Here is a 461,373-nt window from a genome sequence, read left to right as displayed (position 1 = left end):
TTAAGGCGTCCGGCAAGGTGCGCCACTTCGGCGTCTCCAATATGAGCGCTGCCCAGATCAAACTGCTGGAGACCTATTGTGACGAGCCTTTCATCGTCAATCAGCTGCATATGAGCCTGGCCAAGATCAGCTGGGTCGATGCCGTACTCAGCGTGAACCGGGAACAGTGGAAAGACCTCACGTTTCCTGAGGGCACAATAGAGTATTGCCGCGCGGGGAATATCCAGCTTCAGGCCTGGGGCCCGCTGGCCCAGGGGCTGTTCAGCGGCCGGCCGCTTGAAGGACAGCCGGAGAACGTAGTGAATACAGCTTCCAGAGTGCGGGCACTTGCTGATGAGAAGAATACAACACCTGAAGCCATCGTTCTGGCCTGGCTGATGACGCATCCCGCAGCCATCCAGCCTGTAATCGGCACCGTGAATCCGCTGCGCATCGCAGCCTGCGGTGGGGCCGATGAGATTGAACTCTCCCGCAAGGAATGGTACGAGCTGTATGTCAGCTCGCGCGGAGAAAAGCTGCCTTAAGCAGTTGACTTCACTACAAGCGGAAACATATATTTTTCATTTTTCATAAGGGTATGCTATCTGCATTTATTACTGCGGATAGCATACCCTTTTTTGTTCTCAATAAAGAACATTTGTGAAAAACAGCGATATATGGAGTTAATTTAAGATAATCAAATGCATTTGTGCTTTATTGCGAACAATTCGCCTAAATTGGCATTTTTCTTTTGCAGGGTGCGCAGTGTATGATTTCATTACGAAAACGTTCTTAATAAAGAACGAATATAACGAATAACCATTAGTAAGCCATGAGAGGGGGCCTACCTTTGTACCCCAGATCTGCCAAACGGCGTAAACGGAAATACACGAAACTCGTTCTTCGGATCCTGCAATCCGGTGTGGCTGTATCTGTTCTTATAATGTATACATCCAATCAGATTGGCAGTACCTACGGAGGATTCAATACTTCCCAGGAACAGGACACCTCCATAGAGCTTTGCTCCGTATTCCCGGGCCAGATTGAACAGCTGCTGTCGGACTTCAGCGGGCATATCCGCACAATCACCCAGCTGAAGTCGTCTCTGGGCAGCCACAGTACGAGCGGAAACTATAACGCTCCCCCGATCTCTGAAGCACTGTCGGCGGAGGAACTGGATCAGGTCTCTAGTGAGATCTCGGAACAAATCCGCCTGGCAAGCGATACAGTTAGCGCACTGGATACACAGCTGAGCTTCAATGCAGGTATCTGGCAGCAAATTCTGCAGGAAATTGGCAGTGCAGCAGCCATTCTGCACCAACTCGGAGGATATATGGTGAATCTCGAACCAAACTGCCTGGAAATCCGTGATGCCCAGTTCTTCGAACAGCTGCAGGAAGGTCTCTATCAAAGCGGAGTGTTGTCAGAATCCCTGATGGATACATTAACGGGCATTGTGCAATATCTGAATACGATTCATGATATCGGCGGCTCGCTGCCGACCGGCAATCCGGACCGGGTGCTTCTCCGGCAAGAAAGCTTCGGCTTCCCTGCAGAGGAACCGATCTTCTCATTTATGGCCAGAGCCTACCAGGCCGATTCGGATGTATCTCCCGCCCTGCAGTCAAGCTACGATCAGTTAAGTGCAGAATTAACAGCTTCCAGGGACAACCTTTCTTCCGCAATCACTACGCTGCAGGAACAGCAGGTACAAATTGCTGAAGCAAAGACAGCGCTGGAGGAGAAGGCCAAGGCCGAGGAAGCGGAGCGGCTGGCGCTTGAAAAAGCTAAGGCTGAGGAAGCGGAACGGCTGGCACTGGAGAAGCAGAAACAGGATGCAGCCGACGAAGCCCTGAAACAGGAGAAGGATCAACCCAAGAATAATCCGCCCGCAGCGGGTATTCCGGGAGAGGATAGTAACATCGGGGAACCTGCTATAGAAGCTCCTGAGGGAGATAAGCCGGCTCCGACACCAGTACCGGGTGCAGAGGTTAACGCCCCGCCTGCCACACCGGCAACACCGGAAGCTAATCTTCCAGAGGCTTCTCCAGCGGTAGAATCACCTGAGGTTCTCCCTGATAGCGATAAAGATACCGCGCAGCCAACAGCTGCAGCCATACCTGCAGCAACACCAGGCTCCATAATTTGATACCAGCAAAGGCGGCGAATAATATGAACATCAAAAAGATAGCCAGCACCACTTTGTCCACACTGATATTTATAGTTTTTCTGGTGCTGGTAACAGCAGTAGTCATCTCTAAAGCCTCCGGAGGTGAACCTTCCTTCTTCGGCTATCAGATCAAGACGGTGTTATCCGGATCCATGGAGCCGGGCATCCAGACCGGATCGATCGTAGCCATCAAGCCGGGCGGGGATATGACCCGGTTTCAAAAGGGCGATGTGATTACATTCATGAATCCCGACAACCTCCTGATTACGCACCGCGTTGTCGACGCTTCAATAAACACTGCCATAGGCGAGGCCACCTATACCACCAAAGGCGACAATAACGATGCAGCCGATACCTCGGCGGTCAGCTCAACGAATATTGTTGGCCAATATACCGGCGTAACTGTCCCTTATGTGGGATATGCCATGAACTTTGCGGTCTCCAAAGCCGGAAGTGTACTGCTGATGATTGTACCAGGACTGCTCCTGCTCCTCTATGCGCTGTACTCCTCCTGGAAAGCCGTTGCGGCACTGGAGAAGAAGAATGCAGGGCCATCCGCGACCGGCGGACCGGATACCCTTCCAGACATTGTGCAATAAACCGATTGTCCTCTCCCGTTTACGAAACGCGGAGCAACAATAAATTTTCCCGGAAGACAGGCAACGACAAAAAAAGAACCATGAGAGAGGGATGAACAAATGAACGTTAAAAAAACATTAGGTCTCGGCGTTGTATCGGCAGCATTAGGATTAACCCTGGTCGGCGGGGGAACCTTCGCTTACTTCAGCAGTACCTCCACCACTGCTGCTTCTTTTAACAACGGAACTTTACTTCTTAATTCGGACCCCTCCGTTATTGTCAATCTCAGCAATCTTAAGCCAGGGGATACGATCCTAAGAGATTTCAAATTGAAAAATGACGGAACGCTCAATATTCCCAAAGTTGTTCTGCGCACCTCGTCAGTCATTACAGATGCCCAGGGAGATAACGGCGCCCATAATCTCAAAGACGATATTATCGTGACCTTCCTTGTTAACAAGGATAAGGTAACATCGCCTGTCCTGGTCATTTCACTGTCCGACCTGGAGCAGCAAAGTCCGGATCTTGTAGCTAAGGGAATTCTCGGGGGAATCTTTGGTGTAGAAAACGGAGGCATTAAAGCAGGCACTTCAGATAATCTGAGCGTACAGTTTGCCTTTAAGGAAACCTTCCAGCCGCAAAACTATTATCAAGGCGATACCCTGGCACTGACCCTGAACTTCGAAGCCAATCAGGAAAAAGGCGCTCTCAAATAATAGTCCGGCCAGTATGATTCGAACCTGATAACCAATCTCAAAAAAACATAATATAATCGAGGAGGAAATTAATTATGGGTATCAAGAAAACATTGGGTCTTGGCGTAGCATCGGCAGCACTGGGGTTGTCTTTAATCGGAGGGGGCACCTTCGCTTACTTCAGTTCCACAGCAACCAGCACAGCAACCTTCGCGGCAGGCACTCTGAAGCTCGGCTCTTCCTTCAATACACCTGTTGCCCTGACCAATCTGAAACCGGGCGATTACACCGTTCGCACCTTCACATTGTCCAATGACGGCACCCTGGATATCAAACTCCTTAAGCTTGCCACCAGCTACACTGTAACTGATTCGAAGGGCGATAATGCCGGCCAGGATCTTGGAGATCACTTCAAAGTTAAACTTCTCGATAGTACTTATACCAGCGGCTCCCTTAGCGGTCATGTATTGTCCGAGATCTCCCTGAAGGATCTGAAGAACACATCCAGCTATGATCTCGTAGCGGCGGGTGTACTGCCTGGAGGTATTGCTGCTACCCAATCCAAAACCTTCAAGATTGCTTTCGAATTCGTTGACAATACACTGGATCAGAATATCTTCCAAGGTGACGGCTTAGCGCTGAACTGGACATTCGATGCTACGCAAGGTTTGGGAGAAGCCAAATAAAGCTATTAAACTATAGACACAAAACGGCATATCCTCCCTCACCCGGGCTGGATATGCCGTTTTGTCTCTCCCCGGCCGTCAGCTTCCGTCAGGAACAATGATTTTTGTCGGTTTTGCGAATTTTTGTTATACTGATAACAAAAAGTACGGAGGGCGTTGTAATCGTGTCTGATAACATGGGAAGCCGCATCCATAGGCTCCGTCTGGAGAAGGGTTATTCTTTATCCGAGCTAGCGGATAAGGCTGACGTGGCGAAATCATACTTAAGTAATGTTGAGCGGAATATTCAATCCAACCCCTCCATTCAATTTATCGAAAAAATTGCCGATGCGCTTCAGGTATCTATTCACGCATTACTTTATGGCGGACTTGCAGAGACTGCAGAACCTGCTCTTGATGGAGAATGGTTCCGGCTGGTACAGGAAGCGATGGCCTCAGGTATAAGCAAACGTGAATTCAAGGAATTTCTCGATTACCAGAAATGGCGGCTGGATCAGAAGGATAACTGAAATAACCCCACAATGTGAGGCAGCAGCTTCAATGATTACTCAGGTACTTTGCGGGGACCCCGAAACAACATGTAAATTCAAACAGAGAAGGGCACAGCGTGTAGACCGCTGTGCCCTTCTCTGTATGTATCCGTACATTGCTGAATGCCCTACATCGCCTGGAGTGCCTTTTCAGTAAAAAAACGGCGAATCTCATCCGCCTGGATGCCAGCCTGCTTAGCAGACATCAGCAAATACACCCATTCTAAATCAAGATCAACTGCCTGCAGTTCGTCATTCCCCTGGTTGGACTTATCCAAGAAATCTCCTCCTAGAATTTTCGCGTCCCCAGGCAGTCCGGCCATCATAGTATTTCTACTTTAGATCCGAGACTTTGTGCCCCTGCCTTTCGGCAGGTTTACCCTTTACTGGACCCTTTACATGAAAGGATCTGGCAAGAATCGATGAAACCGTTCTCCGCAATAACATTATACAAGAACGAACACGAAAAGTGTGTCGTTTTCTGGAATTTTTTTATGTTAAGTTGTGAAGAACCTTAGCTAAAATTGCCAATGGCTTGTATAAATAATTCCAATTTCATTTCAAAAGGCCCAAATCGGTGTAAATATATTAATAGGTATTAATCCCGCAACACAATATAGAAGTAATTACCCATTTCCATGATTTACAATCACCTGAATCCTTAATTTTTTTTGATTTTAACGATATTTCATTCCCCCGGCTTCACCCGGAGAATTTATGATTGTTCCGTATGAATACCCTATTGAATCATACCGTTTTGCGAACGGATTGCACGAAAGTATGAATTGATTACCCTGCCGGAAAGTAGCACAATAAGATGAGAATGAAACCGCAAACATCGCAGCTCCGCTAAGCGGTGTTCCTATATACCGCATGTGGAGTTTATCCGTTAGGAGGACCTATTCATGGCCGTCAAAGATCCCTATAACGCATCTGTCTGGAGCAAGTATTACGGTCCCAATCTGGGCTACATCCAGGAGAAATACGAGCAGTTTGTCAAGGACCCCTCATCTGTAGAACAACATTACCGCGATCTGTTTACCGTATCCGGCCCGCCTCCCCTGGCACCGGATGCCGTCAAGACTCCACAGCCTGCCGTTTCCGGAGATGCGGAATGGCTTAAGAAGGCTGTTAAAGCTTCCAAGCTGATGGCCAACATCCGGATATACGGCCATATGGCTGCTGATATCGATCCGCTCGAGCGGAGCAGCAACCCTATGGCGAAATGGCTGGAGATCGAAACCTATGAGCTGACGCGCGAGGATCTGAACGCGCTCCCTGCTTCTCTGATCTGGGAGAATGCCCCTGACGGTGTGCATACGGCAATGGATGCCGTCCACAGAATGCGCCAGGCTTACACTCAGACCATTGCCTATGAATTCGGGCATGTGCATGACGAACGTGAGCTGCGCTGGCTCAACAGCCAGGCAGAATCCACAACATCGCCTGCTCCGCTGAACAATACGGAACGCAAAGAGCTGCTGAAACGCCTGATTCAGGTAGAGCAGTTCGAGACCTTCCTCCACAAGACATTTGTTGGCCAGAAGCGCTTCAGCCTCGAAGGCAATGATGCCCTCGTGCCTATGCTGGATGAAATTGTCCGTGCTGCCGCACATGACGGCGCAGAGCATATCCTGATGGGTATGGCCCACCGCGGAAGACTTAATGTGCTTGCCCACATTCTGGGCAAACCTTATGATATTATTTTCTCGGAATTCCACCATTCGCCGAACAAGGAGCTGTTCCCGTCTGAAGGCTCCATGGGTGTCACCTACGGCTGGACCGGGGATGTGAAATACCATCTTGGCGCCGACCGCGCCGTCCGCGAAGGCGAAACCGTGCGTACCCGCATCACGCTTGCGAACAACCCGAGCCATCTCGAGTTCGTGAATCCGGTCGTTGAAGGCTTCACGCGTGCTGCCCAGGAAGAACGGGGTACCCCGGGCCTGCCTAAGCTGAATACGAACAAAGCCATGGCCGTGCTTATGCATGGCGATGCCGCCTTCCCTGGTGAAGGCATTGTCGCCGAAACACTTAATATCGGCAAATTGACAGGTTATCAGAATGGCGGGACCGTGCATATTATCGTCAATAACCGGATCGGCTTCACCACCGAAAGTGAAGATTCCCGCTCCACGCATTATGCCAGCGATCTGGCCAAAGGCTACGAGATTCCGGTAGTGCATGTCAACGCCGATGATCCCGAGGCTTGTATTGCAGCTGTCCGTATGGCCAGTGCTTACCGCCATTTGTTCAAAAAGGATTTCCTGATTGATCTGATCGGCTACCGCCGCCACGGACATAATGAAATGGATGATCCGGAAACCACCCAGCCGATGGTCTATGGCAAGGTCCGCAACCACCCTACCGTCTACCGTGTGTATGCCGAGCGCCTGCAGCGCGAGAAGGTTGTTACCGAAGAAGATGTGAAGAGCATGATTGCCGAGGCTGAGAATGTGCTGCAGCAGGCCTTCGAGCAGATGAAGGAAGGGAAGCAGAAGAACGCCGAGTCTAAGACCTCGGTCGCCCTGGATACAGGTACACCAGTGCACCGCCCTACAGCGGTTCCGCTGGCCAGCCTGCAGGAGATTAACCGCGAGCTGCTGAGCGTACCGGATGGCTTCACGGTCTATCCGAAGCTGGAGCGGATTCTGCAGCGGCGCAAGGATGCGCTGAATGACGGTGAACGGGTGGACTGGGCGCTGGCCGAGACTCTGGCCTTCGCTACTATTCTGAAGGACGGTACACCGATCCGCCTCAGCGGACAGGATTCCCAGCGCGGTACCTTCGCCCACCGTCACCTTGTACTGCATGACAGCGAGAGCGGAGCACTCTTCTCCCCTCTTCATCAGCTTAAGGATTCCCGCGCCTCCTTCGGCGTCTACAACAGCCCGCTGTCAGAAGCCTCTGTTCTCGGCTATGAATACGGCTATAATGTATTTGCACCGGAGACCTTCGTGCTCTGGGAAGCGCAATACGGCGACTTCGCCAATGCCGCCCAGGTTATTATAGACCAGTTCATCTCCGCCGGACGCGCCAAGTGGACACAACGCAGCAATCTTGCGATTCTCCTGCCGCATGGATATGAAGGCCAGGGACCGGAACACTCCAGCGGCAGGCTGGAACGTTATCTGCAGCTCTCCGCTGAGGAGAACTGGACCGTAGCCAACCTGACCAGCGCCGCCCAGTATTTCCATCTGCTGCGCCGCCAGGCAGCACTCTGCGGACAGCCGGATGCCCGGCCGCTGGTGATCATGGCACCGAAGAGCCTGATCCGCAATCCGCGCAGCACTTCGGCCGGTGCCGATCTCGCCTCCGGCAGCTTCCAGCCGGTGCTTCCGGAACCGCTGCTCGGCAGCAAGCCCGAAGAAGTCAAGCGCCTGGTGGTATGCAGCGGTAAGGTCGCCATCGACCTGCAGACGGAGCTGGAAGCCGCCCGCGGACAGGACTTCTCCTGGCTGCATATTCTCCGCCTGGAGCAGCTGTACCCGTTCCCGGAACGTGAGCTTGGCGCACATCTCAGCTCGTTCCGCTCCCTGCAGGAAATCATCTGGGTGCAGGAAGAACCGAAGAATATGGGCGGGTGGAGCTACGCCGAACCCCGGCTGCGCGCCATTGCCCCGCAGAATGTTGCTGTCCAGTATATCGGCCGTCCGGAGCGTTCCAGCCCGGCCAGCGGTTATGCGGATGTGCACAGCTTCGAGCAGCGGCGCATCGTTAGGGAAGCCCTGAAATTGAACGCTCAAATACAAGCACCAGTACCGTCTTCCTGACTGCAGCAAGGCGGTCTCACGATAACGTAAATCACTATATTTGGGGAGGTAACGGCCTGTGTCCGAAATTAAAGTACCCGATCTGGGCGAATCCATTTCCGAGGGAACGATCTACAAATGGCTGGTTAAAGAGGGCGACACTGTCGGCCAAGGCGATGTGCTCGCAGAGCTTGAGACCGACAAGGTCAACCTGGAGATCAGTGCCGAGGAGGATGGTGTCATCTCCTCCATCCTGCGCCAGGCAGGCGAGAACGTTGCTGTTGGCGAAGCCATCGGCATTATCGGCAGCGCCGATGGTGCGGCAGTAGCCGCAGGCGGCGGCAAGCCGGAAGCAGCGGGCGCACCGCAGGGCGGCAGTGCCGCTAACGGCGAAAAGCCGGAAGCGGTTAGTGCTGCGCCGGTCAGCAGCGCGCCTGCAGCGGCAGAACCTGCGGCCGCTGCGGTAGCGGCCCCGGCCGCAACCGAAGGTGCGGCCGCAGGCGCTGCGGCCCTGGCTTCGCCGGGGGCGCGCAAGCTGGCCCGGGAGCGGGGCATCGACCTCGGCGAGGTCAGTGCCCGCGACCCCATCGGCCGGATCGGCCAGGCCGATGTGAACGGCCATGGCGCAGCCGTGCCGGAGGCCGCTGCGCCGGCAGCTCCGGCGGCGGCTGTGCGGCCGGAGCCGGTGAAGCCGCCCGCGCCGGCGGGCAAGGCGCCGCACGCCGAGGACGGCAAAGCGACCGAGCGCAAGCGCATGTCGCGCAGACGGCTGACGATTGCCAGCCGCCTGGTTGAAGCGCAGCAGACGGCTGCCATGCTGACCACCTTCAACGAGGTGGACATGACTGCTATTCTCGACATCCGCAAACGCCGCAAGGATGCCTTCAAAGAGAAGCATGATGTCGGACTCGGCTTCATGTCCTTCTTCACCAAAGCTGTAATTGGCGCACTCAAGGCTTATCCGCTGCTGAATGCCGAGATCGACGGCGAGGATCTCCTGCTGAAGAAGTACTATGACATCGGCATTGCCGTAGCCGCCAAAGAAGGACTGGTCGTGCCTGTCGTCCGCGATGCCGACCGGCTCAGCTTCCCGGAAATCGAGCGCAAGATCGGCGAGCTCGCCTCCAAAGCGCGCGCCAACACGCTCAGTCTGCCTGAGCTGCAGGGCGGTACCTTCACGATCACTAACGGTGGTGTATTTGGATCTCTGCTGTCTACGCCAATCCTCAATACACCGCAGGTCGGCATTCTCGGCATGCATAAGATCCAGCTTCGTCCGATCGCCTTAGATGAAGAGCGGACGGCTAACCGTCCGATGATGTACATCGCCTTGTCTTACGATCACCGGATTGTGGACGGTTCAGAAGCGGTAAGCTTCCTTGTCAAAGTCAAAGAATTGCTGGAAGACCCTGAAGCGCTGTTGTTGGAAGGGTAATTCCCTCCACACCTCTCTGCGGGAGCCCTTCAGCCCAGCCCATACGAATAGACATCAAGGCATCCGGAAGAGCAGCTGCTCTTCCGGATGCCTTTCTTTGTTCTGTTCCGCTCCGCTATACCAGCGGGACGGTTACGATTTATTTTCACCGGTCCGCTTGACTTTGAGCGTACTCCAAGTAGTACATTCGAATCAGGCAGGCCGCACAGCTTCACATTAGACAAGGAGGAGCCATCTATGAGATCAAGTAAAACCGTCCTAATAACAGGTGCAAACAAAGGAATTGGCTTCGAAACTGCAAGACAGCTGGGATCACTGGGATATACGGTTCTGATGGGATCACGGGATGAACTTAAGGGGTGTGTAGCCGCCGAGGCGCTCGCGCAGGAGAGTATAGATGCCCGCTTCATTAAGCTTGACCTGAACGATCAGGACAGTATCCAGACTGCTGCCGCGAGGATCGCTGAAGATTATACCCGTCTCGACGTTCTGATTAATAATGCAGGCATCGCCATCGACAAAGGTGCCGCCCCCGGCCTGCTTCCGGGCAGGGACCTAAGGACTACGTTCGATACCAACTTTTTCGGCACGGTTGCCGTCATTCAGGCCATGCTCCCTTTATTGCTGCAGTCTCCGGCTGGACGGATTGTCAATGTCTCCAGCGGGCTCGGCTCCTTAGCCCACAACAGCAACCCCGATTTCGAGTTTGCCATGATCAGCCCGCTTGCCTATAACAGCTCCAAGGCAGCGCTCAATATGGCGACAATACTTTTTGCCAAGCAATACAAGGATTCCCCGCTCAAAATCAATGCTGCCGATCCCGGCTATACCGCTACAGACCTGAATGGATTCAGAGGACTGAGAACCGTTCAGCAAGCAGCAGGCATCGCCGTCACCCTGGCTACGCTGGATGAGAACGGGCCCACAGGAGGATTCTTCGACGAGAACGGCGAAGTTCCTTGGTAACCTAATTCCCCCTGGGAGGACACAGTTATGCAGGAAATACCCGAGATTGTAACGTCTATCAGGCAGGCTGCGGAGCTGACCGGCCTGACTGAGGATACAATACGCTATTATGAACGGATTGGGCTGCTGCCTTATGCTGAACGCAAGCCCAACGGCCACAGGCGCTACACCAGAGATCAGATTCTCGGCATCCGCTTCGTGATGCGCCTGAAGGCTACAGGCATGACCCTGGAAGAAATCAAGCAATATCTTGAGCTTACCCGTCAGGGCTCAGGGGCACTCGCGGAACGGTACAGCCTGCTTGAAGCGCATCATGACGCCCTCAGCGCCGAGATCGCCCAGCTTCAGGAGACACAGCGGATCATCCGTTATAAGCTGCAGCATTTCCGCGAACTCGCCGGCAATCCTGATATCGCCAGCAACAATTGTGAGGTACCCGGAGACAGTATCCATCCTCCAAGCCAGCAGGATGCCGCCCCTGCCGTTATTACACCCGAAGAGGCCCGGACGCATGGCATCCAGACACTGCATCAGCAAATGCCTAGCGGAGAACGGCGCTTCCGCCTGCTCAGCTCAGACGGAAGTGCCTATATCCGGACGGAAGCACCCGGTCAAGGCGGATGGCAACACAGCCACTATCACAAAGAAATTGCTGAGACCTACATTGTGCAGCACGGGTGGATTGTATACGCCGGAATGGACGCGGCGGGCCGGCTGTAGTTGATTGTGCTTCAAGATCGGGAGAGCATTGTGGTGAAGCCCTTGGTTCATCACAATATTTATATGCCACCCTTTTCAGTTACCCATGTGGTTAAAACTGACGGAGGAGGCCTTAAGACCGACTGGTTCCCTTCTCCCGAACTGGATGAACTCACGCTGCATATTCCGTATTCCAGGCTGGAGCAGCTGCGGAATCAGGCGGAGGCCCGGTAGCCCCTCCGCTCCCTGCGGAAGATGAGGTGTCTACCGGGCCGCTTCAAGCTGCTGCTTCGCCTACAACCCGCCCCGGATCAATTCACCTGCCAAATCCAGCAGCTGCGCCTTGGTCAACTCTCTATCACCATAGGTGGTGACAATGTAATAGGCATCCTGCTGCTCATTGTACCAGTTCAGGTAATGGTAGCTGAAGCTGGGCTTTATCTCCGGTCTGCTTACAAAATTGTAGATAATCTCTCTTCCCTCTACCTCAAGTTTCTCCACCGTGTTGTTCGTATCCTGATATACCTGCATATTGCCCCCATCCAGTAAGGTGGCTCCTATTTCAATGACCGCCCCCTGCTTGGTGTACTTGCCCCCAATAGACGCCGCTTCGGTCCACGGGACCGCCTTCATGAACAGGTTACGGCCGGTATTCTGCCTCGCCTCAGCAATCAATTCGTCAAGAGTCTGACGGTAAAGCGGGTTTTCTTCGCGTTCCTCGGCTGAGGGTAAGCGGGGGTATATCGTGCCGTACTTAAATTCATAACCTCCGGCTTCCTTGGGCAATATAGGCGTCTTCAATTTGTTCAGCTCTCCCAGAAAAGCCGGATAATCGGTCAGCCGCAGCTCCTTGCTTGTAAACTGCAGTGCCGATTTCGCTCCTTCGGGAAGCTTCTCTCCCCTATTGAAATAAGCGATCAGTTCCCCGGGTTTGGCAAAATCCATCAGCTTCCATAAATATTGGTAATAAGGGGCTATTCCCTGCGGCTTCAGATCCGGCGCATAATGCTGCACCTTAACCTCGCCTGCCTTATTCCGGATCTGAATATACTCCGAGGCAGCATACGCCGTTACTGTGATCAGCAGCATAACCAGCATCCCTGTGAACGCTGCCGTTTTACCGGCAAATCTGATCCCGCGCAGGCTCTGCCTCTGACCCGTTTCCCGTACGCGGGTCATTACCCTTTCCGTCACCTCAATCCCAGGCAGCTGCTCCTCACGGACTGCAGCGTCTCTTATATCTTGGTATTCATTGCCGATTCCTGCCCGTTCCATGATATCCCCTCCTCCGCTTGCATCGTTTCCCGCACTTTACGTTTGATCCGCTCCATTCTTTTATGCAGTGCGTTAGGACTAATGTTCAGAATGGCGCTTATCTCGAGAAAGGTCTGCTCTTCAAATACCCGCAGCACAAGTAAATTCCGCTCCTCCAGCGACAGTCGTCCAATCGCAGCCTCAAGCGCCGGACTGTATAGCCGCTCCTCCAGCACCTGCTCCGGACTGGCCGCTGCCGTATCGGAACGAAACAACCGCAGGAAGTGTCCCTGCATGCGGCGCCGGCGCAGCAGATTCAGACAATGATTCCCGGCGATCCGGTACAACCAAGCCGGAAAGCTAACTGCGGGCTTGTACCCCCTGATGGATTGATAGGCTTTGACCAGCACATCCTGCACCGCATCCTCAGCATCCTGCTTGTTCCCCAGCATCCGGCAGCAGTACCGGTACACCGGCTGCTGATACAGATCCACAATATAGGAGAAACACTCCTGCTCCCCCGCCTGTACCCTGATAATGATTTCCTCCACCTGCTGCCTATCCGGCAAATGCTCCTGTGACGTTGCCCTCACCTCCTTGCTTGTATAACTCTATAACACTTGGCTCCGGTGAAAAGTGCCTGTTCCGGTAAAATTCCCGGCGTAACCAGATCTGGCAGTGCTTCATTTCATCCAAATAATTTTCTGAATAATCATAATATCCGAGTCCGTGCCAGAGCGCAGGAAGACCTGATAATAATCACCATCCGGGACACTAACCTCCACTTCAGCTGTGCGGCCAGCCTTATTCCATATCATTTGTGTGAACATAACGCCTTCATGCGTAATGATCTTCCGGGTTTCCTCCGGACCCGCAGGCTTCCTGCTTAATTGTTCTCCAATCTCTGCATCCCGCAAATAATCATAGGGGATAAGATTTGCTAGATTCTGCAGCGTCTGCACCAGCGGATCATGCCAGGTTACACTATGCCCCTGATTGAAGCTGTCTACAGCGCCCTGCTCATAAAAGATAATATCCCCCTTGCTGTAGCCGGGAATTTCACTCGTCTTCCTCTCAAACCATGCAGGATCAAGCTCATATAGAACAAGTCTGCTTCTCGCTTCCATTCTGGTCTGCCCTGTTTCTGATGGCGGAGCCTGCAGCGCTACATCCGGGGAGAGCGTTAATTTCTCTGCGCCTCCTTGCGTAGTAGCGTTATTGGAACAGGCCGACAGCAACAGTAATGCTAGAACACCGATCCGTTTCATCTGCTTCAAATGCCCTTCTCCTTCAACCGTTTATTAATATTAAGCATAAAACGAATGCCAATTTCATTAGTTGCATAATGTTCTCAATTCTAATAATTTATTGTAAATTTCTGCAGCCGGTCTATCCATCTCTTTGCAATAAAAAAAGATATCCCCGCCGCAACTGCGGATTTAGGGATATCTCTTCTTTGAAACTGTTCATTTCATGGGAACTGTTCGTTTCCCCGGAACCACTCTGCGTAGCCGTCGTTCCCGTTGCATAACATCCTCTTTGTCTATATCTCTTTCAAGCCAACATCAATCTCTATATGGTTAAGCCGTATGCCGTGAAGGCTTCAGGCTCATTCCCTTTACTTTTGCCTGCCCTGCTACCGGAGGCTTCAGGGAAACCGCCAGGATGCAGGCCAGGATACACAGCAGACCAATTACGATGAACGTAGGCTTGAACCCGCCCAGGAATGCGGCGATGAACGAGCCGGACAACGCACCGATGCCGAAGCCCTGATAGACAACGCCATAGTTCTTGCTGTGGTTCTTCAGGCCGAAGAAGTCGCTGACAATCGCCGGGAATACGGTAATATTACCGCCGAAGCAGAAGGCGATCGCCGCCACACAGGTGAAGAATATACCGTAGCTGAGGGTGGCGTAGCTGAGAGTAAACATCGCTACCGCCGTAACAGCCAGCGTTACACTAATCAGCTTCAAGCGGCTCATGCGGTCGGATAATGCACCCAGAATCAGGCGCCCGGCCGTATTGAAGATCGCGATCATCGCTACAGCATTCGCTGCTGCCGCAACATCCAGTCCGGCCAGCTGCACACCGATATCCTTCACGATGCCGATCAGATAGAGGCCGCTCATACAGGCGGTGAAGAAGATCACGAACAGCAGGTAAGCTTCCTTCGTGCGGAGCATTTCTTTAACAGTGTAGTCTTTCGGCGCGATAACAGCTCCAGCGGCTGTCTTCATGCGATTCCCGGCAGGCATATCCGCTGGTGCCGGGGCCGCCACTGGCGCTTCCCGGACCAGCATTGAGCCGATTACGATCATAATCATCACCATGAAGCCCCAGTACAGAAAAGCATTCGACACGCCCGCCGACTCAATCAGGCTGCTGTTGATATATTTGAAGATCAGACTGCCCGTACCGTAAGCACCTACGGATACTCCGGAGATCAGTCCCTTATTCTTCGGGAACCACTTAATCAGGTTGGAGAGTGAAGTAATATACGCTGTACCGTCTGCGTACCCTACAACTACGCCAGCCAGCAGGTAGAACATCGGGAGGGAGCTGGCCTGTGAACTTAGAATCAGACCAAGCCCCAGCATAATCCCGGCAGCAGCGGTCAGTCTGCGGAGGCCGAACCGGTCCTGCAGTTTCCCCGCGAATAGTGTCGCGAAGGCCAGGGCAAAGCTGGTGATGGAAAAAGTTATCGAAACAGAGCTGAGCTCCCAGCCGAATTTGCTGACAAGATGGGCATTGAACAGGCTCCAGGTGTAGATCGTACCCAGCCCCATTTGCATAATCACTGTACCCAGCACGATGAGCCACCGCTTGCTGCTTGGCGTAGTTGTAGTCATGGGTTCATTCCCTCTTTCTCTCTAGTGTCGCTTCAAGTATCGCTTCAAGGCTTGCTTTGCCTCTTCATTGTAGCGAAAGGATGCTGACTTAAGAGAAATCCGGAATGAGATGACGCAAACGGGGAATGAACTGCCGCTAGAGGCGCATGATCTGCCTGAATTCCTTCACCTTGCCGCGGCTGACCGGCACCTCGAAGTCCAAATCGCGCAGCCGGAGCAGATAGGTATTGTTGAACCAGGGGATGATCTCCTTAATCTTGGACAGATTGACGAGATAGGAACGGTGACAGCGGAAGAACCGGTCCTGCGGCAGGCGGCTGTGAAATTCGCTGATGCTCAAGGCCATGCTGTACTCCTCATCTTTGGTAATGACGCTCGTTGTCTTCTCCTGCGCCGAAGCATAGTAGATCTCGTCGGCATCGACGACGATGATCTTTTCATTTTTCCACAGATTGACCTTACTGCTGCTGAGCTTGACCGGCTCTTCACTCTTGCGGCTCCCGGCCGCAATGGCACCCTCCAGCTTCTGCAGCATCGCTTTGATCCGCGTCTCGCTGTAAGGCTTCAGGATATAGTCGAACGCTTCGATCTCGAACGCCTCGGCGGCATGCTCCTTATAGGCCGTGATGAACACAATATAGGGCTTGACCGCGAAACGGCTAATATTATGGGCCAGCAGCACGCCGTCAACCGAAGGGATATTAATATCCAGAAAAATCACATCGACCTCATCCGTCTGCAGATACTTCAGCGCGTCCAGCCCGTCTTCGAATTCGGCGGCAATCTCGAAACTGCTGTGTGCCTTTATCAGAAAAACAAGCTCCTGCCTCGCCAGCACTTCATCCTCAACAATTATTGCTCTCATCGCTGCTCCTTTGTCACATCAAAGTAAATTTCCGTCCCCTTGGCAAGCCGGTGGATCGTCAGACCCGTGCCATAGATCAGCTTCACCCGCTGGTGCACGTTGTACAGCCCGATTTTGTTACCTTCCATGCTGCCGCTGTAGACCTTGGCAATCGTCTCTTCACTAATTCCCGCTCCGGTGTCGGCAATTCTCACCCTTACGCTGTCCCCGTGGTCTTTGACTGAAATTTCTACAGTGCCATTGCCCTTCTCCTTCAAAATCCCGTGGACAATCGCGTTCTCCACCAGCGGCTGAATAATCAGGCTTGGAATACGCACCGCCACCTCATCAATATCATACAGAACGGTCAGGCGGCTGCCGAAGCGGGCCTTCTCAATCTCCACATAATGCTGAACCTGCTGCAGCTCGTACCGGATATCTATAGACTCATCGGTCAGCTCCAGATTATATCTCATATACCCCGACAGGTTGACGATCAGCTCGCGCGCCTTGTCCGGATCGATCCGGATCGAAGAGATAATGGCATTCAGCGCATTGAACAGAAAATGGGGATTGATGCTCGTCTGCAGCGCCTTCAGCTCAGCTTTGTTGGCCATTTCCTTGATCCCCTCCACCCGCGAAACCTCCATTAGTGTAGAGATGATCTGTGACAGCCCGACTGCCATTGCCTGCAGGGAATAGGTGATTTTATGCGCATTGGTGTAGTAAATCTTGAGTGCTCCCGTCACTTCACCCTTCTCCTTCAGCGGAATAATGATCAGCGAGCGGATGCCCCGGTTCATGTACTCGGTATCGTCATCGCGGATGGTGATCTCGCCGCTCTTCAGCGTCTGCTTGGTCTCTTCACTGATAATCTCATTGGCCTCGGCATAATACTCTTCACCGACACCGACATAGGCCAGAATGAAACGTGTATCGGTAATCGCCACCGCATCCGCTCCGATATCCTCCTGGATAATCCCGCAGATGGTACGCAGCGACTCTGGATTAATGTTGCGGAAATACGGAAGTGTCTTGTTGGCAATATCCAGCGCAAGCTTGGACTGCTTAGCCGCAATCCGTTCCTTCTCCCCTTCGACACTCTGCACAAGCGTAACAATCAGCCCGACACTGATCTGACCGATAATCATCGGAAAAGCAATCTTCGATACGATATCCACACCCAGCGAATAAGGGTCCGCCATAATCAGAATCAGCGCCATCGTCAGCGCCTCACAGGCCATTCCCGCTGCGATACCGGCGATCCAGCGTCGTTCAGGTGAGGTGCGCCGGTAGATGATCCCTGATACAACCCCTGCTGTGATGCTTGTAATTAGACACGGAAGCGAGGTGACCCCGCCGATGTCAATCAGGAAACGGTGTACACCCGATATAAGCCCGGTAATCAGTCCGACCCAGGGGCCAAAGAGAATCCCGCCAGCCATAATGGCGATAATCCGCACATTAACGAGCGACCCTTCCACATTAATCCCGCTGTAGGTGCCGAAGATGGCGAACAGGCTGAAGATGACAGTTACGATAGCCAGCTCCTGAGGCGCATAAGCCCCCTTGGCAAAAATCTCTTTAAAGCGCGGCAGCCGGGTCAATACGAACAGACACATCAGCAGCAGCGCCGCCCGCTCAAACAATTGCAGCAGAATACTCAGGTTATGTTGCACATTCAAGCCTCCATAGGACAATCTATCGGTCCATTATAAAGCCTTATTTTTCAGAAAAAAAGGCCCTCTGCGCAGCATACACTTTCCGCTCCATCCGGGCTATAATGGATTATTGTCTTCATTTCAGCAGAGAAAGAAGAGATTATACGATGATACTAACCAGTGAAGCAGACATTCTCCGGCTGGTGAAGGAAGATGCCTGGATGATGGATATTCTGAAGACCGCCGGAACGTTGCATTTGCCGGACTGGTGGGTCTGCGCCGGATTTGTGCGTTCAAAGATCTGGGATGTGCAGCATGGGTTTACGGAGAGAACACCGCTCGCGGATATTGATGTCATCTACTATGACCCCGGCGACCTGCGGGAGGAAGCGGAGAAATCATGGGAAGCACAGCTGAAGAAACGGCATCCCGGTATCCCCTGGTCGGTCAAGAACCAGGCCAGAATGCATACCGTCAATAACCTGCCGCCTTATCACTCCTCCACAGACGGCATGTCCAAATTCCCTGAGACAGCGACGGCACTCGGGCTCACCCTGAGCGGGGACGGGCAGCTGATCCTGGCCGCACCTCATGGAATTACGGATGTCATTCATCTGGCATTGCGGCCTTCGCCTTACTTCGCAGCCCGTCCGCATCTGCTGCCTGTCTATGAGAAGCGCATTGCCGGGAAGAACTGGCAGAGCATCTGGAGCGGGCTGCGCAGCCTCCCGGCTGACGCCACCTAATCTTTGCGGAATATCGCGTAATCCAAAGAAGAGCAGCAGATTCTCCCTGATCAGGGGCCGCCTGCTGCTCTTTTCACCACACAAGTATGTATATGCTAACGCTCAGTCTACACCGCCAGATCTATCCCCACGACCCCCACAATCTCTCCGTGTCCATCCTTAATCGCTCTGGCTAGCGTAATGCAGGAACGTTTGGTTATCGCCGAAACATACGGCTGCGAGACGTACTGCCCCTCATTCATCGCCCCGTTCCACCAGTCGCGGCGTTTGGCATTCATGAGGCCTGCCGCAGGCTCGGAGAAGATGAATGTGCCGTCCGTGCGGTTGGACCAGATCGCCTGCACATCCGGCACCTTACGGATACAGGCGGTAAGAACGCTGCTATGGCTGTCTGCATCCGGAGAATATAGCTCCCGCTTAGCTGAGAGGTCCTCCAGCAATAGCTGCATCTCCTGCAGGCGCTCCGCATACCCGCTCATCTCAACCACCTCACGTCCTGCAATTGAGTTCACAGATTGCTGCAAAGCCTGCGATTCCGTGAGCAGACTGGCGCTGATCTGATTCAGCTGGCCGATCTGTGTCCGCTGACGGGTGACCTGCTCCAGCGTCAGGTCTACACCTGCAATTGTCTCGTTGACAATACTCACTGCACCGCTGAGTTCGCCTGTCACCTCATCAATCAGCTTGCTCTGCCGCGCAGCCGCAGCGACCGATTCAGTTACCGCCGTCCCCACCTCTTCTATTCTGTCCGAGATATCGCCGAGTCGCCGCTTCACGGTGGCCACTTCATTCACGCCATGCTCTACTGCCGACTGCTCCTTCGTAACTGACTCCAGCACCTGCCGTACTCCGTTATTGATATCGAGCAGTACCTCTGTGGACCGGTCCACGGAACTCCGGCTTTGATCAGCGAGCTGTCTGATACGGCTAGCTACTACCGCGAAGCCCCGCCCTTGCTCACCCGCCCGCGCAGCTTCAATAGAAGCGTTGAGTGCCAGCAGTGAGGTTTCGTTGACAATGCCGACAATCAGCGAGTTAATCTCCTCCACCATGGCAAGATGCCCGCTAAGCGTCGTGAATTTATTCAGCATATCGCCGCTTTGCTCCTGAAGCTCCTCCATAACCTCATCTGTATTCTTCAGCGAATCCACCATCTCGGCCATTCCTGAGCGGGTCGCCTGCATGGTTGCCCCCAGCTTTCCGGTTACTTCCTCTATATGCTGTGTCACCGCCGACACTCCGCCCATGGTAGCAAAAGCACCCTCGATATTAGCCTTGGCCTCGTTACTGCGCGTCTGCAAATCCACTTCATACGCATGTGAGTAATCTGCTGTCTGCTGAAGCCCTTCCGTATGGCGGCTGATTTCCTCCAGCGCCCCATGCAGCCGGTCCGAGGTGACAACAATCTCATTGCCCAGCAGCTCCACCTTGCCCCGGGATTCGGCCAGCTGCCGGTCCTTGAGCACTCCGCCGTGATAGCTGTCCAGCGCAAGTCCGCCGAGCGCTGCCATTAGCAGCAGATAAATAACCTTATGCATCCAGTACATGTCAATCCATAAACTGTACACACCTACAAGCAGCAGCAAAACAACGACTAGAACGGCCTTACCCCGGCGAATACCCATCTTCCACGTTCACTCCACTCTATCATGTTATGTATTCTAACATTATATCAGCGGAGTAAAAATAAGGAAACCATTTCTATAGCCATCCCCCACTTACGGCGTGTATAAAGAAGAAAAGGGAGGCGGCGAAGACGCCAGGGCGTTGAACATGCGGCAGGACACCAGAGAGTTGAACACGTGGCGAGGACACCAGAGAGTTGAACACATGGCGAGGACACCAGAGAGTTCAACATGCGGCGAGGACGCTAAGGAGTTGAACACGTGGCGAGGAAGCCAGAGAGTTGAACATGCAGCGAGGACAACAGAGTTAAACATGCGGCGAGGACACCAGAGCGTTGAACATGCAGCGAGGAAGCTGCGAGGAATGCCGCACAGTTATCCGTTGGTTCCGTCCCCCTAATCCGCCGCGACCCGCGCCTGCTACAACAAGTGGATAAACGTATCTTAATTTGCCCGTTTCTTACGAATGAACGGAAACAAGTGGATTAACAGCACTTATTTATGTTAGTTTTCGCTACTTTGGCTGAATTTGGATAATTTAAGTGTTCTTTATCCATCTATTGGTTTGACAGCACCTTTTCGCTCATCAACAAGTGGAGGAAATCCATCTATTCTGCCCCACCTACCTTTCAAACTAACTTATCCCAACTTTTTTCACTCCCGCATATTCCCCAGACTCGTCCAACTTGTAAAACAGTTGAATAAATGATGCATTGGCTGCGGGAGGCTGCAAAAGGCTGGGAAGGCTGGGGCGGCCGGGGCGGCCGGGGAGGCTCAGACTCCAACATCTAACCTCAAAAAAAGGACAGCCGTACACACCGCAGCTTCTGCGTGTAAGGCTGTCCTTCTGACATCCACCCGGGCAGTTCTATAGAACTGCCGGTTGTACGTTGCCCTCTTGTTTGTTCTTGGCCAGCATCGCCCGGGCAATCCACACTCCGGCCGCTCCGGCCTGCGCAAGCCCCCGGGTAATCCCTGCACCGTCGCCGCCGCAGTAGAGCCCGGAGATTTCGGTCTCGAATTGCTCTGTCAGCTTAGGACGGGCAGAATAGAACTTCGCTTCAACTCCGTAGAACAGCGTATGTTCGGAGGCAATACCCGGTGTTACCTTCTCCAGCGCCTCGACCATTTCAATCAGGCTCTTCATCGTGATGTACGGCAGGACCAATCCCAGATCGCCAGGCACCGCTTCCTTCAGCGTAGGCTCCAGGAACCCTTCCTTGATCCGTGTCTCCGTGGAGCGGCGGCCGCGCAGGATATCGCCATATTTCTGCACGATAACTCCGCCGCTGGACAAATCGTTAGCCCGCTTACAGATTTCCCGGGCGTATTCGTTTGGCTTATCGAACGGCTCGGTGAAGGTATGGGAGACCAGCAGCGCAAAGTTGGTGTTCTTTGAGCCTAGTGCCGGGTCCTTGTAGGAGTGTCCATTCGCCGCCATAACTCCGCTGTGATTCTCCACAACAACATGTCCAGACGGATTACTGCAGAAGGTGCGGACCCGTGTACCCACGGAAGTATTGAAGATGAATTTCCCCTCATAGAGATGTTCGTTAATCTCCCGCATGACTACATCAGAGGTTTCTACGCGCACCCCAACATCGACCTGGTTATTATACATTTTGAGCCGGCGTTTCTTCAGCACCGCGGTCAGCCAGGCAGATCCGTCACGTCCGGGCGCAATCATCACCTGATCCGCCTCGTGGCTCTCACCATTCTTGAGAGTGATGCCCGTAATCCGGTGAACATCGTTCTCCTTAACGGTAACAATATCCTCTACCTCAGTCTTGTACAGCATATCAATGCGTGTCCGCAAATATTCATATATGGATTTCAGGATTTCCAGGTTCTGTTCTGTTCCCAGGTGGCGGACCTGCGCCCGCAGCAGCTTAAGCCCTGCCGCATATCCCCGCTGCTCAATCCCGCGGATGCTCTCGGTTGTCGGATCGGTAATTACCGGTGTTGCCCCATGCTCCAGGTTAATGCCGTCCACATACTCAATCAGCTCCATCACCCTGGAAGGAGGCAGATAATCAGTCATCCAGCCGCCGAATTCGGTCGTGATGTTGAATTTGCCGTCACTATACGCACCTGCACCGCCAAAACCTGCAGTAATCGAACAGGCCGGCAGACATCCGGCGAATTCCTTGCGGCCCGAAGCCGGCGGGCATAGCTTGATTTTCTCCTCCAGAATCGGGCAATTGCGGCGGTAAATATCATGTCCCTTGTCTACCAGCAGGACCTTCAGCTCAGGCGCTTTAAGTGTCAATTCATAGCAGGCGAATATTCCGGCCGGACCGGCTCCAACAACAATCACATCATATTTACTCATATGTTCTCTGTTCCTCCCAGGATGAAACGGCTTCCCGCAGTTGATAAGGCACAATCCGTTTCTGCGATAAATAGAAATTTCAATTACGTGACCAGCACAAAAATCCCGACCTCTTCATAGGTATGCAAAATGCACCCTATTCGTAGCCAGGAATTTACGGTCCCCTGTAGAAACCCCCAAACCTTATCATTGAGGATATACGAACAGCTTAGCCCAATATTATGAGCCAATTGGAATTCTACAGAAATTATGCGAATGTGTCAAGGATAAACCGCATTAATAATTCGTGTTTAAATCAATATATTAGAATGAATAGCTATAAATACCTAGATTTAATCGTTCAAACACGAACATTAATCGCAGTGTCGGGCTAGGAAAGGAAAAACGGGGTAATTGTCGAATATATAAGTATATTGCCACTGGAAAAGAGGAACATCTTATGCACATCCCGCCGCCAACTCCTCGCCAAATTTACTGGAACCGCGTCCTCCTCAATACCTTTTGGATGGTACTGTTTGTTTATCTGGCAAGCCAATTATTTGTTTCCTTATCCATGTGGGGCCACCGGCCCGAGCTTTCCGGCGGGCAATACATCATTAACCACATCCTGATTCCCGATTCTATCCTGCTCGTCTTGCTTCTGATTCTGGAAGTTGTACATAAATGGAAACCGCTGATGTCCGAATTCTCAATTATTGTTGCAAGCCACCTGTACGGCATTCTGATGATTATGAATCTTAGCACGGAGTATCATGTGAAGCCGCTGATTATGCTGCTTCCGCTACTGGTATCGATGATCTATCTGAAGGACAATTACCTGAAAGCTTCTTCTGCTATTTGTCTGCTCTATATCATTATGCTGTTCCTTAATACGGCCACTTATGATTACACGCTGCGCATCCAGAACATCATTATAGCCCTGATCTTCGCAGGAACTTCCCTGGCCGGGTTCGGTGTCATTGCGCGGGGCCGGGATCTGATGCGGTCGCTGGAGAATTCGGTGAAATCGGAGCAGGACCTGCGCATCCAGAATATTATTATGGACAGGCTGTCCAAGATTGACCCCTTGACCGATTTGTACAATCACAAGACCTTTCATGAATACCTGGGCTGGCTGATTGAGCATCAGCAGAACAATCCTTTTCCCATGCAGCTGGCTGTTGTGGATATCGACAATTTCAAGAAAGTTAATGACTTGTACGGACACTGGGTTGGCGACATTGTACTGAAGCAGGTGGCTGCCGTAATGCTAAAGAATATCGGATCGGATGACTTCGCAGCCCGTTACGGCGGTGAAGAATTCGTAATCATTCTGACTGCCAAGCCGCTGGAGGATTCTGAGCGGATTATGGACAGGATCCTAACCGGAATTGCCGGCCTGCCCATCAGCGAAATGGAGAATAAATCGGTTACCGTCAGCATCGGAATGCATGATTATAATGGAGCGGATTCGAAGAGTTCCACTTTTCAGCAGGCGGACGATGCCCTGTATGAAGCCAAAAAAACAGGCAAGAACAAAATTGTTATCTTCTAGTAAAAAAGCGGGTCCACGTGCATAGTACTCTATGCCCTGGACCCGCTTTTACTATATAGGCTCTAATTCAGATGATCTACTTCATAACGCTTCTGCGGCACGAGCAGTTCAATCACTTTGCGCTGCGGAACCGGCCGGCTGATCAGGTAGCCCTGAACCTTGTCACAATTCGATTCCTTGAGGAAAGCCAGCTGACTGGCATCCTCCACGCCCTCGGCTACAACATCCAGGCCCATCTTATGACCCAGGATAATGATCGTCTGGACAAAAGACTCACTGTAGGCTTTATCCGCGAGGGAATCAATGAAAATTTTGTCCATTTTGAGTGTGGAGATTGGCAGCTGCTGAAGATAGCTTAAGGATGAATAACCCGTTCCGAAATCATCCAAGGCAATCCGGATGCCGCGCGACTTAAGGAATTCCAGCTTGCTGACGGTGCTCTCGAACGATTCCATGAAGATGGATTCCGTAATTTCCAGCTCCAGACTGCTTGGCGCAAGGCCGCTCTCTTCCAGACTATCCAGCACAATTTCCACGAAATCATCCTGCAGCAGCTGAATTATGGAGATATTTACGGATATTTTATAAGATATTCCGGTAAGCTGGTGGATGCTGTTCATGAATTTGCAGGCTTCCCGCAGCACCCATTCCCCGATATAAATAATTAGTCTGGAATCCTCGGCAATCTTGATGAAGGAGAGCGGGGAGACAAATCCGAGTACCGGACTGTTCCAGCGGATCAAAGCCTCGAATCCTGAGATCAGCCCTGTCTCAATCTGCACCTGCGGCTGATAATGCAGCTCAAATTCATTGTTGTTCATTGCGCTCCGCAGATGCTTCTCAATATTCATCCGCTCATTAAATGCGGTATGCATCGATTTATCATAAACCACGTAAGTGCTTTTTCCTTCTTCTTTGGCCCGGTACATCGCCACATCGGCGTTCTTCAGAATTTCCTCTGTCGTTTCACCGTCCTCCGGATAGAAGGAGATACCGATGCTGCAGGAGACGTACAGGTTGCTCTCACCGATAAGGAAGGACTTGCGGAAGGAGCGCATAATATCCTCGGCCAGATTCAGTACATCCACGCGGCTCTCGATGTCTTTGAGAAACACTACAAATTCGTCGCCGCCGAGCCGGGAGAGCATATCCCCTTCCCGGACTACCGACTGCAGGCGTTCACTGGCCTTACGGATTAGAATATCGCCGGATTTATGTCCAAGCGTATCATTAATATACTTGAAGTTGTCTGTGTCAACGAACAGCAGCGCTGCTCTTCCTCCCGGCCGGCGGAAATAATTCTCCATCGTCTCCAGCAGACAGATACGGTTCGGCAGATTGCTGAGCGAATCCACATAAGCCAGCCGGTGCATGTTCTTCTGATTCTCCAGCAGCATATCATATTGCCCTACAAGCTCCTGCTGCGTTGCCGTAAGCTGCTCGTATGTAGCTTCAAGCTCCTGATAGCTGTTGTTCAGGTTGAACTCAGCCTGTTTGCGCTTGCTGATGTCGATCAACGAACCCAGGAACAGCACGATCTGGTCTCTCGGGTCCACAATTGCCTTACCCCTCACCTCAAACCAGACATAGACGTTATCTTTGGTCTTCATCCGGTACTCGGTTTCGTAGATCGGAGTCAGTCCGGTAAGATGCTCCTGTCTGGCTTTGCGCGCAGACTCCTGATCATCCGGATGAATGATGCTGAGCACCCCGCCTTCGAAGGAGTTGATCTCTTCTTCGGTATAGCCCATGACTTCATACCAGCGGTCTGAGAGCTTGTAGAAGCCGCTATTCCAGTCGAGCTCCCACATATATGCGCCTGAGCCTTCGGAAGCCAGACGGAACCGCCGTTCACTGACACCCAGCCTGTTGAACTGATCCTGCAGCTCAACTTCAGTTGCCGCCAGCTCCTCATAGGTGGATTCCAGCTCATCGTAACTAAGCTGCAGCTTGAGTTCATTTTGTTTGCGTTCATCGATATCAAGTCCGACCAGAACGAAGATATCCTCCGCCTGATCGTCCATCCCTTTGATCAGGGTGGTGCGGATGGAGAAACAATGGGCTTCCGGGGAATGCTCCGGAAGCTTCAGCTCCACATTAGTCACATAATCGAGATAGACCGCTTTGGTGAGGAGATCCCGGAGCACTGCCGCCCCGCCTTCAAGTTCAGGCAGCTCATCGATACTCACGCCAAGCACATCTTTCTCTGAAAGTCCGGTCATTTTCTCGGCATATTGGTTGAAGCGGACACTCCGCTTGTCCGCGTGTACCGCCCATACGATCATCCCGGTGTGCTCGATAACATCCTCGAAGAATTCCTGTTCGGAGTGGATCGTCCGGCGCAGGCGTCTTATATATATCCGGAGCAGAACGGCGCCAAAAACCAGCAGGATGGCACCTATTGCAATTCCTGATATCACTCTGTTGCGGATCATTGACTGATGATAATCCGAGTGAACGATGAAGTATTGCTGGTAGAGCTCTTCGAATGCCCCGGAGCGTTCCAGCCGTTCAAGTCTTGCATTCACATAAGACACCAGCTCCGGCTTTAACTTGCTGATGCCATAAGCGACATCCTGAGGATAGAGATTGTTCATTTTACGGACAATAGTCCCGGTTAACCCCTGCTCAACAATCAGATAATCAACAACCCCCTGATTCTCGAACAGCAAATCAATTTCACCTTTGCGCAAAGCCTCCACTGCTTCAGGTACGGTTGCATATTCTATGTATTGTGACGGTGGGATCCCCACCTTATTCTGCAGAACAGTTTCCGAATACTGTCCCCTGCCTACACCGATTTTATAATTTTTCAACGTGTCCAGCTTCACTTCTTCACTAAGCTCCTGGCGGGAATAGACGGAAATATAGCTCCTCAGCACAGGTCTGGAGAACAAGGTATCCCGCTTTCTCTCCTCGGTTATGGCCATGAGACCCGTCGTGTCGACCGCTCCCTCGGCCAGCAGCTTGTAGGTACTCTCCCATTCCCCGGTGCTGTACAGAATAAGATAATCCTGTTTCTCAAAAATCATACTCGTCAAATCAATATCAAAACCTGTCAAATATCCGTTCTGTATGTACTTATAAGGAGGATATTCCAGTTCTGCCTGGTACTTAATATCCTGTCTTTCGGCGCGAGCGGCAGCGGGGTGTGCAAGCACGAGTACAATGCTAATTAGAAGCAAGAGTTTACACCGCTTCATCGCAATTCTCCTTTGTCCCATAAAAATCGGCTAAACGCATTATATGAAGCTGTATTCGACAAAATATGGTAAGGTTCCTGCTACTTACGCTTCAATTCTGATATAATGTGCAAATTCTGCAGAATCGTATATTTATTGTCGGAAGAAATAAGCGGATGGGTATACTAGAAGGATGATTGATGGAATGAAACGTATAAATTCCTATATTTTAAAGTAAGAAACTTTATATTTATATTGCTTTTTGGGGGCAAAATGTGGATAATAGCAATAACGGTTGATAATGATTATCATTATTGAATGTTTATCATTCATTACTTAACTATATCTGAGTTAAAAGGAGACTGAACACCCATGAACGCAGCCACTACCCGGACCGCATTACAGGTTGACGATTACCTGGATCTGCTCAATCTTGCTGTAAAAGTCGGAGATATGAAATGGCAAAAAGAGATAAAGTCCAGATTGCAGTATATCCTCTGTCTACAAACCCGATAGAATATTTCACGCACAGCAGAATCAGCTATACTTCCCTGTTTGTGACACGGGCGCCCGCTGGTAAGTTATAGAAGAATGTACAGCCGCATTTCCGTTAAGGGAATGCGGCTTTTTGTGCGGCATCCGGCGGTTGATTCCCCGGCGGCTGTATCTGCGGTCTGCGGAATGTTTAATGATATAATATAATGATTAACATAATATAACGAACAATAGCCTATAGATCGGAGTGTGCCGACTTGAGAAAAATCCTCGCCTTGGTCTTACTATTATCCTTGTTGCAGATACCCGGCGTCTATGCTGCGGATATCCCTGTACAGCAGGGAGTTGTTACTGATGAGGCCGGCTTACTTACTGCCCAGGAAGCAGAAGCTATTACCCGAATTGCCGCAACGGACCGCTATACTCTCCATGTTCTGACCGTAGACTCTCTGGGCGGCACCGATCCAGCCAGTTATTCAGACGAGGTGTACGATAGCTGGAAGCTGAAGACCCGGGATATCCTGCTTCTGATTGCTTACGAAGATCAGCAGACAGAGATTAATTTCGATAATCCGGGGCTGCAGAACTCGCTTAACATCTGGTCGCAGAATCTAGGCGGATCTTCGGGCAGCGCGGCAATCACTAAGCTGCTGGAGACTTACTTCAATCCTTATGCCAGAGACGGCGATTTCGCCGGAGGAATCAGCGCTGTGATTAAGGAGCTGCAGGCGGTTGGCAGCGGATCGGGCAGCGCTGCCGGAGGCACAACCGGAAGCGGCAGCGGAGGTACAGCAGGCGGCGTAACGGGCGGCAGCGGCGGGGCAGCCGGAGCCGGCAGTGGCAGCGGAGGACTATCCCTCTTACCGCTCGCTGCTATTATTGTGGGCGCTGCATTAGTGGCGTTCCTGCTGTACGTGGTGATTACCGGAATGCGCCGGCGCAGCGGACTTGCCAAACAGCAGGAGTTGCTGTCCGACCTCCTGGTGCGGGCGAACCGCGCTCTTGAATCCCTTCAGCCATTCCAGGGAATCGTGCAGGGCAAGACCGGAGAAATGGTCGAGGGCATATCGAAGCGCCTGACCTCGCAGCTGGTCGAGATCTCAGCGCTGCAGACAACCGGGCAAGGCGCATTGCCGCCGTTCTACCGCCTCGCCGCCCTCAAAGCTGCAACAGAACAGCTTCAGCAGACTGAGGGTAATTTCCGCACCTCACTTGAAGCAGAGGAGAAGAATATTGCTGTCATCAGCGATGCCGACCGTAATGTTAAGCAGCGTATCACCGAATTGAAGAAGGACGCACCCGAGCTTGACGGACAATTGCAGCAAGCGGCCCAGGAGACCGGTTATCCGCTGGAGGAAATCGCCGAGGACCTGCAGGAACTGGCCGCAGAAACCGCCAAAGCGGACCAGCTGGAGCTGTTTGACCCGATTGCCGCGCAGGATATTACGGAAGAGGCGCAGGAGCGCCAGGAGCAGATTGAGCGGGACCTGCAGGATGTAGATGCCTTTGACGATAAGCTGAAGGCATTTCCCGGCGTTCTGGCCGCTACCCGCAGCCGCATTGCCGGGCTGATCGAACAGAACTCCCTGCACAATATGAAGGTTAAGCCCTATGACAGCCTGGAGCAGGCTTCCGCTGCAGCCGGGTCTCTGGAAGCGCCGCTGCGCAGCGGCGACATGGATGAGGTGCGGCGGATCGGTGCCGCACTGGACGCCCTGCTGGCTGAAGCCGTCGCCATGACGGAACGCCAGGCCATGATCCGGCAGAGCAACCGCACAGATCTGGAGACTGTGCGCAGCAAGTGGGGAAGCTTAACCCAGCGGCGTAATGAGCTGCAGAACAAGCTCACCGAGGCGGAGAAACAGTTCGCCCGCCAGCATCTGGACAGTCTGGAGAAGACGCTTGAGGAAAAAGGTGCCGCCCTGCGCCAAGGCGCAGGTGAAGTGCCGCAGATTGAGACCTGGACCAGTGACGCACGTGGTGAATACGAGAATGCCCGGAGCGGGCTTGACCGGCTGCTTGCGCTGCAGGACGAGACGGAAGGCAAATTCAGCAATATCGACAGCAGCCTGAACTCCCTGTACGAGCGTCTGGACAGCCTGAGAAGGCTGTTCACGGAAGGACAGAGCCGGGTTGATGCGGCACAGAGCCTGCTGCACAGCAGAGGCATTGCGGCACAGAGCCGCTTCCAGCTGTCCCTGCTGCCGGAGTATGCCGAGCTGGAGCAGCGTTTGTCCGCCCGTCCATACAATCTGGATGAACTCGAGGCTACAGGACGCTCATATGCTTCGCAAATTTCAAGCTTTGTAGAAGAAGCCAACCGGCTTGTCCGCCAGAAGGAAGAGGCGGAGCGGGCGGCCCGGCTGGCAATGATGCAGGAACAGCAGCGGAGAGAGCAGGCCCGCAAGCGGATGTCTTCCGGGCCGCCCTCTTCAGGCGGATTCGGCGGCGGACGGTCCTCCGGCGGCTCCTCCTGGGGCGGCGGCGGACGGTCGTCGGGCGGCTCTTCCTGGGGCGGAGGCAAGTCCGGCAGGAACTCTTCCGGCGGCTCCAAGTGGTAGACGGCGGATTGCCGGTGAAGGCATAGACATATTTAAGACGGCTTCAGCCAGAGTTTATGGCTGAAGCCGTCTTTTTTCATACCAAGAATGTAGGACAAGTATTATACAGGCTGCTGCTGCATGTGGGCAATGAACTCTGTGAACACAGGTGAGAGCCGCTGCTCCCTGCGGTAGATAAGCTGAATATAGAACGGCTCCAGTTGCCCGGACAAGGGAATTCCGGTTAAGGCACCGGTACGCAGCTCCTCTTCCACCGCATAACGCGGCAGAAAGGCCATCCCCCATCTATGCTTCACCGCCTGCTTGATCCCTTCAAGATTCCCAAACTCCATATCCACACTTGCAGTAACGCCGCTCTCCCTGAGCACATGCATCAGCTGCTTCCGGTAAGTGCAGGTATTCTCAGTCAGCACCAGCGCTTCCCCCTCCAGCTGCTCAGGGGTAACTGCCGTTTCGGCAGCCAAGGGATGCTCCGGATGGGTAACCACATACAGCGGCTCTTCCCGCAGCTGCAGAGTTACCAGGCCACCTGACGAATACGGGACATCGAAGATAAGGCCGAAATGGACGGATTTATCTTTGACTGCTGCGATGATGTCTTCTTCAGAACCGGGCTGTACCCGCAGCTGCATTCCGGGATACTGCTCCCGGTACCGGTGCAGCCGGTGAGGCAGATAATAGGCGGCCAGTGTCTCTATAGCACCAATATTCAGCGCTCCCTGATCACCGCCGGAGATTATCCCTTTAGCCTCCGCACTCAGCGCCAGCATCTGCCGGGCATACGGGAGCAGATTGCTGCCGGCAAAGGTTGGAATCATCCCCCTGCCCGAACGCTCCAGCAGAACAGCCCCGTACAGCTCTTCAAGCTTGGCAATCTGCGCTGTCACACTCGACTGTGCATACCCCAGCACTTCTGCCGCCCGGGTATAACTTCCGTTGTCCGCCACTGCACAGAAGGTCCGCAAATAGGTTAATTCCATACACAGCTCTCCCGGAATATCAATATTTTCAATATTAAGTATCACAGACTATAGATAACTCCAATTATAGTTCCCTTATATAATAAAACCAACCCATTGAACCAAGGAGGACTCCGCAATGAAAATACAGGCGAAATCTCAAGTACTGGCTGCTCCGGCAGCAGCCTCCGCAGATGCAGTAAGCTATTTCACGGCAAAAGCGGCATTCGAGACTGATGTGGCTGATGTGGCTTACGATCTGCGTGAAGGGATCACAGGCTTTCAGCTGGTCGATGTCCGCGATACCCGTTCTTATGAGGAGGCTCATCTGCCGGGAGCTCTCTCCCTGCCCTCCGGGCGGATCAACCGCTCTTCTCCGGAGCTGCCTAAAGAGGAGGTTCTAATTCTCTATTGCTGGGGACCGGCCTGCAATGGAGCAAGCAAAGCTGCAGCCAGGCTGGCGGCACAGGGCTACCTTGTTAAGGAGCTGCTCGGCGGTATTGAGTATTGGCGCAAGGAAGGGGGCAGACTGGAAGGCACCCTTCAGGAGAAAGCGCCTATGTATTGGAGCATGCCTGCCGGACCGCAATAATAAGAAATATTTCATAAGCAGATATTTTTGTGACCGAAGCCGTTTTATCCTTTTAAGAAAAGCAGCAAAGAAGGCCCACAGGAGAATTTTTCCCATGGGCCTTCTACAGCAATCAATCCATTATTTCTTCGTGAAAATCAGTTTATCAAGGTTGCCCACATAGCTCAGACTCGAAGTAGTCGAGCCTTTCAGTGAGACATAGAGATTCTGCTTGCCGGACAGTGTCTGACTGAGCAGAGCGCCTGCAGTCTTGTAGTTCCCCCAGGCTCCGCCTGTATTGGGCAGACTGACCGTACCGATCACTGTGCCGTCTTTGCCGCCCAGCCGGATCTCAGCAGTGATGTCAGCCGGAGTCCGGTTAGTCGGCGCATCGTACTGTATGGACACGTAGTTCTTGCCCTGTACGCCGAAATCAACATTCTCAAAGGAGAACCAGGCTCCGGTAAATGTATTGGCCACTACCGTTCCACCGTTGTTGCCTTCCGTTTTGAGCGGATTGCTGTTGAAGGTATTTTTGGCATCAGACCAGACGGTCTTGTTCTCAAATTCTACAAGAACATCCGGTTCAGCTGCGGCCAGAGAGAAGGACGCATTGTCAAAATTACCGATATACTTAAAGGTTGAATCCGTTGTGCCCTTAAACACCAGATAGATGTCCTGCATGCCGGTAAGATTCTTGCTCAGCGCGCCGGACACTGTCTTGTATGTCCCCCAGGCATTTGCAGTCGGCGGCGCTGACAGAGTGCCTACAAGCTCACCATCCACGCCTCCCAGACGGACTTCAACAGATGAATCTGCGGCCGTATTCGTTGAATTGCCTGTATACTCCAGCGCCCACTGATTCACGCCCATGCTGCCGAAGTTCATTCCCTTGTACGCCAGCCAGGCCCCGCTAAAGGTATTGGCCACCTGCTTGCCGCTGGTGCCGTTCTCGGTCTTCAGCGGACCGCCGTTGGCCGGATTGTTATCCGTAGACCAGGCATCGTAATTCTCCAGCTCCAGCTTGGCATAATCAGTACGCACCGCCTGATAGTCCCAGATGAACTTGTCCAGATTGGCGATATACGGACGGTTGCTGTCTGTACTGCCCTTCAGCACGAAGAACAGCGTCTGCTTGCCGGTCAGTGTACGATTCAGAATGCCTGACGCTGTCTTGTATTGCGTCCACCCTGCACCTGTATTCTTAAGCTCTAAGGTGCCGAGGAGCTCGCCGTCCACAGCCCCGAGCCGCAGCTCAAGCACGGCATCCGCCGGTGTGCGGTCAGAGTTCGCATTATATTCGGCCGTGATCCGGTTTGTTCCTTTGGTTCCGAAATCGAGATCCGCAAAGGATAGCCACGCCCCGGTAAAGGTATTGGCGACCACCGTACCGTTATTGCCGTCTTCAGTTTTCAGCTTATTGTTGTTGAACGTATTGACCGCATCTGACCAGGCCGTGCGGTTCTCAAATTCTACCGTTCCCATATCCACTACCGGCGGCTGCGGTTCTTCCGCCGGGTCAGGTATAACCGGGGTTTTCACCGGTACCGGCAGCGGGTCAGGCAGCGGATTCTCACCGCCCGGCTGCTCTCCTCCAGGTTCGCCAGGTTCACTTGGTTCACCAGGGTTCTGCGGTGCCGTCTCCGGCTTCGATTCAATAGGATCAGCCAGCCACAATGAGTCGTAGATATTGCCGTTATAGCTGTCCACCAGGTAGACATTGACCTGATATTCTTTGGCAATCACACCAAAGCTCTGCGTCAATTCAAAGCCGCCGGACTGCACGGGCACGGCACTTGACAGCAGCGCCTGCTCTCCGCCGTCCATCAGCTGAATTACAGCAACGGCAGGACCGGTATAAGCCCCTTGGAGGGTGCCGGATACCTCTACAGTCATATTGCCTGTGCGCTTCACATCCGCCTTCAAATCATACACATTCCACAGAATGTCGGAAGTATACGGCTTGTCAGACACCAGTGCATCACCCGCCATGACATTCCGCGCTTCATCCGCTTTAACACGCACCTGTACGTCGCCTGCAGCAAATGCCTGCGGTCCGACCGTCTGCGGATTTACTGCGGCCGTCTTCCAGCTCACACCGCCGTCGGTGCTGTATTCATAATCAGCCGGGCTTGTGTAGCCCGGTACCGCCGTCCAGCCGAAGGTGTTCGCATCATCATCCACCAGCGGTGTGGACGGTGTCCCCGGCTTCACCATTTCCCGGGCGGCCTCCAGGCTGAAATCAAATGCGATATCCGAGCTGCTGAAGTTTACCTGATGCACTTCTGCAGCCAGCACATTGATGCCTTCCTTCAGATAGGCTGAATCAATCTCATAACGGTTCCAGTTGCGTTCGTCGCCTACAGTAGCATTGGCATTAGTATCATAAGACACTGCCCCGTCCGGCATGTTCGTCCGGATAATTTCATGACCATTCAGATAGACTGCAGCGCCATCATCACGGATCAGTCCGGCATCCAGCTCCAGAATATCCTGCAGATCGGATGCATTGAACGTGGTGCGGAAGTAGGTGGTCGTATATTTCTTGCTTGCATCGGGACCATAGCCTACAAGCGTCTTGGCATAACCTTTGTTATCGTAGCCGAGCGGTGCCTGCCCGGAGGACCAGCTGCTGTCGTTAAAGTCAGCGCCTGTCCAGCCGCTGGCCGGTGCCTTGCCTTTGTCGTAATATTTCCACTCCGAGCCTGAACTGATCAACGCCGTATGGGAGAGCGTGTTCTCAATATCAGCGCTATAATCCACTGTAGGCGGAGCCGCTTTGGCCGAAGCTCCCCATGCGTAATCCGGTTCGCTGCCCATTTCAAATTCCAGTGTACCTCCGCTCATCAGCTCATCATAGCTGATCCAGGCCTGATCGAATGATTGGCCGTTCAGCTTAGCGGACTGGATAAAGCGGTTGTCGGAAGATACATTGTTTGCCTTCATAGTGAACATTTTGCCATTATCCAGATGCAGGGTCAGCTCTGAGAAAATTGGTGAGCCGATCAGGAAGTTGGCATCTCCCGGATTGCCCGGGAACAGTCCCATCGCGCTGTATACGAACCAGGAGGACATTCCGCCGGCATCGTCATCCATAGAAGGCAGATAACCCTCAGGATCAGCACGGTAGACCCGCGATTGGATCGGGTAAGCATACGGCCCGTGGTTGTGGTATTTCTGGGTAACCACCTCGGTGGTGTACTCTCTGGCATAATACTGGGTCAGATAAGGATAACCCAGATAGTTGAACAGATAGGGGACGTCGATATCCGGCTCGTTGATAGCCATGTACTCATCCCGGGCAAAGAAGTCCTGCAGCTGCTTCGCCATTTCTGTCTTGCCGCCCATCAGCTTGGCCAGACCATTGATGTCCTGTGTAGCGGACCAGCGGTACGTCCAAAGATTCCCCTGATAGGCATACTTGTCCACTGCAGTTACATCCCCCTTGGCCACCGTTGTACCGTTCGGGGTGAAAAATCCGGTCTTGACGCCATTCTCATCGACCTGATTAGCATTCCACAGATCCTGATAGGAGAGTGCGAGCTTCTTATATTTCTCATACGTGCCCTTATCGCCAAGCAGCGCTGCAAGCTTCATCGGGAAATAGGCACTCTTCGCCTTCTCCAGCTTGCCGGAAATTTCGCCGTCAGAAATCGAGAAATTATCTGCATCTACTGTCATTCCTTTTAGCGCCGTGTACACGTCATAGTCCGTGAAGCCTTTGGCATAGGCATCGAGAATGACGGCACCGTTGAATTCATTGCGCACCGTCGGGCTCGGCCAATAACCGTCCCCCCATTGTGTATAGGTGCCTCTGGTCTTATACAGATCAACCAGTGACTTCACCATGTTGGTGTACTTCTGCGGCTCCAGCACGGAGAACAGGGAGTATTTGCGGAAATCATCCCAGGTTGTCCAGCCGTTATAATATTCAAAATCCTCACCAAGCTCGGACGCCTGGCGTACCGTGTTCTCGTCTCTGCCCGCCTTAAATGTTCCGGCTGAGCTGGTCACATTCTTCGGATGCAGGTACGTATGATACATCTGCGTATAAAAGACCTTTTTATTCTCTTCATCATTATCCTTAATTTCCACTTTGCCTAGAACCTCGCTCCAGGTGCTGCGGATCTTGGCATGCTGGGCATCGAAATCCCAGTCTGCAATATCCTGCTTCACTTCGGCTCTGGCTTGCTCCACGCTTACCGCCGAAAGACCGACTTTAGCCTGAATCACTTTTCCGCCATCTGTATCGAAGTTGACCCAGACACCGCTGTTTGCGCCATTACGGGCAGCTTCCGTTCCGGTCACATCTCCTTGCCATGAGGTGTAGGAGTTGAAATCATGGTCAAATTGGATGGAATAATACAGCTTATAATATCCGTTGCCGCATACATTCTTGGATTGAACCATGCCTGTAATTTCATTACTGCCCTCTACCTTCAGGCTGGCATCGAGCATTCCGGCATAGGAATTCGAAAGATCAACAAGCACAGAACCTGTCTTCGCGGAAGCCGGGAACGTGTACCGCTGGAAGCCGACATTATCCGATGCTGTCAGCTCTACACCGATTCCTGAGGCCAGCGTAACTCCGTAGTACCCGGCAGAAGCCTGTTCGCTATTCTTATCATACAGCTGCTTGTATTCATTCACGTTCTTCGTGAATGAACGCGTCTCAGGCATCATTAGAATGTTGCCGCCTGCCCCGCTGCAGCCCACACCGCTGAAGCGTACCTGCGAGAAGCCTTTCAGGTATTTGTCCTGGTAATAATAGCCGCTGAACGCCCCGCCGTCGCTGTCAGGTCCCAGGGAGACGAGTCCGAACGGCGTCGACGGCCCCGGATTCGTCTGACCATTATCGCCCAGGGTGTTGATAAGCGGATCGACATAATCCACCGGGTCCAGATTTACTGCAGGATAGGCCGGATACTTCCCGGCATCTACCCCATATACCTGCAGCTCGTACAGCCGGACAGTATCGCCGTTCGCTGCAGCTTTGCTTACGTAGAACCGGAGATAGCGGGCTGTCACCGGTTCAGGCAAATACCGGTCAACGACCGTCTGTACGTTGCCCTGCACGACATCCACATCGCTCCAGGTTACGCCGTCCGCGCTCTTCTGCAGCCGGAAATTCTGCGTATTCCAGAACGGGCTGTTCGAGCTCTCATTGATTCCTGCGTTGTAAACCGTCCATTGGTTTATCGTATATTCTTTACCAAGATCGAGCTTCATCCATTTGATCTTGGCAGTTGTATTATCGCACCACTTCGTGTCGTTCTTGCCGTCTACAGCAAATTGCGGCCGTTCATTCACATTGCATTGACCCGATGCCGTAACTTGTGCATTTAGTGCAACATTCTTCGCCGGGACTACTTCTATACCGGCTTCCGCAGCGGATACCGTAACTGTTAAGGCAGTCACCGAATCCAGCAGGCCAAGGAGCATCAGAACCGACATCAGAATGGAGAACAGTTGTTTACGCATGAGATTCCTATCCCTCGCTTTCATCTTATAAAGAAGAACCGGTCTGAATCAGGCGGCTAACCATCACAGCCACCTCGGCACGCGTGACCTGCTTCTTCGGCTGGAATGTGGTGCCGTCTCCCTGCATTAACCCGCTCGCTCCCGCCTCGGCCACACTGGCCGCCGCCCAAGAGGCAATTTCCCGCGCATCAGTATAAGCCTTGCCTGCCTGGCCGTCTGCCGCAAGCTTGAAGTACTTCGAAGCGTTCACCAGTGCTACCGCCGCCTCTTCACGGGTAATGCGGTCATTGGGCCGGAATGCCCCGTCATAGCCTTTCATAATGCCCATGGCCGCAGCCTCTGCTGCCTGCTTGGCATAATAAGCGCTTGAAGGTACATCAGCAAACGGTGCTGAAGCAACATTGGCCGGTACGCTTCCCGTACGGTCTGCAGCCCGCATCAGCAGGGCGGCGAACTCAGCGCGGGTAATGCCGCGGGCCGGTTCGTAATGTTCAGCATCCACACCGTTCACGAGGTGTCTGGCAGCGAGCGATTTCACAGCCGGTTCAGCCCAGTGTCCGGACATGTCCGCAAAGTTCTTGTCATAGACAAGCAGTGCATAAGCAGAGAAATGGGTTGCCTTGAAGGCTACCGTCCCGGCCGTCAACGTGCCGGGCACATATTCAGCACTGTTGCCGTCCACGTAATAGATGCCGGCGAGTTCCGGCTTCATGGAGCTAATCTGTGCCGGCGTCAGCTTGAGGCTAACCTCAGCCGGCAGAGCCAGCTGATGGATCTCAGTAATATTGCCGCTGTTTATCGTCTGAATGACCAGCGACAGCAATACGCCAGTTGAACCATAAGCAGCATCACTGCGGACAGACCCGCCAACTAGAGACTGGGCTTCCTTGTTCCAGCTGGCATTCAGGACAATCCGCAGCCGCGTCTGATCATCACCGGAGGTCTTCATTGCACCTGCGGGGAATGAAATCGTTCTTACTCCGTCTGTCAGTACAAGGCCTGTATTCCCGGTATTGAGCAGATTCAGCGATTGCAGCGGAAGCTCCAGTGCTATTCCAGCTTCTTCAGCCGTGGCTGGAAGCTCAATCGTGATCTGGCCAGCGGCTTGCTGCATGGCCTGCGCCAGAGTATCTGCGCCAATCAGATAACTTCCGTTACTTGACAGCTCCGGCTTGATCCGGGCATTAGAGGCTTCTCCGGCTCCAGCAGGTATTGGGCTCGCCGCTGAAATTGGGCTGCCCGTTCCAACGGGCTGTGGCGTACCCGGATTACTTGGAGTTCCAGAATCCGAATCCGGCGTCGGTGTCGGTGTTGGCATCGCGGTTGATGTTGCGGTTGGAGCTGCAGTCGGAGCTGCGGTCGGTGTTCCAGGACCCGGACTTTCCTCCCCTGCAATGGTGAACTCTTGCGTCAATGTAGTTCCACCGGAACCGGCAACCACAGAATAGCTTCCGGCAGGAGCCAGCACCTGGCTTGCCGGAATAGCTACCCGCTGGGTATACGCTCCGTCTACAGCTTTCAAGACATCAATATAGAACACGGTTCCGGCCGGGCTGACAATTTTGACTACAACCTGGTCAACCGGCCCCGGTGTCGTTCCAGACAACGTGATGCCGCCGCCGCGTTCAACCTCCTTCCCGCTCAGCTCGAGCGTGAAAGGCGCTTCGGCAAAAGCTGCCGCAGGTGAACACAGGAACAATAAGACCATAATGGCCGCTACAACTTTTTTCACCTTAGGATTCCTCTCTTTCCTGATCACTGAAGTTCTACCGGCTTCGCAAGCTGCCCAGGCACTTCCAGATTGTTGTTGAACTGGTCAAATACAAATACCTTGACCCGGTAGTTATCACCTTTCACATTGTAGTACTGGGACATCGTCAGATGGCTGTTCGTAAGCGGGATGGCGTTAATCAGCAGCGGAGTATCGCCGTCCATCAGTTCGAAGACAACATAAGCGCTGCCGGTATAATCCGTGAGACGATCCAGCGAAACCTCTACCTGAAGCAGATTCTCGCGTTTGAGCGCTCCCTCAATCACGTACGTATCGGTACTATCATTCAAAGTAAACGGCTTGTCCGAGAGCAGTGCTGTTCCTGCTGGCTTACCGGCTGTCAAATCGCCTTTGATCCGTACCTGTACCAGGCCTGCTTCGTAGCTGCCGTCATTGATTGGCTGCGGATTTACAGTGACCGGCTGCCAGGTTTCGCCTCCATCTATGCTATATTCATAATCAGCAGCTTCAGGGTAGCCTGGTACCGGTGTCCAGCCGAAGGTGTTGCGGGCATCATCGATGAGCGGAGCGGTTGGAGCCGCCGGATGCTCACCGCCGGAGAATACAGCTGCTTCGGGGGAATTATCCCGCTTATCCACGGCTTTGACTACAAACTCATAATCCACAGCCGGATTCGTTCCCGTTACCTTGTATTCGTACTGGCTGCGGGCTTCTTCCACTGGCACATAGACGCTCCAGTTCGTCCCCAGCTTTCCGTTCTTCTCGTAGATTCGGAAGCCTCTGATAGCATCGTCGCCATTCTGGTTGTCTGGTCTGACCCAGGTAAGGATCGTCGCTTTGTCTTCGGTTCTGCTGGCCGCCAGCTCCTGCACCGGCTCCGGCTTGCTGTCATCGCGGACAATCGTATACGTATCGAATGGCGCTGCTTCACCCGATTTGTAAGAATTGATAGTGAAGCTGTCTTCCGTCATCGTAATGCCGGAATAGATCGGTACTTTTGGCTGCTGGTATACATCGGCGTAATACGGATTTACACCTTTTTGAATATCGTAATATTTCGTTCCGGCGGAATTATTGATCATGTACAGCGTACCGTCAGGATTCAGCGGATTGCCCTCGCTATCCTTTTGAATATCTGTTACCGCTTTGTCCTCATACATCTGGAACGAGCGCATGAAGGTGTGATCATGCCCCTGTAGAACCACATCGATTCCCAGCTCATCAAACACCGGAACCATCTTCTCTCTCAGCGCCAGAATATCACTGTCCAGTGCATGGTTACCCAGTGAATAGATCGCCTTATGGAAGGCTACCACTTTCCATTTCTTGTCCGTTGCAGCTACCTCACGCTTCAGCCAGTCAACCTGCTGTTCGAAGGAATTACGCTGCCGCTCGTCCCAGCCCATGTCCATCGTGTTCAGCACCATGATATGGGCATCACCGTAGTCGTAGGAATAGACGCTGCCCGGAGGAAGCGGGTCATCGATGGAATCATTCGGATAGTTGAAATGATAATAATAGTTATCGTTATACGGCCCTTCATGATTGCCGACAGCTGCCATCAGCGGAAGCTTCATCAGCATGTTCTGCGGCTTGCCGAAATAGTCCAGCCATTGTGACTCAAGCGATCCGGCATCGACCTGATCCCCGGTCATTACCAGGAACTTGGCATCCGGATAATCGTCCAGCCCGTTCTTCAGTGTTTTGGCCCATACCTCATAGTCGTTGGTATTTGCACCTTGGGAGTCAGTCATATAGAGGAAATTGTAGGCCTTCTCGTTCTCACCCTCAGTCGTGAAGCTGCCTGCGGCGCTCCAATTGCCGTCACTGCCCACACGGTATTTATAAGCAGTTCCGGGAGCAAGTCCGGTGGCGATCGCTTTATGGCTGATAAAAGCACCTGTTGTCGAGCTTGTAATTTTCAGATTAAGCGCCCGGGTATCGGCAGGCTCCCCAACAAAGCGCTGCTTCGCAGGAGAGTCAAAGTCCTGATCGGCTGGCACGATCTCTACAATGCTGTCCATAATTCCCGCCGGTGCGCTGTCCGGTCTTTCATAGCTTGTATACCAGGCGAAGGAACGGTTGGTCTTCGCTTCATTCTGGAAGGACATTGCAATCGCAATCGGTGAGTAATCAACCGCCTCCGACAGATTATCAGGGCTATACACGAAACTGCCCACAGCTGTATCGTCTGTAAACTTCAGGCCAGCCTGCCCGTCATAGGAGATGTTCACAATTTGCCCAGGCTTCACTATGGTACCAAGTGTCAGTATAAGCTCATCCGGAGCACTGCCTTGCACCGCATTCAGGACCGGAATCACAGCAGTGTCCGTCTTGACTGCCAGATGGCTGGCCAAACCGGACGAAACCGGCTGCAAATCACCTGTAAGCTGCAGTTCTATGCTGGTACCACCGGAATCCACACTGCCATAGAAAGGTCCGTTGTAATCAACCGGAAGGTAGAGGGCAGAGGTAGGTACAATCTGCTTCGTTATCCCCGGACCCGACCAGCGCAGATACAGATTCGATCCGCCGAAGTCTTCGAAATATTCCACCTTGAGGCTGTGCTTCGTTCCGGCTTGCAGAGTAACCGGACTGCTTGTCTGCTCAACATCCCAGTCATTTGTCCAGTGATCGATCACGAGCTGATCGTCCAGCCACATCCGGAAACCGTTGTCCCCGGTCATATAGAAGGTATAATCGCCGGACTCCGGCGCCATGATCTGGCCCGTCCAGCGGATATTGGCATCATCCGAACGTCCGGCCCATGTCTGGAGAACGGGATCGAGATTGCTGAAGTTGATCTGGGAATCAATTCGTGTGGATTTATAATCACCGAAATCAAAGGTCTCGGTGCCAGTGTAATATTGACCAAGTAATCCGTGGTCTTTCGAGGCTGATACCCCTGCTGAAGCGTTAAGTTCGAGGGAGAAGAACGTGTCAGAGCTGGCGCCCCGGTCCTGATGCACCTCGGCGGCAATTACATTGGTGCCCTTCAGCAACAGTGCCGGATCGATATTGAAATTATTATCAAGCCGTTCGTCACCGATGGCGGAAGAGGCATTCGTATTGTAGAGAACTGTACCCTGCGGCATATTGGTACGGTACACTTCCTGACCGTTCAGATATACAACCGCACCGTCATCCCGGACCAGCGTAGCCGTGAGCTTACGGACCGCGGCCGGGTCGTCAATCTGAAATTCCTTGCGGTAATACGAAGTTGTATATTTCTGGCTTGAATCCGGACCGTAGCCGATCCAGGTATTCAGGTCCAGTCCTTTACCGCTGCCGGCATAGCCGAGCGGGGCTTGTCCCTGCTTCCAGCTGCTGTCATCGAAATAGACATCATGCCAGACCGTAGCCTGATCAGAACCGTCATCCAGATAATCCCATGTACTGTCCTTGGCGACCAATGGTCCCTCTGCAGCGGTAGCTGATATTAGAGCATCCTCAACGGCAGTAAGGGATGTTTCCCCGTCCGCACCGCTGGCGGCAGGGTCCGCAGCAGCTCCAGGCCCGGAGTTACCCTGTCCCTCAGCAGCATTAGTACCTGTGTCAGCAGGCTCTGCACTGGCCGGAAGTAACGGCACATAACCAGCAGTGAACAATGAAGCCGTCAGCAATGCAGCTGCAAGCATACGGCTTAGCAGCTTAAACCTCTTCTTCACTTCTTTTCCCCCCAAATGAAAGTTATGATCATTTGGAAATGATACGTTTAGCGGGCCAACTGTTCAATACATGCTTGGTAAAACCGGGATGAATTTTATGTAAAATTTGAAGAATAGTTTATGTAAATTAATTCATTATAAACTATAATTATTCATCTTTTTCCTCATCCCCGCTCTAAACCCGCTCTCCCCAAAGGATCTGAGCCCCTAATAAGTCACGGATAAAGCCGGAGCAGCTATGACTCCGGCAATCCAAACAGAAATGTAATCGGGAGGTTAAAGCAGCTATGAAATTTACTATGAATTCCAGTAGGGACAAACAGCTTTTATGTATATTCATCACAGATTATGTATAAATTAACCAATATTTAAACCAACCAACTGCTGAACCCGGCTGCAAAAGCCAAAAAAAACAGAACAGCGTTCCCCCATAACCGGAGAATTGCTGTTCTGTTTATTTGCAGCCGCTTTAATGAGACTCATCATCCAGGAACGGCTTATTCACATAGTAATACATTACGCCCATCAGCACGCCGCCGCCAATGAGATTCCCCAGTGTGACCGGTACGAGATTATGCACAACGCCTCCCCATGATATGGTGCCGGGGTGATCCAGGACGAGGGCAATTGCGAAGGTACACATGTTGGCAATACTGTGCTCATAGCCGGAGATGAAGAAACAGAAGACGAATAGAACCATGGCGAACATTTTGGCTCCGTCGCTCTTCATCGACATCGGTACGAAGAATGCCAGACACACGAGCCAGTTACAGAGAATAGCCCGGAAGAACAGCTGCAGCGCCGGGGCTTCCATCTTGTGCGCCACCACATTCAGCAGAAACCCGTTCACAGAGGAATCATAGAATAATCCGGTCAAAAAAATCAGCAGAGCGAACGCCGCAGCCCCGAGGATATTGCCGATGTAGCTCACTACCCACATCCGCACTACCTCAGTCCACGCCATCTTGCGTCTCAAGGCCGCATAGGTGTAATAGAAGGTATCTCCGGTAAATAAATCTCCCCCGCCGTAGGAAATGAGGATGATGGCTGCGCCGAACGTGATCGCAGCCATCGGATAGGTCATCGGCGATTGTTCCATATAGAAGAAGTTGCCGGTCTTAAACGCTACGATAACGCCGAATCCGATAAACATGCTGGCGAGCATGGCTCTGGCTATATACCGGAATATGCTTTGCCGGAAGATCTTCTGTTTCTTCAGTGCCAGCTTCTCCACCTGCAGCAGTGCTTCGTTCTCCATTTGACCTCCGTATTAGCTTCATATTTTCAGTGATTGTAGAGGCTGATGTACAGCCTCCGGGTTATTATACCCAATAAACCGCTGGAAATTGCTTGAACCACAGAGCGTCAATATTTTATGGAGCTTGCGCCCATCCGCACCCGCTTCAGAGGCCGTTATCATTCGGGTCATTCAGCCTGGCAATAGCTTCCGCTTTCTCACTGCTCGCTACGACGATAAGCACAACTATCAAACATCCCAGAATCATCCGCTTATCCTCTCTTTCTCCATAGGTCGCCTTAGTGACAACTTATGTGGGAAAGGGAGGTATTATGAATGCTGATTATCCTTACAAAAAAAGCCCGCTGATCCCCATCAGCAGGCTTATTGCAATCCTTCGCATGTGCTTACAGGCCACAGATCAAATCATCAGTTCAAAAAGCTGCTCAGCCCGTTCTCCGCCTGCTTCAAAGCCTGCGGCTGCGAGCCCTCATTAAGCCCGAGCCGGTTGTTCAGCTGGGTGTTGATGGTCGTCATTTTGGACGTATAATCCTGGCAGCTCTCGATAATCCGCCGGTTGGACTGCTCCGAGGTATCCAGAGCACTGAGCAAATCGCCTATCGCCTGATTCACGGCTTCGAGTGACATGGACGGCTTGGACAGCAGTTCTGTTGTCTTCTCGGTAGTTGTACGCAGCAACCGTGCGTTCTCCTTGAACTGATCCTCGATCGTCTTGTTGGTTGCTTCCACAGCATTAATGACATTCTCCTGATCGGCCAGAGACATGGCAATCATCGCCGACACGGTAATCAGGTTAGACGTCTTATCAATCGCGTTGTTTACGGAATCGATCAGCTTATCATTGTTGTCATTGATGATATCCGTTGCAGCAATCGCCTGATTGTAGAGCAGGATCATCTCGGTCATGGACTGAATCCGTACCATCACCTTGCGCAGTCCCCGTTCCAGATACGCTTTGCGGAATTCGTTCTCCGGCTTGGCGATTTCTACCTCGAACAGCTCCTTCAGCTTGTTGCCGAAGGCAATTTTGGTCTGCAGATTATAAATCTCCTCCATCGAGGTCCGCTTCAGCTGGCGCATGTTGACGATGCTCTCTTCCAGCGTATCGCGGCCGTCACGCAGACCGGTTATGATTGCATCAATATTGGTGCGGACGGACTGATATTTGTAGACATAATTCTTGAGCGGACTCTTGCGCAGCATTTTACCTAAAAAGCTGACATTCTTGCTCTGCTGCAGCGTCTCGCACTCATTACGCAGCTTCATAATCATATTCGGCACTTCCACCCGCTTGCCGCTCATCAGGTCATTGACCGGACGGTCCAGCAGCTTGAGGGTTTGTCCCGCTTTTTCCTGCGTCTTCACGCCAAGCTTGCCGATATCATCCATCAGGGAATCCAGGGCTACAGTATCGGTCTTAGACACCTTCTCAATTAACTGGGAAGCTTCCTCCACTACCTTCTGTTCATCTTCTTTTCTCAGCTCGATCAACTGCGTGGACATGGTTTTCCTCCTCCTATAGTTCGGAACTGCTGTAACGCTGATGAATCAGTTCCGCCTTGGTCTGAAGTTCCATCAGGTCTTTATGTTCGATCGTAGACGCAATATCAGAAATCTTGGTATCGACATCGCGCAGACCGTTCAGCAGCATTCTCCGGTTTCTCGTCTTGGCTTCGCCGCCCAGCCTCAGGAACGGATTAATCACACCGTTGAGATCCTTCAGCACCAGTCTGCGGACGGTATGGTTAATCTCGCCGTTGCCGAGCTCCTGCAGCAGAGGAATCACACGCTGCAGCCTGGCGAACAGTGCCAGTGACTTCTCGACGATCTCATTGTCCAGCGTATCCTTCTGTCCTTCAGATATAATCATATCCTCCAGAATGCTAAGATACTCCACTACCGGAGCAAATTCCGCTCCGATTGTAATCTCTCCTCTGGTCTCGGCCCCCGCTCTGACCGGAGGAGCCTGTCCCGCTGCCGGCAGTTGTCCTGCGGCTGCGGCATTGCCAGCTGAAGACTGAATGGCCGGAGGGGCCGCCGCCGGCTCTTGCCCGGCGGGAATAACCTCCACCGGGAGATTCACTCTTGTGCGCCTGAAGCCCGGTACCGCAAGGGCGGCTCCGGCAACCGGAAGCAGCAGCGAGATCAGCTCGGGCAGGAACCCGCTGGTCAATACTGCCACGACATAGCCGGCTCCGGCGTATGCCAGTACTTTGAATTTAGCTTGCATTCCTTCTCACCTCTTATGAGCGTGAACGCTCCACACTCAATTCACGGCATCCGTAACCACGGATTCTCCGTTTATTTTCATGATCAGCGGCTGTTCTACATGGCTGGCCAAGACATTGTGCGCGAACTCTGCAGGCTGAACTTCGCCGCCGAGAGCGCTTTTGACCGCCAGATAAGGGAAGTTAATCCCGGACAGGCAGGAGATATGTAAGCCTCCCGACATCCGCGGGTTAATCTCAAGCAGCTTGGGTACCTCGCCGCTGTATTTCATCTGGACATTGAAATTGAAAGGAATCCGGTAGGTCTCGGCCACCCTGCGGGCAACCTCTTCGAGCTCCGGAATATGCTCCATCAGCCGCAGCCGTCCGCCTGCCTTACGGCGCGGGACAGCAGCAAGCAAATTGCCCTTCTCATCGGCCAGACAATCAATACTATATTCATATCCCTCCAGGAGCTCCATAACCATAAGATTAGGGAAACTTTCCGCTCCGGAAAGAATACGGTAAGCTTCATCAAAGGAAATCAGCGGTGTTACATGTCCAAACAGCTCTTCCAGCGGGCTGCGGTCATTATCGATAATCCGGAATCCGAGACCGCCTTCTGTTTCGGTAGGCTTGAAGCAGACCTTATGTCCCTTGGATAGGAGATCCTCATATGCTTCCTTGAACTGCGCTGCATTACTTACGACATGATAATCGGGAATCGTCATGATTCCGGTAGCCTTCACACTCTCATAGAACTTGCCTTTATCCATGATCATCTCCATTAGATCCAGATCGCGGCAGACCAGCACCTTCGTGCCGATGGCATCGAATAAGGAAGCATGCAGGGCGATGTCGAGCATATGCAGCCGGGGAATGAAAATATCGATCTCATTGCGGCGGCAGAAATCAACGCAGAACTCTACGTATTCAATGCCTTCCAGCGCCGGCTCGGTTCCCGCAACATCAGCACCTTGCAGCGACATATGGCGGATATCCGGGTGGGTGGCGAATATTTGAACCGGGATGCCGTCTTCATTGTTCCGGATGAGATTCATGTAATGAAAAGCCACGGAAAACCAGCGATTGAAATAAATATTTACCTTTTTCATTGTGGCCCAACTCCCAATGCTGTCAAATTATTATATATCGTTTGAACATATTGCATAATCTCATCCCCGGCAAATACACCCGATTGCTTCGTAAAAGGATACTCTAAGTTTACTAGACCCGCCTGCTGCTCGGCAAATATTTCTCCGTGGCAGGGGGCAATGGCGTAATCAGCCGCGGCAAGCAGGCTTTTGTCGAGCAGGGAATCACCCGAAGCGACCATAGGCTCCGAATGAACGGTGCGGCGGACATGAAGGATAGCGTCGCTTTTGTTCACAGCCTCCGGCACAATGTAGAGCTTGCGCCCCTGCAGCGATACCTTCCAGCCCAGGCCATCCAGCCGCGAAGCCATGCGGGTAATCTCATCCAGCGGCAGAGAATCACGGTGCACAACGAATGTATAGAACAGCTCGTCACAATAACGCTCGCTGATAATCCATTCTGCCCGTACTACAGAGCGGACTATACTTCCGGCTTCCTCGGCAGAAGCAGAACCGCGTTCCACCAGCCGTCCCACAGCCGCCCGCCATTCCTGGTCCACTACACCGTTCACGAGAATATTGCCTCCGTTGCTGGTAATGGCATAATCCGGAATAACAGTCTCCTGGAACAGGTTAATCCGCCGGTATTGTGCTACCGTGCGGGTAGTCACCGGCATGAAGATAATTTTCGCCGCAAGCTCTTTCAGCATATCCAGAGCCTGCTGCGAAATATACGAAACCGTCCTGCCGTCAATCACTTCAGCCGGTACCAGACCAGGGGCATCCCCGGGAACTCCGATAGCGTTAAGGGAGTAGATTAGCGTACGGTCCAGATCGCTGGCGTAGATCATTCACTCTCCCCTTTCAGCGGCTTAATGATTCCGCAGCAGGAATACGTCAGTCCCGGGAACACTTCTACAGGCACACCGCGGTCAGCGGCCAGCAGCAGAATATGCCGCAGGTTGGGATTGTCCATAGAATCGACGAGGATTTTCCAGGGGACTCTGCGCAGCAGCACACGGGTCGTCTCTCCAACCCCCGGCTTCACCAGATTGATATTATCAATACCAAAGGTCTCCTGAATACTGCGGATATCCGCCAGCCCCTGCCAGGTAATCTCCGGAGGATCCGCCTGCATCTCTTCAGCAAGCTTCAGCCCCTCCGCAGCTACCTCACGGAAATAAGGGGTCACAGCTTCCACGAACACATTAGACAAATCACTATCCAGCCATTCCTTATAGAATTTGGCACCATGGAACTCCTCCGGTCCGATCAGATCATCCCGCAGCACTGTGCGGCTCATCAGACCGGATACGGTAGAGTTCAGACAAGCGCTTGGAATCAGATAATCTTCTCTCGTGCCGAAGGTTCCCGAACAGTATCCGGGATCGGCAAGCACCGCCAGATCATCATTCAGCCTAATCCCATATTTATTATACATGCCCTCGCAGGCCTCGATCAGCACCTGGCGGATAGCTCCCTTGCCGGTCCAGCCGTCAATAAACTGTAGATCCGCATCACTTCCGTGCTGCTGCAGCATATATAGCACAGCGTTCTCATCGATACCTTTGCCGCGGATGATAGAGATGCTGTAATGCGGCAGATCCGCTGCATAGCGCTCCAGAATATACCGTTTGATCAGCACGCCTATCGGGGTACCTGCTCTGGCCAGTGAGACCAGCACCGTATTCGCCGTTCCCCGCTGAGCCACAATCATCTCGGATACAACAGCTACAGCAAGCGCCACCTTCCTCGCGGTATGCCGCAGCGTCTCATGGAACAATTCGATATACTGCTCCGTCGGCTGGTATTCTACAGGAAGCATCTCTGAATAGTGCACACCGGACTGGATCGCTTCCTCCCGTTCGGCTGTCCCCCGCTCCAGGGATACATTACTGAGATCCTTAAGCAGAAAAGTAACATCGGAAGCAGGGTAGCTGCCCAGTGGAACCGGAGGGGATATTCTTCTGTTCATAATCTCTTCGAATTCGATTCCCTTCATATCCGCGAGCCTCCAGTTTCAGGTTCAGAGGTTAGTACAATAAGATGCACCTTATTAGCGGCCAGCCTCTGCAAAATATCCGTCATCGGTTCAATCCGCTGCCGGGGCACGTCGCGCTCAAGCAGCACGAAGATATCGTCATACTGGCCGGGATCCACATTATAGATGAAATTCGTGATCTCAGTGTCACCAGCGGACGGATATGCAGCTGCGCTGTGCACGCCGTAATCCTCACGCCGCTCCGGATGGATCGGACTGCGGGTGGAGGACTGATAAGACACGCCTTCCCCCATCTCCGCCGCAATCCGCATCGGCAGATACATGAATTCGCCTACGCCCATCACCAGAGTGCGGGAGCCTTCCCGCAAGTCCCGGAGCTGCCCGGCCACCCGGCTGACGCCTTCATCAATCCGCTGGTTATCGGCTGAATCCAGACCAAAGCGGCCGCTGTATTTCAGATAGGGGGAGAGGTTCACAATACCCAGCGCATCCGCAGAGGTCACCTGCAGCCGCTCTAATCCATCCCGCACATATGTGGTAACGAGCTCCGCCAACGCTGCGGGCTCTTCGCCGCTTTCGGCCTGCGGCTTCAGCAGCGGTGTGCCTGTCACCTTAATACTGCCCTGCAGCAAGGATAAGGCTGTTATCCGGATGCCCAGCTCCTGCTCCAGATCACGGTAAGCCTGAATATTTGCGGCGCTCCGCCAATCGAGAAGCGAAGCCACTACATATTCCTGACGCGGGAATTTGGACTGGATATCGCGGATGGTATTAATCGCCGTATTGCCGGTCGTAATCTCATCATCCACCAGCACAATCGGCTCCGTTCCCGACAACAGCTTAGGATTCAGGGCATAACAGAGATGATCCACTGCATGGGAATGCTCCTCTTCGAAGGTGACCACCGATTCCAGTTCAGGAATATTCTCACGGGTCGTATGAATATATGACGCTCCGCCGGCAAACATGTTGTACATGCTGTGGCCCAGGGCGGTAGCGGTTTCGGCGAAGCCGATGAAGACGACAGGCTGAGGCAGAACCAGACGTGCATCAAGCAGATCATGATAGGCCTCTTCAGCGAATTCAGGATAAATCAGGCCATGAACTGCCTGGCTCATCAGCTTGTCCATAATGCTCCGGTCAGCACCATCAGCGCTCATCTCTAAGTACAAGAGCAGAGCAAGTGCCGCTCCGCTAAGCAGAGGTGTATAAGGACCTACAGGAATGTGTTTGCCAAGTACCTTGCTGACGAATAGAAAAGAGCGTTTCTTATTGATACGGGCGGCCATGGAGAATAAGGATTCCACGGGCATATGAAAGGGGTTGGAGGTTTCCGTTACCGTAACCTGCAGATTCTCGACGATATTAAACGTGTGTATATTCGTTCTCGGGTAGTAATCCGACAAAATGCTGTTGTTCATGTAACACCCCGTATATTTGAGATCGTAGTAAAATACGTCTAGCCCAGTTCAAATGCGGCTTAATTTCATTCATCTTGTTGTAATATTCGCTCTTGAACACTCCGCGGCTGCCATCATTGCTCTCCACAATACTTAAGGCGTCCACATATTCTTCATGCATTACTGTATACATCGCCTGCACGGGTCTAAGGTGGGAGGGGTGAATAATGGTTTTACCCACAATGCCGTTTTCCTTGTCCAAAATCACTTCACGGATCAGCCCGTCCATCGAGCTGGAAATGTACTGGTTACGCATCTCCCGTCCATGCTTGCCATAGGTATCTTCAAAAGGGGTCTCGCGAAGCTGAGGGCGGAGTACCCGGTGTCCTTTGCTGGCGAAGTATTCCCACACGGGTCCTGAGATGACATACCCTTCTTCTACACGGCCAAATATATTAATAATATCCGACATGCAGTCACGGATCGGGGTCAGATCATAAATGCTGATATCCGGACTGCGCCGCAGTCCGAACAGGCTGGAGAAATCCGTCGCGCCAATTCTTACATTAAGCACATATTCGCGGTATTGCCCCAGCAGATCACGGATCGCAAGCAGGCTGTCCAGCCGGCTCTCCCGGTAGATGATCGGAGCATTCTCCAGAATCGGCATTCCGTACAGCACAGGGGCTGAATAGGCGCGCGTATTATTGTAGTCGGCAATGGCCTCAAAAAACTCCACACCGTTCAGGACAGAAAACTTAGGAAATACAAAACCGGTCAGCATCGTTATTAAAGATCCCAGCCGGAAAATCAGATCCCGCAGCTGCTCCGGATTGCGTACACGGATGAACAGCAGCGGCAGACTGCCTCTGGGCTCCGGATCATTCTCGGCGTAAGCGGACAGGAAGGCGAGATGCCGTACAACGGATTCTTCAGCATAATCCACCTCACCATCCCCTATGGCATCCTCCAAATCTATAATTACCGTAACGAGCCCCGAGGCTCTGAGCTTAATAATATCTTCGGCAACACTGGACCTCGTAGCAGGCATATAAAGGGCAGCTCCGACGGCATAAGCCAGTAAATCCTTGCTGGTAGTATGATCAAATGAAACCGGCGGAACATGAAATAATGAAGTTTCCTGTTCTTGCGTAAGGTAATCGAAATATCTCAAGGCCCTTCCCCCTTAATGTTGTGCCAAGCACAAAACGAATAGCCTCTCCATATAGAGACAAGCAGAACCGGCTATGCCGTCCTCTCGGGGACGGCATCCGGCTTTCTCAAATACAAGCAAAGGCCATGCTATAACATATAACGATTACCCGGAAGCACGCCGGAGTCCACCCTTCCCGTGAACTCCCTGCTTCCTTTACAAATATGATGCTAATTCTATCCATCAGGGGAATTAAGCCTTGCGGTTTGCCTCTTTTTTGCGTTTACTAGAGCTGTACACAATGGTACCCACAAACACTACAATTAGAATGGTGAAGAACAATACATGCGGCATTTCATATCCGAACGCACCCGCAAGCATTTTACCCGCAATAAGTGCAATAAGCAGGAATGCTGTCTGTTCGAGTTCAGGGTATTTAGCAATCAGCTTGAGGAACACCTGTGCCACTCCGCGCATCATGAGCACGCCGAGAATACCGCCCAGGAACAGTACCCAAACTTTGTCGCTTAGGCCGAATGCAGCCACCACACTGTCAATACTGAAGGCAATGTCCATTAGTTCAACCAGGAGCACCGTCTTCCAGAAAGAGGTTCCCTTGTTCTCCGTCTCGCCTTCTTCTCCACCGCCGCCTTTGAATAGGCCTTTGTAAGCGATATAGAAGAGGTAGAGCGCACCAAGAACCTTAACCAGCGTGAATTTGATCAGGAAGGTACCCAGACCAATCGCCAGGAATCTGAATAAATAAGCGCCGAGTATCCCGTAAAACAGTGCCTTACGCTGCTGTTCCTTCGGCAAATGCTTAACCATTACCGCCAGCACGAGCGCGTTATCTGCGGAGAGCAGGCCCTCCAGCAGAATCAGGCTCCCGATGATCCCCCAGCTGACAGGATCGGAGAGCGTTCCTACAACATCACTCCATGAGAAGAAATGCCCATAATTCTCACTGATACTCCTAAAAAAATCACTGAACCAGTCCATTCCACCTGCGCCTCCGGTAAATTAAAATTATTTGCTGCCTGCTACCCAGCGCAGCCCCCAGCCATAAGCCTCATCCATCTCCTTATGACCGCTGAAATATTGCACAAGGCGTTCAATACTGAAGGTCTCGTTGCCTACATTCCGGATCATTGCGATGGCGCACATGCCCTTACGGTTGTTATGCTCGTCCAGATTAACGACAATATCCGGTCCTCCATCCTGCTTCAGGGTAACCACCCCATCTGCCTCGGACCAATTGGTAACGCCCTTGTAAATAAAAGAAAAAACTAAAATTCTTTCAATCTGTGCAACCTTACTTCCGTTTATACGCAGATTCTCGCCGGATGTTACGGAGCCGGTCCGGTCATCCCCATCCAGCATGATGTAAGGCGGCTGCTGCAGGTTGCCGAACGCATTGCCCAGTGCCTGCACAACTCCCTTGCTGCCGTTCTTCAGTTCATACAGGCAGGCAAGATCCAGATCCACGCCGCCCTTATTACGGCTGAACAGCCCTCCGCCCTGCTTCTGGTTCCAGTTCAGGTTGATTAAGAGCTCCCCAAGACCGGAGGCGGACTTCTTCAGATTAATGGAATCGCCTTTCTTCTTCAGCTCAATCTTCTTCAGATTGAGATTCAGCGCCGGGGCAGGGGCTTCCGTCTGCTTCGGTGCAGGCGGAGGAGGAATCACAATAGCTGGTCTGGCTTGCTCCACCCGCGGCGGCGGCACTTGAAGCTTCGTGGGCTCCGGCGGTGCCGCCGTCTTCACAGGCTGAGGTGCAGGCGGAGCAGGCTCATCCTCCACTTCTATGCCATAGTTGCCGCACAGCGCTTTGAGTCCGCCGGAGAAGCCTGCTACGATAGCACTGAATTTCCATTCTTCGCCGTATCTATATAATTCTCCTACCACAACAGCCGTTTCCACAGAGAAATGATTTCCCAGGTTACACCGCAGAATTTCCGCCCCCGTCGCCTGATCCAGGATCCGGCAGTGGGCCTCGCTCATCTGTCCGAACATTTGCTTGCGGTTCTCGCCATCATACAGGGTAAGGGTACAGGCAATTTTCGTGATACCAGCAGGAATCTTATCCAGTCCCACCTCGAACTGCTTAAGTCCTCCCGAAACTGCTCCCGGCACATCCTTATATCTGATATAAGGCGTAGACGGATTATTATAAAAAATCAGATCGTCGTCGCTATTCACTTTGCCTTGTGCCCCGAGGAGGAACGCAGAGGCATCAATATCCATGGAAGATGGAGCTTTCCACCCGATCTCAACAATAATATTGCGGATTCCCGGGTTTCCTTTGGTCAGGTCTGCTTTCTGCCCTTTAACTACTTCAGTACTCATTCTTACGCCACCTTTATAAATGGATAAGAGTGCAACTTATACACTTTTGTCTATAAAAAGGGCAGGATCGATGATGATCCCGCCTTTGAAGCTTTATTGTGCATCCAGTCCATAATTCTTACATAAAGCGCTTAGCCCGCCGGCAAAGCCGCTGCCGACCGCCTGGAATTTCCAATCCGTGCCATGGCGGTAGAATTCACAGAAGACAACGGCAGTCTCAGTGGAGAAATCCTCACCCAGATCAAACCGCAGAATCTCACGGTCACTGGAGGCATCCACAACGCGTACAAACGCGTTGGAGACTTGTCCGAAGTTCTGCACACGAGTTTCATAATCGTAGATTGTCACTGTAATCCCAATGCGCTGAATATTCGCCGGCACCAGGCTGAAGTCTACGAGAATCTGCTCATCGTCCCCGTCGCCTTCACCTGTACGGTTATCGCCTGTATGGGTTACGGAGCCTGTCCCGCCGCTTGGGTTGTTATAGAATACAAAGTCGTCTTCGCCTTTGGCTTTGCCGTCCTCATGCAGCAGAAATGCTGATGCATCCAGATCGAAATCCTTGCCGCCGCTATACTTGTTTGTATCCCAGCCAAGTCCTACAACTACCTTCGTCAGGCCCGGATTGGTCTTGGTAAGATCGATCCGCTGTCCTTTGGAAAGACTGATCGTCACTGGCAAAAACCTTCTTTCCTCAAAGATTTAATTCCCCGGAGTCAGCCGGGTCTTATTGCAGACCGTAATCACGGGTCAGTCCGGCGAGTCCGTCTTTGTAGCCGCTGCCGATCGCATTGAATTTCCATTCTGCGCCATTGCGGTACAGCTCGCCGACTACCACACCGGTTTCAACGGAGAAATCTTCCCCCAGGTCAAAACGGATCAATTCTTCACTGTTCGCATCATTCACGATACGTACATAAGAACGGGAGACTTGTCCAAAGTTCTGGCTTCTGGATTCTGCTTCATAGATTGTAATGGTGAACGCAATTTTATCAACATCCGCAGGAACATTGAGCAAATCTACCTGAACCTGCTCATCGTCTCCGTCGCCTTCACCTGTGCGGTTGTCGCCGGTGTGAACAACGGAAGCGTTCTCGTTCTGCTTATTGTTGAAGAAGATGAAGTTCGTTTCTTTATCCACTTTGCCGTTAGCATTCGTCAGGAATACAGACACGTCAAGGTCAAAATCCTTACCGCCATCGTATTTATTCGTATCCCATCCGAGGCCGACTGTAATTTTGGACAAGCCCGGATTAGTTTTGGTCAAATCGATTTTTTGTCCCTTGGATAAGTTAATAGCCATGAATAGAACCCTCTTTTCTCAAATTGGAATTAGATATAACGTTCAGCCAGTTGATTGATATGTGCTGCGTGCGCGCCTTCACCGATAGCTGCGAATTTCCACTCTTCACCATGACGGTAGAGCTCGCCGCAGATCAGTGCCGTGAAGCCTGTGTAATTGTCCGTCAGATTAAACTTGATCAGCTCGCCATTCCCTGCTGCATTAATAATCCGGATGTACGCCGATTTGATCATCCCGAAATCCTGCTTGCGGTTCACGGCGTCGTAGATGTTGACCACAACCAGAACCTTATGGACATCGGCAGGAATCGCCTTCAGATTCACCATAATCTGCTCGTCGTCCCCGTCTCCTTCACCCGTCAGGTTATCTCCCGAGTGAACCACGGAATTGTTCGCATTCTGTTTGTTGTGAAAGCAGACGAGGTTCAGCTTATTGGTCAGCTTGCCATTCTCATTCAGCAGCAAGGCTGAAGCATCGCAGTCTACATTCGCCTGTTTCTTGACACCAAAGAAGCCTCTTGCCGGTTCGGCAGGGTCCCAGCCCAGTCCTACGATAACGTTAGACAGTCCGGCATTCCCTTTGGTTAAATCGATCTTCTGACCTTTTACGAGATTGATTCCAGCCAACTTTACGTACCTCCGTTTCCAGTAGAAATCACTGCCTGTAAGTTCTTCTTGCGAGTGTTATATCAGTGATACGATGGAAAAACGCCTAAGTTTCATCCAATTTAGCGGATGCCTTCCGGCCCGCTGTTACAGGCTGAATTCGCTTGGGCTAAGTCCGAGCACACTGCAGATATTCCGTACAACCGCTTTCTCATGCTCATCGAAGTCGCCGTCAGCCGCACCGATCGCAGAGCATACGCCAACAATGACACGTCCGATTTCCGGTTTGCTGCTGAATTTCGCGATCGATTTCAGTGCTTCCTGCTTGCCGATTTCCGGTGAGAATTCGAAGTTACTCACATAGAAATTGAACTGGTTGATGACATCTCTCATGTCAAATACCTTCAATTCATTGCTGAGGTTCATATATCCGGCCATTTTGTTCTTCTCGGATTCCTCAATTTTGCCGTCAGCCGCAGCCACCAGTGCGCAGCCCGCAACTACCGCGTTCATAAAGTCTTTATTTTTAAACTTCTTCACTTGTTCTGTCAGTCCGGTTTTGGTAGTGTTCAGCCAATTTTTAAATGTGCTCATCGTATTCTCCTTCTATCATTCTGAATTATGACCAGTAGAAAAGGCTGTGCCGTACTATAAGCACCATATCCGCTTCTGCAGGAAATATAAGGATAAATTATTATGCGTAGCCCATAAATCCTTATACTTTAAAAAAAGATATCCCCGAGCCTCCTCCCCGCCGTTCCGGGCAGATATTCACTGATGGTTCCATGCCTAATTCTTGCTCTTCTAATATAACCGATTAAATGACAATATTCTACTTTGACAAAATCTCACAGTACCTTGGACAGGAATTCCTGGGTACGTTCATGTGACGGATTCCCGAATAACTGTTCGGGCGCACCCTGCTCCACAATAATCCCCTGCTCCATAAAGAGGACGCGGTCTCCCACTTCACGCGCAAAGCCCATCTCATGCGTGACTACGACCATGGTCATTCCTTCGCGGGCCAGATCCTTCATCACTGCCAGCACCTCGCCCACCATTTCGGGGTCAAGTGCAGAAGTCGGTTCATCAAACAGCATGATCTTCGGCTCCATCGCCAAAGCGCGCGCAATCGCTACACGCTGGGCTTGACCGCCTGAAAGCGAGGAAGGATACATCTCCGCCTTCTCGCTCAGTCCCACCTTTTGCAGCAGCTCCAGCGCTTTTTGACGGGCTTTGTCAGCCGGCCATTTGCGGACCTGCATCGGGGCCAGCATAATGTTCTCGATCACCTTTTTGTGCGGAAACAGATTGAACTGCTGAAACACCATGCCAACTTCTGTACGGATATCGTTAATCCTTGTGCTTTTGGCCATCAAGGAAGTGCCTTCAATAATAATATCGCCCTCCTGCGGCTGCTCCAGCAGATTGAGGCAGCGCAGAAAGGTCGATTTGCCCGAACCCGAAGGCCCGATCACCACCACAACCTCCCGGCTGTGAATATCGACGCTGATGTCGGACAGTACCTTATGGGCACCGAAGGATTTATGCAGATGCTTGACTGAGATAATAGGCTCCATATAGGGTTACACCTTCCGTTCGATATAATTAAGCAGCTTGCTGAGGGAATAGGTCAGGATGAAATAGATCAGTGCTGCGGTCAAATAAGGCTCCCAGATCCGCAGATACTGGCCCTTCATGGTGTTGCTCCAATACATAATCTCAGGTGCGGCAATAAGTGCCAGCAGCGAGGAATCCTTAACGAGGACGATGAATTCATTCCCGAACGCCGGAACCATCCGTTTGATCGCCTGAGGCAGAATAATGAAACGCATCGCCTGTAATTTGGTCATCCCGAGTGACAGGGCAGCTTCCCGTTGTCCGGGATCAATCGACTGGATACCCGCGCGGAAGATTTCGGCGGAATACGCCGCGGAATTGAGCGAAAGCGCCACAAATGCGCTCATCAGCGCATAGGTTTTACCATAGAATAACGGAATCAGCCCGAAATGGACGATCAGGATCTGCACATACAGCGGTGTTCCGCGGAAGATGTTGATATAGGCATGAAACGGCCAGCGGAAATACCACTTGGGCGCCATTTTGCCGAATCCGATAACCAGTCCCAGAATGGAGCCGCACAGGATCGATACCAGCGATACGCCTATGGTGAACAAAGTCCCTTTAAGTAAAACCGGTAAATAATGTACGATGATGTCAAATCTGAAATCCATAGAACTCTTCCCTTCTCTTCTGCTTATAGCTTTCTCTATGTTTCTCTTGTGTTTCAAAAAAAGAAGCATGCGCAATAGCAATCATTACGCATGCTTAATTGTTACTCCGCTTACTCTGCGCTCAAAAGCGTCTTAGTGTCCGGCTCTTCACCGAACCACTCTTTGTAGATCTCCGCATATTTGCCGTTCTCGATAATCGTCTTGATCGCCGGGTCCAGCTTGGCTTTCCATTCGCTGCCCTTAGGATACAGGATGCCGTAATATTCGGAACCGAAGTTCTCCTTGTCGATAATACCGACCAGCTTCTCATTCGGATTGTTCTTAATGTATTCGTTCACGATGGCGATATCCGCAACCACTGCATCCGCTCCGCCGCCGTTCAGCTCCATCAGGGCTACCGCATTGCTGTCAAAGCGCTTCAGATTGCCGTTGTCGATCCCCATAATGCCGCTCATCAGATCATCCGCAGTTGTTGCTGCCTGAACGGCAACTTTCTTATCCTTCAAATCAAGGGCAGACTTGATATCGCTGCCTTCCTTGACCATGATCATGTTCGTTGATTCGAAGTAAGGAATGGAATAGTCATAGGTTTCTTTACGCTCATCAGTAATGGATACCGACGACAGGCCCGCCTGATATTCAGTGCCTTGCTGAACACTGGTCAGCATCGTATCCCAGCCTGTATTTGTCACGGTGTAATCAATACCCGCTTCTTCCATAACCGCCTTAATGAAATCAATGTCAAAACCCTTGATAGTATCTGTATCCATATACTCCATAGGTGCATAACTGGCATCGCTGGCGAACTTGATGCTCTCTCCTGCCGCATCGCCGCTGCCTGCGTTATTGTTCGAACCACAGCCGACCATTGCCAAAACCAGTAATGCCACCATACCTGACATAGCCCATTTTTTTCTGATTCCCATGCTCCAATCCCCCTACTTATTTATAAAATAACTTAAAAAGATTTTATCAGATTAAAGCAGTGGTGACAATTAACTTTTCCTCGATATGTTATATAACATGACATAATATCGTAGTATTGTAACATTTTCAGCCGCTAATCTTAGAATTCAGGTCTATCTTCATATAAAAAGCAGCCAGGAGGCTGTCCGGAGAGTCATATCCCCGGCAGCGTCCTGGCTGCTCACTATTGTAATCTGTTATTTAATTCATTCATTTACAATCAGAATGTCAAATCCCCGTCATACGAAGCAATCAGCCGGTACAGCTCCGGACGGCGGTCGCGGAAGATCCCCCACTCGATCCTGCCAACTTCAAGCGCATCGAGATCAAACTCACTGACCAGTACCGTCTGCTCATCACGTCCGGCTTCGGCAATCTTGTTGCCCTGCGGGCCGGCAATGAACGATGAGCCGTAGAAGTTAATGCTGGAATCCTCGTCAATCTCCTCACCGATCCGGTTGGAGGCCACGACAGGAATCAGGTTAGCGGCCGCATGGCCCAGCATGCAGGTCTGCCAGTGATCCTTGGAATCGATCGATCCGTCCTGCGGCTCCGAGCCGATAGCTGTAGGATAGAACAGAATCTCCGCACCCATCAGACTCATTACCCGCGCTGCTTCCGGATACCACTGATCCCAGCAGACGCCGACGCCGATTTTGGCATACCGGGTATTCCACACCTTAAAGCCGGTATCGCCCGGGTTGAAGTAGAACTTCTCTTCATAGCCGGGGCCGTCAGGAATATGACTCTTGCGGTACTTGCCCATCACCGTTCCATCAGCATCAATCACGGCCAGCGAGTTATAACGCGCGTAGTTCTTTTTCTCATAAAAGCTGATCGGCAGCACCACTTCGAGTTCTTTGGCTATCGCCTTGAAATGGTTCACAGCCTTGTTGTGCTCAAGCTCGGTGGCATAGGCGTAGTAATCGGATTTCTCCTTCTGGCAGAAATACGGTGTCTCAAACAGCTCCTGCAGCAGAATAATCTGTGCGCCCTGGGCTGCCGCTTCTCTGACCAGTGTCTCGGCCTTGCGGATATTCTCATCAATGTCGCCGGAACAGCTCATTTGTGTTGCGGCTACTTTTACTTTTCTCACGGTTATTCCTCCTTATTTGAAGCTACGATTTCACCGCAGGCATCTGCTGGGTGGTGCAGTGTACGTTCCCGCCTTCACCGATTACAGCCATTCCGTTCACTGTGCGGATTCTGCGGCCTTGGAACAGCCCGGCAAGCGTCTCTTCGGCAAGCTTGTCTGTCTCTGCCGCCGTACCGCCGAATACCGGCAGGATAATCCCGCCGTTCACGAAATAGAAATTCAGATAGCTCAGGGTCAACCGGCTGTCTTCATAATCCACACGGGGCGGCTGCTGAATGCGGATAATCTCCAGCTTCCGGCCCTTGGCATCAACAGCCTGCTCCAGAATACGCAGGTTCTCCTCCGAAATGGCATAATTCTCATCCTCCGGGTCCCCGCAGACCTGGATGACCACCTTGCCCGGCGCAGCGAAGCACGCGATGTTATCGACATGACCGTCCGTCTCGTCTCCGCTGAGGCCGCGCTTCAGCCAGATGATCGACTCAGTCCCGGTATATCGCTTCACTAAGCCGGCAATCTCTTCCCGGTCCAGCTCCGGATTGCGGTTCGTGTTCAGCAGGCATTCTTCGGTGGTCAGCAGTGTTCCTTCGCCATCGGTATGAATCGAGCCGCCTTCCATGACAAGCGGTGCATCGAAGCTGCTGATCTCCAGCTGCTCCAGAATTTGCGGAGCTACCTTATCGTCAAGGTCCCATGGCGAATATTTGCCGCCCCAGGCATTGAACTTCCAGTTCACACCGGCCAGCTTGCCTTCATTATTCACCACAAAGGTCGGTCCGTTATCGCGCAGCCAGGCATCGTTGTGCTTGATAGGCAGCAGCGTCACATTAGCTCCAAGTCCGAGCTGTTCTACTGTCTCCATATCACCCGGATTAACCACCACGGTCACCGGCTCGAATTCGGCAATCGCCTTAATAATCTCGGCATAACCTGCACTTACCGCCGCATGGTTATCTGGATAGACCATAGAGTCCTGCACCGGCCAGGAGATGAAGGTCCGTTCATGCCGGGCCCATTCCGCCGGCATTGTATAGTTTAAATCTTTGGGATACGTCATTTAGTTACCTCTGCCGTTTATATTTGAAGCTGCCCTGTTAGCCGCAAGCTCCTCACCCATCATACAATAATATGCCTGTGCGCTCAATTGCCGCACAGCAATAATCCCCCTGGAAATATCCAGAGGGATTAGTGTTATACAGCTATTTTACAGTGTAATATGCTTAATGACATTGCCGGCGAAATCCTTGATGCTGAATTCACCCTTGTCCAGAATACCGTAAGAATTCGGATTGTTCTCTTTGGGCAGGGAGATTGATCCGGGGTTAAGCACAACAATGCCTTCCTTCACATCCGCCACCGGGAGATGAGTATGTCCTTGGATGAACACATCCTGCGGGGACAGCGCCGGCAAGTTATCGATGCTGAATCCATGCCCGTGCGTGGCATAAATCTTCCGGCCCTCGTGGAGAATCAGCACATAGTCGCCCATCATCGGAAACTGCAGCAGCATCTGGTCTACCTCGGCATCACAGTTACCTCGTACGGCAACTAGCGATTTACCGTAAGCATTCAGCTTGTCAGCGACCCCCTGGGGATTGTAACCCTCCGGCAACGGATTTCTCGGCCCGTGATACAGGAAGTCTCCCAGTATAACCAGCGTGTGCGGCTGCTCCTCCTCTGCCTTGGCCAACGCCTGCTCCAGCCAGTGCAGGGACCCGTGTATATCGGAAATAAACATCAGTTTCATCTTATTCTTCCTCTCCGTTATATTGCTTGATTTATGATTCCCAAGTATGGCTTCAGTTTCAGTCTGCGCTACGGTGAATTTTCTGGAACCCCGGCCGCTGCTACCACAGGAATTCTTAGACTCACCCACTGTCAGTAGTGGAATCCTGCACGAAATACAACATTCCCCGCATAATCCCAGCCCTAATCCCATAATTGTTGTAAGTAATACAGCAACTCTCCTTCTCCAGGCGGGTTTGCGGGACAATTGCTGTATTTCATACAACAATCCTCCCAAACACCCCGGTATCGCCCAATCAAAGCTGCAATACGTACAACAATTATGCCTGTGCAATGTGAACTTAAGAATCCCGGGTTCCAGCGATTCACCTATGTATGTCAGCCACATGCCTCATGCATCCATTGTAAACGCCACCGCCGGGTTAACGCAAAGCAAGACGCCCCGGGAGGGCGTCCTGCTATTAACTTTGCTTACTCAGTCTATCTTACAGCTTCTCATGGCAGGTTGGACGAGCCCATCAGGAAGCGGTCCACTTCACGGGCGGCCTGACGGCCTTCGTTAATGGCCCAGACCACAAGACTCTGGCCGCGCCGCATGTCGCCGGCCGTGAAAACACCCGCAACACTTGTTGCCTGTGCGCCGAATTCAGCCTTAACGTTGGAACGCTCGTCGCGCTCTACGCCGAGTTGCCCAAGCACAGTTTCTTCGGGTCCGGTGAAGCCCAGCGCCAGCAGCACAAGCTGCGCCCGGATAACCTCTTCACTGCCCGGAACTTCAACAGGCACCATCCGCCCGTCCTCTGTGCGCTTCCATTCAATGCGCACGGTGTGCAGCTCCTGCACATGTCCGTGCTCATCGCCGGCGAAGCGCTTGGTGTTCACCAGATAGCGGCGCGGATCTTCTTCATATAGGGAAGCGGCCTCCTGCTGCCCGTAGTCCACCTTAAGCACCTTCGGCCATTCCGGCCAAGGATTGCCCGGTTGACGGGTGAGCGGCGACTGTGGCATAATCTCCAGCTGGATGACACTTCGACAACCATGGCGGATAGAGGTAGCTACACAGTCTGTACCTGTATCACCTCCGCCGATAACAACAACATCCTTGCCCGCCGCTGACAGATATTCACCGTCAGCCAGCCCGGAATCCAGCAGGCTCTTCGTATTCAGTGTAAGGAACTCCATCGCCTGATGGATACCCCGCAGCTCCCGGCCTTCCAGCGGAAGCTCCCGTGCCTTAGTGGATCCGCCGCAGAGAACTACGGCATCATGCTCCTCCTGCAGCTGTGCCGCAGGGATATCCCGGCCGATCTCGGTCCGGGTTACGAAGGTAATCCCTTCCGCGGTCAGCAGATCCACCCGGCGCTGAACCTTCTTCTTATCCAGCTTCATGTTCGGAATGCCGTAGGTCAGCAGACCGCCGATCCGGTCAGCCCGCTCATATACCGTCACCGTGTGTCCTGCCTTGTTAAGCTGTGCTGCACACGCAAGCCCTGCAGGTCCGGAACCGACGACTGCAACCTTTTTACCCGTACGGGTTAACGGCGGCTCAGGTACAATCCAGCCTTCGGCAAAGCCTCTATCTACAATCGACTTCTCAATGGACTTAATCGTTACCGGATCGCCGTTCTTCCCGACGGTACATGCCCCTTCACAAGGCGAAGGACAGACGCGTCCTGTAAATTCAGGGAAATTGTTAGTCTTATGCAGCCGTTTCAGCGCAACCTGCCAATTACCGCGGTATACCATGTCGTTCCATTCCGGAATAAGGTTATGCAGCGGGCAGCCGCTGGCCATTCCGCTCAGCAGACGTCCTACATGACAGAACGGTGTTCCGCAATCCATGCAGCGGGCACCTTGCTCCCGCAGCTGTTCATCCTCCAGCGGTACCGAAAATTCATTCCAGTTCTTAATCCGTTCCAAAGGCTCGCATTCAGCAGGCGTACGCCGCTGATATTCTAAAAATCCGGTTGCTTTACCCATTCCTGTCTCCTCCGAGTCTCTCTGATTGGCCGCCGAAATTGTAAAAAGCGGCATTCATGCCCACATTCGGCTCCAAAAAGAAACAAACTCTTCTGTCGCCGGGCTGTCATTCTGTCACTGTAAAGCAGCGAAGCAAGAGGCTGCGCCGGGGTAAGAAACCGCCCCGGTACAGGCCCTTGCACAGTTTGATTAAGGGGAATAAATGCCTTCATATTATCATCTATCCGCTAAGCGCGAACATGAGCAATGTCACCTTTTACAGCAAACGGCACAGACCCGGAACTCAGGCTGCATCTTTCCCCTTGAGAATATTGTAGGCGGAGCTGAATACCCCGAACAGAATACCCGTTACAGGAAACACGATCCAGTTGATATGCCACTGATCGTATACAAAACCGCTGACCAGAAAAACGCAGGTAACCAGCGGCCAGACTATGGAGGCAACCGCACCGATCACCCGGTCCTCCTCCTTCTTTTCTTTACTGAAATCCCCGGTCTTCAGCAGCATCTGATACGCTCCCCGGATATTCCCGTAATAGACAAAGAGGAAAACAGCCACAGCCACAACAGCCAGCAGAACCACAACCCCGTAAGAGGAGCCTGCGTCCCCAAAAGCAGAACCTACAAAAATAGCAACCGGCGACAATACGCACAGGCTGACTCCCATGATAAGCGACAGCATATAGGTTGCGGCAAAAGCGGACTGCTTCCGCTCAACCTCAGCCTGCAGATGGTAAGGCAAACTGAATCCGGACTCCATATATTTATACTTCTCCATTCGCATGCCGCTGTAGATAAACATCGCAATGGCAGGAACGAGCAGAATCAAGAGGAAGGCTACTCCAATCATGCTCATGGCATCCTCCGAAAAGGCAGATCTCATAAACCCGTTCTCCCCAAGAATCGCAAGCAGAATGAGCAGGCCGGCGCCCACCATAATCAGCCCCACGCCCAACCCTATAAGCAGCCCGGATCTCCTTTTGGCAGCAATGAATTCCTCTGTCTCCAGCTCAGTAAGCACCGGAAGCATCTCTTCCTTACGGACCTCCCCGATGCCCAGCTCGCTGATCAGCTCATCAATGTTGCCGAATTCGGAAATGACGATGCCCACCGCCTCATTCTCCGACTTCCCGTCATTCTTCAGTTCATGATACTTCTCCTCCATGTTGCCAAGCAGTTCCTGCTTCAGCTTATACATCTGTTCCGTTCTGGGGAGAGAAGCGAACATATTGTTCAGATAACCTATAATTGTATCCAAGTTCATCACAGCTCCTTTATGAATTTGTTGATGACTTCTTGCGTAACTTGCCATTCCGCACATTTGGCGTGGTAATAGGCCAGACCCTGCGGGGTGATACGGTAATAAGTACGCCTTTTCCCGAAAGTCTCATCCAGATAGAATGAGTCAATGTATCCGTTCTTCTCCAGCCGGGCGAATGCGGAATAGAGCGTAGTTTCCTTCATAATGTATTTCTCTTCCGAAAGCTTCCGTATATTCTTGGAAATCTCATAGCCATAAGACTCCCCGTCCAGAAGCATGTAGAGGATCATCGTATCGTTGTATCCCCGGATAACGTCACTGCTGATCAATTGCCTGCCTCCTATACTTCATCTGTCGTAGTAATTAGGTTCATTGTAGCATAATTACTACGACAGATGAAGTAGTTTTTATTCCGGTAACAAATTTATTAAAAAACGCAAAAGAGCAGGCTGCCCGGGCAGCCTGCTCAGTGTTTCCGGTGTACTTACAGTACAGCCAGTACGATCATTCCAATCCCTTTTGCCGCTAAGATTCCGCTCTCCAGCTGTCCCACATGGTCTTCGCCGAACAGAACCGTCCATTCCCCCAGCAAGGGCAGTTCAAGAACGGCTCCATCCGGATCAGCGTTGTACAGGACGTAAAGATGCTGTGCGGAATCTCCGCCGGCATGATTTCTTAGCGAGAAGGCAACCGAATGCGCCGGAGCCTCCTCGAAGACCAGACAGTCACGGATTTCATCGGCGGTCCGCAGCCGGAAAGCGGGACGGGCCGCGCGCAGCGCAATCAGCCGCTTCATATATTCTACAGACTCCGCGTGTTGTGCACAGCGCTCCCAGTCCAGCCAGTTGTATTCCACAGGCGATTTATAGCTGTTCTCCAGCCCGTCTTTGGTCCGCATGAACTCCTGGCCGGCATGGATGAAGGGAATTCCCTGGCTGGTCAGGATCATTGCTGAGGCCAAATGGTGCATGGCGCGGCGCTGTTCATCAGCTATTCCTCCGGTAGACAGCAGAAGCTTATCCCACAACGTATGATTGTCATGACATTCCACATAGTTGACACTTTGCTGCGGCTCCTGGGCGAATTGTCCAAGACCTGGACCGTAATAGATGCCTCCGGCAATACCGGCCTTCACATTCCGTTCAAAGCCGATACCGCCGCTAATGAAGCCTTTCTGATCATGCAGAAAAATATTGCCTTTGACCGCATCGCGGTAACCGTCATTGAAATGTCCGATGCCCGGCAGCTCATTGGCATGGCGCTGGTTGGCGCGGAGATCCTCTGCCAGCTCCGTATCCATCACCCAGCCTTCGCCTATGGTCAGCAGGGAAGGATCCAGCTCATCCAGACGGCGGCGAATTTCTCTCATTGTGCCGACATCAAGCAATCCCATCAGATCGAAGCGGAAGCCGTCGATATGATATTCCTCAGCCCAGTATAGTACCGACTCCACGATGAAACGCGACATCATCAACCGTTCAGAAGCGGTGTCATTGCCGCAGCCGGATCCGTTGGACAGTCTGCCGTCCGGTTTGTAGCGCAGATAATATCCCGGAACCAGCTTGGTAAAGTTCACCCGGAAGCCGTCATACACATGATTGTAGACAACATCCATAATGACGCGCAGACCCCGGTCATGCAGCGCCTGTATCATAGTCTTCAGCTCCTTGATGCGCAGACCCGGCACATACGGGTCTGTAGCATAGGAGCCTTCAGGCACATTATAGTTCTTGGGATCGTATCCCCAATTATAATGCGGCTGATCCAGCCGGGTTTCATCCACGCTCTCCGTAGCATAATCGTAGACAGGCAGCAGCTGCACATGAGTCACTCCAAGTGCTGCAATATGATCGAGCCCGGTCGGTATCCCTTCAGGGCCGCGTGTTCCGGCTTCGGCAAGCCCTAAATATTGTCCTTTATGAGTTATCCCGCTGACAGGATGCATCGACAGGTCGCGCAGATGAAGCTCATAGATAACGGCATCAACCGGGTCCTCCAGAGGCGGTTTATCCTGTGTCCAATGCTCAGGATCTGTCTTAGTCATATCAAGAACCGCACCCCTGTCTCCATTCACACCGACAGCACGGGCGTAGGGATCCGCTGCTTCATTCCACAAATCCCCCAGCCGCACACGGTAGGTGTAGAATTTCCCTTCCAGATCACCGGGAACGGTGATTCTCCAGGTTCCCCGGATATCCCGGATCATCGGAATATGCTGTCCGGCTGCGTCCTGCCATGACTCATAGAGCACAAGCTCTGCTTCCTGGGCGGTTGGCGCCCACAGACAGAACGCCGAGCCGGTGACCGAATAATTCAAGCCAAGATCGTTTCCGTCGTAGCTGAACAGTTCATCAAATTCCCGGTCAAACACGGATATACCGCTGGTAGCCGCCGGATCCCCATAATAGATTGGTTCCTTCATTTCCTTTTGTACGGACAAGGCCCCCGCCTCCTTTACCCTTTATTAAAATATACGCCTGCATATACAGTGAGTTACACTAAATCCATTCTTCATAAATGGAATTTTATCCTAGTCCTGCGTTTTGTGCAAACGTTTGTATTATGTAGTGCCGGAAAGCCGGACCTCTCTGCTGTCCCGTTGTGAGTTTCAGCCTGTCAGGTTAGCTTATCCTTATGCAATTAAGGTGCTTCAGAGGCTTCCGCTATATTAAGCGCTACCATCGTAAGAATTGCCTGATTCGCCGCGTAAGAAATCCGCCGTTCTCGGCCGGGGGTATACCCGCGGCCCGGATGCCGTATTCCATTGTCATGGACAACCAGCGTGCATGTTCCATCAGCGTTATCCTCATAACCGGTTCCAAGCACCCAATGATAATCATAGATATAACTTCCCCTCCAGCGGAGGCTGAACCATTTATCGAACTTCAAGGCTACAGGCCGCGCAGCATCGATCTCGGCTTTGTATCTCCCGATATCATTAAATACCGATACCGTAAGCAGCCTGGAGCTTCCCGCGCCGCGCGGAGCAGCATGGATGATATAATCCCGGAGGCCTCTGGTGAAGCCCCGTACGCTCATTCCCCAGGGTGTTCCGCCATGATGGGTGTATATGTAATTGATATGTGCTGCTTTGGAATCAAAATGTCCGGCCCCCGGAATAAACAGCCTGCCCATACGCGTGTGCCAATATTCCATGAGCGCGGCCATAGTTGCCGGACCGCAGGCCGAGGCGGGAGAGGCCACCCCCTCTTCCCACTGCGTATACGGTTCCGCCTTCAACTGCCGGCCGGACGGCTGCCCGCTCATAGGGATACCCTATTCCGGCAATGCTGCAAGACACGTTCAATATCCGTGGTCAGAAACGGCTTGCTGACAAAGTCATCCATGCCGACCGCGTGGCAGCGTTCCCTGTCCTCGTCTCTCGCATAGGCTGTCACTGCCGCAATATAAGGCTGATGATTCCGGGGAGCCTGCTGACGGATTCTGGCCGTTGCCGTCAGCCCGCTCATCACCGGCATTTGCACATCCATAAATACCAGATCATACGGCTCGCGGAGCACAGCCTGCAGCGCCCCGCTGCCATTATCTACGAGGTCAGCGGCATACCCCCTTGTGCGGAGCATGGTCAGCAGCAGCTTCTGATTGACCGGATGGTCCTCCGCGATCAGTATACGCAAAGGTCCAAATTTGGCGGCAGGCAGCATTCCTTGAGCAGGCAGCGTCAGTTCCTTGCCAGCAGCCTCCTGCTCAAGGCCTGTTCCGGCCCATTCTCCCTGTTCTGCTGAGAGATCCGTTACAGATACAGGCTCAGCGGAATCTGCTGTTTCCCCGCCTCCTCCATCAGGATCGATATCAATATCTATAGGCAGGGTGAAATAGAAATTCGAGCCTTCCCCTTCTACACTTTCCACTCCGATGGCTCCGCCCATCAGCTCAACCAGCCGTTTGCAGATCGCGAGCCCCAGTCCGGTTCCCCCGTATTTGCGGTTGATCGACGGATGAAGCTGGGAGAAGGACTGGAACAACAGCGGCTGTTTCTCCGGCGGAATTCCGATACCTGTATCCAGCACACTGAATTTCAATGTCAGCTTCCTGCGGTCCCGGCAGTATTCCGTACCGAGACGGATAGAGACATGCCCCTTCTCCGTGAATTTGACCGCATTGCTGACGAGGTTCACCAGCACCTGGCGCAGACGGGCCGCATCGCCCATAATCAGCTCGGGCACATCAGGCGCATTATGGCAGGACAGCTCGATGTCCTTCTCCCGGGCTTTGGGCGTGAACAGCTCCGTTACGCTTTCCAGCAGTCCTTCCAGGCTGACCGGTTCATGAGTAAGCGTCATTTTACCGGCTTCTATTTTGCTGAAATCCAGAATTTCATTAAGAATATATAACAGGGACGCGCTGCTGGCGCTAATGATCTCGGCATATCCCCGCTGCTCCTCGTCAAGCTCCGTCTCTGTGAGCAGATCCGTCATTCCCATAATTCCGTTCATCGGCGTCCGCAGTTCATGGCTCATGATAGCGAGAAATTCCGATTTGGCCTGGTCTGCTTTCTCTGCCAGTTCCTTCGCTCTAATAATCTCCTTCTCATCAGTAATGTCACGGAAGACAACAACAGCTCCCTTGCGCTCACCCTTGTCAAACAGAGGAGTAACCTGATATTCGGCCAGAAAGCTGGAGCCATCCTTGCGCCACAGCACCGCATCTTTGCTCTGATGAGATTCCCCTGCCCGCACCGCCCGCATCAGCGGCGATTCCTCCGGCCGGTAATGAATGCCGTCAAGCGCTGTCTGTTGGAGGTGGTCCAGGTAAGAATGGCCTGTGATCTCTCCATATTCAAAGCCCAGCATCTGTGCCCCGGCAGGATTAATAAAGGTTACTTTCCCCTCAGTATCCAGACCGAATATCCCTTCGGAGACCGCGTTCAGGATCAACGTGTAATCATTACCCAGCTTCTCAATCTGTTCTGTATAACGGATACGTTCCGTAATGTCACGGGAAATCCCATACACGCCTACAACCTGCTTGTCCACAATAATAGGAATATTGGTCGTGTTAATCTCCACCAGATGGCCATCCTTATGAATCAGTGTAAGATCATAGCTCTGGGGTTTACCTTGGGTAGCCAGAGTGAAATGATGCAGTGTCTTCCCGACATCCTTGTCCGCCACAAGCGGTCCGAAATAATTACCCAGCAGTTCGTCCAGGGAGTACCCGCTCAGCTCCTCCAAATTGGGATTGGCCGTGAGATATTCACCCTGCAGATTCATGGAATATACCGCTGAAGGATTATACTCGAACAAAGATTTGTAGCGCTGCTCGCTTTCCTGCAGTTTCGAGTCGAACTCTTTACGTTCTGTAATGTTCCGGCCGACGGCAATAATCTCAACTGCCTGACCCTGCTCATCAAAAATATAACGGCTGTTCGTCTCAAACCAGATGTAGCTGCCGTTCTTATGGCGGTAGCGGTAGGAGACCGGCTGAATATACCCGGAGAGCTCGCTTTCGGCCATGATGTCTCTCATCATATCCAGATCATCCGGATGCAAATAATGATAGGCGCTGGTGCCGATCATCTCTTCCGGCTCATAGCCGAGCAATGAACGGCTGGCCGGAGAGCAATACAGGAAGACGCTGTCTTTAATGGCATGGCGGGAAATTAGGTCGAGCGAATTCTCCGACATCAGGCGGAAATTGCGTTCGCTCTCCCGCAGCAGCCGCTCCATTTCCATACGCTCGGTAATATCCTGCATCATGCCGATAAGCTGAACCGGCTGGCCGCCCGGTCCGAAGGTTACATCCCATTGGATATGGACCGTGAGAATATCGCCTTTGGGCAGAATCAGCCGGTAAGCCGTGTCTCCGGACTCTCCCCTGATTACTGCACGCTGTACAGCTGCCTGCAAGAGAGTGAGATCCTCCGGATGGACCAGAGCCAGAAAGGCTTCATAATCCACATTGTCGGCCCCGACGGCATTCTGCAGAATACGCCGCAATTCTTCCGAGAATGACAGTTTGCCCTTAGTTAAATCCCAGCCCCACGAACCTATTTTGGCAACCCGCTGGGCAGTGGCGAGCGCTTCCTCGCTCTGCTTACGCCGGGTCACATTACGCCCGATTCCCATAATTCGTGTAATTTCGCCGTTCTCATCGCGGATTTCATGAAAAGACATCTCAAACCATAAATAATGCCCTTCCTTGTGACGCAACCGGCGGCTGTAAGTATCATTCTGCAACAGGCCGTTGGAGCTGTTGATCCCGTCAATATCGTCCGGATGATAGAAATCCGCCCGGTTTCTTCCGATCATCTCCTCCGGCTGATATCCGATCTGCGGGAAGGAGGAGGGGGAAATAAAGCTTAACGTCCCGTCCGGCAGTGAGAAGGAGATCATGCTCTGATCATCTTTTATAAATAAATTGTACAGATCGCGGCTGTCTACTGTCAGCTGGTCAGCAATCTTGCGGTCCGTAACATCCTGTGCGTATACAATAATATTCCGGTCTAACTGCCCTGCTTCTGCCTGAACAAACGTCAGGGAGAGCCAGAACGGTCGTCCGCCGTGGCCCGGGAACCGCTGCTCTTTCACAAGCGGCTGCCCCTGTGTCTGCGACAGCCCGTTCATAATTTCAGGTAAAGAGAATCCCCGCTGCTCTTCCGGCCTGATCCGGCCTGCCCCGAATAAAGCACCTGCGAGAAACTCCTGTTCACTGCAGCCAAGCATCGTGCAAAAAGCAGGGTTAACCATGACCCAGCGGTCTCCTTCAGAAGACAGCACAGCCATCCCCACTGGAGACATCAGGAATGCTTGATCCAGAATGATTCTATTCTCTGCCAAGTTATCCATTAAACAAGGCCTCCTTCATCTCGAGCCGGCGCTTCTGCAGACTCTCTGTTGTCGTTCGCTAGTACTTCTATATCACACAGTATACGATAAGACTACCAAGGAATGAAACGGACAGCCCCCTTTGGATAGAGAAAATTTAAATTGTAAATATTGACTATTTTAGAAGTACGCTCTATATTAAAAGGTAATTATATATCCGTGACTCGTTACGCTGGAAGCACCCGTAATAGAGGCCAATTGGCCTTTACTGCGGGTGCTTTTTTTGTCGTGCTACCCGGGACACGGAAACAAGAGGAGGATTATTTATGAGGAATCTGTGCAGGACTACTGCCCTATCGCTGCTCTCCCTGCTGATTACCCTGGCCACCCTGTCCGGGTCTGCTTCTGCATCTCCAACAGTGTTAACAGCATCGGTCCAGGCGTCTTTTGATCTGACGGCGGCAGCGGCAGACAGTACCGCCCGCGCCCGTCTGAAGAACCAATACAGCGAGTTAGCTCTCCTGTCAGCCCAATATGACAGCCGGGAGGCACAGATTAGAGCGCTTCATGATCAGAATGCAGAGGCGCTGATTGTTGTCCGGGAGGCCATCAAGAATATCGACCAGGCTTCCATAACCCGGCTGACCGCAGCTGTCAGCAGCACCAAGGAACGCTACCAGCCGCTGTTCGACCAATACAGTGCGCTGAACAAACGCATTTCCCTGCTCAAAGGACTGAAGGACAAGACGCTGAATTCCGTACTTAAGGCTCAATCGGAGGCTATGAAGCTCCTTGTACAGCTGGCCCGCCAGGAGATACGCGACAAGGAGGCTCTGCTCAAAGCCGCCAAGGATACCCGTACCAAGCGGATTGCTGCCGCCCGCAAGAGCCTGGCCGGAATCGACAGCGCGCAAATCTCAATGAAATCCCAGAAGAGTGCAGCCTCCGCATTGAACAAACGGCTTGCCGCAGACTGGAGCGATTTCAAAGCAGCGGTCCGCAAGCAGAACTCCGTCCTTGCCGGCCAATCCCTATCCTCAATGGTCTCCGGCTACCAGCAAATTGCGGCCAGCAAGCTGAAGGTTATCGAGCTGGAGCAGAAGATCGCTTCCATTATCACCGCCACCCGTAAGCAAATCGGCACTTGACCCCTGCCGGCCCTGTATCTTCCGCCCGTACGGACGCATATGGTAGTTAAGGATACCATCATCATGCGGCGGGAGGAGGAATTCACTATGCGTATCTGCATTATTGCACCGGAACAGTTCCCGGTTCCAGGGGACGGCTCTGTAGAGATCTGCATCTGGAATATTGCCCGGCGGCTTGCCCGAAGGCACAAGGTAACTATAGTGAGCAGGAGGTCGCCCGGACTCCCGGACATTGACGAAATAGAACAAGTCCGGTTCATCCGCCTTCCCTCAGGCACCCCTTCCCGGTACCGCAGCTCGGTTCTCGGATATCTGGAAACGGCGGAGCCCTTTGAACTGATTCAGGTCGATAACCGGCCGCTGCTGCTGGCCGCCGTCAAGCGGCGGCACCCAGGCATTCCGGTGCTGCTGTTCCTGCATTCCCTGACCTTTGTGCCGCCGGAATCCAGAATTGCCCGCAGCCTGGCCCTGGCGGACGCTGTCGCGGCCAACAGCCGCTCCCTGCAGCAGCGGCTCGCGCAGCGGTTTCCCGGTATCCCCGGCAAGCTCCGCGTTGTTCCGCTTGGAGCGGACCTGTCCCGCTTCGCCCCCGTGCTACCGCAGGAGAAGGCACGCCTGCGCACGCAGTACGGTCTTGCTCCCGGCTTCACCGTCCTGTTCGTCGGCCGGGTAATCCCCCGCAAGGGAGTACCTGTGCTGATCCGGGCCATGCACCGGCTGAACAGGCATATGCCCGCCCGGCTGGTGATCGCCGGCGGGGGGAAGCCGGCTTATCTCCGGCAGCTTAAGGCCCTCGCGCGGCGGCTGGGCGTACGCGTGTCCTTCCTGGGCAATATTCCGCACGAGAATATTCACAGCCTATATCAGGCTGCCGACTGCTTCATCTGTCCTTCCCAGCGGCATGAATCCTTCGGACTGGTCAACGTAGAGGCCATGGCCTCGGGGCTGCCGGTAATTGCCTCACGAAACGGCGGAATCCGGGAAATTATTGATTCCGGCCATAACGGATATCTGGTGGACAGATACCGCGACTCTGCTCCTTTCGCCAAGCGGATGCTGATGATCGGGCGCAATCCGGTGCTCGCGGCAAGGATCGGGATGCAGGGACGGAGCGATGCGCTGCAGATGTTCGAATGGCAGCATACAGTAGATCTGCTGGAGAATCTCTATCTGAAGCTCGCACCGCAGTAACCGGAGGAGACGGGTCCGTGCCGCTCCTCCGGGATGCGATGCAGCAGCTCCGTAACGCTTCTCCGGGATGCGACATTGTGTAATACGAAATTTGTGACCCTTCTCGCAGGATACCGCTGCAGTTAATATTATACTCATATTGTAAGCGTTACCATTAAGCAAATGCACTGTACAGTAAGCCAACAAGACATTGGCAACCCCCTACAACACAATATTCGCTGTAGAAAGGGTGCATCGTTATGTTAATGATCAAAGCTATAGTAAGACCCGAGAAAGCGGATGAAGTCATGGCTGAATTACTCCTTGCCGGCTTCCCCTCCATCAGCAAAATGGATCTGCTTGGACGCGGCAAACAAAAGGGAATTCAGGTCGGAACCAACCATTACAATCAAATTTCCAAGAAACTTCTGATGATCGTGGTCCAGGATGATGAGAAGGATGACGTGATCAGCATTATTATGCGCACAGCAAGAACCGGTGAGCACGGCTCTTTCGGCGACGGCAAAATTTTTGTCCTGCCCGTACAGGAGGTCTTTACCATCAGCAACGGTAAGAACCAGCTGTAGACTGTCCCTCCGTTCTGTTATCCGCCCTCCTGTAGAACATATGAAAGAGGCAGCAAAGCTATCCCGGTATCCGTCTTGAAGGACGGTCCGGGAAACGCCTTGCTGCCTCTGCCTGTTCTCGGTCATGCTAATGTCAGATCATCTGGATAACAGTAAGCACCAGTCCTACAACAAATCCGCATACGGCTCCGTTCACACGAATCCACTGCAGATCCTTGCCTACCTTCTCCTCCAGCATGTTCACGAGAGAGGCATCATCCATTTGATCCAGATTCTCCTTGACCAGTTGGCCGATCCGGTAATGATTAGCTTCCACGAAGGAGATCAGCGTACCGCGGATCCGTTCCTCGGACGCCTGGAGCCAATCCTGCTCCTTGCCGATCCGCCGGACCAGCATAGCATACAGCCAGAACAGCTTGCGGCCGCCGCGGATCCGGTCTTCCTCCAGCAGCGCAACCGCCTTGATGCGCAGTCCTTCCAGCTGCTGCTGCAGGAAAGCCGCAGCGGGCTCCCCTTGCAGCTCATTCAGCCCCCAATCCTTCAGCGCGGAGATCCGCTCCTCGTTGTTCACCAGCTGGAACAGAGCGACACGGATCTCCCGGATGACTTCCTCACGGTACGGGCTATCCTCTTCCTTGAAGTCACGGATCGTAGACTGAACCATCCCCTGCAGCATTTCACCCAGCATGTCGGCATCAACAAATCCGACAAAAGCCTGAAAAGCCATCCCCTTCAACCCACCAAGCTTCACCTCAGCCAGCTTCTCGCTGGCGATCTTGCCCAGCATCGCGCGGGTTTCCGGACGCCCGCTCCAGGAGGAGATTCCTTCCAGCGCATAATCAAGAGCGGCAATATCCTTGCCGTCATTCATCAGGCTGGTGGCGATTTTGTCGGCGGCAACGCCAAGCTCAGCTTCACGCAGATAACCTGCTGCTGCAGATTGAAGATAGGGAACCGCCTGCTCTACCGGAAGCCGCAGTACGAAACCTTTAATCTGTTCCAGCATTTCCGTTCTTGCTTTCTTTCTGGAGAAGAACCGCGTCAGCATAGCAGCACCCAGAGAGACAATCTTGATTTTGCGCAGCTTGTTCTCAATGCTCTCCTTGTTCAGCAGTTCATTCTCCATCGCGGAGATTAGAGACTGAATAAGCTTATCCCGGTTCTTCAGCAGCAGCGAAGTGTGCGGAATTCTAAGCCCCAGCGGATGGCGGAACAGTGCGGTCACTGCAAACCAGTCGGCAATCCCTCCGACAAGCCCGGCCTCGAAGCCCCCTCTCAGCAGAATAACAGCCAGGTTCTCCGGCAGAAATAAGGTGAACAGGAAACCGCAGGCCATGATGGCAAGAGATATGGTGGCTAAATTTCTGGATTTCATGTGTTTATTATCCCCCTTACATAACGACCCCAAGTCAGCTTTTGCCCGGAAAGAATGTGTTTCTGAGAACAGCAGACATTCCGACTGCAAGATTGCAGGTCTACATTTCATTGTACCACGAGAAGACTCTTTTCTGAAAATCCGGCAAGAAGCGCAGCTTTAGTACATGTACCCCGGACGATATATGGATGAAAATGTGATTTGTGAACTACACACCACCTATGAGGTGGGTGCTTCTTGGTCAATAGAGCTAACGCTCCAAGTTTACCCAAGCTTACTGGCTCGTTCCTTACCCATAGTGCCATTTACATTACTAATTTCAGAAGATTGGCTGCCGCATTCCGATCTCTGTCGTGCTCCGTATGACACTCAGGACAAGACCATTCTCGCATAGACAAATTCTTGACTTCCGCGTTTTTATAGCCACAACAGGAACATAGTTGACTGCTTGCATAGTTTGGAGGAGCAATGATCAACTGCCTATCATACCATTCCGCTTTGTAGGTCAGCAGTTCTCGGAATAACCTCCAGGAGACTTCGGATATGGCCTTCGCTAATTTATGATTTTGCAGCATGTTCTTTACACGCAAGTCCTCCATTACGATCACTTGGTTTTCGTGGATCATTCGGGTGGACGTTTTGTGCAAGAAGTCTTTCCGCTGGTTTGCTATTTTTTCATGCAGCTTGGCCAATCGGAGTTTGGCCTTGGATCGGTTGTGGCTTCCTTTATTCTTTCGGGATACGTTTTTTTGCAGCTTTTTTAATCGTTGTTCCGATTTCCTCAGATGTTTCGGATTGGCAATCACTTCACCCTCCGAGGTCACCGCAAAGCTTTTCAGTCCTAAATCAACGCCAATTTTCTGATCAGCTATAGGTAATGGCGTGCTTTCTGTTTCAACCTGAACGGATGCAAAGTATTTGCCGGATGGTGTTTTAGAGATGGTGCAGGATTTGATCCACCCTTAAAGGGGCGGTGCATCTTGATTCGGATTCTGGTCTTTAGCTTTGGGATTTTGAGCATACCGCCTTCAATCGCTATCGTTCCTTTTTGATTGTTTGTTGTGAATCGGTCTGTATGTGTTTTCTTGCTTTGGAATCGGGGAAAGCCCATACTCTTCTTCTGAAAGAATTGTTTGTACGCTTTGTCCAGATGGAGCTGGGCATTGGCCAGGGCCAGGCTGTCGATTTCTCGAAGCCAAGGGAAATCTTTCTTGTAACCCGCAGGTGTTGTATGGAGCATCGTCGCTGCGATTTGGTAATGTTTGATTTTATCCGATAACATTGTATTGTAGATAAAACGGACGGCCCCGAATACGTTATCAAAATAGTGCTGCTGCTCACGGTTAGGATAGATACGGTATTTATACGCTTTATAGATAAGCACACGATGCACCCCATTTCCAAACATTATCAAAATAATTATAGCACACATGTTCGCATACAAGGAAAATAATTACCTATATATGAAAAGACCTTAATCATTCATACCGCCACTTTAGAAGTCGGGAAATTCTGACTACCTAATGTTATATTTCAGAGAAATAATGATAAGATACAGAAAGATAAGTTATCGTGTGATATATAAGAGCCCTTGAAGAGCCCCTACAACTATAGATGGAATAGGAGAACTACAATATGTTAATTGCATTGGATATGGACGGAACACTGCTGAACGAGGATGGTGAGATCAGCCTGGAGAACAAGGAGGCCATACTCCACGCGCAGAGCCTGGGACATAACGTGATCATTGCTACCGGACGTTCTTACATGGATGCGGAACGACAGCTGCGGCTGGCGGATCTGGAGTGTCCTGTAGTGAGTCTGAATGGCGCTGTTGTTACACTCCCTGACGGGACGCTGGCCGCGAGCACACCGCTGGACAAGGAGGATATTATCCCCGCACTACGCTGGATGAACGAGATTCCTGAATTGTACTATGAGGTATACACGGAGGATAACGTATATGTAGAGCTTGATAAGCGGGTACGTCTGGAGAAGCTGTCGGCACTTAAGGAAGATGAAGTTTCTGAAGAAGTAGGCTGGCTGCTTAAGGCGATGATCGACCAGCAGTTTCAGCAGGCGGCTGTAACCTATGTGGAGAGTATGGAGGACATCTGGAGCAAAGAGGAGAATCTGATCTACAAGACGCTGGCCTTCTCGCTGAACCGTGAACTGCTGAAGGAAGCCTCTATACGGTTCGCCGCAATTCCCGGGCTGATTATTACGGCATCGCATGTCAACAATATTGAAATCAATCATAAAGATGCCAATAAAGGCAACGGTGTGAAGCTGATGGCAGATCATTACGGCATCCCGGCAGAGCAAATCGCAGTTATGGGTGACAGCTACAACGATCTGCCGATGTTCGAAATCGCCGGCTACCGGATAGCTATGGAGAATGCCGCACCCATCCTCAAAGAAACGGCTGACTTCATTACGCTAAGCAACTCGGAGCATGGTGTTGCAGCGGGTCTGCGGCATCTTCTGGACAAGCAGTAACTCCGTCTTCATAGCACAAGTGGAAACGGCTTTGCCGTCCTTTTATAAGGACGGTACCGTTACAGCGAGAAATAGAAGGATAAGTTATCATGTGAAACATATAAATTCTTATATTTCAAAGAAAAAACAGCCCTCACAGGAAGGCTGTTCTTCTTCAGCGGCGGCTGGTTCCAGAGCGGTGAAGACAACAAATAGATATTGCCCCTAAGTTTAGTGCGAGAAATATGATGACAGTTAGACGCTGGGCTGTAGTCAAAGCTAACAGAACGGGAATAAACACGACATCCCTCCATATCTCAACTTATATTTGTGAATCTATCCAATCAGCTAATCCTTGGCGGATAGCTATACTGATTAAGCAAGTGATCCAGTGCCACCGATTGTTCAATTACTTTGGGATGTGTCAAAATGCCGTATCTCTGCTGCGTTTGATACAATTTCTGTCTGGCTTTCTCTACCCGCAGCAAAGTTATACACTCTTCGGTCTTCATGACACTTCCTCCTTTGTCCAATATATTAATCTCAGCTGTCAAAAATTGGACCTTATGATAAATGGCGTAAACTATTCTTACACAACCTGCCGCATGCGGCACTCAGCACAACATGAACAGCCCGGAAGCCTCAGCTGTCCGGGGAATTAGGAGGGAATCAGAGATGAACCTGTACCCGGGGATTGCCCGGCTATATGAGAACCGGCTGCTGCGTACCGAGCTGGAATGTGAGCAATTTGATCTTGCACTGGAAGGCCTGGCCGGTGACACGGAGGATGCCGTGATTCATCAGATCTTCAAGGTATTCGATGATGATACAGAGCAGGAGGAGATCATGTTCAGCCTCGTTCATTTCGTGGAGAGTGTTCAGATGGAGATGTACCTGACCCAGCTGCTCGAATCGCTGCCGGAGATGCTGGAGCACGCACGCAACTGGGCTATTGTCTTGAATAAAAGAATCCTGAATGACGATAATTTCCGCAAGGATTACGCTGAGATCGCTGCCCTAATGCCGCCAAAGGTCAAGAAATGCCTGGCTTTTCTGCTGGAGGAGATTAAGGAAGACAAGCCCCGGCTGTTCGAGCGCAAGGCTAATTACATTCTTGCCAGACTGAAGTAACTAATCTACCCACACTTCACAGCCCCGCCAAGCAGAATGCCAAAAGTGATTGCTGAACTCTCCTGCAGAATATCCAGAATTACATGTCTTGTCCTGTTAATCTTATTCGCTAGACTTCCGTGCAGAAAAACAGGCAGAATGGTATATTGTATACTGGTCAAAATGTTGTACATATTGCAACTTGGATTCATAGATACCGGGGATATTCGAAGAATTGTTGCATGAAATACAGGAATTATCTGGATTATCCGCTTAAATGAGATGGAATGCTGCATTTCATACAACAATTTTGGGATTAGGCGAGATTTTAGGCGGGGAATGTTGTATTTCGTGCAGGATTTAGAGCTGGAGGAGTGATCGTCCACGCTCAAATGCTCTCTGCAGGTAAGCTCCTACCGGATCAACTTGCAGATAAGCTTATATAGAACAAACGAAGGTGGATTCAATGAACAAGCTTTTATTTCATAATATACCGCTGGGCGCTACCGGCGAGAAAATCCCCCAGGCGAAGGTTGCCTCCGCCCGTACGAGCAGGGAGACCGTGAAGCCCGGGGACAGCGATGCGGCTTACTTCCGCAGGCTGGAGGAAGGCGGCATTCTGCTCAATCCTCCGCAAATCTCAGCGGTGCGGCATCACCTCGGGCCGCTGCTGACACTGGCGGGAGCGGGCTCCGGCAAAACCTCGGTGCTGATCTGCAGAACCGGGTATTTGCTGTCTGTGCGCGGCATCGCCCCCGGCCGGCTGCTGCTGCTGACCTTCTCCAGCAAGGCAGCGGCAGAGATGCGCGAGCGGATTGCACTGCTGCCGGGTGTGGATGCCGGTGATGCCGCCCGTCTGCAGGCCCGCACGTTCCACTCGTTCTTCCTTTATTTCCTGCGCCGGCAGGGGCTGCGGCAGGATATTTTCCATGAAACCCGGCGCCAGCACATTCTGCTGAAGCAGATCATGCGTCAGCTGGGGCTGCCGAAGGATGCCTATCCTCCAGAGAATCTGCTCACCCTGCTCTCCTCCTGCAAGATGAACATGGGCTTGCCTCAGGATATGCCGGAAACGACGGAAGCGGAGAAGGAAATGAAGGCCATTCTTGCCCTGTACGAGCAGTGGAAGACGGATAATTTCAAAATCGATTTCGACGATGTGCTGCTGATTGCCTACCGGATGCTCCGGGAGCAGCCGGCACTTCTGCTGGAGCTGCAGCAGAAATACCAATATGTAATGGTCGACGAATTCCAGGATACGAATGCGCTGCAATATGAGCTGGTCAAAATGATCGCCCATCCGCAGGACAACCTGATGGTGGTCGGAGATGATGATCAGACCATCTATTCCTTCAACGGGGCGCGCAGCGAGTTCATCCTGGAGTTCGAGAAGCTGTATCCAAACGCCAAAGTGATCACCCTCGATATCAATTACCGCTCAGGACCTGCCATTATCGGGCTCGGGAACGGGATTATCCGCCACAATTCACGGCGCCGGGCCAAGACGCTGCAAGCTGCCAAAAGCAGCGGCAATCCGCCCCGCTACCTTCGTCCGCAGACGGCGGACGAAGAGGCCGAGCAAATTGTGGAGCATATCGAGCGTGAGATCGAGAGCGGAGCGCGGGAATACCGCGATTACGCCCTGCTGTACCGCGCCACCAGCAGCAACCGGGCCATCCTGGAGCTGCTGCTGATGCACGACATCCCTTATGTGGACTACGGCGAAGGCCAGCTGCTCTACGAGCATTGGCTGATCTCCCCTGTGCTGGATCATCTGCGCCTGTCCGTTAACCGCCGGAACTTCGCCGCGATGGAGAATATTCTGCCGACCCTCTACATGAGCCGGGAAAAAGGGATGGACCATATCCGCCGCATGGAGGCGGTGCAGGCGAAGCAGGGCCCGCTGATTCACCTTCTGTCCATGCCGGGCATGGAGGATTTCAAAGGCGTCAAGCTGCGCGAGCGGCTGGATCTGATCCGCGGGCTGAGCGGGCTGACGCCCGTGCAGGCCATCCGCCAGATCCGGACTGTCTTCTATGATTATTTCATTGAAGCCAATGAACGGCATCAGGCCACCCTGCACCGGGAGACGCTTAAGGAAATGCTCGATGAGCTGGAGGCGTCCGCTGAGCGGTTCGGCACGATTCCGCTGTTCCTCGAGTTCATTGATAACGTAACCGAGCGCAACGAGCTGAGCCGCCAGCCGGGGCTTAAGGAGCAAGGCAACCGGATTGCCCTGATGACCATCCATAAATCCAAGGGTCTGGAGTTCCCCGTTGTCTTCCTTATCGGAGCTTCTGAGGGCATTCTGCCGCATAGCTCCGCACTGGAGGAGGGCCGGCTGAAGGACCGTAAGCCGGGGAAGGCATCCGTAACCGTGGTCAGCAGTTCTGCCGCCAGAGCCGCAGCTGAGGCAGGAATAGCGCTACTAGAAGAGGAACGCAGGCTCGCCTATGTAGCCGTTACCCGGGCCCGCGAGGAGCTATTCATCAGCTCACCCGCAAGGCACCGGGGCAAGAAGGCAGAGGTCTCACGCTTCATGCTCTCCGCCTTCCGCGCTGCGGCCCCGCCGCAGGCAACTGCACCGGCCGCCGGAAACAGCAGCACTATAGTGCGCAGCAGTTATACGTCCGGCTCCGCCTCAGCAAGGACGCATACAATTCCCGTCTGGAGCTGTACCGGCAAGGCCTGCCCGGGCTGGACCCGGATGAAGGCGGGCGGAGCCGAGGATCACCTTGCCTCGAAGCCCTGTCCGCTGTGCAAATCGCCGATGCAAAAAGGCACCCGCGACGTCCCTGTATAACGGGATACACGGCTGCTTTTGCAGCAGACCTGCCAATATCAGTTTCAAATTATGCACAAAAAGCCCCTTCCAGCAGACGTAACCGGGATCATGACATCATCATGAGTTCCCAAGTACGCTCTGCCCGAAGGGGCTATATTCGTCATCCTGTATTTAAGCCGGAGTAGCTTCCGGTTCTTCTGCTTCTTCATGTACGGTCTTGATCTGAATCATGACTGTACTTGGATCGGTCAGCACTTCAATACCATCCTGGAAAATCAGATCAGACACGAGCAGCTGGTCACCGATGGCAAGGCTGCTGATATCCACTTCCATGGAGGTCGGCAGATCGCCCGGCATACAGCGGACTTCTACTTCATAAATTTCCACCTGCAGTACGCCGCCTTCTTTGACGCCCACCGCTTCGCCTGCAAAATGAATCGTAACCTTGCTGTCCATGCTAATGCTCATGTTCACATGCTGAAAATCAATGTGCAGCACTTTACCGGACATCGACTGCTTCTGAATGTTCTGAACTACAACCGGAACAGTTGTCCCATCGGTCAATTTCCCTTGCAGGATCGCCCGCGGATTCGTTCTCAGCATCTCCAGCAATTCCTTCTCGTTCACTTCAAGACTCAGAGTATCTTTACCAATTCCGTACAGTACTGCCGGGATGCGGCCTTGCTTTCTTGCCACATTCAGGTTGGACTTTGTGTCAGACGTACGATTGCTTAGCTGAATAAATTTACTCATTGCTTGGTTCCCGCTCTCTTTGACCATAAATTCTTGTCATCTTAAGTGTAACATGACCATAGAATCTAGTCAAACCGACAGGATTCAGACTTCGTATTCGGCAAAAGGGTCGGGGATCTCAATTCTGTAGGCTTCCGCATCGCTGACGCCTACAGAAAGCACTGCCCGGCCAAGCTTTCCGCGTACCAGTCCGCCGCTGAAGATGACATCCTGCAGCTCGGGCCGTTTGCCCGGGCCGATGGGGAAATCGCTCCGGGCCGCGATGATTTTGACCGGGGTAGTCTCAAAAGTATCCGGATTAAGCGAGAAGACCATGGAGTAGTAATGCTTCTTCCCCAAGCGGTCGAAGCAGGCAATATGGCCAAGCACGCCCACATGGCCATTGCTTAGCAGATGGGCTTCATTCGCGCCGCCCCATTCTTCCCGTACGAACTGATTCTGCAGAATCTCCGCTTCCAGAAAGGTCTGTTCGTTCAGCTCATCCAGAGAGTCAATAATGGTGAAGCCGATCTGTCCTCTACCGCCCCGGTCTCCCTGGGGCCGCGTGAGCACACCGATTCGTCCATCCTGAAGCTCAATCAGCCGGATGTCCTTCATCGTACCCGGCCCCGAGGAGAAGTGGCGCATCGAATCAATCCGGTAGCCCCGGTAGAATTGAGTGACCCACGAAACGATTCTTTGCGGGTTATCCCCGGCCGTGATCACTTCAACCCCGCCGACAATCAGTTCACCCTTAATGCGGGTCACGCAAGGGTCCTGCAGATTATAGGTATGGGTATGCTCCCGGGGAACCCAGACGCCATCTTCTCCCGATGTAAAAAAGAAGACTTGAGAGAACTCACTATCCCGTTCCTCAACTCTTCCCAAGATGACTTCCTCCCCGTCATGCAGGAACGGAGCCGTTATATTGTATACATCACGTCCGCCCACACCGGAGAAGACCAGCTTCTCCACGTGCACGGGACGGAGATTGGCATAAAAGGTATCCAGCAGCTCGTTACAGGTTGCAGTCTTTGCCGGGCTCCTTGTCATTGCCTTCCTCCTCATATTCATTTGCCTTATCTATTGCCCAATCGTTCTCATCTGATTCCATCCGGATCAATTCTCCGGGCTGAATATTGAAGTAAGTACACAGCTTCAGCAGCAGATCCCGGGGGTACTGCACCATCTCGTCTTTGTACATCCGCCGGACGGAATCGAAATGATAGTTAATATCTTTTGCTAGCTTGCGGATCGATAATTTCGGGTCATGCTTCTCCATAACCTCACTCAATTTACTGCGTATGACTGGCATCCATACACCTCCTACATCACTATATCTGGAGATTTCAGGGGAGTCAATAAATTGACAAGATTAAATGGTCATGTTATAGTTTATGGAGGAAATAAATTGCAGAACCGAAATTTAATACCACTCATCCCTCGGAAAATAAAGCCCGCTTTATTTTCTTTTTTTATACCCAAAATTACGAACATCAACAGGGAGGCTTTACGTATGAACCATAGCAACCGCAATAAGAATATCGTTTTCCTGTCCACCAGCCTGCCGAGAGAATGCGGAATTGCCACCTTCACCCAGGATCTGCTCGATGAGTTCACGAAGCTCCAGGGCTTCAACAAACCGCATGTCATCGCCATGAACAACAACGGAAATTATCGGTACACAGACCAGGTCATGCGGGAAATTAACCAACATCAGCTATCTGATTATATAGATGCCGCGGAAGAAATCAACCAGTCAGATACCGATCTGCTCGTCATTCAGCATGAATTCGGCATTTACGGCGGGGAGAGCGGCGAATATCTGCTGCAGTTTACTGAACGGCTTCATGTTCCTTATGTGGCTATTTTCCATACTGTATTAACCAATCCCACACCGAAACAGCATGAGATCATTACCCGGATAGCTGCAGGAAGCGTAAAGGTTGTTACGATGGCCCAGTCCACAGTAGATGATCTCATCTCTGTCTATCATATCAACGCGTCCAAGATTGCTTTTATTCACCACGGTGTGCCTTTCGTTAAGACTTCTACCCGCGCAGAGCTGAAGACCCAGTATAAGTTCGGAGAACGCAAAATCCTCTCTACCTTCGGTTTCCTTAGTCCCGGCAAAGGTATTGAATATGCTATTGAAGCAATGAGCGGAGTAGTGAAGCAGCATCCGGACGCGCTCTATATCATCTGGGGCAAGACCCATCCGGTTGTCAAACAGGAGACTGGTGAAGTATACCGTCAAAAGCTGACCGGTCTTGTGCATGAATTAGGCCTGGTCAATAATGTGCTGTTCGTCGACAAGCTGCTGACCCAGGAAGAGGTCATTGAGTCACTGGTGATGTCGGATATTTATATGACGCCTTATCTGGGCAAGGATCAGGCAGTCAGCGGCACACTCGCTTACGGCGTCGGCTATGGCCGGGTGATTATCTCCACCCCTTACCGCTACGCTCAAGAGATGCTGGCCGATGGCCGGGGCCTGCTGGCGGAATTCCGTGACTCCGCTTCGCTGGAAGCCTGCATCCTGGAGCTGCTGGATAATCCGGCCAAAGTCCGGGATATGGAACAGCGTACACAGGCGCTAGGCAGTACGATGATGTGGAGTGAGGTTGCAAAAACGTATGCCGCCATCTTTCAGGACAAAATAGCCCTCTCCAAACCGGCTGGCCGGAGTGTGATTTGATGCAGACATCTGCGGTATTGCAGTTCACAACTGGTTATATGCGCCAGATCACTGATGATACGGGGATTTTCCAGCATACGAAGTTTGGTGTTCCCGACCGTGCCAAGGGCTACACCACCGATGACAATGCCCGGGCTTTAATCGCAGCTGTTCTGATGTACAAAAAGAATCAGGATACGGCCTCACTCGATCTGATCCATACGTATCTCTCGTTCGTCCATCATGCACAGAATGAAGAAGGTAACTTCCGGAATTTCATGGATTACAACCGTTCCTTCCTGGAGGAGCGCGGCTCCGAGGATTGCCAGGGACGCACACTCTGGGCGCTGGGCTTCGTGCTCTCCTACTCTTCCATTTTGCCGGATAATCTGCTGAATACCTGCCGGTATCTGATCAACCAGGCGCTGCCGCATATCAGAGACCTGCGCTCTCCCCGGGCCTTGGGCTATGCCGTTATCGGCCTCAGCTATTTACTTGAGACTCCCGGAGCACTCACCTATTCCTTCCCCTATCCCCATATACCAAATACAGAAGAGGAATTGGCCTTCCTGCCTGAATCATACATTAAAGAGCTTATCGAATCCGTCACCACCCGGCTGCATGACCAGTATAACCTCACCAAAGGGGAAGGCTGGAACTGGTACGAAGACAGCCTGACTTACGGGAACTCTATGCTGCCTTGGGCACTGCTTAAGGCCTTCACGATCTCCGGCAATCCGGAGCTTCGTATAACAGCCAAAGAAAGTCTCGATTTCCTGATCTCCCGGACCTTCGCACCGGAAGGGTATTACAGACCTATCGGCAGCCACGGCTGGCTGCTGCGCGGCGGCACGCCTGCCCTCTATGACGAACAGCCGATTGAAGCCTGCGAAATGCTGCTCGCCTGCCGGGAAGCTGCCGTAGTGCTGAAGGACCCGGCTTATCTGAAGCAGGCTGAACTATGCTACGCCTGGTATACAGGGAACAACTCCTTGCAGCTCTCCCTGATCGATCCCCAGACCGGGGCTTGCTACGACGGGATTCACAGCTCGGGGCTGAACCTCAATCAGGGATCGGAGAGCATCATCTCCTTCTCGATTGCCCATCTGGTGACTCATCATGGATAAATTCGCAACCATACTCGCAGGCGGAGGCGGCACCCGCTTCTGGCCGCTGTCCAGACAGGAAATCCCCAAGCAGCTGCTGAATATCAGCGGCAACGATATTATGCTGAATGATACGATCGAACGCTTCAAGGGCATCATTCCGCAGGAGAATACCGTGATTGTAACGAACCGCACCCAGGCGGTGCTGCTGGAGAGCATTATGCACAGCAGTGTGCAGAAGAGCAATATTCTGATCGAGCCTGTGGCCCGGAATACCTCGGCAAGCATCCTGTTCGCCGCCTTCTCCATCCAGCAGATGAGTGAAGGGGATTCCTTAATGGTTGTCTTGCCTTCCGATCATTACATTACCGATGAGCCGCAGTTCCGGCTTACGCTGGACGAAGCCTGCACCGTCGCGATGGAGAGCGATGCCATTGTCACGATTGGGATCAAGCCGACCTTCCCTTCCACGGGCTACGGCTACATTGCTTATGACAAAGAGCCGATCGCAGTCAAACCGGTTGCCGTATACGATGTAGCTGAATTTGTGGAGAAGCCGGATTTCAAAAAGGCACAGGGATATCTGGCCTCAGGCAATTATCTCTGGAACAGCGGGATCTTCATCTGGAAGACCTCGGTCATTATCGATAACTTTAAGCGGTATCTGCCACGACTGTACAATACGATGCTGCCGATCAGTGAAGCGCTCGGTACCGATCAGGAGCAGGAGACGATTAACCGGATCTATCCGCTGCTGCAGAATATCTCGATTGATTATGGCATTCTCGAACGTTCTGATGAGGTAGTGGTGCTGTCCGGCCAGTTCGGCTGGAATGACATCGGAAGCTGGGATGCACTCGGTGCTATCTTCCCGCCTGATGATGAAGGCAATATTATCAAGGCTAATCATGTCGGCATCGACACCCGCAACTCTATAATCTATGGCAACGGGCGGCTGATCACCACTATCGGCGTAGACGGCTTCATCATCGCTGACACCGGGGATGCGGTCATGATCTGCCCTAAGGATAAAGCCCAGTCGGTCAAAGACATTGTCGATCTGCTCAAGGAGAAAGGAATGCTGGAATACGTATAGGTTATGAACGCCTTACCTGCACACAAAAGGGAGCAATGCAATTACAGCAATGCTCCCTTCGTTATGTTCTTATGGTTCTCCTATGCTGAGTCGGCCCTTAGGTCCAGGCCCAGAGGAACCCGTCGCGGTCCCAGGCAATCCGGCCGCCGTGCAGCTTGCGGAACGCCTTCTTCACTTCTTTGGACAGCGATGCATTTCCATTCTCATTCACGAATACAAATTGTTCGCCGAAATTCGCCTTCACATATTCAATCGCTGCGGTCTGGTGCAGGGTTCCTGTAAATTTGATTTCCTTGACCATCCATTCCGCCACTTCCTGTGCGGTTACTTCCATGGGGGTAGTGCTCCTTCCTGCTTATCCTGCTTGTAGATTTCCCCATTATAGCATGAATACAACCGCATCAAATGATTCAATACCTGAAACAATCAGGAGTTTATTAGAAACATAATAGAGAGAGCAGCGTCTATATATGGAAACTTATTCTATTTAATTCCAACAACACAGAAAGGAGATTAATGATGAATCTGTATAAAAGAATACTGCCGGCTTGTCTGTTGCTCATGCTCCTGCTGCAAAGCTTCGCCTCAGCCGCTTCCCCCGCCCAGGCAGCTGCGCCAGCCCGTCCGATTACCGTCAATATCAACGGAAGCTTTATCACCACAGACAGCAGCCCTTTTATTGAGTCAGGCAGAATCAAAGTATCGGTGCGGACGCTCGCCTCACTCGGACTGACTTATTCCTGGGATACAGCAACCCGCACTGCTACAATCACTAATCCGGCCCTGGATAGCTTCCGTCTAATCGAGGGACAGGCAACAGCCTACAAAAACGGCCAGCCGGTCCAAATGGATAATGCAGCGGGTAATTACAACGGCAGGATCATGGTGCCGGCCCGCTTCGTCAGTGAAGCCTTCGGATATAGTGTGTACTATGAGCGGACCCGCGGCATCCTCTTCATAACCAGCAAGGATTATGTCCCGGACACTGCTGCCCAGCTCTCGGGTGACTTGGCGGCAGCCCGCCTTGCTGCCATCTCCCTGCCTATCCAGTTCGACTTCACGCCTGTTCCTGCAGCGGAGAGCGGGCAATCACGGAATTATACGTACAGATTTGCCGCAAATGATGCTACGCGCTATGTCTACGAGAACGCACTTGTCTCAACCGTCGTTGAGATTAAGGACGGAGCCGCCCATGCCGTCTGGCAATATGGCACGAATGGTATTCCCGGCTATGATCTGTACACTACGCTGGGAGGACAGCAACCCGGATATATGGCTGAGATGTCTCATGATCATTTCCGCTATTTTGGCGGAGGCTACCGGGCTTCCTACCAGACAGCAGCGGATGGATCCTATCAGTCCTTTCCCTACTACACACGAAATTACGGAGAAATTATCCAGCCTATCCCTGAATAGCTGAATAGAACCAGACCAAACCACTGTCCATGAATAATGGGCAGTGGTTGTTTTCCCGTCTCTATCTTCTCCGCGCCGCCACACTAACTACACCATAGCGGTAGAGCACCTTCCGGCCGAACCAGCCGAACAGCCTGTCGGTGAAGAAGCCCATGAAGCCCAGGCAGAACAGCCCGACGAATATCCAGTCCGTACGGAAGAACAGCCGCGAATTCCAGATCAGATAACCAACACCTTCGTTGGAAGCGATCATTTCTGCGCCGATAATTGCCATATAGGAGGTTCCCATCGCCAGCCGTACACCGGTGAAAATATATGGAATCGTAGCCGGCACAATCACGTGCAGCAGAATCTGCCATTCATTTGCCCCCATGCTGCGGGCCGAGCGGACCTTATCCTCCTCCACCGACATTACACCGGTCAAGGTGTTAAGCACAACGATGAAGAAGGTGGCGTACATAATCAGCGCAATCTTCGACTGCTCTCCGATGCCGAACCAGACCAGAAAAAGTGTGATGAAGGCAATCGGCGGGATAAAGCGGATGAAATTCAGGAACGGCTCGGCAAATATACGGATGACGTTTACTTTTCCGATGATCAGCCCTACAGGAATAGCCAGTATACTGCCGAGTACCCAACCGACAAGCACGCGGTAAAAGCTGATGCCGATATACTGCATCAAGGTGCCGTCTTGGATCAGTTCCCGCCCTCCCTTCAGCGTGGCCCATGGACCCGGGATAACATCCGGGCCATACGCCCAGGCGCCCAGCTGCCAGATGCACAGTGCGGCAATCCATAGCAGGGAGACCGAGACCCATTTTTTCTCCACCCATTTCAACATGTGCTGCACCCCGATCCTATTCTTCAAAATGGCTCTGAATTTGGTTGTATAGCGAGTAAAATTCCGGCGAAGCCACATCCCGCGGGAACAGCAGCGCATTATCGTATATATCGGTGATATTGGAGGAAGGGCCCACGGACATGATGCCGATGCGCTCACCCAGCAGCAGCGCCTCCTGAATATCGTGCGTTACGAAGATAACGGTCTTATGCGTCTCACGCCATATTTGCACCAGCTCCTTCTGCATCGTCCGCCGGGTCATCGCATCCAGCGCGCCAAAAGGCTCATCCATCAGCAGAATAGCCGGATCATTCGCCAGCACCCGGGCCAGCTGTACCCGCTGCTTCATCCCTCCCGATAATTCCTTCGGAAATTTATCCTCATGCCCGTTCAGCCCGACTAGCGTAATATAACGGTCCGATATGGACCGGCGCTCTGCCTTGGGCGTCTTCTTCATCCGCAGCCCGAACTCCACATTCTCCCGCACCGTGAGCCAGGGGAACAGAGATGAATCTGCCTGCTGGAACACAACCGCCCGGTCCCGGCCCGGCTTATCCACCTCAATATTGTCCACCCGCAGATTGCCGCCCGATTTGGAGACAAACCCGGCGATCATGTTGAGCAGCGTTGATTTGCCGCAGCCGCTCGGACCGAGCAGGACGAAGAATTCGCCCCCTTTGACCACCAGGTTCACATCCTTGATAATGTAATGAACATCCCCGGCCGCAGGCTCGCTGTAGCTCTTGCGCAGCTGCTCGATATGAATGGCATGCTGCTTCGCAGCAGATGGTTTGGCAGATAAAGACATGGAGGCACCTCCTGTAAGTTTTGGTGAGCTAAGCTACTTGGCAAAAGTCACTTTATCCGGCAATGCCTGCTTCAGCGGCTCCAGATTGAGCTTGCTGCCCAGATCGAAATCCTGTTCAATGATTCCTGTATCGACCATATACTTCTTCTGTCCGGCAAGGCTGTCATACGCAGCCTGGGTAAAGCCGACCTTCCACGGATTGACCGGCAGATCCTTCAGCGTAGCTTCCTTCGGCTGCTTCAGTTCCTTGAACATCAGATCGGCTACCTCTTCGGGATGCTCCTGGGCATAAGCCGAAGCTTCGTCCACCGCCGCCAGAAATTCCGCGATCGCCTCGGGGTTGGCCTCTACAAAGGCATTCCCGGCGACAATCCCCATCCCCAGACGCACCGGGGTCTTAGACATATCGGTCAGCTCATGAACACCCTCAAGCGCGGCCAGCTTATCCGTCAGCGCCGAACCGCTGAACCAGGCAGCATCCACATCGCCCTGCTTAAGTGCAATGAAGGCTTCGTCGAACGCACCCTGTCCTGTCAGCGTTACATCGCTCAAGGCAATGCCCTGCTCCTTCAGATATTCATCCCACAGATACGGCAGAAACGTACCGCGCATGAAGCTTAGATTCTTGCCTTTCAGATCCGCAGCAGACTTGATCTCATCCCTTACGTACAGCTTCCATACCGCCGCTGCCTGATCCGTGGCCTGGCCGGCGGAAGCAATAATCGAATACTCACCCTTGGAGACGGCATTGAGCACCGGAAAGTCCGCGCCGAAGGCCACATCCACCTGTTTGATGAATAGCGCATTTACTCCCTCAGCCGGAGTGCCGAAGTTTATGATTTCTGCATCGATGCCGTGATTCGCGAAGATGCCTTTATCCAGTGCCACCCGGAAGGTAGGATTTGTATTGATATCGGCAATTTTAATCTTCAGGGTCTTCTGCTTACCGCCGTCTGTTCCAGTGGAAGCCGCCGCGTCTCCCTTGGAGCTGCAGCCGGACAGAACCAGTACGAGAGATAAGGATAAGAGCAGGAAGGCTGAGCCGCACCATGATTTTTTCAAAATTACGCACCTCTTCGTCTATGAATTTCTATAGCTATCTAGCCATCGTCTAACTGGTTCTCCGGACGCTGCTCTCTTCTGCAGTAGCCACACAAGCGGCCCCCTCTGTAAACGGAAGTGTGGTCGCTACACTCACTACCGAATCCGATCCCTTCTGCGCAGCTCCCGGCACTCTGAAGCTGGTCACATCGATTGGCTCGATGGCAATTTCCTGCGGCTTCGCCAGCTGCGGCACCCAGGCATAGGGTACACGGTAAGAACGGTAGACCATATTCGTATTGCGCCGGTCGTTGTACGGGGAGATATATTCCCAGACCAGCTCATGCTCAGCCGTGACCTCGAACAGTCGCCCATTCGAACCCTCGGTAATCAGCGTGTTGCCGTTCGGGAGCCGCTGCGCCGAGCTGATATACGGGCTGTAGAATTTATAGGAATCAGTCGGAACGGAGAAGCCGGCCTCCGCCGAGGTATACTGCCATTCGATATCCAGTGTAACCGGATTGATCTCCAGCACACGGGAATGGTCACGCAGCGCGTTCTTCTGTCCAAAAGGTGATGAGGGATTCGGCAGGCCGTATCCGCCCCAGCCGCCGTTATCGAATACGAGCAGATTGCCTTCACCCGGCAGTCCCTTTGGAATAATGTGGGCGTGATGCTGGCCGATAATCCAGTCGATATGCTTCACTTCAGGCAGCGAATAATCCGGTCCCAGCCGCCAGACGATGTCCCCGCTGCGCTTGTCGGTGATGGCGATGATATTCGCCTCGCGGGCATCCCAGATAATGTTGTCCGGGTGGAAACGCTCGTCTCCGTTATCATAGAATTTGTTCGGCCCTACGTAGGAAGCGGAATTGATATGCAGCCAGTCGCCTACGCCGCCGCCCAGATCTCCGAAGGAGCGGGTGTTGGGATCGCGGAAGAGAACATTTCGCGCCGCCTGATCGAATCCGAGCTCCGCGAAATGATCGCTGGCCGCCCACTCCCAGATCACATTGCCTTCCCAGTCCACTTCAATGATCGTGTCATCCAGCAGCTGCTTATCGGAGATCTCAGGATTATGCAGGTTCTTATGCGCTAAGATAAGCGTTGTCCCGCTGTTAGCCGAAGGTTCGAGCCCGGGAGCATAGTATCCGACCGGATTACCCTGCCGCTGGTAGTCGTGATGCTGGCGGGCGTACCACAGCGGCTCATAACCCGGGTCCTCGATATGCTCGTAGCTGTTGTATCTCCAGACCACATTGCCGTCCCAGTCGACCTGGACCAGATCGACATTATCCTGAATGCCGAATTTGGGATCTCTTCTGCCCGTGCTGCCCAGCACGTAGCCGCCGGGGAGGATCTTGGCCGGGAACCCGATCAGCCCTTGCCACAGATGCACTTCCTTGCCGCTCATATCAATCAGCACGACTCCCTCATCACCCGCCTGAAATACGGTGTAGCCGCTCCACGCCTTGGACGGATTATATACCGTCGCCCCTGTCGGATAAATGGTTGAATGTCCCATGATCATCTCTCCTTAAAGTTAAGTTATAGAATTCATTTATTGGCTTCGTACAAAACTCACTTCGGAAGCCTACGCTTAAGGTTTGGTTGGCATAGGCTTCATTTCAGTAGCTGAGATAATTCTTCTTCGTGCCTGCGCGCGGCTTCTGTTCAGGCTCTCTGGGTACGGGGATTTCAGCATTCTGCTGGGCCAGCTTCAGCAGGGTATCCGAGAACCCTTCCAGGTTGCCGATGATCCGCTCATAGAAGCGGCTCTGCTGCTCAAGCTCCTCATCCGTAAAGCCCTCGAACAGAAGCGTAATACATCGGGCGCCGATGTTGCTGTTGCGCTCCACCATCTCCCGGCCCTTGGCTGTAATATCAAGCAGCACGGTTCTGCGGTCATCTTCCTTGCGTCTGCGCACTGTAAATCCGCCGGCCTCCAGCTTGTCGCTTAGCGCCGTTATAGCGCCCGAAGTGAAATCAAGCTGCTCCGCCAGATCGCCGAGCCGCTGCTCACCGTCCCGGATAATCTTTTGCAGAATCAGCATGCCCGGCAAGGCAATCCCCTCCACACTTACGCGGTCACGCTCCTTGACGAATCTGCGCACCATTTTGCGGAACAGGTGGTCCGCCTCCTCCAGCCGCTCCCACTCTTTATCATTCATGTTCTCTCTCCTCTGCTGTCCATGCAAGGGAACCCAAAAAGACCCCCGGAAAATCCCCTATGCGGGAATATTTGCGGGAGCCTTTGGTGGTCCAATCAGCTCAAATATGATCTTTAACAATTATTATTTCACTGTTCATTTAATTAGTAGTGAACTATTGCTGTTATCATATACCCCTTAAACCCACCTGTCAAGTATGAATATATTCAATAAATGTTAAAGGTACTTTGGGGTGCTCTTACGGGCGGTGGAGGGTTCATAGTACTGTAGGCGTATTATTGTTGCAATATTTACAACTTTGATTCATGGATAACTGCCTGTCCGGGAGGATTGTTGTATGAAATACAAGAATTATCTTGTTAATCTGCTTAGAGGCGAAGAGATGCTGCATTTCATGCAACAATTTTGGATTTCGGTCGATTTTAAGAGGAGAATGTTGTATTTGATGCAGGATTTTAAGCCGCCTACCCAGCAAAAAGCGAAAATGATTGATGTTGTCAGCCGGGAAACCTCCGGCTGACCTTCTTTTGCGAGGATTCCAAGTGCTGGCGCCAAGTTGCTGATCCGGAGCATTAAGACAAACTCACCACATAGGTGAGGAACTGATATACATTGTCCTTCAGCACAGTTGCCGTGGCCAGAAGCTTCTTGCCTGAGGGGCTCCAATGCAGCTGGTCAGACACGCGGATATCATTCAGCACAGGCGTCTGCTCTCCGGTCTCAACCTCGGTAATGAACAGGTCTTCCTGATCATCAGCAGAACCTGCTGCAGTGACTGCATAGGCCAGCTTGCTGCCGTCCGGCGACCAGCTGGTACCGAAGATCTGCTGGCCTGCTGCAAGCTGCGACTGTTCATTGCCTTCACTGTCACAGAGCTTCAGCACCATCTCGCCCGGACCCTTCCGTTCCACAATTGCGAGCGTGCTCCCGTCCGGTGACGGAACAACCCATAGCACATTTGTCCCCAGCACCTTGGTCTGTTTCGTATCCGTATCATAAGCGCTAAGCTGGCTGTCTTCACCCGTGACATATAGAATCCGGCTGCCGCTCTGGATCACCTCATGAACATAAGGCACTCCGGTCTTCAGCAACATTTCCTGCTTTCCGGTCACATCCGCGCTCATGATATTGCCTTCCATATCCGGATAAATCACATGATCGTTATCCGCCCATCTTCCTTCTTCACTTCTGAACTCCGCATCGCTTGCCTTCACCGAAAGGCCCGTGGCCAGATCCATAATATAGCCGAGTCCAGTAGCTTCATACAGCTCTTTGTAGAACACATGCGTCTTGTCCGGAGACAGCTGCGGTGAACCATAATTCAACTCTCCCTCCTGCAGCGGAGTTTCATCACCCGTGGAGAATGTATGCAGATAGAGATTCAGCGGATATCTCTCCTGGCCTTCGATCACCTGTGCAGGGAGATTACGGTTTTCTTTGGTCACAACCATGACGTCCTCACTGACGAAATCCGTGCCCCGCACACCCTCCACCTTATCGATCCCTTCCAGCTTCAACTGGGTATAGACAGATTCGCTAATGTTATCGAGGACCGTGATTTTTTGGCCGGATTTCTCGACCACCTGCCTCGTTTCAGTATTCTCCGCAGCGCAGCCTGTCACGGACAGCAGAACCGCACCACATAGCAGAATTGCCCGCACCTTGACCCTTCTTCTATTGTTCTCAGCATTCATTAGGCTTCCCTCCAGCTTGTGTTACTCCCAGCATACCGGATGCTTATTTCCAAACCGCATATAGAATGTTTCCAAGTTGTAAAACAACCCCAGAAAGTGATGCCTTGGCTTCGATGATTACTCAGATACTTTGCGGGGACCCCAAAACATATAAATTCTTTTACAGTGGAAACTGTTTTGCCGTCACTAAGGGAAAAGACAGCTCAAACGCCGCCCCCCCGCCTGAGCTTTCCAGCAGCACTATGGTTCCGTTCTGCTTCTCCACCAGATTACGGACCAGTGAGAGTCCAAGCCCCGTGCCTCCCGAGGCTCTTGAACGGTCACGGTTAACGGTGTAAAAAGGCTCAAAAATCTTGTCCCGCGACTCTTCAGGAATGCCGATGCCGGAATCGCGGACCGTAATCCATACCCGCCCGTCTCTGACCTCGTTCCGCAGATGAATGCTTCCCTGCGGGACATTATATTTGATCGCATTGTCGAGCAGGTTGATGAAGATATGCATGAAGCTCTCTTTATCGATCCAGATATGCGCCGGCTTGACATCAAGCGATACCGTAAGTCCATAACGCTCCGCTTTGCCCTTCATCCGCCCGCAAATATCCCGCAGCATGCTCTCAACCTCCAGCAGCTCTGCCTGGGATTCGAAATCATATTTCTCCAGCGCGGTCAGCTGCAGGACCTTCTCCACCATCTCATACAGCCGGTCTGTTTCCTTGGCAATGCTGAGCTTGGCATCATGCAGCAGCTCGGGGTCATCATCATACATATTAAGGAGGTCAACGTAAGCCTTGATTGAGGTCAGCGGTGTCTTGAACTCATGGCTGATATTCCCGATGTACTGCTTCTGCTGCTGCTCCAGCGCCTGCAGCTTCTCCACCGCGAGCTGCAGCTTGCGCCGCTCCTCATCCTTCGCGGCAATGCTGTCCTCGATCTCCCGGCTCATGAAGTAGATGCCTTCCGCCAGCTCCCCGAGTTCATCCTTGCGCTTCACGGGCGGAGCCGAGATGTAATCGGCACGGCGGATATCCTCCGCCGATTTCTTCAGCCGCCCGATCGCTGCCGCAGCACGGTTGAAGTACAGGTACCCGATGATGAAGCTGAGCACCAGTACCGCGCCCCCTGTCGTCAGGAACAGATTCAGCAGTGTCTGCTGGAAGCTCCGGGCGCCCTGCAGCGAGTACTGCAGCTGCACCACACCCATCTGCTCCTCCGGCCCCTGCAGCGGAGCAAGATAGAACAGCTTGTCGCCTTCACTCTGATAGGCGACTTTATTATTCAGCGCGTAGTCCAGCGCCGCGCTGACATCCGGCCTGCCCGGCCCCGGCTCACCCTGCGCCGAGGTTCCAACCTGCTGGCCCTGACTGTCGTACAGGGTAACCTCCAGGCCGGTGTACCCGGCCAGGTCGGCGGCCAGTGCCCGGCCCCGCTGCTGCATGAAGGCCTGCGGCGTGAGGCGCACACCGGTATAGTAAGTCTGCTTCACGCGCAGATTAACGGTTGTGACATGCTGGGCCAGATAGATCTCCGTCTGACCCTGCTGATTCCGCTCCACCCCGCGCAGCACGAAATAGCTCAGCACGCTGAGCGCAAGAATAAGCAGCAGAGCCAGGAACAGGCTGAACTTCAGCTTGATGCTGACTCTCATGGGTAGCTACCCGCAGGCACCGCTTTGTAGCCGACGCCATAGACGGTCTGCAGGATGTTCTGGTAAGGCTCGCCCAGCTTTTTGCGCAGCCGCTGAATATGGATATCCACCGTACGCGTTCCCCCGGCGTAATCCATATCCCACACCTGCTCCAGCAGCTCCTCGCGCATATACACCCGCTGCGGGTGGGAGAGCAGCAAGAGCAGCAGATCGAATTCCTTCGGAGTCAGCTCAAGGCTCTCTTCCCCAAGCTCGGCGCTGCGCCGGTCGGGGTGTACCCGCAGAATGCCGTATTCGATCAGCTCGCTCTTAACCTCAGCCGTATTCTTCTCCAGCCTGCGCAGCAGCGCCTTGACCCGGGCCAGCAGCTCGCGGATCTCGAACGGCTTGGTCATATAATCATCTGCGCCGAGCTCCAGTCCGACAATTTTATCGACAATATCATTTTTGACTGTTAGGAGAATAATTCCAATATCATCACGGTTCTCAAGCTTGCGGCACACATCATACCCGCTCAGCTTCGGCATCATAACATCCAGCACCAGTACGTTCGGGTGGAAGGTGTTCGTCTTGCTCAGTGCTTCCTCACCGTCACCAGCGGTATCGACCTCGTAACCTTCACGCCGCAGCGCGTAGGCAATCGCACTCACAATGGCCGGTTCATCATCGACGACCAGTATTTTTTTCATAGGAGGTTCATCCTTCCGTTTGCGCTTGCTTTGTTAAGGGTAAGTATATTGCTGTGTGCATACAAGAATAACGCAAATGGAGAAGCCGGATCAAGGAAATGCGTGCTTCGCCGGTATTATTACTACTAGAATCCCCGTCCGGGCGTGCAGGCAAACATCGGTTTAAGGCAGAAGCTTTTAGAACGAATCAGGGCTTCCTAAACATTTAGGTTATCTTTAAGAAGACTTAAGCTTCATTTCAGTATTGAAGGTTAAACTGTACTTAGCTGAAGTTCACTAACCGCCGCAAACCACTAACCCTGAACGATATAACCAATTATGAAAAGAGGATAACAGACATGAACATAAAACGAATGAATATTAAGCGGGTAATGATTGTCGGAACGATGATTGTAGCCATGTCCTTTGGAGGAACTGCCTGGGGCAAGCCAGCCTTACATACCCTTCCCGTTGCCAAATGGTCCACCTCTGATGTGGCCGATACCGATGAGCTGCTGGACGCCCTGAATCTGAGCCAATCCTCCGATGAAGAGCTGTACGACGCCTTATACGACGGCAAATCCCTGCGTACCATCGCTGAAGAGAACGGCGGTAATATTAATAATGTTATCAACCTGCAGGTCAAACAGCTGACACAGCAGCTGGAAGCAAGACTGGCGAGCGGAAGCATCAATCAGCAGCAATACACCGCACAGAAGGCTGAACTGAGAGAGATCGTGACGCAGAGTGTGCTGACTTCGTTTGGCTGAGTGAATCCGGCAGGCTGAAGGCGTAAATTCAATACAGTTTTATTTTGAAAAAGGCTGTCCCACCTGCAGAATGACTGCGGCGGGGCAGCTTTTTGCGTGCGGCACCATTATTGCCTGGAGGATGTACGTTCGCCGCACTCTAGTGTAACTGTCAGGTGAAAATAGAGTACTATATTGGCTGAACGTAAGATTGCAGCGTGAATCCCGATTTCATCCGCTTTCCGGGGCGGCGATCAGGCAACTTTTTATATAATCCTGCACATAATACAACATTTCCTTCATCCTATCGGCTCAAATCCAAAATTGTTGTACAAAAGGCAGCATTTCACCTTGCTCAAGCGACTTAGCAGGATTATTGTTGTATTTCATACAACAATCCACACGAATACCTGGCTATTCATAGATCAAAGTTGCAAAACGTACAACATTCATGTCTGCATCGCTTCCTAAGAATTCATCATTCTACCGGAAACGAATCAAGTGTAAGAGACCGACGTATTCCAACAGGCGAATCCGCTCAAACAGAGCATTTAAAGGGATTGCTGCTTTCACAGCTATAATGAACTATTTAAAGGCTTATATCTGCGGGTATGAGTCTTTTATTGTCCAGTATTATAGTTTATCACTGTTTGGTCTTGACCTTCCTGTTAGGGTAAGGTTTATGGTTAGTATAAGAAATTCCGGCCGGAATAACTTGTGAGAGGATGGCTCTGCATTGAAAATCGGGGAATTCGCAGAACTGAATAAAGTTACCACCAAAATGCTCCGTCATTACGATGAGATTGGTCTGCTTCATCCTGCTGCCGTTGATTCCATGACTGGTTACCGGTCCTATACGTCAGAGCAGTCCCATTCTTTGAATTGGATTATGGTTCTGAAGAGTCTTAATTTCACCCTGGGTGAAATTAAGGAGTTCTTAGGCGGACCGGTTGACAGCGTGATTCTCATCCGCCAGCTGGTACGCAAACGGATTGAAATTTCGTCGGCATTAAATGAACAAATTCACAAGAAAATGGCCATAGACCGGCTCATAAACCTCATTGAAAAGGAAGGCTTCGAAATGAATAAGACCATTGACTTGCAAACTATAGCGCTGGCAGATGTGCATGAAATCAAAAAGAACATCCCCAACATGGAAATGTTCCTTGAAAATGTAGCCGGTATTATTGCCCGGTGTACGTATGAAGATATCCACTCGGTTATACGCTTTGACATCAGCCATTTCAAACAGGTGAATGACGATTACGGCTTCGACGTAGGGGATAAAGTCATTGTCGCCTGCTATCAATTGATTGAAGACAACATCTACAAACAACTGAGTCATGCTACCATAGGCCGCGCGCACGGGGATGAATTTATTGTCTTTGCCAAAGCGAACAAGGATGCAGCCAGCCTGGTTGCTCAATGTATCATCGATGCTATGCTAAGCTTTGACTTCTCCGCTATCGGCTGCCCGAAGCCCATGAGCTGTTATATCGGCGGTCTGGCCGGACCGTTCGGCAAAAGCACAGATATCCGTGTTATCATCGAGGCTTCCATCGAGACTCTTGAGCGGGCACGCCGAAATGGGATGAACTCTTTTATTATTGATTCGTATAGTGTGTAGAATTCTTCATTGCTATGGCATAAATAAGCTCGCTGGACAAGTAGCTACCTATCATTCTGAGCAGCCAGCATGCCGTACTTATGGACTGACTACTGTCTCGCCTAATAGCTTATTCTATGTCTTTGGGTTTCATTTGCTGTTTAGCCTCTTTCCTTACACTTGAACTAAATGTTTCATAATTAGTATTTACAAGCTTTTTAAGTTGTACATCATGTGTCTTCGATTGCATCTTCCCATTATTCAATTTCCAGATTCCATCATCAAAGTTGTAGGACCAATACTTCCCGTCCGGTGTTTTTGTTAGCATAAGCAAGACTTGATCTCCTTCATGAACGAACTCCACACTGGATGTTTTTTTATCTTCAACCCCGTGTTGAAGATAAGTGATTTCTTTACTTTCAGGAACCTCCCCGTAAACTACTTGGGTAACACTAATGGTTGCTGGTGTAACCTCATATTGGAAGCTGCCTTTCCCAACAATACCAGCATCCCTCATTTCAACCGGTAGAACTTTGTTTACAGTTCCTTTTACAATAACTTGCACACCATACAACGCTTCTGCTAACGAATCTGTATCTGAACCTGTAGCTGCATACTCATTTCCATTTATATTAGTTGAGCTGTGTCCAAATAAATCCGGACCTATTACAAATCCTAAAATAGATGAGGCAATTATACATGAACCAAAAATAGCCATTATTTGTAATTTGCTCTTCATTTTTGAACCTCCTAAGGTTTAAATTAATAGAGTGAATTAACTTGGTTTACATCAAACGTTGTAATATCATAGCCTAAATCCAATTCTGACCCCATAATTGTTCCACTCATGTATATTGCATGGCCCAGTCCAATTGAATGACCCATCTCATGTTTCACATTTGCAAGCTTTTTAGCAGAACCTGATGGAAGATAGCCTTCATTAAAATGAATTGCAACATACTTGATAATATCACCTGTACCACAATTATTATAAGTAAAGTTAGTTGAACAAGGAACGGCATCTGTTTTAAACGGTTGGGTCCAGGCAAAGGTTTTAGTTCCCCAACCATTTGCATCCCATTGTGAAGACGTATAAGACCTAAGATCAACAAGCGAAGTGACAAAAGGCTCTGAAGTCATTTTTACATGCGCTCCTGATGTATTCCATGCGTTCATAGCTGTACTAAAATAACCAGAGTATGTAGATGACAAATTATCCGCATTCATTTTTAAATTAAGCTTACCTCCATAAATCACACTGCTCATCCACTTCCAACCATATGGTTCTGCTTGGGCAAACGAAGAAAGTGAAAATGACAGAAGACAACTTAAAATCTAAGGCAGGCGCTCTAGAATTGAATCCGGTTTGTACATACTAAAAAAAAACCACATCTTCAACTGTCAACTGAAGGTGTGGTTTTTACTCATAAGTATATAATTATCCATTTCTTTTGAACATCAAACGATGCATGACCTAATCTACACTCTTTTTCATTTACACGCGAAAATACTGCCTAACCGTACCCCTGCCCTTTTGGCCCTCTTCCATTCCCCCAGCCTCTTCCGCTTCAACTCGGACCTCCACCTCCGCAAAAGCCCCGTTCACCAGCGTAAGCTGCGGCGGCAGATGGCCGCAATCGATATCGTAAATGACCGGCAACCCCAACTCGCTGGCCAGCTCCTGATAGACATCCTCTACGGTGTAATTCTCCATAGGACGGTTAGCTGCGCTCCGGCCGAACATCAGGCCGCTGCAATGGTCGAACCAGCCGGCCAGCTTCATCTGCAGCAGGGATCTGCGCAGATCGGTTACAGACAGCTCGCAGTTCTCCAAGTACCACAGGATGGGCTCATTCTGGATATAATGCTGCTGGAAATGCCGCAGATCCCCATACGGCGTGCCGATGAGATGCCGGATTACGTCAATGCAGCCGCCGAGCAGCCGGCCCTGCATAGTTACGTTCTGATTACCTACAGTCTTCCAGTTGGTGATTTCGGTAAGATTGAACACATGGGGTGAAGGCTCCCCGCCTCCCCATTCCAGCTGGTACTGCTGCGAGGAATGCTGAAGTACCAATTCCCCGCTTGCTGTAGACAGCACGGATTCCCACATAGCCGTCACCGGGTCTGTCTCTTTTCCACGTAAATCAATAAAATTGGTGCCGTGAGCAGTGGCGATGCCCGTCCGGAGAGTAACAGCCAGCAGTAGCACACTGATATCAGAGTAGCCGAGAATCCATTTGACCTTCATGTTATCGAAATCTACCTGCTCCAGAATCTCGATCAGCAGCTCCCCGCCCCAAGGCGGGATGATGAGCCCGATGCTGTCATCGGCCATCATGGCATTGAATTCAGCCGCACGCACGCCTGCCGGTGCTGACTTGGCTTTATCCTGCGTCCACGCCGTTGCACCGCACACCACGCCATAACCATGGCTCTGCAGCCGGCTGCAGGCAAGCTCAAGCAGCTCATGCAATTCCTCCCCTACCCCCGAAGAAGGTGCCGTTACACCTATAACTGCTCCTGGCTCTAATACCGGATATCTGATCATTTCTGCTAATCCCCTTCCATTCCTAATAAAAAGCGATACCCAAACCATGAGCAGTTTGAATATCACCTATTATGAATATCTCTTATATGTTTGTGTTGTTCACTTATTTATTCAATCGTGTACCCATGGTTAATCGTCTTACGCCCTTACTGCTCAGGTTCCAGGCTTATCACGGCTGATCTCCAGGATATCCAGGAAAAAGACGAAGATCGGAATGCCGAGAATCAGTCCCCATACGCCGATATAATGCTCGGAGAACAGCAGCACGATGAAGGTGTAGAACATTGGAAGGTTCATTTTGGAGGACATCAGCTTAGGGTTGAGGAAGTAGCCTTCCATGACATGCAGCACGGCAATCATAGCCAGGATGTAGATCGTCATCACCAGTCCGCCGGTATTGTAGCCGATGATGCATAGCGGAATAAGCGAAATGACAAAGCCGACCACTGGAATCAGGCTGAGCATGAAGATCATAATAGCGAGCGCAAAGAGATACGGGAAGGGTTCGAAAAAGAAACCCATGATCCATAACCCGACAACCGTGAACAAAGTATTGAACAGCGCAATCAGGATCTGGGCTTCAATGACTTTACCGAAGGAGGCTATGAATTTCCTGCCGAAATACTCAAGCTCTACATAGAACCAGGAGATCTTGCTGTCTCTCAGGCGGGAGGTGAAGTTGACAATTCTGTTCTTCTCCAGGATGAAGACAAGGCTCAGAATCGTTGACAGGACGAACGTAGTTCCCCAGTTGCTGATTTTGAACACGTATTCAATGCCCTGATTCAAATAGCTCTGGTAATTCAATTCCTTAACCATGCTGAAAAGATACTGCATAATCTCGTTCTGTGGAATGTCATCAGAGGTTAGTGTTCCGAGAAACGCGGTTAATTGCTTAATCTGCGAGAAGACCTTGGGCAGATATTTGACAAGGGCCAGTACGATCATAGTGATGAGCGCTAAGTACAAAATAATAATGATTACCTTGCTGTTCACCTTGACATATTTGCCGATCCTTTTGCTCAAAAGCACCTGAAAGCTGTTCATTACATAAGCAATCAGGAACGTCAGCAGCACCAGATTCAGCATGTCTCTAATACTGTACAGCAGCAGTCCAATCAGTGCCAGAATTAAAAAGCGCCGGACTGTTAAATTTGCAAAGTAACGCTTGAATACTTCCATTGTTTCCTTGTTCCTCTCCATTCACAGGCGATTAGGACCTTTAGTTATAGTGTACCGTAACGAAAACAATTATAGCAACTTCGGCAGAGTCAAAAATACGCGAAAAAACAAACTTTATGTCATCTTGCCTGAACTTCGGCTGCTTTATGCTATAATGTGTGCGAAATCGTGAAAGTTAAAGCAATTTAATTCCAAATCAATGGAGGCTGCATCCTTTATGGGCAAAATCATCTGTATTACCGGCGCATCATCCGGCATCGGCCTGGCATCAGCGCTGAAATTCGCAAATGAAGGCTGGACCGTCTACGCCGGAACCCGCCATCTGGAGCGCGATCAGGAGCTGTACCGTAATGTGGACAATCTGCACTTCGTAGAGCTGGAGGTCACGCAGCCGGACAGCATTCAGCGGGTTATCGACCAGATCGATCAGGAGCACGGGACACTGGATGTACTGTTCTGCAACGCCGGGTTCGGCTATCTCCGGGCACTTGGACAGGCTCCATTCACTGATATCGAGCGCATCTTCGACACTAATGTGTACGGGGTTATGCATACGATCCGGGCCGCACTGCCCCTGCTGCGTAAGACCGGTTACGGCCATATTGTCGCTACCTCCAGTGTCGGCGGGCTCATTGGACAACCGATGAACGAGATCTACTGCGCCAGCAAATTCGCGGTGGAAGGGCTGCTGGAGAGTCTGGCTACCTATTACAAGCCGCAATTCAATATCGACATTACCCTGCTTGAGCCGGGGGCTATCGCTACAGAATTTAATAAGACCGTTCTTGGGCATGTAGCGGACACCGGCGGCATCCTTGAAGATGAGTACAAGCCGATTCTCGATGCCTATACAGGGACCTTCCTGAAACGGAATGTAGAACCGCAAACTGCTGAGTCTGTTGCAGATGTTATGTGGGATCTGGTTCAGCTGGAGACCAAGCCGCTGCGCCTGCGCACCTCCGAACGGGCCGAAGAATTCGTCTCCCGCAAGGTCAGTACAGACCCTACCGGACTTGACGGTGTACTTCATATTCGCAAAATCCAGCTGGATATGTAACTACAGCGTCGTCAGTCTTCCGCTTCCCCGGCCAGCTCCTTCGTGATCAGCTCCTGATTGCTGCGGTGGAAGTTGGACATATTGCGCGGGAAAGCACAGCCTTCGATCAGAGCATCAACCGTTTCCTGGATGCCTGAAGCTACAGCCATACGCATGTTGTGGATATACTTCAGGCTCTCTTCCCTGCGCCGCTCCAGTTCTACGCTGCTGTCCGTTGCCTCCCCGTGTCCGGGGACCAGCAGCGTGAACGGGTGCCGGGCCAATATCTGCTCCAGCTTGCCGAGCGTTACTTCGTAAGCCAGACTGCTGTCATAGATATAGGGGAACTCCACGTCAGATAAGTAGTCTCCGGCAATAAACAGCCCGGCAGACTCCACTATTGTAAATAGCCCGTCATCCGTATGGCCCGGAGCAGCATAGCCTGTCAGCTTCAAATCCCCGAATACCAGCGTCTGCCCTTCCTCTTCCATCACATGATCCACCTGCGGATACGTGATTTCATAGTCTCTCCTGAGATAATAACTATCGTCAAATGCCCGGATCTGTTCAAGAATATCTTCGCGTTCCCCGGCGCTTTTGTCCGCCAATGCCCTGCTTGCGATGACTTCGGCATCCCTGAAGGCCCCATACCCGATAATATGATCGAAATCGGAATGGGTGAATAACAGCAGCAGTCTCCGCCCGCCGAGAATATCCTCCGTGTACTGCCTAATTTCCTCCACCTCACGGGGCAGCCAGCAAGGATCCGCTACCAGCACACAATCCGCCGTCTCTACAACAAGTGAATTCGTCAGGTAGAGATCACTCTGGAACAGAGTGACGGGGCCACGCTTCCATTTAAACATCAAATACCTCCCAAGGGACATTACACCCGCTTTATAGTTTACGATTCTTATCATACGACTATTCTGCATATAGCGTTTCGGAATACAGCACAGGAATTACTCCTTCCGGAGTGAGCCGGTATTCCCTTGCCTCACTCTCACCTACGTTAGATGCTTCGTACACCAGATCATCCCTGAGCATCACGGAATCGGCCTGCAGGACATCATTCAGGAAAGCCTCCTCGGCATGACCGTTATGCCAGCGGTACACATAGGCGGTCATAGGGGTGCCGTGTGCTGACACCACTTCGGGTATGCCGTCTCCGTCCACATCTGCTTCCCGGGTATGCCCGGTACTTACCTGCAGGACTCCGGCTGGTGTCCCAGACTCATCGATGGTGTAATAGCTGCTGAGCGACAGGTTCGCTCCAAGCCCGCCGGTGATTTTTAGGGCGGCACCGTTGAACAAATCCGGCACATCGGCAATAATACTCCCCGGGCTGCGGTAATTGTAAGTCCCTGCCGGACCGAGATTGTAATGCCCGCCCGAAGACTCCAGAGCAGCATAAACATAGTCCTCATCTCCGGGTTTCGTGAAGAAGGTAAGCTGTATTTCTCCGAACGCCTCCAGATGTTGTTCCGAAATGACCTTCGCCTCTGCAGGAAGGCCTGCCCAGGCCTCAGGCCTGAGCGTAGCCTGAACCTCCTGCCAATCCAGCTTAATCGGCTCTGGCGTCTGCAGGCTCCGTGCATCAGGGTGGCCGACGGACGCCCCGCAGCCTGCGGTAATCAGGATAAGCGGAGCCAGCAGCACCGCGGTTATTTTGTACAGGATCAAGCCCATATTCCATCCACCTTTACTTTACTGGAATCTATTATCTCTATAGTAAAGTATACTCAGCTGCAAGCAGCGGGAGGTAACCGGACCGATACCTGAGGGTTAAAATCTTGTTCTTATTCCCGGTATTTCTATTGCAGCGCGTTCATGTAAAAGAGAGGCGATTCCGTAAGAGAGACTTGTTTACGTCTTACGGACCATCTAATAGGTGGAATTGGGACACTTAAATTCATGGTTCTAAGCGGTCAGTATGATTTAATTGGATAAACGACATCTATTTCTCTCGGTTCCGGCTCTATATGCCCCCTACTGGACGAACAGATGTATTATTTCCAACTAAAACTTTAGAGTCGTAAAATTCAGGATAATTAAGTGCTCTTTATCCACCTAACCTGTAAGAAAGCTCCTACTCCTATACAACAAATAACAAAAAACCCCCGGCAAAAAGCCGGAGGGCATTACACATACATCTATCTCTGATTCAACTCTAATCTACCGCTGGATCGGCTCGATCCGGTAAGTGGCATTCCCGCCATCTGCCGCTGATCCGCCGCTGGTAATCTGCCAGCCGAAGGATAATACATCCTCCAGCCGTTGCTTCTGTGATTCCGATAACAACGCTTCGACTGCTTCGCGGCCTTCCTCCAGCTCCAGCTTCGGCTCTATGCGAAGTGCAACGGCAATCCAGCTGCGGATGCCGCGGATCGTGTTGTATTTGATCTGGTAGCCTTCGGTTACGGCTGACCGAAACAGCTCCGGCTGTTCACCAGCCAGCGTAGACAGCTGCCCGTAATCGAATTCGTATTCACTCTCGTCGGCAGGCAGATCGCCTTCGGCAACCCGCCGCAGCAGTTCTTCATCGGACCAGCCCAGAGAGCGCAGCGATTCCACCAGCAGGGCGTCCCATTGCGATAACTTTACCTTACTCAGCGTATCAGTCATTGTATATCCTCCCTTGTTTAAATAAATATAAATGCATACCATTACCTGAATTCAGTCCGTAAAATCACCAGCCACGTAATGCCCCGGGCTGACTTCCCGCAACACAGCGGCTTCCTCATCCCCACGCGTTACCGAGTAGGCATCCAGCCGGATTCGCTGGCTGGCCTTCAGCGGGTCGGTCTCCAGAATGGAAGACAGCAGCGCTTTGGTATACGGATGCTGCGGATTGTCATACAGCTCATCGCTCTCCGCAACCTCAACGAGGCGGCCGCCGTACATGACGCCGATCCGGTCAGAAATATGCCGGACCATCGACAGATCATGGGCGATGAACAGATAGGTCAGTCCGAATTCGGACTGCAGATCCTCCAGCATATTGACGACCTGGGCCTGCACGGAGACATCCAGCGCCGAGATCGGCTCGTCGCAGACGACGAACTCGGGCCGGACCGACAGCGCCCGGGCGATGGAGATCCGCTGGCGTTGCCCGCCGCTGAACTCATGCGGGAAGCGGTAGAGATGCTCTCTTTTGAGACCAACCTTCTCCAGCAGCTCCGCCACGGCTTCCTTGCGTTCTTCACCTGGGTAGAGTCCATGGATCCGCATCGGCTCACTGATCAATTCCAGCACATTCAGGCTGGGGTTCAGTGAAGAGTACGGGTCCTGGAAAATCGACTGAATCCGTCTGCGGAACGGCTTCAGCCCTTTCTCGCCCAGCTTGCCCAGCGGCTGACCGTCATAGAATACCTCGCCGTCCGTATAATCGTACAGGCGGAGCAGACAGCGGCCGACCGTTGACTTGCCGCTCCCGGATTCACCCACCAGTCCGAAGGTCTCGCCCTGGCGGATCTGGAAGCTGACGCCGTCCACGGCCTTAAGCACAGCCGTATCGCGCCCGCGTATATCCTTGCCCTTGGAGAAATGCTTCTTGAGATTGTTCACATCTACGAGCACCTTGCTCTCACTCACCGGAATCCCTCCCCACTGTAACTGCCGCCTGCTGCTCTGCACCTTCAGCCAGCCAGCACATCGAGCGGTGGCCAGGTGCAAGCTCTACTACCGGCGGACGTTCACTGCAGCGGGCAAAAGCATGCGGGCAGCGGTCCATAAACGGACAGCCGGGCGGCGGATTCAGCAGATCCGGCGGTGTGCCTTCAATCGGAATCAGCCGCTCCCGCGATCCCCCGCCGCGCTTCGGAATGGAACGCAGCAGGCCCTGGGTGTACGGGTGCTGGGGACGATAGAAGATGTCCTCCACCGTGCCCTCCTCCATAACAAGCCCGCCGTACATCACAATAACCCGTGTGCAGACCTGAGCCACGACACCAAGGTCATGGGTGATCAGCGCTACCGCTGTATCCGACCGTTCTTTCAGCTCCTTGAACAGATCCAGAATCTGCGCCTGAATGGTTGCATCCAGCGCCGTGGTCGGCTCGTCGGCAATCAGCAGCTCCGGCTGGCAGGAGAGCGCCATCGCGATCATGACCCGCTGGCGCATGCCTCCGCTGAATTCATGCGGATACTGCTTCAGGCGCTGCTCGGGATCGCGTATGCCAACCTGGCGGAGGATTTCCGCCGCCTCGGCATACGCCTCCGCTTTATTCAATCCGCGGTGTCTGCGGATAACTTCGGTTAATTGCTGGCCTATTCTTTTGACCGGATTCAGCGAGGTCATCGGGTCCTGAAAGACCATCGCGATCCGGTTCCCGCGCAGGGTCCGCCACTGCTTCTCCGTGAGTCCCTTCAGACTCTCGCCGCGAAACTCCAGCTTACCGGCAGTCATGCGGCCCGGCGGCGTGATCAGGGACATGACCGCCTTGGCGGTGACGCTTTTGCCGCTGCCGGATTCTCCGACAATCCCCACCGTTTCACCGGCATCTATATGGAAGCTAACACCGCGGACGGCCTGATTCTCGCCGTCCCGGGTAGCAAATGAAACCTGCAAATTCTCAACAGTCAGCAGCCGTTCAGTCATGATGTTCCACTCTCCTATCTCCGGATCAGCTTTGGTTCAAAGCCGACCCGCAAAATATCACCCAGCACATTGAAGCTCAGAACGGTCAGCAGGATCATCAGCCCCGGGAACAGCGCCAGATAAGGCGCCTCTGCAATATACCCCTGCGCGCTGTTCAGCATGCTGCCCCAGGTGGCGTTCGGCGGCTGTACCCCGAAGCCGAGGAAGCTCAGCGACGATTCCATCATAATGGCCGACGCAATATTATTCGTCGCGCCGACGATAATCACCGGCACCAGTCCCGGAAGGATATGCCGCCAGATCATGCCGAAGGAGCTTTGGCCGGAAGCCTTGGCATACAGCACATATTCGCGTTCCTTGATCGTAAGGGTCTCCGCGCGCACAACGCGGGCCACGTTCATCCACATTAACAAGGCAATAATAATGATCAGATTGCCGATGCTCGGCTTCAAATAGACGCTGAGCAGCAGCAGGATCAGGAAGGACGGAATGGACATGATAATATCCAGCATCCGCATCAGCAGATTATCCAGCCAGCCGCCGAAATATCCGCTGATCACTCCAACCATTACACCCACAAAGGTAGCCACGACCATGGAGGCGAAACCGACGAGCAGCGAGACACGGCCGCCATATAGCGCTCTGGACAGATAATCGCGTCCATAGTCATCGGTTCCGAACAGATGTCCGGCGCCGGGCTTGGTGAGGCGGGCCATGGCATCCATGGCATTCGGATCATATCCGGACAGGAAGGCAAAGATGGCCCCCAGCGTAAAGATAGCCAATACAGCAAGAGCAGCGACACCCAGACCGTTCGTAAACAGCTCTGACTGTAGATTTTTCCATTTACTGCGATTCATGAGGTCACCCCTTTAATTTAATTCGCGGATCGACAAAGCTGTAGAGAATGTCCGCCACCATATTACCGAGGATCAGCATTAAGGAAGAAAATAAGGTAATCCCCATAATGACGGGATAATCCATCCCCTTAACCGCCGTCATCCCCAGCGACCCGATGCCCGGCCACGAGAATACCGTCTCGGTGACAATAGCACCGGCCACCAGATCTCCCATAGACATGCCCAGCAGGGTAATAACCGGCAGCAGCACATGCTTCATCACATGGCGGAACAGAATCGTCGATTTCTTCGAGCCAAAAGCGTACTGGATCTGCACATATTCCTCTTTGAGCTGCCCGATGGTGCTGGAGCGGATATAACGCACATACCCGGCAAGGAAACCGAAGGCCAGTACCGAGCAAGGCAGGATTCCGTGCTTCAGCACATCCAGCGGCGATTCCACACCAATCGTGCGCATCCCCATACTCGGCAGCAGGTGCAGCTTAATGGCGAACAGATACATCAACAGTATCGCCAGCCAGAATAGCGGAATGGAGATCCCCACATAGGAAATAAAGTTAATCAGCTTGTCTGCCCAGCGGTTGCGGTTCGCACCGGCCACGAGACCTAGAGGAATCGCCAGAATCACCGCCAGCGCAATGGCGCTGCCCATCAGCCCGGCTGTAGCCGGCAGGCGTTCGAGGATCTGTCCCAACACCGGCTGGTGATTGATCAGGGAATACCCGAAGTTGCCCTGGACCATTTCCTTAATCCAGATGAAATATTGAATATAGGCGGGCTTATCCAGCCCCAGATTATGGCGGATACGCTCAATATCATCGGCATGCATATTGGGCGTAACGAAAGATAGCACCGGATCTCCCGGAGCCAGCTTGATCATTGTAAAACACACTACGGATACAAAAAACAGCATCGGCAGTGTTTGCAGCAACCTTCGGACGATGAGTTGTCTCATACGCAGCTTCTCCCAGCTCTTGACAGGCAAAAAATAAGCTGGAAGAACCCAGCTTATTTTTTTGCCGTGCTTATTTTTTTGCGCGGATTATTTCTGGTAGATCTTGGACAGGTCTTCGAAGATAACGACCGGCTTCAATACGGCTTCATCAATGCCGCCGTAGTTCTTCGATACAGCTACAACTGTTTTAGTATAAGCGATCGGGTAGATCGGTGCATCTTCAGCGACAAGCTCCTGCGCTTTCTTGTAGATCTCTGCGCGTTTTGCCGGATCCGCTTCGCCTGCACCGTCATTCATCAGCTTATCAACTTCACTGTTCGAATAATGCGAGTAGTTGGAAGAGCTGTCTGTTGTGAACAGAATACGGTAAGCATCGGGATCATATCCCATGATATAACCGGTCAATGCCAGTTCGTAGTCGGTAGATTTCAGATCAATGAACTTCTGCACCCAGGCCGAGGAATCCATGTTCTGCAGTTCAACTTCTACGCCCACAGCCTTCAGCTTCTGCTGCACATACAGCGAAATTGCTTCCTGTGCCTTGTTACCGCTCTGTACAATGTAACGAAGCTTCAGGTTGCTCTCTCCGGCAGACGCCAGCAATTCCTTAGCCTTAGCGGCATCATTGTCAAAGCTAGTTACTTCATTCGTGAAATACAGCGCGTCCGGAGTCAGGAATGACTTGGCCGGGTCAGCATATTCACTGGAAGTGTACGCTGTCTGGATCAGCTCATCGCGGCTGAGGGCCAGGGACAGGGCTTGACGGACTTCTTTTTTGGCGAGGGCGCCGGTATCACTGTTCGCATTGAACATCAGATAAGCCAGACGGCCTTCACTATAAGGAAGAATTTCGAAATTGTTCGTTGCCTGAATCGTTGCTACATCCTTAGGATCAAGATACTGCACGTTGATCTCGCCATTCTGCAGGGCAAGGTTCGCTGCATTGGTATCTTTGGCAATCCGGTAAGTTACCGAATCCAGATGAGGCTTGCCGCCGAAGTAGTTATCGAAACGTTCCAGTGTCAGATACTCACCGGCTTTGTATTCTTTGAATTTGAAGGGACCGGAACCTACTGGTGAAGCGTTCTTGGTGCTCTTCTCGATATCAGTTTCATTCTCAAAGATATGCTTCGGAATCGGGAATACCTGTACCAGCGTCGCTTCAAAAGCCGGGCTGACCTGCGGAAGCTGGAATTCAACAGTCAGATCATCCACTTTAACCGCTTTGATGGCTTTGTCGCCGATCAGGAAGTTGGCTCTCAGGAAGCTGTTCTGCTTCTCGTCGAGAATGCTGTCGATGGTGAACACGATATCATCCGCCGTGAGCTTCTCTCCATCATGCCAGGTAAGTCCATCCTTAAGCTTCAGTGTGTAAGTAAGATTATCCTCCGAAGGTGTCAGGCTCTCTGCCAGGTAGAAGGTCTTCTCCCCGTTATTCACCTGGAACAGCGGAGCATATAGTGCCTGGTCGATCGTCAGACTGACACGGTCACCCGCATAGTTCGGATTAAGTACAACCGGATCAGATGCGACCCCTATAATCAAGCTTCCGCCATCCTTCGGTTCGCTGGCAGCAGGCTGCTGCGTTTCCGCCGGTGTCTGGCTGGCACCCGCATTTGTCGATGCCGCGTTATTTCCATTAGAGCATGCACTAATCATTAGTGTTAATAAAACTAGAATGACAACCCCTGATATCCCTTTACGCATTATCTCTCTCCTCCATGTCTATGAGCAATCTCACTCGTTGTGAAAGTTATTATATATCGGAATAGTCGGGATTACAATGTATTAATTTTCCACCTGTGAAAGTTTGAACAACCGCCTGCTGTTACCCCTGAGGATTGCCGTTATCCCATACGCTAATCTCCTGCATGATATCCCCGCGCCGCAAAGCATCCACATGCTCCATTCCCTCTATTACTCTGCCGAACACTGTGTGCCAGCCGTCAAGGTAATCAAAGGTATCGTAGCAGATAAAAAACTGGCAGGAGCCGGTACCCGGCCCGAAATGGGCCATGGATAATGCCCCGCGCACATGCTTATGGGGATTGCCCTGTGTCTCGCAGGGGATCTTGTCAGTGCCGCCTCTGCCGGTGCCTTCCGGACAGCCCCCCTGGGCGACAAAACCGCGGACGACACGCTGAAAAGTCAGGCCGTTGTAGAAGCCGCTGTTCGCGAGCTTTTCAAAATTGGCTACCGTTCCCGGAGCCTCGTGTTCATACAGTTCAAGCCGGATCTCTTGTCCTTGTTCCAGCCTTATTATAGCCAGCTTCATAGGATTCCCTCCGCTTCTCCGGCTGCATTGTCTGCGGGAACACCGATATGAGCCACGGTCTTAGCCGGCTGCTCAGGTGCATAGATCTCCTGCACATCATCATCCAGCAACGGCCGGAGCGCTCCATCCGCAGCCTGCAGGAACACCTCGGCGCGCGGATTCATGGCCAGGAGCAGGTTGATCAATTGCTGTACTTTTAACGGTGACTTCTCCATACTCTCACTCCTGTCTCTACTGTGCAGAATCTCTGCCTCTGTCTATGCGGTATTGTACAACAGCTCTCCGCCAGACACCAATCCATATATTTCCTCTTAAGCTTCTATAATTTGAAAAAATCGGGATTAGTCCCGTACTTCTCTAAATATATTGAATACATATAATTCATATCATCTATTTGCGAATCCAAGGGGATGTTCTATTAATGTTGACCTTATCCTGGAGTGGCCTGCTATGAATGACACCCGAACCCGGGTCCTGCTTGGCAGCCCGATCCATCAAAAACCGGCAATTCTTGAGCAATTCCTGAACTCTCTGCTGCGTCTGAACCTGGCTAATATTGAACTGCATTTCTATCTGATTGATGACAATCAGGATAAAGCTTCCAGTCAGCTGCTCCAGCAGTTCGCCCAAAGCGGCAGATCAGTCTTTCTGCAATCCTCAGGGTTTCATGATGCCTATATCCGCGATGACACGACCCATTTCTGGAATTCCAACCTGGTCTGGAAGGTAGCCGGGTTCAAGAATCTGATGATCCGCCGGGCCGAAGCCTTCAGCTATGATTATCTGTTCCTGATCGACTCCGATCTGATTCTTCATCCGGATACGCTGCTGCATCTGATCAGCACGGGCAAAGATATTATCTCCGAGGTGTTCTGGACCCAGTGGCAGCCCGGCACTCTGCTGCAGCCGCAGGTCTGGATGCATGACGAATATAACCAGTGGGAGGTGCTCCCGGGAGAGCAGCTCTCGCATGAAGAGATCAACCGCCGCTTCCACGCCTTCCTGACCAGGCTGCAGCAGCCGGGAATCTATGAAGTCGGCGGGCTCGGCGCCTGCACCCTGATCAGCAGCCGGGCCATCGCTTCCGGAGTCAGCTACGACCGGGTCCACAACATCTCCTACTGGGGAGAGGACCGCCATTTCTGCATCCGCGCGGCGGCGCTTGGCATTCCGCTGTTTGTCGACACGCACTACCCGGCGCTGCATCTCTACAGGGACAGCGACCTGATGAAGGTGCCGGAGTTCGTCCGGCAGACATCGCCGGCGGCTGGAGCGGCGCCGGGGTGGCAGGATGCGCAAGATGCGCCGGGCGAGGTGGAGGCAGAGACGAATGCGGGGCGGAGTGACGCGGACGCGGCGCGGACTGCGCCGGAGGCGGGGCGGAGCGGGGCGCAAGATGCACCGGGCGAGGTGGAGGCAGAGACGAATGCGGGGCGGAGTGACGCGGACGCGGCTGGCGGCGAGGAAGCCGCTGCGCGCCAAGAGGCAGTGCAGGGCGATGCAGAGGCATCGCCCGCGGACAAAAGAGCGCTGGACGCGAGCGCGGAATGGGATGCGCTGTGGACCGAGGCGGAGGCCCGGCGGCACTTGTCCAAGGAGCCGCCGCCCGAGGGCGGCGGCGAGGTGCGGTTGCCGCACGCCGGGCCGGCGGCGGGCGCTGCTGCGGATGCGGCCGAGGGCGCAGATGCAGCAGGGCTGAGCGCCGCGCATGGAGCGGCAGCCGGTTCTTCCGCAGCATCTGCTGATTCAGCAGCGGTCCGGCGGCCCAAGCTGACCCTCACGATGGTCGTCAAGAATGAGGGCTCGCGGTTTCTGCGGCAGGTTCTGCAGGAGCACCGCAAATATATCGATGAAGCCGTCATTATCGATGACGGCAGCACGGATGACACGGCGGATATCTGCCGGGAGGTGCTTCAGGGCATTCCGCTTCATCTGATACACAACAGTGTCTCCAAGTTCAGCAATGAATCGGAGCTGCGCAAGCAGCAGTGGGAAGCAGTAATTGAGACTCAGCCGGAGTGGATTCTCAGTCTGGATGCGGATGAGATTTTTGAGGCCGGATTCCCGGAAGAAGTGGATGCCTTGCTGCGTGCGGACAATTGCGACTTATTCTGCTTCCGGCTCTACGATTTCTGGGACGACACTCATTACCGTGAGGATATGTACTGGCGGTCCCATCAGAGCTACAGGCCGTTCCTGCTCCGCTACCGGGAGGACTTCACGTATCTCTGGAACGATCTGCCGCAGCACTGCGGTCGGCTGCCGGAGAATATCTTCGAGCTGTCCCACCAGTTAAGCAACCTCCGGCTGAAGCATCTCGGCTGGTCGAGGCCGGAATATCGGCTGGAGAAGTATTTGCGCTATATGCTGCTGGACCCGGACGGCCAATACGGCTGGAAGGAACAATACCTGTCTATTCTTGATCAGCATCCCCATCTGGTACCCTGGAGCGATTAGTAACCAATAATTGCTTAATCTCGGCCTGCAGAGAAAGTGCTCCCGCCAAGCGGCTAATTGGACTTTGAAGTTCACATTGTACGGCGCAGGTATACAGGTATAAATGTTGTAAATATTACAACTCGGATTCAAAAATAACCGGGTATGCGGGAGGATTGTTGTATGAAATACAATAATCCTTTCAGTTAGCCGCCTGCAGAAGATGAAATGCTGCATTTCCTACAACAATTCTCGATTAGGGCCGGTTTATTGAAGAAAATGTTGTATTTTCTGCAGGATTTAAGTCGAATATAAAAAGAAAAGCGCTCCAGCCTGAAGGCGGAACGCTTTTTTCTTGCGGATTGCACCTGTTGCCCTTCGGAGGCATCAATCAAATCCAGATCATATTTTACAACGAGCCAACTGTCTTCGCAGATTCCGGCTTCACTATAGTGACAGTCAATTCGCCGTCAGCTTCGTCCACCGTCATCACCGAGCCTTCCTCCGCTTCTCCGGCGATCAGGGCACGCGCCACCCGGGTCTCCAGGCTGCGCTGGATGAACCGCTTAAGCGGTCTTGCCCCGTACACGGAATCGAAGCCTTCCTCGGCAATGAAGCGCACTGCCTTGTCGCTCAGCGTAAGGCCAATGCCCCGTTCTGCCAGGCGCAGGCGCAGACCGTTCACCAGCTTCATCACGATCTGCTGGGTTTCGCCCAGCGTCAGCGGTTTGAACATCACAATATCGTCCACCCGGTTGAGGAACTCAGGGCGGAAATGGCCGCTCAGCTCCTTCATCACCCGGTCCTTAACCGCTTCGGTCAGCTCACCGTTGTCATCGGTGCCCTGAATCAGATGCGGCGAGCCGATATTGGAGGTCATGATGATAATGGTGTTCTTGAAGTCGACCACCCGGCCCTGCGAGTCGGTCAGCCGCCCGTCATCCAGCAGCTGCAGAAGAATGTTGAACACATCAGGATGGGCTTTCTCCACCTCATCCAGCAGCACAACAGTATACGGCTGGCGGCGCACCGCTTCGGTCAGCTGGCCGCCTTCTTCATAGCCGACATATCCCGGAGGAGCACCTACGAGGCGGGAGACGCTGTGCTTCTCCATATACTCCGACATATCGATGCGGATCATGCCGTCTTCACGGTCAAACAGCGATACCGCCAGCGCTTTGGCCAGCTCGGTCTTGCCGACACCGGTCGGCCCCAGGAACAGGAACGAACCGATCGGACGGTTCGGGTCCTTGATGCCTGCTCTTGCCCGGAGCACAGCATCCGCCACCAGCCGGACGGCCTCATCCTGGCCGACTACCCGCTCATGCAGTGTGTCTTCGAGCCGCAGCAGCTTATCCCGCTCACCTTCCACGAGGCGGCTGACCGGAACCCCGGTCCAGCGCGAGACGATGTCGGCGATCTCCTCTTCCGTCACGGCTTCGCGCAGCAGCCGGGTCTCCTGATCCTGCTGTGCGGCTTCCTCTGCGGCCTTCAGCTGCCGCTCCAGATCAGGAATTATGCCGTAGCTCAGCTCGGCGGACTTGTTCAGATCATAAATCTCCTGCGCATCGACCAGATCCTTGCGCGCCTGCTCTAACCGCTTCTTCAGCTCGCGGATGCCCTGGATCGCGGACTTCTCCTTCTCCCAGCGGACGGTCATGCCCAGATGCTTCTCCTTGAGGTCGGCCAGCTCCCGCTGCAGAATCTCCAGACGGCGCGCGCTGGCATCGTCGGTTTCTTTTTTGAGCGCAGCTTCTTCAATCTCCATCTGCATCAGGCGGCGTGTGACCTCGTCCATCTCACCGGGCATGGAATCAATCTCGGTACGGATCATCGCACAGGCTTCATCCACCAGGTCAATCGCCTTATCCGGCAGGAAGCGGTCCGTAATATAGCGGTTGGACAATACCCCCGCTGCAACCAGCGCGCTGTCATAGATTTTGACCCCGTGATGGACCTCGAAGCGCTCCTTGAGGCCGCGCAGGATAGAAATTGTATCCTCAACATCCGGCTCGCTGACCAGCACCTGCTGGAAGCGGCGTTCCAGCGCCGGGTCCTTCTCGATATACTTGCGGTACTCATCCAGCGTCGTCGCCCCGATACAATGCAGCTCACCCCGGGCCAGCATCGGCTTCAGCATGTTGCCCGCGTCCATGGCCCCTTCGGTCTTACCGGCACCGACAATCGTATGCAGCTCATCAATGAACAGAATGATCCGGCCGTCACTCTCGCGGATTTCCTTCAGTACGGCCTGCAGCCGCTCTTCGAATTCCCCGCGGTATTTGGCTCCGGCAATCAATGCGCTCATATCCAGCGAGAAAATCGTCTTGTCCTTCAGCCCCTCCGGCACATCCCGGCGCACAATCCGGTGGGCCAGCCCTTCTACAATCGCGGTTTTACCTACGCCGGGCTCCCCGATCAGCACAGGATTGTTCTTGGTCTTGCGGGAGAGAATACGGATGACCCGGCGGATCTCCGCATCCCGTCCGATCACCGGATCAATCTTGCCGGCCCGCACCTCGGCCACCAGATCACGGCCGTATTTCTCCAGCACCTCATAGGTGGCCTCCGGCTCCCGGCTCGTCACCCGCTGATGTCCGCGGATCTCGGCCAGCACCCCGAGCAGCTTCTCCCGGTTAATGCCCCGGCTGGTGAACAGCCCGCGCAGCTCACGGTTCCCGCTGCCGGTATCCGAGACCATCGCCAGCACAGCATGCTCTACGGCCACGAACTCGTCCTGCATCTTGGCCGCTTCCTTCTCGGCCTGCTCCAGCATGGCGATCAGCGCGGGCGAGGCATACCGCCGCATCGTGCCCGCTCCGCTTCCGCTTACGCTGGGCTTCCGCTGTAGCAGCGCCTCCGTACCCTGCAGCAGCTCGGCTGCAGGAATATTCATCTTCTGCAGCAGCCGCGGCAGCAGGCCTTCATGCTGCTGAAGCAGTGCCTTCAGCAGATGAAGATTATCAATCTCCTGATGTCCGCTGGCCGCAGCCAGAGACTGGGCCTCTGCTACTGCTTCCTGCAGCTTCTGTGTAAGCTTGTTGAAATCCATAAGATCATCGCCTTTCCGTAAAATTATGCCGCTGCAGCCCCAGCTGCAGCATTCAATATGTCATTCACCCGGATAACCGGCTTTATATTCATCATTACCCCGTTGTTGCTCTGCGCCGCTGTGCCCCGCCGGGAGTCTGCCGTTTGGCTCCGGCCTGGAAGCTGCCGGCATCGGCCAGCTGGCGGTACAGCTTCTTCTCCGCTTCCGAGGTTTCCGGCGGAATGACGATCTCCATCCGGAACAGGATGTCGCCATTCGTACCGTTAGGACGCTTCAGACCCTTGCCGGAGAGGCGCAGCGTCCGGCCGCCCGCCATACCTGCGGGGATCTTCAATTTCACCTGGCTGCCATCCGGCAGTGCCACCTTGGCATCCCCGCCAAGCACAGCCTGCCATGGGGCAATCTCAACCGTGCCGAGCAAATCCCCGCCGTCCGGTTCATAGAAATCATGGGGCAGAAGATGCAGCGAGATCAGCAGATCGCCTCCCTGTCCCACACCGCTTCCGCCGCCGGGAACACGGATCACCGTTCCTTCGGCTGATCGTGCCGGAATCTGCACACTCAGATCTTTGCCTGCCGCCTGAACGCTGATATTTCCGCCTTTGTAGGCCTGCTCCAGCGTAATCTCAAGCTGGGCCTGCATCGTACTGAACTCATCGGCCCAAGGGCTTCCCCCTTGGCGGGCACCGCCGCTGCCGGAGAAGAAATCGAAGCCGGCGCGGTCCGCCGCCCCCCGGCTGCCGAAGAACATCCCGAACAGGTCCTCTTCGGGTATCCCGCCACCGGCGGAAGCTCCACCGCTCCAGCCCGCGCCAAATGGAGCTTCCCAAGACGCGGAGGAGGCTGCCCCGCCGCTCCGCGGACCCCGTGCCCTGGCGTAGCCGGCCCCATAGCGGAGCTCCTCATCATAGATTTTCCGCTTCTCTTCATCACCCAGCACCTCGTACGCTTCGGCCGCTTCCTTGAACCTGGCTTCTGCCTCCGGGGCCTTGTTGACATCGGGATGCCACTTCTTGGCCAGCTTCTGATAGGCCTTCTTAATCTCCTGCTTCGAGGCCTGCTTACCGACGCCCAGAGTCTCGTAATAATTTGCCGCCACTGGTACCTCCTCCTTTCGTATAATGGGAACTATTCTATAGGTTATAGCATTCCGCCCTGTAACAAGCCTATTCCCGGGCTGAATGATTATTCACCAAGTCATTGTCCGGGAAAAGACGCATCATAGCCGGTAACCCCACTACAATGCGCCTTGTATGATAGTGCTATATGAAAAGCCCGGCGAAATCACTCTGCCGCAGGGGGACCGGATAGGCCGGCGGCAGAAGCCGCTTGGCCCGGGAAACCCGCTGAACCCGGCTGCTTCAGCCAGACTTGGAAGTCCTTCATCCTCCGGCTTCCTCCGCTGCATCCCCAGTGTACCCGCTCTCCGCTTCCCCCGGAGAACCGCTCACGCTGGAAGCTGCGCCTGCCGCTTACTGAAGCTGCTCATCTGAAGAATTTCCGCCATCCTGAATTTCAATCCGCTTGCCCTGTGATTTCTGCCGTTTCGGCACTTCCAGATTCAGCATCCCGTCTTTCAGTGAAGCGCGGATGCCTTCTTCCGCAATATCCTGAACATAGAAGCGGCGTACATATTCGCCATACCGCCGTTCCCGGCGCACGGTCTGATGCTCCTTATTCTCCTCGCTGTTCTCTTCTTTGCGAACTGCCTTGATCGTCAAGTAAGGGCTGGTATAATCGATGTCGATTTCTTCTTTTTTGAAGCCCGGGAGCTCAGCCTCGATCAGATATGCTCCTTCACTCTCGCGGATGTCTGTGCGGAAGGACAGCGTGGAGCTTGTCAGCGGTGCAAAGAAATCATCATTAAATACTTCGTTAAGCGACTTAGCCAGCACACCAAAAGCATCATCTCTGCGTTTACCAAAAGGAACCAAATCAAACATTATCCATTCTCCTCTCATTTGACTTTTAATTTGTTGTTGATTTGACTTTGACTTTATTTGACCTATGGCTTTATTATAGTCTCCGGCCGTCCGGATGACAAAACTCATATAAGCCGAAAATCCGGTAAAATCCGGCGTTTCGGCTCGTTTTTTAGTATAAATTTTAACATTATTAATAATTTGACCTTATTTGACCTTATTTGATCTTAACCCTTTATTTCACATACCGCGCCCGGTATTCGCTATCCAGCATGCCCATCATAATCACGTCATGGTATTCATGGTTATAATAGAGCGTCTGGCGCCGTACCCCCTCACGGACAAAGCCGATTGCTTCATATACATGCGCAGCGCGGGCATTATAACTGTAGACCTCCAGCTCAATCCGGTGCAAATTCAGAATGCCAAAGCCGTAATCCAGCATCAGCAGCAGCGCTTCCCGTCCATACCCTTGCCCCTGATGCCGCTCCTCACCGATGGCGATCCGCAGATTTGCACTGCGATTGTCAGGGTCTATATCCTGAATGGCGATATCGCCGATCACCTCATCAGTCTCCCTAAGGGCGATAAGCAACAGCACCGTACTGTCGTCGCCTGATTTGCGAGCGATATAATTCCCGATCTGCTCTTTGGTGATATGCTTCTTCGTGCCTGTAAGTCTGCGGACCTCCGTACCGTAGAACATATGGTAATACAATTCGGCGTCTTCCCCGTTAAGCGGGCGCAGATATATCTTTTCCCCTGTTACAAGCTCTGAATGTCTGATCACTCCGGTCAGCCCCCAACTCTATAGATAGTCCTATCAAAAGGCATAGTTTCCTTAAATTATATATGCCACATATCCCCCGGTAAACTGTCAGGTAAATTAGCCAAGCCCGGAAAGCAGCTGTGCATAAAAGGATTTGACCTCAAGCGAAGGGGGAATTCCGATTTCCCGGTTCAGAATGTCGGCAAATTGCAGGTACTGCCGGTTCAGGGCATCTTTGTTATTCTGGAGAGCCGAGGTTTTCATAAGCAGCATATGGGCTTCTTCATCCAGCTCATTGTGCTTCAGCAGCTTGATCAGCAGCCGTTTTGCCGTATTCGTCTCACCCTTATCCAGCAGAGCAACGCACAGTCGCCGGGTGAAGGCCGAGTACATGAGTGACAGCCGTTCAATTTCATTCCAGGCCCAAGGATACACGTGGTCTCCGAATAAATCACCCATATATAGCTGTTCAAGCTCCATAGCCTGTTCCAGATTAGCCTCATTTATGACAGCCAAGCTTCTGCAGCCATCCTCAAAGCTGAGAATATCCACGCTAAGCCCGCTACAGTTAAAGGCATAATGGTTGCTCTCGGAATGCAGATGCGTCTTCAGCCCATGCGTATGGAGCAGCTTGCGCAGCTGATAGACCGTTGTATTCAAATATATTTCTGCATTCTTCTGCGGCATATCGCCAAAGATATCCTCAATGAGCCGTGCGCGGGAAACAAGCCTGCCTTTATGTATGATCAGGTAGCCGAGGAGCTCAGCGCTTTTTCGCGACTTCCATTTGGTCTTGATTCTCTGAGCACCCCCGATTTCAATTCCGCCCAGGAGGCTAATCCGTGCTTCTGCGCTCAAGGCGGGCTCCCGGTTGGCTTCTGCCGCACGCTCCAAATGAATCTGAGTAGCGGCTCTGTGTACCGTCTCATGCAGCCTCTCCTGTACCACCGGTTTCAGAATATAATCGAAGGCATGCACTTCAAAGGCGGAGAGCGCATATTCCTTATGCGAAGTGATGAACACTACCTTGGGTCCCTGGCTGTTCTCACCGAGCCGCGCTGCAAATTCCAGGCCACTTTCTCTGGGCATGCTGATATCCACGAAGATCAGGTCGACCTCATGAGTGTTCAAATAGGTAAAAGCCGCGGCAGTGTCCGTGAAGCTCCCCATTATTTCAACCTCTTCAAGCTTGGCAAGCATCCGTTTCAATATGAGATGCATGGCCTTCTCGTCATCGACAATAATCGTTCTCATCACCTCATCCCCTTCCTATGCTGTTGCCGGCCTGAATTAACGGAGCTTCAGGAGGAAGCGGAATCGAGAAATAGAAGGTGCTGCCCTGCGAGGGAACGCTGTCGAACCATAGCTTCCCGCCGTTCAACTGTACGAACTCCCTGCACAGGGTCAAACCCAGGCCAACGCCCCGCTCCCCGGAGGTCCCGGCTGAGGAGATCCGGTAATCATTCTTCAGCAGGGTATCGGCCTGCTCCGGAGAAATCCCTCCTCCCGTATCACTCACAGCGATTACCATATGACGGTCGCTCCTCTCTGCCTTTAACCGGATGCATCCTCCGTGGTCCGTGAATTTTATAGCATTGGACAGAAGATTGCGGATAATCAGATCCAGCATCTCTTTATCGGCATAGACGTAGCTGTCCCCGGGGATCTCTGATATAATCTGAATCTGCTTGTTATCACTGCGCAGCAGCAGGAGCCGCAGGCTGGCTTGCACCGTATGGGCCAGATCCCGTTCGACCGGATTAAAAATCATGCCTTCCCTCTGGCTCCGGAACCAATCCAGCAGAACTTCCACCAGTTCGAAGGTATTGCGGATCTGCTGCCCCATTTCTTGAACAATCTCTTCATGCTCTCCCCTTTCAGCCTGCATTTCCTCTTCGAGCAGTTCCATCAGGTTGACCAGCACCGCCAAAGGATCACGGATATCATGGGCAACGACACTGAACATCCGGTCCTTGAATGTGTTCAGATCACTTAACTGCCGGGCATTATCGCGCAGCTTCTCTTCTGCATGCACAGCCTCGGTTACATCGCTCAGCAGAAGCATTTTCCCGACAATCTTCTGGCGGCTATTCCTGACAAGAGACAGGTGGACATTATAGTAATCACCGTCCGGACCTGTAAGCTGAATTCTGGATGCACTCGCTGCCCCCCGGGCAATCATCTCCAGAAGCAGGGGATATCCGGAGAATAATTCTGCAGCGGGCTGACCTGTATTCTTATTACTCAGCTCTTTGACTATTCTTTTGGCCGAGCGGTTAAAGCTGGTGAGACTGTGGTCGGTGTCGAGTATAATGACCGCTTCCTCCATCGATTCAAACACCTGCTGAAGGGCAAGCGGCGCTAACCTCAGCATATTGAACTGATAGATTCCCCACATATAAAAAACACCCGAGAAGAGAAAACCAAACGGCGAAATGTCGATAGGCATATAAATTACACCGCTCAAATAAATCAGCGTGAAGCCAAAGGGCCCCCAGGAGCCAATAATCATCAGCGCAATCTGCTTCTTCATCCGGGGAACCGCCCGGAGAAACATCTGGAGCAAAAATATCATCCCCACGACAAAAAAGCTGTAGGAATAGAACACATGAAGCCTGTATAACGGACCTTTAACGAGGGTCACCAGCGGAAAGCCCTCTGTATGATTCATCGTCATGCTTGTATAGAATAAATGATGCCATTCATTGGTATTGTGGGCTGTGAAGGTTATTAGGGGAACAATCATCAATAGCGCAACATTCCTTGGACGTACCCATGACTGCCTGCCGGTATACTGCAGTACCATAATGAACCACAGCACCGTACCGAACGGAATTCCGATATATTCAATCCTCAGCCAGAAGCGGATATGCTCCATACTGCTGCTGATAATTTCGAAGCCATAGCCGAAGGAATAAAAAGAGCCCGTCAGCATTCCCAGACCGTAGCTTACCGCTATGGGCAGGTCTCTTCTTTTGTAGCACAGGTACACCAGCAGCAGTGAACAGCAGGTCGCAGCCATCAGCAATGCCGATAAGTACACGTTATATGTCATAGATGGTTGACCCCTATTCAGGAAGAAATCTTGCATTCTGTGCCTCCTATCTTATCAGATACGTGTCTTTGAGAGATACTTCAAATTTTATTTTTTATTTCATATAAAAAGCTTCGCCTGCTCTCCTCCATTTCAGAAAAAGCCCGCTGCGGCCATGACAATGGCCGGAGCGGGCTTCCATCTGGACAAGCAGCCTTCAGAAGGCCGCAAGCTTGCTTAGTTCAAGGTATCCAGGAGGCTCTTAAGCTCCGGGTTAGTCTCTAGAACGCGCAATACAATAGTAAAAGCTTCAGCACGGGAAGCCTGCTTGGCTGGAAGGAACTTGCCGCCCCCTTCTCCGCTGATAATACCGGCCGCTGCCGCTTGCCCGATCTGCTCCTTATTCCATGTCTTATCCAGATCGGAGAAGCTGGAGGAAGCCGGACTACTTACGCTGTTCAGATCAATGATCTTGGAGATCATAGCAATAATCTCGGCGCGGCTGATCTCCCGGTTAGGCAGGAATGTACCATTTTGGTAGCCGGATATTATACCTTTTTGCTGCAAGGCGCGAATGGAGTCTTCGGCCCAGTGGCCGGAAATATCACTTAAGGAGCCGCCGGCAGCATTGCCCGAAAGGCCAAACACCTTGGCAAGAACGGTAGCGAACTCTGCGCGGGTGATGCTTGCATCCGGGTGGAAGCCGCCATCCTGATAACCGTTCACCACACCCAGCTTCACAAAGATACCAATTGTAGAGCCGGCCCAATGCGTGGAGGTATCCGTGAAGGTCAGCGGAGCCGGATTCGACCTGGCCTCCTCAATTCTATGGGCGAAGCCGGTGATCACACTGGCAATATCGACAACATTGTCCATGAATTGCACGCCCGGCTGAACGGGTACAGGCATTGGTGTTGCGCTAGGTGCTGATGTTGGTGTTGGTGCTGATGACGGTGTCACCACCGGGGTGGGCGTCGGTGAATTGCTGTTGCCTTCGTTAACAGCAGTAATCTCAACGGTTTTGGTTCCATAGACAGCGGAACCGTCTACAGCTGTTGCCTTGACCGTAACAACCCCCGCCGAGCTGCCGGTTAAAATTCCGTGCGCATCGATGGTTGCTGTGCCTGTACCTTGGTCAACTGACCAGACAACCTCTCGCTCAGCTGCCTCTGCCGGTGACACCGTCGCTGCCATTTGAACGGCTGAGCCCGCCTGAACCCAAGAAGCTCCGGTTACGCTTATCCCAGAGACTCGAACCGGTGCAGGTGTAGGCACCTCTGTCGGTGTCGGCGTTGCTGTCGGCGCCTCTGTCGGCGTCGGCGTTGCTGTCGGCGCCTCTGTCGGTGTCGGCGTTGCTGTCGGCGCCTCGGTTGGCGTCGGCGTTGCTGTCGGCGCCTCGGTTGGCGTCGGCGTTGCTGTCGGCGCCTCGGTCGGCGTCGGCGTTGCTGTTGGCGCCTCGGTCGGCGTCGGCGTTGCTGTTGGCGCCTCCAATATAGTTAATTGGACACTGCCAGTAATACCTGTGCCATCTGTAGCCGCAGCCTCTATGGTTATTGTGCCCGGAGCAACTGCGGTAAGTTCACCGCTTGCTTCGTCAATAACAGCGGCCCCTGTACCATTCACAACAGACCAGATGACAGCTGGATTGGCCGCATTCAGCGGCAGTACTTCCGCACTCATCCTGAGCGATTCACCCGTAAGCAGGGAGCTAACCCCGCCGGGGCTTTTTACTGTAATGCCGGTTACCTTATGAACGTCATTAATGGCGATGAATTGAGCGCCTGAGTATAACGAAATCTGGGATACAACATCCGCAGTGTCCGATCTGATCAGAAAGGTCACCAGGCCCTCGACTGTATACGACGAGAAGCCCTCATTAGCTTCGCCGCCACTTTGAACTGGATCCGTGTTATAAAACAATGTAGCAGAATTGGCAGAATGGGCAAATACCTCGGTACGGCCCGTTACCAATTTACCGTCAGTCCCATAAACCGCAAAGGTAACATTTATATAGTCAGCCATATTTGCGTCCTGTTCCGGCTGTTTAGCCAGTTTCACATGATCTGCGGCAAAAGCAGGCTTGTAAGTTTGGAATCCAGATACATTGACAGAGGGGAACGGATAAGAATAATCAGGGACCCAGCTTATACTACCGTCGCTCACATATCCGCCAACAATCGTTCTATCATTGTAAGTAGCAACCGTTACACTGCTTTCTCCGGCAACATCAGGAACTGCAGCCACAGTACCGTCCGAATACCGTAGATATAAATGCTCGGAGCTGTCCGGTTTATCAGCGGGGAAATTTAAAGTGACGGAGCTTGTGCTTACAACACATCCGCTTATCAGAACTGAAGCCATAGCCGAAAATAGCCCCAATTTCCATATTGATTTTCTCTTCACTGTTTTCTCCCATCCCTTCAAATTCACATATGTTATATTTAAAATAATTATACATAGGCTCAATGACGGGAAAATGACAAAGTTCGACACTGGAGGCTATTAGTTCTAAGCAAAGAGCGCCGCCCCAGCGGGCAGCGCTCTGTTAAACTTCTTATTTAGTTAACAAACCCGGTATATTTCAGTAAACGGGTCAGCATGACGACAGCTTGGGCCCGGCTGGCTTTCGCTGCGGGAACAAAGGACACCGGTGTCATACCGGTTACAATCTCTGCTTGAACGGCTTGTGCTACTGCCCCTTGAGCCCAGCTGCTAATGTCAGCCCGGTCCTGGAAGACAGACAGCAGCTGAGTCTGCACGCTTGCAATACCGCTAGTTTTCCCGGTGACTGAAATTGCTCTTGATATCATCACTGCCATTTGCTCGCGGGTAATCGTATCATTCGGCTTAAAGCTCTGATCCTGGAAGCCTTCCACCAGCTTGGACTGAACTGCGGCACCAATGGCTCCGGCATACCAGTCACCCGCCTTCACATCAGTGAAGCCTGCTGCCGCAGGATCAGGACTCAGTCCCAATGAACGTACCAGCAGTGCCGCGAATTCTGCCCGCGTTATATTGCTATCCGGAGCGAAGCGGGTATCCGTAGTTCCGTTTACAACCAGCTTCGAAGCCAGCAATTCAATATCCGCCTTGGCCCAATGATTGCTGATATCATTGAATGTCCGGGCGGACGTAAGGACAGCGTACGTACTATTACCGTTACGTTTAAAAGTTACCTTGGTGGAACCATCTGCCTGCTTATCAAACAGCGCAGGTACAAAAGAAAATTGTCCTGTAGATGGATCATAAAGGACCACCGATGTATGTGTTACATCCACAGAAGACGCAAGGACAACGCTTCTGCTGACGTATGTTGAGCCAAAATGGTTCAACTCTACAGACTTTCCGTTGCCGGCCGCCGCAACTGAAAATTCAATGGCGGTTCCTAACTGGGAAGCAGAAATGCTCTGCGCACTTTGTTGAATAGCCGCGTTCACATCTGCTGCTACCGGAGATATACTAATTTGAATCACTATATTGTCTGCGGCTGTGCCCAGGTTTTGCGCGACTGCAGCAAAATCAAGAACACTTAGAGGCAGCGAATATTCCCCGTCATTGGTTTGCAGCGATACGATAGTATCCGGCGCGTTCAAGGCCGCTGCTGCCAAAATGGAAGCCGACAGGTTAAAACGCACACCCGCATTTGAAATATTATTGTATGCAATAAAAATAATTGGGGCTGCTCCATGATTATCCTGCGTAGCCGCAGCCGCGAAAGCTGCAGTGAGCGCTGTGTCATCTTGAGTAACTGTCATAGTCACCCGGCCATTCGCTGCCGTCTCAGATACAGCAGTATTCTTGCTTGTATCTACTTGAACGGGTGTAGCATTCGACACCGGCGGAGTGACTGGCTTGCCAGGTGCCGTGGTTGTTCCCGCTTGAGCACCGGTGCTGGTGCTGCTGCCGGTACTGATGCTGCCGCCGGTTCCGGTACCGCCGCCGGTTCCGGTTCCGCCACCATTTCCGGTGCCGCCGCCATTTCCGGTGCCGCCGTCGTCTCCATTGCCGCCGCCATTTCCGGTGCCGCCGCCGTCTCCATTGCCGCCGCCTCCGTTGCCGCCACCGCCTCCGGTCGACGGAGCTTTGACGATCAGATCAGCTGTGGCTACCTGGGTGCCCGCTCCTGCCAGCACTTTATAAGTTCCGGCAACCTCACTTTTGGACAAAGTGAACGAAATGGAGAATTGTCCATTGCTTACTGGAACAATATCATACAACACAGTACTTTTGACCGGCCGCTGTACTTGAATAATGACTTCATCCAGAGTAGAAGTACCGGTAATCTTCACCGCGCCGCCAAGCTCCACAGCAGCCGGAGGATTCAACGTCACGGCCGTGCTGCCAGCGAATGCCGCAGCAGGCAGTACCAGTGATAGACAAAGAGCCATAATCAGCGTAAACCTTAACTTGCGTAATTTCACTTGGACATTCCCCGCTTTCCTGTTGATCTAACATTTTTAGTCATTATTACTATTTTGGTTTGCGGCTAATATAGCCAAATCCAGCTCCAGCGGAGTCTTCACGGTAGCCAGGTTCAATCCGAGATTGCTGGGATCCGTACCGTACCGGCTAACGACATAAGCCTTCACGGTATAATTTGGATTCGCAGCAGCATTGGCCACATTGAAGTTGGCAGAATATGTGCCTGTGTTCAGCTTCAGGTTAGCCGCAACAATACTAACAGGTACAGCGCCATCGAACAGCTCGAATATAATGTTCTGATTTCCATTCACTTCTTCATCATAAGCATTGTTAAACAACCGGATCGTTGCTGTAATTCCATTGTCTGCAGTTACCACCGGCGCAGTCACGTAGAATACTTCAGAGGATTTATGAGTCCTGCCTTCAAAATACTTACTACTGTACCCTTCAGCATCTACAATAACTCTATAGTAATTTCCTTCAGCGAAAATCCCCCGGGCTAATGTAAGCTTGCCTTCGCTCAGCACATATTCCGAGGCATTCAATGTTCTGTATACTCCCATATTCGAATCATATACAGTAATTTTCCCTACGTGTTCTCTCCAGGCCACATTATCTGCAAAAACAAACTCACTGTCTGTGTTGCTGAAGAAATATCCCGTAAGCTCAGGAGTATTATAGGCAATCGTTGCCTCTACTGCGCTGTTACGCTTACTATCATATAGATCGCTAAGCACGCCCGGAGATACTTTGATTTTTACGGAACCCTGCTGCTTCGCATTGTGGAAGATGATGTTAATCTGTGAGTCATGAAGAGACACTACATCCTGCGGATCCAAGGCTGAATAAGTAACGCCGTGATCAGTGGAAAGGGTGATGTACTCACTCAGATGGGACACTCCGTCAACAAGGGTCTGATCCGCCAGGGCGGTATTTGAGTTAAACGCCAAGCTCAAGAAACGCCCGTCACCTGAGAAGTAGCCGCCATTATAAGAAATACCTGTTGCCGGGTTCTGGGGGGTGATCCAGTTTGTACTTACGTAATCAGTCAGAACATTCCCGGCTGCATCCATGAAATGACCCGGATAGAACTGATAATAATACTGTCTTCCTGAGAGAGGTGCCGGGAAATGCATGATGAGCTTGGAGCCAGAGAAGGTAAACGTAACATCTGAAGGTAAGGTGGAGAACCACTGGTTTCTGGACGGATCATACCACTGCACATTCTCCAGGAATTTGCTGTCATCCCCCTTAGCATTGAAGATCTCCTCATCGAATACGAAAGTAATATCCTGATAATCATCCGACACAGAATAATACAGGTATGCCGGCATGGTTGTGTCTGCCGGACTCGGGTCTATACCTCCGACAGCCGTCTCCAGAAATCCGCTGACTGTATTTTGATCCCGGACGTTTCCGGCAAGATCCTTGAAGGCTCCCCCGTTAATGACGATTTGAATCTCTGTGCCGGATAGTGCTTCAGCGAAATGAATATGCAGCTTGTTGGATTCAATGGATAATGTATCCTGAGCAACGAGAGCTTTGAAGGCTTTCTCCTGTCCGGATACTAGTGTCCGGACTAAGTAAATCTTGCTTTTCAGACTATCGTCCGAGATTGTATTATTTAACACTTCTTTATTGAAGGTAAGTTCTACGTCGTGATTGTCATTGCTGACAACCACTGACTGGATCACCGGAGGACTCACGTGTAAATTCATTTCCGCATTAAGATTGCCTGCCGCATCCTTCAGAGTGCCGCTTGCGATCCGGATGACCGTATCGGTACCCGAAATGATTTTCATATCATTATCGTAATTTAGATATAACTCACTGGAGTTATTCTGATAGGCAGAGCCCTCATGATCCGTAAAAGGAACAAAGTGCTCCCCATCGCCGGCTACACTGATTTGGCTACTCAGAAAAGCATTGGCTTGCTCTTCAGTTGCCCCATCAGGCACGTTAAGTGAGAAGTTCTCATCAAAGTATAAGTGCACCCAGCGGCCATCACCGGAAAGGGAACCTGTAAAAACAGGAGCGCTAATATCATGTGCCGCTATAGAAGTTACAGTAATGTCGCTCGCGGAGAGACGATCTTCCTTATTCATAACAGCCCCTGCTGCGATCCGAATGCTGTTGTCTGTGCCGGTAAGCGCATTATTCAGCGTAATAATTAACGCACCATCCTCATTCATGCTGATAGCATTGCTGGCGTTATCTGCCGCAAGATCAACGGGTTCCTCCGAACCGGTACGTTCAATTTGGATATCGGCCATCAGATCGGCCAGGCTGCCGGCAGGCAGTGCGTAGGTATTGAAGGTAACTGTCACAGCGGTATTATTGCTGCTCACTTCAGCCGTTGCTGAGGTGATTTGCGGGAAGCCAGGTTCCGCATGGCCCGCACCGGGAGAAACCGTCAGGACAGTTACAGCTGTAAGCACCACAGCCATCATTTTCGACACGGTCTGGATGAATTTCAACCTGTTTGTTTTGCCTCTTGCTATCATTTAGATTCTCACTCCTAAAATTTTATTATTTAAAATCGATACTAAAGTCCAGTATATATGCACCCAATGACACCAAAATGACAAAGTCCGACAAAAAAAAGAGCCTCTTTATCAGAGACTCCCGGAACTTCAATTTCATATTGTTAATATGGTTTCCCTAAGCCCTATGTCTACGGCTTCAATGGCGAGGCTTGCAATATCACTGAGGAAATCCGCACAGGTTATCCTGAACTCTGCCAACAAAACTTAAAGTGCCTAAACCTGCTGCTCTCCCTCATGGACGGACCTCTGTCCCAAGGAGAAAGTATAGGGATATACTCCTGCTGGGATAGTGAGACATGGATGGAACACAACGCAAAGCTTGACCGGACTCTTCATCTGCCATCCTTCAATCCGCCGACACAGTCTATAGAGTTTGTAGATTGTCCCCTACTTATATTGCGCCAGCATACCTGCCAGCGTCCGCTTCACCTCCGCCACCTGCTCCGGCGGCTCCTGTACCGTGGCCTCGTTGCAGAGGCCGATCACGAAACGCGCGAAGAAGCCCAGATCGCTCTGCGGGATTTCCCCCTCCAACCAGCCCGTGCCATCCCCGCGGATATGCAGCAGCGGCGAGGACCATACCTCGGCTTCGCAGGCTTGTACGCCTCGATTCCCCAGTTCAACGAACAGCCGGACAAGACTTGTATCATCCTGCTGAGTTTGACTGCTGTAATCATCCTTATTGCCCAAGTGGACATGCTTCAGATCAAGCGCTGCCGGCCCGGACTCGTCGTATCCCGCCGACTGAATCCGGTCGCAGCGGAATACACGGATATCCCCGCGCAGGAAGCAATAGGCCGGACAATACCATAAGCCGTTATGGGCGTAGATGCCCACCGGCTGAATCCATCTCGCCTTGCGCTGCCCCTTCGATTCATAATCGATCAGCAGCACCTTTTGCCCGGTAGCTGCTTCCAGCAACAGGGACAGATAGGGGAACTCCGCCTGTCTCGCCGGGGTCAGGAAGTCAATCCGGTTCTTCATCTCGTCAATCCGGTCACGGACATCGCCGGACATATAGTTATAGAATTTATGCAGGGCAGCTAATGATTCTTCCTTGAAGGGGAGATACTTGTAGTGGCGCAGGGCATGGCTGGCGAAAAAAATCGCCACCGCCTCCTCCTCCGTGAACGCGATCGGCGGCAGAATTCTTTCGTTCAGCACCTGATAGCCTCCATGCGGCCCCACTTCAGAATAGAGCGGAACGCCTAACTCCCCCAGCTCCTGCAAATCCCTGAGGATGGTCCGGGAAGATACATTGAATTCGTCGGCCAGCTCTTTGACGGTGAATTTCCGCTTGCGGTTGACCGTCATCATCAGGTCCAGCAGCCTTTTGGATTTAGACAACAGCTTCACTCCATTTATTATTATATTTATGACAATACCTGTCACTATTATAGACTACACTATAATCAAAGCCGGCTAGCAAGGCAAATCAAATTCTAAGGAGAGATTTAGACATGACCCTGCAAATAAATCCTTTTATTCTGGTGGACGGTACAGCAAGTGAGGCAATTGCCTTTTATCAGGAGGCACTGGGCGCTACGCTGCTCTTCAAGCAAACTGTGGGCGAGGGCCCGCATAACCCTGACTCCCCGATGACCGAACAGGAAAAAGCACGTATAGCCCATTCCGTACTGCTGGTGGGTGAAACCAAGTTTTTCGTCGCAGATCAGGAATTAAACCAACCGTTGACTCATGGCAACGGCATCACCATCTGTATCACAGTGGATACCACTGAGGAAGCGCAGCAGCTGTATGACTCGCTCAAGGCAGGCGGAACGGTTGATATTGAGCTGGCTCCGGCTTATTTCAGCCCCGCCTTTGGCATGGTTACTGACAAGTTCGGCGTATGCTTCCAGGTGTTCACGAAGAGACCGCAATAAAGCGGAAGCTGACGTGAAATCCTCAGGCCGTAAACCCTCGGGCGTATTATTCAAAAAAGCACTGTCTCCCGGATCAACCGGTGAGACAGTGCTTTTCGGCGTAACGCTCTAATACAAGGCCCGCCACAAATAGAAGGTGGCATATGCCTCCCAGCCGTGCCAGGGCCGGGCCAGGACGAGCAGCTCCGCAGACGTCGGCTTGCGGTCCATACCGGTGAGGAACTTGATCACGTTCTGCAGGCCGACATCGCCGACGGGATAGGAGGAGCTATCCCGCAGGCAGCGCATGCGTACATACTGCGAGGTCCACGGCCCGATCCCGCGGATCTGCAGCAGCCGCTGTTCGGCGGCTTCCGGGGACGGAAGCGCCAGAAGCTCTTCCCGGCTTAACTCTCCGCTTGCGATCAGCGAGGCTACCGTAAGGATCGTCTGCGCTTTGCTGCGGGTCAGCTGCAGGGCGCATAAATCTTCGATCTGCACCTTCGTGAAGACCTCCGGTCCCGGGAACCGGTAATAGGTCTGATCTCCCCACTCCAGAGAGTCTCCATACACTTCGGTCAGCCGCTGCTTCAGCCTGTAGGCAAACGCCAGATTGACCTGCTGGCCCAGAATCGCCCAGCATAACGCCTCGAACAGATCGGGGATGCCGATAATCCGCAGTCCCCGGTGCTGACTCACCAGCGGCTGGAGCAGCGGGTCCGCTTCAGCCAGCCGGTAGAACGGGGTAAGATCACGGTCCAGATCGAACCACTCCGTAATATAACGGGCTAGCCATTCATGCTCCAGGACGCCGGGTGCAGTCCCGTGCAGCCGGGTTACACTCAGTCTGTTCCCTGCAGACACACTTAACCGGATCAGGACCGGGCCGTCCTCCAGCTTGAACATCCGGGTCACTCCCGACTCATCCGTCCGGAACAGGCATTCCAGCGGCGAGCGGTTCATGTATTCCAGACAGGCGGTAAGGCTGAAATCCTCCGGCAGCGGCAGTTCAAAAAGAAAATCGTTCATGACCCGCCGCCTTCACATTCAGAATACCCTCCAGCTGAAGCAGTTCCTGCTTCAGCTGGAGACCGCCCCGGTAACCGGTTAATGTGCCGTTCGCGCCGATTACCCGGTGGCAGGGCACAATGACCGGCAGCGGATTCTGGCCGTTGGCCGTGCCGACAGCACGGACTGCCAGCGGTCTGCCGATCCGCACAGCCAATTCCTTATAGGTGGCAACCTCACCATGCGGAATCGTAAGCAGTCCCCGCCATACCTCCTGCTGAAACGGGGTGCCCCATAAATCGAGCGCAAGACTGTTGAAATCCACCGGCTCTCCGGCAAAATAACGCCGCAGCAGTTCTATAACCCCAAGCTGCTCAAATCTCCCGGCACCCTCCAGGAATTCATAGTCCGGTGCATATGTCTTCAGCCAGGAAGCCGGCAGCTGCCCTCCATCCTGCGGATAGGACACACGGATAAGTCCCTGTTCACTGGCCCAAAGCGTCCATTCTCGATTCCCGAAATTCAGGGTATGATGATAGATCATATTCCGGTTCGGACTCTGGTTTATATTCATATTCATCCTAATTTCCTCCCTCATTATGCTTACTGCGGTATTCCGTAGGGGACAGACCGGATTTCTTGACGAACCAGGCTGCGAAGTGGGACGCGCTGCGGAATCCCACCGCCTTGCCTACATCGGCAATGCCTGTATCCGTCTCCGCCAGCAGCCTGCGGGCTTCACCCGTGCGCAGTTCATCCAGTTTGGCAGCAGGTGACTGGCCGGTTACCCGCTTGTATGTCCGCTGCAGATGGAACGGGCTGACCTTCAGCTGCTCAGCCATCGACTGCAGTGTCAGCTTGCTCCCGAACTGCCCGTCCATAATGGCATCCGCCTGCGCCGCAAGCACGGCATCCGGCCTTAGAGTGCCGCCTTCTTCGGGGCGGCATCTTTTGCAGGGCCGGAATCCCTCGCGGATAGCCTCCTTCAGGGAGCCGTAGAATACCACATTGGCAGCCTTCGGCGTTCTTGCCCGGCAGGAAGGCCGGCAGACAATATGTGTCGTCAGCACCGCTGTATAATATACTCCGTCATAGGTCGGCTCACGCCGCACCACCGAATCATAAATACGCTCAAATAATTGCGGATCCATCCCAAATCACCTCTTACCGCCAGTATAAACGATTCGTTTTGGCTTATGCAGCATATTGGAATAGGAGAGCAAGATTACGACAGTGTGCAGGAGTAGCGGCAGATGTAGACCGGCCTGAATCTGTACGCTTGCTGGCCTGCTGAGGCTATGGTGTTAAACACTTTGATTGGGTAGTGAATCGCGTGCCTCTACTTGCGGACTGAGAATCCGCTAATTTTCAAAATCAGGGCTTTTTCCGCACCATGCGGACTGAAAAGACCTTATCCCTGTTGCAGGGGTTAATCTGCGGGGGAATCCGGGAAATAACGGATCTGTAGTCCGCAACAGCTGCCAAACAAGCCATTCCGGTGAAATAACGGCGCTGGAGTCCGCAAGCGGATTATTTGCTCAAGCTTTTGTTCACGGCGCACCTAATCTCCGGATTCCGATACATAATTTAGTTGAAATACCTATTATTCTATGCAATAATCACTGGCGGTAAATAGAATTAATTTCTATAGAAATGTAAGCTAAGTCACAATTTTAACGGAGGACTCAGAGGCTAATGAACCTGTCAGATATCCGCTACGAACGCTTCAGTAAGAAGGACTATTATACCGCCAGCGAATTATTAAGCCAGGATGCGGAAGCTGGCGCAGACCTCCTCCAGGTGCTTGATGAAGAACCGGAAACGTTTATTTGCGCTTTTATTGATGATGCGCTTATTGCACTGGCTCAGATGGAAGCGCCTACACACCAGTCGCATTTAAATGTGTTTGTCGCTCCCCGGTTTCGCAGACGAGGAATCGGCGCGGCAATGGTGCTAGCTGCCGAGACACAATTGCAGGCAGGCGGAACCCGCGCGGTCAGCACTTCTTTTCGTTCCGGGGCTCCAGCATCTCCCGGGTTTGCCCGTAAGCTCGGTTATGCCCCATACTACTCACTTGTTTATATGAAGCGGACCGGCGGGTTCTTTTCTCAGGAAGAAGTCCCCGTAAGGCTGTATGAAGATGAAGACTTTCTTCCAGCCCACTCGCTGTATGCCACTGCATTTCATGAAATGCGCGTCCGTATCGGCCGCTTCCCGGATTCGGTGGTTGCCCAGCCTAATGAAGGCAGACGAAACGCCTGGAAAGCGGACGCAGAGGACCGGTTTGTCTACGAAATCAATGGGGAAATCGCCGCTTACAGCCACCTCCACGGGAATGAAATCAGCAGTGTCAGCGTACGTTCAGACCTTCAGGGACGCGGGATCGGGCGAAAGTTTGTGAAGTACCTATGCAATGAAATCTATCAGCGCGGCCATTCAGCCGTCATCCTGTGCTGTGTTGCTGGGAATGAAGCCCGGCAGCTGTATGACAGCCTCGGGTTTCAGGAAACGCATATTATGGAATATATGAGGAAAACGCTGGAAGTGTCTGAAAGTAAAATATGAACAGGAAATGGAGCGATAACAAACATGGGTAACCTGGGATCACAGAATATCAGTGTAGTTACGTTGTTCGTTGAGGATCTGCCTGGCACCATGGCATTCTATCAGGAGGTTTTTGGTCTTGCAGAGGTGTACGCGGACGAGAATTCGGCCGTCTATAATTTCGGCAATATGAGCATCAATCTGCTGCACATCTCCGAAGCCCCCGGGCTGATTGAGCCCGCTGCCGTTGCCGGCCGCGCCTCCGGATCACGGTTTCAGTTCACGATCCGCGTCGACAGTGTCGATGCCGTATGTGCCGAATTACAAGCACGAGGCGTGAATCTGCTTAACGGGCCCATGAACCGGCCTTGGGGTATCCGCACAGCCAGCTTCGCAGACCCGGCGGGACATATTTGGGAGATTGCGCAGGAGCAGGTATAGCCGGTGAAGCTACGGATGGACAAATCAAAGCATTCCCGGTCAGGAACAGCTCTGCCGGTTTCTCTACAATGAAATTGAAAGGAGAGGTGAGGATTTGGAAACGATCCGATTGCTTCAGCAGGCGATTGATTATGTGGAGCAGAACTTGAATTCCGCCATAGGAGTTGAGGATATCGCCGGAGCAGCGATGACTTCGAAATATCATTTTCAGCGCATGTTCCATGCTCTTACAGGCTTCACCGTTACTGAATATGTACGCAACAGGCGGCTTACGCTGGCGGCGGAAGAGCTGGCCGGAACGGACGGCAAGGTGATCGATATCGCGCTTAAGTATGGTTATGAGACACCGGAATCCTTCGCCAAAGCGTTCCAGAGAATGCATGGGGTAACCCCGCAAATGGCGAAGAAGAAGAACGTGAAGCTCAAGTCGTTCCCCCGAATCTCCTTTCAAATTCAGATCAAAGGAGAAACTGAAATGAATTACCGGATTACGGAAGAAAAGGGTTGCCTCGTCATTGGAAAAGAGGTTATCGTTCACCAGGATGCTTACACAGAAATACCCGCGTTCGTAGAGAAAATCTGGAAAGACGGGACGCATGACCGGATTAACGAGTTAGCCGGAAGACCCGCAGGTTCGCTGCTGTTCGGCTATTATTACGACTTCAGCGAGGACGGAACCAAACGTTATCTGATGGGAATCGAACTGCCGGAAGGACAAGAGGTCCCACAGGAGCTTGATACCCTGACTGTACCTGATCAGACCTATGCCGTATTCGATAGCCGTGATACGTTTCCGGATGACGCGGAGATAGGACTGGAAATTCTAAATGTGTGGCGGAGAATCTATTCCGAATGGTTCCCTTCGGCAGGCTTTGAGCAAGTGGAAGGGCCGTGCATGGAGAAATACTACTGGACCGATGACACACATGAAGAATCGATCTGCGAGGTTTGGATTCCTGTAGCAAAGAAATAAAATGATTTGGACTTTATTATTAGTATATTGGACAGAAATTATTGCTTAGGCCAAAGCCCTTTCACTGAGTTGTGATTAAGTGGATAAACGTATCCTAATTCAGTTGTTGTAGCAGGTCTGGGGCAAATAAATGGATAAACGGCATTTAATTCCGTGCATTTCCTCGGCTTTGGCTTATATGAAGAAATTTAAGTGCTGTTTATCCAACTGTTGTCTTAATAGGCGTCCTTCGTTAAACAGCAAGTGGAGAAAATCCAACTATTTCCGGATGATGCGATATTAACACGTTTCCACCTATACTTTAAAAAGACCCCCCGGGAGCAGCCGCAACGGCGTCCGGAGGGTCAAACATTTAAACTTCAGCTGATAAAAATCGTCAATATCACGTTGTTATCCGCAGTTATTATACCGCTGCTTCCGTAATCTTAGCATCTATAGGACCCTCTGCTGCCGGCGGGTTTTTTTTCTTCATATAGTCGGAATAGTAGGCGGTTATGATGGGAACAAGAATGGATGTTACGATAACCGAGGCGGCTACCAGCGCCGTGGCTGTCTCCGCTGCAGGCAGGAACTCCGGCTTCATGTTCGCCACCAGCATCGGGTTGGCAACAGCAGCTCCGGCGGTACTGGAGGCGGCAAGTCCGGCGGTACCGTTACCTCGGCCAATGAATTTGTCGGCCAGGATCAGCGGAACACCTGTAATAATGATAACAACTACACCCAGAAGAATACCAAGCAGGCCTGTGTCAACGATAACGCCAAGGTCAATTGAGCTGCCCAATGCGAAGCCGAAGAACGGAATGAGTGTCTGGGTTGCTTTGCCGAAGTAAGCACGCAGATCATGATCCAGGTTACCCAGGATGAAGCCGATCAGGAACGGAAGCACAGCGCCGACAAACACATGCGGTTCGAATACGGCAACGCCGGTACTGCCCAGAATCAGCATCGTTACGAGCGGGCCGGATTCGAGTGACATCAGCACGAACGCCCCGGATTCTTCTTTGGTACCATACTGCTGCATGATGGAAGCGTACAGGCCGCCGTTAGTCATATCCATAGCGGAGATGATGGCGAGAACGGATAATCCGGCGAAGAAGCCGGTTTGCACACCGCCCTCAGGCAGGAACTGGATCGCGATCATAGCTACAACCCATGCTACAGCAATCTTGGTTAATACAAGGGTACCTGATTTGCGGAGTACCGTTCCGGTTGCTCTTACATCAATCGCTGCGCCCATACAGAAGAACCATACGGCCAGAATCGGCACGGTTCCTGTCATCAGGCCTTTGGTGAAGCCTCCGAAATATTCGCCTGCGTTAGGAAAAGCGGTGTGAATGATCGCGCCCAGGAACAGGGGAACCAGCATCATTCCGCCGGGAATCCGATCTAATGTCTTTTTGATTTTCATATGATTACCATACCTCTCTTACTCGTAATGAGTTTATATAATATTGCAGATCATGCTTATTTTTCCTTAGGAAGGCGCAGCAAACCAGCCCCAGCAAGTTCCCCGTTCACTACAATCCCGCAAGTCAGCGGGCGGGTTTACTGAGATCACTTTGCCTGATGGCGCTTTCACGATACGTACAGCTTACTTGCGGCTTAGTCCTAGCTCCGGGATCATTTTGGCGAATACATCATCGCTTTCCTTGAGCTGTTTCAAGAAGGCTCTGCCGTCCTTAACGAGCAGTCCAAGTCCGTTCGACTTCATATATTCGCGGAAAGCCCTGTCCTCGGTTCCTTTGATAAATGCTCCGGCCAACACCTCCGCAATGGCCTCCGGCGTATCCTTCGGCACAGCAAGTCCTCTCCATGTACTGGTGAAGTTCACATGTATTCCGGTCTGCTCTTCCAGGGTCGGCACATCCGGCAGCGCCTCTGAGCGCTTATCGGCGTTAACCGCCAGGGTCCGCAGCTTGCCTTCATCTACATACTTCTTCACCTCGGCGGGACTGACCGGTACCGCGTCCACGAATCCGTCCATCAAAGCGGAAACGGCTGGCCCTGCGCCTTCAAAAGGAATATGTGCAAACTTCACACCAGTCTCCCGTTCTAAGGTTACGGCGGCCAAATGCCAAATGCTCCCCGTTCCTGCGTTTCCCATTTTGAGTTCCTCTGGATGCGCTTTCGCAAAGTCGAGAAATTCATTGACGTCTTGCCATGGCGCGTCCTGTCTTACGGTAATGGCGGAAGGATCAAAATTCGTCTGTGCGATGGGTTTGAACTTCTCATAGGTAATCGGCAATAGTCCCAGATGGGGAAGAATCGTCAGCTCGGCCGGCAAAAAGGTGACGGTATAGCCATCGCCCTTGGCGTTCGCGCCTTCCATAAGTCCCACTGAACCTCCGCCGCCTGTCCGGTTAACCACAATAATCGGCTGGCCCAGCACTTTCTCTGTCGCTTTGGCGAGCGCTCTTGCCGTAGTATCTGTTCCTCCGCCGGCCGCATAGGGAACGATTAGTGTAATCGGCCGCTCGGGAAAATCGGTGCTGGCATTCTTCTGATCCGCATCGCCTGTCAGTTGAATGAAGGTTCTAAGGAGCAGCAGAACCACGAGTACCGATGCCGTCCAGATTCCTATTCTGGTTGTCCGTTTCAAAACCATCCCTCTTCTCTGTTAACAGTAATCGCGCAGCCGCTGACTCTTACGCTGGCCCTGCGCCCGCTGCTTCACCCCCGAATTCTCTGAGCATCAGCCGCCCTTCCGGGAAGCTGTGAAAGTTTTCTCAAATAGAACTTTATCGCATTCGGGGGTGTTCCTTCAATCGTATAATCTTATTCGGAATCCTCAGAAACGCCGGAATGGCGCGGTTTTGGCTGATCTGCATACTCTTTGGAAGATTTGCTATTCTCCCGGAACTTGCCCGGTGTCGTCGATTTAATCTTGCGGAATACACGGATGAAGCTGTTCTCATTCTGGTAACCGACCTGCAGCGCAATATCGGCGATCCGCAGAGTGCTGTCCTGCAGCAATTCACAGGCTTTATCAATTCTGAGGTTGGTCAGATAGTCATACACGGTTGTTCCGGTCTCTTCCTTGAAGATCGTACTCACCGAGGACACCCCCATATTCACATGGGAGGCGATATCCTGCAGCCCGATATTGAACTGCAGATTCTCTTCCATATATTTGATCAGATTCTGGACAAGCAGGAATTCCTTCGATTGCCGGTGCGCTCCGAACGCACCGGCCATATGAACAGCAATGCTGCATAGCATGTCTTCAATCTCTTGAAGCTCCATCGTCGACACCTGATGCCAGGTGTAGTCAGCCAGCTCGGCAGGCAGCGGGTATCCCCCGGCCGCTGCTATATGCAGAATTTCCTCCAGCAGGTCATCGACGGTGCGGAATACTTTTTGCGGCTGAATTCCTTTCTTGCGGGTCTCGGCCGACCATCTGCGGATCCACTCCTGCGCAGCCCGGGCATCCGAAGACTTCAGGGCACTCAGCATTTCCTGCTTCCAGGCTTCGTCAGCCGACCCGCTGCTCTCTTCATATTTGTTCTCCGCATGCGAATACACACGGACATGGGCATAACCTTCATATAACCGGTAGGATAGAGCCAGCTGTGCCTCTGAATAGGAACGGGGCACCTGGGCAATCGCTCCGGCCTGCTCGCCGATGCCAATGGACACGGATATGTTCAGCACTTCAAGAATAAGATCGGCCAGCTTACGGGCATCTGTATATAACGGCTTCTCTTCGCGGCTCTTCGCCTGCAGCAGGATGACCAGACTGTCCTTCTGCGGTGCAGCGATGACGGACCGCCACGAAGCTTCGAAGTATTCGTGCACAATGTTGATCATTGCGTACTTAAGCAGCAGCTGATCTTCTTCTATGAACCCCGCCGCCCATTGGGTATGACGGTCAATAGACAAGGCGAGCGTCTCGAACGGACCTTCCGTCCAGCCGCCAAAATAATGTTCAAATTTCGTCTGCGTCTCCTGGGTACCGATGCTCCGGGTAATCAGATCCTGCACGAACTTGGAACGCAGCTCCGGCAGGCTCCAGTCCGCAACCAGCGATTTGCTCTGGAAGTCACCGACCAGCTTGCCGATAACCGGCTCCAGATCATACAGACCGCCTTGCCCGGCCGCCTTCTGTTCGGGAAGCAGCAGCTTATTAATCCGCTTGAGCGGCCGGAAGGCCGCAAAATTATAATAATAAATAGCGGATAGACCTACGGCGATCGAGATCAGGGACAGCATCAGCATCATATTGCGCGCGATCTTCACATTCTTCAGCAGCTGCTCCATCGGCACCAGCGAAATCAGCCGCCAGCCGGTCACATTGGAGAAGGTCTGATTAGCCATATAGGCCTGACCGCCGATCCGCACATGGGCGAACGGGCTGACATCAATATCCTTCAGTACATTCTGCATGTCCGCCAGCGGGAACGGAAGGTTCAGCTTGGGATAGATCAGTTCCCCCTCCAGGTTGTACACCAGCTGATAGTTCGAGAGATGGGTATACATTTTGGAGAAAAGCATATCGTAATCGAGATCGATCAGCACCGCGCCGGTCACTTCCCCGTTCTCCACAACCGGACGGGCCAAAGACAGCAGCTCTGTTTCACTGAGACGGGAGTCGGTGCCGGTGTACAGCCTTCTTTTGATCAGAAGCGGCTTCTCCTTAATCTCCCCGATCCAGGACTCCCAGGCATGCTCCGGCGCATTCTCCCAGGAAGATACGTAGCCGTAGCCGCTGGAGAGGACGGAATGATCCTTGAACTTGATCACGCTGATGGCATGCACATCCGGCTCTGTCGCCAGCGTCTTGAGATACTCCTGCGGCTCTGCAGCAATACGGGCATTGTCCCCGGTAGCGGCTTCTATATATTTCAGTACGGCCGGGTGAAAGGATAAATCGACCGCTTTGTTATCGGATTCGCGGAAGGCCCGGTTCGTCACATCCACGTTAATCTGCAGCAATTCAACATTCGGTGTATTGAGCTCGGTATCCAGTGCGTTGCGGTACTCTCTATAGGAGAACAGCCCGATCAAAGTGATCAGAAGTGATACTCCTGCCGTCAGCATCAGAATGAGCCGGTTTTGTTTGTTGTTCAGCAGATATTTCAATTTAAATCGCAGCATTTCCTTAGCTTCATCCTTCCAGCGTTCTCTCTTGGTCCAGACCTTAGAGTAGCATGTTCACCTATACTTCAATATGGAGCATGTCATACCCTTTAAGATTTTAAGCATTTACGGATAAAATACGCAGAAATGATATAATGAAAGGAATGATTCAATCCGAAACGACGCTGCCGTCCTGTTTGCAGGGGCGGTACTGTTTCAACACCAATCTGCTACAGGAGAACGATAGCGATGCAGCCAAATTATGCCATGGATGATGCCGGATGGGACAAACTCATCTCGGATGTGGCCCATTATTTCGATGATCTAACCCTTAAGCGGGGGTTTCAATATTATAAGCAGAAGCGTGTCCAGGCTTTCAGGATGATTACGCAGCAGAGAATCATGTCGCTGGTTGAGGGCAGGGAGGATTATGCCGTTTCGGTTGAGCTGGACAATCTGCCCGAGAGCCACTGTGATTGTCCCGTATCCGGCCTGTGCAAGCATATGGCCGCTGTACTGATGAACTATGCGGAGCTTCAGGGCAAACCTGTACATTCGATCGCCAATGCCAAGGCACTTGTGCACATACCCAAGATCCCCTCTGCTCCTGCTCAAGGCGTTCCGGGACGGCGGGGGGAACAGCTGAAGAAGCTTGAGGCGCTTATTCCAGAGGCCACTGTGCAGCAGTGGCGTGAATATATGGCACTCCTTATAGAGCCCCTGGCCCATACCGTGCGAAATCCGCAGTATGCCGACCGGGCGCTGGCCGCCATCTCCGGGGTCCGCCCCAAGCTGTCTCCCGCTGCCGCCCAGCTGTTCAAGCTTCATACTCATCTCTGTGTGCTGGAAAGCTTAGTTAAGCCTGGAGGACAGCCGCTTGCGGCGAACCTCTCCTCACTCGGCTACTCTGTAGGCTACTATACCTCGATTGCGATTTCTGAGCTGCAGAAGCATATCACGGACATGATGAAGAAAAGCCTGCCGCTGGCGGAGTCCCCTGAAGAATGGCCCAGAGTTTACGATACAATCGCTTATCTGCGGGGTGAGATGCTGACGGAAGCCCGCGACCGTTCGCGGGATCAGCCCTATTTCTCTTACTGTTATACCCTGTTGTGGACCCATTGGATTACGCCGAATCTAAGCGGGCCGGAGCTGTATGCCGAAGAGCTGGAGCACCTGCGTCAGGCTGGAAGCGACTTAAGTACCAATGCTTCCCGCCATGCCCGTCTGCTGGCCGAGAGCCGGATGTATTATTATCTGCAGGATGATGCTGCCGCCATGGAACAGCTGCACGCAGCTGCTGAGCGCCCCGGACTTCACCCGGAGGAACTGATAAGCTTCCTGCCCCCGCTGGCCGAAGCCCGGCAGTGGACACGCCTCACGGCATGGCTGGCAGAGATTGGCCCGCTGCTCAGCAGCCGGCTGTATAATCTGCAGGAGTACGCCGGGTACTGGGATGAAGCGGTCCGTCATCAACCCGAAGCCGAGCCGCAGATGTGGGATACACTCGCCGGTATGCTGCCGCTGTCGCGCGAGATTTATGAAGAGCAGCTGCTGACCTACGGGAGATGGCCGGAATGGATGGATATGCAGCTGTCGGCCGGGCGGCAGCCTGCCGACTTCCGGGTCAGCGACCTGCAGCCGGTGGAGAAGAATGCGCCGGAGCTGCTCCTGCCGTTCTATCATCAGGCTGTGGAACGATTCGTGCTGGACAAGAACCGGCACAGCTACAAAGCAGCGGTGAAGCTGCTGAAACGTTTGGCCAAGCTGTACAAGAAGCTGAAACGCGAAGCTCGCTGGGAGGAATTCCTCGAAGCCTTCACGGACCGGCACAGCCGGCTGCGCGCTCTTCAGGAGGAACTGCGGAAAGGAAAACTGATTCCATGAACACAATGATGCGCAATATTACCGTTCAGCTCGCCTTAAGCCAGTACGGCGACGCGCTGATCTACGGCGTAGATGACCGGGATGATTATGTACCCGGCGTCCAGCTGAAGCAAATGCTGTTCGCCTGGCATGAAGAATCCTTCTATGGAACGGAGCTTACTATTTCGAAGGCGGATGAGGTCGAGCTTGTGGTGCTTCCTGCCGAGCAGGTGATTCCGTTCTTCGCCAGCCTGCGGCTGCTCCGGCATGTCGGCTGGAGCTGGCAGGGCGATGCCCAGCTCTTGAAGCGGCTGGCCCCGCTGCTGGCTGGTATGCTGGAGAATAAACAGTATGCCCCCAGCTTCTCCGCCTACCGGGAGGGCCAGCTCCGCTGGGCCTGGGAGGAGAAGCGGCTGGCTGAAGCCGCCGAAGCCAACTGGGACGATGCGGCGGCGCTGCATAGTCTTGAGGGACGCAGCGGGTTCACCGAAGGTCTGCAGGCCGCCTTCTCTGCGGCGGTCTTCCAGCGCTATTACGGCACCGACGCGGAAGCCGGTGACCTGCGCAGTGAGTTCCCGCTGCTGTTCAGCGCGAGCCCGAGCAGTGCGGCCGGTATGGACGAAGACAGCTGGCTGATGTCCATCGGCTGGAAGGCAGACACCGCGCCGTTCCGGCCGGTGCTGCAGCTGCTTGAACCGGACGAAGAGCTGCCGCACTGGCGGCTCCAGCTGCTCCTGCAGGACAAGCGCGACGAGTCCGCGCTTGTGCCGCTGCGGCTCACCGGGGACGGCGAGCCGCATGGCCTGTGGCCCGCATCGTGGACAGAACATGTCCACGAGCGCGCGGCCGGGTGGCTGTCACGGCTGCGTGACAGCCTTCCGGAGCACATCGGGCGCGGCGCCGATGTGCTGGCTGAACCGCTTAGCGACGCGGTCGCGTGGCGGTTCCTGACCGTGGACAGCCGGCTCCTGCTGGAGGCCGGCTGGCAGGTGCTGCTGCCGGCGTGGTGGGAAGCCGCCAGCCGCAGGAAGCCCCGCCTGCGCGCGAAGATCAGCTCCGGCACCGCCGAGGGCAGCCGCGCGCAGTCGCTGTTCGGCCTCGATGCGCTCGTCGACTTCGACTGGCGCATTTCCATCGGCGACGCCGATCTGTCCGAGGCGGAGTTCGCCGACCTCGTTGCACGCGGGGAACGCCTCGTCCAGTTCCGCGGCAAGTGGATACCGCTGGACCCTGCGCTGCTGGCGCAGATTCAGCGGGCCATGGCCGGGATGGACAAGTCGCAGGGCTTGTCCTTCCAGGATGTACTGCAGCTGCACCTGCTGAACAGCGGTGCAGACGCGGACGCGGAGGAGGCAGAAGCGCAGCGCGCCGAGGAGGAAGCAGCCCGCGTCCGGCTGGAGGTCGAGCTGAACGAGCATCTGGTCGGAATCATCGGCCAGCTCGGACAGCGCAGCCAGTGGCCGAAGCCGGAGGTTCCGGCCGGCCTGCATGCCGAGCTTCGCAGCTACCAGCATGAAGGCTATGCCTGGCTGGTATTCCTGCGCCGCTTCGGCCTCGGCGCCTGTCTGGCCGATGATATGGGACTCGGCAAGACCGTGCAGCTGATCTCCTACCTGCTCCACATGAAGGAGCAGGAGGCAGAAGCGGAAGCTTCCGGCGCACCGGTTGCCCGGCGGCAGACAGAGCCGGCCGGCTGGCCTTCGCTGATCATCTGCCCGACCTCGGTGCTCGGCAACTGGCAGAAGGAGCTGCAGCGTTTCGCCCCTTCCCTGAACGTGATGCTTCATTATGGAAGCAGACGGCTGGATGCCGGATATTTCTACGGCGCAGCTTCCCAGGCGGATGTAGTCTTAACCTCTTACGCTACGGCAGCGCTGGACCAGGAGCTGCTGAAGCAGTTCACCTGGGCGGCTGTGTGCCTCGATGAAGCGCAGAATATCAAGAACGCCGGAACGAAGCAATCGGCTGCTGTGCGCAGCTTCCCGGCACTGCACCGGATCGCCTTGACGGGGACACCGATTGAGAACAGGCTGTCCGAGCTGTGGTCGATCTACGATTTCATCACACCGGGTTATCTCGGCACTCCGAAAGGGTTCCAGGACCGGTTCGCTAACGCCATTGAGAAAGAGCGGAATGCCGAAAAGACCGCAGATTTGCAGCGGCTGGTCAAGCCGTTCATGCTGCGCCGCAAGAAGAAGGACCCGGCCATTCAGCTCGATCTTCCGGATAAGAATGAAATGAAAACCTACATTAATCTGACAGCAGAGCAGGCGGCGCTCTACGACCAGAACGTGAACAGCCTGCTCGAACGGATGCAGAAGCTGGAGGGCATTGAACGCAAGGGAGCCATTCTGGCCGCCTTAACCAGCCTTAAGCAGCTCTGCGACCATCCAATGCTGCTGACCAAAGAGGCGCTGCCCGAGCCGGAGGCCGGAGGCGTTCTGGATACCGGCGCCTTGATTGAACGGTCTGCGAAGCTGGAACGGCTGCTGGCCATGGTCCGCGAGCTGCGCGAAGAGAATGAACGCTGCCTGATCTTCACCCAGTACGTCGGCATGGGCAAGATGCTGCAGGCTGTGCTCCAGCAGGAGCTGCAGGAACCGGTGCTGTATCTGAACGGCAGCACCCCGAAGAGCACCCGCGACCGCATGATTGAGCGGTTCCAGGCTCCCGCGCTGCCTGCGGGCGAAGCCGCATCTGCCGCCGGGTACCAGCCTTCCGATCAGCCGAATGTATTTATCCTCTCGCTCAAAGCGGGCGGTGTCGGCCTCAATCTGACCGCCGCCAATCATGTATTCCACTTCGACCGCTGGTGGAATCCGGCGGTGGAGAACCAGGCTACCGACCGCGCCTACCGCATGGGCCAGACCCGGGACGTACAGGTGCATAAGTTCATCTCACTCGGCACGCTGGAGGAGAAGATTGACGAGATGCTGGAGAGCAAGCAGCAGCTCAGCGATGATGTAATCTCCGGCTCCGAAGGCTGGATCACCGAGCTGTCTACGGACGCGCTGAAGGATTTGTTCACACTGCGGAGGGAATGGGTGGGGTAACGGATTTTACCACTGCTCCGACATTCTAAAAGTAGCAGCCAGATTGTCCTCTCCCGCGAGGGAACTTACCACCAGCGTAATGGGCTCCTGCTGCATGTCGTAGAGCAGCTGCTGATTCACCAGATTCACGGCAACATTCTGGTACGCACCGGCTATGCCGGAGCCGATTCCTTGAGTGATGACCCTTCCGCCAGTGACTGCTGTACATGTATAGTTCACTTGCAGCGCAGTTTCAGTGATGGGAATAGCTGTAGTCGGCGTAGGATAGTTCACAAAGGCTCCGTTGACGCTTCCGCCGGCGATCACTTTATAGCGGATGGGAGTGGAGGCCAGAATTCCCAGTCCATCCGCTTTGATCTCGGCAGTCACCGCTTCGGGAATAGTCACCGTGGGGCTTCTCCGGAAGCTGATGGCTGCGAAATCGCTATCAGTAACAGCTATATTGTCACGGAATTCCGAAGTGATCCGGCTTACAGCAATCGGCTGCATCGGAACGGGAATCCAGACCCCGCTGCTGTCAATCAGGAACACCCGTACACGGACCTGCTCCTGGGAGTACACTACATTGAATTGAAAAAAATTCTGTGTAACATTATAGGTTTTGGTTACGACTTCCCTGTAATTCAACTCAAACAGTTCCTGGGCGAACAGAGTCGCCGGACTTACATCGTTATTAAGCCCGGTTAAGTAGACCACTCCTCTGGAGGTTCCATTGTTCACTACCTTTACGACAGCTTGACTGATAGGCCCTGCTCCCAAGGTAGGGTTCTTTGTTAACATGTTGGTTGTCAATACGGGCACAGCTGATCACCCTCCTATTAAAGCTATTTCATATATCATATGCCGAGCAGATTAGAAGTTTCTGGTTTATTGACAGCGGGGGGCATTCCACAGCCATCAGGTGCTTCCGTAACTGGGCGCAGTTGCCATTTCATACCCGCTGTGCTAAAATCAACTTAACTTTTTTAGAACGGAGGGCTCAGTGTGATAGATTATATCCGGATTCGTAACTTACGCGGCTAATTACAGCTTCATAGCGCGAAAGCTCTGCCTTGTGCAGAGGACTCAGGATAGGTCTATCCATTTTTAGAGGCAGCCCATAGCTTGAACTATACGCGGGATAAGTAGAAACGGCTTTTGCCATCCTTGTAAGGGAAGGTAACGTTTCTTAGATCGAACGGAGAACCGAGGTTGCTCCGCCCGGCCGCGTATGCCTTTAGGAATTGCATCCCCATAGAGAATATAGGATCCGCAGCCCGGCATGGCTGGAATAGAGCACTATTCCGCCCTATCTGCTGCCGGTTCTTTGCTTCATATTATCTATGGGAGTGCCATAGCTGCAGAGCCGTTACAGGTGTAACGTTTCTACAGGACCCTATTCTGTTGTTCCTCATAATCCCTTAAGCACAGGCAGACTGCCTGTGCTTTTTTGTGCCCAAATTTAACAATGGAGGTTGAACAATATATGGAATCCTTACAACAAAAAGCAGTCATCGTGGGTGTACAGCTGCAGAATGACAATAACTTCGATTATGCCATGGAGGAGCTGCGCAATCTGGCAGCTGCCTGCGATATTGAGGTGGTGGCTGAGCTCAGCCAGAAGTCCAGCCGGGTGAATCCCTCGCATTACATCGGAACCGGCAAAATCCAGGAGCTGGCTCTGCTGATGGAGCAGCATGAAGCGCCCATCGTTATTTTCAATGACGAGCTGTCGCCATCCCAGATCCGCAACTTGGAATCCACGCTTGACCGTCAGGTCATTGACCGGACGATTCTGATCCTGAACATCTTCGCGCAGCGGGCCAAGACTAAGGAAGCCCAGCTCCAGGTGGAAGTAGCGCAGCTGCAGTACATGCTTCCCCGCCTGACGGGCTTGCGCGAATCGCTGGGCAGACAAGGCGGCGGAGGCGGAACCGGCCTGAAGAACAGGGGTGCCGGGGAGACGAAGCTGGAGCTGGACCGCAGAAGAATCGAGGAGCGCATCTCGGTGCTGCAACTGGAGCTGCAGGCACAGGTCTCGAGACGCCAGATTCAGCGTAAGCAGCGCCATAAGAATGAGGTGCCTGTCGTTTGTCTCGTGGGCTACACCAATACCGGCAAGTCCAGCTTAATGAATACACTGGTGGAAACCTATCATCCCGGCTCGGGCAAGGGTGTTTTTGCCAAGGATATGCTGTTCGCCACTCTTGAGACATCGGTGCGCAGCATCGAGCTGCCCGATCACAAAACCTTCCTGCTAACGGATACCGTCGGTTTCGTCAGCCAGCTGCCCCATCATCTGGTCAAGGCGTTCCGCTCGACGCTGGAAGAGGTCACGGAAGCGGATCTGCTGATCCATGTGGTTGATATTTCCGATCCGCAGCATGAGCAGCATATGGCTGTAACGGATGAGACCCTGAAGGCGCTGGGTGCTGACGGAATTCCCACCCTGTATGCCTACAACAAAGCCGATCTGACGGATCAGCCTTATCCGCAGGTCCAGGAGAATTCAGTAACGCTCTCTGCGCTGAAGAACCGCGGAATTACCGAGCTTACCGAACTGATCCGCAGCCGGGTCTTTACCGACTATATTCAGTGTGAGATTCTGGTCCCATTCGACCGGGGCAGCATCGTCTCTTACTTCAATGAGCATGCCGATGTGCAGTCTGTCAGCTACGAAGAGCAGGGCACACGCCTTAAGCTGGAGTGCCGGGCCGCCGATTATGAGCGGTTCCGGGGAGATTTCGTAGAGCTCACGCAGTAGAATCTTCTTTATGTAACAGGAGCAGGCCCCGGTACTCTTACCGGGACCTGCTCCTGTTGTTGTATATGGAAGCACCGGAAGCAGCGAATGCCTCCAGCAGTAAACCTCGTAAAGAACCGGGGCAGCGGATCGGTCCGCCTTATTCTGCCGTGCCGGGACGCAAATGAAGCAGGAACTCTCCGTCCCTTCCGCCGCTGCCGTTCACCCGCAGCCCGCCGTCATCCGTCATCTCCAGAACCGGTTCAGCATGAACTCCCTCTTCCTCCTCCGGCTGTACCTCCAGTGAGAATACCAGCGCTGCCTGCTGTAAAGAGGTGAAATCAATGCTTTTGCGCGGACCCGTATAGAGAATCATATCGATATTTATAATGTCTTCTGCCCTATCAATTTCCCAAGCCCAGCTGCGCACCGCACCCCCATGTCCGCTGAATGCCGCAAACCAGGTCGTCAAGATAAACTCAGTTCCTCCAACGACGATGCTCGCCCCTTCGTCTGTAGGCCCGGCGGTGATTCCATTCAGGCAGCCGCCAACCTCCAGCCGCAGCCGCAGATCTGCGGCCTCAATGATGCCGCCGGTCCGGTCGAGATTCGGATGAGTATCGCCGCCGTCCGTAATGAAATCTACACCGAACAGCAAATGCCCTGCTTCCTGCAGCGATTTGAAGCGTGCGGAGCAATAGTCATAGCCGTCATGCAGGCAGCGGAGCCGGATATAGGCCGGCTGGCCATGATTGTCTGCATAGATCAGCAGCGGCCGTCTTTGGTTCCACAGATCACTATGTGTGAAGGAACCGATACTAACTGCTGGAGTCAGATAGGTGACCGCCCATTTGCCGCTGCCGTCCTGCCCGTCCCCTTGCAGGAGCTGTCTTATTTCCTTCTTTTCCGGAACCGTGAACCCTTCCAGATAAGCAGGCGGACAGTGAATGCCGCTCTTATACCATTCTTCCTCGTAAGGCAGCTCCTCCCAGGGGAAGAACCTCACCGCTCCTCCTGTCGCCAATTGCAGAAAAGCCTTACTCTGATCATTCAGCAGCGACCCGTAACAACGGGAATGCGGCCCCGACCACTGAGCCGTGGCAGGGTGATAATAACCGGCGACCGTCTTCCAGGTCAGATCAAGCAGTTCTCCGGTCAGTTCTTTGACCACGCTGTCCGTGGTTTCGGCCTGAAGCTTCGACAGCTCCAGAATGGCAATGTAGGTGTAGACCGGACTGTTGTATTCCTGAAAAGCCCCGTGCTTCATGGTATGGGCATGCAGCTTCCTTAGCCGCTCCAGACCGTACACCGCATAATCCTCACGCCCCAACTGCTCCCCGGCAATTCTCGTGACAAAAGCTCCGATAATCGCAATATTCGTATAATCCGGACCGACATTGCGCTTGATAATCGCCTCGCAGGCATAATCAATGGAATGGATCATCGCTTCCCGCAGGCCGTCCGGGAAGCGGTGACCATGGCGTGCGATCGCCTGAACCAGCCGGCTGCCGCAGAAATCGGCCCAGTTCCAGTCCGGAGGCGCCATCTGCTGCAGCGGCTCCTCATAGAACCAGGACCAGATCCCGAAGGTGTCATGGCTCCGGTCGGTATCCTGCAGGGAGATCACCTGCCGGATGATATCGAATGCCCGCTGTTCATAACGGGCCAGCCCCGTGTCGAGCAGCCCGAGTGCATAAGAGAGCGAATCTCTCGTGGAATGCACGAACTCCGCCTGCTTCAGGGTCGTATGATAGCCCGGGCTGCTAAATGGTGAACGCAGCATGCTGATGCCCGGATCATAACGGGACTCCAGTCCGGCCATTTTTTGAATCAGCAGCTGCAGCTGGTTAATCTCTCTATTCACAGGCTCTGCGGTTTCCTTCACAGTCATCTTCCTGCCTTTCTTTCAGGGTTCTGCCGAGCCTTCTGCAGCGGGCGCTGCAGGGTCAGCGCCTCTGTCAGCAGCTGCATCACCAGCCCCTGTCCATACAATGCCGGATATCGTTCAATTGCGTTATATGCTTCGATTGAAGGCATGACCGGAGTGCCTCCCGACACCCCTTGCACCTCACCGTCTCCAGTGATGAGCGGAAGGATTCCCTCAAGGGCCTTTCCGGCACTCTCCAGAAAAGAGTCATCCAGCAGTCCGCCCTTCACCGCCTTGAGGAAGCCGCAGGCAATCCCGGCGCTGGCCGATGTTTCCTCATAATAATCCGGCCGGTCGAGCACCGTATGCCACAACCCGCTTGCTCCCTGAACCCGCTGCAATGCGGAAGCGAGCGTGCGGTAGCGGCTGCAGAGCTCTTCCGGGACGGCAACTACGCGCCCGGTCTCTGCCACAATCCCGGGAACGGCCAGCGCAACCCAAGCGTTGGCCCGGGCCCAGCGGGCTGCCGACATATGGCTGCCGTCCCGGCAGTTCCAGCCGTGGAACAGCAGCCCCGTCGCCGGGTCCTGCAGCAGGCGCAGATGCAGCAGGGTCTGCTGCAGGGCAGCTTCAGCAAGCCCGCGGTCGCCGGTCAGCCCGGCAAGCCTTGCCAGGAACAGCACGGCCATGTACACCGTGTCCGCCCACACCTGTTCCGGGAAGTCTACAGCCTCGGTCACGGTATGCTCCAGCGCTCCTTCCCGGGTCCGCGGCGCAGTCTCCAGCATCCATCCGGCAATTTCCTGAGCTTTGCCCAGAAACCAGGTGTCCCCGGTCAGCCGGTACAGCTCAGGAAACAGGGCATATGGAGCCAGAGCGTTAATGACCTGGACCCCCTCTGCCTTACGCTTATTCTGGTTCACCCAGAACAGCAGATAATCAATTACCTTATCTGCACCGGTGGCCGTTCCATATTCCATTAATGAGATTACACCGACGCCGGGCACCCAGTCCCAGTGATGGATATCCATTCCCCAATTGCCCTCATGCCGGGGAGATCTCATGTATTCGAATATAAGATTCAGCTTCTCTTGTAACTCCCGCTTCGTACTCAAGTCTTCTGAAGCCCCCTTGAACCGTGATAATCATCCTGAGAATCCGCATGGACCGGAGAGTTTCCCTGAAACGGAATTTCTCCGAACAGCGCTTTGACCGTTAGCTCTACCGTATCCTCATGCAGTGAATAAGCGTTCACCAGCGTATCCAGGAAAGGAATATCCTGAAGCAAATACGGCGATGCAAAAGAAATGCCGATCGGCTTAATCGTCTCCGCATGCTGCATAGCCCAGATGGCCTTAGCCGCTTCGCCCACCGGACGGGCCGTATTCATCATCCCGTGCAGCGGCAGGAAATACGGTGCAAAAGCAGCATCCCAAGATATCCCCGACTGCTCCCATTGCCGTAGTGTAGTCAGCGGTTCGAATTCATCCAGGATATCGACCTGCAGCCCTCTTGCCTTAAGCTGCTCAACGAAGAGATTCATCCGCTCGTATTTGCGTCCTTCCGTCACCTTGTTCAGCATGATCACCAGCACCCGGCGCACTGTCTGCGGATTCAGGGGCAGCTGGCCGGTCCGGTTGCGGACCACCGTAATGCAGCGCCCGGCAAGCTCCCGGCTTAATTGTCTAACCTGCCGGTCCAGCTTCGGCGGCAGCTTGTCATCCAGCAGCGGCAACGCCATCCCGTCTTCTCCCGCAGTGCTGGTGAACTGCACTCCAAGCCGGGCCTTCATCTCCAGAATCCGCCGGACGCTGGCTGTCAGCCGTTCCCGGCTTACCCGCCCGTCCGCTACCGCCTGCTCCATCACCGCGAAATACCTCACGCCCGGCCAGAGCAGCACATCCGTGCCGCAATTGAAGCAATCGATAATGCGCTTCTCATAATCTCCCCAGGCCAGAAAACCGCCCATATCCAGTGCATCCGACAGCACCACCCCATCGAAGCCCATTCGCTCCCGCAGCAGCTCCGTAGTGATGCGCTCCGATACGGTCGCAGGTACCGGCTTCGCGGCAGCATCTCCGCCATCGATCCAGGGAAGGGCGATATGTCCGGTCATATAGGACATCACACCCTGATCGATGATTGTCTGAGCCACATGTCCGTAAGTGGAGAACCATTCCTCTTCAGACAAGCTATTAATCGTAGTGATGATATGCTGATCCCTGTAATCTACCCCGTCCCCAGGGAAATGCTTGGCGCAAGCCGCAATACCATAATCCTGCATCCCGCGCATGACGGCCGCAGACAGGCGTGCCGCCCGCCCGGCATCATCCCCGAGACAGCGGGTAGTAATGACGGGATTCATCCAGTTCAGCAGAAGATCCGTCCCCGGTGCCAGCGCCCAGGTGAATCCGGCTGCCCGGCCTTCCATCGCTGTATATTTACCGTATTCATATGCCAGCGCTTCATCATCGGCTGCAGCAAGGGCAAGAAGGGGCGGGAAGGCTGTGAGGCTTTTGACTGCAGAGCCGGCCCCGAATTCCAGATCACCGGAGAACAGCAGGGGGACCTTGCTGATTCTCTGCAGCATCACGGTCCAGTCCCGGTAATCCTCCGCTTTACCCGCAGCCTTCTGAATGACCTCTCCGCCAATAAAGAAGCTCCCCACCGGATATTGTGCCAGATACCCGCGAAGAGCGGCCTCATCATCCCCCTTGAACGGCAGTCTGCCTGCATGATCCTGCATGGTCTGCCCGATGAGCTCCCGCAAGCTCATAGCTTCCAGCGTGCGCTCCACCCACTCCTGCTCTTCCTTGCTTAACGGCCTCTGCATGGTCCGATTCCTCCTGGTCATTTCTATTCCAAGTGTACCGAAAAGCAGGGCCGCTCTAAATAAAGCCAGCTATAATTTTAAGTTTAAAATTCTATAATCCCCCACAAAGCAGGTCTTAACTTCTTTGATTACTTAGTTTTTTTGCCGGGCCTCGTAAATATATTCTTACCGGTCAACAAAATCACCCTAAAGGTGAATCAAGCTGGAGGGTATGTGGAGTATGGGGGGGTTGCGGGGTTGCGGGGTTGCGGGGGTTGAGGGTATGTGACCTGTACAGCTAATGTAGATATAAGGGCCACCTCACAATTCTCCACTCACACTAATTCCGAAGCAGCCTCCGTTGTAAGCAAGCACACTAATGCTCTTCATTTCTTCCTTTGACCCGCATCTAGTGAAATCAAGTGCACTAATGCTCCTGATTCACGCCTGACGCCCACTTTCGGCGGATTCAGGGGCACTTCTGCTCCTCATTCACGCCTGACGCCCACTTTCGGCGGATTCAGGGGCACTTTTGCCCCTCTTTCACCCCTGACGCCCGTTTTCGGCGTATTCAGGGGCACTTCTGCTCCTCATTCACGCCTGCGGCCCACTTTCGGCGGCATCAGAGGGACTTTTCCATTTGTTTTCCCCATACTGCCCACTTTCGGCGGCATCAGAGGGATTTATCCCTTTATTTTCCCCATACTGCCCACTTTCGGCGGCATCAGAGGGATTTATCCCTTTGTTTTCCTCGTACCGCCCACTTCCGGCTGCATCAGAGGGATTTTTCCCTTTGTTTTCCCCATACCGCACGCTTTCGGCGGATTCAGAGGCATTCCGGAAACAAGGATAAATTCGTCCATCAGACGAATCTGCTCAACATTTAAAATTTCAAATGCCATACTTCAAATTAACTTATCCACAAATTTATGCACATATTACCCACAGTTGGCGACTACCCTGATTTCCTGTACAATAAAAACTCCCCGCCGCTTCACACTTCAAAGCACGCGGGGAGCATAAGTCTTTATTCGCGAGCCCGAGCCTGTGGTAATCCCCCCGTCAGGGCAGACTGATGAACAGGGTCTCACTTAATTTGTTATTCTCCTTGTTCATCTCTTCATAACGCCAGATATCATTCACAAAGAAGCTGATGGTGAAGCTGCCAATCGTTGGCACTGTCCAGCGGGGTGTTCCTTGAGCGCTGCTGTTGGCCGTTAATGTGAGCTCTTCACCAGGCTGGATTACGCTATTATGGGTATCAGACCAGGAGACGACTCCGCCATTTACCGAGAAGGCGCCGCCGGTGATCTGTCCGAATCCGGTTGAAGTGTTCAGCGGTGTAGGGCGGACGCCGATGTTCTTCACTTTGGCCCAGAAAATCAGCGAATCCCCCAGCTGCGGAGTGGTATGCGCCGAAGGGCTGCCATCGCTGTTCACGATATTCCAGCCGATATCCGTCACTGTCAGATCCGGCCCCGGAGCCGGCAGTACAGCTTCATAGCTCTCAAATTCCAGGCCGCTGACCATGATTTTCCCCTCAGTGCCTGTAATTTCAATCCGGTGCAGTCCGTAATCCAGACCCGTCAGCTCGTAGACGATTTTATGATCCCCCTCAAGTCCGGCCTGCGGAATCACTATCGTCTCCATATATTCGCCGTCGATATAGACGTCAGCACTGCCCATATCGCTTTTGATATCCGATCTCCAGCGGACGCCGGTGCCGTTAAAGCTAAACCCTGCCGACGCATCCGGTCCATAGGTCACATGGGAGACTCCATTCGGCGCGGTCTCGAACCCGGTATAGTCGATGTAAGCATGATTATGCGCAACCGGGTACCACGCGGAGACCGGAACATACAGCCCCTCTTCCAGCCTGAAATAATCGATATTCGCCCCGTTGCCCGCCGAGGTGAAGCTAATCGTGTTATAGCCCGGCTGGAGTGTAATCCCATACTGCCGTGCAGTTATATTGGCAGTCCAGCTTCCCGTAGAGGGCAGCGTAACCGTGGACTGCTTCACGCCGTTAACGAGGATATTTTTTTTCGACTCCTGGTTGGAAGCGTATGCAATAGTTAAGGTGTAGCTGCCGCCGCTTGTGGAGTAGAAGCCTTGAATGGCCAGCCCCCCGCCATGCGTCTGCTCGACTACCTTCCCTCCCGAGGCGCTGCTGTTATTGCTGATCTTCAGCGGCAGGGCAAACGAGGTGGCCTCCGCCTCGAATTTGGCCGGATCTCCCGTGACATGCGGCGTAACCGGCATTACCGGTGTGGTTGCAGATACAGCCGCGCTGGGCGGCGATAGATTGCCGGAATCGTCAACAGCCTGAACGGTGTAGCTATAAGTGGTCTGGGGCGCTACGGTATAGTCACTCCAGAAGGTAAGCCGTCCAGGAACATTGATTACGGGAACCGTCCCGCCGTCACGGTACACGTTGTAGCTGACGACCGCGTCATTGTCCGTTGAGGCATTCCAAGTCAGCCTGATCTGCTCATGGCTCACTGCCAGTGCTGCCGGGCTGGCCGGAGCGGATGGCACAGTGCTCTCCTGCTCATCCAGAATATACTGCACGGTCTCCCCGGCACCCAGCGAAACCGTAAGGGTAATATACGGTGTTGCTGTCAGCTGAACCCGGGAGTAAGCTGCTGCATAGGTATCTCCTGCACCGAAGCGTTCCCCGGTATAGATTCCGCTGGAAGGCATCGCAACCTTCACCTGCATCGTCACCGGCGACTTCTCAAAGTTGACGAAGTTCAGCAGAATTTTGTCGGACGAAGCACCTATGGCTGTGGCGCCCAGCGCCGAGGTATCGACCGCGCGGAAATAAGCCTTGAGCCCGGTTAATGCAGATGCATTGAGAACTTCGTAGCTGAGCGGACTTCCATGGGTCGCATAAGCGGCGGCCAGTCTGCGGAACGTCTTCAGCCGGGTCTCCCCGGATTCGTTGATATTGGCCGGCACCGCTGCTGTATCTTCGTAGCGGTGCGTATTCCAGTTGATCGCGGAATCAAACAGCCCAAACTCCGTCCCGTCATTGAAGAAGGCGGCATGCTGCATAATATGATCCACATAACCGATATCCCCCCGCAGCTCCCGGTCAAAAGCAGAGGCGAACCTGTACGCATACGTGCCATATTTCGTATTGTCGGAATGATTGTCGTTGCTGCCGGTCTCACTCATCGCCATTTCTTTGCCGAAGCCTTCATCCGCTTCGCTGTACACGCGCAGATTCTCATACAGGCTTCCGCCCGGCAAAGGCTGAACCCCGGTGCCGCCGTAGCTGTGGCCGTTGGTCACATCCGACTGCGCTTCAATCGGTGCCCGCTGGCCGGCATCCCGCTCCCAGCCGTCAGGTGTTCCGTTATACGGCCAGTACGCCCAGCCGGGGGCAACAATCTTCAGGTACGGCTGGCTGTTGGTCTGCCTTTCCTCATCCATCAGCTCATGAACGGCCAGCACCGCCTTCTGTGCCCAGCCGAATAATCCCGGCTCATTGCCTGTTTCTGCATATTGGTACAGGTCGCCGAATTTGCTGACGAACCCGGCATAATAGCTCCGCAGTGCCGCAGGGATGGATCCGGCGGCCAGCTCAGTGTTGCCCTTCCAGTTCCCTCCGATAATATTCACCATCGGCTCCAGATTAAGGTCGCGCAGCGTCTCCAGATAAGTCCGCCCCAGCGGGTCCCAGCCTGCGCTGGTATCGGACCAGAAGGAGGTGCGCATCCAGTTGCCGCTGTAGGCAATGCCCAGCCATTTGGCCATCGGTGCCAGATGGCGGATCGCATTCTCGTCGTATCTGAAGGTGGACGCGGCAATCGCGCTTCCCAGATGGACATACCGTCCGTGTATGGGCTCTGTGGCCGGCTCCTCCAGCGCATCCAGCCTGAAATAATCCCACTCGAACCACAGATACTGATCCCCGTCATAGCCTGGAGATAGCGGATCTGCATACAACCCCCGGTCCAGAGTCAGCTTAATTTTATTCTCACCGGTCTTCAGTTGTTCTTTGGGAATGTAGAGCTTATAGGTTTGTTTCCATGTGCGCGCAAGCGGGGTTTCTCCATCATTCAAGCCGGTTATCTGAATAAGCCCGCTGAAGCTGCCGTTTGCGAATACGGCCAGCTGTGGTATGGCAGTACTTGCATCTATAACTTTGAAGCTGTACTCCACGCCGTAGAGAGGGACTTCGTCTAAGTCAAAGGTGAGATTCATGGTACCGTTGTGGTCTGCCTTCATGCCCTTGGAGAGGGTATTCCAGTTCATGGGATTTGCGGGGAGGGTAATATTCTCACTGTACACATCCTGAAATACCGTAAATTCTGCGGAGCTGTTATCCTGCTCTCCTACCTGCCAGAGCAGCGTGGGCGGCTGATAAGTATCTTCTGTGACTGTCCTGCCCAAGGAAGATTCAGCCACAGGTGGCGGTGGCACTGCAGGTGACTTCATTTCTTGCACAGCAGTCAGTGCCGCTGGCGGTCCGGCGGACAGAATTCGCCCGCCAGGCGCCAGAACGGACATCAGCACCAGAACAGTAATGAGCAACTTGCCTGTAATCTTCTGATTTCGCACATTAACACCCTCTTCTTGAGAATAAGATAAGGGCTCCCCAAATGCTGGTTCAGCGAATGAGAATACCCGGTATCCGGCAAGCGGCCGCTGGGACTGCTTGCTATGAATACCGGGCGTGCTATGGCCTCAGCTGCTTATTTGGCGGCCAGAAAAGCATCCAGTTGCGTTTGAATTTCAGTAATTACAGCATCCAGGCCTGCGGCCTTCAGCTTGCTGTTCATTTCCTTCAGGACCGGTTCAGGGTCCTTTTCCCCGGAGTAGAGGGTGTTCTTATATTGCTTCGTAATATTAATCAGTGCGCCGATCTGCGACTGCACCTTGGTCGAATCGAAGACAAAACCGATGACCGGGGAAACGGCAGAGTTCTTGTTCCAGTCGGTGTACAGCTGTACGCGGTTCGGATCTTCGTCCTTGTTCAGGTAGTTCAGCAGTACGTTCCCGATCATCCAGGAAGATACGGAGTTGTAGCCGCTGTCCGGAATAAACTCCACCGTGTTGTTCTCCAGCTTCTTGTAATGCTTGCCCTCAATTCCGAAGGTCAGCAGGTTATAGAGCACCGGATCGGTATGGATCAGATTCATGAACATCATGGCCCGTTCAGGGTTTTTGGAGGTTCTGGAGATGGCGAGCATGGAGCCCTGCAGACTCTTGGTGCTGACCCCAACCGGCAGCAGCGTCTTGATGATCATCGGCTTCTCGGCGAGCCGGGTCCAGTCATTAGTGGAGGTCGGATTCATATTGCCGTAGACGAACCAGGCCTTGCCGCTTTTGACCGCATCCTTCAGCTCGGTCTTGTCTGTGGCACCGTTCTTGTTAATATAGCCCGCTTCATACCAGCTGCGGATCAGCTTCAGCCGTTCCACAATTTCCGGAGTATCGTATTCATTGAATACCTTCATCGTTTTGTAATCGAGCAGCGTCGGGATTTCATTGCTGCCGTCGAGGTCTTCACTTTCCGGATATGCGGTGAACCAGTTCAGACTGTCGGTATGGTTCATGAACAGCGGGGAGAGAGTTGGTTCTTTCTCCTTAATCGTCTTCAGCATCGGTTCAATATCCTCCAGCTTCTTGATGCTGTTCACATCGAAGCCGTATTTATCGACAATCGCTTTGTCAAAAGCAAATCCGACGGACTGGCCCAGCTCTTTCTCTGTTGGAATCGCATACAAATGTCCGTTTACAGTAGCCGCCTGCAGGTAAGCAGGATTGATCTGTGCCTTCGTTTCCTTGGCATAGGTTTCGATCAGCTCTTCCAGCGGCAGATACGCACCCTTCGCGGCATTGGTCATGAAGTTCCAGGTGTAGACCATATCGAACACTTCGCCGGACTGAATCATCAGGTTGACCTTATCGGCCGGTTTATCCCAGCTCAGCTGGTTGATCTTGATCGTGGCATTTATTTTATCCTTCAGATACGCATTGATCTCCTGCTCTACAGAAGCCACATCCTTATCCGGCCCGCCGGGCAGATACAGCGACAGCTCAACCGGTTCCAGCGCATCCGGCGCTTCTGTCCCGGCCGCCTCAGTTGCAGTAGCTTCCTTAGTGGCTGCCGGAGCCGTGGTGCTCTCCCCTGCCTTCTCCGTAGGAGCAGCGGTATTGTTGTTATTCCCGGAGCAGCCGGCTAGGGTAAACCCAACCATAAGTACAAGCGACAGCAGTAGACCCGTGACTTTTTTACCTGCCATACTTTGTTTCCTCCCCTTGATTGAACAATATATGCTAATCGGTTGATTCCGAGGTTAGCCTTTAATCGAGCCAAGCGTCAAGCCTTTGATGAAATACCGCTGGAAGAACGGATAGGCGAGCACGATCGGTCCAATGCCAATCAGCGCCATCGCCATGCGGATCGTTTCCCCCGGCAATTTGGCCAGCTCGGTGGCCGAGCCCTGAATGAGTGCCCCGTTGCGGCTCAGGTAATCCGCCTGGGAGATCATTTTGTACATCAGGTACTGCAGGGAATAGAGGTCTGTATCGGTGATGAAGATCATGCTGTTGAACCAGTCATTCCAGTAATGCAGCGTATTGAACAGCCCAATCGTGGCGAACACCGGCAGGGACAGCGGGAAAACAATCTGGAAGAACGTCCGCAGCTCTCCGGCCCCGTCGATTGTGGAGGCTTCGATCAGCGCAGGCGGTACACTCATCTGGAAATAAGTTTTCATGATCAGCACATTGAACGGCGACAGCAGCATCGGCACGATGAGTGCCCAGATGGAGTTCTTGAGATCAAGCACTTGCGTATAGACCATATACCAGGGCACCAGTCCGCCGCCGAACAGCATGGTGAAGAAGATCAGGAAGGCGAAGAATCCCCGGTATCTGAAATCGGTCCGTGAAATCGGATACGCATACAGCGAAGAGATAAATACACTGACCAGCGTTCCGGTGATGGTGACGAAGAAGGACACGCCGTACGCTTTTAATACCACGCTGTAATCCTTGAAGATATACGCATAGGCTTCCAGGCTGAGCTTCTCCGGGATAAATTGATATCCGTTCAGCACGATGTAATCATAATCGGTAATGGAAATCATGAAGACGAGTACAATCGGCAGCAGGCAGGTAATGGACAGGATGATAAAAATAACATGGAGAATGATGTTGGTGAATTTGGATATTTCGTTATTAGCCACGGATTTCCACTCCTTTTTAGAATACCGCCTGGTCTTTGTCGACCTTGCGCACAATCCAGTTCGAGCCGAGGACCAGGAAGAAGCCGACCACCGACTGATACAATCCGGCTGCTGCGGACATGCCCAGGTTACCCATATTGATCAGCGCGTTGTAGACATATGTGTCGATGACCAGTGTCGTCGGGTACAGTGCTCCGGAATTCAGCGTAGTCTGGTAGAACAGACCGAAGTCGGAGCGGAAGATGCCGCCGATGGCCAGAATCGTTGTGATGATAATGACCGGACGGATCAGCGGAATCGTGATATGCAGGATCTGCTTCCACTTGCTGGCACCGTCGATCAGGGCTGCTTCATAATACTCATTGTCAATGCCGATGATGGCCGCCAGATAGATGACACAGCCATAGCCCACCCCTTTCCAGAGGTTGATCAGCGGCAGAATGAACGGCCAATATTTCGGCTCGGAATACCAGTTCAGCTCATCCAGCCCGAACAAGGCGAAGATCCCTTTATTGATGAAACCGTATTCAACATTCAGAAAAGCGAACACCAGATAGCTCACCACAACCATCGACAAGAAGTACGGGAAGAACATGATGCTCTGATAAAACTTGGCGGCCAGCTTATTCTTCAGCTCATTCAGGGCAATCGCGATCGATACGGCAATCACCAGGTTGAGAATAATAAACACGAAGTTGTAGAGCACCGTATTACGGGTAATGATCCAGGCATCTGAGGTTGCGAACAGAAATTTGAAGTTATCCAGCCCCACCCACGGACTGCCGAGAATCCCGTCCACATAGTTAATATTCTTAAAGGCAATAATGATCCCGAACATCGGCAGATAATTATTGACCAGCAAAAAAAGCACGCCCGGCAGCAGCATCAGCAGCAGAACTTTGTGCTTCAGCAGATGCTTTAGCATGGACCCTCTCTTCGTACTCCTGCGCACAGGCAAGCTGCTGCTTGCTCCGGCTGCGCTTCTCTTCTCTTGAGTAATCATTCCTTCCGCCTCCTGATTCCTTCAGCAGTCTCTCTCTTCCATGACTTAAGTGTAGCCGGAGAACGGCTGATGCTAAATAAGGCCATCTATAATAAAAGTTCAAAATCCTACGGAGTTTAGGATTGTGGATTTGTAGTCATACCAAAAAGGGCGCTCCACAATAATACTGTGGCGCGCCCTTTGGTATTTTAGAGGATACCTGTAATTTCGTACGGATTCATTGTATTAAGTCAGTCTGTGCACAGACCACACAACGCCCGAGGAGGAGCCGCCAAGATCCAGCGGAATTGTTAGTCCATCTGCTGCGTAGAATAGTCCGATTACGTCGCCTGCCGTCAGTTCAAACTCACCCGTTAATGTCACCGTACCGTTCCCTAATATCGTCCGGAGTGACAACAGCAGTGCGATGTTAACATTCAGCAGAGGGAAGAGTCCGGTTACCAGATCTGTTACCGTAGGGGACGTTCTCCGCACTACAAAAGCCGGATTTACTCCCGCACCCAACGCAACTGAAATCGCAGCCGTAGTGCTGTAGTTAATGGTCGCCTCAAACGAATATCTGCCTGTGGCCGGGATCGTGTAGTTACCTGTTGTTTCGTTAAAAGTCGCGCTGTCGTAATAAGGTGTCGTCACCGTCCAGCCTGTAAGCTGTGTGCTGGCTGCTGCCGAGAACGAAGGCAGAAATGCCGAGAAGCCTTCCGTTGCAATATTGGGCCCTGTCGCTCCGGTTGCTCCGGTCACTCCCACTCCCGTCGCACCGGTAACCCCGGTCGCACCTGTCACGCCTGCGTCTCCTGTTGCTCCCGTAACACCAGTCGCTCCGGTCACGCCCACTCCCGTCGCACCTGTAACCCCGGTCGCACCTGTCGCGCCTGCGTCTCCTGTTGCTCCCGTTACACCTGTCGCTCCGGTCACTCCCACTCCCGTCGCACCGGTAACCCCGGTCGCACCTGTCGCGCCTGCGTCTCCTGTTGCTCCCGTTACACCTGTCGCTCCGGTCACTCCCACTCCCGTCGCACCGGTAACCCCGGTCGCACCTGTCACGCCTGTAGCTCCAGTTTCACCAGCTTCGCCCGTTGCCCCGGTAACTCCAGCTTCACCAGTCGCCCCAGTCACCCCAGCTTCGCCTGTTGCACCTGTCACGCCAGCTTCGCCCGTCGCTCCAGTCACTCCAGCTTCACCCGTTGCACCCGTCACGCCAGCTTCGCCCGTCGCTCCAGTCACCCCAGCTTCGCCCGTCGCACCGGTCACGCCAGCTTCGCCCGTTGCCCCGGTAACTCCAGCTTCACCAGTCGCCCCAGTTACACCAGTCGCTCCAGTCACCCCAGCTTCGCCTGTTGCACCTGTCACGCCAGCTTCACCCGTCGCACCGGTCACGCCAGCTTCGCCCGTCGCTCCAGTCACTCCAGCTTCGCCCGTTGCCCCGGTTACACCAGCTTCGCCTGTCGCCCCAGTTACTCCGGTCGCTCCAGTCACCCCAGCTTCGCCCGTTGCACCAGTCACACCAGTCGCTCCGGTCACTCCTGCTTCGCCTGTCGCCCCAGTTACACCAGTCGCTCCGGTCACTCCTGCTTCTCCCGTTGCTCCAGTCACACCAGCTTCACCTGTTGCCCCAGTCACCCCAGCTTCGCCTGTCGCCCCAGTTACCCCAGCTTCGCCTGTCGCCCCAGTTACACCAGTCGCCCCAGTTACACCAGTCGCCCCAGTTACCCCGGTCGCTCCAGTCACCCCAGCTTCGCCCGTTGCTCCAGTCACTCCAGCTTCGCCCGTCGCTCCAGTCACTCCAGCTTCGCCCGTCGCACCGGTCACGCCCGCTTCGCCCGTCGCTCCAGTCACCCCAGCTTCGCCTGTTGCACCTGTCACTCCCGCTTCGCCCGTCGCTCCAGTCACTCCAGCTTCGCCCGTCGCACCGGTCACTCCCGCTTCGCCCGTTGCCCCAGTCGCGCCAGCTTCCCCGGTCGCTCCAGTCACCCCAGCTTCGCCTGTTGCACCAGTCACGCCAGCTTCGCCCGTCGCACCAGTCACGCCAGCTTCGCCCGTCGCACCGGTCACGCCAGCTTCGCCCGTCGCTCCAGTCACTCCAGCTTCGCCCGTCGCACCGGTCACCCCAGCTTCGCCTGTCGCACCAGTCACTCCAGCTTCGCCCGTCGCTCCAGTCACGCCCGCTTCGCCCGTCGCCCCGGTCACCCCAGCTTCGCCTGTCGCCCCGGTCACTCCCGCTTCGCCCGTTGCCCCAGTCGCGCCAGCTTCCCCGGTCGCTCCAGTCACCCCAGCTTCGCCTGTCGCCCCGGTCACCCCAGCTTGGCCTGTCGCCCCGGTCACTCCCGCTTCGCCTGTCGCACCGGTCACGCCAGCTTCGCCCGTCGCACCAGTCACTCCCGCTTCGCCTGTCGCACCGGTCACGCCAGCTTCGCCCGTCGCCCCAGTCACGCCAGCTTCGCCTGTCGCCCCGGTCACTCCCGCTTCGCCCGTTGCCCCAGTCGCGCCAGCTTCCCCGGTCGCTCCAGTCACCCCAGCTTCGCCCGTCGCACCAGTCACCCCAGCTTCGCCCGTCGCCCCAGTCACGCCAGCTTCTCCGGTTGCCCCGGTAACTCCAGCTTCACCAGTCGCCCCAGTTACGCCAGCTTCGCCCGTTGCCCCGGTAACTCCGGCCGCTCCCGTTACTCCCGTAGCTCCGGTCGCTCCTGTAGCCCCGGTAACCCCTGTGGTTTCACCAAGCAATTCGGCAGATACCAGCCGGTGGGCCGTTACCAGCTGTCCGGTGCTGCTCTTGCCCCACAGCGAAATCTGGATAGGGTCGTCCGCCATATCAGGGGTGACAAACAGAAATTCAAAAGCATCCAGATCCGCGTAATACGTGTTGGTTATCACTTCGTTTGCAGCCACATTCAGTGATTCGCTGACATACAGGTTTCTTATTCCTCCGAGCATGTAATAACCTTGTACCAATACCATGGAAGCTGAAGTATTGCTGCGGTTATCGATTCTGACCGTAACCTGTGTAGTCGGTCTCACGCCGCCAACCATATTATTCTCCAGCGGTCCCGTTGATAAAAAGCTCATTTCCCAGTCTCCTTTTAATTGCAGATTTTGATTATAGAATCTATCTCTTCCCTCATAGAAGCTAGTACTGAAACTAGCAGTACAAAGATTGATTTATATAGTATTATTCCGGCGATCCTCCTACGGTGTGGACATTAGCGCTCCAATTCGGCACACATCCAGCACAAATGAAAGAGCAAACAAAAAGGGACTTCCCCGAAGCCGCTACGGCCCGGATAAGTCCCTGATTCAAACTGGCTATTCTATTCCTGTCCCTTACTCAGCTGGCTCTCCAGGCTCTCTGCCTTTAGGGGATTATGCGGATCAAAGTCAGGATAGATATACTCCTCGCGCTGAAAAGAGTACCCCGTATCCGCAATGTCGAGCATCTGATTCAGCCGCTCCGTTTCGCTGCGCAGCCCCTCGTCAAGCGGCCTCTCTCCCGAGAGAATCTGCAGATACAGCTGCATCCTCGGACGGTCCCCGGAGTCACGCGGTTCCATGGATACCGTGCTCGGATCATATTGATCCATAATCTGCGGGGAGAGCGGATAAATGGACTCAGCTGCAGTCGGATAAAACTCCTTGAAATGTCCCAGCCCTGGTGCGAGCCCCGGAACTTCGAGAATACCGTCCACCACCGGCAGGGCCAGCGCCTGCTGGAACAGAATGGTCAAGAAATCCTTCGACTGCAGGAATTTCCATACTTTAACCGCCGCCTCCCGGCTTGGAGCCGAGCTATTTACTACCAGCGGAGAGTGCGGAATCATCATGAGTGCTCCGCCGCCCCGCTTGGAGGAATCCGCCACGGGAGGCATTGTAACTCCCCAATCATCCTTCGGCATATATTCCTGCAGCTTTACATAATCTTTGCTGGTGGCGTACATCATCCCGATATTGCCGTCCGCGAACTGCCGCAGGGCACTGTCACGCTTAAGCAGTCCCTCACCCGGATACAGACTCCCCTCACGCTTCATGTCCAGCACCATTTGCAGCCAGAATCTGTATACACTCAACTCATAACGCCCGGTCTGGTAATTATAGAGATAGTAACCGCTGGAGGTATTGGAGATTTCAAGACCGGTCTGCAGGCTATCCTGGCTGTCTCCGGCAGGAAGCGCGAAGCCGTATTTATTCACGCCCTCTCCTGCCTGGCTGATCCGGGCGGCAGCCTCTTTCACCGCTCCGAAGGTAAGCGGCGGGCGCTCCGGGTCAAGTCCGGCATCGCGGAACAGCTGCTTGTTGTAGAGGAGACGCACGGTATCAATACTGGAGGGCATGAAGTATATCCCCCCTCTGAACAATGAACTGTGTGCATAGTTCCTGGCCCATTCCGGGAATCTGCTTAGATCAGCAGTGTTCAGCTCATCAGACAGATTAGCCAAATACCCCTTGTTCACATAGGTGGCCAGCCAGGCATTGTCGACACTGAACACATCCGGACCCTGTCCCGAGGTCATCAGCATATTTAAAGTGTCCTCATAGACATCCGCAGCAATATCCATGACGGTAATCTCAATATGATCGGGATTCGTTTTGTTGTATTGGCTGATAGCATTCTTCACTTCCAGGTTCTCTGTCCAGTCATACAGGGCGATCTTTACCCGGGTGGGGGGCACCGGCACCTCCGTAGGACTCGAACTGAAGTCCACCAGCAGCGGACGGTCATAAGCAATAGCATAAGCTGCAGCCCCGCATAATAGTAAGGCAAGGATATAGAACAGGAATCGTTTCATCTTGCACCTCCTGCGTTGACATCAAGACTTATTGCGTTTTACAATGTATACCAGCTATTGATTGGTATTTTCCAACAATACCCGATAAATGGCAAGCCGCAAATATCGGGATGCCTGGGGAGGGCTCGAATGAGGAAGCTGTTTGATACATTGTCGCGCACCCTCTTCTTGTATAATTTCAGCATCCGCAGCCGGCTGATTCTCTATTTCCTGTTCCTCGTCCTGCTTCCGACAACCATTATATCGGTGACGGTGTACAACAAATCGGCCGATATCATCACCCGCAATGTCAATACATCCATTGAGAATAACTTCAATCTTGTCCAGGATAATCTGGCGCAGCGGTTCGAGGCCGCCAATAACTCCATGATTGCGCTATACCTTAATTCGGAATTCGCTGACCTCATCTCCTCTAACCGGCCTACGGACAGCACCGGAATCATCAATGAACTGGCCGCCCTCGACAAGATTCTCGAGAATTTCCCCGCGAACGGAACATCGGGAAGCAGCTTTGTACCTATGCTCTATATGCTGAACCGGCCGGAATATACCCAGTACAATTTCTCCAGACGTGTTTTCAATATCGATCTCATTTCCCTGAAGCCCTGGTATCTCGGTATTCCGGCCAAATCCGATTTCACTGTAGTCGGACTCAGCTCGCTCGACTCCAGATACACCCTCAAATTCGCGAGGCGCCTGTTCGGTATCCGGCATGCGCAGCTGCCCTTTGTCGGGCTGCTGACCATAGATATTCCGGTTGCGGAATTCAGCACGCTGCTGGAGCATTACAAGCCTACACCCGGCAGCAAGGTCTATATCGCAGATGGAACCGGCACGATCGCCATCAGTCCGGAACCGGGATTGATCGGGCAGAATATCAACACACAGGAGTACTACAGCAAGATGAACGCTCCTGCTGCCGATTCAGCGGGTCTGCATTCTTTTCACCAGATGATCGGCGGCGAGAATATGCTTGTCTCCTACCGGACCATAGACAACACCGGCTGGACCATTCTCTCATTCTCGCCTGTCCGCGAGCTTAACGGAGAATTGGCCGCCTTCCGCCGGGTGATGTATATCGTCATCGGCATCTGTATGCTGGTCTCGCTCATGATGGCCCTGCTGCTGTCAGAGAATATCTCAGCGCCGATCCGCAAGTTCATCCAGTCGATGTCGCATGCCGAAAGCGGAAATTTCAACATTACCATCCGCTACAGGCGCAAGGATGAATTCGCCTACTTATTCAACCGCTATAACAAGCTGCTGCAGCAGATCAAGGCGCTGATCGATAAGCTCTATGTGACCGAGCTGCGCAAGAAAGAAGCCGAGCTCCAGACACTGCAGGCCCAGATCAACCCGCATTTTCTCTACAACACCCTGGATTCAATCAACTGGATTGCCATCAATCACGATATTCCCGAGATCAGCAATATGGTCACTTCACTCTCTGATTTCTTCAGGTACAGCCTGAGCAAAGGACGGAATATTATCCCGCTCCGCGATGAGCTGCGGCAGGTGGAGAGCTATCTGGAGATTCAGCAGTTCCGCTTCCAGGATCGGCTGGAATATGAACTGGAGGAGACGGACCCCAAGCTGCTGGAGGAATGCCTGGTGGTCAAGCTCAGCCTGCAGCCGCTGGTCGAGAATGCCCTGATTCATGGCATTCAGCAGCGCCGGGGTCAAGGCAGAATCCGTATCAGGGTCGAGACTTCACAAGGCATCCTCAGCGTTTCGGTGTTTGACGACGGCGTAGGGGCAGACCCGGAGCGGCTGAATCTGCTTCTGGCCAATCCGCAGCCGGGCAACCAGTCCTATGGCATCCGTAATGTGCATATGAGAATTCAGCAGTTTTTTGGAGCGTCTTACGGAATCCGCTATTACGCTAATACCGAGGATGGCTGCGGCCTGCTTGCGGTGATCCGGTTTCCGGTGGTGACTACATGGGATGAGGTGAGTGAAGATGTTGACGATGATCGTAGCGGATGATGAGCCGTTTATCCGCAGCAGCCTGATCCATGTATTCAAGTGGCAGGAAGAATTCGGAATTGAGATTATAGGGGAGGCATCTGACGGTCTGGAGGCGTATGAATTATGCCTGAAGCTTGCGCCGGATATTCTGTTCACCGATATTATGATGCCGCTGATGGGCGGTCTGCAGGTGGCGGAGAAGCTGCGGGAAGCAGGCAGTCCTACCAAAATCATTATTATCAGCGGCGCCCAGGATTTCTCCTATGCCCGGGACGCGCTGAAGGTGAGTGCAGAGGGATATATCCTGAAGCCGGTGAAATTGCCCGAGGTCCGGGAGGTCTTCCGTCAGGTTGTCGCTAAGCTTAAAGGGGAACGTGAGCATCAGATGGATGTGGAGCAGCTGAGGAAGCAGCTGCATGACAGCATGCCGCTGATCCGTGACAAATTCCTGCAGAATCTGATTGCCGGCCTATACCGGAATGAAGATGAAATTTGGCAGAAAATAAATTATTTCGCCCTTCCCTTCAAGCGGGAGACCGCTTTGACAGCCTGTGTACTGCAGCTGGATGAATACCAGAATGCAGTGGATAAATTCTCGGAGGAATACAAGCAGCTGCTCTATTTCTCCATTCAAAATATTATCAATGAGTGCCTGGCCAGCCACCCGTGTTCCATCAGCTTCGTCGCGAGTGAGAACGAGTTCATTATGCTTGTCTGCCCGGCAGACGATCCCTCGCCCTCTTCCATCTCCGAAGTATGCGGGCAGATCATCAGCAATATCCGCAAGTATCTGCGGCTGGAAGCCTCGGTCGGCATTGGGAGGGCTTGTCCTCTGGCCAGCCAGTTGGAAGACTCGTACAAAGATGCGCTGGCCGCGCTGGTGTACAAATTCTATACCGGGCACGGCGCTGTCCTCTACATCAAGGATATCCAGCCGGAAACAGAGACACTGGAGAGTACTTTCTTCTATAAATTCCAGGCCCGGCTCATGAATGAACTGAAAGCAGGGCATACAGGCACCGTCATGGAGCTGATGGAGCAGCTGTTCACCAGACTGGCCGGACCCAAGCTGCAGATTGAGTATGTGCAGAGTATCTGTGCCGAGATGATTTTCACCTCCGCCAGGGCTCTGTATGAGATTGACGAGGATACCCGGCAGGTGCTCAGTGACCGGATTACAATCATGGATAAGCTGTATCTTCAGAAGAATATTACCGGTCTGAAGGCATATATGCTGTCACTTTTTCAAGACTTAAGTGCGTATGTAGCAGGCAAGAACACCTCCAAGAACAGCCGGATGATCAGCAAGATCTGTTCCATTATCCAGGAAGGCTATGCCTCTGAGCTCTCCATTTCCAGAATTGCCGAGGAGGTATTCCTCACGCCTAACTATATCAGCCTGATCTTCAAGAAGGAGACCGGTGAGACGATTACTGACTATCTCACCCGGATCCGTATGGGCAAAGCGAAAGAGCTGCTGCTCGGCACGGATCTGAAAGTAATGGAGATTTCTGAACTTGTGGGCTATGAGAATCCCCATTACTTCAGTACAGTTTTCAAAAAAACAGTCGGCCTGCACCCGCTTAAATACCGCTCTGAAAAAAATCAGTGACGCCGGGCCCTATCTGATGATATAGGATTTGACGCCTATTCTGGAGTAGATGGCCGTGCTGGCTCCACGTTTACCGGATAGCGGCAGGCCGGAACGTGTTGTTAATGTAGCTATATAGGCAAAGTCCGGGTGAAGTCCCTCATCCGCCAGGTATGCCGAAGTCCGGCTGCCCGGTACTCTTTCCCTGTTGAGTGAAGTGATCATCTCGGATGCGCTCTTAATGCCCAGCCCGTGCCCGTAGAAGCTGTCGTTCGACAGCATAATCGCGTTCTCCCCCTGCCATTCCGGCTTATCCGGATCATGATCGGGATTCTTGAAATAGACTACATCCCCCGGCTGTAATTCCGCCCGATTGAAGGTGGTGATCATCTTCAGATTGCTGTCATAGTTCCAGTCCCACAGGTACAGATCGGTGAAATAGCGGTCGAAGGCACTCTCCCCGATCATACTGATGGTCGCTCTATATAGAATCATTACCATCGCCATTGCACATTCGAAGGCATACAGCTGCCCATTCACAAAAATATCATTGATCGCTGCCGAAGGGCTGACCCCTGCCCTTAATTCAAAACCTCCACCCGCCGTACGGTTCCAATATCTTGGATTGCAGCGGGAGTTCTTGAACGTCGAGAAATCGGTCCCGCCGGCATTCATCGATCTGGCTGCCGCGATAATCTCCCCCCGCATTTTATTCTCGAATGCCGGATCCCCAGGAGCCGTGTATCCATACCCCATTCTGCTTCCCCCTTTCATCTTCTTGTCATGAAATATAGGTTATTGTACGTGTCGGGCCGCGTATTGGTGCGTGGGAGTTTGCGCTCAGCACAAAAAGGTTACGTTAGGATTCAAAGTAATTTCAAAAGCTCGGCCCCAAATATAACCGGGATTGTTGTAATGAAGTGATGCACCGGCATATTCCGAGAATGACCAGGCAGCTCCGTTAATCCGGCGGATACTACAAGCTGGGTCAGGACTCCCGGTAAGGAATGCATTTGCCCCGGCAAGGGTGGCTGTATGTGTCTGCATCCGCTCTCTCAGCAGGGCTTGTAAGTGAGAGTAATCTTCGGGACTATTAAACAAAAGCATGTTCTGGTCTGCAATCGCAGCAACATTCTCATATAAAGAATGGGCTCTTGAATATTCCCGGATTTCACCAATAGCTAACCTTTTGTAATAGTAATCTTTCAAGAAGCGTTTGAACAAAAGCGATCCGTGAGCATGGACAGCAGAGCTGAGCGCCGCCGCATCTGTCTCCGTAACCAACAATGCATACCGGGCCTGGCCCATGCCCAGCGCAATCCCGATTTTGTTACCCGGCGTATTCCAGCCGCTGTATCCTAATATACTTCCGGTATACCGGCTGCCCAGCAGGCCTTCAGTTACAGCTGCATCCGCTGCACCGTTGCCGACAAAATCAATCACGACAGACAGAACACCATTGGCGTGGTTAGCTGCAAGGCGGTCAACCGCAGCCGGCGTCTGATCCCCAGCGGTAACCGCGATAATCTCCAAGGCAGGTGAACCGCTCGCAGACTCTGCACCAACAATATCCACATGACGCTGAATATTCTGATGCACATCCATATATTCATACGGACTCGTAATGGTAGAGCCATGGGGCCCGAAGTATTGAACGGCATAACCTGTCTTTGCCCCGTTACGATAGAGCTGATTCGCCATCCGCGCCAATAACGCCTGCCCCAGTCCGTCTGCATCCGGCAGAATGATTGCACGCTCCGGATTTTGCCCATTTATACCGCCAAGCCAGCCATTAATACACTCTTCTACAAAGCGAATCTCGTTAATCTGCACCCCTTGAGTATTGGCATCATCCACACCTACCGCGAGAAAATCAATGTATCCCTCCTGCGCCAGCTTCTCCAGAATGTAATGGTTCGTTTTGAACTTATGCTGTCTCGTATTGTAATACTGTTCTTTATTGAAAGTGGCCGTGCTGCCATAGGAACCGGCTGGAGACAGGTTATACCCGCTGAGAATATCGGCAAACTGCGTAAAGCTTCTTCGTGGCTGAAGCATGAAATTGCGTGATTCTGTATAGGCTGCCAAGTCCAGACCTTCTGCAAAAGACGTTGTAGCCAGCCTCATAATCGTATCCAGCACATACACCGGCTTGTCCGGATAAGATTGCTTCACTAAACGGATCACGTCCAGCAGGCTCGTGATAACAGGATCATAGTCCGGATAAGCTCCCCCTGCGTCTGCCCGGAGGCGGCGGCTTCCGATCAGGCCCCCGTAGGCGAGCATATCTGTGGAGATTATAAAGCCGTCTGCAGACGCTGCATGATGAAGAATAAACTGCCGGATCTTGGCGGTGTCCCCATAGGACGGTGAAGAGGTGGTTAGCAATGTTGTCCCCGATGACGTCTTATGCGAATCCAGACGGTTTCTAAGATCGGTTACATGCGGGGTGATTACATGAATTCCTGCCGATTTCCCTTGAGCAATAACATCATCCAGATTAACCGGTCTATCATCCAATGGTACGTATAGCACATTCTTCATTTGTTTCAAGCTCCCTCTGGTCAGCAGATAGGCCCGGACAGAAGGGGAAGAGAAAAACGAAAGGGATCTCTTCCCAAATCCATTTCGTTTTTCTTTGTTGATGCCTTCACTTATAAGGTAATTTAGGCAGCTAAAATACAACCTGAAATTAAAAAAAGTTTAAATTCCCCATTGCTGGCATCCATCTATTAGAATATGCTACAATAAATAGGAACACATGTTCCTATTATTAGTACAACAAACTACCATCTCTGCTTATATATATATATTATTATTTCTATTTCCAGAAAAGGGGGAATCCGCTTTGGATAGAGCACAAACAGTCTATGAACGTTACAAGAATGAAATCTGCCGGATAGGATGGAGAGTACAGTACCGGGCCAGAAAGATTAACCGGGTGGAATGTCCGCTTTTGGACAATATACAGGCAGGAACCAACTTCACACAGGCTTCCGAGAACAAAATAATGATTGAGCAGATCACGGAAGGCCTGCCTGCTTTTGAAAAATCCATCTTATATAAAATCTATCTGGAAGGATACAGCGAAGCGGAGGTCGCCAAGCAATTAAATATGAGCCAACAGGCGGTGAGCAAATGGAAAAAGAAGATCTTGAGCCAACTATCTCAGACAACGAAATTACTCGACTGATCCAGGCAGCCAAAAACAAAGAAGCCGCAGCGATGCTGCAGCTCCTTGAACTATTTAAACCAGATATACAGAGGTTGAGCCGGCATGCCCGTTTACCGGATGAAGAGGCAGCCTCAGAAATCATCGCCGGATTTCTTGAATTTGTATCTGCAGATGAAGAGACTACTCCCTGAACCGGGGCGGCTCCTGAAACCAGCCATTTACCTGCGCAGTCTCCTCGGTCAGTATATCGAGATACATGGAGGTGCGGTAATCCGTTTCCTTCAGGCTCCTGCCTGTAATCTCGGCGATCCGGTTCAGCCGGTACATTAACGTGTTGGTATGGATATGCAGAAAAGCAGCCGATTCCTTCAGATTCCCGTTCATTGTAAGGTAGACGGCGATAGTCTTGAGGAAATCGCTCTTATGCTCGCGGTCATGCTCCTTAAGCGGGTAGAGCAGAGCGCTGCGCCGTGTCCGGCTGCGCTTCTGCTCCAGAATGGCCGGAAGGTAGGCCCAGAAGCCAATCTCTTCATAGAGCAGCAGCTCACGGGCGTGATAAGGCAGCAGCTTCTTGATTTCCAGAATCTGCAGCGCTTCGCGGTAAGCCGCCGCCGCAGAAGTGTATTCGCGGTAGCCCGGACTGCAGCCGGCTGTAAGCCTGCAGCCTTCGCTTGTACCCATATCCCGGATCAGCTTCTGTACGAACGAGGACAGCAGCTCCGTCCCTTCCACCGGAAACACAAACGAGAACAGAATAATCAGCCGGTTCTGCTCGGCAGTCTGGAACAGCAGCCGCTGTCCGGCATAGGCATCCATAATCCGCCGGAAATTCTGCAGGAAATGCTCATCCACCGGCTTGTCGCTCTCCAGCACCCCGATATAATAACTCTCCGGCAGCAGAATCGATCCGGCTTCCGCTTCCTGGCGGATGCGCGGCTCACTCTCATAGTGCGAGGTCAAGAGCTTCCAGAAGAAATCCTCGAATGTCTTCTCCTGCTTCGTCTTCCATCCCCGCTGCTTCAGCAGATACCGCCCGGCGATCCCGGCAGCCTTCTCAACTATACGCTCCGCATGCCCCTCGGCAAGATTTCCCCGGTCCACTACCCAGATGTAGCCGAGAATTTCCTGCTGGTGTTTGATGCACATGGCCAAGCGGGGGCCGAGGCCCACCTCCATAACTGCGGGAATGCGGATGGGATGGCTGGTATTCTCCAGATCGTGCATGACCCCCTTTTTGCGGAGCCCTATAATAACGGTATTGGGAACTTTCTTGCCGATAATCGTTGAGATACGCGCCGGATCGCTCTCAAACTGATGGGAGCTGTAGCCGATCACATGATGGTTGCTGTCCTCAATCGTCACCTGCGACTGAAGCGATTCACTGATGGTATCCGCCAGGGATTCCATGCTGTCAAAAAAACGATCAAATGTTGGCTCTGATTCTGTCAATGTGCCCACCTCAACCTGAAGAATAGCAGAAGCTTAACTAAGTGATTACATTATATTACACCGCTTGGCAGTTGCCTATAGGAATATCCAAGAAATGCGGAGGAAACCTGACATGTGTTGCGATAATCCCTATAAAAAAATAGCCCGGCGATCAACTCGCCGGACTGTAAGTAGGTACCCTCTACTCTTGTGTAAGTCTGTAAGCTCTATATGCTAGATCAGAGTGAACTCTTGCTCTACTGCTTTTTCTACCGTGAAGTACTCTTCCCCAAGAGCTTCTGCCACGGCCTGGCAGGTGATTTTTCCGTTAGCTACGTTGACGCCGCTCTTCAATCCGGCATTGTCTTCGATCGCCTGGAACACGCCTTTATTTGCAATTTGCAGTGCATATGGAACCGTAACGTTGGTTAAAGCAATGGTCGAGGTTTTGGCCACAGCACCCGGCATATTCGCTACCGAGTAGTGCAGAACGCCGTGTTTCTCGAATACTGGATTATCGTGTGTGGTTACACGGTCAATCGTTTCTACGATACCGCCCTGGTCAATAGCCACGTCTACAATGACGGAGCCAGGCTTCATCGCTTTGACCATTTCTTCAGTAACCAGCTTAGGAGCTTTAGCCCCCGGGATCAGCACTGCGCCTACCAGCAGGTCTGCTTCAGCTACGGCTTTGGCAATGTTATATGGATTAGAGATCAGGGTGCTGATCTGTGAACCGAAGATATCATCCAGCTGGCGCAGTCTGTCCGCGCTCAGGTCGACAATCGTAACTTCTGCGCCAAGGCCGATCGCCATCTTAGCTGCATTAGTACCTACCACACCGCCGCCGATAATGCTAACCTTGCCGCGGCTTACGCCGGGAACACCGGAGAGCAGAATGCCTTGTCCGCCGTAATTCTTCTGCAGGAACTGTGCGCCGAGCTGCACGGACATACGTCCGGCTACTTCGCTCATCGGTGTGAGCAGCGGCAGTGTACGTCCATCAACAACGGTTTCATAGCCGATTGCGAATACGCCTTTGTCTTTCAGGGCAGCTGCAAGGGCAGGCTCTGGAGCAAGGTGCAGGTAAGTGAAGAGAATGAGACCCGGACGGAAGTAGCCATACTCGCTTTCGAGCGGCTCTTTAACCTTCATAACCATTTCAGCGGCAGCCCAGACAGCAGCGGCTTCTGCAATCAGTTCTGCTCCGGCTGCAGCATATTCTTCATTCAGGAATCCGCTGCCTACACCGGCACCGGCTTCAACCAGTACTTTATGTCCATCGGCTACCAGACTCACAACTCCAGCAGGGGTAATCGCTACGCGGTTTTCATTATTTTTGATTTCTTTAGGTACACCAATAATCATTATTATTCGCTCCCGTCTTATATGGATCTCTTATGTAAAGAATCATAACATACGATTTCCTGCGGTATTTTGGGTAAAAAGAAAAACATTATCTGCCATGATTGTGTTTTTACACAATGGGAAGTTATACCCCTGGAATAGAACGTTTCCTTGCAGAAGAGAAGAATCCGGGAGGCGAAATGTAAAGTTATGTTCCATATTCTCAGGTTTTTTGTTACTTCTGGCGTTTTTCACGATCTGCTATTCTTGATTTGCAAGCCTATACAGTTTATACAGGGAGGTTGTCGCTTTTGAAAAAGACACGCTGGATCGCCGGAATTACTTCACTCGTTCTTATAATGGGCCTGGCTACAGGCTGCGGTAACAGCAGCAATTCATCTGCAGCCAATAATGAAAGCCCTGCCAAAGGCAATGGGCCACAGGCAGCAAGCCCGGTAACGCTCAAAATGTGGGGCGGTGTTCCGCCGGAATCCGGACCGCAGGAGGTCATTGACAGCTGGAATAAGGATCACCCCGATGTTCAGGTGGAATATGTACGCTTCGTTAATGACGACGACGGGAACCTCAAGCTGGATACGGCCATGATCACCGGGCAGGATGTAGATTTATTCGTGAATTACACGATCTCCCATGCCTCCAAACGGGTAGAATCGGGTCTGGCGCTGGATCTAAGTACCTTTACCGATTACAACATTGACGAGAAAATGGGCATTGACGCCGAGAGCTGGAAGATTGACGGCAAGTATTACGGAGTTCCCACTACCAAAAGCCCGTTCTTCATCGCTCTAAACAAAGAGGCTCTTGACGCGGCGAATCTGCCGGTTCCGAAGGAATGGACCTGGAATGAACTGCGTGAATATGCGAAGAAGCTGAAGACCGGCGACCAGTATGGATTCATTCAAAATATGGAGCCGTTCGTGGACCCGATTGACTCCGTATTATCTCAGGAAGGCTATACGAAGGCCGACGGCACCTCCAATCTGGATCATCCGCTCGTCAGACAATGGCTGGAGACCCTGAACGGGATGATGAAGGATGATAAGACTACACCGCCGCTCGGCGAGCAACTGACGTCCAAAATGCCGGTCGAGCAGGTCTTCCTCAGTGGAGAGGTGCCGATGCTCAATATCGGGGCGTGGCTGCTGCGCAGCTCGAATAACTTCACGGATTTCCCGCGTGATTTCACCATCGCCTTCGCGCCGGTACCCCGGCTTGCCGAAGCTGCGGATGATTATGTGTCCCGCGGGGGATTAGGCGATTATATCTCCATTAATGCCAAGTCCAAGAAGCAGGAAGCAGCCTGGGAATTCCTGAAATGGTATTCCGATGGCGGCATGTCGCCGATGGCAGCAGGCGGAAGATTGCCGGCCTCCAAGGATGCCAATCAGGATGATGCGGTGAAAAGTCTCATCGGCGATAAAAGCGATTCCTACGATCTGGATTCCCTGATGTACGTCATGTTCGACAACCAGACGCCGACCTATGTACGCAGCCTGCCTCAGGAGGTTATGGATCTGCGCTCACAGGAATACGAGAAATACTTCCTCGACTCACAGTCGCTGGATCAGACTGTGCAGGCCATGGTAACCAGACATAACGAGTATCTGAAACAGAACAAGTAGAAGTAGAGACAGAAATAGAAGTTAAAATTGAGAAAGCACATGTTTAACCAGGGAGGATGGCCATAGAAACAATGGCACCTCCCTTTCCTTTGTCAAGCACCCGCAATAGAACAAAACTACGCATTTGCAGCCTTCAACCAGCGCCCGCTGGAACAAAACCATGCAATTTAAGATATCGGCTATGCGGCTTTTTCATTGTGCTATAATTTAGCCATATCACCCCTCCCGGAACACGGGCAGGTGCAGTCGTGCTTGGAGGTGCTTCGCTGTGTCAAAGTTATTGCGTATTCTGATTCCCCAGAAATTGAAGTACCGGTTGTTCACAGCCTTTGTATGTCTGATCCTGCTGCCCTTCGGCGCACTGAATCTGTATAACTATCAGCGCATCGAGACGCTGGTCCAGAAGAAAATCAGCCAGCAAAGCCACTACCAGCTGGAGCAAATGTACCGCACACTGGAGGATCAGATCAGCATTGCCTTCAAGACACTGCTGTTCCTGCAGCAGGATGATACCGTCAAGTCTGTGCTGCTCCATCCTGAACAGCGCAGTGAGCTGGAGAATAAACGGATGATGGAGAATATTTTCAAGAACCTGAACAACAGCTTCTTCCTGTACAACCCATCAGTGTACTTCATGATTCTGGACTTAACTGAAAGCGCATACACCTCTTATCCTCCTAAGGATTCTCTAGTTTATTCAGAACTAAAGGCTAATCCCGGGTTCGACCGGGGCCAGATGAATACCAGCTCTTATCACTGGGTGCCCAATGACAACAACTACGTGCTGCGCGATGTCTCCACCAGTGCCTATCTTCTATCCTTATACGCTTATCTGGAGGATACCCGGAACAAGCCCTATGGAATGGCCCGGATCAGCATCGATTATACGTACTGGCTGCGCTCTATTCATAAGCAGTCGGATCTGGAGCAGCAGTATTTCCTGATCACCCGCTCGGGAGAAGATATCTCCCAGTCCGTTCCGGGCAGTCAATTATCGGAGAAGGTTAAGGCAGGGTTCGCCGGGCAGCCCGGACAGCAGTATTTTATCGACAAGGATTCGAATTCGCTGATTAATTACATTTATGTCGAATCACTGGACTGGTATATCGTCAACCGGATTCCGCTGTCTGTGCTGTTCGTGGAGATCGAAGGGCTGAAGCAGCAGTACTTTATTACGTTCTTTGTCCTGACGAGTATCTTCCTGATGATGACCTTCGTGATTGCCACGACCATCACACGTCCCCTGTCCCATTTGCAGAACAAGATGAAGGCGGCCGTGCAGAAGAGCCTCAAGATCCGCCTGCCGGAGCATAAATTCAGCGGGGAGATCCTGGATCTGACCCGGACCTTCAATACTATGCTTGACGATACTCACCTGCTGATCCAGAAGCTGAAGGCCGAGGAGCGCCAGAAAGAGGCTGTCCATTTCCAGATGCTGCTGGCCCAGACGAATCCACACTTCCTGCTGAACACGCTAAATACGATTAAATGGATCGCCATCCGTGAGCATAATGAGGATATTACGAACATGACCCTGTCGCTCGGCAAGCTGCTGGAGGCCAGTCTCAATACCGATAAGGACCTAATCCATCTAAAGGATGAAATTGAGCTTGTAGAGGCTTATGTTCATATTCAGCAGGTCCGCTACGCCCACAAATTCGAATTAACCTGCCGCTACGACGAGGATGTTCTGTATGCGCTGGTTCCCAAGCTCAGCCTCCAGCCGCTGGTCGAGAACGCCATTATTCACGGGATCAGCAGATTGCCCGGCAACGGCCTGATTGAGCTGATCGTGCACCGCGAAGAGAACCGGCTGATTGTAGAGATCAGGGACAACGGCGTAGGCATGGAGCAGGCAGGTTTGAACAAGGTCCCGCGCAAGCGTCCGGGTATCGGGCTGAGTAATATTCAGGAGCGGCTGCGGCTGCTGTTCAGGGAAGAAGGGACGCTGGAGGTTCTCTCCACCGGGGAAGGCGTCACCGTCCGCTTCACCATACCGCTTCTATTGTCTGCACCTTACGGCAACGAACATCCGGCTTAAGCGCATTTATACGGGAGGGAATCACACATGTGGAAAGTACTGCTGGTTGAGGATGAGGTTTTTGTACGGGAGAGCGTCCGCGAGATTATTGCCTGGGAAGAGCTCGGGTTCACCGTCAGCGGAGAAGCGGGTAATGGTGCAGAAGCGCTGGAGATGATCCGGCAGAACGCCCCTGACCTGGTAATTTCGGATATCGTCATGCCGGAGATGGACGGTGTCGAGCTGCTGCGCAGAACCCGTGAAGAGGGCTATGATTCCCGCTTCGTCATGCTTACCTGCATGAGCGATTTCGAGAATGTGCGGCAGGCGATGGAATATGGGGCCTCCAACTATATCCTGAAGCTGTCCATGAGTGTGAATTCACTCCGCGATACACTTCGCAAGATCAATAACGAGCTGGTGAAGAGCCGCCAGCCAAGTTCCGAAGTCCTGAATTCTGCCGCACCGCCATCGCCGCTGCCTCATGAGGAGCTTACCAGCCACCCGGAGATCCAGAAGATCCTCCAGTATCTGCACGCCCACTACGATGAGGATATTACCGTGAAGTCGATGTCCCAGTATGTCATGATGGCCGAGAATTATGTCAGTACCCTGTTCAAAAAGAAAACCGGCCAGACCCTAATCCATTATCTGCATCAGATAAGGGTGGACCAGGCTATCCGGCTCCTGATCCATTCCGATCTGCCGGTATACGAGATTGGCAACCGTGTCGGCTTCGTCAACGATAACTATTTCATCAAGATATTCAAACGCCTGACTACGCAGACGCCGAGCCAATACCGGAACAATCATAGGGGCAAGCCGGAACCGGTGAGCATGTAGCTTGGACCTAATATCCTGTATAGCGGCCTTCCCTCAGGGAATGCCGCTTTTTGCTGTGAACCGGGATAGAACAAAACTAAGATAGCGCCGCCCGCCGCCGCTCAGCAAATGTATATTTCTGTAGCATGAAGTCGTTGGTTTTGTTCCTTAACCCCTCTTAGGCCGCTTGTTATGCTTGTAGTGTGATCAAAGTAATCAAAAGACCTAAAGGAGTGGGGTTATGTGAAGGCATCCTGGATGAAGCGGCAGCAGTACCTGGGCTATCTGTTTATCGGGCCAAATATGATTGGCGTGATTCTATTTTTTATCATACCTGCCGTCTATTCTTTCTATCTCATGTTTACAGACTACAAGTTTATGAGTCCCCATACCAAGTTCATCGGGCTGGATAATATTCAGCGGATGCTGGGGGATGAGGTATTCTATATCGCAATCAAGAACACGCTGCTGTTCCTGGTCTCCGTTCCGGTATCGATTGGACTGGCGTTCATCGTTGCCGTTGTGCTAAACCGGTCGGTGTATTTAAAAAAGCTGCTCCGCGCTTTGTACTTCATGCCCTATATTACAAGCGGCGTCGCTGTAGCCTTTGTCTGGATGCTGCTGTTCCACCCGAATAACGGTCCTATCAACGGTATCCTCCGGTCGGTCGGTATTGCGAACCCCCCAGGCTGGCTGTCGACGATGGAAACGTCCATGTATGCGATCGACATCATTTGGATCTGGTTCATGCTCGGCTATAACATGATCATCTACCTCGCCGCCCTGCAGGAAGTGTCCGGCGAGTTGCTGGAAGCCGCCAAAATCGACGGTGCCCGCACCTGGCAGACAGTCCGCAGTATCCTGTGGCCGCTGGTCAGTCCGACCACGTTCCTGCTGCTGATTACCGGACTGATTATGTCGATCAAGCAGTTCGGGATCATTCAGGCAATTACGCAGGGCGGACCGGGGAACAGCACCACCGTGTTATCTTTGTTCATCTATCAGAACGCCTTCCGCTATTACGAGATGGGCTATGCTTCAGCGGTCTCCTGGGCCCTGTTCCTGATCATTCTGATTTTCACCGTGATTCAATGGCTGGGCCAGAAACGCTGGGTTCACTACTAAGGAGCTGAGAACATGAATAAAGCCGTAGTTACCAAAAGCATTGCCACACTCATCATGCTGTTCTTCAGCATCGTCATGATCGTACCCTTCATCTGGATGATCAGCACTTCATTTAAGACACCGGCAGAGGTCTTTCAATATCCGGTCCAGTGGATTCCCAGCCATTTCAACTGGAGCCATCATGTTAAGGTCTGGACCGGTCAGGGCAGCTTCGTGCCTTACTATTTGAATTCCCTTAAGGTTGCCGTGCTGAGCACTATAGGTGCCGTCTCCCTGTCGGCCTTAGCCGCTTACGGCTTTGCCAGAATTGAGTTCAAAGGGCGGAACACCATGTTCATGGTCTATCTGTCCATGATGATGGTTCCCCCGCAGGTGCTGTTCGTGCCCAAATTCATCATGTTCGACTGGGCCGGCATCTACAACACCCACTGGGCGCTGATCCTGCCCGGAATGTTCACGATCTTCGGCGTGTTCATGATGCGGCAGTTCTTCCTCTCGGTGCCTCATGAAATCTCAGAGGCCGCCTTCATCGACGGCGCAGGCCACTTCCGCATCTTCTCGCGGATTATCCTGCCAATGGCTAAGCCGTCGCTGGCCACCCTGGCCATCATTGACTTCTCCTGGCACTGGAATGACTATGAGAATGCGCTCGTCTTCCTGATTGACCATGACCTGTTCACCGTTCCGCTCGGGCTGCAGAATTTCATCCTGGAGAACAATGTGGATTACAACGGCATGATGGCCGCCGCAACAGCCGGAATCATTCCCATGATCCTCGTCTTCCTGCTCGGCCAGAAATACATTATTGAAGGCGTGGCAAGCTCAGCGGTCAAGGGCTGACCCCGCTTAAAAGTGAAGGAGCTATGCCACAGATTGTACGGTGGCATAGCTCCTTTTAAGTTGTTTTTTTAGTTACGACAATCCGGCTTTGGTCAAGCCATAGGCCGCATCAGATGAACCCGGCACGGTGGTAAAGCCCACGTTCACCCGGTTCCAGGCGTTGATCGCCATGATGGAGAAGGACAGATCGGAAATCTCCTGCTCGGACAGATGTTCACGGACACGGTTATACAGCTCATCCGGCACGCCGTGCTCCGGCAGCCTGGTCAGAACCTCAGTCCAGGCGAGTGCTGCCCGTTCACGCGGAGAGAACAGTGTTGATTCCCGCCAGATAGAGATGTGATAGAGACGCAGTTCACTCTCGCCGTTAATCTTGGCCTGCTTCACATGCATGTCCAGACAGAAGCCGCAGCCGTTCATCTGGGAAGCCCGGATGGATACCAGATCTTCAATTTTTTCCTCAATAGAGCTGTTCTTCAAGGCCATGCTGAAATCGAGAAATTTCTTAAAAAGCTCCGGGGACTGCTGCATATAATTCACACGTTGTGCCATAACTTTATTCCTCCTATGGGCTGGTTGTAGTTGAAGGTCCGGCCCAGACCGTGTCTTCCTCCCGGTTGTTCCGGCCTTGTTTCGCCCTTCGGACATATAACGAGACAGCTACTCTTTCTGTGACAATGCAGCGGCAGATTTTTCACTCGAAACTTTTCACCCAACATTTTTACCTAGCCCGGTTCCAGGACTCCCCCTATGAATGATAGGCCGCCTGCGCGGATTGCCGCTCTCTCCTGTCACAGCTCTCCCCCTTATTTTGTCTACATCATAGCGGAGTTAGATTGACTATATATAAGGATTGGAAGTGGCGTTATGCAGGAGCTGTATGCCCAGTATAAGAACCTGTTGTTTAAACTTGCCTACCAGTTAACCGGATCAGCCGCCGATGCCGAGGATGCGGTTCAGGATGTGTTCCTGAAGGTGTATGATGTACCGCCGGAGCGGCTGGCCGAACCGAAAGCCTATCTGTGTAAAATGGTCACGAACCGCTGCCGGGATCTGCATAAATCTGCGCGCAGACAGCGGGAGGAGTATTTCGGCGAATGGCTGCCCGAGCCTCTTGCCGGTACAGACGGGGATTCCATGGACTCCGTAGTTCAGGATGATCTCTTATCCTATGCCATGCTCGTCCTGCAGGAGCGGCTGACCCCTGCGGAGCGGGCCGTGTTTGTACTTCGTGAAGCGCTGGGCTTTGAATATCAGGAGATTGCCGGACTGGTTGACAAAAGCGAACCGAACTGCCGCAAGCTCTTCAGCCGGGCCAGCGCCAAGATGGGACTCGTCCCCGGGGAGCCTGTCCAGCCGGAGGCGGCTACAGAAGAATGGGTGCACGGGTTCCTGGCCGCCCTGAAGCAGGGCAACCTGAATCAGCTGCTGGCGATGCTTGATCCTGCAGCCGAGCTGATCGCCGACGGAGGGGGCAAAGTACGCGCTGCTGCCGAACCGGTAGTCACCCGCGAGCTTATCGCCCGCTTCCTGTTGGGACCTTTCCGCGGGGCAGCTACAATTAACGGTGAGGTGACTATTGAAATTGGCCGGATTAACGGACAGCCCGGCCTAATCCTCCGCTCGGATGAAGGTATTCATACGATTGGACTTCTTCATATCCGGGACAATCTGATCCGGAATTTATATATTGTAAGAAACCCGGATAAGCTGCAGTATGCGGGGAGTTAGGGCGGGCAAGGGATTTCCGGAAGCCCCGCCCCCTGTGGATTCCAACTAGTCATGCATCCCATTCATGTCACGGACTGTATGGTGCCTTCACGGCTACCCAGCCGTCAATCAGATAGGAGCCGAAGAACCTGGACACTGCCGTAAATCCGGCTTCCTCCAGCAGACAATCCATCTCTTCGGCCGGAAGCGGGTGAGAGGTCTCGCCGAACGATTGCTCGAAGATCTGCCACTGGCCTAGTTCAATGCCGTTGCCCAGCATATGCAGCTTCCAGCCCGCCATCTGAATCCGCCACGCGGGGGAGGCTGGCTCCCCGTTGATTGCCGAAAGACACAGCGGTGCGCCCGGCTTGAGCCGCCCGGCAATGGAACGGAGCAGCGCCAGCTTGTTCTCCCGCCCTTCCACGAAATGCAGCATCAGCATGCAGGTCGCAGCATCGTACTGTCTGCTAGAGTTCCAGGAACTTATCTCCCTGTGATGCAGCTGGACTCTGTCCATCAGACCCGCTGCTTCTAGCCGCTGTTCAGCAGCCAGAAGCATGCCCTGTGATGTATCCAGCCCGCTAAAATTCCAATCAGGATGCTCCCGGCCGAGCTTCAGGATTTCCTGTCCTCCGCCTGCTCCGACGATCAGCAGCCCAGGATGAGTCTGCTGAGCTAACAACGCTGTCAGCAGCGTATCCATCAGCTCATACTGCAGCTGGTAACCGGGGATTTTGCGGCTTATATTCTGAACGTATTGATCCGCGTCCGCCTGCTCCCAAGGACTGCCTGCGCTGCCTGTACTGCTTATGCTGTCTTCCATTACATCCCCTCCGGTGTAGTAATCGGCTCTATGACCGGAACTGGCCGGTCAACCCTAATAATGAATATGGTTCATTATCAGGGCTGCACCCCGGAATCGCCATCCCACATAGCTGGGATTTGTCAGGGTCGCTCATACCAATATCCCGGAATACCTGAGTTAGATTGTTAAGTTCAATCTATATTGCGGGCGAATCAAGCTTGAGCTTTGGAGCTTATGTTACTTTTAAGGCGAACTCGCCTTGCTCCTAGCGGACTAATCCTCCTCGTTTCCTCATTTGGCCGGCATCCGGCGAAACCAAGGGCACTATTGCCCTTCGTTCGCTCATTTGACCAGCAACCGGCTGAATCAAGGGCACGATTGCCCCTCATTTCCTCATTTAGCCAACATCCGGCGGAATCAAGGGCACTATTGCCCCTCATTTCCTCTTTTGGCCGGCATCCGGCGGACTCACAGGGTTTTATCCCCTTGGTTTTTCGCATACATTCAACTCGTTTACCTACCGTTGGCACATTGTATTCGGTTTTTCGCATACATTTGGCTCGTTTACCCTACCGTTGGCACATTGTATTCGGTTTTTCGCATACATTCGGCTCGTTTACCCTATCGTTGGCATATTGTACTCGGTTTTTCGCATACATTCGGCTCGTTTACCCTACCGTTGGCACATTGTATTCGGTTTTTCGCATACAATTGGCTCATCCCCATTCAGCCCTCCCTTGGCAGGATCAGAGGGTTTCAGTGGGGACTCCTGGTACAAAAAAATTAGTCCTTCACAAAGATCTGCTACAAATTGCAATTTCCTAAGAAATTATCCACAGCTTTATGCACATATTATCCACAACAGGCGATTATCATAATTTCCAGCATAAAGAAAAAGACACCGGTTAAGTGTATTAGTGTCTTTGATATCTATATATCCAATGATCCTATGCAATTTTGCCCGGCGTGCAAGCCATCCGTCAGGACCCGGCCAACACCGCCAGCACCGTTTCCAGCACCACATTCACGCCCATCTCACATTCTTCATAAGAAGTGAGCTCTTCCTCGCAATGGCTTTTCCCTTTCACACTGGGTACAAAAATCATCGCCGACGGCATGAATCCGGCCACGAACTGGGCATCATGCCCCGCTCCGCTGGCCATCTTCTTGCTGCTGTAGCCCAGCTTCTGCGTGGCTTGCTCCACCAGGGCACAGACTCCCGGATCGAACCATACGGTATCGCGTCCCCACAGCTTCGTCTTCGACACACTACACTCCAGCAGCTCCTCAGGCAGACCATTAATAATTGCCTCTACTTCACGGACAATATCCATGTCCTTATGCCGGGCTTCCACGGTGAAGATCACCTTGTTCGGAATAACGGTATGAATATTAGGCAGCACGTTCATTCTCCCCATGGTATAGACCAGCTCGGAGTCCAGTACAGCCAGCTTCCGCCGCAGCTCCGTAATAATATCTGTAGCGGCAAAAAGCGCATCCCTCCGCATATCCATCGGCGTAGTACCGGCGTGGTCCGATTCGCCTGTGACTTCAATTTCATAACAGGCCATTCCAACAACACAGTCGACCAGGCCGATCTTGAGATTCTCTCTCTCCAGCACAGGACCCTGCTCGATATGCAGCTCCAGATAAGCCGTTGCTTCCCTGATCCGGTTCTCCGCATCGCCCGCATAGCCGCTGGCCTGCAGCGCTTCACCGAAGGTCGTACCCTCCGGGTCCTTCTTCTTCAGCATCTCCGCCTTGTCGAACTTGCCGGCCAAGACACCTGAAGCCATCATCGACGGCTCGAAGCGGGCTCCTTCCTCGTTGGTGAAGTTCATCACTGTTATTGGTAAACGCGGCTTAATGCCGTGATCGACCAGGGTTCTTACCACTTCCAGACCGGCGATTACCCCGAGCACCCCATCGAATCTGCCGCCTTTCTTGACGGTATCCAGATGCGATCCGATCACTACAGGCGGACCTTCTTCGCTTCCCGCAAGCGTGGCATATATATTCCCCATATCATCGACCTTCACGGCCATTCCCAGCTCTTCTGCACAGGAAGTGAAATAGCCGCGCACCTGCACATCCTGCTCCGACAGCGATAACCGGGTGACCCCGTTATTGTCCGTCCGCCCGAAATCGGCGAATGACTCGATCGTATTCTTCAATCTCTCACCGTTCACGAATATCTGCTGCAGCTGCATGGCCTTATTCCTCCGTTTCGAACGCTCATTTATATGAAACGAACAAAACGCCTCCGGTTCGGGTGTTGTTCACGACTGCGGTGAATATTTGGACTTCCGGCCGCTACCGCTCCTACAGTTTCAAAATTCCCCTCCGTCACTCTCACCCATTCGCAAGCTTAGTTCGTTTTATATAGAATTATTGCTTTCTATATATGTTATACCATTCCGTATTATTTTCATTTTACAGACTGTAATAATTTTTTTTGGTTTTGTTCACGTTATGTTATAACGCGATTGGGGAAGTCTGATAGAATATGAGACAGAATTACAATCGCGAGAGGGGCAGTGAGCATGAATACCATTTTACGCAGCGGGTTGGCAGTAGCCGAGATCAGTTCACTCGGAGCCGAGCTAATCAGCTTCAAAAGAACGGATACAGAGACTGAATATATGTGGAGCGGGGATGCCGCCTATTGGACAGGCCGTTCACCGGTGCTGTTCCCGATTATCGGCGCAGCCATCCAAGGCGAGATCAAAGCGGACGGGCAGGCTTATAAAATTGCCAATCACGGCTTCGCCAGACGCAGTGAATTCACGCTGCAGGAGGCGAGCGATACCCAGGCAGTCTTCCGGCTCTCGCATAGTGAGAGCACGTTGGCGCTCTACCCGTACAAATTCAATCTGTTCCTCACCTATATCCTGAGCGGAAGCACCCTTGAGATCAGCTACCGTGTGGAGAATACCGATGATCAGGAGATCTTCTTCCAGCTCGGCACCCACCCTGCATTTAATTGCCCGATTGATGGAGAGGGCAGCTTCGCGGATTATTATCTTGAATTCGGACAGCAGGAGCGCCTGGAACGCTTGTTCTTGAACAAAACGGGCCAGCTGATTAACGGTAAAAGCGACCCCATGCCCGGTGACGGCAACATCCTGCCTCTAAACCATGAAATGTTCGAACATGACGCACTCGTCTTCAAGAATGTAAGCTCGCAGTCTGTAGCGCTGAAGAGCAAGCTGTCTGCCAAAAGCGTAAGCGTAGCATACCACAACTTCCCCGATCTCGGGATCTGGCAGCCGAAGAATGCACCATTCCTGTGCATCGAGCCTTGGCATGGTGTAGCAGACAGTGAAGACTTCACCGGAGAAATCCGGGATAAAGCGGGAGTCATCTCCCTGCCGCCGGGCGGCCAGTCCACAAGCTCGCTTACGATTACGTTCAACTGACAGATTGTTGCTCCACCGTTTCTTGAAGAACATGAAGGCCGCAGCCGCCCTAACGGGACTGCGGCTTTTTTGAAATATAAGAATTTATATGTTTCACGCTATAAATTATCCTTCTATTTCTCGCTGAAACGGTACCGTCCTTTAAAAGGACGGCAAAGCCGTTTCCACTTGTGTCAAATTATAATCCATATCCTGTGCCTACGGCGGCAGGCCGTCCAATAAGTAAACTAAAGTAGTATATACAACCTTTTACTGCCAATAGTAAGCTTAAGGTAGTTAATTCACTACACATAGAATGGGAGAAATGGATAAGGGAGTGGAGTATATGCAAGGATTGTCAGTGGCTATCTGCACGAGGAACCGGGTACAGGACCTGACACGGTGCATTCATTCTATAACTAAACAAGACATAGGCAGGACTTACCCCATTGAGGTCATACTTATAGATGACGGCGAAATACCAGCCCGTGTACTTACTGAATTTGAAGCTTTACTTACCGGATGCGGTTATCCTTTGACTTATTTCAGCAAGACGGACCGGGGATTATGGCTGTCCCGGATCAAGGCAGTGGAGCTCTCCACCATGGACAAGATCCTTTTCCTTGATGATGACGTCGAAATCCCCGCTCACTACCTGTCTACCTTGATTCAAACCTACGATGATTACCCTAACTGCGCAGGAGTCGGCGGTATCGCCATCGGGATGAGGAACAGCTTCCTCGGAACCATCCGCTGCCTGCTATCCTTCCAGCAATCCCTGTCGAGCGGCAAGCTCTCCTTAAGCGGTCAAGCCGGGTCCATGTACAACTGGCATAAAGCCCGGAAGATCTTCAAGACTGAATTCCAGCACGGCTGCAATATGTCCTTCAAAAAAGCGGCGATCCAGGACCTGAAGCCCGTCCCTTGGCTAACCAGCTATAGCGTCGGCGAAGATATTCTTATGTCCCGCATTGCCCGGAGCTCCGGCCCGCTGTATATCAATCCCGAGCTCAAGCTGCTGCATCATGAATCTCCGGCCTCCAGAGACAATCTCGAGGATGTCGCCTATACCCGGGTACTGAATCATGTGCATCTGCTCAAAGATAAACGTTCGGGTCCCATCGGCTATCTCGCCTTGATGTGGACCACGCTCTACCTCATTCTCCGCGAGCAGCCCAAGAAGAATGTCGCCGCTATCAAAGGCTACAAGAAGGGGCTGAAGGAGATTTTTAACAGCCCGACCGCCGGGTAATCCGTCCAAACTCAGGAAGGGAGTGGAGTTATGAGTGTAAGCATTGTAGTTCCCATGTACAATCTAGAGCGTTATGTGGCTCCATTGCTGGATTCACTCCTGGACCAGAGCGAGAAGCGGTTCGAAGTGATTATAATCGATGACGGTTCTACGGACCGTACGTACGAAGTGGCCGAAGCCATTCTGGCACGGCATCCCATCCTGAGAGCCAAGCTGATCCGCACGGCCAACGCCGGAGTGAGCGCCGCCAGAAACACCGGGCTTGCCGCGGCCGGCGGGGATTATGTGCTATTTCTGGATGGAGATGATTATATCGCCAGCGGATTGGTGCAGGCCATTGAATCGAACACCTGGAGCGCAGCTCCGGATATTCTCTGTTGGGGTTACAGCCTGGTACGCGAAGATAAGTCCACCATTGTAAACTTCACTTCAGCGGCAAGCGACACTACGGGGAGCGAAGCGCTGAAGAATATTTTTGTGCATAAAAGCCTCAGAATCTGGACCGGCAGCATCGCCTTCAAACGGACCTTCCTGCTGGAGAACGGCATCCGCTACACCGAGCGCTGCGTGAACGGGGAAGATCAGGAATTCATCTACAAAGCGTTATCGCGGGCCTCGCGGGCGATTTCCATCCCGGATGTGCTGTCCTTCTATCTGCAGAGAACATCCTCCATCTCCAATACGTACAACGTGAACAAATTCGACATGGTCGATGCCTTCAAGCGGGTGGCTGATTATTTCAAGGCGTTTCCCTTTGAAGGGACATCTGAAATATCCGAATTGCTGCTGAACCGGGAGCTGACCGAGAATTACTTTTACAATCTGAAGACCTGTCTGAACGGCACTGCGGGAATGGATGTCAGGCGTCTGCTGCAGGATATTGATGCCCGTTATCCCGGACTCCCTCAGGAAATGAGGCCCATTATACGTGAATACCGGGGGGACGACCGCCAGCTCGCGTTGCAGATCAGAGCCTTCTTAATCTCCCCGTCCTTGTACGGAGCACTGATTGTTATCGACAGAAACTGGGTCCAATTCAAACATAAGCTCAAAACCGTGATGGGCAGAAAGGAAATCAAAGTATGAAGAAGACGATGATGATCAATGCATATACAGAGTTCAATTTGGGCGATGATCTGTTCATTAAAGTGTTATGTGAGCGATACCCGGATACCCGGTTTATGCTGATTGCCCCGCAGCAATATAAGCTCGTCTTCAAAGACCTCCGCAATCTCAGGGTGTATGCGTCTGACTCCGTACTGCTGCGGGGGATCAACTATATTTTCCGCAAATTAAAGCTTCATCCGAACTTCGTGCAGAAGCTGCTGACGGATCAGGGCGACGGAACCGTGCATATCGGCGGGTCTATTTTTATGCAAGGTGAACAGTGGGAAGAATATGTGGCTGGTGCTGAAGCCCTCCGCAATAAAAGCAAACCTTACTACCTGATGGGCGCAAACTTCGGCCCGTACAAGGATGAGGCTTATTACCAGCAATATAGAGAAATCTTCCAGAATTATGCCGATGTCTCTTTCCGGGAGCAATATTCCTACGACCTGTTCAAGGATCTGGACAATGTGCGGCTCGCGCCGGATATCATTTTTCAGCTGAAATACAGTGGCGGAAGAGCACCGGCCGTGGCGGGTAAGACCCTTGCCATTTCTGTGATCAAGCCCTCGTCCAAGGCTTTAGACGGTTTTGACAACCTCTATTATGAAAAAATGAAAGATGTTGCAATCTATTTCATACAGCAGGGTTATGATGTGCATTTCATGTCCTTCTGCCAGCATGAAGGGGACCAGGAAGCGATCAGTCTGATCCTGAATCTGATTCCTGCGGAGCTTCAGGCCCACACCCACGCCCATCTCTACAAAACAGACATGGATGAGATCCTCGCGGTGCTCTCCGGTGCAAGCTGCATTGTCGCCTCCAGATTCCATGCGATGATTCTCGGCTGGGTATTCGGCAAACCGGTGTTTCCCGTGGCTTACAGCAACAAGATGATCAACGTCATGCAGGATGCTTATTTCGGGGGAGCGTATACGGACTTCGCCCATTTGGCTGAGCTGACACCTGAGCAGGTCTATGAGAGCATGGCTGCGGGTACGCTCGATATAACGCTGCAGGCGAACCAGGCGGAGAAGCATTTCGAGCAATTGGATGCTTATCTGGCACCCGAACCGCTGCTGGAAGGGAGAAGAAGCTATGAAAGCTAAACGGAGCATGCTGAACCTGGGCTTCGGGCTTACCAGCCAGGTGATTACCATTATCCTCGGTTTCTTCATCCCCCGCCTGATCATGGTTAACTACGGCTCGGAAGCGAACGGGCTGATTGCCTCGATTGTGCAGATTATCAGTTATTTCGCCCTGCTGGAGGCAGGTGTCGGTGCGGCATCGCTGCAGGCACTCTATAAACCGGTGGCCGGCAACGACCGGGGCCATATCAACTCCATCCTGGCCGCCACCTCCAGCTACTACAAAAAAACCGGGATCTACTATTTCATCTCGGTCGTGCTGCTGGCGGTGATCTATCCGCTGGTCATTCATTCAGAGATCAGCAGTATCAGCATCGTAGCCATTATCCTGTTCTCCGGCCTCGGCGGAGCCATCAACTATTACTTCCAGGGCAAATTCAGGGTCCTTCTGATTGCTGAGGGTAAAAGCTATATTGAGACCTCTATCGTCACGGTAGCGAACATTCTGAACAACGTGGTGCGGATCATCCTGCTGCTGCAGGGCGTGAACATCATCGCCGTCCAGGCCTCGTTCTTCGTGCTGACCCTGCTGCAGATTGTCGCGTTCTATATTTATGCGAAGCGGCATTATAAATGGATCGACCTTAGCCTGACGCCGGATTTCGCCGCAATCGGACAAAAGAATTCCGTCATGGTGCATGAGATCTCCTATCTCGTCTTCCGTAACACGGACGTGCTGATCCTGACCATTTTCACCAACCTGAAGATTGTCAGTATCTACGTGATGTACAACATGATCTTCACCATCGTCGACAACATCGTCCAGACTGTCAACGGCAGCGTCAAATCGGCGCTGGGGCAGAGCTATCATGAGGGCAAAGAGGCTTTTGTGAAATTCTATGATGCGTACGAGGTCTACTTCATGGGCCTGATCTTCTCGATCCTGACGGTGGTCTACATTCTGATTCTGCCGTTCATGCGGCTGTACACCGCCGGGGTCAACGATGTGAATTACATTAACTTCTGGCTGCCGATTCTGTTCGTGGTGATTAAGCTGCTGACCAATGCGCGTACGTCATCGAACAACCTGATTACCATCGCCGGGCACTTCCGCAACACGCAGTTCCGTTCGATTCTGGAGTCGGCAATCAACCTCGGAGCTTCGATTGTGTTCGTAATCTTCTTCGGAATCTACGGTGTGCTGATGGGAACTATTGTTGCTCTGCTCTACCGTTCGATCGATATTGTGGTCTACGCCAGCCGGGTGCTGCTGGAGCGCAGCCCGTGGATCACCTTCCGCAGATGGCTTACGAACGTCGCCGTCTTCGCGGCAATCGTGTTCATTACGACCAAGCTGAATCTGAGCATTACCTCCTACACCGGCGTAATCCTCTGGGGCGCGCTGCTGGGTGTGATTATCCTACCGATCTATTTCCTGGTGGGTTCTCTGATGGAACGCGAGGTCTTCCTCTACACCTGGAGCTATGCCAAGAAATTCAGAACGAAACTCAAGCTTAAGCGGAAGGTTGCGGCGGGGCAGACGTTGTAATGCCGGAAATGGGGTAGCACAGATTCCCATTCCAGCCGCATACAATCAGCCGGCGCACCTCCCCCAGTTTTTTAAGTGGAGTTTTTCCAACTAATTTTAGAATGGTCTTCACATTTGGGATAATAAGTGGAGAAAATCCAACTATTTAAATTAAGCTGATGATTTCCACAAAACTTAGCCCATGCTTCCGAAGCGAGTTTTATTGCGAAGTGAGCCTGGAAGTATTGCTCCATAAAACTAAGTCTCTGCTTTCGGTGCTATTTTGTTCGTAGGATATTCAATGGAGTATAGCTCACAAAATTTAGGAGGACTGATTATGGATCACCGCGGGGACTTACATGAAGCAGGACTGCATCTGCTGCATCAGCTGAGTGACGATATTCATCATCCGCCCGCCGGGGGTCTGACCCGTGAAGAGCTGATCCGCCAGGGCAGGAATATCAGCAGCAGCGAGGGTGATGCCGGAATCAAAGAACATCTGGAGACGCTCATCAGTGTCCTGGATGCCTTTCTGGCAGGCCGGGCTTCGGATGACGCGCTCCAGTATTATGTCAGCACTCAATTCAATATTCAGATCGATGAGATAATCGGGTTCATGCAGGGGCTTGCCGCCCTCAGCAGCAGCAGGCCTGATACGCAGAAGTCTACACTCAACCTTGGCACCGATCCCGCAAGCCATCCGAAGGTTAGCGTAATTATCACTACTTATAATAGAAAAGATTTCCTGCAGCAGGCAGTGAACAGCATCCTGCGGCAGGATTATCCGCATACCGAAATCATCGTCATTGACGATTGCTCCAGCGACGGTACGCAGGAGATGATGAACGCCACCTTCGGAGCAGAGCCGCGCGTCATCTTCATGCAGAATGAGACCAACAGCGGCCCCGGCAACAACCGCCGCAGAGCGCTGGCCGCCCATGGCGACGGGGAATTCATCCTGTTCCTGGACGATGATGACTATCTCATTGACCGCAGCTATTTCACCAAAGCCGTGAATGTTCACCGGCTGCATCCGGAGCTGTCTTTTGTCGCCGCCAATGTATTTCTGGAGTATTCCCAGTCGCAGAAGCTTACCATCTCCAGTCTGGGGCTGAGTCCCGTCACGGACAAACACGACTATTTCATGAACTTTGAGCAGGAGGGCTATCCCAAGCCTGCCTCGACTTTAACCGCGATCTTCAAGCGTGAGGCGCTGCTGAGCATGGATATCCTGAATATGAGCATGGTCAACGATGCTTCCATTTACCTGCGGGCGCTGCTGATCGGCGATGCCGGGTTTATTGATACGCTGGCGGGCGTGTACCGGATTCACGGCAACAATATCACCTTCAATCTCAGCCAGTCGTTCCTGATCGAGAATCTGGAGGAGAAGCGCAACATCCGCAACATGGCCATCGAGCGCTTCGGCTACAGCAAGCCGGAAATGAATGAGTGGTTCAACCATAACGTCTATGATACGATCTCTTACTACCTGATGAACTCCGCCAAAAGCCACAGCGACTTCAAGTTCATGTACAGCTGGGCGAGCAACCACTCTCCTCAGGCCTACAATCAATTGAAGCGCCAGTTCCGCACCAAGCTGATGAAAAAACAGCTGCTCCGCGTTTCCTTCGTGCGGGCGCTGATGAACCGTTAACGGGACAGACCGGCTAGATGGATGGTGTAACTCTCCACACAAAAAGCAGCTTCCCCTTATAAGGAAGCTGCTTTTTGTTCTTGCCCGCTTTAGCCTTCCTGCAGCAGCTTATCCAGCAGCCGGAAGGCTTCTTCCAGCGCAGGCTTGGACACTCCGCTGTAAAGATCCCCGATGTTCAGCTCATAAGCACATGAAGCTTCCCCGGTTTCTTTCAAGCGCGGGGTCAGCCCGATTCCCGTCTCTGTGTACACCTGTATCAATACCGGAGCAAGCTGCTCCCTGGATAACGCGAAATGTACATGGAACATATTTGAGACCGGCACCTCCGGCAGCGTAGACACCTTATGGCAGCTGTTGAATAAGGCAGCCAGCTCCTTGGCCTGCTCATAATAACCGGCCATCCGGCCGATCCGCTGCCCGTAATAATACTTGGCCGTCAGAATATACGGATATAGACTGATCAGGTCACCGCCGTGACGCCGTTTCCAGATCTTCGATTCCTCCGTGAACTCCCGGCTTCCGGCCAGGACCGCTCCGGCAATTCCGCCGATGCCTTTGTAGAAGGAAATATATACGCTGTCGAACAACCCGCAGACCTCGGCAGCTGTCTTGCCGTAGTAAGGCAGCACTTCGAACAGCCGCGCTCCATCCAGATGAAGAATAATCCCCTGCTCCCGGCAGTAGGCCGAAATTGCTTCCAGCTCGGCATACTCCGGCAGCTGCCCGCCGATTTCCCGCTGGGGCAGCTCAAGCAGCAGACAGGCAATACCCGCCCCCATATTCTTCACATCATCCAGTGTGATCAGGCGGTCTTTATCCGCCAGCAGCAGCGGCTCCAGATGATGCAGCTCCTTCAGCCCGTCCTGCTCATGAATCTCCAGGTGGCATAGCGGGTGATAGGCCACTCTTTTGCTGCCTTTGCGGTCACTCCAGATCCGCAGGGCAATCTGCTGGGCCATCGTGCCGCTGGGGAAGAACACGCTGCTTTCTTTGCCGAGCACCCCGGCCATCTCCGTCTGGAAATCCTCTATTACTGCGCCTGACCCATACAAGTCGGCGGCTAGCTGCTCCTCCACTCCGGCCAGTGCTTCCTTCAGCACGGCAACCTCTCTTTTGCCATGACCTGCCAGCTGCACTTCTGTCCCGTTAAAAGCTTCCAGTAAAGCATTCTGCTCATTCATTCCGCTAATCCGCTCCCTTTAAATATGCTCGACCTGTACGAATACTTGAAATTATATCATTTTTCGCTGAAATACCCGATTTATTTGAAAGTTCACATGATATTCCTCTGATCCAAGGTGAAATAAGTTGACCGCTGTGCTACAATATTGGAATTGCAAAGGCAATCGCTTAGGGAGGTTTATAAAAACACCATGCTTATTATTGGTATCGCCGGCGGGACCGGTTCCGGCAAAACGACGGTAGCGCGCTCCGTTATTGACCGTCTTGGATCTGACAAAGTGACGTTCATATCTCAGGATAACTACTATAAAGACCATTCTTACCTCAGCATGGCTGAACGCGGTGCGATCAATTACGATCACCCGCTGGCCTTTGATACGGAACTGCTGATTGAACATTTAGATTGTCTGAAAGCCGGACAAGCCGCATTCGCCCCAGTGTATGATTTCACCGTTCATGCCCGTTCGACCGAGAAGACCGTTGAGCTGGCTCCGAACAATATCGTCATCCTTGAAGGGCTTCATGTCCTCTCCGACGAGAAGCTGCGTGAGCAGCTTAACATCAAGGTATTCGTGGATACCGACCCCGATGTGCGTATCCTCCGCCGGGTGCTGCGGGATATCGAGGAACGCGGCCGGACGATCCGTTCGATCCACACACAATACCTGACCACAGTTAAGCCGATGCATGAAGCTTTTATCGAACCATCCAAGAAATATGCCGACCTGATCATCCCGGAAGGCGGACAGAATGAAGTAGGTATTCAGCTGCTGTCCGTATTGACCGAGAAGTATCTGTCAGGCGATCATCAGTGGACTTAAGCAGAGCAGTCACCTGCTCATACCTTAGTTGAATAAGAGCTGCCCGGCCATGCCGGGCGGCTCTTTGCAGTGGAGTGGCGGCCGGGTACAAACGGAGAATAGATAACATTCTCCCGCATGATTTATAAGTAACAGCGCTAACGGATGCAGAAGAACTCAACCAATTCACCACTAAGGTAATATTACCTGACGCGAGATCTGAATTATTATTGAAATTATCATTGTTCTCAGTAATAATTCCATCTCATTTGTTATATTTATTGACTGGTAGCGCTTTATTGAAGAAATAACTGTTGATTATTTCCGTTTCATCCACTATGATTAGTGCAACAGGATGATCATAAAGTTAAAGCGGTTAAACTTATTATTCGTTTATTCTATTTAAAATAGCATTAAACGACTTTTATTTACCCTCAAAGTTAAAGCGCTTATACTTTATGAAAGAAAGGCTGGTGTGTTCGTGATTAAGAGTGAGAGCCGGCGGCAGACGTTCTACATGTATCTGTTCATTTCCCCATGGCTGATTGGCTTCCTTATCTTCGCCCTGTATCCCATCTTGTCGTCGCTGTACTACAGCTTCACCGATTATGACATTATTCATCCGCCCAAATTCATCGGTCTCGCCAATTACACAGAGATGTTCCATAACGAGCTGTTCTGGCGGTCCGTGAAAGTCACCCTAAGATATACCTTCATCAGCGTGCCGGTGCAATTGCTGCTCGGTCTCGGGTTCGCCCTGCTGCTGCATCAGACCATTCCCTGGCGCGGCTTCTTCCGGACAGCGATGTATTTCCCGAGTATGGTCTCCGGCGTTGCGATGTCGCTCCTCTGGTACTGGATCTTCAACCCGCAGATCGGCCTCTTCAACTATATGCTCTCCTGGTTCGGCATCCACGGTCCGGCCTGGCTGATGAATCCCGATACGGCGCTGTACGCCCTGATCATCATGTCCTTCTGGACAGCAGGCTCCGGCATGATTCTTTTCCTCGCCGGTCTGCAGGGGGTCCCGGCCAGCCTGATCGAAGCTGCTAACCTGGACGGGGCAGGACGCTTCCGCATTTTCCTGAACATCACGCTGCCAATGATCTCGCCTGTGCTGCTGTTCCAGCTGATTATGGGCCTGATCGACTCCTTCCAGGTGTTCACGCAGGCCTTCGTCATGACCCAAGGGGGACCTAACTACTCCACCTGGTTCTACGTCTACAATCTGTACACCAGCGCCTTCAAGGAATACCGGGCCGGCTACTCTTCAGCCCTTGCCTGGATCCTGCTAATTGTCGTCATGCTGTTCACGGCCGTCATTATGAAGCTGTCTAATCGCTATGTCCACTATGAAGGAGGCAGCCGCCGATGAGTACCGTTAAGGCCGCGAGCCCGCTTAGCCCGCCTTCCCGGCTGCGCCGGAGAGTTGATCCCGTTAAGATCGCCAGCTTCATCACACTGGTAATCACCACATTCCTCATGCTGCTGCCGCTGTTCTTCATGGTCTCTACCTCGCTGAAGTCGAAACGGGAAATGCTGAAGTTCCCGCCGACCTTTCTGCCGGAGAGCTGGGCCTGGAGCAATTATACCGATATTTTTGAGACTCTCCAGTTCGGTACGCTCTACAAGAACAGCCTGATTATCGCCGGCTTCTCCGTCTTCGGCACCCTGCTCTCTTCGGCGCTGGTCGCTTACGGGTTCGCCAGATACCGGGGGCGCGGCAACAACTTCTGGTTCATCCTGCTATTGAGCACGATGATGCTGCCTTATCCGGCGATTATGATTCCGCAGTTCGTGCTGTTCTCCAAGATGCAGTGGATCGACACCTTCTTGCCGCTGATCGTGCCTGCCTTCTTCGGCTCGGCGTATAACATCTTCCTGCTGCGGCAGTTCTTCTCTACGCTGCCCGAGGAATTGTTCGACGCCGGACGGATTGACGGCTGCGGTGAGCTGCGGATGTGGCGGACCATCGCACTTCCGCTGTCTGCACCGGCGCTGGCGACCGTGGCGATCTTTGCTTTTATCTACAGCTGGAATGATCTGCTGACCCCCGTGCTCTACTTAAGCTCGTCGGACAAATTCACGCTTCCGGTCGGTATGGCCTCGCTCACCTCATCACGTTTCCGCATTCCGCCGTGGCATCTGCTGATGGTCGCCTCTGTCCTGGCTATGGTTCCAATCGTCACTCTGTTCGCTATCGCCCAGAAGCAGTTTGTGGAGGGCATTGTGCTGACAGGCATTAAGTAATCCGGGTCCACAATACTTGAAATCATGGAGGGAATGAACAATGAACAAGATCATGAAGAGCAAGAGGCCGGCCGTCCTGCTTACAACAGCCCTGACAGCAATGGTAGCGATATCGGGCTGCGGAGGCGGCAAATCAGCAGGGAATGTCGCAGCAGGGGACAGCGGGGCCGGGAATTCCGGCGGTTCCGGGGAACAGGTAACGATATCCCATTATACGATTGACTCGGAAGACCGCACGTTCATTGAGAAGCTGATTCCTGAGTTCGAGAAAGAGCATCCGAATATCAAGGTTAAGGTAGAGAAAGCCCCCTATGAGCAGTTCGACAGCAAGCTGCAGACGCTGATTGCCGGTGGCAATTCCCCGGATGTTACGAGCCACTACGGATACGGCGGTTTCGCCGAGTATTACAACAAAGACATGCTGCTTGATCTGACTGACCTCATTAAGGAAGACGGCTTCAAGGCTGAGGACTATAACATCCCCGGGAATCTGATGAAGATTTACACGGTGAACGGCCGCACCTACGGCATACCGGTCAATATGTATGTCACCCTGATGCTCTACAACAAGGATATGTTCGATGCGGCAGGTGTCTCCTATCCGCCAAGTGACTATGAAGATAAGAGCTGGACGTTTGAGCGGATGGTGGAGGATGCCAAGAAGATGACCCTCGTCTCCGACGATATCGCCAAAACGCAATACGGCGTAGACTTCACCTGGGCGGAGCGGGATATGCGGCCGCTGTACTTCGGGGCAGAGCCTTACTCCGAGGATACCTGGACCAACGGCGGCGTTCCTTCGGAGACACATTTCGACTCCCCTGAGGTCATTGCCGCTTACCAGAAGCTGTTCGACCTTGTCTTCAAGGATAAGGTGTCTCCAACTTCCGAGTGGAGCAAAAGCGTAGCCGGACAGAACGGCGACCCGTTCGTTGCGGGCAAGATCGGCATGTCCATCGGGGGCTCCTGGAACCTCGCCGGGGCTAACGACTTCCCGTTCAAAATCGGCGTAGCCGCAGTGCCATGGGGCGGAAATGAGCAGGTGCGCAGCACCCTGTTCGTCGATCCGCTGCTGATTCTGAAGGATTCGAAGCATCCGAAGGAAGCTTTTGAATGGATCAAATACCTGATGACCACCGAGGTCCAGGAGAAGTCCATTGAGCTGAGCGGAGGCAATCCACCGGTCAACACTGAAGCCGCTGAAGTCTATTACAAGCATTTCGACGGGATTGACCCGCAGGATGTGAAGAAGGTCTACGAGGGTGCTGTCAAATACGGGTATGAATCCTACAACCATCTGATCACCAACTACTCGCAGATCAACGACATGTTCATTAATGAGCTGCAGCCTGTCGAGACCGGACACAAGACGCTGGAAGAGGTTATGCCGGTGATTCAGAAGAAAGTAACGGAGATTATCAAAAGATAAAGCGGCAGCGGCGGCATAGGCAATTATACGTTTAGCGGAACTCCGGCGCTCCCTGTATACTGGAGACAGATACTAGCACCGGAAAATCCGCCGCAAGGAGCGTTTGAGATGAAAGTGAGTATTTTTGATGTAGCCAAAAAATCAGGACTGTCCGTGGTCACCGTATCGCGGGTATTGAACGGCGCCGGGTCTGTGCGGGAGAACAACCGCCAGAAGGTGCTCGATGCGATCAAAGAGCTGGATTACCGCCCTAATGCAGCTGCGCGCAGTCTGGCCAGCGGCAAGACCGGCATCATCGGCCTGATTGTAACGACACTCCAGGATTCCTTCTTCGATGCGGTGGTCAAAGAGCTGAATGAGACGCTGGCCCTGCATGGTTATTTCCTGGCGATCTCCATATCGACGGGCATCGGCTCGGACGAGAACCACTATCTGATTCAGGAAGACCGCGTAGACGGACTCATCCTGCTCTCGCCGATGAAAGAAGACAATTATATTATGGAGCTGAAGCGGCGGGGTATCCCCTATGTGCTGATTGACAATCAGCTGCCGGAGAACGATACCTACTCGATTACCATCGATAATTTCAAAGGCGGATATGCCGCGGCCAGCCACCTGCTGGAGCTGGGGCATACCTCCATCGCCCATATCTGCGGGCAGGAAATGTTCCGCAGCACGCGGGAACGGCGCGCCGGCTTTCAGCAGGCACTGCAGGACCGGGGGATTACCCCGTTCGAAATCGTCTCCGGCGAATTCGAGATCGAGATGGGCTACAGCACGGCGAAACGCTGGCTGCAAGCGGGCAAACTTCCGGCAGCCGTGTTCGCCGGGGATGACAACATCGCTCTTGGCGTTATCAACGCCCTGATGGAAGCGGGAGTGCGGGTGCCTGAGGAAGTCGCAGTGGTCGGCTACGATGACCACTACATCGCTTCCCAGCTCCGCCCGCATCTGACCACCCTGCGCCAGCCGGCGGACAAGATCGGAGTGGCGGCAGCTGACATGCTGCTGCGCAGACTGAGCGGCGAGATGAAGCGCGGCTCGAACATCCGGATCGACCCGGAGCTGATCGTACGGGAATCTACGCTGAAATCCTGATGATGTATCGCTATCAAAACTAAGCATAGCTTCCGTAGCGAGTTTTGCGAAGTGGACACCGAAGAAGGTTAGGCTATCAAAACTAAGCATATGCTTCCGAAGCGAGTTTTGCGAAGTGAACACCGAAGAAGGTTAGGCTATCAAAACTTTAGGAGTGACGACCATTGGCTTACTACTTGGGGATCGATGGCGGAGGCAGCAAAACCTATGCCCTGCTAGGCGATGAACATGGCCATATCCTCGGCAAAGGCAGGAGCGGCAACGGCAATCACCAGACCGGAGCGCAGACGGCTGCGGCAAGTATCCGCGAAGCAGCCTTTGCCGCTCTGGCTGAAGCCGGACTCCGGCTCGAGGATATCAGGCATACGTACCTGGGCCTTGCCGGGGCCGACCGCAAGACCGATTATGATATCCTTCATCCGATAATCCGCGGCATCGGATTTACAGCATACACGATCAGCGGCGATCCGATGATCGGCTTGCGGGCGGGGACGGACCGCCCCTACGGGGTAGCCCTGATCTGCGGCACCGGCACTAACGCAGCCGGCCGCAACCCGCAGGGCCGGCACTTCCAGTGCGGCGGCTTCGATTATATGTACGGCGATTTCGGCGGCGGCGGCGCCCTGAATATCGAGGTATTCCGCACGGTCATCCGCGCCTGGGACGGCCGGGAGGCCGCCACCCTCATGACCGGGCCGCTCTTGAAGCTGCTCGGCTATGAACGGGTGGATGACATGTACAATGATTTCCTCGATCACGGCAAGCAGGTGCCGCTGGATGCCGCCCGCCTGCTCTTCCCGGCGGCGGCCGAAGGTGACGCTGCGGCGCTCGCCATCCTGCACCGTCAGGGCGTGGAACTGGGCAAAGCGGCCGCAGCCGTTATCCATAGATTAGGCATGGAGAACGATGGTTTTGATGTAGTGCTGGCCGGAAGCCTGCTGACCCGGGGCGACCGCGGCTGGATCCGCGGCCCGATCGAACGGGCTGTGCGGGAAGCCGCACCGGCCGCAGCTGTAGTTACTTTGTCTACGGAGCCAGTCGTCGGCGCCCTCTGGTCGGCGCTGGAGAGTGACGGCATCACGATAAGCCATGAGATGTATGAGCAAATGCGTCCCTATGAAGAGTTTGAATATATCCCTATCACAACAAGACAGGAGTGATTCATCTTGGCAGCTAACCAAGGTCTTAAGATCGCCGTAATCGGCGGAGGTTCTTCCTATACCCCGGAGCTGGTAGAAGGCTTCATTCTGCATTACAAGGAGCTTCCGGTCCGGGAGCTATGGCTTGTGGATATTGAAGCCGGACTGCATAAACTGAACATCGTAGGCGCTCTGGCCAAGCGGATGGTCGAGAAATCCGGCCTTCCTATAGAGGTCCACCTCACCACCGACCGCCGCGAGGCCATTGCCGGAGCAGACTTCGTTAGCACCCAGATCCGCGTCGGGATGCTGGATGCCCGCGCCCGCGACGAGTCGATTCCGCTGAAATACGGGGTGATCGGCCAGGAAACGACCGGCCCCGGCGGAATGCTGAAAGCGCTGCGCACGATCCCCGTCATCCTCGGCATCTGCCGTGATATCGAGGAGCTGGCTCCGGACGCCTGGCTGCTTAACTTCACCAACCCGGCAGGCATGGTGACTGAAGCGGTATTAAGATATTCCAAGGTGAAGAGCATTGGCCTGTGCAATGCTCCAATTGGTCTGATTAAGCAGGTATCCGCCAAATATAATGCAGCCCCAGACCGGATCTATGCCGAGTTCGTCGGCCTCAACCATCTGCACTGGATCACCCGCATTGATGTGGAGGGTGAAGACAAGCTGGATGACATGCTGGATGACACCGCCAGCTACAGCGCGAAGAATGTTCCGGCGCGCGAATGGAATCCCGAGTTCCTGCAATCACTACGTGCCCTGCCATCCTATTATTTGAAATATTTCTACATGACGGATGCGATGCTTGAAGAGCAGCAGGCCTCAGCCTCAAAAGGCGAGAACCGCGCTGAAGTCGTCAAGCGTGTGGAGGAAGAGCTGTTTGAAATCTACGGCAATTTGGAGCTTAACGAGAAGCCGAAGCAGCTGGAGCAGCGCGGCGGAGCTTTCTATTCCGAGGCTGCAGTCAATCTGATGCGCTCGCTGCATAACGGCACCAATGACATTCAGACCCTGAACGTAGCGAACCGCGGCATCCTCGACTTCCTGCCGGATGATGCCAGCATCGAGGTCAACTGCGTTGTCACCAAGACCGGCCCTCTGCCCCTTCCGCTGACCAAGATTCCGCCGATGGCGAAAGGATTGATTCATGCGGTCAAGACTTACGAGCAGCTCGCCATCGACGCCGCCGTCACCGGAGACCGCAGCCTGGCTATTCAAGCCTTGGCACACCATCCGCTGGTCCCTTCCGTGGAAGTAGCTATCGCTATGCTGGATGAGATGCTGGAAGCGAATAAGGAGTATCTGCCGGCCTTCTTCGGGCAAGAGAACTATACAGCTTCTGTCTTATAAATTACCAGCTCATATACAAAGCCTGTGCTGACCGCAGATGAACCATTGCGGCTGGCACAGGCTTTTGCCTTATTTCACGATGATATAGCGGTACGTTTCGCCTTCAATTTTGACATCCGCATACAGCGGCTTGCCGCCCGACTCTACTTCGTCAGGAACTTCAGCCAGATAGACCAGAGTACCATTCTTGAGCGGTTCGATTTCGGAAATACTGGTATAGGTGAAGTCTTCTCCGCCGTTTTCTTCCATGGTGGAGAAGGTGCTATATTCGTATTTGTTATCATATTTAATCTGCATATCCGCTACAGCATCTGCATCCATGGCTTCTCCGGCCAGGTTTTTCACTTTTAATGTGATTGCCAAATAGGTTGTACCCGGCTCCTTAGCTTCATAATACGTGTAGAATGATCCCGGTTTGGATGGAATAACCTTCTTGGCATAAGAGGTCTTGGTAATGGTATACTCGCCAACTCCGTCAATAACCAGCGGTGTGCCTTTTACGATGACTGGCTGCCCGCTCCCGGAATCAGCTGCCGGAGTGCCGGCCCCTTCACCTATAAGCTCCACTCCCCCCTTGTCCTCTTCTGCATTTACGGGTACTGTTAAAGCATCTGCCTTCAGCTTGTCATTCTCTTCCTTCAGCTGTTTGTTCTCTTGCTGAAGCTTGCTGATCTCCGTCTTCAGCTTCTCGGTATTTTCTCCTGCGGAGCTTGAATTCCCCGAGGAACACCCGGCTACGGATACCGCCAGCATTGCAGTAGCAAGCCAGAGACCCCCTGTTTTCACCTTCATAGTACACCCCAATATTTGTATTTTTAACTCTAGTATTATATAGCACACAGGCATGCTAAGGATAGAAAAAAATGTAATCTAATTTCCCGCATAATACGGACGGGTTGCCGCCATTTATAACCACTCAAACTAATCAAAGAAGAGATTATACAGAAATGCAGCAGTTATATGTTATATTACCTAACGTTATAGAGGTGATAATTATATTTTTCTGTCGAATTAGTTCCAAATCTAGTAATCGCCATCATTCAATGACATTTTTGTTGTCGAAGAATGACAGATAATATGCTAAAATCAAGGGACAACCACATAGCTTCATAGAATGTCTCTGCTGCTCTGTCGGACGCTCAGCTGTATTGCCGCATTGCATGTTGCCGGACCGGTCACCTGTCACTTACGAGTATGACATTATATTGGGAGGCGGTAAGCATGACATTCCTGGAGAAACTTCTTACCTATCGGGACAAAGAAAACGACCTCTTCTGGGAGGGGACTTTTCTCGATTATTTAGCGCTTGTCAGAGAGAACCCGCATATCGCCGGAACCGCCCATGAACTGGTGTTCCGGATGATCGAATCAGCTGGCGTCAACGAGCTGGGGGACGGACGGCGGGAGTACAAATTTTTCAGCGGCACCTTGTTTGGGCTTGAAGATTCGATTCAGCTGCTCGTGGAGGAATATTTCCGCCCGGCTGCCCAGCGCCTCGATGTCCGCAAACGCCTGCTTCTGCTCATGGGCCCGGTCAGCGGCGGCAAGTCCACGCTTGTCACCCTGATGAAGCACGGACTGGAGTCCTTCACCCGCACGCCCGAAGGCGCCCAGTATGCAATCAAAGGGTGCCCGATGCAGGAGGAGCCGCTGCACCTCATCCCCCGCGAGCTCCGCGAGGAATTCCGCCGGGAATACGGCGTCCATATCGAAGGCGACCTCTGCCCGGTCTGCCGGATGAATCTGGAGCACGAATATAACGGCCGGATCGAAGAGATGCCGGTGGTGCGAGTGCTTTTCTCGGAAAGTGACCGGACAGGCATTGGCACCTTCGCCCCCTCCGATCCCAAATCACAGGATATCGCCGATCTTACCGGCAGCATAGATTTCTCCACAATCACACAGTACGGCTCCGAATCCGATCCGCGTGCCTACCGGTTCGACGGCGAGCTGAATAAGGCCAACCGCGGCCTGATGGAATTTCAGGAAATCCTCAAATGCGATGAGAAATTCCTCTGGAATCTGCTCTCGCTGACCCAGGAAGGTAATTTCAAAGCTGGACGCTTCGCGCTGATCTCCGCCGACGAGCTGATTATCGCCCATACGAACGAAACCGAATACCGCGCTTTTATCTCGAATAAGAAGAACGAAGCCCTCCATTCCCGCATGATCGTCATGCGCATTCCCTATAACCTCAAAGCCGGCCAGGAAGAACGGATCTACCGCAAGCTCGTGGATGCCTCGGGCCTGAATAATCAGGTGCATCTTGCGCCGAACGCCCTGTGGACCGCCTCTGTATTTACCGTATTGTCCCGTCTGAAGGAACCGAAGAAGCCCGGAATCGATCTGCTCAAAAAAATGTATCTCTACGACGGTGTAGAAGTGGACGGTGTCAAAGGCGCCGATGTGGAAGAGCTCTACCGGGAGTTTTCCGATGAAGGCATGTCCGGCGTCGATCCCCGCTACGTCATCAACCGTATCTCCAGTGCGCTGATCAAAGGCAACAAAACCTGCATCAATGCGCTGGATGTCCTCCGCTCGCTGAAGGAAGGGCTTGACCAGCATGCCTCAATCTCCAAGGAGGAGCGCGAGCGGCTGATGAACCTGATTACGCTGGCCCGCAAGGAATACGACCATAAGGCGAAGACTGAGGTGCAGCGGGCATTCGTGTACTCTTTTGAGGAATCCGCACGGACCATTCTGAACAACTATCTCGATAACGTGGAGGCTTACTGCAGCGGCTACCGGATGAAGGACCCCATCACCTCCGAGGAGAGCGACCCTGACGAGAAGCTGATGCGCTCCATTGAGGAGCAGATTGGCATAACTGAGAATCAGAAACGGGCCTTCCGCGAGGAAATTCTGATCAAAATCTCTTCTTACGCCCGCCGGGGACGGCAGTTTGAATATACCTCCCACGAGGCGCTGAAGGATGCTATCGAGAAGAAGCTGTTCGCCGACCTCAAGGATGTTATCAAGATCACCACTTCCTCCCTTAATCCGGATGAGACTCAGGTTAAACGCATGAACGAGGTCTCCCGGCGGCTGATTGAACATAACGGATACTGTGCCACTTGCGCCAATGAACTGATGAAATATGTCGGAGGTCTGCTAAACCGGTAATGCTTCTAATTCAAGCGGGAGGTGGACGACATGGACAACCGTATGTTCATGATCGCGCGCGACGACTGGTCACTGCACCGCAAGGGAGAGATTGACCAGGAGCGTCATAAGCGCAAGGTAAAAGAGGCCATCCGGCATAATCTCGCCGATCTGGTCAGCGAAGAATCCATTATTATGCCTCAGGGGGATAAGGTCATCAAGGTGCCTATCCGCAGTCTGGATGAACCGAAATTCCGCTACAACTATCAGAACGAACCGCAGGTTGGACAAGGCAAAGGCGGCACGCAGGTCGGAGATGTGATCGGCCAGAGCGGACAGGGTGATGCGGAAGGCCCCGGCAAGGGCGGACACGAGGCCGGAGATCAGCCCGGGGAGGATTATTACGAGGCCGAGCTGACCATCGACGAGCTGGCGGAGCTGGTCTTCGAGGATCTGCAGCTGCCCCGGCTGAAGCCCAAAGCCGCACCGGACATGATGATCGACGATATCCGGTTCGATGATGTGCGCAGGCAGGGCATGATGTCAAACGTGGACAAGCGGCGTACACTGTTCGAGGCGATCAAGCGGCAATCGCTCGGCGGGGGCATAACGGCAATGCCGCATGCCGCAGCTGCGCAGTCCCATTGGGCGTCCCCGGGGGAACCCGCCACTGGTGCCGCTGGTTCAGCGACCGGGCCGGTTACGATTACCGGTGACGACCTGCGCTATAAGACCTGGGAGGATATCCGCCGGCCGCAGTCTTCTGCTGTCGTACTGGCAATGATGGATACCTCCGGCTCAATGGGGGCTTTCGAGAAATATGTGGCCCGCAGCTTCTTCTTCTGGATGACCCGATTCCTGCGGACCAAATACGATAATGTGCAGATCCGCTTCCTCTCGCACAGCACGGAAGCCAAGGAAGTAGATGAAGACTCCTTCTTCACCAAGGGCGAAAGCGGCGGCACCCGCTGCTCCTCGGTCTACGAGCTGGCGCTGCGTATCCTGGAGGCCGATTATCCGCCGGGCCAGCATAATGCTTATGTCTTCCATTTCTCCGACGGGGATAATCTGGACAGCGATAATCCGGTAACCGTCCGTCTGGCAAACGAGCTGCTGGAACGTGTGAACATGCTCGGCTACGGTGAAATCCGCCAGCATGTGTATGGCGGCAAACAGCTGTGGGAAGCCATGTCCAGCTTGACCTCCCCCGCCTTCAGCCGCTCCATCCTGAAGGAGAAGGAGGATGTATTCAAGACGCTGCAGGCTTTCTTCGGGGAGGAGTTGGCCAGTTGAGCGGTGGTGAGTCCGCTTGATTCCCGTAATCCCGCAGAGAGGTCAGTCGCACCTCGTTCACAGGTGATAACAAGCCGATAACGGGACCGCCGGGCCGTATATTCTATTTCTTGCGAAAGGAGAAACCATGATGATGACACCTAGCGAGCCGGAACAGCTGGAGCAATCCGTGGAACGCCTTACCGGACTGGCGCTGGAGCATGGGCTGGATTTCTTCCCCATGCGCTACCAGATGTGCCCGCCGGAGGTGCTGTACTCCATTGGCGCTTACGGCATGCCTACACGCTTCTCGCACTGGAGCTTCGGCAAAGCCTATCACCGGATGAAATCCGAGTACGATCATGGCCTGAGCAAAATTTATGAGCTGGTGATCAACTCCGATCCCTGCTACGCCTTCCTGCTGGACAGCAATACGCTCCTGCAGAACAAGCTGATTGTGGCTCATGTGCTGGGACATAGTGATTTCTTCAAGAATAATGCGATGTTCGCCGGAACCGACCGTAAGATGGTCGACCGGATGGCCATCTTCGCCGACCGGATGGACCGGTTCGGCCAGGAGTACGGCATTGATGAGGTGGAAAAGTTCCTTGATGCCGGCATGGCCATCCAGGAGCATGTCGATCCGTTCTTCGCCCGCTCCGGGCGACCCGGGGGGTTCCGTGAGATGGACGGGGAAGTGAAGGATGTAATCGGTTATATCGCTGCGCAGAGCCGTTATCTGGAGGAATGGCAGCGGGAGATCCTGCACATGCTCCGCGCCGAGATGCTGTATTTCTGGCCGCAGATGGAGACTAAGATCATGAACGAGGGCTGGGCCAGCTACTGGCATCTCAAGCTGGTGCGGGAGCTGGAGCTCAGCGATTCAGAGATCATCGAATTCTCTGCAATGAACTCCGGTGTTATCCAGCCCTCTCCCGGACGAATCAATCCTTATTATCTCGGGCTGATGATGCTCCGGCATATCGAGAAGAAGGAGGGCTTAGAAGCCCTGTTTGAGATCCGTGAGACCGAATCGGACGTGTCGTTCATCCGCAATTACCTGACCCGTGAGCTGGCCGAGGAAATGGATCTGTTCGTGTATAAGAAGGACGGCCAGCAGTACAAGGTTACCGATAAAAGTCTGGAGGAGATCAAGGACAACCTGATCCGTTCACGCACCAACGGCGGCTTTCCCTATCTTACCGTCAAGGACGACGATCTGCATGGACGCGGCGAGCTGCTGCTCTATAACCGTTACGAGGGGCTTGAACTGGACCGCAAATATATTGAGCGCACCCTGCCGATGGTCCATCAGCTCTGGGGCCGGACTGTCCATCTGCGGACCGTAGTAGAGGGCAAGGAGAAGACCTATATGTATGACGGCAAACAGCTGGCATAACAAAAAAGATGTTCCTTATCCTTATCTATTCAAGGATATGGAACATCTTTTCTGTCCTGGAACCGGTTCGTTAAGAATATCAGAGAATGCTATTATTGCAAATGCGCCTTAATCTTCCCGATCAGCTCCTGGTATTCTTCGTCGGCTAAATAGGCTTGGCCCGGATTCATCTGGAAGGTGGAGCCAAAATCGGCCTGCCCGTCGTACTTCGGAACGATGTGCATATGTAGATGATGCAGCTTGTCGCCGTAAGCGCCATAGTTGATTTTATCCGGCCCAAAAGCTTTGTCTACCGCTTCCGCCACCTGCGCCACATCATTCATGAATGCGGACAATTCGTCTGCGGTAAGGTGGAAGAGCTCTTTTACATGATCACGGTAAACCACATTGCATCTTCCCTTATACGTCTGCTCTTTGAACAGAAAGACTGTCGAAACCCCCAGCTCGCAGATTTCAATCATCAGGTTGTCCCGCCGTTCATCCTCCATACAATACATACATTCTTGATTCTTCTCCATGCCTTCAGATCCTTTCCCCTCTGGATTACACTTCGTTATCTTAGTACACGCTCTATACTGCTCCACAAATCTGCTGCCGACTATTAGAACGGTTACACTCTATCATATTCGAAGCTCCTGGTTACGCCCGGTGCTGCTTGCGGTACTGCAGCGGAGAGCGCCCCGTAATCCCCTTGAACATCCGCCCGAAATGAGCGATGCTGTCGAAGCCCGTCGCTTCTGCGACACGGGTGATAGGCCAGTCCGTTTCCGTCAGCAGCGCCTTCGTCTCGCGGATGCGGACATAATTCAGGTACTCGATAACCGTGAACCCTGTCGTCTGCTTGAACGTCCGGCACAGGTAGGTGGCGCTGATGAAGAAGTGCTCGGCAACCCCTCCAAGGGTAAGCTTCTCGCCGTAGTGCGCATCCAGATATTCAATGATGCCATACACCCGGCGCTGCCCCTCGCTTTGTTCGGGAGAGACCAGGGCGGGCTTCGCCTTGCGTATCCGCTCCAGCTGGATCAGCAGCTGCAGCAGCAGCGTCCTTGTATATTCACCGCTCCACAGCTTATCCTCCTTCTGCTCTCCGAGCATGGCCTGAAGCAGATCAGCAATCACTCCCTGTTCATGCGCCGTAGGCCGCAGCAGGAAGCTCTCCCCGCCGAAGATATTCATCCAGTTCTGTTCCGGGGCCACCGGCTCCAGATAGGAATCGCTGAAGCTGACCAGGACCCGCTCATGCGGCTGGTGGTTTCCGCCTGTGGTGCGGTGCAGATGATTTTTGTTAATAAATACAAGATCTCCGGCCTCCAGCGCGTAAATGCGGTTGCGGATATAGTAATGCCGCTCCCCGGACAGCAGATAGTAAATCTCGTAGAAATCATGGAAATGATCGATGTCCATATTGAAATATCCGCTCCGCTTGAGCTGCTCAATCTGAAAGATGGGCTCCACTCTGCACCAGGCCTCCCGCCAGGATAAGATATGCATACTTTCCGGCTAAATAGACTAAATACCGTTCACTTTCTGCATTTCCTATACTATAAAATAGAATCAAATCCAAGTAAATGGAGTGATCCCCTTGTCCAAAAAGAAATATGTAATCGTCGGCACCGGTGGCCGGGCCGAATTTTTCTACGGCGCTCTTGTTACCGTTTACAACGAAACATCCGAGCTGGTGGCCATCTGTGATGTCAATCAGACGCGGATGAATTTCGCTAACCATATGCTGACTGATAAATACGGCTACCATGAGGTTCCTACCTACAAAGCCGAAGATTTCGACCGGATGATTGCCGAAACCCAGCCTGACTATGTACTGGTAACCACGATCGACCGCACGCATCACAAGTACATTATCCGCGCGATGGAGCTCGGCTGTGATGTCATTTCCGAGAAGCCGATGACCATTGACGAAGAGAAATGCCAGGAGATCTTCGATGCCATTGAGCGCACCGGCAAGAATCTGCGTGTCACCTTCAACTACCGCTACGCTCCGCATAACACGAAGATCCGCGAAGTCATTATGGACGGCGTGCTGGGCGAGATTCTGTCCGTCAACTTTGAATGGCTGCTGAACACCCAGCATGGAGCGGACTATTTCCGCAGATGGCACCGCGATAAGCGGAACAGCGGCGGCCTCTTGGTGCACAAATCGACACATCACTTCGACCTGATGAATTTCTGGCTGGCTTCACAGCCGGATACGGTCTTCGCTATGGGCGATCTGCGCTTCTACGGCAAGGAGAATGCCGAGAAACGCGGCATCACCGAGTTCTACCAGCGTGCCTACGGCAGCAAGGCTGCCGAGAACGACCCGTTCGCGCTGCATCTGGACCGTAACGAGCATCTGAAGAGCATGTACCTGGATGCTGAGCATGAGGACGGCTACCAGCGCGACCAGAGCGTATTCGGAGACAATATCAGCATCGAGGATACGATGAATGTTATGGTCAAATATAAGAACAAGACCGTCATGAACTATTCGCTCAACGCCTATATGCCTTGGGAAGGCTTCATCATCGTCTTCAACGGCACGCAGGGACGGATGGAGGTCCGCATTACCGAGCAGTCCTACGTCAATTCCGGCGGCAAAAAAGAAAACGAAGGCGCCCTGGAAGGCGTGAATATCATGATCTATCCGCACTTCAAAGAGCCTTACCGCGTGGAGTTTGAGAGCAGTGCAGGCGGTCATGGCGGCGGTGATCCGGTGCTGCTGCGCGATATTTTTGACAAGAAGCAGGAAGACCGCTTTAACCGCGCAGCCTCGCACAAGGACGGCGCAATGTCGATTATGACCGGCATAGCCGCCAACCGCTCGATCAAGACCGGCCAGCCGGTGAAGGTTGACGATATCTGGAAGGCGTAGCCGTCCAGCCGTCTTCCCTCCCCGCTGGACCTATAGAAGAAGGCGTGCCTCCCGGCCCAAACCGGAGTGCACGCCTTTTTCTTATGAGGCATCACTCCGCTCCCGGCCCGACAGTTCAGCCTCATTCCAGACACAGGGCACCACAAGCTCTACCTTGGTCCCCCATCCGGGTTTGCTGCGGATACTCAAGCTATAGGCCGAGCCGTACGTCAGCTTCAATCTTTTGTTCGTATTGTAGAGTCCGAGATGCTCCGTCCGCTCCTCATCCGCATCCAGCCGGTGCCGGACCTCACGCAGCCGCTCTGCGGTCATGCCTATACCGTTGTCGATCACACTGAGCGACAGCTGCTCTCCTCTGCGCACGAACTTTACCTTAATGAGACCCGGACCCGCTTTTTCCTTAATTCCGTGATAAATACTGTTCTCAAGCAGAGGCTGCAGTACAAGCTTGAAGGTATACAGACGGGCAAGCTCTTCGTCGTATTCATAGATACACTCGAATTTGTCACGGTAACGCTTCTTCTGAATATTGACGTAGCTGACGGTGTTGCCAAGCTCGTTCTCCCAGGTCACCGTTCCTGTAGGATTGCTGAAGGAGTAGGAGAGAATATCCGAGAGATCTTCGATCATTTCGCTCGCCTTATTAGGCTTACCGGTCAGCGCAACTGACTCCCAATAGACGGAATGCAGCGTGTTGTACAGGAAATGGGGATTAATCTGGGACTGCAGCGCAAGCAGCTCCATTACCTGCAGACGGTACTTTTTCTCCAGCAGCTGGGTGCGGATATAGCGGTGTTCGATGAAATGCGTCATCATATTCTGGACAATCAGTGAGTACTCGTCCTTGACCTTGGCGGGCGGTCTCAGCAGCAAATGGCTGTCATCCGCAGCCTTGATCATCATCCTGATCATCTTAAGCTGCTTGTAGTTGCGCCGGATCAGCACGAAGGTCAGCAGAAATCCGCAGACTACAGAGACAGCCACAAACACCAGTGTGTAATACAGAATGCGTGACGGCGTTTTGTAGAGCTCTGAATGGCGAATAACCGATACGTACTTCCACTTGTAGCGCTCCGATTCCACCTTCGTTACATTCACCTTGCCCGCCGGCGTGTCCATATCGAAGAAGGATTCCGGCTGCTCCGCAATCTTCAGTAGCTCCGCATGCTGCGGAAGCTCCCCTCGCCCGTTGGAGAAGATCACCTGGCTGTTCTCATCCAGCACGAACATTTGCTGCGTGGGATAACGGGTGATGTCATTCAGCAGACTCTCGATGTATTTGGGCCGGATATTGAGAATAATCGCGATCTTGCGCGGCACCAGCACATTATAGAAGGTCACCACCGCCGTCGGCTTCGTCTCGAAGGAATAGAACTTCAGCTCGCGCCTGGCCGTCCATTTGGCAGGAGGTCCCTCATAGCGGCTGAACTGCCCGTACCAGTCGGTATCATAGAAATGATCCAGCGTCACCAGCCCGTCTACGGAGGACAGAAACCGGTTGTACGGATTATCGACATACAGATAGAAGGACTGGATATAGGGCTTGGAGCTCGTAAAAGCATTCAGGAAGCTGGAGATAATCCGGTTCGTGTTCGAGCTCTCATAGGTATACGAGGGGTTCTTAAGGACGGTGGACAGTTCATTGAAGATATCGGCGTTGTCGTACAGGGCGAGATAGAGCGTGTCCAGTTCGTTCAGAATCATCTCCAGCTGGGTCTTGGACTGCTGCAGCAGGAAGCTGCTGTTCTGGTTGATGTCCGACTTGATATCGCGCTGGGTGGAGAACATCGAGAGCGAACCCAGAATAATCACAGGGATCAGCAAGGGAATCAGAAAGATCGCCAGCTGCTTGATGAAATACTTTTCTCTCATGGGGCAGCCGGGCCGTTCCGGTATTCACTGGGTGTTTTGCCATAATAGCTCTTGAAGGTGCGGGTGAAGTTCTTGGCATTGCTGTAGCCGACCATTTCACTGACCGTATAGGTTTTGAAGCTCATGTCCTGCAGCAGTCCGGCGGCTACCTCCATTTTATGCTGAATCACATAGTCCGAGAAATTCTGGCCCGTCTTCTGCTTGAAGAAGAAGCTGAGGTAGTTGGCATTCATATGGACCAGCTTGGCCGCCTGTTCGAGTGAGGCATTCTGATAATGGCTTGTGACATAGTCTTTGATCTGGCGGATAATGAAGCTCTCATCGCTCCCTTGCAGATCCTCTGCCGCTGAGCGCTCCTTCTCCACATTGCCTGCCTCCAGCTCCTCCCGGAGCTTGACGAATACATCCAGCAGCACATGGTATTTCGCCGGCTTAAGCACATAATTGCTGACCCTGTAATGCAGGGCCTGCTGGGCATACTCGAAATCGCGGTATCCGCTCAGGAAGACTACCTTGATATCCCGTTTGCTTCTATATAGATCCTCGGCCAGCTCAATCCCGGTCATCACAGGCATCTTGATATCAGTCAGCACAATGTCCACCCGCTCCTCGCCTTCAATGAAACGCAGCGCCTCGCGCCCGTTGCCGGCCTGGCCGATGATATGGAATCCGATCTCATTCCACGGAAAATAACTGGAAAGCGCCTCACGTGTCTCCGTTTCATCATCCACAATCAATAGGTTATACATCCCGCCGCCCGCCTTCCCTGGTTGCAATGCAGTTTCAATGTAACTGCTTACATTCAGTATATCAGAACGCCCGGAGCATATTGCAGGCCATTCGCATGATGAATTAAACTGCTGAAGAAATGATTCCTTTCACAACATCAGGATACCTTCCCCTCTAATTCACGCGGAAAATGATACCCTAATCTAAGATTGGCTCCCTTATAAAAGCCCTTCAGGCATCTTATAATTAAAAGCGCTTACACTAAAGCATTCAAAGGAGAATGACCATGAAAAGAAACAAATGGGGGGCCATGGGCCTGGCATCTCTGCTGCTCGCTTCACTCCTCGGCGGCTGCTCTTCCGGCAAATCCGCTTCGGACACCAGTACAAACGCCGGCAATGCCGCAAATGCAGAAGAGAAGGTGACGCTGCGCTTCAGCTGGTGGGGCGGAGAAGACCGCCATGCCGCAACGCTGGCCGCAATCGAGGCCTACAAGCAGGTTGAGCCGGGTGTAACCATTGAGGCAGAATACCAGGGCTTTGACGGCTACGAGCAGAAGATCAAGACCCAGCTTGCCGGCAAAACCTCGGCCGATATTATGCAGCTTGATCTGCCATGGCTGCAGGAGTTGACCAAGAAAGGCGATTTCTTCGTCGACTTGAAAGCGCAGCCGGAATTCGATGCTTCCGGTTTCGACCAGGGCTTCCTGGACAATTACGGCATGTATGACGGCAAGCTGGCCGCTGTGCCTACAGGCGTTAACGCCTACTGCCTGATCATCAACAAGTCACTGGCCGATAAGCTGAATGTGGATTCCGCTGCCCAGTGGACCTGGGATTCCCTCCTTGAGGCCGGTAAGCAGCTGCATGCACAGGACAGCTCGAAATATCTCCTGCTGACCGACCATGCCGCACTGCGTCAGGATATGGTCACAATGCTAAAGCAGCGCACCGGCAAGCAGTGGGTCCAGGAGGATTACACGCTGGGCTTCACCAAAGAGGATGCGGCGGCAAGCTTCGACTGGCTCTATCAGGCAATGCAGGCCGGTGTCTATCAGCCGCTGGGTGAAAGCGATCTGTTCTTCGGCAAAATCGATCAGAATCCGAAGTGGATCAATCAGGAGATTCCCATTGCTCCATCGATGAGCAGCATCCTGCCTTCCCTCAAGACTGTACTGCCGGAAGGCACCGAAGTCATTACCGCTCTTCCCGTAATTGCCAAGGATGCCAAGGACTCCGGCGTGCTGGTCAGACCTTCGCAGCTGTTCGCTGTCAGCAATGACAGCGCGCATAAGGCCGAAGCTGTGAAGTTCCTGAGCTGGTTCATGAATGATCCCGGGGCAGCAGCCATTCTGGGGGATGTCCGCTCTGTACCACCGGTTAAGGCTTCACAGGAAGCAGCCGTTACGGCCGGCAAGATTGACGCCGCCATCACCAATGCCGTTGAGCTGGGCCTTAGCCATGCAGGACTAGTCGATAATGCCGTTGCCAATAACTCTGAAGTACAGAAAATCATGGACGATATCGTCCAGAAGGTTAGCTACGGCAAATCGAATGCAGAGCAGGCGGCGGATGAGCTGATTGCCAGCCTGACCTCCAAGCTGAAAGACCTACAAGACAGAGAATAACCGCCCCATAGGAAGGGAGAGAACCTGCTGTGTCTGTACCGCAATCCATTCTAAACAAGATACCGAAGTCCGGCCGGCGTAAAATCAAAGTTAGAAGAAACTATCAGTATGCCGGTTACCTGTACATCCTGCCCTGGCTGATCGGCCTGCTGATCTTTCAGTTGTATCCGTTTATTTCGTCCCTGTATTACTCCTTCACCGATTACAACATGGTCAGCGCCCCCAAGTGGGTCGGACTGGACAATTATCATAAAATCTTTACAGAAGATCCCGATTTCTATCAATCCTTGAAGGTAACCGGCATTTATGTGCTGCTGGCTGTTCCGGTCAAGCTGGCCTTCGCCCTGTTCGTCGCCATGCTGCTCAGCGCCAAGCTGAGAGCGATCAACTTCTTCAGAACTGTCTATTATCTGCCTTCCATACTGGGAGGAAGTGTGGCAATCTCAGTCCTGTGGCGTTTCCTCTTCATGAAAGAGGGCGTCGTCAACAGCCTGTTGGCCCGGGTTCATCTTGGACCAGTCGACTGGCTCGGCAGTCCGGACATTGCCCTATACACACTGGGGCTGCTCACCGTATGGCAGTTCGGCTCGTCCATGGTACTGTTTCTGGCCGGTATCCAGCAGATTCCTAATGATCTGTATGAAGCCGGTTCCATCGACGGCGCTTCCCGGTTCAGCATGTTCTTCCGCATTACCGTACCTATGCTGACTCCGATTGTGCTGTTTAACCTGGTAATGCAAATGGTCAATGCCTTCCAGGAATTCACAGGCGCTTTCGTCATTACCCATGGCGGACCGATGAAATCCACCTATCTATATGCGCTGAAGCTCTATGAGGAGGCCTTCACTTTCTTCAAGATGGGTTACGCCTCAGCGCTTTCATGGATATTGTTCTTAATCATCATGGCCGTCACCGCAGTAATCTTCAAATCATCCGGCGGCTGGGTACACTACGAGGACGGAGGGAAATAACAATGAGAGAACTGCAGCATGATTCGAAGAACTCCTGGCTTAACTATATTTTTCTGATTGTCCTCGGCCTCGTTATGGTGTACCCGCTGATCTGGCTGTTCACTTCTTCCTTCAAGACCAATGCCGATATCTTCGGCTCTAGCCGGCTGCTGCCGACGACTTATGTCTGGGATGCCTATAAGCTGGGCTGGCAGGGGACAGGGCAATATGGGTTTGAGGATTTCTTCATCAATACGCTGAAGCTTGTCATTCCAACCGTCATCTTCACCATCGTGTCCAGCGTGCTGGTAGCCTACGGGTTCGCCCGGTTCAACTTCCCCCTGAAGACCCTGCTCTTCTCCGTCATGATCGCTACCCTGATGCTTCCGAACGCCTCCGTGATGATTCCGCGGTACATCCTGTTCAACAAACTGGGCTGGCTGGATACGTATCTGCCGTTCATCATTCCCGCCGCCTTCGCCACCAGCGCATTCTTCATCTATCTGATGATCCAGTTCATCCGCGGGCTGCCGCGCGACCTAGATGAGGCGGCAACAATTGACGGCTGCAATTCCTTCACCGTGCTCACCCGGGTGCTGCTTCCGCTCTGCAAGCCGGCTATTTTCTCCGTCGGGATCTTTCAGTTCATGTGGACCTGGAATGACTTCTTCAACTCGATTATCTATATCAGCAGCGTGAGCAAATTCACCATATCCCTGGGGCTGCGTCTCTCGCTGGATGCCTCCTCCGCCGTGTCGTGGAATCAAGTTCTGGCAATGTCGGTTGTCAGCATCGTTCCTTGCGTACTGCTCTTCTTCTTCTGCCAAAAGTATTTCGTCGAAGGCATCTCGACTACCGGACTTAAGGGATAGGCTGCAGCCGCACTTATATTACCGGTAACGCAAGGCCTGTACTTATGCACAAGAACCCATCCTCCGCCTGAACGCTGGGAATGGGTTCTTGTTTTATTTTTAGCTGATGCTCGGGACAGGCTTGCCTTATATAACCTTGTGCTGCAGCCACTTCTCGCCAAGGAAACGCCGCATGAAGATGAAGCCGCGTATCCCCCATTCACAGTTCATGGCCAGCCATACCCCGATAATGCCCATATTCAGCACAATCCCCAGAATATATCCGAGCACTACGCGGAACAGCCACATCGAGAGCATGGACACTATCGAGGTGAACTTGGAATCCCCCGCAGCTCTAAGCGCCGAAGGTGTAATGAAGCTGATCGACCACAATGGAATCTGGGCCAGCGAGTTAATCAGGAAGACAATGAAGATATCCCGGACGATCTCCTGCGGCGGATGGAACATCGATACCAGCGGATTGAATAACGGGAAGATCAGCAGTCCCATCAGTATAAAAGAGGCCGAAGACAGCCACAGGAAGGACTTAACGAATTTGCGCGCATCTTTGACATTCCGGCTTCCTATGCATTGACCGACCACCGTAATCAGCGTCAGAGACAGTGCATTCGCCGGAATCTGCATCACTCCCGCAAGCGTAGAACTAATCGCATTGGTAGCAATCGCATAGGTGCCCAGGCTGACGATGAAGATCTGCGTGAGAATCTTCCCGCCGTTGAAGAACATCTGCTCCGCCGCAAACGGCAGGCCGATCGACATGATTCTCCGGAGCATCGTCCAGTTCAGCACCAGCAGGTCACGGATCTTCACATGCAGGCTGCTGTCCAGCCGGAAGAGATAGATCAGCGAGCAGGCGGCCGCAAGATACCTCGATATATTAATGGCAATGGTCATTCCGAACACACCCATATGCAGCCCGTTAATGAAGACAAAGTTCAGCAGCACATAGGAGAAGTTCATAATCAGTGACAGTACGAGCGATGCCCTCGTCCGCCCGATGCCGCGCAGCGCGCCGCATACCGCCTCCATCACAGCAATTCCCAGATAGGACAAGCTGCTGCCGATCAGATACGTCCGGGCGTTGGCCATTACCTCAGGCGAAGCCGCACCGAACAGCAAATGCAGCAGCGGGCCATGGAACACAATTCCGAATAAGCCGATACAAAAAGCCATCAAAGAAACGGAAGACACCGCTCCGGCGGTCGCCTTGGAGACCATAAGCTCGTTGCCGCTCCCCTTGTACTGGGCCACAACGACTGTCCCCCCTGTAGATACGGCGATGAATACACTGATCAGAAAAATATTCAGCGAATCTATCATATTCACTGCACTGATGGCCGCTACCCCGGAGGAGCTGATCATCGCCGTATTCACGAGATTCAGTCCGACCACGAAGGCCTGATCAACCAATACAGGAAGGAATAAGGCTATGATCTGACGATAATCAATCGAATCTCCTGAGAAATGCTTCTCAAGAAAACGCTGGCTGGGCTTCATACTGCTGCTGGGCTCCATTACAAATTCACTTCTCTTATGTTTAGACTTGTTGCGGGAAACTTCCGCATAAAATAAAATACCCCCACAAAGTGAGGTCATTGCTTGGATGTTGACTCAGGTACTTTGCGGGGACCCCGATAACCTATAAATCCTCTAAATAAAAAAAGGCTCTTCAGGAAGAAGAGCTTTCGCTTGCACTACGTATAAAGCTGTATGCGGTCAAGAGGACTCGAACCTCCACGATATTGCTATCACTGGCACCTGAAGCCAGCGCGTCTGCCAATTCCGCCATGACCGCAAAGAAAACATTCAATGCAACGCAAGAAGTAATATATCATGATTTTTTCAGAAGAGCAAGACTTTTTTTATTTTTTTGTTCAAGATATTTATCATAGGAAGATCGGATTTAGGGCTATATATTAATGGAGTAACCATATCATTTCATTCTGAAGGGCGGACTGCTATTTCGGTTAGATGGATACCCGGTATTTCAAGGGATCATTTAAGGCGGAGAGTTAGAATAAAATCATTTGTTTGTGCAGATTGGCAAGCCTGTCATAACGGCAGGTAAATTTGTGTTGCCACTTTGCAGAAATGTGATTTTATTTTACTCTCTGGCTGTCTTCTCTTCTTCTAGCGGGGCCGCAGAGTAAATCTGCGGCTTTTTGTGTTGACTATGAACGGAAATGGTACGGCTGCCCATTCTATTTATGAGGTGATCGATATGACAAGACCCTATGTAAATCTGACAAGCAGGAACCGGATTCAAGATTTCCAGAACGAGATCAGCCGCAGGCTGAACGATTTCACATCACTGGACGGAGTCATCGGCATCACTCTGAACGGCGGGTTATCGCGGGGCTACGGTGACGAGTTATCCGAGATTGATCTTGTATTCTATCTGGACCCCTGCAGCTATAAGCTGTGGTCTGACGGACAATCGCCGCTTCCCCTTGGGATTACCCGGATTGGAGACTACCTGTATGACATCAAAATCCTCGATCCCGGGGAAGAGCAGCAGAAGCAATGGGATAGCGTAGCGCTCTGGGATTTGTCTTATGCCCGTATCCTATACGACCCGGCTGGAAGGATCGCGTTGTTGATGGATGCGAAGCTGGCTGATCCGCCCCGGCGTTTGCAGGCAGAAGGTCCGTTATTTCAATGCTGGTGGTATTTCCGGCTTGCCGGGGATATCTGGATTCACAGGGGGGATGCCGTACAAGGCCATGCCATGCTGAATAAAGCGGCGATCCAATTAATCGAAGCCTTATTCACGGCCAATCGTGAATATGTGCCCCATGAGAAATGGCTTATCCATTTCAGCAGATCGCTGGCCTGGACACCGCCGGACTGGGAAGCACGTCTCCTTGCCATCATGGGCACCGGGGACTTCTCCCGGCAGAGCCTGATCACGCGGCAAGCTGCCATCGAACAGGTGTGGGAAGAAATCGATGCCTATATCATCAGTATGGAGCGCCCGGAGTATAAGCTTAATGTGATGCATGTGACCTTCTATGACCTGCTGAAGCTGCTGCTCACGGAAGATCTGCTCCTTGTCACTGAATGGACGAAGCACATCAGCTTATCCGTTCTCTCAGGTGAACCGTTTATCCGGTTCGCTTCGGTTCAACAGGACCACATAATCGTAGACAAGGAGAAGCTCCTAACGTTAAACCCGGAGGAGCTCTATTCCTGGCACTCGGCCATTGTAAAGCAGCTATTAGCGGAAATCAGGAACGGAGTACTTTAACAGCAGCATCCGGCGGGCGTCCGGAGAAATCCTGTGTATCAACCTGCAGTTGATTTTTTCATCCCCCGGCCCATACTTCAATAAATGGTCATTTCAGGAGCGTAGATTATAATAGACTTACGACGTCGAAATCCATTATAGGAGTTGTACTTTGTATGGTTAGTAGCGAAAAGGTCGGAACAAGGATTGCCACGCTCCGTAGAACAAAAGGCTTGTCACAGGAACAATTAGCGGAACTGCTTCATGTCAGCGCCCAGGCAGTGTCCAAATGGGAAACCGGTAAATCCCTGCCGGAGACGGCGACCCTCCCCCAGCTATCCGCTGCATTAAGCCACTCGATCGACAGCATTCTGCTGCCTCAAGAGCTTGTGGTGCTCTCAGCCATCTACACGGATGGCCGGCAGGAGCTGGATGTCACTCATTTCGTGAATCAATTTGTTACCTCGAGCCGTCTAAGCTTAATTGCCGGGGATCAGGTCTTTCCCCAATCTTTAGAGGGTGACCGCTTAAAGCTGCTGCTCATTACCTATGAGACACCTGCGGGAAGCTATTCCACTTATGTGCTGAAGGACCAGCTTTTGGTGATAGATGTTCATTCAACCGGTTATGTCTCCGGCGGCAATGAGCTGCAGATTCTTATGGCCAATTACGGCAACGAACAGGCGAACCGCAGCGTCGTACAGAAAATGAAGCATTATGAGCATTTCCGGTGGAATGCTTTCACCGCCTCGCATGAGCTGTTTCCGAGTCTGATTGACAATGAAGGTAAGGACTACCTGCTGCTGGTCTACATGAACTCAGAAGGCATTCATGCCGTAAGCTGCGCAGAAGGCGAGCAGATCCACTACAGTCCGGACCGGAGCCGTCTCTACCAAAGTAATCCTGCCGATCAGCAGTTCATTGTAGAAGGGATTAGCCGGCTTGGTTTTGGCCGGGGGATGGACTGCTCCTGGGCAGGCGCTATGACACTCTCACTTGTCTCCAGAGGGATAGATACAACCTATGAACGGGTTATGGGCGATTCGGGAGCATGCTGGAGAGTTGTTTTTGAACCGGTGTGGGACTACAGCTCTGCGGATGCCCTTGCCGCCTACGACCACTCTGCACCGGCCTGCAAAGCTTATGGAATACATGCCATCCAGGCTGACCGGCTGGAACCTGCGCAACGTGCAGCCGAGAAGCTGGCAATTCTGGAGGATATCCGCAAAGGCCGGCTGCCTATAGCCATTAATCTCAGGGTGGCACCTGAATGGGGAGTAATCACAGGCTATCTGGAGAATGGTACGACCCTGCTATGCCGCAGTTATTTTGACGATGAGATCTTTAGCGAACTTGAAGCTGACCCTGCATTCCAGAGGCATATGAAGATCTGTAAGGGTTATCTTTCTGTGGACCATTGGCCTTATAGGATTATCCGTCTTGGCGAACTGACCCATATCCCGTCTGTCTTGGATAATCTGGATGCTTCCCTGCGGATCAAGCTGGACGTTATGCAAAGCTCCGTGCACAGCACCTATGCTACGGGTTATCACGCTCTGGAAGTATGGAGCGAGGGACTGCTGGATCATCAGTGGTATGCTGCAGCGGATGATGAAGCGTACAGCCGCAGGCTCTCAGTCAACCGCTTCTGCATGATGGCGCTGGCCGATGCCAGAAGAAGCGCCGCCGCGTATTTGCAGGATTCTCTGCCTCTGGTGCAGGATCAGGGTAAGCTGACAGCCTTGTCGGAGATGGCCGGAGTATACGGTAATATGGCCGCTATGCTGGAAGACTTCTATACGGGAATGGCCGATCCAGCTTCATTACAGACAGGTGGCTCTCCACGCCAATGCTGGACTGTCGCGCAGCGGGAGAAGCAGGCGGAGCTGCTGGCGCTGGTCGCCTCGCTGGAACACCGGGGAGATACGCTTGCAGAGGCAGTGCTGGGCTTAACGGCGGATTGACCTGAAACGGCTCAAGGAGAAGCGCCCCGCGCTTCTCCTTATTTGGGCGGCAGCCCGCGGGCTACCCTAATTTGCGGACCGGCCGCAGCACCGCATACCCGTAGCCTTCGGGGAAATGGCGCTGATAGTCCTGTTTGACCTCTTCGTCCCATGCATAGCCCATGGCTGCCGGATCATAATTCCAGGCCACTTCCTCTACGATGCGCATGACCTGCCCGTTGTCCTGCAAATAATCAAACGGCGGGTGAAAAAAGACCAGATACTCCGATTCCGGTACATCACGGCACTCCATGCCTTCCGGAATTTCACCCTTATAGTCTGCGGCAACTGGAATACCGTACAGGTAGCCCTTGCGCCCATCCTGATAGAACCAGCCTGCAGTCTGGCCCAGCTGCCCGGGAAGTGTATGATGCGACATGCTCTCCAGCGTTCCGGAGACCTCATCGCAGTCATGCCCGTTCTCCCAGAACCCGCCGTAATTGTTCGAGCCGATATCCCGGATGCCGATGAATTTATGCGCCGGTATGAACTCAAGCTTGATCTCTGCTTCCTGCAAATACACTTGTCTCATTCTATCCCGCTCCCTGATCAGATAATGATAAGGGGAGAACACCTCGGCCCGAATGGCGAGCGGAATCGGCCGCGGGGCTTTGCGGTAAGCATGGGGAGTAACCTTGAAGGCTCTAAGAAATGCCCGCGAGAATGCCTCCTGTGAAGAGAAGCCGAACTTCACGGCAATATCGAGAATCCGCGTATCCGTATCCCTCAGCTCCAGGGCCGCCCGGCCGATTCTGCGCTGCCAGATGTAATCCCGCAGCGTCATCCCGGTCAAGGCATGAAACTGCTTGGTGCAATAATACGGCGAATATCCCAGCTGTTCGGACATCTTCAGCAGCGTAGGCGAAGCCGCAAGGTCTTCTTCGATCCAGTCAATCATGAGCTGAACCATCTCGTTCCATTCGTACAATGATGTTCTCCTCCTTTCATCAAGAATCATAACAAAGAGCATTTCCCCATATTTGATCTGAATTGCACTGTCCTTACACCATTACCGCCGGCTGCATCCTGCCGTTAATGATGATATGCTTCATCACACTATCCCTGCTGAACCCGTTCTTATCATAGAAGCGGACCGCTGCTTCATTCTCCCCGCTGACATCCAGTCCGATGCGCGTATAACCCAGACCTCTGTAGGTCTCCGCCAGATAGGCAATCAGTTTACTGCCCGTTCCCCCGCTTCTGCCTTCAGGGCGGATACAGATGTACTCCAGATGGAGGATGCCGGTCAGAGCGTTTCTTCTAACAATTATGTATCCTATGAAAGAGCCCCCGGTAAGAACGGCATAAATATCATATTCACTCATGCTGCTGTCCTCTATTTCCGCAGTGATATCTTCTTGTGTCAATGTAGCCCCCTGGAAGCCTTGGTAATGCAGTTCAATAATCTGATCCAGCCACTCTGACTCAGGCTCTGTGACGGGCACAACGGACAGGTCCGCGTAACTGCTGCTATTAGGCGGTAATGCGGTTTCGATCGAATAATGATAGTGGGTTCTCACCTTCTCGGTACGATAGCGGGCAGCATATTCAATCAGAGGAGTATTATTTGCACTGGTGAACAGATGAATATACCGGATCGTAGCTGAATCAGCGGCTTCACTCAGATACCTGAATAAAAGCCGGAGTTCATCCTCAGGGTGAGCGGAGTAATAAGGTCCCCACACTTCTATATCCTCTTGTCCGCCGCCTACGCCATAAGTGTCCATTATAATTGCACCCGTAATTTCCTCTCCCTCATACAACACAAGGCTTGATTCTGCCATACCTTCACTCAGGTCATGAATAATATCATCAAGTGTGCTGCCTGCGTACCCGCATTGCTGGCTTTCTGTATTGCGGGCGCAAATAAATGCCGCTAAATCCCGGATGTTTGTCAAACGGCTCTCCCCCTTGGATTAGAATATAGAAATGCCAGAGTGAACGACCATATTTTGATATTACGATATTTTTATGGAAAATACAGTATATGGTTGTTCAATTTATTTCCGGGAAAACTCCATACCCGCACAAGCCGCCTCCCAGGTTCTGAGTAAAATATAGTAAATAGAACAATGAGGTGAGTGACGAATGGCAAATTCAACAAAAATCCGCAAGCGGGCGCAGCAGTTGAAAGGCCGGCCGGTCTGCATTACTTTGCATGATGGACGTTCATATGTAGGATGGATAACAGACCTCAATAAAGAAGCAGTGATCCTCTCCAGAACAAGCACACATCATAAATCTAAACGGAAATCGTCTTCAGGTGCCAAGAAAGCAGAGGTCTCCGGCTTCATGCCTTTACTCGGATCGTTCATGGGCGGGGCAGGCGGAGCTGCCGGTATCGGAGGTCTGGGGAAATTCATGGGGATGTTCGGAATGGTGCAGAAGGCGATGCCCGTTATGAAGATGGGCTACAATATGATTAAGTCGATCCGGCCCTTCCTGGGCGGTCTCAAGGGCTTAATGGGTTAACACTGTAGCGGCATAAGCAAAAACGGCCGTGCGGTCCTTTCGGGGACGCACAGCCGTTTTTTTGCAGCTTTTCTGCCGAAAAGAGGGGGACGTTGCCGGTTTATTTTTTGACCACATTGAAGTTATCTTCTATTAACAGCCAATTCTGCGGAAAAGGCAGGCCAAGCTTCCAATAGCTGATGCCCCGGAGATCCAGCTCCTTGATCAAATCAAACTTGGCCTGAATGGAGCGGGCATCTTCGAACCATACCTTATGCTGCCGTCCTGCGTCATCGGTGTAATCAAAATGCGGAGCCTGGGCTTTATAGTCGTACTGAATGGCGGCATTCCTGTTCCTCGCCAGATCAATTGCCGCCTGCGGGCTGAGTGCTTTGGCATACTCTCCGCCAGCTGCATAAGGCAAAGTCCAATCGTAGCCGTACAGATTCTGGCCCATCATAATTTTGCCAGGGGGAATTTCACTGGCCGCATACGTCAGCACCTGGCGCACCGGTCCTATAGGAGAAACGGCCATCGGCGGGCCTCCGCTGTATCCCCATTCGTAGGTCATAATAATGACAAAATCAGCAACCTGGCCATGCATTTTATAGTCATGCGCCGTATACCAGGCTCCGGTTTGGGATGCACTGGTTTTGGGTGCAAGTGCGGTAGACAGCAGGAAGCCCTCCTTGTGAATGATGTCCGCCGCCTTGCGCAGAAAAGCGTTATACGCTTCGCGGTCCTCCGGCCGGAGGAATTCCAGGTCAAAGTGCATATCTCTGAAATTCAGCCGCTTCGCTTCGGCCACAATGTTCTCCAGCAGCCGGTCCTGCACCACCGGATCATTCAGAATAATCCGTCCCAGCTCTGAGCTGAACTGGGCATCCTCCAGATTCGTGACGACCAGCATCAGCGTGACCCGGTTCTGCGCCGCGATTGATGCCAGATTATCCAGCGGTGGTGCCTGCAGCGAACCGTCCCGCTTAATCCGGAAGCTAAACGGCGCAAGATACGTAAGCTCAGGGGCAGCTTCTGCAGCCGCATTTTGCAGCGCCTGAGAGACCTCCTCTCCTCTCGGCTCTAAATAGGCATTCACCTCTGCCTGCCGCCTTGGTACAGGAGGAAGGTACAGGCGATATCCGATTTGCAGCGGCTGATTCAGCGCCAGCCCGTTCACTTCCGCCAGCTGTCTGGCCTTCCGGCCGAACCTCTGCGCGATACTATAGAAGCTATCGCCCTGCTGAACCCAATAATACTGGCCAACTATCGGAATCACCAGCGTTTGTCCAATGACCAGCCTTCCTGGTGCAGACAACTGATTCGCCTCAGTTATCGTATCCATGTTCACGCCATAAGCTTCTGCAATTCCATACAGCGTCTGTCCCGGCTGCACCACATGTATTTGCATCCTTCCATGCTCACCCCTTCATAGTAGCAGTTATACCCCTATTTTATTCGGCAGTGCTGCAGGTATGCGGACGCAAAAAGACACCCCGGAGGGTGTCCTGAAATTAAAAGCTGTTACACCTGTTTGAATTCAATCCATTCAATCTCCAGGCCTGGTTTGACGAAGTCCAGCTTCATTTCATACAGACCAGCTTCAAGTCCGATCTTAACCAGCTTCTGTCTGATCCATTTGCCTTCTGTCCCGTTCGTCTGAATGGTGGTCACTGGCTGTCCGTTCAGGGTCACGTTGCAGGCGCTTTGGGCAAGCTCGGGTTCCGGGGACATGATGCTGACGAAGATCCGGTACTCACCGGCTTCATCCGCCTGGATATAGGTTGGTCCAGACACACTAGGTGCAATCTGTGCGTTCTGGCTCAGCACCTGAATCTGCTCAGCCACCAGGGAAGAATCTGCCTTAAATGTATCGACAGCTTCTACGATCTCATGCTTTCTGGAGAAGACCGGTGCCTGCATGATGAATTCGCAAATGTTGATGGCCGAGCGCTGAAGCTCGCCACGGGTGAGCGTTCCATTCTCCAATGATTCAAGCGTATTGTCATCATAGGCGTTGACTTCCGCACCATAATTGGATACTACCATGTACAAATCGTTCTGTGCCCGGACCATCCAGTTCGTGTTCTTGCGGTCCGCAGTGCCTCCATTCACGACATCATTCATGATCGCCCACCAGTCGGTCATTACGATCCCCCGGAAGCCCCATTCACCGCGCAGCAGCGTGGTATTCAGGTCATAGTTGGAAGCCGCCCAGTGGCCGTTGACCGGATTGTAGGAGGTCATGATCGAATTCGCGCCGCCCTGCTTCACAGCGACTTCGAAGCCCTTCAGGTAAATCTCGCGCAGCGCGCGTTCAGATACCACGGCATCAACTTTGCTGCGGTGCTTCTCCTGGTTGTTGCAGGCGAAATGCTTCAGCGTGGCATTGGAGCCGCCCTTCATAATACCGCGCGTGCACGCGGCAGCGAAGATCCCGGAGATCAGCGGGTCTTCAGAGAAATATTCGAAGTTACGCCCGTTCAGTGGACTGCGGCGGATATTAAGACCCGGTCCCAGCAAAGCATCCACCTGGTTGCGCAATAATTCCTGGCCTTCCATGACATACAGCTCTTCAACCAGCTCTGCGTTCCAGGTAGCGGCAAGCAGGGTTCCAATCGACACCTGGGTCGCCTTCTGTCCGCTGTCCATCCGGATACCGGATGGGCCGTCTGCTGTAGCCGCAACCGGAATGCCGTAACTGAACAGGCTGTCGCTGACTCCGCCGAAGGCCGAAGCCGTACCCGGCGTAACCAGCGGACTGCTCATTCCTTCGCCTCTGACAATGGCCGCCAGATCCTGGTCGCTGAGCTGGGCAATGAACGTATTCATGCTGACTTTACCTTCATGAACATCTCTCAACGTATGGCCCTGATTACCGGTCTGTACCAGCGTCTCCGGAAGATTGCTTTCAATCCGCGCTGCCATATCTACCTTGCGTACCGGCACCTCAGCAGAGATCAGTTCATAAGAACCGTCTTCCTTCCGGGCCCCCGGTTTCATTCTCTTGAAGCTTTCGGTCGGCGCCATCGCCTCTTGCAGCTGCTCTACAACCTTAAGCTCATCCAGAACATAACCAGCTTGTCCATCAACGTTAACTTCCGTCACGGCTTTAACACTGGTTCCCACATAGAAACGGTAGGTTCCAGCTTCCAGTACATAAGCGGAAGGGTGCCCTGTCATTCCGGCGTCATCATACGAAGCCAGAGAATGGAGCGGGAAGCTTACCGTAAGGTGTTGAGACTCTCCCGGCTCAAGCAGCTTGGCCTTCCCGAATGCCGCCAGCGCTTTGGCCGGTTTACCCAGCTGTCCCTGCGGCGCTTCATAATACACCTGCACCACTTCTTTGCCGGAGTAGGTATCCCCTGTATTGGTTACAGTTACGCCGATCTGAATGTGTGCCTCACCCGCCAGGTCCACCAGCTTTGCTTCCTCCGGCTCCAGCTTGAAGGTGGTGTAGGAGATGCCATAGCCGAATTCATACTGAACCTTATCCGGACAGAAGGTCTCGAAATAACGGTATCCTACATAGATATCTTCCTCATACAAGTTCTTGAACTCATTGCCGTAGTTGCTTGTGGACGGGTAATCCTCAATGGAATACGCGATCGTATCCGTCAGTTTACCGCTTGGCGTCACCTCTCCGGCCAGTACATCGGCAATTGCATTGCCGCCTTCCATTCCGCCATGCCAGGAATAGATCACCGCAGAAATAGGATGTACATAGCCGGCATCGTTAACCCAGCTCATATCCATAATATTCGAGACATTAAGCACAACAATAGTTTGTTCAAAATGAGCCGTAACCTGCGTAAGCATAGCCTTCTCATCTTCCGTCAACCGGTAGCTTCCCGGTGCATCGGCATTGTCCTGATCCTCACCGGCGGTACGTCCAATCACTACAACAGCCTTGGCCGACTGGCTTCTCGCCTTCTTCACCAGCTCATCCGTAAGCGGCATTTCCTTCTGGTTCCACGGCTCAGCCGCCCATACTTTTCCGCCGTCATCAAACGGGTTAAGTCCGATCCATTCCTCGTATGCTGCTGCCAGTTCTTCATTAACGCTGATGTTCTTCTTGCTGCGCAGACCTTCCAGCAGGTTGGTAGTATATGCAACATGAACACTTCCGCCCGATCCTGTACCGCTGCGGTAGTAATTCACTTGGATTCTGCCAAAAATGGCAACGCTCTCGCCGTTTCCAAGCGGAAGCACCTGCCCCTCATTCTTAAGCAACACCGCGCCTTCTGCGGCTACTACCCGGCTAAATTCTGCAAAACCCTCTAGCGGCACTCCGATATTCTGTGTACTCAATTGGTTTCCTCCTGTTTGTTCATTTCCCAACGTGTATTGATTCTATAGATAGCCTTCTCCCTTACGGGATTCACGATATCTTGAACCTTTGTTGTTATTTATATAGCATATCCTTCTAAGAATAAAAGCTACAGCCCTAATATACAAGCTCTGCAGCTTAAAAAGCAAAACCGGGCAGCCGCTATCTCTCGCCCGGAACCCCTCTAAAGAACAAAATCGCCCGGAGGGCGAATCAGCACCTTACTAAATTAGATTAGTTCCTCGATCACCGTTGCCGGCTAAATTCCCCATTGTAATTAGTAGTGGCATTCAATGGCGGTCAAGGGGTATCGTATCATCCAGTTGATCTATTTGCAGCCTATTAAGTGCTGATTTTCCAACTGTTGCTTGGCAAAGGCTCCTACGTTCATTAGCAAGTGGAGAAAATTCATCTATTTCTGGCCGCCGGCGCAGCCGCCCCCTCCAATGCTGTTTCGAGCTTTTTAGCTGCTTCTTTGGATTTAACTATACTTTGGGGAAATGTTAATTTCCCAAAACATAAAATAAGACACCTGTGCGGGTGTCTTCAAATGTCTCACTTATGATTCGTTTCACCCGGGGAACTTACGGACCTTCTATTTATTTGCGGCGGCGGCTCTTCATCATACGGTTATACATCACAAGCGCAGCAGCGACCATACCCAGCATGGCAACACTGCTTGCCGACTCCGGCGACATCCCAAACATAAGGCAAATACTTGAGACCAAGGTTCTCGTAAGCAGCGCAACCGCAATCAGCATAATCGGCCGCCAAATGTTGTATCCTCTCATTTCCAGCAACACTCCTAACCCAATTTTCAGAAACAGTACAGTTCTAAATGCTATGAACCATTAAAAACTATTATAGCATACTAAGGAATGCGCATACATTTCGGCCCGGGTAACTGGCATATAATGCAACGCTTTGACAAGAACACATGTTCGGTATATACTTTCCTCTATGAGGGGGATTGCGACCGTGGATGTTATGGAGAAGCTTGAGATTCTGACCGCTTCAGCGAAATATGATGTGGCCTGCACTTCAAGCGGTTCAGACCGCAAAGGCCAGGCCGGAAGTTTAGGCAGTACTGCTGCAATGGGTATCTGCCACAGCTTTGCGGCGGACGGCCGCTGTATTTCACTGCTGAAGGTGCTTATGACCAACGCCTGTGTCTATGATTGTGCCTATTGTGTCAACCGCAAATCCAATCCCGTCCGCCGGGCCGCTTTTACTCCCGAAGAGATCGCGGATCTTACCATGCAGTTCTACCGCCGCAATTACATAGAAGGGCTGTTCCTCAGCTCAGGGATTATGCGTAATCCGGATTATACAACCGAGCAACTGATATCGGCGCTGGAGCTGCTGCGGAATGTGTATCATTTCAACGGCTATATTCATGTAAAAGCCATTCCCGGAGCCGACGATGTCCTCCTGTCCAGACTCGGACTGCTCGCTGACCGCATGAGCGTCAATATCGAGCTGCCCTCGCAGGAGAGCCTCGGGATACTCGCTCCTGATAAGAGCAAGATCTCCATCCTGAAGCCAATGGGGCTGATTAAAGATAAGATTAAGGAGAATAGCTCTGATATCGTCAAATATAACCATGCCCCCCGCTTCGCTCCCGCCGGCCAGAGTACGCAGATGATTATAGGCGCCTCGCCGGATACGGATTACCAGATTCTGAATTTGACGGAAGGCTTATACCGCAAATACAGCCTGAAGCGCGTATTCTATTCCGCCTATACTCCGGTAATTGAGGATTCGCTATTGCCCTCCCTCGATACCAAACCGCCACTCTTGCGGGAGCACCGGCTCTATCAGGCGGATTGGCTGCTGCGCTTCTACGGTTTTCAGGCCAATGAACTATTGGATGAAGCCGTGCCTAATTTCAATCCGCTGCTCGATCCCAAATGCAGCTGGGCCGTCAATCACCGGGAGCAGTTCCCGGTGGAGATCAACCGTGCGCCGTATGAAATGCTGCTGCGTGTTCCCGGCATCGGGGTAAGGAGTGCTCAGCGGATTGTGAAGGCAAGACGGGCGGCGACGCTGGATTTCCATGCGCTGAAGAAGCTTGGCGTCGTGCTCAAGCGGGCCCAATTCTTCATCACCTGCAAGGGCAAACCGCTGGAAGGGCTGAAAGTCAGTGAGCATACCCTGCTTCGTTCGCTGATGTCCGGGCAGCAGCTGGCTCCCTACCAGCCGGCCCAGGTTGAGCAGCTGACCTTGTTCGACGACCACTACGCAGCGGCCTTGCCGGCTGCAGGAGGATGGGCGGAATTCAAGAAAGGGGCGGAAGCCTGATGTTCAAGCCGTCCGCACTGGCCTATACCTATGATGGCAGCTTTGAGGGCCTGCTGTGCTGTGTATTTGAGAGTTATACCTGGAAGGAGATTCCGCTGGCCGTTCATTCGGAAGGTGAAGAGCAAGGCCTGCTGCTGGAATCGAAGTGGATAGAAACTGACAAGCATAAGGCGGAGAGAGTCCTTAAGTCCATTCCGCTCCGTATTTCTCCTGAAGCAGAGGAACTGGTCCGTCTGGGGTTCTGGTCAAACACACCGGAGAAGGAGCTGCTGCTGCTGAATTTCCTGTATCTCGGCTTCAAGCATGGCCGCAAGGTGATGAATATGCTGGCCGATGATACGGTGCACGCCTTACAGAAGGCGGTTCAGCAGCTTCGGCGGGAAGGTCATCTGTATCTGGGTTTTGTACGTTTCTCCGTATACGGTCCGGTCATGGCCGCGGTTATTGAACCCCAGGGATACATCCTTCCGGTCATTCAGGAGCATTTCTGCGACCGGTTCCAGGGCGAGAGCTTCATGATCTACGACCAGACTCATGAAGTAGCGCTGATTCATGAACCCGGACGGGAGGCTATCATTCCGTTAAGCGGCTGGACCCCGCCTGAGCCGGATGAAGCTGAGGAGGCTTACCGCCGCCTGTGGACAGGGTTCTATCACGCGATCGGAATCAAGGAGCGCCGCAACGAACGCCTGCGCTCCTCGCTGATGCCCAAGCGTTACTGGAAGCATATGGTTGAGATGAACGGCAGCAATGGCGTCCCTGCACTTGCTGCTGCGCAGCGCAAGAAGGCGTTACAGCAGGAGCCGCCGGAGAGCATCGGCTCGCTCCGGGCTTCACTCAGACAAACAAATACTCATACTTAATGGATAATCCCATTTTCCATTTCATTTGATCACCTTTACTGCTGCTGACAAAGGTTTGACGGGACTCCTTGTTCACTTGCATAACGGGGATGGACATCCGCACATTTCAGCTCCTCATCAGAGAATCTAATCCATACATAATCATCATACAGAACGCCATGCGTCTTTTTCACAATATCGGTAGGAACATATTCTTGCAGCCCCAAGGATTGCAGTATTTCATCGATGTGATGCCGGGTACGCGGTACACAGCGGGACTCGAAATAGTCCAGCACATCCCCAACGGAGACCTTAGCTTTACCCGGAAAAGGCAAAAAAACAGGCTCAACCTTATCATCTTGCCAGACTTCAACGGTTTGATTTATATAATCCAGTTTCACTTTGGCAATTACCCGGTCATGCTCTAACACCTCAAATTGAAGAGGAGGAGCTATGAACCTATTCAGTTTCTTCATCTGCAGCCTCCTGATTATCCAAAATATTAATAGCCTTGCTTTATACTAGTATAGTCTAAAAACCGCCGTAAATCCTTCATTCGTCAAAGGTTCCGATCGTTCGAGTCCAGCAGCTTTTTTTGACAAAGCGCTCTCTAACAGGCAGACCCGGCCGCTTCATATTATCCAGCACAAAAAGAGTGCCCCGCCGCCATTTTCATGACTACCCGGAGCACTCCCTCTTGAGAGCTTACTATAATTAATTCAATTTACACGTCTGAACGTTAATTAGTTCAAAGCCTTCCATACCCAGTTCTCAACCTCTGGAAGATCGATGCCTTCTTCACGGATGTACTGGTTATGTTTCTTCACCATAGCATCCATTTCATCAGCGATATTCTGATATTTGCCGGCATCCGGCAAGCTCAGCACAGCTTCCTTCGTGAGGTCGAAGCGGTCCATCTGGTTGAGTACACGCATATCGAACGGTGTAGTGATGTCGCCATTCTCGCGGTAGCCATGTACATGCAGGTTATGGTTGTGGCGGTCGAAGAACAGGTCTTTGATCAGGCCTTCATAGCCGTGGAAGGCGAAGATGACCGGTTTATCCTTTGTGAAAAATTGATCAAACTGCTCGTCAGATAAGCCGCGCGGATCGAGCTTCCGGCTTCTCAGCTTCAGCAGATCTACCACGTTAATGTAGCGGATTTTCAGTTCAGGCAGCTTCTCATGGAGGATTGAGATCGCAGCCAGGCTCTCCATAGTAGGTTCTGTACCCGACGAAGCAATAACCACATCCGGCTCTCCGCCCTTGTCGGTGCTTGCCCAGTCAATGATTTTGAGGCCTTTGTCCACCAGTTCCTGAGCTTCATCTGCCGAGAACCACTGCGGACGCGGGTGCTTGGAGGATACAATCAGGTTGATCTTCTGACGGTCATTCAGAATGGTGTCGAAGACAGCCAGTAAGGAGTTGGCATCCGCCGGCAGATACTCACGGATAAATTCCGGCTTCTTATCAGCCAGGTGACCCAGCAGACCCGGATCCTGGTGAGTGTAACCGTTATGGTCCTGCTGGAATACAGTTGATGTTGCAATAACGTTCAAGGATGGAATATCTGCGCGCCAAGTTTGATCAGTCGCCTTGCGCAGCCATTTGAAGTGCTGGGTAATCATCGAATCGACAACGCGCAGGAACGCTTCATAGCTGGCGAAGAATCCGTGACGGCCCGTCAGTACATAACCTTCCAGGAAGCCTTCCGCCTGATGCTCGGATAATTGGGAATCAATGACACGGCCGTAAGGAGCCAGGAATTCATCCTGCGGTTCCTGGATGGAATCCATCCATTGACGTTTCGTCACTTCAAACACAGGTCCCAGACGGTTAGACATCGTTTCATCCGGTCCGAAGATCCGGAAGTTGCGGTTCTCTTCGTTAAGCGTTACAACCTCTTTCAGGTACTTACCCAGTACGGCCATATCTTGCGCGATCACTTGACCCGGTACGGAATTATCCAGTGCATAGTTGCGGAAATTCGGCTTGTGCAAATCTTTGATCAGGTTACCGGCGTTCGTTACAGGATTCATGCCCATACGTCTGTTGCCAGTAGGCAGGATCTCAGCCAGATCAGCGTTCAAACGGCCATTCTCATCAAATAATTCTTCAGGTCTGTAGCTGTTCAGCCATTCGAGCAATGCTGGTGCATGCTTCATATTCTTCTGATCTACCGGAATCGGCACCTGATGGGCCCGGAAGGAGCCTTCATTCGGCACACCGTCCCACGCTTTCGGACCGGTCCAGCCTTTTGGGGTACGGAAGACGAGCATCGGCCAAGCAGGGCGTGTGGTGTCGTTATTTTCGCGGGCATTCTTCTGAATCGCTGCGATTCTTTCAATGATCGTGTCCAGAACCTTAGCCATTTCCGGGTGCATCAGATCAGGATTCTCGCCTTCAACGAAGAACGGTTCCCAGCCACTTCCTGCAAAATAAGCGGTTAACTCTTCTCTGGACATCCGGGACAGAATGGTCGGGTTGCTGATCTTGAAGCCGTTCAAATGCAGAATCGGCAGCACCGCGCCATCTGTAATCGGGTTAATGAACCGGTTTGAGAACCAGGAAGCCGCCAGAGGACCGGTCTCTGCTTCACCGTCACCTACAACAACTGCCGAGATCAGGTTCGGGTTATCCAGAATGGCACCCACACTGTGAGACAAGGAGTAACCCAGTTCGCCGCCTTCATGAATCGATCCTGGTGTTTCTGGAGCAGCATGGGAAGCAACTCCGCCCGGGAACGAGAACTGTTTGAACAATTTCTTCAGTCCAGGGATATCCTGAGTGATCTGAGGGTAGATTTCAGTGTAGCTTCCGTCCAGATAGGAGTTCGACACCATAACCTGGCCACCATGGCCCGGACCTTCAATATAGAACATATCCAAATCATATTTAGTAATTACGCGGTTCAGATGCGCATAGATAAAGTTCTGCCCAGGGATAGTGCCCCAGTGTCCGATCGGCTTCACTTTTACGTCTGCGTCCTTCAAAGGTTCTCTTAACAACGGGTTATCCTTCAAATAGAGCTGACCCACGGAGATGTAATTGGTTGCGCGCCAGTAGGCGTCAAGCTTTGCCAAATAAGTTTTAGAAGAATAATCCACCTGTGCGATTGATAATCCCATTTCTTCCACTCCCTAATTTTTATCTTTGTATTTTGAATATATCACTTCTACAGTTACATCATACTCCTGGCTTTAATAAATTCAATCTTTTTAGCAATTGATACGGTCCAATATTGTGAATTTTTGAACATAGTATGAAATCCGCAGCAAATTAGTTATAAAAGAAGCATAATTTTAATAACCATGGATGTATTTGTAATTTATTTCACAAGCCTCTTTTTTATACTCCGCCGCCCTCCTGATCTTCCTGGGGCAAACAAAAAGACCGGAACTATCTTCCCGGCCTTTCGTGATTATTATTCAGTTATTCCGTTAATGAACCGATACGAAGGTATTGAATTTCAGATATTTGTAATGGAACCGCATATGTGAGAATTCGAACGGCGTCCCATTATCCAGGAAGAAGATCCCTTCCATAATCCCCACGGGCTCATTTTCCTTCAGGTGGAGCAGCTCCTGATCATTAGCTAACGACGGCTCGGCAAAAATAGACAAAAAGGATTTGGTGACCGCCAGATTGCGCGATTCCTCCAGATAATGAAAGATCGACCCTTCTATAATCGCCATATCGAGATCCTGCACGATTTTAATCGGAATGTATCCGGTCTCGATCATAAAGGGTTCATCATCAAACAGACGCAAGCGGACAATTTTATATACAAAATCATGGGGCTGCAGGAACAAATCGCGCTGAAGCTCTTCCGTAGGCCGAATAACCTCGAAATTCAGTACTTTGATCTCCGGCTTCTTGCCATGCATCTGGAAGTTGTCAGAAACCCCGAGATTAGAGCCTTCGTAATTAAAGATGGAATCGTTTTTTATGTACAACGGGTTAATAAAGGTTCCGGATCCGCGTTTCTTGAAAATAATGCCGTAGCTCTCCATCTTGGTTAGCGCACGCTTAATGGTGCTGCGGCTAACCTGATACGTTTCACTAAGACTGCGCTCATCCGGCAATCTCATATCAGCAAACCGTCCCGCAAAAATCTTCATTTTGAGGTCATCAATAATTTGCTTATAGACAAATTGTGTCATGTAGCACTCCTTCGTCGGGCCCTGCATTAAATTTCAATATTAAATATATCATATTAGGGTGAATGATAGCGTTCAAATTTCAAACCTGAAACCCCGCCTGTCAAAGCGCGTACATAGAACTGGAAATAAATATATTACCAGGGGGAAATGCAAAATGGAGAGAAAATTTGTTATCAGTTTGATCATTGCTTTTATGGCGCTGACGGGGTGCAGTTCGGATAAAAACACGGCAGAGTCTCCGGCGTCTACAGCTGCTGCTTCGGCAGAAACACAGGCTTCTTCAGTGAGTCCTTCAGAGACACCCGCGCCTGAACCTACTATCGCACCAACACCTGCACCTAAAAAACTGTCTGATACAGAAGCTGTGGCGCTTGAATACGTCAACGTCTTCTTAAACGGGTCAGATGGGGAAGCGAAAAAGGTCTTTATCACTGACAACGTCTATCCGGATGCCCAGCCGCTGTTTCAAATGATTCAATCCGTAGAAACACCTGATGACCAGAAACTTAAGAATCCCCAGGTTCTCGAGTCTACACATTATTCTGATGAAGGCGGAATGAAAGTTGAGGCCGTGCTAATTCAAGGCCAAAAGGCCTCTAACCCCAAAAGCGAATTGATCGTTCTTATCAGTGACCTGAAAATTATATGGGCAACAGATTCATCTGACCAGGAAACATTCGGCGAAGCAAGAAAGGTCTTCAAAGAGCACCTCCCGGAAGCTTCGTTATCAACCGTACCTGCTCCTAGTGAAATGTTAAGAGATATCCGGAATTTCGTCATTTCCGATGTGTGGAACGAAGGATTTGTTGACATCCATTCGTATATGAATAGCGGGACCGGCAGTACAGGACAGAATCTGGATATCAATTTCACCGTTGAGCAGCTGGCCAAGACCATGGATAAGAAAAAGGAATACGACAGCTATATCGCCGGTCTTGATTCCAAATACGATTCACTTAAGCAGGTCTGGACGAAGCTTTCCTCCGAAACAGATCGTCTATACAGCCTGGTTCAACAGAATCCGCCTAAAGCCAACGATACTACTGCAAAATTTGATACCGGAATTTTCAATCAGTATTTGGAGGCCTTTGAGAAGGAAGTTGACGCCGCAATAAAATAATTGCATACAAAAATGCAGTCCATCTCCTTAGGGGGAGGACTGCAATATAACAAACAGCTATAAAAATATTATATTGTTTGCTTTTTACACTAAAAATTAGGGTTTCTAGGTAGGCCGGAACTGTCTTATAATGAGATTGGGCGGGAAATTCCAACCGTTTGTGAACGCGTGTTTACACTCCTGCCTGTCATCCACTTTGTAGGAGGAATGGTTATGCAATACGGTCATTTTGACGAAAAAAACAAAGAGTACCTCATCACGAAGCCAAATACACCAGCCCCATGGGCCAACTATCTTGGCTCGCCGGAATACGGCGCAATTATCTCAGGAAATGCCGGAGGCTACAGCTTCGTGAAATCCGGAGCCAACGGACGGCATCTCCGCTACCACTTTAACTCCAATGACGAACCCGGGCGCTACATTTATGTAAAAGATCTGGAGAACGGGGATTATTGGTCCGGCTCCTGGCAGCCGGTAGGTAAAGATCTGGATCAATATCAATCCGTATGCCATCATGGAACCGGATACACGAACATCGTCTCGGATTACGATAACATCCATACAGAGTCCTTATATTACGTGCCGCTGAACAAAACCTATGAGGTATGGCGGATGAAGGTCCGCAATGATGGCACCACAGCACGGAAGCTGGCTCTCTTCGGCTTTGCTGAACTAACCAACAATAACAACTATGAGCAGGATACCGTCAACCTGCAGTACACCCTGTTTATCTCGCGGACTTATTATAAGAATAACAAGATCCTGCAGGTCATCAATGAGAATATCCCCGAGGAGCAAACCTGGAGATTCTTCGGCGCTGCCGGCGCGGAGGTGGCCGGTTACGACGGCGACCGGGATACCTTTCTGGGAGAATACCGCAGCTACGGGAACCCGGCTTCTGTTGCCAACGGTGAATGTTCCAATTCACTCAACTACAACACGAACGCCTGCGGTGCATTGCAGATCAATGTGGAGCTGCAGCCGGGCGAAGAGAAAGAAGTCGCTTTCCTGCTGGGACAATACGATGAGCAAGGCGCGTCTGAAATTCTCAGCCACTACAAGGATTTGTCTGTTGTAGAGGAGGAGCTCGAAGAACTGAAAGCGTTCTGGCACAGCAAGCTCAACCGCTTCCAGGTCCAGACCCCGAGCGATAATCTGAACAATATGATCAACACCTGGAATGCTTACCAGTGCTTCATTACCTTCATCTGGTCGCGTGCTGCCTCCTTCCAGTACTCCGGTCTTCGTAACGGACTAGGCTACCGGGATACGGTACAGGATATTCAAGGCATTATCCATCTGGATCATGAGATGGCCCTTGAGCGTCTGAGACTGATGATTTCGGCCCAGGTATCCAATGGCGGCGGGCTTCCACTCGTCAAATTCGATCATAATCCTGGCCATGAAGGCACTCCGGACGATCCGGAATACGTGCGGGAGACCGGTCATCCCCATTATCGCGCCGATGATGCCCTGTGGCTGTTCCCGACGGTTATTAAATACTTAAATGAAAGCGGTAACTGGGACTTTACGAATGAAGTGGTTCCTTATTCGGATAAAGGCGAGGATACGGTGTATGGACATCTGCGCCAGGCCCTGCAGTTCAGTCTGGACCGCATGGGTGCACACGGTATGCCGGTTGGGCTGCATGCGGACTGGAATGACTGTCTGCGTCTTGGAGCCAAGGGAGAATCTCTGTTCGTCGCCTTCCAGCTGTACATGGGCTTCAAAATATTCATGGAAATTGCCCAGAATAAAAACAAGCCGGAAGATGTAGCGTGGGCACAAGGCCTGCTTGATGAGCTCGACGGTAACATTCAGAAGTATGCCTGGGAGAAAGACCAATTCGTACGCGGGTTCACCGAGGACAATTATACGATTGGCTCCTGGGAGAACGAAGAAGGTAAGATCTGGATGAACCCGCAAAGCTGGGCAGTGTTAAGCGGCGCCGCCCGTCCAGAGCAGGCGAGGGTCTCCATGGATAAAGTCTACGAGAATCTGCGGACAGATTACGGTACTATGCTGTTCTATCCGCCATTCCGTAAATACGGCTTGCCCGTAGCCCTTATGGCCCTCTTCAACGCCTCCACCAAGGAGAACGGCGGCATCTTCAGCCAGCCGCAGGGTTGGCTCATTCTGGCCGAGACGATGATCGGCAATGGCGACCGCGCGTTCGAGTATTTCCTGAACTGCAGTCCGGCCAGCATGAATGATAAAGCTGAGGTCCGCAAGCTTGAGCCTTATGTGCATGGCCAATTCGTCGAGTCCAAGGATAGCCCGTACCAGGGCCGGGCACATGTGCACTGGCTCACCGGCACCGCCTCGACCGTCATGGTCTCCCTGGTAGAGGGCATCATGGGAGTTCAGCCGCAGAAGGATGGCCTCCGCCTGAACCCATGTGTTCCTTCCGACTGGACAGAATTCTCTATGGTGCGGGAATTCCGCGGCAAGAAGCTGAACATCCGGGTTGAGAACAATAACGGCGTGCAAAAAGGGGTATCCCGTATCGTCATTAACGGTGAAGAAATCCAGGGCGACCTGATTCCGGTTACCCAATTGGCAGCAGAGAATGATGTGCTCGTCGTTATGGGATAAGAAGGTAAATATACGGAATAGAGAAGAGGGCGGACCGTTATGGTCTGCCCTCCTATTTTTGTCTGCATCACGTTCCTTCTACAACCGCGGATCCATCTCCTTCTCCTTCGTTACCTCAAATAACAGGTTGGCCGCAATCTGCTTGTAGACCTCGTTCTCCGCCGAAATCTCATCCAGCTTCACTTCCAGCAGCTGTCTGCCCAGGCGGTGCTCAGCTAAGGACGTGCGCAGTTTCGGAGCGATATTCTTCTGCTTCATCAGCTTGGCATATTTATGCGGGAACTTGTAGTCATACCCGTAGATGATCGACAGGTAGCCAGGATTACGGACCTTCAGATACGGAACCACCCCCTGCTGCTCCTGCTCCGGCTTAATGACGATACCTTCCATATGCTTCTCCACCGTTATTTTTGCGAAATACTCCTCTGCCTTGATGTAGGCATCCGGCTCATTCAGGTCGAGCACCAGCACTTCGTCGTCGTTCAAGAAGCGGTATTGTTCCGAAGTCAATCCGTCAGGTATCCGTTCTTCCCCACTTTCCAGCACTTCCTTCAGGATGGCAAAAGGTTTATACTCAAGCTCCGCATCACCCGCATATAGCTCCAGCTGCTGCTTATATATCTGGTAAGCTTCGTCCCGCTGGTCAAGATCTACGTAGGAATCTCTTATGTCCCGGATATGCTTATACGTCTGGTACACATGAGAGCCATAGCTGCTGTTAAGCGCCTCTTTGGTCAGATGATGCTGATCCTGCTCAAAGCCGCTCGCCTCATAATCCTGAATCAGCTTGCCCAGCGACTCCTCGAACCCATGTTGTCTGAGGAATTCCAGCTCTGTCTCCAGAGCCCGCCCAATCGGCCGGAACTGACGCTCAATCAGCCCATCCCCAAGTGCCTTCCACGGCAGCAGCTCCCCGTCCAGCAGAAGTACACGAATGTTTTGCTCCGCCATATACGCTCCGAATTTCTGCAGCAGTCCTTCGTAAACCGGAGTCAAATCGACCGCTTTGACCTTATATCCATTACGGCTGACTGCATAACACTGCTCTATCTCCCGGTAGAGATACACACTACAGCGTGATCCCATATACTTGGGCTGCAAGACTACTTCCGATACACGGCGCCCGGCAAAATAATCCAGACCTTTACGCAGCGACTCCAGCTCACCGGCAGCTACGTCCTTATCCGCAGGTGACATCGTCCCCGAGATAAAGTTGACCCGGTTCCGCGAGGAATATTGCAATCTGCGCACAGCTTCGTAATCCAGCTCCTGCAGCGATACGGGCTGCTCTTCATGGAACAACGTTGGCAACTCTTCCTGCAGCACAATCTGATGAGATTTATGGCTTTTATAAAAAGGTTTGAACGATATGCGGACAGAAGTCAGGCCGTTCCCCTGCACGGCTCCCGTGTCGAGGTGGAGCTTGTTCTTGATCCGGAACGTCTGCTTGGCGGCAATATGACCAAAGAGATGGAACGGGTGATTACTCACCGCCTCCTGCTTCAGGAAATCAAGCTGCTGCTCGTACGCAGATTCACGGTCCAGCCGGAAGTTACGCTGATGGCGCAGCGAATTCGTATCCAGCTTCCCGATATACTTATTGCGGCAGGGCGCGTGTGTAACATAGAAGGAAGGACCCTGCATACCGATATAGCGGTAAAAAGGCTTGGAATCCTCCACCAGTACCGAGAATTTACTGAAGAGCTCAGCGTCCTCTTTTAAAGCCCGGGTCGAATCAAAATACGTTCTTAGCAGCTCCGGATCGGTCCCTTGAATCTCACCCCGCAGGTATTTATAGACGAAATTCTCATGGTTGCCCATCACCAGCAGGAAATGCCCCCGGTTCTCATACAGGAACTCTATCGTCTCCCGTGTCTGCTTGCCTTTATCAATCCAGTCGCCGGTAAGAATAATCTTTGTGTTACTCAGCTTATCTGTAGCGCTTAACTTACCTTCTTCTATTTTATATCCATAGCTGCGCAGTAGCCCCTGAAGCTCTTGAACACACTCATGGACATCGCCGACAACAATATACTCCAGATCCTGCGGAAGCACTGCCGAAGTATAAGCCTCCCAGTCTTCTATGATCACCCGGTAGTCCGAATTAGACAGCACTTCGCCCTCACCCGCGCCTTCCAGAAGGAAATCCTTCGCGCGCACTTTATGGATTTTGTTGTAGCCCTCACGTGACAATACGGGCAGCACTTCTTTTCTCAACCGGTTCAGATGACCCGAGATCAGTTTCTTCGACCGCTCTGAGGCATAATAATCCTCCCGTTTGCGGTAATCGAACAGAATGACTTCGAGATTGTAATTGTTCTCCTGGGCAATTGCGCGGACTTTACTGCGGTAATCTTCAGCCAGTCCAATCGTATCCATAATCACAAACTCCGCATTAATCGGCCAGGAGGTTACCAGCTTCAGCCGCTCGAACAACAATTGAAACGTATGCGAGCTCGCCTCCAGCATCACCTGATCATATTTATCGTAGTCATACCCTAAGATCTCCTGTCGGATGCTATCCGAGGACAAGTACTGCACATTTGTGCGCATCCCTTTTGAGCTATCCGCAAGCTTCAGCTGCGGGATCAGGACTTCCTTCGCAAACGTCGATTTGCCGCATTCCGTTGCTCCCACCAGCATGAATATCGTGTGTACCCGGGTTTGAATGTCCACTGTCTATTCCTCCTTTCTGCGCACAATCGCGCTTTGCGTCGTCCGGATCTCATCTACCCGGTCACCGACCATCCCGTACTCCGCCTCAACGGCCAGGCCTTGAATCGTATCTGTGAACCACTCACGGAACGCTTCAATACCCATTTCCCACTTATGATCCTCATGCCGGAATCCTTCCAGCTCATAATACCGGTTGAAGTCAGCATTCGGTGTCGTTACAATCAGTTGTCCGAAATCCACACTTCCGATAATTTGCCGGATCAGCGTAGCTGCTTCATCCTCGCTCATATGCTCTACCACTTCGGTCAGGATCACATCGACCTGCTCCCCGTTATACGACTCCAGAAAATGATCCAGCGAGCCAAAGGTGGCGATGTTATCGATTTGCTTAGCTTTTGCCTTGCGGTTCACAACCTCCAGCAGTTCTTCATTGATATCTACGGCGTAATAGGTACTCTCGATCTTCCCGGCAAACGGAATGGCATAGAAGCCCTCCCCGCAACCGATATCCAGAATCGGCTTATTGAATGGAAGCACACTAGAGATAAACGTCCGCCGCTGCATCGCCGTACCGCCATACTCCAGCCCGATGGAAACCTGCTCCGTTTGCTCAATGGAGGCTTTGTAGCGCTTGAACAGTTCCCGGGTAGTAAGGAAGCTCCGTGCAAACAGACTGCGGATATAGAAAGGGGCATCAATAACGTTCAGACTGTGGATATATTTATCCAGAATGCGGTCCGAAATATCGATATACTCATCGCCAAAAATGGATAAGAACAAGGACAGCACACCAACTGCATGTAAGAGGTGGTATAAGCTTTTATGCGTGGTAATGGTCAGTGAGTAGCTCTTATGCGCCTGGTGCTGCAGGGAGAAGGTATAATCCTTCAGATGCTTGTTGAAAAATTCAATATAGTGCAGCCGCTCCACCTGAACCATATGGATATAAAAAGTATGCTCATAGCCATCAATGTCCCGCTCATCCTGCGTCTTAACAGGCGTGGAGAAGAACTCATTAACCGCATTCAGCGGAAACAGCGGGGTGTTATACCGGGAGACATTGAGATACTCAAAGCTCTCACTGTCGTTCTGCTTATAGGAGAGTTCATTATCTGCATCCTTGAAAAAAACGTTATACGTAGCATCATCCGAATACCAGCCGTAGGCCATACCTTTGCGTACCGGGCGAAGCTGCATGCCGCTCTGCGGATTTTTTTTGATCAAAAAGGTGAACTGCGGGTTTGTTGATTTCAGTTGAACAATAGCCACTACGATCTTCCTCCTGTCGGTCTTTCTATCTGAGCCACTCTCCCCATACTTCCTGCAGGGCTTCCCGGAAAAGAGCATCCAGCTGCTGATCTCTGTTGTCCGCTTTAACACTTAAGGCCGCCGCTGCCACCTTCTCCAGCACTTGAAGCTGCTCTTCCAAATAATCATTAATCGCGCTTAACCGCGGCTCAACATCCAGTTCCTCACCGGACTTCTTCCGTTCCAGCAATTGCTGCAATACCTGCCACAGCTCTCCATCCTGCGGAATCAGCCGTTCTACCAGTACATCGAATTCCATCGGCGGCATCTCTTCATAGCGGTTAATCCATTCACAGGCCAGAACCGGGCGCAGCACATAAAAGTACTTCTTGATCTTGACCTGCTCACCCTGCAAGTAATCGCGGTAATTGCCTCTAGCCATGTTCAAGTAATGGTACATACACGATTTCGGTGAAAAGGTATAAGGTGATATCCCTCTAAGCTGCTCCGCCACACTGAACTTCTCTGCATACTGGATCGGCGATTGCAGCCATTCCAGCAGCGGCGGGTTGGACTTGCGGAATAAATTAAGCGCCTTACGTAAATCCCATCCATTGATATCCAGCATATTGTTAATGGGATGCTCTATGACATCCCGTTTATCGTAGATAGATAAATACCATTCCGGCTTATGCAGGTATATGAACCGCACATCGTAATCACTGTCCTGCGAGGGGAAGCCCCACGCCCGGCTGCCTGATTCACAGGCATAGAGGATGGTAACCTGCTCTTCCTGCTCAATCTGTTCCAGCTGCTCCAGGATAAGTTTATGTATAGGGGTCATTGTTATCACTCCAGTTCAACTCGGCTTCATGAACCTATCTTCCCTCATTTTCTCATTCACGAACAGGGCGGAAGTATGGCGGCAGGCAAAAAGCCTTCCATTTAATTCAACTCTGGTGCTTAATATAAATAAGTACTATCACTTCTAGTGGATTCGTTACAGGCTGGAGGATTATAAAATGGCCAAGGAAAGTTTCGATAAAGAAATTCAGTTTCTCCGTATGCTGTCTTTAGCCGGGGGAGCCTACAGCAGGCAACAATTCGCCGACCGGCTCGGCATTTCAGTACATACCTATGACAAAACGCTGCGCAACCTGAAGGAGATGGTTACCGTCCTGCAGCAGGATCTGCCTGCTGAACAAGGAACTGAACTCTCAGAGTGGCTCCGCTACAACTATTATGAGTCTGCCGACCCGCTGCTGCTGTTCCTGTTCCGGGCCAAGTCGCTTAAGGAAACGGAGAGCATCCGGCTTACTTTACTCTTAACAGCACTCCAGACTCAGGAGCGGACTGCCAAGGATCTGCAGGATCTGTGCAGTGAGCAAATGCCCGCCGACTCTCCGCTGCCCGATGAGAAGACCATCCGGGGCGATCTGAAATATCTGGAGGAAGTCGGCGTCATTCTCCGTGTCAATGAGCGGCGTCCTTACCGGTACAAGGCTGCCAACGACCTGATTGACCAGCTAACAGATGACCAGCTATTGGACCTCTATGACTACGTGGATGTCATCGCCAATACACAGATTCCGTCCGTACAGGGCTACCTGCTGCGCGACACCCTGAAGAAGGTTCTGCGGAAGCGGGGCTTTAACCCCGAAGCTACAGAAACCCATAGATATAAATACAATTACCATTCACGGATTCTTGACGAGGCTCATCTCTATACGATATTCGGAGCTATTCAACAGCGCCGGCAAATCCGGTTTCTCTATCTGTCCCCGAAAAAAGGCATGAACTACACCTCCCAGAACACGAACCCTCTCTTTGAGCGGGAGTCGGCGGGTACTTCAGACTGTATTCTTCCGCTCCGTGTCGTCTATGACCATCAATATGGACGGTGGTATTTAATCGGACATCATGCCCGGATGGGGATCAAGAAATTCCGGATGGAGGGCCTTACCCAGATTGAAGAGGGCGATGCTGTGGAAGAAGACAAATACGCGGAGAAGCTTAAGCAGCTGGAAGCGCAGATGAAGAACAGTTGGGTCACAGATACCAACCGTGCGGTTAAGGTAGCCGTCAGATTCTATAACCCCAGCCGGTCTGGCGCTAATTTCATCCGGGAGCGGGTTGAGGCGCAGGGACAATGGGGCGTAATTACAGAGGAATCCGATTCAACGTTCCTGTACGAGATCGAAGTGAACGAGATTTATGAAATCAAGCCCTGGTTACGGAGCTTCGGTTCGAGCTGTGAGATCTTAGAACCCCGCTGGCTTCGTAAGCAATTTATTGCGGAATGGAAGGAGCTTCGGAGCTACTATGAATCCATTTGAGAAAATATTCAATTTCCAGATCATCTCACGCCTCGATGAAGCGGGGTCACTCGCGCTGACCTCCCAGGAACGTTCCTGGCTGAAAACGATGCTTAGGCATCCGGCTTCGGAGGCCGCTTTTACACCGGAAACTTTAAGCAAATTGAATACGCTGTTGGAACCCGAGGCTTCTATTGAAGTAGGGGAGATTATTATGGAGAAGGCCCGCAGTAAAGAGCGCCAGGTCTATCATCCGCTGCTCCGCACGCTCCGCCGCATGATTATGCAGAATCAAGGCATCCTGATTGCATATCAGATTAAGCATGGAGGCGAACGAACGGATCAAGCCGGGTTCCCTCACAAGCTGGAATATAACATGTATAAGCGGGAGTGGTATCTGCAATGGTACAGCACCCGGCAGCGTTCGCTCATGTCCACTAAATTAAGAAATATTGTGTCGGTCGAAGTATTCCCCATCCCTGCTAAACGGATTGACGAACTGAAGACACGGATAGCGCGCTTATTAGACGGCCTGAAGGAATCCGCCTGCATTCAAGTCATCCCCACCTTTAATGCGGAGCTGTCACGGATCCTATCCGCCTTTTCCTGTTTTGATAAGTCCGTGTCTTATGATGAAGCCTCCGGCATCTACCAGATCCATGTCAACTACATGAGAGACGACAGCGAGTTCCTGTTATCCCGAATCCGGTTCCTGGGTCTGCGTGTAAAAATCACCCAGGGCGAGCAGCTTAAGCGGCGTATGCTGAAAACGGCTGATATGGCGCTTGGGCGGTATGGGGAGGCGGGGGAGTGAGTATTGGCCGGTCATGCATTGCTAAGCATCGACCAGAACTTCGATCATCATCGCCGCACCGGCCTTGAACCCGGACACAAATGCAGCTGTCATCTCCAGCCCCTGTACTTGCGAATACAGCTCCAATAAAGACTCCAGCTCCTCATACTCGCCTGCGGACAGCTTCTGCTTCCAAGTCTCTAAAGAATCGGTAATTTGCTTGTTGAGCGGGCGGTAGTTGGGGTCCTTTGAGATCATGACCTCGTTAGGGAACAAACTGCCATGATATAGCGATTCCAGAATGCTTAACATTAGGTCCTCCTTTATGAGCTGCATCATTAATTTATGATCTAAACCAGCATAGCATATCTACAGAACACAACCGGTACGCTTAAGCGTATAGGCAATACAAATGCTCAGGATAAGTGAGGGATTACAGTGGGGAAGAGAATTGTAGTAAAAATAACTGAATTGACCAATAAACATAAGATTTCAATACGGGAGTTGTCCAGAATATCCCGTGTCCGCCATGCAGCATTAAGTGAACTCGCCAATGGAAAGAGAGAAAGCATCAGCTTCAGTCATATTGTTAAAATTGCAGAAGCTTTAAACATCGAGGATATACGGGAGATTATTGATTTAGTTGATAATAAGGATAAAGATTGATACAAAGAATCCAGAAAAATAGTTAGAGTAAAAGACACCCCTAAAGGTGTCTTTTATTTACCCTATATGCACGCAGGGAGATTCGAACCTCATTCAAGCCTCGGACAAGCGCATGGGTAGGGATTTTTAATATAACCTACTCCACCTTCATATAATACAAATTCGCAGTACTATCCTTCGTAATCGTATGCGCACCCGCTGCGAGAGAGACCGTGGCAATACCATTCGTGATAGTATAGCTGGTTCCATCTACTTTAACTTTGGTTCCTTCGGAGTTGAACACTAATGTTAAAGTCGAGGCTTTGGCTGCTGTGAATCCAATGCTGGTTGCGCTCTCGATCTTCAGACATTGGGTTAAGGTCAGACCGCCATATACTACAGTTCCTTTACTCGTGGAGAGATTCCCGGAAATAGAGAAGAAGCTGCTCGTTATTCCGGATGTAGTGAAGTTATGAACAATTGCCCCAGTAGTGGGCGTTGCAGTCGGCACCGGAGTTGCCGTTGGTACAGGTGTTGCTGTTGGTACAGTCGTTGCAGTCGGCACCGGAGTTGCCGTTGGCGCCGGGGTTGCTGTTGGGGTTGCAGTCGGTGCCGTTGTTGCTGATGGAGTCGGAGTCGGTCCTGACGGATTGGAGTTGCCCCCTACAGATACAAGCCCCGTGGTGTAGCCCTGGATAGCAGACATCAGCGCTGCGTTAATTGCATACGATGCGTCATCCACCGAATTATTAAATGTCCAGCTGAAGTCTCCCCCGCTCAGGCGGCCTGCTTTTGCCCTAACCGTCTGTTCAACCACACTTACACTATCAACGGCAGCTGCACTTACTCCAGTATTCACAGTGGTATCGAAGTTGTTATACGCTGTCCCACCCACTAGAGCTTTGTAAGAGCTTGGAACGGCTTCACTTCTCGACGAAGCTAAGTATGCATCGAAGGAGGTGGCATTCGCCGGAGCGGTTCCGGTACTGGAGTTGGCATAGATCAGACTTGCCGCACCAGTAACACTGTTGTTGTAGGCTTTGATCATACCACCATTTTCGCCTGAGAACGTACCTTCTTCCCCTATAGCATCCGTGCCTTGCAGGGAACTAAGCATTGGATCTTTAGTATTTCTAAACACATTCGATTCTACAAAAGCCGAAGCTCCGGTTGTAACGCCGACGCCATATTTGGAGACCCCATCATAGAAGTTATTATAGACATGAACAGAAGCTACTCTGATCCGCGGATGACGGGAGTCCGAATGATCGAACCAGTTATGGTGGAAGGTGACAAAGAATTCGGCAGACTCACTAAGTCCGACCAGAGCTGCTTTTCCGGAATCAAAATAGTGGTTGTACGAGATGGTGATATACGTTGAGCCTTTCTTGAGGTCCGTAGAACCGTCACCCTTAACCTGGTCCGCGTCACTTCCAGCAGATCCGTAGAAAATATCATTATTATGCACCCATACATTTGCATTGCCTGTATCCATTGAAATACCGTCGTCAGGGAATAACATCACGCCCAGATTTCTGACTTCGACATTCCCCGTATATCTAAGCAGCATTCCCCAGCCGTAGGCATACGCATCTTTCCCGATACCCTCGATGGTAATATTCATTTCCGTATAATTGTTTTTACCTTTGACTTCAAGATAACCACTGCTGTTGAGCTGTCCGCTCAGATCAGAGGCTGTAACTTTCCCGATAATCCGGATAGCCAGCGGCGTTGTATCGTAGCCTTTTTGTCTCAGTGTCAGAATTCCGCCCAGACCAACCCCGGTCTGTACTGTACCCGAGCTGCTGGTTTTCACACCGAGCGTTACGGTTTGCGCATTCTGCGAGGTGATATACAATACCTGTGCCCCGCTCTTCAGCGTTCCATTATCATTATAAGCACCGGAGCCTGTACCAAATTGCGAATTGGCTGAAAAAGCAAATCCAGACCGGTCATACGGCGCTACAGCCAGCGTTCCTGAGACAGCGTTTGCCGTCACTGCACCTGACGATACAGCCTCAACCTTCATGACATAACTTCCGGCTGCAAGCCCTACGGCATCAGCTCTCCAATAAGACGCGTATTTGCGGATCAATTCGTTATTAATCTGCTGATACTGGGTGTCCGCTGCGCTCGCTGCTTTAACATATACATTATATCCCGTTGCATTACTTACTGGTGCCCACTCCACATAAGCAGCTTCATTTCCGCCTCCACTGCCCGTTATCGTAAGACCCGCAGCGTGTGCTACCGTAGTTCCCCATCCGCCGGCGATCAGAGATAGTGCAAGAGAAAATAATAGAACTATACTGGTTACCTTTGCAACTGTCCTTTTCATTTCATTGCCTCCTAATTATAATTTGTTGCAGATCTTTCTGTAACCGCTTGCAATAATCTGTGATGCTGTTCAATCCACCTCCTCATTTACCGGCTAATCCGAACCGTTCAAGCAGGATGGGATGAACCTCTCGGACATCCAGAGCATACCAAATGTGAAAAGGGTGCTTAAACAATCATTTGCTCATATCGGCAGGAATTCTGCGGTATTATGAGTTAATGATTATTTCGCAGCGAGATGATACTATACCGCAAATCAGAGACGGACCCATGGGTACACAAAAAGTGACTTCCCCGAATGAGAGTCACCTTTTGTGTGTGATAGGCGTTTACTTATCATCAGTAATTCCTAAATCATTATGATTATTGTTAGCCATTCAGCTGCGTCATCAATTCTTTCATATAACGTGTTCCGTGGACTCCACTCTTGGGGCTTACCTTCTCGATCCGCGCTAAGTCCTCAGAATTCAGCTCAATGGTTGTTGAGTTAGCATTCTCCTCCAAATATTTGATCCGTTTCGTTCCCGGAATGGGCAGCGCGTCATTAGCGATCGTCCATGCAATTGCTAATTGGGAGGGCGTGCAATTTTTCTCGGCAGCAATTTCTTTGATTTTATTTGCGATTTCTATATTCTTCCGGAAATTATCACCTTGGAACCGGGGCATGTATCTGCGAAGATCATTGGCCTCCAAATCATCGAACTTCCGGATTTCACCGGATATGAAACCCCGGCTTAACGGACTGTATGCAATATGCGTAATACCGAGCTCTCTTGCAGCCGGCAGGACCTCATCTTCAATGTCCCGGCTCCAGAGGGAATATTCGCTTTGCAGAGCAGAAATCGGATGTACTGCGTGGGCACGGCGAAGTGTAGACGCAGAGGCTTCAGACAGACCGAGACTGCGTACCTTGCCCTCTTTTACCAGATCAGCCATGGCTCCAACGGTTTCTTCAATCGGAATATCTGGATCTACCCTGTGCTGGTAGTAAAGATCAATGTAGTCTGTATCTAACCGGCGAAGACTATCTTCAACGGCTTTCTTCACGTAATCGGGATGACCGTTCAAACTTTCATAGTTAGGCGTATAGGCAAATTTGGTTGCAATAATAGCTTGGTCCCGGCGGCCTTTGACAGCTTTCCCCAGAAGCTCCTCGTTATGCCCGTTTCCGTACACATCCGCCGTATCCAGCAGATTCACTCCGATGTCCAGCGCGCGGTGAATGGTCTTGATGGACTCCCCGTCATTGGTTTCCCCATACATTCCAGGCGACATCCCCATTATTCCCAGCCCAATTGAAGAAACGAGTATACCGCTATTCCCGAGTGTTCTTTGCTTCATGTGTTGTACCTCTCCATCTATTTAATATTATTTTTTGCTGACACTTCCAGCTGGTCCAGCAGTTCCGTCTCAGAAGGAAGTCTTCCTTGTTCTATCTCCCCATAGATGACAAGCTTGTTGTCGACTGCTTCAAGGGCTTCGGCAAGCTCGGACTGACGCCGCTGCAAATCCTCTTTATATTGATGGAGAATCATTTTTCTCTGCGGAATGGTCGAATCCCCGTCTAAAGCAAGGCGGACCATATGTTTCAATGTAGCTACCTTCATTCCGGTTGCCCGGAAGCAGGACATCAATCTCATCCAGTCCAGGTGTTCTTGCTCAAACTGACGGTTTCCATGTTCATCTCTTTGAATATAAGGGAGCAGCCCCTCCTTCTCGTAATAACGGATCTTATGTGCAGGGCAACCTAGCCGCTCCGAAGCCTCTTTTATGGAAAAAGACATACTGGCTACACTCCTTTCATGCTCCTATTTGGATGTAATCGACCGGATCTGTTTAAGCTTAAGGGTTAATGTGCACATTAAGGCAACCCCCAATTAATAGAGAAGCGGACCGTCAGAGTAGACTTCATAACATACCGGGTAGTATGCTTTGTGTACATACGTTCGCATACGGTTATGGCCGCAAAGGAGACTCTACATGAATTTAAACACCGCAAAAAGCATTAAATTCCCTTCCGGCTTTTGGTCTGGAATTCAGCTCTTAGGGATTGCTCCAAGCGATGTTGTCCGTCAGGCCCGGCTGCCGCTTACTGTAATCACTGAGCCTAAGGTCACCGCCGCAGAGTATTTTGCGTTGTGGCAGGCTTTTTCGGATCTGACAGGTGATATTGCCCAGGCGGTCGTTGGGCTTGTACACGCATTTGAAACGACTCTATATCCTCCTGATGTCTTAGCTACCTACCACGCCCGCAACTATAGAGATGCTCTTTACCGCATGGCCAGGTATAAACAAATGTGCCCTCCCGAACGGCTGCTTATATTAGAAAAGGATGAGGAATGCACCATCGAGCTGGAATGGCAGCATACGAAGGAATCCGGTCCAGAGGTATTGGTCGGAATCACACTGGCGTATCTTCTGGAACTTGGGCGCCGGGGAACGGGCCAGGCTTTGAAGGCATGCAAGGTCGAGTTTATCCATCCTATGGGTGATGTGCAGGCGCTGGAGGCTTATTTCGGTTGTCCTGTTCACACGGGTTCCGTCAGGAACCGGCTCACGCTGCGGAGCCGGGATTTGGATATCCCTTTTGTAACGTATAATGAAGAGCTCCTGGATATTCTGACACCTGCCCTAGACCGGACACTGAGTGAACAGCACAGCACCGCTTCCATCGCCGGAACAGTGAAATGGATCATCAAGCGAAGCCTTATGGGCGGACACCTGGACATCCATGCTGTCGCCAAGGAGCTTCATATGAGCGGGCGAACGCTGCAGCGGCGGTTAAGTGAAGAAGACACGAGCTTCAAACATCTGTTAACGGAGGCCAGGCATGAACAGGCAAGAGAGTATTTAGCCAACCCGACTCTGGACATTAAAGAAGTGGCTTGCCTGGTAGGATACGGGGACCTGAATTCATTCTATCGTGCCTTCCGCATATGGGAAGGAGATACAGCTTCACATTGGCGTTCGGAGAACATAGACAAAGTATAAAGAATTGGCGCGTGCTGCAAGAATATTGGCGTAGTGAGCTAGATACTGACCAGCCTGGACAAGGTATTATGGTCCCTATCGGGAACGCAGGATTACTCCCGCGGTTCCACATCACTTCATATAGGGGAAATGTAGCATGGATATGGGATTACACAATAGAACAGCTTTAGTTACAGGTTCAACGAAGGGGATCGGAAAAGCTATTGCGATTGAACTGGCCAAGGAAGGCGTACATGTGCTGATTAACGGAAGAAATCACGAAGAAGTGGAGCTTACGGTGAACGAACTTCGTTCCAGTTTCCCGTCCACCTCTCCTCAGAATGCCGCTGCCGATATTACGGATATTAAACAGCGGGAGGCTTTGTTTGAACATTATCCTCAGGTGGACATTCTGGTTAACAATACGGGCATATATGAAATTATGAGTTACGATGAAGTAACCGATGAAATATGGGATAAATACTTCCGCACGAATGTACTTGCAGCTAATGCATTATGTAAATTTTATTTGCCTAGAATGCTGGACAGCAATTATGGTCGTATGATTTTTATTGCAAGCGAAGAAGCTGTAATGCCTTCTGGTCAGATGCCGCAATATTGCATGACCAAATCGATGCTGCTCTCACTCTCGAAGAGCTTATCCAAATTAACCATCGGAACTGAAGTAACCGTCAATACAATCATGCCCGGACCCACACTTTCTGAGAATGTGCATCAGATTATTGAGGGAATCTATGCTGATGCTGATATAACATTCGCTGACAAAGAGAAACGATTCATGGCCGCAAACCTGCCCCAGTCTGAGCTTCAGCGGTTTATCCGACCGGCCGAAATCGGAAGACTGGCAGCTTTTATATGCAGCCCTTATGCTTCAGCATTTAAAGGTTCTCCCATCCGCATGGACGGTGGAATGGTGCCGACGATTTATTAATGGCAAAAAGACTTTCGCCAACCAAATAATGCAGGCCTCTGGGCACGCACGCAAACAAAAAAGACACCCATTGAGGTGTCTTTCACTGATATCACATTTCACCGGCTTATTGAAATTTTGTATTGACGCGAATGGGAATGCTTTGTTGCTTGACTGGAGGTTTTTCGGGTTCTGGAGTTAAATTGTGGCCAATTTCGGAAGCATTTTTCTTAAATGTCTCTGTCACGGTCTGAATTACTTCCCCCACATTGTGCGCCGATTCAAAAATCGGATCTATCGTTTTGATTTTACCTTTCACATCCCTGGTCACTTGATTTGCCGTATGAATGAGTTGTGTAGCCTCTCCAGTTAAGCCATGAATGGCATTTCTCACATCCACCAGTGTCTTATTGGTCTCTGAGAGTGTAGTCATACCTTTGCGCAGCGTAAGAATCAAGAACCCGGCCAGACAGATAAAGGCAACTGCAGCCAAAGCAATACTAAGTTGAATAACCATGCAACACCTCCTGTAGTTCCACTCTATGTCCAACTTGTAGACAACATTCCTCCAAGAATTCCTGATTAAATTTTATATATTAAACCATAATGGAAAGTATAATACAGTTATGATACCTGAAGTCACAACCTGGGAGGAAATTATGGGACGGTTAGTTCATTTCGAAATTCATGCAGATGATATGGAGCGTGCTAAGAAGTTTTATGGTGAGGTCTTCGGATGGAAATTCGAGGATTGGAGCGAATATGCCGGAATGCCCTATTTCGGGGCAGTTACGGGGGATGCCAGTCAGCCCGGAATCGATGGGGCCTTAATTAAACGCCAAGGCGCTGCTCCAGAGCCCGGACAAGCTGTGAATGGATATGCGTGTACCCTTGGAGTGGAGAGTTATGATTCTACTGAAGCTCTGATTTTGCAATTTGGGGGCAAGCTCGCAATGCCGAAGTACGCTCTACCGGGAATGGCCTGGCAAGGATATTACCATGATACAGAAGGTAATCTATTTGGGATTCATCAGCCTGATGTGAATGCGAAGTAAGAGCATGCCCGTTTACACAAAAAAGCGACGAGGGACAAAAACCTCATCGCTTTTTGTATTTTTAGAACCAAGTCCTGTAGCTAATCCTTTGCACCAGATAGGGGTTATGCTCTCATTCGCCCTTAAATGCCTTATGCAATTCCGCAAGCTCAAATTTCTTCATCTTAAGAAACGCCTCCGTAACACGTGCAAGCTGCTCCGGTGTGCCCTTCTCCATCATCTCGTCCATCTCAGCTGGAACAATCTGCCATGATACACCATACTTATCTTTCAGCCAGCCGCATTGCTCGGCTTCAGGAACCGCAGAAAGCTGCTCCCAATAGGAATCAATCTCCTCTTGCGAGTCACATTTCACCATGAAGGATATGGCTTCGTTGAAGCTAAATTTATGATCATGCGCACTATCCATTGCGGTGAACCACAGATTCTCCAGCATGAAGTCAGCGAACATAATCGTTCCTTCCTGGTCAGGCCCAGGGCCTTTAGGGTAGCGGGCAATTGTGCCCTGCCGTGAATTCTTAAAGACGGATAAGTAGAAATCCATCGCCTCTTCCGCCTTGCCGCAGTTATTACCGATGAACATAAATGACGGTATAATAGCAGGCCGCTCTTCACCTTCCGGATTCGTAAGAATCAGCTGCCATGACACGCCGTACTTATCCTGAATCCAGCCAAACCGCTCACTGAACGGATATTTATCGAGCGGCATCAAAGCCATACCGCCTTCGGATAACTTGTCCCACACCTCATCCATTCGCTTAGCTGCGTCCTTGTCGCGTGACGGATCAAAATTAACGAAGAAGGACACGGACGGATTCAATTTGAAATACGGCCCTGCACTGATCGCCATAAACTTCTGTCCCCAAATTTCAAAAGAAACCTGATCGCAGTCGCCAGACGGTGTATCGTGAAGTGTGGTAACACTCGTAACTCTGGAATCCGGGAAAACAGAGGCATAGAAATGGGCAGCTTCTACCGCCTCTTTGTCATACCATATATGCGGAACGATTCTCTGGTTTATGTTAGTCACAAGTCATTCCTCCCCGGCAACATTCACTTGAAAAGTAACGCCGAACTTGTCCTTCACAATCCCGTATAAAGGACTCCAATCCGTCTTCTGAAGCGGCATAACCACTTGACCGCCGTCTTCCAGTGCAGCAAAAATCTCCCGTGCATCTGCCTCTTCTGTAGGATGAATGGCAATCTGAACCGTATCCCCGTCCGCCTGATGCGACGTACCCGGAAAAGTATCGGAGAACATGAGATCTGCATTGCCGACCTTCAAATGCGCATGCATCACAAGCGTTTTCATCTCATCGGTCAGCGGATGCGCCGGATCTTCCGGCAGGTCTCCGAACGTCGTGATCCCGACTACGCTCCCGCGCAGTGCTTTTTCATAGAAATAAAGGGCTTCTCTTGTGTTTCCGTTAAAAACAAAATACGGGTTCAACCTGATTGACATCATTCTTCATCCCCTTTGGAGTAAGCTTAACAGTCAGCCTTATTATACACCAAATTTAAACAAAATAAACGAAATTTCACGAACGTATGATCTTATTTTTGTACTGCTGAAAAAATGAAAAAAAGCACCCATGGGGTACTTCTTCTCAAACTCGTTCATCCACTTTTTCATAGCGAAATATGCTGGTTCAAACATACATCTAGAATCCAAGGCCAAGGACCGTAACCCGTGTCTACATTGATATGCCCCATTTTAGGCAATATCACGCAAGGAACCCCTAAATCTAAGTAATGAGAGGCCTCTTCTACTGGACAATACGGATCTGTCGAAGATAAAACAAACAGCGTCTTGTCCGCCACCGTTGCAATCCCAGCCAAGTTTTCAGGTACAGGGAAGAACATCATCACAGGCTCATATTTCAACAATGGCGATGGCGGTGCCACCAGAATAGCTCTCTGAATCTTTCGATTCGGCTGTGAAGCCGCATAGTGGAACCACATGATGCACGCTAAGCTGTGAGCCACAACAATGACTTCTTCATCCTGCGGAATTTCTTCAAATACGGATGATAAATGATCCAGCCAAGCCCCCTTGTCCGGTTGATCCTTGTCTGGAAACTCAGGAAAATAAACTTTTTCACCTTGCTTCTCCAGCTCTTGCTGTAACCATCTCTGCCAGTGATCCGGTCCACTTCCGCCGACTCCATACAAAACGAGAAAACTTCTGCTCATATTAACCATACCTCCATGATATATACCCAAGCGCCGCACGCTCTCTTCTGCGAGTATCCGGTAACACATATGGGCTAATGCACATAGACTGGAGTTAAATATAACTCAGATTCTGTTGCATTGGAGATGTGAAAAGTGAGTAATATGAAAACTAAGGATAAGGTTCAGCGAATAGCCATGAAAAACCTTTCTCCCGTAAGCATTGTAAGAGATCTTCCTCCCGTCCGTGGTAATTTCAAGGTCTCCTCCTCAAATCCAAAGCCCGCCAACAATAAAAAGGTCACATCCTCTGCTATCAATGCCTGTGTGGATCGCGCTTTTCGAATTCCTGTATTTTTGAGTACAACCAACACAGTAAATGATCTGCAAGGACAATTTTTGGACCGTCTTATTGCAGAGATTGAAGAGGCATTGCTCTTCCCCCGCACCTTACCCGTAAGCGAACAATACCCGGAGAACATCCTGACGAATATACGGCGCTTGGTTTTTTCAAGCTATGGTCTGTTCGCGATCAACTTCCGCAGATTTTTTGTTGAAATTCTTGAATCCAATGTGGGGCAGCAGCCAACCACCACTCCGTTCTGGGAAGGTTCGACTTTTTCTCAAATCGAGCCCGCCATGGCTTTTCAATTCGGAATACCCATATTATTAGTTAGAGAGAGCGGAACTGACGTCAGTAACGGAATTTGGGCCGGAGGAATCACGCCTCTTAACATATTTGTTGATTGGGATTCCGACAACCAGTCGGTAGACGATTTCTTTAACAGTGTGCAGTGGAGGGAAGTTTTTGCAAATTGGGCTGCAGAGGTCCGGGGTAACTATTTGCTTCGAACAGAACCCTTGTTCAACAATCAGCATTAATTGATCGTTGAACAACCACAGCATAAGGGCTGTGGTTGTTTTAGTATGGAAGCGACCCGGGAGACTGATCCAGGCTCATTTGAAAACTGATTGTGCTTTTCCCGGCTCCATTAGTGCCAGCAAAAACCGTCATTACAGACTCCCAATCAGTCATGACTAACAAGCTCAGTGCGATTTCCGGCTACATCGTAAGTAATCTCGAATTTTTGCCCAGTGGCATCTTCACGTATCCGTTTGCCGTCCTTTATATAATAAATGGAGGCTCCAGCCTTTTTGGCCTCTGCGACTGCATGCTGATTGGCATTTTTCAATAACCGTTGCAATTCTTCTCTTTGGGGCAGCATTAGGATAGCAATTCACTCGATATTTGGATTTATTTTATAACACAATCCTTATGGTTAAATAATTCGTCCGTATACGCTACTCAAGGTCTTCTTCTTTATCCATATGTCCTAAATAATCGCTATACAACTCCATCATCCCATCTGCAAAACCCCAGCCAATACCCTGACTGCTCTGCGTCAATTCGTTGCATCGATCAACAAACTCTTCTTCCAATTGATAGTCCACAATATACTTTAAAGCTTGTTCATATATGCTTGAAATAGTACGATAGAATTTTTCATCTATGTCTCCAAATGAAACTGTAAAGTCGACTCCACATTCCACTGTAAAAATCATTAGCTCTGCAACTTGCTCCTTATTTGTTGAAACATTACTAAAGTCCTTTATTGCTTGCTTCACGATCGGGTATCGCAGAATTTCTCTTTTGTGGTGGCTGAACTCCTTCTCAATAATTTTCTTGTACTTGTCTAAGACTTCCTCACTATCAGGAAATAGTATTGAATAATAGTGCTCCTGAATGATCGGATACATCTTGGCCATATTCAAGATTTCAGCCTCAAGCTCTTCCCTCGTTAGATTGTTCAAATGCTTTTTAATGGTTGAGTTACTTAATTTCAACATTATTATGATCTCCTTAACCCGTTTATAATTCCCAATATTATTACTCAGCAACTTACAAGGTATAATATAAATAAAACGCGAGGACCAATCAATGGACAATATCGAGGACAAATATAATGCGGCTCTGGCGCATATTGAGGAACTCAAGTTGGAAGTCGCCCGGTTGAGAAGTCTACTAGATGAAAATACAACAAGTACTAATGAACAAAAAACCACTTATTCCACCGCACTGGTAAAAGAAAGCAAAGAGACCACTGTTGGAGAAACTAATGTTCACCAGTACTCGACCGTAGAGGACAAGCTCGCCCTGTATAAAAGCTATTTTCGCGGCAGAGACGATGTTTATCCGATTCGCTGGAGCAATAAACAAGGCAAGTCTGGATACTCGCCCGCTTGCGCCAATGAATGGACTTCCGTTTGCGAGAAACCCCGGATAAAGTGTTCGGTTTGCAAACACCAGAGCTTCATGCCCCTTACAAACGAAGTGCTCTCAGCCCATTTAGATGCAAGGCAAGACCGGACGATTGGTATCTATCCCATGCTGCCGGACGAGACCTGCTGGTTTTTGGCCATGGATTTTGACAAACATGATTGGAAGCAGGATGTTACCGCCGTGATGGAGCTATGTAAAAGCCATGAAATCCCCGCACTCTTAGAGCGCTCGCGTTCCGGCAATGGGGGGCATATCTGGATTTTCTTCAGTCAAAATATCGAGGCGACTACAGCCAGAAAATTTGGAATGACCCTGCTGAGCCTAACCATGAACAACAGATATCAGATCGGCATGGAATCCTATGACCGCCTGTTTCCCAACCAGGATACACTGCCCAAAGGCGGATTCGGCAACCTCATTGCCCTCCCCCTTCAAGGGGGGCCGCGTAAACAAGGAAACAGTGTCTTTGTTGATGAGCACTTTGAGCCCTATGCCGACCAATGGGGTATATTATCCGAACTTGGTAAGATGGGGGAAGACCAGGTGAAGCACTTTATATACACGCACGGGGAGCGTGGACTTTTTAGCAATGACAGAATTATTACGGGATCAGACCACGAAACAGATGGATTATCCTTGTTACAAGAGAATCCGACTCAGATAGAAGAGGTACTAATGGAACCTTTGCCTGCTGAGATACAGATTCTGCAATCGGATCGCCTTTATATCCTCAAGTCTGGACTTCCCTCATGTGCAATTCATGCTCTGATCAAAATAGCTTCCTTCTCCAACCCTGATTTTTATAAAGCCCAAGCGATGCGGCTCTCCACCTATGGTAAACCCCGGGTCATCTCATGCGCCGAGGATCTGGAGAATTACGTAGTACTGCCAAGGGGATGTTTGCCGGACTTGTTATCTTTTTTCGAGCAAAATCAAGTCAAAGTATCGGTTGAGGATCGACGTACGTCAGGAAGCCCGATAGACGCTGAGTTCATCGGCACACTAACTACGCTACAGGACACAGCAGCCAGAGCCATTCTAAGCCGGGACATAGGGGTTCTCTCAGCGGCAACCGCATTCGGCAAAACTGTCGTAGCAGCCAGCATTATCGCTTCAAGAAAGACAAATACCCTTATTCTGGTTCACCGACGGGAGCTTATGGAACAATGGCAGGAGCGTTTGCAAACCTTTCTCGAAGTCCCAAAGCAGGCAATCGGCTTGATCGGCGGTGGCAAAAATAAACGAACCGGCATCATCGACATTGCTGTCATTCAGAGCCTCAACTATAAAGGGAATGTTAAGCCCTTCGTAAGTGAATACGGCCAGGTCATTGTGGATGAGTGCCACCACGTATCAGCTTACAGCTTCGAACAAGTTCTGCGGGAAGTCAAAGCAAAATATGTATTTGGCTTAACTGCTACCCCTAAACGTCAGGACGGACAGGAAGCCATTGTACGGTTCCAGCTTGGACCTGTGTTATTGAAGGTGGATGCCAAAATCCTAAGCAGCTCCAGAGGATTTTCATTAAGGGTGGTCCCCCGTTATACTCACTTTCAGATTAAGTCTGGGGAACAAACATCGGGAATTCAGGACATCTATCAGCAGCTTGTAGACAACGAGGAGCGTAACACGCTTATTTTTGACGATTTGCTAACCTGCCTGGATGAAGGCCGCTCTCCACTGCTGCTGGTTGAACGGACTGCTCATGCTGAATATTTTGCAGAGAGATTACATGCCTTTGCCAAAAACGTAATTGTGCTGAGAGGCGGAATGGGGAAAAAGCAAAGAGAAGCTCTACGCGCCCAAATTGCTTCTATTCCAGACGATCAGGAGCGTGTAGTTATCGCTACGGGTAAGCTAATCGGTGAAGGCTTCGATGATGCCCGACTGGACACCTTGTTCCTGGTCCATCCCATCTCCTGGACCGGCACCTTACAGCAATATGCAGGCCGCCTGCACCGGAGTCATGCGAATAAAGAAGAAGTGAAAATATATGATTACATCGATCTTCAGGTTCCAATGTTAATGGCGATGTTCAAGAAAAGAGTGAAGGGTTATCGGAAGATGGGGTATAGGGGAGCGGAGTTGTAGAAAAGTGCTTCAAAATAGAGTGGGCATGCTTAACTGGTTATTTATATCCCAACAAAGAATGTCAGTTTAAGCTCCTGTCAATAGGAAAAATTAATAACCGAATTACAAAATATCTACAAAAGATCCAACTGGCGCATCCGCTCATAGGATGCGCCTGAGTTTTTTATTTTCTCAAAGCATTGATCCCCTGCTCCGTTAACCCAGTAGCCTTCTATTATCTGTATAAAACAATCCTTATAACGAAAAAAGACACCCCTAAAGGTGTCTTCTACTTGTACTCCATATGGAGCCGAGGGGAGTCGAACCCCTGTCCGAAGATAACGGCACATAAGCTTCTACGAGTGTAGTTACAGTTTTGATGTCACCCTAGAAGCCCCCCGTAACCGGGTCCCCTTCGGGTCAGCCTGATTATCTTCTTCAGCTCACCCCAGGCGGAGATGAGACAGCGTATTCCACTATTTGTTAGCCCCTAGCCCTGTCACATGGACGATGCAGAGTAGAAGCACGCACACAGTTTCTTAGGCTGCGAAAGCGTAGTTGTTTTGTTGTTTGCCGTTTAATAGGCTTTAGCGTTGATGAAGCGGACGCGTCCCCATAATTAAGAACTTTGGGTTACAAAGAATTATACCGTTCAGCAATTGCTCTACAACAAGTAGTATTAAATAATTCAGCATGCTCTTCAATTGAATAGTTCTGGTACTTCTCATACGATACATATTCACCAAAATACCCCAATATTTCACTAAATAATAATTCGTAATCAAAAAAGTAAGAGGTATACATAGCGTTCTTTCTTATTTTAAAAACATCATTTATGACTTTATAAAGATTAAACTGCTTCTCATTAAGTTTGAACCACTCAGTGTTTAGCAATTTCTTCGTCTTAAAATCGTAAGAATTAAGAACATTCTTATTATGGATAGGTGGTTCCTTTAAATCTTCAGATAAGGCCTTTACCATCCTGCCTATGAAATTACTTAATATATCACTTATACGTACTCCCCAACATTCTGTTGACTCACAGCTCGTTACACTCCCATATTTTTTATTCTCGGATGCCGTTTTCAGTATACTTACTTCTTTGTCGATAAACAAATCCATTTGCTTATAAACCAGCAAATTCTCTGTATTATATGAATTAAAGTTGTCAAAAATGTACTCATAGTCAAATAAATATTTTGTGGAAGTATTTAATTCCCCTTTAACTTCATTAAGCATGACAATTAAATTATTATAGGCATCTCTTTCAAGTCTTTTTTTTGTTGAATTATTGCTTAGTTTTATTATTAATTTTAAATTTCTTATAAAAGAATCGACTAGCTTTTTGTTATTAAAAGATCCCTTTTCATCAAAAAGACGAATTAATATATCATTAAACCTATAATTGTTTAATGCTTTTGTCACAGAATATAAAAACTCCTTTTTATTGAACATCCCTCTTGAAAAATTTGCTTCACTAAATATAGTTTCGATTACTTGTGCCGTTTTACTTAAAATATTCATTTGTACATATACTTCTTCCGAGAACATTGAAAAATATTCTTTATAAAAACAAACCGCATCTTTATTAAATGACGCTAATCCATATTTAAAATTCTTTTTTCCTATAGTTATACCTTTTAACTCATGTTCTTGATTTAATCCAAACATTCTTTTTTGTGTTTCTTCGAATAACGAATATTTTTTTTCTAGCTTGTGGCATATGTTGATATCTCCACCAATGAAAACAGCAACATAAGAATCACATGCATCATCTTTATGTATATTTACTTTTCCGTTTTTATACGTAATCTTTCTATCATGAAATGATTCATCAAAGTAGAAATTCATACCCATAATCCAAATAAACCTCCGTTTACTCACCCGATTGAAATCTCTAGCTTTCAGCATCCATAAAATCTTCGTATTAGGCTGACAAGCCAAGTATAGTAATTCATCAGTTACTATATTAGCTTATTAACGCCGCATCCTTTCTCTCATTGATATGAAGTCACTAAACCATCAGATGAAGCGAACACTCTCCACAAATACTTTACTAATCAAAAGCTCTAAAAATAGTCTGCATAATTAATTCCATACCATCCCAATCATGATCAATCTTTATTTCATCCGTAATACTTAATTGATCTAAGAAGGAGAAATATGTTTTTAATATAATTTCTTTATTTAATATCTCCCCTTGATATTTCTTCAAGGCTTTGCTATAACCCTTCCATTGAACAGGCATGTACTTAGTAGGATACTCTTGCCCCGTATTAGTAAGTATGTCGCGGCCTAGATACAGTTCAATACTACCGGCAAGTCCGTTAATATTCATAAAGGCTATTCCATGAGGCCCTATTGTCGGATATTCTTCTACGTACTTTAGATATGGATATGTCAGCACCTTAATATTTGAAGGTACCTTGATCTTATTTAACGTTATGATTGCCTCTTGAGCAGCAGTATCGTTATCAAATAAAGCAATTACTCTCGTTCTTAATCCTGATCCAATGAAAGCTTTTACGTAACCTGCAAGTGAAGATGCACTCCCTTGGGCGTTAGAATGTTCAAAATCCATAAAGGAGTAATAATCAATAACATCGGGATAAAGAACCCCCAAGCTCCTTTTAATTATTGCGATGTCCGATGAACCCTCAGTGATGATAATAGTCTTTTCGTTCGCGGCATAATTGTCCGCAAGACTTCGTAAAGATAGTTCACAAATTTTATCTTCTTCTGAACAGTAACCACCATCGACCAAGTCGCTATAATCTAAATAAAACTCATCCGTATCTTCAAATAGTTCTATTATAGCCCTAAAAATATATCTAATATCTGAACACTCAAAACCATATAATGAATCACCATTTTCTTGTTCATATAGCATATTATAAAGCACAGGCTTATCATTACTTTCAATGTTTTTAATTAGTTCAAAACTATATTGGCCCGATTTTATTATCCATTTCATTTCAGTCATCCAATTATCAAATGTATAACCTTCGATAAGAACCTGTTCCCATTCCCCATCAATTCCAATTTGTTCAATCGAATAATGCTCGTTATTATTAAGCAAAAATTCTTTTTTCGTTGATTCTAAATTAAACCCCATAATGTCTAATCTTAACTTAATTATTTCTACACGATTTGAATATTTAGCTACATTTCGCATCTCATTATCTTCATCCAGATAATTGTATTGTTGCTTATCAGACTCCCTAAATGTTGTCATTAACTTGGCATCAACAAAATTTTACATGAAATTAGCTCAAAATCTGCAACTTTTAATGACGCATAACTACCCATGTAATTTCACTCCAATGACAATAAAAAGACCGTTAACATATAACGGCCTTTTTAGTGAATTATTTATGAAACTAATTGTTTCTTTTTTGAGATGCTCCCAAGAATATCTGAAGCTTCTTTAAATTTATCAAAGATTATATTTTCTTTTCCATTCATTATTAACATCTGTTTTATCAACTGTCCTTGCTCATTGTAAGTAAAAACATCCGTCACTTTTAGAGCATATGCCATAACGGAATGAATCGTTAAGATAGTCAGCTTATCACTAGTCGCAATTGTAAATTCATTATCACTTTCAACAGCTTTCTCAATTAACTCAATAGCACTAGGCCCACTGTACATCAATAATTTCGCTACTTTTTCAATATTATCCATTCGTTTATTCCTCCAAATTTAAAATTTTCACTCGAATGGCATCAATAATTTGCGGCAACAGTATTCTAGCTTGTTCAAAATCATACGATTCCCATTCATCAATTCCACGCTTAACTTTATTCTTTAATGATTGATTAATATACTTCATCGCATAAGCAATGTTAGTATCAGCAGACTTTAAGAACTGACTAGTCGTATTACTTGGTAGTTCTCTTCCCTTTGGATCAGCCTTCGTTTCAGCAAAGAGGGTTTCAACCTGATTAATAACATCTTCTTTATGAATTTTATGCAACTCTTCACGAATCAGTTCTTCACGTAATTTATTTCTCTTTTCAGTGATTTCGCCATCTACCCTGCGTTTTTGCGATGTTTTATACTCGTCTATTTCAACCTCGGTATGTCCTTGTTCCCTCATTATATTTGCAACGTTTTCAATTTTCAATTCTTCTTTCCGAATGTTATCTTGGATTTGCTCTCGATACAAGCTAGCTACACCATCACTCAGAAACTCCCTGGTAGTAGTTACTACATTACCTTCTGTATTTACATCACCAACAGCTCGGTTTTGTTTATAGTCGCGATGGTACTCGAACTCTATCACTTTTTTTCTCTCAGACTTAATTCTCTGACCAGTATAAAATGCCCAAAGTTGATCAAGTCCCAACTCGGTATGATACACAACATGTGCAACATTATCTATTGTATCGTTGCCTACAGGAATTTTCCTTAACGCTCTTCCTATGAATTGAGCATAGGGAGCTAACGTCCTGAATGGTCTGAATATAGCTGCTACACTGATGTTGGGATGATCAAAACCTTCACCCAACATATTGACGTTAACAACTACATCTATCTGTCCCTTCTTATATTCAATAATGACATCTTCAGCAGCCTCTGGATCGTCACTTGAAACAACAGCAGCAGTTAAACCATACTCTGCATACAAATCCCTTACATCTTTTGCATGATCTATATCGCATGCAACCGCAATAATCTGATGATGAGCTTTACCCTGACTTCTCTTTTCAGTTAGTCTTTTAATACTCATCTCTACTATTGTCCTATTACATGCAGGTGAATAAGCAACTGAGCGTGTGACCCATTTCTCATCCATAGCTTCCAACGCTGCTGCTTTATCTACAGGCTGGCCATCGACTAGAAATTCTAGTTTTTCTGTTGTGTAATCTTCAGCTACGATATTTTTGACAAGCTTCTCTTTAATGGCATCAGCGAGCTCATATTCATAGATTAATTCACCATCGATTTCTTTATAATCGCCTCTGATGGGTGTAGCTGTTAACTTAACTACCTTTTTGGCATTAAAATGGTTAAGGGTATTTAGCCAAGAGTCCGCAGCTGAATGATGTGCTTCGTCAATGATAATCATATCAAAATAATTGGGGTCAAGAATGTTTACCAATGCCTTTTTAGACTTCGCATTATATACCTTATGAATATTAGCTATGATGATATCAGCCTTATCCAAGTAACCCATGACTCTTTTCTTATCAGGAGCCGTTTGGAATCCCGCATAACGGTAAACCTGAGGCAATTTGGTATCATCTAAGATGACATTTCTTTTTGTCCAAAAATTCAAAGGTGTTCTTGTATCAAATTCATCTGAGACACCTTCACGAATTACCACCCCAGGGGTGATGATTAAAACCTTACCGTCGCTTATCTCATAGGGAATCAATCCCATAGTACCTGTCTTTCCTGTGCCTGTGGGAAGTACAACAATCTTATGAGTGTCTGGATCTCGTAAAAGGCTTTCTTTCAAACGCCTATGTGCAGCCCTTTGTGGATCACGTAAAGCAATATTCCCTTCAATAAATGCATTTACCGATTTAAAATAAGACTCTTCTTTGCTCAATGCATGATCCCCCAATAATATAATATTAGACATAAGGCCAATAAAATAATGTTTGATTTATACAGCACACATACAACTGGCGAATATTTCCATAAATTCATTCTTATAACAAAACATTCAGCCGACAATTGTATACAGAAGATTCAAAATAATGGATGCTACATACACATAGTCTCATACCATGAATACACTGTCAAAGCATTTGTCGGCTGATAATTTATATGTTTTTATAGCTTGTCACTATCATCTTTTCATATATCACCTGCCCAATACTGATAAGTCTTAACGATAGATAAAGCTCCTCCGTCTCCCTATACACCGTCACATTCGAAACAAACCTCTTCACCCACTCATTCATCAACTGCGGACTCGGCGTTTCCTCATCCAACAAACCAATCATCGTCTTAATGTCCTGCTGAAGCGTCTGTAGGCTCTCCTGCGACACACTAAATGCTTGACTGGCTGATTGTTGATCGGCGTGCTCTCTTCGCTTCTCCGTCAATTCAGAAGACATTTCGGAAATCATGTCCATGTAATATGCTTTGCCACTGCCAGTTCGCAGTTCCTGCTGCATCTGTTCAATCCGTTTCTCCAAGAAATTAATCTCGGCCTCCATGTTTGCTGCTGATACGATCTGGTGACGATTGGCTTCATCATGATACTTTCGAATCTCTTCCTCCAATTGATTGTCAAAGGTAAGCCGAAGTAACGCACTTCGAAGCTTGTTGACGACGATCTGTTCAATACGGTCCTTTCTCCAGCTTACATAGGGGCAGAACTCCTTCCCTTTCCGCATATAACCACCACAGACATAATATTTCTGGCCCCCATACTTCTTTGTCGTTGATGTCGAGTTGCCAACCATTCTTGACCCACACTTATCACATATAAAAATACCTCTGAGCCAAAATGGTGAAGCTGGCTTAATTTGATATGGATTATGAGTCACGCCGCCCCCATTATGCCTCTTCTCGGAACGCTGCTGACAGAGCTTGAATAATTCTTCATTAATAATGGCCGGTTGTGCATTCTCCGTAATGATCCATTCGGAGCGATCCCGCCACTTCTTCCCTTTAGTCTGATAGTCTTGCTTATTCCATATTCTGCGGCCCAGGTACGATTCATTATGGATAATGGCCTGAATAGTGCTGGCCGATCACTTCCCACCTTTTTGCGTTGGAACATTGCTTTCGTTAAGGAGTGAAGCTATTCTCTTGTACCCCATCTCTTCATAGGCATATTGACTAAAAATAAAGCGAACTGTATCAATCTCTTCCCGCGGTCCAAGTACCCATACCGCTTTTGTCTTTTGGTTGCCGAGTGCGATATGTTCAGTACGGTAAGCATATGGAGGCGTACCACCGTTGTTGTAACCTTGCTTGGCGTTCTGAGTCATGCCTTTACGGACTTCTACGGCCAGATTAGCATTGAAGAACTCAGAGATCACTTCCAGCATCCCCTCAAGCAGCATATCTTGCGGAGAATCAGCCTCTGTCTGTTCAACAATGGAGATTACCTTAACCCCACATTGCTTCAGCAAAGCCTTGTACAGCACATGATCGTCCCGGTTACGTGAGAAGCGGTCAAACTTATGCACTAGAATAGCTTCAAAAGAACGATTCGTGCGTTTCGCCATTGCAATCATTCGCTGAAACTCTGGACGATCATCAGTCTTGGCGGACTTACCTTTTTCGATGAATTCATTAACGATAGTCCATCCCTTGGTTTGGCAATATTGCTGCATAGCTTTGAGCTGGGCCGGGATTGATAATTCTTTCTCGGCTTGGCGTTCCGAAGATACACGTGCATATACGACTACTTTCATTACATTCATTCTCCTTTGTGTAGATTATTTGGGCAAAAAAAAGCAGGTACACCGTCAACGCGGCATACCTGCTTAGGGAAAGCTATTTGATTGGGTATTTCTTATTCGAACTTTGTGAGCCTACGAAGCTCCAAAACTGACTGAGCCGCATTCCAGAGCTTATCATCTATGATTGCGGGATGAGCGTCTTTTACGACGATCCATTCAACCTCAGCATTTCTGGTGCCTTCTACAATGCATTTTTTATTCCATATGCGATAACCGCGATATGCCTGGTTGCTAAGAATGGAAAGAACAGTGGAGGGGGTCCACCGTCTCCCGCCAGCACCTATACGATTCAGTTCACGCATAATACGTTTTCCACCCCAACCATCAGCGGCCAGCTCAAAAATAGTTCTGACAATTCCGACCTCTTCATTTGGTCCCAAGCAATACGTGACTTTAACGCCCTCACGCTTCCGGCGATAGCCAAACGGAGCCCGCCCTCCACAATGATATCCCTGTACTGCATTCTCTCTCATCCCTTTGAGCGTCTCATGTCTGAGATTGACGTTATAAAACTCGCTGATGACCTCCAGCATCCCTTCCAATAAAACACCATGTGGTGTATCTGGCTCTGTCGGCTCTGATGCGGAAGTTACGATAACGCCTTGTTTCAGGTATAAATGTAATCCGCTTGTAGTAAAGATAAAAACTGAGGGGCTTTAGAGAGATAACTGTAAGAATTAATGAATCGAGGTACGGATGATGAGGTATGGAAGGCGAAAACACACGCCGAAGGGGGGTGTTCATATCACTGGTTACGTGGCGGCCAAAACCTCCTGTCTCCGCATAGGCTCAGTGAAACTCACTATATCCATTAACAACAAGCCCCAGAAACCGAGTCACAGCAAGCATTTTAACCACCACGTATAGTCCAAAACAACCGCCGAAATGAAAAAAGACACCCATTAAGGTGTCTTTCACTGATACTCCATATGGAGCCGAGGGGAGTCGAACCCCTGTCCGAAGATAACGGCACATAAGCTTCTACGAGTGTAGTTACAGTTTTGATGTCACCCGAGTATCGCCCCGTAACCGGCTATACGTTGGGTCAGCCTGATTGTCTTCTTCAGCTCACCGCAGGCGGAGATGAGACAGCGTATCCCACTACTTGTTAGCCCCTATCCCTGTCACATGGGCGATGCAGGGTAGAAGCACGCGCACAGTTTCTTAGGCTGCGAAAGCGTAGTTGTTTTGTTGTTTGCCGTTTAATAGGCTTTAGCGTTGATGAAGCGGACGCGTCCCCACTACTCGCTACTCATGCTCGAACTATCCCCGTCGAATCCAAGAACGGCCCCTCATTAGAAAGGGCGCTTCGGATTAACGGATCAATGACAAGCATAAATGCTGATCCGGTTCACAGCTATCTTGATCAAGATGGCTGTTCAGAAGCAATAAGTTTTACTTACACAGTATAGCACATTTATCAACACTTTAACACGTGGGTTAAAGGAATTGAAGGTCGAATCTGGAACAATTGGGCGCAGGGTGGTTACCAGTCTACCGGGCGATCTTCTGTTTGTCGCGCAGCACACGCTGGATATCACGCTGAGCATCACGCTTCGCGGCGGAATCCCGCTTGTCGTATTCCTTCTTACCTTTACCTAGGCCGATCAGCAGCTTGGCATAGCCATTGCGCACATAAATCTTCAGCGGCACAATCGTGAAGCCATCCCGCTTCGAGGAACCGAGCAGCTTGTGAATCTGTTCCTTATGCATGAGCAGCTTACGTGTACGCGTTGGATCGGTAGGATTGGCGCGGTTCCCTTGTTCGAAAGGGCTGATATGCATATTGTGGATATGAATCTCACCGTTCCGGATAGTTGCAAAAGCGTCCCCAATGTTAGCGCGGCCGTTACGCAGCGATTTGATCTCAGTACCCGTCAGAACCAAACCCGCTTCATACGTATCCTCAATAAAATAATCATGGGAAGCTTTTTTGTTCTGGGCAAGCACTTTCCCGTCTGCTTTTTTACCCATGAAAGTCACTCCTTGAATCGAATTCCCGGCCTCTTATGAACGGACACCAGGTCTATATTGTATCAAAAGCCAAGCAGGCTGCGCAAGGAAGGATCACCCTATCCCGCAGCAATCATTTTGACATATGGGTGTCAGGAAGTGCTACGTTTCAGTTGAATAGAAGCAATTATATTCTAAAAAAGCACTGTCCCCCTAAAGGAACAGTGCCCTCTATTATTCCAGGTTAAGCCTGAGGTTTCTTCTTGCGCTTCCTGCGGCCCGCGCCCTCCGGATTGCCGCTCTTATCGCCAGCGCCTGCCGGTGCCGGATTAGTGGTCTCCACGTTGCCTGGAGTCACAGAGGTGCCGATGAAGACGCCGCCTTTCTTCTTCTTGCGGCGGCTCTTGCCCTCCGGCGCTGCGCCGTTGCCTTCACTGCCGAAGCTGCCGCCGAGGTCCTCGCGGCTGCGGAACCGTGTGCTCGCGTCTACGCCGCGCAGCTCACCGCCCGCCTGCTCGGCTCCGCCCCCGCTTGGCGCGCCGTAGCCGCCCTTGCCGGAGCCGAAGCCGAAGGCAATGCCGCGTCCCGCGGCACTGCCTCCGCCGTCTCCGCCGCGGCCTCTGCCGCGCTCACGCTCGCGCGGAGCACCCGAACCGCCGGCTTCGCCCCGGCGGTCCGCCTTCGCAGCGCCGCCCGCTGTGGAGGCGGCGGCAAGTGCACGCCGCGCTGCCGCTTCCGGCCCGCGCCCGCGCTTACGGCCGCCGCCTGCTGCGCCGCCGTCTTCAGCCGGCGCTGCGCCTGCCGGCAGCTCTTCACCGGCGCCCGCTCCGCCGCTCTTGCCTGCGCCGCCAAAGACGCTGCCTCTGGCCGCTGCATGGCCAGCCTTGCCTTTACCTGCGGCACTGAAGCCACCCGCACCGGCTGCAGCCCCGCCGTTTTTGCCCTTCCCAGCGCCGCCTTTACCCGCACCAATTGCTGCGCTGCCAGGCTTACCCTTACCTCCACGGCCCTTGCCACCGCCGCCAGCCTTACCCGCAAACGGCTTGCTGAAGCCTCCGGCTGCCGGACGGCCGCCTTTGCCGCCGCGTCCACCGTAGTTCCGGTGATCGCCTGCCGCGCGCGGCTTCATATCGACCAGTTCGAAGTCGATCGTATGATCGTCCATATTGACCTTGGCCACCCGGATCTTCACTTCGTCCCCGATACGGAACACCTTAGAGGTACGCTCACCGATGAGGGCCATATGGGCTTCATCGAAATGGTAATAGTCATCGCTCAACGCGCTGAGGCGGATCAGGCCTTCAACGGTGTTGTCCAGCTCGATGAACATCCCGAAGCTGGTCACGCTGCTGATCATCGCGTCGAATTCTTCGCCTACCTTATCCTGCATGAACTCCGCTTTCTTCAGCTGCTCAACGTCACGCTCAGCCTCTACCGCTACACGCTCGCGCTCTGACGACTGCTGGGCAATATCCGGCATCCGGGAAGCAAGATACTCATGGCGCTTCTCTGTCAGAGCTCCGCCATTCTCAAGCACCTCGCGCATTACGCGGTGGATGGCAAGGTCGGGATAACGGCGGATCGGCGAGGTGAAGTGGGAGTAGAACTCTGCCGCCAGACCGAAGTGGCCTGTGCTCTCGGCATCGTATTTCGCCTGCTTCATGGAGCGCAGCATCATCGTGCTGATCACCGTCTGCTCCTTGGTGCCTTGAATCTGCTCCAGCAGATCCTGCAGTGCACGCGGATGAACGGAATTTCCCCGTCCTTTGACGTGGTAGCCGAAGTTACCTGCGAAGGCCATGAAATTCTGCAGCTTCTCCGGGTCCGGGTCTTCATGAATCCGGTATAGGAAAGGAACCTTCAGCCAGTGGAAGTGCTCCGCTACTGTCTCATTAGCCGCGAGCATGAATTCCTCGATAATCTGCTCCGCCACTGAACGCTCACGCTTCACAATATCGATAGCTTTACCGGACTCATCTACGATGATCTTGCTCTCTTCAAAATCGAAGTCAACCGCTCCGCGCCGCATCCGGGCATCGCGCAGCTTCATCGCGATTTCCTTCATCAGGCGGAAATCAGCGATTAGAGGGGCGTAGCGCTCCAACAGTTCAGGATCTTCATCCTCAACAATTTTACGCACATCGGAGTAAGTCATTCTCTCCTTGGTACGGATTACACTCGTGAACACATCATGCTTCACAACCTTCATGTGCTCGTCAAATTCCATCTCACAGGACATCGTCAAGCGGTCTACCTGAGGATTCAAGCTGCAAATCCCATTCGACAGCCGGTGCGGCAGCATGGGGATGACCCGGTCAACCAGATACACGCTGCAGCCGCGGTCATAAGCTTCTTTATCCAGCTCGGAGCCTTCACGCACATAATAGCCTACGTCAGCAATATGAACGCCCAGCTTGTAATGGCCATTCTCCAGACGTTCAACGTTCACGGCATCATCCAGGTCCTTGGCATCCGCGCCGTCAATGGTCACAATATTCAGTCCTCGCAGATCGCGGCGGCCCTGCTGAATAATCTCTTCATCGGTAATAGAATCTGGCGCCTGCTCCGCTTCCGTCATCACCTCAGCCGGGAAAGCCTCCGGCAGCTGATGCTTGCGGATAACCGACAGAATATCCACGCCCGGGTCATCCTTATGACCGAGGATCTCGATGATTTCTCCTTCAGCCGCAGCACGGCCCTCCGGATAGTTCACAATGCGGACAACGACCTTTTCCCCATCAACCGCTCCCTTGAAGGACTGCTTGGGAATGAAGATATCCCGGTTAATCCGCTTATCATCAGGCAGCACGAAGCCATACGTCTCCAGGCTCTGGAATACGCCAACCGTCTGCGACACGCCTCTGATCAGAATCCGCTCGACTTCGCCTTCCATACGCCCGCCGGACGGGCTCTTCGAGGTAATCCGGATCAGTACGATGTCACCATTCATGGCGCCCTTCAGATCATTGGCATGGATGTACACATCCGGATGATCACGGTCATCGGGTATCAGAAAAGCAAAACCCTTCGCATGGGCCTGCAGCCGTCCGCGCAGCAGGTCCATCCGTTCCGGCACGCCGTAACGGCTATTCCGGGTTAGAATGATCCGGCCGTCCTTCTCCAGATCAATCAGCAAGGTTTCGAAGGCTTTGAACGTTTCGCTATCCTCTATTGCGAAATGGCTCACCAGTTCTTCATAAGTTAGTGGTTTATAAGCGGTCTCCCGCATGAAATCAAGTAGAATTTCTTGTGTTATCATCTTCGTCACCTCGGCCCTCCGCAGCATTCACATGCCGCTGGCATATATGTATGTCTTGTCCTAATGCATCTTTAATAAATCCAAGTAAATTTTACCTTTATATACTTCATACCCTAGTATACACGAAATCAATCCCGGGCATCCCTGTTATGATGTTCCCAGTGTTAAAACTGCATACAAAAAAGCCCCCGCCTATTCCATTCAGAACAGAGCGAAGGCTTACTGTAGGCAAACTAATCAATAACAATGGCCACAACGATTGACATGATGAAGAATCCTGCAGCCAATCCAACTGTTACACGCTGCAACACAAGCTCCATACCGCGTGCCTTTGTTTTACCGAAGAGATGCTCAGCACCGCCGGAGATGGCACCGGAAAGACCCGCGCTTTTCCCTTTTTGCAGAAGAACGACCGCAATCAGACCTACGGCAAAAATCAGAAGCACCACTTTCAAAAAGATATCCATTCACTTCCACCTCCTACGTCCAAGCATCACTATCTATGCTAAATTAGACCTCACGATTTCATAAACAGTATTTTTATTGTATCATAGCCATAGATTGAATACAACCATACAAACCTCATTCTACTAATCTGCCTATTAAATTCCTCAGGTTTGTCGCCTATAGGAGACAAGTACAAGCAGCAGCAGGCAACCTCGCTCGATTACAGAACGCGGCCAAAAGAAAAAGCCTGCCGAAGTCCGGCAGGCCTTTTAAATATAGGGTCAAAAGAAATTATCTTTTGAGGTTGTAGAAGGATTTCAGGCCGTTGTATTGAGCCAATTCGCCCAGTTCATCTTCGATGCGAAGCAACTGGTTGTATTTAGCAACGCGGTCTGTACGGGAAGGAGCACCCGTTTTGATCTGGCCAGCGTTAGTCGCTACAGCGATGTCAGCGATTGTGCTGTCTTCGGATTCACCGGAACGGTGGGAGATAACTGCTGTGTAACCAGCGCGTTTAGCCATTTCGATAGCATCGAAGGTTTCAGTCAGTGTACCAATCTGGTTAACCTTAACCAGGATGGAGTTACCGATACCTTTTTCGATACCTGTTGCCAGACGCTCAGTGTTAGTTACGAACAAGTCGTCACCAACCAATTGGACTTTGTCGCCCAATTTTTCAGTAAGCAATTTCCAGCCATCCCAGTCATCTTCAGACATACCGTCTTCGATGGTGATGATTGGATATTTCTCAACCCAAGAAGCAAGAAGGTCAACATACTCAGCGGAAGTGTAGGATTTGCCTTCACCAGCAAGTGTGTATTTACCGTCTTTGTAGAACTCAGTGGAAGCAACGTCCATACCGAGGAATACGTCAACGCCTGGTTTGTAACCGGCTTTTTCGATAGCTTCGATGATTGTAGTGATTGCTTCTTCATTCGAACCAAGGTTTGGTGCGAAACCGCCTTCGTCACCTACAGCTGTGTTCAGGCCTTTGGATTGCAGTACGGATTTCAGGTTGTGGAAGATTTCTGCACCTGTACGCAGAGCTTCTTTGAAGCTTGGAGCGCCTACAGGAAGAACCATGAACTCTTGAACGTCGATGTTGTTGTCGGCATGCTCACCACCGTTGATGATGTTCATCATTGGTACTGGAAGAGTTTTAGCGTTGAATCCGCCCAGGTATACGTACAAAGGAATATCCAGAGCTGCTGCAGCTGCACGAGCTACGGCCATGGAAACTGCCAGGATTGCGTTAGCGCCCAGCTTGCCTTTGTTAGGAGTTCCGTCCAAAGTGATCATCAATTTGTCGATGCCCACTTGGTCAAGAGCGTCCATACCGATTACTTCTGGAGCGATAATTTCATTTACGTTCTCAACAGCTTTCAGAACGCCTTTACCCATGTAACGGGATTTGTCGCCGTCACGAAGCTCTACAGCTTCATGAGCACCAGTGGAAGCGCCGGAAGGAACGATAGCGCGGCCTTTTGCACCGGATTCAAGATAAACGTCAACCTCTACAGTAGGGTTACCGCGGGAGTCAAGGACTTCGCGAGCATACACATCAGAAATAATAGTCATGTAAGTTTAATCTCCTTTTAACTTTGGTTTTAGTGTAACAATGTAACTTAGGGTATTACCTATTTGCGGCTGGCAATCATGGATTGTCCGGTCATTTCCGCAGGCTGCGGAAGTCCCATCAGATCTAAGATTGTCGGCGCCACGTCTGCAAGAATACCGGATTCACGCAGTACTACATCTTCAGTTGTAACAATGAAAGGAACAGGGTTGGTGGTATGGGCTGTGAACGGACGGCCGTTCTCATCGAATACCATATCCGCATTGCCGTGATCGGCAATGATGATTGCAACGCCGCCTTTGGCAACTACTGCATCCACAACTTTACCTACGCATTCGTCCGTTACTTCAACTGCCTTGATGGTAGGCTCCAGCATGCCGGAGTGTCCAACCATATCAGGGTTAGCAAAGTTCAGGATAATGGCATCTTGTCTGTCTGCTTCGATCTCCGCTACGCAGGCCGCCGCCACTTCGTATGCGCTCATCTCAGGCTGCAGATCATAGGTTGCCACTTTCGGTGAGTTGATCAGGATACGGGTTTCGCCAGGAAGCTCCTCATCGCGTCCGCCGCTGAAGAAGAAAGTAACATGCGGATACTTCTCAGTTTCCGCGATACGCAACTGCTTCTTGTTCTGCTGAACCAGCACTTCACCGAGCGTGTTGTCCAGGTTCTTCGGAGAGTAAGCCACGAAGCCTTGAACAGTCTCGCTGAAGGTAGTCAAACATACGAAGTGCAGACCTTCCGGGAATTTAGGACCACGGTCGAAACCGCGGAAGTCAGAGTTTGTGAATACTTGCGACAGCTGAATGGCACGGTCAGGACGGAAGTTAAGGAAAATGACAGAATCGCCGCTTTCCACTGTCGCAACCGGGTTGCCCAGGCTATCTACAATCACACTTGGCTCTACAAATTCATCATACACAGAATTCTGGTAAGATCCAGTGATCGCCTGAAGTGCATCGGTATATTTAGGGCCTTCGCCATATACCATTGCACGATAAGCTTTCTCTACACGTTCCCAGCGTTTGTCACGGTCCATGGCATAATAACGTCCGGATACCGTAGCAATCGTGCCTACGCCAACTTCTTCGATCTTGGCTACCAGGTCCTGAATGAACTTCTGTCCACTGTCGGGTGGTACGTCGCGGCCATCCATGAAGGCATGAATATAAACTTCATGCAAGTCTTCTTTTTTGGCCAGATCGAGCATGGCGAACAAGTGGTTGATGTGACTGTGCACGCCACCATCGGATACAAGTGCATAGAGGTGAAGCTTTTTGCCGGTTGTTTTGGCGCTTCTCACCGCAGCAACCAGCGTTTCGTTCTCAAAGAATTCCCCGTCACGGATAGACTTATCGATGCGGGTCAGATCCTGGTATACGATCCGGCCTGCGCCGATGTTAAGGTGCCCTACTTCAGAGTTACCCATTTGTCCTTCCGGCAGACCTACAGCTTCGCCGCAAGCGGTAAGCGTAGTATTCGGATATTGTTTCAGGTAACGATCGTAGTTCGGTTTGTTGGCTTGGGCAACCGCATTGCCTTCATCCGTGTTACGCAAACCGAAACCGTCCATGATGATTAGAGCTACAGGTCTTGGTGCTGACATTCTTACTTCGCCCCCTCAACGAGTGAAACGAAGGAAGCAGGCTGCAGGCTGGCACCGCCGACTAGAGCGCCGTCGATGTCGCTTTGACTCATGTACTCCGTTACATTCTCAGGCTTCACGCTGCCGCCGTATTGGATACGGACAGCTTCAGCAGTTGCTTCATCATACAAGCCTTTTACAAGGGTACGGATGTAAGCAATAACTTCGTTAGCATCCTGGGAAGTAGAGGATTTACCTGTGCCGATAGCCCAGATAGGCTCATAGGCGATAACTACGCTTGCTGCCTGTTCAGCGCTAAGGCCGGCAAATGCCGCTTCAGTCTGAACTTTGCACACGTCCTTTGTCTGGTCAGCTTCGCGCTCTTCGAGCTTTTCGCCTACGCAGACAATTGGAGTAATGCCGTGGCGGAATGCCGCATGCATTTTTTTGTTAACGATTTCGTCCGTTTCACCGAAGTATGCACGGCGTTCGGAGTGGCCGATAATAACATACTCCACACCAAGATCCTTCAGCATTACACCGCTGATTTCACCTGTGTAGGCGCCGTTATCTTCGAAGTGCAGGTTCTGTGCACCAATTTTGATGCTGGTGCCTTGTACAGCTGCAACAAGTGCAGGCAGGTTAGTGAATGGTGCGCAGATTACAGTCTCTACGCCTTCCACTTCCGCCTGGCCTTTGATTTCAGCGATGAAGCCTTCGGCTTCCGGAACGGTTTTGAACATTTTCCAGTTACCGGCAATGATAGGTGTTCTACTCATAGTAATGGATTGCCTCCTTCTACCTTCTACGTCTTACTTGTCGTTCAGTGCTTCTACACCCGGAAGTGCCTTACCTTCCATGAACTCGAGTGATGCGCCGCCGCCAGTGGAGATATGATCCATTTGGTCTGCGAGGTGGAATTTCTCAGCAGCTGCTGCGGAATCACCGCCACCGATAACAGTGTAACCTTCGGTAGTTGCGCAAGCCTGGGCTACGGCAATTGTACCTTCAGCAAAGATATCAATTTCGAATACGCCCATAGGTCCGTTCCAAACAACCAGCTTGGAGTTTTTGATGATATCGGCGTAAATTTCACGGGTTTTAGGACCGATGTCCAGACCTTCCCAGCCAGCAGGAATATCAGTTACATCTACAATTTTGGTATTGGCATCTGCACCGAACTTGTCAGCGACTACAACGTCAACCGGAAGCACGAAGTTTTTGCCCAGCTTTTTGGCTTTCTCGATGAATCCAAGAGCCGCATCGATTTTGTCGTTGTCCACCAAAGAATTTCCGATTTCGTAACCTTGAGCTTTGGTGAAGGTGTAAGAAAGGCCGCCGCCAATCAATACATTGTCAGCCAGAGTCAGCAGGTTGTCGATCACGTCAATTTTGTCTTTAACTTTAGATCCGCCGATGATCGCAGTGAAAGGACGTTCAGGATTGGATAGAGCCTTACCCAGAACGGACAATTCCTTCTCCATCAGAAGGCCGGATACTGCAGGCAGGAAATGAGCGATACCTTCTGTCGAAGCATGGGCACGGTGAGCCGCACCGAATGCGTCATTGACGAACAGGTCAGCCAGTTCAGCGAACTGCTTAGCCAGTTCAGGATCGTTCTTTTCTTCACCTTTATAGAAACGGACATTCTCAAGCACAAGCACGTCGCCTTCGTTCAGTTCAGCGATTTGTGCTTTTACCGCTTCGCCAATTGCTTCATCAGCTTTGGCTACCGGCTTGCCGAGCAATTCGGACAGGCGTACAGCTGCGGAAGTCAACCGCATGGAATCGACGAATTCACCTTTGGGACGGCCCATGTGGCTGGCCAGAATGACCTTTGCACCGTTCTCAATCAGGTATTTAATTGTTGGAAGGGTTTCGCGGATACGGGTATCATCAGTGATCTTACCGTCTTCCACTGGCACGTTGAAATCTACACGCACGAATACGCGTTTGCCTTTTACTTCTACATCACGGACACTTTTTTTGTTCATGATTAACATTTCCTCCACACCCAAAATTGGTTCGTTCACGAATCCATTTAGAAAGAGCGGAAACAGACTTTCATTGTTTCCGCTCTATTGTACTGCTTATATAAAATCGGTCTTATTGAGCAAGTTTAGCGAACTTCTCCAAAGTACGAACGAGTTGTGCAGTGTAGGACATTTCATTGTCATACCAAGCAACAGTTTTAACCAGTTGTTTGTCGCCAACAGTCAGGACTTTAGTTTGTGTAGCATCGAACAGGGAACCGAAAGTCATACCCTTGATGTCGGAAGATACGATTTCATCTTCAGTGTAGCCGTAAGTTTCTGGATCGGAAGCTTCTTTCATGGCTGCGTTGATTTCTTCAACAGTTACGCTCTTATCCAGAACAGTAACCAGCTCAGTCAGGGAACCAGTAGCTACAGGCACACGTTGTGCTGCGCCGTCAAGTTTACCTTTAAGTTCCGGAATTACCAGGCCGATTGCTTTAGCAGCACCGGTAGTGTTAGGGATGATGTTCTCAGCAGCAGCGCGGGCACGTCTGAAGTCGCCTTTAGCGTGTGGAGCATCAAGAGTGTTCTGGTCGCCAGTGTAAGCGTGGATAGTAGTCATCAGGCCTTCAATGATACCGAACTTGTCGTTCAGGACTTTGGCCATTGGAGCCAGACAGTTAGTTGTGCAAGATGCGCCGGAGATAACTGTTTCAGTGCCATCAAGGATGTCATCGTTTACGTTGTAAACAACAGTTTTCATGTCGCCTGTAGCTGGAGCGGAAATAACTACTTTCTTAGCTCCGCCTTTAAGGTGCTTCTCAGCGGCTTCTTTAGTTGTGAAGAAACCTGTGCATTCCAGAACGATATCAACGCCAAGCTCTCCCCAAGGAAGTTCTTCAGGGTTGCGGTTTGCCAGAACCTTAACATCTTTACCGTTAACTTTGAAGAAGCCGTCATGCACTTCAACATCGCCTTGGAATTTACCTTGAGTTGTATCATATTTAAGCAAATGAGCAAGCATCTTAGCGTCAGTCAAGTCGTTGATTGCTACCACTTCGATACCTTCTACATTTTGAATACGGCGGAATGCAAGGCGTCCAATACGTCCAAAACCGTTAATACCAACTTTTACACTCATTGAATAGTTCCTCCTAGATTTCGTTTTATTTATTCAAGACAGGCCGTGAGGCTCGTCAAGACAACAATGTTAAGTATAATGCATAATCAGTCCGCGCGCGCCCCATAAAATGGGATCTATAGAACTTGCTGCAACTGTTTGTCGATTTCTCTGCCGATTTCGACAGCAGCCGCCTCGTCTGTTACGAGAATATCCTCTTGCCCGAACCGCAGCATCGCATGAATGGCCTTCGCCTTGCGTTTGCCTCCGGCAATACCGATGACGATTTCTGTACGGATAATGTCTTCCAGACGCAGCCCCATGGTTAACATGGTATGCACCACTTCGCCATTCTCGTTGAAATAATAACCGAACGATTCGGCTACTGCACCCTCGCCCTGAATCTCTGAGATTGTACCGGAGTCCAGCTTACGGCGGTGGGTCATTTCAATGGCATCACCAATTCCATGCACAATAATACGCGATCTGCGGATAATCTGTACAATCTCTCCAATATTGGAGTCCAGCGCAAGCGACTGATAGGCATCGCCGCTGAGCAGATCAGGCACATGGAGCAGACGGTAATTGGCACCAATCCGTTTGGCCATAGTCGAAGCAATGGTGTTGGCCTGAATTTCCATACTCTCTCCCAGTCCCCCGCGCGCCGGAACGACCCAGGCGTTCTTATAGGAAAGGGATAGCGGCGGGGTCAACTGATCGGCCATTTCGGCCAGGGTCGATCCGCCTGTGACGGCAATCGTGTCATCACTGCGCAGTACACTGAGCAGTGCCTTCGAACCTGCACGCCCCAGTTCACGCTTGGTGAACAGCGAGGTCTCGCAGTCGCCAGGTACAACAATTACTTTACTGAGACCGTACGTTGTACGAATTTTCTCTTCCAGATCATCCAGGCCGAAGAGGCTCTTGGCGATCGGCTCCAGCAGGTCAAGCAGTCTGCGCCCGGCATCGCTAATGCGCATGCCGACGCTCTCGATCTCAATGAGCCCTTGCGATTTCAGAAGATCCGTCTCGGCGCGCAGCACCCGCTCGGTCATATCAAGCGAGGCGGCAAGCGTTCTGCGCCCAATAATATCGGACAGCATGATCTGATGTAGAATCGTATACCGTCTCTTAAGGGTTTCCATGAGATCAGGCAGAAGCTGCTTTTGGATTTCCAATAAATTACGCATGCTTTCACTCCTGCAACTTCGTCTTTCTCTTTTCCCTCGTTCATGGTCTCAAAATGTCCCGGGTTAACTTTTTAAGTCCCACCCATATTCTACCCAAAACTGACGCAGAGTGCAAGTGTTCCGAGACTATAATTCTCAGACCGGTTTCATCTTATACATCTTCCGGTCTGTGAGAAGTGACCACGCCCTTAAGCGCATGCCTGAAAACCTCCATTCACCTGACTATCAGGTGGGAAGCTCTCATCTGCCCGGGAGCCGGAAAAACTATTTTTTGCACGACTGGTTTTACACGTTGCTTTTATACGATATGTGTATTATAATAATTTCTGTTGCGCCCGTGGTCCAATGGATATGACGTAGGCCTCCGAAGCCTGAGATCCAAGTTCGATTCTTGGCGGGCGCGCCATCATTTACAATTTAACCAAATAAATATATTCGACCCGCAGAATGGAAATTTCCTTTTTGCGGGTCTTTTTCATGCTACATAGATTAGACGCATAGTTTAATGCAGGAATGGCCCCCGACTTCATCTTGTTTATTTCCAAATTACCACAAACGCAGGAAATTTAAGTCCATGCTCCTAGCCGTCCAGCAGGGAGGTTGAGCAAACTCGGCCGGTCCCAAAATCTTTTTTCACTGCAGGTTTGACTTTCTTTGACTTTTTGTTTGAATTTGTTTATCATGTGGTTAATACGGTAACAGTAAAAATGAACACATTCGAAGCACCAATTTCAAGGAGGTTTTCCACGTGAGTTATATTCCTATGGTAGTAGAACAGAGCAACCGCGGTGAGCGCGCTTATGACATCTATTCCCGCCTGCTGAAGGACCGCATCATTTTCCTTGGAACGGAGGTTAATGACGTGGTGGCCAATTCCATCATCGCACAAATGCTGTTCCTGGCTGCCGAGGATCCGGATAAGGATATTCACCTGTATGTGAACAGCCCTGGCGGTTCCATTACAGCGGGTATGGCTATATTTGATACAATGCAGTACATTAAACCGGATGTGTCCACCATCTGTGTAGGGATGGCCGCTTCCATGGGAGCCTTCCTGCTTAACGCCGGCGCCAAGGGCAAGCGCTTTGCCTTGCCGAACAGCGAAATTATGATTCACCAGCCGCTCGGCGGTGCACAGGGTCAGGCTTCGGATATCGAAATCCGCGCCCGCCGCATCATCAAGCTGCGTGAGAAGCTGAACCGCATTCTGTCCGAACGTACCGGTCAGCCGATCGAGAAGATCGAGAAGGATACAGACCGCGACTACTTCATGAGTGCTGCCGATGCAGCTGAATATGGCATTGTCGATAAAGTCATTGAGAAGACATTGCCGACAGGCGTTTAAATTCTATACTTTACCACCAAATAAAGAGGCTGCCACGGACCTACAGGTCTGCGGCAGCCTCTTTATTTGGCGTATATGCTGATGATTCACCTCAAACTTCCATATCCCAGGGCATCCAGCTTACCGGCGATTACCCGGTAGCCCCTGCCGTTCGGATGGATATGATCCAGGAACAGCAGCCCCCGCTCATTGCCGGCAAATTCATGATAAATGGAAGCAAATCCTACGGCATAACTGCTGTAGCCTGCCGCATAGCGGTTGAACTGCCTTACCCATTCTGTAGCCTCATCCACCTGCGGATACGGATTATAGAGACCTACAATCCGGATAATATAGGGACTGCGCGTACCCGTCTTCAGCTGTGACAGAGTACTCATAATATCGCTGAAATTCCGTTTGCAGTCCCGGAGCGCTTTTTGCAGATATCCATTCAGCTCACCCGGCCTTCCCGCTGCGGCTTTGGCGGCCTTAATCAGATCATTGCCGCCGATAGAGACGGTGATGATCTCCGCATCCTTAACCGCAGAACGAAAACCGCCATCTGTCTTAAGGCGCTGCTCCAGCCCCGCTGTTGTCAGACCGTTCACTCCCAGATTCGCTGAAGCAACCGGAGTCTGCAGCCGCCCTTCCGCCATCCGGCGGTAGACGGGAACAAATCCGTTCCCGGGCAGCGCCCCGAATCCGGTCGTTAATGAATCTCCAATGGCCGTATACTGATAGACCATATCCTTCCCTCCCCGCTATAAGCTGCCTGCTTTCTTTAGCTTATGACTGCCCGGGGGATGTGGTAACGGCAAGGCGGCCTTAATAGGCACGCAAATGAAATCATGCCCTTACGTCTCCCGGAGGAAACACAAGGGCATGATAGATGGAACTGCCGGAACTGTGAGCCTAATAGGTTATTTCAATGCTGTGAACGGACTGCTTCCGTCCGGCAGCAGCTCCTTGAAGCTGAAGATTACCTCCGGGAAGCCTGTAGCGTATGCAGTATACTCATATTGCTGGAAGAAGAGCACGACCTTGCCCTCTTTCAGATAGAAGTATTTCTCTGTATTCAGGCCTGTGAATCCTCCCAGATAACCTCCGTTTGCCTTGATTTCAGTAGATACCTTGGCATTCAGCTGTTTCTTGTAGTTAGGATTAGCCTTGAACAAATCCCCCAGCAGCAGGCGTTTGCCGTCCTTAAGTGAGAAGGTAAAGGCATTGCGGATAGTCGATCCATGTGCACCGCCGGTGTACCCGTATTGATTCGTGATCAGACTGAGCACGCCGTCCTGATTATAAGTGACCACATAACCGCCTTCGAATTCATACGGACGGTCGTCCTCGGATTTAAGGGAGATTTGATCTTCGGCGTAAGCCGCGTATTTCTGAATCGTCTGTTTGATTGTATCATTGATTGCCTTCTCAGCCTCGCTACTTGCAAGACCGCTGACCTGTGGATAATCCAGCTTGATTGGTGCATCTTTATGGTCCTTAACATAGCTCTCAGTCTTTATAGTTACCGCATTTTGCGTTCTCTTCATCACATTGAGCCGTCCCGTAGCGGCACTCCAGTCACCCTTGTAGCCTAAGTAATCGCTGAGCAGGTCAAACGAAACATAGAAGCGGTTATCCATATTCTTCACTTCATATTCGCCGATAAAATAATTGTTCACTTTAATCGTAGTATAGTATTCAGTAACCGTCAGTTTAGTTTTTGTAGTACCTGTACCGATGGTATACGTCTTCTCTGCTTTATCATAAGATAGCGGCATCCCCAGCGCATCGCGCATAAACGTTACCGGAATCCATACCTTTCCGTCCTGGAAAAGCCCCTTCTGCGCTGCAATCTTGCCGTTTACCTTCAGTACTACCGGGGAGGATGCAGCCTTCACCTGAGCAGCTGCTGGAGCTGCCTGAGTTATACCTGCTGGTATTGCGGCTCCACCGAGCAGCATTCCCGCTGCAATCATTCCTGCGCCCCATTTGCGGGCGTATTTCTTCAAAGTATCATTCATTTTCATTGTTGTTCTTCCCCTTCCGCTGGTACGATGATAGTTACGTGATGTGTTCCCTCAGCTTCACTCTTCCTATTATAGTGATAAGAAGATCGGCGGATGTTACAATGCGCTTTACAGTTTCTTAAGGATTTAAGAGTCATTCTATCAACCTTATTACATTTATTTAAACAATTTGAGAGATTTCAACGAAACTTTCTCCTAAAAAAGGCGCCCGCCCTGCCATAAACAGCAGAGCAAGCGCCTCTTCGCGGTCACTTTATTTCAATTCATAGGTTACGCTCAGCTGAGTGGTTACTTTAACTTCTCCGGGTTCAACGGAACTTCCGGCAGCTGAATCTGCTGAAGTATTAGCCATTTTAGCAGATTCCATATAGATAACCGGGTTATTCCCGTCATCGCTCTGAATGACCGTCACCACCTGGCCGAGTCCGCGTTTCGCCGCTTTAGCAATCGCTGCCGCTTTTACATCTGCATTCAGCATTGCTTTTTCGATAACCTGTGCTTCAAAGGCTGATGGATCTTCGATCGCAAAGCTTGCATTACCGATATTATTCGCGCCTGCCGTAGATGCGGCATCCAGTAATTGTCCGACCTTAGTCAGATCACGGTAGGAAATCTTCAGGGTATGCTGGGCATTATAGCCTTTAACCTGCTGGCCTTCCTTCTCGTTATAGACGTAATTAGGCTGTACATAGAACTGGGTGCTCTGAATATCCTTGTCCGCAATTCCCCAGGTTGTTTTGAATAATGCAGTCAGCTTCGCAATCTTGGCTGCGGTACCCTTCTGCGCCTCTTGCGCAGTATCGGCCGTGGTAGTTACCCCGATGGAGAGATAAACGATATCCGGTTTGATTGCAAGTTCGCCTTTACCGACTACGTTCACAATATTCTTCTGCACCTCGTCGGCAGCGTAAGCCTTTTCAGGACCTTTTAGCACTCCGCTCAGCCCCATTCCTCCTATAATCAAGCTTCCTGCCAGCAGCACTGCTCCGATTGATTTGCCAAATTTAATCATGCTTGCCATCCCCTTTCGTTTCTTTAAGTGTTGGTACCCTCTAGACGGACCTGCTTGGCAAAAGTTGCATATCCTATGTACGTTATTTAAATAATTTATTTGGTCTCTATCCAGAAACGCCGGATGACATTTCCGTCCTCCTCGATATATTCGCTATCCTCTATTCCGCCATTCTTGCGGATTGTCCGTTCCGATGCTGTATTGACGGCGTCGCAGACCACGAGCGCCTTCTCTATGCCCAGTTCACCAGCTTTCAGGAGAGCCTGCTTCAGAAGTTCACTGGCATATCCCTGTCTGCGCTCCGAAGGGACCACGCCATAGCCGATATGCCCGCCTGTACGGATTAAAGTTTCCGTCAGCCGGTGTCTGATGTTCACGGCACCCACCACCCGGTCACCCGTTGTCACCAGCCAGAAGGTTGAACTGCTCACCCATCCGTCTTTGATATTCACTCCATCCGCATACTCTCGCAGAGATTGAATCATCCCGGCAAAGTCAGCAGGATCGATTTCGACCACCCAGGGAACGATCGGCTCTCCGCTGGCCTTCCACTCTTCATAAAATGCCATATATGGCTCTCTGAGCGTTTCTGTAGGCTCCACTAAAGTTACCTTACTGCCTTGGAACTGCATCTGCATATCTCCCCTTATACATAAATAATATGAAAAAAAAGCCCCTAAGGGCTTTCGGTAAGACGTTGTACCATTTATTGATTCTCGAGTTCTTCCTTACTTACAAGACTTGTCAAAGCGGTTACAGCTTGTTCCGCATCTGCGCCATCTGCGCTGATATAAATCTCCGTACCGGAACTGATCGCAAGGCTCATAATGCCCATGATACTTTTGGCGTTAACTTTTTTATCGTCTTTTTCCACGAAAATCTCCGACGAAAACTTATTAGCTTCTTGCACAAACAATGCTGCCGGCCGAGCATGGAGCCCCGTCTTCAACCGAACAACTACCGGGTGCTTTGTCATGAAACGCTTACCCCCTATTTGAGATCTGCCCAAAAATTTCACATTAATTTTATAATATTATATCATTATAACCTCTACCACACTAGAAAAAAAATAATCAGCTGCCCCGCACCTTGTCAGCCAGCTCATCGATTTTACGCAACCGGTGGTTTACGCCTGATTTACTGACGGTGCCGCCCAGCATATCGCCAACTTCCTTCAGGTTGATATCCGGATGTGCAAGTCTGATTTCCGCGACCTCGCGCAGCTTATCCGGCAGGCTTTCCAGCCCCACCTCACGCTGCAGCAGCTTGATATTCTCAATCTGGCGTACCGCGGCGCTGATCGTTTTGTTAAGATTGGCCGTTTCACAGTTGACGATCCGGTTGACGGAGTTACGCATATCGCGCATGATCCGTACATCCTCGAATTTGAACAGCGCCTGATGGGCTCCGATCAAACTTAAGAATTCGATAATCTTCTCGCCTTCCTTGATGTATAGGATGAAGCCTTTCTTGCGTTCTATGCAGCGGGCATTCAGGTGAAATTCGCCAGCCAGCTCCACGAGCGCCTTACAGTGCTCCTCATACATCGAAGCGATTTCCAGGTGATAAGAAGAACCCTCCGGATTATTCACCGAACCGCCAGCCATGAAGGCTCCGCGCAAGTAAGCACGCTTGCAGCAGTTCTTGCCGACGATTTCATCATCGATGCCATCGGTGAAGATAAAGCCTTCCGAGACAATCCGCAGATCCTTCAGGATCTCCTGAACCCGGTTTGGGATTCTTACGATATAGACGTTATTCTTCTTCAAACGCATTTTTTTACGCACGAGCAGCTCGATATGGACCTGGTAATATTTCTTAAGTAAAGAATATACCCGCCTTGCAATCGCGGCGTTCTCCGTCGAAATGTCGAGAACAACCTTTTTGCTCGAAAGCTGCACCGAACCATTCATCCGGATCAGCGCTGACATTTCCGCTTTCTCACAGCAGGGCTGGCTCTCGACCATCGTCAGCTCTTTTTTGGTAAGGGCCGCAAAAGACAAGGGGCTCACCTCTTTCATGTTAACTCTTTCTGTCAATCCAATCCTGAACAAGCTGGAAAATATGGTGGCTAAGCTTATCTGTATCATGCCTCAAATAGGTTTTGAATAATACCAGTTTGTCGGCAATCACCTTATATCCGTTGCCGTCAACGACATCGCGGTCAAGCTGCACCGGACGTGCGCCTTTCTCGGCATATTTGATCTGAACCTGCTCCGGGATCTCTCCATCGTTCACAATTACATAATCGAACAGATGCAGTCCGATATGGTCGTATACCGCCTGAAGATGATCACTGACCGTATAATTATCCGTTTCACCGGGCTGGGTCATTACATTGCATACAAATATTTTGATAGCGTCCGAAGCCACAACGGCTTCAGCCAGCTTCGGCACCAGCAGATTCGGCAGAATGCTTGTATACAGACTGCCCGGACCGAGCAGAATCGCATCCGCATTCCGGATCGCTTCCAGCGCCTCCGGCAGAGGCTCCACATCGGCAGGCTCCAGAAACACGCGTTTGATTACACCGCCGGCTTCCGGTATTTTGGATTCGCCGGTAATCAGGGTACCATCCGACATCTCGGCATGCAGCACTACAGCTTCCCCAGCAGCGGGCAGCACCCGGCCCCGGACGGCGAATAGGCGGCTAAGCTCTCTGACTGCGGTAACAAAGTCTCCGGAAATGTCCGTGAGCGCTGCCAGAATGAGATTGCCCAGGCTGTGCCCGGCGAGACCCTCTCCGGTACTGAAACGGTAGCGCATAATCTGCGCCATCAAAGGTTCTACATCGGCCATAGCCGTCAATACATTGCGGATATCTCCCGGAGGAGGCATCTGCAGCTCACTGCGCAGAATCCCGGAGCTGCCCCCGTCATCTGCCACAGTTACGATAGCCGTAATATCCAGCGGCTTCTCCTTCAACCCCCGAAGCATAACAGACAGTCCGGTGCCGCCGCCCATGACGACGATCTTCGGACGCTGTTTTTGTTCTTCAGCCACTACTCATCCCTTCTCTCGTCAATGCCGATCACGTTCGGAATCCCGATGGCTTACTGCTACCGATTCCGTCTCGCTTACCCCCAGCATTTTGCCCAGATATTCCGCAATGGCGACTGAACGGTGTTTGCCGCCCGTACACCCGATGCCGATGATAATCTGGGACTTGCCTTCTTTGCGGTATTGCGGAATAAGAAATTGAAGCATATCCAGCAGCTTGGTCAGGAACGTCTGCGTTTCAGGCCATTTCATCACATAGTCATACACATCGTTGTCTTGGCCTGTCTTGGGCCGCAGCTGATCCACATAATGCGGATTAGGCAGGAAGCGGACATCGAACACCAGGTCAGCATCAATCGGAATACCATACTTGAACCCAAACGAAGTAATGTTAACGGAGAGGGTGCTTTTTCCGAGATGGGAGAACCGTGAAATAATTTTTTCTTTAAGCTGTGCCGGCTTCATACTGCTGGTATCCAGACACAGGGTAGCTGAATTCTTCAGTTCCTCCAGCATCTGCCGCTCCATCCGGATACCGTCAAGCGGCATCCCCTTGGGAGCAAGCGGGTGATGACGCCGGCTCTCTTTGTAACGTTGTACAAGCACTGAATCTGTTGCATCCAGGAACAGGATCTCAAAGCCTATGGTCGACTCGTCCTTGATATAGGCCAGAGACTCCGACAGAGCGGTGAAGAATTCCCGCCCCCTAAGGTCGATCACGAGCGCTACCTTGGCGATTTTGCCTTTGGACTGCTCAATCAGTTCGGCGAACTTCGGGATCAGCACAGGCGGAAGATTATCGACGCAGAAGAAGCCGAGATCCTCCAGGCTCTGCACTGCAATCGTCTTGCCTGCTCCGGACATGCCTGTAATGATGATCAGGGTGGCACGACCGGGCGATGTTTGCTCGAGTTCGGTCATTACAGCGTCCCCTCCCTAAGGTTAGTATATGAATAATTCCTGCTCCTTAAGAACGCAGCAAAAGACCAGCCGCACCAATAATACCGGCATCATTGCCAAGCTCCGCAGGCACAATAGTCACTCCCGTCTGCAGAGGCGCAGGGGTCAGCTTGGCAAATACACGGCGGACTTCTTCAAACAGGATATCGCCGGCTTTGGATACGCCGCCGCCTACGATAAATACTTCCGGGTTCAGTACAGCAGCCACTGAAGCCATCGATTTGCCCAGGTAGAAGGCTGCACGGTTCACAATACGCAGCGCAACTTCATCGCCTGCCTTAGCCGCGTCAAACACTTCCTTGGCCGCAATCTTCTCCACCGTGGACAGCGTCGTACGGTCTCCGCGGGCTACTGCATCATTCGCCATGCGGATAATGCCAGTCGCAGAGGAAACGGTTTCCAAACAGCCCATGTTCCCACAGCCGCACTGGATCGCTTCCAGATCGGGAACTACGGAGATATGGCCAAGCTCTCCGGCCAGACCGGCAAATCCTTGATACACCTTGCCATTGATAATAATTCCGCCACCTACACCGGTACCCAATGTATAGCAGACGCAGTTCTCGATGCCGCGTCCTGCACCGCTCCAAGCCTCGCCCAGTGCAGCGACATTAGCGTCATTGTCTATTTTGACAGGCTTGTTCAAACGACCTTCCAGTATGGAACGGATCGGCACATCTCTAAATCCTATGTTAGGCGCAAGGATGATGATTCCTTCACGAATATTCGTAAACCCGGCAAGCCCTGCTCCCACACCGGCAAGCTGATCCCAGGAATACGGAGAGTCTTCCACAATCTGACGCACATACTTCTCGATATTATCGATGACAGCATCGACGCCGTCTGCAGTCCCTGTTGGACCTTCGTAAGTGTGCAGCAGGCTTCCCTCGGCATTGCAGATTCCAACCTTAATCGTGGTTCCACCTAAATCCACGCCAACGTAGATATTTTCAGACATGTTACAAGCCACCTTTTTCTATGCTAAAATAGTTAATCCTACGTACCCACTATAATAGAAGCCTCCCCTGCGGTCAAGGAAAGGCGATACACCCGGGTATAAGCCGGCTAACAAAAAGACTTTCTCACCACTCAGGCAAGAAAGTCCGAAATAAATCTTCTATTATCGAGGTTTCCTGTAAATCTGCCATTATTCCGACAAAATACGCTTTTGCCCCTCCAGGGCGCGGATTGGAGCAATATTCTGTGTGAACTCCAGCGTCCCCATATAGCGGCCGCCCTCATCACGTACTGCGAAGTAGCGGATATAGATGAATTTATCTTTGATCGCAATCCAGAAATCCTCAGCATCCTTAACGCCAGCCTTGAAATCAGCCAGCAGCTTCTCCACCACATGCACGCTTTGCGGCGGATGACAGTTCTGCACCGTACGGCCGATAACCGCCTTAGTCCGGGCGAAGATCCGTTCCTTGCCATGCGAGAAGTAGCGGACCACGTCGTTCTCATCAATAAAGGTCAAATCCACAGGCAGATGATTCATCATCGTCTCGAGCTGATGGAGCGACAGCAGTCCGGTCTCGAAGCGGATGAAGCCCTGAGAAGATGCAGCTTCCCCTTCTTCCTGACTCTGGGCACCTTCCGGTTCAGCGGCACGCTCCGGAATCCATTCCTGCTCCGGCGCGGTCAGGCAGAAGCCGATCTCGTCACTTTCGCGGGCGATTTTGACCCATTCATCTTCTGTCAGCTTATCGAGCGCCATCGGCAGCAGAATATTCTCTTCTTTAAAGATCATCTCGTTGACTTCCTTAATGATCTCCTCCAGTGAAGCTGCAATCTGCCCAGACTCCCCGTTATACGCGCTGAGTGCTTTCTTGGCTTCCTTAATCATATTGCGGATCCCGTCATCCACGCCCCACATTACCTTGGTTGGACCATAAATGCCGTACTTCTCTAAGTAAGGAAACAGCAGATTCTCCTTGCGGCTGTAATGCTTGTCGAGGTCGAGCAGCAGACTAAGGTCTTCCAGCAGCTTGAAGATGATCTCATCGCTGGCGTTCTTCTTGAACTTATCTGTGTGCAGCTCCAGCCGGAAGTTAACCAGCCGCTCAATTTCACGGTTCTCCAGCTTGAAGGTATGCACAGGATGCCCCGGCTGCTCTTCCGGTTTCGAGGAACGGTGAATCTGCTCGATTGAGCCTTTGAAGATGGCCGTATGCACGGAGCATAGGCGCTGCACTTCCTCTACCGGAATACCCTCCTCCGTCATCAGGGAATGCTCCATGGCGGAAATTTCCGCTACGGTCACATCGCCTACCGCTTCGGCAAAACGCGCCTTAACTTCCTCTACACTTTTACCCGCATGCAGCTCTTTGATGATCTCCTTCAGCATAGCCTGGCGGCGCGTCTGCTCCGGCACATCCACTTCACGGTTATTAATCAGTTCGCTCATTATATTCTCTCCTTCTATTCAATAATCCCGAAGCCGTGCTGCTCAAAGGCCAGCCGAACGGTTTCCAGCTCTATTCTCTTTAATTTCATGCCCTTGGATAATGTCATGAACCTGCCTGCCGTCTGCAGCATTCCAGGCTTCGTTATATCATGGAAACCCAGACCGGCCATAATATCTACGGCTTCCGGGTGCCTGGTTACCAGCTCCAATATAGATTCATTCAGCTTCAACACCTTGCTCATGATTCTGCACACCTCGCAATTGAGAATTCTTCTCAGCAACAGCTTAGCATAGGGCAAGGGGGTGAATTGTGATTGCAGTCACTAAGTATAAAATAACCCCATTAAGTGGGGCCTTAGCTTCGATAATTACTCAGGTACCTTCCGGGGACCCCGAAACATATAAATTAGCTTTTAAGGAAAAAGCTGCCCATACGCCTTATGAGCATAGGGACAGCTAAGTAGGTTAAGTATTCGCAGAATTCAAGGCTTCGACTATAAAAAGCGTGCATATATAATTCCGTTGCAGAGTGCCGCCATTCCGGCCGATCAGCTTATGTAACCTAATACTTAATGCAGTCTGTTCCGCTTCCTTCAGCCCGATGAACCCGTTGCAGGTCCGCAGGAAGTTAATGAAGCTTACCGCATCATCCCTGCTGTCCCAAGGATACCGGTAGACCTCCGGGACTCTGAAATTTCCGCTGCCGGATAGCTCTGCTACCGTTCGCTCCACCCTCTGTTCAATCACATCCCGCTTATTAAACCAGAAGACCTCATACTCCGCACAGGCCTTGGCAATCTCTTGCTCAATCTCACTGTCCCCCTGCAAATAGAAATTCCAGAAAAGCGCGAGCCGCCCTCCCGGCTTAAGCAACCGCCCGCATTTCTTGTAGCCTTCCGGCTGCGGTACCCAATGAAAGGCCTGGGCGGAGAAGATAAGGTCGAATTCCTGCCCGGAATCATCCCAGTGCTCAAACCTGGAGGTTACGAAACGTACCTTCTTATCTTTATGCTTCTGTCTGCCCAGCTCAGCCAGCTGCGGGCCCGGTTCAATACACAGCAGCTCATAGCCGCGCTCCAGGAACAGCTCCGAGGCTTTGCCGCTGCCGGCACCGATCTCAAGTATTGCGGAATCAACAGTAAGTGAAGCATCTTCTTCGATCTGGTCAATCAGCGCGGATGGATAGCTGGGCCGGTACATATCATAGAATGCTGCTGCCTCATTGAACCGTTCACTTTCTTTGAACCAATCTTTAGTCCCCATTCCATTCACTCCCTAATATTGGATACCATTGTTACGCTGCCTTATGAGCATAGTTTCACATAAGCGGGTTGAATTAAGATAAGCCAAAAAAGCCGGCAGTCCCATTTCTGGAACTGCCGGCCTTATGCAAAAACTTTAGAAGCATACGGCCAGCGCCGTATTATTTATCGAGCGATTCGCTCCAGTCATGCACCATGGTGCCTTCCAGGAACTTCTCGGCATCCATTGCGGCCATACAGCCGGTTCCGGCTGCCGATATGGCTTGACGGTAACGCGTATCCTGCACGTCGCCGCAAGCGAATACGCCGGGAATGTTCGTCTCCGTGGTGCCGGGATTAACCACGATATAACCATTGGCATCCGTGTTAATCTGACCGCCCAGGAAGGCCGTATTAGGTGTATGTCCGATAGCGACAAATACACCGTCTGCTTCCACCAGCTCGGTAAGACCCGTCTCATTGTTAAGAACGGTGATGCCCTTAACTCCGGTATCGCCGACGGTTACTTCAAGCGGTGTGCGGTTCAATGCCCATGACACCTTGCTGTTGTCGCGGGCACGGTCCTGCATGATCTTCGAAGCGCGCAGCTCCGGACGGCGGTGAACCAGCGTTACGCTGGAAGCAAAGCGGGTCAGGAAGCTGGCTTCCTCCATCGCGGAATCGCCGCCGCCGACTACGACAATCTTCTTGTTACGGAAAAAGAATCCGTCACAGGTTGCACAGGTGCTGACCCCGCGTCCTACATTCTCCTGCTCGCCCGGGATGCCCAGGTACCTCGCCGAGGCGCCGGTGGAAATAATGACCGACTCCGCTTCCAGTACACCCATTCCGTCTACAGTCACCTTGAACGGACGCTGTGAGAAGTCAACAGATTCCACCCAGCCATTCTTGAATTCAGCACCGAAGCGTTCGGCTTGCTTACGCATGTTGTCCATCAAATCAGGACCCAGAATTCCTTCAGGGAAGCCTGGAAAGTTCTCCACTTCTGTCGTCGTTGTCAGCTGTCCTCCCGGCTGTAAGCCTTCAATTACGAGCGGGCTCAGGTTCGCGCGCGCCAGATAAATCGCGGCAGTCAGCCCGGCCGGGCCTGTTCCGATTACAATCGTTTTGTACATTACATTGGCCTCCTTACAAGTGGGTTTGTATTGTTGAAGAAATGGTTCAAATGTTGGTGGTGGACGGCGACAAGCCGCCCGTTCCCGGCAGCATGCCCGGGGTATCGCATTCGCTGTCGATCCGCCGCGCATAGCGGCTTACCATGGAGACCGATACGCCGTAACGCTGTGCCGCCTCGCGGAAGGTGACCGGACGCCCGTGCAGCCTGGCCGTCAGATATTCCAGTGCCGCACACCAGCCGCCGTCATTGCGGAATGAAGGTACATCCGGATACAGGCTGCCGATAAACTGCTTCCAGATAAACTCTGCATCCTTCTTCTGCGCAGCATCATATCTCCGGTCCATCATGGCCACCGTATGATCGATAATCCGCTGCCAGTCTTCTTTCCATTCAGGCGGTCCCTTGGGGCTGGAAGCTGTTTGCACCGGCTCTTCTTCAGGAGCTGAGGCTTCTTCCAGGTTATCACCGATCAGCCGCTGGAGGCTGAACAGCGCCGCTTCCTGCAGCCGGTCCTCCTGGAGCGGCTGATGCTCCAGCACTCCGCGCAGCACCTCGGACATCTCCTCATCCTCGATCCAGCGAAGCGCCTCGGTCACCTGCAGCTTCGTGGAGGAATCGCCGTAGCGCAGCGCCCAGAAGAATGAGGCGCGCAGTAGCGGATTGTTCCGCACTTCTTCAGTGAACTTGCCTGTATTCCCCTTCCACTGCTTAAGCTGCTCCTGGAAAGGCAATTGGTAATTATAGCTGACAGCAGGCATGGCTCTGTCTTCTGCCCGGGCCTGCTGGAGCTGGGACAGGAAGAATGCCGGCACAGCCGACTCAGGGTCCAGCTTCGCGGCCTGTCTCCAGCAGCGCAGCGCTTCAGAGTAGAGGCCGCTGTTGCTGGCCGCTGCTGCGCAGTAATGATACAGGCCGGCGTCTCCGGCGACCTCTTCATCCTTCAGCAGACGCCGGAAATGGCTGTACGCGGCAGTATGTCTGCCCAGGATGCCCATCGTAGTGGCCATTTTGAATACATGCTCCTGATGAAAAGGCACAGTGGCTTCAAGCATGCCCAGCAGGGAATCCAGCTGCTCCTTGTCACCCGCATACTGCAGGAAGATCGCCATATTGCAGAGCGCATGCAGATTGCCGGGGTCCTGCTTCAGCACCTCGTTCAAGCATTCCTTCGCTTTGGCAAACCGGCCCATATAGAAATAAGCCAGTGCCAGATTGTTGTGTGCAGCCAGAAAGTCCGGCGAAGTCTCAATGATCTCTTCCAACAGCTCTACGGCCTGGGGAAACTTGCCCTCCTCCAGCAGACTGCGGGCCCGGTCATGCTCGACCACACCCTCACGGCTGCGGATCCGCACAAGCGGAGCAGGGCGGTTCAGCTCATATTGAAGCAGCTCCATCAGCTCTTCGGATTCGGCCATGAACTCACCGCTGGCATCCTCCTCCAGATACGTGACCAGCGAACGCTCTGCCTCTTCAAAGCTTTCCATATTGGCGTAATTATTAGCCATATAGAAATGGCATTCGGTCATTGCGGGATCAATCTTCTCCAGTACATGGGTCAGAATCTCATTAGATGCTGTGTAATTACCCATCTCAGATAATATACCCGCCATGTTGCAATGATTCACCGGATTGTCCGGCTCATATTCAACAGCTTTGCGAAAATTCTTCAATGCCTTATCATATTGAAAGCGGTCAAGCGACCGTACGGCTCTTTCAAAGAAAAAATTGGCATCCAGAGTGACCGGAATGACATTACTGACCTCCGCGGTATTCTCTGAAGTTCTCTCCATCATGGAAGCAAGGCACCTCCCTTTGTAAGCTTCCCTAGCCTAACGAAAAATAGGAGAGCGGCATCAAATATATACCCATACTCCCTGTCTTAAGTGTTCTTTTCGTTTCCATTTATGGACTTGGCTGTCTTCTTCACACAGTATACCACATGTGGAAGTGAGATTCTCAACCTGGGTTGAGAGTTAAAGGGAGGAAAAAGCTTGAAAAGATGCTGCCGCAGCATCCCTATAAAAAAGAAACGCAGGGGTTATATCCCTGCGTCTCTAAACAGCTTATCTATGGAACCGCCTTCGATGATAATACGTGTGGCCTCTGCCAGCATAGGTGCAACAGAGAGCACCGAGAATCTGCTGGAATGCTCATCCGGCAGCGCAATAGAATCCGTGACGACGATTTCGTCGATATTAGGATGATCCATACGCTCCAGCGCATCTCCGGAGAATAACCCGTGCGTAGCGCAAACGATGCTGTTCCGGGCCCCGCGCTCCTTCAGCCCTTCTACCACATTGACGATCGTCGTCCCCGTATCAATAAGATCCTCAATAATAATCGGCGTTCTTCCTTCAACATCTCCGATAACATGGGTAATTACCGATTCGTTATGGGCCGGACGTTTCTTAATCATGATGGCAAACGGAGAGTCCAGCCGACTGGCCAGCTTCTCGGCCATGGAGGCGCGCCCCGCATCGGGGGATACGACGACCAGATCTGAGAGGCCTTTGATCTTCAAATAGCCGCTGATCAGATCAAGCGCGGTCAGATGATCCACCGGAATATTGAAGAATCCCTGGATAGCTGCTGCATGAAGGTCAATAGTAATTACGCGTGTGGCTCCTGCAGTAGTCAGCACATCGGCAACCATCTTGGCCGAGATCGGCTCACGCGGCGCAGATTTGCGCTCCTGCCGGGCATATCCGTAATAAGGAACGATAATATTCACTGTTCTTGCCGATGCCCGTTTAGCGGCGTCGATCATGACCAGCAATTCTACAAACAGCTCGTTAATCGGATGAGCCAGGGATTGCACCAAAAATACGTCGCAGTTCCGGATGCTCTCTTCATAATGCACATAAATCTCGCCGCTCTTGAAACGTGTCAGCTTAATCAGGCCCAGCGGTGCGCCAAGGCGCTCCGCAATATCAGCGGCCAGCTTCGGATTCGACGAACCGGAAAAAATACGTAATTGATGATGCATAGTACCCTCCTGGGATTATAATTTAAACTTCGAACGGGACGGATGTGCGGCGGCGGCCTTCGAACACAGCCAGTTCACGGAAGCCCGTGCGCCACAGCATTTCCCGCGCCTCCTGCAAGCCGTCTCCCAGCTTCAGAGGGTCATGGGCGTCCGAGCCTACGGTGAGCGGAATGCCCAGCCCAAACGCCTGCTGGAGCACATGCTCAGCCGGGAACATCTCAGCGCAAGGCTTAGTGAGCCCCGAAGCATTCAGCTCCATCGCTATTCCGCTGCGCGATATAACCTTCAGCGTGTCCAGCTCCAGTGCTCTGGCTTCGGCTTCCTCCTCCGGAGTCTGCGGCCCGTAACCGAACCGTTTGATGACATCCATATGTCCTATAATATCATATAATCCCGATAACGCCGACTTCTGCACAGCCTCATAATAACGGCGGTATACGCTCATTACATTCTGGCCCTCCCAGCCATGGGTCTGCCGGTGGTCCGTAATATCCCATTCCCCGAGGAAATGCACCGACCCGATCAGATAATCCCACGGATATGGCGATAAAAGCTCGCGGATCTGCTCTTCATATCCCTCGATATAATCCGCTTCAAGCCCTACACGCAGCTCAATCGTTCCACGGTAGCGCTCCTTCAGCGTAAGACATTCCTCAACATAACGCGGAAGCTCCGCGAGCGGCATGGCCATCTCGGGATAGTAGTTATCCGGATCTACATGGATAAGCGGCAGATGATCGGACAGTCCAAGCTGCTGCAGCCCGATCTCAATGCCGCGCTGTACATACTCTTCAAGCTTCCCTACAGCATGACCGCAGCGCTCATGGTGGGTATGGTAATCAATACGCATGCTGTACCTTCCCTCCCTAGTCCCGGCGAGGCCGTTCGTGGCGGGCGCTCAGCTCTTCCAGAATCTCATCCAGCGGAAGCTTGCGTTCCTGCAGCAGCACGAGCAGGTGATAGATCAGATCGCTGACTTCAAGGCGCAGCTCGGCATTATCTTTATTTTTGGCGGCGATGATCGTTTCGGAGGCTTCTTCGCCGACCTTCTTGAGAATCTTGTCGACGCCTTTGTCGAACAGATACGTAGTGTACGCCCCTTCCGGACGGTTCACTTCCCGCTCGGCAATCACGCGTTCCAGCTCAGCCAGTACAGCAAACCGTTCACTGTCTGCTGCTGCGGATTTAATAGCAGCCCCGGCTCCTTCAGAGGCCGGCGGTGAATCGAAAGGTATTTCGCGGAAGAAGCAGCTGTTCTCCCCGGTATGGCAGGCCGGACCTTCCGGCACGACCTTCACCAGCAGCGTATCACTGTCACAATCGTAATGGATCGAGGTGATGGCCTGGGTATTGCCCGAGGTTCCGCCCTTATGCCAGAGTTCACTGCGCGAACGGCTCCAGAACCAGGTCTGCCCGCTCTCTAGCGACAGCCGTAGTGACTCCGGATTCATATAGGCGAACATTAACACTTCCAGGGTACGGGCATCCTGCACCACTGCCGGCAGCAGACCGGCTTCATTCCAGCGGATGCCTGACAATGCCTCCTGCTGGCTCTGCGCTATGTCTTTCTTATCTTCGCTCATCGGATCTCTACCCCTCTTTGCTTAAGATCAGCCTTCAAATCATGGATGGCAATCTCTTTATAGTGAAAAATAGTTGCCGCAAGTCCGGCATCTGCCTTGCCTGCGGTAAATACATCATAGAAATGATCAATTCTCCCCGCGCCGCCGGAAGCAATCACAGGAATGCTCAGCAGATCGCAGACCGCAGCTGTCAGCTTCAGGTCGAAGCCGTCCTTCGTGCCGTCGGCATCCATGCTCGTAAGCAGGATCTCGCCGGCTCCCAGCCGCTCAGCTTCCTTGGCCCAGGTAAGCGCCCGGATACCTGTAGGCGTACGTCCGCCGTGCGTGTACACTTCCCATTCGCCCCAAGCTTCATTATATTTGGCATCCATCGCCACCACAATGCACTGGGAGCCGAAGTGCCGGGCTCCTTCGAGGATCAGCTGCGGATTATTGACGGCAGCCGTATTAATCCCGATCTTGTCCGCACCGGCGCGCAGAATCCGCTTCATGTCCTCAGGCGTCGAAATCCCGCCGCCCACTGTGAACGGAATAGCGATCTCCCCGGCGGTCTGCCGCACCACCTCGACCATCGTCGCCCGGCCTTCTACAGACGCAGAGATGTCCAGGAATACCAGCTCATCCGCACCCTCACGGTCATACAGCGCCGCCAGCTCCACCGGATCTCCGGCATCACGCAGGTTGACAAAATTAACACCCTTCACTACCCGCCCGTCCTTCACATCCAGACAGGGGATTATCCGTTTGGCTAACATCCCAAGACCCCTCCTTGTATTGCACAGGCTATATTAATTGTTGTTACAGCGATCCGGAGGACTGTCCCAGCGCCTGCAGGGCTGCAGCCAGATCAATATTGCCTGTGTAGAGCGCTTTGCCGACAATAGCCCCGCCGATCCCGCTGCCGCTATGTACGTTCAGGCGCAGCAGATCGTCCAGGCTGGTAACGCCGCCTGAGGCGATTACGGTTTTGCCGCTCGCTCCGGCCATAGACAGAATACCTTCCACATTCGGACCCTGCATCATCCCGTCACGGGAGATATCCGTATAGATGAAGGTCTCTGCGCCTTTGGCCGCCAGCTCCTTGGCCAGATCCTCAGCGCGCACCTCGGAGGTGTTCAGCCATCCATGCGTAGCCACATAGCCGTTCCGGGCGTCGATACCGATGGCAACCTTATCACCATACTTCGCGAGAACCGCTTCAGTAAAAGCATGATCATTGATCGCCGCCGTGCCGATAATGACCCGGCTGATGCCAAGACCCAGCAGCTTCTCCACATCGGCAAGCGTGCGGAGACCGCCGCCGACCTGAACGGGCACATTCGCACTCTTGGCGATAGCTCCGATGATAGCGTCATTGACCGGATGCCCGGCTTTGGCTCCGTCCAAATCGACCAGATGGATAAACTGTCCGCCCTGTTCCTCCCATGACTTAGCCACCTTAGCCGGACTGTCGTTATATATGGTTTCCTGGCTGTAGTCGCCCTGCTGCAACCTTACACATTTGCCGTCCCGGATATCAATCGCCGGATATACGATAAAAGAAGACATGTGGCGCTCCCCGCTTTCATTACAATTTGCAATCTAGTTATTCAGGCTTCACGCCTATTCTCTTGTAAGCCGCAGAAAATTCCCCAGCAGCTTGATACCAAGCTCGCCGCTCTTTTCCGGGTGGAACTGCATGCCGTATACATTGTTCCGGCCCACTACTGCCGTTACCGGATGTCCATAATCCGTGACGGCCAGCAGGTCGCTCTCTGCATCGGCAATCACATGATAGGAGTGGACGAAGTAGACATGGCCTTCCTCAAGACCGGTCAGAAGCGGACTCTCCGGCTGGCGGAAGCTCAGCTTGTTCCAGCCCATATGCGGCACCTTGTAGCCGTCACGGGGGGCGAACCGAACCCCCGATCCCGGCAGAATATCCAGGCCGTTATGCTCGCCATGCTCCTGGCTGCTGCTGAACAGCAGCTGCATCCCGAGGCATATGCCCAGCAGCGGCTGTCCGGCAGCAGCTGCCTCCTTAACCACAACGTCCAGCCCGCTCTCCCGCAGATGTTCCATCGCATCGCCGAAGGCACCGACACCCGGCAGAATCACGCTGTCTGCCGCCAGAATCTCGCCGGGATCAGCCGTCACAAGACTCGCATACCCTAAGCGCTCTACTGCCTTACTGACACTGTGCAGGTTGCCCATGCCGTAATCGACGATTGCTACAGCCATGCTACAGCACTCCCTTCGTGGAAGGCACGCCCTTCACCCGGGGATCGACCAGTGTCGCTTCATCCAGCGCCCGTCCCAGCGCCTTGAATACCGCTTCGATCATGTGATGGGTATTGGAGCCGTAATGTACAATGACATGCAGCGTAATTCTGGCTTCCAGTGCAAACTTCCAGAGGAACTCATGAACCAGCTCCGTCGAGAAGCTGCCCACCTGCTGGGAAGGATAGGTAGCCCGGTACTCAAAATGCGGGCGGTTACTGATATCAATCACTACCTGGGCCAATGCCTCATCCATAGGGACGAAGACACTCGCGTACCGCTTGATGCCTTTTTTGTCGCCCAGCGCTTCCCGCAGTGCCTGTCCCAGACAAATGCCGATGTCCTCTACGGTGTGGTGATCATCAATATCGATATCTCCCCGCGCCTGCACGTTCAGATCAAATTGTCCATGTTTCGTGAATAAATCCAGCATATGATTCAGAAAAGGCACATCGGTCTCAAGCTCCGAAACTCCGCTGCCGTCTACGGCAAAAGTCAACGCGATGTCCGTCTCGTTGGTCGTACGGCTAAGTCCGGCCTTGCGCAGCGCCAATTCGTTATTATTGTTCTCCATTACGGTCTCCACCTTTCGCTTCGTTCTCCAGCCGGATTTCTATTGCACGGGCGTGGCCTTCCAGCCCCTCCCGCCGGGCAAGCTCCATAATCGCCGCCCCGTCCCGCAGCAGCGCTTCCTTGCTGTAATAAATCAGGCTGGATTTCTTAATGAAATCATCCACGTCCACAGGCGAGGAGAACCTTGCTGTGCCGTTGGTCGGTATAATATGGTTCGGTCCGGCGAAATAATCGCCGACCGGCTCCGAGCTGTAAGGACCCAGGAAGATCGCCCCGGCGTTCTCAATCGCGCCGGTCAGCCCCATCGGGTCCGCCACCACAATCTCCAGATGCTCCGGCGCCAGCCGGTTCACCACGGAGATGCCCTCTTCGAGCGATTCCACGACGATAATCGCGCCGTAGTTGTCCACCGAGGCCCGCGCGATGGTCTCGCGCGGCAACGTCTGCAGCTGCCGTTCTACTTCGGCAGCAACGGCCTCCGCGAGACGCTGCGACGGCGTCACGAGGATCGCCGAGGCCATCTCGTCGTGCTCGGCCTGCGAGAGCAGGTCGGCCGCGACGTAGGCGGCCTCGGCGGTATCGTCGGCGAGCACGACGATCTCGCTCGGTCCGGCGATGCTGTCGATATCGACAGCGCCGTAGACCTCGCGTTTGGCCAGGGCCACGTAGATGTTCCCTGGCCCGCAGATCTTATCGACCGGCACGATGGATTCCGTGCCGAAGGCCAGGGCGGCGATCGCCTGCGCGCCGCCTACGCGGTATATCTCGTTTACGCCCGCTTCAGCGGCGGCAACGAGAATATAGGGATCAATGCCTTCCGTACCGCCGGTCGAAGGCGGTGTTACCATCACGATCTCCGGCACGCCGGCGATCTGTGCCGGAATAACGTTCATCAGCACCGAGGACGGATATGCCGCCTTGCCGCCGGGAACATAGACGCCCACCCGCTTCAGCGGGCGGATGATCTGTCCGAGGATCGTGCCGTCCGGCTGCAGATCCATCCAGGAATTGCGTTTCTGCCGCGCATGGAACGCGCGGATATTCACAGCCGCCGCGCGGATTGCCGTCACGAAGGATTCCTCTACCCGGCCATAGGCGGCCTCAAGCTCCTCCGGCGTGACCCGCAGCTGCGCAGGCGTCAGCACTGCGCCGTCGAAGCGCTCCGTATACCGGAGCAGCGCCGTATCGCCCTCTTGTTTGATACCGGCCACGATTTCACGTACGGCCTTGTTCTGCTCCGGCGTGCCGTATTCCACTTCACGCTGCAGCTTAAATTCCTTACTGGACTGGACCTTCACCGCTGCTTCCCCCTTTTACATCCATAACCTTCAATTTAGTGTTAACTGCGTAACGCTCTCCGAAGCTTATTCTTTGCCTGCAATAAATTTATCTGTTAATCTGCAGCCCCGGACCTGCAATCACTCCCTGCAGGCGGTCGCACAGCTGCTGGATCTCCTCATTCTTCATCCGGTAGCTTACCCGGTTGGCCACCAGGCGGCTCGTGATTTCGAAGATACTGGTCATTTCCACCAGCCCGTTGTCTTTCAGAGTCTGGCCAGTCTCCACCATATCCACGATCCGGTCAGCCAGCCCAATCAGCGGCGCAAGCTCGATGGAGCCGTTCAGCTTCACGACCTCCACCTGCTGGCCCTGCTCGCGGAAGTACCGTGAGGCCACGTTCGGATATTTGGTCGCTACCCGCTGCTGGATGCCCGGCTGCCAGTTCGGAAGTCCGATAATCGACATCCGGCAGCGGGCGATTCCCAGATCAAGCAGCTCGTACACATCACGGTTTTCTTCCAACAGTACATCTTTGCCGACGATACCAATATCCGCTACACCATACTCTACATATGTAGGCACATCTACCGGCTTGGCAAGAATAAACTCCATTCCGGCTTCCGGCAGTGAAATCACCAGCTTCCGTGATTCTTCCCCTTCCGGTGGAATCGGCAGTCCCGCCTTGCGGAACAGCTCTGCCGCTTTATTGTAAATCCGGCCTTTCGGCATGGCGACCTTAAGAATCTGTGCCATCATTACCCGCCTCCGTTTCAGCTTCTGCTTCTTTAATTACCCGCAGCAATCCATTCATCTCATATTTTTTTCATCTTAAATCTTGCTTCTCATATCTTGCTTCATCTTATTCTTGCTTCATCTCATATTCATCATTTCAATGAATCCCGCTGCTCCGCTCACCCATGCTCGCTGACGAACGACACGAACGTATAAATCTCGCCGTAACGCTCACCCTCCGCCTCAACGGTATCCGCATCCAGCCGCTTCACGACCTTCAGCTCTTCTGGGCCTGCCGCCAGCCGGGTTACCACAGCGTGGCCGTCATTCCGCAGCCGGGCTGCCTCGGCAAGACCTTCCTGGCGCCGCAGGGCATCATATTGGACCAGTATTGGCAGCTCTTCCTCTTCAGTCACTCCAGATACGCCGTCCAGAATACGGTTGGTCTTCAGCGAGAAGCCTGTCGACGGAATCGGACGCCCAAACTGCTGGAGCAGATTGTCGTACCGGCCGCCGCTGCATACCGGGAAGCCCAATTCAGAAGCATAACCTTCAAATGTCATGCCGGTATAGTAGGAGAAATCACCGATCATCGTCAGATCAATCAGCACATGCTGAGAGACGCCGTACGCGACAAGCACTTCCCATACCTTGCATAAATGCTCGATCGAAGCACGCGCCAGCGGATGGCTGCTAAGCTCCAGCGCCTGTCCGCAGATTTCCTTGCCGCCCCGCAACCGCAGCAGTCCGTCCAGCTCCTTCTTCTGGGCTTCAGACAACTCCAGGCGCCGCAGCGTCTCCCGGAAAGCGACATAATCACGGCCCAGCAGATGACTTTTCAGCTCTTCCTGGGCCTCCGGGAGGCCGGATACCGCCTCCTGGAACAGACCGTCGAGGAAGCCTACATGCCCTATCGCAATTTTAAAAGATTTCACTCCCGCTGCCTCCAGCGAGGCAATTGCCAGCGCAACAACCTCTGCGTCCGCCTCTGGTGAATCATCTCCGACAAGCTCTACCCCGGTCTGGAAGAATTCCGCTTCCCGTCCTGCCTCCTCTTCGATAGCACGGAAGACATTGGCATGATAGGACAGACGAAGCGGCAGCGGTTCATCCTTCAGTAATGAGGAGACCACGCGGGCAACAGGCGCTGTCATTTCCGAACGCAGCACGAGTGCCTGACCTCGGTTATTCAGTAATTTATACAACTTCTGGTCTGACGTGGAACTGGCCACACCGACCGTATCATAATATTCAAGAGTGGGAGTAATCATCTGCCGGTAACCCCAGCGGCTCATGCAGTGCAGCACATCGTTCTCAATCTTGCGCAGCTTCGTTACCGCACGCGGGAGATAATCCCGTACGCCGGCAGGTTTTTCGAATCCTTTTGGTTTGGACATCTTCACTTTTCACCTCATCAGATATCATAAGAAGTATCTTCAAATACTTTAATATGGTAAAGTGGTAGTAAACTAAAGCAGTGGTAATATCGTATCACGGACTATCCTTTTGCGTCAACAATCCGCTTCTTGTCCGCCGGTCTCGGGGGCTTGGACTATAGGCTAAGCTGAGCTTATCCCCCCTCTTTGCCACCGTCATTCCCTGCGAATATAATAAGCTGTAGAACGTGAACTTAACAATGTTCCCTGCGAAGTGGCGTGATTCCTTATAAATCAGGCTAGACAGCCTCTCCACCCCTTCATTCTTAAGTTCATCCTATATAAATATAATTGTACTTTATTTCCTGCATTAAGTATTCCCGGTATCTATTTCAGAGCAGAAAGAAGGACTGACCGCTTGAATACATCCTATATGATCGGCGTTGATATTGGAACCACCAGCACCAAGGCTGTCCTCTTCAAGGAGAACGGAACAATCGTCGCACAGAGCAATCAAGGCTATCCGCTTCATCAGCCTTCCCCTTCTGTCGCAGAACAGGACCCCGGCCAGATTCTGCAAGCCGTAATCCATACCATAGCAGCGGTCATGCAGGACAGCCACATCTCTCCTGACCAGATTCTGCTTGTCTCCTTCAGCTCAGCCATGCATAGCGTCATCGCTGTAGATTCTTCCGGCAAACCGCTGACTGCCTGTATCACTTGGGCCGACAACCGGAGCAGCGCCGCTGCCCGGCGGCTGAAGAATGAACTGAACGGGCATGAGCTGTATATGCGGACAGGAACACCTGTCCACCCAATGTCTCCGATTACCAAGCTGATGTGGCTCGGTGAGGAGCAGCCGGAGCTGTTCAGCCAGACCCATAAATTCATCTCCATCAAAGAATATATCTTCTTCAGGCTGTTCGGCGATTATGTAATCGATCATTCCATTGCCTCATCTACAGGCATGTTCAATCTGGAGAAGCTTGACTGGGATGCTGAGGCGCTCCGTATTGCCGGTATTACTCCAGAACGTCTATCAAGACCGGTGCCAACCACGCAGCTCATGCAGGGGCTGCTTCCGGGGCTTCCGGAAGAGCTTGGGCTCCTGGCCACCACCCCGTTTATTGTAGGTGCCAGTGACGGTGTCCTGTCCAATCTGGGGGTTGGCGCCATAGAGCCGGGGGTTATTGCCGCTACTATAGGCACCAGCGGTGCCATCCGCACCGTGGTGGACCGGCCGCTGACCGACCCGAAGGGGCGGATCTTCTGCTATGCACTAACGGACAAGCACTGGGTCATTGGCGGACCCGTGAATAATGGCGGCATGCTGTTCCGCTGGGTGCGTGATGAGTTCGCCGCCTCAGAGGTAGAGACCGCGAAGCGCCTCGGCATTGACCCTTATGAGGTGCTCACCCGCATTGCCGAACAGGTGCCTCCGGGCAGCAATGGACTGCTCTTCCATCCGTATCTTACCGGTGAGCGTGCCCCGCTGTGGAATCCGGATGCCCGCGGCTCCTTCTTCGGATTAAGCATGAATCACCGCAAGGAACATATGATCCGCTCGGTGCTGGAGGGTGTCATCTTCAATATGTACACCGTACTGCTCGCCATGGAGGAGGTTATCGGCCAGCCGGGCAGAATCCTGGCCACTGGCGGCTTCGCCCGCTCGGCTCTATGGCGGCAGATGATGGCGGATATATTTGACCAGGAGGTTGTGGTTCCCGAGAGCTTCGAGAGCTCCTGCCTCGGCGCAGTTGTACTCGGGCTGTATGCCATAGGCCGGATCGATTCCTTCGATTCCGTATTCGGGATGATCGGCTCTACCCACCGCCATGAACCCGTCCAGGCACATGCCAAAGTCTATAAGCAGCTGCTGCCCATCTATATCTCCGTATACCGGAGCCTCGAAGGCCAATATCAGGCAATTGCCGATTTCCAGCGTGAACAAGCCGGGGAGTAGTCTGCAAGCGTGCCAATATCTGAATAAAAGCGCCGACCGGCCCGCATCTGCGGCCAGTCGGCGCTTTATTATTATTCTGGAATTGTAGTCACATTTATTTCTGAATTTCAAGCGTACACGATTACACTGTTGCTTTAGGCGCCGGCTTAACCTTTTGCGGCGCAGAACCAAACAGTACCCATGCCGGCTTCACATAACGGAAGACGAGGGCGACGACCAGCCAGGAGCCGGCGAAGGCCACCAGCCAGCCCCCGGCAATTGCAGCCGTGTAGGCAAGCGATCCGCCGTGCAGCGGCAGCTTTCTATAGAAGAAGAGCAGCGCCGGATGCAGCAGGTATATCCCGAAGGAGCAGGCACCTGCAGAGATCAGCAGTCTTGCCAGCAGACTCCGCCCCGCTCCGTACAGCAGGAAGGACAGCTGGAACAGCACAAGACAAGAGAGCAGTGCATGAAGATTGGAGAAGCCTTCATACCATAGACTGTTGATAACCGTCTTTTTCGTATAATTGTTGAACCACAGCTCCACATGAACGATCCCTGCAGCGGCCCATAAGAGCCATAGTACTACCCAGCTTGCCCCTTTACCGGAGCGCCAGCCTTCGCGGGTAGGAATCAGCCACTTTTTCAAAGAGCTGTAATATACCGCAATCGCTGCACCGAGCAGGAAATAAGAGAAGTACGTGATCGCAAGACTGCCCTTAGACAGCTGCCAGTACCCGTGATTGGCCATATATTTGTTCAGCAGCACGAAGCCCCACTGCAGCGCAAGGCCGATGACCGGTGCCCACGCCGCCAGACGGCGGACCTTCTGCAGACACCAGAGCATGAGCGGGAACAGCACATAGAACTGGATAATGATAATAATATAGTAGAGATGGGTATATGCCGTACCGGTCCACAGATATTTGCCGAATTTGGCCGCCTGCTCATTAAGAGGCATGCCCCAAGTGTGCCCGGCAGTCATTTTTAATATAAAGTACAGCACCGAAAAAACAAGATACGGCACAATAATATAAATCAGCCTTCGGCTATAGAATTTGGCAAGTGTCTTGCCACTTAAGCGGCGGTCAAAATAATTGTAGAACAGCACGAACCCGCTTAGGAACACGAACGAAGGTACAGCGAACTGGCTGAACTTGTTAATGAACAGAAACGGATGAAACAAAGACGTATCCAGTGTTTCCGCCAGTGTCCGCGAAGTGGCATGAATCGCTATGACAGCAATGATCGCAATCGCCCGGAATATATCGAGCTGCGGAATTCTTTCTTTTTGAGCCATTATCTTTCCTCCTGCTTAGACCCGCATCCCTGATGCCTGAATTGGGTTTCTGTTGAACTCTCATGATTTACTGATATCTTTGCCTTCGAGCACTCCACCATTTGTGCTCCCGCGCACAGGCTTATCCTTCAACGGAGGGGCAAGTGAACGCGGTACGCTCCCGAATGCCACCCAGGACAGGCGGATGCGGCGGAACGCAAATTGCACAATGATCCAGCTGCCGGCCAGCGCCACCGCCAATCCTCCGTAAATATAGAATACATAGGTTAACGAATCTGTTGGGATACCCGTGCCGAATCTTCTATACATTGCAAGCAGCAGAGGATGAATCAGATACACCGCAAATGAAATCTCGCCCAGCCGGGTCAAAATAGCAACAATCACCTTCGGTGCCCTGCGGTAAATAAGAAAAGTGGCATACAGCAGCACCAGCGCCGACAGTATCGTATGTACATTCCAGAGCAGCTCGTACCACAGCGAGTCCGTCCATACCCCGAAGTGGCGGGCTCTATACCATAACTGCACATGGGTGAAGGCTGCCCCCAGCCACAGTGTCACCAGCAGCACAGTCAGCACTTTATGCCCGGTTGCCAGTTCACGCCAGGGCTTCATCAGCCACTGCTTGATCTGTTCGAAATTTATAGCGATATAAGCGCCCAGCATATAGTATGCCAGATAAGAGATCGACAAGCTTCCTTTTTCCACAATATGCAGCTGGTACTTGTTCCAGATAATGAATACCCACTGCAGCGCAAGTCCAAGCGGAAAAGCCCAGCGCACCCACAGCCGTGAACTCTGCAGCAGCTTGAGCAGCAGCGGAAACAGCAGGTAGAACTGGATACTGATGAATACGAAATACAAATGCGCATAAGCTGAACCCGTAAATAAGGCTCCCAGGAAGCTGGAGACGCTCTCTGCCAGAGGCTGTGTCAGCTTACCATTAACGTACAAGGTCAATCCGTAATAGCCGATGGAGGCCAGCAGATAGGGGAGCAGAATGTACTTCAGCCTACGCCGGTAAAAGCTTCCGATCAGGCTCCGCGTCACGGGCCTACCGTAATAATTATAGAACAGCACGAAGCTACTGAGAAAAATAAATGACGGCGTACCGAATTTGAAAAAAATGTTGATCCAGTTCAGCCAGTAATAATAGGGCGACTGGAGTGCCATTTCTCCGGCCGCAAAAGATGATGAGTGTACATGCAATACGCCCAGTATCGCCAGAGCACGGTAAATATCCAGCTGGGGAAGGCGTTCCTGTTTAGCTGCATTCACTTTAAGATTCCTCTTCTCTGCTATGATGGCTGTTCATCGGCGCCAAGCGGAAGTGATACCTATCAGGAAGTCTGCCCCTGCTGATTATTTCGTTCTGATATGTGTGCTGCGCGTCCGTACGCGGAATAACCCGCTCCTGCAATTACAAGTATACCGCCAATATATACCCGCCGAACACTTAAAGGTTGCTTAAGATTACTTATTTCACTCCCCTTACGAAGTTAACGCAAGAAACCCTGCAGCTCCTGCGCAGATACACGCAATATGAAACTGCAGGGTAAAATGTTACCTGATGACTATTCTTCTATCCCATTCACCGCTGAACCCGGCGGACGCAGCTCACGCAGCGGATTGCCCCCGACAAACGAGCCGGCAGCTACATTCTTATGCACGACAGACCCCGCTGCAACAACCGCCCCATCTCCAATAGTAACGCCGGGCAATATCGTTGTGTTGGCTCCGATCAGTACATTTTCACCGATAATGACTTCACCCAGCCTGTACTCTTTAATGAGGTATTCATGGGCAAGAATGGTTGTGTTATAACCGATTACCGAGTTTTCGCCGACAGTGATCATTTCAGGAAAAAACACGTCCACCATCGCCATTAGCCCAAACGCGGTATGCTTGCCCACCTTCATGCCCAGTACCCTGCGGTAAATCCAGTTCTTAAGCGGCAAGACCGGACAGTAGCGGGCAATCTGGATGAAAATAAAATTGCGCACACCCTTCCACGGGCTGACCGTGCGGTAAATATACCAGAGCGAATTATGGCCCTCCACCGGATAGCGGGTTAACTTTCTCACGGCTGCTTCGTCTCCTGCTCCACTATAGTATACAAGTCTGTCATGTCGTGGATGATGTAATCCGGGTCGTACTTGCGCAGCATGTCCTCACCTTTAAGCGACCAGGCAACACCAGCGACACGCACACCTGCTGCTTTAGCAGATTGAATATCGACAGCACTGTCACCCACCATCAGGGTTCGGGCCGGATCAACACCCAGATTAGCAACCGCTGTTAGAACAGGCTCAGGATGCGGCTTAGGCTGAATGACATCATTAACCGTCACAATCGTATCCATATACTTCAGCAGGTCGAACATTTCCAGCGCTTTGAGTGTAGTCGGACGGATCTTCGTTGTTACAATCCCGAGTTTTATTCCCCGGCTTAACAGCCCTTCCATAGTCTCATTCACATGAGGAAACGAACGGATCAGCTCATCATGATGCGCATAATTATATGAACGGTAAGAAAGCTCCAGCACGCTTGTATCCTGCAGACCGGAGAATGCACTCATCTGCTGCTGGAGCGTAGTTCCCATATGGGGAATAATCTCTTCCCGGGTTAGAACCGGCAGGTTATTCTCCTTCAGCGCATGCATGAATGAGCCGATGATCAGCTCATTAGTATTCACAATCGTTCCGTCCAAGTCAAATAACACGCATTCTATCATTCGTTCTACTACTCCTTTGTTTCCTTATCTTCAGATGAACCCTCCACCGGCTGAATAGGCTGAGGAGCCTTCTGCGGTGTATGGACTGCACTCTCGGGAACGACAGCATCTGCTGCCGCCGGTTTAGTGCTGACAATCGGATCAGAATAATGAGCCTTCGGCTGACCGCTTACACGCCGTACAATGATCAATGCAACTGCAACGACAATGATCAGTAGTGCCAGCAGCTGTGAGATACGGACATTACCGTAAGCCGGATCGAAATACCCCTGCTCAAATCCCAGCCATTTCATTGGACTCCAAAGACCATTAATGAACGATGCCAAACCGCTGCTCCCGTTAAATCCAAGACTGTCCGTGCGTAAAGCTTCAATAAAGAAGCGGCCGATCGAATACCAGATGAAATAAGACATGAAGATTTCCCCGGCACGGATGAATTTCTGGCGGCGCAGTACCATGAGGAGCAGAATTCCCAGCAAGCTCCAGAGCGATTCATACAGGAAGGTTGGATGGTGGAACGCATCCCCTATGTACATTTGATTCACAATAAAGTCCGGCAGATGCAGCTTGTCGCGCAGGAAAGATTCCTCTACAACACCGCCATAGGCTTCCTGATTAATGAAGTTACCCCAACGGCCGATCATCTGACCGGCAAGCAGTCCAGGTGCACAAATGTCCACGATTCGCCAGAACGGATAACCCTTGTAACGGAAATAAATAATTCCGCAGATGATCGCCCCGATCAGCGCGCCATAAATAGCAATACCGCCATTCCAGACCTTGAATATATCCAGCAGGTTGTCCTTATAATCTTCCCACTTGAACGCTACAAAATAAATCCGCGCGCCAATGATCGCTGAAGGGACTCCGAGCAGCAGCATGTCCATGAAGAACTCCTGCGGAATGTTGTAGCGTTTGCCTTCTTGAATAGCAAGGAATAATCCGGCTAATGCACCAAGACCCAGTATCAACCCATACCAGTGAACAGGCAGCGAACCGATGGAGAAGACAATCGGATTAATCGCTAATGAAAAAAACATGCTCTCACACTCCTAGTCCAGATCATCCATGTCTTCAGAGATGGTGGCTGTAAGTTTATTCGTAAATTGTAGAGCCGCGTTAAAGCCCATTTGTTTCAACCGGTAGTTCATCGCTGCAACCTCGATAATTACCGCAAGGTTACGTCCCGGACGTACGGGGATCGTTACAAGCGGCACATCGGTGTCAATGATCCGTGTAGTCTCCTCGTCCAGTCCGAGCCGGTCATATTGTTTATCCTGCTGCCAGGCTTCAAGTCTAACGACCAGTGTGATCCGCTTATGATTACGGATTGCCCCGGCACCGAAGAGAGTCATTACATTAATAATCCCTACCCCGCGGATTTCAAGCAAGTGACGAATAAGTTCCGGAGCTGTGCCATGCAGCTGGTTATCCGAGGTCTGACGGATCTCTACAGCATCATCCGCGATCAGACGATGACCGCGTTTCACCAGTTCCAGCGCTGTTTCACTTTTACCGATACCGCTGCTGCCAGTAATCAGCATACCCACACCATATACATCACAGAGTACGCCGTGAATAGTAGCTGTGGGTGCCAGTCTGCCTTCCAGGAAGCTTGTCAGTCTGCTTGAGAAAATTGTGGTCGCCATCGAGCTGCGCAGCACAGGCAGTCCTTTTTCATTGCTGATTTCAATAAGCTCCTGCGGAACATCCAGCGCACGGGTAATTACAATACAAGGAGTGTTGTCGTTACAGATTCCGCGAATCCGGCTTTTGCGTTCTTCCTCAGGAAGCATCGAGAAAAAGGCCAGCTCTGTTTTGCCCAGCAGCTGAACACGTTCTTCCGGATAATATTCGAAATAACCGGCCATTTCCAGTCCCGGACGATTCAAGTCATCCACTGTAATCGGTCTTTTCAGACCCTCTTGTCCGGAAACAACCTCTAATTGAAAATGCTGTACCAATTCTGATACCTTTACCTTCTTAGCCATGTATGTCCGTCCTTTCGTCACCTGCGGTTGTGCCCGCTTCCTGCACCCTGGTTCACAACTTTTCCCATTCCAGCTACAGGTAATTCTCCTGCTATCTTAATTGATAACGCCTATGAATGCAATCTTATTACCTATGGTGTTGCTAAGGCAGTCCTGACGAAATGCCCTGCTTTCCGGGTCTTTGGACCAATACGTTTTATCTCCGGCTCCACATGCCTAATACAAGAAAAAGCCGCCTGTGAGGGCGGCTTTCTTCTATTATAACCTATATCCCGCTGTGCTTTGTCTTATCCCAGCAGAATGTTCAGTTCGGACTCTTTATCGAAGAGGTGAATTTTGTTCATGTCGATTGCCAATTTAGGCTTGCTGCCTTCACGGGTAGTGGAACGTCCATCTACACGGGCAATTACAGTGTTAGCGCCAAGGCCGCTCAAGTAGAGGAGCATTTCATGACCAAGGTTTTCGGTAACATCAACGAGCGAAGTGAAGATTGTGTTAGGGGAAGCTTCCAGGAATACTGGCTCTTCATGGATATCTTCTGGACGAACGCCCATGATTACATCTTTGCCGATATAACCTTTGTTGCGCAGGATTGTAGCTTTGCCTCCTGGAACTTCAACATCAAGGTTATCCGCGCGGAAGCGGACAGCGCCGCCAACATCGGAGAGTGTACCATTGATAAAGTTCATTGTTGGGGATCCGATGAATCCTGCAACGAACAGGTTTGTAGGCTCATTGTACAATTCTTCAGGGGAAGCTGCTTGTTGAATGATACCATCGTACATAACTACGATACGGTCACCCATGGTCATAGCTTCTGTCTGGTCATGCGTTACGTAGATACAAGTGGTTTCAAGGCGTTTAACCAGCTTAGTGATTTCAGCACGCATTTGACCACGAAGTTTAGCATCCAAGTTGGAAAGAGGCTCATCCATCAAGAAGACTTGCGGATCACGGACAATAGCGCGGCCCAGAGCGACACGTTGGCGTTGACCACCGGACAGTGCCTTAGGTTTGCGTTCCAGCAAATGCTCGATATCGAGGATTCTTGCTGCTTCGCGCACTTTCTTGTCGATTTCTTCTTTCTTCACTTTACGCAGTTTCAGACCGAAAGCCATGTTCTGATACACGCTCATATGCGGGTACAGGGCGTAGGATTGGAATACCATCGCGATATCGCGGTCTTTAGGAGCCACGTCATTCACTACACGGTCGCCAATGTACATTTTACCTTCGGAGATTTCTTCAAGACCTGCGATCATACGCAGTGTTGTGGATTTACCGCAACCGGAAGGACCAACCAGTACGAGAAATTCCTTATCTTTAATATCAAGATTGATATCGATTACTGTCGCTTTATCGGAACCCGGGTATTTTTTGAAAATATGCTCTAAACGTACGCCTGCCATTGTATTTCCCCCTCGAGTCAATTATTGGATTAGAAAATCAAACGCTTTCTTGTACACTTATCTTACCCCAGACCTGGCCTCCTGGCTATTTGCAAGGTTCACAAAAATCCTATTTTCTTTTCGTCACTTTATACAATAACATGGCTAACTTCACAATTGCAGCATCCCCGAAGCTGCGGACGTCGGCTCCCGTCTCCTGCTTGATCTTGTCAAGTCTGTACAGCAGCGTGTTCCGGTGGATATACAGCTTCTTCGCAGTCTCACTGACATTGCAGTCCATTTCAAAGAATGTCTCCAAAGTCAGCAGCATTTCTTTATCCGCCAGCACAGCCGTATAATCACCGATCTGACCCAGCAGCTGTCTGCGGCGGTCATCAGGGATACTGTTCACCAGACGCTCCATATGAAGCTCCCATGGCAGATGGATATAATCGCCTACCTGGAAGATCCGGCCCAGAATAATCGTTTCACGCAGCAGAGCCACGGAACCTGTCAGCCCTTTAACCGGGATGATAGCCGGAGAAACCGCCAGATGGAAGACCCCAACCCATTCACTGGCAATCAGTTCATGCAGTCCCATAGAGGTCTGAGACAGCAGATCCTCTGCACTTTCTTCCTCATCTTCCTTATCATCTCCGCCGGTGAGCAGTTCCTTACGGGCTAAAATTAACCATTCTTTATCCTGCAGGGGAATTAACAGAACTTCATTCTCAAAATAACTGCGCAGCAGCTTCATTAACGAACGGTACGTCATCTGAGGATTATGGACATTCTCACTAACCAGCAAAAAAGGAATCATATCCCCGAACAGCCGGCCTTTCAGCGTAATATCATCCGGAATCTCCGTATCATCCTTCTCTTGCTCGAGCTGTGCGTTCAGCCAGCTGCTGAGCTGACGGGCTTCCATCTCGCCCTCTTCCTTAAGTCCGGTAGCCTTGAGGGCAACCGCGAAGTTCCGGCCGGCATAATCGACCAGCTGCAACTCCAATGGTGACAGCCCTTCTGTCTCCACCCACACCGCGGTTATACGTCCGTCATTGTCATAAAGAGGAATCCATAGATATCCCTCATGAATTACCGCTTGCTCCTGCTCCGTGCCCATGCCAAAAAGAGAAGCTGAATGCTGCCTCCCGAGCTGCTTGATTCCGGTTCTCTTTCCGGTGAGTTGCTCCAATTTTTGACGCAGAACCTCGCTATCCATCGTCACCATTCTCCACCACTTTTGCTCTTTTCGCCTATTTTATCATATTTTGCTACAACATGCGGAATAGCTCTCCTGAACCCTAAGTGACAATTGGCTTTGTTTATCCACAATCTATTTTTCCGCAAAACGTTTCTTGGCTGGAGGAAAGACTACCGGACTCATTTTCTTCAGAACCTTATGCATCCAGATCCCGGCAATTGCTCCTTCACCCATAGCCACCGTCGCCTGCTCCGCATGAACGGCAACATCTCCCGCCACCCATACATGCTCTATATTAGTCATTAATGAACGTTTATTAGCCTCTACATGCTTGTTCTTATGAAGCGTCACTCCCAGCTGTGCAGCAAGCTCCGAATGCACTGGATTCTGGCCAAAAGCAATGAACCCGCGCTCTGCCGGCAGCACTTCGCCGCTCTCCAGGACTACCGCCTCAATTCTTCCGTTCTCTTCCTCGATGTGGGCTACTGGTTCTTCGATATACTGTATATCCTCATCATTCAGCCGAATACGATTCTCCGCCGACACGGGGGTGCGCTCATGATTAATGTACGTCAGATCACCCGTGCGTTCCCGCAAAACAAAAGCCATATTAGCACCTACATCGCCAGAGCCCATCAATACGGTCTGCCGGTTCTGAATCTCAAAGCCATCGCAGTCCGGGCACACATATATTGTTTTGCCAAGAGTAGGTAATAAGCCGGGCAGCTCAGGAAAGCGGTCCATTACTCCTGTAGCAAGAAGCAGAACCCTGCATATATACTGCTGTCCCCCGGCTCCATGAAGTATGAATAATTCATCCGGTTTCTCTGCCTTAACTATTCTATCCTTCTGAAACTCTACACCTGCTCTTTCCGCCTGAAGTCTCCCCCTGGCCCGCAGCTCTTCACCCGGCACACCATCAGGCCAGCCCAATATATTATGATAGCTCCGGCATAAACTGGATCTTCCGCCTCCAGCATCAATTACAAGCACCTGATGGGCTGAGTACCGCCCCAACTGAATAGCCGCCTGAAGCCCGGCAAAACCGCCGCCGACTATAATCGCATCATAGATCAATTGTCATTCCCTCATTTCTGCAGCATTATAGACTTATAATTAAACGAGGAGAGAGGTTTTAAACGAGTTCCGGGTAATTTGCGTGTTTTTTATTATTCCATACCTCCAGAAAACATAAAAAAAGCCATCACTTTAAAGTGATGACTTCTTGATTGGGATGAGCCATGAAGGACTCGAACCTTCGACACCCTGATTAAAAGTCAGGTGCTCTACCAACTGAGCTAATGGCTCATAAAAAGGGATGGAGGCTGATGGATTCGAACCACCGAACACGTACGTGAGCAGATTTACAGTCTGATGCGTTTGGCCACTTCGCTAAGCCTCCATATATGGTGGCGCGGGAGGGAATCGAACCCCCGACACAAGGATTTTCAGTCCTTTGCTCTACCGACTGAGCTACCGAGCCATAAAAAAAGCCTTAAAACAAAAAAAATGGCGGAACCGACGGGATTCGAACCCGCGATCTCCTGCGTGACAGGCAGGCATGTTAGGCCAACTACACCACGGTTCCACAATTTAATGTAAAAAATGGTGCCGGCGAGAGGACTTGAACCCCCAACCTACTGATTACAAGTCAGTTGCTCTACCAGTTGAGCTACACCGGCACGGTGTAAGGTGGATCTAAGATTTAAAAATGGTGGAGGCTGAGGGGTTCGAACCCCCGACCCTCTGCTTGTAAGGCAGATGCTCTCCCAGCTGAGCTAAGCCTCCGGGTATGTATGGTAGCGGCAGAGGGGATCGAACCCCCGACCTCACGGGTATGAACCGTACGCTCTAGCCAGCTGAGCTACGCCGCCACACTACAAGTATTGGATTTATAATGGCGGAGAGAGAGGGATTCGAACCCTCGCACCGCTTACGCAGTCTAACCCCTTAGCAGAGGGTCCCCTTATAGCCACTTGGGTATCTCTCCAAATAAATGGTAGCCATGTAAATCCGCACAGGAAATTGATTCCTGAAAACTGAATCCGAAACGAATCTGCGTGTTAGAATTGTTGGATAAGCCCTCGACCGATTAGTATTGGTCAGCTCCATGCATTGCTGCACTTCCACCTCCAACCTATCTACCTCGTCGTCTTCAAGGGGTCTTACTAATTGGGAAATCTCATCTTGAGGGGGGCTTCACGCTTAGATGCTTTCAGCGCTTATCCCGTCCGTACGTAGCTACTCAGCCATGCTCCTGGCGGAACAACTGATGCACCAGCGGTACGTCCATCCCGGTCCTCTCGTACTAAGGACAGCTCCTCTCAAATTTCCTGCGCCCACGACAGATAGGGACCGAACTGTCTCACGACGTTCTGAACCCAGCTCGCGTACCGCTTTAATGGGCGAACAGCCCAACCCTTGGGACCTACTTCAGCCCCAGGATGCGATGAGCCGACATCGAGGTGCCAAACCTCCCCGTCGATGTGGACTCTTGGGGGAGATAAGCCTGTTATCCCCAGGGTAGCTTTTATCCGTTGAGCGATGGCCCTTCCATGCGGTACCACCGGATCACTAAGTCCGACTTTCGTCCCTGCTCGACTTGTAGGTCTCGCAGTCAAGCTCCCTTATGCCTTTGCACTCTGCGAATGATTTCCAACCATTCTGAGGGAACCTTTGAACGCCTCCGTTACTCTTTAGGAGGCGACCGCCCCAGTCAAACTGCCCGCCTGACACGGTCCCCGTACCCGCTTAGGGTACTAGGTTAGAACCTAGATACGATCAGGGTGGTATCCCAACGGCGCCTCCGCAGAAGCTTGCGCTCCTGCCTCAACGGCTCCCACCTATCCTGTACAGATCGTACCCAAATTCAATATCAAGCTGCAGTAAAGCTCCATGGGGTCTTTCCGTCTTGTCGCGGGTAACCTGCATCTTCACAGGTATTAAAATTTCACCGGATCTCTCGTTGAGACAGCGCCCAAGTCGTTACGCCATTCGTGCGGGTCAGAATTTACCTGACAAGGAATTTCGCTACCTTAGGACCGTTATAGTTACGGCCGCCGTTTACTGGGGCTTCGGTTCACAGCTTCGGGTTTAACCCCTAACCACTCCCCTTAACCTTCCAGCACCGGGCAGGCGTCAGCCCGTATACTTCGCCTTGCGGCTTCGCACAGACCTGTGTTTTTGCTAAACAGTCGCTTGGGCCTTTTCACTGCGGCCCCCTCGGGCTATTCACCCTACCGAGGCACCTCTTCTCCCGAAGTTACGAGGTCATTTTGCCGAGTTCCTTAACGAGAGTTCTTCCGCGCGCCTTAGAATTCTCTTCTCGCCTACCTGTGTCGGTTTGCGGTACGGGCACCTTCTCCTGGCTAGAGGCTTTTCTTGGCAGTGTGAGATCATGACCTTCGCTACTACAATTTTCGCTCCCCATCACAGCCCAGCCTTACGGTGTGCGGATTTGCCTACACACCAGCCTCACTGCTTAGACGGACATCCATCAGTCCGCGTCACTACCCTCCTGCGTCACCCCATCGCTCATAGCGGATTACGGTGGTACAGTAATTTCAAACTGTTGTCCTTCGACTACGCCTTTCGGCCTCGCCTTAGGTCCCGACTTACCCTGAGCGGACGAGCCTTCCTCAGGAAACCTTGGGCTTTCGGCGGATCAGATTCTCACTGATCTTTTCGTTACTCATACCGGCATTCTCACTTGTATGCTGTCCAGCGCTCCTTACGGTACACCTTCAACCCACATACAACGCTCCCCTACCCCAGATGCAAAGCATCTAGCCATAGCTTCGGTGGTGTGTTTAGCCCCGTTACATTTTCGGCGCAGAGTCACTCGACCAGTGAGCTATTACGCACTCTTTCAATGGTGGCTGCTTCTAAGCCAACATCCTGGTTGTCTGTGCAACTCCACATCCTTTCCCACTTAACACACACTTGGGGACCTTAGCTGATGGTCTGGGCTGTTTCCCTTTTGACAATGGATCTTAGCACTCACTGTCTGACTCCCGGCAAGAAGTTAATGGCATTCGGAGTTTGACTGAGCTTGGTAACCCTTGCGGGCCCCGCACCCAATCAGTGCTCTACCTCCACCACTCCATTCACCGAGGCTAGCCCTAAAGCTATTTCGGGGAGAACCAGCTATCTCCGAGTTCGATTGGAATTTCTCCGCTACCCCCACCTCATCCCCGCATTTTTCAACATGCGTGGGTTCGGGCCTCCAGTGCGTGTTACCGCACCTTCACCCTGGACAGGGGTAGATCACACGGTTTCGGGTCTACGTCCACATACTCAGTCGCCCTATTCAGACTCGCTTTCGCTGCGGCTCCGGCTTCTCACCTTAACCTTGCATGTTAAACGTAACTCGCCGGTTCATTCTACAAAAGGCACGCCATCACCCATAGATCGGGCTCTGACTTTTTGTAAGCACACGGTTTCAGGTTCTATTTCACTCCCCTTCCGGGGTGCTTTTCACCTTTCCCTCACGGTACTGTTTCACTATCGGTCGCCAGGTAGTATTTAGCCTTAGCAGATGGTCCTGCTGGATTCATACGGGGTTTCACGTGCCCCGCACTACTCGGGATCCGTCTCGGAGAGAACACAGTTTAGGCTACAGGGCTTTTACCTCTATCGCGGGCCTTTCCAGACCTCTTCACCTACCATATTCCTTTGTAACTCCATGTGAGACGTCCCACAACCCCAAGAGGCAAGCCCCTTGGTTTAGGCTGTTCCGCGTTCGCTCGCCGCTACTGACGGAATCACTATTGTTTTCTCTTCCTCAGGGTACTTAGATGTTTCAGTTCCCCTGGTCTGCCTCTGCGTATCCTATGTATTCAGATACGAGTAACTGCGAATTACCACAGCTGGGTTTCCCCATTCGGACACCCCCGGATCAAAGCTTGCTTACAGCTCCCCGAGGCAGTTTCGTTGTTCGCCACGTCCTTCGTCGGCTCCTGGCGCCTAGGCATCCTCCGTGTGCTCTTATTAGCTTAACCAATCGCTCCGGTATTGGCTCATTCGCTCATCTTGTTTTAAACAGCGCTTCCGGATGAATCCGTCCGCTATTCTGTTTAAAGCCAAAAGTCCCTCATAATCCAAAACCATCGCTCAGCATGACTAATAACTATTTCAACTTGCTTTCACAAGTTTCAGCTAAAAGATGTTCTAAAACGCAAATTCGTTTCGGTATCCAGTTTTCAAGGATCAAGTTCTTGCATATACTCTTGTAAAGATAATTGGTGGAGCCAAGCGGGATCGAACCGCTGACCTCCTGCTTGCAAGGCAGGCGCTCTCCCAGCTGAGCTATGGCCCCATAAAGGGATTATTCAATTCTAAAATGTTATATGGTGGGCCTTGGTGGACTCGAACCACCGACCTCACCCTTATCAGAGGTGCGCTCTAACCAACTGAGCTAAAAGCCCATATAACAGATAACATGTTGAAACAACCAATAAATTGATTGTTCGCTTGGCGGCGTCCTACTCTCCCAGGACCCTTCGGTCCAAGTACCATCGGCGCTGGAGGGCTTAACGGTCGTGTTCGGGATGGGTACGTGTGGAACCCCTCCGCTATCGCCACCAAACGCATACGAAAGAGACTTGCTCTTTCAAAACTGAACACGAGTGAGTGTCCGAACCCGAAGGTTCTATTGTGGAAGCTTTAGCTTCCGATTTGAATGTCACCGTTGCAGGTGACGATTCTCCATAGAAAGGAGGTGATCCAGCCGCACCTTCCGATACGGCTACCTTGTTACGACTTCACCCCAATCATCTACCCCACCTTCGGCGGCTGGCTCCCTTGCGGGTTACCCCACCGACTTCGGGTGTTGTAAACTCTCGTGGTGTGACGGGCGGTGTGTACAAGACCCGGGAACGTATTCACCGCGGCATGCTGATCCGCGATTACTAGCAATTCCGACTTCATGCAGGCGAGTTGCAGCCTGCAATCCGAACTGAGACCGGCTTTGCTGGGATTGGCTCCACCTCGCGGTTTCGCTTCCCGTTGTACCGGCCATTGTAGTACGTGTGTAGCCCAGGTCATAAGGGGCATGATGATTTGACGTCATCCCCACCTTCCTCCGGTTTGTCACCGGCAGTCACTCTAGAGTGCCCAGCCTTACCTGCTGGCAACTAAAGTCAAGGGTTGCGCTCGTTGCGGGACTTAACCCAACATCTCACGACACGAGCTGACGACAACCATGCACCACCTGTCTCCGATGCTCCGAAGAGGGGCACTATCTCTAATGCTTTCATCGGGATGTCAAGACCTGGTAAGGTTCTTCGCGTTGCTTCGAATTAAACCACATACTCCACTGCTTGTGCGGGTCCCCGTCAATTCCTTTGAGTTTCAGTCTTGCGACCGTACTCCCCAGGCGGAGTGCTTACTGTGTTAACTTCGGCACCAAGGGTATCGAAACCCCTAACACCTAGCACTCATCGTTTACGGCGTGGACTACCAGGGTATCTAATCCTGTTTGCTCCCCACGCTTTCGCGCCTCAGCGTCAGTTACAGCCCAGAAAGTCGCCTTCGCCACTGGTGTTCCTCCACATATCTACGCATTTCACCGCTACACGTGGAATTCCACTTTCCTCTTCTGTACTCAAGTCACCCAGTTTCCAGTGCGACCTCAGGTTGAGCCCAAGGTTTAAACACCAGACTTAAATGACCGCCTGCGCGCGCTTTACGCCCAATAATTCCGGACAACGCTTGCCCCCTACGTATTACCGCGGCTGCTGGCACGTAGTTAGCCGGGGCTTTCTTCTCAGGTACCGTCACTCCGGTAGCAGTTACTCTACCGGACGTTCTTCCCTGGCAACAGAGCTTTACGATCCGAAAACCTTCATCACTCACGCGGCGTTGCTCCGTCAGGCTTTCGCCCATTGCGGAAGATTCCCTACTGCTGCCTCCCGTAGGAGTCTGGGCCGTGTCTCAGTCCCAGTGTGGCCGTTCACCCTCTCAGGTCGGCTACGCATCGTCGCCTTGGTGAGCCGTTACCCCACCAACTAGCTAATGCGCCGCAGGCCCATCCCCAAGCGGCAGATTGCTCCGCCTTTCATTCTCTCTTCAGGAGAGGAAAGAAATTATCCGGTATTAGCTACCGTTTCCGGTAGTTATCCCAGTCTTGAGGGCAGGTTGCCTACGTGTTACTCACCCGTCCGCCGCTAAGTTAATCAGGAGCAAGCTCCATCATAACTCCGCTCGACTTGCATGTATTAGGCACGCCGCCAGCGTTCGTCCTGAGCCAGGATCAAACTCTCCAAATTGTATTTAGAAAGAGCGATTGCTCATTTTGAAACATCTGACGAGAATTGTTATATTCTCTAATTTGGATCTCACCAAGGTGATTTCCGATACTCACTCGTTGTTCAGTTTTCAAAGATCAATGTCTCATGTTTTGTCGCCGATGTTTGTTTCAGCAGCGACCTTTATAATATATCACAGCACCTTTGTTTCAGTCAAGCGTTTTTTTAATTTCTTTTTTCGCTTTAGCTTTCAGCAAGTTATCCGAGAACATCTTGCTCAAAGGGCCGAGACTTAATGTATCATAAATCAATAACCTGCGTCAACCTTTAAAACAAAGTTAATTTTAAACCGAGCAGCATTAGTACCCCCGGCAGTCCAAGAATCGTTACTGCGCCTATGGTTGTGGGATTCAGCGGAATATACACATCCGTTAGAATACCGGAGAAGTTAACGATATAAATACCGATTGCAGCCAGAATAAGATGAGTCCCGAATACACTTATCCATGCCCAGCCCAGTTTTTTTCTGAAAACAATTAGAATCAGCAGAAGTCCTGACAGAATCAGCACACCCATAGCAACAGTTCTTAGCATCGTGATCCTCCTCTATAATTATTCCCGGTTACATCGGCAGCTGGCTCCGGTTGAGTCCCAGTCTCTTGGCATGCTTAAGGTGAATCTGATATTTTCGCTCTGCCGCTTCCAGTATATAGATGGCATAGTCGATCTGGTCCTGCCCCATTGCCTCATCAAACATCAGATATGCCCGCTCCCACTCCGACTGCGCTTTGCGGACCTCCTGATACACCGTACCCCATTCCTCTTCCGTATGGGCATCATTCGCCCCTTCTGCATCTCTGCTCAGCCACTTAGCGTTCCACCATCCCATCGTGATCCCCCCTATATGAATGACTACTGGCGCAGCCGGTGCCGCAAACCCGTTAATCTCATACATATCGGAATAGGGACAAACTTAGAACCAGGAAGCTGTGCCTGTCTAACCTTTTATTGGACATCAGCTATTTCAGGAGAATGTAAATTCTTAGCTATTAAAAAAGGGAGCCCTATGGGCCCCCTTAAATATAATTCAATGACAGAACGCTTAGAACAGCTCACGACGGCCTTCCAGCGCCTTCGACAGGGTTACCTCATCCGCATACTCCAGATCTCCGCCTACAGGCAAGCCATGGGCTATCCTGGTGATCTTGATCTCGAACGGACGCACGAGACGGGAGATGTACATAGCTGTCGCCTCACCCTCAATGTTGGGATTGGTCGCCATTATCAGCTCCTTCACCCGCTCATCACTAAGTCTGGTCAGCAGCTCCTTGAGCCGTATATCATCAGGCCCTATGCCTTCCATAGGCGATATGGCTCCCTGCAGCACATGATAATAGCCGTCAAACTCTTTGGTTCTTTCTATAGCCACCAGATCCTTGGAGTCCTGAACCACACAAATTACCGAAGCATCGCGGGTTTTGTCCTGGCAGATCCGGCACGGGTCAGTATCGGTAATGTTACAGCAGACCGAGCAATAATGAAGGTTCCGTTTGACACTGACCAGGGCCTTGGCGAAATCAATCACCTCATCCTCCTTCATGTTCAGCACATGAAAGGCCAGCCGGGCAGCTGTCTTCGGGCCAATCCCCGGCAAACGTGTAAAAGCTTCTATTAGCTTGGCTAGCGGTTCTGGATAATACAAAGTAATGGTTCTCCTTTGGTCGGGAGTGGAGTAAGCCTAGAATAAGCCAGGGATCTTCATTCCGCCGGTGAATTTACCCATATCGTTGTTAGCCAACTCTTCAGCCTGGGTAAGAGCATCATTGACAGCAGTGATCACGAGATCCTGCAGCATTTCGATATCTTCCGGATCAACAACCTCCGGTTTAATCTGGATGGACAGCAATTTTTTGTGGCCGTTCACTTGAACGGTAACCACGCCGCCGCCGGACGAGCCTTCAATAGTCTTGCCGCCAAGTTCCTCTTGGGCTTTGAGCATTTGCTCCTGCATTTTTTTAACCTGCTTCATCATTTGGTTCATATTATTCATACATCGTCTCTCCTTTGGGATGCGCTTCTGCGCTAATATGCTTAAAGCTCTATTCTTTTATGACAACAAGGTCTTCTCCAAAGAGCTGGATCGCCTCGTCAATCCATGGTTCGGGTTTGGCTTCAACAGTCTCGTGTTCATGCTCCAGACGCAGTTCTTCTGTACTGGCCTTGGAAGCTGATTTGGTCGCGGCCTCATTCCAGTCACGCAGCAGCATCGTCACCAGCCGGTATGGTTTACCCAGCTTGGCACTCATTACGTTCTCGATGACCTGCCGGTTGGCCGGCTTCTCAGTCGTGTCCCGGTGAATCGTGTTCTTGAAGGCGACCAGCACTGCATCTTCCATAACTGCCACCGGCTCACCATCTACAAACCAGGCATGTACGGTTACCTTCTCTTCCTTCACACCCTGCAGGACATGGCTCCACTGCTTATAGACATTGCCAAAATCAGCGCTGTCTTTACCTGCAATGAACTTATCGAGCTGCGGCGGAAGCTTGGCGGCAGATGATACCCTTGGAGCGCTTGGCTGGACGGCCGCTCTCTGCGGCGCAGCCTGCTCACGCCCTCCGCCGGCAACGCCTCCGGATTGGATGGCCTGCTCAAGCTTCTTCTCCAGCGCTGCAATCTGCCGTTTGAGCATATCCAGCTCTCCCGCATCCGCCGGGCTGGAGCTTCTTCCCGCTTCAGGTGCTACAGCACTCAAGGACGGAACGCCCGCCGAAGGAGCGGCTTCCTGCTGGGTGCTGCACAGCTTCATGAGCGCTACTTCAAATAAAGTCTGCGGATGAGTGGCATATTTCATCTCTCCAAGATAACGGCTCAGCGTCTCCACAATCAGGAACAGCCGGTCACGTGTAAAGGCTGCTGCCATATCACGGAATTCCGCCGGATTCAGCACACGGTCCGTTAGCTGGTCTGCCCCCGGCACCATCTTGATCATAAGTAAATCACGGAAATAATACAAAAGATTCTCCAGACACTTGTCGGCACTCTTACCCTCGTGCATCAGCTGCTCGACAAGTTCCAGCAGCAGACCCATATCGCTTTCCAGAATGGCTGTAGCAAGACGGGCAAACTGCTCGGATGGAATCCCTCCAGTCATTCCCAGCACCTGCTGATACGTCACATTCCCGTCTGTAAAAGACGAAATCTGGTCGAGTATGCTCAGCGCATCACGCATCCCCCCGTCAGACAGACGGGCGATGTACTGCAGTGCATCTGCATCCGCTGTGATGCCTTCCTTCTGGCATATCTCTGACAGCCAGCCGGTCTGTTCCTCCAGGGAAACCCGGCGGAAGTCAAAGCGCTGGCAGCGTGAAATGATCGTAGCCGGCAGTTTATGAGGCTCTGTCGTTGCCAGAATAAACATTACATGCGGCGGCGGTTCTTCCAGCGTCTTAAGCAGGGCGTTGAACGCCTCTGTTGTCAGCATATGCACTTCATCAATAATATACACTTTTCGGCGTACTTCGGTAGGTGCATATTTCACCTTATCCCGCAGATCGCGAATCTCTTCAACACCCCGGTTGGAGGCCGCATCAATCTCCTGGACATCCATTACGTTGCCCGCTGTGATCCGCAGACAAGACGGACATTCATTACATGGCTCCGGGCCCGGGCCCCGCTCGCAATTGACCGCTTTGGCCAGTACCTTGGCAGCACTTGTCTTACCGGTCCCCCGCGGGCCGCTGAACAGATAGGCATGCGAAACCCGCTGTTCACGGATCGCATTCTGCAGCGTCTGGATAATATGCTGCTGCCCTACCATATCTTGAAACGACTGCGGCCGCCAAGCACGGTACAGCGCGATATGTTCCACTATGCATTACCCTCTCTCAGGCTGCCGCTTTCCGGCATTTGTCGCTAATTTATTATACTATATTCCCCAGTCTTTGACCAAAAACAAAAAGCATCTTCGCTTGTGGCAAAGACGCTATCATAATAATATTTAAACCGTGCACCCGTTATTGATGACTGCGATCCAAGCGGCAACCCTACAAAACTGCTCGGGCTAGGCCACCCTCCGGCACAAGAGTAAACTCACTTATGGCTGCTTCCTTCCGGACCTGACCAGGTTCATAAGCACTCATTGCGGAGGACCCAACCGTCAACACAGCCCATAGGAACCAAGGCCTCACATCGACAGCACCTCTAACAGGAATTCAACCTCGCTACAGCGGATTGCGAGTTACAGGGCACCGCTACCTCCCCGTCTAGCACGGCGAAGATAAGTATAGCTTACGGCCGGACAAAAATCAAATGTAATTAAAAGAAGACCCCAGCAGCTTCTACAGCCGCAGGGGTCTCAATCCTTATACCGCTAAGCGGCAGTGCATTTAGATACCGTATTTCTTCTTGAATTTATCAACTCGGCCGCCGGCATCCAGGAACTTCTGCTTGCCGGTGAAGAACGGATGGCAGCTGGAGCAAATTTCGATGCGGAGCTCTTCTTTGGCAGAGCCAGCTTCAAAGGAGTTGCCACAAGCGCAGGTTACCTTAGTTACATTGTACTTGGGTTGAATTGCTGTTTGCATTTGAATATTCACCTCTCACGCCCTAAGCCTCATGCGGACTTAGAGTTATATGATTACGCAAGCTACATTCTAGCATGGAAGCCGAGGCGCTGCAAGAGGTTGGGCAAGACTCAAGTTATCGGTTACCGGTGCACTCTGCGCTGCTTGGTGCGGGCCAGTTCAGCAGGCGGAACATGGGTGAAGGAGCCAATCACAACATCCGGCAGCTCCTCGCGGAAGATCTCAAGCATCGTCTTCATCCCAAGTATCTCGCCTTGTGCAGGAGGAATCAGCTCCAGATAGCTCTCCGGGTCAATATTAAGATTCCGCATCTGAATTAGCTTAATATCTGTACGTCTGACGAACTCAACCATCGCCTCAATCTCTTCTTCGCGGTCCGTGACACCCGGAAAAATCAGATAATTAATGGAAGTGTACACTCCCTGTGAAGCTGCATATTTCAGAGACTTCTCTACATTAGCCAGTGTATAACCGCGCGGCTTGTAGTATGCATTATAGTGATCATCCAGCGCACTGATTATGCTGACCCGCATAAGGTCAAGGCCAGCATCCACAATACCGCGGATATGATCGCTTAACCCTGCGTTTGTATTGATATTGATATAACCCATATCCGTAGCGGAGCGTACTTCACGGATGGACTCAATGATTATCTTCGCCTGGGTAGAAGGTTCGCCTTCACAGCCCTGCCCAAAGCTAACAATAGACTCTGGCGTCTTCAGGTGCTCCAGCATGACCTGTGAGACTTCACTCACTGTAGGACGGAAGTTCATCCGCGTCTGCGGCGACACAAACCCGCTGTCATCAGGCTGTTCCGAGATACAGCCGAAGCAGCCGGCATTGCACGAGTAGGAGACCGGAACAGCACCTTCCCAGCGGCCCAAGAAGGTATTGGAAGAGGTCAGGCACTCGTATTCCAGCGCACAGTTGGACAGATGGCCGTACAGGCGGTTCTCGGGATACTTGGCGGTCAAATTACCAACACCGGCCTTTACATCTTCCCGGTCACAATTCAAAGGGTTCCACTGCTCCGTATCATCTGTAGGATCCGCCGCTACATAGAATCCGCCATCCTTCCACACTACAGCGGAATAACCGAAAAGCGGAAGCTTATACGACTTATCTGTCTTGACATAGCCGGGAAGGCACAGACGGGTAAAGCCCTGCGGCAACAGCGCTCCAACAGCCTGTGAGCCTGCGGGCAACGGCATCATTTCGCCTGTCCCGGGATTCATCCCTATTGCTCGCGTATTAGGCAGACCTACTAGAGTAGCGCCTTCAGGCAGCGGGATCAATTCTTCCTCCAGTATCTCAACAATCATATCCCCGCTGCGGGCCAGCCCGTACAGCTCGGGATGATCATATACGTTTCCTTGCCCGTCGGCATATACCAAATACATGTTAGTCTCCTCTTGTTATCAATTCTCAGGTTGTAGGCATAGAAGGCGTCTTGGGCCGCGTAGTACGGCGGGCCGATGAGCCGCTGTTCGATGTTCCGCCTTTGCTGGCAGTACTGTTTGCTGACGAGGAATCCTTGTTGCCGGCCACATCAAAAGAGGCCAGGAACTCAGCATTCGTCTTGGTGTCACGCAGTTTTTTCAGGAATCCTTCTACGAAGTCGTAGGATTCATTCATATTTTTGCGGATCGACCAGATGGTATCCAGTTCTTCCTTGCTAAGCAATACTTCCTCGCGCCGTGTACCCGAACGGCGGATATCGATGGCCGGGAAGATACGGCGTTCTGCCAGCTTGCGGTCCAGGTGAAGCTCCATATTCCCTGTACCTTTGAATTCCTCGTAAATAATATCGTCCATGCGCGACCCGGTATCGATCAGCGCTGTTGCAAGTATAGTCAGGCTTCCGCCTTCTTCTACGTTCCGCGCAGAACCGAAGAAACGCTTAGGACGATGGAAGGCCGCAGGATCAATCCCTCCGCTCAGTGTCCGGCCGGATGGCGGAACCACTAGATTGTAAGCACGGGCCAGACGGGTAATGCTGTCCAGCAGAATAACGACATCTTTCTTGTGCTCTACAAGGCGCAGTGCCCGCTGCAGAACAAGCTCAGCCACTTTGATATGATTCTCCGGAAGCTCGTCGAACGTTGAAGCTACCACCTCGCCCTTGACGGAACGCTGCATATCGGTTACTTCCTCAGGACGTTCATCAATCAGCAGTACAAACAGTGCAATCTCAGGATTGTTGGTGGAGATACTGTTGGCAATTTCTTTTAGGAGGAGCGTCTTTCCTGCTTTGGGAGGTGCTACAATCAAACCGCGCTGCCCTAAACCTACAGGAGCAAGCAAATCCATTATTCGGGTAGATAAATGGGTAGGGGATGTTTCAAGCGGCAGCTTGTCTTGCGGATAAAGAGGTGTAAGTGCCGGGAAATGTAATCGTTCAGCTGCACTGGCCGGGTTCTCTCCATTGACGGCATTGACTTGAAGCAATCCGAAATAACGTTCATTCTCTTTGGGTGTCCGGCATTTCCCGGATACAAGGTCGCCGCTTCTAAGATCAAACTTGCGGATCTGCGAAGCAGAGATATAAATATCCTCCGCACTCGGCAAGTAGTTAATCGGTCTAAGGAAACCGTAACCTTCCGGCAGGATCTCAAGTACGCCTTCCATAAACATAAGACCGCTCTGCTCAGCCTGCGCCCGGAGAATCGCGAAGATCAGCTCCCGCTTCTTGAGCGTTCCGTAATAAGGGATCTGGTATTTCTTAGCCAGCTTATACAGATCGGTCAGCTTCATTTCTTCCAGATCGGAAATTTGAAGATCCATGTGTGATAACCACCTATTCAATTTTTATAATGAGTTCTTCCGGCGGGGACTGCCGGGCAAAATATGAGTCTATGAAAATGCTTATTAGGATAGGATTACCCGAATTGGAAGGAGATATGCAGTTTAAAGGCAAATTTCGCTCCTTCCATTCGTTCCGGGTAAAGTACTTATTCGTTCTCGCGCCAGACTTCGGCACCTAAATTGCGCAGGTTGCTTACGAGGTTATCATAACCGCGGTCTATATACTCCACGCCTGTCACTTCGGTAATACCTTCCTCAACGGTCAGTCCGGCAATCACCAGAGCCGCACCTGCCCGTAAATCGGCAGCCTTCACCTTCGCGGCATTGAGCTTGCCGCCCTCAATAATTGCGGAACGTCCTTCAACGCGAATCTTGGCGCCCATACGGACTAATTCAGGCACATGCTTGAACCGGTTGCTGTATACGAAATCGCTCAGGACGCTAACGCCTTCAGCCTGAGTCAGCATGCTTGTCATCGGAGATTGCAAATCTGTGGCGAAGCCGGGGTATATCAACGCTTTGACATCAGCATGCTGGTACTTGGCTCTGCCGATGACCCGGATACTCTCATCCAGCTCTTCTATATCTACTCCCATTTCCAGCAGCTTGGCGGTCAGCGCCTCCAGATGCTTGGGAATCACGTTATCTATCAGCACATTGCCACGCGTTGCCGCAGCGGCAATCATGTATGTTCCCGCTTGAATTCGGTCAGGAATGATGGAATGGCGGCAACCATGCATTTCAGTTACGCCTTCAATCCGGATCGTTTCTGTACCGGCGCCTTTAATAACAGCGCCCATAGAGTTTAATAGGGTAGCTACATCTATAATCTCAGGCTCTTTAGCCGCATTTTCAATAATTGTAGAGCCTTTGGCACGTGAGGCCGCCAGCATAATATTTATTGTGGCTCCAACACTGGATACATCCAGATAGATCTTTGCACCACGCAGTTCCTTGGCATACAAGTGAATAGAGCCATGATCGTTGGTTACAGTCGCACCAAGCGCTTCAAAGCCTTTGATATGCTGGTCAATCGGACGGGGCTCAAAATTACAGCCGCCGGGAAGACCAATAGTCGCCTCTTTGAATCTGCCGAGAAGCGCACCCATCATATAATAAGAAGCCCGGAGTTTCTTGACCGGTCCGTTAGGCATGGGAATGGATACGATACGGGAGGGATTAATTCTCATCTGGCTGCCGGTCCACGATACACTCGCGCCAAGCTCCTCCAGAATTTCGGAGTAAACGGCCACATCACTAAGAGCAGGCAGGTTATCCAGCACCACCTCAGATTCAGCCAAAATCGCCGCTGGAATAAGCGCAATTGCGCTGTTCTTTGCTCCGCTGATGGTTACAACGCCCTCTAGCGGACGTCCGCCGCCAATCATTAATTTTTCCATAAATTTATCTGGTTCCCCCTACGTGTATTGCGGCTTGTTCTGGCAATACCAGCTGTGGCTTGTGGTGACATGGTCATTAGAAGAAGAAACGGCTGCGCCGCCCTTGCTTAAGGACGGCACCCGTTTCTGAGGAAATCTGAAATGACTTTACCGGAAAGACACCGGCTGTGCAGCGTACTCTTCTGGTAAAGATATGCAGGCGGGACAGCAATAAATAACCTGTCCCGTTACGCGGCAGAGTTAATATTACGCTTTGTTGCTGGATCCGAATTCACGGATTTTGCCAATAACGGTTTGTTTGATGGCTTCACGGCCTGGAGCGATGAATGTACGCGGATCGTATGCATCCGGTTTAGCAGCCAGAACTTCGCGGACAACTTTAGCAAACGCGATTTGGTTCTCGGTGTTTACGTTGATCTTGGAAGTACCCAGGGAGATGGATTTCTGAATGTCATGTACAGGAATACCAGTACCGCCGTGAAGCACGAGCGGAAGGTTAACTGCATCACGGATTTCTTCCATTTCCTTAAATCCAAGGTTCGGTTCACCCAGGTAAGGACCGTGTACAGAACCCAGAGCCGGAGCCAATGTGTCGATGCCGGTTTCTTTGACGATGCGTACGCATTCGTTAAGGTCAGCGTATTGGATGCCGCCGATAACGTCATCTTCCTGTCCGCCTACAGTACCAACTTCAGCTTCTACAGAAACACCTTTAGCGTGAGCATAATCAACAACCTTCTTGGTCATTTCAATGTTCTCGTCGATTGGGTGGTGGGAGCCGTCGATCATTACGGAAGTAAATCCGGCATCGATTGCATCTTTACATTTGTCAAAGCTTGAACCGTGGTCCAAGTGGATAGCTACAGGAACGGTGATTTTCATGTCATGAATAAGACCTTCAACCATCTTAACTACAGTGTAGAAGCCGCCCATGTGACGAGCTGCGCCTTCGGATACGCCAAGGATTACTGGTGATTTCTCTTCTTCTGCTGCACCAAGAATCGCTTGAGTCCACTCCAGGTTATTGATGTTGAACTGGCCAACTGCATATTTTCCTTCAAGTGCTTTGGTTAACATGTCTGTCATAGATACTAATGGCATGGTTTCAATCCTCCTAAAATGTTTGAGTTGCTTATATAAGCCGACATCACATACAGGCCTATTATAGCACATCCTGTGTCAAATACTAAATAGGATACACAAAAAAAATGTCCCGGTGGGACGATATTCAGCCAGCCCATATTCCTGCGGGACTTTCCCTCTTTAGCGTATCCATAACAGGACTTACCCAAACTGTACATTTCTAAGCTAGCTGCATTGATCTACCGACTTGTTATGCAGATGCATATTAACGGCAACCCGCATCTCATCGATATCAAACGGCTTGGTAAAATGCATCAGAGCTCCCAGCTTCGTCGCTTCCTTGATCATGTCCAGTTCTCCGTAAGCCGTCATCATAATTACTTTAATGGCCGGATTCAGCTCCTTCAAATGCTTGAGAATCTCCAGCCCGTCCATCCCCGGGATCTTCATATCGAGCAGAACCATATCCGGCGATTCATTGCGGACGATATCCAGTGCCAATTTTCCGTTAGCTGCCTGAAAGGTGGCATAACCTTCACTATTAAATACTTCCATGAGGAGAATCCGGATTCCATTCTGATCATCGACAATTAATACTTTCTTTTTTTTCCATACGATACCCTCCCAGAATTTAAGGCAGATTGTCTATACCGCGCTCTCTCACAGCTAACGGCCCCGCTTCAACTTAGTCTATACGAAACCTATTATTCGTGCTTTGTAGCCAAAATCCTGCTAATTGGTTAAAATGCGTAAATCTATGCCATATAAAGGTGTATTTCCAGTTAAAAAGCGGTAGTACAGTCCCCTTGTAATTCTGCAGATATCGTTTATGAGGTCTATCACAAGAGAAATATAGGGATAAGGCATCGCGTAAAACATATAGCTTTCTCTTATTTTCAAAAAAGAGAGCCCCCGTAAGGAGGCTCCCGCAGGCCCTTACAGGCCTGACGATATTAATTACAGCTGTTCGGAATGGGTAAGCGAAGCTTTAACAAATTCACGGAACAGCGGCTGCGGACGGTTCGGACGGGAAGTGAATTCCGGATGGAATTGCACGGACAGGAACCAAGGATGTCCCGGCAGCTCAACAATTTCTACCAAACGGCCGTCAGGAGAGGTTCCGGAGAAGACCAGACCTGCTTTTTCCATCTCATCACGGTAAGCGTTATTGAACTCATACCGGTGACGGTGACGTTCATAGACCAGTTCATCATCATAGCAGGACATCGCAAGTGAACCAGGGGCAAGCTTGCAAGGATACAGTCCGAGGCGCATAGTGCCGCCCATATCCTCAATATCCTTCTGTTCAGGCAAGAGGTCAATCAGCGGATACGCAGTAGCCGGATCGATCTCAGAGCTGTTCGCACCTGTCATTCCGAGCACGGAACGGCCGTACTCTATCACAGACACCTGCATGCCAAGGCAAATCCCGAAGAACGGAATGGACTGCTCACGCGCAAAGCGGATTGCCGATATCTTGCCTTCGATTCCGCGGTCGCCGAAGCCGCCCGGAACCAGAATGCCGCCGATGCCGCCCAGCAGCTCGTCCACATTCTCGTCAGTAACCAGCTCAGCATCTACCCACCGGATTTTAACTTCGGCATTGGAGGCAAATCCCGCATGTGAAAGTGACTCTACAACGCTCAAATAAGCATCATGGAGCGCTACATATTTACCGACAATGGCAATCTCAACGGTACGTTCCAGCTTCTGGATGCGTTCCAGCATGCTCTCCCATTCGCGCATATCCGGCGCAGGTGTAGTCAATTTCAGGTGGTTGACTACAATCTCGTCCAAGCCTTCATCACGCAGGTTCAGCGGAACTTCATACAGTGTTGAAGCGTCGCGGCATTCCACAACGGCACTCGCATCGATATCACAGAACAAGGCAAGCTTGGCCTTCATATCATCGGTCAAAGGATACTCTGTACGGCATACGATCACATTCGGCTGAATTCCGATGCTGCGCAGCTCCTTTACGCTATGCTGTGTCGGCTTCGTCTTCACTTCGCCTGCAGCCTTGATGTAAGGAATCAGGGTAACATGAATGTACATGACATTCTCACGGCCGATATCACTCTTGATCTGACGGATCGCTTCCATAAACGGCAAGCTCTCGATATCTCCCACAGTACCGCCAATCTCGGTAATCACCACATCAGAACCAGTCTCACGGCCGGCACGGAATACCCGTTCCTTGATCTCGTTCGTGATGTGCGGGATAACCTGAACGGTGCCGCCCAAGTATTCCCCGCGGCGCTCTTTGCTGATAACGGAGGAATAAATCTTACCCGTGGTTACGTTGCTGTTCTTCGACAAATTAATATCAATAAACCGTTCATAATGCCCAAGGTCGAGGTCAGTCTCCGCGCCATCATCGGTTACAAACACTTCCCCGTGCTGATAAGGACTCATAGTTCCAGGGTCTACGTTAATGTAAGGATCGAATTTCTGGATCGTTACTTTCAGACCTCTGTTCTTGAGCAGCCTGCCCAGCGAAGCGGCGGTGATGCCTTTGCCAAGGGAAGACACAACGCCACCCGTTACAAAAATATACTTTGTCACTGTAAAACCCTCCTAAATAAAGTCCAGAAATTCAGGGGACGCTTGTTGTTTATCGTAACCCTTTTTTCCATCATCAAACCGGGGAACCCAAAAGTTGCTTCAGAACCGCCAAAATTTAAGACCAGCAAAACCGCAGTTTTTTGGCATCTAAAAAAACAAAAAAGTGACACCCGTAGACCCGGGGCACTTTTTATTTTAGAAAACATATTAACTTTCATTATAAGCCCATGCAATAGTTTACTCTGACGGTCCTGCCCCTGTCAAGGGACGAATTACACCGCCGGAAAGACTATTCTAATATTTATCTTCCTCTTCCTCATCATCGGCTTCGTCTTCTTCGCCGTCTTCGGAATCTTCCTCATCCACTTCGTCTTCGTCAATGTCGTCTTCATCGATGACAACATCTTCGTCAACTTCCTCTTCGCTGTCGTCGTCAGAATAGAGGTCGTCGCGATCTTCATCAATCGCATCGAAATCCTCTTCCTCAGCAGCGTAATTCTCTTCTTCTTCAGCAAAGTCGTCATCTTCCAAGTCGTCGTCCTCATCGTTGATGATACGTACGCGTTTGGTGTTGCCGACAGGGTCATCGGAGCGTTCCAGCGGGTACCAGCGTTTCAGGCCCCAAAGGTTGGTTCCGACACAGGCAAAACGCCCGTCAATGTTAATCTCGGTATATAACTGGGCAATAGTATCTTGGCTCTCTTGATCGGTCATACCACGCAGCTTGGCAACCTCAACCATCAGATCACGGTAGTAGTAAGGCGTATTGGCTGCCTTAAGCACCAGGAAAGCCAGGTCGACCATCGGCATTTCTTTAACTTTCTCAGGGTCCAGCTTTAAATTGAGTGGCGTACTCACTAAAGGACACTTCCTCTCACGCATTGTTCACATTAAATCATGCTTAATTCATGATATCCATTAACAAACCTAAGTAAAACCTATTTGCGGGCAAATTGCAAGTCTAATACAACCGCTTCTGCGGGAAACCGTAGACCCAGTGATCATCCGGAACCTCTATGTAACCCAAAAGGCTGATTCTAAATTAAAAAGGCGGAGGGAAACCCTCCGCGCATGACTGTATCCACGCCAAGGATCGGCTCCTTACGGGATGTTGCAAAGGGGCCTCGCGGTTCCCTTCTGTTCATTTTATGTAATCCCCCGCCTTTTGACACGATGGGCAGCCCATTTCGCTAAAAAAGGGCAAGTTCCCATTCGGACGTCTGCCTCTTTTCATACTATATGGCAGCACGGCACCGAGGAGGGGACGGCGTAACTTATGGATTATTACGGATTTTGGCAGATGCTGCTTGAAGAGATTAAGGCTGCCCCTACAAATGCCCAGCGGCGTATTGTAACCTTCAACGATCCCCGCATGTATGCCGGAGCGCTATCACAGTGGAAATCACTTAAGACTAAAACGCCGGGGCTGCGGCAGGTTCAGGTATCTACGCTGATCCGGGCCTTCTTCGTGCCTGCCGCCGGAGCAGGAAAGCTGATGGACCGTTATGCCGATTCCCTATGTATAGAAGAAGATCACCGGATTCAGGTTCACTCCGTGTCACCGGATAAGAGCGGTTCTGCCATGTTGCCCTGGGGGGTCAAGGCGATTCATGCCCCGCAGGCCTGGTCCAAATCCACAGGGGTCCACGTGAAGATCGGCGTCATCGATACAGGCGTGGACTTCCGCCATCCCGATCTGAAGCATTCGCTCGCTTCCGGGGTCAATCTGCTGAACCGCGGCATGATGCCGCTGGATGACAACGGCCACGGCACACATATTGCCGGCACACTGGCTGCAGCCGGAGGGACGCGCGGCATGATGGGCGTAGCCCCCCGGGCGCTGATCTATCCGGTTAAGGCTTTTGACCACAGCGGCTCCGCCTATGTGTCCGATATAGTTCTTGGCATCGATTGGTGCGTGCAGAACAAGATCGATATCATTAATATGAGCTTCGGGATGAAGACCCGGAGCAAAGCTCTGCATGATGTGGTGATCAAGGCCTACCGGGCCGGGATCGCCATCATCGCCTCCAGCGGCAACGACGGCAAGCGCGGCGGGGATTACCCCGCGCGCTATCCGGAGACTATTGCCGTAGGCGCCCTGGACAGAAGGCAGCGCGTTGCTGCCTTCAGCAACCGCGGACCGTACATCGACGTGTACGGTCCGGGCGAGGGCATCCCCTCCTGCTGGCTGCGGGAGGGGTATAAAGAAATGAGCGGCACCTCTATGGCGACATCGCATGTCACCGGTGCCGCGGCCCTGCTGCTCGCGCTGCGGCCGGGGCTGTCGCCGCGCGAGCTGAAGCTGCTCTTGCGCCGCACAGCTTCGCCGGTGCGGCTGCGTAAGGGCCAGCGCCGCGCCTCGCTGGGCGGCGGCGCGGCCGATGCGCTGCGCCTGCTGCGCGCAGGCGCCCGGGCACGGCGCAGCGGCGGCGGCGGAACCGCCAAAGCTGCTGCTGCGAAGGCTTAGGTGCGGCGGTGATGCCGCGCCTCAGCCAGCAAGCCTATGCTAAAAAGCGCCACCCCTGTTAACGGGGGCGGCGCTTGGCGTGATGCTATAGTTACATCCGGTCCGGTGCGGTAACACCAACCAGACGCAAGACGTTGGCGATCGTCGTCCGCGCTGCGCCCAGCAGGGCAAGACGGGCTACGGTCTGAGCCGCGTCCTCGGTGATTACGCGCTCTGCCTTGTAGTAACTGTGGAACAGCGAAGCCAGATCATACACGTAACGGACCAGACGGTGCGGTGCATAACCTTCGGCGGCAATCGTAATTTCCGCCGGCAGCTCACCGATTTTGCGGAGCAGGTCGTATTCATGAACAGCGGTCAGCTTGCTGTAATCAATGTCGGCATAATCCGGCAGCACGATGCCCTGCTCTTCCGCCTGGCGGAAAATGCTGCAAATGCGTGCATGTGCGTACTGGACATAGAATACCGGGTTCTCATTAGATGTCGAAATCGCCAGATCCATGTCAAAGTCCAGATGCGAATCCATACTGCGCATCGTGAAGAAGTAACGGATGGCGTCGAGGCCGACTTCTTCCATCAGGTCTTCCATCGTAACGGCCTTGCCGGTACGCTTGGACATCTTGACCTTCTCGCCATTCTGGAACAGGCTGACCATTTGGGCAATCAGCACGACCAGCTTCTCGGGATCATTGCCGAGCGCCGACATGGCAGCCTTCATCCGCGGGATGTAGCCGTGGTGGTCAGCTCCCCAGATGTTGATCATTTTGTCGTAGCCGCGACCGTATTTGTCACTATGGTAGGCAATATCCGGTGTGAGGTACGTGTATGTACCGTCATTCTTAATCAGCACGCGGTCTTTGTCGTCACCGTATTTGGTGGTCTGCAGCCAGGTGGCGCCTTCCTCTTCATACACTTCACCGCGTTCCCGGAGCTCGTCAAGCGAACGCAGCACTTCGCCGTTCTCGTACAGGGAGGTTTCGCTGAACCAGATATCGAAGTTGACCCGGAAACGGCTGAGGTCGCGTTTGATTTTGTCCAGCTCCTTGGCTAGGCCGTAGGTGCGGAAGAATGCCGCCCGGTCACCGGGAGTCATTGCCAGCAGGGAGTCACCCTTCTCAGCGACAAGCTCCTTGGCGAAGCCTTTGATATCTTCGCCGTGATAGCCGTCCTCAGGCATCTCGGCCGGCTGGCCCAGCTCCTGCAGGTAACGGGTCTCAATCGATTTGCACAGATTGGCGACCTGGTTACCGGCATCGTTGATGTAGTACTCACGCGTCACCTTGTAACCCGCGTAATCCAGCACGTTACAGAGCGCATCGCCGACAGCAGCTCCGCGGGCATGGCCCAAATGCAGGCTGCCTGTAGGATTGGCGCTGACAAATTCCACTTCCACCTTCTGCCCTTTACCGATCTCTACGCGGCCATAATCGTCACCCTGCTCGGCAACGAGCGCAATGACAGGATACAGATAGCTTTTGGACAGCGTGAAGTTGATGAAGCCCGGGCCGGCAATTTCCGCCTTCTCGATAGAAGCGCGGCCGGTATCCAGATGCTCAATAATCGCTTCAGCAATTTGTCGGGGATTGCGCTTCGCAATCTTGGTGAGCTGCATAGCGGCATTGGTAGCCATATCTCCATGCGCCTTGTCTTTGGGTACTTCCAGCACGATCGCCGGAAGCTCTTCCCGGGACACCAGGCCGGCGGCTACGATAGCCTCGGCAATGGCCTCTTTCACCCGTTCATTGGCAAGCTGAAGCGGATTTAAACTTTGTGTCATGATTGTGGTTCCTCCTGTATATTCAAACTTATAGCGAACTGTCCTGATAACTCGTCGTAGACGTACAAGTCGTACTCCCATGTAACCGCAAGCTTCTTTCCGTCGCGTTTCATGTCGAGCCTACGGGTATCGGTAATGAGATTAAACTGTGTATAAGGCGAGCGGTAGAACCCCGGCAGACGCTGCCCCGGCTCAAAGGATTGCTCCGACTGAACACCACCATGGCGGATTAGCTTGATTCCGCTGTCCGAAATCTTCAGGGTGTTGCGCACAGAAACCTCACCGCCCTGCGGGCCTGGCTGCGTTTCTTCATAGCGGATATACAGGAATTGCCCTTTCATAATGGCTTCCCCTGCACTTTGCACCACATTCCGCTCACCGCCCTGCACGCTTTCCAGCATTACGCTAACGGCAAATTTGCCTTGCTGTCCTTCAGTCATTACACGTTCCTCGCTTATTCATACTTATATTCAGTAAGGCCATATTCGCTTTCCCATTGTACACTATATCCTGATCCGGAAGAGCAGTTCAATGGCTATTTCACCCGTAAAAATAATTACAGCGGCAGCAGCGCCAGACGGTCTCTGCTTCTAAGCTGCTCCACCATAGAGGTCCACGCCTCCGGCTTATCTTCCAGCACTGCATAATAACGGGTCAGAAAATCAGCAACGAGCGGCGCCCCGACCTCCTCCAGATCTTCATTTCCGGGCATAAAACACAGATCCAGACCGGATACCGCCTCCCCGTCACCCTGCCATGAAGGATGAACATACGGGAAGCCGATCCGCTTATATCCCAGATGCGACAGCACTTCGCGGCGGACAAACGGGTCCATAGGCTTGATTCCCCCGAAGCCGTGCTCTACCCGGTAAGGATCATAAATCTCGGCGAACATGCCGAACAGCTCCCCGCCATTGTCAGCCGCCAGCTTCTGCAGATCCTTCAGCCGGCGCTGCGCCAGAAAGCGCCCCACGCCCAGCCCTTCCCGGCCAATAATGGTGAAATCGGTCATCGCCACATTCCAGTCCGCATAGTACCGGTATTCTGTGGTGCCTACAACTGCACCTTCATGCACAGCGGCGAACACACGAATGCCGGGATCCTCCAAGGGCTCCTTCCATAAGCTGTATTCCAGCACTTCCTCGGGAGGAAAGACTTCGGACAGCAGCTGATGTACTTGTCTGAACAGCGGATCCGCTACATTTGTAATTCTTGTATATTCCATATTAAAGGGTTCGCCTCCATTACCGGTTATAGTTACTTAAAGAAAACCTTATAGAAAAGGGTTCCGCCATTCCATAAGCGCTGCGTAATTACCCGATTCCTCATCTTCCAGATAATCCGCTACAACGCCCACCGGCACCCGCCCGCAGCGCAGCAGAAAAGTAATTACCGGATCAGTCCACGTTCCGGCCACTACTCCGGCCAGGTATTCTTCCGCCGTCATCCGGTCAGCCACCAGGTGATATCCCGGCATCCTGCCGGCTCCCAGGAGCCGCTGCAGCTTCTGCTCCACCACAACATGGTACAACGACTGCACCAGTTCCTTGCCCAGCCCTAGCTTGCGGAATTTAGGACGGACACACAGATCAGCAATGTACAGCGTGTTCCCGTCCGGCTGATGCGTAGTAATGTATCCGTCATCCGTAACTTCCGACCAGGTATGATGAAGTGCGGGTGCCTCCGGATCATAATGGATTCTGAGTCCCGTTACTGAACCGGCAAGCTCTCCGCCCACTTCTACACATAGTGCCCCTTCCGGGAAAAGCGTTACATGATTCAGCAGCTGCTCCCGGTTCCACCATAACTCTGCCGGATATGGCGGAGGAAAGGCTTCGGACTGAATCGTGATCAGTTTTGCGAAATCGGCTTGTGTATAGCTGCGGATCACTGCGGGTACCGGTATTTTACCGTCAAAAGCATAGAAACTCTTATAATACATTCCCTGTCTTCCTCCTTAGGTCCAGTCCGTGTACAGATCCGTCCGGCGGTCACGCCATGTAGTTACAGATCCGTGCTCACGGACCCGGTACAGCAGATCCAGATCCAGATCAGCTGTAATGATCATATCGCCGCCTATTTCACCCTCGGCCAGCAGGCCTTGCGGAGGGAACGGAATATCATTAGGTGTAATGACTGCCGCTTGCCCAAAGTTAGCCCTCATCAGATCAACGGTAGGCAGCGAGCCTACAGTACCCGTCAGCACAACGTAAACTTGATTCTCAATGGCACGGGCATGGCTGGTATATCTCACCCGGTGGAAGCCATGGCGGTCATCTGTACAGGAAGGGCAGAAGATTACATCCGCACCTTTGGCCCGGGCCATGCGCACAATCTCCGGAAATTCGATATCGTAACAGGTGAGCATGGCGATGGTTCCTTTGTCTGTCTGGAAGACCTCCAGCCCTTCACCTGCGCCCATATTCCAGCCTTCTACTTCAGCTGGTGTGATATGAAGCTTGGCCTGCTCGGCAATTCTTCCGTCCGGGTAAAACAGGTGAGCTACATTATAGAGCTTATCGTTCCGGCGCAGCACATGGGTGCCCCCGATAATATGTACAGCATATTTCCTGGCATACCCGGAGAACATCTCCCGGTAACGGTCTGTGAACTGCGGCAGATCCTCTATACCAAGTGCTTCCCCTTCCTCATTACCTATGGACATCAGCTGTGTCGTCAGAAATTCGGGGAACAGGATGAATTCAGCCCCGTACTCTCCGGCGGTCTTTATATAGTGCTCGCACCGGGCGGCAAACTCCCCGAAGGAAGAGATGGTATGCAAATGATATTGTACAGCGGATACGCGAATAGCCATTGCGGCAATCCTCCTATACGTGATATGGCGTGCATTCATAAAGTAACTAAAATTTTACCATAACGGATCATAAAATCACACATGACGGAAATCCCGCCTGCCTCCTGGCCGCAAGTCTATCCGCTCACAAAAGAAGCAGCTCCAGTGTATGGAGCCGCTTCTGTCCATTAATGATGCGCTGATTCCATCCGGCCACAGCATCAGTGCATTATTGCAGCGATGTTCAGCGCTGTGTGTCTTTGAAAGCGAACTTCTGCTTCCAGGTCGCTCCGCCATCCTCTGTAAACAGCAGAACGGAGTGTTCGGGGCCCCGGACAGCCATCCAGCCCCGCTTAGCTTCAGGAAACGAAATCACTCCGTCATATCCCGCAACCGGCGCCAGGTTCTTCCATGACTTGCCGCCGTTATAAGAACGGCCCACCGCAACTTGTTCACCTGCCGGAGAATATCCTAATAAGTATGCGTTGCTGCTGCCTATAAGCTGCATGTTACCCGGCTTCCCGGCAGCCGGCCCCACCGTAAGCTGTGCCGCGCCGCTGCCCGGTGCAGGTCCGCCGCCGGCGGTATCCATGGCGATGACCCGTTTCCAGCTCCCTCCGCTTGTACTGCTGGCGTATAGGGCGTATGACGTCTGGGACATGCCTGTGTCTCCGTACAATAAGGCATAGACCTGGCTCCCCTGAGCATAAATCCGCCCGCCTACCGGATAAGCTGCCGTTGATTTCAAGGAAATCTTCCAGTGCTGCCCCCCGTCGGATGTCTTCATCACCCGATAACCTGTTCCCTGCACGGCTACTACTGCCCAGCCATTATTACGGCTGGTGAACTCCGCACCGCGCGTATTCGCAGGCGTCGGGATCCGGCTCCAGCTCTTTCCGCCGTCTTTGGTGTAATAGGTAGCGCTCTGGCTATAGCCAAATCCGCGTTTGCTGTCCTGAAAGTGAATTCTTTCAAAAGTTACCCCTTTATCCGTCACTCTCTTCCAATGACTGCCCCCGTCTGTTGTAGCAATCAGATAGGTTTCCGGCGCATCTTGAATGGCAGCCAGTGCCCATCCCTTTACATTATCCGGGAAATCAATCTGCCGGAAGTTCCACTGTCCTTCATAGATCTTCTGAAAATGACAGCCCCGGTCCGAAGTACCAATCAAGAACCCATTGCCCGCTGCACGACCTGTATCCGCGGTCAGAAATTGAATATCCGTGAAGCTCAGCGGTACGGCATTAACCCCCGAATGCTCCGCCTGCAGCTTCTGCAGCAATCCATGATCTCCGCTTCCGCATGCCGGTGCAGCTGCTCCGGCGGCAACAGACGTCGCTCCCTGCATGCCCAGTCCTGTAACGGTCAGCATTGCCGCCGACAGGATCACGACAGCCGTGCGCTTTATTGTTGCAGTCCAACTCATAATGACACCTCCAGATGTAGTTGTAGCTCTGAGATTTACACTACTCTGTTATACTGCCCCGGCCGCTGTAAACTCTACCCCGGGATGGTCACAAAAAGAAGACAAATTATTTACCGTTGTCCTATCATCCTCTCTGCAACATGAATATCTCCTCTCTTCCTTCCCCATAATGAAGAATATAAGCAGAGGCGGCTTGCTTTGCTGTCCTTTCAGGGGCAGTCCGCCGTTTCTGCATGAAATAGAAGGAGCCTGATGTTATGCCGCGCGATTCTGCTGCACCCAAAGTCCCGAAGCGCCGCCTCCGCCGGCTCTTCCGCCTGCTGGTCTTCTCCGCCCTCCTGTTCCTGGTAGGGGCCGGAGTTCTGCTTGGGCTTTTATATCAGAAACCTCTCCCTCCGCTCGGGGATGATATCCGCTCCAGGCTGCTTGATTCCAGGGGCAATGTACTGACTACCTTCACTACTGACGGACGCAGCCGTGACCCTGTGGAACTTAATCAAATCTCTCCGCTGCTTATCAAGGCCACTCTGGCTGTAGAGGATCGCAAATTCTATAGTCATACCGGATTTGATCTCAAGGGGATGGGCAGAGCTGTGCTCGCCAACCTGGAGGCAGGAGGACGTACTCAAGGGGCCAGTACACTGACCCAGCAGCTTGCGCGGAATTTGTACCTGACCCATGAGAAAACATGGACCCGCAAGAGTAAAGAGGCTCTCTACACCCTCCAGCTGGAGATGAAATACAGCAAAGACGAGATCCTGAACATGTATCTAAATGAAATCTACTATGGTCACGGTGCCTATGGTATTGAGGCCGCTGCCCAAATGTATTTCGGCAAACCGGCCGCTGACCTGGATCTGGCGGAGAGCGCCCTGCTGGCCGGAGTTCCCAAAGGCCCTACCTATTACTCGCCTTACACCCACCTGGACAGTGCTGTTAAGCGGCAGGGTATCATACTGGAAGCCATGGTCGATGTGGGGGATATTACGGAATCGCAGGCGGAGGCGGCTGCCCGGGAGAAGCTGAACCTCAAACCGCAGGGCCAGAAGGATACTACTGTAGCTGCACCCTATTTCCGCGATTATGTGCGCAGCCTTGTTATAGACAGTCTGCACATCAGCAGCGACGAGCTGGATCAGGGCGGGCTGAATGTCTACACGACCCTTGATCCGGATATGCAGCAGGCTGCGGAAGAGGCCGTGGATCAGGGAATGGACCATAGCAGCGAGCTGGAAACCGCCCTGGTGTCCATTGACCCCCGTACCGGCTATGTGAAGGCCATGGTTGGAGGGACCAATTACCGTTCGAGCGCGTTTAATCATGCCCTGGCCACAACACGCCAGCCTGGTTCTTCCTTTAAACCGATTATGTATTTATCCGCGCTGTCTTCCAAGGAGATGACCGGGTTGTCTGTCTTCAACAGCCAGCCGACAATGTTCCACTATGACAACAACCGCAAAACCTATCAGCCCCGCAACTTCGGCGATAAGTATCTCGGCGAGATCAACATGAAGCAGGCGATTGCCGCTTCCGATAATATTTATGCCGTAAATACAATTATGAAGATTGGCGCGGATAAGGTGGCCGCTATGGCCGTCGCTATGGGAATCAACAGCCCGCTGCAAAGCGTCCCCTCTCTGGCACTCGGCACTTCCCCTGTCAGTCCGCTGGAGATGGCTTCCGCCTTCGCGGTTATCGGCAATGGCGGAGTGAAGCAGCCTGTTACCGCAATTCTGAAAATTACAGATGCGGGCGGACATCTTCTATATGAAGCTCCGCAGCTTCAAGGGCAGTTTGTGGTGGAACCGGCAGCAGCATATGTGCTGACCCGGCTGATGGAAGGCGTCTTCGAGAGCGGAGGAACGGGTAACCGTGTGGCCTCGATGATCAAACGCCCGGTTGCCGGCAAAACAGGCACTACCGACACAGACGGCTGGATGGTGGGCTTCACTCCTGAGCTCTCCACTGCGGTCTGGGTGGGTTATGACAAGGGAAGGGACATTGCCACCGCCGATGGAAGACGTGCAGCGCCTATCTTTGCGCAATTCACGGAAAAAGCACTGGAGAATGTACCGCCGAAGATTTTCCCCATTCCCGATGGCGTGGTCAGCGTATATATCAATCCGCAGTCCGGCAAGCTGGCTACAGCAGCCTGTCCGGAGAAAGAGCTTACGACCTTCATCAGCGGCACGGAGCCTACTGAGTACTGCGACCAGCATGCGGCCGGTGACTCCGATTCTACCCCGGATGGCAGCAACCCGGGGATTGCCGGGCCTGCCAAGGAGGACCATTCGCTATGGAATGACATCAAACGCTGGTGGATGAACTGATCCGGCATTGCTGCCGCCGGAGACTTGCGTTACGATGGGATGAGCCCGGCAAGGCGCTCTCTTAAGCGTTAATTCGCCGCAGGAAGGTGTCATCCATTCATGAAGCTGAATTCTTCAGGCGTCCCGGACCATTCCGCCCCGCAGCGGATGCTGCAGCCTGGACTCTATGCGCTTGCAGCAGTAGAAGCAGCACCGCGCCTCCTGGGCCAGCATCTCGTCCGGCGCACCGAAGACGGTGATATCCGCTGCCGTATTGTGGAGACTGAAGGCTACGGCGGCGCTGAAGACAAAGGGAGCCATGCCTACGGAGGGCGGCGGACTGCCCGCACGGAAGCGATGTTCAGCGCCGGAGGCGCCGCGTATGTATACCTGATCTACGGGATGTACCATTGCCTCAATGTGGTTACCGCCGCAGAAGACGAACCGCATGCGGTCCTGATCCGTGCAGTGGAGCCGCTTACCGCCAGGGACGCGGAGCTTATGGCTGCATACAGGGGAATTGCTGCCAGGAAGCCTTCAGATCTGTCCGGCGGCCCGGGTAAGCTGTGCCGGGCACTGAGGATAGATAAAAGCCTCAATATGGCCAGATTCGATCTCCATGGAGGGCCAATATGGCTGGAGCAAGGCGAAGCCCCGGCGTCTCTGGATATCGTCCAGGCTCCGCGCATCAATATTCCCTATGCCGAAGAATACGCGCTGAAGCCTTGGCGTTTCTATATCCGGGGCAATCCCTATGTCTCGGTCAGCAGCACGGATGCGCAGCCGCTCATCCTCACCTGAAGATAGTTTCACTCCGCTGTTTCGGCTGCGCTAATTTGGGTAAAAAATAGAGAACCCTAATAAACCTCTCCCCTGGGACTTCCCAAAGGGAGAGGTTTTATATGTTTTTCTGCCCCGGTTCTCCTGCTACGCCGTAAAACGGGACATTTCCCGCATAAGTGACAAGAAACAACATAAATTGAATGCGCTTTCCCCGTTCTCTAAACTTACAATTACTGCTATAATCAAAGATATCCACAAAAAATATAAAGATGTAAATGAGGGACATGGGATGAAAGATACAGGCATGATCCGGAGTTTAGACAGTCTTGGTAGAATTGTGGTTCCCGTAGAAATCCGCATGACACGAAATATTGACATTGGGGATCCCATCGAGTTTTTTATTCTGAATGAGGAAATTATCGTCCTCAGAAAGTACACCTCCACTGAATGCACATTCTGCAGAAGTCTTGACCATGTAACCTACTATAAAGATCAATTCATTTGTAATACCTGCCTCAAGGAGCTGAGTGACCCCGGACGCGGAACTGAAGAGATCTCTGTCGCTCCAGACTCAAGCGAGGAGAATGCCGAGCCTGTCCGCAGTGGACGGAGAACGAAGACGGAAGAAATGAGCCAGCGGCTGGAGAAAGCGATGGAGGATCACCCCTATGCCAATCAGAAGGAGCTTGCCGAGGTGCTCGGAATCAGCCAGGCCAGAGTAAGCCAGCTGAAGCGCAAGCTAAGTACTTCCGGCAGAGCGACACCCTAGCAGCGTATATCACATCATACATAAGGCTTGGCCCTCTACCATCAGAGAGCCAAGCCTTGTTTTTGGGTTATGCCGTCCCTACTCCGACAATGCCGCTTTCAGCTCTTCAGGCGAAGCGGCCCACCACTCTTCATTATGGGCGATCAGAAGTGACTTCAGCGCGGCACGCTCTGTAGAACCAAGTCCCTCCAGAATAATCTTCCGCTTCAGGGCAGCATCCAGCTTATTAACATGATCCGCGAGAATCTTCCAGCCCCGGCGGGCTTCGGAATCGATCCACATCTCACAGGCGGTAATTCCGCCATAGAACTGGCCCTCCGGTGTACGATCCACAGCGACCCAGACGACCCAGACCTGTCTTCCTTCCGGAACATCCTCACGGTTCACGGAGAACTTAATCCCCTTCTCCACTTTGCTCTTGGCATGCATGGCACCGATATCGATAACGGCGATACCCTGATCAATGATGACAGGCGAAACATTACCCAGATCAATGGAGCCTGCACCGAAGCCTTTATGCTTACTCTTGGCATTTACAATATTCAAGGCAATCTGCTTTTTGCCCTCCGGTTGTACGTTATCCACAAGTGCACATCCTTTCTATTCACTAATTATTTAATTTTAGCTAATAATGCGCCGATTGCAAACATATACATCCCGTAGATGCTTGTCACGGGAGGAATCACAGTATGAAGCCACATTCATTAAGGTATACCCTCATCTTCGCAGCCCTGGCTGTTCTCACCTTGCTTGGAGGCGGAATATGGTTTCTTTCAGGGCATAGCCCTGCCGTATGGACTGCCTATGCCCCAAAAGAGGCCAAGTCCCCCGCCGATCTGCCGCAGCAGCAGATCGTGCAATCTGCCCTTCCGGAGATCACTCCTCCTCCAGTATCAGAGGCTTTAAGCCAGCGTGTGGTGGAATATCACATGGATGTGCAGCTGCTGGCCGATACGGAAACCTTAACCGCTTCCGAAACGATGACCTGGACCCATCCGGGCAAGAAGCCGGTCCAAGAGCTCTATTTTCACCTTTACCCTAATGCCTTCGCTTCCGGCAATACAACCTTCATGAAGGAATCCGGAGGAACTCTACGCGGCGACTCCATGCCTGCGGGCGGGTATGGCAGCCTGACACTTACGGATCTGCGGACCTCCGAGGGCGTTTCGCTAATGCAGCGTACCCAGTATGTGCAGCCTGACGATGGCAATACGAATGACAAGACACTGCTTAAAGTCCACCTGCCCCAGCCGGTAAACGGCGGTGAGAGCGTAACACTCAAGCTCCAGTTTGAGGTCAAGCTGCCGAAAATATTTGCCCGTATGGGAACCGCCGATAACTTCGTTATGGCCGGCCAGTGGTTTCCCAAGCTCAGCGTCTATGAGCCTGCAGGTACAAGGGGAGTGAAGGAAGAAGGCTGGAACCTGCATCAGTACCATGGCACATCTGAATTCTACAGCGACTTCGGTATTTACAATGTAACCATTTCCGTCCCTTCCGATTACAAGGTTGCCGCCACCGGATTTCCGGTGAAGAACGCCCGGCTGGTGCAGGACCGCAAGATCTATCAGTTCTACGCTGATGATGTTCATGACTTCGCTTGGGCGGCCTCGCCGGATTTCGTGGTTGCCGAGAAGGCCTTCTCTGCGCCGCAGGTACCCGGGGTAAAGATTAAGCTCTATCTGGACCCGCTGCATAAGGATCTTCAGGAGCGCTATTTCCAGGCCGCAGAGGCTGCCCTAACCGCCTTCAGCAAATGGTACGGCCCGTATCCTTACTCCACGTTATCCATTGTAGTCCCGCCTGAGTCCGGCAACGGTGCCGGAGGGATGGAATATCCGACACTGATCACCGCCTTCGGTGCTGCCGAGGCAACGCCCAGCACTTCGCTTGAGCGCACCGTGATCCATGAAATCGGACATCAGTATTTCTATGGCATGGTTGCCAGCAATGAATTCGAGGAAGCATGGCTGGACGAAAGCTTCACTTCATATGCCGAAGACCGGCTGATGGAGCAGGAATACGGCGTAGCAACAAGCCTCCCGCTGCAGTCCAGCCTGGTCTCTTCCTCACAGCCGCTCAACCTGGAAACCTGGAAATACAGCGGCGATGATGCCTACACGCGGAATGTGTATATCCGGGGCAAGCTGGTGCTCCGTGACATCGAACGGTTAGCAGGAACCAAGAACATGGATGCCATCCTCGCCGCCTATGTCCGTAAGTACCGCTTCAAGCATCCCTCTACCGCTGACTTTCAGAAGATTGTGGAGAAAGTAACCAAGCAATCCTGGCAGACCTATTTTGACCAATATGTCTACAGCGGCGGTGCCCCAGATTTTGCAGTGGACGATATCCGTCTTACGGCCAAACGGGGCAGCGGTGACGGAGCGGGAATTCAATATGATGCTGTAGTTAAGGTAAGCAACCAAGGCAGCCATTATGGCGATGTCCCTGTAAAATTCACATTCTCGGACGGGTATACTGTGCAGCAATACTGGAATGGCGAGGGAAAAACAACATCTTTTGAATTATCCTATAAAGCGCCTCTGGTCTCCGCCGAGATTGATCCGGAGCATTCCATACTGCTGGAGAGCAAGCATCTCAATAATTTCAGAATGGCGGAGCTTGAGCACAGTACTCTCTCCCGCTGGACGCTTAGCGCGACAACTCTGCTTGAAACCCTGCTCGGAACTCTTGTCTGGTGAGGTGAAGGATTGTGAAAAGTTCGATAACCCGCGGTTGGTGCAGCATGAAAGAGCAATTTTATATACTGATTCTGCTATTTATTTACCGGCTGTTCTGGGGCTATTTCATGTACAAGTTCATTAAAAGCGCCGTCGTTCCGGTACTTCTGCGTTATCCGGATGCGGATGCCGGCGGCAGCGGAATGGGCAGGCTGCTGTATTACATTGAGGGACAATCTGCGCTTCACACGGACCCGGATGTCCGGCAGTGGCTATGGCTGCTCCTGGCACTGTCCGTCTTGCGGCTGCTGCTCTCCCCCTTTATCCGGGCGGGGCTGCTGCACGAACTTCATCAGGAACGCGCCGGGGAGCGCGGGCTGTTCTTTTTTCCCGGTATGAAGCGTTACGGGCTGCCGGTCCTGTTGTTCAGTCTCGTTGAATGGGCGCTGGCCCTTCTGCCGCTCTATTGGCTGCTGCCGAAGATGTACCGCCTGCTCCTGAACGGCATTCTCGACTATCCGCGGCTGCTGACGCTCGTGCCTTATGTGCTGGGCTGGCTCGTCTACCTCTTCCTGATCCGCAAGCTGCTGCTCTTTATGCAGTTCGGCTATACCGCCGGCACTGGCATGTTCTCTTCGCTGCTGATTGCGCTGAAGGTGCTGCTGCATTCCATCGGGATATCCGTCATTATGGGGGCGGGTAGTCTGCTTACACTGATTCTCTGCAGCGCTGCGGCGCTCCTCTGTCCCGGTCTCCCGGCCCTGCTGCTGCGTCAGGCAGCCTTCTTGCCATCCACTCTGTTCAAAATGTGGGGCATCGCCGCCCAGTATCACCTCTGGTCCAGTAAATCATTTCCACAATAATCGGCCGCCAAACCGGCATACTAAAAGAGTCATTGCCCTTAATTGAGGCGCATGACTCTTTTTTGATTACTGCTGGGACAAGTGCATTTGCAAAACTGTAAATCCTTTGGTACAATGATGCCTGTACTACTAGTAACAAATTTGTAATCTTTCAAACGGATTAATGCAGCTACTGTAAACGAAGTACTTAATCTTATGTCGATATGTCACTGTTCTGGTGCACAAAACGCCGAATTCCCTGCACCGGGAAGTGGGGGAACCATATTTTGGGTGAATTGATCTCGCTTTAGAGGGGTCATAGGGGAACCTTCTACCGAATCCTTAAGCTAACCTCGCAGGCCTTGGAAGGAGTACATCTTTTGAGAAGTCAGAATTTCAAGAAGAAATGCACCGCAGCAGCGCTGGGTCTTGTGATGGTATTCACACTTGGAGCGGGCAGCGCTTTCGCAGACTCCAAAATGGATACTGTGATCTCAAAAACCATTGGAACGGCATATAAAACCGGGGGCACCAGCACCAGCGGCTTTGATTGTTCCGGATTCACCAAATACGTATTCAAGAACCTCGGGCTTACACTGCCGCGTACCTCTAAGGCACAATACAGTGTAGGGACAGCCGTATCCAAGAGTAATCTGCGTTCGGGCGATTTGGTATTCTTCAATACCCTGGGCAACGGAGTTTCCCATGTCGGTATTTATGTCGGCAATGGAAAATTCGCACAATCCTCCAGTTCGCGTGGTGTAACCATCAGTTCGCTGAGTCAGGCATACTGGGCCAACCGCTACGTTGGCGCTAAAAGAGTGATGAGCACAACAGCTTACCAGGCTGTCGCTTACGATTGAACCCTTGTACATTTCCTCGAATATTTACCTCTAACATCTAAATATAACTTATACGAGCCCGGAATTTGATTATTGCCGTAATCATTTCCGGGTTTTTCCTTTTCCTTATTCTACCTTTTACACAAATCTGCAAACCCTGAAACACCTTTTTATCCCAAATTCAAAGAAAAAATCATTAAAAGCTCACCCGGGACGTAAATTTGAGTCTTTCTATACAGCTATAACTCTAAAAAAACGCAAAAATATGCATTAATATGTTATAAGTGATTGCCAAGCGCCTTAGTCTTTGTTACAATTATCGCAGTGAGATTTTAGTAACATTTTTGTAATTATTGAATCGCTTTTAACAAAGGTTTTGTCATGTATTGAGTAACAGCTAATCCTAATCAACAGTCGTGCCGAGTTCCCTAACGATTTAGGGAAACGGGGGAACCAACTTTGGGTGAATTGACCTCCTATTCTAAGAGGGGTCATAGGGGACCTTCAACCGAACCCTTAAGCTAACCTCGTAGGCATTTGGAAGGGGTATTTACTTTTGAAGAAGAAGCTAGCAGCCGCAGTACTAAGCTTTTCCATCATCTTCACCATTGGAGCAGGAAGCGCTTTCGCGGATTCCAAAATGGATAAAGTTATCGACAAAGCCATCGGGACTAAATACGTATCCGGCGGTGTATCCACGAACGGTTTTGATTGCTCCGGATTTACAATGTATGTTTTTGATAAGATCGGCATTAACCTGCCCCACCAATCCGGCTCCCAATACCAGATGGGTACGGCCGTATCCCGCGACGAAATGAGACCGGGCGATCTTGTATTCTTCAATACAAGCGGCAAAGGCATTTCCCACGTCGGTATTTATGTCGGTGACGGTGAGTTCGCACATGCTTCTTCCTCGCGTGGTGTAACCATCAGTTCGCTGAGTGACAGCTACTACGTCAACCGCTACGTTGGCGCCAAACGGATTATGAGTACAGATGCTTACAAGACTGTAGCTACAGATTCCGAAGACAATGATGATGTGCAATAATTTGTCCTACCATAAGCGCTTTTCCAGGATTTTTGCCGAAATCTTGGAGGAGGGCTTATTTTTTTTGTCTATAAAATTACTTACCCCGCTCTATATTTGTAAAACACCAATTTTGCTCTTTCGTAAAATATTTTTTGGCGTTTGTCAAGTTTCTGTATCTCCGCGAGGTTTTTGCGTCGGATATGGCCCGTTTTGTATATAATATTTATAGAATGAAGTTACGTTCCCTTGAAAGGAGGCCTCCCGCTTATGATAAGTTCCCCGGTAACTTTTTATGTTGTTCCTATGGAGTCCCGGCATGCCGCTGAGATCTGTGAGTGGAACTATAGGCCCCCGTATAATATTTACGGCTGGATGCCCTGGGAGCAGATGCAGGCACTCGGTATTGAGTTCGGTGACCCGCAGCTGCGCAGCGAGCAATATGTTTCTGTTGTGAACGGACAGGGAATCCTGTGCGGCTTCGCCCAGCTGTTCCCTATGGAGGGTGTAGTCCGGCTCGGAATCGGCATGCGGCCCGATCTGTGCGGTCATGGCATGGGGCATCTCTTCATGAAGGCTATCGTGCAGGCGGCCCTTGTCCGCTATCCCGAACGGGAGATCGATTTGGAGGTTCTCACCTGGAATCAGCGCGCCATCCGTGCTTACCAGAAATGCGGTTTTACCATAACAGATACCTACGAACGCAGAACTCCAACAGGCGATAAGCCTTTTTATTGTTTGGTCTATGAGAAATAGCATTCCACTTCTATAGAATTGAAAATTTCGCAGGAATTTCGTTCATTTTTTTGACACAAATGCTATGATAACGCTTCACCATCCGCTATAATGAAGGAAGCAGCTTACATGGAGGGACGGATGCAGATGCAGAAATGGATCATGAGCGGTTTGTTTTTTGCCGCCTGTGCCTTTGCGGTGGTCTTAATGTTTACCTTGCCCGGCAAAGCCGAGGTGGCGGAAGAGAACAAACCGACAATGCCTGAGGTTGTGCTGGACGCGGCCGGTGCGGAGGCTCTAGTGAAAGCCAACTGCATCACCTGCCACGGGGATCAGCTTCAGGGCGGAGTAGGGCCGAACCTGCAGCAGGAGGGCGCACAGCATGACGCGGCACAAATCTACAGCATTGTGACCAAGGGCCGCGGGCAGATGCCTTCCTTCAAAGACAAACTAGCCCCCGAGGAGATTGCGAACGTCGCATTATGGCTGGCCGAGAAGAAATAATAATCTTTATGAAACAAAATGCCCGCTGCAAAGGATATCCGGATATCCTTGCACGGGCATTTTTATTGATCAGGCGGTACTGCTATTTCCATAAGGATCCTGTCCTCTAACGGTTTTTCTCAAAAGCCTCATTAATTTCGTTGGCCTGGCGTATATCCAGCTTCTCCACATCTACAGGCAGACGCAGAATAACGGTCTTGTAATCAATCGTGATATGCGGGTGATGGTCGAAAGCTTCTGAGATCGCGGCGACCGCATCCACAAAGGCAATTCCCTTCATATATTCATTGAACATATATTTACGCACCATAATATCCTGTTCCAGCTTCCAGCCTTCCAGCTTGCCGATCTGCTCCCGCAGTTCTTCCTCTGTAATTGGCAATTTGTTTCCTCCCTTGCTTAATTAGCTATATCCACTGCAGTCCTATCCTTCAAATAAAACATCCCTCAGCTTCTGAAAGTCCAAGGGATGTGCCAGGCCAAAGATTTTTTTCGATTTAATGTATTCTTAAATCCCGGCAAATAGTACTTCTCATCCCAATTTTAACATGGGCTGATGCCCGGGTACAAACTCCGCTCCCTTGGCTGCCTCCGGGCTACACAAGAACAACCGAAGCCAGATCCTCATCACCGAGCAGAATATTGATGCGGTGCGTTTCTTTATCGTACATTACTACTCCGCTGCCGACCTTAATCACCGGCTCATTGCCCAGTGCGTAGAACAGATCCTCTGCGAGCGCCTCCCAGACCTCCAGCTTCGACTCCTCCGGCAGGTTCTCCCACTCCTCAGGCTCCATTTCAAAAAAAATGTAACCGTCGGAAATCCGTCCGACTGCTCCGGTCAATTCAACCAGAATTTCACTGTAATCTCTGCCATGCTTTACTCCCACGTCAATCACTCCGTTTTCTTCACTGATGAATAATAACTTACCTTATCCATTATAGCCGAAAAAATCACTTCACAAAAAAGGGAATGCTGTCGATAAATAAGAATATACGTGATTTGGTTACGTGCAGAGTGTCCTCCCGCGGTTCATGGATGATAAACGCGGTATAGTCGGATCACTTCTTAATTCTCATGGACGAGGTGCATAAATGGAAATTTCAACAATACTAGGCCTGGTTTTTGGTCTGATCGCAGTAGTCTGGGGGATGGTACTCAAGCATGCTCCGCTTGAAAGCTTGAACAATCCCGCGGCCTACGTAATTATCTTTCTTGGTACGGCCGCCTCAATCTTCATGGCCTTTCCCATGTCCGAAGTCAAGAATTTCCCTAAGCTGCTGAAGATTCTCTTTGTGAAGAAAAAGATGGTCGGCAAGCCCGAACTGATTACAATGTTCATGGAATGGGCCTCCATCACCCGCCGCGAAGGTCTGCTTGCACTGGAATCCAATGTCGATGAAATTGAAGATAATTTCCTCAGAAACGGCATGCGGATGATTATCGACGGTAACGACCAGGAATTTGTCCGCGATGTATTAATGGAAGATATTCATGCTACAGAAGATAGACATAAAGCCGGAGCCCTGATCTTCTCCCAAGCCGGGATGTACGCACCTACACTGGGGGTACTCGGAGCTGTTATCGGGCTGATTGCCGCCTTGGGGGATATGAGCAACATGGATGTCCTGGCCCACGCGATTGCCGGAGCCTTCATCGCTACTCTGCTGGGTATATTCACCGGTTATGTAATGTGGCATCCTATGGCCAATAAGTTAAAACGAATTTCCAAACGCGAGATTGAAGTCCGCCTGATGATGGTAGAGGGTTTATTGTCCATTCAGTCCGGGGTCTCCACCATTGCCATCAACCAGAAGCTTTCCGTCTTCCTTACTCCGTCCGAACGCGCCAAGCTGAGTGAGAAGGAGGGGGCTTCAAATGAGCAAAAAGACTAGGCATGAGGAGCACGAAGAGCATGCCGATGAGTCCTGGCTGCTGCCCTATTCCGATCTGATGACCCTGCTGGTTGCTCTGTTCCTGGTTATGTATGCCATGAGTGCTACAGACGCCCAGAAGTTTGAACAAATGGCCCAGGCGTTCAGTTCTGCGCTTAACGGCGGCGGCGGGGTACTGGAATTCCGCTCAGATGCCCCTACAAGCACTCAACTTGATCAAGGCAATAAGGATAAAATGAATAGTGTTGTAGATAAAAATACAGGCACCTCCGAGATCTCCAAACTTCGTGCCAAAGAGCAGGAGGATCTGGAGAAGCTTAAGCAGCAATTCGATCAGTACATTAAGAATAACGGAATGACTGATTTGCTTAGTACGAAGCTGAATCAGTCCCAGTTAATGATTACGATCAGCGACAACGCCTTATTTGCTTCCGGACAGGCTATGGTCAAGGATGACTCCCGCCAGCTGGCCAAGTCAATCTCGACGATGCTGCAGCAGTTTCCCGATTATGATATATTAGTGCAGGGACATACGGATAATATTCCTATCTCCAATAGCAGCTACTCCTCCAACTGGGATCTTAGTGTGGCCCGTGCCCTTGAATTCATGAAGATCCTGTTGCTTAACCCCAATCTGGACCCGGTAAAGTTCAGTCCGATCGGATACGGGGAATATCATCCCATCGCTGAGAATACGACCGCTGCCGGACGCGCCAAGAACCGTCGTGTAGAAGTCTCTGTTCTCCGCAAATATAAAGATGCCACAACAGAGACTACCGATGTTGCCGCTCCCGGTAAATAATCCGGATAGTCATAGTGCATCAAGCATAAAGAGCTGTTCCTAAAGGCCGTTGTTCAGCCTTCGGGAACAGCTCTTTATTTGATCACTTGATACGTTGCTCCTTATTGCAGCTCATAGTTCAGCATAGCGCCGAGCTCCTGCTTCTCCTGTGCTGACAAGTCGCGCCATTCTCCGGTCTGCAGAGTGCCCAGACGGATATTCATCACCCGTATACGCTGCAGACGCCGCACTTCATAACCAAACGCACTGCACATGCGGCGGATCTGCCGGTTCTTGCCTTCGGTAAGAATAATCCGGAATACCCGCTCGCTTATCCGCGTTACCTCACAAGGGAGAGTTCTGCTGCCCAGAATCTTCACCCCGGTGGACATGCCTGTAAGGAAAGAAGGTGTGACCGGTCTGTCCACAGTAACTACGTACTCCTTCTCATGTCTGCCTTCAGCGCGCAATATTTTGTTCACAATGTCGCCGTCATTCGTCAGCAGTATTAATCCTTCAGAATCCTTGTCGAGCCGGCCGATAGGGAAAATACGCTCTTCATGTCCGATGAAATCAACAATATTACCCTGAATATGGCCTTCTGTTGTAGAAGTGATCCCTACAGGCTTATTAAGTGCGATGTAAACGATCCTGCTGCCTGTTTCAAGGCGTTTGCCGTCGATCATCACCGTATCTCCGGCTTCAGCCTGACTGCCCAGCAGAGCGGTCTCACCGTTGATGGTGACTCTTCCACTCTCTACCAGCTTGTCTGCTTCACGGCGCGAACAGTACCCTGTCTCACTGATGAACTTATTAATTCTCATGTCTGTCATTCACTCCGTTCTATATACATGCCGGGCGGAAGGTTATTCTCTCCCGCTTCTGGCAGCTTGATGGTCACCTGTGCACCCCGCCCATACTCACTGCGGATCTCCAGACTGCCTTTATGGGCTTGAATAATCCGCTGGCTGACCATGAGTCCCAGCCCTGTCCCTGACTCTTTATTCGTGAAGAACGGCTCGCCCAGCTTAGGCAGCATATCTTCCGGAACCCCTCCGCCTTCATCAGAAATGACGATAACTACAGAATTATTCTTCTGTTGCTCCTCCAGGGTGATCGTCCCGCCGTCAGGCATAGCTTCAATCGCATTTTTGATTACATTAATGAATACCTGCTTCAGCTGGTTCTCCTCACAGTGCACCATAGCGGGCACATCTGAGAAATACGTTGCAAACTCGATGCCAAAAAGATGGGCCTGGCTATCCAGCAGAGAGATCACGTCGCCGACAATATGCCGCAGATCCCTCAACTGAAAATGAACAGCCTGCGGCTTAGCCAGGATCAGGAACTCGCTCACAATCAGATTGATCCGATCCAGCTCCGAGAGCATAAGATCAATATGCAGCGGGACCAGAACCTTCTTCTCCTGCTGCAGCTGCAGGAACCCTCTCAGGGTGGTCAATGGATTGCGGATCTCATGGGCAACCCCTGCAGCAAGCTGGCCGACTGTAGTGAGCTTCTCAGAGCGTCTGAGCAGCTCTTCAATCCGGTTGCGCTCGGTCATATCACGGGATACATGGACAAAAGACTGCGGCTGTCCTTCCTCATCCCGGATCACCGAGGTGCTCACGCTGACTTCTACGATAGAACCGTCACGTTTCAGTCTTACGGTCTCTACAGGCGGCAGAGACAATCCGTTCTTGAGTTGCCGCAGACGGTTATCTTCCTGCTCCTGCACCGTAGCCGGCACGAGATAAGGCGGTTTGACCAGCGCATCCGCTGCACTCCATCCATACAGCTCATCAAAGGCTCTGTTCGTACTTATAATCCTGCCATCCATATCCACAGTGTGGATGGCATCGGAGGTACCGTTAATAACCGACTCCAGATGCTCCTTAACCGCCCGGTTCTCTTCCAGCGTCTGGCCCAGCCGGTTCGTGTGCTGCAGCAGGTGCGAGGTCATTGCGTTAATCCGGTGGGCCAGCTGTCCAAGTTCATCCCGGCTCTCTACATTTAATGGAGGCTCAAATTTACCCTTGGCCACATCATTCACCTTAGCCAGTATATCCTGGATCGGGCGTGTGACGAAACCGGCCATAATATAACTGGCCAGGAAAAAGATAATAAGCAGCAGAACCGACGTGGTAATATTATTGAACAGCTGCTCTTTGATTACCGAGGAGATTAACGAGTAATCCATTACTACACTAATCACATAGTCTTCGGCTCCCGCCTGTTTTATGGGAATGAAGCTCTTGAGCACTCTTTTCCCCAGAATCTCCGTATCCAGCGTTACCGGTTCACCCTTGTTAACCGCTTCCCGAATCGCCGTTTTATCCTGTGCTACGTTGCCGTACGTATATGTACCGTAATGAATAGGGCGGTTGCGCAGCTTCACATTGATCGGATCACTGCCATCGGGCAGCATGCTGGGCGAGCCGAACGTTTTGGGATTAAACCCTGTGATCTCCAGGATGCCGGGATTCACAGCTTTGGAGTCCTGGATAATTTCGTCAGGTCCCATAATCTTGACGTAATCGCTTACGGCAGTACTGCGGATATAAGGATCTATGATATAGTTGCTGGTGCCATCGTAATAGTAACCCCATTTATCAATGTACTCCGGATTTGAGGTTGAATATTCGAAAGGGCCGGACCAGAAATTATCCATAGTTTGCCCCTGGTCAACGGATACCCGCTGGCCTGCGAACAACTCCAAAAAAGCCACATACCAGTACCCCATGCCTTTGGTCGAGAGTCCGATCTCTGTGGGATCTGATGACTTGGCTACAACAATATCATTATCAGTCTTGACCAGAAGCGAGATATTAGACACACCCAGCTTGATTGCCAAGGCCTGCAGTTGCCTATTGTCTACATTCTTGATATCCGGATCAAGCTCAAGCGAAGCCAGAATTGAGGTCATCCTTAGATTCTGGGCAATTTTATGCTGCACATAGTTGGAACTATAACTGCTCTGTTCGACCGAAACGGCGATCTGCATGGCAGTTATCTTCATATTACTCAGACTTTCATTACGCAGATTATTCCGGACTGCATATAGATTAAGTGTAAGATTCAGCGACAGGATTAAGAGTACCGAGCCGAAAATAATTGCCGATAATTTCGTTTTTATAGACAAGCGTATTATTCACCTCTTACCGCTGGTAAATCCTAGCGGAGCATTCATAAATATCATACCTTTTGCCTCCCCATTTGAAAAGACATTTCAAACAGGGAGAATAAGGGGAAGATATTGAATTCTCCAGACAGTTTCTCTACAATAAGTAAGAAACCATCCACAGGTTATGCACATATAAACATTTTGCTAAATCGCGATGTGTACAATTTTGTGCATAAGTCGGGCTTTATCCACAGAGTTGTCCACAATTTGTTAAGAACGAATATTTGTTCGTTGTACAAGGGGCTATATTAGAAGGGAAGATGCATTTGAATACACGACTTGAAGAGTTACCGGCCGATGAGCGGGCAATTCATGAATATTGGATGAACGAGGCGATAGGCGAGGCCCGCAAAGCAGAGGCGCTGGGGGAAGTACCGATCGGGGCAGTGGTTGTCCGTAACGGGACAATTATCGGGCGCGGCTACAATCTGCGTGAGACCACGCTTGATTCCACTGCCCATGCGGAGATGGTTGCCATCCGGGAAGCGAGTACAGCCCTTAATTCCTGGCGTCTGCTCGATTGCCAGCTCTACGTTACCCTGGAGCCCTGCCCCATGTGTGCAGGAGCCATGGTGCAGGCCAGAGTCCCGCTCACTGTCTATGGCACACCTGATCCCAAAGCTGGCTGTGCGGGCACCCTCATGAACCTGCTGGAGGAATCACGTTTTAACCACCGGACAGAGGTCATCCAGGGTGTGCTGCAGGAAGAATGCGCGGAGCTGCTAACCTCGTTCTTCCGCCGGCTGCGGCAAAGACCCGCCAAGCTCTAATTAAATTGATGAACTATGCAATTCTATTCTCATAAGGAGGTCTATCCATGTCTTTCAAGCTGTACAATACCCCGCAGGGGATTTATCTCTCTTTGCTGAAGCTCATGGATGCCGAAGCGCTGCTTAACCTCCGTCACCGCAACCGCAAGGAGCATCAGCAGTTCGAACCCCTCCGCGACAATGACTACTTCACCCTGGAGAGCCAGCGGCAGCTGATCAACCAGCGCATTCTGGACGCACAGCAGGATAGTGCTTATATGTTCGGCATCTATCTGCTCAGCGGCGAGCTGATTGGCCAGATCACTATTTCTAACGTGGTACGGGGTGTCGGGCAATTTGCCGATATCGGTTATTTTATTGATCATGAAATGCAGGGTAAAGGGTATACCAGCGCAGCGGTGCATCTGATCCTGGGCTATGCCTTCCGCTCCCTTGGCCTTCACAGGCTGCAGGCAGCCATCCTGCCCCATAATGACGGCTCCCGCAGAGTGCTGGAGAAGAACGGCTTTCAGGCTGAAGGGCTCGCCCGCCGCTTCATCAAAATCAACGGAGAATGGCAGGACCACCGCACTTACGCTATTCTGGCTGAAGATTTCCTTCCACAGAAGCCATAGTCTGATCTGCCGGACCAGCCTTCACACCGGCAAGCAGCCAAAAATCCCGTATGAGCGAAGGTTCGCTTATACGGGATTTCTGTATTGTTACACTATTTATTAATAAGTGCCTGTTGCTCCGAACTGCTGCTGCAGCTCTTCCAGTGTAATCACATCTTCGCCTTGCGGAATACCGATCTGGAAGGTTTGCTTCTCGTTGATCTTGCTGTATTGATTGCTTGCGGTCAATGACAAAGCAACATTCTCACCTTGCTCTGGATCATTCACTTTAATATCCATAAGTACATCCTGATACACCGGGAAGTTATCGTCGTTGATCGCCGTGTTAAGATGGAACTGGTTAATCGTGAGATGCGTGTTCAGATCAGCCAGATCCTTATCGAATTCAGCGCGTGCTTCACTGGACTGCAGCTCTTCCTTCGCTTTAGCCAAATCGGCAGCATCGATCTTCAGCAATTCCTTATATTCATCCTTGCCGAGAATATCGATGATTTTCGGCAGCGCATTATTCACCAGAATGGTCAGCGCCTCTTTCACATTATCATTCGTTACCTGGAACTGGACAACCTGTTTGGCTTCAACACCTTCAGGCAGGCCGGCTTCCTTAGGTTTAATTTCATTAAAATACTTCTCTTCATCATACTCGCCCAGCAGCGTGCTGACCACTTCATTAGACAGCTTCTGCACTTTCTGCGTATCCATAGCCGAAGGATTGAATTCAGCACCCTCCTGCTCTGCCAGCTCCTTCAGATCCACTTCAACAAATTTACCTACGATTGTCTCGGGAAGCGGCAGGAACGGAATGGATGGCACTTTGACATATAGCTTCTCTGCTGTCATTACCATCGGAACCGTGAAGGACATCGCCATATCCCCCTTCAGATTCAGAACCATTGTAAGCTCTGTCTGCATCGGCTCAGCCTGGTAGACTCCATCAACTGTAAGCTCAGCATTCTTAAGCATGCTGAGAATTTGACCTGTCGTAGCATCAGCTTCACTTGTACCTGTGTCGATCGTCAGATCATTAACGGTAAGCTTAGTCTTCATTTCGTAAGATGTCATGGCTGCAACCTTGCTTGCAGCTGCGGTCAAGGCCTCTTTCGGCGCTTCTTTCTTAGCACACCCCGGTAGAATTACTGCTGCGGTGAGCAGCAATGCGGCAGCGGATAACCCCCATTTTTTATTCATTATTGTTCTCCTCTCCCATGTGTGAAAATTCTTTCCCCTCCCTAATGATAAACCATTTGGCAAATATGAGAAACATTTCTCTTCAATTTCATCCCCGGAGATGGTCAGCCTTGAGGATTATGATGGTCTACGTGATTGGCCTGCTTCACCTTTTTGGAGCCGGATAACGGCTCAGGACCTGATGAATGATGCTCCTTCCGCGGGCCCTGATTATCCTGTGGTACGCCGGGTACCGGCATGCTTTTTGGTTTGCTCACCTTGTTCGCCTCCTATGGATTGGTTAAGCCCTGAAGTGCCTGCGCGCATTCATGGATCTGTCTGGTATACTGCTGTGCCAAAAGCTGTACGGCATCCCTGCGCTCATCCGCAACGCGCCCGTCCTGCTCCGCGTCGAGCAGGTTCACAGCAACCTCGCGGCTATCCACATAGGTGCAGCGGAAGTCGAGGGAGTACCCTTGGCGCCCGGCTGCATTGAAATGAATCAGCAGACTGTTCTGGTCCGCGGCATCCCCCTGCACGCTGAAGCTGTCCCCATCCTCCATCAGTGCAGGCAAACGCTCCTGCCAGGCAGACACCAGACTCTGCTGATCTACTTGTAATTGTCGGTCCATTTTTATGATCATCCTCCTTCTCTAATACATTGCCGAGAAAGAGAGCTTTTTATTCCCGCTGGAACAGGTTCCATAAAAAAGAAGCCTCTGAGTACAACAAAAAACCGTTCCCCCTCAGGAGAACGGCTCTATCTGCATATCATTAAATGTAAAGGAATGGCGGAGAGGATGGGATTCGAACCCATGTGGGCTTGCACCCTAACGGTTTTCAAGACCGCCCCGTTATGACCGCTTCGGTACCTCTCCAATGCATCTAAATTTCACATGCATTAGGAATTATACCACACCAAACAAATAATATGCAAGCATATTTATTGGGCAGTTTGTGCACTTATGGATTTCACGTTACGCATATACGGCTGCAGGCACTCGGGAATCAGAACACTGCCGTCTTCCTGCTGGTAATTCTCCAGAATAGCAGCTACTGTACGGCCAACGGCCAGCGCAGAACCATTCAGCGTATGCACGAACTCCGGCTTGGACTTGGCCTCTTTGCGGAAGCGGATATTAGCACGGCGGGCCTGGAAATCCTCTGTGTTGGAGCAGGAGGAAATTTCGCGGTACATTCCGCTCTCCGGCAGCCATACCTCAAGGTCATACGTCTTCGCGGAGGTGAAGCCCATATCTGCCGTACACAGCAGCAGGACGCGATAAGGCAGTCCCAGAAGCTGCAGCACCCGTTCAGCATCGGCTGTCATCTTCTCCAGCTCCTCATAGGAGGTCTCCGGACTGGCAAGCTTCACAAGCTCCACCTTATTGAACTGATGCTGGCGGATCAGACCGCGGGTATCACGTCCCGCAGATCCGGCTTCAGAACGGAAGCAGGAGCTATAGGCTACATGGTACTTCGGCAGATCACCAGCTGTCAGAATCTCTTCACGGTAGTAGTTAGTCACAGGTACTTCTGCTGTAGGAATCAGATAATATTCTGTATCACGCAGCTTGAACAAATCCTCTTCGAACTTCGGCAGCTGTCCTGTTCCATACAGGCTATCCTTGTTGACGATATACGGCGGCAGCATTTCTTCATAGTTATGCTCTCCACTGTGCAGATCCATCATGAAATTGATTAGCGCACGCTCAAGTCTTGCTCCCAGCCCTTTGTAGAAGGCAAACCGGGAACCTGTAACCTTGGCTGCTGCTTCAAAATCAATAATATCCAGCTGCTGCGCCAGCTCCCAGTGTGATTTCGGGGTGAATCCGAATTCTCTGGGCTGCGACCAGCGGCGTACTTCAACATTGTCATCCTCAGATTTGCCAACCGGCACCGATTCATGCGGAATGTTCGGGATGCTCATGGTCAGTTCATCGATCTTAGTTTCGAGTTCGCGCACTTCATCGTCTAGTTCTTTGATCCGGTCGGAAACCGTACGCATTTCAGCGATCAAATCATCAGCCGGTTCCCCATTTTTCTTCTTCTTGGCCACATCTCCGGATACGGTATTCCGGCGGTTCTTAAGCCCCTCTGTTTCCTGAAGCAGCTCACGGCGGCGCAGATCCAGCTGCGGGAAGCCGGCAATCAAATCGAGCGATTTCCCTCTTTTATTAAGCGCCTCTTCTACTCTGGCATAATCACTACGCAATACTTTAACATCTAACACAAAGTTTCCCTCCTGAAAACAGCCCAAACTCTTTCAAAATGCTGATTTGTTTACAGCTTTGAAAGAGTCAGGATGTTCTTATATGCAGTTCTATGAATTGGCTGCAATACTGTCCTCTACCATGTCGGCAAAATATTGATGCAGCCTGTAATCATCAGTCAGTTCCGGGTGAAAAGAGGATACCAGCAGGTTGCCCTGACGTGCAGTCACAATCTCATCCTTATAGACGGTAAGCACATCGACATCCGGACCTACCTCGTTAATGAGCGGAGCGCGGATAAATACCGCACGCACCGGTTCAGCGATCCCTTTAACCTCCAGATCACATTCAAAGCTTTCCCGTTGGCGGCCAAAGGCATTCCGGGCAACGGTAATATCCATCAGCTCCAGATGGCCGGGTTCGCCTCCGGCAATCTGCTTGGCCAGGACAATCATGCCGGCGCATGTGCCAAATATCGGCTTGCCTTGACCCGCAAACTCACGTATAGCTTCTATAAAGCCATATTTGCGCATCAGTTTGCCGATGGTCGTACTCTCGCCGCCGGGAATAATCAGGCCTTCTACCTCTTCTAGTTGTTCTACGCGCTTGATGGGCAGCCCCTGTGCCCCCGTCTTCTCAATGCTGACAATATGCTCTGTTACCGCGCCCTGAAGCGCCAACACTCCTATTCTCATCCGGAAGCCTTCTCTCTATTAACGGCCGCGTTCCGACATACGTTCAGCCGGAGTCAATGTGGCAATATCAATCCCCTTCATCGGGGCGCCAAGGTTCTTCGACACTTCAGCAATCAGCTTGTAATCTGTAAAGTGGGTTGTCGCTTCTACAATGGCACGGGCAAACTTCTCAGGGTTGTCCGACTTGAAGATACCCGAGCCGACAAACACGCCATCAGCACCAAGATGCATCATGAGCGCGGCATCCGCAGGCGTAGCTACACCGCCGGCCGCGAAGTTAACGACAGGCAATTTGCCAAGCTGGTGAACTTCCAGCAGCAGCTCATAAGGAACACCTAATGTCTTGGCTTCATTGTAAAGCTCATCAAGCGAGAGGTTAGTCACTTTGCGGATTTGACTGTTTATGTAGCGCATGTGGCGGACGGCTTCAACGATGTTGCCGGTTCCCGGCTCACCCTTGGTACGGATCATGGACGCCCCTTCGTTAATCCGGCGCAGGGCCTCCCCAAGGTCCTTGGCTCCACATACAAAAGGAACGGTAAATTCGCGTTTATTGATATGGAATACTTCATCTGCCGGCGTGAGCACTTCGCTCTCATCCAGATAGTCAACACCCAGTGATTCGAGAACCTTGGCTTCTACATAATGGCCAATACGGGCTTTAGCCATAACAGGAATGCTCACTACCTTGATAACCTCTTCTACAATAGTAGGATCGGCCATCCGTGCTACTCCACCCGCCGCACGGATATCGGAAGGTACACGTTCCAGAGCCATAACGGCTACTGCGCCCGCTGCCTCGGCAATTTTTGCCTGCTCTGCATTCATGACGTCCATGATGACGCCGCCTTTTTGCATTTCTGCCATACCTCTTTTAACTCGCGATGTTCCTGTTTCCATGTCTAAGCCTCCCGAATGATCTATCCTAATCTAACTTGTAATTTTACCGCAAGGCGGTGATATATACAACCTATTTACTGGGATTTTGTCGTAATGCTGGCATTAGTCTGCCACGCGGTTAGAACAAGTTCTTGATTCCTGTAAACAAGTCACCAAAAAAATCTCCGATCGCTCTCATCAGCAGCTTGAACCAGCCAGCCTTCTCAGCTTCCTCAGCAGTAATCAGGTTAACCGTCTTCTCCTGAACCTGAGACATTCCTTCGATCTGGTAGGTATAAGTGACTTTACCTACTTTGCTGGCTCCGGCAATCGGCGCAATCAAAGTTGCCGGATCGTTCGTCACCACTGCAGTTTTGATCTGTGGAGAAACAGTACCCTTTGGCACCATGAACGTAACTCCCGCATCGGTAACAACGGATACTTCTTTGTTCTTGCCCTTCAGTACAGGCAGTGTTTCAGTTCCGGCAATGACTGCCTTAGGTGCTACAACCTGCTTAATCTCGAAGTTATTGAAACCGAAATCAAGCACCTTCTTCGTTTCCGTGAAGCGGTGTGCTTCAGAGTCAGCTCCCATAACTACGCTGATTAGACGCATGCCGTCACGCACAGCAGTACCTGTGAAGCAGTTGCCGGCTTTGGAGGTGTGTCCAGTCTTCAATCCGTCAAGACCCGGATACGCGTAGGCCTTGAAGTTGGCGATATCCTTATTGGCTTCCAGCATCCAGTTATAATTAATCATCGGTTTGGTGTCACGCTCACGGAATTTATAGGATTGAATCGTTGTAAATTCAGTGAAGTCCGGATGATCCGTTACAATATATTTGGCAAGAATGGCTGCATCCATTGCAGACATGACCGTTTCGCCTTCAGCCTGCGGACGGAATTTCTCCGGCATGTCCGCCCGGTCAAGTCCGGTGGAGTTAATGAAGAAAGCGGTCTTCATGCCCATCTTCTGGGCAGTCTCGTTCATCAGTGTTACGAATTGCTGCTCCGAACCCGAGACCAGCTCCGCCAAAGCTACGGTGGCATCATTAGCAGAACCTACCGCCATCGCTATGTACAGTTCTTTAACCGTATGTTCATCACCTGCAGCCAGATAAATCCGCGATCCGGTCTGCTTAGATGCATTCTCCTGTACAATAACCTTCTGGTCCCAGGATAGCTGGCCGCTATTTACGGCTTCGGTAACCAGATATTCTGTCATCATCTTGGTCATACTCGCTGGAGGCATAGGCTGATCGGCATTGAGCGAGAGCAGGACCTCGCCTGTAGTAGGCTCAATCAATACTGCAGATTTCACATTCAGTCCCAGTGACTCTACACTTGGAATTTTGGCCACTGCCGTTTTGGCAGGTGTTGCCGCTGTCGATGGAGTCCCCGCCTCTGTTGTAGCCGGTGTACTTACCGCCTCTGCCATGGCAGACGCTGCCGGGAATGCTAGCATATTTAAAAGCAGACCTACTGTCGCTGTCTTCATCACAAGTTGCTTACTACTTAGTTTCCGCTTGTACTTCAATGATTAACTCTCCTTTAATCCTCAGATCAGTGCTTGTTCTATTCTAACACAGGGGTATCTGCAAAAAAAGACAGGCAGGACGAATTTAGTCCTGCCTGTCCGCAAAAATATGCGATTCTTCCCGGTTTACAGGGAATAGTTCGGCGCTTCTTTGGTAATCTGCACATCATGCGGGTGACTCTCACGAAGGCCCGCACCGGTGATACGGATAAATGAGGTATCATTGCGCAGTTCCTCTAATGTCTTCGTACCGCAATATCCCATACCTGAACGCAATCCGCCGATCAGTTGATGAACGGTATCGGACAACGGCCCTTTAAAAGCAACCCGCCCCTCGATGCCTTCAGGCACCAGCTTCTTATCATCATCCTGGAAGTAACGGTCTTTACTACCCTGCTTCATGGCGCTCATGCTGCCCATTCCGCGGTATACCTTGTATTTACGTCCCTGATAAATTTCCGACTCTCCAGGGCTTTCTTCCGTGCCGGCGAACAGACTTCCCATCATTACGGCAGCAGCTCCTGCAGCAATTGCCTTAGTGATCTCTCCGGAGTACTTAATTCCCCCGTCGGCAATAACCGGAATGCCGTATTCACGGGCAACCGTTGCACAATCATAGATTGCTGTAACCTGAGGAACGCCGATACCAGCAATTACACGGGTTGTACAGATCGATCCGGGTCCAATACCGACCTTGATTACGGATGCTCCGGCTTCAATCAATTCACGGGTAGCTTCACCTGTAGCCACATTGCCGGCCACAATAGTAAGATCCGGATACAATTCGCGCAGCTTGCGGACAGCGTCGATAATATTAATGTGGTGTCCGTGTGCGGAATCTACCGTAATAAGGTCAACACCGGCTTTTACCAATGCTTCTGTGCGTTCAAATGTATCCTTAGAGATGCCAATTGCGGCTCCAACAAGCAGACGGCCTTGAGCATCCTTGGCCCCGTTAGGGAACTGAATGGCTTTCTCAATATCTTTAATAGTAATGAGACCTTTAAGAATATTGTGCTCATCCACCAGCGGCAGCTTCTCAATCTTGTGGCGTTGAAGGATGCCTTTCGCTTCCTGAAGGGTAGTTCCTACAGCAGCGGTAACCAGATTCTCATGAGTCATCACTTCTTTGATCTGAATATTGAAATCGTGGATAAAACGCAAATCACGGTTAGTCAGAATACCAACCAGCTTGCCGCCCTCATCTACGATAGGTACACCGGAAATGCGGTATTTGCCCATCAGAATTTCAGCATCGGATACCCAGTGGTCTGGCGTAAGTGAGAATGGATTGGTAATAACGCCGCTCTCGGAGCGCTTCACACGGTCCACCTCTTCCGCCTGCTGCTCCACGGACATATTCTTATGAATGATGCCGATGCCGCCCTCCCGGGCAATAGCGATCGCCATAGCTGCTTCAGTGACTGTATCCATGCCCGCACTCATCAAAGGGATGTTCAGCTTCACGTTTTTGCTAAGTACAGTGGTTAAGTCCACTTCCTTCGGCAGTACCTCGGATTTACGCGGAACCAGCAGCACATCATCAAAAGTGAATCCTTCTTTACCAAACTTATCTTCCCACACCTGGGTCATTCCTCCTCGAAATATTCTTTTCTCTACCCGCCCGCCAACTTATGAATAAAAAAACTCCTGCTTCAAGTCCATACCCGAAAGACAACGGCAACGACCTGGGAGTTATACATAATAGTGTCTTCAGTTAAGGTTTGAGATGATTGTCCAAAAATATATTAGAGCTATCTTAGCAAAGGGCTTTTGGCCTGTCAAGAATATTACATCTTCTGATAAGGTATTAGGAAATCTTATTCCGGGTAAGCGAATTCTTGGACTAAAGTCCGTGTACAGTGGACAAATTATAACGATACCCATCATTTAACACCCACGGCACCAATGCAATGTCCATGTATAAAAATATACAAAAAAACCATTGTCGATTGCTCAACAATGGCTTCATGTGCTTGGCGGCGTCCTACTCTCCCAGGACCCTTCGGTCCAAGTACCATCGGCGCTGGAGGGCTTAACGGTCGTGTTCGGGATGGGTACGCGTGGAACCCCTCCGCTATCGCCACCAAACGGATTTTTTCCGGTCGCTTTTCTCCCTGAATTTCCTCAGGAAAATAATCAACCTTCCAAAATATACGCTGCGAGAAAAGATCAGTCCCCAGAAAGGACATGCAGCTTAAGGTGTACCAGGCTTAATCGCCTGAAAACTGAATCCGAAACGAATCTGCGCTCTAAGAAATTTGGATAAGCCCTCGACCGATTAGTATTGGTCAGCTCCATGCATTGCTGCACTTCCACCTCCAACCTATCTACCTCGTCGTCTTCAAGGGGTCTTACTAATTGGGAAATCTCATCTTGAGGGGGGCTTCACGCTTAGATGCTTTCAGCGCTTATCCCGTCCGTACGTAGCTACTCAGCCATGCTCCTGGCGGAACAACTGATGCACCAGCGGTACGTCCATCCCGGTCCTCTCGTACTAAGGACAGCTCCTCTCAAATTTCCTGCGCCCACGACAGATAGGGACCGAACTGTCTCACGACGTTCTGAACCCAGCTCGCGTACCGCTTTAATGGGCGAACAGCCCAACCCTTGGGACCTACTTCAGCCCCAGGATGCGATGAGCCGACATCGAGGTGCCAAACCTCCCCGTCGATGTGGACTCTTGGGGGAGATAAGCCTGTTATCCCCAGGGTAGCTTTTATCCGTTGAGCGATGGCCCTTCCATGCGGTACCACCGGATCACTAAGTCCGACTTTCGTCCCTGCTCGACTTGTAGGTCTCGCAGTCAAGCTCCCTTATGCCTTTGCACTCTGCGAATGATTTCCAACCATTCTGAGGGAACCTTTGAACGCCTCCGTTACTCTTTAGGAGGCGACCGCCCCAGTCAAACTGCCCGCCTGACACGGTCCCCGTACCCGCTTAGGGTACTAGGTTAGAACCTAGATACGATCAGGGTGGTATCCCAACGGCGCCTCCAGCGAAGCTTGCGCTCCGCTCTCACCGGCTCCCACCTATCCTGTACAGATCGTACCCAAATTCAATATCAAGCTGCAGTAAAGCTCCATGGGGTCTTTCCGTCTTGTCGCGGGTAACCTGCATCTTCACAGGTATTAAAATTTCACCGGATCTCTCGTTGAGACAGCGCCCAAGTCGTTACGCCATTCGTGCGGGTCAGAATTTACCTGACAAGGAATTTCGCTACCTTAGGACCGTTATAGTTACGGCCGCCGTTTACTGGGGCTTCGGTTCACAGCTTCGGGTTTAACCCCTAACCACTCCCCTTAACCTTCCAGCACCGGGCAGGCGTCAGCCCGTATACTTCGCCTTGCGGCTTCGCACAGACCTGTGTTTTTGCTAAACAGTCGCTTGGGCCTTTTCACTGCGGCCCCCTCGGGCTATTCACCCTACCGAGGCACCTCTTCTCCCGAAGTTACGAGGTCATTTTGCCGAGTTCCTTAACGAGAGTTCTTCCGCGCGCCTTAGAATTCTCTTCTCGCCTACCTGTGTCGGTTTGCGGTACGGGCACCTTCTCCTGGCTAGAGGCTTTTCTTGGCAGTGTGAGATCATGACCTTCGCTACTACAATTTTCGCTCCCCATCACAGCCCAGCCTTAACGGTGTGCGGATTTGCCTACACACCAGCCTCACTGCTTAGACGGACATCCATCAGTCCGCGTCACTACCCTCCTGCGTCACCCCATCGCTCATAGCGGATTACGGTGGTACAGTAATTTCAAACTGTTGTCCTTCGACTACGCCTTTCGGCCTCGCCTTAGGTCCCGACTTACCCTGAGCGGACGAGCCTTCCTCAGGAAACCTTGGGCTTTCGGCGGATCAGATTCTCACTGATCTTTTCGTTACTCATACCGGCATTCTCACTTGTATGCTGTCCAGCGCTCCTTACGGTACACCTTCAACCTACATACAACGCTCCCCTACCCCAGATGCAAAGCATCTAGCCATAGCTTCGGTGGTGTGTTTAGCCCCGTTACATTTTCGGCGCAGAGTCACTCGACCAGTGAGCTATTACGCACTCTTTCAATGGTGGCTGCTTCTAAGCCAACATCCTGGTTGTCTGTGCAACTCCACATCCTTTCCCACTTAACACACACTTGGGGACCTTAGCTGATGGTCTGGGCTGTTTCCCTTTTGACAATGGATCTTAGCACTCACTGTCTGACTCCCGGCAAGAAGTTAATGGCATTCGGAGTTTGACTGAGCTTGGTAACCCTTGCGGGCCCCGCACCCAATCAGTGCTCTACCTCCACCACTCCATTCACCGAGGCTAGCCCTAAAGCTATTTCGGGGAGAACCAGCTATCTCCGAGTTCGATTGGAATTTCTCCGCTACCCCCACCTCATCCCCGCATTTTTCAACATGCGTGGGTTCGGGCCTCCAGTGCGTGTTACCGCACCTTCACCCTGGACAGGGGTAGATCACACGGTTTCGGGTCTACGTCCACATACTCAGTCGCCCTATTCAGACTCGCTTTCGCTGCGGCTCCGGCTTCTCACCTTAACCTTGCATGTTAAACGTAACTCGCCGGTTCATTCTACAAAAGGCACGCCATCACCCAGTAATAGGGCTCTGACTTTTTGTAAGCACACGGTTTCAGGTTCTATTTCACTCCCCTTCCGGGGTGCTTTTCACCTTTCCCTCACGGTACTGTTTCACTATCGGTCGCCAGGTAGTATTTAGCCTTAGCAGATGGTCCTGCTGGATTCATACGGGGTTTCACGTGCCCCGCACTACTCGGGATCCGTCTCGGAGAGAACACAGTTTAGGCTACAGGGCTTTTACCTCTATCGCGGGCCTTTCCAGACCTCTTCGCCTACCATATTCCTTTGTAACTCCATGTGAGACGTCCCACAACCCCAAGAGGCAAGCCCCTTGGTTTAGGCTGTTCCGCGTTCGCTCGCCGCTACTGACGGAATCACTATTGTTTTCTCTTCCTCAGGGTACTTAGATGTTTCAGTTCCCCTGGTCTGCCTCTACATTTCCTATGTATTCAGAAATGAGTAACTGCGAATTACCACAGCTGGGTTTCCCCATTCGGACACCCCCGGATCAAAGCTTGCTTACAGCTCCCCGAGGCAGTTTCGTTGTTCGCCACGTCCTTCGTCGGCTCCTGGCGCCTAGGCATCCTCCGTGTGCTCTTATTAGCTTAACCGTCACTCCGGTGTTTCGCTTGTTTGCTCATCTTGTTTTGAATGCTGCTCATGGATTGCTCCATTCACCAACACATTCAAAGCCAAAGGTCGCTGCACAATCGAAAACCTTCGTTCTGCACTAATAACTATTTCAACTTGTTTACACAAGTTTCAGCTAAAAGATGTTCTAAAACGCAAATTCGTTTCGGTATCCAGTTTTCAAGGATCAAGTTAAAGATGAGAGCTTAAACTCTCAAAACTGACCAACGAGTGAGTAACAGGCCTAAACCTGAGTTTTGGAAGTAATACTTCCGATTTGAATGTCACCGTTGCAGGTGACGATTCTCCATAGAAAGGAGGTGATCCAGCCGCACCTTCCGATACGGCTACCTTGTTACGACTTCACCCCAATCATCTACCCCACCTTCGGCGGCTGGCTCCCTTGCGGGTTACCCCACCGACTTCGGGTGTTGTAAACTCTCGTGGTGTGACGGGCGGTGTGTACAAGACCCGGGAACGTATTCACCGCGGCATGCTGATCCGCGATTACTAGCAATTCCGACTTCATGCAGGCGAGTTGCAGCCTGCAATCCGAACTGAGACCGGCTTTGCTGGGATTGGCTCCACCTCGCGGTTTCGCTTCCCGTTGTACCGGCCATTGTAGTACGTGTGTAGCCCAGGTCATAAGGGGCATGATGATTTGACGTCATCCCCACCTTCCTCCGGTTTGTCACCGGCAGTCACTCTAGAGTGCCCAGCTTAACCTGCTGGCAACTAAAGTCAAGGGTTGCGCTCGTTGCGGGACTTAACCCAACATCTCACGACACGAGCTGACGACAACCATGCACCACCTGTCTCCTCTGTCCCGAAGGCCGCCGCTATCTCTAGCGGATTCAGAGGGATGTCAAGACCTGGTAAGGTTCTTCGCGTTGCTTCGAATTAAACCACATACTCCACTGCTTGTGCGGGTCCCCGTCAATTCCTTTGAGTTTCAGTCTTGCGACCGTACTCCCCAGGCGGAGTGCTTACTGTGTTAACTTCGGCACCAAGGGTATCGAAACCCCTAACACCTAGCACTCATCGTTTACGGCGTGGACTACCAGGGTATCTAATCCTGTTTGCTCCCCACGCTTTCGCGCCTCAGCGTCAGTTACAGCCCAGAAAGTCGCCTTCGCCACTGGTGTTCCTCCACATATCTACGCATTTCACCGCTACACGTGGAATTCCACTTTCCTCTTCTGTACTCAAGTCACCCAGTTTCCAGTGCGACCTCAGGTTGAGCCCAAGGTTTAAACACCAGACTTAAATGACCGCCTGCGCGCGCTTTACGCCCAATAATTCCGGACAACGCTTGCCCCCTACGTATTACCGCGGCTGCTGGCACGTAGTTAGCCGGGGCTTTCTTCTCAGGTACCGTCACTCCGGTAGCAGTTACTCTACCGGACATTCTTCCCTGGCAACAGAGCTTTACGATCCGAAAACCTTCATCACTCACGCGGCGTTGCTCCGTCAGGCTTTCGCCCATTGCGGAAGATTCCCTACTGCTGCCTCCCGTAGGAGTCTGGGCCGTGTCTCAGTCCCAGTGTGGCCGTTCACCCTCTCAGGTCGGCTACGCATCGTCGCCTTGGTGGGCCGTTACCCCACCAACTAGCTAATGCGCCGCAGGCCCATCCCCAAGTGGCAGATTGCTCCGCCTTTCATTCTCTCTTCAGGAGAGGAAAGAAATTATCCGGTATTAGCTACCGTTTCCGGTAGTTATCCCAGTCTTGAGGGCAGGTTGCCTACGTGTTACTCACCCGTCCGCCGCTAAGTTAATCAGGAGCAAGCTCCATCATAACTCCGCTCGACTTGCATGTATTAGGCACGCCGCCAGCGTTCGTCCTGAGCCAGGATCAAACTCTCCAAATTGTATTTAGAAAGAGCGATTGCTCATTTTGAAACATCTGACGAGAATTGTTATATTCTCTACTTTGGATCTCGCCGAGGCGATCTCCGATACTCACTCGTTGTTCAGTTTTCAAAGATCAAGCTCGTTGTCAGCGCCGCTCACCGCGTCACCAGCAACTCTTATAATATATCACATCCAACCGATCAATGCAAGCTCTTTTTTCAACTTCTTTTTCGAGCGACGCGTTGATGTTTCGCGGCCAGAAATAGAATATATCATGTATAGATTCTGATTGCAAGCATTATTTTCAATTTACCGCTAGCCATTGTTCCAAGGAAACCGCCTGTGCAGCTCCCTTGGATATTATGGTCACGGATCAGATAATTATTCAGTCTTTGTTGCGCATATGAGGGAACAGCAATACATCACGGATAGAAGCGGCATTCGTAAGCAGCATGATGAGACGGTCTACGCCGATTCCCAGTCCGCCTGTAGGCGGCATACCGTATTCCAGCGCACGGATGAAATCATCATCCATCTCATGAGCTTCGTCATTCCCCTGCTCTTTCTCGTGAATCTGTGCCTCGAAGCGCTGACGCTGGTCAATCGGATCGTTCAGCTCACTGAACGCATTCGCATGCTCGCGGGCAACAATAAACAGCTCGAAGCGGTCGGTGAAGCGCGGATCCTGATCATTCTTTTTGGCAAGCGGTGAAATTTCTACAGGATGTCCCATGACGAACGTCGGCTGAATCAGCGTTTCCTCTACAAACTGCTCGAAGAATGCGTTAAGAATATGTCCGTAGGTCATATGCTTCTCAACAGGTACACGGTGCTCTTTAGCCAAAGCCTGTGCTTCTTCATTCGTCATATGAACCCCGAAGTCTACTCCGGTTACTTCTTTGACAGCATCCACCATAGTCACGCGGCGCCAGCCTGGAGACAGGTCTACCTCTTGGCCCTGGTAGTTAATCACCTGATTGCCGAGAACCTCCTGGGCGATGTGGGCGATCATGTTCTCTGTCAGCTGCATGATATCCTTGTAGTCCGCATACGCTTCGTACAGCTCAATCATCGTGAATTCCGGATTGTGGCGTGTCGAGATACCTTCGTTGCGGTACACGCGGCCGATTTCATACACTTTTTCCAAACCGCCTACGATCAGACGTTTCAGGTGAAGTTCGATTGCGATACGCATATATAGCTGCATGTCCAGCGTGTTGTGGTGTGTAATAAACGGACGGGCGGCGGCTCCCCCGGCAATCGTATGCAGTGTAGGAGTCTCAACCTCGAGATAGCCCAGCGAGTCCAGGTAACGGCGCATCGACTGGATAATCCGTGAACGCGCAATAAATGTCTGCTGTACCTCCGGATTGATAATCAGGTCAACATAACGCTGGCGGTAGCGGAGTTCTACATCCTTCAGGCCATGATATTTCTCGGGAAGCGGAAGCAGGGATTTGGACAGAACCTCAAGGTTATGCACTTTAATAGAGGTTTCGCCGGTCTTGGTCTTGAACAGGGTTCCGCGGATTCCGATGATATCCCCCAAATCCAGAATAGTGAAAGCTGCATACTGGGACTCAGAAATACTGTCCTGGCGGACATAAATCTGAATTTTCCCGCTGAGATCCTGGATGTGCGAGAAGCTTGCTTTACCCATTACCCGCTTAGCCATAATACGTCCGGCCACACTAACCTCAAGCGCAAGTTCGTCCAATTCATCATGGGTTAGTCCGTCATACTTGGCCAGAAGGTCGCCTGCCGCTGCTGTACGCTCATACTTCTTGCCGAACGGATCGATTCCCAGCGCACGGAGCTCGTCCAGCTTACCCCGCCGGATCTGTAATAATTCACTAAGCTCATTCTCTGTGGTTTCCACGTTGTTGATTTCTTCAGTCATTTTGTTCATCCTCTCTTACTCACTGTATACAAAAGAAGAAACGGCTCCGCCCTCATACATGAGGACAGTCCGTTCCAGTACAAAATATAAGCTGTATGTGTTCACCCATATTTTTCGGTTGTTATACGTTGCGCGAAGCCTATAAATTCTTTTCTTTTGAAAAAAGCTCCCCTAAGGAAGCTTTCGGATCCATCTTACTTCATTTTGATATCAAGAATTTTATATTGAATGACGCCTGCAGGGACACTTACATCCACAATGGTACCAATCTTCTTACCGATGATGGCTCTGCCTACCGGGCTTTCATTGGAGATTTTATTATTTAGCGGATCGGATTCAGCGGTACCGACTATCGTGTATTCCATAACGTCGCCGTACTCCATATCCTCAACGTTAACCGTTACTCCAATGCTTACCACGTCTGTCACGATCTCATCGCTATTAATGATACGCGCATTGCGGAGCATCTTCTCCAAAGTCAGAACACGTCCTTCAATAAAGGCCTGTTCGTTCTTCGCGTCTTCATATTCCGAGTTCTCACTGATATCTCCGTAGCCAATTGCTACTTTGATTCGTTCGGCTACCTCGCGGCGTTTTACGGATTTGAGGGTCTCCAGTTCTTCTTCCAGACGCTTAAGTCCGTCCGGTGTAAGGATGACTTCTTTATCGCTCATCTCAACCGATTCTCCTGTCGTATACATTTATTGAAAATACCATACTATATGCGAATCCGGAGGGATCAGAACCCTCCTTCTCCATGCTCCTGCTGTAACGTCGATTTTATACTGTGAAATTATATTGGAACCGCTACAAAATGTCAATGACACAAGGGGAAACACCGTATGTTTGGGCATTCTCTCCGTTGAAGTGTCTGAAATACTGTATTATTCGACATATATTTTAATATTCTAAAAGAAAGGAATGGATGCGCATAGGCGTCCATTCCTTTCTTAAATATAGCATTAAACCACTGAAAGCGGGGACTCAAGGTCTTTCTGCTCTTCTTCATCCTTAAGCTGAACGACAAAATCACTCAAAATCCGCACCATCTCGTCACGTTTCGTTTCTTCCATAATAACATCCTTCACCCGGGCAGCGGACTTAAGGCCCTTCAAATACCAGGCCAAGTGCTTGCGCATTTCGCGGACTGCTACCGCTTCACCCTTGAGGGCGATCAGACGATCCATGTGGAGAATGGCTACCTTGATCTTCTCTTCGGCATCCGGTTCAGGCATCAGCTCGCCGGTACTCAGGTATTGAATGGTCCGGTACAGCATCCAGGGATTGCCCAGTGCCCCCCGCCCGATCATTACGCCGTCGCAGCCGGTCTGATCCAGCATGGCCCGCGCATCTTCAGGCGTATTCACATCGCCGTTGCCGATGACCGGAATGGATACGGCCTCTTTGGCCATACGGATATACTTCCAGTCAGCATGCCCTGTGTACTGTTGTTCACGGGTACGGCCGTGTACACTAACTGCCTTGCCACCGGCACGCTCTACAGCGCGCGCATTCTCTTCAACAAAGATATGCTCACTGTCCCAGCCGATCCGCATCTTCACTGTCACTGGTTTATCCACGGCATCTACAACAGCAGATACCATTTCATAAATCTTGTCCGGATTCAGCAGCCAGCGGGCTCCGGCATCACATTTGGTCACCTTCGGCACCGGACAGCCCATATTAATATCTATAATATCGGCATTCGTTTCTTTATCCACAATTCTGGCTGCATCCACCAGCGACTCACGGTCTCCGCCAAAAATCTGCAGACTCAGCGGTTTCTCGCGCTCATCCACAAACAGCATCTCACGGGTACGCGAATTACCATGCACAATAGCCTTGCCGCTGACCATTTCGGCACAGACCAGGCCGGTCCCGAATTCCTTGGCAATCAGACGGAAGGCAGGGTTACACACGCCGGCCATAGGCGCCAATACCACCTGGTTCTTCATCTCAATATCGCCAATCTTCAACATACCGAATCACTTCCTTATTTGTATATCAGCTTGAGGAGCTCATGTAGCCGGGTTGGCCAATTCATCGACCGTAACCCCAAGAACATCCGCAATTTTATTTAAAATTTGATCTTCCAAGCGTCTGTTACCCCGCTCAACCGCCCCAAGCACGGCCAAGGATATTCCGACAGAATCCGCCAACTCCTGCTGAGTGTAGCCCTTCAGCTTTCGGAACGCTCTAACCCGCCGTCCCATACGTTTGTTGTCCACAAGCGAATTCCTTCCTTTCCGTCTATGTCTTGCAGCGCTGTTGTAATTAAGCCTCGGAATCCGGAAGACTCTTCGTTCTGTGAAACGATATCACTCAGCGGTAAGAGCACAAACGCCCGCTCCAGCATCCGGGGATGCGGCAGTGTTAAGTCCGGCGTGTCCAGGCTCAGTCCCTCTACCCAAAGCAAATCCAAATCCACGGTTCTCGGTCCATAGCGGATATCACGGACACGGCCTAATCGGGTCTCGGTCTCCAGCATGACATGAAGCAGAGCCTCCGGCGCAAGCGTGGTACGCAGAGCAGCCGCCATATTCAGAAACTGGGGCTGATCCAGATAACCAACCGGCTCGGTCTCGTATACCGCTGAGGTGCGCAGAACTTCAATCTCTTCATGCTGGTCCAACTGGTTCAAAGCTTCTCTCAGCGTTCCTTCACGGTCGCCCAAATTAGCCCCTAAAGCAATATAAGCCTCTGATGCCTCAGAGGTGGAGTGTATATTCATGACTCTGTCTCACTTTCTCGTCCGGCGCAGTTCTACGGTTACTCCCTGAAAATGAATATCGAATGGCGGATGCGGCTTCGTTACCTTGACGGTTACTGCATTGATAACAGTATAAGTGTCCAGTACCGCGGATGCAATATGTTCTGCCAAAGCTTCAATCAGCTTAAAGGACTTTGTTTCGACAATTTTTTTGACCAGGAAATGTACTTCGGCATAATTCACGGTCTGCTCCAGATCATCACTGAGACCCGCTCCCTGCAAATCAAGCTCCAGCTCGAGATCAATATAATAGCGCTGGCCCAGCTTGCGTTCCTCTTCAAACACCCCGTGATATCCGTAGTATTCCATGCGGTGCAGCGTCATTTTATCCATTATGGGTACCTGCCTTCTTCTGAGAAATAGTCTAGTCACGCACCACAGGTGAGGCGGCGTACAACATAGCATCGCACATATCTACTGTACGTTTAATTATTGAGACATCATGCACCCGCACAATCTGGCAGCCCTGGGCAATACCAAAAGCGACTGTAGCAGCGGTTCCTTCGACAACATCCTCTGCCGGCAGATCGAGTGCGGTACGGATAAACTTCTTGCGTGAAGTAGCCAGCAGCAGCGGATACCCAAGCTCCGTCAGTGCGTCCAAGCCCATCATAGCCTGAAGATTCTCCGTGTAATCCTTGGCGAAGCCGATTCCCGGGTCGAGAATAATGTTCTGCGGCCTTACTCCGGCTGCCAGCGCAAGATTAATGCTCGCGGTCAAATCATCCGTCATATCGCTGATCAAATCCTGATAATTGCGGTAATGGCGGTTATGCATCAGAATAATCGGACAATCCGCCTGTGCAGCAACTGCCGCCATCTGCGGATCTTCCTTGGCGCCCCAGACATCGTTGATGATATGAGCACCGGCCTGTATTGCGCGGCGCGCTACCTCAGCTTTATAAGTATCAATAGATAGCGGCAGATTAGGGGCAACACGGTGAATGCTCTCGATAACAGGCAGCACGCGGGCCAATTCCTCCTCGGCTCCCACCGGCTGATGACCCGGACGTGTCGACTCTCCGCCTATATCAATAATATCGGCACCCTCTGCCGCCATTTGCAGTGCATGCTCGACCGCTCTATCCCGATCTACCCACAATCCTCCATCGGAAAAAGAATCCGGCGTAATATTCAGGATACCCATGATCAGGGTCCGCCCGCCTAAAATCAGCTCACCGCTTCCGCAGCGGTAGCTCCGCTTATATATTACCGGCTTCATTCCAGCCTCCCGCCCTTTCTCTGTATAGCTTCATGATCGCATCTGTCCGTTCGCCGCAGCGTCCACTGCCTACAGCTATTCTCCGGTCCCCGTTCCAAAGCGTCGTTACCGGCACGATCTCCTGCACCGAATTGGTGAGGAAGACTTCGTCAGCAGCCTCAAGCTGCTCCCAGCGGTAGAAGCCTTGCTCAGGAAGAAGGCTTGCTGCTGCTGCCAGCTCCATCACCATTTCCCGGGTAATTCCCGGAAGAATGCCTGTGGCAATATCGGGGGTATAGAGCCGGGTACCTGAGACGAAAAAGATGTTGCTCACAATTCCTTCAGCGAGGTCGCCCGCTGCCGTCAGCATTAGGCCCTCTGCTCCTCTTGAAGCAGCCGGGTAACCGGATAGTTCGCGCTTGGCCAGGATGTTGTTCATATAATGCAGCGACTTCAGCCGCACATTGCCCTCCGGGGTATTCCGCCGGTGGTGCAGCAGCTGCAGTTCTTTGCCTTCGCTGTACAGACTCTCCGGCACTGCCGGCAGCGCTTTGATATACAGCAGCTGATTAGGCTGCTTGTAATCTCCCGCCGGCAGCCCGAGGATATCCTCACCGGCCGTAACCGTATAGCGGATATAGGCATCGCTAAGTTCATTCCTGTCCATTACAAGCCGAATCCATTCCTGCAGCTCCTGCACATCCGGCGCAAACGGAATCCCCAGCTGCCGGCAGCCCTCTGCCATCCGGTCAAGATGCTTTTGCAGCAGAAAGGGCTGCCCCCCGTAAGTGCGGAAGGTCTCAAACAGACCCATTCCGTACAAAAAACCGTGATCCAGAGCGGAGACCACGGCGTCTTTGGCGTCGACTGCTTTGTTGTTAAGTCCTATATATTTCATGCCGGTTCTCCGGCTCTCCGTTTCAGGAAATTGCGGAGCATCGTGTGTCCATGATCGGTAATAATCGATTCGGGATGGAACTGCACACCTTCTATCGGGTATTCCTTATGGCGCAAAGCCATGATTTCTCCTTCGGCTGTCTCCGCAGTAATCTCCAGGCAATCCGGCAGACTCTCCCGTTCAACGATCAAGGAATGATATCGTGTTGCCGTAAACGGAGATTCCAGTCCTTCGAAGACCGAGGTGCCATTATGGTGGATCGGCGAGGTTTTGCCGTGCATCAGGCGTTCTGCCCGGATGACATTACCGCCGAAGGCTTGTCCGATGGCCTGATGGCCGAGGCATACGCCAAAGATCGGGATGACTCCTTTGAAATGCTGCAGCAGCTCGAGGCTGATGCCTGCCTCATTCGGTGTACAAGGTCCCGGAGAGATCAAAATATGGTCCGGTGCCAGGGCTTCAATCTCCTGAATGCTGATCTCATCGTTACGGGATACCTTAACGTCCTCCCCCAGCTCACCCAGATATTGCACCAGGTTATACGTAAAGGAATCATAATTATCGATGACCAAGATCATTAAAAGCTTCCTCCTTCGGCGCCGGAGGTAGTCTGCAATTCCTGCTCGCGTTCGCTGCAGAGAATCGCCTTCACTACCGCTTTGGCTTTATTGTGGCATTCCCGGTACTCACGGTAAGGATCCGAATCGATCACAATGCCCGCTCCTGTCTGAATGTAGCCGATTCCGTCCTTCACGGCCAACGTGCGTATAATTATATTTAATTCCATATTGCCGTTATAGTCAATCCAGCCCATGGATCCAGTATATGGACCCCGGCGGACCGGCTCCAGCTCTTCGATAATCTCCATCGTGCGCACCTTGGGCGCGCCGGTGATCGTGCCGCCGGGGAATAAGGCGGCAATGACATCGAACGCATCCTTGCCGGGTGCGGCGATGCCCTCCACCTGCGAGACGAGATGCATCACATGCGAGTATCGCTCGACGGTCAGCAGCTCAGGCACGCTGACCGTCCCGTACGCAGCGACACGGCCGATGTCGTTGCGTTCGAGATCGACAAGCATAATATGCTCGGCGATCTCCTTCTCGCTCCCGCGCAGCTCCGCCTCCATGGCGGCGTCCTCCGCGGGAGTGTGGCCCCGGCGCCGGGTACCGGCTATGGGGCGGGCGCTGACCTTGTCCCCGTGCAGCTTCACCAGCAGCTCCGGCGAAGCGCTGGAGAGGGCGAAGCCGGGCGTGCGGAGCAGCCCCATGTACGGGGACGGGTTGAGTCTGCGCAGCCACTCGTAGACATCCTCCGGCGAGGACTGCAGCTGCGCCTGCTGGCGCAGCGACAGGTTCACCTGGAAGACATCGCCGGCGCGGATGTATTCCTGAACATTCAGCACGGCCTGCTGGAATTGCTCCGGCGAGAAATCCGAGTGCATGCCGGGCCATTCTCCGGTGACATTAACCTCAGCCTCAATCAGACCGGCAATGTCAGCATATTTAGCAGCATCAGCTTCTTCAGAGCCGGCTGGTGCCAGTATAAGATTCCACTGCTCCAGCATTCTCTCTGCACGGCTCACAGCAGCAAGATACATTGTGTGCAGCTCAGTCAGGTTAGTGGATAACGCTGCCGTGACTGGCACATGGACTGCACAATAGACTATCTCCTCGCGATGATCATAGATCCATAGCTCTTCCAGCCTCATGAACAGATAATCAGGGAAATCAGGATCGTTCTTGGCACAGGACGGCAGCTTCTCCAGAGAGCGGACTACATCATAGCCTAAGAATCCGACACAGCCCCCCGTGAAGGGTGGCTGCCCGTCAAGCAGTACACGGGGCGAGGTATAGTCCTTCATCCACTCCTGCAGCACTTCCAGCGGCTGTCCTTGAATTAACCCGGCAGCTTCAGGCTCAGCTTGGGGTTGTCCCACACACGCATCAGGCAGACTGTAGAGCTCCGCGCTGTCTCCGCTACCCTTGATAACCGAAACAGGATGCAAGCCCAAATACGTATAACGCCCGCCCTTACCGCTCTCCAGAACAACGGAATACGGCGAAGCCAGCTCCCAGGCCTTCTGCCAGCTGCCGGGCAGGCCCCCTTTGTGCTGTCGTGACTGAAGGACCAGGGGAAGGACGCTCCAGGCTTCGTCCGACCATTGTTCCCACTGCTGCCAAGCCGTTAAGATCTCCACATCCATCCCCCTAAATTTTTGTGAAGCATAGCCTCATCGATATTATTTCGTACAAAACTCGCTTCGAAAGCATAAGCTGGCTTCTACGATAGTTTATTGCCTGTCAGTATACTGTACATCCGGTTACTTTGAAAAGCCCGTTATTCAAAAAAGAGCCTGCGGTATCCCTATGGAAGCGGATCGCAGGCTCTTCTGAATTACTGGTTCTCAGCAATTATACTTCAAAGTTATACAGCGGTGTGCTCAGGTAACGCTCGCCGTTACTTGGGATAATAACAACGATCTTCTTGCCTGCGCCCAGCTCCTTAGCTACTTTGAGGGCAGCGAATACAGCAGCACCGGAAGAAATACCGGACAACACGCCTTCCTCTTTGGCTACGCGGCGGGCCGTTTCGAAAGCTTCGTCATTCTCTACATGAATAATTTCGTCGTAGATATCCTGGTTCAAGATGTCAGGGACGAAGTTTGCGCCGATTCCCTGGATTTTGTGAGGACCCGGTTTGCCTCCGGCCAGAATTGGGGAAGCTGCCGGCTCTACGGCATAGATCTTCACATCAGGATACTGACTCTTCAGCACTTCACCCGCACCACTGATCGTTCCGCCTGTACCCACACCTGCGATGAACGCATCAAGAGGTCCGCCAATGGATTCAATTGCTTCCACGATTTCCGGTCCAGTGGTTTCGCGGTGAATCTTCACGTTAGCTTTGTTCTTGAACTGCTCCGCAAGGAAGTAATCCGGATTCTCACTCAGGATCTGCTCAGCTTTCTTAACAGCCCCGTTCATCCCTTCCGATCCTGGAGTCAATACCAGCTCAGCGCCATAAGCACGCAGCAGGTTGCGGCGCTCAAGGCTCATCGTTTCAGGCATAACAATGATCGCCTTGTAGCCTTTGGCAGCAGCAACAAGCGCCAGGCCAATCCCGGTATTACCGCTAGTGGCTTCTACAATGGTGCCTCCAGGTTTCAGGGAACCGTCTTTCTCAGCTTCTTCCACAATGCTGATAGCGATGCGGTCTTTGACGCTCGAACCCGGATTTTGATATTCCAGCTTCAAATAAATTTCTGCAGAGCCTTCCGGAACAATCCGATTCAGACGAACGAGCGGTGTGCCACCGATCAAATCTGTTACACTGTTGACGACTTTAGCCATGAGCAAAAACCTCCTTGGAATGATAGATGAATTGGGGTGCGGAACTTATGACAGTTATGATCAGCATATGTTGTGCCGCTTATTATTTCCGACTAAATCAGTAGGTTTTACATTTAATTTCATATTATCAATCTTGCAGGCTGTTGTCAATATATATTGCTGTATCATATTTGGCGCGCAAATCGCTTTCCACCTGCTGCAAGGGCGCTGCCTGCTCCAGCGCCAGCTCCTGGCGTATCAGCCGGCGGATCTCCTCCTGATCCGGCTTCTCGGGATCAATAAGCTTCTCCAGCCGGATCACAGCATAGCCGCCCTCGACCTGCAGCGGCCCGGCGATATCTCCGGCCTCAAGCCCCGCTGCTGTCTTCAGCAGCTCCTCCGGCCAGAATGGATCGTTCTCCTCCACCGTTCCGATATTACCGCCATGCTGGCGGCTCTCCTCATCGGTCGATACCTCTCTGGCCAGCTCAGCGAAATCCTCTCCCTGCTCCAGGCGGTCCATAACCTGATTAGCCCCGTTATAGGTTTCCAGCTTGATCATAGAGAGCTGCATTTGCTTCCTGGGAGTGAATCTCTCAGCGTTCTGTGCCAAATAATCATCAATTTCAGTTTCACTGACCGTAATACCTGCGGTGGCTACAGCTTGAAGCTTCAGCCGGTACGCAGTCTCCTCGCGCAGTTCCTGGCGGGAAAGTCCAAGTTCGGACTGCATCTGCTCATAATATTGCTCCTCTGAGCCATAGCCGGACATGCTGCGCTTCAGTTCCTGCTCTATCTCCTCATCGGTGACCGTGATCCCGAGAGCTCCTGCTTCCTTGCCTACAACGATATGATTAAGCATGCCCAGCAGTACTTCATCGCCATGCTTTTTTTTGAGTTCATCCATCCATTCCCGGTCCGTGACCGGCTGGCCTCCGGCCGCAGCAATATCCGAAGCCTCTCCGTCTGCAGCCTCACCCTTAAGCAGGGCCATTGCACGCAGGCTCCAGAATAAAAGACCTCCAAGCATTAAGGTCGCGACGGCGAGTAATATAACGGTATTGCGCAGCGCGCGCTCCTGTCTTGTCATCATCCCATAGCCCTACGATTTCGCTTGATCGAGGATTACCTGCAGTTCATCCTTGTTAAACACGTAAGCTTCATTACAGTAATGGCATATGACTTCAGCTTGATCATCTTCTTCAATCAGCTGTTCCAGTTCGTGTTGGCCCAGGCTGACCAGTGTCTCTTCTATCCGCTCACGCGAGCATTGACAGACAAAGGAGATTTCGAGTTCATCAAGGACTACAGCATCCGGCAGCAGCAAATGAAGCATCTCCTCAGGTTCAAGCCCTTGGTCCAGAACTGCCGTCACCGAAGGCATCGCTCCAACAGCGTGCTCAATCTCGGTGATCTCTTCATCCGTCAGGCCGGGCAGCAGCTGAATAATGAAGCCTCCAGCTACTCTTACAGAGTTATCTGTCTCCACCAATACACCCAGCCCTACAGCTGCAGGTGTTTGTTCCGAAATGGCAAAATAATAAGTGAAGTCCTCTCCCAGCTCTCCCGAGACAATAGGCACACTTCCGCGGTATGGCTCTTTCATCCCCAGATCCTTGCTGATATCAATGAATCCTTCCGTACCTACAGCACCTGCGACATCCAGCTTGCCAAGGCTATTGCTCGGCAGATGAACATGCGGATTACTCACATAACCGCGGACTTCGCCCAGGGCATTGGATTCAGCTGTAATCTGTCCGATCGGGCCATTTCCTTTAACCATAATCGCCAGTTTCTCCTGACCCTTGAGCATTGCGCCCATGATGGCTGCGGCGGTTACAGTACGGCCGAGCGCAGCTGTAGCTGTCGGATACATATCATGTCTGCGCCGCAATTCGTCAACGAGTTCTGTAGTACGGACTGCGAATGCTCTGACCTTCCCGTTCATGGCAGTTCCCCGGATAAGCCGGTCCTTCTTTTTTTCCATTGGGTGCATACGCCTCCTATCTGTCTGTATATGGTTCCACTTCAAGATTATTTGTTCCGGTTGTAAATAATTCGTAATCCTTCCAGCGTCAGCATGGGATTCACTTCATCAATGCAATCCGTCTCGCCGGCAATCAGCGGAGCAAGCCCCCCTGTAGCAATAACCTTGAGAACGGGTGCATTCATCTCCAGCTTAATACGTCTTACAATTCCCTCTACCTGGCCGGCATAGCCAAAAATAATCCCTGCCTGCATCGCATGGACGGTGTTGCGTCCGATAACCTTCTTGGGCTTCTCCAGCTCAATCCGCGGCAGCTTGGATGCCCGCTGATATAAGGCCTCTGTAGAGATTCCCAGCCCCGGCACAATTGCCCCGCCAAGATAGTTCGCTCCGGCATCAATACAGTCAAACGTAGTCGCCGTACCGAAATCAACCACCACGAGCGGGCATTTATACTGCTCGATAGCCGCAACGGCATTTACAATCCGGTCCGCCCCCACTTCGCGCGGGTTCTCATAACGCAGATTAAGCCCGGTTTTGATTCCGGGGCCTACAAGCAGCGGGTCTTTGCCGATATATTTAACACACATTTCCACGATAACCTGAACCAGCGGCGGAACAACTGAGGAGATGATGACCCCCTCTACATCTTTAAACGATATATTCGACATGTGGAACAGATTATGAATCAGCACACCATATTCATCCACGGTCGATTGACGCGCAGTGCTAAGCCGGAAATGATGAAGCAGCTCACGCCCCCGGTAAACACCAAGCACGATGTTCGTATTCCCTATATCAACGACAAGTATCATTACAGGTTTCCGCCTTTCTTGCCATTCAGATCCAGGCTGATATCAAGACTGGCGAAGGAATAGGTAAGCCGTCCTACAGAAATGACATCTACACCCGATTCTGCAATCCCGCGTACCGTTTCCAGAGATACATTGCCCGAAGCTTCGATTTTGACATGCCGCGCTTTGGTTCTGATTCTTCGTACCGCTTCCCTCATCAGCTCAGGTGACATATTATCAAGCATAATAATGTCCGCTCCGGCAGCAATGGCTTCCTCTACCTGCTCCAGGCTTTCTGTTTCCACTTCGATCGTCATGGTGTGGGGGATATTGGCCCGGGCACGCCCTACCGCCTGACGGATGCCTCCGGCTCCCTTAATATGATTATCCTTAATCATTACCGCATCATACAAGCCAAAGCGGTGATTCGCTCCGCCGCCTATGCGTACAGCATATTTCTCCAGCATCCGGTGGCCTGGCGTTGTCTTGCGGGTATCCACCAGCCGGGTAGGCAGACCTTGAAGCTCTTGCACGAAAGAAGCTGTCCGTGAGGCCACACCGGACAAACGCTGCATCAGATTAAGCGCAAGCCGTTCGCCTGTAAGAATGGCATGCGTGCTGCCTTCCACTTCAGCGATGACCGTGCCTTTGGACACCGGCTGGCCTTCTTGTACCAATGCCGTGAATACCAGTGTCGGGTCTACCACCTCAAAAACCAGTTCAGCCACGGGAAGTCCGCAGATCACTCCGTCCTCTTTGGCATGGATAATCCCTTTGGACTCATGTCCTTGGGGTATGGTTGTTCGGGTTGTGATATCCCCTGATCCAACATCCTCCTGCAGCCAGCCCTTAATAGCCTGGAGCAGTTCTTCGTTATAGCCGTTAAACATCATCACTTAATTCCTCCACTATTCCCAGTTCGCGAATCTGGAGCAGATGCTTCTGCCACTCTGCATCATTCCGCAGCGGATAATCTTCACGATAATGTGCGCCGCGGCTCTCCTCCCGTGCCAGTGCCGATTCGGTGATCAACAGGCAGCACGTAAGCATATTAGCGAACTCGTATTCTTCACGTTTCGTAAGTGCCGCATTAAAAATCGGCAGCTGACGCTTTAATTCATCCAATCCTTTAGTCAGCATTTCCTGATTCCGGCGCAGTCCGGCGTAGCGTACCATAACCTTTTGCAGCTTCAGACGCCGCTCCACAATAGCCTGGGTAGGTGACTCCACCCGGCCCTGGTCGCAGCCTGCTGATACTGTATCCCGTCCAAGCGGCGGAAGCTGATGGATGCGCTCTACGATCCGGCGGCCAAAGACGATCGCTTCCGACAAGGAATTACTGGCCAGCCGGTTAGCTCCCTGTACCCCTGTAGAAGAAACCTCGCCACAGGCAAACAGGCGGGAAACGGTGCTCTCCCCGTTCAGATCGGTCTTAACGCCCCCCATCATATAATGCGCAGCAGGAGCCACCGGAATCCAGTCACTTGTAATATCCAGTCCATAACTCATACAGGTCTCATAGATCGTCGGGAAGCGGTGTTTGACCATATCCGCAGATTCATGTGTAATATCAAGGTAGACAAAGGTCGATTTGGTCAGCTCCATCTCGCTCACAATCGCCCGGGCTACAATATCTCGCGGGGCCAGTTCCAGCAGCTCGTGGTACCGTTCCATAAACCGGTCTCCGTTGATGTTGCGCAGTACAGCACCTTCACCACGCACCGCTTCCGAGATCAGAAAGCGCGGGGCTCCCGGATAACTGAGTGCTGTCGGGTGAAACTGGATGAATTCCATATCCCGTATATGGGCGCCAGCCCTGTAGGCAATGGCTACACCATCGCCGGTCGCCACTTCAGGATTGGTCGTATAGCGGTACAATTGACCGGCTCCGCCTGAGCACAGAATAGTTGCATCGGCCTGCAGGAATAAGCGTCCGCCGCCCGGCCGTTGTACCAGCGCCCCCACGCATTCCCCGTCTACGGTGATCAGATCAATGACATAATGGTCATCCCATACTTCGATGTTCTTATGCTGCTCTGCCTGCTCCGCCAAGGCGCGGACAATTTCATAGCCTGTGGCATCCCCGTTCGCATGCAGAATACGGCGGTGGCTATGTGCTGCCTCCTGGGTCAACGCGAGCTCGCCATTCTCCTTATCGAATATGGTGCCGAGCCGGATGAGTTCGCGGACGCCCTCCGGACCTTCATTCACCAGTACATCTACAGCTGCAGAGGAGTTCAGCCCCGCACCGGCCATCAAAGTATCCTGACGGTGGTACGCCGGAGAATCATCTTCAGAGAATACAGCGGCAATCCCCCCTTGGGCGTACCGCGTATTGCTCTCCATTACTGTCTTCTTCGTAATCATAATGACCTTCCGGTCTTCACTGGCTTTGATCGCTGTGAACAAACCGGCAATGCCTGAACCAATCACAATACAGTCTGTCTTAATTACAGGAAGCTCCTGAAGATCGAAATCAACCAAATATTGTGGAATCATGACCGCTTTTCACCTGTTTCAACGAAAGAGTAGCGCATGCTACCGGACTTGTAGCATGCGCTCTAGGGAAGTTCTGGCTTTGTCGGCGACAGCGGGCGGTACATAAATCTGCGGCTTCATCGTCTCCAGGCATTTTACCAGTTTCTTTAAATTGTTAACCTTCATATTGGGACAAACCAGGAATTTGGTGGCAAAATGGAATTCTTTATCGGGACTGTCCAAACGCAGCTGATATCCGGTTCCATCCTCAGTTCCCACGATAAACTGCCGGCGGTCCGATTTCCGGCAATATTCTAAGATCGAGGTCGTACTGCCTACATAATCACCCATGGCTACCACTTCAGGACGGCATTCGGGATGTACCACAAATTCCGCTTCCGGATATTTGGCTCTCATCTCCACTACATCTTTGACGGTAAGCATATCGTGAGTGTTACAGTAGCCTTCCCATATAATCAGCTTCTTGCCGGTCTTATCCTGAACATATTGGCCCAGGTTCTTATCGGGTACCCAGATAATCTCTTCCGCATCAAGGGATTCAATCACCTTGACGGCATTGGCAGAGGTACAGCAAATGTCCGTTTCCGCTTTAATCTCGGCTGAAGAATTGATATAGGTTACTACTTTGGCGTTAGGATACTGCGCCTTCAGCTTCCGGAGTCCGTCCACATTGACCATATCCGCCATAGGACAGCCGGCGCGTTCATCAGGAATTAAGACAGTCTTGTTCGGCGCAAGAATCTTGGCGCTTTCCCCCATAAAGTGAACACCACAGAACACAATTACATCGGCCTCTGTCTCCGCAGCCTTCTGAGCCAGCAAAAACGAGTCTCCACGGAAATCCGCCACTTCCTGAATTTCATCACGCTGATAATAATGAGCCAGAATTATTGCATTCCGTTCTTTCTTAAGCTGTTCAAGGCGCACACGAAGTTCACGATTCTGTTCCTGCTTGCGCTCAAGCGCCAGAGCTTCCACGGTCATTCTCCCCCTTATGTCTTCATGGCATATAGCCAGTACATTCTATTAAGTTATATTATTTAATATTTAATCACTAATGTACACAACGTTCCACCCCCTGTCAATGTGAGCGGGCCGGGGGTAGCGCTACGTGATGATGAGCCAATAGACAAAAAAATCCGGAGAACCTCAGGTTCTCCGGATAAAATTACGATGTTTGGTTCAAAAAGCGATTAAACCAGGCTTCCGCCGCCTTTGTTGCCATCATCCGAACCGTTACCTTCTTCAGGATCCGGTTTATTCGGAATATCCTTGGACAGATCGCCAAGGAATGGCGGTTCTTCGTCGGATTTGCCTTGAATGCGGACACGTACATCACCGATAGAATCAATTACTGGCTCGCCCGCTTCATGCGTAACTGCCTCTGCTTCTTCCGGTTTGCCATCCTCCGTCAGGTAGCCTTGCTCAATCAATTCTGTGATCTGATCAAGTTCCAGCGTTTCCTTCTCCAGAAGGGTGTTCGCAATCAGGTGCATTTCTTTGGAATGCTTGGTCAGCAGCTCTCTGCAGCGCTCATAGCTGCTGCGGATAAGGTTCTGCATTTCCTGGTCAATCTCGTAAGCAATGGAGTCACTGTAGTTCTGTTCATGTCCGATATCACGGCCAAGGAAGACCTGGCCCTGGGATGTGCCGAACTGCAGAGGCCCAAGCTTATCGCTCATTCCATATTCCATAATCATCGCACGCACAATGCGCGTAGCCTGCTGGAAGTCACTATATGCGCCTGTGCCGATTTCGCCAATGAATAATTCTTCAGCAACACGTCCACCAAGCAATCCGGTAACCTTATCCAGGAGTTCCTGCTTGGTAACGATCATCCGGTCTTCCTTAGGAAGCATGATAACATATCCGCCTGCGCGGCCGCGCGGGATAATGGTAACCTTATGCACGACATCGGCATGCTCAAGGAAGTAGCCGGCAATGGTATGGCCTGCTTCGTGGTAAGCTACAATCCGTTTCTCGCGGTCACTGATTACGCGGCTGCGTTTCTCTGTACCGACAATTACACGGTCAATCGCTTCATCCACTTCACGCATGGTAATATCCTTACGGTTGCGGCGTGCAGCAAGCAGTGCCGCTTCATTCAGCAGGTTCTCCAGATCCGCACCGGTGAATCCGGTTGTGCGCTTGGCAATTACGTCAAGCCGAACATCCTTGGTAAGCGGTTTGTTGCGGGAATGAACCTTCAGTACAGCTTCACGGCCCTTTACGTCTGGACGGTCAACCGTAATCTGACGGTCGAACCGGCCCGGACGGAGCAATGCCGGATCCAGTATGTCGGCGCGGTTGGTAGCCGCGACAATGATAATGCCTTCGTTGCCGCCAAAGCCGTCCATTTCAACGAGCAATTGGTTAAGGGTCTGTTCACGCTCGTCATGTCCGCCGCCAAGTCCTGCGCCGCGCTGACGTCCCACAGCATCGATTTCGTCGATAAAGATGATACAAGGAGCATTCTTCTTCGCATTCTCAAACAAATCACGTACCCGGGATGCGCCGACACCGACGAACATTTCCACAAAGTCCGAACCGGAGATGCTGAAGAAAGGAACACCGGCCTCACCTGCTACCGCACGGGCCAGCAAGGTTTTACCTGTTCCCGGAGGGCCCACAAGGAGTACCCCTTTAGGAATGCGTGCACCTACAGCTGCGAATTTACGCGGATCCTTGAGGAATTCCACGACCTCCACAAGCTCTTGTTTCTCTTCATCAGCCCCTGCAACATCCTCGAAGCTGATCTTCTTCTTCTCTTCATTATATAACCGGGCCTTGCTCTTGCCGAAATTCATGACCTTGCCGCCGCCGCCCTGTGCATTGTTAAACAGGAAGAAGAACAGGATGAACATGATAACTAATGGAATGATGGAAGAAAGGAATGTCAGCCAGATGCTGTCGCCTTCCATTTTCTTCTGGGTCAGCTCCACGCCATTAAGTTCACTGGCAGCTATAAGTTCATCAAGGGCCCGATCTGTAGGAGGAACATATGTGGAGAAGTTCTTCGATTTAGTCTCAGGTGGCAATTCTTTGTATTCGCCTGTAACCAGGAATGCGTTACCCTCAAACTGAACCGTCAGGCTCTTCACATTATTGTCCTTGATCTCCTGTCTTAACTCATCATATCTAGGGAAATCGGCGGATTCATTTCCATTGCTTACAAACTGGACAATGCCCACCACGACTAAAAATAAAATCAAATAAAAACCAGAATTCCGGATGAACCGATTCATCCCCTACCTCCTCTCACAACGCTCAAGTTATTGTACCATAGCCTGACCAGACTCCTCAAATTGTCAGGAAATCCAGAAAAGTGATCCTTGAATCTAAGGCTGTCGATTGGTTCATTTGGAATAAATCTCAGGCTTCAGTACACCTACGTATGGGAGGTTCCGATACAGTTCGGCATAGTCCAGTCCGTAGCCTACCAGGAAAGCATCAGGAATCACAAAGCCTGTGTATTCGGCTTCAAGATTAACTGCACGGCCTGAAGGTTTATCGAACAGGGTGACTACTTTGACAGAAGCAGCATTCCGGCCCTGCAGCATGTCAATCAGATAGCTGAGGGTAAGACCACTATCGATAATGTCCTCTACAATCAGAACATCGCGGCCTTCAACCGAAGTGTCCAAATCCTTGATGATTTTGACTACGCCAGATGATTTGGTTGTACCGCCATAGCTGGATACCGCCATGAAGTCCATTTCAACGGGTACTGTAATCACTTTAACCAGATCCGCCATAAAGATAAACGCACCTTTGAGTACACAGATGACTAAAGGTGTGCGGCCTGCATATTCCTTGCTCAGCTGGGCACCAAGCTCCCTGATTCTTTGTTGGATTTCTTCTTCGCTGATCAAGATTTCTTGAATATCGTTCTGCAACTTGCGAACCTCCTAAGATATACTATGAAAGACTTACTTCGACCATTACGTTTCTTCATCTTGTTCCATGTCTTCCATGGACAAGAGAAGTACCGAGGCCGTGTGCCGCCCTACTGCGGCATGCATCGAGCGCCTAACGCCCGGAATCCAGACGATATTGCCCAAACCATCACAAACGAGGGGAATTCTAGAGCGTTCGGAAGAAGGTATTTTATCATCAATGTAAATATCTTTTACCTTTTTGCTTCCGTTTAATCCCATAACCCTTATGGTATCTCCAGGCAATCGGGAACGGATGGTGAGTGGTAAGGCGAGTTCATCGCCGTCAAACCAAGCAGACATCTTCCCTGAGTCCTCCTCCTGTGCAAAAAAATCTTCTCTCTCCAGCACCTTCATCGCCATAACTTTTCCTATCTCCTTAAGGTTGATCCGGGGATGAGGCAAAGACAGAGGGTATGTATAGCTTACCTGCCGAAGCGAGGGCTTGGACGAGAACAAAATGGTATCATATTGCCGCATGCAGACGTAACCGCCGCCCAGATCCAAAGTCCATGTGGTGGGGTGTTCCTGCAGCGTTCCCCTGCGCACAGCTTCGATCTTGGGGAAATCCATCGCAGATGAATCCGCCGACAGATAATTTAATATTAGTTTAATCAAACGCCGTTGTAAAGCGGAGGGCAGGGCCGCAAATGAAGCTCTCTTCAAGGTGTATTTTCCATGCTCGATAAAAACAAGCTCTTCGAAGCATTTTGCCGCATTCGCCTCCATATATTCATCTTCCGCACCGGCAATTTCAGACAGCTGCAGAAGCGATTGTCTCACTCTGGGATTATGCTGTTCAAGCAGAGGCAATACTTCATGCCGTACCGCATTCCGCTTGTATTTCATCAGCAGATTACTGGCATCCTCCGCGTAAGCAAATCCCTCATTCCGGCATAAGCCGACAAGAGCTGTTTTGTTAATACGCAGGAAGGGGCGGATGAGTTCCACCTTTTTTTCAGTCCGTTTCCAGCGCATGCCTGCCAGCCCCGAAGTCCCGCTCCCCCGCAGCAGCCGCATCAGCACCGTCTCGGCCTGATCATCGGCATGATGGGCCAGCGCAACAGAACGGGCACCGTAACGGTGCGCGGTTTCAATCAGGAATTCATAGCGTTTCTCCCTCGCCGCTCCCTCCGGACCCAGCCCGATTTCCTTAACCATGGATGGAATATCGAACTCTGCCAGCTCAAAAGGAATCCCCAGCTCAGCGGCCAACTTCCTGACAAACTCCGCCTCTTCCGCTGATTCCGCTCTGAAACCATGATTTACATGGGCGCATATCAGGGTTAAAGGCATCCGGCTTACGGATATCTCGTGCAAAATACGCAAAAGAGCCACAGAGTCCGGCCCTCCGGAAACTGCGACTACAATGGTGTCATGGGGCTGCCACAGCTCATGCTCAGCCGCAGCTTCCATTACGGATTCCACCAGTTCTTTCATGTGCTCCATATACGGCGTCCTTTCTTGCAGATCACTTGCATGTCTTGCTCCGGAATTCCGGCATTCCGGTATTATGTATAATTTCAAAAGCGGAATACCCAGTAGATCGTAAAGGCCAGCAAAAATAAAGACAGCGCAAACGCATTTTTGAGCCAGCGGGGAGTCGCCATCGTCTCCTTTCCCGTCTTCCGTGATCTGTATATCTGGCTTCTCCAGACATCCGCAGCTTGTGCAGAACCGGGAAAACCGCCTTTGAATGCCAGACACAGCCAGGAGGACAGTTTCTTGTCAGGCAGGTTTCTGGCCAGCTTCAGCAGCTCATCCACACTCCGGGTCTGCGGCAGCTGCTGGGCTGCAGTCTTCAAACCTTCTTCGTTGAGCAGGCGCAGGCATAGTACGGCAAAAGCAAACAGATCATAGTTCTCGTCCCCGGTCCGGCTGCCGGCATTCCAGAATCCGCGGTCATGCCATTCGGTAAACTGCTTCACGCTGCGTCCCACGGGACTTGCGCCTCCGTAGTCAATCAGCTCGGCTTCACCGTAATTGGATACCATCACATTCTCCGGCTTAAGATCTCCGAACACAAAGCCGCATTCATGCAGGGTCTGCAGCTTCTCCAGAAGCTTCATGCCGACAAGCCCCAGCCAGGACGCACCGTTCCTTGACAGAAAATGATGCAGCGGCCTGCCTTCCACATAGCGCATCACATAGAAAGGAGTATGGTCCCTGTCCTTGAAATCATCCGATTCCAGCAGGTAAGAAGACAAAGCGGACTCCTTGCGCGCCCGGTGCTCACTGCGTTTACGGCAGGATTGCAGAGAGGTCAATACATTGATCTCAGACTGCAGCTCCAGCGTATCGTATCCGATTTTGAGCGCATACCGCTCCCGCCGGCCTTCCCGCTGCACAAGATATACGGTTCCGTTTGCCCCTTTCCCCAGCATCCGCTCTACGACATAGCGGTTTCCCCGCCATTTGCCGGTAATTACAGTGCCTGCCGGATAGGGTGGATTAGACGACATACCCACCAATCATCCCTTCTCTTGCCTCGTCCTCTTCGTTCGGAAGATAGTCACGATGTTCATCCAGTTTATCATAACGGTAATGTTCGAGCACCTTGAAAATAGCCGGTCCTGTCGGAGTAGCCCCCCGCATCTTCAGCCTGGAGAAGAGCGAGCGTACTTCCGATACATTTCGTGTCCAGTCCATATCCAGCACGGCATCTTCGCTGCTGGAGCGCCCCGGAAAATGGAATACGGCAATCTCGCTCCGCCCTTCCCGTGCTTCCAGGCTGAGAGCCAAATCGCGGATGGCATCCTCTACGGCACCCAGCTTAGGCTTCATGCTCGCACTTGCATCGATTAAGAGCGCAATGCGCAGCGGCGATGTCTCGGTCAGCTCATCGACAACCGTTACCACCTGCGACCGCTGCTGCGGAGGCAGCTCTTCAATTGAACCTTCACCGAGAATTTTTTGTACCTCTTTATTAACCGCCTGCTGGATTGTCTGAACCACGGTTTTGCGGGTCATCATCTGAATAGTCTGCGCCAGCTGCGACGTTGAGGCAATCCGGCTGAGTCCGCCTCCCGCTTTGGCAATATCAGCGATTTCTCTGCTTCCGAGCTCACCGATCGTTCCATAGTCCACGACACCTACGACATTGACTGTAATGCCTTCCTGCCGGGCATGCGCCGCTGCGAGTACCGGGCTTTCCCCCACATTTGAACAACCGTCAGTAATGAGCAGAATCTGCTTCATGACCGTTCACTCCCCTTTGCCTTGTATCTAGTTCTAGCATATCCAAGGTAGAGAGATTTCAAACGCCGCTTAGCGGGAAAAACTTGAATCTAACGACTTCGTGAAATAAGGGTCCCTGCAAGAAAGTTTTGGGCCTCCGATCGCTGTTGTCCTCTGATTTCCTGATCGGAGTACCGCAGTTTGCGGTTGAAATCAGAGGACAAAGGCGAACGCTGACGCTTCTGCGGCTCCAAAATTTCTCTCCGTTCCGTACACTTCACTTTGTATGAATACAAGTTCACGCCGCTGAGTCAGCGGCGGTTGAAACGGGGCGGGGCAGGACGGGCGGGTGGATGGAGTGCACCCGCCTATTAACACAGAACTTAGCCCACAGGCCTCAGCCAGCGGAATATTTGGAACCTCCAGTGGTGATCAACGGTTTGGCTGGTGGGGGAAATCTGGTGACTGCTGCAGCTTAATTGATAAGTTCCCTGCGGAAAACTATTAAGTGCTCGCTATCACTCCTCCAGTCCTGAAGTCTTAAAATCCTGCACCAAATACAAAATTTTCCTCATAAAATCACCCTTAAGCGGATTTTGTTGTATGAAATGCAGGATTTCTCAGCTTCCAAGCCATTTAGCAGAGCAATTCTTGTAATTTGTACAACAATCTTCCCAAACACGTGGGTATCTTCATATCAAAGCTGCACTCAGTACAACATTTCATGCCTATGCAGAGGCGAAGCTATACATCCCATCCCAGTGGTCCTTGAAATACATGGCTGCGTGCTAAGCGCAATTACTTAATAGATAATAATGAAAGAACAATGTCAGATGAATGATAGGTTACCTAACTAACTGTACGTGGTCTCTCCATTCTGCCCACACCCGGCATATGCAGGCTGGACCACTCCGGATGGAAATGATCAACACGGCTGACGACAATCGTCATGTCATCGTGAATCTCATTGCCCTGGTAACGGATCACCTTATTCAGCAGGCTGTCGGCCATATCCTGGGGATCATCCCCCTCCAGCTCCTGGATCAGGCGTTTCATCCATATCTCTTTATTAACGGCATATCCCGGCGCATCATAAATACCATCAGTCATCATAATGAGAATATCCCCGGGACGCAGCTGCATGGTGACCAGATCCACTTCGATATCTTTGATAATTCCAATCGGCAGATTGCTGGCTGTCACTGGAATAACCTCGCTGCCCCTCCGGATAAAGCTTGGTGCTGAAGCTATCTTCATGAAGATGGTCTGCGCTGAATATTGATCAATCAGCGCCATATCCACGGTCGCATAGAATTCATCGGGGGAACGCAGCAGCAGAATCGAATTGACGGATTTAACCGCCAGCTTCTCATCCATTCCGGACTGCAGCAGCTTCTCCAGCATGGACAGAGCAGCGCTGCTCTCCATCCGGGCCCGCTCGCCGTTGCCCATTCCATCGCTGATCGACACGGCAAAGGTACCATTTCCGAGTTCCACCGTACTGAAGCTGTCGCCGGACAGTATATCGCCTCCTTTGGCTGCACCGGCTACACCGGTGTTAATTTCATAGGCTTTGGCCGAGCCAAACGTCACCATGGATAAACCCTCGCGCGGGTGCACCGCCGTTTCACTTACCACCGCAATATTCTCCTCGAGGATATCTGACAGTAGCGGAGCGATCATTTTACGGCATTCGTCGAAGCCCCGTGTATACGCATGCACCACTTCGATCTCCACACGTCCGGGATCAAGGCTCAGAATTTCAATGCTGTGAATCGACAGGCCCAGCTTCTCCAGCGCCTCACGGATCTGGCCTTCCTGGCGGTACATCGCCTGGCCCTCCCGCTTGATTTCCTTCGCCAGATCCTCCATGACCTGCGAGACCCCGGATAATTGCTCGGCAACAAATTGGCGGCTGTCGTATATTTGCCGCTTCCAGCGCATATCATGCTGATAGAGTTCATATTGACCCTTCATTACTTCCAGTACTTCACCCGTCTTGCCGCAAATCCGGTTCCATTCCGGAGGGAGCTGGGCAGCTGTAATGTCCGGGCATTCCTCCACAGTAGTCATCATATCGGTCATATATCTGTAAGTCTGATAGAACTTGGCATCCCAGCAGTGGGTACGACGGATGCAGCCGGCGCAGGCACCTTCCGTTACCGTTTTCATGAAATCCTCCATTTCGCGGTCGCTTTTGCCCGCTTCTGTGGCACGGGGGATTTGACCGAAGCTGCTGGAGAGCTGGCGGAATACCTGAGAGAACTGGGTAACCCGGTCTGCTGTAATATCCCGCACTCTGCGGGCATATTCATGTTGGGAACGGCTGTGATCCGGTGTACCCGGTACATATTTGGCAATGGCAGAAATAATGCCCTTAGGTGTTAGAAGAAACAACACTACGGCTGCGCAGGTCTCCCAGGTGGAATTCATCACATCGCCCGGTCCCATGAAATATACCGATAATATGGTTGAACCCAGCAGCATTCCGATAGAGACAGCCCCTTTGCGTCCGGACTGCATCATTCCCGCCAGCATGCCGGAAAAGGCCAGCAGACTCATCTGATAGATGGCGCTTATATCGGCCAGACTGAGAATCAAGCCGGTGACTACACCGACGGCTGCCCCGAGCGGTGCTCCCCCGGCAAGCGCAAAGAGCAGTATGAGGAAACGCGATAAGATATGCTCCAGCGAAAGACCGTTTACCGTCCACCCGACGAGCCCCGTCATCACGGAGGCCAGCAGAATAATCAGGCAGAGGATCTCTTCATTGCGAAGTGCCCTGCTTTTTTGCTTATAAGTGAACACGGGAAGCGCCTGCAGAAATACGAGCGTCAGCACAAACCCCAGCAAGGCATCAATCGTTGCCATCATCAGCGGATACCAGGCGAGCGTAGGACCGATGACCACCTGGAACAGTCCCACCATAAAGGAGGCCACGAATACCATCAGCGGCGCATAGGACAGATCCACCCGCTCGAAATTCTCCAGTCCTTTGTAGATCAGGTAAAAGATAATCAGCTCTGCGGCAACCACTATAGCGCCGGGGAACGGTGTAAAGAGACTTCCGAGAAGAATGGCCGCGCCCACAGGCAGCGTAGAGTCTCTGCGCATAAATACAATGACGGCGAAATAAGCGGCAGCAAAGGGAGTCAGCTCGTCCAAAATCATGGCACGGCCCAGCAAAAAGCCCATTAGACTCAGCAGCAGTGCCCACTTCTTGACCGCGATGAACTGGAGGACCGGCTGTTTCATACTCCACGCCTTCAGGCGTGTACCCCAAGCTTCTTTCTGAATCTTGTCTTTGCTTCCTGCTCTTGTCCACTCCGGCAAATTCACCACATTGCTTTTACTCATTCCCCTGCACCACCCGTATAAGAATTTATGGTCCTCATTATATAGCGGGGGTCTTATGAAAGTTTGTCAGAAACAGAGAGCGGTTTGTAAAAATATTCCGACAAAAAAGCCTCTGCCGACATTTTATGGAAAAACCTATCTATCCCTTACGGGGCAAAAGGTTAGCCCTTGCCAGGCCTGACAATACCGGCGGACGCTGCCGGTGCCCGCGCAGACATTCGTCAGCGATTGCCCTAGAGTTATGTGAGAATGGCTTGGATGCTGTCGGCAATTTGTTTGTGGCCGACAAAAAATAGCCCGGCTGCGAATCCTACACTTAAGTTTGCAGAGAGCTTACTGCAATTGCCGGCAAATGCCTGGAATGGAACAATTGCCAGGACATACAAAAAAACCGCGGAGGGCATGAAGCCCCAGCGGTTATTTATGATGTGCAAGACTCAGATTATACGCGCTTGGCTCCACGGCCGCCGCGTTTTCCTTCTGTGTTCTTCTTGATCGAAGATATCCGTTCTTCGCTGTCTTTCAGGAAGCGTGACATTTTATCCTCGAATGAAGGTTTACCGGCTGCAGGCTTGAATGGACGCCCACCCCGTTCACGATTGAATCCACCACCGCCGCCTCCGCCACTGCCGCCACCACCGCCGAAACGGTCTCCACCGCTTGGACGTTCTGGTCTTGGAGCTCTGGGGGGACGTACTTCCGATGCCGGCTTATCAACGGCCTGCTTAATGGAAAGTCCGATCTTGCCGTCCTTGTCAACATTGATCACCTTGACGGTTACTACATCCGCAATCTTCAAATGATCGTTAACATCCTTGACGTAGTTATCGGCGATCTCCGAGATGTGAACGAGACCTGTGACACCTCCTGACAGATCCACAAATGCTCCGAAATGCGTGATGCCTGTCACCTTGCCCTCTAACTTGGTGCCCACTTCAATTGCCATAGAATAAAATGATCCTCCCTTAAAAATATACAGACGAATATTAAGTCCATCCTGTCTGCGGTGATTTGATTATACAGTAAAGAACAAAGCAAGGCAACAGAGCGAAAGCCTCTTTTAGCCTGCTTTTATTGCCCGGATTGCTCAGTACGGATAGGCGATTCGCCTTCCGGATACATATTATACCATTTACGCGCTAATTGTCCGATATACTCATCGTCGTTCAGCCGAGAGACTTCATATTTGAGTTGATTAAGCGAAGCTGTGACACTTTCACTGTTCTGCTTCTTCTTCGCGAGCTGTTCACTCTTGTCGGCAATAGCTGCACTCTGGGCAAAGAAAGTAAATCCGGCCCAGCCGAAAAATAGCGCCACTACAAGAATCCATATAAACTTTCTTCTCTTCGCGCCTGCGGCCGAAGCCTTATGGTTAGTATTCTTCTCTTCCGCAGAGAATCTGTTCATGCAGCGTACCCCCAGTTCAAGATCAGCGTTTCCGCCAACCCGATATCCATTTAGTGATCCTCACTACCCTGGCACTATGATAGAACCGGGAAAGATGCGGAGAGACCCACCTTACAGGAAGTACCCAGATTGGCTTGGTTAGACGCAACAGCAGCTTCAGAATATAGAGCAGAATCCGGCCGAGCAGCAGCAGCGTCCCCTTAACAAGGCGCCATAGCCAGAGAAGCGGCCATCCAATCACAATCTCAATACATCTCCATAGCAGCCTGCACGTATACTGAACCGACTGAATTAACATTAACACAAAACGCCGCACCGTAACACTGAAGATCAAAAAATAGATCCATACACCTAGAAAGAGCCCGAGAAAGACATAAAACCTCAATTGTCCCTGATTTCCGGCATAAAGCATGCGAAAGACAAACAGGGCAGCCGCTATCCAATACAGCAGATCCAGCAGCGCATTCAGCCATTTGGGAAAACTCAGCTTCAGCGACAGCACCCGGTAGCTGTCATAAGCCAGTCCCATGGCTGTGCCGGCAAGCACCATATAGAACAGGGTGATCCATTGAACCGCGGGATTCATTTGAACAGCTTGCGGAGAATCCCTTTATTTTTGCCCTGCGTACCGGGATCGAGATAAATCAGGGAATGAACATTGCCTTCAAGTGACAAAATCCCATTCTCCAGACTTAAATTTTTGATATGTAAATGATTTCCCCGAATGGTGAGATGGCCGAGTTCCGTACGCAGCAGAAACTCCTCGCTGTCAAAGCTCTCTACATTCTGCACGCCTGTAAGTTCGACCTGTTTACGGCTGTGCATGTGCAGATCATGTTGTTTATTGACTTTAGCTGGCTCGATCATAGCATGTACCCCTCCTTCTTGGTTCTAATCTATGAAGAAAGGACAGGGTATAGAACATTAAGGAATGCCATACATAGTAAAAAAGCGTAACTTTACATAGTGTAAAGTTACGCTTTCGGTTACTGCCTTACCAGTCGAGTCCGGTGCTTTTGGCAACAGGCTCTTCACGAAGCAGTGTATACATTCCGGCGGCCTCGTCCTTGCGGGTGGTCTCCACCAGCTTTTCGACTCTGACCGTCACAAGCTTTTGGCCGAATTGCACAGTAATCTCGTCACCGATCTTCACAGTGCTGCTCGGTTTAGATTCCCGTCCATTGATCAGCACCCGGCCCTGTTCGGACACATCTTTGGCCACGGTGCGGCGCTTGATCAGACGGGAGACTTTCAGGAACTTGTCCAGACGCATTAGTTGACGGCTTCTTTAAGCTTGTTACCTGCCTTGAAGGCCGGTACAGTCGATTCGGGGATTTCAATAGGTGTGCCCGATTGCGGGTTACGGCCGGTACGGCCGGAACGTTTGCGGGTTTCGAAAGTACCGAATCCGATCAGCTGCACTTTATCTCCGCTTGCCAGAGCTTCTGTAATTTCGCCCAGAACCCCGTTGAGTACTGCTTCTACATCTTTTTTGGCCAATCCGCTTTTTTCGGAAATGTTGTTTACCAGATCTGTCTTGTTCATAATTTGAAGTTCCTCCTAGGATACAAAAAATAAATGAAAATCAGTTTGCTGGCAAAAATTGCCGCAAAACGTCATTTCGTCTTTATGATATTCTTGATTCTACCCTCAATTCCTGCCATGATCCGCCGTTTTTTTAAAAATGTAACATCTGGCGGAGAACCGGGGCTTATAGCACTATAACATTATAAACCTCTCTTTGCATTTCAAATCAGAGATTTAAGGTTCTGTTCACAGCATTACCGTTTCTTCGGCACTGTATACACTACTTGCTCCGCTCTTCTGCTTTGGCTTCTTGCCAGAGGTTCTCCATCTCTTCCAGACTGCTGTCTTTAACGCTGGTTCCTCTATCAAGCAGACGCTGTTCAATATATTGAAAGCGGGAGACAAATTTACGGTTGGTGCGGGTCAGCGCTTCTTCCGGATCAGCATTGATGAAGCGGGCTACATTCGTTGCCGCGAACAGCAGATCGCCAAGCTCCAGCATCTGCTCCTCGGCAGACAGCCCCATTTCAATCGCTTCCTGCAGTTCATCGACCTCTTCACGGATTTTGGCCAATACATCCCCGGTGTTATCCCAGTCAAAACCGACCTTGGACGCCTTCTTCTGCAGCTTGTAGGCTTTCATGAGTGCAGGCAGGTCACGGGGAACCCCGCTGAGGGCGGATTGTGCTTCAGGCTTCACGCCTTTGCGCCGCTTCTCCTCGGCTTTCATGCCGTCCCAGTTCTGCAGCGCCTCCTCGGCATTGCCGGCAACACGGTCGCCGAAGACATGCGGATGGCGGAAGATCAGCTTCTCATTCAGGCCTTCAATCACATCATAGACATTAAATGTGCCGAGCTCCTCTTCCATCTGGGCATGCAGCATAATCTGGAGCAGTAGGTCACCCAGCTCTTCCTTCATATGGTCCGGGTCATCCTCATCGATCGTCTCCAGCACCTCATAGGTCTCTTCGATCAGGTTCTTGCGCAGAGACTCATGCGTCTGCTCACGGTCCCAGGGGCAGCCTTCGGGACTCCGCAGAATATCGACAATCTCATGCAGCCGGGCAAAAGTACGCTTAAGCGCATCCTCTGCGCGGTTGATCGGAACATATACCAAGGAAAGGTTCCCGTAGCCGTCCAGCCGGTCCAGCTCGTACAGCGGCACACGCAGAATCTGCTCTTCGCCCTCTACACCAAGAGCATGACCAACAATTACTTCATACTCCGGCGGATACAGCTCCATCAGACAGAGCTTGGTCTCTGAAGCGGTGAAGCTGTCGTAGACCTGTCCGATCAGCGTATGCAGCTCCGGGTGGAGCTGGGAGCTGCGGATGCCGGAAGCGTCCAGCAGCTGAAATCCTTCAATCGGATCAAAGCCCAGACGGACAAACGCCTCGTCGAGGAAGCTTTCGCCACCGAGGATATTCAGCTCAATGCCCGCTTCCGGGCAGCGCTGGCGCAGCAGAGACACGGCGGATTCAGCAACCATGGGATGCCCCGGCACAGCATAGACGATTTCCGTACCCTGCGGAGCCGCCGCTGCCTTCTCAATCAGGGTTGCCGTAATGGCTTCGTAGACCTCAGGAAAGGAGGATAACGATTCATACAGCCCGTCGAATGACTCCGAAGAAATCTCTAGCTCAGCCAGTGCAGCCATAACAGGATGCTCTGCGGTCCGTACGTAAACGGCGGATGCCGCCTTCAGCTTCTTGATAATGCCCAGTGTCAGCCGGTCCGGATTACCGGAACCCAGGCCGACTACGGTTAGTATTGCGCTCATGCCTGTCTACTCCTTTCAGGGCGTCCGCCTGCTGCTTGTGCAGCCGGATGCCCTGTGTAAATTATTAGTAAGCCTTAAGGGAACAGGCGCAGCTTCTTCAGCTTGTCCGCCAGCCGGGGGCCGAAGCCCGGAAGCTGGCGCAGTTCGTTCTCGCTGAGCAGCCGCAGCGCCACCGCGCCGGCGGCGAAGACGGCGCAGCCTGCGAGCACGCCGAGCAGGCTCTGCGCCAGTGCTGCGGTCCGCCCGCCGCCGAAGCCGGCAGCGTCCGCCGCTCTGCCCACGCCGAGGCTCACGGCTGCGGCGGCAAGCCCCAGGCCCGCGAGCAGCGCCGCGGGCTTCAGCAGGGCATCTGCGAAGCGCAGCCGCAGATAGCCCTGGCGGTAGAGCAGCAGCACGTTCAGCGCTGCTGCGAAGAGATGTGCGGCCACGCCGGCGATGGCCGCACCGGTAATGCCCTGCTGCGGGACCAGCAGCAGGTTCAGGGCCGCCTTAAGCACAGCGGCGGCCAGAAGGTGCAGCGCCGGCGCACGCACGGCGCCAAGGCCCTGCAGCAGCGCGGCGGAGATGATACTGACGCTGCCGCCGGCGGCGGTGAAGGCCAGCCAGGTCATCGCGCTGCTGCCGGCAGCGTCCCCGTACAGAGCCGTGTTAACCGGCTCTGCCAGTACGGCCAGGCCTACGGACGCGGCCAGCCCGAGGAGCCAGAACCAGCGCAGCGACAACGTGATGCGCGTGCGGATAAGCCCCTCATTCCGCTGGAATTTCGCTTCCGCCAGGGCCGGAATAAATACTACCGACAATGAGGTCGCCAGCATGGTTACGATCTGCACGAGCGGCAGGCCGCGGTTATAGATGCCGAACTGGGCCATAGCAGCAGTCTCACTGCTGCCGCTTCCCGTCAACAGACGGGGAACCGTGAACACATCCACCAGGCTGATCAGCGGCACAGCCAGAGCGCCCAGCATCACCGGCAGTCCGTAAGCCAGCAGCTTACGGGCATTCGCGCTGCGTTCCGGGCGGACTTCAGCAGTAGCTGGTTTGCCTTGGACCGGATCCTGGAGCATTACGCCCTGCAGCCCGCGGCGGCGGTAACTGCGCCAGTAGAGGAGCATGACGGCCAGACCTGCCAGTCCCCCGCCGGCAGGGCCAAGCAATGCGCCGGCGGCAATACCTGCCGCATCGGCACCGGCCGCCGTCAGATAGAGCAGCAATGCGATCATGACGGCCACACGCACCGACTGCTCTACGACCTGTGACACAGCGGTAGGCATCATATTATGCAGTCCCTGGAAGTAGCCGCGCAGGGCAGCCATCAGCGGTACTACTGCCAGCCCCCAGGCGCTGCTGCGCAGCGCGGAGGTAATATGGGAGTTGCCGACCCACATAGCAATAACCGGAGCTCCGGTGTAGACCAGAACCCCGAGAATCAGTCCGCAGACTGCTGTAATGCCTGCAGACAGCCGCAGCACCCGCCGTCCTTCCTGTTCATCCTGCGCGGCAGAGGCCTCTGCTACGAACCGGGAGATGGCCGAAGGCAACCCCAGCATCGCCACCGTGACCAGGATCGTATACAGCGGATACACCGTATTGTAGATACCGAATGCTGCGTCGCCGCCCAGGTTCTGCAGCGGAATCTTCTGCAGCGTGCCGATCAGTTTGGAGAAAATAGCTGCCGCGCTAAGAATAAATGCGCCTTGCAGCAGCTTTGAGCCTTGTGTTTCCGATTTCATGATATACCTGCTTCTACAGCGTGACTGCCATATTAGAATGAATTTCTATATTATAACTTAAGTATACCTGTAAGTGGAAATGGCTTCGCTGATACAACAAAACCCCGCCATTTCCTGTGGATTCATACCCAGAGGATAAGCGGGGTTCTATAGGCCAATCTCTTACTGCTCCATTTGCTTGCCCAGGAAGGCTGCGGCTGTTTCAGCCATCTTCACTTCCATCTGCGCCATTTTCACCGTGTCATCCTTATTCAGCAGTACTACACAGCCGATTGGGTCTCCGCCGGAGATAATGGGTGCTGCCACATAGCTGGATAACTGCTCAGTGTGGTCTTTGCTGATGTCGTAGCTGCCTCCATTGGTTTCGAGCACCGTTTTCCGGCTTTCCATAACCTTTTCAAGAAGCACGCCTACCTGCTTCTCCAAATAATCCTTTTTGGAGCCGCCGGCGAGCGCGATGAAAGTGTCGCGGTCCGTAATCATGGTAATATGCCCTGTTCCTTCAAACAGCGATTCGGCGTATTCTTTGGCGAAATCGCCAAGCTCGCCAATCGGAGAATACTTTTTCAGTATAACTTCACCGTCGCGGTCGACGAAGATTTCCAGAGGGTCTCCTTCCCGAATCCGCAAGGTGCGTCTAATCTCTTTAGGGATAACAACTCGTCCGAGGTCATCAATACGGCGTACAATTCCAGTAGCTTTCATTTCACATGTTGCCCCGCTTTCTTAAGAAGTATGGTCCAACTACTGTCCATTATGGGAATGGTTAATCCCAGTGATTTATCGTAATATCTGACCATAGTATTCATCTCTTCCCAGTTCCTTATACATCCAAGCAGCCTGTATAAAATAGTTCATGCAAAATCACAACACCGCGGCCGGCATCATTCCAGTTATGTTCTTAAATTCACCATTCTATACCTGCTTCATCTTGGACAAATAACCCCACAAAGTGAGGCCTTGTCTTCGATGTTCACTCAGGTACTTTCCGGGGACCCCAAACAATAAATTCTTAGCTCATAAAAAAGCCGCCTGATGCGTTAAGCATCAGGCGGCTTGTCCATATTTATAATTATTTGGCTGCTTCTGTAGCCGCCGGAGCCTCAGTAGCATCAGCCGGGGCTGGAGTAGCTGTTGCCGCTGTTCCCGGTTCATCGGCTGCAGCGGTGCTCTTCGGCAGATTGATTTCAATCTTCAGGCTATCCAAGTCCTTCTCGAGGAACGACTCCAGGCTGGCAGAAGCTGCAGAGCTCTTAACGGTCTCCAGCTGCTCAGCGGTCAAAGTGTCGAAGGTTGTCTCCTTGCGGGATTCAACTTTAATGACGTGATATCCGTAGCTGCTCTTCACAGGATCGCTGATCGTATTAAGCGGCAGCGTCTGGGCTGCTGCCTTGAACTCTTCTACGTATTTGGACAGGGCCGTGTCTTTATATTCGCCGCCGGTATCCTTCGTACTGGTATCATCCGAGTACTCCTTGGCAACGGCTGCAAAGTCTGCCCCGCCGTCCAGCTTCGCCTTCGCTTCGTTGGCGCGTTTCAGTGCATCTGCATCCGTACGCTCCTTGCCGTCAGCATCCGTCAGGCCAACCAGCACATGACGCAGTGTCGCCACTGTGAAGTCAGCCTTGATGGCTTCATACTCTGTCTTCACCTGCTCATCCGTTACTTTGAGCAGCATGTCCTGATAAACGGTAAGCACACGCTGCATATAGGAACGCAGGTCCGATTCGCTCAGATCCTGCTCCTTCAGAGAGCTTTTATAGGAGTCGCCCAGAGTAGTCTTGATGGTCTCAATCTGTGTATCAACTTCCTTCTCTGCTGCCTTCTTCGCCTCATCCGTTGCCTGGCCGGCCAGATACTCAAACGCGACCTCCTGCTTCAGGATAGACTCCTTGAACATATCAATCTCAAGATACTGCGCCTGCTGTGGAGACAGGAATTTCATTACGCGGGTATCCAGGTCGAATTCCTTCGCAGTAATCGTTCCGCCATTATAAGTTGCCACCGCTGTATCATCGCTGCTGTTGTTGCTGCAGGCAGCAAGCATTGAGAAGGAAACCGCTGCGGCCAGTGAGACCAGCAGCACTTTCCATGGTTTTTTATTTAACGACATTGTGTAATTCTCCCTTCGATTTTAAAGACTGTTTGGCTGCCGCGAGGAATTGCTCCAGCAGATCAAGCAGCTCTTTGTCGCCCAAGTCTTTGGACTTGATGCGGATCGTTGCTTTGGCATCCTTATCAAATTGTACACGTCTTTCGAAGCTATTTCCAACTTTGGCGAGCTTCGCCGTATCAAATGCACCGATACTTCCTTCATGGAAATTGAGCGAGACCTCATCGCCCCGCCGGACCATGGATTCCATACCATACAGCTTGCCGAACACCTTCAGCCGGGCTACAGAGAGCAGATTGATGACGGCCTCCGGTAACTCGCCGAACCGGTCAAGCAGCTCATCCTCAAGCTCCGAAGCATCCTCGAACGTAGCCACCGCAGCGACTTTTTTATAGATTTCAATTTTTTGGATACTGTCGTAAATATACTCGGATGGAAGGTACGCGTCAATCGACAAATCAATCACGGTATTGCCCTGTTTCAGCGAAGTATCCTCTTCTCCAAGGACGGTGACTTTACGTTTGCGGATTTCCTCGGCCAGCATCTGCGAGTACAGATCGAAACCGACCGAAGCGATGAATCCGTGCTGCTCCGCACCGAGCAGATTGCCTGCTCCGCGGATAGAGAGATCTCGCATGGCGATTTTGAAGCCCGAGCCCAGCTCCGTGAATTCCTTAATCGACTGCAGGCGTTTCTCGGCCACTTCTGTCAGCACCTTATCCCGCTGGTACGTGAAATAAGCATAGGCAATCCGGTTGGAGCGGCCCACACGTCCGCGCAGCTGATAGAGCTGGGACAGTCCCATTTTATCGGCATCATGCACAATCAGCGTATTGACGTTTGGAATATCCACGCCCGTCTCGATAATGCTTGTGCTGACCAGTACATCGTACTCTCCATCCAGGAAATCAAGGATAGTCTTCTCCAGCTCCGACTCCGACATCTGCCCATGGCCGATCCCTACTCTAGCTTCCGGCACCAGCATGGAGATTTGCGCAGCCATTTCCTGAATACCCTGGACGCGGTTGTAGAGGTAATAGACCTGGCCGCCACGGGCAAGCTCACGCTCTACCGCTTCACGGGTAAGGGTCTGGCTATGCTCCACGACATACGTCTGTACGGGAAAGCGGTTCTCTGGTGGTGTCTCAATAACTGACAAGTCCCGCACCCCAAGCATCGACATATGCAGAGTGCGGGGAATCGGTGTTGCCGTCAGGGTCAATACATCGACATTAGTCTTCAGCTTCTTCAGCTTCTCTTTGTGGGTCACGCCGAAACGCTGCTCTTCATCGACAATCAGGAGACCCAGGTCCTTGAACACCAGATCCTGCGACAGCAGACGGTGTGTGCCTATAACCACATCCACGGTACCCTGTCTTACGCCCTTAATCGTGTCATTCTGCTCCTTACGGCTACGGAAACGGCTCAGTACCTGAATATTCAACGGATAATTGGCGAAGCGCTCGCGGAAGGTTTCATAGTGCTGCTGCGCCAGAATCGTCGTTGGCACGAGCACAGCCACCTGTTTGCCTTCAATGGCCGATTTAAAAGCGGCACGGATCGCCACTTCAGTCTTACCGTAGCCCACATCTCCGCAGAGCAGGCGGTCCATCGGACGGTTCTGCTCCATATCCTTCTTAATCTCTTCGATCGCCCGGAGCTGGTCACGGGTCTCCTCATACGGGAACATCTCTTCGAATTCACGCTGTTCCTGCGTATCCTTCTCGAAGCCATAACCGAGTGCGCTCTGGCGTTCAGCGTAGAGCTTGATCAGATCATCGGCGATATCCTGGACCGAGCTCCGTACTTTGCTGGTAACCCTCGTCCACTCGTTGCCGCCAAGCTTATATACCTTCGGCTCCTTGTCTTCTGAACCGACATATTTCTGAATCAGATCGATCTGTTCAATCGGAACGGAGAGCTTGTCGCCTCCGGCATAGAGAATATGCATGTAGTCGCGGTGAATCCCGCTGACCTCAAGCGTGCCGATGCCCATATATTTACCGATCCCGTGGTTCTGGTGAACCACATAATCGCCAATCTTCAGCTCCGTATAGCTCTTAATCCGTTCGGCATTATCTATCCCCTTGGAGACCTTCCGTGCCTTGCGCTGCTTCTGCGAGAACATCTCACCTTCGGTGATGACAGCCAAATGAATCGAAGGAAGCTCAAAACCGGAACCCAGGTTGCCCTGGAGAATGGTCGGCTCTTCAATTCCATAGTCATCCAGCACCCGGCGGACACGCTCCATCCGCTCCTCGCCATTGGCCAGCATAATCACCTTCACGCCGGACTTATGCCAGCGTTCCATCTCGGATTTCAGCACATTCATCTGGCCATGGAAATCCTGCATTCCCCGGCTGATGAAGCCCAGAATGTTCTGCGGCTGAATATGCGGAACCTGACGCAGGAAAATCGACATGAACAAGCTCTGGAACGGACGGTGATACATAATGACGTCGCTCTCTACGGAGAGATGCAGGTCAGGCAGCGTTTTGCCGTTCTGCAGTAAATGCAGGTTCCATTCCGACTCATCGCGTTCCAGCTGCTTCGCGGTTTCCAGCAATCGGGCCGGTTCATCCAGCACAAGCAGGGTATCCTGCGCCATGTAATCATACAGATGAGAGCGTTCAGGATATAAGAGACTGATATATTTATAGATTTCCGGAAAATAAGTGCCTTCGCGCAGCATTTCCAGCTCCCGGCCCATTTCCTCACGCAGACGCAGCTTGGCCTGACGGTCGCTCATTTTCTCCAGCTGCCGCTCCAGCAGCGCCGACGCAGCTGTAGAAGCCGCATCCTGACGAAGCTGGTCAGCAATAATCTCCTTGGCCGGAGTAATCTTCACACTGCGGACCTTATCAATGGAGCGCTGGTCTATGGGGTCAAAGGTACGGATGGAGTCTACTTCATCATCAAACAGCTCCACCCGGTATGCCAGTGGAGAAGTCATAGGATAGAAATCAATAATACCTCCGCGCACGCTGAGCTCACCGCGGTTCTCCACCCGCTCGACACGGTCATAGCCCATTTCAATCATGGACATGAGGAATTCATCCAGCGCGAGGGTCCCGTCCTGTGAAACCGTCAGCTGGGCCCCGGCCATCACATGGGGGGCGGGGAGCAGCCGCCGTACGCCGGAGTACGGAACAACTACAACTCCACGGAAGCCCTTCGCACATTTCGTAAGCACATCAATGCGCTGAGCGAGTGTCTCGGGACTGGAGACTGCGGCTTCTGCAGCCACCAGCTCATTGGCCGGATAGAGCAGCACACGGTCCGGAGAAAGCGCTTCCTGCAAATCCTCGGCCATCTTCTGGGCCGAGAACATATTATGGGTTACTATTAGCAGCGGACGCTCCGTCTCTTCATGCAGCGCAGCCAGCATAATTTGTCTGGCCGAGCCGGATAAGCCGGAGATAAGCTGCTCCTTCATGCCTGCGGCGATACCGCTGGTGACGGACTGAAAATCGGGATCCTTCGAAAAAGCTTCTATAAGACCTTGTAACAACAGGTGCACCTCTCTTACTAAACAGGCTGACAGCGGCATTGCCGCTGCCACCTATTATAATTAGAATCGAAAACAAGCCTCAGCGGATACGGCCAAGGCTTGCGGATGACGATAGAGACAGGCGCTTCCACCTACTGAAGCGGACTGGCCAGCAGGCTGAGTTCCGGATTGTTATCCAGGGCCTGCTTGCAGTAACCGCAGGTAACCTTCACCGTAATCTCACCTTCTGAATCATACGCTATTATATCTCTGCGTTCCGCAGGGGTCAAGGAATGTAGGCCCAGCTGCACCTCTGTGATATCACTTCTGCCGATGCTTCCTAAGAATGTCCGGCAGTGCCTGCATACATAGTTTATTGCCATCTATATGCCTCCTGAAGGTAGTATATACCTCCAGTATGCCCCGCCCCGGATAGCTTTAGCCTTAAATTCCTGCATCCTATGCCTTGTAATCAGCCATTGAACTTGGCCATGGTCTGCTCATACGTATGCTGAAGACTAAATTCCACAGCATCACAAGTATCCATAATCATCGTTTCCAGCTTGGGTCCATCTTTCTTGGAGAACGTAGACAGCACATAATCGACAATGGCAAATCCCGGCTCTGGACGTGAGATTCCCATCCGCACCCGGTTGAAACTCTGGGTGCCCGTATGCTGGATAATCGACTTGATTCCGTTATGACCGCCGGCACTGCCCTGATAGCGCAGCCGGATCTTGCCCAGCTCCGTATCCAGATCATCATAGACAACAATCATATCTTCCAGCTGGACCTTGTAATAATCCATATAAGCGCGGACCGCCTCACCGGACAGGTTCATGAAGGTCATCGGTTTAATCAGTACGGTCTTAACTCCGCCAATGACACCTTCGCCGATCACCGATTTGCATTTATTCTGGTTAAAGACAATTCCGTGCCTGGACGCAAGCTCATCAAGCGCCATGAAGCCAACATTATGCTTGGTCTTCGCGTATTGCGGTCCGGGATTCCCGAGTCCTACAATCCATTTCATAAGTAAGGTCTATCCTTTCCACCCGGTACTCCCAGCAGAAGAGTTCCGTTTTTGGTACAATAAGTTTATACTCCGAAGACAGGTGATGAACTATGCCACATCAGGGCGATATTTTAACATTACCGCGCCATTTCCAGTACCATATTCAATATGCTGTGCCTGTTGAAGTATTTAGGGGTAGCGCTCATGTTGACATCGGTGTGATTACAGCGGTGGATGAGGGTTTTGTGGAGCTCCAGGGGACGCTATATAACCGCAGCCTGTTCACCTTCATCTCCCGCCCGGGATATTGAAGCGTACCAGCCGCACCGTTTCCCGCATCACGCCGACAAGGGTTACATCTTCCGTTTCACGGAGGTGTAACCCTTTTTCTATACTTGATAGCCCGACAGCTTATTCGATTTCGAACAGCTTGCTGATCGACAGCTCTTCATGCACACGAATAATAGCTTCGCCCATAAGCGGAGCTACGGACAGCACTTTAAGCTTGCTTGTCGGATTACTGCTGCGAATTGGAATGGTATCCGTCACGATAATTTCTTTGATTGGAGAGTTTTCCAGACGTTCATGCGCAGGCCCGGACAATACAGGATGTGTACAGCAGGCGTAGACTTCCTTCACGCCGCCTTCCATCAGAGCATTGGCCCCCAGCACGATCGTTCCTGCCGTATCAATGATATCATCGATAAGTATCGCTGTTTTACCTTCAATGTTACCGATAATGTTCATGACCTCACTAACGTTCGGCTCAGGACGGCGCTTGTCGATTATCGCCAGTGGAGCGTTGAGGAAATCAGCAAGCTTTCTTGCCCGCACAACACCGCCATGGTCAGGAGATACGACAACCGGGTTCTGAATTTGTTTGGAACGGAAGTATTGGGCCAGAATCGGAACACCCAGCAGATGATCCACAGGAATATCGAAGAAGCCTTGAATTTGCATCGCATGAAGGTCCATGGTAATGACGCGATGTGCACCCGCTTTTTCAATCAGGTTCGCTACCAGCTTGGCCGTAATCGGATCACGTGAACGGGCCTTACGGTCTTGGCGCGCATAACCGTAGTAAGGAATCACGACATTGATGCTCTTCGCAGACGCACGCTTAAGCGCATCTACCATAACCAGAAGCTCCATCAGATTGTCGTTAACCGGTCCACAGGTGGACTGCACAATGTATACATGACAGCCCCGGACGCTTTCCGACAGCTTAACCTGAATCTCTCCGTCGCTGAAGCTGGTAGTGTGGGACTCGCCCATCGGAATACCGATATAATCGGCAATCTGACTGGCCAGCTTAGGATTGGAGTTGCAGGTGAAAATCTTTAGTTTGGAATCGCAATAAGTCATAAAATATAAACCCTCCGTGACGGAATTTAACTTCCAAGTAGCGCCGGCGCGGATTTGCAGAGTCCGTCCGGCGCTTTGGCCTTGGGCGCTTTACGATGGACTCGACTGGTCTTTCTTCGCTTTGGCACGGGAGCGGATCTTATCCGCATAACCCGGCTTGTTCTCCTGCCTTACTCTGGCAACAGCCAGATCATTCTCCGGAACAGAACGCGTGATGGTTGATCCCGCGACAACGAATGCGCCTTTGCCCACAGTTACCGGGGCTATAAGGTTCACGTTGCTGCCAATAAAGGCACCGTCCCCGATCTCTGTTCTCGACTTATTGTAGCCATCATAATTAACGGTGATGGCACCACAGCCGATATTCACATTCTTACCGACCTCAGCATCACCGACATAGCTTAAATGGGACACTTTGGAGCCGTCACCGATTGTAGCATTCTTGATCTCTACGAAATCACCGACCTTGACCTCTTGGCCAAGCACGGCACCCGGACGCAAATACGCAAAAGGCCCAACGGAAGCCCGTGCGCCGACCTCAGCCTGATTGAGTACGGAATGCTTCACTACAGCACCGTCCATAATCACGCAGTCTTCAATTTCGCTCGCGGGTCCGATCACACAATCTTCTCCGATAACCGTCTTGCCTTTGAGCACAGTGCCCGGATACAGCACAGTGTCTGCTCCAATGACAACATCCGCTCCAATATAGGTAGAAGCAGGGTCGATTAAAGTTACCCCGTTCAGCATATGCCCGCGGTTGATACGCTCACGCATATAGCCTTCCGCTTCGGACAATGCCAGGCGGTCATTCACGCCAATAGACTCTGCAGCATCATGGGCCTGATATCCAAGAACAATATCTCCCTGTGCCCGGAGTATACCGATAACATCAGTCAAATAATATTCCTGCTGGTTATTGGTATTAGTGACCTTCTCCAGAGCGGCAAAGAGCTTAACGTTATCAAAACAATAAGTGCCTGTATTGATTTCGCTGACAGCGGCTTCGCTCTCCGTGCAGTCCTTCTGCTCTACAATCCTCAGCACTCCGCCGTCTTCACCGCGGATGATCCGGCCGTACCCGGCAGGCTCTTCCATAACAGCCGTAAGCACGGTTGCGGCAGCTTTCTGCGATTCATGCAGCGCCATCAGCCCTTCCAGCGTCTCGGTCATGACCAGCGGCGTATCTCCGCAGATCACGATCGTGGTTCCTTCTTCACCGCCGAGAAGATCTTTGGCCTGTTTGACGGCATGCCCGGTTCCCAGCTGGGTATCCTGCAGCACATATTCAGCATTCTGGCCTACATAAGCTTTGACTTTCTCAGCGCCGTGACCTACGACAACTACTGTACGTTCGCATCCGGTCGCTTGTACTGTATCAAGCACATGCCCTACCATCGGTTTACCGCAGACGGGGTGCAGCACTTTGTATAATTTAGATTTCATGCGCTTGCCTTGGCCTGCAGCAAGTACAACAGCCATTCTTTTCAAGAATGCCAACCTCCTACTTCTTGAACTCACTACTGAATATATCTCATTCCGGGCAAAAAGAAAAGAGAACCATGAAGGCATGGTTCCCTTTTCTTCGAACCCCAATAAAATCCCCCCACAAAGTGGGGCTTTGGCTTCGAGGCTGACCCAGGTACTTTGCGGGGACCCCGAAACATAAAAAGTCTTATCTTAAAAAAAACGGCATGGCTTTACGCCGCCCGGGAGGGCAGCAATCCTTGAGAGTCAGCGCTTCACAGCTTAAGCTCCCTCTTCAATGACTTCTTCTTCTTCCGTAGCGGCGCGTTCGTACTCGGCCAGAACCGCAGATTGAATCTTTTCGCGCGTTCCCGAAGAAATCGGGTGAGCGATATCGCGGAATTCACCGTCAGGTGTACGCTTGCTGGGCATTGCAACGAACATCCCGTTATTACCGTCGATAACGCGTATGTCATGAACAACAAACTCGTTATCGATTGTAATGGATGCGATTGCTTTCATTCTCCCCTCAGAGTTGACGCGGCGGAGTCTGACATCCGTAATTTGCATGTGTGTGTTCACCACCTTTTTCCATCAGAGACTTGGTGTATAATTCCACACAGCAAAGCGAAATCCTTCTTTTTCATTCCATAAAATGCCTGATTAAGAAGAATATTTTTGCAGAACCATTGATTTCGACACATTTCGTGCCATTATCTTAAGATTCCTCACGGTTTCGACATTATGCCCCGGTTTTTAATCCGTAAAAATCCGCTCCCTCAGGAGGAGAAATAGTTGCCGGGATGCGCGGAAATACGCCGTACCTTGGAATCTACCTCAGTCAGCTTTACGAGCGACACGTAATCATGCAGCAGACGTTCTTCCTTCTCCACCGCTCCGGATTCTACCAGCACGCCCACGCCGGCAACCTCTGCATTGAACTCACCCAGCAAATCGACCATCCCGCGTACGGTACCGCCCGCCTTCATGAAGTCATCCACGATCAGCACCCGGGATTTCTCACGCAGTGCCCGTCTGGACAACGACATTGTATGTATGCTCTTATGCGAACCCGATACATAGTTAATACTTACCGCCGAGCCTTCGGTCACCTGATGGTCACGGCGCACCAGTACTACAGGCAGCCCAAGCTGCGCAGCCGTTGCGTAAGCCAGCGGAATCCCCTTGGTCTCCACCGTCATCACGACATCAATCTCTACCCCGTAAAAAGCAGTGGCAATAATCTTACCGGCCTGCTCCATCAGGGACGGCAGTCCCAGCAGATCCGACATGTACAAATAACCGCCGGGCAGAATCCGGTCACTCTGCTCCAGCTGCCCGCACAGCCGGTTCACGAAAGCAAGGGCCATGTCCATCGGCATCCGCGGAATATACCTGACTCCGCCTGCAGCACCCGCCAGGGTTTGCAGTTCGCCCATGCCTTCGCCTTCAAATACCTCTTTTATAATAGCCAAATCTTCACTGACCGATGACTTCGCTGCACCGTACCGCTCTGCGAAGGTCGAGAGCGGCAGCAGATCATGCGGCTTTTCAAGTAAGAATTGGGTCATGTCAACCAATCGCTGGCTTCGTTTAAGTTTCTTCACGGAATGCTCCTCGCCAAAACCGAATATTATTATGAATAATATCATTTTTGTACGGATTTACACAAGCGGAAACGGTTATAGCGTCCTTCCGGACGAAAGCCTGCGCTTCACGCAAGAAGAAACGGCTTAGCTGCTTGGGGCAGCGGTGACCGTTTCTGTGTGCCTCCGGCTTAACTCAGCGAACGCACGGCATAGACTTCCTTGCAGAATCCGCGGAGCCCGTTATAGATTCTAGCCACTTTGGACTGCTTCGACACCAGGCCGAACACTGTCGGTCCGCTGCCGGACATCAGCACCCCGTCTGCTCCGAGCTTGATCATCGCTTCCTTGAGCTGCTGCACCTCCGGGTGCAGCTTCAGGGTTACATCCTCCAGCACATTGCCCAGACCTGCGCAGACGGCCGCGAAGTCCCCGGCCTCAATCGCCTGCTGCATCCGGAGTGCGGACGGATGCACCGCGATGTTATTCGCGCGTACGCGTCCGTACACCTCAGCCGTCGATACATTAATCGGCGGCTTGGCCAGGACGACCCAGCATTGCGGCGGACTCGCTATCGGAGTCAGCCGTTCTCCCCTGCCCGTAGCGAGGGCAGTGCCTCCGGTGACGCAGAACGGGACGTCCGAGCCCAGCTCGGCGCCCAGTTCCTGCAGCTCCTGCGCCGGGATCCCGAGGCGCCAGAGCCGGTTCAGGCCGCGCAGCGTAGCCGCGGCGTCACTGCTGCCGCCGGCGAGGCCGGCAGCGACCGGAATTCTTTTGTCCAGGTGAATATGTACACCGCTTCTCACGTTATAGCGGTCTTTAATCAGTCTTGCAGCCTGGAAGGCCAGATTCTTCTCATCCAGCGGAATATACCCGGCCTGGCTAGAGATAATAATTGAATCGCGCTTCAGCTCTGAGAGCTCCAGACGGTCGGCCAGATCGACCATAGTCATAATCATTTCCACTTCATGAAATCCGTCAGCACGCTTATGCAGCACATCCAGCATCAAATTAATCTTGGCCGGCGCTTTCTCATACATTTTCAAGGCGTTCACCCACCCTCAGCTTTTCCCGTAAAAACAACTTAACATATTATATGAGAAACCGGCAGTGAAGTCCATTAAATAACCCCACAAAGTGGTGCTCTGGTCATCGATGATTACTCAAGTACTTTGCGGGGACCACAAAAATATGTATTTTATATTTTGAAAAAGGTACCGCCCGCAGGCGATACCCCGTCACTACAGCAGATTTGGCCTCTGTCCCTTAAGATTTGCGCGCAGCCTGTTCAGCAAGCTGAATCGCTCTCTTAACCATGTTCCCGGCATCCACCGCCCGGATTCCGCCCCAGCCTTCCTGCTCGACCGTTTCATAAAACCCAAGCTCCTTGGCCAGCTCCGTCTTCAGTTCCTCCGACATCATGCCCCGTCTTCTGCGGCTCATTTACGGATTCCTCCCTTTACGATATTGGATGATGAGCTACTGCCTATGTAGTATGCGGCCAAGAGGCAAGGGTCATGCAGCGGAAAAGCAAAAAACAGCCTCCCTGCAGGGAGACTGTCCGTGACGCTAAGCTTTAATATACATAATCCGCATCTGCCCATCGTCTTCGGTAACTGTGATTTCCACAGATTCAGTAAGTATATCGGCATAGCTATAGGAGACCCGCTTGAAAGTTTGCTGCTCCTGATCCAGTTTGACAATAAATACAGAAGGGTACGTTTCTTCCAGGACACCGGTACGTTCAACGGTCTTGCGACGACCACCGTTAGCCCGCAACGTGATCTTATGACCGACGTGAGCTTCGAGACTGCGTTTGATTTCCAACAGCGCGTTATTAGCCATTGCCTGACGACCACCTCTTTCCTTGTCCATTATACAACTTTTCACAATCATTGTCAAAGTAAATAAATAATTATAGATGATGGTAAAATAGTTGTCAACGGAATTTTTTTAGAAACAGGAAGTCCCGGCTTAAGGTCCTTGTTAGCGGTAATGCTGCCTGCAAATCGACCCAACAAAAAAGGAAGGATAAGCCCGGTCGCTTATCCTTCCTTCTCCATATCCGCCGCTACAGCACCGAAGGCGCAACCTTAAGCGTTGCAAGATTCTGCAGCCTTGGCATTCCGATACGGAAGCTCCCGCGGGTCTCAATCCCGCCCATTCCCTGATTGCCGCTGATGGTATGATTCAGCACATCACTCAAATTGACTGTATCCCGTATTGAAGTGAACGAGGCCTTAGCCGCAATATAAACGGGGTCCAAGGCATGAATGAGTATTCTGCCCGGTGAGCTGGCGAAGTTCGCTCCTGTGCCCAGCAGCGCCTCGAAGTGAGACTGGCATGCTCCTGCAACAATCGTCAGGGCATCGAAATTCCGCTCATACTCCCGGGCCACCTGGATAGCGGCGACAAAATTCTGTGAATTTTTGTAGCTGCTCAAGCTGTAGAGATCATAAGCCTGCTGTTGCTTAAGTACTCCGTCATGACCGGTGATCACTACGATATCCGGACGCACACGGGGCAGCAGCCGGTATAAGGTCTCCGCCATTTTGGATTCATGAATATGATGCCCTTCCGCCGGTATGCGCAGTTGCTCATACAGGCTCAGGCTCTTCTTCAGGTACAGCGCGTCGCCATCCAAATGCAGCACCTTACCCGGCACTTCAAAAAATCCGGCTTCCTTCGGAGTTGGGGCCCATGTGCCAGTTGCCCCCGATACACTCTCCCCGCTGCGCTGGCTCTGCTCCTGACGGTCCTTGCGCAGCCAGCTTAAGGATTCTATGGCTTTGATCTGTGCCTGCTGCCCCCGCTCGGTAATCCGTGTAGGTGGCACCTGCACCAGATCATCCAGTGGAGAATCCGCCAGCAGACGGAACTCTGTCCCCTTGATGACGGCTCTATTCTGCAATATATTCTCTACCCGGAAGGTCACATCGCCGCCATAAGATTTACGAACGACCAAGTCTCCTAAATTCATTACAACACCACCTCTACCCCATGTTATGGGCAAAGGTCACGGTTGGTTCATCACCGGGAGTGTTTTCTGCCGATTATGCTATTCCCGCAGCCAGCAGGACAGCGCTTAGCCGCGCATATTCCTCCAGGCTAAGCGTCTCCCCGCGGCGGGACGGCTCTATCCCAGCTTCAGCCAGCAGAGCCTCCAGGCGTTCACGTCCTTCCTCAGCGAAGAAGCGGGCCTTCAGGTTATTGGCAATCGTCTTGCGCCGCTGGGTGAAGGATGCCTGAACGACATCAAAGAAATGCTTCTCGTCGGCAACTTCAACCGGAGGGCGCTCTCTGACCTTCAGACGGATGACGGCTGACTCTACATTCGGCTGCGGGATGAACACCGTGCGGGGCACCATGCAGACCAGCTCAGGCTCGCTGTAATACTGGACGGCAATACTGAGGCTTCCGTACTCCTTGCCCCCGGGAGAAGCAGCCATTCGTTCGGCAACTTCCTTCTGGATCATAACGACAATATTATCAAGCGGCAGCTTCTCTTCCAGCAGCTTCATGAGGATAGGAGTCGTCACATAATAAGGCAGGTTGGCAACTACGCTGACCCGGTCCACACCGGCAAAGTCTTCGGCAAACAGCTCCTGCATATTGACCTTCAGTACATCATCATTGCGGACCTTCACATGGGGATATGGCGACAATACATCCCTTAGAATCGGAATCAGTCTGCGGTCAATCTCCACTGCAGTAACTGCCCCGGCGGTCATCGCCAGTCTTTCAGTTAATGCTCCGATACCCGGCCCAATCTCCAGTGCGCCGGCAGTGCTGTCGAGGCCAGCGGCATCGACGATTTTGTCCAGAATATTCTGGTCGATCAGAAAGTTCTGGCCCAGGCTTTTTTTGAAAGAGAATCCGTAACGCTGAATAATGGCTTTGGTTCTTGTTGGCGATGAGATATTCAGAGTGTCGCTCATGAAGTAATGCCTCCCTGATCAATTTGGGCGATCGCGCGCGCGAACTCTTCGCGCGTAATACCGAACATCGCCAGACGCTTGTACAACTGCTTGCCGTTGCAATAACCGATACCGAGCAGATTGCCAAGCTGCATTCTTCTCTCTGCTGCCTGGGCATGTACCATCATACCTGCGGCCATAAGATCATCCAGCCCAATTACCGCCGGCGCCCCTTCAAAAGAAGTGTGAACATGCTGCAGCGCATGGCGGATTGCCTCAGGCGAGGCATTCTCCACACCAATATCTCCTTTGCGGGTAGCATCCTTCTCCGGGATGAATGCATGCTTGCATCCGGGTACCTTCGAGGAGACAATCTTACGGATCCGCTCTCCGGCATGATCGGGATCGGTAAGGATGATAACCCCTCTGCGTTCCATGGCTAGTGTGATCTTGGCAATGACCTTGCGGTCCACTGCTGAACCGCCCGTTTCAATTGTATCCGCATCTACAGCCCGCTTGACGGCGACGGTGTCGCTTTTACCTTCCACTACAATTAACTCTTTAATCATAAATAATTTACTCCCTTACTCTGAAACGCAAAAAGAAGAGGATTCGCTCCCCTTCTTTTTGGCTAAAGAATGTATAAGTGATGAGCGGCAGCTCTCTAATTCCGTAAGTGCTACTCCCACTATATCTTATAAACCGTTAATTTGCAAAAGGCATACCGGTTAATTAAGCTCCGGCTTCACAGGTCCAATCACATAGATGGTCCGCGACTTACGGCCGAAATTACGGGCGTGGCTCAGTGAATCGTAATAGACATCCACCTTGTTGCCTTTGATGGCACCGCCGGTATCCTCTGCTCGGCGAAACCCTAATCCCTCAATGTACACCCACCAGCCGATAGGTATTACATTCGGATCAACAGCGATAGTGCGGCCTTCCGTTACGCGTGTGCCGGAGGCGGTACGAGTTCCAATTCCCGGTTCTTCCGAGGAATACGCCGTCATGGATACGTTTTTGATCATTTTTTTGTATTCAAAATCTACGCCTGCCTTGCTAGTGACGTTGTTGCTCTTCGCGCTGACTTTGGATGATTTGGAGGTTGTTGTTGCTTTGGGTGTAGTTGCAACAGCTACAACAGGCTTCGGAACTGCTTTGGTACCGACGGCAATAACCTTATCTTTGGTTACCGTCTGAACTTCCTTGCCGACCATATTCATGGAGACTAACTCACCATCCTGATATATCTTCTCGATATGCTGGATGATAGCGCCCGGCTTGCCTGCCTGTGCAACTCTTACGTCTCCCTTATACAGAGAGGGGTCTGCGGTTTTGATGACCTTGAAAGGCAAGTTTACTGTCCGCTGTACCGTTTGCTTAGTAATACGGACAATCTTGACTTCCATGTCAGGTGTAACTGCGGTATCAAGCGAAGGGAAAATCTTGTCATCGCCCTCCAGGCTGTAACCCAGCTTGGTAATGGCATCTCCGAGCGAATCCTCGGTGGTGTATATGGTCTTGGTTGCACCGTCTGCAGTAAGCACAAGCTTCTGCGCACGGGTGATTACGACACGGTCGCCGTCTTGTATTTCATCACTAAGGCCAATAGATAATTCATCATACGGCTGCAGCGAAATTTGTTCCTTTGCCAGCACATCACTGAGCAGCGCTTCCCGCGTCTCCAGTGTCTGTACCTGTCCGTCTATGACTAAAATAATTTCTTTATTACTCTGACCGTGTACGTACAGCAGAATTAACAGTGCGATAACAATCGATATCACACCTGCAAGTGAAAGTACGCGAGGATTCACTTGCTTCAACCGTAATGCGAAAGACCTGCTGGATGATTGCGAATCATGGGATACCTCTGGTTGGAATACGCCCACTCTCTCCATCCTCCTTACATAGCCCCGTCGTCCAAGTTATATCAAGGTGACTGCATCATTTCTGACGAAACTAGGTTTGAGATTGCAACAGGATACGCCCGCATTGCTCCAGCGTTTCCTGCTCATGGATCGCCTGCTCGGCATAGCTACTCCGGATATCTGTTATATAACAGTATGCCGGGAACATGCGCATTATTCAAAACAAAAAAAAGCCCAAAAAAGAGTTCACAGAGGACTCTTTCGTGGCTTCTCCGGTGTCGAATACGCGGGAATGTTTATGCACGAGGTTTCCTCTCTTACTTGCGCTTACGGGGTTAGCTGTCGGGTTCGGGCATAAGAGAGACGCCCTATCTTAGGTCACCCGCTCACGGCGGTTGCCCTCAAATTCACCCCAAAGACCACGTGAAGAAATCAAATAAAGTCTGCGGCAATTCTGTGTTGTACTCTATGTACGGGCATGCGGCAGGGCATTTATTGGTTCCCCCGTTCTCCATACGGAGACTCAGCGAGACGATCCATGAAATAGTGACTGTCACAGTAACAACAGCTCACTGCACTGAAAAGATGATATCCTGTTTTGATGCATGTTGTAAAGGACGATTCAACCACGTTTACGTAAAAAAATGATTAAAATATTGTAATATTCGGCCGTTTTAAGATCATAAAAGTTTAATATATCGGCTATACTTCATTTTTCACCGCTTTTTCTCCCGTTTTCAGACAATTCCAAATCGTTCCAGTGCGTTCGCATACGTAATTTCCGCCAATTCCTGTAAATCAATCCCTTTTATTGCCGCGGCTGCCTCTGCTACCAATCTTACGTGAGCCGTCTCATTTCGCTTCCCGCGGAAGGGGTGCGGAGTCAAATATGGGGAGTCGGTTTCGATCAGCAGCCGGTCCAGCGGAGTCTGGGCCAGTACCTCCTTGGGCACTCTGGCATTCTTGAACGTAATGGGTCCCCCGAAGGAAAGATGGAAGCCGAGATCCAGACATAATTTGGCGCTTTCCCAGCTGCCGGAGAAGGAATGCATTACGCCTCCGACCTCATTCGCTTTTTCCTCCCGCAGAATCCGGATTACATCCTCATGCGCATCCCGGTTATGGATACAGATTGGCATCTTCAGTTCACGGGCCAAGCCGATTTGCTTGCGGAATACCTCATGCTGCACATCCTTAGGAGAGGTGTCCCAGTAATAATCAAGTCCGATTTCGCCGATGGCCACAACCTTGGGGTGGCTGCACAACGAAGCGATCCATTCGAGGTCACCATCCTTCATAGTGACCGCATCCTGGGGATGCCAGCCAACCGCTGCATAAATATAATCATATTTCTCTGCAAGCGCCATCGTTGTGGGAATCGTCTCCCGGTTAAAACCGATATTGATCATTTTGCTGACTCCAGACTCAAGCGCTCTGGCAATAACCTCCTCCCGGTCTTCGTCGAATTGCGGAGCATCCAAATGGGTATGTGTGTCGAATAGCTGCATTATATTTCATCCTTTCCGCCTTGATTTCTATGATGAATTCCAATTTTTTTAGGTTATTTTGCAAAAATATCTGCGATGGACGGCGGCAGCTGTGGAAGGGCTTTCTGCAGCCTGTCCTGCGGGAAATACAGGTGGTATCTGCCGCGGTGAATACCGCTGATCGAGCGTACAATATCTGATACCTCCGAGATTTCGCGCAGCTTATCATTGCGGTCCAGCAGCAGTATCTGTTTGCTGTCAAAAGCATCCCCCGGACGGAACACATCATATGGGAGATCTGTCGGAAAATCAATTTCCAGGTCATAATCAGCACGCAGTCCGGCACCGGCAAAGCTGCGGCGGATTTCGTCAATTGTCTCTGTATCCAGATGTTCCATCTCCACATATTTATACAGTTTACGATGAATAAAACGGCTGCACAAGTCGCTTAAAATCTCATCGTCCTCCAGCGTCCACTGCATGAAGGCTGTCTGCATGAGTGCCTCGTCCAGCAGCAGATACTGCTCCACCGTTACTTCACCGCGGAACAAATCGCTTAACGGCTCAATCATGAACCGGAAAGCATAATCCTGCTGCACCAGCTCCTTGGCCCGGCGGAGGATCTGCCGCAGAATAATTTCCGAGCTGCGTGTTACCGGATGGAAATAGACCTGCCAGTACATTTGATAACGTGACATCAGGTAATCCTCAATCGCATGCATCCCTGATTCTTTAACAACCACCCGTCCATCGTAGGGGCGCAGCATCCGCAGAATCCGGTCAATGTCGATGGTTCCGTAATTCACCCCTGTGTAATACGCATCGCGCAAAAGATAATCCATCCGGTCCGCATCCAGCGGCCCCGACACCAAATTGACAACAATCTCATGCTCATACGTTTTGGAGATCACCGAGGCTACTTTTTTGGGGAAATCCTCAGCTACATCACGCAGTATGGCGGTAATTTCTGTATCCTCCAGAATAATCCGGCAGGTCCAGTCTTCATGGTCCATTTCAAAAGCTTCTTCTATAGAATGGGAGAACGGGCCATGTCCCAAATCATGCAGCAAAGCCGCGCACAGGGTAAGCAGACTTTCCTCAGGCATCCAATCCTTATACCCGCTCCGTTCAAACTGCGATATAATCCGCCGGGTAATTTCATAAACACCAAGCGAATGGGAAAACCGGCTGTGCTCTGCTCCATGGAAGGTCAGATAAGAGGTGCCGAGCTGGCGGATCCGCCGCAGGCGCTGGAATTCCTTGGTGTTAATCAGGCGCCAGATAATGGTGTCCTGCACGTGGATGTAGTTATGAACCGGATCCTTAAATACCTTCTCTTCTGTCAACGGTTGCTTCATGAGATCAACTCCTTTGAATAATATCAATAGAAATAAGGTGGAAATAAAGTTATAATAATAAATATTGTCGCACTTTGTCGAATAATGACGATATAACGATTTACAAATCGACAAATATTTTCGGTGCTCTTTTTATGATATATGCCAGACCAATGGCGGTATGAATGTTTCCTTCAAAGTTTCCTTAAAATTCGACTCAAAAAAGGTTGACTGTTTTGGGAATGGTTGGTATTATAAATATCATAAAACAGTGAACAATGTCGAATATTGACGCTTTTGATAATTGAGAGGAGCAACGATTGTAATGATGAAATCAACAGGAATTGTACGTAAGGTAGATGAGCTTGGACGGGTAGTTATTCCAATTGAATTGCGCCGCACGCTGGGCATTGGAGAAAAAGATGCGCTCGAAATTTACGTGGACGGTGAGCGGATCATGCTTAAGAAATATGAGCCTGCCTGCATTTTCTGCGGTAATGCTGAGAATGTAACCTATTTCAAAGGTAAAATTGTTTGTCATGAATGTATTTCTGCTATCCCTACCCCTGTGACAAACTAAAACAAATAGGTTATAATAGGAACTAATCAAATTGTTAATTCTAACCTTTTTATATCTCCTTGGCCTCCCGTTCGCGCGGGAGGTATTTTTTTGCATTTTTTTCGGGGACTTTCCCCGGATACCCCTTTACCCTATTTAAACATTAACTATTAAATTCATAACCCTTAGATCATAACCTTTAGATCATAACCCTTAGATCATAATCCTTAACTTCTTCTTCCCCTCCCAAACCCTCCCTACAGGGAGGGCCCCAAGGGCCCCGGCCCTCTGGACACCCGGAAGCTTGGCTAACTGTGCAGATGGGGCGGAAGGAAGTCATGTTCGGCGGTGGACCGGCCCTTTTCGGACTCCCTGAAGGTGCGTCCTCAGGGCCTTGCCATACGCAGTGTTTCGCCGCACGCTTCGCTCTTGCGGCGGATGTGCGGTTACGCTCTTGAGTGACGTTGGAGTGTGGAACCGCTCTCCCTGCGGAATTGCTTTAAGGCGGAGCCGATTAGCAACTTTGGTGCGTACTGGTTATTTGCCTTCATGTTACCTTCGTGCTGCGGCACGCTCTCCTTGCGGGAATCACCATGTCAGCGCGGGCAAATGAATATGGTTCAGGCAAATAGTTTAGGTACGATATTGGATAATCCCTCTTGGGAAAATTGGATAACTGCATTCTGTACAGTTATTTAATACCAAAGTGAGCGGCTGATTATTTTAGTTGTATTTCATACAATTATATCCATACATATCCTCTAACTTATCCTTTTTCTATAAATATAAATGTACAAACTACATCTATATCTAATATAAGGAATAATTATATCCATATAAGTGTACAGAATACAATTATTTCATTAACCGCACAGTCATCAAATTTGCTATCCACTCTATCCCCTTATTCCCGCTCCAGCAGTGCATTATAAATATCGCGTTTGGCCAAGCCACGGTCAGAGGCCGCTTTTTTCATCGCGTCTTTGCGCGGCAGGCCTGAGGCTTCATAATGGGCAACATGAGCTTCGATGCTCAGCTCACGCCACCAGGAGGACTCGGCGAGCTCCGCCTCCTCCTTGCTCTCTCCCTCAAGCACAATTACATACTCGCCCAGCGGAGGATGCTCCTCCAGCCAGACACAGCATTCCTCAATCGTTCCACGCAGAAACTCCTCATAACGCTTGGTCAGTTCACGGGCCAGCGTAACCCGGCGGTTGCCGAAGGCCTCTTGTAAATGAACCAGCGTCTTAGCGACGCGGTGCGGTGACTCATAGAAGAGCAGTGTGCCCTGTGCAGAACGGAGAGGTGCTAAAGCAGCACGGATATCCTTGCGCTCTCTAGGCAGAAAACCAATAAAAGTGAAGCTGGCGGTAGGCAATCCGGAAGCAATCAAAGCTGACAGCGCCGCGTTAGCTCCGGGGATCGGAATCACCGGAATTTGATGGCTTACAGCGAGGGCTACCAAATCCGCTCCGGGGTCTGAAATCGCCGGCAGACCGGCATCGCTGACAAGGGCTAAATTTTTACCTTCTATTATATAGCGTATCAGCTCAGGTCCGCTTGCCGCCTTATTATGCTCATGATAACTGAACAGCATGGATGGAGTAATCTCAAAATGGCTAAGTAATTTACGCGTCTGTCGCGTATCTTCGGCGGCAATAATATCACATTCCTTCAGAGTGCGTACCGCGCGGTACGTCATATCCTCCAGATTGCCGATTGGTGTAGCCACCAGATACAGACATCCGCATCCTTCTGGCTTTGCCCCGTCATTGTTATTTTGAAAGCTGCTTTGGCATGTTATCGTCATTGGCTGATATCCTCTTTGTTCCCATAATAAATATCCATAATCTCCGGGCAGTATTGATTGTCCTCATTATATACGATTAAAGGCGGCTGTAAACGCACCTCCGGTTTCCCGTCGCGCGCCGCTTCAATTAGTACCATATTCGCCTCCAGATGAGCACGGGGGTGTACAAAGCGGATCAGCTTCGGTTCCAGCCGGTGCTTACGCATCAGACTAATGATATCTACCAGACGCTGCGGCTTATGTACCATACTGACTTTGCCTCCAGTACGGACAAGCCGGACACAGGCCTGAATGACCTCCTCCAGCGTACAGCCGATTTCATGACGGGCCATGGCCTGATGCGAATTCAGCTTCAGATCGCTCCCGTTAAGCGGCATATAGGGGGGGTTAACCGTTATTGCATCATATACGCCATAGCCTGCAGTATTATGCAGCTCCCGCAAATCGCCTTCATGAATCAGCACCCGCTCCGTAAGCCCGTTCAGAGCTACACTGCGCCGGGCCATGTCGGCAAGACGGGGCTGAATTTCTATTCCTTCAATAGAAGCTTTCGTACGGGTGGTCAGCAGCATCGGAATTACTCCGTTGCCAGTGCACAGATCAAGTACTCTTCCGCGCGGCGGTATGCCGGCGAAACGGGCCAGAAGCACAGCATCCATCGAGAAGCTGAATACTTCATCACTCTGGATAATCCGCAGATCATGGGTCAACAAATCATCTATCCGTTCTGCAGGATGCAAGGACACAGGAATATCATTAAAAGAATTCGTCATTGTACACTCCTAACGTTTTGTTGAACATATGTTTACTTGATAAGCCTTCGAAACTAAACTTGCTTACGAAGCATATACTCCAAATTCAAAAAAAACCGTAGGCGAAAATCTCCTACGGCTGGATATCCTCATTTATTAAGAAAGGAAAGGCAGAACAGACAATCGCCTTCCGTTCGCAAATGTCCGAAATAGACATTGCAGATGTGAAAGCCTTCATGGTACAGCCTGGCCAGATTATCGTAACCTTCTCCGACAACCTCTTCTTTGCCTTCGGCAGCGAGTATAGCCTCCGCCTCAGCAGAAAGAGCGGCCTTATCCAGAGGGGCTTCCCTTTTCAATATGATACGTAGCTGCTCATTCTCCAGACTAAGCTTCTGATTAGCTTCCATCAGCTCTTTAACCGTCTGTTTCCAATCTCCTAGAGTGGTGCGCATTTCATCCATCTGCGCTTCCATCTCCTGCATGTGTGCAAATATATTTTTCTTCTCCAAGTTTCCACCCCGAAAGTAACCTTATAATGGTTTACTTGACGACAACATCATCCATTGGAAGTTCTTTAACTTTGCCCACTTCAAACAACTGCACATGAACCGTGCGGCTTCCGGCATTAATACCAACTACTTTGCCATCACCCAGTGAGGTTACGACGATTTTGCCTACCGCCGGCATTTCTTCCTTCGTGCTCTCATAATTATCATGCTCAAACTTCAGACAACACATCAGCCGTCCGCATAATCCCGAGATCTTGGTCGGGTTAAGCGAGAGGTTCTGGTCCTTGGCCATCTTGATGGACACAGGCTCGAAATCGCCCAGCCAGGAGGAACAGCAGAGCACCCGCCCGCAAGGTCCAAGTCCGCCAAGCATCTTGGCTTCATCACGTACACCTATCTGCCGGAGCTCGATGCGGGTCCGGAAAATACTTGCCAGGTCCTTAACCAGTTCGCGGAAATCCACGCGGCCCTCAGCAGTGAAATAAAAAATAATCTTATTACGGTCAAACGTAAACTCCACATCCACAAGCTTCATTTTGAGGCCATGATCGCGGATTTTATTTAAACAGGTGGTAAAAGCGTCCTTTGCAGCACCTTTGTTCTCTTCGACCACACGCGCGTCGGTTTCACCGGCAATACGCATGACCTTCTTGAGCGGCAGTACAACGTCTGCTTCCTGCACCTCTTTTTTGCCAACGACAACCTTACCGTATTCGACCCCTCTTGCTGTCTCAACAATTACGCATTGATCGCGTTCAATCGGGAAGTCAAGTGGATCAAAATAATATATTTTACCCGCTTTTTTGAAGCGGACACCTACTACGCTGTACAAAAATTAACCCCCTTGTTTGCCGGTAAAGGAATCCTTAAGCAAGCCTGCTTCCCAGATGATCCATGCTGCTTGTCCTTCCTCATCCGTTAAACCCGTACTTCCAGGTGCTGAAGCGTTTATCCGGAGGATTTATCATAAATAACCCGGCCTGTTAAATTTCTAACCGGATTAAGAACTGCTCCAAACACAACTGGGTATTGGTATTGGAGCGGAGCCTGCGCTTGCTCTCCACCGCAAATTCCATGTAAGCTACCCATTGTTCCGTACTCCGCTGACGGGCAGCCTTGGAAATGAAGTCTAACTGATCTATGAAAACGATACTTTCGTGCTTTCGGTACAGGAAGTAGAGCATATCTTTGAACCATAAGTGAAACATGCTGAATAGAATATCCAAATGTTCACCAAGCCCGGTCTTGAACACCTTCTGCCCTGCAGTTGCTACCGCGGAGCTGCCTTTGCCCAAAGACTCCTTTGCTAATTGTAACACTAGATTTCTCATTTCTGCAAACCAATTCTGTGCCAAAAGTTCCCTGCAGCCGTCAAGACCTGCAGTCAGTGATACCGCGCACCGTGCCAGCGGCACCGGAACCCCTTCACCGGACAGCGCCTGAAGCATAATATCCGGATGGAGCGGGCTAAACGGAATGCGCTGGGTTCTGGACTGGATCGTCGGCAGCAGGGAACTGCTGTTATCGGAGATCAGAATACCTACCGCAGGAGCAGGAGGCTCCTCCAGAAATTTCAGCAGACTGTTTGCGGCTTGCACCGTCATTTTGTCCGCTCCTTCTATAATATAAACCTTCGGGTTGATTCCTTCCGAGCGGTAGGAAAAAACGCGCTGAAGTTCACGGATCTGGTCAATCTTAATACTCGCCCCGTCGGGCCGCAGCAACGATAAATCGGGATGGTTGCCATGCTCTACCTTACGACACTCCAGACATTCCCCGCAGGCATCATCCTTGCACTTGGTGCAGAATATCGCTTGGGCGAACGTCATAGCCATTCTGACCTGACCGCTTCCTGGCGGGCCGGTGAACAGATAAGCATGACTTACAGCGTCCTTGCGTAAGGCATTTTGAAGCAGCCGCTTGGCATCCTCCTGGCCTAATAGTTCATCAAAAGACATATATTCCTCCAAGTTTGTCAGAACGAAAGGTTAATCAGCAGCCCGCGGATTTCTCCGACCCGTCCGAGCAGATCAATCCGGCCCTGTTCACTATCGAGCAGATCATCTGCCATATTCAGCAGAGCGGCATCAATCTCATCCAGCAGCTTGTAGCGTTTGCCCCGGCCGCGCCGGTCCCAGCCCTTGGTTTCCTTCAGGATCACTCCGCGGCGTGCAGTCTCCTCCAGAAACCGTTTGATCATATTCCGGTAGATAGCCAGTTCACGGACGGTCATTGATTTGGAGAGCCGGTCGCCTTGCTGCTGGATATCTTTAATCTGGCGGTTCAGTTCATCTATTGTTTTTTGTTCACTTTGCTGCTGAAATACATCGTTAAAGTTCTTTTGCACCACAGGCCGCCGGTCAGCTTCCGTGGTCGACAATTCACTTTTTAAGGGCCTGTAGCCCGGGTTGATCTTCAAAGGTATCTACCGCCCTTATGGTTTATTGCTATATTATGCGTTAGTAATGCTCGAAACGATCGACCGGAAGAACGAATACTGTAGCTCCGCCTACCTGAACTTCCACTGGAAGAGGCAAATATGAATCTGTCGTACCGCTCATCGGCGTTACAGGTGTGACCAATTGTTCGCGCACCTTGCAGCTGTTGCGGATTACACTGAGTACTGCATCCACCTGAATATCATCTACCCCAATCAGAAAAGTAGTGTTGCCTGCCCGCAGAAATCCGCCTGTACTCGCCAGCTTGGTTGCACGGAAATTCGCTTTTACTAGTTCACTGGATAGACGGTTGCTGTCCTTGTCCTGGATAATTGCAATGATCAAATTCATCTTCGTTTCCCCTCCTGCATTTGTTGTGATCACAGAGCTCCCGGCAGCAGCAGCTACCCCGCCGCAGGTCTGTGTTTAATCATTATACCTCTATTGTTTATTTGACAAAACATCTTAGAAATCCTTTAATATTCTGTCCTTCAGTGTCTGTACGATGTCCTGCTCCACCATATGGATCGGGCGGTTAGCATCAAGAACAACAATCCGCTGCGGATCGGAATCCACCACGAGCTGATAACCGGCTTTTACCTTCTGATGAAATTCAAGACTTTCCAGATCCAGACGATTGACTTCCCGGTTCTGATTGGCCGCTATCCGTGACAGCCCCACCTCGGGATCTACATCCAGATAGAACGTAAGATCAGGCATCCTGCCGCCGGTCGCAAACCGGTTAATTCCCCACACTTCCTCAATGCCAAGTCCTCTAGCATAGCCTTGATAGACCAGGCTGCTGTCTACAAAACGGTCGCAGAGCACAGTAATCCCTTCCTGTAGCGCTGGCTCGACTACTTCCGCCAGATGCTGGCTTCTTGCTGCCGCATATAACAGTGCTTCTGTCCGCGCATCCATGGCTGTATGCGCCGGGTCCAGAATTATGGAGCGGATCTTCTCGGCGATTTCAATTCCGCCCGGTTCGCGGGTGATTAAGTAGGGCATGGAATGATTCTGCAGATAAGCCGCTACTCTGCCGAGTACGGTTGTTTTACCGGAGCCGTCGCCTCCCTCCAGAGTAATGAAGAAACCTTCTCGCTTCACTTATACTTCTCCGCCCTTCTGAATGTTGTACACCTTAATATGCTGTAAGGCGGGATCGGCACAGGCCTGAAACTTAGCCCCGCCTTCACGTAGGCTGCCCAGCCTGCCGCATATGGACCCTGTTATGATCTCTCCGGGATAGAGCAGCGGTATACCCGGCGGATACGGAATAACCATCTCGGCCGCCACTCGGCCCGCACTTGCTTCAAGCGTTATACTCTCTGTCTCACCAGCGGCCACCGGCTTCGTGGAGAACGGGACCGGAGCTGAGATCAGCGATGCGCTGAAATTGTTCCACGTGGAATTATGGCTGAGAGAGGCTGGTATAACCTCTTCGCTATTATTATATGATGCAGCAGCCCTTACGGTCATGGAGGCGGAATCCGGTTGAGATTCCGCGATAGGGCTAGAGCCAGCGACAAGGCCAGCCCCTGCTGCCTCCTCAGGAGCAGAGCCGGAACCAGCAGCATACCTGGCCCCGGAGTCACAAGCTGCTTCTGTGCCGTCCGTCTGCGGCACCCCGCAGGCTGTCTGCGCCGCGATATCCCGCAACGCCTCCAGCAGCACCGCTGCATCCTCTGCCTTCGAGCCGAGGCTGAAGGCCAGAACCACGTGCCGGTCGTCGCTCATCTCCGGCACGATCCCCTTCGCCTCGAGCCTGCGCTGCAGCTCGAAGCCCCCCAGGACCCCGGCGGCGTCATAAATGACGGCCTTAAAGGGGTCCTGTGTCCCGTACGCCGCCCCGCGTTGCGGCGGCGTATCTGTCTCTGCGGCGTCAGCATCGCCGCAGGTGCGCTGCAGCGGCCCCGCCGGCTGCAGCAGCTGAAAGCGCGGCAGCGCAGCCAGGCCGCGCCGCAGTACGTCCACGGCGGCGAGCCCCGCCGTGAAGGCACCGGCGCGCTGGCTGTGCAGCAGCCGCCGGGCCAGATCGAGCGAAGCCATCACGGGGTAGGATGGGCTGGAGCTCTGCACCATGGCGAGGCGCTGGCGGAGCAGCGCGCGGTCGAGCCATGGCCCTTGCACATGCAGCATGGCGCCCATCGTCAGCGCCGTCAGCATCTTATGCGTGGACTGCACCACGCCGTCCGCGCCCTGGGCAAGCGCCCCGGCTGGCAGCGCCGGGTGCTGCCCGTAATGCGCCCCGTGCGCCTCGTCTACCAGCAGCGGAATCCCGCTGTCGTGACAGGCCTGCGCGAGGGGCGCAAGGTCACTGCCCATGCCGTAGTAATTCGGCATGGTGACCAGCACGGCGGCAGCCTCAGGGTATGCTGCCAGCGCAGCCTGCACCGTTTCTGCAGCCGGAGCAACTGCAAGCCCGCTGTCCGGGTCAATCTGCGGCTCCAGGAATACAACACGCGCCCCGGCCAGCATCAACCCGTGGATTACAGACTTGTGGACATTACGCTGCAGAATAAGCAGCATGCCCGGCTCAGGGCAAACGGTCAGAATAAGTGCCAGATTCCCCGATGTGCTGCCGCCAACCAGAAAGAAGCTTTCCTCGGCGCCGAAACAATCCGCCGCCAGCTCCTGCGCCTCCTGAATGACCCCTTCAGGATGATGAAGATCATCGGTTCCGGTAATCTCGGTCACATCATGACGCATCACTTCCGCCAGATACCCTGCATCCGGGGTATCCCGGTAAGCCTCGCCATTTTTGTGACCAGGCACATGATAAGATATATCATCCTTAAGTCTATATTGTTCCAGCATTTCGTATACAGGTGCCCTGCCAGGCTGTAGATTGTTCATTTGTTCTTCCTTCCCTGGGGGTTACCTTCTATTTTAACGCAAATATACCCAAACGCCTATTATTCTGCCCAAACTCTTCCCGCAACAACAAAACGGCCCCTCTCACCATACCCTGGCGGAGAAACCGTTAGATGAATCCTTTTATTTGCAGCCAACGCGACACAAATCCACCGCCCGCTCTTTATATACTATCCTGTAAACTCTAAGTGCTGCTTCTCTTGCTAGGCATTCTTCTGCAGATTGATCTTCTTCATCCGGCCAATGAAAAAACGGTACTTGGCATCTTCAGCCTCTGTACGCACCATCTCACTCTCACAATCTTCACAGATGAAATGCGAGACAATCACAATGCCCTCTTCCTTTTCTTGCCCGCAGATGATGCAGGCCTGCGCGATTTGCTGTTCCATATTCATCCCACCTTGACTCTTTTAAGAATAGTATGGTACACCTTCTATCATTTTAAACCTTTTCATAGTTTTTTCCTATCCATCATAGCCTGAAATATATATATTCGTCTAAAGCCCAATCGGTGTATCTGATCCCGGGTTTAATAAAATACACAGTTAGGCCGATATTAATAACAAGAGAACTTGTGAGGAGGTCTGAATTTTCTTTATGGAACCAAACACCAAAGGCGCTGCTACATTCTATCAATACAAGCTTATCAAAAAAATTAATATTTCCGCACCCCTGCTGCGGGTCTATATTGCGCTTCCTTTTGTGTTCCTTGTGCTGGAAACGGTTTTCTTATCCTGGCTGAGCATTCTGTTCATGATTATTGCCGGACCGGTAATGCTATGGATTCAATATGTCATTTCACGATCAGTCCTGCTGATCTCCGGTCACCCTATCGTAAAGCGGTGGAAAATGTCCCTTCAACTGCCTTGGCCGGGTTATATGCCTGATCAATATATCAACTATGGTATCTTCCGGAAGGTACAAATGCATAACCTGTGGATCGGCCTCTGCATTACAGCGCTCTTTATCGTCTGGGCTCCGCCTGCGTTTACTGCCTCTTTAGTGATTTGCCATCTATGGCTACTGCTGCCCCGCCTGTATACCCTCCTGCGGCTGCGCAGCGAAGCGAAAGACGGCATGCTGAAGTTCAATCCGGCTGACGCCTCCTATTACGCCCAATAATCTTAGGCAATCATACATAAGGGTGCATATTCAATCTGCATCCCACACAAAAAATCGCCATCCACATGCGGACGGCGATTTTTTCATTTGCTCTTTAAGCCTTTCGTCGTGACTTTCTTTTCCTTCGGGATCATTACAATGAAGTAGCCATCATGCACGGTTAAATGTACAATAAGTCCTTCTTTCTGAAAAACACGGGAGCTTCCGGAATCCTCATTACTCTGCTCCTCCCATCCCCATGCCTTGATCTCCTCAAGATAAGGTTCAGGTACACCCTTCTTCTCTTTCAGTCCGGGTAAAGAGTACCTTACATAATCCATGGCCACATTTGTAGTTGTCCTGTCAGGAGAACTCGCTTCTTTGGGAACCGGAAAACTCTTCTCATTGAGTGCGCCGTCAAACGTTTCCCAGGCCGGCTCTTTCGTTCCGCAACCGGCCAGCATAACTCCAACTATACAAAGAATAACTAATATCCATAAAGGTTGGGTTCGCTTCATACCTTAAATCCTCCTTACCTCTACCATGCATCTAAAGACGCAAGAAAATTCAAAGTTAGAATTTATCTGTAGTTCATTCGTATTAAGGCCTCTGCTTAATATTTGCACTTTTCTATTATACTTGGAACTATCGACTCGTCGGTAACAAAAATGTCACTCGTTTGTAAGCGTTTTATTTCTGATTTCTGCTTTTTGCCCTCTTTACCTCTGTATATATACAAAAAAGCCATTGTCGATTGCTCAACAATGGCTTCATGTGCTTGGCGGCGTCCTACTCTCCCAGGACCCTTCGGTCCAAGTACCATCGGCGCTGGAGGGCTTAACGGTCGTGTTCGGGATGGGTACGCGTGGAACCCCTCCGCTATCGCCACCAAACGGATTTTTTCCGGTCGCTTTTCTCCCTGAATTTCCTCAGGAAAATAATCAACCTTCCAAAATATACGCTGCGAGAAAAGATCAGTCCCCTGAAAGGACATGCAGCTTAAGATGTATCAGGCTTGATCGCCTGAAAACTGAATCCGAAACGAATCTGCGTGTTAGAATTATTGGATAAGCCCTCGACCGATTAGTATTGGTCAGCTCCATGCATTGCTGCACTTCCACCTCCAACCTATCTACCTCGTCGTCTTCAAGGGGTCTTACTAATTGGGAAATCTCATCTTGAGGGGGGCTTCACGCTTAGATGCTTTCAGCGCTTATCCCGTCCGTACGTAGCTACTCAGCCATGCTCCTGGCGGAACAACTGATGCACCAGCGGTACGTCCATCCCGGTCCTCTCGTACTAAGGACAGCTCCTCTCAAATTTCCTGCGCCCACGACAGATAGGGACCGAACTGTCTCACGACGTTCTGAACCCAGCTCGCGTACCGCTTTAATGGGCGAACAGCCCAACCCTTGGGACCTACTTCAGCCCCAGGATGCGATGAGCCGACATCGAGGTGCCAAACCTCCCCGTCGATGTGGACTCTTGGGGGAGATAAGCCTGTTATCCCCAGGGTAGCTTTTATCCGTTGAGCGATGGCCCTTCCATGCGGTACCACCGGATCACTAAGTCCGACTTTCGTCCCTGCTCGACTTGTAGGTCTCGCAGTCAAGCTCCCTTATGCCTTTGCACTCTGCGAATGATTTCCAACCATTCTGAGGGAACCTTTGAACGCCTCCGTTACTCTTTAGGAGGCGACCGCCCCAGTCAAACTGCCCGCCTGACACGGTCCCCGTACCCGCTTAGGGTACCAGGTTAGAACCTAGATACGATCAGGGTGGTATCCCAACGGCGCCTCCAGCGAAGCTTGCGCTCCGCTCTCACCGGCTCCCACCTATCCTGTACAGATCGTACCCAAATTCAATATCAAGCTGCAGTAAAGCTCCATGGGGTCTTTCCGTCTTGTCGCGGGTAACCTGCATCTTCACAGGTATTAAAATTTCACCGGATCTCTCGTTGAGACAGCGCCCAAGTCGTTACGCCATTCGTGCGGGTCAGAATTTACCTGACAAGGAATTTCGCTACCTTAGGACCGTTATAGTTACGGCCGCCGTTTACTGGGGCTTCGGTTCACAGCTTCGGGTTTAACCCCTAACCACTCCCCTTAACCTTCCAGCACCGGGCAGGCGTCAGCCCGTATACTTCGCCTTGCGGCTTCGCACAGACCTGTGTTTTTGCTAAACAGTCGCTTGGGCCTTTTCACTGCGGCCCCCTCGGGCTATTCACCCTACCGAGGCACCTCTTCTCCCGAAGTTACGAGGTCATTTTGCCGAGTTCCTTAACGAGAGTTCTTCCGCGCGCCTTAGAATTCTCTTCTCGCCTACCTGTGTCGGTTTGCGGTACGGGCACCTTCTCCTGGCTAGAGGCTTTTCTTGGCAGTGTGAGATCATGACCTTCGCTACTACAATTTTCGCTCCCCATCACAGCCCAGCCTTAACGGTGTGCGGATTTGCCTACACACCAGCCTCACTGCTTAGACGGACATCCATCAGTCCGCGTCACTACCCTCCTGCGTCACCCCATCGCTCATAGCGGATTACGGTGGTACAGTAATTTCAAACTGTTGTCCTTCGACTACGCCTTTCGGCCTCGCCTTAGGTCCCGACTTACCCTGAGCGGACGAGCCTTCCTCAGGAAACCTTGGGCTTTCGGCGGATCAGATTCTCACTGATCTTTTCGTTACTCATACCGGCATTCTCACTTGTATGCTGTCCAGCGCTCCTTACGGTACACCTTCAACCTACATACAACGCTCCCCTACCCCAGATGCAAAGCATCTAGCCATAGCTTCGGTGGTGTGTTTAGCCCCGTTACATTTTCGGCGCAGAGTCACTCGACCAGTGAGCTATTACGCACTCTTTCAATGGTGGCTGCTTCTAAGCCAACATCCTGGTTGTCTGTGCAACTCCACATCCTTTCCCACTTAACACACACTTGGGGACCTTAGCTGATGGTCTGGGCTGTTTCCCTTTTGACAATGGATCTTAGCACTCACTGTCTGACTCCCGGCAAGAAGTTAATGGCATTCGGAGTTTGACTGAGCTTGGTAACCCTTGCGGGCCCCGCACCCAATCAGTGCTCTACCTCCACCACTCCATTCACCGAGGCTAGCCCTAAAGCTATTTCGGGGAGAACCAGCTATCTCCGAGTTCGATTGGAATTTCTCCGCTACCCCCACCTCATCCCCGCATTTTTCAACATGCGTGGGTTCGGGCCTCCAGTGCGTGTTACCGCACCTTCACCCTGGACAGGGGTAGATCACACGGTTTCGGGTCTACGTCCACATACTCAGTCGCCCTATTCAGACTCGCTTTCGCTGCGGCTCCGGCTTCTCACCTTAACCTTGCATGTTAAACGTAACTCGCCGGTTCATTCTACAAAAGGCACGCCATCACCCATAAAGAGGGCTCTGACTTTTTGTAAGCACACGGTTTCAGGTTCTATTTCACTCCCCTTCCGGGGTGCTTTTCACCTTTCCCTCACGGTACTGTTTCACTATCGGTCGCCAGGTAGTATTTAGCCTTAGCAGATGGTCCTGCTGGATTCATACGGGGTTTCACGTGCCCCGCACTACTCGGGATCCGTCTCGGAGAGAACACAGTTTAGGCTACAGGGCTTTTACCTCTATCGCGGGCCTTTCCAGACCTCTTCGCCTACCATATTCCTTTGTAACTCCATGTGAGACGTCCCACAACCCCAAGGGGCAAGCCCCTTGGTTTAGGCTGTTCCGCGTTCGCTCGCCGCTACTGACGGAATCACTATTGTTTTCTCTTCCTCAAGGTACTTAGATGTTTCAGTTCCCCTGGTCTGCCTCTACATTTCCTATGTATTCAGAAATGAGTAACTGCGAATTACCACAGCTGGGTTTCCCCATTCGGACACCCCCGGATCAAAGCTTGCTTACAGCTCCCCGAGGCAGTTTCGTTGTTCGCCACGTCCTTCGTCGGCTCCTGGCGCCTAGGCATCCTCCGTGTGCTCTTATTAGCTTAACCAATCGCTCCGGTATTGGCTCATTCGCTCATCTTGTTTTAAACAGCGCTTCCGGATGAATCCGTCCGCTATTCTGTTTAAAGCCAAAAGTCCCTCATAATCCAAAACCATCGCTCAGCATGACTAATAACTATTTCAACTTGCTTACACAAGTTTCAGCTAAAAGATGTTCTAAAACGCAAATTCGTTTCGGTATCCAGTTTTCAAGGATCAAGTTAAAGATGAGAGCTTAAACTCTCAAAACTGACCAACGAGTGAGTAACAGGCCTAAACCTGAGTTTTGGAAGCTTAGCTTCCGATTTGAATGTCACCGTTGCAGGTGACGATTCTCCATAGAAAGGAGGTGATCCAGCCGCACCTTCCGATACGGCTACCTTGTTACGACTTCACCCCAATCATCTACCCCACCTTCGGCGGCTGGCTCCCTTGCGGGTTACCCCACCGACTTCGGGTGTTGTAAACTCTCGTGGTGTGACGGGCGGTGTGTACAAGACCCGGGAACGTATTCACCGCGGCATGCTGATCCGCGATTACTAGCAATTCCGACTTCATGCAGGCGAGTTGCAGCCTGCAATCCGAACTGAGACCGGCTTTGCTGGGATTGGCTCCACCTCGCGGTTTCGCTTCCCGTTGTACCGGCCATTGTAGTACGTGTGTAGCCCAGGTCATAAGGGGCATGATGATTTGACGTCATCCCCACCTTCCTCCGGTTTGTCACCGGCAGTCACTCTAGAGTGCCCAGCTTAACCTGCTGGCAACTAAAGTCAAGGGTTGCGCTCGTTGCGGGACTTAACCCAACATCTCACGACACGAGCTGACGACAACCATGCACCACCTGTCTCCTCTGTCCCGAAGGCCGCCGCTATCTCTAGCGGATTCAGAGGGATGTCAAGACCTGGTAAGGTTCTTCGCGTTGCTTCGAATTAAACCACATACTCCACTGCTTGTGCGGGTCCCCGTCAATTCCTTTGAGTTTCAGTCTTGCGACCGTACTCCCCAGGCGGAGTGCTTACTGTGTTAACTTCGGCACCAAGGGTATCGAAACCCCTAACACCTAGCACTCATCGTTTACGGCGTGGACTACCAGGGTATCTAATCCTGTTTGCTCCCCACGCTTTCGCGCCTCAGCGTCAGTTACAGCCCAGAAAGTCGCCTTCGCCACTGGTGTTCCTCCACATATCTACGCATTTCACCGCTACACGTGGAATTCCACTTTCCTCTTCTGTACTCAAGTCACCCAGTTTCCAGTGCGACCTCAGGTTGAGCCCAAGGTTTAAACACCAGACTTAAATGACCGCCTGCGCGCGCTTTACGCCCAATAATTCCGGACAACGCTTGCCCCCTACGTATTACCGCGGCTGCTGGCACGTAGTTAGCCGGGGCTTTCTTCTCAGGTACCGTCACTCCGGTAGCAGTTATTCTACCGGACGTTCTTCCCTGGCAACAGAGCTTTACGATCCGAAAACCTTCATCACTCACGCGGCGTTGCTCCGTCAGGCTTTCGCCCATTGCGGAAGATTCCCTACTGCTGCCTCCCGTAGGAGTCTGGGCCGTGTCTCAGTCCCAGTGTGGCCGTTCACCCTCTCAGGTCGGCTACGCATCGTCGCCTTGGTGAGCCGTTACCCCACCAACTAGCTAATGCGCCGCAGGCCCATCCCCAAGCGACAGATTGCTCCGCCTTTCATTCTCTCTTCAGGAGAGGAAAGAAATTATCCGGTATTAGCTACCGTTTCCGGTAGTTATCCCAGTCTTGAGGGCAGGTTGCCTACGTGTTACTCACCCGTCCGCCGCTAAGCAGGAATGGAAGCAAGCTTCCATTCAAACTCCGCTCGACTTGCATGTATTAGGCACGCCGCCAGCGTTCGTCCTGAGCCAGGATCAAACTCTCCAAATTGTATTTAGAAAGAGCGATTGCTCATTTTGAAACATCTGACGAGAATTGTTATATTCTCTACTTTGGATCTCGCCGAAGCGATCTCCGATACTCACTCGTTGTTCAGTTTTCAAAGATCAAGCTCGTTGTTAGCGCCGCTCACTGCGTCACCAGCAACTCTTATAATATATCACATCCAACCTATCAATGCAAGCTCTTTTTTCAACTTCTTTTTCGAGCCCGACGTTGATGTTTCGCGGCCAGAAATAGAATATATCATGTATAGATTCTGATTGCAAGCATTATTTTGAATTCAATTATAAAAGCTATGCCCCTAATAACCGCCCGGATAAGGCTAGCCACAGATGACATAGCTTCTGTTGATCACACCCGCTTATGCCTAAGCAATAATCTCCTGAATATGAAGCTCCCGTTCATTGACCAGATTCACGATCTTGCCTTCAACCTGGACCATTGGTCTTGTAGGATTAGTGCGATCCGTAAAGATGATCTCCCCATGCCGCCCGTCGCTGAGGCGTATCCGCGTGCCATTATAGAGATCCGTTGTTTTTTGAATGAAGGTTTGTACAATAACCGGGTCTAGCTTCCCGAAGCTCTCCTTCTGAATCTGCTCCAGAACCAGATAAGGCGACTGAGCCTTCCTGTAGGATTTTTCAAGCGTCATGGCATGGAAGATATCGGCGACCGCAACAATCTTCGCATAGAAGTGAATCTGGCTGCCATCCAGCTTAAGCGGATAACCAGAACCGTCTATCTTCTCATGATGCTGCAGGGCAGCTAGTCTGACACCTTCGTTGATTGCTGTAACATTACGCAACAGCTGGTATCCATAGGTGGTATGCCTGCGTACTTCTTCTATCTCAGTGCCCTTAAGAGGAGTCGGCTTGTGCAGCAAAGTCTCATCAACCTTAATGTTCCCTATATCATGAAGCAAACCGGCAAAGGCAGCCTGCATCCAATCCTTTTGCGGATATCCGCACCACTGGGCAATTTTATATGAAGTTAGGGCTGACAATACAGCGTTATGATAATTATAGTCCTGGTCAAACAGGACACGCGGTGCAAACTTCAAGACATGATAATCTTTCAAATGGCTGATCAACAGCTCCAGTTGGCTCCGCAACTCAAATATCGGAAGTACCGCTGCGGTTGCTGCGCGATAACTCTGCTTAATTAGCACCAGCATCTTCTCATACTCATCGTGAAGCGGAGAATTGCTCTTGGCCAGTATGGACTCATTAATGAGCGCACCTGTTTTGGCTGCCTGCTGCTTCACTGCCGGTTTGGAGCCTTCCTGAGCTTTGTCCTCTCCCTGAACTCCCTCAATCTCCACTTGCCCTATCAAAAAGGCTTGCAGTATCTCAATATCCCGCGGAAGTATGATCTTGCCTTTACTGAATAACACTCCTCCCAATGGAGTGATTACATCCTTAATAATCTTTGATCCCGCTTTGATCTCTCCAACGGATATGTTTGGCATAAATTCAGCCCCTTTATTTCTGTGACACCTGTAATTCTCTAATTATAGTATGGAACCCGGCAAGCGGCTAGATAGCGGACTCCCATTCTATAAATAAAAAAGCATGAGCTTCTATAAATCAGAAACTCATGCTTATGCTGCAAAGGATTATTCGAGGCTATCGTCTTCGTTCCCGGTATCCGTTTCCGCTTCAGGCTCGCTAATTTCGCCATCGCCTTCCACTACTGTACCTTGAATTTCTTCGCCTTCCTCTTGCTCGGACAAGTCATCTTCCTCTTTATCCGCTCTGCATAGCGTAGCCACTGCATCATCCTCACGGATGTTAATCAGCTTAACGCCCTGTGCGTACCGGCCCATTGTGGAAATTCCATCCATACTGGTCCGGATTAGAGTACCGCTGGTCGTAATAATCATGAGGTCCTCATCAGTCTTGACAACCTTCAGCCCGACTACCGGTCCGTTCTTATCGGTAAGGTTAATAGTCTTGATGCCTTTACCTCCGCGGGTCTGCGAACGGTAATCACCGGCAGGTGTCCGTTTACCATAACCCTTGGTTGTTACAATCAGCACTTCAAGATCCTTGTCCACGCAGTCCATACCAATGACATGGTCATTGTCATCAAGCGTGATCCCTTTAACCCCTGTAGCACTGCGGCCCATGGAACGCACATCGCTCTCGGAGAAGGTAATCGACATTCCGCGTGCAGTCCCGATAATCAGGTTCTGCTCACCATCGGTCAGCTTCACTTCAATCAATGAATCTTCCTCACGGAGATTAATCGCGATCAGACCACCCTTGCGGATGTTGTTGTAGTCCTCCAGAGGGGTCTTCTTCACGATCCCTTCCCGGGTAGCGAAGAACAGGTATTTGTCGCTGTCCGCTTCCTCTACCTGGATTACCGCGCTAATCTTCTCACCCTGCTCAATTTGAATCAGGTTGATGATCGGCGTTCCCCGGGCGGTGCGGCCAAGCTCCGGAATCTCATAAGCCTTAATCCGGTACACTTTACCTTTATCGGTGAAGAACATCAGGTAGTTATGGGAATTACTCACGAAGAGATGCTCCACAAAGTCCTGGTCCTTGGTATCCATCCCGATTACACCGCGGCCCCCGCGCTTCTGGCTGCGGTAAGTGCTAACCGGAAGACGTTTGATGTAGCCGGTATGTGTAATCGTGATTACAACCTCTTCACGTGGAATCAGATCCTCATCGAGAATACTCTCTTCCCCAACCGTAATTTCCGTACGGCGGTCATCAGAGTACTTATCACGAATCTCCTGCAGCTCATTGCTGATAATCTCCAGGACGAGATGCTCATTAGCCAGAATCTCCTTGTATTCAGTGATTTTGGCCAATAATTCGTTATATTCATTCTCAATCTTCTCGCGTTCCAGACCGGTCAGGCGTTGCATCCGCATATCGAGGATCGCCTGAGCCTGCTCCAAGCTTAGACTGAAGGTCTCCATCAAGCCTTCACGGGCAATATCTGTTGTCCGTGAAGCACGGATAAGAGCAATAACCTCATCCAGATGATCGAGGGCAACACGCAGGCCTTCCAGAATATGCGCCCGGGCTTCCGCCTTCTTCAGGTCAAACACGGTCCGGCGACGGATAACTTCGATCTGATGCTGCAAATAATGATACAACACATCACGCAGGTTCAGAATCTTCGGTTCATTATTGACGATAGCCAGCATGTTAATCCCGAAGGTAGACTGCATAGAGGTATGTTTGTAGAGGTTGTTGAGCACGACGCTAGGATTCACATCACGTCTCATTTCAACGACTACACGCATTCCGTTACGGTCAGATTCATCACGCAAATCCGTAATGCCCTCGATACGTTTCTCACGCACCAATTCAGCAATCTTCTCAACCAGTCTGGCTTTGTTGACCTGGTAAGGAAGCTCATGCACAATAATCCGCGCTTTACCGTTATTCTCTTCAATCGTCGCTTTGGCACGCATAGTAACCGATCCGCGTCCTGTGCGGTAAGCCTGACGGATGCCTTCACGGCCCAAAATATAACCGGCCGTCGGGAAATCCGGGCCCTGAATATATTCCATAAGCTCCATAGGCGTAATGTCAGGATTCTTGATCATTGCCTGTACACCATCAATGACCTCGCCCAGATTGTGCGGAGGAATATTGGTAGCCATACCGACCGCAATCCCCGAAACCCCGTTCACAAGCAGGTTAGGGTAACGCGCCGGCAATACTACAGGCTCATTCTCTTCACCGTCATAGTTGGGAGCGAAATCAACTGTTTCTTTGTTCAGATCGCGGAGCATTTCTCCGGCGATTTTGGACAGCCTCGCTTCGGTATAACGCATCGCAGCTGCCATATCTCCGTCAATGGAGCCGAAGTTTCCGTGGCCGTCTACGAGCATATAGCGCATGGAGAAATCCTGTGCCATACGTACCATTGTTTCATAAACCGCCGAGTCACCGTGAGGGTGATACTTACCGATAACCTCACCGACGATTCTCGCTGATTTCTTGTGAGGTTTATCCGAGGACATTCCAAGTTCCGACATCGCAAACAAAATGCGTCGGTGAACAGGCTTAAGTCCATCCCGCACATCCGGCAAAGCCCGGCTTACAATGATGCTCATTGCGTAATCCATAAAGGATTCACGCATTTCCACGCCAATGTCCCGATCCCTGATTTGCGGGTTATTTTGTTCAGCCATGAGTTGGTGGACCTCCTTCAGTTAAAAACCGCTACCCTTTATTATATTACTTTCACAAAAGCAGCACAATTAAACATGATAGCCTTTTATCTTCTATATTGATTTTCTTTTAGTACGGATAAGGATATACGCCCTTTCCGCTGGTGTCTTCAGTACATAGACTGTAAAGACAAGAAGAATGGCTTTATGACCCTGATTTCGTCCAAAAAAGCATAACCCCATATCCTTATATTATAACATTGTTTAGTTAGATTGTCCTGAAAATTCGCCACAGATGAACAAACGGATATACGTTCATCTGTGGGAAAACCGGCAACTGCACAACTACCCAAGGAGGCAGAAAATGAGGATTCAGCGCGTGTCCAGCAAGTGGGCAAAAACGAAAGTCATTCTTCAGAACCGCCTGCTCTCGGTCTTCATTCCGGAAACACGTAAATACGCCCTGGAAGATTTGAAAGAGCTGCTGGGTCTGTACGGAACGGTATATATCAAACCTGACCGCGGCACCTACGGCAGCGGAGTCATGAGAGCTGAACAGCGGGTAGTTCATTTGAGCCCCAGCGAGCAGCAGCCGGACTTCAGCTACCCGGAAGCAGATCCCTTAACCTGTGAAGCAGAAGCACCAGCAGAACCCAAGCTGATGTATATTCTGAGATACGCCAAAGATGCGGAGATTTTCAATACACCGGAAGAGCTTCATGCTGCCCTATTGCCGCGGATTAAGGGGCGTACTTATCTCGTGCAGCAAGGCATAGATCTGCTCCAGCATCAGGACCGGCCTTTTGATCTGCGGGTACTGACCCAGAAGAATCTTCAGGGAGCCTGGGAGACTACGGGCATGCTCGGCCGCGTGGCCGCTCCGCAAAAGGTGGTCACGAACTATCACAACGGAGGCAGCATCTTTCAGATCGATGACCTGTTCCAGGAACATATGACGCCAGGCGAAATGACTGCAACCATCCAGCAGCTGAAATCACTGGGAGTTAGAATCGGTTCACAGCTGGAAACGGCCTATCCGGGTCTCAAAGAGATCGGACTGGATGTGGCAATGGATCAGCATCATGATCTGTGGCTGCTTGAGGTTAACACGCTGCCGTCGATCATTGTCTTCAAAATGTTCCCGAACAAAGCTATTTACCGCAGAATCCAACGCTATGCTGTTGCCTATGGACGTTTGAAGCGCAACCGGCCGGCCCCGGGCTACCGCCGCAGAAAACCAAGGCTAAAGCGCTAATCCCCCCCCGACAGCAAAACGTTATTCCCAATAAAAAAACCTCCGGTTTCATCCCTTACGGGAGAACCGGAGGTTCGTTATATAGCTTGCGTTTAAATATCGAGATTTTTGACAGATTGAGCATGCTCCTGAATAAATTCACGGCGCGGTTCAACATTGTCACCCATAAGTGTATCGAAGATGCTGTCAGCCAGCATCGCATCCTCAATCGTTACCTGCAGCATCGTGCGGCTCTCAGGATCCATTGTAGTATCCCAGAGCTGCGCGGCATTCATCTCACCCAGACCTTTGTAGCGCTGTACGTTAACTTTGACGTTCTCGCCAAAGCCAGCGATGATCTCATCGCGTTCCTTCTCGGTCTGCGCGTAGCGGATGACTTTGTTGCGCTCAATCTTGAACAGCGGCGGCTGGGCGATGTAGATATACCCGGCATCGACAATCTTCCGCATGTAACGGTAGAAGAAGGTCAGCAGCAATGTTCTGATGTGGGCACCGTCGACGTCCGCATCGGTCATGATGACAACCTTGTGGTAACGTGCCTTGGACAGATCGAAATCATCACTGATGCTAGTCCCCAGAGCGGTAATAATCGCCCGGATTTCAGCGTTGGACAAGATCCGGTCGAGCCGGGCTTTCTCTACGTTCAGGATCTTACCGCGCAGCGGCAGGATTGCCTGGAAATGACGGTCACGGCCTTGCTTGGCCGATCCGCCCGCAGAGTCACCTTCGACGATGTACAGCTCACTGATTGACGCATCCTTGGAGGAGCAGTCAGCCAGCTTGCCCGGGAGGGCACTGACTTCAAGCGCACTCTTACGGCGGGTCAGCTCACGGGCCTTGCGGGCTGCTTCACGGGCACGTGAAGCCTGCAGCGACTTCTCCAGCACCTTGCGTGAGACAGCGGGATTCTCTTCCAGGAACTCCTGCAGCTTCTCGCCGAACAGAGATTCGACGATCCCGCGGACTTCACTGTTTCCCAGCTTGGTCTTGGTTTGGCCTTCGAACTGCGGCTCAGGAATTTTGACAGAGATAATTGCTGTCAGACCTTCACGGACATCATCTCCGGTAAGATTCTGGCTGCTGTCCTTGATCACGCCTGCCTTGCGGGCATAGTCATTGATGATTCGCGTCAAGGCACTCTTGAAGCCGGATTCATGCGTTCCGCCCTCATGGGTGTTGATATTGTTGGCGAAGGAATAAATGTTCTCTGTGTAAGAATCGTTATATTGGAGAGCCACTTCAACCGCGATCATATCCCGTGAGCCTTCCACGTAGATCGGATCATCATGCAGGGCTTCTTTTTTCTCATTGAGATATTTCACATACTCCACAATACCGCCGTCATACTTGAATGTATTAGAGACTCCGGTCCGTTCATCCGTCAGAGAAAGCTCAATGCCCTTGTTCAGGAAGGCAAGCTCGCGGATACGGGTAAGCAGAGTTGCGTATTCAAAAATAGTTGTCTCGGTAAAAATCTCCGGATCCGGGTGGAAGGTTGTAGTCGTCCCTGTCTCCTCGGAATCTCCGATTACCTTGATGTCATATTGCGGCGCACCGCGTCTATACTCCTGCTGGTAGACATGTCCGTCACGTTTGACCGTTACAACTACCTTCTCGGACAATGCATTAACAACAGATATACCCACACCATGAAGACCGCCGGAAACCTTGTAACCTCCGCCGCCGAATTTACCGCCTGCATGCAGGACAGTCATTACGACCTCAAGTGTAGATTTCTTCAGCTTTACGTTCTCGCCGACAGGTATTCCCCGCCCGTTATCAATAACAGTCACGCTGTTATCTTCATGAATTTTTACTTGAATCCGGTCGCAAAAACCTGCCAGCGCCTCATCGATACTATTATCGACAACCTCCCAGACCAAATGATGCAGACCTTTGGCGCTAGTGGAGCCAATGTACATGCCGGGACGTTTCCGAACCGCTTCCAGCCCTTCCAGTACCTGAATCTGGCTCTCATCATATGTCGGTTGATTCATTGACATGCCTTCACCTACTTCTTTCAGATTATCTCCTGTAACTACCGAAACATTATATTTCTAACAAGATTTTGGCTCTTTTTTTGAGAGTGGAGGAGGAGATAGGGGAGTAGTAGACAGTATTCTTGGTGACGACAATAGACTTCGCTTCCTCTTCACCAATGCGCTCCAGCTTCTTATCCTGCTGGGAATGAGTCATGAATTGCTTCGACACCTTGGAGGATTTCTCAATCGATATATCAAATATAGCAATCAACTCTGAGGATCGAATAATTTTCTCTCCGCCCAAATGAATATACATGGTCTTCCTCCGCTCTTATAACTCCACTGTGCCGCCGTGAACATGATACAGGCTTGCGCCTTTTAATTTATCGGCATTCAGTCCCTCCACACCGGTGGCGGTGATGAAAGTCTGTACCTTGCTTTGAAAAGTTTCGATAAGCTGGGTCTGACGATAGGGATCAAGTTCAGACAAAACATCATCAAGAAGCAGCACAGGATACTCTCCGATCTCCTCATGGATCAGTTCAATTTCCGCCAGCTTGAGCGATAAAGCTGCCGTACGTTGCTGTCCCTGGGAACCGTAGACCTGAGCTTCTCTTCCGTTGATAAAAAAGGACAGGTCATCCCTATGGGGACCCGTCAGCGTCATGCCGCGCCTGATTTCCTGATCTCTCGTTTGTGATAACTTTAACATAAATTTGTCTAATAAGACAGCTTCATCTTCCTCTTCACGCTCACCGAAAGAGGGGACATAGAGCAGTTTAAGCTCTTCTCCGCCGTTTGTAATGCCGCGGTGGATGCTTTCTGCCCATATCTGCAGCTTCTTTATGAATTGTTTCCTTTTTTTGACGATTTTAACACCATGCTCTACAAGTTGGGCATCCCAAATCTCCAGAAGCTCCTTGCCGGCTGCCTCTTTTCCCCATAACTGCTTCAGCAGATTGCCTCTTTGGAGCAGCACCTTCTGGTATTGCTGCAGATGAAACAGGTAGCTGGGCTGGACCTGGCCAATCTCCATGTCAAGGAACCGGCGCCGTATGCCCGGGGTGCCTTTGACAATCTCCAGATCCTCCGGAGCAAACATCACCACATTCAGTGAACCTACGAATTCACTAAGCCGGCGCTGCTCCAGTCCGTTAATTCTGGCTTTTTTGCCTTGAGCCGACAGGGTTAGCTCCAGCTTAAGATCACCGTATTTACGCTCCACTTCGGCTACAATCTGTGCGGAACCTGCGGGAGCATCGAACGATATGAGTTCCTTGTCCTTGGAGGTACGGTGGCTTTTGGTCATCGCCAGGACGAACAAAGCCTCCATGAGATTTGTTTTGCCTTGGGCGTTCTGGCCGAGAATGAGGTTCACATCCCCCAGATTCGTAAGGCGCAGCAGCCCATAGTTGCGGTAATACTGCAGACCGATGTTTTTGACAAACAAGACCCTGATCCTCCTTGGGTGTACTACTCTTTGACTCCGCCGCCTTCAACTTCGAATACGCCGTTATCCTGTACCTCTATCTTATCACCCGGGTAGAGCTTTCTGCCACGGCGTTCTTCTTTCTCCCCGTTCACTTGCACATGCCCTTCCTGCAGCAGCGCTTTGGCCATACCGCCTGTGGATACACAATCCGCCAGCTTCAAAAACTGGTCCAGCTTAATATATCCACTGTGGATAACTATTTTTTTCATCTTTTTTATCCTTTCCACCACTTATCCACAGGTCATGGACAGGGCGTTAATTGGTTGTCCGGTAAGGCAGAATGACATATAGGCTGCGGCTCTCGTCGAGCGGTCTGAGAATTATCGGACTCATCATGCCGGTGAAGGCAATCACGAGCTGCTCACTCTCCACAACCTTCAGTACGTCCAGCATATATTTGGAGTTGAAGGAGATCCGCAAAGGCTCACCTTTGAAATCAATCACTTCAAGTTCTTCGCGGACCTTACCCAGCTCAGACGAGCTGGAAGAAATCTCTACATCACCATTCTCAAGAGTCTGCATGCGGACGATGTTCGTTTTTTCTTCACGGGACAGCAAATAAGCGCGGTCAATCGATTCGCTGAGTTTTTTTGTATCAAGAGTTAGTTCTGTTTTGTAGTTGGTTGGAATAATTCTAGAAGTATCCGGATAAATTCCGTCCAGGATCCGCGAATAGAACAGCACTTTGTCGATTTTGAACAGGACCTGGTTATCTGCTACGACAATATCCACCAGCATATTCTGATCCGGAATAATTTTGCTGAGCTCGTTCAGCGTTTTGCCGGCAATAACAATATTCGCAAACTGAACATTCTCTGTACCTTCCAGATGTGCTGCTCTTGTTGCCAGACGGTGGCGGTCGGTAGCGGTGAACTTAAACTCGTTATCGGCAAGATTCCACAGAATCCCCGTCAGAATCGGTGTTGTCTCTTGTGTAGAGATGGAGAAAGCGGTTTGTTTAATCATATTCTTCAGCAAATCGCCTGGCATCGAGATGGTTTCATTCTCCTCAATGCTTGGCAGAACAGGGAATTCTTCAGGGTCCAGGCCAACAATCTGAATCTCCGTAGATCCGGAAGAGATATAGGTTTGAAAGCCCTCTTTGACTTCCATGTGAATTTCTTTGGAGGGAAGCTTCTTGATGATCTCGACAAAGAACTTGGCTGGAAGCACTACGCTGCCGGGCTGTTCCACTTTTACGATCGTATGGCTGTCATTTTCTGCAGGGATAAAGGATTGGATCGAGATATCCGTGTCGCTTGCCGTCAATGTTACTCCCTGGTGGCTAACCTCAAGCTTGATTCCGGTCAAAATAGGGATGGTTGTTCTGCTCGAGATCGCCTTGGAGACATGTCCTATGGATTCGTTAAGTTCATTCTTGAGAATGCTGATTTTCATGATTTCACTCCTAGCTGAAAAATTGGGAAATGGGTGTACGTTTATCTTCTTTGAAACCTGCTCTTAGAAGATGAATTATTATAGTTATTTAATAGTATTAGTAGTAGGGGCTCCGTTTATGTGGATAAGTCACTAAACAGCATAAAATTAAGCCTACCCACATGTGTATAGATTGTGTATAGGCTCTTTGTTCCTCTTAGGAAGGATTTTTAATTTTCTCCGCAAGATTATTTACCACTTTATATAGCTCCTGGTCCACCTTTAATTGCTGCGTAATCTTCTCATGGGCATGGATAACTGTCGTATGATCGCGTCCTCCGAAGGCCTCGCCGATCTTGGGAAGCGAATAATCGGTTAATTCACGGGAGAGATACATGGCAATCTGCCTTGGAAAAGCAACAGCCTTCGTGCGTTTCCGCGCTTTGAAATCCTCCATGCGCAAATTGTAGTATTCCCCGACTTTTTGCTGAATATCGTTGATCGTAATCATCTTCGGCCGGCTGGAAGGAATGATATCCTTCAGTGCTTCAGCTGCCAGATGCGTCGTCACATCCTGGTTAGTCAGTGATGAATAAGCCACAACGCGTATTAGCGCGCCTTCAAGCTCACGGATGTTCGTATCAATCTGATTAGCGATATACATCATCGCTTCGTTCGGGATATCCAGGTTCTCTGCCTTAGCCTTCTTACGGAGAATGGCAATCCGTGTTTCCAGATCCGGAGGCTGAATATCGGTGATCAGTCCCCATTCAAAGCGCGAGCGCAGCCGTTCTTCCAGCGTGGGAATTTCCTTTGGAGGCCGGTCGCTTGAGATAATAATTTGCTTGCGTTCTTCATGAAGAGCATTGAACGTATGGAAAAATTCCTCCTGCGTTGACTCTTTGCCGGCCAGGAATTGAATATCGTCAATCAGCAAAATGTCAACATTGCGGTATTTGTTACGGAAGCTTTCACCACGGTTGTCACGAATGGAGTTGATGAATTCATTCGTAAATTTCTCGGACGAGATGTAGATAACCTTATTATTGGGGTTATGCTCCAGCACATAGTGCCCGATGGCATGCATCAAGTGAGTCTTCCCGAGACCCACGCCTCCGTACAAAAACAAAGGATTGTAAGCTTTGGCCGGCGCTTCGGCTACTGCCAGTGAGGCCGCATGCGCAAAACGGTTGCCCGAGCCGATCACGAACGTATCAAAAGTGTATTTGGGATTGAGCAAATGCGTCTGTGCTTCTTCGCGTGAAACTGCGGGAGAGGGTGCCATTTGTTGAACGATCGGCTCAGAGGGTTTGTTCTCTTCAATTACAAATTTGACGTCAACCTGTTGTCCGGTGACCTCATAAACTGTTGCTCCTACCAGTTTGGTGTAGCGACTTTCCAGCCATTCTACGGCAAAAGTTGTAGGCGCCGAGATAATAAGAGCCTGGGGGCTAAACGTTAAGGCCTTGGTAGCCTTAAACCAGGTATCAAAGCTCGGCTTGCTTAGTTTGGTTTGAATAATCGATAAAATTTGCTGCCATAATTCGGAAGTATGGCTGTCCACAGACTGTCACTCCTTTAAATCTTCCAAATGTGGCATCAGCCATGAAGTGGAAATGTCGAAGAAAATGGGTTGTTGCTGAATCTTATC

The 461,373-nt window shown here is 51.6% G+C and carries 384 protein-coding genes, 13 tRNA genes, 9 rRNA genes, 3 other RNA genes, 1 pseudogene and 5 riboswitches (1 of these 415 only partly in view); of the genes and pseudogenes, 104 read left to right on the top strand and 306 right to left on the bottom strand.

The genetic code is table 11. The features are described from left to right. The 6 genes from PBOR_RS02005 to PBOR_RS01980 all read left to right on the top strand — a co-directional run. On the top strand, positions 1–524 hold the 3' portion of the coding sequence (locus tag PBOR_RS02005; RefSeq protein WP_042210196.1) for an aldo/keto reductase. 454 nt of this gene lie to the left of the window's left edge; 524 of the gene's 978 nt are visible here — the last part of the coding sequence; its start codon lies beyond the left edge, outside the window; it ends in the stop codon at positions 522–524. Between the two features lie 398 nt (positions 525–922). Next, on the top strand, positions 923–2,128 hold the full coding sequence (locus tag PBOR_RS02000; protein WP_157763955.1) for a PspC-like choline-binding domain-containing protein: 1,206 nt from the start codon (positions 923–925) through the stop codon (positions 2,126–2,128). Between the two features lie 23 nt (positions 2,129–2,151). After that, a complete protein-coding gene (gene sipW / locus PBOR_RS01995) occupies positions 2,152–2,748 on the top strand; it encodes a signal peptidase I SipW (RefSeq protein WP_042210194.1) in 597 nt (198 codons plus the stop codon). A gap of 99 nt (positions 2,749–2,847) precedes the next feature. Continuing rightward, a complete protein-coding gene (locus tag PBOR_RS01990; protein WP_042210193.1) occupies positions 2,848–3,444 on the top strand; it encodes a TasA family protein in 597 nt (198 codons plus the stop codon). 74 nt (positions 3,445–3,518) lie between these two features. Next, positions 3,519–4,109, top strand: coding sequence for a TasA family protein (locus tag PBOR_RS01985; RefSeq protein ID WP_042210192.1), 591 nt, complete (start codon positions 3,519–3,521; stop codon positions 4,107–4,109). 176 nt (positions 4,110–4,285) lie between these two features. Next, a complete protein-coding gene (locus tag PBOR_RS01980; protein ID WP_042218816.1) occupies positions 4,286–4,618 on the top strand; it encodes a helix-turn-helix domain-containing protein in 333 nt (110 codons plus the stop codon). A 149-nt stretch (positions 4,619–4,767) separates the two neighbouring features. On the opposite strand, the gene PBOR_RS36750 is transcribed toward PBOR_RS01980, so the two are convergent. Further along, positions 4,768–4,917, bottom strand: coding sequence for an anti-repressor SinI family protein (locus tag PBOR_RS36750; protein ID WP_245648008.1), 150 nt, complete (start codon positions 4,915–4,917; stop codon positions 4,768–4,770). Positions 4,918–4,945: 28 nt separating this feature from the next. Then, positions 4,946–5,030, bottom strand: a riboswitch (cyclic di-GMP riboswitch). Between the two features lie 514 nt (positions 5,031–5,544). On the opposite strand from PBOR_RS36750, the gene PBOR_RS01975 reads away from it, so the two are divergent. The 5 genes from PBOR_RS01975 to PBOR_RS01955 all read left to right on the top strand — a co-directional run bounded on the left by PBOR_RS01975 (position 5,545) and on the right by PBOR_RS01955 (position 11,725). After that, positions 5,545–8,412, top strand: a complete 2,868-nt coding sequence (locus PBOR_RS01975) for a 2-oxoglutarate dehydrogenase E1 component (RefSeq protein ID WP_042210191.1) — start codon at positions 5,545–5,547, stop codon at positions 8,410–8,412. A 58-nt stretch (positions 8,413–8,470) separates the two neighbouring features. Continuing rightward, positions 8,471–9,826 carry a 2-oxoglutarate dehydrogenase complex dihydrolipoyllysine-residue succinyltransferase gene (gene odhB / locus PBOR_RS01970; RefSeq protein ID WP_042210190.1) on the top strand — a complete coding sequence of 452 codons (1,356 nt, stop codon included), beginning with the start codon at positions 8,471–8,473 and terminating at the stop codon, positions 9,824–9,826. Between the two features lie 237 nt (positions 9,827–10,063). Next, complete coding sequence (locus PBOR_RS01965; protein WP_042210189.1) at positions 10,064–10,792, top strand: SDR family oxidoreductase; 729 nt, start codon at positions 10,064–10,066, stop codon at positions 10,790–10,792. Between the two features lie 27 nt (positions 10,793–10,819). Then, complete coding sequence (locus PBOR_RS35995) at positions 10,820–11,512, top strand: MerR family transcriptional regulator (protein WP_081971878.1); 693 nt, start codon at positions 10,820–10,822, stop codon at positions 11,510–11,512. Positions 11,513–11,575: 63 nt separating this feature from the next. Beyond that, complete coding sequence (locus PBOR_RS01955; RefSeq protein WP_157763954.1) at positions 11,576–11,725, top strand: hypothetical protein; 150 nt, start codon at positions 11,576–11,578, stop codon at positions 11,723–11,725. Positions 11,726–11,785: 60 nt separating this feature from the next. Here PBOR_RS01955 and PBOR_RS01950 read toward each other — a convergent pair whose 3' ends face one another. The 6 genes from PBOR_RS01950 to PBOR_RS01925 all read right to left on the bottom strand — a co-directional run bounded on the left by PBOR_RS01950 (position 11,786) and on the right by PBOR_RS01925 (position 18,060). Beyond that, a complete protein-coding gene (locus PBOR_RS01950) occupies positions 11,786–12,766 on the bottom strand; it encodes a hypothetical protein (protein WP_042210187.1) in 981 nt (326 codons plus the stop codon). Next, positions 12,727–13,338 (bottom strand): RNA polymerase sigma factor, encoded by a 612-nt coding sequence (locus PBOR_RS01945; RefSeq protein WP_042210186.1) that lies wholly within the window; start codon positions 13,336–13,338, stop codon positions 12,727–12,729. Before PBOR_RS01945 ends, PBOR_RS01950 begins: the two co-directional genes overlap by 40 nt. A gap of 90 nt (positions 13,339–13,428) precedes the next feature. Continuing rightward, a complete protein-coding gene (locus PBOR_RS01940; RefSeq protein WP_042210185.1) occupies positions 13,429–14,022 on the bottom strand; it encodes a hypothetical protein in 594 nt (197 codons plus the stop codon). Between the two features lie 303 nt (positions 14,023–14,325). After that, on the bottom strand, positions 14,326–15,594 hold the full coding sequence (locus tag PBOR_RS01935) for an L-lactate MFS transporter (RefSeq protein ID WP_042210184.1): 1,269 nt from the start codon (positions 15,592–15,594) through the stop codon (positions 14,326–14,328). 136 nt (positions 15,595–15,730) lie between these two features. Next, entirely contained in the window at positions 15,731–16,459 is a 729-nt protein-coding gene (locus tag PBOR_RS01930; RefSeq protein WP_042210183.1) for a LytR/AlgR family response regulator transcription factor, read from the bottom strand. Continuing rightward, positions 16,456–18,060, bottom strand: a complete 1,605-nt coding sequence (locus PBOR_RS01925) for a LytS/YhcK type 5TM receptor domain-containing protein (RefSeq protein ID WP_174479843.1) — start codon at positions 18,058–18,060, stop codon at positions 16,456–16,458. The genes PBOR_RS01930 and PBOR_RS01925 overlap by 4 nt, the downstream gene beginning before the upstream one ends. A gap of 206 nt (positions 18,061–18,266) precedes the next feature. Between PBOR_RS01925 and PBOR_RS01920 the strand changes: the two genes are divergently transcribed. Further along, positions 18,267–18,845 carry a nucleotidyltransferase family protein gene (locus PBOR_RS01920; RefSeq protein WP_042210182.1) on the top strand — a complete coding sequence of 193 codons (579 nt, stop codon included), beginning with the start codon at positions 18,267–18,269 and terminating at the stop codon, positions 18,843–18,845. Between the two features lie 107 nt (positions 18,846–18,952). Here the strand turns inward: PBOR_RS01920 and PBOR_RS01915 are convergent, their stop codons facing one another. Further along, positions 18,953–20,470, bottom strand: coding sequence for a methyl-accepting chemotaxis protein (locus PBOR_RS01915; protein ID WP_052429292.1), 1,518 nt, complete (start codon positions 20,468–20,470; stop codon positions 18,953–18,955). An 868-nt stretch (positions 20,471–21,338) separates the two neighbouring features. Beyond that, positions 21,339–22,802, bottom strand: coding sequence for an NAD(P)/FAD-dependent oxidoreductase (locus PBOR_RS01910; protein WP_042210181.1), 1,464 nt, complete (start codon positions 22,800–22,802; stop codon positions 21,339–21,341). Positions 22,803–22,925: 123 nt separating this feature from the next. Beyond that, positions 22,926–23,025, bottom strand: a riboswitch (purine riboswitch). Between the two features lie 282 nt (positions 23,026–23,307). On the opposite strand from PBOR_RS01910, the gene PBOR_RS01905 reads away from it, so the two are divergent. After that, positions 23,308–24,336, top strand: coding sequence for a GGDEF domain-containing protein (locus tag PBOR_RS01905; RefSeq protein WP_157763953.1), 1,029 nt, complete (start codon positions 23,308–23,310; stop codon positions 24,334–24,336). Positions 24,337–24,398: 62 nt separating this feature from the next. On the opposite strand, the gene PBOR_RS35185 is transcribed toward PBOR_RS01905, so the two are convergent. Continuing rightward, on the bottom strand, positions 24,399–27,539 hold the full coding sequence (locus tag PBOR_RS35185) for an EAL domain-containing protein (protein WP_052429291.1): 3,141 nt from the start codon (positions 27,537–27,539) through the stop codon (positions 24,399–24,401). Between the two features lie 731 nt (positions 27,540–28,270). Between PBOR_RS35185 and PBOR_RS37275 the strand changes: the two genes are divergently transcribed. After that, positions 28,271–30,574: a TPM domain-containing protein gene (locus PBOR_RS37275; RefSeq protein WP_081971876.1), complete on the top strand. Its 2,304-nt coding sequence runs from the start codon at positions 28,271–28,273 to the stop codon at positions 30,572–30,574. Positions 30,575–30,675: 101 nt separating this feature from the next. Here PBOR_RS37275 and PBOR_RS01890 read toward each other — a convergent pair whose 3' ends face one another. Beyond that, a complete protein-coding gene (locus tag PBOR_RS01890; protein WP_042210178.1) occupies positions 30,676–31,554 on the bottom strand; it encodes a LysR family transcriptional regulator in 879 nt (292 codons plus the stop codon). A 118-nt stretch (positions 31,555–31,672) separates the two neighbouring features. Between PBOR_RS01890 and PBOR_RS01885 the strand changes: the two genes are divergently transcribed. After that, positions 31,673–32,125 carry a rhodanese-like domain-containing protein gene (locus PBOR_RS01885; RefSeq protein WP_042210177.1) on the top strand — a complete coding sequence of 151 codons (453 nt, stop codon included), beginning with the start codon at positions 31,673–31,675 and terminating at the stop codon, positions 32,123–32,125. Between the two features lie 120 nt (positions 32,126–32,245). Here the strand turns inward: PBOR_RS01885 and PBOR_RS01880 are convergent, their stop codons facing one another. The 29 genes from PBOR_RS01880 to PBOR_RS01740 all read right to left on the bottom strand — a co-directional run bounded on the left by PBOR_RS01880 (position 32,246) and on the right by PBOR_RS01740 (position 72,445). Further along, entirely contained in the window at positions 32,246–37,585 is a 5,340-nt protein-coding gene (locus PBOR_RS01880) for a glycoside hydrolase domain-containing protein (protein ID WP_042210176.1), read from the bottom strand. A 25-nt stretch (positions 37,586–37,610) separates the two neighbouring features. After that, positions 37,611–39,317, bottom strand: coding sequence for an S-layer homology domain-containing protein (locus tag PBOR_RS01875; RefSeq protein ID WP_042210175.1), 1,707 nt, complete (start codon positions 39,315–39,317; stop codon positions 37,611–37,613). Between the two features lie 23 nt (positions 39,318–39,340). After that, positions 39,341–42,985: a PA14 domain-containing protein gene (locus PBOR_RS01870; RefSeq protein ID WP_042210174.1), complete on the bottom strand. Its 3,645-nt coding sequence runs from the start codon at positions 42,983–42,985 to the stop codon at positions 39,341–39,343. 469 nt (positions 42,986–43,454) lie between these two features. Next, the gene (locus tag PBOR_RS01865) at positions 43,455–44,243 is read right to left on the bottom strand and encodes a formate/nitrite transporter family protein (RefSeq protein WP_042210173.1); all 789 of its coding nucleotides are present in this window, start codon (positions 44,241–44,243) and stop codon (positions 43,455–43,457) included. Between the two features lie 408 nt (positions 44,244–44,651). Continuing rightward, positions 44,652–45,746, bottom strand: coding sequence for a toxic anion resistance protein (locus PBOR_RS01860; protein WP_042210172.1), 1,095 nt, complete (start codon positions 45,744–45,746; stop codon positions 44,652–44,654). A gap of 13 nt (positions 45,747–45,759) precedes the next feature. Then, entirely contained in the window at positions 45,760–46,473 is a 714-nt protein-coding gene (locus tag PBOR_RS01855) for a hypothetical protein (RefSeq protein ID WP_042210171.1), read from the bottom strand. Between the two features lie 36 nt (positions 46,474–46,509). Beyond that, positions 46,510–47,565, bottom strand: a complete 1,056-nt coding sequence (locus PBOR_RS01850; RefSeq protein ID WP_042210170.1) for an ATP-grasp domain-containing protein — start codon at positions 47,563–47,565, stop codon at positions 46,510–46,512. Then, the gene (locus PBOR_RS01845) at positions 47,562–48,395 is read right to left on the bottom strand and encodes an HAD family hydrolase (RefSeq protein WP_042210169.1); all 834 of its coding nucleotides are present in this window, start codon (positions 48,393–48,395) and stop codon (positions 47,562–47,564) included. Before PBOR_RS01845 ends, PBOR_RS01850 begins: the two co-directional genes overlap by 4 nt. Next, complete coding sequence (locus PBOR_RS01840) at positions 48,392–49,546, bottom strand: cysteine protease StiP family protein (RefSeq protein WP_042210168.1); 1,155 nt, start codon at positions 49,544–49,546, stop codon at positions 48,392–48,394. The genes PBOR_RS01845 and PBOR_RS01840 overlap by 4 nt, the downstream gene beginning before the upstream one ends. Beyond that, a complete protein-coding gene (locus PBOR_RS01835; RefSeq protein ID WP_042218809.1) occupies positions 49,543–50,835 on the bottom strand; it encodes a phosphoribosyltransferase family protein in 1,293 nt (430 codons plus the stop codon). The genes PBOR_RS01840 and PBOR_RS01835 overlap by 4 nt, the downstream gene beginning before the upstream one ends. A 76-nt stretch (positions 50,836–50,911) precedes the next feature. Beyond that, on the bottom strand, positions 50,912–52,120 hold the full coding sequence (locus PBOR_RS01830; RefSeq protein ID WP_042210167.1) for an HpcH/HpaI aldolase/citrate lyase family protein: 1,209 nt from the start codon (positions 52,118–52,120) through the stop codon (positions 50,912–50,914). 231 nt (positions 52,121–52,351) lie between these two features. After that, positions 52,352–53,098, bottom strand: coding sequence for a TerC family protein (locus tag PBOR_RS01825; RefSeq protein WP_042210166.1), 747 nt, complete (start codon positions 53,096–53,098; stop codon positions 52,352–52,354). Positions 53,099–53,125: 27 nt separating this feature from the next. Continuing rightward, positions 53,126–54,445: a TerD family protein gene (locus PBOR_RS01820; RefSeq protein ID WP_042210165.1), complete on the bottom strand. Its 1,320-nt coding sequence runs from the start codon at positions 54,443–54,445 to the stop codon at positions 53,126–53,128. A gap of 93 nt (positions 54,446–54,538) precedes the next feature. Further along, positions 54,539–55,120 carry a TerD family protein gene (locus PBOR_RS01815; RefSeq protein ID WP_042210164.1) on the bottom strand — a complete coding sequence of 194 codons (582 nt, stop codon included), beginning with the start codon at positions 55,118–55,120 and terminating at the stop codon, positions 54,539–54,541. Between the two features lie 52 nt (positions 55,121–55,172). Continuing rightward, positions 55,173–55,748, bottom strand: coding sequence for a TerD family protein (locus PBOR_RS01810; protein ID WP_042210163.1), 576 nt, complete (start codon positions 55,746–55,748; stop codon positions 55,173–55,175). A gap of 29 nt (positions 55,749–55,777) precedes the next feature. Further along, positions 55,778–56,374 (bottom strand): TerD family protein, encoded by a 597-nt coding sequence (locus PBOR_RS01805; RefSeq protein WP_042210162.1) that lies wholly within the window; start codon positions 56,372–56,374, stop codon positions 55,778–55,780. A 126-nt stretch (positions 56,375–56,500) separates the two neighbouring features. Further along, positions 56,501–56,947, bottom strand: a complete 447-nt coding sequence (locus PBOR_RS01800; protein WP_042210161.1) for a tellurite resistance TerB family protein — start codon at positions 56,945–56,947, stop codon at positions 56,501–56,503. Between the two features lie 254 nt (positions 56,948–57,201). Beyond that, positions 57,202–57,924: an amino acid ABC transporter ATP-binding protein gene (locus PBOR_RS01795; RefSeq protein ID WP_042218807.1), complete on the bottom strand. Its 723-nt coding sequence runs from the start codon at positions 57,922–57,924 to the stop codon at positions 57,202–57,204. A 15-nt stretch (positions 57,925–57,939) separates the two neighbouring features. Continuing rightward, positions 57,940–58,587, bottom strand: coding sequence for an amino acid ABC transporter permease (locus tag PBOR_RS01790; protein ID WP_042210160.1), 648 nt, complete (start codon positions 58,585–58,587; stop codon positions 57,940–57,942). 110 nt (positions 58,588–58,697) lie between these two features. Then, complete coding sequence (locus PBOR_RS01785; RefSeq protein WP_081971875.1) at positions 58,698–59,513, bottom strand: transporter substrate-binding domain-containing protein; 816 nt, start codon at positions 59,511–59,513, stop codon at positions 58,698–58,700. A 260-nt stretch (positions 59,514–59,773) separates the two neighbouring features. Beyond that, the gene (gene aguB / locus PBOR_RS01780; RefSeq protein WP_042210159.1) at positions 59,774–60,649 is read right to left on the bottom strand and encodes an N-carbamoylputrescine amidase; all 876 of its coding nucleotides are present in this window, start codon (positions 60,647–60,649) and stop codon (positions 59,774–59,776) included. A 22-nt stretch (positions 60,650–60,671) separates the two neighbouring features. Next, positions 60,672–61,706, bottom strand: a complete 1,035-nt coding sequence (locus PBOR_RS01775) for an agmatine deiminase family protein (RefSeq protein WP_042210158.1) — start codon at positions 61,704–61,706, stop codon at positions 60,672–60,674. A gap of 147 nt (positions 61,707–61,853) precedes the next feature. After that, positions 61,854–62,396: a phosphodiesterase gene (gene yfcE, locus PBOR_RS01770; RefSeq protein WP_042210157.1), complete on the bottom strand. Its 543-nt coding sequence runs from the start codon at positions 62,394–62,396 to the stop codon at positions 61,854–61,856. A gap of 494 nt (positions 62,397–62,890) precedes the next feature. Continuing rightward, positions 62,891–64,375, bottom strand: coding sequence for a glutamate synthase subunit beta (locus PBOR_RS01765; RefSeq protein WP_042210156.1), 1,485 nt, complete (start codon positions 64,373–64,375; stop codon positions 62,891–62,893). Positions 64,376–64,658: 283 nt separating this feature from the next. Then, entirely contained in the window at positions 64,659–65,633 is a 975-nt protein-coding gene (locus PBOR_RS01760) for a permease prefix domain 1-containing protein (protein WP_042218805.1), read from the bottom strand. A gap of 5 nt (positions 65,634–65,638) precedes the next feature. Continuing rightward, the gene (locus PBOR_RS01755; protein WP_042210155.1) at positions 65,639–65,965 is read right to left on the bottom strand and encodes a PadR family transcriptional regulator; all 327 of its coding nucleotides are present in this window, start codon (positions 65,963–65,965) and stop codon (positions 65,639–65,641) included. Between the two features lie 155 nt (positions 65,966–66,120). Then, positions 66,121–68,076, bottom strand: coding sequence for a type I pullulanase (gene pulA, locus PBOR_RS01750; protein ID WP_042210154.1), 1,956 nt, complete (start codon positions 68,074–68,076; stop codon positions 66,121–66,123). Between the two features lie 200 nt (positions 68,077–68,276). Next, positions 68,277–68,903 (bottom strand): C39 family peptidase, encoded by a 627-nt coding sequence (locus tag PBOR_RS01745; protein ID WP_052429290.1) that lies wholly within the window; start codon positions 68,901–68,903, stop codon positions 68,277–68,279. Continuing rightward, the gene (locus PBOR_RS01740; RefSeq protein ID WP_157763952.1) at positions 68,900–72,445 is read right to left on the bottom strand and encodes a PAS domain-containing hybrid sensor histidine kinase/response regulator; all 3,546 of its coding nucleotides are present in this window, start codon (positions 72,443–72,445) and stop codon (positions 68,900–68,902) included. Before PBOR_RS01740 ends, PBOR_RS01745 begins: the two co-directional genes overlap by 4 nt. Positions 72,446–72,750: 305 nt before the next feature. On the opposite strand from PBOR_RS01740, the gene PBOR_RS01735 reads away from it, so the two are divergent. From PBOR_RS01735 to PBOR_RS01725, 3 genes are all read left to right on the top strand, one after another. Beyond that, positions 72,751–73,572 carry a hypothetical protein gene (locus PBOR_RS01735; RefSeq protein ID WP_052429289.1) on the top strand — a complete coding sequence of 274 codons (822 nt, stop codon included), beginning with the start codon at positions 72,751–72,753 and terminating at the stop codon, positions 73,570–73,572. 87 nt (positions 73,573–73,659) lie between these two features. Continuing rightward, the gene (locus tag PBOR_RS01730; RefSeq protein ID WP_042210153.1) at positions 73,660–74,763 is read left to right on the top strand and encodes a glycosyltransferase family 4 protein; all 1,104 of its coding nucleotides are present in this window, start codon (positions 73,660–73,662) and stop codon (positions 74,761–74,763) included. 239 nt (positions 74,764–75,002) lie between these two features. Further along, entirely contained in the window at positions 75,003–75,329 is a 327-nt protein-coding gene (locus tag PBOR_RS01725; protein WP_042210152.1) for a P-II family nitrogen regulator, read from the top strand. 133 nt (positions 75,330–75,462) lie between these two features. Here PBOR_RS01725 and PBOR_RS01720 read toward each other — a convergent pair whose 3' ends face one another. From PBOR_RS01720 to PBOR_RS38425, 3 genes are all read right to left on the bottom strand, one after another. Beyond that, positions 75,463–76,704, bottom strand: a complete 1,242-nt coding sequence (locus PBOR_RS01720; RefSeq protein ID WP_042210151.1) for a DUF445 domain-containing protein — start codon at positions 76,702–76,704, stop codon at positions 75,463–75,465. Between the two features lie 305 nt (positions 76,705–77,009). After that, complete coding sequence (locus PBOR_RS38430) at positions 77,010–77,645, bottom strand: RNA-guided endonuclease TnpB family protein (protein ID WP_342671122.1); 636 nt, start codon at positions 77,643–77,645, stop codon at positions 77,010–77,012. Next, complete coding sequence (locus PBOR_RS38425) at positions 77,573–78,088, bottom strand: helix-turn-helix domain-containing protein (protein ID WP_342671102.1); 516 nt, start codon at positions 78,086–78,088, stop codon at positions 77,573–77,575. Before PBOR_RS38425 ends, PBOR_RS38430 begins: the two co-directional genes overlap by 73 nt. Before the next feature lie 251 nt (positions 78,089–78,339). On the opposite strand from PBOR_RS38425, the gene PBOR_RS01710 reads away from it, so the two are divergent. Further along, a complete protein-coding gene (locus PBOR_RS01710; RefSeq protein ID WP_042210150.1) occupies positions 78,340–79,203 on the top strand; it encodes a Cof-type HAD-IIB family hydrolase in 864 nt (287 codons plus the stop codon). 323 nt (positions 79,204–79,526) lie between these two features. Here PBOR_RS01710 and PBOR_RS35990 read toward each other — a convergent pair whose 3' ends face one another. Further along, on the bottom strand, positions 79,527–79,694 hold the full coding sequence (locus PBOR_RS35990) for an aspartyl-phosphate phosphatase Spo0E family protein (protein ID WP_081971874.1): 168 nt from the start codon (positions 79,692–79,694) through the stop codon (positions 79,527–79,529). Positions 79,695–79,857: 163 nt separating this feature from the next. Between PBOR_RS35990 and PBOR_RS01705 the strand changes: the two genes are divergently transcribed. Together PBOR_RS01705 and PBOR_RS01700 are read left to right on the top strand one after the other, a co-directional pair. After that, the gene (locus PBOR_RS01705; protein ID WP_042210149.1) at positions 79,858–80,313 is read left to right on the top strand and encodes an Imm30 family immunity protein; all 456 of its coding nucleotides are present in this window, start codon (positions 79,858–79,860) and stop codon (positions 80,311–80,313) included. A 445-nt stretch (positions 80,314–80,758) separates the two neighbouring features. After that, positions 80,759–83,095 (top strand): UvrD-helicase domain-containing protein, encoded by a 2,337-nt coding sequence (locus tag PBOR_RS01700; protein ID WP_042210148.1) that lies wholly within the window; start codon positions 80,759–80,761, stop codon positions 83,093–83,095. 153 nt (positions 83,096–83,248) lie between these two features. On the opposite strand, the gene PBOR_RS01695 is transcribed toward PBOR_RS01700, so the two are convergent. From PBOR_RS01695 to PBOR_RS01685, 3 genes are all read right to left on the bottom strand, one after another. Then, complete coding sequence (locus PBOR_RS01695; RefSeq protein WP_042218801.1) at positions 83,249–83,830, bottom strand: 50S ribosomal protein L25; 582 nt, start codon at positions 83,828–83,830, stop codon at positions 83,249–83,251. Between the two features lie 84 nt (positions 83,831–83,914). After that, a complete protein-coding gene (locus tag PBOR_RS01690) occupies positions 83,915–84,862 on the bottom strand; it encodes a DUF1861 family protein (protein ID WP_042210147.1) in 948 nt (315 codons plus the stop codon). Next, positions 84,828–85,124 carry a helix-turn-helix domain-containing protein gene (locus PBOR_RS01685; protein ID WP_042210146.1) on the bottom strand — a complete coding sequence of 99 codons (297 nt, stop codon included), beginning with the start codon at positions 85,122–85,124 and terminating at the stop codon, positions 84,828–84,830. Before PBOR_RS01685 ends, PBOR_RS01690 begins: the two co-directional genes overlap by 35 nt. A 201-nt stretch (positions 85,125–85,325) precedes the next feature. Between PBOR_RS01685 and PBOR_RS01680 the strand changes: the two genes are divergently transcribed. The 3 genes from PBOR_RS01680 to PBOR_RS01670 are packed head-to-tail and all read left to right on the top strand — an operon-like array spanning position 85,326 to position 88,688. Further along, positions 85,326–86,507 (top strand): glycosyltransferase family 4 protein, encoded by a 1,182-nt coding sequence (locus PBOR_RS01680; RefSeq protein WP_042210145.1) that lies wholly within the window; start codon positions 85,326–85,328, stop codon positions 86,505–86,507. After that, positions 86,507–87,613 carry a glycosyl transferase gene (locus tag PBOR_RS01675; RefSeq protein ID WP_042210144.1) on the top strand — a complete coding sequence of 369 codons (1,107 nt, stop codon included), beginning with the start codon at positions 86,507–86,509 and terminating at the stop codon, positions 87,611–87,613. The genes PBOR_RS01680 and PBOR_RS01675 overlap by 1 nt, the downstream gene beginning before the upstream one ends. Then, the gene (locus tag PBOR_RS01670; RefSeq protein WP_042210143.1) at positions 87,606–88,688 is read left to right on the top strand and encodes a mannose-1-phosphate guanylyltransferase; all 1,083 of its coding nucleotides are present in this window, start codon (positions 87,606–87,608) and stop codon (positions 88,686–88,688) included. Before PBOR_RS01675 ends, PBOR_RS01670 begins: the two co-directional genes overlap by 8 nt. A 97-nt stretch (positions 88,689–88,785) precedes the next feature. On the opposite strand, the gene PBOR_RS01665 is transcribed toward PBOR_RS01670, so the two are convergent. Further along, a complete protein-coding gene (locus PBOR_RS01665) occupies positions 88,786–89,022 on the bottom strand; it encodes a DUF6953 family protein (RefSeq protein WP_039300082.1) in 237 nt (78 codons plus the stop codon). A gap of 182 nt (positions 89,023–89,204) precedes the next feature. Here PBOR_RS01665 and PBOR_RS01660 point away from each other — a divergent pair, with 182 nt between their 5' ends. Next, positions 89,205–90,104, top strand: coding sequence for a copper amine oxidase N-terminal domain-containing protein (locus tag PBOR_RS01660; RefSeq protein WP_081971872.1), 900 nt, complete (start codon positions 89,205–89,207; stop codon positions 90,102–90,104). A gap of 61 nt (positions 90,105–90,165) precedes the next feature. Here the strand turns inward: PBOR_RS01660 and PBOR_RS01655 are convergent, their stop codons facing one another. From PBOR_RS01655 to PBOR_RS01635, 5 genes are all read right to left on the bottom strand, one after another. Then, positions 90,166–90,945 (bottom strand): ABC transporter permease, encoded by a 780-nt coding sequence (locus PBOR_RS01655; RefSeq protein ID WP_042210141.1) that lies wholly within the window; start codon positions 90,943–90,945, stop codon positions 90,166–90,168. Positions 90,946–90,961: 16 nt separating this feature from the next. Then, a complete protein-coding gene (locus tag PBOR_RS01650; protein ID WP_042210140.1) occupies positions 90,962–91,753 on the bottom strand; it encodes an ABC transporter ATP-binding protein in 792 nt (263 codons plus the stop codon). A gap of 33 nt (positions 91,754–91,786) precedes the next feature. Beyond that, positions 91,787–92,815, bottom strand: a complete 1,029-nt coding sequence (locus PBOR_RS01645) for an ABC transporter substrate-binding protein (RefSeq protein WP_042210139.1) — start codon at positions 92,813–92,815, stop codon at positions 91,787–91,789. Between the two features lie 49 nt (positions 92,816–92,864). Then, entirely contained in the window at positions 92,865–94,319 is a 1,455-nt protein-coding gene (locus PBOR_RS01640) for an aryl-sulfate sulfotransferase (RefSeq protein ID WP_042210138.1), read from the bottom strand. A 103-nt stretch (positions 94,320–94,422) separates the two neighbouring features. After that, positions 94,423–94,965 (bottom strand): MarR family winged helix-turn-helix transcriptional regulator, encoded by a 543-nt coding sequence (locus PBOR_RS01635; RefSeq protein ID WP_042210137.1) that lies wholly within the window; start codon positions 94,963–94,965, stop codon positions 94,423–94,425. Positions 94,966–95,302: 337 nt separating this feature from the next. Here PBOR_RS01635 and PBOR_RS01630 point away from each other — a divergent pair, with 337 nt between their 5' ends. Further along, positions 95,303–95,485 (top strand): hypothetical protein, encoded by a 183-nt coding sequence (locus PBOR_RS01630; RefSeq protein ID WP_042210136.1) that lies wholly within the window; start codon positions 95,303–95,305, stop codon positions 95,483–95,485. 52 nt (positions 95,486–95,537) lie between these two features. On the opposite strand, the gene PBOR_RS01625 is transcribed toward PBOR_RS01630, so the two are convergent. From PBOR_RS01625 to PBOR_RS01615, 3 genes are all read right to left on the bottom strand, one after another. Beyond that, a complete protein-coding gene (locus PBOR_RS01625; RefSeq protein WP_042210135.1) occupies positions 95,538–96,659 on the bottom strand; it encodes a TolB family protein in 1,122 nt (373 codons plus the stop codon). A 160-nt stretch (positions 96,660–96,819) separates the two neighbouring features. Next, on the bottom strand, positions 96,820–98,304 hold the full coding sequence (locus PBOR_RS01620) for a sensor histidine kinase (RefSeq protein WP_042210134.1): 1,485 nt from the start codon (positions 98,302–98,304) through the stop codon (positions 96,820–96,822). After that, positions 98,301–98,993: a response regulator transcription factor gene (locus PBOR_RS01615; protein ID WP_042132918.1), complete on the bottom strand. Its 693-nt coding sequence runs from the start codon at positions 98,991–98,993 to the stop codon at positions 98,301–98,303. Before PBOR_RS01615 ends, PBOR_RS01620 begins: the two co-directional genes overlap by 4 nt. Before the next feature lie 338 nt (positions 98,994–99,331). Between PBOR_RS01615 and PBOR_RS01610 the strand changes: the two genes are divergently transcribed. Together PBOR_RS01610 and PBOR_RS35180 are read left to right on the top strand one after the other, a co-directional pair. Next, a complete protein-coding gene (locus PBOR_RS01610) occupies positions 99,332–99,742 on the top strand; it encodes a hypothetical protein (RefSeq protein ID WP_235441468.1) in 411 nt (136 codons plus the stop codon). A 715-nt stretch (positions 99,743–100,457) separates the two neighbouring features. Further along, a complete protein-coding gene (locus PBOR_RS35180) occupies positions 100,458–101,348 on the top strand; it encodes a diguanylate cyclase domain-containing protein (RefSeq protein WP_052429287.1) in 891 nt (296 codons plus the stop codon). A gap of 109 nt (positions 101,349–101,457) precedes the next feature. Here the strand turns inward: PBOR_RS35180 and PBOR_RS01600 are convergent, their stop codons facing one another. The 4 genes from PBOR_RS01600 to PBOR_RS01585 form a co-directional block, all read right to left on the bottom strand. Then, positions 101,458–102,066: a hypothetical protein gene (locus PBOR_RS01600; RefSeq protein ID WP_042210133.1), complete on the bottom strand. Its 609-nt coding sequence runs from the start codon at positions 102,064–102,066 to the stop codon at positions 101,458–101,460. 23 nt (positions 102,067–102,089) lie between these two features. Beyond that, complete coding sequence (locus PBOR_RS36740) at positions 102,090–102,593, bottom strand: zinc metalloprotease (protein ID WP_157763951.1); 504 nt, start codon at positions 102,591–102,593, stop codon at positions 102,090–102,092. A 229-nt stretch (positions 102,594–102,822) separates the two neighbouring features. Beyond that, positions 102,823–103,878 (bottom strand): S66 family peptidase, encoded by a 1,056-nt coding sequence (locus PBOR_RS01590; protein WP_042210131.1) that lies wholly within the window; start codon positions 103,876–103,878, stop codon positions 102,823–102,825. A 153-nt stretch (positions 103,879–104,031) separates the two neighbouring features. Beyond that, a complete protein-coding gene (locus tag PBOR_RS01585; RefSeq protein WP_042210130.1) occupies positions 104,032–105,060 on the bottom strand; it encodes an AI-2E family transporter in 1,029 nt (342 codons plus the stop codon). Between the two features lie 217 nt (positions 105,061–105,277). Here PBOR_RS01585 and PBOR_RS01580 point away from each other — a divergent pair, with 217 nt between their 5' ends. Further along, positions 105,278–106,117 (top strand): SDR family oxidoreductase, encoded by an 840-nt coding sequence (locus tag PBOR_RS01580; RefSeq protein ID WP_042210129.1) that lies wholly within the window; start codon positions 105,278–105,280, stop codon positions 106,115–106,117. 11 nt (positions 106,118–106,128) lie between these two features. Here the strand turns inward: PBOR_RS01580 and PBOR_RS01575 are convergent, their stop codons facing one another. The 10 genes from PBOR_RS01575 to PBOR_RS01530 form a co-directional block, all read right to left on the bottom strand. Continuing rightward, a complete protein-coding gene (locus PBOR_RS01575) occupies positions 106,129–106,962 on the bottom strand; it encodes an MBL fold metallo-hydrolase (protein WP_042210128.1) in 834 nt (277 codons plus the stop codon). Positions 106,963–107,020: 58 nt separating this feature from the next. Continuing rightward, positions 107,021–107,785 carry a hypothetical protein gene (locus tag PBOR_RS01570; RefSeq protein WP_042210127.1) on the bottom strand — a complete coding sequence of 255 codons (765 nt, stop codon included), beginning with the start codon at positions 107,783–107,785 and terminating at the stop codon, positions 107,021–107,023. A gap of 486 nt (positions 107,786–108,271) precedes the next feature. Further along, positions 108,272–108,721 carry a hypothetical protein gene (locus tag PBOR_RS01565; RefSeq protein ID WP_042210126.1) on the bottom strand — a complete coding sequence of 150 codons (450 nt, stop codon included), beginning with the start codon at positions 108,719–108,721 and terminating at the stop codon, positions 108,272–108,274. Positions 108,722–108,772: 51 nt separating this feature from the next. Next, positions 108,773–109,690, bottom strand: coding sequence for an ABC transporter ATP-binding protein (locus PBOR_RS01560; RefSeq protein WP_042210125.1), 918 nt, complete (start codon positions 109,688–109,690; stop codon positions 108,773–108,775). Then, positions 109,683–110,696, bottom strand: coding sequence for an ABC transporter ATP-binding protein (locus PBOR_RS01555; protein ID WP_042132887.1), 1,014 nt, complete (start codon positions 110,694–110,696; stop codon positions 109,683–109,685). Before PBOR_RS01555 ends, PBOR_RS01560 begins: the two co-directional genes overlap by 8 nt. A 14-nt stretch (positions 110,697–110,710) precedes the next feature. Continuing rightward, positions 110,711–111,556 (bottom strand): ABC transporter permease, encoded by an 846-nt coding sequence (locus PBOR_RS01550; protein ID WP_042210124.1) that lies wholly within the window; start codon positions 111,554–111,556, stop codon positions 110,711–110,713. Positions 111,557–111,560: 4 nt separating this feature from the next. Next, complete coding sequence (locus PBOR_RS01545) at positions 111,561–112,511, bottom strand: ABC transporter permease (protein ID WP_042210123.1); 951 nt, start codon at positions 112,509–112,511, stop codon at positions 111,561–111,563. Between the two features lie 87 nt (positions 112,512–112,598). Beyond that, positions 112,599–114,218: an ABC transporter substrate-binding protein gene (locus tag PBOR_RS01540; protein WP_042210122.1), complete on the bottom strand. Its 1,620-nt coding sequence runs from the start codon at positions 114,216–114,218 to the stop codon at positions 112,599–112,601. A gap of 121 nt (positions 114,219–114,339) precedes the next feature. After that, positions 114,340–114,786, bottom strand: a complete 447-nt coding sequence (locus PBOR_RS01535) for a peptidylprolyl isomerase (RefSeq protein WP_042210121.1) — start codon at positions 114,784–114,786, stop codon at positions 114,340–114,342. Beyond that, positions 114,783–115,001 carry a hypothetical protein gene (locus tag PBOR_RS01530; RefSeq protein WP_042210120.1) on the bottom strand — a complete coding sequence of 73 codons (219 nt, stop codon included), beginning with the start codon at positions 114,999–115,001 and terminating at the stop codon, positions 114,783–114,785. The genes PBOR_RS01535 and PBOR_RS01530 overlap by 4 nt, the downstream gene beginning before the upstream one ends. A 235-nt stretch (positions 115,002–115,236) precedes the next feature. On the opposite strand from PBOR_RS01530, the gene PBOR_RS37615 reads away from it, so the two are divergent. Continuing rightward, positions 115,237–117,243 carry a glycosyltransferase family 2 protein gene (locus tag PBOR_RS37615; protein ID WP_245648006.1) on the top strand — a complete coding sequence of 669 codons (2,007 nt, stop codon included), beginning with the start codon at positions 115,237–115,239 and terminating at the stop codon, positions 117,241–117,243. Positions 117,244–117,631: 388 nt separating this feature from the next. On the opposite strand, the gene clpB is transcribed toward PBOR_RS37615, so the two are convergent. The 10 genes from clpB to PBOR_RS01465 form a co-directional block, all read right to left on the bottom strand. Then, on the bottom strand, positions 117,632–120,274 hold the full coding sequence (clpB, locus tag PBOR_RS01515; RefSeq protein ID WP_042210119.1) for an ATP-dependent chaperone ClpB: 2,643 nt from the start codon (positions 120,272–120,274) through the stop codon (positions 117,632–117,634). A gap of 94 nt (positions 120,275–120,368) precedes the next feature. Further along, positions 120,369–121,373 (bottom strand): DnaJ C-terminal domain-containing protein, encoded by a 1,005-nt coding sequence (locus tag PBOR_RS01510; RefSeq protein WP_052429286.1) that lies wholly within the window; start codon positions 121,371–121,373, stop codon positions 120,369–120,371. Positions 121,374–121,746: 373 nt separating this feature from the next. Further along, positions 121,747–122,217, bottom strand: coding sequence for an Hsp20/alpha crystallin family protein (locus PBOR_RS01505; RefSeq protein WP_042210118.1), 471 nt, complete (start codon positions 122,215–122,217; stop codon positions 121,747–121,749). 214 nt (positions 122,218–122,431) lie between these two features. Continuing rightward, a complete protein-coding gene (locus tag PBOR_RS01500; RefSeq protein ID WP_042210117.1) occupies positions 122,432–122,986 on the bottom strand; it encodes a GNAT family N-acetyltransferase in 555 nt (184 codons plus the stop codon). A gap of 96 nt (positions 122,987–123,082) precedes the next feature. Then, positions 123,083–124,219, bottom strand: coding sequence for a response regulator (locus tag PBOR_RS01495; RefSeq protein WP_042210116.1), 1,137 nt, complete (start codon positions 124,217–124,219; stop codon positions 123,083–123,085). Positions 124,220–124,223: 4 nt separating this feature from the next. Further along, positions 124,224–126,020 carry a sensor histidine kinase gene (locus PBOR_RS01490; RefSeq protein ID WP_042210115.1) on the bottom strand — a complete coding sequence of 599 codons (1,797 nt, stop codon included), beginning with the start codon at positions 126,018–126,020 and terminating at the stop codon, positions 124,224–124,226. A 216-nt stretch (positions 126,021–126,236) separates the two neighbouring features. Further along, positions 126,237–128,243, bottom strand: coding sequence for an S-layer homology domain-containing protein (locus PBOR_RS35175; RefSeq protein WP_218918876.1), 2,007 nt, complete (start codon positions 128,241–128,243; stop codon positions 126,237–126,239). Positions 128,244–128,557: 314 nt separating this feature from the next. Further along, positions 128,558–130,420 carry an S-layer homology domain-containing protein gene (locus PBOR_RS35170; RefSeq protein WP_052429284.1) on the bottom strand — a complete coding sequence of 621 codons (1,863 nt, stop codon included), beginning with the start codon at positions 130,418–130,420 and terminating at the stop codon, positions 128,558–128,560. 36 nt (positions 130,421–130,456) lie between these two features. Then, positions 130,457–132,925 (bottom strand): hemoblobin-interacting domain-containing protein, encoded by a 2,469-nt coding sequence (locus PBOR_RS01470; protein ID WP_042210113.1) that lies wholly within the window; start codon positions 132,923–132,925, stop codon positions 130,457–130,459. Positions 132,926–133,354: 429 nt separating this feature from the next. After that, the gene (locus PBOR_RS01465) at positions 133,355–134,314 is read right to left on the bottom strand and encodes a helix-turn-helix transcriptional regulator (RefSeq protein WP_042210112.1); all 960 of its coding nucleotides are present in this window, start codon (positions 134,312–134,314) and stop codon (positions 133,355–133,357) included. A 113-nt stretch (positions 134,315–134,427) separates the two neighbouring features. Here PBOR_RS01465 and PBOR_RS01460 point away from each other — a divergent pair, with 113 nt between their 5' ends. Then, on the top strand, positions 134,428–134,853 hold the full coding sequence (locus tag PBOR_RS01460) for a VOC family protein (RefSeq protein ID WP_042210111.1): 426 nt from the start codon (positions 134,428–134,430) through the stop codon (positions 134,851–134,853). A 108-nt stretch (positions 134,854–134,961) separates the two neighbouring features. Here the strand turns inward: PBOR_RS01460 and PBOR_RS01455 are convergent, their stop codons facing one another. From PBOR_RS01455 to PBOR_RS01445, 3 genes are read right to left on the bottom strand one after another with little or no spacing between them, the layout of a single operon-like run. Continuing rightward, positions 134,962–135,861 carry a DNA-3-methyladenine glycosylase family protein gene (locus PBOR_RS01455; protein ID WP_042210110.1) on the bottom strand — a complete coding sequence of 300 codons (900 nt, stop codon included), beginning with the start codon at positions 135,859–135,861 and terminating at the stop codon, positions 134,962–134,964. Next, on the bottom strand, positions 135,842–136,420 hold the full coding sequence (locus tag PBOR_RS01450) for a methylated-DNA--[protein]-cysteine S-methyltransferase (RefSeq protein ID WP_245648005.1): 579 nt from the start codon (positions 136,418–136,420) through the stop codon (positions 135,842–135,844). The genes PBOR_RS01455 and PBOR_RS01450 overlap by 20 nt, the downstream gene beginning before the upstream one ends. A gap of 1 nt (position 136,421) precedes the next feature. Then, positions 136,422–136,991, bottom strand: a complete 570-nt coding sequence (locus PBOR_RS01445) for a bifunctional transcriptional activator/DNA repair enzyme AdaA (protein WP_042210109.1) — start codon at positions 136,989–136,991, stop codon at positions 136,422–136,424. 544 nt (positions 136,992–137,535) lie between these two features. On the opposite strand from PBOR_RS01445, the gene PBOR_RS01440 reads away from it, so the two are divergent. The 3 genes from PBOR_RS01440 (at position 137,536) to PBOR_RS01430 (ending at position 139,798) form a co-directional block, all read left to right on the top strand. After that, a complete protein-coding gene (locus tag PBOR_RS01440; protein ID WP_042210108.1) occupies positions 137,536–138,405 on the top strand; it encodes a GNAT family N-acetyltransferase in 870 nt (289 codons plus the stop codon). A 24-nt stretch (positions 138,406–138,429) separates the two neighbouring features. Further along, a complete protein-coding gene (locus PBOR_RS01435) occupies positions 138,430–138,825 on the top strand; it encodes a VOC family protein (protein ID WP_042210107.1) in 396 nt (131 codons plus the stop codon). A 94-nt stretch (positions 138,826–138,919) separates the two neighbouring features. Then, entirely contained in the window at positions 138,920–139,798 is an 879-nt protein-coding gene (locus tag PBOR_RS01430; RefSeq protein WP_042210106.1) for an AraC family transcriptional regulator, read from the top strand. A 403-nt stretch (positions 139,799–140,201) separates the two neighbouring features. Here the strand turns inward: PBOR_RS01430 and kdgT are convergent, their stop codons facing one another. The 3 genes from kdgT to PBOR_RS01415 form a co-directional block, all read right to left on the bottom strand. After that, positions 140,202–141,206: a 2-keto-3-deoxygluconate transporter gene (kdgT, locus tag PBOR_RS01425; RefSeq protein WP_042210105.1), complete on the bottom strand. Its 1,005-nt coding sequence runs from the start codon at positions 141,204–141,206 to the stop codon at positions 140,202–140,204. 183 nt (positions 141,207–141,389) lie between these two features. Further along, on the bottom strand, positions 141,390–142,403 hold the full coding sequence (locus PBOR_RS01420) for a tripartite tricarboxylate transporter substrate binding protein (RefSeq protein ID WP_081971870.1): 1,014 nt from the start codon (positions 142,401–142,403) through the stop codon (positions 141,390–141,392). 170 nt (positions 142,404–142,573) lie between these two features. Further along, positions 142,574–144,892 (bottom strand): helix-turn-helix domain-containing protein, encoded by a 2,319-nt coding sequence (locus tag PBOR_RS01415; RefSeq protein WP_042210104.1) that lies wholly within the window; start codon positions 144,890–144,892, stop codon positions 142,574–142,576. 231 nt (positions 144,893–145,123) lie between these two features. Between PBOR_RS01415 and PBOR_RS01410 the strand changes: the two genes are divergently transcribed. Continuing rightward, positions 145,124–146,761, top strand: coding sequence for an SWIM zinc finger family protein (locus PBOR_RS01410; RefSeq protein WP_042210103.1), 1,638 nt, complete (start codon positions 145,124–145,126; stop codon positions 146,759–146,761). Next, positions 146,758–149,793 carry a DEAD/DEAH box helicase gene (locus PBOR_RS01405; RefSeq protein ID WP_042210102.1) on the top strand — a complete coding sequence of 1,012 codons (3,036 nt, stop codon included), beginning with the start codon at positions 146,758–146,760 and terminating at the stop codon, positions 149,791–149,793. Before PBOR_RS01410 ends, PBOR_RS01405 begins: the two co-directional genes overlap by 4 nt. 6 nt (positions 149,794–149,799) lie before the next feature. On the opposite strand, the gene PBOR_RS01400 is transcribed toward PBOR_RS01405, so the two are convergent. Next, the gene (locus PBOR_RS01400) at positions 149,800–150,594 is read right to left on the bottom strand and encodes a hypothetical protein (protein ID WP_167549509.1); all 795 of its coding nucleotides are present in this window, start codon (positions 150,592–150,594) and stop codon (positions 149,800–149,802) included. Between the two features lie 664 nt (positions 150,595–151,258). On the opposite strand from PBOR_RS01400, the gene hflX reads away from it, so the two are divergent. Next, positions 151,259–152,536 carry a GTPase HflX gene (gene hflX / locus PBOR_RS01395; protein WP_042210100.1) on the top strand — a complete coding sequence of 426 codons (1,278 nt, stop codon included), beginning with the start codon at positions 151,259–151,261 and terminating at the stop codon, positions 152,534–152,536. Between the two features lie 139 nt (positions 152,537–152,675). On the opposite strand, the gene PBOR_RS01390 is transcribed toward hflX, so the two are convergent. From PBOR_RS01390 to PBOR_RS01350, 10 genes are all read right to left on the bottom strand, one after another. Further along, positions 152,676–154,379, bottom strand: a complete 1,704-nt coding sequence (locus PBOR_RS01390; RefSeq protein WP_218918875.1) for a DUF8769 domain-containing protein — start codon at positions 154,377–154,379, stop codon at positions 152,676–152,678. A 23-nt stretch (positions 154,380–154,402) separates the two neighbouring features. Further along, on the bottom strand, positions 154,403–155,497 hold the full coding sequence (locus PBOR_RS01385; RefSeq protein WP_245648004.1) for a glycoside hydrolase family 88/105 protein: 1,095 nt from the start codon (positions 155,495–155,497) through the stop codon (positions 154,403–154,405). Next, positions 155,494–157,215: a glycoside hydrolase family 3 protein gene (locus tag PBOR_RS01380; RefSeq protein ID WP_042210098.1), complete on the bottom strand. Its 1,722-nt coding sequence runs from the start codon at positions 157,213–157,215 to the stop codon at positions 155,494–155,496. The genes PBOR_RS01385 and PBOR_RS01380 overlap by 4 nt, the downstream gene beginning before the upstream one ends. A 713-nt stretch (positions 157,216–157,928) precedes the next feature. Beyond that, entirely contained in the window at positions 157,929–158,096 is a 168-nt protein-coding gene (locus tag PBOR_RS37610) for a hypothetical protein (RefSeq protein WP_157763949.1), read from the bottom strand. Between the two features lie 160 nt (positions 158,097–158,256). Continuing rightward, positions 158,257–161,763 carry a polysaccharide lyase family protein gene (locus tag PBOR_RS01375; protein ID WP_042210097.1) on the bottom strand — a complete coding sequence of 1,169 codons (3,507 nt, stop codon included), beginning with the start codon at positions 161,761–161,763 and terminating at the stop codon, positions 158,257–158,259. A gap of 134 nt (positions 161,764–161,897) precedes the next feature. Continuing rightward, positions 161,898–163,451: an ABC transporter substrate-binding protein gene (locus PBOR_RS01370; protein WP_042210096.1), complete on the bottom strand. Its 1,554-nt coding sequence runs from the start codon at positions 163,449–163,451 to the stop codon at positions 161,898–161,900. Between the two features lie 54 nt (positions 163,452–163,505). Further along, positions 163,506–164,399 carry a carbohydrate ABC transporter permease gene (locus PBOR_RS01365; RefSeq protein ID WP_042210095.1) on the bottom strand — a complete coding sequence of 298 codons (894 nt, stop codon included), beginning with the start codon at positions 164,397–164,399 and terminating at the stop codon, positions 163,506–163,508. A 16-nt stretch (positions 164,400–164,415) separates the two neighbouring features. After that, complete coding sequence (locus tag PBOR_RS01360; RefSeq protein ID WP_042210094.1) at positions 164,416–165,402, bottom strand: ABC transporter permease; 987 nt, start codon at positions 165,400–165,402, stop codon at positions 164,416–164,418. 225 nt (positions 165,403–165,627) lie between these two features. Next, positions 165,628–168,465: a beta strand repeat-containing protein gene (locus PBOR_RS01355; RefSeq protein WP_099052433.1), complete on the bottom strand. Its 2,838-nt coding sequence runs from the start codon at positions 168,463–168,465 to the stop codon at positions 165,628–165,630. A 242-nt stretch (positions 168,466–168,707) separates the two neighbouring features. After that, positions 168,708–170,180: an ABC transporter substrate-binding protein gene (locus PBOR_RS01350; protein WP_042210093.1), complete on the bottom strand. Its 1,473-nt coding sequence runs from the start codon at positions 170,178–170,180 to the stop codon at positions 168,708–168,710. A 129-nt stretch (positions 170,181–170,309) separates the two neighbouring features. Here PBOR_RS01350 and PBOR_RS01345 point away from each other — a divergent pair, with 129 nt between their 5' ends. After that, the gene (locus PBOR_RS01345) at positions 170,310–172,166 is read left to right on the top strand and encodes a cache domain-containing sensor histidine kinase (protein WP_042210092.1); all 1,857 of its coding nucleotides are present in this window, start codon (positions 170,310–170,312) and stop codon (positions 172,164–172,166) included. After that, positions 172,141–173,760, top strand: a complete 1,620-nt coding sequence (locus PBOR_RS01340) for a response regulator (protein WP_042210091.1) — start codon at positions 172,141–172,143, stop codon at positions 173,758–173,760. Before PBOR_RS01345 ends, PBOR_RS01340 begins: the two co-directional genes overlap by 26 nt. Positions 173,761–173,769: 9 nt before the next feature. Here PBOR_RS01340 and PBOR_RS01335 read toward each other — a convergent pair whose 3' ends face one another. Both PBOR_RS01335 and PBOR_RS01330 read right to left on the bottom strand, forming a co-directional pair. Continuing rightward, positions 173,770–174,495, bottom strand: a complete 726-nt coding sequence (locus PBOR_RS01335; protein ID WP_042210090.1) for a hypothetical protein — start codon at positions 174,493–174,495, stop codon at positions 173,770–173,772. Between the two features lie 84 nt (positions 174,496–174,579). Continuing rightward, a complete protein-coding gene (locus tag PBOR_RS01330; protein WP_042210089.1) occupies positions 174,580–176,283 on the bottom strand; it encodes a DUF4127 family protein in 1,704 nt (567 codons plus the stop codon). Between the two features lie 466 nt (positions 176,284–176,749). Here PBOR_RS01330 and PBOR_RS37905 point away from each other — a divergent pair, with 466 nt between their 5' ends. Both PBOR_RS37905 and PBOR_RS36730 read left to right on the top strand, forming a co-directional pair. After that, positions 176,750–176,932 (top strand): sigma factor-like helix-turn-helix DNA-binding protein, encoded by a 183-nt coding sequence (locus PBOR_RS37905; RefSeq protein WP_245648003.1) that lies wholly within the window; start codon positions 176,750–176,752, stop codon positions 176,930–176,932. Next, positions 176,878–177,105, top strand: a complete 228-nt coding sequence (locus tag PBOR_RS36730) for a helix-turn-helix domain-containing protein (protein WP_157763948.1) — start codon at positions 176,878–176,880, stop codon at positions 177,103–177,105. The genes PBOR_RS37905 and PBOR_RS36730 overlap by 55 nt, the downstream gene beginning before the upstream one ends. On the opposite strand, the gene PBOR_RS01320 is transcribed toward PBOR_RS36730, so the two are convergent. Together PBOR_RS01320 and ald are read right to left on the bottom strand one after the other, a co-directional pair. After that, a complete protein-coding gene (locus tag PBOR_RS01320; RefSeq protein WP_052429283.1) occupies positions 177,095–178,363 on the bottom strand; it encodes a PucR family transcriptional regulator in 1,269 nt (422 codons plus the stop codon). The genes PBOR_RS36730 and PBOR_RS01320 overlap by 11 nt on opposite strands. A 213-nt stretch (positions 178,364–178,576) precedes the next feature. Then, entirely contained in the window at positions 178,577–179,710 is a 1,134-nt protein-coding gene (gene ald / locus PBOR_RS01315) for an alanine dehydrogenase (RefSeq protein WP_042210087.1), read from the bottom strand. Positions 179,711–180,000: 290 nt separating this feature from the next. Here ald and PBOR_RS01310 point away from each other — a divergent pair, with 290 nt between their 5' ends. The 5 genes from PBOR_RS01310 (at position 180,001) to PBOR_RS01290 (ending at position 186,139) form a co-directional block, all read left to right on the top strand. Continuing rightward, complete coding sequence (locus PBOR_RS01310) at positions 180,001–181,332, top strand: ABC transporter substrate-binding protein (RefSeq protein WP_245648002.1); 1,332 nt, start codon at positions 180,001–180,003, stop codon at positions 181,330–181,332. Between the two features lie 268 nt (positions 181,333–181,600). Further along, positions 181,601–183,373, top strand: a complete 1,773-nt coding sequence (locus PBOR_RS01305; RefSeq protein ID WP_042210086.1) for a sensor histidine kinase — start codon at positions 181,601–181,603, stop codon at positions 183,371–183,373. A gap of 27 nt (positions 183,374–183,400) precedes the next feature. Then, entirely contained in the window at positions 183,401–184,195 is a 795-nt protein-coding gene (locus tag PBOR_RS01300; protein WP_042210085.1) for a response regulator, read from the top strand. Positions 184,196–184,417: 222 nt separating this feature from the next. Next, on the top strand, positions 184,418–185,299 hold the full coding sequence (locus tag PBOR_RS01295) for a carbohydrate ABC transporter permease (protein ID WP_042210084.1): 882 nt from the start codon (positions 184,418–184,420) through the stop codon (positions 185,297–185,299). Between the two features lie 12 nt (positions 185,300–185,311). After that, complete coding sequence (locus PBOR_RS01290; RefSeq protein WP_042210083.1) at positions 185,312–186,139, top strand: carbohydrate ABC transporter permease; 828 nt, start codon at positions 185,312–185,314, stop codon at positions 186,137–186,139. 72 nt (positions 186,140–186,211) lie between these two features. Here the strand turns inward: PBOR_RS01290 and PBOR_RS01285 are convergent, their stop codons facing one another. After that, entirely contained in the window at positions 186,212–186,691 is a 480-nt protein-coding gene (locus tag PBOR_RS01285; RefSeq protein ID WP_042210082.1) for a carboxymuconolactone decarboxylase family protein, read from the bottom strand. Positions 186,692–187,006: 315 nt separating this feature from the next. Between PBOR_RS01285 and sigJ the strand changes: the two genes are divergently transcribed. Further along, a complete protein-coding gene (sigJ, locus tag PBOR_RS01280) occupies positions 187,007–187,870 on the top strand; it encodes an RNA polymerase sigma factor SigJ (RefSeq protein WP_042210081.1) in 864 nt (287 codons plus the stop codon). Between the two features lie 67 nt (positions 187,871–187,937). Here the strand turns inward: sigJ and PBOR_RS01275 are convergent, their stop codons facing one another. Continuing rightward, positions 187,938–188,672 carry an SAM-dependent methyltransferase gene (locus PBOR_RS01275; protein ID WP_052429282.1) on the bottom strand — a complete coding sequence of 245 codons (735 nt, stop codon included), beginning with the start codon at positions 188,670–188,672 and terminating at the stop codon, positions 187,938–187,940. A gap of 962 nt (positions 188,673–189,634) precedes the next feature. Next, entirely contained in the window at positions 189,635–190,864 is a 1,230-nt protein-coding gene (locus tag PBOR_RS01270; protein ID WP_042210080.1) for a Zn-dependent hydrolase, read from the bottom strand. Between the two features lie 333 nt (positions 190,865–191,197). Between PBOR_RS01270 and PBOR_RS01265 the strand changes: the two genes are divergently transcribed. The 6 genes from PBOR_RS01265 (at position 191,198) to PBOR_RS35165 (ending at position 198,684) form a co-directional block, all read left to right on the top strand. Continuing rightward, entirely contained in the window at positions 191,198–192,073 is an 876-nt protein-coding gene (locus tag PBOR_RS01265) for an aldose 1-epimerase family protein (protein ID WP_042210079.1), read from the top strand. A gap of 295 nt (positions 192,074–192,368) precedes the next feature. After that, the gene (locus PBOR_RS01260; protein ID WP_342671101.1) at positions 192,369–193,304 is read left to right on the top strand and encodes a glycosyltransferase family A protein; all 936 of its coding nucleotides are present in this window, start codon (positions 192,369–192,371) and stop codon (positions 193,302–193,304) included. Positions 193,305–193,334: 30 nt separating this feature from the next. Then, complete coding sequence (locus tag PBOR_RS01255; RefSeq protein WP_042210078.1) at positions 193,335–194,390, top strand: glycosyltransferase family 2 protein; 1,056 nt, start codon at positions 193,335–193,337, stop codon at positions 194,388–194,390. Then, positions 194,387–195,520 carry a polysaccharide pyruvyl transferase family protein gene (locus PBOR_RS01250; RefSeq protein WP_042210077.1) on the top strand — a complete coding sequence of 378 codons (1,134 nt, stop codon included), beginning with the start codon at positions 194,387–194,389 and terminating at the stop codon, positions 195,518–195,520. Before PBOR_RS01255 ends, PBOR_RS01250 begins: the two co-directional genes overlap by 4 nt. Then, on the top strand, positions 195,510–197,048 hold the full coding sequence (locus tag PBOR_RS01245) for a lipopolysaccharide biosynthesis protein (RefSeq protein ID WP_042210076.1): 1,539 nt from the start codon (positions 195,510–195,512) through the stop codon (positions 197,046–197,048). Before PBOR_RS01250 ends, PBOR_RS01245 begins: the two co-directional genes overlap by 11 nt. Positions 197,049–197,364: 316 nt before the next feature. Then, positions 197,365–198,684, top strand: a complete 1,320-nt coding sequence (locus tag PBOR_RS35165) for a glycosyltransferase family 2 protein (RefSeq protein WP_052429281.1) — start codon at positions 197,365–197,367, stop codon at positions 198,682–198,684. 89 nt (positions 198,685–198,773) lie between these two features. Here the strand turns inward: PBOR_RS35165 and PBOR_RS01235 are convergent, their stop codons facing one another. Beyond that, the gene (locus tag PBOR_RS01235; protein WP_042210075.1) at positions 198,774–199,865 is read right to left on the bottom strand and encodes a threonine aldolase family protein; all 1,092 of its coding nucleotides are present in this window, start codon (positions 199,863–199,865) and stop codon (positions 198,774–198,776) included. Between the two features lie 192 nt (positions 199,866–200,057). On the opposite strand from PBOR_RS01235, the gene udk reads away from it, so the two are divergent. The 7 genes from udk (at position 200,058) to PBOR_RS01200 (ending at position 207,944) form a co-directional block, all read left to right on the top strand. Further along, a complete protein-coding gene (gene udk, locus PBOR_RS01230) occupies positions 200,058–200,687 on the top strand; it encodes a uridine kinase (protein ID WP_042210074.1) in 630 nt (209 codons plus the stop codon). A gap of 496 nt (positions 200,688–201,183) precedes the next feature. After that, positions 201,184–202,041, top strand: coding sequence for a carbohydrate ABC transporter permease (locus tag PBOR_RS01225; RefSeq protein ID WP_042218773.1), 858 nt, complete (start codon positions 201,184–201,186; stop codon positions 202,039–202,041). After that, the gene (locus PBOR_RS01220) at positions 202,038–202,916 is read left to right on the top strand and encodes a carbohydrate ABC transporter permease (RefSeq protein WP_052429280.1); all 879 of its coding nucleotides are present in this window, start codon (positions 202,038–202,040) and stop codon (positions 202,914–202,916) included. The genes PBOR_RS01225 and PBOR_RS01220 overlap by 4 nt, the downstream gene beginning before the upstream one ends. A gap of 40 nt (positions 202,917–202,956) precedes the next feature. After that, complete coding sequence (locus tag PBOR_RS01215; protein ID WP_081971867.1) at positions 202,957–204,345, top strand: ABC transporter substrate-binding protein; 1,389 nt, start codon at positions 202,957–202,959, stop codon at positions 204,343–204,345. Between the two features lie 108 nt (positions 204,346–204,453). Further along, on the top strand, positions 204,454–205,443 hold the full coding sequence (locus tag PBOR_RS01210; RefSeq protein ID WP_042210073.1) for a LacI family DNA-binding transcriptional regulator: 990 nt from the start codon (positions 204,454–204,456) through the stop codon (positions 205,441–205,443). A gap of 164 nt (positions 205,444–205,607) precedes the next feature. Next, on the top strand, positions 205,608–206,603 hold the full coding sequence (locus tag PBOR_RS01205) for an N-acetylglucosamine kinase (RefSeq protein WP_042210072.1): 996 nt from the start codon (positions 205,608–205,610) through the stop codon (positions 206,601–206,603). A 6-nt stretch (positions 206,604–206,609) separates the two neighbouring features. Continuing rightward, positions 206,610–207,944 (top strand): 6-phospho-beta-glucosidase, encoded by a 1,335-nt coding sequence (locus PBOR_RS01200; RefSeq protein WP_042210071.1) that lies wholly within the window; start codon positions 206,610–206,612, stop codon positions 207,942–207,944. A gap of 69 nt (positions 207,945–208,013) precedes the next feature. On the opposite strand, the gene PBOR_RS01195 is transcribed toward PBOR_RS01200, so the two are convergent. After that, complete coding sequence (locus tag PBOR_RS01195) at positions 208,014–208,730, bottom strand: coiled-coil domain-containing protein (protein ID WP_245648000.1); 717 nt, start codon at positions 208,728–208,730, stop codon at positions 208,014–208,016. Between the two features lie 435 nt (positions 208,731–209,165). Here PBOR_RS01195 and PBOR_RS01190 point away from each other — a divergent pair, with 435 nt between their 5' ends. From PBOR_RS01190 to PBOR_RS01180, 3 genes are all read left to right on the top strand, one after another. Next, complete coding sequence (locus PBOR_RS01190) at positions 209,166–211,067, top strand: PrkA family serine protein kinase (RefSeq protein WP_042210069.1); 1,902 nt, start codon at positions 209,166–209,168, stop codon at positions 211,065–211,067. A gap of 30 nt (positions 211,068–211,097) precedes the next feature. Further along, on the top strand, positions 211,098–212,339 hold the full coding sequence (yhbH, locus tag PBOR_RS01185; RefSeq protein WP_042210068.1) for a sporulation protein YhbH: 1,242 nt from the start codon (positions 211,098–211,100) through the stop codon (positions 212,337–212,339). Between the two features lie 133 nt (positions 212,340–212,472). Continuing rightward, a complete protein-coding gene (locus PBOR_RS01180) occupies positions 212,473–213,717 on the top strand; it encodes a SpoVR family protein (protein WP_042218769.1) in 1,245 nt (414 codons plus the stop codon). A gap of 92 nt (positions 213,718–213,809) precedes the next feature. On the opposite strand, the gene PBOR_RS01175 is transcribed toward PBOR_RS01180, so the two are convergent. Then, positions 213,810–214,235, bottom strand: coding sequence for an HIT family protein (locus PBOR_RS01175; protein ID WP_042210067.1), 426 nt, complete (start codon positions 214,233–214,235; stop codon positions 213,810–213,812). Positions 214,236–214,356: 121 nt separating this feature from the next. Beyond that, entirely contained in the window at positions 214,357–215,172 is an 816-nt protein-coding gene (locus PBOR_RS01170) for a helix-turn-helix transcriptional regulator (RefSeq protein ID WP_245647999.1), read from the bottom strand. 127 nt (positions 215,173–215,299) lie between these two features. On the opposite strand from PBOR_RS01170, the gene PBOR_RS01165 reads away from it, so the two are divergent. Continuing rightward, a complete protein-coding gene (locus tag PBOR_RS01165; protein WP_042210065.1) occupies positions 215,300–216,586 on the top strand; it encodes a Gfo/Idh/MocA family oxidoreductase in 1,287 nt (428 codons plus the stop codon). An 81-nt stretch (positions 216,587–216,667) separates the two neighbouring features. Here PBOR_RS01165 and PBOR_RS01160 read toward each other — a convergent pair whose 3' ends face one another. Together PBOR_RS01160 and PBOR_RS01155 are read right to left on the bottom strand one after the other, a co-directional pair. Beyond that, the gene (locus tag PBOR_RS01160; RefSeq protein ID WP_042210064.1) at positions 216,668–218,458 is read right to left on the bottom strand and encodes a cache domain-containing sensor histidine kinase; all 1,791 of its coding nucleotides are present in this window, start codon (positions 218,456–218,458) and stop codon (positions 216,668–216,670) included. Further along, positions 218,455–219,207, bottom strand: a complete 753-nt coding sequence (locus PBOR_RS01155; protein WP_042210063.1) for a response regulator transcription factor — start codon at positions 219,205–219,207, stop codon at positions 218,455–218,457. Before PBOR_RS01155 ends, PBOR_RS01160 begins: the two co-directional genes overlap by 4 nt. A 266-nt stretch (positions 219,208–219,473) precedes the next feature. Between PBOR_RS01155 and PBOR_RS01150 the strand changes: the two genes are divergently transcribed. Genes PBOR_RS01150 through PBOR_RS01140 form a run of 3 tightly spaced genes read left to right on the top strand, consistent with a single transcriptional unit; the run spans position 219,474 to position 222,636 of the window. Next, positions 219,474–220,814 carry an ABC transporter substrate-binding protein gene (locus tag PBOR_RS01150; protein WP_042210062.1) on the top strand — a complete coding sequence of 447 codons (1,341 nt, stop codon included), beginning with the start codon at positions 219,474–219,476 and terminating at the stop codon, positions 220,812–220,814. Positions 220,815–220,843: 29 nt separating this feature from the next. Continuing rightward, positions 220,844–221,785, top strand: a complete 942-nt coding sequence (locus PBOR_RS01145; RefSeq protein ID WP_081971866.1) for a carbohydrate ABC transporter permease — start codon at positions 220,844–220,846, stop codon at positions 221,783–221,785. Between the two features lie 2 nt (positions 221,786–221,787). After that, complete coding sequence (locus tag PBOR_RS01140; RefSeq protein ID WP_171716341.1) at positions 221,788–222,636, top strand: carbohydrate ABC transporter permease; 849 nt, start codon at positions 221,788–221,790, stop codon at positions 222,634–222,636. A gap of 126 nt (positions 222,637–222,762) precedes the next feature. On the opposite strand, the gene PBOR_RS01135 is transcribed toward PBOR_RS01140, so the two are convergent. Next, on the bottom strand, positions 222,763–224,151 hold the full coding sequence (locus tag PBOR_RS01135) for an MATE family efflux transporter (protein ID WP_081971865.1): 1,389 nt from the start codon (positions 224,149–224,151) through the stop codon (positions 222,763–222,765). A gap of 196 nt (positions 224,152–224,347) precedes the next feature. Continuing rightward, positions 224,348–224,431, bottom strand: a tRNA-Leu gene (locus tag PBOR_RS01130). 378 nt (positions 224,432–224,809) lie between these two features. On the opposite strand from PBOR_RS01130, the gene PBOR_RS01125 reads away from it, so the two are divergent. Continuing rightward, the gene (locus PBOR_RS01125; protein ID WP_157763947.1) at positions 224,810–225,883 is read left to right on the top strand and encodes a hypothetical protein; all 1,074 of its coding nucleotides are present in this window, start codon (positions 224,810–224,812) and stop codon (positions 225,881–225,883) included. A 155-nt stretch (positions 225,884–226,038) separates the two neighbouring features. Next, positions 226,039–227,826, top strand: a complete 1,788-nt coding sequence (locus PBOR_RS35160) for a helix-turn-helix domain-containing protein (RefSeq protein WP_052429279.1) — start codon at positions 226,039–226,041, stop codon at positions 227,824–227,826. Between the two features lie 61 nt (positions 227,827–227,887). On the opposite strand, the gene PBOR_RS01115 is transcribed toward PBOR_RS35160, so the two are convergent. Beyond that, positions 227,888–228,793: an AraC family transcriptional regulator gene (locus PBOR_RS01115; RefSeq protein ID WP_042210060.1), complete on the bottom strand. Its 906-nt coding sequence runs from the start codon at positions 228,791–228,793 to the stop codon at positions 227,888–227,890. A gap of 73 nt (positions 228,794–228,866) precedes the next feature. Then, the gene (locus tag PBOR_RS01110) at positions 228,867–229,763 is read right to left on the bottom strand and encodes a GNAT family N-acetyltransferase (RefSeq protein WP_042210059.1); all 897 of its coding nucleotides are present in this window, start codon (positions 229,761–229,763) and stop codon (positions 228,867–228,869) included. 190 nt (positions 229,764–229,953) lie between these two features. On the opposite strand from PBOR_RS01110, the gene PBOR_RS01105 reads away from it, so the two are divergent. Next, positions 229,954–230,337, top strand: a complete 384-nt coding sequence (locus PBOR_RS01105) for a hypothetical protein (RefSeq protein ID WP_042210058.1) — start codon at positions 229,954–229,956, stop codon at positions 230,335–230,337. A 100-nt stretch (positions 230,338–230,437) separates the two neighbouring features. Here PBOR_RS01105 and PBOR_RS01100 read toward each other — a convergent pair whose 3' ends face one another. The 3 genes from PBOR_RS01100 to PBOR_RS01090 all read right to left on the bottom strand — a co-directional run bounded on the left by PBOR_RS01100 (position 230,438) and on the right by PBOR_RS01090 (position 235,434). Further along, positions 230,438–231,724, bottom strand: coding sequence for a glycoside hydrolase family 18 protein (locus PBOR_RS01100; RefSeq protein ID WP_042210057.1), 1,287 nt, complete (start codon positions 231,722–231,724; stop codon positions 230,438–230,440). 113 nt (positions 231,725–231,837) lie between these two features. Continuing rightward, a complete protein-coding gene (locus PBOR_RS01095; protein WP_042210056.1) occupies positions 231,838–234,624 on the bottom strand; it encodes a glycoside hydrolase family 3 C-terminal domain-containing protein in 2,787 nt (928 codons plus the stop codon). A 618-nt stretch (positions 234,625–235,242) separates the two neighbouring features. Then, the gene (locus PBOR_RS01090) at positions 235,243–235,434 is read right to left on the bottom strand and encodes a hypothetical protein (RefSeq protein ID WP_042210055.1); all 192 of its coding nucleotides are present in this window, start codon (positions 235,432–235,434) and stop codon (positions 235,243–235,245) included. A 196-nt stretch (positions 235,435–235,630) separates the two neighbouring features. On the opposite strand from PBOR_RS01090, the gene PBOR_RS01085 reads away from it, so the two are divergent. Both PBOR_RS01085 and PBOR_RS01080 read left to right on the top strand, forming a co-directional pair. Beyond that, the gene (locus tag PBOR_RS01085) at positions 235,631–236,944 is read left to right on the top strand and encodes a putative DNA modification/repair radical SAM protein (RefSeq protein WP_245648219.1); all 1,314 of its coding nucleotides are present in this window, start codon (positions 235,631–235,633) and stop codon (positions 236,942–236,944) included. Next, positions 236,911–237,807, top strand: coding sequence for a TIGR03915 family putative DNA repair protein (locus PBOR_RS01080; protein WP_245647996.1), 897 nt, complete (start codon positions 236,911–236,913; stop codon positions 237,805–237,807). Before PBOR_RS01085 ends, PBOR_RS01080 begins: the two co-directional genes overlap by 34 nt. 35 nt (positions 237,808–237,842) lie before the next feature. Here the strand turns inward: PBOR_RS01080 and PBOR_RS01075 are convergent, their stop codons facing one another. The 3 genes from PBOR_RS01075 to PBOR_RS01065 all read right to left on the bottom strand — a co-directional run bounded on the left by PBOR_RS01075 (position 237,843) and on the right by PBOR_RS01065 (position 241,949). Further along, positions 237,843–238,262 carry a hypothetical protein gene (locus PBOR_RS01075; protein WP_052429278.1) on the bottom strand — a complete coding sequence of 140 codons (420 nt, stop codon included), beginning with the start codon at positions 238,260–238,262 and terminating at the stop codon, positions 237,843–237,845. Positions 238,263–238,529: 267 nt separating this feature from the next. Beyond that, positions 238,530–240,914, bottom strand: coding sequence for a phosphoketolase family protein (locus PBOR_RS01070; protein WP_042210053.1), 2,385 nt, complete (start codon positions 240,912–240,914; stop codon positions 238,530–238,532). A 312-nt stretch (positions 240,915–241,226) separates the two neighbouring features. Beyond that, a complete protein-coding gene (locus PBOR_RS01065; protein WP_042210052.1) occupies positions 241,227–241,949 on the bottom strand; it encodes a GntR family transcriptional regulator in 723 nt (240 codons plus the stop codon). Between the two features lie 154 nt (positions 241,950–242,103). Here PBOR_RS01065 and PBOR_RS35155 point away from each other — a divergent pair, with 154 nt between their 5' ends. Both PBOR_RS35155 and PBOR_RS01055 read left to right on the top strand, forming a co-directional pair. Continuing rightward, positions 242,104–243,069 (top strand): hypothetical protein, encoded by a 966-nt coding sequence (locus PBOR_RS35155; protein WP_052429277.1) that lies wholly within the window; start codon positions 242,104–242,106, stop codon positions 243,067–243,069. Between the two features lie 213 nt (positions 243,070–243,282). Then, the gene (locus PBOR_RS01055; RefSeq protein WP_042210051.1) at positions 243,283–245,664 is read left to right on the top strand and encodes a glycoside hydrolase family 94 protein; all 2,382 of its coding nucleotides are present in this window, start codon (positions 243,283–243,285) and stop codon (positions 245,662–245,664) included. A 78-nt stretch (positions 245,665–245,742) separates the two neighbouring features. On the opposite strand, the gene PBOR_RS01050 is transcribed toward PBOR_RS01055, so the two are convergent. From PBOR_RS01050 to PBOR_RS01040, 3 genes are read right to left on the bottom strand one after another with little or no spacing between them, the layout of a single operon-like run. Next, the gene (locus PBOR_RS01050) at positions 245,743–248,340 is read right to left on the bottom strand and encodes a metallophosphoesterase (RefSeq protein ID WP_042210050.1); all 2,598 of its coding nucleotides are present in this window, start codon (positions 248,338–248,340) and stop codon (positions 245,743–245,745) included. A gap of 3 nt (positions 248,341–248,343) precedes the next feature. Further along, the gene (locus PBOR_RS01045; RefSeq protein WP_042210049.1) at positions 248,344–249,609 is read right to left on the bottom strand and encodes a class I SAM-dependent methyltransferase; all 1,266 of its coding nucleotides are present in this window, start codon (positions 249,607–249,609) and stop codon (positions 248,344–248,346) included. A gap of 25 nt (positions 249,610–249,634) precedes the next feature. Beyond that, the gene (locus PBOR_RS01040) at positions 249,635–250,432 is read right to left on the bottom strand and encodes a nucleotidyltransferase domain-containing protein (protein WP_042210048.1); all 798 of its coding nucleotides are present in this window, start codon (positions 250,430–250,432) and stop codon (positions 249,635–249,637) included. Positions 250,433–250,610: 178 nt separating this feature from the next. On the opposite strand from PBOR_RS01040, the gene PBOR_RS01035 reads away from it, so the two are divergent. Next, the gene (locus PBOR_RS01035) at positions 250,611–251,924 is read left to right on the top strand and encodes a helix-turn-helix transcriptional regulator (protein ID WP_042210047.1); all 1,314 of its coding nucleotides are present in this window, start codon (positions 250,611–250,613) and stop codon (positions 251,922–251,924) included. Further along, positions 251,911–252,717 carry a WYL domain-containing protein gene (locus PBOR_RS01030; protein ID WP_042210046.1) on the top strand — a complete coding sequence of 269 codons (807 nt, stop codon included), beginning with the start codon at positions 251,911–251,913 and terminating at the stop codon, positions 252,715–252,717. Before PBOR_RS01035 ends, PBOR_RS01030 begins: the two co-directional genes overlap by 14 nt. 21 nt (positions 252,718–252,738) lie before the next feature. On the opposite strand, the gene PBOR_RS01025 is transcribed toward PBOR_RS01030, so the two are convergent. Next, positions 252,739–253,008, bottom strand: coding sequence for a DUF6809 family protein (locus PBOR_RS01025; RefSeq protein WP_042210045.1), 270 nt, complete (start codon positions 253,006–253,008; stop codon positions 252,739–252,741). Between the two features lie 126 nt (positions 253,009–253,134). Between PBOR_RS01025 and PBOR_RS01020 the strand changes: the two genes are divergently transcribed. Next, on the top strand, positions 253,135–253,362 hold the full coding sequence (locus PBOR_RS01020; RefSeq protein WP_042210044.1) for a helix-turn-helix domain-containing protein: 228 nt from the start codon (positions 253,135–253,137) through the stop codon (positions 253,360–253,362). A 136-nt stretch (positions 253,363–253,498) separates the two neighbouring features. Here PBOR_RS01020 and PBOR_RS01015 read toward each other — a convergent pair whose 3' ends face one another. The 3 genes from PBOR_RS01015 to PBOR_RS01005 all read right to left on the bottom strand — a co-directional run bounded on the left by PBOR_RS01015 (position 253,499) and on the right by PBOR_RS01005 (position 257,462). Further along, on the bottom strand, positions 253,499–255,679 hold the full coding sequence (locus PBOR_RS01015; protein ID WP_042210043.1) for a pectate lyase family protein: 2,181 nt from the start codon (positions 255,677–255,679) through the stop codon (positions 253,499–253,501). Between the two features lie 368 nt (positions 255,680–256,047). After that, entirely contained in the window at positions 256,048–257,019 is a 972-nt protein-coding gene (locus PBOR_RS01010; protein WP_042210042.1) for an aldo/keto reductase, read from the bottom strand. 17 nt (positions 257,020–257,036) lie between these two features. After that, a complete protein-coding gene (locus PBOR_RS01005) occupies positions 257,037–257,462 on the bottom strand; it encodes a MerR family transcriptional regulator (RefSeq protein WP_042210041.1) in 426 nt (141 codons plus the stop codon). A 196-nt stretch (positions 257,463–257,658) separates the two neighbouring features. On the opposite strand from PBOR_RS01005, the gene PBOR_RS01000 reads away from it, so the two are divergent. Continuing rightward, complete coding sequence (locus PBOR_RS01000) at positions 257,659–258,669, top strand: AraC family transcriptional regulator (RefSeq protein WP_042210040.1); 1,011 nt, start codon at positions 257,659–257,661, stop codon at positions 258,667–258,669. Positions 258,670–258,805: 136 nt separating this feature from the next. Next, the gene (locus tag PBOR_RS00995; RefSeq protein WP_042210039.1) at positions 258,806–259,600 is read left to right on the top strand and encodes an SDR family NAD(P)-dependent oxidoreductase; all 795 of its coding nucleotides are present in this window, start codon (positions 258,806–258,808) and stop codon (positions 259,598–259,600) included. A gap of 106 nt (positions 259,601–259,706) precedes the next feature. On the opposite strand, the gene PBOR_RS00990 is transcribed toward PBOR_RS00995, so the two are convergent. Further along, a complete protein-coding gene (locus PBOR_RS00990; RefSeq protein ID WP_052429276.1) occupies positions 259,707–260,096 on the bottom strand; it encodes a DUF948 domain-containing protein in 390 nt (129 codons plus the stop codon). Between the two features lie 142 nt (positions 260,097–260,238). On the opposite strand from PBOR_RS00990, the gene PBOR_RS00985 reads away from it, so the two are divergent. After that, on the top strand, positions 260,239–260,634 hold the full coding sequence (locus PBOR_RS00985; RefSeq protein ID WP_042210038.1) for a VOC family protein: 396 nt from the start codon (positions 260,239–260,241) through the stop codon (positions 260,632–260,634). A gap of 112 nt (positions 260,635–260,746) precedes the next feature. Here the strand turns inward: PBOR_RS00985 and PBOR_RS00980 are convergent, their stop codons facing one another. The 3 genes from PBOR_RS00980 to PBOR_RS00970 all read right to left on the bottom strand — a co-directional run bounded on the left by PBOR_RS00980 (position 260,747) and on the right by PBOR_RS00970 (position 262,827). Continuing rightward, entirely contained in the window at positions 260,747–261,664 is a 918-nt protein-coding gene (locus tag PBOR_RS00980; protein ID WP_042210037.1) for a VOC family protein, read from the bottom strand. A 3-nt stretch (positions 261,665–261,667) separates the two neighbouring features. Beyond that, positions 261,668–262,096 (bottom strand): VOC family protein, encoded by a 429-nt coding sequence (locus tag PBOR_RS00975; protein ID WP_042210036.1) that lies wholly within the window; start codon positions 262,094–262,096, stop codon positions 261,668–261,670. A 167-nt stretch (positions 262,097–262,263) separates the two neighbouring features. Continuing rightward, positions 262,264–262,827 carry an RBBP9/YdeN family alpha/beta hydrolase gene (locus tag PBOR_RS00970; protein ID WP_042210035.1) on the bottom strand — a complete coding sequence of 188 codons (564 nt, stop codon included), beginning with the start codon at positions 262,825–262,827 and terminating at the stop codon, positions 262,264–262,266. A gap of 135 nt (positions 262,828–262,962) precedes the next feature. Here PBOR_RS00970 and PBOR_RS00965 point away from each other — a divergent pair, with 135 nt between their 5' ends. Next, entirely contained in the window at positions 262,963–263,688 is a 726-nt protein-coding gene (locus PBOR_RS00965) for a hypothetical protein (RefSeq protein ID WP_081971863.1), read from the top strand. A gap of 146 nt (positions 263,689–263,834) precedes the next feature. Here PBOR_RS00965 and PBOR_RS37605 read toward each other — a convergent pair whose 3' ends face one another. Both PBOR_RS37605 and PBOR_RS35150 read right to left on the bottom strand, forming a co-directional pair. Further along, positions 263,835–263,999, bottom strand: a complete 165-nt coding sequence (locus PBOR_RS37605) for a hypothetical protein (RefSeq protein WP_245647994.1) — start codon at positions 263,997–263,999, stop codon at positions 263,835–263,837. 109 nt (positions 264,000–264,108) lie between these two features. Then, positions 264,109–264,654, bottom strand: coding sequence for a DUF6155 family protein (locus PBOR_RS35150; protein ID WP_052429275.1), 546 nt, complete (start codon positions 264,652–264,654; stop codon positions 264,109–264,111). Between the two features lie 91 nt (positions 264,655–264,745). Between PBOR_RS35150 and PBOR_RS00950 the strand changes: the two genes are divergently transcribed. After that, entirely contained in the window at positions 264,746–267,178 is a 2,433-nt protein-coding gene (locus PBOR_RS00950) for a TOTE conflict system archaeo-eukaryotic primase domain-containing protein (RefSeq protein ID WP_042210033.1), read from the top strand. Between the two features lie 281 nt (positions 267,179–267,459). On the opposite strand, the gene ssrA (PBOR_RS35980) is transcribed toward PBOR_RS00950, so the two are convergent. The 19 genes and pseudogenes from ssrA (PBOR_RS35980) to PBOR_RS00875 form a co-directional block, all read right to left on the bottom strand. Further along, positions 267,460–267,772: a transfer-messenger RNA gene (gene ssrA / locus PBOR_RS35980) on the bottom strand. An 18-nt stretch (positions 267,773–267,790) separates the two neighbouring features. Then, on the bottom strand, positions 267,791–269,014 hold the full coding sequence (locus PBOR_RS00945) for a hypothetical protein (RefSeq protein ID WP_042210032.1): 1,224 nt from the start codon (positions 269,012–269,014) through the stop codon (positions 267,791–267,793). 199 nt (positions 269,015–269,213) lie between these two features. Then, positions 269,214–270,392, bottom strand: a complete 1,179-nt coding sequence (locus PBOR_RS00940; protein ID WP_042210031.1) for a HEPN/Toprim-associated domain-containing protein — start codon at positions 270,390–270,392, stop codon at positions 269,214–269,216. A gap of 137 nt (positions 270,393–270,529) precedes the next feature. Then, positions 270,530–270,841, bottom strand: a complete 312-nt coding sequence (locus PBOR_RS00935; RefSeq protein ID WP_042210030.1) for a hypothetical protein — start codon at positions 270,839–270,841, stop codon at positions 270,530–270,532. Positions 270,842–270,845: 4 nt separating this feature from the next. Next, entirely contained in the window at positions 270,846–272,714 is a 1,869-nt protein-coding gene (locus tag PBOR_RS00930; RefSeq protein ID WP_052429274.1) for a DEAD/DEAH box helicase family protein, read from the bottom strand. A gap of 217 nt (positions 272,715–272,931) precedes the next feature. Beyond that, entirely contained in the window at positions 272,932–273,579 is a 648-nt protein-coding gene (locus PBOR_RS37900) for a recombinase zinc ribbon domain-containing protein (RefSeq protein WP_245647992.1), read from the bottom strand. Positions 273,580–273,738: 159 nt separating this feature from the next. Further along, positions 273,739–273,816, bottom strand: a pseudogene (locus PBOR_RS38530) (hypothetical protein); the annotation flags it as partial. Between the two features lie 54 nt (positions 273,817–273,870). Next, positions 273,871–274,539: a recombinase family protein gene (locus PBOR_RS37890; protein ID WP_245647991.1), complete on the bottom strand. Its 669-nt coding sequence runs from the start codon at positions 274,537–274,539 to the stop codon at positions 273,871–273,873. 101 nt (positions 274,540–274,640) lie between these two features. Further along, entirely contained in the window at positions 274,641–275,120 is a 480-nt protein-coding gene (locus PBOR_RS00920) for a recombinase family protein (protein WP_052429273.1), read from the bottom strand. 394 nt (positions 275,121–275,514) lie between these two features. Further along, positions 275,515–275,879, bottom strand: a transfer-messenger RNA (tmRNA) gene (gene ssrA, locus PBOR_RS35975). Between the two features lie 202 nt (positions 275,880–276,081). Then, a complete protein-coding gene (smpB, locus tag PBOR_RS00915; protein ID WP_039296783.1) occupies positions 276,082–276,561 on the bottom strand; it encodes an SsrA-binding protein SmpB in 480 nt (159 codons plus the stop codon). 223 nt (positions 276,562–276,784) lie between these two features. Further along, a complete protein-coding gene (gene rnr / locus PBOR_RS00910; RefSeq protein ID WP_081972311.1) occupies positions 276,785–279,799 on the bottom strand; it encodes a ribonuclease R in 3,015 nt (1,004 codons plus the stop codon). A 233-nt stretch (positions 279,800–280,032) separates the two neighbouring features. Continuing rightward, positions 280,033–280,266, bottom strand: coding sequence for a preprotein translocase subunit SecG (gene secG / locus PBOR_RS00905; RefSeq protein ID WP_042132758.1), 234 nt, complete (start codon positions 280,264–280,266; stop codon positions 280,033–280,035). 271 nt (positions 280,267–280,537) lie between these two features. Next, complete coding sequence (eno, locus tag PBOR_RS00900) at positions 280,538–281,824, bottom strand: phosphopyruvate hydratase (protein WP_036687130.1); 1,287 nt, start codon at positions 281,822–281,824, stop codon at positions 280,538–280,540. Between the two features lie 59 nt (positions 281,825–281,883). After that, positions 281,884–283,428 carry a 2,3-bisphosphoglycerate-independent phosphoglycerate mutase gene (gene gpmI / locus PBOR_RS00895; RefSeq protein ID WP_042210029.1) on the bottom strand — a complete coding sequence of 515 codons (1,545 nt, stop codon included), beginning with the start codon at positions 283,426–283,428 and terminating at the stop codon, positions 281,884–281,886. Between the two features lie 2 nt (positions 283,429–283,430). Then, a complete protein-coding gene (tpiA, locus tag PBOR_RS00890) occupies positions 283,431–284,186 on the bottom strand; it encodes a triose-phosphate isomerase (protein WP_039302428.1) in 756 nt (251 codons plus the stop codon). 33 nt (positions 284,187–284,219) lie between these two features. Continuing rightward, a complete protein-coding gene (locus PBOR_RS00885; protein ID WP_042210028.1) occupies positions 284,220–285,401 on the bottom strand; it encodes a phosphoglycerate kinase in 1,182 nt (393 codons plus the stop codon). Between the two features lie 112 nt (positions 285,402–285,513). After that, positions 285,514–286,524, bottom strand: a complete 1,011-nt coding sequence (gene gap, locus PBOR_RS00880) for a type I glyceraldehyde-3-phosphate dehydrogenase (protein WP_042210027.1) — start codon at positions 286,522–286,524, stop codon at positions 285,514–285,516. A 116-nt stretch (positions 286,525–286,640) separates the two neighbouring features. Further along, complete coding sequence (locus PBOR_RS00875) at positions 286,641–287,693, bottom strand: sugar-binding transcriptional regulator (RefSeq protein WP_042210026.1); 1,053 nt, start codon at positions 287,691–287,693, stop codon at positions 286,641–286,643. Between the two features lie 331 nt (positions 287,694–288,024). Between PBOR_RS00875 and PBOR_RS00870 the strand changes: the two genes are divergently transcribed. Both PBOR_RS00870 and clpP read left to right on the top strand, forming a co-directional pair. Then, positions 288,025–288,099, top strand: a tRNA-Arg gene (locus tag PBOR_RS00870). A gap of 342 nt (positions 288,100–288,441) precedes the next feature. Continuing rightward, positions 288,442–289,038, top strand: a complete 597-nt coding sequence (clpP, locus tag PBOR_RS00865; RefSeq protein WP_042132753.1) for an ATP-dependent Clp endopeptidase proteolytic subunit ClpP — start codon at positions 288,442–288,444, stop codon at positions 289,036–289,038. Positions 289,039–289,124: 86 nt separating this feature from the next. On the opposite strand, the gene PBOR_RS00860 is transcribed toward clpP, so the two are convergent. The 24 genes from PBOR_RS00860 to PBOR_RS00745 all read right to left on the bottom strand — a co-directional run bounded on the left by PBOR_RS00860 (position 289,125) and on the right by PBOR_RS00745 (position 311,613). Beyond that, positions 289,125–289,763, bottom strand: coding sequence for a GDSL-type esterase/lipase family protein (locus PBOR_RS00860; RefSeq protein ID WP_042210025.1), 639 nt, complete (start codon positions 289,761–289,763; stop codon positions 289,125–289,127). Between the two features lie 174 nt (positions 289,764–289,937). Next, positions 289,938–291,044: a DUF3298 and DUF4163 domain-containing protein gene (locus PBOR_RS00855; RefSeq protein WP_052429272.1), complete on the bottom strand. Its 1,107-nt coding sequence runs from the start codon at positions 291,042–291,044 to the stop codon at positions 289,938–289,940. 253 nt (positions 291,045–291,297) lie between these two features. After that, positions 291,298–292,056 carry an SIMPL domain-containing protein gene (locus PBOR_RS00850; protein WP_042210024.1) on the bottom strand — a complete coding sequence of 253 codons (759 nt, stop codon included), beginning with the start codon at positions 292,054–292,056 and terminating at the stop codon, positions 291,298–291,300. Positions 292,057–292,151: 95 nt separating this feature from the next. Next, positions 292,152–292,688, bottom strand: coding sequence for a GNAT family N-acetyltransferase (locus PBOR_RS00845; protein WP_042210023.1), 537 nt, complete (start codon positions 292,686–292,688; stop codon positions 292,152–292,154). A 74-nt stretch (positions 292,689–292,762) separates the two neighbouring features. Next, the gene (locus PBOR_RS00840) at positions 292,763–293,032 is read right to left on the bottom strand and encodes an HPr family phosphocarrier protein (protein ID WP_036651317.1); all 270 of its coding nucleotides are present in this window, start codon (positions 293,030–293,032) and stop codon (positions 292,763–292,765) included. Positions 293,033–293,129: 97 nt separating this feature from the next. Next, positions 293,130–294,059 carry a DNA-binding protein WhiA gene (gene whiA, locus PBOR_RS00835; protein WP_039302402.1) on the bottom strand — a complete coding sequence of 310 codons (930 nt, stop codon included), beginning with the start codon at positions 294,057–294,059 and terminating at the stop codon, positions 293,130–293,132. 19 nt (positions 294,060–294,078) lie between these two features. Beyond that, complete coding sequence (locus PBOR_RS00830; protein ID WP_047013872.1) at positions 294,079–295,020, bottom strand: gluconeogenesis factor YvcK family protein; 942 nt, start codon at positions 295,018–295,020, stop codon at positions 294,079–294,081. 57 nt (positions 295,021–295,077) lie between these two features. Continuing rightward, entirely contained in the window at positions 295,078–295,977 is a 900-nt protein-coding gene (gene rapZ, locus PBOR_RS00825) for an RNase adapter RapZ (protein WP_042210021.1), read from the bottom strand. A gap of 46 nt (positions 295,978–296,023) precedes the next feature. Then, positions 296,024–296,974, bottom strand: a complete 951-nt coding sequence (locus tag PBOR_RS00820; RefSeq protein ID WP_042210020.1) for an ROK family glucokinase — start codon at positions 296,972–296,974, stop codon at positions 296,024–296,026. A 189-nt stretch (positions 296,975–297,163) separates the two neighbouring features. Then, positions 297,164–298,423 carry a DUF438 domain-containing protein gene (locus tag PBOR_RS00815; RefSeq protein ID WP_042210019.1) on the bottom strand — a complete coding sequence of 420 codons (1,260 nt, stop codon included), beginning with the start codon at positions 298,421–298,423 and terminating at the stop codon, positions 297,164–297,166. A gap of 14 nt (positions 298,424–298,437) precedes the next feature. After that, positions 298,438–298,665, bottom strand: coding sequence for a DUF1858 domain-containing protein (locus PBOR_RS00810; RefSeq protein ID WP_042210018.1), 228 nt, complete (start codon positions 298,663–298,665; stop codon positions 298,438–298,440). Between the two features lie 223 nt (positions 298,666–298,888). Next, positions 298,889–299,686: a class I SAM-dependent methyltransferase gene (locus tag PBOR_RS00805; protein ID WP_042210017.1), complete on the bottom strand. Its 798-nt coding sequence runs from the start codon at positions 299,684–299,686 to the stop codon at positions 298,889–298,891. 160 nt (positions 299,687–299,846) lie between these two features. Continuing rightward, positions 299,847–300,800, bottom strand: coding sequence for a thioredoxin-disulfide reductase (gene trxB, locus PBOR_RS00800; protein ID WP_039302384.1), 954 nt, complete (start codon positions 300,798–300,800; stop codon positions 299,847–299,849). Between the two features lie 46 nt (positions 300,801–300,846). Continuing rightward, positions 300,847–302,595, bottom strand: coding sequence for a tetratricopeptide repeat protein (locus PBOR_RS00795; RefSeq protein WP_042210016.1), 1,749 nt, complete (start codon positions 302,593–302,595; stop codon positions 300,847–300,849). Between the two features lie 245 nt (positions 302,596–302,840). After that, complete coding sequence (locus PBOR_RS00790) at positions 302,841–303,788, bottom strand: ribose-phosphate diphosphokinase (RefSeq protein WP_039302378.1); 948 nt, start codon at positions 303,786–303,788, stop codon at positions 302,841–302,843. Between the two features lie 22 nt (positions 303,789–303,810). After that, positions 303,811–304,638 carry a histidinol-phosphatase HisJ gene (hisJ, locus tag PBOR_RS00785; RefSeq protein ID WP_042210015.1) on the bottom strand — a complete coding sequence of 276 codons (828 nt, stop codon included), beginning with the start codon at positions 304,636–304,638 and terminating at the stop codon, positions 303,811–303,813. Positions 304,639–304,654: 16 nt separating this feature from the next. Beyond that, positions 304,655–305,371, bottom strand: a complete 717-nt coding sequence (hisIE, locus tag PBOR_RS00780) for a bifunctional phosphoribosyl-AMP cyclohydrolase/phosphoribosyl-ATP diphosphatase HisIE (RefSeq protein WP_042210014.1) — start codon at positions 305,369–305,371, stop codon at positions 304,655–304,657. Further along, complete coding sequence (gene hisF, locus PBOR_RS00775) at positions 305,368–306,126, bottom strand: imidazole glycerol phosphate synthase subunit HisF (RefSeq protein WP_042210013.1); 759 nt, start codon at positions 306,124–306,126, stop codon at positions 305,368–305,370. Before hisF ends, hisIE begins: the two co-directional genes overlap by 4 nt. A gap of 43 nt (positions 306,127–306,169) precedes the next feature. Beyond that, positions 306,170–306,919 carry a 1-(5-phosphoribosyl)-5-[(5-phosphoribosylamino)methylideneamino]imidazole-4-carboxamide isomerase gene (gene hisA / locus PBOR_RS00770; RefSeq protein ID WP_042210012.1) on the bottom strand — a complete coding sequence of 250 codons (750 nt, stop codon included), beginning with the start codon at positions 306,917–306,919 and terminating at the stop codon, positions 306,170–306,172. A 54-nt stretch (positions 306,920–306,973) separates the two neighbouring features. Next, on the bottom strand, positions 306,974–307,591 hold the full coding sequence (hisH, locus tag PBOR_RS00765) for an imidazole glycerol phosphate synthase subunit HisH (RefSeq protein ID WP_042210011.1): 618 nt from the start codon (positions 307,589–307,591) through the stop codon (positions 306,974–306,976). A 1-nt stretch (position 307,592) separates the two neighbouring features. Then, positions 307,593–308,204, bottom strand: a complete 612-nt coding sequence (hisB, locus tag PBOR_RS00760) for an imidazoleglycerol-phosphate dehydratase HisB (RefSeq protein WP_042210010.1) — start codon at positions 308,202–308,204, stop codon at positions 307,593–307,595. Further along, entirely contained in the window at positions 308,191–309,501 is a 1,311-nt protein-coding gene (gene hisD, locus PBOR_RS00755; RefSeq protein WP_042210009.1) for a histidinol dehydrogenase, read from the bottom strand. Before hisD ends, hisB begins: the two co-directional genes overlap by 14 nt. An 88-nt stretch (positions 309,502–309,589) precedes the next feature. Next, positions 309,590–310,237 carry an ATP phosphoribosyltransferase gene (hisG, locus tag PBOR_RS00750; RefSeq protein WP_042218739.1) on the bottom strand — a complete coding sequence of 216 codons (648 nt, stop codon included), beginning with the start codon at positions 310,235–310,237 and terminating at the stop codon, positions 309,590–309,592. A 158-nt stretch (positions 310,238–310,395) separates the two neighbouring features. Next, the gene (locus PBOR_RS00745; RefSeq protein ID WP_042210008.1) at positions 310,396–311,613 is read right to left on the bottom strand and encodes an ATP phosphoribosyltransferase regulatory subunit; all 1,218 of its coding nucleotides are present in this window, start codon (positions 311,611–311,613) and stop codon (positions 310,396–310,398) included. Positions 311,614–312,025: 412 nt separating this feature from the next. Between PBOR_RS00745 and gntK the strand changes: the two genes are divergently transcribed. Next, a complete protein-coding gene (gene gntK, locus PBOR_RS00740; RefSeq protein WP_425415527.1) occupies positions 312,026–313,555 on the top strand; it encodes a gluconokinase in 1,530 nt (509 codons plus the stop codon). 121 nt (positions 313,556–313,676) lie between these two features. Here the strand turns inward: gntK and PBOR_RS00735 are convergent, their stop codons facing one another. From PBOR_RS00735 to rpoE, 36 genes are all read right to left on the bottom strand, one after another. Next, positions 313,677–314,834: an acyltransferase gene (locus tag PBOR_RS00735; RefSeq protein WP_042210006.1), complete on the bottom strand. Its 1,158-nt coding sequence runs from the start codon at positions 314,832–314,834 to the stop codon at positions 313,677–313,679. A gap of 60 nt (positions 314,835–314,894) precedes the next feature. Beyond that, on the bottom strand, positions 314,895–316,109 hold the full coding sequence (locus PBOR_RS00730) for an acyltransferase (RefSeq protein WP_042210005.1): 1,215 nt from the start codon (positions 316,107–316,109) through the stop codon (positions 314,895–314,897). A gap of 296 nt (positions 316,110–316,405) precedes the next feature. Continuing rightward, a complete protein-coding gene (locus PBOR_RS00725) occupies positions 316,406–316,915 on the bottom strand; it encodes an acyltransferase (RefSeq protein ID WP_042210004.1) in 510 nt (169 codons plus the stop codon). After that, on the bottom strand, positions 316,912–317,565 hold the full coding sequence (gene ppaX, locus PBOR_RS00720; protein ID WP_042210003.1) for a pyrophosphatase PpaX: 654 nt from the start codon (positions 317,563–317,565) through the stop codon (positions 316,912–316,914). Before ppaX ends, PBOR_RS00725 begins: the two co-directional genes overlap by 4 nt. An 8-nt stretch (positions 317,566–317,573) precedes the next feature. After that, a complete protein-coding gene (gene lgt, locus PBOR_RS00715) occupies positions 317,574–318,605 on the bottom strand; it encodes a prolipoprotein diacylglyceryl transferase (protein WP_042210002.1) in 1,032 nt (343 codons plus the stop codon). Positions 318,606–318,617: 12 nt separating this feature from the next. After that, positions 318,618–319,556 (bottom strand): HPr(Ser) kinase/phosphatase, encoded by a 939-nt coding sequence (gene hprK / locus PBOR_RS00710; protein ID WP_042132736.1) that lies wholly within the window; start codon positions 319,554–319,556, stop codon positions 318,618–318,620. Positions 319,557–319,843: 287 nt separating this feature from the next. Continuing rightward, positions 319,844–320,965: an ABC transporter ATP-binding protein gene (locus PBOR_RS00705; protein ID WP_039302337.1), complete on the bottom strand. Its 1,122-nt coding sequence runs from the start codon at positions 320,963–320,965 to the stop codon at positions 319,844–319,846. Positions 320,966–321,074: 109 nt separating this feature from the next. Continuing rightward, positions 321,075–322,166 carry a PucR family transcriptional regulator gene (locus PBOR_RS00700; protein WP_042210001.1) on the bottom strand — a complete coding sequence of 364 codons (1,092 nt, stop codon included), beginning with the start codon at positions 322,164–322,166 and terminating at the stop codon, positions 321,075–321,077. A gap of 114 nt (positions 322,167–322,280) precedes the next feature. Next, positions 322,281–323,225 (bottom strand): NAD(P)/FAD-dependent oxidoreductase, encoded by a 945-nt coding sequence (locus PBOR_RS00695; protein ID WP_042210000.1) that lies wholly within the window; start codon positions 323,223–323,225, stop codon positions 322,281–322,283. Between the two features lie 158 nt (positions 323,226–323,383). Further along, a tRNA-Lys gene (locus PBOR_RS00690) sits at positions 323,384–323,456 on the bottom strand. An 11-nt stretch (positions 323,457–323,467) separates the two neighbouring features. Beyond that, a tRNA-Tyr gene (locus PBOR_RS00685) sits at positions 323,468–323,550 on the bottom strand. A 5-nt stretch (positions 323,551–323,555) separates the two neighbouring features. After that, positions 323,556–323,631, bottom strand: a tRNA-Phe gene (locus PBOR_RS00680). A gap of 27 nt (positions 323,632–323,658) precedes the next feature. Continuing rightward, positions 323,659–323,736, bottom strand: a tRNA-Asp gene (locus tag PBOR_RS00675). An 18-nt stretch (positions 323,737–323,754) separates the two neighbouring features. After that, positions 323,755–323,830 (bottom strand) — tRNA-Thr (locus PBOR_RS00670). A 30-nt stretch (positions 323,831–323,860) separates the two neighbouring features. Then, positions 323,861–323,936: transfer RNA gene (locus tag PBOR_RS00665), tRNA-Val, on the bottom strand. A gap of 9 nt (positions 323,937–323,945) precedes the next feature. Beyond that, a tRNA-Met gene (locus PBOR_RS00660) sits at positions 323,946–324,022 on the bottom strand. Positions 324,023–324,046: 24 nt separating this feature from the next. After that, positions 324,047–324,138, bottom strand: a tRNA-Ser gene (locus PBOR_RS00655). 82 nt (positions 324,139–324,220) lie between these two features. After that, positions 324,221–327,148: ribosomal RNA gene (locus PBOR_RS00650) — 23S ribosomal RNA — on the bottom strand. Positions 327,149–327,389: 241 nt separating this feature from the next. Beyond that, a tRNA-Ala gene (locus PBOR_RS00645) sits at positions 327,390–327,465 on the bottom strand. 32 nt (positions 327,466–327,497) lie between these two features. After that, positions 327,498–327,574: transfer RNA gene (locus PBOR_RS00640), tRNA-Ile, on the bottom strand. A 44-nt stretch (positions 327,575–327,618) separates the two neighbouring features. Then, a 5S ribosomal RNA gene (gene rrf, locus PBOR_RS00635) occupies positions 327,619–327,735 on the bottom strand. Between the two features lie 125 nt (positions 327,736–327,860). Further along, a 16S ribosomal RNA gene (locus PBOR_RS00630) occupies positions 327,861–329,416 on the bottom strand. Together the 16S, 23S and 5S rRNA genes with 10 tRNA genes alongside form the textbook arrangement of a ribosomal RNA operon. A gap of 306 nt (positions 329,417–329,722) precedes the next feature. Beyond that, complete coding sequence (locus tag PBOR_RS00625) at positions 329,723–329,989, bottom strand: pro-sigmaK processing inhibitor BofA family protein (RefSeq protein ID WP_042209999.1); 267 nt, start codon at positions 329,987–329,989, stop codon at positions 329,723–329,725. Between the two features lie 28 nt (positions 329,990–330,017). Continuing rightward, on the bottom strand, positions 330,018–330,284 hold the full coding sequence (locus PBOR_RS00620) for a DUF2508 family protein (RefSeq protein ID WP_042209998.1): 267 nt from the start codon (positions 330,282–330,284) through the stop codon (positions 330,018–330,020). A 213-nt stretch (positions 330,285–330,497) separates the two neighbouring features. Further along, positions 330,498–331,097, bottom strand: coding sequence for a recombination mediator RecR (gene recR, locus PBOR_RS00615; RefSeq protein WP_036698882.1), 600 nt, complete (start codon positions 331,095–331,097; stop codon positions 330,498–330,500). 36 nt (positions 331,098–331,133) lie between these two features. After that, positions 331,134–331,445 carry a YbaB/EbfC family nucleoid-associated protein gene (locus PBOR_RS00610; protein WP_039309650.1) on the bottom strand — a complete coding sequence of 104 codons (312 nt, stop codon included), beginning with the start codon at positions 331,443–331,445 and terminating at the stop codon, positions 331,134–331,136. Between the two features lie 49 nt (positions 331,446–331,494). Beyond that, positions 331,495–333,267, bottom strand: coding sequence for a DNA polymerase III subunit gamma/tau (dnaX, locus tag PBOR_RS00605; RefSeq protein ID WP_042209997.1), 1,773 nt, complete (start codon positions 333,265–333,267; stop codon positions 331,495–331,497). A gap of 134 nt (positions 333,268–333,401) precedes the next feature. Further along, positions 333,402–333,670, bottom strand: an RNA gene (ffs, locus tag PBOR_RS35970) — signal recognition particle sRNA large type. A 114-nt stretch (positions 333,671–333,784) separates the two neighbouring features. Then, the gene (rpmE, locus tag PBOR_RS00600) at positions 333,785–333,982 is read right to left on the bottom strand and encodes a 50S ribosomal protein L31 (protein ID WP_042209996.1); all 198 of its coding nucleotides are present in this window, start codon (positions 333,980–333,982) and stop codon (positions 333,785–333,787) included. 122 nt (positions 333,983–334,104) lie between these two features. Continuing rightward, complete coding sequence (locus PBOR_RS00595; RefSeq protein ID WP_042209995.1) at positions 334,105–335,382, bottom strand: radical SAM family protein; 1,278 nt, start codon at positions 335,380–335,382, stop codon at positions 334,105–334,107. Between the two features lie 25 nt (positions 335,383–335,407). Beyond that, positions 335,408–336,766, bottom strand: a complete 1,359-nt coding sequence (gene rho, locus PBOR_RS00590; protein WP_042209994.1) for a transcription termination factor Rho — start codon at positions 336,764–336,766, stop codon at positions 335,408–335,410. Positions 336,767–336,933: 167 nt separating this feature from the next. Beyond that, on the bottom strand, positions 336,934–338,187 hold the full coding sequence (locus PBOR_RS00585; RefSeq protein ID WP_039309636.1) for a UDP-N-acetylglucosamine 1-carboxyvinyltransferase: 1,254 nt from the start codon (positions 338,185–338,187) through the stop codon (positions 336,934–336,936). Between the two features lie 246 nt (positions 338,188–338,433). Next, complete coding sequence (fba, locus tag PBOR_RS00580) at positions 338,434–339,288, bottom strand: class II fructose-1,6-bisphosphate aldolase (protein WP_042209993.1); 855 nt, start codon at positions 339,286–339,288, stop codon at positions 338,434–338,436. A gap of 207 nt (positions 339,289–339,495) precedes the next feature. Continuing rightward, a complete protein-coding gene (locus PBOR_RS00575) occupies positions 339,496–339,825 on the bottom strand; it encodes a response regulator (protein WP_042209992.1) in 330 nt (109 codons plus the stop codon). A gap of 402 nt (positions 339,826–340,227) precedes the next feature. Then, positions 340,228–341,835, bottom strand: coding sequence for a CTP synthase (locus PBOR_RS00570; protein ID WP_042209991.1), 1,608 nt, complete (start codon positions 341,833–341,835; stop codon positions 340,228–340,230). A gap of 294 nt (positions 341,836–342,129) precedes the next feature. Then, positions 342,130–342,693, bottom strand: a complete 564-nt coding sequence (gene rpoE, locus PBOR_RS00565; RefSeq protein ID WP_042209990.1) for a DNA-directed RNA polymerase subunit delta — start codon at positions 342,691–342,693, stop codon at positions 342,130–342,132. A gap of 418 nt (positions 342,694–343,111) precedes the next feature. On the opposite strand from rpoE, the gene PBOR_RS00560 reads away from it, so the two are divergent. Then, the gene (locus PBOR_RS00560) at positions 343,112–344,305 is read left to right on the top strand and encodes a S8 family peptidase (RefSeq protein ID WP_042209989.1); all 1,194 of its coding nucleotides are present in this window, start codon (positions 343,112–343,114) and stop codon (positions 344,303–344,305) included. Positions 344,306–344,396: 91 nt separating this feature from the next. On the opposite strand, the gene argS is transcribed toward PBOR_RS00560, so the two are convergent. The 6 genes from argS to PBOR_RS00530 form a co-directional block, all read right to left on the bottom strand. After that, positions 344,397–346,082 carry an arginine--tRNA ligase gene (gene argS / locus PBOR_RS00555; protein ID WP_042209988.1) on the bottom strand — a complete coding sequence of 562 codons (1,686 nt, stop codon included), beginning with the start codon at positions 346,080–346,082 and terminating at the stop codon, positions 344,397–344,399. Next, positions 346,079–346,522 (bottom strand): YwiB family protein, encoded by a 444-nt coding sequence (locus PBOR_RS00550; protein ID WP_042209987.1) that lies wholly within the window; start codon positions 346,520–346,522, stop codon positions 346,079–346,081. The genes argS and PBOR_RS00550 overlap by 4 nt, the downstream gene beginning before the upstream one ends. A 116-nt stretch (positions 346,523–346,638) precedes the next feature. Next, positions 346,639–347,307 (bottom strand): hypothetical protein, encoded by a 669-nt coding sequence (locus tag PBOR_RS00545; protein ID WP_042209986.1) that lies wholly within the window; start codon positions 347,305–347,307, stop codon positions 346,639–346,641. A 48-nt stretch (positions 347,308–347,355) separates the two neighbouring features. Then, positions 347,356–348,024, bottom strand: a complete 669-nt coding sequence (locus PBOR_RS00540) for a GNAT family N-acetyltransferase (RefSeq protein ID WP_042209984.1) — start codon at positions 348,022–348,024, stop codon at positions 347,356–347,358. Between the two features lie 15 nt (positions 348,025–348,039). Next, positions 348,040–348,897: a carbon-nitrogen hydrolase family protein gene (locus PBOR_RS00535; protein WP_042209983.1), complete on the bottom strand. Its 858-nt coding sequence runs from the start codon at positions 348,895–348,897 to the stop codon at positions 348,040–348,042. Positions 348,898–349,120: 223 nt separating this feature from the next. Further along, positions 349,121–350,302 carry a YCF48-related protein gene (locus PBOR_RS00530; RefSeq protein WP_042209981.1) on the bottom strand — a complete coding sequence of 394 codons (1,182 nt, stop codon included), beginning with the start codon at positions 350,300–350,302 and terminating at the stop codon, positions 349,121–349,123. A 257-nt stretch (positions 350,303–350,559) separates the two neighbouring features. Here PBOR_RS00530 and PBOR_RS00525 point away from each other — a divergent pair, with 257 nt between their 5' ends. From PBOR_RS00525 to PBOR_RS00515, 3 genes are all read left to right on the top strand, one after another. Then, the gene (locus PBOR_RS00525; RefSeq protein ID WP_042209979.1) at positions 350,560–352,632 is read left to right on the top strand and encodes a transglycosylase domain-containing protein; all 2,073 of its coding nucleotides are present in this window, start codon (positions 350,560–350,562) and stop codon (positions 352,630–352,632) included. A 99-nt stretch (positions 352,633–352,731) separates the two neighbouring features. Next, complete coding sequence (locus PBOR_RS00520; protein ID WP_425415512.1) at positions 352,732–353,412, top strand: DNA-3-methyladenine glycosylase; 681 nt, start codon at positions 352,732–352,734, stop codon at positions 353,410–353,412. A gap of 271 nt (positions 353,413–353,683) precedes the next feature. Beyond that, entirely contained in the window at positions 353,684–354,163 is a 480-nt protein-coding gene (locus PBOR_RS00515) for an AbrB/MazE/SpoVT family DNA-binding domain-containing protein (protein ID WP_042209977.1), read from the top strand. A 78-nt stretch (positions 354,164–354,241) separates the two neighbouring features. On the opposite strand, the gene PBOR_RS00510 is transcribed toward PBOR_RS00515, so the two are convergent. Next, positions 354,242–354,748: a YwhD family protein gene (locus PBOR_RS00510; RefSeq protein ID WP_042209976.1), complete on the bottom strand. Its 507-nt coding sequence runs from the start codon at positions 354,746–354,748 to the stop codon at positions 354,242–354,244. Positions 354,749–354,852: 104 nt separating this feature from the next. Between PBOR_RS00510 and PBOR_RS00505 the strand changes: the two genes are divergently transcribed. The 6 genes from PBOR_RS00505 to PBOR_RS00480 all read left to right on the top strand — a co-directional run bounded on the left by PBOR_RS00505 (position 354,853) and on the right by PBOR_RS00480 (position 360,797). Beyond that, positions 354,853–356,868, top strand: a complete 2,016-nt coding sequence (locus PBOR_RS00505; protein WP_042209974.1) for a M1 family aminopeptidase — start codon at positions 354,853–354,855, stop codon at positions 356,866–356,868. 44 nt (positions 356,869–356,912) lie between these two features. Continuing rightward, complete coding sequence (locus PBOR_RS00500; protein WP_081971860.1) at positions 356,913–357,710, top strand: hypothetical protein; 798 nt, start codon at positions 356,913–356,915, stop codon at positions 357,708–357,710. Positions 357,711–357,927: 217 nt separating this feature from the next. After that, positions 357,928–358,066, top strand: a riboswitch (cyclic di-AMP (ydaO/yuaA leader). 57 nt (positions 358,067–358,123) lie between these two features. Then, positions 358,124–358,552, top strand: coding sequence for a C40 family peptidase (locus tag PBOR_RS00495; protein WP_042218736.1), 429 nt, complete (start codon positions 358,124–358,126; stop codon positions 358,550–358,552). Between the two features lie 386 nt (positions 358,553–358,938). Further along, positions 358,939–359,082, top strand: a riboswitch (cyclic di-AMP (ydaO/yuaA leader). A gap of 5 nt (positions 359,083–359,087) precedes the next feature. After that, positions 359,088–359,579: a C40 family peptidase gene (locus PBOR_RS00490; protein ID WP_042209972.1), complete on the top strand. Its 492-nt coding sequence runs from the start codon at positions 359,088–359,090 to the stop codon at positions 359,577–359,579. Between the two features lie 249 nt (positions 359,580–359,828). After that, positions 359,829–360,314 carry a GNAT family N-acetyltransferase gene (locus PBOR_RS00485; RefSeq protein WP_042209971.1) on the top strand — a complete coding sequence of 162 codons (486 nt, stop codon included), beginning with the start codon at positions 359,829–359,831 and terminating at the stop codon, positions 360,312–360,314. 126 nt (positions 360,315–360,440) lie between these two features. Then, positions 360,441–360,797: a c-type cytochrome gene (locus PBOR_RS00480; RefSeq protein ID WP_042140611.1), complete on the top strand. Its 357-nt coding sequence runs from the start codon at positions 360,441–360,443 to the stop codon at positions 360,795–360,797. Between the two features lie 106 nt (positions 360,798–360,903). On the opposite strand, the gene PBOR_RS00475 is transcribed toward PBOR_RS00480, so the two are convergent. Continuing rightward, a complete protein-coding gene (locus PBOR_RS00475; protein ID WP_042209970.1) occupies positions 360,904–361,179 on the bottom strand; it encodes a 4a-hydroxytetrahydrobiopterin dehydratase in 276 nt (91 codons plus the stop codon). Positions 361,180–361,393: 214 nt separating this feature from the next. Then, the gene (locus PBOR_RS00470; RefSeq protein WP_039303858.1) at positions 361,394–361,687 is read right to left on the bottom strand and encodes a hypothetical protein; all 294 of its coding nucleotides are present in this window, start codon (positions 361,685–361,687) and stop codon (positions 361,394–361,396) included. A 205-nt stretch (positions 361,688–361,892) separates the two neighbouring features. On the opposite strand from PBOR_RS00470, the gene motA reads away from it, so the two are divergent. Then, positions 361,893–362,693 (top strand): flagellar motor stator protein MotA, encoded by an 801-nt coding sequence (gene motA, locus PBOR_RS00465; RefSeq protein WP_039303855.1) that lies wholly within the window; start codon positions 361,893–361,895, stop codon positions 362,691–362,693. Next, positions 362,677–363,495, top strand: coding sequence for a flagellar motor protein MotB (gene motB / locus PBOR_RS00460; RefSeq protein ID WP_042209969.1), 819 nt, complete (start codon positions 362,677–362,679; stop codon positions 363,493–363,495). The genes motA and motB overlap by 17 nt, the downstream gene beginning before the upstream one ends. A 101-nt stretch (positions 363,496–363,596) precedes the next feature. On the opposite strand, the gene rluF is transcribed toward motB, so the two are convergent. Continuing rightward, complete coding sequence (gene rluF / locus PBOR_RS00455) at positions 363,597–364,298, bottom strand: 23S rRNA pseudouridine(2604) synthase RluF (protein WP_042209968.1); 702 nt, start codon at positions 364,296–364,298, stop codon at positions 363,597–363,599. A 5-nt stretch (positions 364,299–364,303) separates the two neighbouring features. Continuing rightward, positions 364,304–366,616, bottom strand: coding sequence for an ATP-binding protein (locus tag PBOR_RS00450; RefSeq protein WP_042209967.1), 2,313 nt, complete (start codon positions 366,614–366,616; stop codon positions 364,304–364,306). 308 nt (positions 366,617–366,924) lie between these two features. Here PBOR_RS00450 and tadA point away from each other — a divergent pair, with 308 nt between their 5' ends. Then, on the top strand, positions 366,925–367,428 hold the full coding sequence (gene tadA, locus PBOR_RS00445; protein ID WP_281192158.1) for a tRNA adenosine(34) deaminase TadA: 504 nt from the start codon (positions 366,925–366,927) through the stop codon (positions 367,426–367,428). 47 nt (positions 367,429–367,475) lie between these two features. Next, complete coding sequence (locus PBOR_RS00440) at positions 367,476–368,042, top strand: GNAT family N-acetyltransferase (protein ID WP_042209965.1); 567 nt, start codon at positions 367,476–367,478, stop codon at positions 368,040–368,042. A gap of 99 nt (positions 368,043–368,141) precedes the next feature. Here the strand turns inward: PBOR_RS00440 and PBOR_RS00435 are convergent, their stop codons facing one another. The 41 genes from PBOR_RS00435 to PBOR_RS00235 all read right to left on the bottom strand — a co-directional run bounded on the left by PBOR_RS00435 (position 368,142) and on the right by PBOR_RS00235 (position 410,396). After that, entirely contained in the window at positions 368,142–369,230 is a 1,089-nt protein-coding gene (locus tag PBOR_RS00435; RefSeq protein ID WP_042209964.1) for a hypothetical protein, read from the bottom strand. Positions 369,231–369,334: 104 nt separating this feature from the next. Further along, complete coding sequence (locus PBOR_RS00430; RefSeq protein ID WP_042209963.1) at positions 369,335–369,487, bottom strand: small acid-soluble spore protein P; 153 nt, start codon at positions 369,485–369,487, stop codon at positions 369,335–369,337. Positions 369,488–369,499: 12 nt separating this feature from the next. Then, positions 369,500–369,841, bottom strand: coding sequence for a hypothetical protein (locus PBOR_RS00425; RefSeq protein ID WP_042132707.1), 342 nt, complete (start codon positions 369,839–369,841; stop codon positions 369,500–369,502). Between the two features lie 157 nt (positions 369,842–369,998). Next, positions 369,999–370,087, bottom strand: a tRNA-Ser gene (locus PBOR_RS00420). Between the two features lie 65 nt (positions 370,088–370,152). Next, the gene (gene serS, locus PBOR_RS00415) at positions 370,153–371,442 is read right to left on the bottom strand and encodes a serine--tRNA ligase (RefSeq protein WP_042209962.1); all 1,290 of its coding nucleotides are present in this window, start codon (positions 371,440–371,442) and stop codon (positions 370,153–370,155) included. A gap of 90 nt (positions 371,443–371,532) precedes the next feature. Continuing rightward, entirely contained in the window at positions 371,533–372,117 is a 585-nt protein-coding gene (gene pdxT / locus PBOR_RS00410; RefSeq protein ID WP_042209961.1) for a pyridoxal 5'-phosphate synthase glutaminase subunit PdxT, read from the bottom strand. An 18-nt stretch (positions 372,118–372,135) separates the two neighbouring features. Continuing rightward, entirely contained in the window at positions 372,136–373,017 is an 882-nt protein-coding gene (gene pdxS, locus PBOR_RS00405) for a pyridoxal 5'-phosphate synthase lyase subunit PdxS (RefSeq protein ID WP_039303826.1), read from the bottom strand. A 118-nt stretch (positions 373,018–373,135) separates the two neighbouring features. Next, on the bottom strand, positions 373,136–374,494 hold the full coding sequence (locus PBOR_RS00400) for a D-alanyl-D-alanine carboxypeptidase family protein (protein WP_042218734.1): 1,359 nt from the start codon (positions 374,492–374,494) through the stop codon (positions 373,136–373,138). Between the two features lie 165 nt (positions 374,495–374,659). After that, positions 374,660–376,117, bottom strand: coding sequence for an IMP dehydrogenase (guaB, locus tag PBOR_RS00395; protein WP_042218733.1), 1,458 nt, complete (start codon positions 376,115–376,117; stop codon positions 374,660–374,662). Positions 376,118–376,507: 390 nt separating this feature from the next. Continuing rightward, a 5S ribosomal RNA gene (gene rrf / locus PBOR_RS00390) occupies positions 376,508–376,624 on the bottom strand. Between the two features lie 170 nt (positions 376,625–376,794). Then, a 23S ribosomal RNA gene (locus tag PBOR_RS00385) occupies positions 376,795–379,723 on the bottom strand. Between the two features lie 332 nt (positions 379,724–380,055). Beyond that, positions 380,056–381,611: ribosomal RNA gene (locus PBOR_RS00380) — 16S ribosomal RNA — on the bottom strand. 368 nt (positions 381,612–381,979) lie between these two features. Then, the gene (lysS, locus tag PBOR_RS00375; RefSeq protein WP_042209960.1) at positions 381,980–383,494 is read right to left on the bottom strand and encodes a lysine--tRNA ligase; all 1,515 of its coding nucleotides are present in this window, start codon (positions 383,492–383,494) and stop codon (positions 381,980–381,982) included. Between the two features lie 194 nt (positions 383,495–383,688). Continuing rightward, a complete protein-coding gene (gene greA / locus PBOR_RS00370; protein WP_039309541.1) occupies positions 383,689–384,168 on the bottom strand; it encodes a transcription elongation factor GreA in 480 nt (159 codons plus the stop codon). 288 nt (positions 384,169–384,456) lie between these two features. Continuing rightward, entirely contained in the window at positions 384,457–385,473 is a 1,017-nt protein-coding gene (dusB, locus tag PBOR_RS00365; protein ID WP_042209958.1) for a tRNA dihydrouridine synthase DusB, read from the bottom strand. A gap of 39 nt (positions 385,474–385,512) precedes the next feature. Continuing rightward, positions 385,513–385,722, bottom strand: a complete 210-nt coding sequence (locus tag PBOR_RS35965) for a helix-turn-helix domain-containing protein (protein ID WP_039309539.1) — start codon at positions 385,720–385,722, stop codon at positions 385,513–385,515. Next, complete coding sequence (gene folK, locus PBOR_RS00355; protein WP_042209956.1) at positions 385,674–386,225, bottom strand: 2-amino-4-hydroxy-6-hydroxymethyldihydropteridine diphosphokinase; 552 nt, start codon at positions 386,223–386,225, stop codon at positions 385,674–385,676. The genes PBOR_RS35965 and folK overlap by 49 nt, the downstream gene beginning before the upstream one ends. A gap of 9 nt (positions 386,226–386,234) precedes the next feature. Then, positions 386,235–386,597 (bottom strand): dihydroneopterin aldolase, encoded by a 363-nt coding sequence (gene folB / locus PBOR_RS00350; protein WP_042209955.1) that lies wholly within the window; start codon positions 386,595–386,597, stop codon positions 386,235–386,237. A 31-nt stretch (positions 386,598–386,628) separates the two neighbouring features. Continuing rightward, positions 386,629–387,486, bottom strand: a complete 858-nt coding sequence (gene folP / locus PBOR_RS00345) for a dihydropteroate synthase (protein WP_042209954.1) — start codon at positions 387,484–387,486, stop codon at positions 386,629–386,631. Next, on the bottom strand, positions 387,467–388,363 hold the full coding sequence (locus PBOR_RS00340) for an aminotransferase class IV (RefSeq protein WP_042209953.1): 897 nt from the start codon (positions 388,361–388,363) through the stop codon (positions 387,467–387,469). Before PBOR_RS00340 ends, folP begins: the two co-directional genes overlap by 20 nt. Further along, positions 388,360–388,941: an aminodeoxychorismate/anthranilate synthase component II gene (pabA, locus tag PBOR_RS00335; protein WP_039309532.1), complete on the bottom strand. Its 582-nt coding sequence runs from the start codon at positions 388,939–388,941 to the stop codon at positions 388,360–388,362. The genes PBOR_RS00340 and pabA overlap by 4 nt, the downstream gene beginning before the upstream one ends. Then, entirely contained in the window at positions 388,941–390,563 is a 1,623-nt protein-coding gene (locus PBOR_RS00330; RefSeq protein WP_425415511.1) for an anthranilate synthase component I family protein, read from the bottom strand. Before PBOR_RS00330 ends, pabA begins: the two co-directional genes overlap by 1 nt. Positions 390,564–390,777: 214 nt before the next feature. Continuing rightward, a complete protein-coding gene (cysK, locus tag PBOR_RS00325) occupies positions 390,778–391,716 on the bottom strand; it encodes a cysteine synthase A (protein WP_042209950.1) in 939 nt (312 codons plus the stop codon). Positions 391,717–391,843: 127 nt separating this feature from the next. Next, positions 391,844–392,788 (bottom strand): peptidylprolyl isomerase, encoded by a 945-nt coding sequence (locus PBOR_RS00320; protein WP_081971859.1) that lies wholly within the window; start codon positions 392,786–392,788, stop codon positions 391,844–391,846. Positions 392,789–392,797: 9 nt separating this feature from the next. Next, positions 392,798–393,682, bottom strand: a complete 885-nt coding sequence (gene hslO / locus PBOR_RS00315; protein ID WP_042209948.1) for an Hsp33 family molecular chaperone HslO — start codon at positions 393,680–393,682, stop codon at positions 392,798–392,800. 47 nt (positions 393,683–393,729) lie between these two features. Continuing rightward, complete coding sequence (locus PBOR_RS00310; RefSeq protein WP_042209947.1) at positions 393,730–394,497, bottom strand: type III pantothenate kinase; 768 nt, start codon at positions 394,495–394,497, stop codon at positions 393,730–393,732. After that, on the bottom strand, positions 394,497–395,369 hold the full coding sequence (gene nadC, locus PBOR_RS00305) for a carboxylating nicotinate-nucleotide diphosphorylase (RefSeq protein ID WP_042209945.1): 873 nt from the start codon (positions 395,367–395,369) through the stop codon (positions 394,497–394,499). The genes PBOR_RS00310 and nadC overlap by 1 nt, the downstream gene beginning before the upstream one ends. Next, positions 395,359–396,975, bottom strand: coding sequence for an L-aspartate oxidase (gene nadB, locus PBOR_RS00300; RefSeq protein ID WP_042209942.1), 1,617 nt, complete (start codon positions 396,973–396,975; stop codon positions 395,359–395,361). Before nadB ends, nadC begins: the two co-directional genes overlap by 11 nt. Before the next feature lie 39 nt (positions 396,976–397,014). Further along, the gene (gene nadA / locus PBOR_RS00295) at positions 397,015–397,953 is read right to left on the bottom strand and encodes a quinolinate synthase NadA (protein WP_042218730.1); all 939 of its coding nucleotides are present in this window, start codon (positions 397,951–397,953) and stop codon (positions 397,015–397,017) included. 215 nt (positions 397,954–398,168) lie between these two features. Continuing rightward, positions 398,169–400,220: an ATP-dependent zinc metalloprotease FtsH gene (gene ftsH, locus PBOR_RS00290; RefSeq protein ID WP_042209941.1), complete on the bottom strand. Its 2,052-nt coding sequence runs from the start codon at positions 400,218–400,220 to the stop codon at positions 398,169–398,171. Between the two features lie 111 nt (positions 400,221–400,331). Then, entirely contained in the window at positions 400,332–400,871 is a 540-nt protein-coding gene (hpt, locus tag PBOR_RS00285; RefSeq protein ID WP_042209940.1) for a hypoxanthine phosphoribosyltransferase, read from the bottom strand. A 45-nt stretch (positions 400,872–400,916) separates the two neighbouring features. Next, positions 400,917–402,359, bottom strand: a complete 1,443-nt coding sequence (tilS, locus tag PBOR_RS00280) for a tRNA lysidine(34) synthetase TilS (protein WP_042209939.1) — start codon at positions 402,357–402,359, stop codon at positions 400,917–400,919. 74 nt (positions 402,360–402,433) lie between these two features. Then, on the bottom strand, positions 402,434–403,372 hold the full coding sequence (locus PBOR_RS00275) for a serine/threonine protein kinase (RefSeq protein ID WP_042209937.1): 939 nt from the start codon (positions 403,370–403,372) through the stop codon (positions 402,434–402,436). Then, a complete protein-coding gene (locus tag PBOR_RS00270) occupies positions 403,362–404,108 on the bottom strand; it encodes a vWA domain-containing protein (protein ID WP_042209936.1) in 747 nt (248 codons plus the stop codon). The genes PBOR_RS00275 and PBOR_RS00270 overlap by 11 nt, the downstream gene beginning before the upstream one ends. Positions 404,109–404,936: 828 nt before the next feature. Beyond that, positions 404,937–407,444: a stage II sporulation protein E gene (gene spoIIE, locus PBOR_RS00265; RefSeq protein ID WP_042209934.1), complete on the bottom strand. Its 2,508-nt coding sequence runs from the start codon at positions 407,442–407,444 to the stop codon at positions 404,937–404,939. Positions 407,445–407,886: 442 nt separating this feature from the next. After that, the gene (locus tag PBOR_RS00260; RefSeq protein WP_042132690.1) at positions 407,887–408,390 is read right to left on the bottom strand and encodes a S1 domain-containing RNA-binding protein; all 504 of its coding nucleotides are present in this window, start codon (positions 408,388–408,390) and stop codon (positions 407,887–407,889) included. A 125-nt stretch (positions 408,391–408,515) separates the two neighbouring features. After that, positions 408,516–408,851, bottom strand: a complete 336-nt coding sequence (locus PBOR_RS00255) for an FtsB family cell division protein (RefSeq protein ID WP_042209931.1) — start codon at positions 408,849–408,851, stop codon at positions 408,516–408,518. A gap of 22 nt (positions 408,852–408,873) precedes the next feature. Then, positions 408,874–409,437 carry a spore cortex biosynthesis protein YabQ gene (gene yabQ, locus PBOR_RS00250; RefSeq protein WP_042209928.1) on the bottom strand — a complete coding sequence of 188 codons (564 nt, stop codon included), beginning with the start codon at positions 409,435–409,437 and terminating at the stop codon, positions 408,874–408,876. Further along, the gene (gene yabP, locus PBOR_RS00245) at positions 409,434–409,718 is read right to left on the bottom strand and encodes a sporulation protein YabP (protein ID WP_042209927.1); all 285 of its coding nucleotides are present in this window, start codon (positions 409,716–409,718) and stop codon (positions 409,434–409,436) included. Before yabP ends, yabQ begins: the two co-directional genes overlap by 4 nt. A 127-nt stretch (positions 409,719–409,845) precedes the next feature. Then, entirely contained in the window at positions 409,846–410,124 is a 279-nt protein-coding gene (locus PBOR_RS00240) for an RNA-binding S4 domain-containing protein (RefSeq protein WP_042209926.1), read from the bottom strand. Continuing rightward, on the bottom strand, positions 410,124–410,396 hold the full coding sequence (locus PBOR_RS00235) for an HU family DNA-binding protein (RefSeq protein ID WP_039309509.1): 273 nt from the start codon (positions 410,394–410,396) through the stop codon (positions 410,124–410,126). The genes PBOR_RS00240 and PBOR_RS00235 overlap by 1 nt, the downstream gene beginning before the upstream one ends. A gap of 33 nt (positions 410,397–410,429) precedes the next feature. Between PBOR_RS00235 and PBOR_RS36725 the strand changes: the two genes are divergently transcribed. Continuing rightward, on the top strand, positions 410,430–410,576 hold the full coding sequence (locus tag PBOR_RS36725) for a hypothetical protein (protein WP_157763946.1): 147 nt from the start codon (positions 410,430–410,432) through the stop codon (positions 410,574–410,576). Positions 410,577–410,658: 82 nt separating this feature from the next. Here the strand turns inward: PBOR_RS36725 and yabN are convergent, their stop codons facing one another. The 7 genes from yabN to pth form a co-directional block, all read right to left on the bottom strand. Continuing rightward, entirely contained in the window at positions 410,659–412,158 is a 1,500-nt protein-coding gene (gene yabN, locus PBOR_RS00230; RefSeq protein ID WP_042209925.1) for a bifunctional methyltransferase/pyrophosphohydrolase YabN, read from the bottom strand. 74 nt (positions 412,159–412,232) lie between these two features. Next, a complete protein-coding gene (locus PBOR_RS00225) occupies positions 412,233–413,888 on the bottom strand; it encodes a putative polysaccharide biosynthesis protein (protein WP_042209924.1) in 1,656 nt (551 codons plus the stop codon). 162 nt (positions 413,889–414,050) lie between these two features. Beyond that, positions 414,051–414,593 (bottom strand): stage V sporulation protein T, encoded by a 543-nt coding sequence (gene spoVT / locus PBOR_RS00220; RefSeq protein WP_042209923.1) that lies wholly within the window; start codon positions 414,591–414,593, stop codon positions 414,051–414,053. Positions 414,594–414,960: 367 nt separating this feature from the next. Continuing rightward, positions 414,961–416,001, bottom strand: coding sequence for a peptidylprolyl isomerase (locus PBOR_RS00215; protein WP_042209921.1), 1,041 nt, complete (start codon positions 415,999–416,001; stop codon positions 414,961–414,963). Then, positions 415,988–419,512: a transcription-repair coupling factor gene (gene mfd, locus PBOR_RS00210; protein WP_042218729.1), complete on the bottom strand. Its 3,525-nt coding sequence runs from the start codon at positions 419,510–419,512 to the stop codon at positions 415,988–415,990. Before mfd ends, PBOR_RS00215 begins: the two co-directional genes overlap by 14 nt. A gap of 131 nt (positions 419,513–419,643) precedes the next feature. Beyond that, positions 419,644–419,874, bottom strand: coding sequence for an anti-sigma-F factor Fin family protein (locus PBOR_RS00205; protein WP_042209919.1), 231 nt, complete (start codon positions 419,872–419,874; stop codon positions 419,644–419,646). Positions 419,875–419,963: 89 nt separating this feature from the next. Further along, positions 419,964–420,524 (bottom strand): aminoacyl-tRNA hydrolase, encoded by a 561-nt coding sequence (pth, locus tag PBOR_RS00200; protein WP_042209918.1) that lies wholly within the window; start codon positions 420,522–420,524, stop codon positions 419,964–419,966. Positions 420,525–420,616: 92 nt separating this feature from the next. Here pth and PBOR_RS00195 point away from each other — a divergent pair, with 92 nt between their 5' ends. Next, positions 420,617–420,817: a hypothetical protein gene (locus PBOR_RS00195; protein ID WP_039305774.1), complete on the top strand. Its 201-nt coding sequence runs from the start codon at positions 420,617–420,619 to the stop codon at positions 420,815–420,817. A gap of 100 nt (positions 420,818–420,917) precedes the next feature. On the opposite strand, the gene PBOR_RS00190 is transcribed toward PBOR_RS00195, so the two are convergent. From PBOR_RS00190 to PBOR_RS00130, 13 genes are all read right to left on the bottom strand, one after another. Continuing rightward, positions 420,918–421,871 (bottom strand): ribose-phosphate diphosphokinase, encoded by a 954-nt coding sequence (locus PBOR_RS00190; protein WP_019914487.1) that lies wholly within the window; start codon positions 421,869–421,871, stop codon positions 420,918–420,920. A 90-nt stretch (positions 421,872–421,961) separates the two neighbouring features. After that, positions 421,962–423,362 (bottom strand): bifunctional UDP-N-acetylglucosamine diphosphorylase/glucosamine-1-phosphate N-acetyltransferase GlmU, encoded by a 1,401-nt coding sequence (gene glmU / locus PBOR_RS00185; RefSeq protein ID WP_042209917.1) that lies wholly within the window; start codon positions 423,360–423,362, stop codon positions 421,962–421,964. Between the two features lie 258 nt (positions 423,363–423,620). Continuing rightward, positions 423,621–423,908, bottom strand: a complete 288-nt coding sequence (gene spoVG, locus PBOR_RS00180) for a septation regulator SpoVG (protein ID WP_036696395.1) — start codon at positions 423,906–423,908, stop codon at positions 423,621–423,623. A 209-nt stretch (positions 423,909–424,117) separates the two neighbouring features. Further along, on the bottom strand, positions 424,118–424,945 hold the full coding sequence (gene purR / locus PBOR_RS00175) for a pur operon repressor (protein WP_042209916.1): 828 nt from the start codon (positions 424,943–424,945) through the stop codon (positions 424,118–424,120). Between the two features lie 170 nt (positions 424,946–425,115). Continuing rightward, on the bottom strand, positions 425,116–425,970 hold the full coding sequence (gene ispE, locus PBOR_RS00170) for a 4-(cytidine 5'-diphospho)-2-C-methyl-D-erythritol kinase (protein WP_042209914.1): 855 nt from the start codon (positions 425,968–425,970) through the stop codon (positions 425,116–425,118). Between the two features lie 220 nt (positions 425,971–426,190). Beyond that, the gene (locus PBOR_RS00165; RefSeq protein WP_039305760.1) at positions 426,191–426,367 is read right to left on the bottom strand and encodes a small, acid-soluble spore protein, alpha/beta type; all 177 of its coding nucleotides are present in this window, start codon (positions 426,365–426,367) and stop codon (positions 426,191–426,193) included. A 126-nt stretch (positions 426,368–426,493) separates the two neighbouring features. Next, entirely contained in the window at positions 426,494–426,769 is a 276-nt protein-coding gene (gene veg, locus PBOR_RS00160; protein ID WP_036696386.1) for a biofilm formation stimulator Veg, read from the bottom strand. A gap of 226 nt (positions 426,770–426,995) precedes the next feature. Next, positions 426,996–427,904, bottom strand: a complete 909-nt coding sequence (gene yabG, locus PBOR_RS00155; protein WP_042209913.1) for a sporulation peptidase YabG — start codon at positions 427,902–427,904, stop codon at positions 426,996–426,998. A 73-nt stretch (positions 427,905–427,977) separates the two neighbouring features. Continuing rightward, positions 427,978–428,862 (bottom strand): 16S rRNA (adenine(1518)-N(6)/adenine(1519)-N(6))-dimethyltransferase RsmA, encoded by an 885-nt coding sequence (rsmA, locus tag PBOR_RS00150; RefSeq protein ID WP_042209912.1) that lies wholly within the window; start codon positions 428,860–428,862, stop codon positions 427,978–427,980. Next, positions 428,859–429,410 carry a ribonuclease M5 gene (rnmV, locus tag PBOR_RS00145; RefSeq protein ID WP_042209911.1) on the bottom strand — a complete coding sequence of 184 codons (552 nt, stop codon included), beginning with the start codon at positions 429,408–429,410 and terminating at the stop codon, positions 428,859–428,861. The genes rsmA and rnmV overlap by 4 nt, the downstream gene beginning before the upstream one ends. A 159-nt stretch (positions 429,411–429,569) precedes the next feature. Further along, the gene (locus PBOR_RS00140) at positions 429,570–430,730 is read right to left on the bottom strand and encodes a resuscitation-promoting factor (protein ID WP_042209910.1); all 1,161 of its coding nucleotides are present in this window, start codon (positions 430,728–430,730) and stop codon (positions 429,570–429,572) included. A 288-nt stretch (positions 430,731–431,018) separates the two neighbouring features. Further along, a riboswitch (cyclic di-AMP (ydaO/yuaA leader) is annotated at positions 431,019–431,248 on the bottom strand. Between the two features lie 198 nt (positions 431,249–431,446). Beyond that, on the bottom strand, positions 431,447–432,217 hold the full coding sequence (locus tag PBOR_RS00135; protein ID WP_042209908.1) for a TatD family hydrolase: 771 nt from the start codon (positions 432,215–432,217) through the stop codon (positions 431,447–431,449). Positions 432,218–432,270: 53 nt separating this feature from the next. Beyond that, complete coding sequence (locus PBOR_RS00130) at positions 432,271–433,554, bottom strand: HD domain-containing protein (RefSeq protein WP_042209907.1); 1,284 nt, start codon at positions 433,552–433,554, stop codon at positions 432,271–432,273. Between the two features lie 304 nt (positions 433,555–433,858). Here PBOR_RS00130 and PBOR_RS00125 point away from each other — a divergent pair, with 304 nt between their 5' ends. Continuing rightward, a complete protein-coding gene (locus tag PBOR_RS00125; RefSeq protein WP_019914502.1) occupies positions 433,859–434,113 on the top strand; it encodes an AbrB/MazE/SpoVT family DNA-binding domain-containing protein in 255 nt (84 codons plus the stop codon). A gap of 883 nt (positions 434,114–434,996) precedes the next feature. Here the strand turns inward: PBOR_RS00125 and rsmI are convergent. The 10 genes from rsmI to PBOR_RS00075 all read right to left on the bottom strand — a co-directional run bounded on the left by rsmI (position 434,997) and on the right by PBOR_RS00075 (position 442,867). Beyond that, positions 434,997–435,902 (bottom strand): 16S rRNA (cytidine(1402)-2'-O)-methyltransferase, encoded by a 906-nt coding sequence (gene rsmI / locus PBOR_RS00120; protein WP_042209906.1) that lies wholly within the window; start codon positions 435,900–435,902, stop codon positions 434,997–434,999. Next, complete coding sequence (locus tag PBOR_RS00115) at positions 435,899–436,675, bottom strand: tRNA1(Val) (adenine(37)-N6)-methyltransferase (RefSeq protein ID WP_042209905.1); 777 nt, start codon at positions 436,673–436,675, stop codon at positions 435,899–435,901. The genes rsmI and PBOR_RS00115 overlap by 4 nt, the downstream gene beginning before the upstream one ends. Before the next feature lie 128 nt (positions 436,676–436,803). Beyond that, the gene (gene yabA / locus PBOR_RS00110) at positions 436,804–437,166 is read right to left on the bottom strand and encodes a DNA replication initiation control protein YabA (protein ID WP_042209904.1); all 363 of its coding nucleotides are present in this window, start codon (positions 437,164–437,166) and stop codon (positions 436,804–436,806) included. Positions 437,167–437,197: 31 nt separating this feature from the next. Further along, entirely contained in the window at positions 437,198–437,998 is an 801-nt protein-coding gene (locus tag PBOR_RS00105; RefSeq protein ID WP_039305726.1) for a PSP1 domain-containing protein, read from the bottom strand. Positions 437,999–438,149: 151 nt separating this feature from the next. Next, positions 438,150–439,124, bottom strand: coding sequence for a DNA polymerase III subunit delta' (holB, locus tag PBOR_RS00100; protein WP_042209903.1), 975 nt, complete (start codon positions 439,122–439,124; stop codon positions 438,150–438,152). 17 nt (positions 439,125–439,141) lie between these two features. Further along, positions 439,142–439,585: a YaaR family protein gene (locus tag PBOR_RS00095; protein ID WP_042209901.1), complete on the bottom strand. Its 444-nt coding sequence runs from the start codon at positions 439,583–439,585 to the stop codon at positions 439,142–439,144. 40 nt (positions 439,586–439,625) lie between these two features. After that, positions 439,626–439,955, bottom strand: coding sequence for a cyclic di-AMP receptor DarA (locus PBOR_RS00090; RefSeq protein ID WP_036723983.1), 330 nt, complete (start codon positions 439,953–439,955; stop codon positions 439,626–439,628). Positions 439,956–440,069: 114 nt separating this feature from the next. Beyond that, positions 440,070–440,711 (bottom strand): dTMP kinase, encoded by a 642-nt coding sequence (tmk, locus tag PBOR_RS00085; protein WP_039305713.1) that lies wholly within the window; start codon positions 440,709–440,711, stop codon positions 440,070–440,072. Continuing rightward, the gene (locus tag PBOR_RS00080; protein WP_042209898.1) at positions 440,712–442,460 is read right to left on the bottom strand and encodes an aminotransferase class I/II-fold pyridoxal phosphate-dependent enzyme; all 1,749 of its coding nucleotides are present in this window, start codon (positions 442,458–442,460) and stop codon (positions 440,712–440,714) included. It abuts the gene before it with no gap. A gap of 221 nt (positions 442,461–442,681) precedes the next feature. Continuing rightward, positions 442,682–442,867 (bottom strand): sigma factor G inhibitor Gin, encoded by a 186-nt coding sequence (locus PBOR_RS00075; RefSeq protein ID WP_042209897.1) that lies wholly within the window; start codon positions 442,865–442,867, stop codon positions 442,682–442,684. 208 nt (positions 442,868–443,075) lie between these two features. On the opposite strand from PBOR_RS00075, the gene PBOR_RS00070 reads away from it, so the two are divergent. Further along, positions 443,076–443,600, top strand: coding sequence for a hypothetical protein (locus PBOR_RS00070; protein ID WP_042209896.1), 525 nt, complete (start codon positions 443,076–443,078; stop codon positions 443,598–443,600). A gap of 83 nt (positions 443,601–443,683) precedes the next feature. Here PBOR_RS00070 and PBOR_RS00065 read toward each other — a convergent pair whose 3' ends face one another. The 6 genes from PBOR_RS00065 to gyrA all read right to left on the bottom strand — a co-directional run bounded on the left by PBOR_RS00065 (position 443,684) and on the right by gyrA (position 453,637). Next, positions 443,684–444,097, bottom strand: a complete 414-nt coding sequence (locus PBOR_RS00065; RefSeq protein WP_039305704.1) for a hypothetical protein — start codon at positions 444,095–444,097, stop codon at positions 443,684–443,686. A gap of 258 nt (positions 444,098–444,355) precedes the next feature. After that, a 5S ribosomal RNA gene (gene rrf / locus PBOR_RS00060) occupies positions 444,356–444,472 on the bottom strand. A 170-nt stretch (positions 444,473–444,642) separates the two neighbouring features. After that, positions 444,643–447,571: ribosomal RNA gene (locus tag PBOR_RS00055) — 23S ribosomal RNA — on the bottom strand. Positions 447,572–447,905: 334 nt separating this feature from the next. Further along, a 16S ribosomal RNA gene (locus PBOR_RS00050) occupies positions 447,906–449,463 on the bottom strand. Positions 449,464–449,842: 379 nt separating this feature from the next. Next, on the bottom strand, positions 449,843–450,943 hold the full coding sequence (locus PBOR_RS00045; protein ID WP_042209894.1) for an HD-GYP domain-containing protein: 1,101 nt from the start codon (positions 450,941–450,943) through the stop codon (positions 449,843–449,845). Between the two features lie 147 nt (positions 450,944–451,090). Then, positions 451,091–453,637, bottom strand: coding sequence for a DNA gyrase subunit A (gyrA, locus tag PBOR_RS00040; protein WP_042209893.1), 2,547 nt, complete (start codon positions 453,635–453,637; stop codon positions 451,091–451,093). A gap of 343 nt (positions 453,638–453,980) precedes the next feature. On the opposite strand from gyrA, the gene PBOR_RS00035 reads away from it, so the two are divergent. Further along, positions 453,981–454,871, top strand: a complete 891-nt coding sequence (locus tag PBOR_RS00035) for a YheC/YheD family protein (protein ID WP_042209892.1) — start codon at positions 453,981–453,983, stop codon at positions 454,869–454,871. A 92-nt stretch (positions 454,872–454,963) separates the two neighbouring features. Here PBOR_RS00035 and gyrB read toward each other — a convergent pair whose 3' ends face one another. The 6 genes from gyrB to dnaA all read right to left on the bottom strand — a co-directional run bounded on the left by gyrB (position 454,964) and on the right by dnaA (position 461,286). Next, a complete protein-coding gene (gene gyrB, locus PBOR_RS00030; RefSeq protein ID WP_042209891.1) occupies positions 454,964–456,874 on the bottom strand; it encodes a DNA topoisomerase (ATP-hydrolyzing) subunit B in 1,911 nt (636 codons plus the stop codon). A gap of 46 nt (positions 456,875–456,920) precedes the next feature. Beyond that, positions 456,921–457,169 carry an extracellular matrix regulator RemB gene (gene remB / locus PBOR_RS00025; protein ID WP_039295738.1) on the bottom strand — a complete coding sequence of 83 codons (249 nt, stop codon included), beginning with the start codon at positions 457,167–457,169 and terminating at the stop codon, positions 456,921–456,923. Positions 457,170–457,184: 15 nt separating this feature from the next. Continuing rightward, complete coding sequence (gene recF / locus PBOR_RS00020; RefSeq protein ID WP_042209889.1) at positions 457,185–458,303, bottom strand: DNA replication/repair protein RecF; 1,119 nt, start codon at positions 458,301–458,303, stop codon at positions 457,185–457,187. Between the two features lie 23 nt (positions 458,304–458,326). After that, positions 458,327–458,554: a S4 domain-containing protein YaaA gene (gene yaaA / locus PBOR_RS00015; RefSeq protein WP_039295744.1), complete on the bottom strand. Its 228-nt coding sequence runs from the start codon at positions 458,552–458,554 to the stop codon at positions 458,327–458,329. 46 nt (positions 458,555–458,600) lie between these two features. Next, positions 458,601–459,743: a DNA polymerase III subunit beta gene (gene dnaN / locus PBOR_RS00010; RefSeq protein WP_042209887.1), complete on the bottom strand. Its 1,143-nt coding sequence runs from the start codon at positions 459,741–459,743 to the stop codon at positions 458,601–458,603. A gap of 196 nt (positions 459,744–459,939) precedes the next feature. Then, positions 459,940–461,286 carry a chromosomal replication initiator protein DnaA gene (gene dnaA / locus PBOR_RS00005; protein ID WP_042209885.1) on the bottom strand — a complete coding sequence of 449 codons (1,347 nt, stop codon included), beginning with the start codon at positions 461,284–461,286 and terminating at the stop codon, positions 459,940–459,942. Positions 461,287–461,373 lie beyond the last annotated feature (87 nt).

The organism is Paenibacillus borealis, from assembly GCF_000758665.1.
Lineage (GTDB): Bacteria > Bacillota > Bacilli > Paenibacillales > Paenibacillaceae > Paenibacillus_AQ > Paenibacillus_AQ borealis.
This window is presented reverse-complemented; position numbering and strand designations above follow the sequence as displayed.

What these genes read in the sequence shown, in the direction of transcription:
- motB (WP_042209969.1), top strand. Translation starts at nt 362,677, where the DNA reads ATGAGCAAAAAGACTAGGCATGAGGAGCACGAAGAGCATGCCGATGAG.
- remB (WP_039295738.1), bottom strand. Translation starts at nt 457,169, where the DNA reads ATGTATATTCATTTGGGCGGAGAGAAAATTATTCGATCCTCAGAGTTG.
- PBOR_RS01180 (WP_042218769.1), top strand. Translation starts at nt 212,473, where the DNA reads ATGACACCTAGCGAGCCGGAACAGCTGGAGCAATCCGTGGAACGCCTT.
- hisIE (WP_042210014.1), bottom strand. Translation starts at nt 305,371, where the DNA reads ATGAGCGAAGATAAGAAAGACATAGCGCAGAGCCAGCAGGAGGCATTG.
- PBOR_RS00855 (WP_052429272.1), bottom strand. Translation starts at nt 291,044, where the DNA reads ATGAAAATGAATGATACTTTGAAGAAATACGCCCGCAAATGGGGCGCA.
- PBOR_RS00195 (WP_039305774.1), top strand. Translation starts at nt 420,617, where the DNA reads ATGCCACATCAGGGCGATATTTTAACATTACCGCGCCATTTCCAGTAC.
- PBOR_RS01290 (WP_042210083.1), top strand. Translation starts at nt 185,312, where the DNA reads ATGAATAAAGCCGTAGTTACCAAAAGCATTGCCACACTCATCATGCTG.
- PBOR_RS01915 (WP_052429292.1), bottom strand. Translation starts at nt 20,470, where the DNA reads ATGGGTATTCGCCGGGGTAAGGCCGTTCTAGTCGTTGTTTTGCTGCTG.
- PBOR_RS01885 (WP_042210177.1), top strand. Translation starts at nt 31,673, where the DNA reads ATGAAAATACAGGCGAAATCTCAAGTACTGGCTGCTCCGGCAGCAGCC.
- PBOR_RS01800 (WP_042210161.1), bottom strand. Translation starts at nt 56,947, where the DNA reads ATGAGCACATTTAAAAATTGGCTGAACACTACCAAAACCGGACTGACA.
- PBOR_RS01855 (WP_042210171.1), bottom strand. Translation starts at nt 46,473, where the DNA reads ATGCAAGCTAAATTCAAAGTACTGGCATACGCCGGAGCCGGCTATGTC.
- PBOR_RS01440 (WP_042210108.1), top strand. Translation starts at nt 137,536, where the DNA reads ATGAACCTGTCAGATATCCGCTACGAACGCTTCAGTAAGAAGGACTAT.
- PBOR_RS01530 (WP_042210120.1), bottom strand. Translation starts at nt 115,001, where the DNA reads ATGGAGAAGTCACCGTTAAAAGTACAGCAATTGATCAACCTGCTCCTG.
- PBOR_RS01735 (WP_052429289.1), top strand. Translation starts at nt 72,751, where the DNA reads ATGAGGAATCTGTGCAGGACTACTGCCCTATCGCTGCTCTCCCTGCTG.
- PBOR_RS00985 (WP_042210038.1), top strand. Translation starts at nt 260,239, where the DNA reads ATGGGACGGTTAGTTCATTTCGAAATTCATGCAGATGATATGGAGCGT.
- PBOR_RS00830 (WP_047013872.1), bottom strand. Translation starts at nt 295,020, where the DNA reads ATGGGCGGCGGCACCGGACTGTCTGTTATGCTTCGGGGGTTGAAGGAG.
- PBOR_RS01810 (WP_042210163.1), bottom strand. Translation starts at nt 55,748, where the DNA reads ATGGCTATTAACTTATCCAAGGGACAAAAAATCGATTTGACCAAAACT.
- PBOR_RS00125 (WP_019914502.1), top strand. Translation starts at nt 433,859, where the DNA reads ATGATGAAATCAACAGGAATTGTACGTAAGGTAGATGAGCTTGGACGG.
- PBOR_RS37900 (WP_245647992.1), bottom strand. Translation starts at nt 273,579, where the DNA reads ATGGTTGGCAACTCGACATCAACGACAAAGAAGTATGGGGGCCAGAAA.
- PBOR_RS01840 (WP_042210168.1), bottom strand. Translation starts at nt 49,546, where the DNA reads ATGAAGGGAATCGAATTCGAAGAGATTATGAACAGAAGAATATCCCCT.
- PBOR_RS00080 (WP_042209898.1), bottom strand. Translation starts at nt 442,460, where the DNA reads ATGAACAATCTACAGCCTGGCAGGGCACCTGTATACGAAATGCTGGAA.
- ppaX (WP_042210003.1), bottom strand. Translation starts at nt 317,565, where the DNA reads ATGATAGAATGCGTGTTATTTGACTTGGACGGAACGATTGTGAATACT.
- PBOR_RS01620 (WP_042210134.1), bottom strand. Translation starts at nt 98,304, where the DNA reads ATGAGAGTCAGCATCAAGCTGAAGTTCAGCCTGTTCCTGGCTCTGCTG.
- PBOR_RS00550 (WP_042209987.1), bottom strand. Translation starts at nt 346,522, where the DNA reads ATGACTGAAGGACAGCAAGGCAAATTTGCCGTTAGCGTAATGCTGGAA.
- PBOR_RS01025 (WP_042210045.1), bottom strand. Translation starts at nt 253,008, where the DNA reads ATGTTAAGCATTCTGGAATCGCTATATCATGGCAGTTTGTTCCCTAAC.
- PBOR_RS00950 (WP_042210033.1), top strand. Translation starts at nt 264,746, where the DNA reads ATGGACAATATCGAGGACAAATATAATGCGGCTCTGGCGCATATTGAG.
- PBOR_RS00225 (WP_042209924.1), bottom strand. Translation starts at nt 413,888, where the DNA reads ATGAAATCGGAAACACAAGGCTCAAAGCTGCTGCAAGGCGCATTTATT.
- PBOR_RS01990 (WP_042210193.1), top strand. Translation starts at nt 2,848, where the DNA reads ATGAACGTTAAAAAAACATTAGGTCTCGGCGTTGTATCGGCAGCATTA.
- PBOR_RS01825 (WP_042210166.1), bottom strand. Translation starts at nt 53,098, where the DNA reads ATGGACTGGTTCAGTGATTTTTTTAGGAGTATCAGTGAGAATTATGGG.
- PBOR_RS00885 (WP_042210028.1), bottom strand. Translation starts at nt 285,401, where the DNA reads ATGAACAAAAAAAGTGTCCGTGATGTAGAAGTAAAAGGCAAACGCGTA.
- cysK (WP_042209950.1), bottom strand. Translation starts at nt 391,716, where the DNA reads ATGGCTAAAGTCGTCAACAGTGTAACAGATTTGATCGGTGGCACACCG.
- PBOR_RS00260 (WP_042132690.1), bottom strand. Translation starts at nt 408,390, where the DNA reads ATGGCAATTGAAGTGGGCACCAAGTTAGAGGGCAAGGTGACAGGCATC.
- PBOR_RS01790 (WP_042210160.1), bottom strand. Translation starts at nt 58,587, where the DNA reads ATGGATTTCAGATTTGACATCATCGTACATTATTTACCGGTTTTACTT.
- PBOR_RS35995 (WP_081971878.1), top strand. Translation starts at nt 10,820, where the DNA reads ATGCAGGAAATACCCGAGATTGTAACGTCTATCAGGCAGGCTGCGGAG.
- PBOR_RS01935 (WP_042210184.1), bottom strand. Translation starts at nt 15,594, where the DNA reads ATGACTACAACTACGCCAAGCAGCAAGCGGTGGCTCATCGTGCTGGGT.
- greA (WP_039309541.1), bottom strand. Translation starts at nt 384,168, where the DNA reads ATGAGCGATAAAGAAGTCATCCTTACACCGGACGGACTTAAGCGTCTG.
- PBOR_RS01015 (WP_042210043.1), bottom strand. Translation starts at nt 255,679, where the DNA reads ATGAAAAGGACAGTTGCAAAGGTAACCAGTATAGTTCTATTATTTTCT.
- PBOR_RS01410 (WP_042210103.1), top strand. Translation starts at nt 145,124, where the DNA reads ATGCAGCCAAATTATGCCATGGATGATGCCGGATGGGACAAACTCATC.
- PBOR_RS01920 (WP_042210182.1), top strand. Translation starts at nt 18,267, where the DNA reads ATGATACTAACCAGTGAAGCAGACATTCTCCGGCTGGTGAAGGAAGAT.
- PBOR_RS00500 (WP_081971860.1), top strand. Translation starts at nt 356,913, where the DNA reads ATGAAAGAGCAATTTTATATACTGATTCTGCTATTTATTTACCGGCTG.
- hisJ (WP_042210015.1), bottom strand. Translation starts at nt 304,638, where the DNA reads ATGCGTATTGATTACCATACCCACCATGAGCGCTGCGGTCATGCTGTA.
- PBOR_RS01355 (WP_099052433.1), bottom strand. Translation starts at nt 168,465, where the DNA reads ATGAGCTTTTTATCAACGGGACCGCTGGAGAATAATATGGTTGGCGGC.
- PBOR_RS00435 (WP_042209964.1), bottom strand. Translation starts at nt 369,230, where the DNA reads ATGAATAAAAAATGGGGGTTATCCGCTGCCGCATTGCTGCTCACCGCA.
- PBOR_RS01820 (WP_042210165.1), bottom strand. Translation starts at nt 54,445, where the DNA reads ATGAGTACTGAAGTAGTTAAAGGGCAGAAAGCAGACCTGACCAAAGGA.
- PBOR_RS01005 (WP_042210041.1), bottom strand. Translation starts at nt 257,462, where the DNA reads ATGTCTTTTTCCATAAAAGAGGCTTCGGAGCGGCTAGGTTGCCCTGCA.
- PBOR_RS01335 (WP_042210090.1), bottom strand. Translation starts at nt 174,495, where the DNA reads ATGGGGTATGGATACACGGCTCCTGGGGATCCGGCATTCGAGAATAAA.
- PBOR_RS35990 (WP_081971874.1), bottom strand. Translation starts at nt 79,694, where the DNA reads ATGAAGACCGAAGAGTGTATAACTTTGCTGCGGGTAGAGAAAGCCAGA.
- PBOR_RS00790 (WP_039302378.1), bottom strand. Translation starts at nt 303,788, where the DNA reads ATGCATCATCAATTACGTATTTTTTCCGGTTCGTCGAATCCGAAGCTG.
- PBOR_RS00535 (WP_042209983.1), bottom strand. Translation starts at nt 348,897, where the DNA reads ATGGCTATTCGCGTATCCGCTGTACAATATCATTTGCATACCATCTCT.
- PBOR_RS00805 (WP_042210017.1), bottom strand. Translation starts at nt 299,686, where the DNA reads ATGGGGACTAAAGATTGGTTCAAAGAAAGTGAACGGTTCAATGAGGCA.
- PBOR_RS01155 (WP_042210063.1), bottom strand. Translation starts at nt 219,207, where the DNA reads ATGTATAACCTATTGATTGTGGATGATGAAACGGAGACACGTGAGGCG.
- PBOR_RS36740 (WP_157763951.1), bottom strand. Translation starts at nt 102,593, where the DNA reads ATGAGCAGTGTGATTTATGGAGGTAAGCTTAATTTAAAAATGAATGCG.
- PBOR_RS00595 (WP_042209995.1), bottom strand. Translation starts at nt 335,382, where the DNA reads ATGTATTTGGTATATGCCGACGGGCAAGGAAACGTATATGATCATCCC.
- PBOR_RS01140 (WP_171716341.1), top strand. Translation starts at nt 221,788, where the DNA reads ATGAGAGAACTGCAGCATGATTCGAAGAACTCCTGGCTTAACTATATT.
- PBOR_RS01075 (WP_052429278.1), bottom strand. Translation starts at nt 238,262, where the DNA reads ATGAAGAAACTGAATAGGTTCATAGCTCCTCCTCTTCAATTTGAGGTG.
- gyrA (WP_042209893.1), bottom strand. Translation starts at nt 453,637, where the DNA reads ATGGCTGAACAAAATAACCCGCAAATCAGGGATCGGGACATTGGCGTG.
- PBOR_RS00700 (WP_042210001.1), bottom strand. Translation starts at nt 322,166, where the DNA reads ATGGATAGCGAGGTTCTGCGTCAAAAATTGGAGCAACTCACCGGAAAG.
- PBOR_RS01505 (WP_042210118.1), bottom strand. Translation starts at nt 122,217, where the DNA reads ATGTTTGATTTGGTTCCTTTTGGTAAACGCAGAGATGATGCTTTTGGT.
- PBOR_RS00070 (WP_042209896.1), top strand. Translation starts at nt 443,076, where the DNA reads ATGGAACCAAACACCAAAGGCGCTGCTACATTCTATCAATACAAGCTT.
- PBOR_RS01100 (WP_042210057.1), bottom strand. Translation starts at nt 231,724, where the DNA reads ATGCAAATACATGTGGTGCAGCCGGGACAGACGCTGTATGGAATTGCA.
- sipW (WP_042210194.1), top strand. Translation starts at nt 2,152, where the DNA reads ATGAACATCAAAAAGATAGCCAGCACCACTTTGTCCACACTGATATTT.
- PBOR_RS00705 (WP_039302337.1), bottom strand. Translation starts at nt 320,965, where the DNA reads ATGGCAGGCGTACGTTTAGAGCATATTTTCAAAAAATACCCGGGTTCC.
- PBOR_RS01580 (WP_042210129.1), top strand. Translation starts at nt 105,278, where the DNA reads ATGGGCAAAATCATCTGTATTACCGGCGCATCATCCGGCATCGGCCTG.
- PBOR_RS01150 (WP_042210062.1), top strand. Translation starts at nt 219,474, where the DNA reads ATGAAAAGAAACAAATGGGGGGCCATGGGCCTGGCATCTCTGCTGCTC.
- PBOR_RS01625 (WP_042210135.1), bottom strand. Translation starts at nt 96,659, where the DNA reads ATGAATGCTGAGAACAATAGAAGAAGGGTCAAGGTGCGGGCAATTCTG.
- PBOR_RS00995 (WP_042210039.1), top strand. Translation starts at nt 258,806, where the DNA reads ATGGATATGGGATTACACAATAGAACAGCTTTAGTTACAGGTTCAACG.
- nadB (WP_042209942.1), bottom strand. Translation starts at nt 396,975, where the DNA reads ATGATTCCACAATATTTGGTTGATTTCGATCTTCAGGAGCTTCCTGTA.
- veg (WP_036696386.1), bottom strand. Translation starts at nt 426,769, where the DNA reads ATGGCTAATAACGCGCTGTTGGAAATCAAACGCAGTCTCGAAGCTCAC.
- spoVT (WP_042209923.1), bottom strand. Translation starts at nt 414,593, where the DNA reads ATGAAAGCTACTGGAATTGTACGCCGTATTGATGACCTCGGACGAGTT.
- PBOR_RS00920 (WP_052429273.1), bottom strand. Translation starts at nt 275,120, where the DNA reads ATGCTGGAGGTCATCAGCGAGTTTTATAACGTCAATCTCAGACATGAG.
- PBOR_RS00875 (WP_042210026.1), bottom strand. Translation starts at nt 287,693, where the DNA reads ATGCGTAATTTATTGGAAATCCAAAAGCAGCTTCTGCCTGATCTCATG.
- PBOR_RS01660 (WP_081971872.1), top strand. Translation starts at nt 89,205, where the DNA reads ATGATGAATCTGTATAAAAGAATACTGCCGGCTTGTCTGTTGCTCATG.
- rsmA (WP_042209912.1), bottom strand. Translation starts at nt 428,862, where the DNA reads ATGAGCGACACTCTGAATATCTCATCGCCAACAAGAACCAAAGCCATT.
- PBOR_RS01600 (WP_042210133.1), bottom strand. Translation starts at nt 102,066, where the DNA reads ATGAAGAGCAAATTACAAATAATGGCTATTTTTGGTTCATGTATAATT.
- PBOR_RS01350 (WP_042210093.1), bottom strand. Translation starts at nt 170,180, where the DNA reads ATGAAACGATTCCTGTTCTATATCCTTGCCTTACTATTATGCGGGGCT.
- PBOR_RS01220 (WP_052429280.1), top strand. Translation starts at nt 202,038, where the DNA reads ATGAGTACCGTTAAGGCCGCGAGCCCGCTTAGCCCGCCTTCCCGGCTG.
- PBOR_RS00065 (WP_039305704.1), bottom strand. Translation starts at nt 444,097, where the DNA reads ATGAAGCGAACCCAACCTTTATGGATATTAGTTATTCTTTGTATAGTT.
- PBOR_RS01010 (WP_042210042.1), bottom strand. Translation starts at nt 257,019, where the DNA reads ATGAAGCAAAGAACACTCGGGAATAGCGGTATACTCGTTTCTTCAATT.
- rho (WP_042209994.1), bottom strand. Translation starts at nt 336,766, where the DNA reads ATGGATCTTCAAATTTCCGATCTGGAAGAAATGAAGCTGACCGATCTG.
- yabN (WP_042209925.1), bottom strand. Translation starts at nt 412,158, where the DNA reads ATGAGCGCAATACTAACCGTAGTCGGCCTGGGTTCCGGTAATCCGGAC.
- folP (WP_042209954.1), bottom strand. Translation starts at nt 387,486, where the DNA reads ATGAAGCCGGTAATATATAAGCGGAGCTACCGCTGCGGAAGCGGTGAG.
- argS (WP_042209988.1), bottom strand. Translation starts at nt 346,082, where the DNA reads ATGACACAAAGTTTAAATCCGCTTCAGCTTGCCAATGAACGGGTGAAA.
- PBOR_RS00520 (WP_425415512.1), top strand. Translation starts at nt 352,732, where the DNA reads ATGAAGCTGAATTCTTCAGGCGTCCCGGACCATTCCGCCCCGCAGCGG.
- PBOR_RS01765 (WP_042210156.1), bottom strand. Translation starts at nt 64,375, where the DNA reads ATGGGTAAAGCAACCGGATTTTTAGAATATCAGCGGCGTACGCCTGCT.
- PBOR_RS00530 (WP_042209981.1), bottom strand. Translation starts at nt 350,302, where the DNA reads ATGAGTTGGACTGCAACAATAAAGCGCACGGCTGTCGTGATCCTGTCG.
- PBOR_RS36725 (WP_157763946.1), top strand. Translation starts at nt 410,430, where the DNA reads ATGAAAATCAGTTTGCTGGCAAAAATTGCCGCAAAACGTCATTTCGTC.
- PBOR_RS01650 (WP_042210140.1), bottom strand. Translation starts at nt 91,753, where the DNA reads ATGTCTTTATCTGCCAAACCATCTGCTGCGAAGCAGCATGCCATTCAT.
- PBOR_RS00975 (WP_042210036.1), bottom strand. Translation starts at nt 262,096, where the DNA reads ATGTCAATCAGGTTGAACCCGTATTTTGTTTTTAACGGAAACACAAGA.
- PBOR_RS00625 (WP_042209999.1), bottom strand. Translation starts at nt 329,989, where the DNA reads ATGCTAAGAACTGTTGCTATGGGTGTGCTGATTCTGTCAGGACTTCTG.
- PBOR_RS37610 (WP_157763949.1), bottom strand. Translation starts at nt 158,096, where the DNA reads ATGGCATTTGAAATTTTAAATGTTGAGCAGATTCGTCTGATGGACGAA.
- PBOR_RS01630 (WP_042210136.1), top strand. Translation starts at nt 95,303, where the DNA reads ATGAAATACAAGAATTATCTTGTTAATCTGCTTAGAGGCGAAGAGATG.
- yfcE (WP_042210157.1), bottom strand. Translation starts at nt 62,396, where the DNA reads ATGAAACTGATGTTTATTTCCGATATACACGGGTCCCTGCACTGGCTG.
- PBOR_RS00540 (WP_042209984.1), bottom strand. Translation starts at nt 348,024, where the DNA reads ATGTATTATAAGAGTTTCTATGCTTTTGACGGTAAAATACCGGTACCC.
- PBOR_RS01210 (WP_042210073.1), top strand. Translation starts at nt 204,454, where the DNA reads ATGAAAGTGAGTATTTTTGATGTAGCCAAAAAATCAGGACTGTCCGTG.
- PBOR_RS01570 (WP_042210127.1), bottom strand. Translation starts at nt 107,785, where the DNA reads ATGGGCTTGATCCTGTACAAAATAACCGCGGTGCTGCTGGCTCCGCTT.
- PBOR_RS01270 (WP_042210080.1), bottom strand. Translation starts at nt 190,864, where the DNA reads ATGCAGCTGCAGCAGATATTCGTGAACGGTGAGAGATTGAAGAATACG.
- ftsH (WP_042209941.1), bottom strand. Translation starts at nt 400,220, where the DNA reads ATGAATCGGTTCATCCGGAATTCTGGTTTTTATTTGATTTTATTTTTA.
- PBOR_RS01470 (WP_042210113.1), bottom strand. Translation starts at nt 132,925, where the DNA reads ATGATAGCAAGAGGCAAAACAAACAGGTTGAAATTCATCCAGACCGTG.
- PBOR_RS00215 (WP_042209921.1), bottom strand. Translation starts at nt 416,001, where the DNA reads ATGTCGTTAAATAAAAAACCATGGAAAGTGCTGCTGGTCTCACTGGCC.
- PBOR_RS00115 (WP_042209905.1), bottom strand. Translation starts at nt 436,675, where the DNA reads ATGACGAATTCTTTTAATGATATTCCTGTGTCCTTGCATCCTGCAGAA.
- PBOR_RS01550 (WP_042210124.1), bottom strand. Translation starts at nt 111,556, where the DNA reads ATGAATCGCAGTAAATGGAAAAATCTACAGTCAGAGCTGTTTACGAAC.
- PBOR_RS00610 (WP_039309650.1), bottom strand. Translation starts at nt 331,445, where the DNA reads ATGAATAATATGAACCAAATGATGAAGCAGGTTAAAAAAATGCAGGAG.
- hflX (WP_042210100.1), top strand. Translation starts at nt 151,259, where the DNA reads ATGGAATCCTTACAACAAAAAGCAGTCATCGTGGGTGTACAGCTGCAG.
- smpB (WP_039296783.1), bottom strand. Translation starts at nt 276,561, where the DNA reads ATGGGTAAAAAAGCAGACGGGAAAGTGCTTGCCCAGAACAAAAAAGCT.
- trxB (WP_039302384.1), bottom strand. Translation starts at nt 300,800, where the DNA reads ATGTACAAAACGATTGTAATCGGAACAGGCCCGGCCGGGCTGACTGCC.
- PBOR_RS00205 (WP_042209919.1), bottom strand. Translation starts at nt 419,874, where the DNA reads ATGGCAATAAACTATGTATGCAGGCACTGCCGGACATTCTTAGGAAGC.
- PBOR_RS01710 (WP_042210150.1), top strand. Translation starts at nt 78,340, where the DNA reads ATGTTAATTGCATTGGATATGGACGGAACACTGCTGAACGAGGATGGT.
- PBOR_RS01490 (WP_042210115.1), bottom strand. Translation starts at nt 126,020, where the DNA reads ATGACATATAACGTGTACTTATCGGCATTGCTGATGGCTGCGACCTGC.
- PBOR_RS01085 (WP_245648219.1), top strand. Translation starts at nt 235,631, where the DNA reads ATGGAGAAGCTTGAGATTCTGACCGCTTCAGCGAAATATGATGTGGCC.
- lysS (WP_042209960.1), bottom strand. Translation starts at nt 383,494, where the DNA reads ATGACTGAAGAAATCAACAACGTGGAAACCACAGAGAATGAGCTTAGT.
- PBOR_RS00850 (WP_042210024.1), bottom strand. Translation starts at nt 292,056, where the DNA reads ATGATTAAATTTGGCAAATCAATCGGAGCAGTGCTGCTGGCAGGAAGC.
- PBOR_RS01965 (WP_042210189.1), top strand. Translation starts at nt 10,064, where the DNA reads ATGAGATCAAGTAAAACCGTCCTAATAACAGGTGCAAACAAAGGAATT.
- PBOR_RS01035 (WP_042210047.1), top strand. Translation starts at nt 250,611, where the DNA reads ATGGCCAAGGAAAGTTTCGATAAAGAAATTCAGTTTCTCCGTATGCTG.
- PBOR_RS01190 (WP_042210069.1), top strand. Translation starts at nt 209,166, where the DNA reads ATGACATTCCTGGAGAAACTTCTTACCTATCGGGACAAAGAAAACGAC.
- PBOR_RS01435 (WP_042210107.1), top strand. Translation starts at nt 138,430, where the DNA reads ATGGGTAACCTGGGATCACAGAATATCAGTGTAGTTACGTTGTTCGTT.
- rsmI (WP_042209906.1), bottom strand. Translation starts at nt 435,902, where the DNA reads ATGACGATAACATGCCAAAGCAGCTTTCAAAATAACAATGACGGGGCA.
- PBOR_RS00035 (WP_042209892.1), top strand. Translation starts at nt 453,981, where the DNA reads ATGAGGATTCAGCGCGTGTCCAGCAAGTGGGCAAAAACGAAAGTCATT.
- PBOR_RS01690 (WP_042210147.1), bottom strand. Translation starts at nt 84,862, where the DNA reads ATGACAAGGAGCCCGGCAAAGACTGCAACCTGTAACGAGCTGCTGGAT.
- PBOR_RS01880 (WP_042210176.1), bottom strand. Translation starts at nt 37,585, where the DNA reads ATGCGTAAACAACTGTTCTCCATTCTGATGTCGGTTCTGATGCTCCTT.
- PBOR_RS01695 (WP_042218801.1), bottom strand. Translation starts at nt 83,830, where the DNA reads ATGAGTAAATTTATTCAGCTAAGCAATCGTACGTCTGACACAAAGTCC.
- PBOR_RS01785 (WP_081971875.1), bottom strand. Translation starts at nt 59,513, where the DNA reads ATGGGAATCAGAAAAAAATGGGCTATGTCAGGTATGGTGGCATTACTG.
- PBOR_RS01415 (WP_042210104.1), bottom strand. Translation starts at nt 144,892, where the DNA reads ATGCTGCGATTTAAATTGAAATATCTGCTGAACAACAAACAAAACCGG.
- PBOR_RS01860 (WP_042210172.1), bottom strand. Translation starts at nt 45,746, where the DNA reads ATGTCCACGCAGTTGATCGAGCTGAGAAAAGAAGATGAACAGAAGGTA.
- sigJ (WP_042210081.1), top strand. Translation starts at nt 187,007, where the DNA reads ATGCAGGAGCTGTATGCCCAGTATAAGAACCTGTTGTTTAAACTTGCC.
- PBOR_RS00575 (WP_042209992.1), bottom strand. Translation starts at nt 339,825, where the DNA reads ATGGAAGTATTTAATAGTGAAGGTTATGCCACCTTTCAGGCAGCTAAC.
- PBOR_RS01160 (WP_042210064.1), bottom strand. Translation starts at nt 218,458, where the DNA reads ATGAGAGAAAAGTATTTCATCAAGCAGCTGGCGATCTTTCTGATTCCC.
- PBOR_RS00400 (WP_042218734.1), bottom strand. Translation starts at nt 374,494, where the DNA reads ATGAAGACAGCGACAGTAGGTCTGCTTTTAAATATGCTAGCATTCCCG.
- PBOR_RS01540 (WP_042210122.1), bottom strand. Translation starts at nt 114,218, where the DNA reads ATGCGTAAAGGGATATCAGGGGTTGTCATTCTAGTTTTATTAACACTA.
- PBOR_RS00620 (WP_042209998.1), bottom strand. Translation starts at nt 330,284, where the DNA reads ATGGGATGGTGGAACGCTAAGTGGCTGAGCAGAGATGCAGAAGGGGCG.
- PBOR_RS01640 (WP_042210138.1), bottom strand. Translation starts at nt 94,319, where the DNA reads ATGGGACATTCAACCATTTATCCGACAGGGGCGACGGTATATAATCCG.
- PBOR_RS00810 (WP_042210018.1), bottom strand. Translation starts at nt 298,665, where the DNA reads ATGAGCAAGGTGTTGAAGCTGAATGAATCTATATTGGAGCTGGTAACC.
- folB (WP_042209955.1), bottom strand. Translation starts at nt 386,597, where the DNA reads ATGGATAAAATGACGCTGCACCGCATGGAATACTACGGATATCACGGG.
- motA (WP_039303855.1), top strand. Translation starts at nt 361,893, where the DNA reads ATGGAAATTTCAACAATACTAGGCCTGGTTTTTGGTCTGATCGCAGTA.
- hisA (WP_042210012.1), bottom strand. Translation starts at nt 306,919, where the DNA reads ATGTCTTCTTTTATCGTATATCCGGCGATTGATATCCGGGACGGCAAA.
- PBOR_RS00235 (WP_039309509.1), bottom strand. Translation starts at nt 410,396, where the DNA reads ATGAACAAGACAGATCTGGTAAACAACATTTCCGAAAAAAGCGGATTG.
- PBOR_RS01980 (WP_042218816.1), top strand. Translation starts at nt 4,286, where the DNA reads ATGGGAAGCCGCATCCATAGGCTCCGTCTGGAGAAGGGTTATTCTTTA.
- hisB (WP_042210010.1), bottom strand. Translation starts at nt 308,204, where the DNA reads ATGGAGAACAATAATAACGAATTGGCGCTGCGCAAGGCCGGACTTAGC.
- PBOR_RS01575 (WP_042210128.1), bottom strand. Translation starts at nt 106,962, where the DNA reads ATGTTTAAATGGAAGCGTGGCCCCGTCACTCTGTTCCAGAGTGATCTC.
- PBOR_RS01125 (WP_157763947.1), top strand. Translation starts at nt 224,810, where the DNA reads ATGAACGGAAATGGTACGGCTGCCCATTCTATTTATGAGGTGATCGAT.
- PBOR_RS01000 (WP_042210040.1), top strand. Translation starts at nt 257,659, where the DNA reads ATGAATTTAAACACCGCAAAAAGCATTAAATTCCCTTCCGGCTTTTGG.
- PBOR_RS01700 (WP_042210148.1), top strand. Translation starts at nt 80,759, where the DNA reads ATGAACAAGCTTTTATTTCATAATATACCGCTGGGCGCTACCGGCGAG.
- PBOR_RS01405 (WP_042210102.1), top strand. Translation starts at nt 146,758, where the DNA reads ATGAACACAATGATGCGCAATATTACCGTTCAGCTCGCCTTAAGCCAG.
- PBOR_RS01455 (WP_042210110.1), bottom strand. Translation starts at nt 135,861, where the DNA reads ATGAACGATTTTCTTTTTGAACTGCCGCTGCCGGAGGATTTCAGCCTT.
- hslO (WP_042209948.1), bottom strand. Translation starts at nt 393,682, where the DNA reads ATGGAAAAAAAGAAGGACCGGCTTATCCGGGGAACTGCCATGAACGGG.
- PBOR_RS00165 (WP_039305760.1), bottom strand. Translation starts at nt 426,367, where the DNA reads ATGAGCCGCAGAAGACGGGGCATGATGTCGGAGGAACTGAAGACGGAG.
- kdgT (WP_042210105.1), bottom strand. Translation starts at nt 141,206, where the DNA reads ATGAAAATCAAAAAGACATTAGATCGGATTCCCGGCGGAATGATGCTG.
- eno (WP_036687130.1), bottom strand. Translation starts at nt 281,824, where the DNA reads ATGACTATTATTTCTGATGTGTATGCTCGCGAAGTCCTTGACTCCCGC.
- PBOR_RS00525 (WP_042209979.1), top strand. Translation starts at nt 350,560, where the DNA reads ATGCCGCGCGATTCTGCTGCACCCAAAGTCCCGAAGCGCCGCCTCCGC.
- PBOR_RS01285 (WP_042210082.1), bottom strand. Translation starts at nt 186,691, where the DNA reads ATGGCACAACGTGTGAATTATATGCAGCAGTCCCCGGAGCTTTTTAAG.
- PBOR_RS37905 (WP_245648003.1), top strand. Translation starts at nt 176,750, where the DNA reads ATGATTGAGCAGATCACGGAAGGCCTGCCTGCTTTTGAAAAATCCATC.
- PBOR_RS01055 (WP_042210051.1), top strand. Translation starts at nt 243,283, where the DNA reads ATGCAATACGGTCATTTTGACGAAAAAAACAAAGAGTACCTCATCACG.
- PBOR_RS01845 (WP_042210169.1), bottom strand. Translation starts at nt 48,395, where the DNA reads ATGATCTACGCCAGCGATCTGGACCGTACGCTAATCTACTCCCTTAAC.
- PBOR_RS00935 (WP_042210030.1), bottom strand. Translation starts at nt 270,841, where the DNA reads ATGGATAATATTGAAAAAGTAGCGAAATTATTGATGTACAGTGGGCCT.
- udk (WP_042210074.1), top strand. Translation starts at nt 200,058, where the DNA reads ATGCTTATTATTGGTATCGCCGGCGGGACCGGTTCCGGCAAAACGACG.
- PBOR_RS00440 (WP_042209965.1), top strand. Translation starts at nt 367,476, where the DNA reads ATGTCTTTCAAGCTGTACAATACCCCGCAGGGGATTTATCTCTCTTTG.
- PBOR_RS01250 (WP_042210077.1), top strand. Translation starts at nt 194,387, where the DNA reads ATGAAGAAGACGATGATGATCAATGCATATACAGAGTTCAATTTGGGC.
- folK (WP_042209956.1), bottom strand. Translation starts at nt 386,225, where the DNA reads ATGAATATACACTCCACCTCTGAGGCATCAGAGGCTTATATTGCTTTA.
- PBOR_RS01445 (WP_042210109.1), bottom strand. Translation starts at nt 136,991, where the DNA reads ATGGATCCGCAATTATTTGAGCGTATTTATGATTCGGTGGTGCGGCGT.
- hisH (WP_042210011.1), bottom strand. Translation starts at nt 307,591, where the DNA reads ATGGCTGTAGCAATCGTCGATTACGGCATGGGCAACCTGCACAGTGTC.
- PBOR_RS00990 (WP_052429276.1), bottom strand. Translation starts at nt 260,096, where the DNA reads ATGGTTATTCAACTTAGTATTGCTTTGGCTGCAGTTGCCTTTATCTGT.
- PBOR_RS01950 (WP_042210187.1), bottom strand. Translation starts at nt 12,766, where the DNA reads ATGGAACGGGCAGGAATCGGCAATGAATACCAAGATATAAGAGACGCT.
- PBOR_RS01675 (WP_042210144.1), top strand. Translation starts at nt 86,507, where the DNA reads ATGCAGACATCTGCGGTATTGCAGTTCACAACTGGTTATATGCGCCAG.
- PBOR_RS00945 (WP_042210032.1), bottom strand. Translation starts at nt 269,014, where the DNA reads ATGGGTATGAATTTCTACTTTGATGAATCATTTCATGATAGAAAGATT.
- PBOR_RS01330 (WP_042210089.1), bottom strand. Translation starts at nt 176,283, where the DNA reads ATGAAGAATGTGCTATACGTACCATTGGATGATAGACCGGTTAATCTG.
- PBOR_RS01635 (WP_042210137.1), bottom strand. Translation starts at nt 94,965, where the DNA reads ATGAATGATAAAGAGTGGGAGCGGCTGGAGGAGGCGGACCACCTGTTC.
- PBOR_RS00310 (WP_042209947.1), bottom strand. Translation starts at nt 394,497, where the DNA reads ATGATACTTGTCGTTGATATAGGGAATACGAACATCGTGCTTGGTGTT.
- PBOR_RS01890 (WP_042210178.1), bottom strand. Translation starts at nt 31,554, where the DNA reads ATGGAATTAACCTATTTGCGGACCTTCTGTGCAGTGGCGGACAACGGA.
- yhbH (WP_042210068.1), top strand. Translation starts at nt 211,098, where the DNA reads ATGGACAACCGTATGTTCATGATCGCGCGCGACGACTGGTCACTGCAC.
- PBOR_RS01720 (WP_042210151.1), bottom strand. Translation starts at nt 76,704, where the DNA reads ATGAAATCCAGAAATTTAGCCACCATATCTCTTGCCATCATGGCCTGC.
- PBOR_RS01905 (WP_157763953.1), top strand. Translation starts at nt 23,308, where the DNA reads ATGGTACTGTTTGTTTATCTGGCAAGCCAATTATTTGTTTCCTTATCC.
- PBOR_RS01260 (WP_342671101.1), top strand. Translation starts at nt 192,369, where the DNA reads ATGGGAGAAATGGATAAGGGAGTGGAGTATATGCAAGGATTGTCAGTG.
- PBOR_RS01135 (WP_081971865.1), bottom strand. Translation starts at nt 224,151, where the DNA reads ATGGAGCCCAGCAGCAGTATGAAGCCCAGCCAGCGTTTTCTTGAGAAG.
- PBOR_RS01380 (WP_042210098.1), bottom strand. Translation starts at nt 157,215, where the DNA reads ATGCAGAGGCCGTTAAGCAAGGAAGAGCAGGAGTGGGTGGAGCGCACG.
- PBOR_RS01275 (WP_052429282.1), bottom strand. Translation starts at nt 188,672, where the DNA reads ATGGAAGACAGCATAAGCAGTACAGGCAGCGCAGGCAGTCCTTGGGAG.
- spoIIE (WP_042209934.1), bottom strand. Translation starts at nt 407,444, where the DNA reads ATGAGTAAAAGCAATGTGGTGAATTTGCCGGAGTGGACAAGAGCAGGA.
- PBOR_RS01300 (WP_042210085.1), top strand. Translation starts at nt 183,401, where the DNA reads ATGTGGAAAGTACTGCTGGTTGAGGATGAGGTTTTTGTACGGGAGAGC.
- hisF (WP_042210013.1), bottom strand. Translation starts at nt 306,126, where the DNA reads ATGTTAGCCAAACGGATAATCCCCTGTCTGGATGTGAAGGACGGGCGG.
- PBOR_RS01345 (WP_042210092.1), top strand. Translation starts at nt 170,310, where the DNA reads ATGAGGAAGCTGTTTGATACATTGTCGCGCACCCTCTTCTTGTATAAT.
- PBOR_RS01040 (WP_042210048.1), bottom strand. Translation starts at nt 250,432, where the DNA reads ATGACCCCTATACATAAACTTATCCTGGAGCAGCTGGAACAGATTGAG.
- PBOR_RS00495 (WP_042218736.1), top strand. Translation starts at nt 358,124, where the DNA reads ATGGTATTCACACTTGGAGCGGGCAGCGCTTTCGCAGACTCCAAAATG.
- PBOR_RS01065 (WP_042210052.1), bottom strand. Translation starts at nt 241,949, where the DNA reads ATGACACAATTTGTCTATAAGCAAATTATTGATGACCTCAAAATGAAG.
- holB (WP_042209903.1), bottom strand. Translation starts at nt 439,124, where the DNA reads ATGTCTTTTGATGAACTATTAGGCCAGGAGGATGCCAAGCGGCTGCTT.
- PBOR_RS01255 (WP_042210078.1), top strand. Translation starts at nt 193,335, where the DNA reads ATGAGTGTAAGCATTGTAGTTCCCATGTACAATCTAGAGCGTTATGTG.
- PBOR_RS01680 (WP_042210145.1), top strand. Translation starts at nt 85,326, where the DNA reads ATGAACCATAGCAACCGCAATAAGAATATCGTTTTCCTGTCCACCAGC.
- rluF (WP_042209968.1), bottom strand. Translation starts at nt 364,298, where the DNA reads ATGAGAATTAATAAGTTCATCAGTGAGACAGGGTACTGTTCGCGCCGT.
- PBOR_RS01105 (WP_042210058.1), top strand. Translation starts at nt 229,954, where the DNA reads ATGGCAAATTCAACAAAAATCCGCAAGCGGGCGCAGCAGTTGAAAGGC.
- PBOR_RS00795 (WP_042210016.1), bottom strand. Translation starts at nt 302,595, where the DNA reads ATGATGGAGAGAACTTCAGAGAATACCGCGGAGGTCAGTAATGTCATT.
- nadC (WP_042209945.1), bottom strand. Translation starts at nt 395,369, where the DNA reads ATGATGTTTAACGGCTATAACGAAGAACTGCTCCAGGCTATTAAGGGC.
- PBOR_RS00970 (WP_042210035.1), bottom strand. Translation starts at nt 262,827, where the DNA reads ATGAGCAGAAGTTTTCTCGTTTTGTATGGAGTCGGCGGAAGTGGACCG.
- clpB (WP_042210119.1), bottom strand. Translation starts at nt 120,274, where the DNA reads ATGGATTTCAACAAGCTTACACAGAAGCTGCAGGAAGCAGTAGCAGAG.
- PBOR_RS01360 (WP_042210094.1), bottom strand. Translation starts at nt 165,402, where the DNA reads ATGATTACTCAAGAGAAGAGAAGCGCAGCCGGAGCAAGCAGCAGCTTG.
- PBOR_RS01910 (WP_042210181.1), bottom strand. Translation starts at nt 22,802, where the DNA reads ATGAGTAAATATGATGTGATTGTTGTTGGAGCCGGTCCGGCCGGAATA.
- gpmI (WP_042210029.1), bottom strand. Translation starts at nt 283,428, where the DNA reads ATGTCAGCACCAAGACCTGTAGCTCTAATCATCATGGACGGTTTCGGT.
- PBOR_RS37615 (WP_245648006.1), top strand. Translation starts at nt 115,237, where the DNA reads ATGAATGACACCCGAACCCGGGTCCTGCTTGGCAGCCCGATCCATCAA.
- rnr (WP_081972311.1), bottom strand. Translation starts at nt 279,799, where the DNA reads ATGATAACACAAGAAATTCTACTTGATTTCATGCGGGAGACCGCTTAT.
- PBOR_RS01850 (WP_042210170.1), bottom strand. Translation starts at nt 47,565, where the DNA reads ATGAAAAAGGTAAATATTTATTTCAATCGCTGGTTTTCCGTGGCTTTT.
- PBOR_RS01975 (WP_042210191.1), top strand. Translation starts at nt 5,545, where the DNA reads ATGGCCGTCAAAGATCCCTATAACGCATCTGTCTGGAGCAAGTATTAC.
- PBOR_RS00130 (WP_042209907.1), bottom strand. Translation starts at nt 433,554, where the DNA reads ATGAAGCAACCGTTGACAGAAGAGAAGGTATTTAAGGATCCGGTTCAT.
- PBOR_RS01685 (WP_042210146.1), bottom strand. Translation starts at nt 85,124, where the DNA reads ATGCCAGTCATACGCAGTAAATTGAGTGAGGTTATGGAGAAGCATGAC.
- PBOR_RS00845 (WP_042210023.1), bottom strand. Translation starts at nt 292,688, where the DNA reads ATGCAGTTCCAAGGCAGTAAGGTAACTTTAGTGGAGCCTACAGAAACG.
- tpiA (WP_039302428.1), bottom strand. Translation starts at nt 284,186, where the DNA reads ATGAGTAGAACACCTATCATTGCCGGTAACTGGAAAATGTTCAAAACC.
- PBOR_RS01835 (WP_042218809.1), bottom strand. Translation starts at nt 50,835, where the DNA reads ATGGCCGCCCGTATCAATAAGAAACGCTCTTTTCTATTCGTCAGCAAG.
- dnaN (WP_042209887.1), bottom strand. Translation starts at nt 459,743, where the DNA reads ATGAAAATCAGCATTCTCAAGAATGAACTTAACGAATCCATAGGACAT.
- PBOR_RS00505 (WP_042209974.1), top strand. Translation starts at nt 354,853, where the DNA reads ATGAAGCCACATTCATTAAGGTATACCCTCATCTTCGCAGCCCTGGCT.
- yabG (WP_042209913.1), bottom strand. Translation starts at nt 427,904, where the DNA reads ATGAATTTAGGAGACTTGGTCGTTCGTAAATCTTATGGCGGCGATGTG.
- PBOR_RS00320 (WP_081971859.1), bottom strand. Translation starts at nt 392,788, where the DNA reads ATGATGACAAGACAGGAGCGCGCGCTGCGCAATACCGTTATATTACTC.
- PBOR_RS00190 (WP_019914487.1), bottom strand. Translation starts at nt 421,871, where the DNA reads ATGACTTATTGCGATTCCAAACTAAAGATTTTCACCTGCAACTCCAAT.
- yabQ (WP_042209928.1), bottom strand. Translation starts at nt 409,437, where the DNA reads ATGAATCCCGCGGTTCAATGGATCACCCTGTTCTATATGGTGCTTGCC.
- PBOR_RS02000 (WP_157763955.1), top strand. Translation starts at nt 923, where the DNA reads ATGTATACATCCAATCAGATTGGCAGTACCTACGGAGGATTCAATACT.
- PBOR_RS00860 (WP_042210025.1), bottom strand. Translation starts at nt 289,763, where the DNA reads ATGGTCTATCAGTATACGGCCATTGGAGATTCATTAACGACCGGATTC.
- yabP (WP_042209927.1), bottom strand. Translation starts at nt 409,718, where the DNA reads ATGATCGAGCCAGCTAAAGTCAATAAACAACATGATCTGCACATGCAC.
- PBOR_RS01730 (WP_042210153.1), top strand. Translation starts at nt 73,660, where the DNA reads ATGCGTATCTGCATTATTGCACCGGAACAGTTCCCGGTTCCAGGGGAC.
- PBOR_RS01615 (WP_042132918.1), bottom strand. Translation starts at nt 98,993, where the DNA reads ATGAAAAAAATACTGGTCGTCGATGATGAACCGGCCATTGTGAGTGCG.
- PBOR_RS01245 (WP_042210076.1), top strand. Translation starts at nt 195,510, where the DNA reads ATGAAAGCTAAACGGAGCATGCTGAACCTGGGCTTCGGGCTTACCAGC.
- PBOR_RS01535 (WP_042210121.1), bottom strand. Translation starts at nt 114,786, where the DNA reads ATGAAGCTGGCTATAATAAGGCTGGAACAAGGACAAGAGATCCGGCTT.
- PBOR_RS01090 (WP_042210055.1), bottom strand. Translation starts at nt 235,434, where the DNA reads ATGAGAGGATACAACATTTGGCGGCCGATTATGCTGATTGCGGTTGCG.
- PBOR_RS35160 (WP_052429279.1), top strand. Translation starts at nt 226,039, where the DNA reads ATGGTTAGTAGCGAAAAGGTCGGAACAAGGATTGCCACGCTCCGTAGA.
- pdxT (WP_042209961.1), bottom strand. Translation starts at nt 372,117, where the DNA reads ATGAGAATAGGAGTGTTGGCGCTTCAGGGCGCGGTAACAGAGCATATT.
- pth (WP_042209918.1), bottom strand. Translation starts at nt 420,524, where the DNA reads ATGAAATGGATTGTAGGACTCGGGAATCCCGGACCGCAATACGCGAAG.
- PBOR_RS00090 (WP_036723983.1), bottom strand. Translation starts at nt 439,955, where the DNA reads ATGAATTTGATCATTGCAATTATCCAGGACAAGGACAGCAACCGTCTA.
- PBOR_RS00735 (WP_042210006.1), bottom strand. Translation starts at nt 314,834, where the DNA reads ATGGCTCAAAAAGAAAGAATTCCGCAGCTCGATATATTCCGGGCGATT.
- PBOR_RS01215 (WP_081971867.1), top strand. Translation starts at nt 202,957, where the DNA reads ATGAACAAGATCATGAAGAGCAAGAGGCCGGCCGTCCTGCTTACAACA.
- PBOR_RS01565 (WP_042210126.1), bottom strand. Translation starts at nt 108,721, where the DNA reads ATGACTGATACGCTGAGTAAGGTAAAGTTATCGCAATGGGACGCCCTG.
- PBOR_RS35185 (WP_052429291.1), bottom strand. Translation starts at nt 27,539, where the DNA reads ATGAAGCGGTGTAAACTCTTGCTTCTAATTAGCATTGTACTCGTGCTT.
- PBOR_RS01265 (WP_042210079.1), top strand. Translation starts at nt 191,198, where the DNA reads ATGAATACCATTTTACGCAGCGGGTTGGCAGTAGCCGAGATCAGTTCA.
- PBOR_RS01740 (WP_157763952.1), bottom strand. Translation starts at nt 72,445, where the DNA reads ATGGATAACTTGGCAGAGAATAGAATCATTCTGGATCAAGCATTCCTG.
- PBOR_RS01495 (WP_042210116.1), bottom strand. Translation starts at nt 124,219, where the DNA reads ATGAGAACGATTATTGTCGATGACGAGAAGGCCATGCATCTCATATTG.
- PBOR_RS00940 (WP_042210031.1), bottom strand. Translation starts at nt 270,392, where the DNA reads ATGACAACATTTAGGGAGTCTGATAAGCAACAATACAATTATCTGGAT.
- PBOR_RS00815 (WP_042210019.1), bottom strand. Translation starts at nt 298,423, where the DNA reads ATGAGCGAACTGATTAATAACCGTGAAGTGGATGTGCCGGAGCAGACG.
- gntK (WP_425415527.1), top strand. Translation starts at nt 312,026, where the DNA reads ATGATCGGCGTTGATATTGGAACCACCAGCACCAAGGCTGTCCTCTTC.
- PBOR_RS00820 (WP_042210020.1), bottom strand. Translation starts at nt 296,974, where the DNA reads ATGTCTGAAAATATCTACGTTGGCGTGGATTTAGGTGGAACCACGATT.
- PBOR_RS01370 (WP_042210096.1), bottom strand. Translation starts at nt 163,451, where the DNA reads ATGGCAGGTAAAAAAGTCACGGGTCTACTGCTGTCGCTTGTACTTATG.
- PBOR_RS01585 (WP_042210130.1), bottom strand. Translation starts at nt 105,060, where the DNA reads ATGGAAGTATTCAAGCGTTACTTTGCAAATTTAACAGTCCGGCGCTTT.
- PBOR_RS37890 (WP_245647991.1), bottom strand. Translation starts at nt 274,539, where the DNA reads ATGAAAGTAGTCGTATATGCACGTGTATCTTCGGAACGCCAAGCCGAG.
- PBOR_RS00560 (WP_042209989.1), top strand. Translation starts at nt 343,112, where the DNA reads ATGGATTATTACGGATTTTGGCAGATGCTGCTTGAAGAGATTAAGGCT.
- ald (WP_042210087.1), bottom strand. Translation starts at nt 179,710, where the DNA reads ATGATTATTGGTGTACCTAAAGAAATCAAAAATAATGAAAACCGCGTA.
- PBOR_RS01985 (WP_042210192.1), top strand. Translation starts at nt 3,519, where the DNA reads ATGGGTATCAAGAAAACATTGGGTCTTGGCGTAGCATCGGCAGCACTG.
- rnmV (WP_042209911.1), bottom strand. Translation starts at nt 429,410, where the DNA reads ATGATTAAAGAGTTAATTGTAGTGGAAGGTAAAAGCGACACCGTCGCC.
- hprK (WP_042132736.1), bottom strand. Translation starts at nt 319,556, where the DNA reads ATGGCTAAGAAGGTAAAGGTATCAGAATTGGTACAGCATTTTCAATTA.
- PBOR_RS01670 (WP_042210143.1), top strand. Translation starts at nt 87,606, where the DNA reads ATGGATAAATTCGCAACCATACTCGCAGGCGGAGGCGGCACCCGCTTC.
- secG (WP_042132758.1), bottom strand. Translation starts at nt 280,266, where the DNA reads ATGGATATCTTTTTGAAAGTGGTGCTTCTGATTTTTGCCGTAGGTCTG.
- PBOR_RS35150 (WP_052429275.1), bottom strand. Translation starts at nt 264,654, where the DNA reads ATGTTGAAATTAAGTAACTCAACCATTAAAAAGCATTTGAACAATCTA.
- PBOR_RS01665 (WP_039300082.1), bottom strand. Translation starts at nt 89,022, where the DNA reads ATGGAAGTAACCGCACAGGAAGTGGCGGAATGGATGGTCAAGGAAATC.
- PBOR_RS00255 (WP_042209931.1), bottom strand. Translation starts at nt 408,851, where the DNA reads ATGAACAGATTCTCTGCGGAAGAGAAGAATACTAACCATAAGGCTTCG.
- rapZ (WP_042210021.1), bottom strand. Translation starts at nt 295,977, where the DNA reads ATGACCGAACTCGAGCAAACATCGCCCGGTCGTGCCACCCTGATCATC.
- PBOR_RS00545 (WP_042209986.1), bottom strand. Translation starts at nt 347,307, where the DNA reads ATGGAATATACAAGAATTACAAATGTAGCGGATCCGCTGTTCAGACAA.
- PBOR_RS01610 (WP_235441468.1), top strand. Translation starts at nt 99,332, where the DNA reads ATGAACATAAAACGAATGAATATTAAGCGGGTAATGATTGTCGGAACG.
- PBOR_RS01450 (WP_245648005.1), bottom strand. Translation starts at nt 136,420, where the DNA reads ATGAATATGAATATAAACCAGAGTCCGAACCGGAATATGATCTATCAT.
- PBOR_RS01235 (WP_042210075.1), bottom strand. Translation starts at nt 199,865, where the DNA reads ATGAATGAGCAGAATGCTTTACTGGAAGCTTTTAACGGGACAGAAGTG.
- PBOR_RS01925 (WP_174479843.1), bottom strand. Translation starts at nt 18,060, where the DNA reads ATGTGTCTGTTCGTATTGACCCGGCTGCCGCGCTTTAAAGAGATTTTT.
- PBOR_RS00270 (WP_042209936.1), bottom strand. Translation starts at nt 404,108, where the DNA reads ATGAAGCAGATTCTGCTCATTACTGACGGTTGTTCAAATGTGGGGGAA.
- PBOR_RS00045 (WP_042209894.1), bottom strand. Translation starts at nt 450,943, where the DNA reads ATGCCAAACATATCCGTTGGAGAGATCAAAGCGGGATCAAAGATTATT.
- lgt (WP_042210002.1), bottom strand. Translation starts at nt 318,605, where the DNA reads ATGTTTTTTTCATTAGCGATTAATCCGATTGTCTTCTCCATCGGTTCG.
- PBOR_RS01460 (WP_042210111.1), top strand. Translation starts at nt 134,428, where the DNA reads ATGACCCTGCAAATAAATCCTTTTATTCTGGTGGACGGTACAGCAAGT.
- PBOR_RS01955 (WP_157763954.1), top strand. Translation starts at nt 11,576, where the DNA reads ATGCCACCCTTTTCAGTTACCCATGTGGTTAAAACTGACGGAGGAGGC.
- PBOR_RS01175 (WP_042210067.1), bottom strand. Translation starts at nt 214,235, where the DNA reads ATGGAGAAGAATCAAGAATGTATGTATTGTATGGAGGATGAACGGCGG.
- tilS (WP_042209939.1), bottom strand. Translation starts at nt 402,359, where the DNA reads ATGGAGCACATGAAAGAACTGGTGGAATCCGTAATGGAAGCTGCGGCT.
- PBOR_RS00425 (WP_042132707.1), bottom strand. Translation starts at nt 369,841, where the DNA reads ATGGACCGACAATTACAAGTAGATCAGCAGAGTCTGGTGTCTGCCTGG.
- PBOR_RS01225 (WP_042218773.1), top strand. Translation starts at nt 201,184, where the DNA reads ATGTATCTGTTCATTTCCCCATGGCTGATTGGCTTCCTTATCTTCGCC.
- PBOR_RS01865 (WP_042210173.1), bottom strand. Translation starts at nt 44,243, where the DNA reads ATGGAGAACGAAGCACTGCTGCAGGTGGAGAAGCTGGCACTGAAGAAA.
- yaaA (WP_039295744.1), bottom strand. Translation starts at nt 458,554, where the DNA reads ATGAAAAAAATAGTTATCCACAGTGGATATATTAAGCTGGACCAGTTT.
- PBOR_RS00515 (WP_042209977.1), top strand. Translation starts at nt 353,684, where the DNA reads ATGAAAGATACAGGCATGATCCGGAGTTTAGACAGTCTTGGTAGAATT.
- PBOR_RS00480 (WP_042140611.1), top strand. Translation starts at nt 360,441, where the DNA reads ATGCAGAAATGGATCATGAGCGGTTTGTTTTTTGCCGCCTGTGCCTTT.
- spoVG (WP_036696395.1), bottom strand. Translation starts at nt 423,908, where the DNA reads ATGCAAATTACGGATGTCAGACTCCGCCGCGTCAACTCTGAGGGGAGA.
- PBOR_RS00275 (WP_042209937.1), bottom strand. Translation starts at nt 403,372, where the DNA reads ATGTCGTCTAATCCACCCTATCCGGCAGGCACTGTAATTACCGGCAAA.
- PBOR_RS01590 (WP_042210131.1), bottom strand. Translation starts at nt 103,878, where the DNA reads ATGATCAGATATCCGGTATTAGAGCCAGGAGCAGTTATAGGTGTAACG.
- dusB (WP_042209958.1), bottom strand. Translation starts at nt 385,473, where the DNA reads ATGTTGAAGATTGGCGATATTGAGATGAAGAACCAGGTGGTATTGGCG.
- pabA (WP_039309532.1), bottom strand. Translation starts at nt 388,941, where the DNA reads ATGATCTTGGTCATCGATAATTATGATTCCTTTACGTATAACCTGGTG.
- hisG (WP_042218739.1), bottom strand. Translation starts at nt 310,237, where the DNA reads ATGGCACAGATTCTTAAGGTCGCCATGCCGAAAGGCCGGATTTACAAT.
- PBOR_RS01555 (WP_042132887.1), bottom strand. Translation starts at nt 110,696, where the DNA reads ATGACTGAACGGCTGCTGACTGTTGAGAATTTGCAGGTTTCATTTGCT.
- PBOR_RS01775 (WP_042210158.1), bottom strand. Translation starts at nt 61,706, where the DNA reads ATGACGTATCCCAAAGATTTAAACTATACAATGCCGGCGGAATGGGCC.
- PBOR_RS35165 (WP_052429281.1), top strand. Translation starts at nt 197,365, where the DNA reads ATGGATCACCGCGGGGACTTACATGAAGCAGGACTGCATCTGCTGCAT.
- PBOR_RS00485 (WP_042209971.1), top strand. Translation starts at nt 359,829, where the DNA reads ATGATAAGTTCCCCGGTAACTTTTTATGTTGTTCCTATGGAGTCCCGG.
- PBOR_RS01725 (WP_042210152.1), top strand. Translation starts at nt 75,003, where the DNA reads ATGTTAATGATCAAAGCTATAGTAAGACCCGAGAAAGCGGATGAAGTC.
- PBOR_RS00585 (WP_039309636.1), bottom strand. Translation starts at nt 338,187, where the DNA reads ATGGAAAAATTAATGATTGGCGGCGGACGTCCGCTAGAGGGCGTTGTA.
- PBOR_RS35155 (WP_052429277.1), top strand. Translation starts at nt 242,104, where the DNA reads ATGGAGAGAAAATTTGTTATCAGTTTGATCATTGCTTTTATGGCGCTG.
- PBOR_RS00340 (WP_042209953.1), bottom strand. Translation starts at nt 388,363, where the DNA reads ATGAAATATATAGGACTTAACAACAAAGCAGTCGACGCCAAAGACGCC.
- PBOR_RS01930 (WP_042210183.1), bottom strand. Translation starts at nt 16,459, where the DNA reads ATGAGAGCAATAATTGTTGAGGATGAAGTGCTGGCGAGGCAGGAGCTT.
- pdxS (WP_039303826.1), bottom strand. Translation starts at nt 373,017, where the DNA reads ATGGAAACAGGAACATCGCGAGTTAAAAGAGGTATGGCAGAAATGCAA.
- PBOR_RS00135 (WP_042209908.1), bottom strand. Translation starts at nt 432,217, where the DNA reads ATGCAGCTATTCGACACACATACCCATTTGGATGCTCCGCAATTCGAC.
- PBOR_RS01705 (WP_042210149.1), top strand. Translation starts at nt 79,858, where the DNA reads ATGAACCTGTACCCGGGGATTGCCCGGCTATATGAGAACCGGCTGCTG.
- PBOR_RS00840 (WP_036651317.1), bottom strand. Translation starts at nt 293,032, where the DNA reads ATGACAAAGCACCCGGTAGTTGTTCGGTTGAAGACGGGGCTCCATGCT.
- PBOR_RS00745 (WP_042210008.1), bottom strand. Translation starts at nt 311,613, where the DNA reads ATGTCCAAACCAAAAGGATTCGAAAAACCTGCCGGCGTACGGGATTAT.
- PBOR_RS01080 (WP_245647996.1), top strand. Translation starts at nt 236,911, where the DNA reads ATGGGCGGAATTCAAGAAAGGGGCGGAAGCCTGATGTTCAAGCCGTCC.
- gyrB (WP_042209891.1), bottom strand. Translation starts at nt 456,874, where the DNA reads ATGTCAATGAATCAACCGACATATGATGAGAGCCAGATTCAGGTACTG.
- PBOR_RS01340 (WP_042210091.1), top strand. Translation starts at nt 172,141, where the DNA reads ATGTTGACGATGATCGTAGCGGATGATGAGCCGTTTATCCGCAGCAGC.
- fba (WP_042209993.1), bottom strand. Translation starts at nt 339,288, where the DNA reads ATGCCATTAGTATCTATGACAGACATGTTAACCAAAGCACTTGAAGGA.
- PBOR_RS36730 (WP_157763948.1), top strand. Translation starts at nt 176,878, where the DNA reads ATGGAAAAAGAAGATCTTGAGCCAACTATCTCAGACAACGAAATTACT.
- PBOR_RS01420 (WP_081971870.1), bottom strand. Translation starts at nt 142,403, where the DNA reads ATGGTTTTGAAACGGACAACCAGAATAGGAATCTGGACGGCATCGGTA.
- rpmE (WP_042209996.1), bottom strand. Translation starts at nt 333,982, where the DNA reads ATGCAAACAGCAATTCAACCCAAGTACAATGTAACTAAGGTAACCTGC.
- PBOR_RS01545 (WP_042210123.1), bottom strand. Translation starts at nt 112,511, where the DNA reads ATGAGACAACTCATCGTCCGAAGGTTGCTGCAAACACTGCCGATGCTG.
- PBOR_RS01745 (WP_052429290.1), bottom strand. Translation starts at nt 68,903, where the DNA reads ATGAGCGGGCAGCCGTCCGGCCGGCAGTTGAAGGCGGAACCGTATACG.
- PBOR_RS01070 (WP_042210053.1), bottom strand. Translation starts at nt 240,914, where the DNA reads ATGGGATTATCAATCGCACAGGTGGATTATTCTTCTAAAACTTATTTG.
- PBOR_RS01655 (WP_042210141.1), bottom strand. Translation starts at nt 90,945, where the DNA reads ATGTTGAAATGGGTGGAGAAAAAATGGGTCTCGGTCTCCCTGCTATGG.
- PBOR_RS01030 (WP_042210046.1), top strand. Translation starts at nt 251,911, where the DNA reads ATGAATCCATTTGAGAAAATATTCAATTTCCAGATCATCTCACGCCTC.
- PBOR_RS00075 (WP_042209897.1), bottom strand. Translation starts at nt 442,867, where the DNA reads ATGGAACAGCAAATCGCGCAGGCCTGCATCATCTGCGGGCAAGAAAAG.
- gap (WP_042210027.1), bottom strand. Translation starts at nt 286,524, where the DNA reads ATGAGTGTAAAAGTTGGTATTAACGGTTTTGGACGTATTGGACGCCTT.
- PBOR_RS00240 (WP_042209926.1), bottom strand. Translation starts at nt 410,124, where the DNA reads ATGCGTCTGGACAAGTTCCTGAAAGTCTCCCGTCTGATCAAGCGCCGC.